The sequence below is a fragment of the Citrobacter telavivensis genome (assembly GCF_041807075.1).
Lineage (GTDB): Bacteria > Pseudomonadota > Gammaproteobacteria > Enterobacterales > Enterobacteriaceae > Citrobacter_A > Citrobacter_A telavivensis.
The window spans coordinates 1-461,373 of the sequence record NZ_JBGUBF010000001.1 but is presented as its reverse complement, the minus strand read 5'-3'; the positions used below and the strand labels follow the sequence as shown (position 1 = coordinate 461,373).

At 53.6% G+C, this 461,373-nt stretch carries 410 protein-coding genes, 11 tRNA genes, 1 other RNA gene, 3 pseudogenes and 1 other annotated feature (1 of these 426 only partly in view); of the genes and pseudogenes, 218 read left to right on the top strand and 207 right to left on the bottom strand.

From position 1 onward, the window contains the following. Positions 1–193 carry the start of a replication initiation negative regulator SeqA gene (gene seqA / locus ACERJC_RS02125; protein ID WP_152405471.1) on the bottom strand. Its footprint begins 353 nt before the window's first position, so the window shows 193 of its 546 coding nt (coding positions 1–193); the start codon lies at positions 191–193; its stop codon lies off the left edge, out of view. 190 nt (positions 194–383) lie between these two features. On the opposite strand from seqA, the gene ybfF reads away from it, so the two are divergent. From ybfF to tcuC, 8 genes are all read left to right on the top strand, one after another. Further along, the gene (gene ybfF / locus ACERJC_RS02120; RefSeq protein ID WP_373670911.1) at positions 384–1,157 is read left to right on the top strand and encodes an esterase; all 774 of its coding nucleotides are present in this window, start codon (positions 384–386) and stop codon (positions 1,155–1,157) included. A 128-nt stretch (positions 1,158–1,285) separates the two neighbouring features. Continuing rightward, positions 1,286–1,579 (top strand): LexA regulated protein, encoded by a 294-nt coding sequence (gene ybfE / locus ACERJC_RS02115; RefSeq protein WP_044326665.1) that lies wholly within the window; start codon positions 1,286–1,288, stop codon positions 1,577–1,579. Between the two features lie 149 nt (positions 1,580–1,728). Further along, positions 1,729–2,259: a flavodoxin FldA gene (gene fldA, locus ACERJC_RS02110; RefSeq protein ID WP_046477502.1), complete on the top strand. Its 531-nt coding sequence runs from the start codon at positions 1,729–1,731 to the stop codon at positions 2,257–2,259. Between the two features lie 280 nt (positions 2,260–2,539). After that, a complete protein-coding gene (gene fur, locus ACERJC_RS02105) occupies positions 2,540–2,986 on the top strand; it encodes a ferric iron uptake transcriptional regulator (protein ID WP_046477500.1) in 447 nt (148 codons plus the stop codon). A 130-nt stretch (positions 2,987–3,116) separates the two neighbouring features. Continuing rightward, entirely contained in the window at positions 3,117–4,043 is a 927-nt protein-coding gene (tcuR, locus tag ACERJC_RS02100) for a tricarballylate utilization LysR family transcriptional regulator TcuR (protein WP_178825371.1), read from the top strand. A 97-nt stretch (positions 4,044–4,140) separates the two neighbouring features. Then, the gene (gene tcuA, locus ACERJC_RS02095; protein WP_373670910.1) at positions 4,141–5,544 is read left to right on the top strand and encodes an FAD-dependent tricarballylate dehydrogenase TcuA; all 1,404 of its coding nucleotides are present in this window, start codon (positions 4,141–4,143) and stop codon (positions 5,542–5,544) included. Beyond that, a complete protein-coding gene (gene tcuB, locus ACERJC_RS02090) occupies positions 5,531–6,670 on the top strand; it encodes a tricarballylate utilization 4Fe-4S protein TcuB (protein ID WP_373670909.1) in 1,140 nt (379 codons plus the stop codon). The genes tcuA and tcuB overlap by 14 nt, the downstream gene beginning before the upstream one ends. A gap of 53 nt (positions 6,671–6,723) precedes the next feature. Then, positions 6,724–8,019, top strand: a complete 1,296-nt coding sequence (gene tcuC, locus ACERJC_RS02085) for a tricarballylate/proton symporter TcuC (protein WP_373670908.1) — start codon at positions 6,724–6,726, stop codon at positions 8,017–8,019. Between the two features lie 52 nt (positions 8,020–8,071). Here the strand turns inward: tcuC and ACERJC_RS02080 are convergent, their stop codons facing one another. From ACERJC_RS02080 to nagE, 4 genes are all read right to left on the bottom strand, one after another. Further along, a complete protein-coding gene (locus ACERJC_RS02080; protein WP_125368863.1) occupies positions 8,072–8,404 on the bottom strand; it encodes a ChiQ/YbfN family lipoprotein in 333 nt (110 codons plus the stop codon). 49 nt (positions 8,405–8,453) lie between these two features. Then, a complete protein-coding gene (chiP, locus tag ACERJC_RS02075) occupies positions 8,454–9,860 on the bottom strand; it encodes a chitoporin ChiP (RefSeq protein ID WP_152405478.1) in 1,407 nt (468 codons plus the stop codon). A gap of 428 nt (positions 9,861–10,288) precedes the next feature. Beyond that, the gene (gene glnS, locus ACERJC_RS02070; protein WP_373670907.1) at positions 10,289–11,956 is read right to left on the bottom strand and encodes a glutamine--tRNA ligase; all 1,668 of its coding nucleotides are present in this window, start codon (positions 11,954–11,956) and stop codon (positions 10,289–10,291) included. 189 nt (positions 11,957–12,145) lie between these two features. Beyond that, complete coding sequence (gene nagE, locus ACERJC_RS02065) at positions 12,146–14,161, bottom strand: N-acetylglucosamine-specific PTS transporter subunit IIBC (RefSeq protein ID WP_373670906.1); 2,016 nt, start codon at positions 14,159–14,161, stop codon at positions 12,146–12,148. Positions 14,162–14,487: 326 nt separating this feature from the next. Between nagE and nagB the strand changes: the two genes are divergently transcribed. The 12 genes from nagB to ACERJC_RS02005 all read left to right on the top strand — a co-directional run bounded on the left by nagB (position 14,488) and on the right by ACERJC_RS02005 (position 21,391). Then, positions 14,488–15,288, top strand: coding sequence for a glucosamine-6-phosphate deaminase (gene nagB, locus ACERJC_RS02060; protein WP_178827892.1), 801 nt, complete (start codon positions 14,488–14,490; stop codon positions 15,286–15,288). A 59-nt stretch (positions 15,289–15,347) separates the two neighbouring features. After that, complete coding sequence (nagA, locus tag ACERJC_RS02055; RefSeq protein ID WP_178827893.1) at positions 15,348–16,496, top strand: N-acetylglucosamine-6-phosphate deacetylase; 1,149 nt, start codon at positions 15,348–15,350, stop codon at positions 16,494–16,496. Positions 16,497–16,504: 8 nt separating this feature from the next. After that, positions 16,505–17,725, top strand: a complete 1,221-nt coding sequence (gene nagC / locus ACERJC_RS02050; RefSeq protein WP_286632684.1) for a DNA-binding transcriptional regulator NagC — start codon at positions 16,505–16,507, stop codon at positions 17,723–17,725. Positions 17,726–17,771: 46 nt separating this feature from the next. Beyond that, complete coding sequence (gene nagD, locus ACERJC_RS02045; RefSeq protein ID WP_046477474.1) at positions 17,772–18,524, top strand: ribonucleotide monophosphatase NagD; 753 nt, start codon at positions 17,772–17,774, stop codon at positions 18,522–18,524. 254 nt (positions 18,525–18,778) lie between these two features. After that, positions 18,779–20,443, top strand: a complete 1,665-nt coding sequence (gene asnB, locus ACERJC_RS02040) for an asparagine synthase B (RefSeq protein ID WP_152405485.1) — start codon at positions 18,779–18,781, stop codon at positions 20,441–20,443. Positions 20,444–20,667: 224 nt separating this feature from the next. Further along, a tRNA-Met gene (locus ACERJC_RS02035) sits at positions 20,668–20,744 on the top strand. Positions 20,745–20,752: 8 nt separating this feature from the next. Then, positions 20,753–20,837: transfer RNA gene (locus ACERJC_RS02030), tRNA-Leu, on the top strand. Between the two features lie 23 nt (positions 20,838–20,860). Continuing rightward, positions 20,861–20,935: transfer RNA gene (locus tag ACERJC_RS02025), tRNA-Gln, on the top strand. 36 nt (positions 20,936–20,971) lie between these two features. Beyond that, positions 20,972–21,046 (top strand) — tRNA-Gln (locus tag ACERJC_RS02020). 19 nt (positions 21,047–21,065) lie between these two features. Further along, positions 21,066–21,142: transfer RNA gene (locus tag ACERJC_RS02015), tRNA-Met, on the top strand. 47 nt (positions 21,143–21,189) lie between these two features. Continuing rightward, positions 21,190–21,264: transfer RNA gene (locus tag ACERJC_RS02010), tRNA-Gln, on the top strand. A 52-nt stretch (positions 21,265–21,316) separates the two neighbouring features. Beyond that, a tRNA-Gln gene (locus tag ACERJC_RS02005) sits at positions 21,317–21,391 on the top strand. Between the two features lie 99 nt (positions 21,392–21,490). Here the strand turns inward: ACERJC_RS02005 and ubiF are convergent. Continuing rightward, positions 21,491–22,666, bottom strand: coding sequence for a 3-demethoxyubiquinol 3-hydroxylase (gene ubiF, locus ACERJC_RS02000; RefSeq protein WP_373670905.1), 1,176 nt, complete (start codon positions 22,664–22,666; stop codon positions 21,491–21,493). Positions 22,667–22,811: 145 nt separating this feature from the next. Here ubiF and miaB point away from each other — a divergent pair, with 145 nt between their 5' ends. From miaB to rihA, 10 genes are all read left to right on the top strand, one after another. Continuing rightward, the gene (gene miaB, locus ACERJC_RS01995; protein ID WP_371895768.1) at positions 22,812–24,236 is read left to right on the top strand and encodes a tRNA (N6-isopentenyl adenosine(37)-C2)-methylthiotransferase MiaB; all 1,425 of its coding nucleotides are present in this window, start codon (positions 22,812–22,814) and stop codon (positions 24,234–24,236) included. Between the two features lie 210 nt (positions 24,237–24,446). After that, the gene (locus ACERJC_RS01990; protein WP_042320685.1) at positions 24,447–25,493 is read left to right on the top strand and encodes a PhoH family protein; all 1,047 of its coding nucleotides are present in this window, start codon (positions 24,447–24,449) and stop codon (positions 25,491–25,493) included. After that, positions 25,490–25,957, top strand: coding sequence for an rRNA maturation RNase YbeY (ybeY, locus tag ACERJC_RS01985; protein ID WP_152405488.1), 468 nt, complete (start codon positions 25,490–25,492; stop codon positions 25,955–25,957). Before ACERJC_RS01990 ends, ybeY begins: the two co-directional genes overlap by 4 nt. A gap of 98 nt (positions 25,958–26,055) precedes the next feature. Then, entirely contained in the window at positions 26,056–26,934 is an 879-nt protein-coding gene (gene corC, locus ACERJC_RS01980; protein WP_152405489.1) for a CNNM family magnesium/cobalt transport protein CorC, read from the top strand. Between the two features lie 23 nt (positions 26,935–26,957). Continuing rightward, positions 26,958–28,496: an apolipoprotein N-acyltransferase gene (gene lnt / locus ACERJC_RS01975; RefSeq protein WP_373670904.1), complete on the top strand. Its 1,539-nt coding sequence runs from the start codon at positions 26,958–26,960 to the stop codon at positions 28,494–28,496. Between the two features lie 426 nt (positions 28,497–28,922). Further along, on the top strand, positions 28,923–29,831 hold the full coding sequence (locus ACERJC_RS01970; protein WP_046477456.1) for an amino acid ABC transporter substrate-binding protein: 909 nt from the start codon (positions 28,923–28,925) through the stop codon (positions 29,829–29,831). A gap of 163 nt (positions 29,832–29,994) precedes the next feature. Beyond that, on the top strand, positions 29,995–30,735 hold the full coding sequence (gene gltJ / locus ACERJC_RS01965) for a glutamate/aspartate ABC transporter permease GltJ (protein WP_286632679.1): 741 nt from the start codon (positions 29,995–29,997) through the stop codon (positions 30,733–30,735). Beyond that, positions 30,735–31,409, top strand: a complete 675-nt coding sequence (gene gltK, locus ACERJC_RS01960) for a glutamate/aspartate ABC transporter permease GltK (protein WP_152405492.1) — start codon at positions 30,735–30,737, stop codon at positions 31,407–31,409. The genes gltJ and gltK overlap by 1 nt, the downstream gene beginning before the upstream one ends. Beyond that, a complete protein-coding gene (gene gltL / locus ACERJC_RS01955) occupies positions 31,409–32,134 on the top strand; it encodes a glutamate/aspartate ABC transporter ATP-binding protein GltL (protein ID WP_043001415.1) in 726 nt (241 codons plus the stop codon). Before gltK ends, gltL begins: the two co-directional genes overlap by 1 nt. A 116-nt stretch (positions 32,135–32,250) precedes the next feature. After that, entirely contained in the window at positions 32,251–33,186 is a 936-nt protein-coding gene (rihA, locus tag ACERJC_RS01950; RefSeq protein ID WP_373670903.1) for a pyrimidine-specific ribonucleoside hydrolase RihA, read from the top strand. An 89-nt stretch (positions 33,187–33,275) separates the two neighbouring features. On the opposite strand, the gene ACERJC_RS01945 is transcribed toward rihA, so the two are convergent. Continuing rightward, complete coding sequence (locus ACERJC_RS01945; protein ID WP_042320694.1) at positions 33,276–33,758, bottom strand: zinc ribbon-containing protein; 483 nt, start codon at positions 33,756–33,758, stop codon at positions 33,276–33,278. 235 nt (positions 33,759–33,993) lie between these two features. Between ACERJC_RS01945 and leuS the strand changes: the two genes are divergently transcribed. The 4 genes from leuS to nadD are packed head-to-tail and all read left to right on the top strand — an operon-like array spanning position 33,994 to position 38,855. Then, on the top strand, positions 33,994–36,576 hold the full coding sequence (gene leuS, locus ACERJC_RS01940; protein ID WP_373670902.1) for a leucine--tRNA ligase: 2,583 nt from the start codon (positions 33,994–33,996) through the stop codon (positions 36,574–36,576). A gap of 14 nt (positions 36,577–36,590) precedes the next feature. After that, positions 36,591–37,181: an LPS assembly lipoprotein LptE gene (gene lptE / locus ACERJC_RS01935; RefSeq protein WP_152405495.1), complete on the top strand. Its 591-nt coding sequence runs from the start codon at positions 36,591–36,593 to the stop codon at positions 37,179–37,181. Continuing rightward, positions 37,181–38,212 carry a DNA polymerase III subunit delta gene (gene holA, locus ACERJC_RS01930; protein ID WP_152405496.1) on the top strand — a complete coding sequence of 344 codons (1,032 nt, stop codon included), beginning with the start codon at positions 37,181–37,183 and terminating at the stop codon, positions 38,210–38,212. Before lptE ends, holA begins: the two co-directional genes overlap by 1 nt. Before the next feature lies 1 nt (position 38,213). Further along, entirely contained in the window at positions 38,214–38,855 is a 642-nt protein-coding gene (gene nadD / locus ACERJC_RS01925) for a nicotinate-nucleotide adenylyltransferase (protein WP_152406375.1), read from the top strand. Here nadD and cobD read toward each other — a convergent pair. Further along, a complete protein-coding gene (cobD, locus tag ACERJC_RS01920; RefSeq protein WP_371895763.1) occupies positions 38,830–39,915 on the bottom strand; it encodes a threonine-phosphate decarboxylase CobD in 1,086 nt (361 codons plus the stop codon). The genes nadD and cobD overlap by 26 nt on opposite strands. A gap of 97 nt (positions 39,916–40,012) precedes the next feature. Between cobD and ACERJC_RS01915 the strand changes: the two genes are divergently transcribed. From ACERJC_RS01915 to lipA, 11 genes are all read left to right on the top strand, one after another. Continuing rightward, the gene (locus ACERJC_RS01915) at positions 40,013–40,624 is read left to right on the top strand and encodes an adenosylcobalamin/alpha-ribazole phosphatase (RefSeq protein ID WP_286632675.1); all 612 of its coding nucleotides are present in this window, start codon (positions 40,013–40,015) and stop codon (positions 40,622–40,624) included. Between the two features lie 257 nt (positions 40,625–40,881). Further along, complete coding sequence (rsfS, locus tag ACERJC_RS01910) at positions 40,882–41,199, top strand: ribosome silencing factor (RefSeq protein ID WP_012904988.1); 318 nt, start codon at positions 40,882–40,884, stop codon at positions 41,197–41,199. A gap of 3 nt (positions 41,200–41,202) precedes the next feature. Then, positions 41,203–41,670, top strand: a complete 468-nt coding sequence (gene rlmH / locus ACERJC_RS01905) for a 23S rRNA (pseudouridine(1915)-N(3))-methyltransferase RlmH (RefSeq protein ID WP_003022725.1) — start codon at positions 41,203–41,205, stop codon at positions 41,668–41,670. A gap of 29 nt (positions 41,671–41,699) precedes the next feature. After that, positions 41,700–43,601: a peptidoglycan DD-transpeptidase MrdA gene (gene mrdA, locus ACERJC_RS01900; protein WP_152405499.1), complete on the top strand. Its 1,902-nt coding sequence runs from the start codon at positions 41,700–41,702 to the stop codon at positions 43,599–43,601. A gap of 2 nt (positions 43,602–43,603) precedes the next feature. Next, positions 43,604–44,716, top strand: coding sequence for a peptidoglycan glycosyltransferase MrdB (gene mrdB, locus ACERJC_RS01895; RefSeq protein WP_152405500.1), 1,113 nt, complete (start codon positions 43,604–43,606; stop codon positions 44,714–44,716). 10 nt (positions 44,717–44,726) lie between these two features. Further along, positions 44,727–45,842, top strand: a complete 1,116-nt coding sequence (gene rlpA, locus ACERJC_RS01890; protein WP_152405501.1) for an endolytic peptidoglycan transglycosylase RlpA — start codon at positions 44,727–44,729, stop codon at positions 45,840–45,842. Positions 45,843–45,990: 148 nt separating this feature from the next. After that, entirely contained in the window at positions 45,991–47,202 is a 1,212-nt protein-coding gene (dacA, locus tag ACERJC_RS01885; RefSeq protein WP_152405502.1) for a D-alanyl-D-alanine carboxypeptidase DacA, read from the top strand. A gap of 107 nt (positions 47,203–47,309) precedes the next feature. Beyond that, positions 47,310–47,573 (top strand): DUF493 family protein YbeD, encoded by a 264-nt coding sequence (gene ybeD, locus ACERJC_RS01880; protein ID WP_042320704.1) that lies wholly within the window; start codon positions 47,310–47,312, stop codon positions 47,571–47,573. A 102-nt stretch (positions 47,574–47,675) separates the two neighbouring features. Further along, positions 47,676–48,317, top strand: a complete 642-nt coding sequence (gene lipB / locus ACERJC_RS01875; protein ID WP_152405503.1) for a lipoyl(octanoyl) transferase LipB — start codon at positions 47,676–47,678, stop codon at positions 48,315–48,317. A gap of 301 nt (positions 48,318–48,618) precedes the next feature. Continuing rightward, the gene (locus ACERJC_RS01870) at positions 48,619–49,572 is read left to right on the top strand and encodes a YbeF family transcriptional regulator (RefSeq protein WP_373670901.1); all 954 of its coding nucleotides are present in this window, start codon (positions 48,619–48,621) and stop codon (positions 49,570–49,572) included. A gap of 208 nt (positions 49,573–49,780) precedes the next feature. Next, positions 49,781–50,746 (top strand): lipoyl synthase, encoded by a 966-nt coding sequence (gene lipA, locus ACERJC_RS01865; protein ID WP_042320707.1) that lies wholly within the window; start codon positions 49,781–49,783, stop codon positions 50,744–50,746. Between the two features lie 97 nt (positions 50,747–50,843). Here the strand turns inward: lipA and tatE are convergent, their stop codons facing one another. Both tatE and ACERJC_RS01855 read right to left on the bottom strand, forming a co-directional pair. Beyond that, a complete protein-coding gene (tatE, locus tag ACERJC_RS01860) occupies positions 50,844–51,047 on the bottom strand; it encodes a twin-arginine translocase subunit TatE (protein WP_152405505.1) in 204 nt (67 codons plus the stop codon). Positions 51,048–51,176: 129 nt separating this feature from the next. After that, positions 51,177–51,965 (bottom strand): deaminated glutathione amidase, encoded by a 789-nt coding sequence (locus ACERJC_RS01855; RefSeq protein WP_373670900.1) that lies wholly within the window; start codon positions 51,963–51,965, stop codon positions 51,177–51,179. Positions 51,966–52,056: 91 nt separating this feature from the next. On the opposite strand from ACERJC_RS01855, the gene crcB reads away from it, so the two are divergent. Beyond that, positions 52,057–52,440: a fluoride efflux transporter CrcB gene (gene crcB / locus ACERJC_RS01850; RefSeq protein WP_152405507.1), complete on the top strand. Its 384-nt coding sequence runs from the start codon at positions 52,057–52,059 to the stop codon at positions 52,438–52,440. Between the two features lie 53 nt (positions 52,441–52,493). Here crcB and cspE read toward each other — a convergent pair whose 3' ends face one another. Together cspE and pagP are read right to left on the bottom strand one after the other, a co-directional pair. Then, complete coding sequence (gene cspE, locus ACERJC_RS01845) at positions 52,494–52,703, bottom strand: transcription antiterminator/RNA stability regulator CspE (protein ID WP_000034826.1); 210 nt, start codon at positions 52,701–52,703, stop codon at positions 52,494–52,496. Between the two features lie 173 nt (positions 52,704–52,876). After that, complete coding sequence (pagP, locus tag ACERJC_RS01840; protein WP_152405508.1) at positions 52,877–53,455, bottom strand: lipid IV(A) palmitoyltransferase PagP; 579 nt, start codon at positions 53,453–53,455, stop codon at positions 52,877–52,879. Between the two features lie 443 nt (positions 53,456–53,898). On the opposite strand from pagP, the gene dcuC reads away from it, so the two are divergent. Further along, the gene (gene dcuC / locus ACERJC_RS01835; protein ID WP_373670899.1) at positions 53,899–55,284 is read left to right on the top strand and encodes an anaerobic C4-dicarboxylate transporter DcuC; all 1,386 of its coding nucleotides are present in this window, start codon (positions 53,899–53,901) and stop codon (positions 55,282–55,284) included. 54 nt (positions 55,285–55,338) lie between these two features. Here the strand turns inward: dcuC and dpiA are convergent, their stop codons facing one another. After that, positions 55,339–56,016 carry a two-component response regulator DpiA gene (gene dpiA, locus ACERJC_RS01830; protein ID WP_042320718.1) on the bottom strand — a complete coding sequence of 226 codons (678 nt, stop codon included), beginning with the start codon at positions 56,014–56,016 and terminating at the stop codon, positions 55,339–55,341. Next, entirely contained in the window at positions 55,985–57,646 is a 1,662-nt protein-coding gene (gene dpiB / locus ACERJC_RS01825) for a sensor histidine kinase DpiB (RefSeq protein ID WP_373670898.1), read from the bottom strand. Before dpiB ends, dpiA begins: the two co-directional genes overlap by 32 nt. Before the next feature lie 389 nt (positions 57,647–58,035). On the opposite strand from dpiB, the gene citC reads away from it, so the two are divergent. The 8 genes from citC to rna all read left to right on the top strand — a co-directional run bounded on the left by citC (position 58,036) and on the right by rna (position 65,695). Continuing rightward, a complete protein-coding gene (gene citC / locus ACERJC_RS01820) occupies positions 58,036–59,112 on the top strand; it encodes a [citrate (pro-3S)-lyase] ligase (protein ID WP_178823942.1) in 1,077 nt (358 codons plus the stop codon). Further along, positions 59,109–59,405 carry a citrate lyase acyl carrier protein gene (gene citD / locus ACERJC_RS01815; protein ID WP_152405512.1) on the top strand — a complete coding sequence of 99 codons (297 nt, stop codon included), beginning with the start codon at positions 59,109–59,111 and terminating at the stop codon, positions 59,403–59,405. Before citC ends, citD begins: the two co-directional genes overlap by 4 nt. Then, on the top strand, positions 59,402–60,310 hold the full coding sequence (citE, locus tag ACERJC_RS01810) for a citrate (pro-3S)-lyase subunit beta (protein ID WP_046477264.1): 909 nt from the start codon (positions 59,402–59,404) through the stop codon (positions 60,308–60,310). The genes citD and citE overlap by 4 nt, the downstream gene beginning before the upstream one ends. Before the next feature lie 10 nt (positions 60,311–60,320). Next, entirely contained in the window at positions 60,321–61,853 is a 1,533-nt protein-coding gene (gene citF / locus ACERJC_RS01805; protein WP_178823946.1) for a citrate lyase subunit alpha, read from the top strand. A gap of 3 nt (positions 61,854–61,856) precedes the next feature. Further along, positions 61,857–62,408 (top strand): citrate lyase holo-[acyl-carrier protein] synthase, encoded by a 552-nt coding sequence (gene citX / locus ACERJC_RS01800; RefSeq protein WP_373670897.1) that lies wholly within the window; start codon positions 61,857–61,859, stop codon positions 62,406–62,408. Then, complete coding sequence (gene citG, locus ACERJC_RS01795; RefSeq protein ID WP_152405515.1) at positions 62,380–63,288, top strand: triphosphoribosyl-dephospho-CoA synthase CitG; 909 nt, start codon at positions 62,380–62,382, stop codon at positions 63,286–63,288. Before citX ends, citG begins: the two co-directional genes overlap by 29 nt. A 25-nt stretch (positions 63,289–63,313) precedes the next feature. After that, complete coding sequence (citT, locus tag ACERJC_RS01790; protein ID WP_152405516.1) at positions 63,314–64,777, top strand: citrate/succinate antiporter CitT; 1,464 nt, start codon at positions 63,314–63,316, stop codon at positions 64,775–64,777. Positions 64,778–64,888: 111 nt separating this feature from the next. Beyond that, a complete protein-coding gene (rna, locus tag ACERJC_RS01785) occupies positions 64,889–65,695 on the top strand; it encodes a ribonuclease I (RefSeq protein WP_178825776.1) in 807 nt (268 codons plus the stop codon). A 38-nt stretch (positions 65,696–65,733) separates the two neighbouring features. Here the strand turns inward: rna and ACERJC_RS01780 are convergent, their stop codons facing one another. After that, positions 65,734–66,357 (bottom strand): flavin reductase family protein, encoded by a 624-nt coding sequence (locus ACERJC_RS01780; protein WP_286632665.1) that lies wholly within the window; start codon positions 66,355–66,357, stop codon positions 65,734–65,736. 96 nt (positions 66,358–66,453) lie between these two features. Continuing rightward, on the bottom strand, positions 66,454–67,290 hold the full coding sequence (locus tag ACERJC_RS01775) for an alpha/beta fold hydrolase (protein WP_152405519.1): 837 nt from the start codon (positions 67,288–67,290) through the stop codon (positions 66,454–66,456). A gap of 273 nt (positions 67,291–67,563) precedes the next feature. Between ACERJC_RS01775 and rnk the strand changes: the two genes are divergently transcribed. The 3 genes from rnk to uspG all read left to right on the top strand — a co-directional run bounded on the left by rnk (position 67,564) and on the right by uspG (position 68,751). Further along, a complete protein-coding gene (gene rnk / locus ACERJC_RS01770; RefSeq protein ID WP_152405520.1) occupies positions 67,564–67,974 on the top strand; it encodes a nucleoside diphosphate kinase regulator in 411 nt (136 codons plus the stop codon). A gap of 147 nt (positions 67,975–68,121) precedes the next feature. Beyond that, entirely contained in the window at positions 68,122–68,211 is a 90-nt protein-coding gene (gene yldA / locus ACERJC_RS01765; protein ID WP_284554214.1) for a small membrane protein YldA, read from the top strand. 111 nt (positions 68,212–68,322) lie between these two features. After that, positions 68,323–68,751 carry a universal stress protein UspG gene (gene uspG, locus ACERJC_RS01760; protein ID WP_046477250.1) on the top strand — a complete coding sequence of 143 codons (429 nt, stop codon included), beginning with the start codon at positions 68,323–68,325 and terminating at the stop codon, positions 68,749–68,751. A gap of 78 nt (positions 68,752–68,829) precedes the next feature. Here uspG and ahpF read toward each other — a convergent pair whose 3' ends face one another. Together ahpF and ahpC are read right to left on the bottom strand one after the other, a co-directional pair. Further along, entirely contained in the window at positions 68,830–70,395 is a 1,566-nt protein-coding gene (gene ahpF, locus ACERJC_RS01755) for an alkyl hydroperoxide reductase subunit F (RefSeq protein WP_371895755.1), read from the bottom strand. A 211-nt stretch (positions 70,396–70,606) separates the two neighbouring features. Continuing rightward, the gene (ahpC, locus tag ACERJC_RS01750) at positions 70,607–71,170 is read right to left on the bottom strand and encodes an alkyl hydroperoxide reductase subunit C (RefSeq protein ID WP_152405526.1); all 564 of its coding nucleotides are present in this window, start codon (positions 71,168–71,170) and stop codon (positions 70,607–70,609) included. Positions 71,171–71,546: 376 nt separating this feature from the next. Between ahpC and dsbG the strand changes: the two genes are divergently transcribed. From dsbG to ACERJC_RS01735, 3 genes are all read left to right on the top strand, one after another. Further along, on the top strand, positions 71,547–72,293 hold the full coding sequence (dsbG, locus tag ACERJC_RS01745) for a thiol:disulfide interchange protein DsbG (protein ID WP_373670896.1): 747 nt from the start codon (positions 71,547–71,549) through the stop codon (positions 72,291–72,293). Between the two features lie 310 nt (positions 72,294–72,603). Beyond that, on the top strand, positions 72,604–73,827 hold the full coding sequence (locus ACERJC_RS01740) for a phosphoadenosine phosphosulfate reductase (protein ID WP_286632663.1): 1,224 nt from the start codon (positions 72,604–72,606) through the stop codon (positions 73,825–73,827). Beyond that, on the top strand, positions 73,812–74,429 hold the full coding sequence (locus ACERJC_RS01735; RefSeq protein ID WP_373670895.1) for an IbrB-like domain-containing protein: 618 nt from the start codon (positions 73,812–73,814) through the stop codon (positions 74,427–74,429). The genes ACERJC_RS01740 and ACERJC_RS01735 overlap by 16 nt, the downstream gene beginning before the upstream one ends. A 48-nt stretch (positions 74,430–74,477) precedes the next feature. On the opposite strand, the gene ACERJC_RS01730 is transcribed toward ACERJC_RS01735, so the two are convergent. The 7 genes from ACERJC_RS01730 to entC form a co-directional block, all read right to left on the bottom strand. Then, positions 74,478–74,675, bottom strand: a complete 198-nt coding sequence (locus ACERJC_RS01730; protein WP_042320768.1) for a YbdD/YjiX family protein — start codon at positions 74,673–74,675, stop codon at positions 74,478–74,480. Positions 74,676–74,732: 57 nt separating this feature from the next. After that, positions 74,733–76,838, bottom strand: coding sequence for a pyruvate/proton symporter CstA (gene cstA, locus ACERJC_RS01725; RefSeq protein WP_125368887.1), 2,106 nt, complete (start codon positions 76,836–76,838; stop codon positions 74,733–74,735). A gap of 185 nt (positions 76,839–77,023) precedes the next feature. Beyond that, positions 77,024–77,437 (bottom strand): proofreading thioesterase EntH, encoded by a 414-nt coding sequence (entH, locus tag ACERJC_RS01720; RefSeq protein ID WP_373670894.1) that lies wholly within the window; start codon positions 77,435–77,437, stop codon positions 77,024–77,026. Between the two features lie 2 nt (positions 77,438–77,439). Further along, a complete protein-coding gene (gene entA / locus ACERJC_RS01715) occupies positions 77,440–78,195 on the bottom strand; it encodes a 2,3-dihydro-2,3-dihydroxybenzoate dehydrogenase EntA (RefSeq protein WP_373670893.1) in 756 nt (251 codons plus the stop codon). Beyond that, positions 78,195–79,052: an isochorismatase gene (locus tag ACERJC_RS01710; protein ID WP_286632660.1), complete on the bottom strand. Its 858-nt coding sequence runs from the start codon at positions 79,050–79,052 to the stop codon at positions 78,195–78,197. Before ACERJC_RS01710 ends, entA begins: the two co-directional genes overlap by 1 nt. 13 nt (positions 79,053–79,065) lie before the next feature. Further along, positions 79,066–80,673: a (2,3-dihydroxybenzoyl)adenylate synthase EntE gene (gene entE, locus ACERJC_RS01705; RefSeq protein WP_373671669.1), complete on the bottom strand. Its 1,608-nt coding sequence runs from the start codon at positions 80,671–80,673 to the stop codon at positions 79,066–79,068. A gap of 9 nt (positions 80,674–80,682) precedes the next feature. After that, positions 80,683–81,858 (bottom strand): isochorismate synthase EntC, encoded by a 1,176-nt coding sequence (gene entC / locus ACERJC_RS01700; RefSeq protein WP_373670892.1) that lies wholly within the window; start codon positions 81,856–81,858, stop codon positions 80,683–80,685. A 190-nt stretch (positions 81,859–82,048) separates the two neighbouring features. Between entC and fepB the strand changes: the two genes are divergently transcribed. After that, complete coding sequence (gene fepB / locus ACERJC_RS01695) at positions 82,049–82,990, top strand: Fe2+-enterobactin ABC transporter substrate-binding protein (protein ID WP_373671668.1); 942 nt, start codon at positions 82,049–82,051, stop codon at positions 82,988–82,990. A 47-nt stretch (positions 82,991–83,037) separates the two neighbouring features. On the opposite strand, the gene entS is transcribed toward fepB, so the two are convergent. Next, positions 83,038–84,276: an enterobactin transporter EntS gene (entS, locus tag ACERJC_RS01690; protein ID WP_371895743.1), complete on the bottom strand. Its 1,239-nt coding sequence runs from the start codon at positions 84,274–84,276 to the stop codon at positions 83,038–83,040. Between the two features lie 111 nt (positions 84,277–84,387). On the opposite strand from entS, the gene fepD reads away from it, so the two are divergent. The 3 genes from fepD to fepC are packed head-to-tail and all read left to right on the top strand — an operon-like array spanning position 84,388 to position 87,172. After that, positions 84,388–85,392 carry a Fe(3+)-siderophore ABC transporter permease gene (fepD, locus tag ACERJC_RS01685; protein WP_152405536.1) on the top strand — a complete coding sequence of 335 codons (1,005 nt, stop codon included), beginning with the start codon at positions 84,388–84,390 and terminating at the stop codon, positions 85,390–85,392. Beyond that, complete coding sequence (fepG, locus tag ACERJC_RS01680; protein WP_286632656.1) at positions 85,389–86,381, top strand: iron-enterobactin ABC transporter permease; 993 nt, start codon at positions 85,389–85,391, stop codon at positions 86,379–86,381. Before fepD ends, fepG begins: the two co-directional genes overlap by 4 nt. Further along, positions 86,378–87,172, top strand: coding sequence for an iron-enterobactin ABC transporter ATP-binding protein (fepC, locus tag ACERJC_RS01675; RefSeq protein WP_371895740.1), 795 nt, complete (start codon positions 86,378–86,380; stop codon positions 87,170–87,172). The genes fepG and fepC overlap by 4 nt, the downstream gene beginning before the upstream one ends. 37 nt (positions 87,173–87,209) lie before the next feature. Here fepC and wzz(fepE) read toward each other — a convergent pair whose 3' ends face one another. The 4 genes from wzz(fepE) to fes form a co-directional block, all read right to left on the bottom strand. Continuing rightward, on the bottom strand, positions 87,210–88,343 hold the full coding sequence (gene wzz(fepE), locus ACERJC_RS01670) for an LPS O-antigen length regulator Wzz(fepE) (RefSeq protein ID WP_373670891.1): 1,134 nt from the start codon (positions 88,341–88,343) through the stop codon (positions 87,210–87,212). 226 nt (positions 88,344–88,569) lie between these two features. Beyond that, entirely contained in the window at positions 88,570–92,466 is a 3,897-nt protein-coding gene (entF, locus tag ACERJC_RS01665; RefSeq protein WP_373670890.1) for an enterobactin non-ribosomal peptide synthetase EntF, read from the bottom strand. Then, on the bottom strand, positions 92,463–92,681 hold the full coding sequence (locus ACERJC_RS01660) for an MbtH family protein (protein WP_373670889.1): 219 nt from the start codon (positions 92,679–92,681) through the stop codon (positions 92,463–92,465). Before ACERJC_RS01660 ends, entF begins: the two co-directional genes overlap by 4 nt. A 30-nt stretch (positions 92,682–92,711) precedes the next feature. Beyond that, positions 92,712–93,914, bottom strand: a complete 1,203-nt coding sequence (gene fes / locus ACERJC_RS01655) for an enterochelin esterase (protein ID WP_178823980.1) — start codon at positions 93,912–93,914, stop codon at positions 92,712–92,714. A gap of 243 nt (positions 93,915–94,157) precedes the next feature. Between fes and ACERJC_RS01650 the strand changes: the two genes are divergently transcribed. Both ACERJC_RS01650 and entD read left to right on the top strand, forming a co-directional pair. Continuing rightward, complete coding sequence (locus tag ACERJC_RS01650) at positions 94,158–96,431, top strand: TonB-dependent siderophore receptor (protein ID WP_373670888.1); 2,274 nt, start codon at positions 94,158–94,160, stop codon at positions 96,429–96,431. Between the two features lie 51 nt (positions 96,432–96,482). Further along, positions 96,483–97,106, top strand: coding sequence for an enterobactin synthase subunit EntD (gene entD / locus ACERJC_RS01645; RefSeq protein WP_373670887.1), 624 nt, complete (start codon positions 96,483–96,485; stop codon positions 97,104–97,106). Between the two features lie 3 nt (positions 97,107–97,109). On the opposite strand, the gene ACERJC_RS01640 is transcribed toward entD, so the two are convergent. Together ACERJC_RS01640 and ACERJC_RS01635 are read right to left on the bottom strand one after the other, a co-directional pair. Beyond that, positions 97,110–98,045 carry a transketolase family protein gene (locus ACERJC_RS01640; protein ID WP_152405545.1) on the bottom strand — a complete coding sequence of 312 codons (936 nt, stop codon included), beginning with the start codon at positions 98,043–98,045 and terminating at the stop codon, positions 97,110–97,112. Beyond that, positions 98,038–98,868, bottom strand: coding sequence for a transketolase (locus ACERJC_RS01635; RefSeq protein ID WP_152405546.1), 831 nt, complete (start codon positions 98,866–98,868; stop codon positions 98,038–98,040). Before ACERJC_RS01635 ends, ACERJC_RS01640 begins: the two co-directional genes overlap by 8 nt. 361 nt (positions 98,869–99,229) lie before the next feature. On the opposite strand from ACERJC_RS01635, the gene ACERJC_RS01630 reads away from it, so the two are divergent. The 8 genes from ACERJC_RS01630 to ACERJC_RS01595 all read left to right on the top strand — a co-directional run bounded on the left by ACERJC_RS01630 (position 99,230) and on the right by ACERJC_RS01595 (position 108,093). Then, positions 99,230–100,180 (top strand): sugar-binding transcriptional regulator, encoded by a 951-nt coding sequence (locus ACERJC_RS01630; RefSeq protein ID WP_042320815.1) that lies wholly within the window; start codon positions 99,230–99,232, stop codon positions 100,178–100,180. A 350-nt stretch (positions 100,181–100,530) separates the two neighbouring features. Next, positions 100,531–102,051 (top strand): FGGY family carbohydrate kinase, encoded by a 1,521-nt coding sequence (locus tag ACERJC_RS01625; RefSeq protein WP_373670886.1) that lies wholly within the window; start codon positions 100,531–100,533, stop codon positions 102,049–102,051. A 139-nt stretch (positions 102,052–102,190) separates the two neighbouring features. After that, the gene (locus tag ACERJC_RS01620; RefSeq protein WP_042320820.1) at positions 102,191–103,126 is read left to right on the top strand and encodes a D-ribose ABC transporter substrate-binding protein; all 936 of its coding nucleotides are present in this window, start codon (positions 102,191–102,193) and stop codon (positions 103,124–103,126) included. A 43-nt stretch (positions 103,127–103,169) separates the two neighbouring features. Further along, positions 103,170–103,790 (top strand): DUF2291 family protein, encoded by a 621-nt coding sequence (locus ACERJC_RS01615; protein WP_178824753.1) that lies wholly within the window; start codon positions 103,170–103,172, stop codon positions 103,788–103,790. A gap of 1 nt (position 103,791) precedes the next feature. Continuing rightward, positions 103,792–105,336 (top strand): sugar ABC transporter ATP-binding protein, encoded by a 1,545-nt coding sequence (locus ACERJC_RS01610; RefSeq protein WP_152405549.1) that lies wholly within the window; start codon positions 103,792–103,794, stop codon positions 105,334–105,336. 17 nt (positions 105,337–105,353) lie between these two features. After that, complete coding sequence (locus ACERJC_RS01605; protein ID WP_046477194.1) at positions 105,354–106,421, top strand: ABC transporter permease; 1,068 nt, start codon at positions 105,354–105,356, stop codon at positions 106,419–106,421. A gap of 53 nt (positions 106,422–106,474) precedes the next feature. After that, positions 106,475–107,272, top strand: coding sequence for a glucose 1-dehydrogenase (locus ACERJC_RS01600; RefSeq protein ID WP_042320827.1), 798 nt, complete (start codon positions 106,475–106,477; stop codon positions 107,270–107,272). A 35-nt stretch (positions 107,273–107,307) separates the two neighbouring features. Beyond that, positions 107,308–108,093 (top strand): SDR family oxidoreductase, encoded by a 786-nt coding sequence (locus ACERJC_RS01595; RefSeq protein ID WP_373670885.1) that lies wholly within the window; start codon positions 107,308–107,310, stop codon positions 108,091–108,093. 109 nt (positions 108,094–108,202) lie between these two features. On the opposite strand, the gene ACERJC_RS01590 is transcribed toward ACERJC_RS01595, so the two are convergent. Continuing rightward, positions 108,203–108,355 (bottom strand): Hok/Gef family protein, encoded by a 153-nt coding sequence (locus tag ACERJC_RS01590; RefSeq protein ID WP_373670884.1) that lies wholly within the window; start codon positions 108,353–108,355, stop codon positions 108,203–108,205. A gap of 226 nt (positions 108,356–108,581) precedes the next feature. Beyond that, entirely contained in the window at positions 108,582–110,615 is a 2,034-nt protein-coding gene (locus ACERJC_RS01585; protein ID WP_152405552.1) for a choline transporter, read from the bottom strand. A gap of 127 nt (positions 110,616–110,742) precedes the next feature. Between ACERJC_RS01585 and betI the strand changes: the two genes are divergently transcribed. From betI to betA, 3 genes are read left to right on the top strand one after another with little or no spacing between them, the layout of a single operon-like run. Continuing rightward, positions 110,743–111,333 (top strand): transcriptional regulator BetI, encoded by a 591-nt coding sequence (betI, locus tag ACERJC_RS01580; protein WP_102602324.1) that lies wholly within the window; start codon positions 110,743–110,745, stop codon positions 111,331–111,333. Between the two features lie 17 nt (positions 111,334–111,350). Next, positions 111,351–112,823, top strand: a complete 1,473-nt coding sequence (betB, locus tag ACERJC_RS01575; protein ID WP_373670883.1) for a betaine-aldehyde dehydrogenase — start codon at positions 111,351–111,353, stop codon at positions 112,821–112,823. A 13-nt stretch (positions 112,824–112,836) separates the two neighbouring features. Beyond that, positions 112,837–114,513, top strand: a complete 1,677-nt coding sequence (gene betA, locus ACERJC_RS01570; protein WP_373670882.1) for a choline dehydrogenase — start codon at positions 112,837–112,839, stop codon at positions 114,511–114,513. Between the two features lie 43 nt (positions 114,514–114,556). Here betA and ACERJC_RS01565 read toward each other — a convergent pair whose 3' ends face one another. Beyond that, positions 114,557–115,255, bottom strand: a complete 699-nt coding sequence (locus ACERJC_RS01565) for a GNAT family N-acetyltransferase (protein WP_371895729.1) — start codon at positions 115,253–115,255, stop codon at positions 114,557–114,559. A gap of 142 nt (positions 115,256–115,397) precedes the next feature. On the opposite strand from ACERJC_RS01565, the gene ACERJC_RS01560 reads away from it, so the two are divergent. Further along, positions 115,398–116,513 carry a YbdK family carboxylate-amine ligase gene (locus tag ACERJC_RS01560; RefSeq protein ID WP_373670881.1) on the top strand — a complete coding sequence of 372 codons (1,116 nt, stop codon included), beginning with the start codon at positions 115,398–115,400 and terminating at the stop codon, positions 116,511–116,513. A 69-nt stretch (positions 116,514–116,582) separates the two neighbouring features. After that, positions 116,583–116,831 (top strand): DUF1158 domain-containing protein, encoded by a 249-nt coding sequence (locus ACERJC_RS01555; RefSeq protein WP_286632642.1) that lies wholly within the window; start codon positions 116,583–116,585, stop codon positions 116,829–116,831. Here ACERJC_RS01555 and ACERJC_RS01550 read toward each other — a convergent pair. From ACERJC_RS01550 to ACERJC_RS01540, 3 genes are all read right to left on the bottom strand, one after another. After that, positions 116,760–118,385, bottom strand: coding sequence for an alpha/beta hydrolase-fold protein (locus tag ACERJC_RS01550; RefSeq protein WP_373670880.1), 1,626 nt, complete (start codon positions 118,383–118,385; stop codon positions 116,760–116,762). The two genes, ACERJC_RS01555 and ACERJC_RS01550, sit on opposite strands and share 72 nt — an antisense overlap. A 134-nt stretch (positions 118,386–118,519) precedes the next feature. Next, positions 118,520–118,861 carry a RamA family antibiotic efflux transcriptional regulator gene (locus tag ACERJC_RS01545; protein WP_195295611.1) on the bottom strand — a complete coding sequence of 114 codons (342 nt, stop codon included), beginning with the start codon at positions 118,859–118,861 and terminating at the stop codon, positions 118,520–118,522. Beyond that, positions 118,858–119,991, bottom strand: coding sequence for an MBL fold metallo-hydrolase (locus tag ACERJC_RS01540; protein ID WP_178825909.1), 1,134 nt, complete (start codon positions 119,989–119,991; stop codon positions 118,858–118,860). Before ACERJC_RS01540 ends, ACERJC_RS01545 begins: the two co-directional genes overlap by 4 nt. Positions 119,992–120,183: 192 nt before the next feature. On the opposite strand from ACERJC_RS01540, the gene ACERJC_RS01535 reads away from it, so the two are divergent. The 4 genes from ACERJC_RS01535 (at position 120,184) to ACERJC_RS01520 (ending at position 123,208) form a co-directional block, all read left to right on the top strand. Beyond that, positions 120,184–120,765: a TetR/AcrR family transcriptional regulator gene (locus ACERJC_RS01535; protein WP_152405559.1), complete on the top strand. Its 582-nt coding sequence runs from the start codon at positions 120,184–120,186 to the stop codon at positions 120,763–120,765. Then, positions 120,765–121,133: an MmcQ/YjbR family DNA-binding protein gene (locus tag ACERJC_RS01530; RefSeq protein ID WP_152405560.1), complete on the top strand. Its 369-nt coding sequence runs from the start codon at positions 120,765–120,767 to the stop codon at positions 121,131–121,133. The genes ACERJC_RS01535 and ACERJC_RS01530 overlap by 1 nt, the downstream gene beginning before the upstream one ends. Before the next feature lie 98 nt (positions 121,134–121,231). Continuing rightward, positions 121,232–121,885: an oxygen-insensitive NAD(P)H nitroreductase gene (gene nfsB, locus ACERJC_RS01525; protein ID WP_178825905.1), complete on the top strand. Its 654-nt coding sequence runs from the start codon at positions 121,232–121,234 to the stop codon at positions 121,883–121,885. 75 nt (positions 121,886–121,960) lie between these two features. After that, positions 121,961–123,208 (top strand): mechanosensitive ion channel family protein, encoded by a 1,248-nt coding sequence (locus ACERJC_RS01520; protein ID WP_373670879.1) that lies wholly within the window; start codon positions 121,961–121,963, stop codon positions 123,206–123,208. Position 123,209: 1 nt separating this feature from the next. Here ACERJC_RS01520 and ACERJC_RS01515 read toward each other — a convergent pair whose 3' ends face one another. The 7 genes from ACERJC_RS01515 to ACERJC_RS01485 form a co-directional block, all read right to left on the bottom strand. Continuing rightward, positions 123,210–124,181 carry a LacI family DNA-binding transcriptional regulator gene (locus ACERJC_RS01515; protein ID WP_152405563.1) on the bottom strand — a complete coding sequence of 324 codons (972 nt, stop codon included), beginning with the start codon at positions 124,179–124,181 and terminating at the stop codon, positions 123,210–123,212. A 75-nt stretch (positions 124,182–124,256) separates the two neighbouring features. Continuing rightward, positions 124,257–125,399 carry a Gfo/Idh/MocA family protein gene (locus ACERJC_RS01510; RefSeq protein WP_373670878.1) on the bottom strand — a complete coding sequence of 381 codons (1,143 nt, stop codon included), beginning with the start codon at positions 125,397–125,399 and terminating at the stop codon, positions 124,257–124,259. Then, positions 125,392–126,417: a sugar phosphate isomerase/epimerase family protein gene (locus tag ACERJC_RS01505; protein ID WP_373670877.1), complete on the bottom strand. Its 1,026-nt coding sequence runs from the start codon at positions 126,415–126,417 to the stop codon at positions 125,392–125,394. Before ACERJC_RS01505 ends, ACERJC_RS01510 begins: the two co-directional genes overlap by 8 nt. A 15-nt stretch (positions 126,418–126,432) precedes the next feature. Next, positions 126,433–127,671: an MFS transporter gene (locus ACERJC_RS01500; RefSeq protein WP_286632635.1), complete on the bottom strand. Its 1,239-nt coding sequence runs from the start codon at positions 127,669–127,671 to the stop codon at positions 126,433–126,435. A gap of 190 nt (positions 127,672–127,861) precedes the next feature. Then, positions 127,862–129,250 carry a phenylalanine transporter gene (gene pheP / locus ACERJC_RS01495; protein WP_152405567.1) on the bottom strand — a complete coding sequence of 463 codons (1,389 nt, stop codon included), beginning with the start codon at positions 129,248–129,250 and terminating at the stop codon, positions 127,862–127,864. A gap of 116 nt (positions 129,251–129,366) precedes the next feature. Then, positions 129,367–131,550, bottom strand: coding sequence for a TonB-dependent receptor (locus tag ACERJC_RS01490; RefSeq protein ID WP_373670876.1), 2,184 nt, complete (start codon positions 131,548–131,550; stop codon positions 129,367–129,369). Positions 131,551–131,613: 63 nt separating this feature from the next. Then, positions 131,614–132,699 carry a YncE family protein gene (locus ACERJC_RS01485; protein ID WP_373670875.1) on the bottom strand — a complete coding sequence of 362 codons (1,086 nt, stop codon included), beginning with the start codon at positions 132,697–132,699 and terminating at the stop codon, positions 131,614–131,616. A 298-nt stretch (positions 132,700–132,997) separates the two neighbouring features. Here ACERJC_RS01485 and ACERJC_RS01480 point away from each other — a divergent pair, with 298 nt between their 5' ends. The 3 genes from ACERJC_RS01480 to ACERJC_RS01470 all read left to right on the top strand — a co-directional run bounded on the left by ACERJC_RS01480 (position 132,998) and on the right by ACERJC_RS01470 (position 144,771). Then, positions 132,998–134,173 carry a coiled-coil domain-containing protein gene (locus tag ACERJC_RS01480; RefSeq protein ID WP_373670874.1) on the top strand — a complete coding sequence of 392 codons (1,176 nt, stop codon included), beginning with the start codon at positions 132,998–133,000 and terminating at the stop codon, positions 134,171–134,173. A 513-nt stretch (positions 134,174–134,686) separates the two neighbouring features. Continuing rightward, a complete protein-coding gene (locus tag ACERJC_RS01475; RefSeq protein ID WP_373670873.1) occupies positions 134,687–135,259 on the top strand; it encodes a helix-turn-helix transcriptional regulator in 573 nt (190 codons plus the stop codon). Positions 135,260–135,456: 197 nt separating this feature from the next. Further along, complete coding sequence (locus ACERJC_RS01470; RefSeq protein ID WP_373670872.1) at positions 135,457–144,771, top strand: autotransporter outer membrane beta-barrel domain-containing protein; 9,315 nt, start codon at positions 135,457–135,459, stop codon at positions 144,769–144,771. Positions 144,772–144,956: 185 nt separating this feature from the next. On the opposite strand, the gene ACERJC_RS01465 is transcribed toward ACERJC_RS01470, so the two are convergent. The 6 genes from ACERJC_RS01465 to ACERJC_RS01440 all read right to left on the bottom strand — a co-directional run bounded on the left by ACERJC_RS01465 (position 144,957) and on the right by ACERJC_RS01440 (position 153,001). Further along, the gene (locus ACERJC_RS01465) at positions 144,957–145,472 is read right to left on the bottom strand and encodes a helix-turn-helix transcriptional regulator (protein WP_284554216.1); all 516 of its coding nucleotides are present in this window, start codon (positions 145,470–145,472) and stop codon (positions 144,957–144,959) included. A gap of 87 nt (positions 145,473–145,559) precedes the next feature. Then, positions 145,560–146,255, bottom strand: coding sequence for a flagellar brake protein (locus tag ACERJC_RS01460; protein ID WP_373670871.1), 696 nt, complete (start codon positions 146,253–146,255; stop codon positions 145,560–145,562). A 538-nt stretch (positions 146,256–146,793) separates the two neighbouring features. Next, on the bottom strand, positions 146,794–149,940 hold the full coding sequence (locus tag ACERJC_RS01455) for a CusA/CzcA family heavy metal efflux RND transporter (protein ID WP_373670870.1): 3,147 nt from the start codon (positions 149,938–149,940) through the stop codon (positions 146,794–146,796). A gap of 11 nt (positions 149,941–149,951) precedes the next feature. After that, positions 149,952–151,214: an efflux RND transporter periplasmic adaptor subunit gene (locus ACERJC_RS01450; RefSeq protein ID WP_373670869.1), complete on the bottom strand. Its 1,263-nt coding sequence runs from the start codon at positions 151,212–151,214 to the stop codon at positions 149,952–149,954. A gap of 32 nt (positions 151,215–151,246) precedes the next feature. Beyond that, positions 151,247–151,591, bottom strand: a complete 345-nt coding sequence (gene cusF / locus ACERJC_RS01445) for a cation efflux system protein CusF (protein WP_373670868.1) — start codon at positions 151,589–151,591, stop codon at positions 151,247–151,249. A gap of 27 nt (positions 151,592–151,618) precedes the next feature. Next, positions 151,619–153,001 carry an efflux transporter outer membrane subunit gene (locus tag ACERJC_RS01440; RefSeq protein ID WP_373670867.1) on the bottom strand — a complete coding sequence of 461 codons (1,383 nt, stop codon included), beginning with the start codon at positions 152,999–153,001 and terminating at the stop codon, positions 151,619–151,621. Positions 153,002–153,171: 170 nt separating this feature from the next. Here ACERJC_RS01440 and cusR point away from each other — a divergent pair, with 170 nt between their 5' ends. The 4 genes and pseudogenes from cusR to ACERJC_RS01420 form a co-directional block, all read left to right on the top strand. Beyond that, positions 153,172–153,855, top strand: a complete 684-nt coding sequence (gene cusR, locus ACERJC_RS01435) for a copper response regulator transcription factor CusR (protein WP_152405579.1) — start codon at positions 153,172–153,174, stop codon at positions 153,853–153,855. After that, positions 153,845–155,284 carry a Cu(+)/Ag(+) sensor histidine kinase gene (locus ACERJC_RS01430; RefSeq protein ID WP_152405580.1) on the top strand — a complete coding sequence of 480 codons (1,440 nt, stop codon included), beginning with the start codon at positions 153,845–153,847 and terminating at the stop codon, positions 155,282–155,284. Before cusR ends, ACERJC_RS01430 begins: the two co-directional genes overlap by 11 nt. A gap of 750 nt (positions 155,285–156,034) precedes the next feature. Then, positions 156,035–156,580 carry a bactofilin family protein gene (locus ACERJC_RS01425; protein ID WP_373670866.1) on the top strand — a complete coding sequence of 182 codons (546 nt, stop codon included), beginning with the start codon at positions 156,035–156,037 and terminating at the stop codon, positions 156,578–156,580. A gap of 359 nt (positions 156,581–156,939) precedes the next feature. After that, positions 156,940–157,287, top strand: a pseudogene (locus ACERJC_RS01420) (autotransporter outer membrane beta-barrel domain-containing protein); the annotation flags it as partial. Between the two features lie 105 nt (positions 157,288–157,392). Here the strand turns inward: ACERJC_RS01420 and ACERJC_RS01415 are convergent. Continuing rightward, positions 157,393–158,271: a helix-turn-helix domain-containing protein gene (locus tag ACERJC_RS01415; RefSeq protein ID WP_286632621.1), complete on the bottom strand. Its 879-nt coding sequence runs from the start codon at positions 158,269–158,271 to the stop codon at positions 157,393–157,395. Between the two features lie 211 nt (positions 158,272–158,482). On the opposite strand from ACERJC_RS01415, the gene ACERJC_RS01410 reads away from it, so the two are divergent. Further along, the gene (locus ACERJC_RS01410; protein WP_371895709.1) at positions 158,483–158,929 is read left to right on the top strand and encodes a VOC family protein; all 447 of its coding nucleotides are present in this window, start codon (positions 158,483–158,485) and stop codon (positions 158,927–158,929) included. A gap of 214 nt (positions 158,930–159,143) precedes the next feature. After that, a complete protein-coding gene (locus tag ACERJC_RS01405) occupies positions 159,144–159,578 on the top strand; it encodes a VOC family protein (protein WP_178828452.1) in 435 nt (144 codons plus the stop codon). A gap of 171 nt (positions 159,579–159,749) precedes the next feature. Here ACERJC_RS01405 and ACERJC_RS01400 read toward each other — a convergent pair. Then, a tRNA-Arg gene (locus ACERJC_RS01400) sits at positions 159,750–159,826 on the bottom strand. 246 nt (positions 159,827–160,072) lie between these two features. Here ACERJC_RS01400 and folD point away from each other — a divergent pair. From folD to malI, 4 genes are all read left to right on the top strand, one after another. Next, complete coding sequence (folD, locus tag ACERJC_RS01395; RefSeq protein ID WP_042320909.1) at positions 160,073–160,939, top strand: bifunctional methylenetetrahydrofolate dehydrogenase/methenyltetrahydrofolate cyclohydrolase FolD; 867 nt, start codon at positions 160,073–160,075, stop codon at positions 160,937–160,939. A 1-nt stretch (position 160,940) separates the two neighbouring features. Next, the gene (gene ybcJ / locus ACERJC_RS01390) at positions 160,941–161,153 is read left to right on the top strand and encodes a ribosome-associated protein YbcJ (RefSeq protein WP_042320912.1); all 213 of its coding nucleotides are present in this window, start codon (positions 160,941–160,943) and stop codon (positions 161,151–161,153) included. Positions 161,154–161,404: 251 nt separating this feature from the next. Beyond that, positions 161,405–162,904 (top strand): PTS transporter subunit EIIC, encoded by a 1,500-nt coding sequence (locus ACERJC_RS01385; RefSeq protein ID WP_373670865.1) that lies wholly within the window; start codon positions 161,405–161,407, stop codon positions 162,902–162,904. A gap of 84 nt (positions 162,905–162,988) precedes the next feature. Continuing rightward, positions 162,989–164,005, top strand: coding sequence for a Mal regulon transcriptional regulator MalI (gene malI / locus ACERJC_RS01380; RefSeq protein ID WP_286632613.1), 1,017 nt, complete (start codon positions 162,989–162,991; stop codon positions 164,003–164,005). Positions 164,006–164,046: 41 nt separating this feature from the next. Here malI and ACERJC_RS01375 read toward each other — a convergent pair whose 3' ends face one another. Together ACERJC_RS01375 and ACERJC_RS01370 are read right to left on the bottom strand one after the other, a co-directional pair. After that, the gene (locus tag ACERJC_RS01375) at positions 164,047–166,155 is read right to left on the bottom strand and encodes an FKBP-type peptidyl-prolyl cis-trans isomerase (protein WP_373670864.1); all 2,109 of its coding nucleotides are present in this window, start codon (positions 166,153–166,155) and stop codon (positions 164,047–164,049) included. Between the two features lie 238 nt (positions 166,156–166,393). Further along, positions 166,394–166,861 carry a YuaE family lipoprotein gene (locus ACERJC_RS01370; protein WP_373670863.1) on the bottom strand — a complete coding sequence of 156 codons (468 nt, stop codon included), beginning with the start codon at positions 166,859–166,861 and terminating at the stop codon, positions 166,394–166,396. Positions 166,862–167,103: 242 nt separating this feature from the next. Between ACERJC_RS01370 and ACERJC_RS01365 the strand changes: the two genes are divergently transcribed. Further along, positions 167,104–167,628 carry a metal-dependent hydrolase gene (locus ACERJC_RS01365; protein ID WP_178824910.1) on the top strand — a complete coding sequence of 175 codons (525 nt, stop codon included), beginning with the start codon at positions 167,104–167,106 and terminating at the stop codon, positions 167,626–167,628. A gap of 108 nt (positions 167,629–167,736) precedes the next feature. On the opposite strand, the gene cysS is transcribed toward ACERJC_RS01365, so the two are convergent. Continuing rightward, positions 167,737–169,122 carry a cysteine--tRNA ligase gene (gene cysS, locus ACERJC_RS01360; protein ID WP_152405591.1) on the bottom strand — a complete coding sequence of 462 codons (1,386 nt, stop codon included), beginning with the start codon at positions 169,120–169,122 and terminating at the stop codon, positions 167,737–167,739. Between the two features lie 174 nt (positions 169,123–169,296). On the opposite strand from cysS, the gene ppiB reads away from it, so the two are divergent. The 7 genes from ppiB (at position 169,297) to mnmH (ending at position 175,237) form a co-directional block, all read left to right on the top strand. Then, positions 169,297–169,791, top strand: a complete 495-nt coding sequence (gene ppiB / locus ACERJC_RS01355; protein ID WP_042324369.1) for a peptidylprolyl isomerase B — start codon at positions 169,297–169,299, stop codon at positions 169,789–169,791. 2 nt (positions 169,792–169,793) lie between these two features. After that, positions 169,794–170,516, top strand: coding sequence for a UDP-2,3-diacylglucosamine diphosphatase (lpxH, locus tag ACERJC_RS01350; protein WP_286632610.1), 723 nt, complete (start codon positions 169,794–169,796; stop codon positions 170,514–170,516). 90 nt (positions 170,517–170,606) lie between these two features. Beyond that, complete coding sequence (locus ACERJC_RS01345; RefSeq protein WP_373670862.1) at positions 170,607–171,443, top strand: hypothetical protein; 837 nt, start codon at positions 170,607–170,609, stop codon at positions 171,441–171,443. Next, on the top strand, positions 171,440–172,381 hold the full coding sequence (locus ACERJC_RS01340) for a DUF1848 domain-containing protein (RefSeq protein WP_373670861.1): 942 nt from the start codon (positions 171,440–171,442) through the stop codon (positions 172,379–172,381). Before ACERJC_RS01345 ends, ACERJC_RS01340 begins: the two co-directional genes overlap by 4 nt. A gap of 114 nt (positions 172,382–172,495) precedes the next feature. Further along, positions 172,496–173,005, top strand: a complete 510-nt coding sequence (gene purE / locus ACERJC_RS01335; protein ID WP_152405595.1) for a 5-(carboxyamino)imidazole ribonucleotide mutase — start codon at positions 172,496–172,498, stop codon at positions 173,003–173,005. After that, complete coding sequence (gene purK, locus ACERJC_RS01330; RefSeq protein WP_373670860.1) at positions 173,002–174,069, top strand: 5-(carboxyamino)imidazole ribonucleotide synthase; 1,068 nt, start codon at positions 173,002–173,004, stop codon at positions 174,067–174,069. The genes purE and purK overlap by 4 nt, the downstream gene beginning before the upstream one ends. A gap of 97 nt (positions 174,070–174,166) precedes the next feature. Next, on the top strand, positions 174,167–175,237 hold the full coding sequence (mnmH, locus tag ACERJC_RS01325; RefSeq protein WP_373670859.1) for a tRNA 2-selenouridine(34) synthase MnmH: 1,071 nt from the start codon (positions 174,167–174,169) through the stop codon (positions 175,235–175,237). Positions 175,238–175,429: 192 nt separating this feature from the next. On the opposite strand, the gene ACERJC_RS01320 is transcribed toward mnmH, so the two are convergent. From ACERJC_RS01320 to ybbA, 3 genes are all read right to left on the bottom strand, one after another. After that, positions 175,430–176,563 (bottom strand): porin, encoded by a 1,134-nt coding sequence (locus ACERJC_RS01320; RefSeq protein WP_178824813.1) that lies wholly within the window; start codon positions 176,561–176,563, stop codon positions 175,430–175,432. Between the two features lie 177 nt (positions 176,564–176,740). Further along, a complete protein-coding gene (gene ybbP / locus ACERJC_RS01315) occupies positions 176,741–179,155 on the bottom strand; it encodes a putative ABC transporter permease subunit YbbP (RefSeq protein ID WP_371895171.1) in 2,415 nt (804 codons plus the stop codon). Then, on the bottom strand, positions 179,152–179,838 hold the full coding sequence (gene ybbA / locus ACERJC_RS01310) for a putative ABC transporter ATP-binding protein YbbA (RefSeq protein ID WP_042324383.1): 687 nt from the start codon (positions 179,836–179,838) through the stop codon (positions 179,152–179,154). The genes ybbP and ybbA overlap by 4 nt, the downstream gene beginning before the upstream one ends. Between ybbA and tesA the strand changes: the two genes are divergently transcribed. From tesA to cnoX, 3 genes are read left to right on the top strand one after another with little or no spacing between them, the layout of a single operon-like run. Then, positions 179,809–180,432, top strand: coding sequence for a multifunctional acyl-CoA thioesterase I/protease I/lysophospholipase L1 (gene tesA / locus ACERJC_RS01305; protein WP_507161365.1), 624 nt, complete (start codon positions 179,809–179,811; stop codon positions 180,430–180,432). The two genes, ybbA and tesA, sit on opposite strands and share 30 nt — an antisense overlap. 28 nt (positions 180,433–180,460) lie before the next feature. Then, positions 180,461–181,231: an SDR family oxidoreductase gene (locus ACERJC_RS01300; RefSeq protein ID WP_152405599.1), complete on the top strand. Its 771-nt coding sequence runs from the start codon at positions 180,461–180,463 to the stop codon at positions 181,229–181,231. A 59-nt stretch (positions 181,232–181,290) separates the two neighbouring features. Continuing rightward, positions 181,291–182,145, top strand: a complete 855-nt coding sequence (gene cnoX / locus ACERJC_RS01295) for a chaperedoxin (protein ID WP_152405600.1) — start codon at positions 181,291–181,293, stop codon at positions 182,143–182,145. Positions 182,146–182,239: 94 nt separating this feature from the next. On the opposite strand, the gene fetB is transcribed toward cnoX, so the two are convergent. Together fetB and fetA are read right to left on the bottom strand one after the other, a co-directional pair. Next, positions 182,240–183,019: an iron efflux ABC transporter permease subunit FetB gene (fetB, locus tag ACERJC_RS01290; RefSeq protein ID WP_152405601.1), complete on the bottom strand. Its 780-nt coding sequence runs from the start codon at positions 183,017–183,019 to the stop codon at positions 182,240–182,242. After that, positions 183,012–183,683 (bottom strand): iron efflux ABC transporter ATP-binding subunit FetA, encoded by a 672-nt coding sequence (gene fetA / locus ACERJC_RS01285; protein WP_373670856.1) that lies wholly within the window; start codon positions 183,681–183,683, stop codon positions 183,012–183,014. The genes fetB and fetA overlap by 8 nt, the downstream gene beginning before the upstream one ends. A 145-nt stretch (positions 183,684–183,828) precedes the next feature. Here fetA and ACERJC_RS01280 point away from each other — a divergent pair, with 145 nt between their 5' ends. From ACERJC_RS01280 to ACERJC_RS01265, 4 genes are read left to right on the top strand one after another with little or no spacing between them, the layout of a single operon-like run. Continuing rightward, positions 183,829–184,743, top strand: a complete 915-nt coding sequence (locus ACERJC_RS01280) for an SPFH domain-containing protein (RefSeq protein ID WP_046477095.1) — start codon at positions 183,829–183,831, stop codon at positions 184,741–184,743. Then, on the top strand, positions 184,743–185,201 hold the full coding sequence (locus ACERJC_RS01275; RefSeq protein WP_152405603.1) for an NfeD family protein: 459 nt from the start codon (positions 184,743–184,745) through the stop codon (positions 185,199–185,201). The genes ACERJC_RS01280 and ACERJC_RS01275 overlap by 1 nt, the downstream gene beginning before the upstream one ends. A gap of 22 nt (positions 185,202–185,223) precedes the next feature. Beyond that, positions 185,224–187,368 (top strand): PA5441 family protein, encoded by a 2,145-nt coding sequence (locus tag ACERJC_RS01270; RefSeq protein ID WP_373671667.1) that lies wholly within the window; start codon positions 185,224–185,226, stop codon positions 187,366–187,368. Further along, positions 187,338–188,054: a DUF3142 domain-containing protein gene (locus ACERJC_RS01265; protein WP_152405604.1), complete on the top strand. Its 717-nt coding sequence runs from the start codon at positions 187,338–187,340 to the stop codon at positions 188,052–188,054. Before ACERJC_RS01270 ends, ACERJC_RS01265 begins: the two co-directional genes overlap by 31 nt. Here ACERJC_RS01265 and cueR read toward each other — a convergent pair. Continuing rightward, positions 188,051–188,461, bottom strand: a complete 411-nt coding sequence (gene cueR / locus ACERJC_RS01260) for a Cu(I)-responsive transcriptional regulator (protein ID WP_046477086.1) — start codon at positions 188,459–188,461, stop codon at positions 188,051–188,053. The two genes, ACERJC_RS01265 and cueR, sit on opposite strands and share 4 nt — an antisense overlap. Before the next feature lie 377 nt (positions 188,462–188,838). On the opposite strand from cueR, the gene ACERJC_RS01255 reads away from it, so the two are divergent. The 7 genes from ACERJC_RS01255 to ybaK all read left to right on the top strand — a co-directional run bounded on the left by ACERJC_RS01255 (position 188,839) and on the right by ybaK (position 197,392). Further along, positions 188,839–190,233, top strand: coding sequence for an MFS transporter (locus tag ACERJC_RS01255; protein ID WP_373670855.1), 1,395 nt, complete (start codon positions 188,839–188,841; stop codon positions 190,231–190,233). A gap of 104 nt (positions 190,234–190,337) precedes the next feature. Next, positions 190,338–191,369 carry a LacI family DNA-binding transcriptional regulator gene (locus ACERJC_RS01250; RefSeq protein WP_286632600.1) on the top strand — a complete coding sequence of 344 codons (1,032 nt, stop codon included), beginning with the start codon at positions 190,338–190,340 and terminating at the stop codon, positions 191,367–191,369. A gap of 10 nt (positions 191,370–191,379) precedes the next feature. Continuing rightward, a complete protein-coding gene (locus ACERJC_RS01245) occupies positions 191,380–192,363 on the top strand; it encodes a nucleoside hydrolase (RefSeq protein WP_373670854.1) in 984 nt (327 codons plus the stop codon). A 63-nt stretch (positions 192,364–192,426) separates the two neighbouring features. Then, positions 192,427–193,140 (top strand): MgtC/SapB family protein, encoded by a 714-nt coding sequence (locus ACERJC_RS01240; RefSeq protein ID WP_286632598.1) that lies wholly within the window; start codon positions 192,427–192,429, stop codon positions 193,138–193,140. 121 nt (positions 193,141–193,261) lie between these two features. Continuing rightward, the gene (gene copA / locus ACERJC_RS01235) at positions 193,262–195,763 is read left to right on the top strand and encodes a copper-exporting P-type ATPase CopA (protein WP_373670853.1); all 2,502 of its coding nucleotides are present in this window, start codon (positions 193,262–193,264) and stop codon (positions 195,761–195,763) included. Positions 195,764–195,916: 153 nt separating this feature from the next. After that, positions 195,917–196,711 carry a TraB/GumN family protein gene (locus ACERJC_RS01230; RefSeq protein WP_152405609.1) on the top strand — a complete coding sequence of 265 codons (795 nt, stop codon included), beginning with the start codon at positions 195,917–195,919 and terminating at the stop codon, positions 196,709–196,711. 201 nt (positions 196,712–196,912) lie between these two features. Then, complete coding sequence (ybaK, locus tag ACERJC_RS01225; RefSeq protein ID WP_373670852.1) at positions 196,913–197,392, top strand: Cys-tRNA(Pro)/Cys-tRNA(Cys) deacylase YbaK; 480 nt, start codon at positions 196,913–196,915, stop codon at positions 197,390–197,392. Positions 197,393–197,499: 107 nt separating this feature from the next. Here the strand turns inward: ybaK and ushA are convergent, their stop codons facing one another. Then, on the bottom strand, positions 197,500–199,152 hold the full coding sequence (gene ushA, locus ACERJC_RS01220; RefSeq protein WP_373670851.1) for a bifunctional UDP-sugar hydrolase/5'-nucleotidase UshA: 1,653 nt from the start codon (positions 199,150–199,152) through the stop codon (positions 197,500–197,502). Between the two features lie 174 nt (positions 199,153–199,326). On the opposite strand from ushA, the gene fsr reads away from it, so the two are divergent. Beyond that, positions 199,327–200,547: a fosmidomycin MFS transporter gene (fsr, locus tag ACERJC_RS01215; protein WP_152405612.1), complete on the top strand. Its 1,221-nt coding sequence runs from the start codon at positions 199,327–199,329 to the stop codon at positions 200,545–200,547. A 214-nt stretch (positions 200,548–200,761) separates the two neighbouring features. After that, complete coding sequence (gene ybaL, locus ACERJC_RS01210; protein WP_284554161.1) at positions 200,762–202,438, top strand: YbaL family putative K(+) efflux transporter; 1,677 nt, start codon at positions 200,762–200,764, stop codon at positions 202,436–202,438. A gap of 119 nt (positions 202,439–202,557) precedes the next feature. Here ybaL and gsk read toward each other — a convergent pair whose 3' ends face one another. Next, the gene (gsk, locus tag ACERJC_RS01205; RefSeq protein WP_152405614.1) at positions 202,558–203,862 is read right to left on the bottom strand and encodes an inosine/guanosine kinase; all 1,305 of its coding nucleotides are present in this window, start codon (positions 203,860–203,862) and stop codon (positions 202,558–202,560) included. 141 nt (positions 203,863–204,003) lie between these two features. Here gsk and aes point away from each other — a divergent pair, with 141 nt between their 5' ends. Next, positions 204,004–204,975, top strand: a complete 972-nt coding sequence (aes, locus tag ACERJC_RS01200; RefSeq protein WP_373670850.1) for an acetyl esterase — start codon at positions 204,004–204,006, stop codon at positions 204,973–204,975. Here the strand turns inward: aes and hemH are convergent, their stop codons facing one another. Further along, complete coding sequence (hemH, locus tag ACERJC_RS01195) at positions 204,976–205,938, bottom strand: ferrochelatase (RefSeq protein WP_152405616.1); 963 nt, start codon at positions 205,936–205,938, stop codon at positions 204,976–204,978. A gap of 246 nt (positions 205,939–206,184) precedes the next feature. After that, positions 206,185–206,829 (bottom strand): adenylate kinase, encoded by a 645-nt coding sequence (gene adk / locus ACERJC_RS01190; protein ID WP_373670849.1) that lies wholly within the window; start codon positions 206,827–206,829, stop codon positions 206,185–206,187. Between adk and ACERJC_RS01185 the strand changes: the two genes are divergently transcribed. Next, positions 206,819–207,058, top strand: a complete 240-nt coding sequence (locus ACERJC_RS01185; RefSeq protein WP_373670848.1) for a hypothetical protein — start codon at positions 206,819–206,821, stop codon at positions 207,056–207,058. The genes adk and ACERJC_RS01185 overlap by 11 nt on opposite strands. A 47-nt stretch (positions 207,059–207,105) precedes the next feature. On the opposite strand, the gene htpG is transcribed toward ACERJC_RS01185, so the two are convergent. From htpG to ACERJC_RS01155, 6 genes are all read right to left on the bottom strand, one after another. Next, on the bottom strand, positions 207,106–208,980 hold the full coding sequence (gene htpG / locus ACERJC_RS01180) for a molecular chaperone HtpG (protein ID WP_373670847.1): 1,875 nt from the start codon (positions 208,978–208,980) through the stop codon (positions 207,106–207,108). 111 nt (positions 208,981–209,091) lie between these two features. Continuing rightward, complete coding sequence (gene recR / locus ACERJC_RS01175) at positions 209,092–209,697, bottom strand: recombination mediator RecR (protein ID WP_152405620.1); 606 nt, start codon at positions 209,695–209,697, stop codon at positions 209,092–209,094. Next, complete coding sequence (locus ACERJC_RS01170) at positions 209,697–210,026, bottom strand: YbaB/EbfC family nucleoid-associated protein (protein ID WP_373670846.1); 330 nt, start codon at positions 210,024–210,026, stop codon at positions 209,697–209,699. Before ACERJC_RS01170 ends, recR begins: the two co-directional genes overlap by 1 nt. Before the next feature lie 53 nt (positions 210,027–210,079). After that, a complete protein-coding gene (dnaX, locus tag ACERJC_RS01165) occupies positions 210,080–212,008 on the bottom strand; it encodes a DNA polymerase III subunit gamma/tau (protein ID WP_373670845.1) in 1,929 nt (642 codons plus the stop codon). Next, positions 210,683–210,747: a sequence feature (DnaX frameshifting element), on the bottom strand. Its footprint overlaps the gene before it by 65 nt. Positions 212,009–212,121: 113 nt before the next feature. Further along, positions 212,122–212,673 carry an adenine phosphoribosyltransferase gene (apt, locus tag ACERJC_RS01160; protein ID WP_046477047.1) on the bottom strand — a complete coding sequence of 184 codons (552 nt, stop codon included), beginning with the start codon at positions 212,671–212,673 and terminating at the stop codon, positions 212,122–212,124. A 267-nt stretch (positions 212,674–212,940) separates the two neighbouring features. Next, positions 212,941–213,318, bottom strand: coding sequence for a DUF454 family protein (locus tag ACERJC_RS01155; protein ID WP_152405622.1), 378 nt, complete (start codon positions 213,316–213,318; stop codon positions 212,941–212,943). Positions 213,319–213,387: 69 nt separating this feature from the next. Here ACERJC_RS01155 and priC point away from each other — a divergent pair, with 69 nt between their 5' ends. Both priC and rsmS read left to right on the top strand, forming a co-directional pair. Then, positions 213,388–213,915, top strand: coding sequence for a primosomal replication protein N'' (gene priC, locus ACERJC_RS01150; RefSeq protein ID WP_187696638.1), 528 nt, complete (start codon positions 213,388–213,390; stop codon positions 213,913–213,915). A 14-nt stretch (positions 213,916–213,929) separates the two neighbouring features. Then, positions 213,930–214,091 (top strand): pleiotropic regulatory protein RsmS, encoded by a 162-nt coding sequence (gene rsmS, locus ACERJC_RS01145; protein ID WP_152405623.1) that lies wholly within the window; start codon positions 213,930–213,932, stop codon positions 214,089–214,091. A 24-nt stretch (positions 214,092–214,115) separates the two neighbouring features. Here rsmS and mscK read toward each other — a convergent pair whose 3' ends face one another. Both mscK and acrR read right to left on the bottom strand, forming a co-directional pair. Then, positions 214,116–217,478 carry a mechanosensitive channel MscK gene (mscK, locus tag ACERJC_RS01140; protein ID WP_373670844.1) on the bottom strand — a complete coding sequence of 1,121 codons (3,363 nt, stop codon included), beginning with the start codon at positions 217,476–217,478 and terminating at the stop codon, positions 214,116–214,118. A 119-nt stretch (positions 217,479–217,597) separates the two neighbouring features. Continuing rightward, the gene (gene acrR / locus ACERJC_RS01135) at positions 217,598–218,251 is read right to left on the bottom strand and encodes a multidrug efflux transporter transcriptional repressor AcrR (RefSeq protein ID WP_178824267.1); all 654 of its coding nucleotides are present in this window, start codon (positions 218,249–218,251) and stop codon (positions 217,598–217,600) included. A gap of 141 nt (positions 218,252–218,392) precedes the next feature. On the opposite strand from acrR, the gene acrA reads away from it, so the two are divergent. The 6 genes from acrA (at position 218,393) to ACERJC_RS01105 (ending at position 225,205) form a co-directional block, all read left to right on the top strand. Then, positions 218,393–219,586, top strand: coding sequence for a multidrug efflux RND transporter periplasmic adaptor subunit AcrA (gene acrA, locus ACERJC_RS01130; protein WP_152405625.1), 1,194 nt, complete (start codon positions 218,393–218,395; stop codon positions 219,584–219,586). A 22-nt stretch (positions 219,587–219,608) separates the two neighbouring features. Then, positions 219,609–222,758, top strand: coding sequence for a multidrug efflux RND transporter permease subunit AcrB (gene acrB, locus ACERJC_RS01125; protein ID WP_371895189.1), 3,150 nt, complete (start codon positions 219,609–219,611; stop codon positions 222,756–222,758). 512 nt (positions 222,759–223,270) lie between these two features. Next, positions 223,271–223,645: an Hha toxicity modulator TomB gene (tomB, locus tag ACERJC_RS01120; RefSeq protein WP_042324455.1), complete on the top strand. Its 375-nt coding sequence runs from the start codon at positions 223,271–223,273 to the stop codon at positions 223,643–223,645. 27 nt (positions 223,646–223,672) lie between these two features. Beyond that, positions 223,673–223,891, top strand: a complete 219-nt coding sequence (gene hha, locus ACERJC_RS01115) for a hemolysin expression-modulating protein Hha (protein ID WP_001280991.1) — start codon at positions 223,673–223,675, stop codon at positions 223,889–223,891. 177 nt (positions 223,892–224,068) lie between these two features. Further along, complete coding sequence (maa, locus tag ACERJC_RS01110; protein ID WP_373670843.1) at positions 224,069–224,620, top strand: maltose O-acetyltransferase; 552 nt, start codon at positions 224,069–224,071, stop codon at positions 224,618–224,620. Positions 224,621–224,734: 114 nt separating this feature from the next. Then, positions 224,735–225,205 (top strand): YlaC family protein, encoded by a 471-nt coding sequence (locus ACERJC_RS01105; protein WP_152405628.1) that lies wholly within the window; start codon positions 224,735–224,737, stop codon positions 225,203–225,205. Positions 225,206–225,256: 51 nt separating this feature from the next. Here ACERJC_RS01105 and ykgO read toward each other — a convergent pair whose 3' ends face one another. Then, positions 225,257–225,397 (bottom strand): type B 50S ribosomal protein L36, encoded by a 141-nt coding sequence (gene ykgO / locus ACERJC_RS01100; RefSeq protein ID WP_003859006.1) that lies wholly within the window; start codon positions 225,395–225,397, stop codon positions 225,257–225,259. Between the two features lie 222 nt (positions 225,398–225,619). Here ykgO and pdeB point away from each other — a divergent pair, with 222 nt between their 5' ends. After that, positions 225,620–227,170 carry a cyclic di-3',5'-guanosine monophosphate phosphodiesterase PdeB gene (pdeB, locus tag ACERJC_RS01095; protein WP_373670842.1) on the top strand — a complete coding sequence of 517 codons (1,551 nt, stop codon included), beginning with the start codon at positions 225,620–225,622 and terminating at the stop codon, positions 227,168–227,170. A gap of 39 nt (positions 227,171–227,209) precedes the next feature. On the opposite strand, the gene ACERJC_RS01090 is transcribed toward pdeB, so the two are convergent. Beyond that, positions 227,210–227,563 (bottom strand): DUF1428 domain-containing protein, encoded by a 354-nt coding sequence (locus ACERJC_RS01090; protein ID WP_373670841.1) that lies wholly within the window; start codon positions 227,561–227,563, stop codon positions 227,210–227,212. Between the two features lie 82 nt (positions 227,564–227,645). After that, entirely contained in the window at positions 227,646–228,242 is a 597-nt protein-coding gene (yczE, locus tag ACERJC_RS01085; protein ID WP_152405631.1) for a membrane protein YczE, read from the bottom strand. An 84-nt stretch (positions 228,243–228,326) separates the two neighbouring features. Here yczE and yczR point away from each other — a divergent pair, with 84 nt between their 5' ends. Continuing rightward, positions 228,327–229,754: a MocR-like transcription factor YczR gene (gene yczR / locus ACERJC_RS01080; RefSeq protein WP_371895193.1), complete on the top strand. Its 1,428-nt coding sequence runs from the start codon at positions 228,327–228,329 to the stop codon at positions 229,752–229,754. On the opposite strand, the gene ACERJC_RS01075 is transcribed toward yczR, so the two are convergent. From ACERJC_RS01075 to ffs, 3 genes are all read right to left on the bottom strand, one after another. Further along, positions 229,751–229,969: a hypothetical protein gene (locus ACERJC_RS01075; RefSeq protein WP_042324470.1), complete on the bottom strand. Its 219-nt coding sequence runs from the start codon at positions 229,967–229,969 to the stop codon at positions 229,751–229,753. The two genes, yczR and ACERJC_RS01075, sit on opposite strands and share 4 nt — an antisense overlap. Next, complete coding sequence (locus ACERJC_RS01070; RefSeq protein WP_152405633.1) at positions 229,966–230,217, bottom strand: hypothetical protein; 252 nt, start codon at positions 230,215–230,217, stop codon at positions 229,966–229,968. Before ACERJC_RS01070 ends, ACERJC_RS01075 begins: the two co-directional genes overlap by 4 nt. A 198-nt stretch (positions 230,218–230,415) precedes the next feature. Continuing rightward, an RNA gene (gene ffs / locus ACERJC_RS01065) (signal recognition particle sRNA small type) lies at positions 230,416–230,512 on the bottom strand. 162 nt (positions 230,513–230,674) lie between these two features. Here ffs and ACERJC_RS01060 point away from each other — a divergent pair. Beyond that, the gene (locus ACERJC_RS01060) at positions 230,675–230,986 is read left to right on the top strand and encodes an MGMT family protein (protein WP_199800596.1); all 312 of its coding nucleotides are present in this window, start codon (positions 230,675–230,677) and stop codon (positions 230,984–230,986) included. 31 nt (positions 230,987–231,017) lie between these two features. Here the strand turns inward: ACERJC_RS01060 and ACERJC_RS01055 are convergent, their stop codons facing one another. Next, positions 231,018–231,587 (bottom strand): YbaY family lipoprotein, encoded by a 570-nt coding sequence (locus ACERJC_RS01055; RefSeq protein WP_152405635.1) that lies wholly within the window; start codon positions 231,585–231,587, stop codon positions 231,018–231,020. 212 nt (positions 231,588–231,799) lie between these two features. Here ACERJC_RS01055 and tesB point away from each other — a divergent pair, with 212 nt between their 5' ends. After that, the gene (tesB, locus tag ACERJC_RS01050; protein WP_178826122.1) at positions 231,800–232,660 is read left to right on the top strand and encodes an acyl-CoA thioesterase II; all 861 of its coding nucleotides are present in this window, start codon (positions 231,800–231,802) and stop codon (positions 232,658–232,660) included. Positions 232,661–232,738: 78 nt separating this feature from the next. Here the strand turns inward: tesB and amtB are convergent, their stop codons facing one another. The 5 genes from amtB to decR all read right to left on the bottom strand — a co-directional run bounded on the left by amtB (position 232,739) and on the right by decR (position 238,666). Next, the gene (gene amtB / locus ACERJC_RS01045; protein WP_042324477.1) at positions 232,739–234,025 is read right to left on the bottom strand and encodes an ammonium transporter AmtB; all 1,287 of its coding nucleotides are present in this window, start codon (positions 234,023–234,025) and stop codon (positions 232,739–232,741) included. Positions 234,026–234,056: 31 nt separating this feature from the next. Further along, positions 234,057–234,395 (bottom strand): P-II family nitrogen regulator, encoded by a 339-nt coding sequence (gene glnK / locus ACERJC_RS01040; RefSeq protein WP_002891893.1) that lies wholly within the window; start codon positions 234,393–234,395, stop codon positions 234,057–234,059. A 223-nt stretch (positions 234,396–234,618) separates the two neighbouring features. Then, positions 234,619–236,397 (bottom strand): SmdB family multidrug efflux ABC transporter permease/ATP-binding protein, encoded by a 1,779-nt coding sequence (locus ACERJC_RS01035; protein ID WP_152405637.1) that lies wholly within the window; start codon positions 236,395–236,397, stop codon positions 234,619–234,621. Next, positions 236,390–238,162: a SmdA family multidrug ABC transporter permease/ATP-binding protein gene (locus tag ACERJC_RS01030; RefSeq protein WP_373670840.1), complete on the bottom strand. Its 1,773-nt coding sequence runs from the start codon at positions 238,160–238,162 to the stop codon at positions 236,390–236,392. The genes ACERJC_RS01035 and ACERJC_RS01030 overlap by 8 nt, the downstream gene beginning before the upstream one ends. 45 nt (positions 238,163–238,207) lie before the next feature. Further along, a complete protein-coding gene (gene decR / locus ACERJC_RS01025; protein WP_046476416.1) occupies positions 238,208–238,666 on the bottom strand; it encodes a DNA-binding transcriptional regulator DecR in 459 nt (152 codons plus the stop codon). 112 nt (positions 238,667–238,778) lie between these two features. Between decR and ACERJC_RS01020 the strand changes: the two genes are divergently transcribed. Further along, positions 238,779–239,834: a PLP-dependent cysteine synthase family protein gene (locus ACERJC_RS01020; protein WP_373670839.1), complete on the top strand. Its 1,056-nt coding sequence runs from the start codon at positions 238,779–238,781 to the stop codon at positions 239,832–239,834. A 46-nt stretch (positions 239,835–239,880) separates the two neighbouring features. Here the strand turns inward: ACERJC_RS01020 and cof are convergent, their stop codons facing one another. Beyond that, a complete protein-coding gene (gene cof, locus ACERJC_RS01015; protein WP_152405640.1) occupies positions 239,881–240,699 on the bottom strand; it encodes an HMP-PP phosphatase in 819 nt (272 codons plus the stop codon). Between the two features lie 99 nt (positions 240,700–240,798). On the opposite strand from cof, the gene ACERJC_RS01010 reads away from it, so the two are divergent. Both ACERJC_RS01010 and queC read left to right on the top strand, forming a co-directional pair. After that, entirely contained in the window at positions 240,799–242,499 is a 1,701-nt protein-coding gene (locus tag ACERJC_RS01010; protein ID WP_373670838.1) for an SgrR family transcriptional regulator, read from the top strand. Between the two features lie 64 nt (positions 242,500–242,563). Beyond that, positions 242,564–243,259 carry a 7-cyano-7-deazaguanine synthase QueC gene (gene queC, locus ACERJC_RS01005; RefSeq protein WP_373670837.1) on the top strand — a complete coding sequence of 232 codons (696 nt, stop codon included), beginning with the start codon at positions 242,564–242,566 and terminating at the stop codon, positions 243,257–243,259. Here the strand turns inward: queC and ACERJC_RS01000 are convergent. The 10 genes and pseudogenes from ACERJC_RS01000 to bolA all read right to left on the bottom strand — a co-directional run. After that, a pseudogene (locus tag ACERJC_RS01000) lies at positions 243,199–243,360 on the bottom strand (hypothetical protein); the annotation flags it as partial. The gene queC and the pseudogene ACERJC_RS01000 sit on opposite strands and share 61 nt — an antisense overlap. 4 nt (positions 243,361–243,364) lie before the next feature. Further along, positions 243,365–243,763: a long-chain acyl-CoA thioesterase FadM gene (gene fadM / locus ACERJC_RS00995; RefSeq protein WP_043001576.1), complete on the bottom strand. Its 399-nt coding sequence runs from the start codon at positions 243,761–243,763 to the stop codon at positions 243,365–243,367. A gap of 214 nt (positions 243,764–243,977) precedes the next feature. After that, positions 243,978–244,358, bottom strand: a complete 381-nt coding sequence (locus ACERJC_RS00990; protein ID WP_373670836.1) for a helix-hairpin-helix domain-containing protein — start codon at positions 244,356–244,358, stop codon at positions 243,978–243,980. A 150-nt stretch (positions 244,359–244,508) separates the two neighbouring features. Continuing rightward, the gene (gene ppiD, locus ACERJC_RS00985; protein ID WP_373670835.1) at positions 244,509–246,383 is read right to left on the bottom strand and encodes a peptidylprolyl isomerase; all 1,875 of its coding nucleotides are present in this window, start codon (positions 246,381–246,383) and stop codon (positions 244,509–244,511) included. 268 nt (positions 246,384–246,651) lie between these two features. Further along, complete coding sequence (gene hupB, locus ACERJC_RS00980) at positions 246,652–246,939, bottom strand: nucleoid-associated protein HU-beta (RefSeq protein ID WP_152754439.1); 288 nt, start codon at positions 246,937–246,939, stop codon at positions 246,652–246,654. Between the two features lie 193 nt (positions 246,940–247,132). Continuing rightward, positions 247,133–249,487, bottom strand: a complete 2,355-nt coding sequence (gene lon, locus ACERJC_RS00975; RefSeq protein WP_042285905.1) for an endopeptidase La — start codon at positions 249,485–249,487, stop codon at positions 247,133–247,135. 184 nt (positions 249,488–249,671) lie between these two features. Further along, on the bottom strand, positions 249,672–250,946 hold the full coding sequence (clpX, locus tag ACERJC_RS00970; protein ID WP_042324505.1) for an ATP-dependent protease ATP-binding subunit ClpX: 1,275 nt from the start codon (positions 250,944–250,946) through the stop codon (positions 249,672–249,674). A gap of 127 nt (positions 250,947–251,073) precedes the next feature. After that, positions 251,074–251,697: an ATP-dependent Clp endopeptidase proteolytic subunit ClpP gene (gene clpP / locus ACERJC_RS00965; RefSeq protein ID WP_002891804.1), complete on the bottom strand. Its 624-nt coding sequence runs from the start codon at positions 251,695–251,697 to the stop codon at positions 251,074–251,076. 245 nt (positions 251,698–251,942) lie between these two features. Further along, a complete protein-coding gene (tig, locus tag ACERJC_RS00960; RefSeq protein ID WP_373670834.1) occupies positions 251,943–253,241 on the bottom strand; it encodes a trigger factor in 1,299 nt (432 codons plus the stop codon). A 341-nt stretch (positions 253,242–253,582) separates the two neighbouring features. After that, on the bottom strand, positions 253,583–253,900 hold the full coding sequence (bolA, locus tag ACERJC_RS00955) for a transcriptional regulator BolA (protein WP_042324511.1): 318 nt from the start codon (positions 253,898–253,900) through the stop codon (positions 253,583–253,585). A gap of 307 nt (positions 253,901–254,207) precedes the next feature. Here bolA and ACERJC_RS00950 point away from each other — a divergent pair, with 307 nt between their 5' ends. The 8 genes from ACERJC_RS00950 (at position 254,208) to ACERJC_RS00915 (ending at position 263,146) form a co-directional block, all read left to right on the top strand. Continuing rightward, entirely contained in the window at positions 254,208–254,786 is a 579-nt protein-coding gene (locus tag ACERJC_RS00950; protein WP_061076642.1) for a lipoprotein, read from the top strand. A gap of 45 nt (positions 254,787–254,831) precedes the next feature. Beyond that, positions 254,832–256,307, top strand: a complete 1,476-nt coding sequence (ampG, locus tag ACERJC_RS00945; protein WP_373671666.1) for a muropeptide MFS transporter AmpG — start codon at positions 254,832–254,834, stop codon at positions 256,305–256,307. Between the two features lie 459 nt (positions 256,308–256,766). Beyond that, positions 256,767–257,714: a cytochrome o ubiquinol oxidase subunit II gene (gene cyoA / locus ACERJC_RS00940; RefSeq protein ID WP_152405646.1), complete on the top strand. Its 948-nt coding sequence runs from the start codon at positions 256,767–256,769 to the stop codon at positions 257,712–257,714. Between the two features lie 19 nt (positions 257,715–257,733). Next, a complete protein-coding gene (gene cyoB / locus ACERJC_RS00935; protein ID WP_286632576.1) occupies positions 257,734–259,725 on the top strand; it encodes a cytochrome o ubiquinol oxidase subunit I in 1,992 nt (663 codons plus the stop codon). Then, a complete protein-coding gene (locus tag ACERJC_RS00930) occupies positions 259,715–260,329 on the top strand; it encodes a cytochrome o ubiquinol oxidase subunit III (protein ID WP_103776618.1) in 615 nt (204 codons plus the stop codon). The genes cyoB and ACERJC_RS00930 overlap by 11 nt, the downstream gene beginning before the upstream one ends. Then, complete coding sequence (locus ACERJC_RS00925) at positions 260,329–260,658, top strand: cytochrome o ubiquinol oxidase subunit IV (RefSeq protein ID WP_152405648.1); 330 nt, start codon at positions 260,329–260,331, stop codon at positions 260,656–260,658. Before ACERJC_RS00930 ends, ACERJC_RS00925 begins: the two co-directional genes overlap by 1 nt. Before the next feature lie 11 nt (positions 260,659–260,669). Continuing rightward, complete coding sequence (gene cyoE / locus ACERJC_RS00920) at positions 260,670–261,560, top strand: heme o synthase (RefSeq protein WP_152405649.1); 891 nt, start codon at positions 260,670–260,672, stop codon at positions 261,558–261,560. A 221-nt stretch (positions 261,561–261,781) separates the two neighbouring features. Then, positions 261,782–263,146, top strand: a complete 1,365-nt coding sequence (locus tag ACERJC_RS00915) for an MFS transporter (RefSeq protein WP_373670833.1) — start codon at positions 261,782–261,784, stop codon at positions 263,144–263,146. Positions 263,147–263,197: 51 nt separating this feature from the next. Here ACERJC_RS00915 and ACERJC_RS00910 read toward each other — a convergent pair whose 3' ends face one another. Further along, positions 263,198–263,689, bottom strand: a complete 492-nt coding sequence (locus ACERJC_RS00910) for a YajQ family cyclic di-GMP-binding protein (RefSeq protein ID WP_042324531.1) — start codon at positions 263,687–263,689, stop codon at positions 263,198–263,200. Between the two features lie 113 nt (positions 263,690–263,802). On the opposite strand from ACERJC_RS00910, the gene panE reads away from it, so the two are divergent. From panE to ACERJC_RS00895, 3 genes are read left to right on the top strand one after another with little or no spacing between them, the layout of a single operon-like run. Continuing rightward, positions 263,803–264,714, top strand: coding sequence for a 2-dehydropantoate 2-reductase (panE, locus tag ACERJC_RS00905; RefSeq protein WP_152405651.1), 912 nt, complete (start codon positions 263,803–263,805; stop codon positions 264,712–264,714). Continuing rightward, entirely contained in the window at positions 264,677–265,267 is a 591-nt protein-coding gene (gene yajL, locus ACERJC_RS00900) for a protein deglycase YajL (RefSeq protein WP_373670832.1), read from the top strand. The genes panE and yajL overlap by 38 nt, the downstream gene beginning before the upstream one ends. Positions 265,268–265,316: 49 nt before the next feature. After that, the gene (locus ACERJC_RS00895; RefSeq protein WP_373670831.1) at positions 265,317–266,396 is read left to right on the top strand and encodes a hypothetical protein; all 1,080 of its coding nucleotides are present in this window, start codon (positions 265,317–265,319) and stop codon (positions 266,394–266,396) included. A gap of 85 nt (positions 266,397–266,481) precedes the next feature. Here the strand turns inward: ACERJC_RS00895 and ACERJC_RS00890 are convergent, their stop codons facing one another. The 3 genes from ACERJC_RS00890 to ACERJC_RS00880 are packed head-to-tail and all read right to left on the bottom strand — an operon-like array spanning position 266,482 to position 270,165. Beyond that, entirely contained in the window at positions 266,482–267,270 is a 789-nt protein-coding gene (locus ACERJC_RS00890; protein WP_152405654.1) for a dimethyl sulfoxide reductase anchor subunit family protein, read from the bottom strand. 10 nt (positions 267,271–267,280) lie between these two features. Further along, entirely contained in the window at positions 267,281–267,826 is a 546-nt protein-coding gene (locus ACERJC_RS00885) for a 4Fe-4S dicluster domain-containing protein (RefSeq protein WP_373670830.1), read from the bottom strand. A 5-nt stretch (positions 267,827–267,831) separates the two neighbouring features. Next, positions 267,832–270,165, bottom strand: a complete 2,334-nt coding sequence (locus ACERJC_RS00880) for a molybdopterin-containing oxidoreductase family protein (RefSeq protein WP_373670829.1) — start codon at positions 270,163–270,165, stop codon at positions 267,832–267,834. Positions 270,166–270,336: 171 nt separating this feature from the next. Between ACERJC_RS00880 and ACERJC_RS00875 the strand changes: the two genes are divergently transcribed. Continuing rightward, positions 270,337–271,032 carry an IclR family transcriptional regulator gene (locus tag ACERJC_RS00875; protein ID WP_373670828.1) on the top strand — a complete coding sequence of 232 codons (696 nt, stop codon included), beginning with the start codon at positions 270,337–270,339 and terminating at the stop codon, positions 271,030–271,032. A gap of 36 nt (positions 271,033–271,068) precedes the next feature. On the opposite strand, the gene thiI is transcribed toward ACERJC_RS00875, so the two are convergent. After that, positions 271,069–272,517: a tRNA uracil 4-sulfurtransferase ThiI gene (thiI, locus tag ACERJC_RS00870; RefSeq protein WP_152405657.1), complete on the bottom strand. Its 1,449-nt coding sequence runs from the start codon at positions 272,515–272,517 to the stop codon at positions 271,069–271,071. A 254-nt stretch (positions 272,518–272,771) separates the two neighbouring features. Between thiI and xseB the strand changes: the two genes are divergently transcribed. The 4 genes from xseB to ACERJC_RS00850 all read left to right on the top strand — a co-directional run bounded on the left by xseB (position 272,772) and on the right by ACERJC_RS00850 (position 276,876). Beyond that, complete coding sequence (gene xseB / locus ACERJC_RS00865) at positions 272,772–273,014, top strand: exodeoxyribonuclease VII small subunit (RefSeq protein WP_042324547.1); 243 nt, start codon at positions 272,772–272,774, stop codon at positions 273,012–273,014. Continuing rightward, complete coding sequence (gene ispA / locus ACERJC_RS00860) at positions 273,015–273,914, top strand: (2E,6E)-farnesyl diphosphate synthase (RefSeq protein WP_286632567.1); 900 nt, start codon at positions 273,015–273,017, stop codon at positions 273,912–273,914. It abuts the gene before it with no gap. A gap of 68 nt (positions 273,915–273,982) precedes the next feature. Beyond that, a complete protein-coding gene (gene dxs, locus ACERJC_RS00855; protein WP_371895208.1) occupies positions 273,983–275,845 on the top strand; it encodes a 1-deoxy-D-xylulose-5-phosphate synthase in 1,863 nt (620 codons plus the stop codon). Between the two features lie 56 nt (positions 275,846–275,901). Further along, a complete protein-coding gene (locus tag ACERJC_RS00850) occupies positions 275,902–276,876 on the top strand; it encodes an aldo/keto reductase (protein ID WP_042324551.1) in 975 nt (324 codons plus the stop codon). A gap of 101 nt (positions 276,877–276,977) precedes the next feature. Here the strand turns inward: ACERJC_RS00850 and pgpA are convergent, their stop codons facing one another. From pgpA to nrdR, 6 genes are all read right to left on the bottom strand, one after another. Continuing rightward, entirely contained in the window at positions 276,978–277,493 is a 516-nt protein-coding gene (pgpA, locus tag ACERJC_RS00845; protein WP_371895211.1) for a phosphatidylglycerophosphatase A, read from the bottom strand. Further along, complete coding sequence (gene thiL / locus ACERJC_RS00840; RefSeq protein ID WP_152405660.1) at positions 277,471–278,448, bottom strand: thiamine-phosphate kinase; 978 nt, start codon at positions 278,446–278,448, stop codon at positions 277,471–277,473. The genes pgpA and thiL overlap by 23 nt, the downstream gene beginning before the upstream one ends. A gap of 77 nt (positions 278,449–278,525) precedes the next feature. Beyond that, complete coding sequence (nusB, locus tag ACERJC_RS00835; protein ID WP_042285962.1) at positions 278,526–278,945, bottom strand: transcription antitermination factor NusB; 420 nt, start codon at positions 278,943–278,945, stop codon at positions 278,526–278,528. 19 nt (positions 278,946–278,964) lie between these two features. Continuing rightward, positions 278,965–279,435 (bottom strand): 6,7-dimethyl-8-ribityllumazine synthase, encoded by a 471-nt coding sequence (ribH, locus tag ACERJC_RS00830; RefSeq protein ID WP_112024547.1) that lies wholly within the window; start codon positions 279,433–279,435, stop codon positions 278,965–278,967. Between the two features lie 88 nt (positions 279,436–279,523). Beyond that, on the bottom strand, positions 279,524–280,627 hold the full coding sequence (gene ribD, locus ACERJC_RS00825) for a bifunctional diaminohydroxyphosphoribosylaminopyrimidine deaminase/5-amino-6-(5-phosphoribosylamino)uracil reductase RibD (protein ID WP_373670826.1): 1,104 nt from the start codon (positions 280,625–280,627) through the stop codon (positions 279,524–279,526). 3 nt (positions 280,628–280,630) lie between these two features. Continuing rightward, on the bottom strand, positions 280,631–281,080 hold the full coding sequence (gene nrdR / locus ACERJC_RS00820; RefSeq protein WP_042324561.1) for a transcriptional regulator NrdR: 450 nt from the start codon (positions 281,078–281,080) through the stop codon (positions 280,631–280,633). A gap of 152 nt (positions 281,081–281,232) precedes the next feature. Between nrdR and ACERJC_RS00815 the strand changes: the two genes are divergently transcribed. Together ACERJC_RS00815 and ACERJC_RS00810 are read left to right on the top strand one after the other, a co-directional pair. Continuing rightward, a complete protein-coding gene (locus ACERJC_RS00815; RefSeq protein ID WP_286632562.1) occupies positions 281,233–281,772 on the top strand; it encodes a SadB/YajI family lipoprotein in 540 nt (179 codons plus the stop codon). A gap of 298 nt (positions 281,773–282,070) precedes the next feature. Continuing rightward, positions 282,071–282,955 (top strand): nucleoside-specific channel-forming protein Tsx, encoded by an 885-nt coding sequence (locus ACERJC_RS00810; protein WP_152405663.1) that lies wholly within the window; start codon positions 282,071–282,073, stop codon positions 282,953–282,955. A gap of 44 nt (positions 282,956–282,999) precedes the next feature. Here ACERJC_RS00810 and ACERJC_RS00805 read toward each other — a convergent pair whose 3' ends face one another. From ACERJC_RS00805 to queA, 7 genes are all read right to left on the bottom strand, one after another. Continuing rightward, positions 283,000–283,692 carry a helix-turn-helix transcriptional regulator gene (locus tag ACERJC_RS00805; RefSeq protein WP_373670825.1) on the bottom strand — a complete coding sequence of 231 codons (693 nt, stop codon included), beginning with the start codon at positions 283,690–283,692 and terminating at the stop codon, positions 283,000–283,002. Positions 283,693–283,707: 15 nt separating this feature from the next. Next, entirely contained in the window at positions 283,708–284,073 is a 366-nt protein-coding gene (locus tag ACERJC_RS00800) for a VOC family protein (protein WP_152405665.1), read from the bottom strand. A gap of 152 nt (positions 284,074–284,225) precedes the next feature. Then, positions 284,226–285,197, bottom strand: a complete 972-nt coding sequence (secF, locus tag ACERJC_RS00795) for a protein translocase subunit SecF (protein WP_046476190.1) — start codon at positions 285,195–285,197, stop codon at positions 284,226–284,228. A gap of 10 nt (positions 285,198–285,207) precedes the next feature. Continuing rightward, on the bottom strand, positions 285,208–287,055 hold the full coding sequence (gene secD, locus ACERJC_RS00790; RefSeq protein WP_178822949.1) for a protein translocase subunit SecD: 1,848 nt from the start codon (positions 287,053–287,055) through the stop codon (positions 285,208–285,210). A 27-nt stretch (positions 287,056–287,082) separates the two neighbouring features. Continuing rightward, positions 287,083–287,415 carry a preprotein translocase subunit YajC gene (yajC, locus tag ACERJC_RS00785; RefSeq protein WP_042324569.1) on the bottom strand — a complete coding sequence of 111 codons (333 nt, stop codon included), beginning with the start codon at positions 287,413–287,415 and terminating at the stop codon, positions 287,083–287,085. A gap of 22 nt (positions 287,416–287,437) precedes the next feature. Continuing rightward, the gene (tgt, locus tag ACERJC_RS00780; RefSeq protein WP_152405666.1) at positions 287,438–288,565 is read right to left on the bottom strand and encodes a tRNA guanosine(34) transglycosylase Tgt; all 1,128 of its coding nucleotides are present in this window, start codon (positions 288,563–288,565) and stop codon (positions 287,438–287,440) included. 54 nt (positions 288,566–288,619) lie between these two features. Then, positions 288,620–289,690: a tRNA preQ1(34) S-adenosylmethionine ribosyltransferase-isomerase QueA gene (gene queA / locus ACERJC_RS00775; protein WP_373670823.1), complete on the bottom strand. Its 1,071-nt coding sequence runs from the start codon at positions 289,688–289,690 to the stop codon at positions 288,620–288,622. A gap of 276 nt (positions 289,691–289,966) precedes the next feature. Between queA and acpH the strand changes: the two genes are divergently transcribed. The 7 genes from acpH (at position 289,967) to fba (ending at position 295,931) form a co-directional block, all read left to right on the top strand. Continuing rightward, positions 289,967–290,548 (top strand): ACP phosphodiesterase, encoded by a 582-nt coding sequence (gene acpH / locus ACERJC_RS00770; protein WP_373670822.1) that lies wholly within the window; start codon positions 289,967–289,969, stop codon positions 290,546–290,548. 251 nt (positions 290,549–290,799) lie between these two features. Next, positions 290,800–291,402 carry a peroxiredoxin gene (locus tag ACERJC_RS00765; protein ID WP_371895217.1) on the top strand — a complete coding sequence of 201 codons (603 nt, stop codon included), beginning with the start codon at positions 290,800–290,802 and terminating at the stop codon, positions 291,400–291,402. A 461-nt stretch (positions 291,403–291,863) separates the two neighbouring features. Beyond that, positions 291,864–292,307 (top strand): PTS sugar transporter subunit IIA, encoded by a 444-nt coding sequence (locus ACERJC_RS00760; protein ID WP_152406385.1) that lies wholly within the window; start codon positions 291,864–291,866, stop codon positions 292,305–292,307. Between the two features lie 5 nt (positions 292,308–292,312). Then, positions 292,313–292,600, top strand: a complete 288-nt coding sequence (locus ACERJC_RS00755) for a PTS sugar transporter subunit IIB (RefSeq protein WP_004099415.1) — start codon at positions 292,313–292,315, stop codon at positions 292,598–292,600. A 20-nt stretch (positions 292,601–292,620) separates the two neighbouring features. Then, positions 292,621–294,012: a PTS ascorbate transporter subunit IIC gene (ulaA, locus tag ACERJC_RS00750; RefSeq protein WP_152405670.1), complete on the top strand. Its 1,392-nt coding sequence runs from the start codon at positions 292,621–292,623 to the stop codon at positions 294,010–294,012. Between the two features lie 66 nt (positions 294,013–294,078). Continuing rightward, positions 294,079–295,041 (top strand): carbohydrate kinase family protein, encoded by a 963-nt coding sequence (locus ACERJC_RS00745; protein ID WP_152405671.1) that lies wholly within the window; start codon positions 294,079–294,081, stop codon positions 295,039–295,041. Between the two features lie 29 nt (positions 295,042–295,070). Next, positions 295,071–295,931: a class II fructose-1,6-bisphosphate aldolase gene (fba, locus tag ACERJC_RS00740; protein ID WP_373670821.1), complete on the top strand. Its 861-nt coding sequence runs from the start codon at positions 295,071–295,073 to the stop codon at positions 295,929–295,931. 115 nt (positions 295,932–296,046) lie between these two features. Here the strand turns inward: fba and ACERJC_RS00735 are convergent, their stop codons facing one another. From ACERJC_RS00735 to ACERJC_RS00715, 5 genes are all read right to left on the bottom strand, one after another. Then, positions 296,047–297,441 carry a DUF3999 domain-containing protein gene (locus ACERJC_RS00735; RefSeq protein ID WP_373670820.1) on the bottom strand — a complete coding sequence of 465 codons (1,395 nt, stop codon included), beginning with the start codon at positions 297,439–297,441 and terminating at the stop codon, positions 296,047–296,049. Continuing rightward, the gene (locus ACERJC_RS00730; RefSeq protein WP_373670819.1) at positions 297,438–300,116 is read right to left on the bottom strand and encodes a DUF2339 domain-containing protein; all 2,679 of its coding nucleotides are present in this window, start codon (positions 300,114–300,116) and stop codon (positions 297,438–297,440) included. The genes ACERJC_RS00735 and ACERJC_RS00730 overlap by 4 nt, the downstream gene beginning before the upstream one ends. Before the next feature lie 136 nt (positions 300,117–300,252). Beyond that, the gene (locus ACERJC_RS00725) at positions 300,253–302,121 is read right to left on the bottom strand and encodes an amidohydrolase (RefSeq protein ID WP_371895221.1); all 1,869 of its coding nucleotides are present in this window, start codon (positions 302,119–302,121) and stop codon (positions 300,253–300,255) included. A gap of 21 nt (positions 302,122–302,142) precedes the next feature. Continuing rightward, the gene (locus ACERJC_RS00720; RefSeq protein WP_152405676.1) at positions 302,143–302,688 is read right to left on the bottom strand and encodes an antibiotic biosynthesis monooxygenase; all 546 of its coding nucleotides are present in this window, start codon (positions 302,686–302,688) and stop codon (positions 302,143–302,145) included. 182 nt (positions 302,689–302,870) lie between these two features. Next, positions 302,871–303,512 carry a hydrolase gene (locus tag ACERJC_RS00715; RefSeq protein ID WP_152405677.1) on the bottom strand — a complete coding sequence of 214 codons (642 nt, stop codon included), beginning with the start codon at positions 303,510–303,512 and terminating at the stop codon, positions 302,871–302,873. Between the two features lie 269 nt (positions 303,513–303,781). On the opposite strand from ACERJC_RS00715, the gene ACERJC_RS00710 reads away from it, so the two are divergent. Beyond that, a complete protein-coding gene (locus tag ACERJC_RS00710) occupies positions 303,782–304,684 on the top strand; it encodes a LysR family transcriptional regulator (RefSeq protein WP_373670818.1) in 903 nt (300 codons plus the stop codon). Here ACERJC_RS00710 and malZ read toward each other — a convergent pair. From malZ to phoB, 5 genes are all read right to left on the bottom strand, one after another. Next, positions 304,678–306,495: a maltodextrin glucosidase gene (malZ, locus tag ACERJC_RS00705; protein WP_373670817.1), complete on the bottom strand. Its 1,818-nt coding sequence runs from the start codon at positions 306,493–306,495 to the stop codon at positions 304,678–304,680. The genes ACERJC_RS00710 and malZ overlap by 7 nt on opposite strands. A gap of 137 nt (positions 306,496–306,632) precedes the next feature. Beyond that, positions 306,633–308,006 carry a proline-specific permease ProY gene (gene proY / locus ACERJC_RS00700; protein ID WP_152405680.1) on the bottom strand — a complete coding sequence of 458 codons (1,374 nt, stop codon included), beginning with the start codon at positions 308,004–308,006 and terminating at the stop codon, positions 306,633–306,635. 77 nt (positions 308,007–308,083) lie between these two features. Next, on the bottom strand, positions 308,084–309,403 hold the full coding sequence (gene brnQ / locus ACERJC_RS00695; RefSeq protein ID WP_152405681.1) for a branched-chain amino acid transporter carrier protein BrnQ: 1,320 nt from the start codon (positions 309,401–309,403) through the stop codon (positions 308,084–308,086). Positions 309,404–309,809: 406 nt separating this feature from the next. Continuing rightward, positions 309,810–311,105: a phosphate regulon sensor histidine kinase PhoR gene (gene phoR, locus ACERJC_RS00690; protein WP_286632548.1), complete on the bottom strand. Its 1,296-nt coding sequence runs from the start codon at positions 311,103–311,105 to the stop codon at positions 309,810–309,812. A gap of 45 nt (positions 311,106–311,150) precedes the next feature. Continuing rightward, complete coding sequence (gene phoB, locus ACERJC_RS00685; RefSeq protein WP_042286011.1) at positions 311,151–311,840, bottom strand: phosphate response regulator transcription factor PhoB; 690 nt, start codon at positions 311,838–311,840, stop codon at positions 311,151–311,153. 196 nt (positions 311,841–312,036) lie between these two features. On the opposite strand from phoB, the gene sbcD reads away from it, so the two are divergent. Together sbcD and sbcC are read left to right on the top strand one after the other, a co-directional pair. Beyond that, positions 312,037–313,239 carry an exonuclease subunit SbcD gene (gene sbcD, locus ACERJC_RS00680; protein WP_373670816.1) on the top strand — a complete coding sequence of 401 codons (1,203 nt, stop codon included), beginning with the start codon at positions 312,037–312,039 and terminating at the stop codon, positions 313,237–313,239. Further along, positions 313,236–316,379, top strand: a complete 3,144-nt coding sequence (gene sbcC, locus ACERJC_RS00675; RefSeq protein ID WP_373670815.1) for an exonuclease subunit SbcC — start codon at positions 313,236–313,238, stop codon at positions 316,377–316,379. Before sbcD ends, sbcC begins: the two co-directional genes overlap by 4 nt. A 75-nt stretch (positions 316,380–316,454) precedes the next feature. Here the strand turns inward: sbcC and mak are convergent, their stop codons facing one another. Continuing rightward, positions 316,455–317,363 carry a fructokinase gene (gene mak / locus ACERJC_RS00670; RefSeq protein ID WP_373670814.1) on the bottom strand — a complete coding sequence of 303 codons (909 nt, stop codon included), beginning with the start codon at positions 317,361–317,363 and terminating at the stop codon, positions 316,455–316,457. A gap of 126 nt (positions 317,364–317,489) precedes the next feature. Between mak and rdgC the strand changes: the two genes are divergently transcribed. Further along, complete coding sequence (gene rdgC, locus ACERJC_RS00665; RefSeq protein WP_042324859.1) at positions 317,490–318,401, top strand: recombination-associated protein RdgC; 912 nt, start codon at positions 317,490–317,492, stop codon at positions 318,399–318,401. 35 nt (positions 318,402–318,436) lie between these two features. Here rdgC and ppnP read toward each other — a convergent pair whose 3' ends face one another. From ppnP to ACERJC_RS00640, 5 genes are all read right to left on the bottom strand, one after another. Further along, positions 318,437–318,721 (bottom strand): pyrimidine/purine nucleoside phosphorylase, encoded by a 285-nt coding sequence (ppnP, locus tag ACERJC_RS00660; protein ID WP_046476127.1) that lies wholly within the window; start codon positions 318,719–318,721, stop codon positions 318,437–318,439. A 70-nt stretch (positions 318,722–318,791) separates the two neighbouring features. Next, positions 318,792–319,469 carry an AroM family protein gene (locus tag ACERJC_RS00655; RefSeq protein ID WP_152405686.1) on the bottom strand — a complete coding sequence of 226 codons (678 nt, stop codon included), beginning with the start codon at positions 319,467–319,469 and terminating at the stop codon, positions 318,792–318,794. A 252-nt stretch (positions 319,470–319,721) separates the two neighbouring features. Next, complete coding sequence (gene yaiA, locus ACERJC_RS00650; RefSeq protein ID WP_152405687.1) at positions 319,722–319,913, bottom strand: protein YaiA; 192 nt, start codon at positions 319,911–319,913, stop codon at positions 319,722–319,724. Between the two features lie 25 nt (positions 319,914–319,938). After that, positions 319,939–320,484: a shikimate kinase AroL gene (gene aroL, locus ACERJC_RS00645; RefSeq protein WP_152405688.1), complete on the bottom strand. Its 546-nt coding sequence runs from the start codon at positions 320,482–320,484 to the stop codon at positions 319,939–319,941. 182 nt (positions 320,485–320,666) lie between these two features. Continuing rightward, complete coding sequence (locus ACERJC_RS00640) at positions 320,667–321,125, bottom strand: YaiI/YqxD family protein (protein WP_152405689.1); 459 nt, start codon at positions 321,123–321,125, stop codon at positions 320,667–320,669. A gap of 148 nt (positions 321,126–321,273) precedes the next feature. On the opposite strand from ACERJC_RS00640, the gene proC reads away from it, so the two are divergent. Then, the gene (gene proC / locus ACERJC_RS00635) at positions 321,274–322,083 is read left to right on the top strand and encodes a pyrroline-5-carboxylate reductase (protein WP_152405690.1); all 810 of its coding nucleotides are present in this window, start codon (positions 321,274–321,276) and stop codon (positions 322,081–322,083) included. 15 nt (positions 322,084–322,098) lie between these two features. Here the strand turns inward: proC and adrA are convergent, their stop codons facing one another. The 6 genes from adrA to ACERJC_RS00605 form a co-directional block, all read right to left on the bottom strand. Further along, the gene (gene adrA, locus ACERJC_RS00630) at positions 322,099–323,199 is read right to left on the bottom strand and encodes a diguanylate cyclase AdrA (RefSeq protein ID WP_373670813.1); all 1,101 of its coding nucleotides are present in this window, start codon (positions 323,197–323,199) and stop codon (positions 322,099–322,101) included. Between the two features lie 118 nt (positions 323,200–323,317). Beyond that, positions 323,318–323,638, bottom strand: a complete 321-nt coding sequence (gene psiF / locus ACERJC_RS00625; RefSeq protein ID WP_046476107.1) for a phosphate starvation-inducible protein PsiF — start codon at positions 323,636–323,638, stop codon at positions 323,318–323,320. Between the two features lie 128 nt (positions 323,639–323,766). Further along, on the bottom strand, positions 323,767–325,182 hold the full coding sequence (phoA, locus tag ACERJC_RS00620) for an alkaline phosphatase (protein ID WP_286632544.1): 1,416 nt from the start codon (positions 325,180–325,182) through the stop codon (positions 323,767–323,769). 99 nt (positions 325,183–325,281) lie between these two features. Beyond that, the gene (gene iraP, locus ACERJC_RS00615; protein WP_152405694.1) at positions 325,282–325,542 is read right to left on the bottom strand and encodes an anti-adapter protein IraP; all 261 of its coding nucleotides are present in this window, start codon (positions 325,540–325,542) and stop codon (positions 325,282–325,284) included. Positions 325,543–325,793: 251 nt separating this feature from the next. Continuing rightward, positions 325,794–326,999 (bottom strand): multidrug efflux MFS transporter, encoded by a 1,206-nt coding sequence (locus ACERJC_RS00610; RefSeq protein WP_152405695.1) that lies wholly within the window; start codon positions 326,997–326,999, stop codon positions 325,794–325,796. Between the two features lie 168 nt (positions 327,000–327,167). Continuing rightward, the gene (locus tag ACERJC_RS00605; RefSeq protein ID WP_371895305.1) at positions 327,168–327,827 is read right to left on the bottom strand and encodes an extensin-like domain-containing protein; all 660 of its coding nucleotides are present in this window, start codon (positions 327,825–327,827) and stop codon (positions 327,168–327,170) included. A gap of 128 nt (positions 327,828–327,955) precedes the next feature. Here ACERJC_RS00605 and ddlA point away from each other — a divergent pair, with 128 nt between their 5' ends. Further along, positions 327,956–329,050 carry a D-alanine--D-alanine ligase gene (ddlA, locus tag ACERJC_RS00600; protein WP_373670812.1) on the top strand — a complete coding sequence of 365 codons (1,095 nt, stop codon included), beginning with the start codon at positions 327,956–327,958 and terminating at the stop codon, positions 329,048–329,050. A 45-nt stretch (positions 329,051–329,095) separates the two neighbouring features. On the opposite strand, the gene ACERJC_RS00595 is transcribed toward ddlA, so the two are convergent. Continuing rightward, a complete protein-coding gene (locus ACERJC_RS00595; protein ID WP_046476092.1) occupies positions 329,096–329,302 on the bottom strand; it encodes a DUF2754 family protein in 207 nt (68 codons plus the stop codon). 256 nt (positions 329,303–329,558) lie between these two features. Here ACERJC_RS00595 and ACERJC_RS00590 point away from each other — a divergent pair, with 256 nt between their 5' ends. Then, positions 329,559–329,867: a YaiY family protein gene (locus ACERJC_RS00590; RefSeq protein WP_152405697.1), complete on the top strand. Its 309-nt coding sequence runs from the start codon at positions 329,559–329,561 to the stop codon at positions 329,865–329,867. Between the two features lie 11 nt (positions 329,868–329,878). On the opposite strand, the gene ACERJC_RS00585 is transcribed toward ACERJC_RS00590, so the two are convergent. The 3 genes from ACERJC_RS00585 to ACERJC_RS00575 form a co-directional block, all read right to left on the bottom strand. Beyond that, complete coding sequence (locus tag ACERJC_RS00585; protein WP_373670811.1) at positions 329,879–330,973, bottom strand: DUF1615 domain-containing protein; 1,095 nt, start codon at positions 330,971–330,973, stop codon at positions 329,879–329,881. A 14-nt stretch (positions 330,974–330,987) separates the two neighbouring features. Next, complete coding sequence (gene sbmA / locus ACERJC_RS00580; RefSeq protein WP_373670810.1) at positions 330,988–332,208, bottom strand: peptide antibiotic transporter SbmA; 1,221 nt, start codon at positions 332,206–332,208, stop codon at positions 330,988–330,990. Positions 332,209–332,325: 117 nt separating this feature from the next. Further along, positions 332,326–332,859, bottom strand: coding sequence for an isochorismatase family protein (locus ACERJC_RS00575; protein ID WP_178826984.1), 534 nt, complete (start codon positions 332,857–332,859; stop codon positions 332,326–332,328). Between the two features lie 335 nt (positions 332,860–333,194). On the opposite strand from ACERJC_RS00575, the gene ampH reads away from it, so the two are divergent. Continuing rightward, positions 333,195–334,352, top strand: coding sequence for a D-alanyl-D-alanine-carboxypeptidase/endopeptidase AmpH (gene ampH / locus ACERJC_RS00570; protein ID WP_152405701.1), 1,158 nt, complete (start codon positions 333,195–333,197; stop codon positions 334,350–334,352). On the opposite strand, the gene iprA is transcribed toward ampH, so the two are convergent. Together iprA and ehaB are read right to left on the bottom strand one after the other, a co-directional pair. Next, the gene (gene iprA / locus ACERJC_RS00565; RefSeq protein WP_373670809.1) at positions 334,353–334,976 is read right to left on the bottom strand and encodes a hydrogen peroxide resistance inhibitor IprA; all 624 of its coding nucleotides are present in this window, start codon (positions 334,974–334,976) and stop codon (positions 334,353–334,355) included. 88 nt (positions 334,977–335,064) lie between these two features. After that, positions 335,065–337,986 (bottom strand): autotransporter adhesin EhaB, encoded by a 2,922-nt coding sequence (gene ehaB / locus ACERJC_RS00560; protein ID WP_373670808.1) that lies wholly within the window; start codon positions 337,984–337,986, stop codon positions 335,065–335,067. A gap of 510 nt (positions 337,987–338,496) precedes the next feature. Between ehaB and hemB the strand changes: the two genes are divergently transcribed. Beyond that, positions 338,497–339,471 carry a porphobilinogen synthase gene (hemB, locus tag ACERJC_RS00555; protein WP_178823375.1) on the top strand — a complete coding sequence of 325 codons (975 nt, stop codon included), beginning with the start codon at positions 338,497–338,499 and terminating at the stop codon, positions 339,469–339,471. Between the two features lie 121 nt (positions 339,472–339,592). Then, entirely contained in the window at positions 339,593–341,293 is a 1,701-nt protein-coding gene (gene olsF, locus ACERJC_RS00550; RefSeq protein ID WP_373670807.1) for a bifunctional ornithine lipid synthase OlsF, read from the top strand. Positions 341,294–341,703: 410 nt separating this feature from the next. Here the strand turns inward: olsF and tauD are convergent, their stop codons facing one another. The 4 genes from tauD to tauA are packed head-to-tail and all read right to left on the bottom strand — an operon-like array spanning position 341,704 to position 345,117. Further along, entirely contained in the window at positions 341,704–342,555 is an 852-nt protein-coding gene (gene tauD, locus ACERJC_RS00545; RefSeq protein ID WP_152405706.1) for a taurine dioxygenase, read from the bottom strand. After that, positions 342,552–343,379 (bottom strand): taurine ABC transporter permease TauC, encoded by an 828-nt coding sequence (gene tauC, locus ACERJC_RS00540; protein WP_373670806.1) that lies wholly within the window; start codon positions 343,377–343,379, stop codon positions 342,552–342,554. The genes tauD and tauC overlap by 4 nt, the downstream gene beginning before the upstream one ends. After that, complete coding sequence (tauB, locus tag ACERJC_RS00535) at positions 343,376–344,143, bottom strand: taurine ABC transporter ATP-binding subunit (protein WP_152405707.1); 768 nt, start codon at positions 344,141–344,143, stop codon at positions 343,376–343,378. Before tauB ends, tauC begins: the two co-directional genes overlap by 4 nt. Before the next feature lie 11 nt (positions 344,144–344,154). Beyond that, the gene (gene tauA / locus ACERJC_RS00530) at positions 344,155–345,117 is read right to left on the bottom strand and encodes a taurine ABC transporter substrate-binding protein (protein WP_373670804.1); all 963 of its coding nucleotides are present in this window, start codon (positions 345,115–345,117) and stop codon (positions 344,155–344,157) included. Between the two features lie 1,183 nt (positions 345,118–346,300). On the opposite strand from tauA, the gene ACERJC_RS00525 reads away from it, so the two are divergent. From ACERJC_RS00525 to fbpC, 6 genes are all read left to right on the top strand, one after another. Then, the gene (locus ACERJC_RS00525; RefSeq protein ID WP_152405710.1) at positions 346,301–346,930 is read left to right on the top strand and encodes a response regulator transcription factor; all 630 of its coding nucleotides are present in this window, start codon (positions 346,301–346,303) and stop codon (positions 346,928–346,930) included. Then, positions 346,930–348,471, top strand: coding sequence for an MASE1 domain-containing sensor histidine kinase (locus tag ACERJC_RS00520; protein ID WP_371895238.1), 1,542 nt, complete (start codon positions 346,930–346,932; stop codon positions 348,469–348,471). The genes ACERJC_RS00525 and ACERJC_RS00520 overlap by 1 nt, the downstream gene beginning before the upstream one ends. Positions 348,472–348,531: 60 nt before the next feature. Further along, positions 348,532–349,860 carry an MFS transporter family glucose-6-phosphate receptor UhpC gene (uhpC, locus tag ACERJC_RS00515; protein ID WP_284554162.1) on the top strand — a complete coding sequence of 443 codons (1,329 nt, stop codon included), beginning with the start codon at positions 348,532–348,534 and terminating at the stop codon, positions 349,858–349,860. Further along, entirely contained in the window at positions 349,857–350,888 is a 1,032-nt protein-coding gene (locus tag ACERJC_RS00510) for an ABC transporter substrate-binding protein (RefSeq protein ID WP_152405713.1), read from the top strand. The genes uhpC and ACERJC_RS00510 overlap by 4 nt, the downstream gene beginning before the upstream one ends. A 139-nt stretch (positions 350,889–351,027) precedes the next feature. After that, positions 351,028–353,106 carry an ABC transporter permease gene (locus ACERJC_RS00505; RefSeq protein WP_286632531.1) on the top strand — a complete coding sequence of 693 codons (2,079 nt, stop codon included), beginning with the start codon at positions 351,028–351,030 and terminating at the stop codon, positions 353,104–353,106. Positions 353,107–353,117: 11 nt separating this feature from the next. Next, on the top strand, positions 353,118–354,164 hold the full coding sequence (gene fbpC, locus ACERJC_RS00500) for a ferric ABC transporter ATP-binding protein (protein ID WP_152405715.1): 1,047 nt from the start codon (positions 353,118–353,120) through the stop codon (positions 354,162–354,164). A gap of 1,113 nt (positions 354,165–355,277) precedes the next feature. On the opposite strand, the gene ACERJC_RS00495 is transcribed toward fbpC, so the two are convergent. Then, positions 355,278–359,186 (bottom strand): autotransporter outer membrane beta-barrel domain-containing protein, encoded by a 3,909-nt coding sequence (locus ACERJC_RS00495; protein ID WP_373670803.1) that lies wholly within the window; start codon positions 359,184–359,186, stop codon positions 355,278–355,280. Between the two features lie 696 nt (positions 359,187–359,882). Between ACERJC_RS00495 and ACERJC_RS00490 the strand changes: the two genes are divergently transcribed. The 4 genes from ACERJC_RS00490 to ACERJC_RS00475 all read left to right on the top strand — a co-directional run bounded on the left by ACERJC_RS00490 (position 359,883) and on the right by ACERJC_RS00475 (position 365,937). Further along, on the top strand, positions 359,883–360,659 hold the full coding sequence (locus ACERJC_RS00490) for an MBL fold metallo-hydrolase (RefSeq protein WP_373670802.1): 777 nt from the start codon (positions 359,883–359,885) through the stop codon (positions 360,657–360,659). Positions 360,660–360,678: 19 nt separating this feature from the next. Continuing rightward, the gene (locus ACERJC_RS00485) at positions 360,679–361,635 is read left to right on the top strand and encodes a GlxA family transcriptional regulator (protein ID WP_373670801.1); all 957 of its coding nucleotides are present in this window, start codon (positions 360,679–360,681) and stop codon (positions 361,633–361,635) included. 34 nt (positions 361,636–361,669) lie between these two features. Next, positions 361,670–362,749: a LacI family DNA-binding transcriptional regulator gene (locus ACERJC_RS00480; protein WP_373670800.1), complete on the top strand. Its 1,080-nt coding sequence runs from the start codon at positions 361,670–361,672 to the stop codon at positions 362,747–362,749. A gap of 110 nt (positions 362,750–362,859) precedes the next feature. Continuing rightward, entirely contained in the window at positions 362,860–365,937 is a 3,078-nt protein-coding gene (locus ACERJC_RS00475) for a beta-galactosidase (protein WP_373670799.1), read from the top strand. A gap of 121 nt (positions 365,938–366,058) precedes the next feature. Here the strand turns inward: ACERJC_RS00475 and ACERJC_RS00470 are convergent, their stop codons facing one another. From ACERJC_RS00470 to prpB, 6 genes are all read right to left on the bottom strand, one after another. Then, positions 366,059–366,391, bottom strand: a complete 333-nt coding sequence (locus ACERJC_RS00470; protein ID WP_373670798.1) for a type II toxin-antitoxin system RelE/ParE family toxin — start codon at positions 366,389–366,391, stop codon at positions 366,059–366,061. Positions 366,392–366,421: 30 nt separating this feature from the next. After that, a complete protein-coding gene (locus ACERJC_RS00465; protein ID WP_371895244.1) occupies positions 366,422–366,655 on the bottom strand; it encodes a type II toxin-antitoxin system Phd/YefM family antitoxin in 234 nt (77 codons plus the stop codon). Between the two features lie 109 nt (positions 366,656–366,764). Beyond that, on the bottom strand, positions 366,765–368,651 hold the full coding sequence (gene prpE / locus ACERJC_RS00460) for a propionate--CoA ligase (RefSeq protein WP_373670797.1): 1,887 nt from the start codon (positions 368,649–368,651) through the stop codon (positions 366,765–366,767). Between the two features lie 39 nt (positions 368,652–368,690). Continuing rightward, positions 368,691–370,142 (bottom strand): bifunctional 2-methylcitrate dehydratase/aconitate hydratase, encoded by a 1,452-nt coding sequence (locus ACERJC_RS00455; protein WP_373670796.1) that lies wholly within the window; start codon positions 370,140–370,142, stop codon positions 368,691–368,693. Between the two features lie 36 nt (positions 370,143–370,178). After that, on the bottom strand, positions 370,179–371,348 hold the full coding sequence (prpC, locus tag ACERJC_RS00450) for a bifunctional 2-methylcitrate synthase/citrate synthase (RefSeq protein WP_152405727.1): 1,170 nt from the start codon (positions 371,346–371,348) through the stop codon (positions 370,179–370,181). Between the two features lie 99 nt (positions 371,349–371,447). Beyond that, complete coding sequence (prpB, locus tag ACERJC_RS00445; RefSeq protein WP_373670795.1) at positions 371,448–372,338, bottom strand: methylisocitrate lyase; 891 nt, start codon at positions 372,336–372,338, stop codon at positions 371,448–371,450. A 249-nt stretch (positions 372,339–372,587) separates the two neighbouring features. Here prpB and prpR point away from each other — a divergent pair, with 249 nt between their 5' ends. Further along, complete coding sequence (gene prpR, locus ACERJC_RS00440) at positions 372,588–374,183, top strand: propionate catabolism operon regulatory protein PrpR (RefSeq protein WP_373670794.1); 1,596 nt, start codon at positions 372,588–372,590, stop codon at positions 374,181–374,183. A gap of 87 nt (positions 374,184–374,270) precedes the next feature. On the opposite strand, the gene yahO is transcribed toward prpR, so the two are convergent. Then, positions 374,271–374,546 carry a DUF1471 family periplasmic protein YahO gene (yahO, locus tag ACERJC_RS00435; protein ID WP_042324669.1) on the bottom strand — a complete coding sequence of 92 codons (276 nt, stop codon included), beginning with the start codon at positions 374,544–374,546 and terminating at the stop codon, positions 374,271–374,273. Between the two features lie 817 nt (positions 374,547–375,363). Here yahO and ACERJC_RS00430 point away from each other — a divergent pair. The 3 genes from ACERJC_RS00430 to ACERJC_RS00420 all read left to right on the top strand — a co-directional run bounded on the left by ACERJC_RS00430 (position 375,364) and on the right by ACERJC_RS00420 (position 379,376). Continuing rightward, positions 375,364–377,934: an autotransporter outer membrane beta-barrel domain-containing protein gene (locus ACERJC_RS00430; RefSeq protein ID WP_373670793.1), complete on the top strand. Its 2,571-nt coding sequence runs from the start codon at positions 375,364–375,366 to the stop codon at positions 377,932–377,934. Positions 377,935–378,064: 130 nt separating this feature from the next. Continuing rightward, complete coding sequence (locus ACERJC_RS00425; RefSeq protein ID WP_373670792.1) at positions 378,065–378,697, top strand: LysE family transporter; 633 nt, start codon at positions 378,065–378,067, stop codon at positions 378,695–378,697. Between the two features lie 223 nt (positions 378,698–378,920). Beyond that, positions 378,921–379,376 carry a hypothetical protein gene (locus ACERJC_RS00420; RefSeq protein WP_286632517.1) on the top strand — a complete coding sequence of 152 codons (456 nt, stop codon included), beginning with the start codon at positions 378,921–378,923 and terminating at the stop codon, positions 379,374–379,376. Positions 379,377–379,630: 254 nt separating this feature from the next. On the opposite strand, the gene ACERJC_RS00415 is transcribed toward ACERJC_RS00420, so the two are convergent. Both ACERJC_RS00415 and ACERJC_RS00410 read right to left on the bottom strand, forming a co-directional pair. Next, on the bottom strand, positions 379,631–382,609 hold the full coding sequence (locus ACERJC_RS00415) for an autotransporter outer membrane beta-barrel domain-containing protein (protein WP_373670791.1): 2,979 nt from the start codon (positions 382,607–382,609) through the stop codon (positions 379,631–379,633). A gap of 407 nt (positions 382,610–383,016) precedes the next feature. Further along, positions 383,017–384,570: a peptide MFS transporter gene (locus ACERJC_RS00410; RefSeq protein ID WP_373670790.1), complete on the bottom strand. Its 1,554-nt coding sequence runs from the start codon at positions 384,568–384,570 to the stop codon at positions 383,017–383,019. Between the two features lie 509 nt (positions 384,571–385,079). Between ACERJC_RS00410 and ACERJC_RS00405 the strand changes: the two genes are divergently transcribed. Continuing rightward, positions 385,080–385,487: a cupin domain-containing protein gene (locus ACERJC_RS00405; protein WP_373670789.1), complete on the top strand. Its 408-nt coding sequence runs from the start codon at positions 385,080–385,082 to the stop codon at positions 385,485–385,487. Between the two features lie 4 nt (positions 385,488–385,491). Here ACERJC_RS00405 and ACERJC_RS00400 read toward each other — a convergent pair whose 3' ends face one another. The 3 genes and pseudogenes from ACERJC_RS00400 to ACERJC_RS00390 all read right to left on the bottom strand — a co-directional run bounded on the left by ACERJC_RS00400 (position 385,492) and on the right by ACERJC_RS00390 (position 388,159). Continuing rightward, complete coding sequence (locus ACERJC_RS00400) at positions 385,492–386,382, bottom strand: LysR family transcriptional regulator (RefSeq protein ID WP_373670788.1); 891 nt, start codon at positions 386,380–386,382, stop codon at positions 385,492–385,494. Positions 386,383–386,537: 155 nt separating this feature from the next. Beyond that, positions 386,538–387,371, bottom strand: a pseudogene (locus ACERJC_RS00395) (class I SAM-dependent methyltransferase); the annotation flags it as partial. Between the two features lie 107 nt (positions 387,372–387,478). Next, positions 387,479–388,159 (bottom strand): Crp/Fnr family transcriptional regulator, encoded by a 681-nt coding sequence (locus ACERJC_RS00390; protein ID WP_371895253.1) that lies wholly within the window; start codon positions 388,157–388,159, stop codon positions 387,479–387,481. Between the two features lie 147 nt (positions 388,160–388,306). On the opposite strand from ACERJC_RS00390, the gene ACERJC_RS00385 reads away from it, so the two are divergent. Both ACERJC_RS00385 and ACERJC_RS00380 read left to right on the top strand, forming a co-directional pair. Then, on the top strand, positions 388,307–389,233 hold the full coding sequence (locus ACERJC_RS00385) for a nucleoside hydrolase (protein ID WP_152405739.1): 927 nt from the start codon (positions 388,307–388,309) through the stop codon (positions 389,231–389,233). An 18-nt stretch (positions 389,234–389,251) separates the two neighbouring features. Next, positions 389,252–389,527, top strand: a complete 276-nt coding sequence (locus tag ACERJC_RS00380; RefSeq protein WP_373670787.1) for a hypothetical protein — start codon at positions 389,252–389,254, stop codon at positions 389,525–389,527. A gap of 37 nt (positions 389,528–389,564) precedes the next feature. Here the strand turns inward: ACERJC_RS00380 and ACERJC_RS00375 are convergent, their stop codons facing one another. Beyond that, positions 389,565–390,620, bottom strand: a complete 1,056-nt coding sequence (locus ACERJC_RS00375) for an NAD(P)-dependent alcohol dehydrogenase (protein WP_373670786.1) — start codon at positions 390,618–390,620, stop codon at positions 389,565–389,567. Between the two features lie 340 nt (positions 390,621–390,960). On the opposite strand from ACERJC_RS00375, the gene ACERJC_RS00370 reads away from it, so the two are divergent. After that, entirely contained in the window at positions 390,961–391,275 is a 315-nt protein-coding gene (locus ACERJC_RS00370; RefSeq protein ID WP_152406387.1) for a PTS sugar transporter subunit IIB, read from the top strand. Between the two features lie 93 nt (positions 391,276–391,368). Here ACERJC_RS00370 and ACERJC_RS00365 read toward each other — a convergent pair whose 3' ends face one another. The 13 genes from ACERJC_RS00365 to ACERJC_RS00305 form a co-directional block, all read right to left on the bottom strand. Continuing rightward, on the bottom strand, positions 391,369–392,265 hold the full coding sequence (locus tag ACERJC_RS00365) for a PHP domain-containing protein (RefSeq protein WP_373670785.1): 897 nt from the start codon (positions 392,263–392,265) through the stop codon (positions 391,369–391,371). 186 nt (positions 392,266–392,451) lie between these two features. Continuing rightward, entirely contained in the window at positions 392,452–394,047 is a 1,596-nt protein-coding gene (locus ACERJC_RS00360) for a glycoside hydrolase family 43 protein (protein ID WP_373670784.1), read from the bottom strand. Between the two features lie 61 nt (positions 394,048–394,108). Then, entirely contained in the window at positions 394,109–395,413 is a 1,305-nt protein-coding gene (locus ACERJC_RS00355; RefSeq protein WP_373670783.1) for a glycoside-pentoside-hexuronide (GPH):cation symporter, read from the bottom strand. A 271-nt stretch (positions 395,414–395,684) separates the two neighbouring features. Beyond that, positions 395,685–396,581, bottom strand: a complete 897-nt coding sequence (locus tag ACERJC_RS00350; RefSeq protein ID WP_178824739.1) for a helix-turn-helix transcriptional regulator — start codon at positions 396,579–396,581, stop codon at positions 395,685–395,687. Between the two features lie 235 nt (positions 396,582–396,816). Continuing rightward, on the bottom strand, positions 396,817–398,229 hold the full coding sequence (locus ACERJC_RS00345; protein ID WP_373670782.1) for an OprD family outer membrane porin: 1,413 nt from the start codon (positions 398,227–398,229) through the stop codon (positions 396,817–396,819). A 49-nt stretch (positions 398,230–398,278) separates the two neighbouring features. Then, positions 398,279–399,037, bottom strand: a complete 759-nt coding sequence (locus tag ACERJC_RS00340; protein ID WP_152405746.1) for an SIS domain-containing protein — start codon at positions 399,035–399,037, stop codon at positions 398,279–398,281. Then, the gene (locus tag ACERJC_RS00335) at positions 399,034–400,200 is read right to left on the bottom strand and encodes a glycoside hydrolase family 88 protein (RefSeq protein ID WP_373670781.1); all 1,167 of its coding nucleotides are present in this window, start codon (positions 400,198–400,200) and stop codon (positions 399,034–399,036) included. The genes ACERJC_RS00340 and ACERJC_RS00335 overlap by 4 nt, the downstream gene beginning before the upstream one ends. 9 nt (positions 400,201–400,209) lie before the next feature. Further along, positions 400,210–400,914, bottom strand: a complete 705-nt coding sequence (locus tag ACERJC_RS00330) for a sugar isomerase domain-containing protein (RefSeq protein ID WP_152405748.1) — start codon at positions 400,912–400,914, stop codon at positions 400,210–400,212. A 3-nt stretch (positions 400,915–400,917) separates the two neighbouring features. Then, positions 400,918–401,409, bottom strand: coding sequence for a PTS sugar transporter subunit IIB (locus ACERJC_RS00325; RefSeq protein ID WP_046475985.1), 492 nt, complete (start codon positions 401,407–401,409; stop codon positions 400,918–400,920). A 27-nt stretch (positions 401,410–401,436) separates the two neighbouring features. Beyond that, positions 401,437–402,216 (bottom strand): PTS system mannose/fructose/sorbose family transporter subunit IID, encoded by a 780-nt coding sequence (locus ACERJC_RS00320; protein ID WP_373670780.1) that lies wholly within the window; start codon positions 402,214–402,216, stop codon positions 401,437–401,439. After that, complete coding sequence (locus tag ACERJC_RS00315) at positions 402,209–402,991, bottom strand: PTS mannose/fructose/sorbose/N-acetylgalactosamine transporter subunit IIC (protein WP_152405750.1); 783 nt, start codon at positions 402,989–402,991, stop codon at positions 402,209–402,211. The genes ACERJC_RS00320 and ACERJC_RS00315 overlap by 8 nt, the downstream gene beginning before the upstream one ends. Positions 402,992–402,994: 3 nt before the next feature. After that, on the bottom strand, positions 402,995–403,432 hold the full coding sequence (locus ACERJC_RS00310) for a PTS sugar transporter subunit IIA (RefSeq protein ID WP_373670779.1): 438 nt from the start codon (positions 403,430–403,432) through the stop codon (positions 402,995–402,997). Next, positions 403,429–404,184 (bottom strand): GntR family transcriptional regulator, encoded by a 756-nt coding sequence (locus ACERJC_RS00305; protein WP_235922399.1) that lies wholly within the window; start codon positions 404,182–404,184, stop codon positions 403,429–403,431. The genes ACERJC_RS00310 and ACERJC_RS00305 overlap by 4 nt, the downstream gene beginning before the upstream one ends. Positions 404,185–405,052: 868 nt before the next feature. On the opposite strand from ACERJC_RS00305, the gene ACERJC_RS00300 reads away from it, so the two are divergent. The 4 genes from ACERJC_RS00300 (at position 405,053) to ACERJC_RS00285 (ending at position 408,457) form a co-directional block, all read left to right on the top strand. Then, the gene (locus ACERJC_RS00300) at positions 405,053–405,517 is read left to right on the top strand and encodes a hypothetical protein (protein WP_373670778.1); all 465 of its coding nucleotides are present in this window, start codon (positions 405,053–405,055) and stop codon (positions 405,515–405,517) included. A gap of 68 nt (positions 405,518–405,585) precedes the next feature. Further along, positions 405,586–407,001 (top strand): hypothetical protein, encoded by a 1,416-nt coding sequence (locus ACERJC_RS00295; protein WP_373670777.1) that lies wholly within the window; start codon positions 405,586–405,588, stop codon positions 406,999–407,001. A gap of 291 nt (positions 407,002–407,292) precedes the next feature. Further along, the gene (locus ACERJC_RS00290) at positions 407,293–407,856 is read left to right on the top strand and encodes a hypothetical protein (protein WP_373670776.1); all 564 of its coding nucleotides are present in this window, start codon (positions 407,293–407,295) and stop codon (positions 407,854–407,856) included. Positions 407,857–408,187: 331 nt separating this feature from the next. Then, the gene (locus ACERJC_RS00285; RefSeq protein WP_373670775.1) at positions 408,188–408,457 is read left to right on the top strand and encodes a hypothetical protein; all 270 of its coding nucleotides are present in this window, start codon (positions 408,188–408,190) and stop codon (positions 408,455–408,457) included. A 736-nt stretch (positions 408,458–409,193) separates the two neighbouring features. Here ACERJC_RS00285 and ACERJC_RS00280 read toward each other — a convergent pair. The 4 genes from ACERJC_RS00280 to ACERJC_RS00265 form a co-directional block, all read right to left on the bottom strand. Next, positions 409,194–409,781, bottom strand: coding sequence for a helix-turn-helix transcriptional regulator (locus ACERJC_RS00280; protein ID WP_373670774.1), 588 nt, complete (start codon positions 409,779–409,781; stop codon positions 409,194–409,196). A gap of 59 nt (positions 409,782–409,840) precedes the next feature. After that, positions 409,841–410,821 carry a hypothetical protein gene (locus ACERJC_RS00275; RefSeq protein WP_373670773.1) on the bottom strand — a complete coding sequence of 327 codons (981 nt, stop codon included), beginning with the start codon at positions 410,819–410,821 and terminating at the stop codon, positions 409,841–409,843. A 75-nt stretch (positions 410,822–410,896) separates the two neighbouring features. Further along, positions 410,897–412,039 (bottom strand): hypothetical protein, encoded by a 1,143-nt coding sequence (locus tag ACERJC_RS00270; protein WP_373670772.1) that lies wholly within the window; start codon positions 412,037–412,039, stop codon positions 410,897–410,899. Between the two features lie 54 nt (positions 412,040–412,093). Continuing rightward, positions 412,094–412,279, bottom strand: coding sequence for a hypothetical protein (locus ACERJC_RS00265; protein ID WP_373670771.1), 186 nt, complete (start codon positions 412,277–412,279; stop codon positions 412,094–412,096). Between the two features lie 282 nt (positions 412,280–412,561). On the opposite strand from ACERJC_RS00265, the gene ACERJC_RS00260 reads away from it, so the two are divergent. Continuing rightward, complete coding sequence (locus tag ACERJC_RS00260; RefSeq protein WP_373670770.1) at positions 412,562–413,143, top strand: hypothetical protein; 582 nt, start codon at positions 412,562–412,564, stop codon at positions 413,141–413,143. Between the two features lie 313 nt (positions 413,144–413,456). On the opposite strand, the gene ACERJC_RS00255 is transcribed toward ACERJC_RS00260, so the two are convergent. From ACERJC_RS00255 to ACERJC_RS00240, 4 genes are read right to left on the bottom strand one after another with little or no spacing between them, the layout of a single operon-like run. After that, positions 413,457–415,595: a DUF927 domain-containing protein gene (locus ACERJC_RS00255; protein ID WP_373670769.1), complete on the bottom strand. Its 2,139-nt coding sequence runs from the start codon at positions 415,593–415,595 to the stop codon at positions 413,457–413,459. Continuing rightward, positions 415,592–415,906, bottom strand: coding sequence for a DUF4222 domain-containing protein (locus ACERJC_RS00250; RefSeq protein WP_373670768.1), 315 nt, complete (start codon positions 415,904–415,906; stop codon positions 415,592–415,594). The genes ACERJC_RS00255 and ACERJC_RS00250 overlap by 4 nt, the downstream gene beginning before the upstream one ends. A gap of 4 nt (positions 415,907–415,910) precedes the next feature. Beyond that, a complete protein-coding gene (locus ACERJC_RS00245) occupies positions 415,911–416,099 on the bottom strand; it encodes a hypothetical protein (RefSeq protein WP_373670767.1) in 189 nt (62 codons plus the stop codon). After that, a complete protein-coding gene (locus tag ACERJC_RS00240) occupies positions 416,086–416,433 on the bottom strand; it encodes a hypothetical protein (RefSeq protein ID WP_373670766.1) in 348 nt (115 codons plus the stop codon). The genes ACERJC_RS00245 and ACERJC_RS00240 overlap by 14 nt, the downstream gene beginning before the upstream one ends. 114 nt (positions 416,434–416,547) lie before the next feature. Here ACERJC_RS00240 and ACERJC_RS00235 point away from each other — a divergent pair, with 114 nt between their 5' ends. After that, complete coding sequence (locus ACERJC_RS00235) at positions 416,548–416,733, top strand: YlcI/YnfO family protein (RefSeq protein WP_373670765.1); 186 nt, start codon at positions 416,548–416,550, stop codon at positions 416,731–416,733. Between the two features lie 141 nt (positions 416,734–416,874). On the opposite strand, the gene ACERJC_RS00230 is transcribed toward ACERJC_RS00235, so the two are convergent. The 8 genes from ACERJC_RS00230 to proB form a co-directional block, all read right to left on the bottom strand. Continuing rightward, a complete protein-coding gene (locus ACERJC_RS00230; protein ID WP_373670764.1) occupies positions 416,875–417,444 on the bottom strand; it encodes a BRO-N domain-containing protein in 570 nt (189 codons plus the stop codon). Between the two features lie 103 nt (positions 417,445–417,547). Next, complete coding sequence (locus tag ACERJC_RS00225) at positions 417,548–417,745, bottom strand: helix-turn-helix transcriptional regulator (protein WP_373670763.1); 198 nt, start codon at positions 417,743–417,745, stop codon at positions 417,548–417,550. Positions 417,746–417,954: 209 nt separating this feature from the next. Beyond that, complete coding sequence (locus ACERJC_RS00220) at positions 417,955–418,422, bottom strand: hypothetical protein (RefSeq protein WP_373670762.1); 468 nt, start codon at positions 418,420–418,422, stop codon at positions 417,955–417,957. 18 nt (positions 418,423–418,440) lie between these two features. Further along, the gene (locus ACERJC_RS00215; protein ID WP_373670761.1) at positions 418,441–418,812 is read right to left on the bottom strand and encodes a hypothetical protein; all 372 of its coding nucleotides are present in this window, start codon (positions 418,810–418,812) and stop codon (positions 418,441–418,443) included. A 183-nt stretch (positions 418,813–418,995) separates the two neighbouring features. Then, positions 418,996–420,168, bottom strand: a complete 1,173-nt coding sequence (locus tag ACERJC_RS00210; protein WP_373670760.1) for a tyrosine-type recombinase/integrase — start codon at positions 420,166–420,168, stop codon at positions 418,996–418,998. Positions 420,169–420,332: 164 nt separating this feature from the next. Then, positions 420,333–420,408 (bottom strand) — tRNA-Thr (locus ACERJC_RS00205). Positions 420,409–420,522: 114 nt separating this feature from the next. After that, positions 420,523–421,776: a glutamate-5-semialdehyde dehydrogenase gene (gene proA, locus ACERJC_RS00200; protein ID WP_178826868.1), complete on the bottom strand. Its 1,254-nt coding sequence runs from the start codon at positions 421,774–421,776 to the stop codon at positions 420,523–420,525. 11 nt (positions 421,777–421,787) lie between these two features. After that, on the bottom strand, positions 421,788–422,891 hold the full coding sequence (gene proB, locus ACERJC_RS00195) for a glutamate 5-kinase (protein WP_152405771.1): 1,104 nt from the start codon (positions 422,889–422,891) through the stop codon (positions 421,788–421,790). A gap of 288 nt (positions 422,892–423,179) precedes the next feature. Between proB and phoE the strand changes: the two genes are divergently transcribed. Continuing rightward, positions 423,180–424,232 carry a phosphoporin PhoE gene (gene phoE, locus ACERJC_RS00190; RefSeq protein WP_152405772.1) on the top strand — a complete coding sequence of 351 codons (1,053 nt, stop codon included), beginning with the start codon at positions 423,180–423,182 and terminating at the stop codon, positions 424,230–424,232. 99 nt (positions 424,233–424,331) lie between these two features. Here the strand turns inward: phoE and crl are convergent, their stop codons facing one another. The 3 genes from crl to gpt form a co-directional block, all read right to left on the bottom strand. Then, on the bottom strand, positions 424,332–424,733 hold the full coding sequence (gene crl / locus ACERJC_RS00185; RefSeq protein ID WP_152405773.1) for a sigma factor-binding protein Crl: 402 nt from the start codon (positions 424,731–424,733) through the stop codon (positions 424,332–424,334). A gap of 57 nt (positions 424,734–424,790) precedes the next feature. Then, positions 424,791–426,035 (bottom strand): esterase FrsA, encoded by a 1,245-nt coding sequence (gene frsA, locus ACERJC_RS00180; RefSeq protein WP_152405774.1) that lies wholly within the window; start codon positions 426,033–426,035, stop codon positions 424,791–424,793. Positions 426,036–426,134: 99 nt separating this feature from the next. Continuing rightward, positions 426,135–426,593 carry a xanthine phosphoribosyltransferase gene (gene gpt / locus ACERJC_RS00175; protein ID WP_042324801.1) on the bottom strand — a complete coding sequence of 153 codons (459 nt, stop codon included), beginning with the start codon at positions 426,591–426,593 and terminating at the stop codon, positions 426,135–426,137. 324 nt (positions 426,594–426,917) lie between these two features. Here gpt and pepD point away from each other — a divergent pair, with 324 nt between their 5' ends. Further along, positions 426,918–428,375: a cytosol nonspecific dipeptidase gene (pepD, locus tag ACERJC_RS00170; RefSeq protein ID WP_178827974.1), complete on the top strand. Its 1,458-nt coding sequence runs from the start codon at positions 426,918–426,920 to the stop codon at positions 428,373–428,375. Positions 428,376–428,510: 135 nt separating this feature from the next. Here the strand turns inward: pepD and dinB are convergent, their stop codons facing one another. Then, positions 428,511–429,566 (bottom strand): DNA polymerase IV, encoded by a 1,056-nt coding sequence (gene dinB / locus ACERJC_RS00165; RefSeq protein ID WP_373670759.1) that lies wholly within the window; start codon positions 429,564–429,566, stop codon positions 428,511–428,513. Positions 429,567–429,831: 265 nt separating this feature from the next. On the opposite strand from dinB, the gene dpaA reads away from it, so the two are divergent. Continuing rightward, positions 429,832–430,572, top strand: coding sequence for a peptidoglycan meso-diaminopimelic acid protein amidase (gene dpaA, locus ACERJC_RS00160; RefSeq protein WP_042324816.1), 741 nt, complete (start codon positions 429,832–429,834; stop codon positions 430,570–430,572). Here dpaA and ACERJC_RS00155 read toward each other — a convergent pair. Next, positions 430,543–431,310 (bottom strand): class II glutamine amidotransferase, encoded by a 768-nt coding sequence (locus ACERJC_RS00155; RefSeq protein WP_178827971.1) that lies wholly within the window; start codon positions 431,308–431,310, stop codon positions 430,543–430,545. The two genes, dpaA and ACERJC_RS00155, sit on opposite strands and share 30 nt — an antisense overlap. Positions 431,311–431,526: 216 nt before the next feature. Further along, positions 431,527–432,105: a D-sedoheptulose 7-phosphate isomerase gene (lpcA, locus tag ACERJC_RS00150; protein WP_046475922.1), complete on the bottom strand. Its 579-nt coding sequence runs from the start codon at positions 432,103–432,105 to the stop codon at positions 431,527–431,529. Between the two features lie 239 nt (positions 432,106–432,344). Between lpcA and fadE the strand changes: the two genes are divergently transcribed. Next, positions 432,345–434,789, top strand: coding sequence for an acyl-CoA dehydrogenase FadE (gene fadE, locus ACERJC_RS00145; protein WP_373670758.1), 2,445 nt, complete (start codon positions 432,345–432,347; stop codon positions 434,787–434,789). Between the two features lie 110 nt (positions 434,790–434,899). Beyond that, on the top strand, positions 434,900–435,670 hold the full coding sequence (locus ACERJC_RS00140) for an amidohydrolase (protein ID WP_373670757.1): 771 nt from the start codon (positions 434,900–434,902) through the stop codon (positions 435,668–435,670). Between the two features lie 33 nt (positions 435,671–435,703). Here ACERJC_RS00140 and ACERJC_RS00135 read toward each other — a convergent pair whose 3' ends face one another. Beyond that, positions 435,704–436,597: an EamA family transporter gene (locus tag ACERJC_RS00135; protein WP_178827999.1), complete on the bottom strand. Its 894-nt coding sequence runs from the start codon at positions 436,595–436,597 to the stop codon at positions 435,704–435,706. A 521-nt stretch (positions 436,598–437,118) separates the two neighbouring features. Here ACERJC_RS00135 and ACERJC_RS00130 point away from each other — a divergent pair. From ACERJC_RS00130 to ACERJC_RS00090, 9 genes are all read left to right on the top strand, one after another. After that, the gene (locus ACERJC_RS00130; RefSeq protein WP_235922400.1) at positions 437,119–438,048 is read left to right on the top strand and encodes a LysR family transcriptional regulator; all 930 of its coding nucleotides are present in this window, start codon (positions 437,119–437,121) and stop codon (positions 438,046–438,048) included. 360 nt (positions 438,049–438,408) lie between these two features. Then, positions 438,409–439,275, top strand: a complete 867-nt coding sequence (locus ACERJC_RS00125; RefSeq protein ID WP_373671665.1) for a triphosphoribosyl-dephospho-CoA synthase — start codon at positions 438,409–438,411, stop codon at positions 439,273–439,275. Then, complete coding sequence (locus tag ACERJC_RS00120) at positions 439,272–439,397, top strand: hypothetical protein (RefSeq protein WP_258441289.1); 126 nt, start codon at positions 439,272–439,274, stop codon at positions 439,395–439,397. The genes ACERJC_RS00125 and ACERJC_RS00120 overlap by 4 nt, the downstream gene beginning before the upstream one ends. A gap of 21 nt (positions 439,398–439,418) precedes the next feature. Then, entirely contained in the window at positions 439,419–440,645 is a 1,227-nt protein-coding gene (gene madB / locus ACERJC_RS00115; protein ID WP_178827994.1) for a Na+-transporting malonate decarboxylase, carboxybiotin decarboxylase subunit, read from the top strand. A 64-nt stretch (positions 440,646–440,709) separates the two neighbouring features. After that, positions 440,710–442,377, top strand: coding sequence for a malonate decarboxylase subunit alpha (gene mdcA / locus ACERJC_RS00110; RefSeq protein ID WP_152405786.1), 1,668 nt, complete (start codon positions 440,710–440,712; stop codon positions 442,375–442,377). Positions 442,378–442,393: 16 nt separating this feature from the next. Then, positions 442,394–443,671, top strand: a complete 1,278-nt coding sequence (locus ACERJC_RS00105; RefSeq protein WP_373670756.1) for a biotin-independent malonate decarboxylase subunit beta — start codon at positions 442,394–442,396, stop codon at positions 443,669–443,671. Between the two features lie 10 nt (positions 443,672–443,681). Beyond that, positions 443,682–444,563: a biotin-independent malonate decarboxylase subunit gamma gene (gene mdcE / locus ACERJC_RS00100; RefSeq protein ID WP_373670755.1), complete on the top strand. Its 882-nt coding sequence runs from the start codon at positions 443,682–443,684 to the stop codon at positions 444,561–444,563. 120 nt (positions 444,564–444,683) lie between these two features. Continuing rightward, positions 444,684–445,787 carry an acyl carrier protein gene (locus ACERJC_RS00095; RefSeq protein WP_373670754.1) on the top strand — a complete coding sequence of 368 codons (1,104 nt, stop codon included), beginning with the start codon at positions 444,684–444,686 and terminating at the stop codon, positions 445,785–445,787. A gap of 219 nt (positions 445,788–446,006) precedes the next feature. After that, positions 446,007–446,222 (top strand): acyl-CoA carboxylase biotin carboxyl carrier protein subunit, encoded by a 216-nt coding sequence (locus ACERJC_RS00090; RefSeq protein ID WP_152405790.1) that lies wholly within the window; start codon positions 446,007–446,009, stop codon positions 446,220–446,222. 182 nt (positions 446,223–446,404) lie between these two features. Here ACERJC_RS00090 and ACERJC_RS00085 read toward each other — a convergent pair whose 3' ends face one another. Beyond that, positions 446,405–447,844 (bottom strand): amidase, encoded by a 1,440-nt coding sequence (locus ACERJC_RS00085; RefSeq protein ID WP_373670753.1) that lies wholly within the window; start codon positions 447,842–447,844, stop codon positions 446,405–446,407. A 395-nt stretch (positions 447,845–448,239) separates the two neighbouring features. On the opposite strand from ACERJC_RS00085, the gene ACERJC_RS00080 reads away from it, so the two are divergent. The 3 genes from ACERJC_RS00080 to ACERJC_RS00070 all read left to right on the top strand — a co-directional run bounded on the left by ACERJC_RS00080 (position 448,240) and on the right by ACERJC_RS00070 (position 450,859). Beyond that, positions 448,240–448,947 (top strand): DUF5058 family protein, encoded by a 708-nt coding sequence (locus ACERJC_RS00080; protein WP_152405792.1) that lies wholly within the window; start codon positions 448,240–448,242, stop codon positions 448,945–448,947. 15 nt (positions 448,948–448,962) lie between these two features. Next, complete coding sequence (locus ACERJC_RS00075) at positions 448,963–449,631, top strand: hypothetical protein (RefSeq protein WP_132731142.1); 669 nt, start codon at positions 448,963–448,965, stop codon at positions 449,629–449,631. Between the two features lie 127 nt (positions 449,632–449,758). After that, a complete protein-coding gene (locus ACERJC_RS00070; RefSeq protein WP_373670752.1) occupies positions 449,759–450,859 on the top strand; it encodes a porin in 1,101 nt (366 codons plus the stop codon). A gap of 22 nt (positions 450,860–450,881) precedes the next feature. On the opposite strand, the gene mdcG is transcribed toward ACERJC_RS00070, so the two are convergent. The 3 genes from mdcG to dnaQ all read right to left on the bottom strand — a co-directional run bounded on the left by mdcG (position 450,882) and on the right by dnaQ (position 452,750). Next, complete coding sequence (gene mdcG, locus ACERJC_RS00065) at positions 450,882–451,532, bottom strand: malonate decarboxylase holo-[acyl-carrier-protein] synthase (protein ID WP_152405794.1); 651 nt, start codon at positions 451,530–451,532, stop codon at positions 450,882–450,884. Positions 451,533–451,813: 281 nt separating this feature from the next. Beyond that, positions 451,814–451,890 (bottom strand) — tRNA-Asp (locus ACERJC_RS00060). Between the two features lie 131 nt (positions 451,891–452,021). Next, a complete protein-coding gene (gene dnaQ / locus ACERJC_RS00055) occupies positions 452,022–452,750 on the bottom strand; it encodes a DNA polymerase III subunit epsilon (RefSeq protein WP_152405795.1) in 729 nt (242 codons plus the stop codon). Positions 452,751–452,814: 64 nt separating this feature from the next. Here dnaQ and rnhA point away from each other — a divergent pair, with 64 nt between their 5' ends. Beyond that, positions 452,815–453,282 (top strand): ribonuclease HI, encoded by a 468-nt coding sequence (gene rnhA, locus ACERJC_RS00050; RefSeq protein WP_046475879.1) that lies wholly within the window; start codon positions 452,815–452,817, stop codon positions 453,280–453,282. Here rnhA and ACERJC_RS00045 read toward each other — a convergent pair. After that, on the bottom strand, positions 453,279–454,001 hold the full coding sequence (locus ACERJC_RS00045) for a class I SAM-dependent methyltransferase (protein WP_373670751.1): 723 nt from the start codon (positions 453,999–454,001) through the stop codon (positions 453,279–453,281). The genes rnhA and ACERJC_RS00045 overlap by 4 nt on opposite strands. A gap of 37 nt (positions 454,002–454,038) precedes the next feature. Here ACERJC_RS00045 and gloB point away from each other — a divergent pair, with 37 nt between their 5' ends. Both gloB and mltD read left to right on the top strand, forming a co-directional pair. Then, positions 454,039–454,794: a hydroxyacylglutathione hydrolase gene (gene gloB / locus ACERJC_RS00040; RefSeq protein WP_373670750.1), complete on the top strand. Its 756-nt coding sequence runs from the start codon at positions 454,039–454,041 to the stop codon at positions 454,792–454,794. Between the two features lie 71 nt (positions 454,795–454,865). Next, complete coding sequence (gene mltD / locus ACERJC_RS00035) at positions 454,866–456,233, top strand: murein transglycosylase D (RefSeq protein ID WP_152405798.1); 1,368 nt, start codon at positions 454,866–454,868, stop codon at positions 456,231–456,233. Positions 456,234–456,281: 48 nt separating this feature from the next. Here mltD and ACERJC_RS00030 read toward each other — a convergent pair whose 3' ends face one another. From ACERJC_RS00030 to ACERJC_RS00020, 3 genes are all read right to left on the bottom strand, one after another. After that, on the bottom strand, positions 456,282–457,052 hold the full coding sequence (locus tag ACERJC_RS00030; RefSeq protein ID WP_373670749.1) for a class I SAM-dependent methyltransferase: 771 nt from the start codon (positions 457,050–457,052) through the stop codon (positions 456,282–456,284). 76 nt (positions 457,053–457,128) lie between these two features. Continuing rightward, complete coding sequence (locus ACERJC_RS00025; RefSeq protein ID WP_046475869.1) at positions 457,129–457,929, bottom strand: endonuclease/exonuclease/phosphatase family protein; 801 nt, start codon at positions 457,927–457,929, stop codon at positions 457,129–457,131. A gap of 131 nt (positions 457,930–458,060) precedes the next feature. Further along, positions 458,061–459,239 (bottom strand): MFS transporter, encoded by a 1,179-nt coding sequence (locus ACERJC_RS00020; RefSeq protein ID WP_373670748.1) that lies wholly within the window; start codon positions 459,237–459,239, stop codon positions 458,061–458,063. A 104-nt stretch (positions 459,240–459,343) separates the two neighbouring features. Here ACERJC_RS00020 and yafC point away from each other — a divergent pair, with 104 nt between their 5' ends. Then, positions 459,344–460,258 carry a DNA-binding transcriptional regulator YafC gene (gene yafC, locus ACERJC_RS00015; protein ID WP_373670747.1) on the top strand — a complete coding sequence of 305 codons (915 nt, stop codon included), beginning with the start codon at positions 459,344–459,346 and terminating at the stop codon, positions 460,256–460,258. A 21-nt stretch (positions 460,259–460,279) separates the two neighbouring features. Here the strand turns inward: yafC and dkgB are convergent, their stop codons facing one another. After that, positions 460,280–461,083: a 2,5-didehydrogluconate reductase DkgB gene (gene dkgB / locus ACERJC_RS00010; RefSeq protein WP_152405802.1), complete on the bottom strand. Its 804-nt coding sequence runs from the start codon at positions 461,081–461,083 to the stop codon at positions 460,280–460,282. A gap of 164 nt (positions 461,084–461,247) precedes the next feature. Then, positions 461,248–461,324 (bottom strand) — tRNA-Asp (locus tag ACERJC_RS00005). Between the last annotated feature and the right edge of the window lie 49 nt (positions 461,325–461,373).

The window sequence follows — 461,373 nt, the reverse complement described above, 5'->3', positions numbered from 1 at the left end:
CAAGATTGACGGGTTTCGCCTCTGCAACCACCGGTTGCGCCGTGCGAACCTCTTTTGTCACTGGCGTGACGGGCTGTGATGCGGCGGAAAACTTCAACATACGCCGTAAAATCTCGGATGCGCTCTCGCCGATATGCTTCGTGTGGCTGGCAATATAGCTATAGAGTTCATCATCAACTTCAATCGTTTTCATCTTAATCCAGTGCGGTGTCTTATCTGATCTGAAATACAAATCGTTGGGAGTATAGGGGCAAATCCCAACGGCGAATAGCGTCAAACCTGGCTGAACAAAAAACTCGGAGAAAACCGAAGTGGTTGCAGCCCAGTGGCAGAATGGTCAACATAATACCCTAACCCGACAGAGCGAAAAAAAGAACTTTGCCATGAAATTGAATATCCGAGCGCAATCCGCACAAAACCTGCACAATAATTCTCCCATCGTACTGGTTCACGGTTTATTTGGTAGTCTGGACAACCTGGGCGTGCTCGCACGAGACCTGGTGAACGACCATGACATCATCCAGGTCGATATGCGTAACCACGGTCTCTCTCCTCGCGACCCGGTGATGAACTACCCGGCGATGGCACAGGATCTGCTGGATACGCTGGAGGCACAACACATCGAAAAAGCCACCTTTATTGGTCACTCGATGGGCGGTAAAGCGGTAATGGCGCTCAGCGCGCTGGCCCCGGAACGCATCGATCGTTTAGTGGCAATAGATATCGCCCCGGTGGACTACCCTGTCCGCCGCCACGACGAAATTTTCGCTGCCATCAACGCGGTGACGGCATCAAAGGCAAAGACCCGCCAGCAGGCGGCTGCGGTCATGCGCGAATATCTTAATGAAGAAGGCGTGATTCAGTTTTTGCTGAAATCATATGTTGACGGCGAGTGGCGTTTTAACGTGCCGGTGCTGTGGGAACAATACCCGCATATCGTCGGCTGGGAGACGATTCCGGCCTGGGATCATCCGGCGCTGTTTATCCCCGGCGGCAACTCCCCTTATGTCACCGAGGCGTATCGCGCCGATTTACTGGCCCAGTTCCCACAGGCGCGTGCGCATGTGATTGCCGGGGCGGGTCATTGGGTGCATGCCGAAAAGCCGGAGGCGGTGCTGCGCGCCATCCGTCGTTATCTCAACGAGACGGCTAACTGATTAAAAACTCAGCGTCCGTGCGCGATTACACGTACGAACGTTGGCGCGCCTCATCCGCTGATGTATGATGGCGCGCTATCCATCCGGGCAGAGGCCTGGCTGATTGTTTCCCCGAAGTCACCAAAATCATGGCCAAAGAACAAACGGACCGTACGACACTAGATCTGTTCGCGCACGAGCGTCGCCCGGGACGACCGAAAACCAATCCGCTTTCGCGCGATGAACAACTGCGCATTAACAAGCGTAATCAGCTAAAACGCGACAAAGTTCGTGGTCTTAAGCGTGTCGAGCTCAAGCTCAACGCGGAAGCCGTTGACGCGCTAAATGAGCTGGCGGAATCCCGGGAGATGAGCCGCAGTGAACTGATTGAAGAGATACTGATGGCCCAACTGGCGGCGCTACGCGGCCAGGATCTCGCCTGAAATCCCCTCATTCCCCACTTTCGTGTAGCATGGAGTGCACTCGTATGCGTTTGCTATTTCCGCATACCTGACTGTTCTGCTATGATTGCCGTTATCTGTGGGCAACTCGCCACCACCATTTCAATAAGTTTCAAGAGGTTACTTTACTCATGGCAATCACTGGCATCTTTTTCGGCAGCGACACCGGGAATACCGAAAATATCGCAAAAATGATTCAAAAACAGCTTGGTAAAGACGTTGCCGATGTGCATGACATTGCAAAAAGCAGCAAGGAAGATCTCGAAGGCTATGACATTCTGCTGCTTGGTATCCCAACCTGGTACTACGGTGAAGCGCAGTGCGACTGGGACGACTTCTTCCCGACCCTCGAAGACATTGATTTTAACGGCAAACTGGTTGCGCTGTTTGGCTGCGGCGATCAGGAAGACTATGCTGAATACTTCTGCGACGCGTTAGGCACAATCCGCGATATCATTGAGCCGCGCGGCGCAACCATCGTGGGTCACTGGCCGACCGCAGGCTATCATTTTGAAGCGTCCAAAGGTCTGGCGGATGACGACCATTTTGTCGGTCTGGCGATTGACGAAGACCGTCAGCCGGAACTGACCGCCGAGCGCGTGGAAAAATGGGTGAAGCAGATTTCTGAAGAACTGCACCTCGACGACATCATTAACGCCTGATGTACGGCGGCGCAGACAATGTTTGCGCCGCATCAATAGACAGAACCAATCAAAATAATTGCTACAAATTTGTAACTTTCTTGCCCATCCCTGTACAATGTGCGGGAGTTTTTAGGTGGCGCTCTCATTTCCAGGCAATACCGACTATTTATTAACATTTGCCAGAGGCTTGCGGTTTTCATTTAGACACGGCAGTCCTATAATGAAACGCATTATCTCGAGTGCAATTTCTGTCACTTCTTGTATGAAGTGAATCGTTTAGCAACAGGACAGATTCCGCATGACTGACAACAATACCGCATTAAAGAAGGCTGGCCTGAAAGTAACGCTTCCTCGTTTAAAGATCCTGGAAGTTCTTCAGGAACCGGAAAACCATCACGTCAGTGCGGAAGATTTATATAAACGACTGATCGACATGGGTGAAGAAATTGGTCTGGCGACCGTGTATCGCGTGCTGAACCAGTTTGACGACGCCGGGATCGTTACCCGCCACAATTTTGAAGGCGGTAAATCCGTTTTCGAGTTGACCCAGCAGCATCATCACGATCACCTTATTTGCCTCGATTGCGGCAAAGTGATCGAATTCAGTGATGATTCTATTGAAGCGCGTCAGCGTGAGATCGCGGCGAAGCATGGCATTCGTCTGACGAATCATAGCCTTTATCTGTACGGCCACTGTGCTGAAGGCGATTGTCGCGAAGACGAACACGCGCACGACGCGAAATAATTTGTATTATTCTGAAAAGCCAACCTGCCGGTTGGCTTTTTTTATGCGTGCCATTCCCCACGCCGCGCTTTCTTCTGACAGCATGTTGCTTTAATGTAAAATCTCACCCTGCCTTGTCCGGAGAATCGAAATGGAACTTCGCCAGCTACGTTATTTTGTCCGTATTGTGGAAACCGGGAGTATGGGCAGCGCGGCGCTCGATCTCGACATCGGCGTTTCCGCGCTCAGCCAGCAGATGACACGACTGGAAAACGAACTTGCGATTCGTCTATTGCAGCGAACCTCGCGTGGCGTAACGCCAACCAACGCCGGTCTGGCCTTTTACTCACAGGCGCAACTGGCGCTGCGTCACGCTGATGACGCCATTCTGGCCGCGCGCGATGCGCGTCTGTCCGGACATGTCAGCGTCGGCATGGCCCCCAGCACGGCCTCTGTCCTGGGAATGCCGTTTATTCATGCTATGCGGGAACATTACGCCGACGTACGCTTGCATGTGGTGGAAAGCCTCTCGGGCAATCTGGAACGGATGATCAACACCCGTCAGATTGATCTGGCCGTCGTTTTTCAAAAAGAGAAGATCCTGCGCTGGAGCGCCAGGCCGGTTCTCGAAGAGCGGCTTTTTCTGATTGGCACGCACGAGCTGCTGGCGGATATTCCGGATGACACCATAACCCCTGCTCAACTGGCGAATATTCCCCTGATCATGCCAAGCCTCGGTCACGGACTGCGCGGCCGACTGGAGGCCATCTGTCAGGAACACGGACTAAAGGTTGATATCGCCACGGAAATTGACGGCCTGACGTTACTGATGCACGCCGTTCGCAGCGGACTCGGTGCCACGCTGCAACCCGGAGCTGCCATTTCGCACCTTGAGAGAGACGCGCTAAGAGTGATCGGTGTCCACAATCCTGTACTTAGCCGCCCCAATTTTCTGGTCAGCCTGTCTGACGATGAACTCACCCCCGCCGGGCTCGCCGCCCGCGTGATGCTCACAAAAGTCATGCGTGAACTTGTTGAAACCGGCTGTTGGCCGGGTGCAACCCTTTACGCTCACTAAACAGGTCTTTAGCTTTTCGTCATAGCGCCCATACAACCCGTACGTATACATTTCAATTACAAATTTAACAAATAGTTAAATGATAATGGAGTATACGATGGTGGATGTACTGGTGATTGGCGGCGGTAATGCCGCGTTATGTGCCGCCTTAACCGCTCGCGAGGCAGGAGCCTCCGTGTTGCTGTTAGAGGCTGCGCCACGGGAATGGCGCGGCGGCAATTCTCAACATACGCGCAATTTACGATGCATGCACGATGCGCCACAGGATGTGCTGGTCGAGAGTTATCCCGAAGAGGAATTCTGGCAGGATCTCTGGCGTGTCACGGAAGGCAACACCGATGAAGCGCTGGCGCGTCTGGTGATCCGCACCTCATCGCAGTGTCGTGACTGGATGCGCCAGCACGGTGTTAACTTTCAGCCTCCACTCTCTGGCGCACTGCACGTGGCGCGTACCAATGCCTTCTTCATGGGCGGCGGTAAAGCCCTCGTGAACGCCTATTACCGCAGCGCAGAAAAGCTGGGGGTTCAGATTCGCTACAACTCGCCGGTACAGGCGCTTGAATTGCGCAACGGTGAATTCGTCGCCGCCCTGGCAGGGAACGAGCGCATTGAGGCCAAAGCCTGCGTCCTCGCCGCTGGCGGGTTTGAATCCAACCGCGAATGGCTGCGCGAGGCCTGGGGGGAAAACGCGCGTGGCGAATGGCCGGCCGATAACTTCCTCATTCGTGGCACCCGCTTTAATCAGGGCGTCTTGCTCAGATTTATGATCGATGCCGGGGCTGACATCATCGGCGATCCGTCCCAGTCCCACTGTGTTGCCATTGATGCCCGAGCCCCGCTGTATGATGGCGGCATTTGTACCCGCGTGGATTGCGTCTCGCTTGGCGTGGTGGTCAATCGGGACGCGGAGCGCTTTTACGATGAAGGCGAAGATTTCTGGCCGAAACGGTATGCCATCTGGGGGCGTCTGGTTGCCCACCAGCCCGGCCAGATTGGCTACTCCATTATCGATAGCAAAGCGATCGGCCACTTTATGCCGCCGGTTTTCCCGGGCGCGCAGGCCAACACGCTGGGTGAACTGGCCCGCCAGCTGGGGCTGGATACCGAACGCTTTACCCATACCGTGGAACAGTACAACCAGGCCTGTCAACCGGGCCAGTTTGATCACACAACGCTGGATAACTGCGCGACGCAGGACCTGACGCCACCCAAAACCCACTGGGCGCGGCCTATCGATACCCCCCCCTACTACGGCTATGCCCTGCGTCCGGGGATCACCTTTACCTATCTGGGACTGAAAGTGAATGCACACGCTGCGGTCCACTTCGCTGGAGCCCCCAGCCGTAACCTGTTCGTTGCCGGTGAGATGATGGCAGGCAACGTGCTGGGCAAGGGTTATACCGCCGGTGTCGGCATGTCCATCGGCACCACGTTCGGGCGGATCGCAGGGAAAGAAGCCGCACGGGCGGCACGTAAGGAGGCGCGCCATGAAGCAGCTTGAAAAATTGATTATTGAAGCCAAAATTCTCACCGAGCCGGAGGCGGAAGTCGAGCGGGTGATGCAGGTTTGTAACGCCTGCCGCTATTGCGAAGGGTTTTGCGCCGTGTTTCCGGCAATGACTCAACGACTGGAATTCGGCAAAGCCGACATCAACTATCTTGCTAACCTGTGTCATAACTGTGGCGCCTGCTTACATGCCTGCCAGTATGCCCCGCCGCATGAGTTTGCTCTCAACGTGCCGAAAGCGATGGCGGAAGTACGCCTGGAGACCTATCAACATTACGCACGGCCTGCGGCCTTTGGCGCACTGTATCGCCGGGCAGGCGTCACCGTGACGCTGGCGCTGGTCTTTAGTCTGATCCTCTTTTTACTCCTCGCGATGGGGCTGAAAGGATCGCTGCGCCACCCACCGCTGGCCGGTGATTTCTACCAAATCTTCCCGCACAACCTGCTGGCATGGATGTTTGGTTCCGTTTTCGTTCTGGCGATCGGTTTATTGATGGCGGGCGTGATCCGCTTCTGGCGTGAGATATCGCCGGTCGGGCCACGTCCGGCGGAAATTGCCGAAGCCTCGCACAATGCGCTTACGCTGAAATACCTCGACGGCGGACATGGCAAAGGCTGCAACGACGCTGACGACGCCTTTACGCTGATGCGCCGTCGTTTCCATCATTTCACCTTCTACGGCTTTATGCTCTGTTTCGCCGCGACCGTGGTGGCGACCGGCTACCACTATTTTGCCGGATGGGAAGCCCCCTACCCGTTCTTTAGCGTGCCGGTCATGCTTGGCACGCTCGGAGGCGTCGGTTTAGTCGTCGGTCCGGCAGGCCTGCTGTGGCTAAACCTTAAGCGTTCGCCACTGCATGGTGATGCGCGGCAGAAACCAATGGATCGCGGATTTATTTTACTGCTGCTACTAACCAGCCTGACCGGTCTGGGCTTGCTGGCGGGAAGAGACACCTCATGGATGGGGATCCTGCTTGCCATCCATCTTGGCGTGGTCATGGCACTTTTTTTGACCATTCCGTACGGAAAATTTGCCCACGGATTTTACCGCTGCGCATCTTTACTCAAATGGGCGATTGAGAAGCGACGCGGAAAACAGGCGGGGGTCGCAGGCGACTAACCCGCAAACTCTTACCTCTATAAATATTATGATAAGACAGTGGAGCAACCTCAATGACTCAACAACCATCGCGCGCCGGCACGTTCGGCGCAATACTGCGTGTGACCAGCGGTAATTTTCTCGAACAGTTCGATTTTTTTCTGTTTGGTTTTTATGCCACCTATATCGCAAAGACGTTTTTTCCTGCCGAAAGTGAGTTCGCCAGCCTCATGCTTACTTTTGCTGTTTTTGGCTCCGGCTTTTTAATGCGTCCCATCGGGGCGGTAATACTGGGGGCATATATCGACAGGATCGGCCGGCGTAAAGGGCTGATGGTCACTCTTGCAATCATGGGCTGCGGCACGCTGCTGATAGCCCTCGTTCCGGGTTATCAGACCATCGGCCTGCTGGCCCCCGCGCTGGTCCTGCTGGGGCGCTTGTTACAGGGATTCTCTGCCGGCGTCGAACTGGGTGGCGTCTCTGTTTATCTTTCTGAAATTGCAACGCCTGGCAACAAAGGCTTTTACACCAGTTGGCAATCGGCCAGTCAACAGGTCGCGATCGTTGTCGCCGCGCTGATTGGCTACGGCCTGAATGTCACGCTGGGGCACGATGAGATCTCTGAATGGGGTTGGCGAATCCCGTTCTTTATTGGTTGTATGATTATTCCGCTGATTTTTGTTCTTCGACGTTCACTGCAGGAAACTGAAGCCTTTTTACAACGTAAGCACCGCCCCGACACCCGGGAGATTTTTACCACCATCGTTAAAAACTGGCGCATCATCACCGCAGGAACCCTGCTGGTGGCGATGACGACCACGACCTTTTATTTTATTACCGTTTATACCCCTACATACGGGAGAGCCGTTTTGAACCTGAGCGCGCGTGACAGCCTGATAGTCACCATGCTGGTGGGGATTTCTAACTTCATCTGGCTGCCAATTGGCGGCGCCATCTCTGACCGGATTGGGCGTCGCCCGGTGCTGATGGGTATCACTTTGCTCGCCCTGATCACCACCTGGCCGGTAATGAACTGGCTGACCGCCGCCCCGGATTTCACCCGTATGACGCTGGTGCTGCTCTGGTTCTCGTTCTTCTTCGGCATGTACAACGGCGCGATGGTTGCCGCACTGACCGAAGTGATGCCGGTTTATGTGCGAACCGTGGGGTTTTCGCTGGCCTTTAGCCTCGCCACGGCGATTTTCGGCGGCCTGACGCCCGCTATTTCCACGGCGCTGGTCCAGTTGACCGGCGATAAGAGTTCTCCGGGTTGGTGGCTCATGTGCGCAGCGCTCTGTGGACTCGCCGCGACCGCAATGCTGTTTGTCCGTCTCAGCCGCGGTTATCAGACGGCAGAGAATAAGCTCTGAAACGCAAACGGGCGGAGAAATCTCTCCGCCCGTTTTATGTTGTTTCTGACGCTTACTTCGCCGTATTGTTGCTGCGAATTTCCTGCCAGATCTTATCGCAATCGGCTTTCACGGCCTGATCGTTACCGGTGCGCGTCGCCTGAATACACTGCTGGTAATCCAGCACCCTTACACTCTCCTGATTCGCAAACTGCTGATGCTGTTTCTCTTTTTTCAGCACATTCAGCACGCTCTGACAGGCTTCGATTTTCTCTGGCGATCCCTGCGCCGTATTGATACAGGCGCTGTACGCCTCTTTCAACCGGCTGTCTTCTTTCGGGGCCGTTGACGGCGCGCAGGCCACCAGTCCCGAGGCCATCACGGCGATGAGTATCAGTTTTTTCATAGCATGGTCCTCAACGGTGCGGCAGGCGCAGGGCCTGCCGCTGTTGGCATTAGAAGATGGTGAACGGCGCAATCACGATGAACTTCACGTCGCGCTCATCCTGGAAGATGTTGCCATAACCGCCACCCCAGCTCGGGATGTTGGAGTGGTTGTCATATTCGGTGAAGTGCAGTTTAAACATGGTGCCTTTCGCACGACCGTCCTGCAGCGTATAGACCGCATCCAGGCTATAAGATGACTCTTCGATAGTACGGTTTTTGTCGTAGTACGCATCCGGGCTGCTCTGCCAGGTAGACGGTTTCGCGTCCCAGGCATACACATAAGAAGCCCCGACCGCCCAGCCAGGCAGATTCCAGTTCTTCAGGTCATACATTGCACCGAAGAAGACCGCTTTTTCACCGTTGGCGTTGAAGTCCGAACGGTTATCCCACCAGATATCCAGACGACCGTTGGATGACGCATAGGTCGGTGTCATACGTTGCAGGAAGAACCCTTGCTGACCATCGGCCTTAACCCAGGTCCCTTCCAGACGCAGGTCAACAACTTCCGCCACCTTGTAGCCGAAGGTCAACGCCTGCAGCCAGGCCGTACCGTCATAAATGTCGCTGGCGCTGCGGTCATCGACTTTGTCACGCGCCCCGTAGAACTGGTAGCTGGTGGAGAACGGATTGCCACCTAAATCGAACTTGTAGCTGGCTTTGGCGAAGTACTGATCGACATAGCCTTCGGACTGACCAAACGCCGCTTCCAGCACCAGGTCATTTTTGAAATCATATTTTGCACCGACAGAGTGGAGATAATCGACTTTGGTCTTTTTATCGCCCTGGTAGAATTTATCGACTTCGGTGTGCCACGGCGCTTTATATTCATTGGCCCACATATAGGAGAAGCTCAGTGCGCCCGCGTCGCCGTAGTCAAAGTTAGCGCCCGCTTCGGCACCCTGATAGGTACCCGGCATAAAGCTCCAGTGCGGCGCTAACAGCGTCTGACCGGTAGGTTGAATATAACCGGCACGTGCCCAGGCGGGACCGTATTTGAATTTCGCGGCGGCCTTATACAAACTAATTCCGCTCTTATCACCGGAGTAGTCTTCGTCATAGCCTTTGTTCTTTTTCGAGAAAGCGATTTCGTTTGGATGTCCGCTGTCGCCGTTTTCCGCCATTTCAATGGCAGTAAACGCCGCCACATCGAGACCAAACATATCCGCCGCATAGCCGGACTGGAAATCCAGGTTGGCGTTCCAGGTCGCGTGAGAGAGGTTAGTTTTGTATTTGTCGTCGTCGGTGACATCTTTACGGTCGCGCTCACGCTGCCAGTAATAGATGCCGCCGGTCAGGGTTGAATCATCGAAAAAGCCTTCGGCCTGTGCCTGCGGAACAACGACCAGACCCGACAGTGCTGTGATACCGGCGATAGCCAACGCCAGCGCACTACGTTTGCCACTAAACGTACGCATATGTTAATCCTCTTTGACGTATAAATTGCTGTTGCCAAAGGCAAAACAGCGAAAAAAATAAAAATTTAAAAGTAGCTGTGAGAGAAACCTCACTGACTACAGTGATAGACTATTTTTCGCGACGCGAATTATCAATCTCTTTCTGTAACGAGAATGTAAGAGTATGAGCAACCGCACATATTTCATCGCTTTCTGTTACATTTCATTCATTGGTTAATAAATGACAGTAAATATAAAAATTTTCTATGTTTTCCAGAAAGATGAAAGCTATTTCTTGTCATAAGCGGTTTATTACATAAGTTAGCGAAAACAAGCGTTTGTTAATGGCTTCATTTTTTGAATGGGAATTAATTCGCTTCGCAAAGTGAGATTTATCGGCGAAAAAAAACGCCGCAGAGTGCGGCGTTTGAAAGGATCGTTGCGACGGCTTATTCGCCGACTTTCGCCCAGGTGTCACGCAGGCCAACGGTGCGGTTAAACACCAGTTTCTCTGCGCTGGCATAACGGCTGTCCAGGCAGAAGTAACCTTCGCGCTCAAACTGGAACGCTTTCCCTGCTACCGCAGCTTTCAACGACGGCTCAGCAAAGCCCTGTTTGATCACCAGTGATTCCGGGTTCATCACGGACAGGAAGTCTTCCGCAGCCCCCGGGTTTGGTACGCTGAACAGACGATCGTAGAGACGGATCTCTACCGGCAGCGCGTGTGCGGCGCTAACCCAGTGGATAACGCCCTTCACTTTACGTCCGTCGGCCGGATCTTTGCTCAACGTATCCGCATCATAGGTACAGAAGATAGTGGTGATATTGCCTTCAGCATCTTTTTCCACGCGTTCTGCTTTCACCACGTAGGCGTTACGCAGGCGCACTTCTTTGCCCATCACCAGGCGCTTGTACTGCTTGTTGGCTTCTTCGCGGAAGTCAGCGCGATCAATCCAGATTTCACCGCTGAACGGAACCTCACGCGTGCCCATTTCCGGTTTATTCGGATGGTTAGGCATGGTGACCATTTCGCTTTCGCCCTGCGGGTAGTTCTCAATAACCAGTTTTACCGGATCGATAACCGCCATCGCACGCGGCGCGTTTTCGTTCAGATCTTCGCGGATACAGGATTCCAGCGACGCCATTTCGATCGTATTGTCCTGCTTGGTCACGCCAATGCGTTTGCAGAATTCACGGATTGCCGCCGCGGTATAGCCGCGACGACGCAGACCGGAGATGGTCGGCATACGCGGATCGTCCCAGCCTTCTACATGTTTGTCAGCCACCAGCAGGTTCAGCTTACGCTTGGACATCACGGTGTATTCCAGATTCAGGCGCGAGAATTCATACTGGCGCGGGTGAACCGGAATGGAGATGTTGTCCAGCACCCAGTCGTACAGACGACGGTTGTCCTGGAACTCGAGCGTACACAGTGAGTGGGTAATACCTTCCAGCGCGTCGCTGATGCAGTGGGTGAAGTCATACATCGGGTAGATGCACCACTTGTTGCCGGTCTGATGGTGCTCAGCAAATTTAATGCGGTACAGAACCGGATCGCGCATCACGATAAACGGCGATGCCATGTCGATCTTCGCACGCAGACAGGCTTTACCTTCTTCAAAGCCGCCGGTACGCATTTTTTCGAACAGCGCGAGGTTCTCTTCGATGCTGCGATCGCGGAACGGACTGTTTTTGCCTGGCTGAGTCAGCGTGCCACGGTATTCGCGGATCTGCTCCGGCGTCAGTTCATCGACATACGCCAGACCTTTGTTGATCAGTTCAACCGCATAGGCGTGCAGTTGATCAAAGTAATCTGAGGAGTAGCGAACGTCGCCAGCCCAGTGAAAACCTAACCACTCAACGTCGTTTTTGATCGAATCAACGTACTCGATATCTTCTTTTACCGGGTTGGTGTCATCGAAACGCAGGTTGCACTGGCCCTGGTAATCTTGCGCGATACCAAAGTTCAGGCAGATAGATTTCGCGTGGCCAATGTGCAGATAGCCATTTGGCTCCGGCGGAAAACGGGTATGGATCGTGGTGTGCTTACCACTGGCCAGATCTTCATCGATGATCTGACGAATAAAGTTACTCGGGCGGGCTTCAGCCTCACTCATCGTGGATTCCTCAAAGCGTAAACAACGTATAACGGCATATGATCTTATAAGCCGGACAGACTGACAACCTTTAGTTACTGAAAAAGTGGTGTTGAAGAAAAATAGGAGGGAATTTGCTGCAAAAAAAAGCGGCGGAGGTTTTCCCCCGCCGCTTCATATTGTCGGATGGCGGCTTACGCCTTATCCAACCTACCCTTTAATTTCATACAGTGGCGTTTGACCGGCAACCACATGACCGTCGGCTTTGATCACCAGGCCGCTGAAGTCGTCGATGTTGCTGCACACCACAGGACTGATCATGGAGCGCGCGTTCGCGTTCAGGTAGTCCAGATCCATTTCCAGAATCGGCTGACCTGCCGTCACTTCCGCGCCCTCTTCCACCAGACGCTTGAAGCCCTGGCCGTTCAACGCGACGGTATCGATACCCATGTGGACAACGATTTCCGCGCCTTTTTCGGTTTCCAGGCAGAACGCATGGTTGGTGTTGAAGATTTTCACGATGGTGCCCGCTGCCGGAGAAACCACGGTTTTATCCGTTGGTTTTACCGCAACGCCGTCACCAACCGCTTTGCTGGCGAACGCTTCGTCAGGCACCTGCTCCAGCGCAACCACATCACCGGTCACTGGCGAGACCAGTTCAGCAATGGTCACTGCATTCGGCACCGCCTGCGGTTTTGCCGCCGCCTGGGCAGCAGGCGCTGCAGAAGCTTCAGCCGCCGCAACCGGTCCCGTTGTTTTCATCGCGTTGGCGATTTTCTCAGCCACGAAGCCGACGATAATCTGCACGCTGGTTTTGTTCAGACGAATCACACCAGAGGCACCCAGACGTTTCGCCAGGCTTTCATTCACCAGTGACGAGTCTTTTACGCTCAGACGCAGACGGGTGATGCAGGCATCGATACCGGTGAGGTTGTCAGAACCGCCGATGGCTGCGATGTACTGACGCGCCAGGGCTGAAACGTCTTGTTCTTTATCGCTGCTCACATTCAGGTCCTGACCATCCGCTTCGCTGCCAGCCACAGCCAGTTCGCGACCCGGAGTCATCAGGTTGAATTTGGTGATAACGAAACGGAACACCACGTAATAGATGGCAAAGAACACCAGACCTTGTGGGATCAGCATCCACCACTGGGTTGCCAGTGGGTTACGGGAAGAAAGCACCATATCCACCAGACCCGCACTGAAACCGAAGCCGGCAATCCAATGCATGCTCGCCGCGATAAATACGGAGATACCGGTCAGGACAGCGTGAATCACATACAGAACCGGCGCAACGAACATGAAGGAGAATTCCAGCGGTTCGGTGATACCCGTAAAGAACGCCGCAAACGCACCGGCCATCATGATACCCAGCACTTTCGCCTTGTTCTCAGGACGCGCGCAGTGGTAGATAGCCAGCGCCGCACCCGGCAGACCAAACATCATGATCGGGAAGAAGCCCGCCTGATAACGACCGGTAATCCCCACAACTGCTTTGCCCGATTCGATAGACTGGGCACCGCCGAGGAAGTTAGGAATGTCGTTAATCCCCGCAACGTCAAACCAGAATACGGAGTTCAGCGCGTGGTGCAGACCCACCGGAATCAACAGACGGTTAAAGAAGGCGTAGATACCCGCACCGGTTGATCCCAGCTTCTGAATATGCTCACCGAAGTTCACCAGACCGTCGAAAATCACCGGCCAGATGTACATCATGATGAACGCGACGATGATCATCACGAAAGAGGTGAGGATCGGCACCAGGCGGCGACCGCTGAAGAAGGAGAGCGCTTTCGGCAGTTCGACGCTGCTAAAGCGGTTGTACAGCTCGGCAGAGATAATACCAACGAGGATACCCACGAACTGGTTGCTGATCTTACCGAAAGCGGCAGGAACCTGGTCAGCCGGGATCTTCTGAATCATGGAAACCGCAGCCGGAGAACAGAGTGTGGTCAACACCAGGAAGCCCACAAAACCGGTCAGCGCCGCAGCACCGTCTTTATCTTTGGACATACCGTAAGCCACACCGATAGCAAACAGCACGGACATGTTATCAATAATGGCGGAGCCGGACTTAATGAAGAACGCCGCAAGTGCGTTATCTCCACCCCAACCTACCGGGTCGATCCAGTAGCCGACCCCCATCAATATTGCCGCCGCTGGCAGCGTGGCGACCGGCACCATTAGCGCACGGCCAACCTTTTGCAGATAACCTAGAATACTCACTTTCTTCCCCCTTTGAGACCCCGTTAAGGCTCGCTTTAAGCTGTGTTTTTATTTTGTCACTAACTTATTGAAATTCAGTTGTTGCTTTACTGGCATTGTGAGTGTGTAAAAATTTAATTCGTATCGCAAATTAAAAGCGTGTTTTTTGTGAGTTTAGTCACCAAATATCGTTATTATCACTCCCTTTTACTGGCTATGTGGGAAAACTTATTTTATCATTCAAAAAATCAAGACAGATTGACCCAACCGATGCATGCCAGGTTACGCTTTACTATGCACCGACGCGCAATCCGTCAACGGCTTACATTTACTTTCTGAGGTGAAGAATGAGACTGATTCCCCTGACTTCCGCTGAACAGGTCGGCAAATGGGCTGCACGCCATATCGTTAATCGCATCAATGCGTTCAAACCGACAGCCGATCGTCCGTTTGTGCTGGGTCTGCCGACGGGCGGCACGCCGCTGACTGCGTATAAAGCCTTAGTCGAAATGCACAAAGCGGGCCAGGTTAGCTTCAAACATGTCGTGACGTTCAACATGGACGAATATGTCGGCCTGCCAAAAGAGCATCCGGAAAGCTACCACAGCTTCATGCATCGCAATTTCTTTGATCACGTTGATATTCCAGCAGAAAACATCAACCTGCTCAACGGCAACGCGCCAGATATCGACGCCGAGTGCCGCCAGTATGAAGAAAAAATCCGTTCCTACGGTAAAATCCACCTGTTCATGGGTGGCGTCGGTAATGACGGCCATATCGCGTTTAACGAACCCGCTTCTTCGCTGGCCTCTCGTACCCGTATCAAAACCCTGACGCATGATACCCGTGTGGCAAACTCCCGTTTCTTTGACGGCGATGTGGCTCAAGTACCGAAGTACGCACTGACCGTTGGCGTAGGTACTCTGCTGGATGCCGAAGAAGTGATGATTCTGGTGCTGGGCCATCAGAAAGCGCAGGCGCTGCAGGCTGCGGTTGAAGGTAATGTTAACCACATGTGGACCATCAGCTGTCTGCAACTGCATCCGAAAGCGGTTGTGGTGTGTGATGAGCCGTCCACGATGGAACTGAAAGTTAAGACACTGAAATATTTCAACGAGTTAGAAGCAGAGAATATTAAAGGTCTGTAATGTAGTCTCCGCCCTGCCACAGTGTTCAGGGCGGCATTTTTTTGAAATCGGGGGTCGGAATGTATGCTTTAACCCAGGGTCGGATCTTTACCGGCCACGAAATTCTTGATGACCATGCGATTGTTGTCGCCAATGGCCTGATTGACCGCGTTTGCCCTGTGGCAGAACTGCCGCCAGAGATCGAACAACGTTCAGTGAACGGGGCCATTCTTTCCCCCGGCTTTATCGATGTCCAGCTTAACGGCTGCGGCGGCGTGCAGTTTAACGACACCGCAGAAGCTGTCACCGTTGAAACGCTGGAAATCATGCAGAAGGCCAACGAGAAATCGGGCTGTACCAACTATCTGCCTACGCTGATTACCACCAGCGACGATCTCATGAAACAAGGTGTTCGCGTGATGCGTGAATACCTTGCGAAACATCCGAATCAGGCGCTGGGTCTACATCTGGAAGGCCCCTGGCTAAACCTGGTGAAAAAAGGGACGCACAATCCGCGTTTTGTCCGTCAGCCTGACGCTGCGCTGGTCGATTTCCTGTGCGATAATGCCGACGTTATCACCAAAGTGACGCTGGCGCCGGAAATGGTCCCGGCGGAAGTGATCGGTAAGCTGGCGAACGCCGGGATTGTGGTCTCTGCCGGTCACTCGAACGCCACGCTGATAGAAGCGAAGGCCGGATTCCGTGCAGGTATCACCTTTGCCACGCATTTGTTCAACGCCATGCCGTATATCACCGGACGTGAGCCGGGTCTGGCGGGCGCGATCCTGGATGAAGCCGACATTTATTGCGGCGTGATTGCAGATGGTCTGCACGTTGATTATGCCAACATCCGCAACGCCAAACGACTGAAGGGCGACAAACTGTGCCTGGTGACGGATGCGACTGCACCGGCAGGGGCAAATATTGAACAGTTCATTTTTGCTGGTAAAACAATATACTACCGCAATGGACTTTGTGTAGACGAAAACGGGACGCTGAGCGGTTCATCATTAACCATGATTGAAGGCGTGCGTAACCTGGTTGAACATTGCGGCATTGCACTCGACGAAGTGCTGCGCATGGCGACCCTCTACCCTGCGCGCGCCATCGGTGTTGAGAAACACCTCGGCAGTATCGCGGCGGGTAAAGTGGCAAACCTGACCGCTTTCACACACGACTTTAAAATCATCAAGACCATCGTTAATGGTGACGAGGTCGTTACTGAGTAAGAGAAAGTATGACACCAGGCGGACAAGCTCAAATAGGTAATGTTGATCTCGTAAAACAGCTTAACAGCGCGGCCGTTTACCGCCTGATTGACCAGCATGGGCCAATCTCGCGGATCCAGATTGCCGAGCAAAGCCAGCTTGCCCCCGCCAGCGTAACCAAAATTACGCGTCAACTGATTGAACGCGGACTGATCAAAGAAGTCGATCAACAGGCCTCCACCGGGGGCCGCCGCGCCATTTCTATCGTCACCGAAACCCGCAGTTTTCACGCCATTGGCGTGCGTCTTGGCCGCCACGACGCGACCATCACCCTGTTTGACCTGAGCAGCAAAGTGCTGGCGGAAGAACACTATCCGTTGCCCGAACGCACGCAGGAAACGCTGGAACACGCGCTGCTCAATGCCATCACCGCCTTTATCGACAACAACCAGCGCAAGATCCGCGAACTCATCGCCATTTCCGTGATCCTGCCGGGACTTGTCGATCCGGAAAGCGGCAAGATCCACTACATGCCGCATATCCAGGTAGAGAACTGGGGACTGGTTGAAGCACTGGAAAAACGTTTTCTCGTCACCTGTTTTGTCGGCCACGATATCCGCAGCCTGGCGCTGGCGGAGCACTACTTTGGGGCAAGTCAGGACTGCGAGGACTCTATTCTGGTGCGCGTCCACCGCGGGACGGGTGCCGGTATTATCTCTAACGGCCGGATTTTTATTGGTCGTAACGGTAACGTTGGCGAGATTGGCCACATCCAGGTTGAACCGCTGGGCGAACGCTGCCACTGCGGTAACTTTGGCTGTCTGGAAACCATTGCCGCGAACGCGGCAATTGAACACCGCGTCCTCAATCTCCTGAAGCAAGGCTACCAGAGCCGCGTTCCGCTGGAAGACTGCACGATCAAAACCATCTGCAAGGCGGCAAATAAGGGCGACAGCCTGGCCTCAGAGGTCATTGAGCACGTTGGGCGTCATCTGGGTAAAACCATTGCGATCGCCATCAACCTGTTTAATCCGCAAAAAATCGTGATTGCCGGTGAGATAACCGAAGCCGATAAAGTGCTGTTACCCGCCATTGAAAGCTGCATTAATACGCAGGCGCTGAAGGCGTTTCGCACAAATTTGCCGGTGGTGCGTTCCACACTGGATCACCGCTCCGCCATCGGTGCCTTTGCGCTGGTAAAACGCGCCATGCTCAACGGTATTTTGCTCCAGCATTTGCTGGAAAACTGATGCGCTCTTATAGTATCGGATTATTAACATATTTCCTGGGTAGTTCATGACCATCAAGAATGTCATTTGTGATATCGACGGCGTGCTGATGCACGACAACGTCGCCGTACCGGGTGCGGCGGAGTTTTTGACTGGCGTTATGGAGAAAGGCCTGCCGCTGGTGCTGCTGACCAATTACCCGTCGCAGACCGGCCAGGATCTGGCAAACCGTTTCGCAACCGCTGGCGTTAATGTACCGGACAGCGTGTTTTATACCTCGGCCATGGCAACCGCCGATTTCCTGCGTCGTCAGGAAGGGAAAAAGGCGTATGTTGTCGGCGAAGGCGCATTGATCCACGAACTGTATAAAGCCGGTTTCACCATTACGGACGTGAACCCGGACTTCGTCATCGTCGGCGAGACCCGTTCCTACAACTGGGACATGATGCATAAAGCGGCCTTCTTTGTGGCAAACGGCGCGCGCTTTATTGCCACCAACCCGGACACCCATGGCCGCGGTTTTTATCCAGCCTGTGGCGCGCTCTGCGCGGGTATCGAGAAAATCTCCGGTCGTAAACCGTTCTACGTCGGTAAACCGAGTCCGTGGATTATCCGCGCGGCGTTAAACAAAATGCAGGCGCACTCGGAAGAGACGGTGATCGTCGGCGATAACCTGCGCACCGATATTCTTGCCGGCTTCCAGGCGGGGCTCGAAACCATCCTGGTGCTCTCCGGCGTTTCCACGCTGGATGACATCGACAGTATGCCGTTCCGCCCGAGCTGGATTTATCCCTCCGTCGCCGAAATCGACGTTATTTAACCCAGACCACGTCCCAGGACGTGGTTTTTCATTTTCGCCCACCAGAAAAATAATCTCATTCAACGAAATCAGCAAAAAACTGATAATTCATCAATGAATATGCTCAAACCATAATCTTTTTTCACTAATCGGCAATGACCATTGCGTTTTTTCTTTTTCAGACCGCAAACCCCTTGCGCCTCCAGTTCCTTTGCGGCATTTTCTTTAGCAAGCAAACACAAAAAGCATTACGCAACAGGTTAACGGAGAAGGTTATGTGTTCAATTTTCGGCGTATTCGATATTAAGTCAGATGCAGGTGAACTGCGTAAAAAAGCCCTTGAGCTGTCACGCCTGATGCGCCATCGCGGTCCGGACTGGTCCGGCATTTATGCCTGCGATAAGGCCATTCTGGCCCACGAACGTCTGTCAATTGTCGACGTCAACGCTGGCGCTCAACCGCTGTATAACGAAAAGAAAACCCACGTGCTGGCCGTGAACGGTGAAATTTACAACCACCAGGCGCTGCGTGCAGAGTATGGCGATCGCTACGCGTTCCAGACCGGTTCTGACTGCGAAGTGATCCTCGCGCTGTATCAGGAAAAAGGCGTGGAATTTCTCGACGATCTGCAAGGAATGTTTGCCTTCGCGCTGTACGACAGCGAACAGGATGCCTATCTGATTGGCCGCGACCACATCGGTATCATCCCGCTGTATATGGGTTATGACGAGTTCGGCAACCTGTACGTCGCGTCAGAAATGAAAGCCCTGGTGCCGGTGTGCCGCACCATTCAAGAGTTCCCGGCGGGAAGTTACCTCTGGAGCAAAGACGGTGAAATCCGTCAGTATTATCAGCGTGACTGGTTCGATTTTGACGCGGTAAAAGATAACGTTACCGACAAAAACGAACTGCGTCAGGCGCTGGAAGATTCTGTCAAAAGCCATCTGATGTCTGATGTACCTTACGGCGTGTTGCTCTCTGGCGGCCTGGATTCCTCCGTTATCTCGGCGATCACCAAAAAATTCGCCGCCCGTCGTGTGGAAGATGACGAACGTTCTGAAGCCTGGTGGCCTCAACTTCACTCCTTCGCCGTCGGTCTGGAAGGGGCTCCGGATCTGAAAGCCGCGCAGGAAGTGGCTAACCACCTGGGGACCGTACACCATGAAATTCACTTTACGGTACAGGAAGGGCTGGATGCGATCCGCGACGTGATTTATCACATCGAAACCTATGACGTAACCACCATTCGCGCCTCGACGCCGATGTATTTAATGTCGCGTAAGATCAAAGCGATGGGCATCAAAATGGTGCTGTCCGGCGAAGGGTCTGATGAAGTGTTCGGCGGCTACCTCTATTTCCATAAGGCACCAGACGCCAAAGAACTGCACGAAGAAACCGTACGTAAGCTGCAGGCGCTGCATATGTTTGACTGCGCCCGCGCTAACAAGGCCATGTCGGCCTGGGGGGTGGAAGCTCGCGTCCCGTTCCTGGATAAGAAGTTCCTCGACGTGGCGATGCGCATTAACCCGGAAGATAAAATGTGCGGCAACGGCAAGATGGAAAAACATGTCCTCCGTGAATGTTTCGAATCCTATCTGCCGGCAAGCGTTGCATGGCGTCAGAAAGAGCAGTTCTCCGACGGCGTGGGCTACAGCTGGATCGACACCCTGAAAGAGGTGGCCGCTGAGCAAGTTTCCGATCAGCAACTGGAAACCGCCCGCTTCCGCTTCCCGTACAATACGCCGTCTTCAAAAGAAGCGTATCTGTACCGCGAGATCTTCGAAGAGCTGTTCCCGGTACCGAGCGCCGCAGAGTGTGTGCCGGGCGGTCCCTCCGTCGCCTGCTCTTCAGCTAAAGCGATCGAATGGGACGAAGCGTTCAAAACCATGAACGATCCATCGGGTCGCGCAGTGGGTGTTCACCAGTCCGCTTATCAATAAGCAACACTGATGAAAAAGGGCCTTTCGGGGCCCTTTTTTGATCGTGAAAAACAGTTCAGAAAGCGATTAATAACCAATAATTGCCGAATATTGCGTCACGCTGTTCGCAACCTAACCAAACAGTCACATTCCGGCCGTTTTCGATGAAAAAGGGGTTGACGCTTCAAGGCTCAATACGCATAATGCGCCCCGCAACGCCGATAAGGTAACGCGCGAAAAAAGAGGGCTACGTAGCTCAGTTGGTTAGAGCACATCACTCATAATGATGGGGTCACAGGTTCGAATCCCGTCGTAGCCACCATCTTTTTTGCGGGAGTGGCGAAATTGGTAGACGCACCAGATTTAGGTTCTGGCGCCGCAAGGTGTGCGAGTTCAAGTCTCGCCTCCCGCACCATTCCCATAAAAGCGTTGCACGGATGGGGTATCGCCAAGCGGTAAGGCACCGGTTTTTGATACCGGCATTCCCTGGTTCGAATCCAGGTACCCCAGCCATCTTTCTTCGAGTTTGCGGATTGCCGCGACGGTCATTGGGGTATCGCCAAGCGGTAAGGCACCGGTTTTTGATACCGGCATTCCCTGGTTCGAATCCAGGTACCCCAGCCATCGAAGAAATGCAGTATCTGGCTACGTAGCTCAGTTGGTTAGAGCACATCACTCATAATGATGGGGTCACAGGTTCGAATCCCGTCGTAGCCACCATATTCAGAACACGTTAGTTCGTTTTGACGGGTTCAAAAACAATTTGTTGGGGTATCGCCAAGCGGTAAGGCACCGGATTCTGATTCCGGCATTCCGAGGTTCGAATCCTCGTACCCCAGCCAAATTTGCAAGACGTTCACGATGTGAATGCAAGAAGTGCCTGAAATTTTAAATTGGGGTATCGCCAAGCGGTAAGGCACCGGATTCTGATTCCGGCATTCCGAGGTTCGAATCCTCGTACCCCAGCCACATTAGAAAAGCTCGCTTCGGCGGGCTTTTTGCTTTTCTGCGTTTATTGCCTGATGGCGCTACGCTTATCAGGCCTACGATCGTAGGCCTGGATTAAAATTACAACCCTAATGCGTATTTCAGCGCCTGGCGCTTAAGTACCCCGGCGCGTTCTGCCGCCATCAGCCCGAGGTTGCGGATAATCCGCAGCGGCTGCAGGTCATTGCTGAATCCGGCGTAGAACAGATCCATCCCGCTTTGCATGATGAAGTTATCCGCCATGCGTCGGGTCTGATAACGCTTCAGTACCGGCTGGCTCGCCCAGGACTCGCCATAACTGCGGGCATTAATCAATACATCGATCAATACATCCACATCGCGATAGCCCAGATTAACCCCCTGCCCGGCCAGCGGATGGATGGTGTGCGCCGCATCACCAACCAGCGCCAGACCCGGCTGCACATATTGCAGGGCGTGACGACGCGTCAGCGGAAACGCGCCTGCTGCGACGGGCATCACCTGTCCCAGACGTGTCGGGAAGTGCTTTGCGATCTCCGTCTGAAGCTGCGACATATTCAGCCCCTGCAACTGACGGATCCGCGCCGGTGAGTCATACCACACCAGCGACGCCCAGTGGTCGAACAAAGGCAGAAACGCGCGCGGGCCGTCTGGGGTGAACTGCTGCCAGGTACTGTCGCCAGGGTCGTTCTCGCACTGCACGGTAATCAGCATGCAGGATTGCGCATACTGCCAGGCGTGAATGCCGATGCCAGCCATCTGCCGCACCTGCGAATTTGCGCCATCCGCGCCAATCACCAGTTTGGCGGTGACTCGTTCGCCACCCGCCAGTTCCAGCTCATGACGATCGTTATGACGATGCAGCGCAATCAGCGAGGCCGGAACCCGCAGCGTCACTTTAGGGTGTACTTCCAGCGCCTGCCAGAGCGCCTGTTGCAGAACGTTGTTCTCGACCATATACCCAAGCAGTGGCAGCTTCAGTTCGCTGGCATCAAACACCACATGCGCGTTTTCCCACTCCCAGGTTTCCAGCCGCCGATACGGATGACTGCGCATCCCCTGCACAACATCCCAGACGCCAAGCCCTTTCAGTAGAGAAACTGAGGCCGCGCTGATCGCCGAAATACGCACATCCGGCTGGCTGTTTGCGACAAACGGCGCAGGCGCGGCATGTTCGATCACGGTGACCGTAAATCCATGCTGTGCCAGCCCCAGCGCCAGCGCGCCACCGACCATCCCCCCGCCGACAATGGCAATTTCCGTTGGTTGATTTGTCATGGTCAATCATCCTGTTACATGTATTGTGTAAGTTTACAGGATTTTTTACCCCTTGAGGCTGATAACGGTCATACTGGTCACCAGGGCAGCAAAGCATTACACTATGCGCCCTGCAATTCAGCCACTATTTCGCAAGAGCAAGTCGATGACCAAAAAACTCCATATTAAAACCTGGGGCTGTCAGATGAACGAATACGATTCATCGAAGATGGCCGATCTGCTGGATGCCACTCACGGGTATCAACTGACCGACGTGGCGGAAGAAGCGGATGTGCTGCTGCTGAATACCTGCTCAATCCGCGAGAAGGCTCAGGAAAAAGTCTTCCATCAGTTGGGTCGCTGGAAACTCTTAAAAGAGAAAAATCCCGATCTGATTATCGGCGTCGGCGGCTGTGTGGCATCTCAGGAAGGTGACCACATTCGCCAGCGCGCGCACTATGTCGATATCATCTTTGGGCCGCAAACGTTGCACCGCCTGCCAGAAATGATTAACTCCGTTCGCGGCAACCGTAGTCCGGTTGTTGACATCAGCTTCCCGGAGATCGAGAAGTTTGACCGCCTGCCGGAACCGCGCGCGGAAGGTCCGACCGCCTTTGTCTCAATTATGGAAGGCTGCAACAAATATTGTACTTACTGCGTGGTGCCTTACACCCGTGGTGAGGAAGTCAGCCGCCCGTCTGATGACATCCTGTTTGAAATCGCCCAGCTTGCCGCTCAGGGCGTGCGTGAAGTCAATCTGCTCGGCCAGAACGTTAACGCCTGGCGCGGACAAAACTACGACGGCACCACCGGCTCGTTCGCCGACCTGCTGCGTCTGGTTGCCGCCATTGATGGCATTGACCGCATCCGCTTCACCACCAGCCATCCGATCGAATTCACCGACGACATCATCGACGTCTATCGCGATACGCCGGAGCTGGTGAGCTTCCTGCACCTGCCGGTACAGAGCGGTTCGGATCGCGTGCTGAACCTGATGGGACGTACCCACACGGCGCTGGAATATAAAGCCATTATCCGTAAGCTGCGTGCGGCGCGTCCAGACATTCAGATAAGCTCCGACTTCATTGTTGGTTTCCCGGGTGAGACTACCCAGGACTTCGAGCAGACCATGAAGCTGATTGCCGACGTCAATTTCGACATGAGCTACAGCTTTATCTTCTCTGCACGTCCGGGAACGCCAGCCGCCGATATGGTGGATGACGTGCCGGAAGAAGAGAAGAAGCAGCGTCTGTATATTTTGCAGGATCGCATTAACCAGCAGGCGATGGCCTGGAGTCGTCGCATGCTCGGCACCGTTCAGCGTATTCTGGTGGAAGGAACGTCGCGTAAGAGCATCATGGAGCTGTCTGGCCGTACCGAAAATAATCGCGTGGTGAACTTCGAAGGCGCACCGGAGATGATCGGTAAATTTGTCGATGTGGAAATCACCGACGTCTGGACCAACTCACTGCGCGGGAAAGTGGTGCGCACCGAAGACGAAATGGGGCTGCGCATCGCAGAAACCCCGGAATCGGTGATTGCCCGTACCCGTAAAGAAAATGAGATTGGCGTTGGATTCTACCAGCCTTAATTCTGCTCAAAACGTCAAAATTCCCGATGGCGCTGCGCTTATCGGGCCTACTGGAGCACGACGCTTCATAGGCCCGATAAGGCTCTTGTATTTCCTCTCTACGCCCCCATCTTGATACCAGTGCTTGCGCCTTTACCCCGTGGCGTGAATAATTTCCTGACAGGCCGGTGAATGTTCATCTTCCGGCTCCCTATGCATAAGAGGAACAGTTTGAACACAGACACTCGCGAAATTACCCTTGAGCCGGCAGATAACGCCCGTCTGCTGAGCCTTTGCGGCCCGTTTGATGACAACATTAAACAGCTGGAACGCCGTCTCGGCATCGAGATTAACCGCCGTGACAACCATTTTAAACTGACCGGTCGCCCGATTTGCATCACCGCTGCGGCGGATATTTTACGCAGCCTGTACGTCGATACCGCGCCAATGCGCGGCCAGACGCAGGATATCGAACCGGAACAAATCCACCTCGCGATTAAAGAAGCACGCGTGCTTGAGCAAAGCGCCGAGAGCGTCCCCGAGTTCGGCAAAGCGGTCAATATCAAAACCAAGCGTGGCGTGATTAAACCGCGTACGCCTAACCAGGCACAGTACATCGCCAACATTCTCGACCATGACATCACCTTTGGCGTCGGTCCTGCCGGTACGGGGAAAACCTACCTCGCCGTTGCCGCTGCCGTGGATGCGCTGGAGCGTCAGGAGATCCGCCGTATTCTGCTGACCCGTCCGGCGGTCGAAGCGGGTGAAAAGCTGGGTTTCCTGCCGGGCGATCTGAGTCAGAAGGTTGATCCGTACCTGCGCCCACTGTATGACGCGCTGTTTGAAATGCTCGGCTTCGAGAAAGTCGAAAAGCTGATTGAGCGCAACGTGATTGAAGTGGCTCCGCTGGCCTATATGCGCGGCCGTACGCTAAACGATGCCTTTATCATTCTTGATGAGAGCCAGAACACCACCATCGAACAGATGAAGATGTTCCTGACTCGTATCGGCTTTAACTCGAAGGCGGTAATTACCGGCGACGTCACGCAGATTGACCTGCCGCGCAACATTAAATCGGGCCTGCGCCATGCCGTTGAGGTACTGGCGGAAGTCGAAGAAATCAGCTTTAACTTCTTCCACAGTGAAGACGTCGTGCGCCATCCGGTGGTTGCCCGCATCGTTAACGCCTATGAAGCATGGGAAGAAGCCGAACAAAAACGTAAAGCTGAGCTTGCTGCAGAGCGCAAGCGTGAAGCTCAGGAACAGGAACAGAAATGAGTCAGGTGATCCTTGATTTGCAACTGGCATGTGAGAACCACAGCGGTTTGCCAGAAGAGAGCCGGTTTCAGACCTGGCTGAATGCGGTCATTCCGCAATTTCAGGAAGAATCAGAAGTGACGATTCGCCTGGTGGATGAAGCCGAAAGCCACGATCTCAATCTGACCTACCGCGGGAAAGATAAACCGACCAACGTGCTCTCTTTCCCGTTTGAAGCCCCGCCAGGTATTGAACTACCGCTGCTCGGCGATTTGGTCATCTGTCGTCAGGTCGTTGAACAAGAAGCGCAGGAGCAAGGCAAGCCGCTGGATGCCCACTGGGCGCACATGGTCGTCCACGGCAGCCTGCATTTGCTGGGTTACGATCATATCGAAGATGACGAGGCTGAAGAGATGGAAGCCCTCGAGACAGAGATTATGCTTGCTCTGGGCTATGAGGATCCGTACATTGCCGAGAAGGAATAAGCGACCGGGCGAATGCCCGGTGGTTTCCAGTGCTGCCGTGCGCTGAGTTTGCGCGCACTGAGCAAGAGATTAACTAACAAGAGAACCCATACGACGCCATGAGCGACGACAATTCACACAGTAGTGACACGTTAAGCAACAAGAAGGGATTTTTTTCCCTGTTACTGAGCCAACTTTTCCACGGTGAACCGAAAAACCGTGATGAACTGCTGGCGCTGATCCGTGATTCCGGGCAGAACGACCTTATCGATGAAGATACGCGCGACATGCTCGAAGGGGTGATGGACATTGCGGACCAGCGCGTTCGCGACATCATGATTCCCCGCTCCCAGATGATTACCCTGAAACGCAACCAGACGCTGGACGAATGCCTCGATGTCATTATCGAGTCTGCCCACTCGCGTTTTCCGGTGATAAGCGAGGACAAAGATCACATTGAAGGGATTCTGATGGCCAAGGATTTGCTGCCGTTTATGCGCAGCGATGCCGATGCCTTCAGCATGGAGAAAGTGTTACGCCAGGCCGTTGTCGTCCCGGAGAGCAAACGCGTTGACCGTATGCTCAAAGAGTTTCGCTCCCAGCGTTACCATATGGCTATCGTCATCGACGAATTTGGTGGTGTCTCCGGTCTGGTGACCATTGAAGACATCCTGGAGCTTATCGTCGGTGAAATCGAAGATGAGTACGATGAAGAAGATGATATCGACTTCCGCCAACTCAGTCGCCACACCTGGACCATTCGCGCGCTCGCGCCGATCGAAGACTTCAATGAAGCCTTCGGCACCAGCTTTAGTGACGAAGAGGTCGATACCATCGGTGGTCTGGTGATGCAGGCGTTTGGTCACTTGCCCGCACGTGGTGAAACGATTGATATCGATGGTTACCAGTTCAAAGTGGCAATGGCCGACAGCCGTCGTATTATTCAGGTTCACGTCAGAATTCCGGATGACTCCCCCCAGCCAACACTGGACGAATAACACCGAACGGGAAGAAGAACTCAATGGCTTTTGCCTCATTAATTGAACGCCAGCGCATTCGCCTGCTGCTGGCGTTATTATTCGGCGCCTGCGGAACGCTGGCTTTTTCTCCTTATGACATCTGGCCCGCGGCGATTGTGTCGCTGATGGGCTTGCAGGCATTAACCCTGAATCGTCGCCCGCGCCAGTCAGCCGCTATTGGCTACTTCTGGGGACTGGGACTCTTCGGGACGGGAATCAACTGGGTTTACGTCAGTATCGCGCAGTTTGGCGGCATGCCAGGCCCGGTGAACGTTTTCCTTGTCGTGCTGCTCGCGGCGTATCTTTCTCTGTATACCGGACTGTTTGCCGGCGTACTGGCGCATCTGTGGCCGAAAACCAGCTGGCTGCGGGTTGCCATTGCCGCGCCGGTGGTCTGGCAGCTAACCGAATTCCTGCGTGGCTGGGTACTGACCGGATTTCCGTGGCTGCAGTTTGGCTACAGCCAGATCGACGGCCCGCTGAAAGGCCTGGCACCGGTAATGGGTGTCGAAGCCATTAACTTCCTGCTGATGATGGTCAGCGGACTGCTGGTCCTCTCGCTGGTCAGCCGTAACTGGCGTCCGCTGGTGGTCGCCGTTATCCTTTTCGCACTCCCCTTCCCGCTGCGCTATATCCAGTGGTACACGCTGGAGCCGGAAAGAACGACCCGGGTGTCGATGGTTCAGGGTGATATCCCACAGTCGTTGAAGTGGGAAGAAGGTCATTTGCTGAATACGCTTAAGACCTATCTGGATGCGACGCAGCCCGAAATGGGGAAATCGCAGCTGATCATCTGGCCGGAATCCGCTATTCCGGATCTGGAGATCAACCAGCAGCGTTTTCTGGGCATGATGGACGATTTGCTGCGTGCGAAGAACAGCTCGCTGATTACCGGTATTGTCGATGCGCGGCTGAACAAACAGAACCGCTATGACACCTACAACACCATTATCACGCTGGGGAAAGACAATCCTTACCGCTATGACTCAACCAACCGCTACAACAAAAACCATCTGGTACCGTTTGGTGAGTTTGTGCCGCTGGAATCCATTCTGCGCCCGTTAGCGCCGTTCTTTGACCTGCCGATGTCCTCGTTCAGCCGTGGTCCGTATGTTCAACCGCAGCTGCATGCGCATGGTTTAGCGCTGACCGCCGCGATTTGCTACGAGATAATCCTGGGTGAACAGGTGCGCGATAACTTCCGCCCGGATACGGACTATCTGCTGACCATCTCCAACGATGCCTGGTTTGGTAAGTCGATTGGCCCGTGGCAGCACTTCCAGATGGCGCGGATGCGTTCCCTGGAACTGGCGCGACCGCTGCTGCGCAGTACCAATAACGGTATTACGGCGGTGATTGGTCCACAGGGTGAGATTCAGGCGATGATCCCGCAGTTTACCCGTCAGGTATTGACCGCCGATGTGACGCCAACGACAGGCTTAACGCCGTACGCCCGAACCGGCAACTGGCCGCTGTGGTTCATTACCGCGCTGTTCGGTTTTGCCGCCGTGTTAATGAGTTTGCGTCAACGTCGCAGATAACACAGTGCACCATCAAATGTAGGCCGGATAAGGCGGTACGCCGCCATCCGGCGGTTGTGCCACTTCGTGCCTGATGGCGCTACGCTTATCAGGCCTACAAACTACCATTCTCCCTCCCTTCTTCCATTCTGGCACGCTCATTGCTTTGTTAAACAAGGCAAACCTGTTTTTGACGTTCAGCGCAACTTAGTCGCACTAAAGCAGTTCACTGGTAGCACCGAAACGGTGCAATGAGAGATTTTTGCCTCTAAACGGTGCGGCGCACTTCGCAAAAATAAACAATAACGCAGCAAAATCTTTACATTAAGCCAGACTAAATGTTAACAAACAGGTAAAACACTGCACGCTTAAGTTGCAGGTGATAACAACACAGACACTCACAATAAGTATCACTGCGTCGACGGCGCAGACGATAAGGAGTTGGATATGCAATTACGTAAGCTAGCCACAGCAATGCTGGTTATGGGACTGTCAGCCGGTCTGGTACACGCGGAAGACGCAGCGCCAGCCGCAGGCAGCACGCTCGACAAGATCGCCAAAAACGGCGTTATCGTCGTCGGTCACCGTGAATCCTCCGTGCCGTTCTCTTATTACGACAATCAGCAGAAAGTGGTGGGTTATTCTCAGGATTACTCCAACGCCATCGTTGAAGCCGTGAAGAAGAAACTCAACAAGCCCGATCTGCAGGTTAAGCTGATCCCGATTACCTCTCAGAACCGTATTCCGCTGCTGCAAAACGGCACCTTCGACTTTGAGTGCGGTTCCACCACTAACAACCTTGAACGCCAGAAACAGGCCGCCTTCTCTGACACCATCTTTGTCGTCGGCACCCGCCTGCTGGCGAAAAAAGGCGGCGACATTAAAGACTTCGCGGACCTGAAAGGCAAAGCGGTTGTTGTGACCTCAGGAACCACCTCTGAAATTCTGCTGCACAAGCTGAACGACGAACAAAAAATGGACATGCGTATCATCAGCGCTAAAGACCACGGTGACTCTTTCCGTACTCTGGAAAGCGGTCGCGCCGTTGCCTTTATGATGGATGATGCCCTGCTGGCCGGTGAGCGTGCGAAGGCGAAGAAACCAGATAACTGGGAAATCGTCGGCAAACCACAGTCTCAGGAAGCCTACGGCTGCATGCTGCGCAAAGACGATCCTGAATTCAAAAAGCTGATGGATGACACCATCGCCCAGGCGCAGACCTCAGGTGAAGCCGCGAAATGGTTTGATAAGTGGTTCAAAAACCCGATCCCACCAAAAAACCTGAACATGAATTTCGAACTGTCGAACGAAATGCAGGCGCTGTTCAAAGAACCGAATGATAAAGCACTTAACTAATTAAAACTAAATGGGGCGGGGACTCCTTGCCCTCTCGATTGCTATACAGCACGGACAGACTATAGGCCTGATGGTCGTTCCCCATCAGGTCTGAAAACCGAAGTACGCTGGATAACAATCTTCGAGGGTAGCGCTGCTACCCTTATTTTTTCGGAGTAGATGTATGTCAATAGACTGGAACTGGGGTATTTTTTTACAACAAGCCCCATTCGGCAACACCACCTATCTCGGCTGGCTCTGGAGCGGCTTTCAGGTCACCGTCGCCTTATCCATCACCGCCTGGATCATTGCCTTCCTGGTCGGTTCTTTGTTCGGCATTTTACGCACCGTCCCGAATCGCTTCCTTTCCGGGCTCGGCACCCTTTATGTAGAACTGTTCCGCAACGTTCCGCTGATCGTCCAGTTCTTCACCTGGTACCTGGTCGTGCCTGAACTGCTGCCGGAAGATCTCGGCATGTGGTTTAAAGCGGAACTGGATCCCAACATTCAGTTCTTCGTCTCTTCCATGCTCTGTCTGGGGCTTTTCACCGCAGCACGCGTCTGCGAACAGGTTCGCGCCGCCATTCAGTCACTGCCGCGCGGCCAGAAAAACGCGGCACTGGCGATGGGGCTGACCCTGCCGCAGGCATATCGCTACGTGCTGTTGCCTAACGCCTATCGCGTGATCGTCCCGCCGATGACCTCTGAGATGATGAACCTGGTGAAAAACTCCGCCATCGCCTCCACCATCGGTCTGGTCGATATGGCAGCGCAAGCCGGTAAGCTGCTGGATTACTCGGCGCATGCCTGGGAATCGTTTACCGCCATCACCGTGGCGTACGTGTTGATTAATGCCTTCATCATGCTGGTGATGAGTCTGGTGGAACGTAAAATCCGCCTGCCTGGCAATCTGGGAGGCAAATAATGTACGAGTTCGACTGGAGTTCTATTGTCCCTTCCCTGCCGTATCTGCTGGACGGACTGCTCATCACGCTGAAGATTACCCTGACAGCGGTGGTCATCGGTATTGTCTGGGGAACGTTGCTTGCGGTCATGCGCCTTTCCAGCTTCGCGCCTGTCGCCTGGTTTGCTAAAGCGTACGTTAACGTATTCCGCTCCATCCCGCTGGTGATGGTACTGCTGTGGTTCTACCTGATCGTACCGGGATTACTGCAGGACGTTCTGGGGCTGTCACCGAAAACCGATATTCGCCTGATTTCGGCGATGGTCGCCTTTTCGATGTTTGAAGCCGCTTATTACTCCGAGATTATCCGTGCGGGTATCCAGAGCATTTCCCGCGGACAATCAAGCGCGGCGCTGGCGCTGGGCATGACCCACTGGCAGTCAATGAAGCTCATCATTCTGCCGCAGGCGTTTCGCGCGATGGTGCCGTTGCTGCTTACACAGGGCATCGTCTTGTTCCAGGATACCTCCCTGGTGTACGTCTTAAGCCTCGCGGATTTCTTCCGTACCGCTTCTACTATTGGCGAGCGTGATGGTACACAGGTCGAAATGATCCTGTTTGCCGGAGCCGTCTACTTTGTTATCAGCCTGAGCGCGTCGTTGTTGGTCAGCTATTTGAAGAAAAGGACAGTTTAATGATTACCCTGAAAAATGTTTCTAAATGGTATGGTCACTTTCAGGTGCTGACCGACTGCTCCACGGAAGTGAAAAAAGGGGAAGTGGTGGTGGTCTGCGGCCCGTCGGGTTCCGGAAAATCCACGCTGATCAAAACCGTTAACGGTCTGGAGCCGGTACAAAAAGGTGAAATCACCGTAAACGGCATTATGGTCAATGACAAAAAAACCGATCTGGCGAAGTTACGTTCTCGCGTCGGGATGGTGTTCCAGCACTTTGAGCTGTTCCCGCATCTGTCGATTATCGAAAACCTGACTCTGGCGCAGGTGAAAGTGCTGAAGCGTGATAAAGCCCCGGCGCGCGAAAAAGCGCAGAAGTTGTTGGAACGCGTAGGCCTTGCCGCGCATGCCAATAAGTATCCGGCCCAACTTTCCGGCGGCCAGCAGCAGCGTGTGGCGATAGCCCGCGCGCTATGTATGGATCCTATCGCCATGCTGTTCGATGAACCCACCTCTGCGCTCGATCCGGAAATGATCAACGAAGTACTGGACGTTATGGTTGAACTGGCCAATGAAGGGATGACCATGATGGTGGTGACCCATGAAATGGGCTTTGCGCGCAAAGTGGCGAATCGTGTGATCTTTATGGACGAGGGGAAAATCGTTGAGGACTCGCCGAAAGAGGAGTTCTTCGCCAACCCGAAATCCGAACGTGCAAAAGACTTCCTCGCCAAAATCCTGCATTAACTTTTCCGGCGCGCATGTCAGAATGCGCGCCATTTCACGCTTTCTTGTCTCGCTCCTCGAATCATTTTTATCCCGGCGTTACCCTTGCCGCAAAGTAGCATTCATAAGGAGCAACAATGGCACTGCCAATTCTATTAGATTGCGACCCGGGTCATGATGACGCTATCGCAATTGTTCTCGCCCTCGCCTCACCGGAACTTGACGTTAAAGCCATCACCTCATCCGCAGGCAACCAGACACCCGATAAAACGCTGCGTAACGTATTACGGATGCTGACGTTACTGAACCGCACGGACATTCCGGTAGCGGGCGGCGCAGTGAAACCCTTGATGCGCGAGCTAATCATTGCCGATAACGTCCACGGCGAAAGCGGACTGGATGGCCCGGCGCTGCCGGAACCCACCTTTGCGCCTCAGGCCTGTACCGCCGTTGAGCTGATGGCGAAGACGCTGCGCGAGAGCACACAGCCGGTCACCCTCGTCTCTACCGGGCCGCAAACCAACGTTGCGCTGTTGCTGAACAGCCATCCTGAACTGCATGACAAAATCGCTCGCATCGTGATCATGGGCGGTGCAATGGGGCTCGGCAACTGGACGCCTGCCGCCGAATTCAATATCTATGTTGACCCAGAAGCCGCTGAGATCGTCTTCCAGTCAGGCATTCCGGTGGTGATGGCTGGCCTGGACGTCACACATAAAGCGCAAATTCACGTCGAAGATACCGAACGCTTCCGCGCTATTGGCAACCCGGTTTCCACTATCGTTGCGGAGCTACTCGATTTCTTCCTTGAGTATCATAAAGACGAGAAATGGGGATTCACCGGCGCGCCGCTACATGACCCGTGCACCATCGCCTGGCTGCTAAAACCCGAACTGTTTACCACCGTCGAACGCTGGGTTGGCGTGGAAACGCAGGGGAAATATACCCAGGGGATGACCGTGGTGGACTATTACTTCCTGACGGGCAAAGCACCCAACGCCACGGTAATGGTGGATGTGGATCGCCAGGGGTTTGTTGATCTGCTGGCAGAACGGCTAACGTTTTACGCGTGATCAATGCCAGATGGCGCTGACGCTTATCCGGCCTACATAATAGTCACCGTAGGCCGGATAAGATGCGTCAGCATCGCCATCAGGCTATATTACGGTTCAAACGGTCGACGCTGGAACTGGTCGTGTCCGCATTTTGGACACAATGGCAGCACGTCCGGCGTATACACCGCCAAGTGAAAATGGCACTTCTCGCAGACCAGATTGCCCAACCCCACCACTTCGCCGCTGTGATAGACCCCGTGATGACTCAGGTCCTGAAAGACTTCGCGCCATTCAAGCTGCGTTTTGTCCGTGATATCCGCCAGCTCCTGCCACAGGCTCTCTTTGATCACCCGCATAAAGACGCTGTCGGATTCCTCTTCCTGACTCTCCTCATAGCTCACGGCGAACTCTTCCAGGTCACGCCTGACGGCGCGTGTCAGTTCGTCCACTTCGGTTCGCGTTAACTCCCCGGCCTGCAAAACCCGCTGCCGCGCCTGTTCCACCAGCGCATCGATATCGCGCTCGCCATTGCGCAGACGTTCACTTAATGACGCCACCAGTTCACGGTAATATTGAGCAACCTTGTTCATCGTTTCGCCTCCTGGGTCGTTAACTGTCTATAATAATAGACGTTATTTAGGCCGCGCTTTGCAAGACTGCCCACAGAGTGTGTAAATTCGTGCAAGGATTGTCATGGCGTGAATTCGAACCTGAATGCGCGAAAGGCTGTTTTGACGCGGGCGTTTGGGCTATGCTATGCGGATCTGAAACACCACATCGAAAGCTACGTTTGTAGCTGTATTGAAAACAGGACCACTGGCTGCCATGCAAGAGCAATACCGCCCGGAAGAGATAGAATCCAAAGTACAGCTTCACTGGGATGAGAAGCGCACATTTGAAGTTACCGAAGACGAGAGCAAAGAGAAGTATTACTGCCTGTCTATGCTTCCCTATCCTTCTGGTCGACTACACATGGGCCACGTACGTAACTACACCATCGGTGACGTGATCGCTCGTTATCAACGCATGCTGGGCAAAAACGTGCTGCAGCCTATCGGCTGGGACGCCTTCGGCCTGCCTGCAGAAGGCGCGGCGGTGAAAAACAACACCGCGCCGGCACCGTGGACCTACGACAATATCGCCTACATGAAGAACCAGCTCAAAATGCTGGGCTTTGGCTATGACTGGAGCCGTGAACTGGCGACCTGCACCCCGGAATACTATCGCTGGGAGCAGAAATTCTTCACTGAGCTGTACAAAAAAGGTCTGGTCTATAAGAAAACCTCAGCCGTCAACTGGTGCCCGAACGATCAAACCGTACTGGCGAACGAACAGGTTATCGACGGCTGCTGCTGGCGCTGCGACACCAAAGTTGAGCGTAAAGAGATCCCGCAGTGGTTTATTAAAATCACCGCCTATGCCGACGAACTGCTCAATGATTTGGATAAGCTGGACCACTGGCCTGACACCGTGAAAACGATGCAGCGCAACTGGATTGGCCGTTCTGAAGGCGTGGAAATCACCTTTAATGTGAACGGTTATGACAACACGCTGACCGTCTACACGACCCGCCCGGACACCTTTATGGGTGCCACCTATCTGGCGGTTGCCGCCGGTCACCCGCTGGCGCAGAAAGCGGCAGAGAGCAATCCTGAACTGGCGGCCTTTATCGACGAATGCCGTAACACCAAAGTGGCCGAAGCCGACATGGCGACCATGGAGAAAAAAGGCGTCGACACCGGCTTTAAAGCGGTTCACCCCTTAACCGGCGAAGCGATCCCGGTCTGGGCGGCTAACTTTGTGCTGATGGAATACGGCACCGGCGCGGTTATGGCCGTACCGGGTCACGATCAGCGCGACTACGAATTTGCCACCAAATACGGCTTAACCATTAAGCCGGTTATCCTGGCAGCCGACGGCTCTGAGCCGGATCTTTCCGAACAGGCGATGACCGACAAAGGCGTCCTGTTTAACTCCGGCGAGTTTGACGGTCTGGCTTTCGAAGCGGCCTTTAACGCCATTGCCGATAAGCTGGCAGCGAAAGGTGTCGGCGAGCGTAAGATCAACTACCGTCTGCGCGACTGGGGCGTTTCTCGTCAGCGTTACTGGGGCGCACCGATCCCGATGGTCACACTGGAAGACGGCACCGTGCTGCCGACGCCGGAAGATCAACTGCCGGTGATCCTGCCGGAAGATGTTGTGATGGACGGTATTACCAGTCCGATCAAAGCCGATCCTGAGTGGGCAAAAACCACCGTTAACGGCCAGCCTGCGCTGCGTGAAACCGACACCTTCGACACCTTTATGGAGTCCTCCTGGTACTATGCGCGCTACACCTGCCCGCAGTATCAGGAAGGGATGCTGGATTCAAACGCGGCAAACTACTGGCTGCCGGTAGATATTTACATTGGCGGTATCGAACACGCCATCATGCACCTGCTCTACTTCCGCTTCTTCCACAAACTGATGCGCGATGCTGGCATGGTGAACTCTGACGAACCGGCAAAACAGCTGCTGTGTCAGGGAATGGTACTGGCGGATGCGTTCTACTATGTCGGCGAAAGCGGCGAGCGTAACTGGGTTTCCCCGGTGGATGCGATCGTTGAACGCGACGAGAAAGGTCGCATCGTGAAGGCGAAAGACGCGGCGGGCCATGAACTGGTGTATACCGGCATGAGCAAAATGTCCAAGTCGAAAAACAACGGTATCGACCCGCAGGTGATGGTTGAACGTTACGGCGCGGATACCGTGCGTCTGTTTATGATGTTCGCCTCTCCGGCTGATATGACGCTGGAATGGCAGGAGTCCGGCGTGGAAGGCGCTAACCGCTTCCTGAAACGTGTCTGGAAACTGGTGTACGAACACACTTCCCGTGGCGATGTTGCGCCGCTGAACGTTGACGCGCTGACGGAAGATCAGAAAGCGCTGCGTCGCGATGTTCACAAGACTATCGCCAAAGTGACCGATGATATCGGCCGCCGTCAGACCTTCAACACCGCGATTGCCGCCGTGATGGAGCTGATGAACAAGCTGGCGAAAGCCCCGCAGGATGACGAGCAGGATCGCGCGCTGATGCAGGAAGCCCTGCTGGCGGTGGTGCGGATGCTTAACCCGTTCACCCCACACGTTTGCTTTACGCTGTGGCAGGCGCTGAAGGGCGAAAGCGACATCGACAACGCGCCGTGGCCGGTCGCGGACGACGCCGCAATGGTCGAAGACTCCACGCTGGTTGTAGTCCAGGTTAACGGCAAGGTGCGTGGCAAAATCACCGTTCCGGTGAATGCGACAGAAGAACAGGTTCGTGAACGCGCGGGCCAGGAACATCTGGTCGCAAAATATCTTGATGGCGTTACCGTACGTAAAGTGATTTACGTGCCGGGTAAACTCCTCAATCTGGTCGTTGGCTAAGCGCGGGAGGAAGCGTGCGATATCTGGCAACATTGTTGTTATCTCTGGCGGTGTTAACCACCGCCGGGTGTGGCTGGCACCTGCGCAATACCACGCAGGTTCCGGACACAATGAAAACCATGATTCTGGACACGGGGGATCCGAATGGTCCGTTAAGCCGTGCAGTGCGTAATCAACTGCGTCTGAATGATATTGAGCTACTGGATAAGAGTACGCTGCGTAAAGACGTACCGTCTTTACGTCTGGGTCGGGTCAGTATTTCGAAAGATACCGCGTCTGTCTTCCAGAATGGTCAGACTGCGGAATATCAGATGATTATGACGGTCAGTGCGTCGGTGTTGATTCCTGGTCACGATATTTATCCTATCAGCGTCCGGGTATTCCGTTCGTTCTTCGACAACCCGCAGATGGCGCTGGCGAAAGATAACGAGCAGGATATGATCATCAAAGAGATGTACGACAGAGCGGCGGAACAGTTGATTCGTAAACTGCCAAGCGTACATGCTGCCGATCGTCTCTCATCGCAAGAAGAGGTTGCCGTTGACGATAAAGAAGCGGCTCCCGCTTCCTCTTCAACGCGTGTCTCCAGCACGCTGGGTAACTGATGATTCGGTTGTACCCTGAACAACTCCGCGCGCAACTCTCTGAAGGGTTGCGCGCGGCGTATCTGCTACTCGGAAACGATCCTTTGTTGTTGCAGGAAAGCCAGGACGCCATCCGTCAGGTTGCGGCAACTCAGGGGTTCGACGAACACCATACTTTTACTCTCGACAATAATACCGACTGGAACGCGTTGTTCTCGCAATGCCAGGCAATGAGCCTGTTCGCCAGTCGTCAGACGCTGCTGTTGTTACTGCCCGAAAATGGCCCGAATGCCGCCATTAATGAACAACTGGTTACGCTGGTTCAGTTGCTGCATGACGATCTGCTGCTGATCGTGCGCGGAAATAAGCTCAGTAAGGCGCAAGAAAATGCCGGCTGGTTTAGCGCGCTGGCCGAGCGAAGCGTACAGGTCAGTTGCCAGACGCCGGAACAGGCGCAACTTCCCCGTTGGGTAGCGGCGCGCGCAAAGCAAAATAATTTGCAACTGGACGACGCGGCGAATCAACTATTGTGCTATTGCTATGAAGGTAACCTGCTGGCTTTGGCGCAGGCGCTGGAACGTTTATCCTTATTGTGGCCAGACGGTAAGCTCACCCTGCCCCGCGTCGAGCAGGCCGTTAACGACGCCGCCCACTTCACCCCGTTCCATTGGGTGGATGCGCTGGTCATGGGCAAAAGTAAGCGCGCACTGCACATTCTTCAACAGTTACGTCTGGAAGGCAGCGAACCGGTTATTTTGCTGCGCACCCTGCAACGTGAGCTGTTGCTGCTGGTCACGCTAAAACGCCAGTCGGCCCACACCCCGCTGCGCACGCTCTTTGATAAGCACCGCGTCTGGCAAAACCGCCGTGGCATGATTGGCGATGCGCTGAACCGGCTTAGTCCGGCGCAGTTACGTCAGGCGGTGCAATTACTGACACGTACGGAATTAACGCTGAAGCAGGACTATGGCCAGTCGGTCTGGGCAGAGCTTGAAGGGCTCTCACTGCTGATTTGCCACAAAGCGCTGGCTGAAGTTTTTATTGATGGCTGATATGAAATCGTTACAGGCTCTCTTTGGCGGCACCTTTGATCCGGTGCACTATGGTCACCTCAAGCCCGTGGAAACGCTGGCCAATCTGATTGGTCTGTCGCGGGTCATCGTGATGCCCAATAATGTTCCCCCTCATCGCCCGCAGCCGGAGGCGACCAGTGCACAGCGAAAAACCATGCTTGAACTGGCGATTGCCGACAAGCCGCTGTTTATCCTCGATGAGCGCGAACTGCGGCACGACACGCCCTCCTATACGGCGCAAACGCTGAAGGCCTGGCGTGAAGAACAAGGTCCGGATGTCCCGCTGGCGTTTATCATTGGCCAGGACTCATTACTGACCTTCCCGACCTGGCATGACTACGAAACGATTCTCGACAATACCCATCTGATTGTCTGCCGCCGTCCCGGCTACCCGCTCGAAATGGCGCAGGAACAGCATCAGCACTGGCTGGATCAGCATTTGACGAATACGCCGGACGATCTGCACCTGCTGCCAGCCGGGAAAATTTACCTCGCCGAAACGCCGTGGTTCAATATTTCCGCCACGATCATCCGCGAACGGCTGGAAAACGGTGAGCCGTGCGACGACCTGATGCCGCAAGCCGTGCTGGACTATATCAATCAACACGGGTTGTATCGCTAAGCGCCTCGGTTAACGCCGCCAGCAGGCGGTTGTTCTCTTCCCGACTACGTATTGCCACACGGAAATAGCGTCCATCAAGACCAGGGTAATTGGCGCAACTGCGGATCAGAATATGCCGCGCCAGCAAAGCACGCTGAAGATCGGTTTCACTGCGCAGCAGGAGATAATTCGCCTGGCCGGGATACACCGTCAGCCCTGGCAGCGCGCACAGTTGCTGATAAAAGCGTCCGCCCTCTTCCCGCAGCCACTGCCATGTCGCTTGTTGATAGGCGGTATCCTCCAGAACCTGTTCCCCTGCCAGCGCGGCAAAGGCGTTGATCGACCACGGCATCTGTCGCGCCCTCATCGCCGCCACCGCCTGCTCATCGCTGTTGATGAGATACCCCAACCGCAGCCCCGGGATAGCATAGAATTTTGTCAGCGAACGCAGAACCCAGATATGCGGGTTATTCTGTAGCAGTGGAATAAACCCCGCCTCGTCGGCAATAAAATCGATAAACGCCTCATCAAGAATCAGCGCAATATTCAGCGCCCGGCAGCGCCCGGCAATCGCTTCGAGTAACCCCCGTTCCGGCAGTAATCCGGTGGGATTGTTAGGTGTGCACAAAAACAGACAGTCCAGTTCAGCCGTCAAGGCATCGAGGATCGCCCCGGTCAACTGCCAGCCGTCCTCTTCACGCAGCGCGAACGTATCGATGACGCATTCACCCCACTGTAACGCACGCTGGTATTCGGCAAATCCTGGTGTGACGATCATCGCCCGACGCGGTTGCAAACCGTTCACCAGGGTAAAGATTGACTCGGTCTCACCGTTGCCGGCGAGGATCCAACCGGCTGGCACCTGATGATGTCGGGCCAGCGCCTGGTGCAAATGGCGGTAATCGACGTCGGGATAACGCTCGGCAAGGCGTAAATTGTCGACGATGGCGCGTTTTACCGTTTCGGGCATACCCAGTGGATTAATATTCGCGCTAAAATCCAGCAGCTTCTCGGGCGAGATCCCGAGGAGTTCGGCAGCCTCACGGATGTTACCGCCGTGGGCGCTTTTGAATAGAGACATTGTGCCGCTCCTGGCAAAAGAGGCTATTTTAGAGAAAATAGCGCGCGCATTCAGGGCGAATATCATGTTTTGCGCGAATACGTATCACGAGGGGAAAATGCGACTCTGGTTAGTTCGTCATGGTGAAACCGAAGCCAATGTGGCGGGATTGTACAGTGGTCATGCTCCCACGCCGTTGACCGGGCGCGGCGTTGCGCAGGCGCAAACGCTGAATACACTGCTCAGCCAGGTTCCCTTTGAGCAGGTGCTGTGTAGCGAGCTGGAACGCGCTCAGCACACGGCGCGTTTAGTGCTTCAGGGGCGTGAACTGCCGCTGCAGGTGAAGCCCGAGCTCAATGAGATGTTCTTTGGCGATTGGGAGATGCGCCATCACCGGGATCTGACCCACGAAGATGCCGAGAACTATGCGGCCTGGTGCAACGACTGGCAAAATGCCGTTCCCACCAATGGAGAAGGGTTTCAGGCCTTCGCCCGGCGCGTTGAGCAGGCGATCGCATTTCTTGCCGATTATCAGCACCATGCGCATGTGCTAATGGTCAGCCATCAGGGCGTCCTCAGCCTGCTGATTGCCCGGCTGCTTGCCTTACCCGCCGCCGCGATGTGGCATTTTCGCGTTGAGCAAGGCTGCTGGAGCGCCATTGATTTTACTGGCGATTTTGCCACGCTTCGGGTTCTCAACAGCAGAGCGATATGGACACCTGGCGAGTAAAATGTCTGTTTTTTATCGCCAGAAACGTTCCGCCCATTGACACGCCAGGACAGGCTGCTATTCTCCGCTGCCAGACTTTCCCCGCCCTTCAGCGTTTTGCAGAAATTGTTTTACAAAAATGGCGATGCATTCTGTTGCATGGGGTGGGATGATAGCCCACTTTCAAAAACCGTCGGTGACATTTGTCCCGAAAGGACGGTGGGTTCAGGTATACTGACAGGCTTATTAATACTCATTCATGCACCCAGGGGGAAAACTTGCAGGGTAAAGCACTCCAGGATTTTGTAATCGACAAAATTGATGACCTTAAAGGTCAGGACATCATCGCCTTAGACGTTCAGGGCAAATCCAGTATCACCGACTGCATGATCATCTGTACCGGCACTTCCAGCCGTCACGTCATGTCTATTGCTGACCACGTCGTTCAGGAATCTCGCGCTGCGGGAATGCTGCCGTTGGGTGTGGAAGGTGAAAGCGTCGCCGACTGGATCGTCGTTGACCTGGGTGAAGTGATTGTCCATGTTATGCAGGAAGAGAGCCGTCGCCTGTATGAGCTGGAAAAACTCTGGAGTTAATGCGTGAAGCTTCAACTTGTCGCGGTAGGCACGAAAATGCCCGACTGGGTACAAACCGGTTTTACCGAGTACCTGCGGCGTTTTCCCAAAGACATGCCTTTTGAGCTGATCGAAATTCCGGCCGGCAAACGCGGCAAGAACGCGGACATCAAGCGTATTCTCGACAAAGAGGGTGAACAGATGCTGGCTGCCGCAGGCAAAAATCGCATTGTCACCCTGGATATTCCCGGTAAGCCCTGGGACACGCCGCAACTGGCAACCGAACTGGAACGCTGGAAACTGGACGGTCGTGATGTCAGCCTGTTAATCGGCGGGCCGGAGGGATTATCCCCTGCCTGTAAAGCAGCGGCAGAACAAAGTTGGTCGCTCTCTGCGCTAACACTTCCTCATCCGCTTGTCCGGGTGCTGGTGGCAGAGAGCCTGTATCGGGCGTGGAGCATTACCACTAATCACCCTTATCACCGTGAGTGATCACTGAGCTTGAGTAGACTAAGCAGCGGATGAAATTACAGAATTCTTTTCGCGACTATACGGCTGAGTCCGCGCTATTTGTGCGCCGGGCGCTGGTCGCTTTTTTGGGTATCTTACTGCTCACCGGCGTGCTTATCGCCAACCTGTATAATCTGCAGATTGTCCGTTTTACCGATTACCAGACTCGCTCGAATGAAAACCGGATTAAGCTGGTGCCCATCGCCCCCAGCCGCGGCATCATTTATGACCGTAACGGCATTCCTCTCGCCCTGAACCGTACCATTTACCAGATCGAAATGATGCCCGAGAAGGTCGATAACGTGCAGCAAACGCTGGATGCGCTGCGCAGCGTCGTCGACCTGACCGATGACGATATTGCGGCATTCAAGAAAGAGCGCGCACGTTCACACCGCTTTACCTCTATTGCCGTCAAAACTAACCTGACCGAAGTCCAGGTTGCGCGTTTTGCCGTTAACCAGTACCGCTTCCCCGGTGTTGAAGTAAAAGGCTATAAGCGCCGGTTCTACCCGTACGGTTCTGCGCTCACCCATGTCATTGGCTACGTGTCGAAGATTAACGATAAAGACGTTGAGCGACTGGATAAAGATGGCAAGCTGGCTAACTACGCTGCCACCCATGACATCGGGAAACTGGGGATTGAGCGCTACTACGAAGACGTGCTGCACGGTCAGACCGGCTACGAGGAAGTCGAAGTCAACAACCGTGGCCGCGTTATCCGCCAGCTCAAGGAAGTTCCGCCACAGGCCGGACACGATATCTACCTGACGCTGGATCTCAAACTGCAGCAGTATATCGAAACGCTGCTCGCCGGCAGTCGCGCCGCCGTGGTGGTCACCGACCCGCGTACCGGCGGCGTGCTGGCGCTGGTCTCTATGCCAAGTTATGACCCGAACCTGTTCGTCGACGGCATCTCCAGCAAAGATTACGCCGGTCTGCTCAACGATCCGAACACGCCGCTGGTCAACCGCGCAACGCAGGGGGTTTATCCGCCAGCATCAACGGTGAAGCCGTATGTCGCGGTGTCTGCGTTAAGCGCGGGCGTCATCACCCGCAATACCAGTCTGTTTGACCCAGGCTGGTGGCAGTTGCCCGGTTCAGAAAAACGCTATCGCGACTGGAAGAAATGGGGTCACGGGCATCTGAATATCACGAAATCGCTGGAAGAATCTGCAGATACTTTCTTCTATCAGGTCGCCTATGACATGGGAATCGATCGCCTCTCTGAGTGGATGGGCAAATTCGGTTACGGTCACTATACCGGCATCGATCTGGCGGAAGAGCGTTCCGGCAACATGCCTACCCGCGAGTGGAAGCTCAAACGCTTCAAAAAGCCCTGGTATCAGGGCGATACCATCCCGGTCGGTATTGGTCAGGGCTACTGGACGGCAACGCCGATTCAGATGAGTAAGGCGCTGATGATTTTGATTAATGACGGCGTGGTGAAGGTGCCTCATCTGCTGATGAGCACCGCAGAAGACGGCAAAAAAGTACCCTGGGTGCAGCCGCAGGAGCCACCGGTTGGCGACATTCATTCTGGTTACTGGGAACTGGCGAAAGACGGTATGTATGGCGTCGCCAACCGTGGCAACGGGACCGCGCACAAATATTTTGCCAGCGCACCGTATAAAATTGCCGCTAAATCCGGTACCGCGCAGGTCTTCGGTCTGAAAGCCAACGAAACCTATAACGCGCATAAAATTGCCGAGCGCCTGCGTGACCATAAACTGATGACTGCATTTGCGCCGTACAACAACCCGCAGGTAGCAGTCGCCATCATCCTGGAAAACGGGGGGGCAGGCCCGGCGGTGGGGACCATTATGCGTCAGATTCTTGACCACATCATGTTGGGCGATAACAACACCGATCTGCCAGCTGAAAACCCGGCGGTTGCAGCGGCGGAGGATCAATAACCATGACGGATAATCCGAACAAAAAAACATTCTGGGATAAAATCCATATCGATCCCACCATGTTACTGATTTTACTGGCGCTGTTGGTTTACAGCTCAATGGTTATCTGGAGCGCCAGCGGCCAGGACATTGGCATGATGGAGCGTAAAGTCGGTCAAATTGCGATGGGTCTGGTGATCATGGTGGTCATGGCGCAGATCCCGCCCCGCGTCTATGAAGGCTGGGCGCCGTATCTCTATATTTTCTGTATTATTCTGCTGGTGGCGGTCGATGCCTTCGGCGCGATCTCCAAAGGCGCGCAGCGCTGGCTGGATCTCGGCATCGTACGTTTTCAGCCTTCTGAAATCGCCAAGATTGCGGTTCCTTTGATGGTCGCACGTTTTATCAACCGCGACGTCTGTCCGCCGTCCCTGAAGAACACGGCCATCGCGCTGGTGCTGATTTTTATGCCCACGCTGCTGGTGGCGGCGCAGCCTGACCTCGGAACATCGATTCTGGTCGCGCTTTCCGGGCTGTTCGTGCTGTTCCTCTCTGGCCTGAGCTGGCGTTTGATTGGCGTCGCCGTGCTGCTGGTTGCGGCGTTTATCCCGATCCTGTGGTTCTTTCTGATGCATGATTATCAGCGTCAGCGGGTGATGATGCTGCTTGACCCGGAAACCGATCCGTTGGGTGCCGGTTATCACATCATTCAGTCTAAAATTGCAATTGGTTCCGGCGGCCTGAGCGGCAAGGGGTGGCTACACGGTACCCAGTCACAGCTCGAATTTTTACCCGAGCGCCACACCGACTTTATCTTCGCCGTACTGGCGGAAGAGCTCGGTCTGATCGGGATACTGATCCTGCTGGCGCTGTATATTTTGCTTATTATGCGTGGTCTGTGGATTGCCGCCCACGCGCAAACCACCTTTGGTCGCGTGATGGCCGGTGGCTTAATGTTGATTTTATTCGTTTATGTCTTCGTTAATATTGGTATGGTGAGTGGGATTTTGCCTGTTGTAGGCGTTCCGCTTCCGTTGGTCAGTTACGGAGGCTCAGCACTGATCGTGTTGATGGCCGGGTTCGGGATTGTCATGTCGATCCACACCCACAGAAAAATGTTATCGAAAAGCGTGTAAGGGGTGCGCAATGCGTAAGCAATTGCCTGGAGTCTGCGTCGCAGCAGGAATTATGCTGCTCGCGGCATGTACGAGTGATGATGGTCAGCAACAGAATACCGTCGCGCCACAGCCAGCAGTATGTAATGGGCCCGTCGTTGAAATCAGCGGGGCCGATCCGCGTTTTGAACCGCTCAACCCGACCGCTAATCAGGATTACCAGCGGGACGGTAAGAGCTATAAGATTGTGCAGGATGCCTCACGCTTTAGTCAGGCAGGATTCGCGGCGATCTACGACGCCGAACCCGGCAGCAATCTGACCGCCTCAGGTGAAGCGTTCGATCCCATGCAGCTCACCGCAGCGCATCCGACGTTACCGATCCCGAGCTATGCGCGAATCACTAACCTCGCCAACGGGCGGATGATCGTGGTACGCATTAACGATCGCGGGCCCTATGGCAACGATCGCGTGATTTCACTGTCACGTGCTGCTGCCGACCGTCTGAACACCTCCAATAACACCAAAGTACGCATCGATCCCATTATTGTTGCGCAGGATGGATCGCTGTCCGGTCCGGGTATGGCCTGTACCACCGTGGCCAAACAGACTTATGCCCTGCCCTCACGTCCGGATCTGAGCGGGGGGATGGGCAGCGCCTCCTCCGCACCGCAAGCGATGCAGCCGCAGGGTGACGTTCGCGCCATCAGCAATTCCACGCTGCAAAGTGAAGATAACGCCGGCGCACCCGTTCAGAGCAGCGGCTTCCTCGGTGCACCGACGACCCTGGCCGCAGGCGTACTGGAAGGCAGCGAACCGACGCCAGCGCCACAGCCTGCTGCTGCAACGCCCGCTAGCGCGCCAGTCAGTGCACCGGCAGCAACACCCGCCGCGACGGCTGCGCCTGCCGCAGCGTCCGCCAGCGGCAGTTACGTAGTGCAGGTGGGTGCGGTGAGCGATCAGGGGCGCGCCCAGCAGTATCAGCAGCGCTTAGGCCAGCAGTTTGGCGTGCCGGGACGCGTCACGCAGAACGGCGCCGTGTGGCGTATTCAGCTCGGGCCGTTCGCCAGCAAAGCACAAGCCAGTGCGCTACAGCAGCGTTTACAATCTGAAGCCCAATTACAGTCCTTCATTACCGGCGCGCAATAGCGTAACAAGGGCATCTGAAGTGTCAATTTCTGTAAATGACGTTAACTACGTTAACAAAGTCGTGCGGAAAGTCAGATGCCTGCCGGTATTGCATTTGCTATAGTAGGGCACTTTTTTTAATTCCATCACGGACGTCGTAGTTCAGACCATGAAGACCACTTTTTCCGCTCGTTTCTTGCAGCGCATGGCGCTCACCACGGCTCTTTGTACAGCCGCTATTTCAGGCGCGCATGCCGATGACCTGAACATCAAAACCATGATCCCGGGTGTTCCGCAGATCGACGCGGAGTCCTATATCCTCATTGACTATAACTCCGGTAAAGTGCTGGCGGAACAGAACGCCGATACGCGTCGTGACCCGGCCAGTCTGACCAAAATGATGACCAGTTACGTTATCGGTCAGGCAATGAAAGCGGGTAAGTTCAAAGAAACGGATTTGGTCACTATCGGTAATGACGCCTGGGCCACGGGTAATCCGGTCTTTAAAGGTTCATCGCTGATGTTCCTGAAACCTGGCATGCAGGTTCCGGTGTCGCAACTGATTCGCGGGATTAACCTGCAGTCCGGTAACGATGCCTGTGTCGCGATGGCTGACTTTTCTGCCGGCAGCCAGGATGCGTTTGTCGGACTGATGAACAGTTACGTGAACGCCCTGGGCCTGAAAAACACCCACTTCCAGACGGTTCACGGTCTGGATGCCGACGGTCAGTACAGCTCCGCCCGTGATATGGCGCTGATTGGTCAGGCGTTGATCCGCGACGTTCCTAACGAGTACTCCGTCTACAAAGAAAAAGAGTTCACCTTTAACGGCATCCGTCAGTTGAACCGTAACGGCCTGCTGTGGGACAACAGCCTGAAGGTGGATGGTATCAAGACGGGTCACACTGACAAAGCTGGCTACAACCTCGTTGCTTCGGCGACTGAAGGTCAGATGCGTTTGATCTCAGCGGTCATGGGCGGACGTACCTATAAAGGGCGTGAAACAGAAAGCAAAAAACTGCTGACCTGGGGCTTCCGTTTCTTCGAAACGGTTAATCCGCTGAAAGCAGGCAAAGAATTCGCATCTGAACCGTCCTGGTTTGGTGATACCGATCGCGCCTCCTTAGGGGTCGATAAAGATGTGTATCTGACCATCCCGCGTGGCCGTATGAAAGACCTGAAGGCCAGCTATGTGCTGAACAGCACGGAGTTGCATGCTCCGTTGCAGAAAAATCAGGTGGTCGGTACCATCAACTTCCAGCTTGACGGTAAAACCATTGAGCAGCGTCCTCTGGTCGTACTGCAGGAAATCCCCGAAGGCAACTTCTTCAGCAAAATCATTGATTACATTAAGTTAATGTTCCATCACTGGTTTGGTTAAAAATTGAACACTTGAAAGTGTGATTTCCATCCCCATATACTAAGCATCAGTAAAACTCCCGCCCTCTGGCGGGAGTTGTTATTTATTTACGTTACGCCGGAGCTGACATGAAAACCAAACTTAACGAACTGCTTGAATTCCCTACTCCTTTTACTTACAAAGTCATGGGGCAGGCGTTACCTGAGCTGGTTGAACAGGTGGTTGAAGTGGTACAGCGCCATGCGCCAGGTGATTACTCCCCGACGGTAAAACCCAGCAGCAAAGGCAATTACCACTCGGTTTCAATTACCATCAACGCGACCCATATTGAGCAGGTTGAAACCCTGTACGAAGAGCTCGGTAACATCGAAATCGTCCGTATGGTTCTGTAATACAGGTTCGGGCCCCGACCTTGTTCGGGTGCCCACCTCGCCTTCTCTTCGCTGTGATATACTTCTCTCCCCCATTGGTTACTTCTCTACGGAGATGCTGTTTTGTCTCAGGATAAAATACTGGTCCGCCAGCTCGGTCTTCAACCCTACGAACCCGTCTCCCAGGCCATGCACGACTTTACCAACACCCGCGATGAACATACCGCCGATGAAATCTGGCTGGTTGAGCACTACCCTGTTTTCACTCAGGGTCAGGCAGGGAAAGCAGAACATGTTTTAATGCCAGGGGATATCCCGGTCATTCAAAGCGATCGCGGCGGACAGGTGACTTACCACGGACCGGGTCAGCAGGTCATGTATGTGCTGCTAAACCTGAAGCGGCGTAAACTGGGTGTACGGGAACTGGTCACGCTGCTGGAACAGACCGTGGTGAATACCCTTGCAGAACGGGATATTGACGCCCACCCGCGTGCGGATGCCCCTGGCGTTTATGTCGGTGAAAAGAAAATATGTTCTCTCGGTTTGCGCATTCGTCGCGGTTGTTCTTTCCACGGACTGGCATTAAACGTTAATATGGATCTTTCACCTTTCCTACGAATTAATCCATGTGGCTATGCAGGTATGGAAATGACAAAAATATCTCAATGGGATAACGAGGCCACGACAGATAATATCCGACCACGATTATTAGCCAATATTTTAGCGCTGCTAAATAATCCCCCTTACGAATATATCCCTGCTTAACTCATTGAATGCAATGGCCCAAAAATTCGCGGGCCATTCCCTCCTTCCCGCTCAAATGCTTTACAATGCCTCCGGGTTTCTATATTTTCTGTCTATCTTAGCTTGAATTTTTAACGCCTTTACTCCGTCATTAAAAAAAATGACGTAGGATTTTTCTTTATACAAACGTTAAACCTTCAATCAATTGCCATAAAATGGTTATCGATACCGCGAGATGAACAATAGTGGTGAAAAACGCATACTCATAACAAATACAAAACACCACTATTATTTATAATGTGAATTAAATTGGAGTTAGAACGTGAGTGAGAAAAGTAAGCCGAAAGGACATTTCTATGAACATCGCCCCGAAGATAAGCCGCAAATTTTCAGAACGCTGAGAAATATAGACCTGAACCTGCTGACTATTTTTGAAGCCGTTTATGTTCATAAGGGGATCGTCAATGCCGCGAAAATTCTTAATCTGACACCCTCCGCGATCAGCCAGTCTATTCAAAAATTACGCACAATATTTCCTGACCCTTTGTTTATCCGAAAAGGCCAGGGCGTGACACCCACTACCTATGCCACTCATCTACACGAGTATATTAGCCAGGGGCTGGAGTCCATTCTCGGGGCCCTGGACCTCACCGGCAGCTACGATAAACAACGGACGATTACTATCGGGACCACACCGTCTATCGGCGCGCTGGTGATGCCGACCATTTATCACGCTATCAAAACGCGCCATCCGCAACTGCATCTGCGTAACATCCCCGTTCATGACGCCGAAACGCAACTCAGCCAGTTTCAGAGCGATTTGATTATCGATAACCACATCTACAGCAACCGTGCGGTAGAGAATCATGTTCTGTTTTCTGACAAAATCGAACTGGTCTGTCGTCGGAACCACCCTTCCCTGACGCGCTCCCCGGCCCCTGAGGCCCTCGATGGCGCAGAACATAGTTTGTTAATGATCGAAGGGCAAAGCTTCACGCTCCTGCGCCAGCGTATCCAGGAACTGTTTCCCGACAGGCAAATCAGCTTTAGCAGTTACAACATTTTCACGCTGGCGTCGCTCATTGCGCACAGCGATCTGGTGGGTATTATGCCTGCGCGCTTCTTTACGCTGTTCAACCACTGCTGGCCGCTTCAGCGGATCCCTCACTCGTCCCTGAACCAGGAAAAAATCGACTTCTCACTGCATTACAACAAGTTGAGCTTACGCGATCCGGTACTGGAGAATGTCATCACGGCGATCCGCGACGCATTCTGAAAAAGAAATGTTGCGACCTGGTCAAAACTGATGCTGAGAAAATGGCACAAAACAACAACTATTTTACATTTTGCCGGCCACTCAGGCTGCTTTAAGACCCGTTTCAATGATATACTGCGTGTCGTTAATTCAAAAATAGTTGATAAATACAACATTCCCTTGAATTGAAACGCTTTCCCTCGTTATTCGCAACTGGAACATGCACGCTATGAGTAAACCCATTGTGATGGAACGCGGTGTTAAATACCGCGATGCCGATAAGATGGCCCTTATCCCGGTCAAAAATGTGGCTACAGAGCGCGAAGCCCTGCTCCGCAAGCCGGAATGGATGAAAATTAAGCTTCCAGCAGACTCCACTCGTATCCAGGGTATCAAAGCGGCAATGCGTAAGAATGGCCTGCATTCTGTTTGTGAAGAAGCCTCTTGCCCAAACCTTGCGGAGTGTTTCAACCACGGTACCGCCACATTTATGATCCTCGGCGCCATTTGTACCCGTCGTTGCCCGTTCTGCGATGTGGCCCATGGCCGCCCTGTGGCACCGGACGCCAACGAACCGGTTAAGCTGGCGCAAACTATTGCCGATATGGCCCTGCGCTATGTGGTGATCACCTCCGTTGACCGTGATGACCTGCGTGATGGCGGCGCTCAGCACTTTGCCGATTGCATTACCGCTATTCGTGAGAAAAGCCCAACGATTAAGATTGAAACGCTGGTGCCCGACTTCCGTGGCCGTATGGATCGCGCTCTGGAAATTCTGACCGCCACTCCGCCGGACGTTTTCAACCATAACCTTGAAAACGTACCGCGCATTTATCGTCAGGTGCGCCCGGGTGCAGACTATAACTGGTCACTCAAATTACTGGAACGCTTTAAAGAAGCGCATCCGGAGATCCCAACCAAATCTGGTCTGATGGTCGGTCTTGGCGAGACGAATGCCGAAATCATTGAAGTCATGCGTGATTTGCGTCGTCACGGCGTGACCATGTTGACGCTGGGCCAGTATTTGCAGCCAAGTCGTCACCACCTGCCGGTTCAACGCTATGTCAGCCCGGACGAATTTGAAGAGATGAAAGCGGAAGCGATGGCGATGGGCTTTACCCATGCTGCCTGCGGACCGTTCGTCCGTTCGTCTTACCACGCTGACCTGCAGGCAAAAGGGATGGAAGTGAAGTAATTTCGAAATAAATACTTACATTTCGCCCATAAAAAACCCGCTTAATCGCGGGTTTTTTCACGTCAGAGTAAGACGGATGAGCCTTTAGCTCCGGGTATTACTCTTTATGAGAGAGTTTTTCAGCCTGAATGTTGCCGTCTGCGTCTTTTTTCGCGCCCGCATCTTCATCATTCATCGCTTTTTTGAAACCCTTAATCGCCGTGCCCAGGTCTCCACCCAGTGTACGTAACTTCTTGGTACCAAACAGCAGAACGACCAGTGCAGCCACCACCAGCAGTTTGGTAATACTAATCTCACCCATAGATACCTTCTTAACTTAAAACAGGCGGCGTAGCGCGCCCTTAGTAACCTGAGAATATTAACGGTCATTTGACGCGCGCACACAATAGCAATCTGTAACAAGGTGAATCAAGCAGTGTTTAAAAAAACGTCATAATAATTGCGGTGGCACAAATCTGCGGTTACGTAATACCGGTAACTGTGCCCGCACCTGGCGGATCCGCTGTGCGGAAATCTCCGCCATAACAAGCGTCGGAACTTCTGCCGCAGCCGCAATTGTCACGCCAAAGGGGTCGATGATACGACTCTCACCAATGTTTTTGTTACCGCACTCCCCTGCGGCAATCATATAACAGGTGGTATCAAGAGCGCGGGCCGCCAACAGTGTTGACCAGTGGTGTTCCTTCAGCGCCCCTTTGACCCAGGCTGCCGGCAACACCAGGACTTCTGCGCCCTGCAACGCAAGCGCCATCGACAATTCGGGAAAGCGCAGGTCATAGCAGGTCATCAACCCTACCCTGAGCCCCTCAACGTCAAGCAGTGGCGCGATGGCGTTGCCAGCGTCAACGTTACGGGACTCCTGAATGGAGAAGGCATCATAAAGATGCAGCTTGCCGTAGCTTGCCACGATTTTCCCCCCGCGCAGTGCCACCAGCGTGTTCACCGCACGACCGGGTCGCGAAGGGACATGAAGTGTGAGAATGGTGGTCATCGTATTCGATGCGCTTTCCCGCAACAGCTGTTTCAGAAAATCCCCCTCTAAATGCTGGGCGGATTTCACCGACAGGTCGGGATCCGAATCGTCTCGCGCCAGCAATGCCTCCGGCAGAACCAGCAGCGATGCGCCGTTTTCCGCCGCCTGCGACATGAGCGCGACGCAGGTATCTGCGTTCTTTTCCCACACAGGACTGACGGCAAATTGCCCAGCAGCAACTAACATAACGCCTCCGGTCAGGTTTATCACACTCGCCAACAATAATTATTCGGCGTTACACTTATCTTATATACCAACCAAATAGCAGGATTATGCAGTGTTACAACTTCTTTTAGCGGTTTTTATTGGCGGTGGCACAGGAAGTGTAGCGAGATGGATGCTCAGTATGCGGTTTAACCCTATGCATCAGGCGATTCCGATGGGAACCCTGACCGCAAATTTACTTGGCGCGTTCATCATTGGTATGGGTCTGGCATGGTTTAGTCGCATGACCAACATCGATCCCATGTGGAAGGTGCTGATCACAACCGGCTTTTGTGGCGGCCTGACAACATTCTCTACCTTTTCGGCGGAAGTGGTCTTTCTGCTTCAGGAAGGACGACTGGGCTGGGCAATGCTAAATGTGTTGGCCAACCTGTTGGGATCCTTTGCGATGACGGCGTTGGCGTTCTGGCTGTTTTCCGCCTCCAGCGCGCACTAGAGACCAAAAAAAACCCGCTAATAAGCGGGTTTTGAAATCTTGCTGACGTAAGCTTACAGAGCAGTTACGTTTGCAGCAGAAGGGCCTTTGGCACCGTTAGTGATTTCGAACTCTACACGCTGACCTTCAGCCAGAGTTTTAAAACCATTGGTCTGGATTGCAGAGAAGTGTACGAACACATCTTTGCTGCCATCTTCCGGAGTAATGAAACCGAATCCTTTGGACTCATTAAACCACTTAACGTTACCTTTAATCTTAGACATCAAAATTACCTTTACATGAAAAATAGACACAAATGCTGTGTCGGGTACCAGTACACCAATTGTGGTTCACTTTGTCCAGTCGAACTTTGGCAAAAAGTGATAAAAGTCGCGTTATTTTTTAGCATAAGCTTATAACGCTATGTTTTATATTACGTTTATCGCCATTCATTGGTTCAGAACTGAAAACGCATCCACGCAAAGTAGACGTTACCGTTGTTATAGGTACCAGGGATATAGGTCATCTGAAACGTCGCAGGACCGTAGCCAATGGAAGCTAACGGCAGCAGGACCGGAAGAGGAATATAGTTCCAGTTGTCACGTGCCGTCACCCCGGCGGTAAAACCGAGTCCCAGATGGAAATTGTCATCCGGCAGAGGTCGCCAGGTACTCTCCCAGCCATAACCGCCAATCGGTTCCCATTTATTCCAGGAATCTTTGAAGGCCATAATGTACAGGCCGTGCCAGTTTCCCTTTTCATCCCAGCGCGACTGACCAAAACCGCCGCCCCACGGACGCTCGTTATAGCGGTCCGTTTTTTCCTTATCATAGGCAAAACGCGCGTGCCACGTAATAGCGGGAATATACAAATCATAATGCTCAGGCTGCTGCCAGGTTTCGGCAACATTGTCGGTAAAGGTATTAAACCACCCTTTTTCTTCCGCTACCGCCTGCGGCAGCATCGCTAACTGAATAAAAAGAAATGAAAAAAAGAGAAAATATTTTTTAGCTGCGCTCACAACATTTATTACCATTCTTAAGTTCAGTCTTTATTGTATCAAAAATAACTTGAATGAAACCTTAACAGCGACAGCACTGACATGAATCAGATTGTTCTAAGATTTTGAATTCATCAATTAAACCACGTTCTTTGTAATGTTATTTATCGCTGAATTATCAGTCAGATATTGTATGGCTTTAGCACAATTGCGGTAATAACACTCTTTAACTCTCACTCATTAACAACAGAGAAACAAAAACAAAACAAACCACAAACAATCAGACATTTTCCGGAAAACAGGAAAATAAAATATTTCGTCTTCATCACCCTAACGTAAAAATAGCCGCTTACCGACAGTTAATCGTTCTGTTTATTGATTTTAATCAGCAAGTAGCACGCACTTATTCGGCACATTTTCACACCAACAATTGGCATTTTCTTAATTTTACTTCTGGTGTCCACGCGACAGGGGAAACAATGTTGACTTTTATCGAACTCCTTATTGGAGTTGTGGTTATTGTGGGTGTAGCGCGCTACATCATTAAAGGGTATTCGGCTACCGGCGTGCTCTTTGTTGGCGGTCTGGCGCTGCTGATTATCAGCGCCCTGATGGGCCATAAAGTGCTGCCCTCCAGCGAAACGTCTACGGGCTATTCCGCAACGGATATCGTTGAGTACGTCAAAATCCTGCTGATGAGCCGTGGTGGCGATCTCGGTATGATGATCATGATGCTCTGCGGTTTTGCCGCCTACATGACCCACATCGGCGCGAACGATATGGTCGTGAAACTGGCATCAAAGCCTTTGCAGTACATCAATTCACCTTATCTGCTCATGATTGCCGCCTATTTTGTCGCCTGTCTGATGTCTCTGGCTGTCTCTTCCGCCACCGGGCTCGGCGTGTTGTTGATGGCAACGCTTTTCCCGATCATGGTTAACGTGGGAATTAGCCGGGGAGCCGCTGCGGCCATCTGTGCCTCGCCTGCGGCGATTATCCTTTCCCCCACCTCCGGTGATGTGGTGCTGGCTGCAAAAGCGGCCGAAATGCCGCTGATCGATTTTGCCTTTAAAACCACGCTGCCGATTTCCATTGCGGCGATTATCGGGATGGCGATTGCGCACTATTTCTGGCAGCGCTATCTGGATAAAAAAGAGAATGCTGCCCATGAAATGCTCGACGTGAATGAAATCACCACCACGGCACCGGCGTGCTACGCCATTCTGCCGTTTACGCCGATTATCGGGGTGCTGATTTTTGACGGCAAGTGGGGGCCACAACTGCACATCATTACGATTCTGGTGCTCTGCATGCTTATCGCTGCGGTACTGGAATTCGTCCGGGGTTTCAACACTCAGAAAGTGTATTCAGGACTCGAAGTGGCGTATCGCGGCATGGCCGACGCTTTTGCAAACGTGGTAATGCTGTTAGTCGCGGCAGGCGTGTTCGCGCAGGGTCTGAGCACGATTGGCTTCATCCAGAGTCTGATCTCCATCGCCACCTCGTTTGGATCGGCGAGCATCATCCTGATGCTGGTACTGGTGATTCTGACGATGCTGGCAGCAATGACTACCGGCTCCGGTAACGCGCCGTTCTATGCCTTCGTTGAAATGATTCCTAAGCTGGCGCAATCATCGGGCATCAACCCGGCGTACCTGTCGATTCCAATGCTGCAGGCGTCCAACCTGGGCCGGACGATCTCCCCGGTCTCCGGCGTGGTCGTGGCGGTGGCGGGGATGGCAAAAATCTCGCCGTTCGAAGTGGTAAAACGCACATCCGTACCGGTCATGGTCGGGCTGTTAATCGTTATCATCGCGACTGAAGTGATGGTTCCAGGTTCATCTTCCGCGGTGACGGGAGGTTGATTCAGGGCCAATGCCGGATGGTGGCGCTGTGCGTCTCATCCGGCCATACCGTCATTAACCGTGGTAAATACGCTGCGGTCTCCCCACTTTACCATGCACAATTTCCGCAATAATCAGATGCCGACTGGCGCAGTATTCAAGATACCGTCTGGCGGTCGTACGGCTGATGGTCAGCGCCTGCGCGACGGTTTCAGCAGTGTGCTGTACCTGTGGGTCAGCAAACAGCTTTTTAACCGCATTGAGCGTTAAGGCATCAATACCGGTGGGTAATTCATCTTTCGGCTCACCTCGCGCGTAGGCATTAAACATCTCATCAATTTGTCGCTGGCTGGCACTGTCGTTTTCTGCCAGCATCCGTCTACGCTGTTGATAACGGGTGAGCGTCTGTCCCAGGCGCTCATAAGCGATAGGTTTGATCAGATAATCAAACGCCCCGCTGCGCACGGCGTCCGCCACCGTTTCCATATCGCTGGCTGCGGTGGTAAAGACCACCCCGCCGGGATAATGCGACGCCGTCAACTCATGCAGCAGCGAGATCCCCTTCCCGTCCGGAAGGTAGTTATCCAGCAAAATGAGACCCGGTTTGAACCGTTCAATCATCATTCTTGCCTGCGCCAGATTACCGGCTAACCAGATCTGATGAAAACCAGGAATATGGCGGATGTACTCGGCATGCATCTCAGCAAGCAACATTTCATCTTCAACGATTAATAGGGTTAATGGTTCCGTCATTGTTCTTTTTCACTTTCGGAATAAAAAGAGAGAATAAGGTGCCGCAGGGATTATTATCTTCCAGAGTAATCATTCCGCCACAGCGCCCCACATAACTTGCAATCAAATACAGTCCGATGCCGTGCTCACCTGGCTCATCGGAACGGGTGCTCACACCTTGTTCGAATATTTTTTCGCGCAATGCTTCAGGGACACCGCATCCCTGGTCGGCAACTTCGATCACCACATCATCGCCTTCATCGCTCAGGTACAGTTCCACAACCTTATTCCCTTGCTCGGTACGCAAGCTGGCTTCAAACGCGTTATCGAGAAGATTCCCGACAATCGCCGCAAACTCGGTACTGTCCAGCCCTTCCGGCAGTTGCTGAAGCTGGCTTCCGGGAACGATCGTCATTTTGAGACCCAGTTCGCGCGCGCGCTGAACCTTACCAAACAGCAGACCTGCCACCTGGCGATCGGCAAACGCTTCACGCAGGCTGTCGATCAGCTGCTGCTGCGCCTGCGACTCCCCCTGTACCATCTCCCTGACCCGATCGTATTCTTTCATTTGCAGCAGGCCATTGAGCGTTGACATCCAGTTCAGATGTTCATGTCGTAACGTTCTGAGACTCTCCACATATTGCCTAATCTGTGTCAGTTGCGCGTTCAGGGTGGCGATTTCGTCTTTGCTGCGGAAACTGATGATCGCCCCCAGTAGTTCATTGCCTGAACGGATCGCCTCGCGGTTGGCGATAACGCTCAGGCCATTGAAGTTCACCATTGCGTCCACACGCCTTTCAGCAATCTGCTCGGTAAAGAAATCCGACGGGCTCACCACTTCATGAATCGGTTTACCCAACCATTGTCGACCCGGCGAACGCAGACCGAGCATCTTTCTCGCACTGCGGTTAATGGCCGTAATATAGCCGTCCGGATCGACGGCTATCAGCCCTTCATATACTGAGCTGAACAGCGCTTCCTGCTGACGAACCACCCGGGCAATTTGCTTCGGTTCCATCCCCATCATCTGGCGACGGATGTGGGCGGCAAACAACCAGGAGAGTAGCATCAGAACCACCAACAGCAGAACAAACACGCCAGCCATCGGCAGAATGAAGTCCAGCCGCCAGCTGTCAATTTTGCTGATCAGATAGCCAATGGAGACCACGCCGATGATGTTACCGCCATCATCAAAGATGGGCGTTTTTGCCCGCATCGCCAGCCCAATCGACCCCGTCCCGGTAATGAAATAACTCTCCCCTCTCTCCAGCGCGCCCGGTTTAGTGAACTGCATCGGGTAACCGATTTTCTCCGGATTAGGGTGATAAAGTCGAATAGAGTGACTATCGCCAATCACCACATAATCAAAATCGGTATCGCTCTGCAGTTTACCGGCAATGGTTGCCAGCCGTTGGTAATCGCGTGCCTTCACTGCCGCAATGACGCTGTCGTTGGCGGCAATAATCTTCGCCTGGTTCATCGCCATATCGCGGACATGTGTACTCAAATAATCCTCAAAACTGGCGGAAAAATACTGTGCCAGTGCGGCAATAATGAACACTGAGAAAACGAGAATAAGCAGAAAAATGCGTAACGGAAATGCCAGTCGGCGAAAAAAAGAAAACGGTTTTTTATTTTTTTGAACCAACATGACTGTTCCTTAATGGGCATTATTCGGTATAGTTAGCCAGCAAATGTAATAAAAATGTTCCATCCAAACACAGAAATAATAAAGACGATCGTTACAGATTCACCACATTAAATCAATTAAGTCATTTAACTCCACGTCACAATCTGCAATAAGAATAATTAAAAAACTTAAAACCATTAAACTCATAAAAACCATCTAAGCCTTTGTGAAATAAATCAAAATTTATCTCCAAAATACTCCTTACGATGTATGCATTCGGGAAAAAAAGAAATAGACCTTTGCAAAATCGTCTTTTTCCCGGAATGAAAACAAAACGTTATCAAATAGTATTCTCATACAACATACGCACAATACTGGCAACAACAATATATCTTCAGGACTCATCCACTATGTTTGGTAATAATGTGTTCACGCGCGTCAAACGCTCAGAAAATATAAAAATGGCGGCGATCACGCAATTCCTGAAAGAAAATGATCTGAGCGTCGATACCACCGTTGAGGTTTTTATTACCGTTACCCGCGACGAAAAACTCATCGCCTGCGGCGGTATTGCCGGAAATATCATTAAGTGCGTTGCCATTAGCGAATCGGTACGCGGTGAAGGTTTAGCGCTCACGCTGGCGACAGAACTGATCAATCTCGCCTACGAAAGACACTGCACGCATCTCTTCATTTATACCAAAACAGAGTACGAAACGTTGTTCAGGCAGTGCGGATTTTCCACCCTCACCAGCGTTCCCGGCATCATGGTGCTGATGGAAAACAGCACCACGCGTCTGAAACGTTACGCGGAGTCGTTGAGCAAACTGCGTCATGACGGAAAGAAAATCGGCTGTATCGTAATGAATGCCAACCCGTTCACCAATGGTCACCGCTATTTGATCCAACAGGCAGCGGCGCAGTGTGACTGGCTTCATCTGTTTCTGGTGAAAGAAGATACCTCGCGTTTCCCGTATGAGGACCGACTCGATCTGGTGCTTAAAGGCACGTCGGATATTGCGCATCTCACCGTCCATCGCGGTTCGGAATACATCATTTCGCGTGCCACATTCCCGTGCTACTTCATCAAAGAACAGAGCGTCATCAACCATTGCTACACCGAAATTGATTTAAAAATTTTCCGTCAGTATCTGGCACCCGCGCTGGGGATCACCCATCGCTTCGTCGGTACGGAACCGTTTTGCGGCGTAACCGCCCAGTATAACCACGATATGCGTTTCTGGCTGGAAACGCCGACCCTCCCCGCCCCGCCCATTGAACTGGTGGAAATAGAGCGACTGTGTTTCCAGGAGACGCCGATCTCCGCCTCTCTGGTGCGCAAACTGCTCGTGAAAAAAGATCTCACGGCTATCGCGTCGCTGGTGCCTTCAGCCACTTTGCAGTACCTGCAAAGCATGCCTGAACGCGCGCCCGCTCCCGCGACAGTCCGCCAAAAGACCCCCGCATTAGTAACAGGTGAAAAATGAAAATAAATCAGGCTGCCGTCGCAGGCACACTTGAGTCCGGTGATGTGATGATACGCATCGCCCCTCTCGATACGCAGGATATTGATCTGCAGATCAACAGCAGCGTTGAGAAACAGTTTGGCGAGGCCATTCGCGCCACCATTCTGGATGTTCTGGCGCAGTATGACGTGCGCGGCGTGCAATTGAATGTCGATGATAAAGGCGCACTGGACTGCATTTTACGTGCACGACTGGAAGCATTACTGGCACGCGCCAGCGGCATCCCGGCCCTGCCTTGGGAGGATCGCCAATGATTTCCGCTTCTTTACAACAGCGCAAAACGCGCACGCGCCGCAGCATGCTGTTTGTTCCCGGCGCCAATGCCGCAATGGTCAGCAACTCTTTCATCTATCCGGCAGATGCCCTGATGTTTGACCTGGAAGACTCCGTCGCACTGCGTGAAAAAGACACCGCGCGTCGCCTGGTCTACCACGCGCTGCAGCATCCGCTCTACCACGACGTCGAAACCATTGTGCGCGTTAATGCGCTGGATTCCGAATGGGGGATCAACGATCTGGAAGCGGTCGTTCGCGGCGGTGCTGACGTGGTTCGGCTGCCGAAAACCGATACCGCTCAGGATGTTATCGATATCGAAAGCGAAATTCTGCGTATTGAAAAAGCCTGCGGTCGCGAGCCCGGCAGTACAGGTCTGCTGGCCGCCATTGAATCGCCCTTAGGTATCACCCGCGCCGTAGAAATTGCCCACGCCTCCGAGCGTCTGATCGGGATCGCGCTGGGAGCGGAAGACTACGTACGCAACCTGCGTACAGAACGTTCACCAGAGGGCACTGAATTACTGTTTGCCCGCTGCTCGATTTTGCAGGCCGCACGCTCCGCCGGGATTCAGGCATTCGATACCGTCTATTCCGATGCCAACAACGAAGCGGGCTTTCTGCATGAAGCCGCCCACATCAAACAGTTGGGCTTTGACGGCAAATCGCTGATCAACCCACGCCAGATTGAACTGCTGCACAACCTGTATGCCCCGACGCAAAAAGAAGTGACGCATGCGCGTCTGGTCGTGGAAGCCGCAGAAGCCGCCGCCCGCGAAGGCCTCGGGGTGGTTTCCCTGAACGGCAAGATGGTCGACAGCCCGGTGATCGAGCGCGCACGTCTGGTGCTCTCCCGCGCAGAACTTTCCGGCATCCGCGAAGAATAAGGCAAAAACAATGACCCAGAAAAACGAACAGTTTCAACGACAGGAACGGGTAGCAGCCTGGAGTCGCCAGGCCGAAAGTGACCTTTCCACCTATACGAGTACCGCGAAACAAGCTTTGCAGGCACAAAAACCGCGTGACCAAAAACTGTGCGCGAGTCTTGAAGAGGCGATCCGCCGTTCCGGTTTACAGGATGGCATGACCATCTCCTTCCACCACGCGTTTCGCGGCGGCGACCTGACCATCAACCTGGTGATGGCAACCATTGCCAGCATGGGATTTAAAAACCTGACGCTGGCCTCCAGTTCCCTGAGTGACTGCCACGCACCGCTGGTCGACCATATTCGTCACGGCGTCGTCAGCCGCATTTATACTTCCGGTCTGCGCGGACCGCTGGCAGAAGAGATTTCTCGCGGCCTGCTGGCAGAGCCCGTCCAGGTTCACTCCCACGGCGGGCGCGTGCATTTGGTACAAAGCGGCGAACTCAGCATTGACGTGGCCTTCCTCGGCGTCCCGTCCTGCGATCCTTTCGGTAACGCCAACGGCTATACCGGTAAAGCGTGCTGCGGCTCACTCGGCTATGCCCGCGTTGACGCGGAAAGCGCCAACCAGGTGGTGCTGCTGACGGAGCAACTGCTGCCTTATCCACACAACCCGGCCAGCATCACCCAGGATCAGGTTGATCTGATAGTGCAAATAGACCAGGTCGGTGATGCCGATAAAATCGGGGCCGACGCCACCCGAATGACCACTAACCCGCGTGAACTGCTGATTGCCCGCAGCGCGGCAGAGGTCATCGCCCACTCCGGCTATTTCAAAGAAGGCTTTTCACTGCAAACCGGTACCGGCGGTGCCTCGCTGGCGGTCACTCGCTTCCTGGAAGACAAAATGCGCAGCCGCGATATCCGCGCAGATTTCGCCCTGGGCGGCATCACCGCCACTATCGTCGACCTGCATGAAAAAGGTTTGATTCGCAAACTGCTGGACGTACAGAGCTTTGACCGCAGCGCCGCTGAATCTCTGGCGCGCAACCCGAATCACATCGAAATCAGTGCAAATCAGTATGCCAACTGGGGTTCAAAAGGGGCCTCCGTTGACCGTCTGGACGTGGTCGTGCTGAGTGCTCTGGAAGTCGACACCCAGTTTAACGTCAACGTGCTGACCGGTTCTGACGGCGTCATTCGCGGCGCGTCCGGCGGTCACTGCGATACCGCCGTCGCCGCTGCGCTGTCAATCATCGTCGCGCCGCTGGTACGTGGCCGTATTCCAACGCTGGTAGATAACGTGCTGACCTGCGTCACACCGGGTTCCAGCGTCGATATTCTGGTTACCGATCATGGTATTGCGGTTAACCCGGCGCGTCCGGAACTGGCAGAACGCCTGAAAGACGCGGGGATGAAGGTCGTCTCAATTGAGTGGTTACGCGAACGTGCACAGCAACTCACTGGCGAACCTCGTCCAATCGAATTCACCGACCGCGTGATTGCCGTAGTGCGCTATCGCGATGGTTCAGTGATCGACGTTGTTCATCAGGTGAAGGAATAAGCCATGCACCTGCTCCCTGAACAGGCCACCCGCCACGCAGTTTCAATTCCCGAGCTACTCGTCAGTCGGGATGAGCGACAGGCACGGCAACACGTCTGGCTGGCGCGCCATCCTATTCCACTGGTCTCCTTTACCGTGGTAGCGCCTGGCCCGATTAAAGACAGCGAGCTCACCCGTCGCCTCTTTAATCATGGCGTGACCGCCCTGCGTACGCTGGCGGCGCAGGCGGACTGGCACATCAGGGAGCAGGCTGCACTGGCCTCAGCCAGCGGGCCGGAAGGTATGCTCTCGATTGAGGCACCGGCCCGTGACATCAAGCTCGCAACCATTGAGCTTGAACAGACTCATCCTCTGGGACGTTTGTGGGACATCGATGTGCTCACTCCCGGAGGCGAAATTCTCTCCCGCCGCCATTTCGCGCTTCCCCCTCGCCGCTGTCTGCTGTGCGAACAGAACGCGGCGGAATGCGCGCGTGGGAAAACCCATACGCTCTCCGATCTGCTCACCCACATGGAGGCGCTACTGCATGCTGCCGATTCCCGATATGCCCGTTGAAACCACCGCCCTTCCCCACACGCTGGTTGACGCGTACGGCCATCTGGCGTGGCGCGCAATGCTGACGGAAGTCAACCTGACGCCAAAACCCGGGCTGGTCGATCGTCTGAACTGTGGCGCGCATAAAGACATGTCGCTGACGGATTTTCATCGCAGCGCGCTGGCCATTCAGGCCTGGTTGCCGCGTTTTATTGAATACGGCGCCTGCTGCGCGCAAATGCCAGCCGACGCCGTATTAAACGGCTTACGCCCGTTAGGTATGGCCTGTGAAGCCGACATGTTTCGGGCCACCGCGGGTGTGAACACCCATAAGGGCAGCATTTTTTCTCTCGGCCTGCTGTGTGCCGCCATTGGCCGTCTACATCAGCAACGGCAATCTGTTACACCGGAAACGATCTGCACTACCGCCGCCAGCTTTTGTCGCGGTCTGACCGAGCGCGAACTGCGCAATAACAATCAACAAATCACGGCAGGTCAGCGACTTTATCAGCAACTGGGATTAACCGGCGCACGTGGCGAAGCCGAAGCGGGATATCCATTGGTTATCCGCCATGCGCTTCCACACTATCGCGCCCTGTTAGCTGAGGGGCGCGATCCCGAGCTGGCACTGCTCGACACCTTACTCCTGCTGATTGCGCTCAACGGCGACACCAACGTTGCCTCGCGTGGCGGTGCGGCAGGACTGCGCTGGATACAGCAGCAGGCAAACGCATTGTTACAACAAGGGGGCATCCGAACCCCCGCCGATCTCACTCATCTGCATCAGTTCGACAGCCACTGCATTGAACGCAATCTCAGTCCTGGCGGCAGTGCCGACCTGCTGATCGTCACGTGGTTTTTGGCCCAGATTTCTCAAATTAAACATTTACACAATTATTGAAAAGATCCTTTCCGGAGAATCACTTATGTCTTTATCGAAAGATACTATATGGAAGTTGTTTGCCCCCTTGATAATCATGGGCGTCATGTTTCTTATCCCCGTCCCGGACGGCATGCCCCCTCAGGCATGGCATTACTTCGCCGTTTTCGTGGCGATGATCGTCGGTATGATTCTGGAGCCCATTCCGGCTACCGCAATCAGCTTCATCGCGGTCACCATCTGCGTGATTGGCAGCAACTACCTGTTGTTTGATGCCAAAGAGCTGGCGGATCCGGCATTTGACGCCGGTAAACAAGCGCTGAAATGGGGTCTGGCAGGTTTCTCCAGTACCACCGTCTGGCTGGTGTTCGGTGCGTTCATCTTCGCCCTCGGCTATGAAGTCACCGGTCTTGGCCGTCGCATCGCGCTGTTTCTGGTGAAATTCATGGGTAAACGTACCCTGACGCTGGGCTATGCGATTGTCATCATCGACATTCTGCTGGCGCCGTTTACGCCATCCAACACCGCGCGTACCGGTGGCACCGTGTTCCCGGTAATCAAAAACCTGCCGCCGCTGTTTAAATCGTTCCCGAACGATCCGTCCGCACGTCGTATCGGCGGTTACCTGATGTGGATGATGGTCATCAGTACCAGCCTGAGTTCGTCGATGTTCGTCACGGGTGCGGCGCCAAACGTGCTGGGCCTGGAGTTTGTCAACAAAATCGCCGGTGTGCAGATAAGCTGGCTGCAGTGGTTCCTCAGCTTCCTGCCGGTCGGTATCATTTTGCTGATCGTTGCGCCGTGGCTCTCTTACGTTCTCTACAAACCTGAAGTCACACACAGTGCAGAAGTCGCCGCCTGGGCAGGTGATGAACTTAAAACCATGGGCACTCTGACGCGCAAAGAGTGGACGCTGGTCGGTCTGGTTCTGCTGAGCTTAGGCTTGTGGGTCTTCGGCGGCGAGGTGATCGATGCCACCGCCGTCGGTTTGCTCGCCGTTTCTCTGATGCTGGCACTGCACGTGGTGCCGTGGAAAGACATTACCAAATACAACAGCGCCTGGAACACGCTGGTGAACCTTGCCACCCTTGTGGTGATGGCAAGCGGTTTAACCCGTTCCGGGTTCATCGACTGGTTTGCGGGTACCATGAGCACCCATCTGGAAGGTTTCTCGCCTAACGCGACGGTGATTGTGCTGGTGCTGGTGTTCTACTTTGCCCACTACCTGTTTGCCAGCCTGTCGGCGCACACGGCGACAATGCTGCCGGTTATTCTGGCGGTCGGTAAAGGTATCCCGGGCGTGCCGATGGAACATTTGAGTATCCTGCTGGTGCTGTCCATCGGGATTATGGGTTGTCTGACGCCATACGCAACGGGTCCAGGGGTGATAATCTACGGCTGCGGCTATGTGAAATCCAAAGACTACTGGCGTCTTGGCGCCATCTTCGGGGTTATCTACATTGCGATGCTGCTGCTGGTTGGCTGGCCGATTCTGGCGATGTGGAGCTAGTCCTGACGTAAAACGCTGAATGGATCAAGGCCCGCGGGGTAAACACACCTCGCGGGCTTTTTTTATGGTTAAATAGATACTATTCAGATTTTATATAAGTTCAGAACCATCATGAAACCGACCTGGCAAAAATGGGGGTGGCTCGCCGCCTCACTCCTCCCTCTTTCTACGGCAACCGCCAACGAATTACAGCCCACGCAGTACGGCGATTTCGACCGTTACGTGCTGGCACTCTCCTGGCAGACGGGATTTTGCCAGAGTCAGCATGAGCGCGACCGCCGCGAGCCTGATGAATGTCGCCTGCAAAAAGAGACCGCTAACAAAGTCGATTTCCTGACCGTTCACGGTTTGTGGCCAGGATTGCCGAAATCCATCGCGTCGCGCGGGGTCGATGAACGCCGGTGGATGCGCTTTGGCTGCGCCACGCGTCCCATCCCCAATCAGCCAGAAGCGCGCGCCAGCCGTAAATGCGCGGCACCCGAAACGGGCCTGTCGCTGGAAACAGCCGCCAAACTCAGTGACGTTATGCCGGGTGCAGGCGGACGTACTTGCCTTGAGCGCTACGAATACGCAAAACACGGTGCCTGTTTTGGCTTCGACCCGGATGCATACTTCGGCACGATGGTGCGGTTGAACAAAGAGATCAAGGCCAGCGAGTTAGGGGTATTTCTCGGTGAAAATTACGGCAAGAGCGTGAGTCGCCGCGCCTTCGATGCGGCGGTGGCCAGGCGCTGGGGAAAAGAGGCCGTCAGCGCAGTGAAACTGAGCTGCCACGGTAATCCGGCTTACCTGACGGAGATCCAGTTCTCACTGAAGGCCACGACCATCAACGCGCCGCTCTCCGCTGACTCGTTCGCCCCGCAACCCCATCCGGGGAACTGTGGTAAACAGTTCATCATCGACAAAGTGGGTTACTGATTCACTGTCCCGGCGCGAAATCCGCGCCGGCAACAGCGTCAACGTTTCGCGCGAGCATCCGGACGCACCAGGTCAAAGCGGTGCGACTCGCTGATCGCATAGTAGGCCGTCGGGCCACCGGCGCGCAGCACGGGCTGCGCTTTTGCGGTCTGGTAAACGCCTTCTTCCAGCAGCGTTTCAGCGATGTGAATCCCCACCACTTCGCCCAGAATCAGCCAGGTTTCGATGGCTTCCCCTTGCGCGGTCGTGAGCTGAATACTCTGCGACAGGCGACATTCAAAATTCACCGGACTTTGTGCAACGCGTGGCGCTTTCACCAGACGACTTTCCGCCTTCGTCAGCCCGGCGGCAAAAAATTCATCTTCGCCATGTGGCAGACTGGCGGAGGTTTCATTCATCGCGCTGGCTAACTCTCGCGTGGTCAGGTTCCAGACAAACTCGCCGGTTTCCATGATGTTACGTACGCTGTCTTTCCAGCCGGTGCTGGCAAAACCGATAATGGGCGGATGATAATTGAAACAGTTGAAGAAACTGTAGGGTGCCAGGTTATCCCGACCAGCGGTATCCTGAGAGGCGATCCAGCCAATAGGCCGTGGACCAACGATGGCATTAAGCGGGTCGTGCGGCAGGCCGTGTCCCTGCGAGGGTTGATAGAAATACATAGTATTCTCTGATGAATGTGACGTCGGCGAAGCACGAATTGCGCTCCGCTCATCCCCCTGATGGAAGAGGATCAGCGTAGAGTAATCCGTTAAAGATTACGACTGAATAAAGTTCAGCAGATCCTGATTTATCTGCTGTTTATGGGTGGTGCAAATACCATGGGAACCACCCGCATAGACCTTCAGTTGCGCGTCAGGCAGTATTTCCGCTGCGACTTTGCCACAGGTCTCAAATGGGACAATTTGATCGTCATCACCATGAATAACCAGGGTTGGGATAGTCATTTTGCGCAAGTCTTCACGCAGGTCCGTTTCCGAGAACGCCTTGATGCAGTCGTACAGCGCTTTTATTGAGCCCTGTAATCCCTGCTCCACAAAGCTTTCCCGCACCGCTTTCGACTCTTTCGCGCCCGGACGGTTATAGCCATAGAATGCAGCGGTCAGCTCATAGAAAAAGGCGGCACGGTCATTGACAACCCCTTCACGAATGCCGTCGAAAACCGCTTCCGGCACACCGTTTGGGTTGAACTCGGTTTTCACCATAATGGGCGTCACTGCGCCAATCAATACCGCTTTTGCCACCCGCTGCGTCCCGTGTCGCCCGATATAACGCGCCACTTCGCCACCGCCGGTTGAGTGACCAACGTGCACCGCATTTTGCAGATTCAGGTGTGCGGTCAGTTCAGCCAGATCGTCCGCATACTGGTCCATATTGTGCCCCTCCCACGGCTGGGCTGAGCGACCATGTCCGCGCCTGTCGTGGGCTATCACCCGAAATCCTTTCGAGCCAAGAAAAAGCATCTGATCTTCAAAGGCATCAGCCGTTAACGGCCAGCCGTGGCTGAAGACAATCGGCTGTCCACTGCGGTTACCCCAGTCTTTAAAATACAGATAACTGCCATCTTTGAGAGTAATTTTGTCGTACTGGCTCATGAGATCTCCTGTAATAGAACACTGAGAGAGTGACGCGCCGCGGCGCGTGCTTAAAAAGCATAATGCAAATTTGAGAACGATCACGTTTATCGAATAAAATTCATACTAGTGATGCTTTTTTAGCTATTTACCCGAATGTGAACTAAATCACTTCAAACCCGGGGTAAGTCTCAGTATCATCTGGAGAGTTAAACCCTTGCCGCCAGACGGTGAGGGTTTTCTTTTGGGAATATTACCTGCGGCAAAACGCAGTACTGACGACATGGAGTAAAAATGTCCAGACCAACTATCATCATTAACGACCTTGATGCAGAACGCATCGATCGCTTACTGGAACAACCCGCGTATGCAGATTTACCCATTGCCGACGCGTTGAATGACGAGCTGGATCGTGCCCAAATGTGTTCGCCGGAAGCCATGCCGCATGACGTCGTGACCATGAACAGCCGCGTTAAATTCCGCAATCTCAGCGATGGCGAAATTCGCGTGCGTACGTTGGTGTATCCTGCGGCGATGACCGACAGCAATACGCAACTGTCAGTGATGGCGCCCGTCGGTGCTGCGCTGTTAGGCGTGCGTGTGGGCGATACCATTCACTGGGAACTTCCGGGCGGCGCATCCACCCACCTCGAAGTGCTGGAGCTGGAATACCAACCCGAAGCAGCAGGCGACTTCCTGCGTTAATCCCATCTGCATAAGCGACTTTCCGCTTTACCCAGAGGATGCGTTCGCATCCTCTTTCCGTCACTTTGCGTAAAATCACCCATTCTTCCTGGTTCGCCTTCCGCCTGACTCGTCCACACTGAATCGGTTTCATTGGCAGGTGCGGTCATGAACGAAACATTCAGCATATTACTGGGATTCCTCATCATGGCGGCGATCATCGTCGGAGCCGTGCTTTACCTGGAGAATCACTGGTAGCGAATGCACAAGGAATCGCCGCACAATGCGAAAAATCCCCTGCAGAAAGCAGACAGAATTATTATTATATGCTTGAATGATTTGAGTATTAATTAACAGGGAGAAACGGGTATGTATAAGACAATCATTATGCCGGTTGATGTTTTTGAAATGGAACTCAGCGATAAGGCGATTCGCCACGCTGAATTTCTGGCGCAGCAGGATGGCGTCATTCATCTTTTGCACGTGTTGCCAGGTTCTGCCAGCCTGAGCCTGCACCGCTTCGCCGCCGACGTTCGTCGTTTTGAAGAACATTTACAGCATGAAGCCGAAACCCGACTGCAAACGATGGTCGGTCACTTCAGTATCGACCCTGCCCGCATCAAGCAGCATGTCCGCTTTGGCAGCGTCCGCGACGTGGTCAATGAGCTCGGCGAAGAGCTGAATGCAGACGTGGTGGTCATTGGCTCACGTAATCCGTCAATCACCACACACCTGCTGGGTTCTAACGCCTCAAGCGTGGTACGTCATGCGACTCTGCCGGTACTGGTCGTTCGCTAACAGATGCTGATTAAACGGTAAAAAAGAGGCGCCTTATCGGCGCCTCTTACATTTTGCAGGTGTAGTCTTACTTTCTTTTTATGCCGTTTTCGTACGAATCAGGTAATCAAAGGCGCTCAGAGACGCTTTCGCTCCTTCTCCGGTCGCGATGATAATCTGTTTGTACGGCACGGTGGTACAGTCGCCCGCGGCGAATACGCCCTTCACGCTGGTTTCGCATTTCGCGTCGATGATGATTTCACCCATCCGGTTGCGCTCAATCGCCCCTTCCAGCCAGGTGGTGTTTGGCAACAGACCAATCTGAACAAAGATGCCCGCCAGCTCCACGTTGTGAACATCGCCACTCACACGGTCGCGGTATTCCAGACCGACCACTTTCGTGCCATCGCCTTTCACTTCCGTCGTCTGGGCGTTCAGGATGATATCGACGTTTTTCAGGCTGCGGACTTTATCCTGCAAAACCTGGTCGGCCTTCATTTCCGGGGCAAATTCCAGCAGGGTTACGTGTTCCACGATCCCGGCGAGATCAATCGCCGCTTCAACGCCCGAGTTACCGCCGCCGATCACTGCCACGCGCTTACCTTTAAACAGCGGGCCGTCGCAGTGCGGGCAATAGGTTACGCCTTTAGTACGATACTGGTCTTCACCCGGTACGTTCATGTTGCGCCATTTCGCACCGGTGGCGATGATAATGCTGCGCGCTTTCAGTACCGCCCCGGACGCCGTTTCAATCTGATGTAAACCGCCTTCGCTGGCCGCTGGCACCAGTTTACTGGCGCTCTGGCTGTCTATCACATCGACGTCATAATCATCGACGTGGGCCTTGAGTGCGCCGGCCAGTTTCTGCCCTTCTGTTTTCGGTACAGAAATGTAGTTTTCGATATCCACGGTATCGAGCACCTGACCGCCGAAACGCTCGCCCATCAGGCCGGTACGAATGCCTTTACGCGCGGAGTAGACCGCCGCTGCCGCGCCCGCAGGGCCGGAACCGACGATCAGAACATCATAGGCATCACGCTGACTCAGTTCTTCGGCGGCGCGTTTTTCAGCACCGGTATCCACTTTCGCCACGATTTCCGTCAGCGTCATGCGGCCCTGACCAAACTCTTTACCGTTAACGTACACGGCCGGAACGCCCATCACATTACGCTCGGTGATCTCGTTCTGGAACGTACCGCCATCAATTGCCGTATGCTTAATGCGCGGGTTCAGCACCGCCATCAGGTTCAGCGCCTGCACCACGTCCGGGCAGTTATGGCAGGAGAGTGAGTAATAGGTTTCAAACTCAAAATCACCGTCAATATCGCGGATCTGCTCAAGCAGAGACTGCGCTTCTTTTGACGGGTGTCCACCGGTCCACAGCAGTGCCAGAACCAGTGAGGTAAATTCGTGACCCAACGGGGAGCCCGCAAAGCGCGGCCCCTGATTTGAACCCGGATTGGTGATCAGGAAAGAGGGCTTACGTACGGCTAAGCTGTTGTCTTCTTTAAAGGTGACTTTCTCTGACAGTTCGGCGATTTCAGCCAGCAGTTCCTTGATTTCTGCCGATTTAGCGCTGTCATCCAGCGTAGCAATCAGCTCAACAGGTTTGGTCAGTTTCTCAAGATAGGCCTTGAGCTGGGTTTTCATATTTGTGTCGAGCATTCTTCTTCCCTCTCTGAAAACATCATCATGCAAGCTGCCTTAATCGGGCTGCGTGAATGCAACTTGCATCATGGGGTTTGGAATAAAACGGGTGCGTGATGCACCCGTTTGTTGCCGGGTGGCACTTCATTTACCCGGCCTACGATGTTGTAGGCCCGATGTGTAGGCCGGATAAGCGCAGCGCCATCCGGCTTCGAAGCGCCTTAAAGGCTTAGATTTTACCAACCAGGTCTAAAGACGGTGCTAAAGTCGCGTCGCCTTCTTTCCACTTAGCCGGGCACACTTCGCCTGGGTGAGAAGCGACATACTGAGCGGCTTTGATTTTACGCAGCAGGTCAGAAGCATCACGGCCGATACCTTCAGCGGTAACTTCGATCGCCTGGATGATACCCTGCGGGTCAACAACGAACGTTGCGCGGTCTGCCAGACCTTCATCTTCACGCATGTTGTCGAAGTTACGGGTCAGGGCGCCAGTCGGGTCGCCGATCATCGCGTATTTGATTTTGGCGATGGTGTCAGAGCTGCTGTGCCATGCTTTGTGGGTAAAGTGGGTGTCGGTAGAGACAGAGTAAACGTCTACGCCCAGTTTCTGCAGCTCTTCGTAATGGTCTGCAACGTCGCCCAGTTCGGTTGGGCATACGAAAGTAAAATCAGCCGGATAGAAGAAGAAGACGCTCCAGCGGCCTTCAGTATCTTTCTCGGTCACTTCAATGAATTCACCGTTTTTGAACGCCTGGTTTTTAAAAGGTTTAATTTTTGTATTAATCAAAGACATCTGTACTTCCTCCGTGTTTTCGTTGAGGGATACGTTACCGAAGATTGACCGACAGGGCTAATGCGTTTCCTTTATCAAATCAATAAGCGTTAACTAACAAACCTCTCAATTCAACGTTGTGAACGTGCGATGACGCAAAGTAAAAAGGGCCGCCTTTGCAGGCAGCCCCGTTACCTGAACTACCCGTGGGTAACTTCAGCGCCAGTGAAACTGGCTATGTGTTGCGCTCTACATTACCTTAACAAAGGCTGTAACAGCGAGAAGGATTACACCACCCCACTCCTGAAAGGGCAATGTTCCTGGCTGAGGTCTTACCTATGGCTGCGATAGGTTTTCTCACCTCACTCGCAATCGCTCTGATTTATAAGGATAAAAGATGTTAAAACGTACGTTTTTGCTCTCCCTCTTCCCTCTCTTTGCCTGGGCCGAAGACCTGCCTGCGCCGGTCAAAGCGATAGAAAAACAAGGCATTACTATTATCAAGTCGTTCGATGCGCCCGGCGGGATGAAAGGTTATCTCGGGAAATATCAGGATATGGGCGTCACTATCTACCTGACGCCTGATGGCAAACAGGCCATTTCAGGCTACATGTACAATGAAAAAGGGGAAAACCTGAGCAATCAGTTGATAGAGAAAGAGATCTATGCCCCCGCCGGGCGAGAAATATGGCAGCGCATGGAAAAAGCCAACTGGTTACTGGATGGCAAGAAAGACGCCCCGGTGGTGCTCTATGTTTTTGCTGACCCATTCTGCCCGTACTGTAAACAGTTCTGGCAACAGGCGCGTCCGTGGGTGGAGTCGGGTAAAGTACAATTACGTACGCTACTCGTCGGCGTCATCAAGCCAGAGAGTCCTGCCACTGCCGCGGCCATTCTGGCGTCGAACGATCCGGCGAAAACCTGGCATGATTACGAAGCCTCTGGTGGAAAAATGACGCTCAATGTGCCCAAAGCGATTTCGCCGGATCACATGAAAACCCTCAATATGAACCAGAAAATCATGGATGATTTAGGCGCGAACGTCACCCCCGCGATTTATTATATGAGTAAAGATAACGTCCTTCAGCAGGTCGTTGGCTTACCCGAAAAAGCGCAGCTGGATGCCATGATGGCGCAACCATAATTAATATGGGTAATTATATTCAACCAAATATAATTACCCTGAATGATTTTAACCGAAAAATTTAACTCTTCTCGTAACGTAAACACGGCATAAAGAAATTTTCTTTTGTAGAAACCCCTTTTGTTAACCGCGTCGACTCACATAGCGGACTTTTGATATCCATTACAATATATTCATAATTAATATATTAATTATGAATTAATTAACTTATTGAATTTATTTAACCATTGCACGCATACAAAAAAGACTTATATTATAGAGGGATATCTATTCCAGACGTATGACTTTAACGTTTAAGGATAAGCGATGCATGTCTGTTTATAAAATATCATTAAACCAAAATGTTCTGGAAGCCGCTGAAGAACGCATCATCTGGACTCTCGAAAATCTTCCCCGCGTGTGTGTTTCCTTTTCCGGTGGCAAAGATTCCGGACTGATGTTGCATCTGACGGCAAATCTTGCACGTAAGCGACACAAAAAAATCAGCGTATTGTTCATTGACTGGGAAGCGCAATTTTCCTGTACCATTAGTTATATTAGCGCCTTGCGCGAAATGTATGCCGATGTCATCGACCATTTCTATTGGGTTGCCCTTCCGCTTACCACCCAAAACTCACTGTCTCAGTTTCAACCAGAATGGCAGTGCTGGGAACCCGATACCCAGTGGGTTCGCCAGCCGCCGCCAGACGCTATCACCGATCCGGGCTATTTTTCCTTTTATCAACCCGGCATGACCTTCGAACACTTCGTGCGTGAATTTGCCGACTGGTTTTCGAATAAACGCCCGGCGGCCATGATGATAGGCATCCGGGCGGATGAGTCTTACAACCGTTTTGTGGCGATCGCCAGTTTACGCAAACAGCGTTTTGCCGATGACAAACCCTGGACGACCGCCGCACCTGGTGGACATACCTGGTACATCTATCCGCTGTATGACTGGAAAACGGCCGATATCTGGACCTGGTTTGCTCGCACGAATTTGCCCTGTAATCCGCTCTACAATCTGATGTATCAGGCCGGTGTCCCGGCCCGTTACATGCGCATTTGTGAACCATTTGGTCCCGAACAGCGTCAGGGATTATGGCTCTATCACGTTGTTGAACCCGAAAGGTGGGCGGCAATGTGCGCACGTGTCAGTGGCGTCAGAAGCGGTGGGATCTACGCAGGGCAGGATAATCACTTCTATGGCCATCGAAAAATACTCAAGCCCGACCATTTGAGCTGGCAGGATTACGCCATGATGTTACTGCTCAGCATGCCGGATAACACCGCGGAGCATTACCGTAACAAGATCGCCGTCTATTTACAGTGGTACAAGAAAAACGGCCTCGGCGAGATCCCGCAAACGCAGCCTGGCGATATTGGTTCGAAAGATATCCCCTCCTGGCGACGCATCTGCAAAGTGCTACTGAACAATGATTACTGGTGCCGGGCACTCTCTTTCAGTCCAACCAAACCGAAAAGTTACCAGCGTTATAGCGAACGCATGAAAGCGAGACGCAAGGAGTGGGGAATTTTATGCAACAACGATTGACACAGGATCTCATTGGCTTTCTCTCTGGCCTGTCTGAAGAAGAAAAAATCAAGGCTATCAATGATTTCAGAATGGCGATTCACAGCGTCAGTCCGTTTCGTGACGAACCGGTTGATTGTGTACTGTGGATAAAAAATGAGCACATTTCACCTAACGATTACAACCCCAATAACGTTGCTCCGCCGGAGAAAAAGCTGCTGCTGAAATCCATCGAAACGGATGGATTTACCCAGCCTATTGTTGTCACCCAGTCCAGCGCGGAGGAGTACGAGATAGTCGATGGCTTTCATCGCCATGAACTGGGGAAAGGCAAAGCTTCGCTCAGGTCCCGTCTCAAAGGCTATTTACCCATTACCTGTCTGGAGGGAAGTCGTCACGACCGCATGGCAGCGACCATTCGCCACAACCGCGCCCGTGGACGGCATCAGATCCACGCGATGTCTGAAATCGTGCGTGAACTGGCGTTGCTGGGATGGGAAGACGAAAAAATCGGTAAAGAACTGGGGATGGACGAGGATGAAGTCTTGCGCCTGAAACAGATCAACGGTCTTCAGGAACTGTTTGCCAGTCGGCGGTTTTCAAAAGCCTGGACGGTAAAATAATCGGCTTGTGCCGGATGACGCGCTTATCCGGCCCGAATTTTCTCACACTCAACAGCAGCGCGCCCCACCTTTTCCGCCATAGCGAGCATCCTGCCGCTCGCGGAAAAACTCCTCGTAGGTCATTGGCGTCTGATCCGGATGGGTCATCCGCATATGCTCAACGTAGTTGTCATAGTCAGGCACACCGATCATCAGTTTCGCGGCCTGGCCCAGATATTTCCCGGCTTTCGAAAGCGTATCAAACATCATTACCACCTGTCAGAAAACCCCTCTCCCGGCAGGAAGAGGGGGAATGATTACACGTTAATGCGCGCCTTTGGCCTGCGCAACGATCTCTTCCACATTTTCCGGCATCGGCTCATACGGCGTCTCTTTCGCCGTTGGCTTGTCCTCTTTAAGTGCGGCAAGCGCCGTCTTAATGGAGAACAGCGCCAACACCACGACCACCACCATGAAGAAGATAGTCAGGCCCGCATCCAGACGGTTGTTAAACACCAGTTGCGCCAGCTGCGATTCGGTGTACTGCGGCGGGATATTCCCGCTGTCGATCATCGCCTGGAACTTATTGGCAATCGCCAGGAAGCCCACTTTTGTATCCGGGCTGAACGATTTCTGCCAGCCCGCCGTCAGAGTACAAATCAGCAGCCATGCGGTCGGCACCAGTGCCACCCACGCATAACGCTGACGTTTCATCTTGAACAGGACAACCGCACAGAGCATCAGTGCCATACCCGCCAGCATCTGGTTGGCGATACCAAACAGCGGCCACAGGGTATTAATGCCGCCTAATGGATCCACCACGCCCTGATGCAGGAAGTAACCCCACGCCAGCACGCACAATGCGGTCGCCAGCAGGTTGGCAGGCAATGAGTCCGTACGTTTAAGACCAGGAGAAACCACGCCCAGCAGGTCCTGAAGCATAAAGCGCGCCGCACGCGTCCCCGCATCGACCGCCGTCAGAATAAACAGCGCTTCGAACAGAATGGCGAAGTGATACCAGAAGGCGACATCCATCATGCCGCCCAACGCACCGTGCAGGATATAGGCCATCCCCACCGCCAGCGTTGGCGCACCACCCGCACGAGAGATAATCGACTGCTCACCCACTTCGTTGGCAATCTGATGCAGCGTATCCGGCGTAATGGCAAAGCCCCAACTGCTAACCACCTGAGCGGCAGAAGCCACCACGTCAGTGGTGCCGGCAGGAGCCAGCACGGCCATTGGGCTGTTCATGGCAAAATAGACGCCCGGATCGATGATACAGGCAGACACCAGCGCCATGATGGCGACGAACGATTCCATCAACATCCCGCCGTAGCCGATAAAGCAGGCCTGGCCTTCGTTCGCCAGCATCTTCGGCGTAGTCCCGGAGGAGATCAGCGCGTGGAAACCCGAAACGGCGCCACAGGCGATGGTGATAAACAGGAACGGGAACAGGTTACCCGTCCACACCGGTCCGGTACCATCGACAAATTTAGTCAGCGCAGGCATCGTCAGCGTCGGGCGCATGATCAAAATACCCACCGCCAGACCGACAATCGTACCGATTTTCAGGAACGTAGAGAGGTAGTCGCGCGGAGCCAGCAGCAGCCACACCGGCAGTACCGCCGCCACGAAACCATAGCCCACCAGCATCCAGGTTAACTGGACGCCGGTGAAGTCAAAGTACGGTGCCCAGGTTGGACTTTCCGCGACCCAGCCGCCGGAAATAATGGCAAAAACGAGGAACACCAGACCGATAACCGACACTTCGCCGATACGCCCCGGACGCAGGTAGCGCAGATAGATCCCCATGAAGATCGCCAACGGGATGGTGAACGCGACGGTGTAGGTTCCCCACGGACTGTGGGTCAGCGCTTTCACCACGATCATCGCCAGCACCGCGAGGATAATCACCATGATCATGAAACAGGCCACCAGCGCAATTACCCCTGCGGTTGGCCCCATCTCTTCTTTGACCAGTTCACCCAGCGAGCGGCCATCGCGACGGGTTGAGACAAAGAGCACCATGAAATCCTGAACCGCCCCGGCTAAGACCACGCCTGCCAGCAGCCAGATCATGCCCGGCAGATAACCCATTTGTGCCGCCAGTACCGGTCCGACTAACGGACCCGCGCCGGCAATCGCCGCAAAATGGTGACCGAACAACACTTTCTTGTCGGTGGGCACATAGTCAAGCCCGTCGTTATGGCGTACCGCAGGCGTCATACGCGTCGGGTCAACCGCCAGCACATTTTTGGCAATGTACAGACCGTAGAAACGATAGGCGATGAGATAAACACAGACCGACGCCACGACTATCCACAGCGCGTTGATCTGTTCCCCACGGTTTAGCGCAATATAGCCCAGAGCAAATGCACCCATTACCGAGAGCACTGTCCAGATGAGGTATTTCCCTGATTTATTCATGGTTGTTATCCGTTTGCGTGTTCCAGAGAATAGAGATGTTACATTTTGTTTCTATAACATCTTTTCTGGCTTTAACAACCTGACAACCCAATAAACCTGAAGTATCACCGACTATTTACATTGCATTGTTAACTGGATCACTTCATTCACCAGCTAACGCTGCAATCTCATGACATTACGCGCGCTCAGCCCAGTACCATCGTTCCCAGTCGGCAGGTACAGCACCGCCGACCTTGTTCATCAAACACCGCGATTTCCCAGCTCTGGCTTTGCCGCCCCAGATGCAGCGGCTGACAGACTCCGCGCACCTTGCCCTGCGAAACCGCCCGGTGATGAGTGGCATTCAGTTCTGTCCCGACGACGCACTGCCCGTCGCGAGTCATCAGATAACCGGCCATTGAGCCTAACGTTTCGGCCAACGCCGCCGAAGCCCCGCCGTGCAGTAAACCAAACGGCTGATGCGTGCGGGTATCCACCGGCATTTCCGCCTCCAGCACGTCATCAGCGAGTCGGGTGTAGACAATGCCCAGATGCGCCACCATCGTGTTCTGGCTGGTGGCGTTCAGTTCGTCGAGCGTTAAGTGACGTTTCCAGATCATCGTTACGCTCCCAACGTGGAGCCACCGTCCACTACGATATCCTGCAACGTAATGTGGCTGGCCAGATCGGAAGCGAGGAACAGAATAGTGTTGGCGATTTCCTGAGGCCGGGCAATCTTGCCCAGCGGAATACCGAGCTTGAACTGCTCACCAAAGCCGCGAATACGCAGCTGTTCCGCGTCATCACTGACCCACAGCGTGCGCTGCATGTCGGTATCCGTGGAGCCGGGTGACACCAGATTACAGCGCACCCCGCTGCCCGCCAGCTCCAGCCCGACGGTCAGCGCCAGACTTTTTAGTGCTGCCTTCGACGCGCCATAGGCGCTCATGCCGATGCGTGGCGTATGGGCGGCATCAGAAGCCACGGTCACTATCGCCCCGCCCTGCTGACGGCGAAATTGCGCCATTGTCTGCTGGAACAGATTAAAGGCGCCGCCGACGTTAACCGCAAACGTCTGCTGCCAGTCATGCAGGCTCAGCGCGTCAGTTGCGCCCATACGTAAAATCCCGGCAGCGTTTACCAGCACATCCAGCCGTTCGGTGTGCGCCAGCACGCGCTGGCATACCTCAGCCACCTGTCCGGCGTCTGCCACATCCATCACTTCAGTGGTAAACGGATAATCCTGCAAAGCGAACTCACGATCGAAGCCCGTGACCTGCGCCCCGGCCTCGGCAAACGTCAGCGCCGTCGCGTAACCAATGCCTTTACCTGCGCCAGTGACCCACACCGTTTTGCCGCGAAAATCGAATCCGGCCATTAGCGCACCTCACGGGAGAGCAGTGCCCACCAGGCATCAATGGTCGGATTTTTCGCCAGCATCACAAAGTCGATATCGCCATGCACTTTACGCCAGCGCGCCGCCAGCGCCATCATCCGCACAGAGTCCAGACCGTAGTCGATCAGGTTCTCATCATCCATCGGTTCATCAGACTCATCGAGCAGCGGTAAAATCTGCGCCCGCAGTTCATCTTTGCTGGCCGGTACCGGCGAGGGCAGTAGCTCCTGAGTCATCACGACGCGACCTGAACGTCCTGCAACATACTTCAGCGACATGAGGTGCTCCTCACGGCTGAAATCAGCCAGCGCATCCGCCACCATAAACGGCTTGATATCGCGCATAAAGGCGTCCGTCGCCGTGGTCATGCAGCCGATGTGCGCATACACCCCGGTGATAATCAACTGGTTGCGACCGGTCTCTTTCAGCATCAGTTCAAGCGGGGAACGGTGAAAGGCGCTGTAGCGCCATTTCACCAGCACGTTATCGGCTTCATCGGGTGCCAGCGCGGCGACCACTTTTTGCTGCTCCGGCGAGCGCGTGAGTCCTGGTCCCCACATGTCGTTAAGCAGGGCGCGATCTTCGTCGCTTTGATCCTTCGGCTGCGCGGTGTAATAAACCGGAATGTTGTGCGCTTTACAGTAACTGCGCAGGGCGGCGATATTGGCGATCACCTGCGCCATCATCGGACAGTTTTCCCCCCAAAAGCTGACGAAGTAGTCCTGCATATCGTGGATCAGCAGCGCCGCACGCTCCGGGTCAAACGCCCAGTTGACTTTATTAACCGGAACATCAAGCGCGGTTGGCAGCGCGTAAGCCTGCAGTTTAGGAATTGCCATTGCGTGTTCTCCTTCAGGCCGAACGTGTTGCCAGCCACTGACGTAATTGTTTTTTATCGACTTTCCCGACCGGGGTCAGAGGCAGCGCCTCAACGGTTTCCACCCGGTCCGGTAACTTGAATTCAGCAACGCCCTGCTCACGCAGGAAACGGCGCACCTGTACCGCGCGTAGCGGTTCTTTTACCACCAGATACGCGCAGCTTTTCTCACCCATCAGTTCGTCTTCCATACTCACCAGCGCCGCATGGATCACCGCCTGATGACGCAGTAACAGGTTTTCTATCTCTTCGGCTGCGATCTTCTCGCCGCCGCGGTTGATCTGATCTTTCTCCCGTCCCTGCACGGTGATGTAGCCATCCTCGTCGATAGAGATAAGATCGCCTGAGCAGTAGAAACCGTTGGCGTCAAAGGCGCTGGCGTTATGCTGCGGGCTCTTGTAGTAGCCACGAAAGGTGTACGGGCCGCGCGTCATCAGCCGCCCGATTTCTCCCTGTGGCAATGGGTTGCCATCGGCATCCGCCACCCACACTTCATCATCCGGACACATCGGACACCCCTGGGTATTAACGATCCGCTCCTGGCTGTCGTCGAGACGGGTGTAGTTCACTAAGCCTTCCGCCATGCCGAAGACCTGCTGCAGCTGGCAGCCAATTTCGGCCGGGATCCGCGCCGCCAGCGAGGCCGACAGGCGCGCACCACCAACCTGCAACAGCGTCAGCGAAGCCAGTTGCGCATTACTGCCCCACTCGTTAATCGCCTGTAACCACAGGCTGACCGCAGGCGGCACCAGCGCCGTCGCGTTAATCTGATGTTTTTCAATCAGCGGGAAGCACAGCGTGGCGCTCGGATCCGCTGCCAGTACCACGGTGCCACCGGCGAGAAATACCCCCAGCGAGCCGGGAGAACTCATGGCGTAGTTATGCGCAGCAGGGATCGCACATAAAAAACGCGTATCGGCAGTGAAGTGACAGATTTCATTACTGCGGCGTACGCTGTAGTAGTAGTCGTTGTGGGTTCGCGGGATAAGCTTCGGCGTCCCGGTCGTGCCGCCGGAAAGCTGGAAGTAGGCCACTTCATCCGCGGGCGACGGCGTGGCGACAAACGCGTCTGCCGGTTGATTTATCGCCGCTTGTAGGCAGTGCTCACCGCTGTCATTGAGCAGATGCACCACCCGAATAGTCTTATGTTGAGCAATGAAGGCGTTCAGAAAATCATTGTCGGCAAACAGCGCGTGCTGACGATCGGCAATCAGCAGCGCGGGTTCAATTTGCGTCGCATACGCGGTAAGTTCAGTGCGTTGATGGCTGAACAGGGCGAGAACGGGCGCGACGCCAAGCTTCAACAGCGCAAAGAACGTGATGTACAACTCCACCACATTGCCCAACTGCACCAGCGCGGTTTCACCGGGTTTGATCCCCTGGCGGCGCAGCGTACAGGCGAGGTTGTCCGCCGCCTGGTTCAGTTCACGGTAGCTCAACTGACGCTCGCCTTCGATGACCGCCGTATGGTCGTTTTCCGCATGGCGGGTCAAAATGTCCGTTAGCGGCAGATCCTGCCAGTAGCCTTTTTCACGGTAACGACGGGCAAATTCGTCAGGCCACCGGGTGAAAGGAATGTTCATCATCGCTCCTTAATGCAATCCAAAAACGTTCAACATGGTGGAAAGTTTGACGCCGGTTTCACGCCACTCTCCCACCGGTGAAGAGGCCGGGACGATCCCTGCGCCCGCAAACAGGCGGACCTGGTTTTTACGTAACGTCGCACAGCGGATGGTCACCACCCATTCACCGTTGCCTTCGGCGTCGCACCAGCCGACGATGCCGCCAAACAGTTCGCGATCGAACGGCTCCAGTTCAGCAATCAACTGTTTCGCCGCCTGATGCGGGAAGCCGCTCAGCGCAGGCGTCGGGTGCAGCAGACAGGCCAGCGTCAGGGCGTTTTCTCCGGCATTGGCTTTGCCCTCAAACGGTGTGCCGAGGTGCCAGAGCGTTGGCGTGGTGATGAGCTGCGGAGAAGACGGCAGTTGCAGACTCTGGCTGCGACGGCGCAGCACAGTTTTCATCGCCTGCGTAACCAGCTCGTGTTCATGGCGATCTTTCTCAGAGGCCAGTAGACGGTTTCCGGCTTCCCGGTCCAACACATCATCAGGCTGACGGCGCGCGGAGCCCGCAAGCGGCAGAGAACTAAAGCGATCGCCCTCTTTGCGCAGCAGCAGTTCCGGGCTCGCGCCGAGCAAAACGCCACCATCGTGCAACGGGACATGGAAGTTGTAACTAACCGGGTTTTGCGCCACCAGACGCTCAAGCAGCGCACCGCTGTCGATCTCGGCATCGGTGGTGATATCAATCAGTCGCGACAGCACCACCTTGTCGACTTCCGGCGTCGCCGTCAGCGCGGCAGCGCGCGCGACCATCTCTTCAAACGTCTCCTGCTCGGGGATCGCTTTGCGCGCCGTAACGTTCAGCGCCTGATGGTCGGTAAAGTAACGTGATGACTGTTGTTTTTCCTGGCGAGAAAAGGGCTGCCAGCATTGGGGAATAAACAGTGACGATGGCTGACGAGTGTCGAACGGAATAGCCCCCACCATGACCGGGTTTGCGATACCCTGCGCTTTGGCATCGGCGAACATTTTTTGTAATTTTTGTTGGAAGGGGCTGTCTGGCGAATCGCCGTTCGCGGCAGGTTCATCGAAGCGGGCGAAGCATCCTGACGTCGTAAAGCTCCGATACGGCGACATAAAGAAAAAGCGATGGGGTGCAAGTGTTGCCATAGTCTGCTGAACTTCCTCGGCCAAAGACGTATCCATATCATCCTCCAAAAATGATAAAGGTTTTAATAATGATTATCATTTATATTTTCGGGCGCTAACCTAAAAGCAAACAGGCGATATGTCAACTCTTGAGGTAGCACAAAGTGCGACTAACGCTTGCATCCCTTACGCTTAATAATGAAAATGAGAAGCATTAATAACTCAGCACAGGAACTGATTTGTGAGACTGCCTTCCCTGCCCGGCCTGCTCGTTACGCTCTTCGTTTTCGGATTCTCCTCAGCCCACGCCGCGGACTGGCCGCGTCAGGTGACTGACGTTCGCGGCAGCCACACGCTGGAACACAAACCTGAACGCATCGTCTCTACCAGCGTCACGCTCACTGGTTCATTGCTGGCGATTGATGCGCCGGTGATCGCCAGCGGGGCGACGACGCCAAACAACCGCGTGGCTGACGATCAGGGATTTTTGCGTCAGTGGGGCGACGTGGCAAAAGCACGCAAACTGACCCGCCTTTATATCGGCGAGCCGAACGCCGAAGCCGTGGCTGCGCAGATGCCCGATCTCATTCTGATTAGCGCGACCGGCGGCGACTCCGCGCTGGCCCTGTACGATCAGCTCTCCCCTATCGCCCCGACGCTTATCATTAATTACGACGATAAAAGCTGGCAGTCGCTGCTGACGCAGTTGGGCGACATCACCGGCCAGGAGAAACAGGCCGCCGCGCGTATTGCGGAATTCGATAAGCAACTGACCGTCGTTAAACAGCAGTTGGTGCTGCCGCCGCAACCGGTGAGCGCGCTGGTTTACACCGCTGCGGCCCACAGAGCCAATCTGTGGACGCCAGAGTCCGCGCAGGGACAAATGTTGGAACAACTCGGCTTTACGCTGGCAACGTTGCCTGGCGGACTGCAGGCCAGTCAAAGCCAGGGGAAACGTCACGATATCATTCAGCTTGGTGGTGAGAATCTGGCGGCCGGACTGAACGGCGAAGCGCTGTTCCTGTTTGCCGGTGACGAGAAAGACGAGCAGGCAATTTACGCCAACCCACTGCTGGCGCATCTGCCGTCGGTACAGAACAAGCGCGTTTACGCCCTGGGCACCGAATCTTTCCGCCTGGATTATTACAGCGCGATGCGAGTGCTCGACCGTCTCTCCACGCTGTTCTAATCGCCATTGCCGGATAGCGGTTAACGCCTTATCTGGCCTGCCTCACATTATGCCGGTTCCGGCGGCGTCTGCCGGAATCGACGTAACTCACTGAGCAACAGCAGTAGTAGCAGTCCCACAATGACCAGGCCGAAACCGCTAACGCTCGCTGAAGCCACCGGCGTCATGACGGCTCCCAGACCGCCTAACAACGCCGCACCGATGGCATCTCCCGTGACGTTCTGCGCTGTCCACAGACCGTTGATGCGCCCTAACATATTTTCCGGCGTCTGCGTTTGCAGCATCGTGTACTGCAACAGCGAGCTGATGGCGCTCAGCCAGCCGAACAGCGCCAGACAGACCACTCCTAACCCCCAGACAGGCATCAGGGCAAACACGCCAATCGCCAGAAACGCCCCCACGCTCGAGGCCAGCATGATCAATCCCGGACGCACGCTGTGCGCCAGTTGCCCGCTGGTGAGTGCGCCAATCGCCGCCCCGAGCGGAATAGCGGCGTACAGCATGCCAATCTGCGCCGCCGACATCTGCCAGTTAATTGCCAGCGCCGGATAGAGCACGCGCACGGCGCTTGCCATCGTCAGCAGACCGCCAAGCAGCGCAATGCCGCCGATCAGCGGACTGGCAAGCAGAAAGCGAAACGCCGCCAGCAGCGATTTCAGCGGATGTTCACGTTGCTGTGGTGGAGGCGGCAGCGCCGGAAGGCTCAACAGCGGCAGTAAGGTGATAAAAGTGCCCGCCGCCGCCAGACCGTAGTTCCAGACCACGCCACCGGTGGCGAGCAGCAGTCCGCCCAGCATAGGCGAAATCACCGAGCCCAGACGTACGGTCAGCATGGTAATTGCCCCTGCCTGCATCAGATTTTCACGTCCCACCAGCGCAGGCGTCGCCGCCAGCAATGCCGTCACGCCCAGCGAGGCAAAAAAGCCGTCCCACAGGCCCAGCAGATAAATGGCGATCAGTGAGGGTTCTGGCAGCATCGCGTTCAGACACAGGCCGATGAAGCCAATGCCACAGGTGCCGCGTGCCAGCAGGATCACTTTTTTGCGTTCATAGCGATCGGCCAGTACGCCGCCTACCATTAGCCCGACAAACATCGCGCTGCCGGTCAGCGTCACCGAGAGACCCACCTGCCAGGTGGAATGCGTCATCATCTGGATCTGTACGGGAACCGCAACGCCGAGCAGTCCGAGCGAGACAATAGAGATAAAACGGGCGAGGAAGACAGCGCGAAATGCCGGGTGTGTCTTCAGCAAACTGAGGTTGAGCAGCCAGGATTGTCGATTCATTACAACGCCTTAATGCGATCTTTTTTTCATTATCCATTCAATGGCTGCACATGCTAACATAATCAAATAAGATCGATAACGATAATTACTATCATTATCAGGGAAGTTGATATGTCATGTTCTGTTTCCGTGACGCGTGCCATTGCCGTGCCCGGATTGTTGTTATTACTGGTTATCGCCACGGCATTAAGTCTGATCATCGGCGCAAAATCCTTGCCCATCTCCGTGGTTGCACAAGCGCTCACCGGTACCTGTCAAAGTGCTGATTGCACTATCGTGCTGGATGCCCGTCTGCCGCGAACGCTGGCGGGACTGCTGGCGGGCGGTGCGTTGGGACTTGCTGGCGCGTTGATGCAAACGCTCACCCGTAATCCGCTGGCCGACCCGGGTCTGCTTGGCGTGAACGCTGGAGCCAGTTTTGCCATTGTGTTGGGCGCGGCGCTGTTCGGCTTTTCCACACCGCAGGAACAACTGGTGATGGCCTTTATCGGCGCGCTGGTGGCATCGCTGGTTGTGGCATTTACCGGCAGCCAGGGCGGCGGTCAGTTAAGTCCGGTGCGCCTGACGCTGGCGGGTGTTGCGCTCGCCGCCGTTCTGGAAGGTCTCACCAGCGGTATCTCCCTGTTAAACCCGGACGTCTACGATAGTCTTCGCTACTGGCAGGCCGGTTCACTGGATATCCGCAACCTGCAAACGCTCAAAGTGGTTATTGTGCCGGTACTGATTGCCGGTGCCACCGCGCTGATGCTCAGCCGGGCGCTGAACAGCCTGAGTCTGGGAAGTGATACCGCCACGGCGCTTGGCAGCAAAGTCGCACGCACGCAGCTCATCGGCCTGCTAGCCATCACCGTCTTATGCGGCAGCGCCACGGCGATTGTCGGACCGATTGCGTTTATCGGCCTGATGATGCCGCACATGTCGCGCTGGCTGGTCGGCGCCGATCACCGCTGGTCGCTCCCCGTGACGCTGATCGCCACTCCTGTTCTGCTGCTTTTTGCCGATATCATTGGCCGCCTGATTGTTCCCGGCGAGCTGCGCGTGTCGGTAGTGAGCGCCTTTATTGGCGCCCCGGTACTGATCTTTCTGGTTCGTCGTCGTCCGCGAGGTGCCGCATGATGTACGTATCGCGTCGCCTGCTGGTAGCGTGCCTGTTACTGACGGTCGGCTGCCTGTTCTTCGCACTCTGGGGCCTGCGTAGCGGTGCCGTGCCGCTGGAAATTCCTCAAATTATTGCCGCCTTAACCGGCGATGCGCCGCGCAGTCTGACGATGGTCGTGACCGAATGGCGCCTGCCGCGCGTGTTGATGGCGCTGCTGATTGGCGCGGCACTCGGCGTCAGCGGCGCGATTTTTCAGTCCCTGATGCGCAACCCGCTCGGCAGCCCGGACGTGATGGGCTTTAATACCGGAGCCTGGAGCGGCGTGCTGGTCGCAATGGTGCTGTTTGGTCAGCATCTGACCGCTATCGCGCTGGCGGCGATGGCCGGCGGTATTCTGACGTCGCTGGTAGTCTGGCTGCTGGCCTGGCGCAACGGTATTGAAACCTTCCGCCTGATCATTATCGGCATCGGCATTCGCGCCATGCTGTTTGCGTTTAACACCTGGCTGTTGTTGAAGGCTTCGCTGGACACTGCACTGACCGCCGGATTGTGGAACGCCGGGTCGCTTAACGGCCTGACCTGGGCGAAAACCTGGCCTTCCGCACCGATCATTATCCTCATGCTGGTAGGTGCCGGACTGCTGGTGCGCCGCATGCGTCTGCTGGAGATGGGTGATGACAGCGCCTGCGCGCTGGGCGTCAGCGTGGAGCGCTCGAGACTCGCCATGATGCTGGTCGCCGTGGCATTAACCGCGGCAGCCACCGCACTGGCCGGCCCCATTTCCTTTATCGCGCTGGTTGCGCCACATATCGCCCGTCGCCTGAGCGGCACCGCGCGTTGGGGATTAACCCAGGCCGCACTCTGCGGCGCGCTATTACTGCTGGCGGCCGATCTGTGCGCGCAGCAACTGTTTATGCCTTATCAGCTTCCGGTGGGTGTAGTCACCGTGAGCATCGGCGGTATTTACCTTATCGCCTTGTTAATTCAGGAGTCCCGCAAAAAATGACCGAATCAGTAGCCCGTTTGCGTGGCGACCAGTTAACGCTGGGTTATGGAAAATTCACCGTTGCCGAAGACCTTAACGTCACCATTCCCGATGGTCATTTCACGGCCATTATCGGGCCAAACGGCTGCGGGAAATCGACGCTCTTGCGGACCCTCAGTCGGCTGATGACGCCGACGAACGGTCACGTCTGGCTGGACGGCGAGCCTATCCAACGTTACCCGAGTAAAGAAGTGGCCCGGCGCATCGGCCTGCTGGCGCAAAATGCCACGACGCCGGGCGATATCACCGTGCAGGAACTGGTGGCGCGCGGACGCTATCCGCATCAACCGCTTTTTACTCGCTGGCGTAAAGAAGATGAAGATGCCGTGACGCAGGCAATGCGCGCCACCGGCATTACGCATCTGGCCGGTCAAAGCGTGGATACGCTGTCCGGCGGTCAGCGCCAGCGCGCATGGATAGCGATGGTGCTGGCGCAGGAAACGTCGATCATGCTGCTCGATGAACCGACGACCTGGCTTGATATCAGCCATCAGATTGATCTGCTGGAATTACTGAGCGAACTGAACCGCGAGAAAGGCTATACCCTCGCCGCCGTGCTGCATGACCTCAACCAGGCCTGCCGCTACGCCACCCATTTGATCGCGTTGCGGGAAGGAAAAATAGTCGCTGAGGGGGCACCAAAGGAGATCGTCACGGCGGAATTGATTGAGAAAATCTATGGGTTACGCTGCATGATTATCGACGATCCGGTAGCGGGCACACCGCTGGTGGTGCCGCTGGGCCGTCGTTAACCGATCGCCGGAAGGTACTGAACCTTCCGGCCGTCTGTCAGACCAGACGTTCTTTGACAGTGGCGTCATCCATTTTACGCGCGACCATCGCATGCTGGAGAAGCACGCCAGCACAGGCCGTAATTCCTCCCATGATTGCCGCCAACACGACCACGATCGTTCTACCCGGCCCCTGTTTTTTCACCGGTAATGATGGCTCAAGCTGGTATTTGAACGGCGAGAACTTCACGTCGTGGATATCGACGGATTCCAGTTGCTCAACATAATACTGCCGGTTTTTTAATTCAGCGTTCAGTTCAGCCACATCCGTTACCGATTTTTCAATTTCCAGCTTTCGCTGGATCCCATCGGCGCCCAGAGAAATAGAAAAATCAGGATCGTCTTTCACCGCCTGGCCATTGCTGTAAACCGGTTTTTTAATTCCGGCTGCATTGGCAATCTCCAGTGAATAATTGAGTCGTTGAATATTGGTATCCAGTTGATTTTTAAGTTTCACGCGGTCCAGTGCCAGACGTTCTTTCTCAAAACGTGTTTTGACCTCCAGCTGATTGCGGATATTTTCCAGCGAATCCTGCACCACAATATCAGCAATAAACCGGATATATCCCGCCAGAACCTGCTGTGCCTCTTCTTTGGTAGGTGCCGTAAAACTCAACACCCAGGACGTATACAGCGCCGTTTCATTTTTCTTTCCGGCCTTGCTGTCCACCGCGTTCATCTTTTCACTCAGCGCGACGATGGCCCGATGCAATTCCAGTTCATTGATTTCCGCGCCTTTTAATTGATCCATTACATAGGGAGATGAGCGTAAATATTGCTCCAGTAGTGAAGACGACTGAAATTTCTTGATAAAGAGATTGAAGGTGTTACTACGATCGACTTTGATATCAAGGTCCAGAACACGTAATCCCGTCAGCGTTCTCTGCAGATCCTGCCACTGGATTGATTCGGCAGGCGTCACCACGGCTTCACTGGTCCAGCGCTGCGGCAAAAAAAACGTGACGAATAACCCCACGCACGCAAACGCGAGCGTACACGCAATAATACGTTTTTTAGCCTGCCATAAAATATCAATCAGTTTTAATAAATCGATTTCATTACTCTGAGAGTGGGGCAACGGAAAACCAGTAAACTCCGTATTTTTACTCTGCTTAATATTAAGTGACGGCATACTGTACGTCCTGTTGCATGTTCCATGAAAGCTAATTCCAGCTAACAGCGTAACAAACCCCCATAATATTCCGAAACACTAATGCATGGCTAAAGCTAAATTCAGAAGTTACCCTCCTGAAGGTAATATTCTTAATACAAGGAATTATCGCAATAAAAGATCCCCCGTAACTATGACGCGTTGTTGGCGCGTTGTTACGAGGGATGCTTAGAAGACGAATTATTAATCAGCTATGCTTATATTTATCACAGCATGCGGCGATGACAGGGCCGATATTTTCAAAGGCGGATGGGGAGATAATCTCCACATGCGCGCAGTCCTGACGATACACCTCCAGCTCCGCAATCCACGGCGCCCAGCTGCGTTCCGGGCTTACGCCATCCGGCAGAGTACGCTCGGCAACAAACAGCGTCGCGCGGCCATCAAAGGGGACGCTGTGCGCGCTGGTGAGTAAGCGGACGGCATCAGCGTAATTCCCTTCAATGGTGCTAAACAATTCGCCTGACGCGTTCCCCTGCTGCGCGGCCAGAAACGCCTCCCGCTCACGATCAATTTCCGCCAGCACTTCCGGGTCGAGTCCATTGGCCTCTTTTTCTGACCAGTTTTGCGTTTCCGGCGGCCAGGTATCCAGCAGACCGAGGAAAGCGACCGCTTCACCCCGCGCCCGCAGACGTGCGGCAATACCCTGCGCCAGCGTGCCGCCAAGCGAATAGCCCAGCAGGTAATACGGGCCATGCGGCTGTTGTTCAAGGAGCGTCGCCAGATGGTGTTCGCAGACCGCGTCCAGATTGGCTGACGTCTGCATCGGCCCCTGTGGACACGGCGACTGAATCCCCGTAATCGACCACTGTGGACTGAGATAGCGCGACAGTACGCTAAACTGCCAGGCAAATCCCGACGCCGGATGGAAGCAAAACAGCGTCGGGCCGTCGCTTTTACGCAGCGGCAGCAGCGTTTCAAACCCAAGACGCTGCGTCTGTGCGTCATCGTCCGCATCCAGCAGCGCCGCCAGCTGTGCCACCGTCGAGGCCACCATGACCTGCCCCGGCGTCACCTGACGGGCGAAGGTCCGGCTCAGTTGCGCTGCCAGCTTCATAGCCAGCAGCGAATGCCCCCCCAGCGCGAAGAAATCAGCCTCAACGTCGTTGACGTCACAGCCCAGCAGTTCACTGAATGCCTGAGCCACCGTCGTTTCGCTGCCCGGCTGCGGGGCTCTCCCTCTGGCACGCGGCGTTAATTCCGGCATCGGCAACGCTTTACGATCCAGCTTGCCGTTGGCGCTGAGCGGCAGTTGCGCCAGTTGCAGTAACACCACGGGTACCATATGCAGCGGGAGTTTCTCACGCAACTGCGCCTGGAGAGTGGGAATATCGAGCGGAAGGCCTGACTGCGAGACCAGATACCCTACCAGTTGGCGGGCATCGCCCCCCGTTGCCGCCGCCTGATTAAAGACACAGGCGTGAACCACCGCCTGCTCAACGTCAGGCAATGCCTGCATGACACGATCAATCTCGCCCAGTTCGATACGCTGACCGCGGATCTTAAGCTGATCGTCACTGCGTCCCAGATACTCCACCGCCCCGTTTTCCAGCCAGCGAGCGACGTCTCCGGTGCGGTACATCCGCTCTCCTGGCGCAAACGGATCGGCGATAAAGCGACTCGCCGTGAGGTCCGGTCTGCCAAGGTAACCCTGAGCAAGTTGGATACCGGTCAGGTAGAGATCGCCCGCTACGCCGAGGGGGACCGGATGCATCATCGCATCCAGGATCCGCAGTCCGGTATTCCACACCGGGAAGCCAATCGGTACGCTACTGCCGGTGACCTTTGCCAGTTCATCGCCCCAGGCTGGATACCAGCTGACATCAACCGCTGCCTCCGTTGGACCATACAGATTATGCAGCGGGGCATGCGTCAGTTGCTCCCACTCACGACATAAATCGGCGGGTAAGGCTTCGCCGCTGCAAAAGACATGCTTTAACGTTGCACAGCTTTCACCGGCGCTCTCTGGCGTCAACGAGGCGACGAATGCCGCCAGCATCGACGGCACAAAGTGGGTCGTCGTTACCCCGTAGTGGGCAAAGAAACGCTGCATGGCAAGCGGATCGCGGTGTGCTTCCGGCTCAGCCATCACCAGCTTCGCCCCGGCAATAAACGGCCAGAAGAATTCCCACACCGAGACGTCAAAGCTGCAGGGCGTTTTCTGCGCTACCACGTCCTTCGCCGTCAGGCCGTACTGGTTTTGCATCCACAGCAGACGGTTAACGATGGCGGTTTGCCCGACCATCACCCCTTTCGGTCTGCCCGTTGAACCAGAGGTAAAGATAATGTACGCCGTATGCTGCGGTTGCGATAACCCCAGCGGCGCGCTATCGCCTGCCGCCAGCGGTTCGTTATAGCAGAGGCTTTCCAGTCCCGGAATGTCGCTAAAGCGCGATAGCTGTTCCGCCGTAGCGATCAGCAGCTTCGGCTGCGCATCTTCCAGCATCATCCGTAGACGATCGTCCGGATAACCGGTGTCTAACGGTAACCAGGCCGCGCCGGCTTCAACAATCCCGTGCAGCGCCAGCGTCAGAAATACGGAACGCGGTAAGGCCACCGCGACGCTGTCGCCCGGTTGCACACCGCGTTCGCGCAGCACACCGGCGAGCGCCACCACCTGTTCGCGCATTTCGCGGTAGCTGAACTGATAGCGGGCATCCGCCAGCGCGGGAGCGTCCGGCGTTCTGCTCGCCTGTTCCGCTACCAGCGCACTCAGCGTCGTGGAAGGGATATCAACCGCCGTGGCATTAACCTGCGCAATCTGCTGATATTCAACCGGAAGCAGCAGATCGGCATCACCGCAGCGCAGAGCAGGGTTGGCGGCAAACTGTTCGATTAGCGCCATCAGACGTGACGCATGCTGTTTGAGCGTCGCTTCATCATAACGTTGCTGGTTGGCGAGAAGCTCAATGCTCAGGCCACCCTCTTCATCCGGGAACAGTGCCAGTTCCAGATCGTTCACCGGCCCCGTCGCCAGCGTATGGGTTTGCGCTGAAACCCCCGGCATGTCCAACTGATAGTCAAAGACTTTGACGTTAAGCACCGGGCCAAACAGCGGTTCTTCCCCCGCAACCCGTCCGCTGTCGCGGACGATTTGCTCTGCATCATAACGTTGATGACGGCGCATTTTCTTAAGCTGCGCGGACAGTCGTTTTGCCAGTTCCGCCAGACTTTCTCCGGCATCTATACGCACGCCCAGCGGTAACACGTTGAGTACCGGTCCGGTGGCGGTCAGCGCCGCCGATCCCATGCGACGCATAAAGATAAAGCCTGCCGCATACTCCATCCGGCTGCACAGGCGTCCCAGCCAGAGCGCGACCAGCGCCAGCGCCAGATCGGTTCGCTGTACGTCAGGCAGTTGCGCTGCCTGGTGGCGAAACGCGCCTTGTGGCGCATTCAGCTTCATACGGTAAATTTCTGACGTTGCCGCGCGCCCGGTCAGCGGAGTCGGTGAAAGCGATGCCGGTGGCGGAAGCTGTTTACGCTGCTCGGCCCAGAACGTGGCGTCACGCTGCCAGGCTTCACTCTGGCGATACTGCTGATACTCTTCCACGACCTCGGCAAACGGCGTGAAAGGGGAATCAGGCGTCGCTTCACCCCGACGCCATGCGCTGTAAATCGCGGTGATTTGGCGGGTAATCGCCGGAAAACTGAAGCCATCAACCAGTAAATGATGATAGCGCTGATACCAGTACCACTGGCGATCGCCGACCTGAATCAATTGATGATGCGCCAGCGGCTTACCGCCGTCGACGCGCAGATTTTGCTGGAGATCGGCCTGCATCAGCGCCAGCGCGGCGTCATGCGGGTTCGCTGCAGTGCGGAGATCGAGAATCAGCGGTTCGGCAAACGTAAAAGATTCATCCACCCATTGCCAGACGTCGCCGTTATCCTCGGTAAAACGCATCCGTAACGTATCGGCCTGCTGCATGCCGGCGGCCACCGCGCGCGCCAGCATCTGCGCATCCAGTTCGCCAGTTAATGCCACATAGTGTGCGACGCTCCAGGCGGAAGGTAATGTGGAGAGTTTTTCGGCCATCCAGATGCCAGGCTGTGCGGCGACAAGCGGTAAACGTGGGCTCATTGCGCCTCCTGAGAAACGGCATAATGGCCGGGAATTAACGTGGTCCAGTGATGCGCCAGCCACTGCTGGCAAGCTTCCTGAGACTGCGGTTCGCACGCCACCTGCCAGCCGGCAGGTAATGCGCAGTGCTGTGGCCAGAGGCTAAACTGCTGCTGCGAATTTTGCAGAATGTAGAACTGTCCCTGCGGATTATCGAAGGGATTACTGAATTCCATACTCAACTCCTGTCGTGGAAAATCGCTCGCTCAGAGCAGCGGCTTCCAGAGGTCAATCAACCCCTGCATCAGACCGCCACGCCAGCAAAGCGCATCATGTCCGCCGTCAACCTGACGCCAGAAAACCGACTGCTGTGTCGTCTGTAGTTGCGCGTAAAGCGCCTGATTTGCCCGGAAGATAACCGGTTCACGGACTCCCGCTTCGAGGACAATCCGCAGTCCCTGCGCGGACAGCGTGCCGGCGTTAAGCTGTTCAATAATCAGTCCGTCCTGGTGGCCACCGCGATGGGGCCACCAGTAAGAGCCGGACTGGCTGAGCACGCAGCCAAAGCGTTCCGGCCAGTGCAACCCGGCAAACAGCGATGACAGGCCACCAAAGCTTTGCCCCGCAACGATCGTGCGTTCCGGACGATCGCTGAACGGCGCGATGGCCCGGACCTGCGGCAATAACTCGTGTTGAACCGCCAGCCAGAAATCCGCATTGCAGGGCAGTTCACGACCGCGGTGCGCGGTATCAATGGCATCAATAAGCAGATACACCGCCGGTGGAAGTTGACCACGCCGGGTAAGTGAAGTGAGCGCGGGCCAGACGGGCATACTCTGCGCCCAGAATTGCCCGTCGAGAAGAACCGCCAGGGGGCGTTCACCTGGTTGCGCATCGCCCGTCGTAAAGACCCACACCCGGCGCGTATTACCCAGGCGCGCGCTGTTCCAGTGCAGAACCACCGGCGATGACGCAGGCGTTTGCGGGTAGTCCCAGCCCGGTTGCGCAGGGGCCTGCGGCATCTCGAGCGCCGAAACCGCGTGCCCTCGCCCGCCTTTCCAGCTAACAGGATTAAGCGGATCGGCAATCGCCTGCGGTAACAGCTGTCGCCAGCCTTCGCGTAGCGCCGTGCGATCCAGCGCTTCATCCGCCTTCAGCGACGCAAACGTATCGTCCCGCGTAGAAGGAATAAAGCAGTAGCTACCGCGCCAGTTGGCGCTTAAAACGGTCTGCCACTGCCAGACATCCGTTCCGGCAACGCGCTGCATCGTCTGAGGAAAGACATTCTGGTGATGGTCGGTAACGCCGGTGATATACACCCAGACTCGCTGAATGGCTGAGTGAAATTCACTCCCCTGCGGGTCGCGCCACCAGAAGGTCACCCGGTAATTTCCGTCTGCTTCACGCGCCCATTGCGGACCGTTTTTTGACTGCCACCAGGCCTCACTGCCTACCGTTAACGCCGTCACCGTCATAACCCCATGTTTACTGTGAATTTTTTCATTAATAGATGAAATATATTGATAATATTATTGATAACTATTTGCATTTGCAATAGCGTATTGACGCGCTGTGGGAAGCGCGAACAGTTTTTAACCAACCGCGCTGCGGGCTTTTCTGGAATGGAGGGTTTTCGCAGAGGCGGGCGACATCGGGCCGGATACCGATCTCAGGCGTCTGGTACACGTGGCTAAAGAAAAGCAGGAAATACAATGAACAAGAAGATTCATTCCCTGGCCTTATTGGTCAACTTAGGGATTTACGGGGTAGCGCTGCCTGCGATGGCAGAAGAAACAACTGATAGCACCGCGGTCTCTCATGAAGATACCATCGTGGTCACCGCCGCCCAGCAGAACTTGCAGGCCCCCGGAGTGTCGACTATCACCGCAGATGAAATTCGCAAAAACCCTCCCGCTCGCGACGTCGCTGAAATCATCCGTACCATGCCTGGCGTAAACCTGACCGGTAACTCAACCAGCGGTCAGCGCGGCAACAACCGTCAGATTGATATTCGCGGTATGGGACCCGAAAACACCCTGATTCTGATCGACGGTAAACCGGTGACCAGCCGTAATTCCGTGCGTCTCGGCTGGCGCGGCGAGCGTGATACCCGTGGCGATACCTCGTGGGTCCCCCCCGAGATGATCGAACGCATTGAAGTCCTGCGCGGGCCTGCCGCCGCGCGTTACGGTAACGGTGCCGCCGGTGGCGTGGTGAATATCATCACTAAAAAAGGCAGTAACGAGTGGCACGGTTCCTGGAACACCTATTTCAACGCGCCGGAACACAAAGAGGAAGGGGCGACCAAACGCACTAACTTTACCCTCAATGGCCCGCTGGGCGGGGATTTCAGCTTCCGCCTGTTCGGCAATCTGGATAAAACACAGGCCGATGCGCGTAACATCAACCAGGGTCACCAGTCTGAACGTACCGGCAGCTATTCCGACACGCTGCCAGCCGGTCGTGAAGGCGTCATCAATAAAGACATTAACGGCGTGGTGCGCTGGGACTTCGCACCGATGCAGTCGATTGAACTGGAAGCCGGTTACAGCCGTCAGGGTAACCTGTACGCCGGGGACACGCAGAACACCAACACCAACCAACTGGTGAAAGATAACTATGGCGAAGAGACCAACCGTCTCTACCGCCAGAACTACTCTCTGACCTGGAACGGCGGTTGGGATAACGGCGTCACCACCACCAACTGGGTTCAGTACGAACACACGCGCAACTCCCGTACGCCGGAAGGCCTCGCGGGGGGAACTGAAGGGATCTTCGACCCGAAAGCGTCACAGAAATATGTTGATGCCGACCTGAACGACGTCACGCTGCACAGTGAAGTCAGCCTGCCGTTCGATTTCCTGGTTAATCAGAACCTGACGCTGGGCACCGAATGGACCCAGCAACGCATGAAGGATATGCTCTCCAATTCGCAAACCTTTATGGGCGGTGAAATTCCGGGCTCCAGCAGCACCGACCGCAGCCCGTATTCGAAAGCGGAAATTTTCTCGCTGTTTGCTGAGAACAACATGGAGCTGACCGACAGCACCATGCTGACGCCGGGTCTGCGTTTCGATCACCACAGCATCGTGGGCAACAACTGGAGTCCATCGCTAAACCTGTCACAGGGGCTGGGCGATGATTTCACCCTGAAGATGGGCATCGCGCGGGCTTACAAAGCGCCAAGCCTGTATCAGACCAACCCAAACTACATTCTGTACAGTAAAGGCCAGGGCTGTTACGCCACGGGCGCCGCAACCGGCATCGGCTGCTACATGATGGGTAACGACGATCTGAAAGCGGAAACCAGCGTCAACAAAGAGATTGGTCTTGAATTCAAACGTGATGGCTGGCTGGCGGGTGTGACCTGGTTCCGTAACGATTATCGCAACAAGATTGAAGCCGGTACGGTACCCATGGACCGCACATCGATTACCAACAAAGGCAAAACCACCTACACCGATATCTATCAGTGGGAGAACGTGCCTAAAGCGGTGGTCGAAGGGCTGGAAGGGACGCTGAACGTACCGGTAAGCAGCACCGTTAACTGGACCAACAACATCACCTACATGCTGCAGAGCAAAAACAAAGAGACCGGCGAACGCCTGTCGATTATTCCGGAGTACACGCTGAACTCAACGCTGAGCTGGCAGGTACATCAGGACGTTTCTCTGCAATCCACCTTTACCTGGTATGGCAAACAAGAGCCGAAGAAATACGATTACCAGGGTAAACCGGTGACAGGCTCGGATAAACAATCCATCAGCCCGTACAGCATCGTGGGTCTGAGCGCGACCTGGGACGTGACCAAAAATGTCAGCCTGACCGGCGGCGTGGATAACGTCTTCGATAAACGTCTATGGCGTGAAGGCAATGCCCAGACTACCGGCAGTACAACCGATGTTTCTTATATGCGTGGCGCGGGTGCGTACACCTATAACGAACCGGGCCGTACGTGGTACATGAGCGTTAACACGCACTTCTGATGCCCACTCCCCTCCTCCACCCGGAGGAGGGGTTTTGGTTTTAATGACGCGATGCAGACAACTCACTCCCTTCTCACTCTGGCTCACCACACGTTGCATTGTGTGACCTTCGAACCGGACACCTTCCACGAGCACGATCTGCTGTGGCTTCCTCATTATGCGCAACTGGCACATGCCGGGCGTAAGCGGAAAGCCGAACACCTGGCTGGTCGTATTGCCGCCGTCCATGCGCTACGCGAGTTGGGGCATAAAAACGTGCCGGGAATGGGCGAACAACGGCAACCGTTATGGCCGCAAGGTCTGTTTGGCAGCATCAGCCACTGCGCGACTACCGCACTGGCGGTGGTTTCCCGCCAGCCTGTCGGGGTGGATAGAGAGGAAGTATTTACGCCGCAGATAGCGGCAGAACTGGCAAACAGTATCGTCTCGGAGGCAGAAAAAGCACGACTTGCAGAGAGCGGATTCCCTTTTGAACAGGCGCTCACGCTGGCGTTTTCCGCCAAAGAGAGCGCCTTTAAGGCAACCCAGGGGCTATCGCAGACAGACTGCGGATTCATGCACTATCACATTCTGGACGTTCAACATGACCAGATGAGATTACGGGCGTTCGACCAGATCTGGGGTGTACAGTGGCTCGCTTCCGATAGCCATGTCGTTACCGTAGCAACGCGTTAACCCTCAAAGCATTTCCCGCGCCTGGGCCGCAATCGACTGTGCATCAAAACCGTGGTGCTGGCGCATCCAGCCGCGGTCAGCCGCCGCCGCGTATTCACCATCCGGGATCCCTAAGCGCTTCAAAACCGCGCCAGTGCCTGCTTCGGCCAGGACTTCCGCCACCAGGCTTCCCAGTCCACCGTTGATATTATGCTCTTCAACGGTGATCACCGCTTTACAGCCTTTCACTGCCGCTAACAATGCCTGGGTATCACATGGACGAATGGACGGTACGCTTACCACCGTCGCCTGAATACCGGAATCGGCTAACAACGCGGCCGCATCAACAATTTCGTGGACGGTAGAACCTGTCGCCACCAGCGCCAGCGAGTCGCCTTCACGCAAGGTCACTACGGCCCCCGGCACAAAACGATAGCTCTCGTCATGCAGTTCAGGGAGCGCTTTTCCGTCCATGCGAATGTACACCGGCCCCTTGTAGCCAAGGGCATAGTCGATTATCTGTCGACACTCTCGCGGCGAAGAGGGGGCGAAAATCTGGATATTGCCAAATCCACGCATAATGGCGATATCGTCAATCGCGTGGTGCGTGCTCGCCAGCGGACCATAGCTGGCCCCCGCATTCAGACCAAACAGCTTCACGTTGGTATTGTTGTAGCAAACGTCAACTTTGATTTGCTCATTCGCGCGGGAAATCAGGAATGGCGCCGCGTTACAGGTGACCGCAACCTTGCCGCCGAGCGCAAGTCCTGCCGCCGTCCCGACCATGCTTTGTTCGGCAATCCCCACGTTGACCAGCCTGTCCGGGAACTGCTTAATGAAGGGGCCTATTTTCGCGGTGGATGTTGAGTCAGCGACGACCGGCACCAGATCAACGCCATTTTCTACCGCATCGATAAACGCCTGAACCATGACGTTCGCGAGGTGTTCTGCATTACTCATCTTTCAACTCCTCCAGAGCCAGTTCAATCTCTTCACCTTTCGGCACCCGGTGGTGCCACTCAGGACGCCCCTGGATAAACGAGATACCTGCGCCTTTTGTGGTATTGGCAATCACGACGTTAGGTTTCCCTTCCTGCTTCAGGCCTTCCAGGGTGCTGACGACCGACGCCATATCATTTCCCTGGCATTCAGTGACCTGCATGCCGAAGGCACGCCATTTATCCGCGAGCGGATCGGTGTTCATGATTTCACGCGTGGGTCCGGCCAACTGGAGATTGTTCTTGTCATTGATGATCACCAGGTTATCCAGTCCATAATGCGCCGCTGCTAGCGCGGCTTCCCAGTTGCTACCTTCTGCCAGCTCACCATCGCCGGTAATTAAGAAGATACGACGGGCACTGTTGCTTTTCTTCGCCGCCAGCGCCAGCCCCACCGCGACAGGCAAACCGTGGCCCAGCGCGCCGGTGTTCAGTTCAATACCTGGCGTTTTCTGGCGCACCGGATGGCCCGGAAGATGAGAATTGGCATGTTGGTATGTGCTCAGCCAGTCAACAGGGAAAAACCCCGCCTCCGCCAGAACACAGTAGTAGCAGCCTACCGCGTGGCCTTTGGACTGAATGTAGATGTCACGCTCCTCATCGTCGATGCGATCCGGGGCGACATTCAAAATGCGGAAATAGAGTGCGGTGAGCAGTTCAACCTGAGACAGGTCCGCACCGGTATGCCCTCCTGCCGGGCTGTAGGCGTTTAATTTGACGATGTGACGGCGCACCGCTCGCGCTGTGCGCTCAAGAGTCTGGATATCATAGTGCCAGGGATTCATTTAACACCTCTGAATTTATTTTCAATATGGAATATTTATTCCATCAGGGACTAAAAAAACCAGAAATCCCTTTGCTTCGCATCACACGGCTTACGCCACGGTCTCTTACTCAGGAACATTCTGCCTCCTCACCGCGACCACATTAACGTCGGGAATAATCAGTTGACCTGAAATCACTATGAATATATATTCACAGATGATTCTTTATTCAATTATGCAACCATATTTCCGTATTTGTCCATCCCTGTTTTTGAGGATTGGTTAAAGTTAGAGCTTTATCACACTTACCTGGCTTTTGTTTTCGCGTATGATAAAAGTTTCTAAGATAATGGCTGTACGTAAATGATTTTCGGGGAAATATATGGCTAAGCAGGACGAACAACGGCTATTGGTTAAAATCGCCACCCTTTACTATCTTGAAGGACGTAAACAGTCCGATATCGCTCAGCTTCTCTCGCTTTCTCAGTCGTTTATCTCCCGAGCCATTACCCGCTGTCAGAAAGAAGGGGTGGTAAAAATCAGCGTCGTACAGCCCTCAAATATCTTCCTGAATCTTGAGAAAGGGATCGAAGATCGTTACGGACTCAAACAGGCGATCGTGGTGGATACCGAAGACGATGCCACCGACCACAGTATCAAACGCGCCATCGGTTCCGCCGCCGCACATTATCTTGAAACCCGCCTGCGGCCCAAAGATCTGGTGGGCGTCTCCTCATGGAGTTCAACCATCCGGGCAATGGTTGACGAAGTGCATACCCAGAATCTGAAAGCCGGCGGCGTTATCCAGCTACTCGGCGGCGTCGGGCCAAACGGCAATGTGCAGGCCACCATTTTAACCCAGACGCTGGCGCAACATCTTAACTGCGAGGCCTGGCTGCTCCCTTCGCAAAGCATTGAGGGATCGGTTGAGGAGAAAAATCGGCTTATCGCCAGCAAGGATGTCGCCGAGGTGATCTCGCGTTTCGATAATGTCGATATCGCCATCGTGGGGGTGGGGATCCTGGAACCGTCCCAGTTGCTTAAAACGTCGGGTAACTACTACCACGAAGATATGTTACAGGTACTGGCCGATCGCGGTGCCGTAGGAGATATCTGCCTGCACTACTACGACAAAAACGGTCAGCCGGTCTTACAGGATGATGAAGATCCGGTCATTGGCATGGCGCTCGATAAAGTCAAAAAATGCCCAAACGTTGTGGCGTTGGCGGGAGGAACTGACAAAGTTGCTGCCATCAAAGGAGCGCTGAACGGGGGCTATATCGACGTATTGATCACCGATTATCCTACCGCGCGGATGTTAGTAACAGCCTGATCCCTCCCACATATTCGGTCTTTGCGAAAAAAGAGTTCACCGCAAAGACCGTATAAAAATCCCTATATTTCAATAAACTGAAAGGATTCACCTCCGCGCGACTATCGCGTGAACCTGATATTCTTCCCGCTGTGTAAGTGTGATTCTCAGCACAATTGATGATTTTTTCTATAGCCCAACTGAAAGATTCTGGCTAAGGTATTAAATAAATAATCAGCATCGAATATATATTCAGACAGTAAAAATACACGATGTCACAATCAAGCCTGATTAAGTAATGACGCGACAGTGAGGGAGGCCCTTTTCCCTTTAACGCCGGGACGCAATGTGACTCAGGAGATAATCAATCTATGTGTGCAGCAAAGAAAGAGTTCATCATTGCGCTGGATGAAGGTACCACCAACGCCAAAGCGGTCGCCCTGGACGCTCAGGGCGTGGTGGTCGCCAAATTTTCTCAACCGCTGGCCATTCAGACTCCGCGTGAAGGCTGGGTTGAACAATCCGGCGAGGTATTGATTGATGCATCGCTCGATGTGATTGCGAAAGCGATAAGTCACGTCGGCGCCGACAACGTCGTGGCCCTGGCTATCAGTAATCAACGTGAAACCGCCATTGGCTGGTATCGCCAGACGGGTAAACCGCTGAATTCCGCCATCACCTGGCAGTGCACACGCAGTGCGGCGTACTGCGAAGAATTGCGTCACGAGCACAAAGAACACCTGATCAAGACCACCACCGGCCTGCCAATTGCGCCACTTTTTTCCGCCTCTAAAATGCGCTGGCTACTGGAGTCGGTAAACGATGGCCCGCAGCTTGCAGCCCAGGGGAAAATCTGTCTTGGCACTATCGACAGCTGGCTGCTGTGGAATTTAACCGGCGGCGCGGCCTTCTGCTGCGACTACTCTAACGCGGCCCGCACCCAGTTGCTCAATCTGCACACCGGGCAGTGGGATGACACCATGCTGGAACTGTTCCACATCCCCCGCGCCGCGCTACCGGAAATTAAACCCTCCAGTGGATTATTTGGTTATACCCGTGGCCTGAACGGCATTCCGGATGGTATCCCGGTGATGTCGATGGTCGGTGACTCGCACGCCGCGCTGTTTGGTCATGCCCTCGGCGAGATGGGGTGCGTCAAGGCCACTTACGGCACCGGATCCTCCGTAATGGCGCCGGTGACTTCTGCCCAGTGCGATATTGGCGCGCTGGCGACCACCATTGCCTGGCACGACGGTGAGAACATCATTTACGGCCTGGAAGGCAATATTCCGCACACCGGCGATGCGGTGGCGTGGATGGCAGATAGCACCGGCCTGAGCGAACTTTCTGACGCCGAACTGGCTCATGAACTGAATACGCTCCCCGCCTCCGTTGAGTCAACCCTGGGCGTGTACTTCGTCCCGGCATTAACCGGGCTCGGCGCCCCCTGGTGGGATGACAGCGCGCGCGGCGTGATCTGCGGACTGAGTCGCGGCGTCAAACGAGCCCATCTGATCCGCGCGGCCCTTGAGTCGATTACCTATCAAATCGCCGATGTCGTGGTCGCCATGCAGCAACATGAAGACTTCAGTTTGTCGGCGCTGATGGTTGACGGCGGCCCGACAAAGAATGACTGGTTAATGCAGTACCAGGCAGACCTGCTGGGTTGTCCGGTGATGCGCAGCGATGTGCCTGAACTGTCGGCCATTGGCGCCGCGTTACTGGCACGCAAAGCGCTCCACCCTGGCTCGCTCACTGATTTAAAAGCCTTTTTAACCGTACACAGCGCATTTCAGCCCGATATGGCCCGCCATCATCGCCTGCAAAAAAGATGGCAGGAGTGGCGCAATGCGGTGAACAGAACACTATGGAAACCGGCCCCGTCCGCCTGACGCCTCACCAGGGAAGATGCGTGACACCCCGACTCATTAACAGAAGGAGAACTCCGGACCATTAGCCCTGCTTTACAAGAATTCATGCTTTACGTTGTTTCACCGTACCCGACAATAACAACACAGAGAGAACATTGTCATGAAATTACGTTTAACGCTGTTAACCGCTGCAACCCTGACCGCTTTGTCTTTTACTGCCCATGCCGCAGAGAAAGGGACAATTATGATTATGGTGAATTCACTGGATAATCCGTATTACGCGTCGGAAGCCAAAGGCGCCAGTGAAAAAGCTCAGGAGTTAGGCTACAAAACCACCATTTTGTCGCACAGCGAAGATGTAAAAAAACAAAATGAATTGATTGATACCGCTATCGGCAAAAAAGTTCAGGGCATCGTTCTGGATAATGCGGATTCAACGGCCAGCGTTGCAGCCATTGAAAAAGCGAAAAAAGCCGGTATTCCCGTTATATTAATCAACCGCGAAATTCCCGTTGATGATGTGGCGCTAGTGCAAATTACCCATAATAACTTCCAGGCAGGTTCTGAAGTTGCCAACGTTTTCGTTGAGAAAATGGGGGAAAAAGGGAAATACGCCGAGCTGACCTGTAACCTCGCCGATAATAACTGTGTTACCCGTTCGAAATCTTTCCACCAGGTTATTGACCAGTTCCCGGATATGGTCAGCGTCGCCAAACAAGATGCAAAAGGAACGCTTATCGACGGTAAGCGAATCATGGACAGCATTCTGCAAGCCCACCCGGATGTGAAAGGCGTCATCTGCGGTAACGGTCCTGTTGCGCTGGGCGCAATCGCCGCGTTGAAAGCCGCAAATCGCAATGACGTTGTGGTCGTCGGCATTGACGGCAGCAACGATGAACGCGATGCGGTGAAAGCCGGTACATTGCAGGCCACCGTCATGCTGCAGGCTCAGGCTATCGCCGCACAAGGCGTGACCGATCTGGATAACTACCTGCAAAAAGGGGTGAAACCAGAGAAACAGCGCGTCATGTTCCGCGGCATTCTCATCACCAAAGATAACGCAGATAAAGTACAGGATTTCAATATCAAGTCCTGATCTCGGGTAGTTGCGCCTCTTAGGAGGCGCAGAGGAGAACATTATGTCTAAAAAAGCCTGGCTGGCGCTGGTCGTATTGACCGTAGGGGGATGCCGCATTGTCTCGCAGCAGGAGCTTGCGGATCTCAAATCTCCGCCTAATCCCCATATGTCCAATATAGACCAAACGTGGCAAAACAAAATTGTGCCGCAAATTGTTGGGCAGGCTCGTCCGGTGGCAGATTTAATGGCTGCTTTACAGGCCGAGAAGGATTTCGATAGTGCCTGTAAAAAGCTGGGCTATCGCGCTCAGGAAGAGAACCCCTGCATCTTTTACGTCAAAGTCGAAGGCAAAATTGGCACGATCGATACCGCCTCCCGCAGCGGGAAAATGACCGTCGCGGATAAAAGCGGTAGCAATATTATTGTTCAGATTGGTCCAACGCTACGCGGCACACAATTACGTGACGCCTATAAAGGCGCGACTTATGGTGATTTTAACGACCAGGTCTTATTTGGCGAGTATGGTCGCGCTATTAACGACCAGGCGATAAAAATGATTCAGGCAACCCAACTTAAAACCGGCGAACCCACGCAAGTGTATGGCGTATTTTCTGCCTGGGATATTCCCCAGACGATCCCTGATATTACGCCCGCAAAAATTGACCCGGCAGGAGGACAATAACATGCAACAGCAAGATATCGTCGCTCCCCAACCCGCCGAATCGGAAGTGATTATCGAAACCCATAGCCTGTCTCGTGTCTATCCTGGCGTGGTGGCATTAGATAACGTCAATTATCGGGTATATCGGAATAAAGTGAATGTTCTGATCGGAGAAAATGGTGCGGGTAAATCCACCATGATGAAAATGCTTGCTGGTGTCGAAACCCCATCCTCCGGTCAAATTTTTCTGGATGGTACCCCTGTTTCGATGAATTCGACGCATCAGGCCGAAAAATTGGGTATCAGCATTATTTTTCAGGAGTTGAATTTATTCCCGAATATGAATGTCATGGACAATATTTTCATGGCTAACGAGTTTTTTCAGAAAGGGAAAATTAATGAAAAATATCAGTACGCGCTGGCGCAAAGCCTGCTCAAGCGACTGGAACTGGATGTTGATCCGTATACACCCTTAGAAGAACTGGGGATCGGCCATCAGCAACTGGTCGAGATTGCCCGCGCGCTCTCGAAAGATACGCGCGTCTTAATCATGGATGAACCGACCTCCGCGCTGAGCCAGTCTGAAGTCAAAATCCTGTTCAACGTGATTGAACAGCTCAAGCGCCGCGGCGTTACCATTATCTATATTTCCCATCGCCTGGAAGAACTCATGGAAATTGGTGACTACATCACCATTTTCCGCGACGGCCGTTTTATTAGCGAGCGTCCGGTCAGCGATGCCAGCATTCCGTGGATCATCGAACAGATGGTGGGTGATAAGAAAAAACACTTCGATTATCAACCGGCCCCGCAAGGCGACACGGTTCTCGCGGTGCAGGGACTGACAGCGCTCCATTCCAGCGGCGGCTATAAGCTCAATGACGTGTCGTTTAGCCTGAATAAAGGCGAGGTGATTGGGATCTACGGTCTGCTGGGCGCCGGACGCACCGAACTGTTCAAAGGTCTGGTGGGCCTGATGCCCTGCCAGAGCGGCAGCGTTCAACTCAACGGCGAGTGCATCGATAACGCCCACTTTCAGTCACGACTTAAAAAAGGGCTGGCGCTGGTGCCGGAAGACAGACAGGGCGAAGGCGTCGTTCAGATGATGTCGATTCAGTCCAATATGACGCTCTCTGACCTCAGCCTGCAGGGGTTTCGCCGGGCCTGGAAATGGCTGAATCCGCACAAAGAACAGGACAGCGTGAAGGAGATGATTCAGCAACTTGCCATCAAAGTGAGCGATCCCGAACTGCCCATCACCTCACTCAGCGGTGGAAACCAGCAAAAGGTGGTGCTGGGTAAAGCGTTAATGACGCAGCCACAGGTGGTGTTCCTTGATGAGCCAACCCGCGGCATCGACGTGGGGGCGAAAACTGATGTGTATCACCTTATCGGCAAAATGGCGCAACAAGGGCTGGCAGTGATGTTCTCTTCATCAGAGCTGGACGAAGTGATGGCGCTGGCGGACCGCATTCTGGTGATGGCTGATGGCCGGATCACCGCTGATGTCCCCCGTCATGCAGTCACCCGCGAGAAGTTGATCGCGGCTTCTACACCGCAAGATTAATCAGGCTGGAATCCATCATGAACCAGAAATATATGATTTACATGTACCTGCTGAAGGCCAGAACGTTTATCGCTCTGCTGCTGGTCATCGCATTCTTCAGCGTGATGGTACCGAATTTCCTGACCACATCTAACCTGCTGATTATGACCCAGCACGTTGCCATTACCGGCTTACTGGCGATTGGGATGACGCTGGTAATCCTGACCGGCGGCATTGACCTGTCGGTCGGCGCCGTTGCCGGCATCTGCGGCATGGTGGCGGGCGCGTTACTCACCAATGGTTTGCCCATCTGGGGCGGGAACATCATCTTCTTCAACGTGCCGGAAGTTATCCTCTGCGTCGCCATCTTTGGCGTTCTCGTTGGATTCGTTAATGGCGCGGTCATCACCCGCTTTGGCGTTGCGCCTTTCATCTGTACCCTCGGCATGATGTACGTTGCCAGGGGCTCTGCCCTGCTGTTTAACGACGGCAGCACCTACCCCAACCTTAACGGTATGGAGGCGCTGGGCAATACCGGTTTTGCCACCCTGGGCTCCGGCACGCTGCTCGGGATTTACCTGCCCATCTGGCTGATGATCGCCTTCCTGGTCCTGGGCTACTGGATAACCACCAAAACCCCGCTCGGTCGCTATATCTACGCGATTGGCGGTAACGAATCCGCCGCGCGACTCGCCGGCGTGCCTATCGTCAAAGCGAAAATTTTCGTCTACGCCTTCTCCGGGTTGTGCGCCGCCTTTGTTGGGCTGATTGTCGCGTCTCAGTTACAAACGTCGCACCCGATGACCGGCAACATGTTTGAGATGGACGCCATCGGGGCCACCGTTCTGGGTGGAACCGCACTCGCCGGCGGTCGCGGACGGGTATCCGGATCCATCATCGGGGCCTTCGTCATCGTCTTTCTGGCCGATGGCATGGTGATGATGGGCGTCAGCGATTTCTGGCAAATGGTCATTAAGGGCGTCGTTATTGTCACCGCCGTGGTTGTCGACCAGTTCCAGCAAAAGCTACAGAACAAAGTCATTCTGATGCGTCGCCATGAAGAGAAACAGGCGACTGCACCCTCGGCAAATACCGTATCCAGTTAAGTAGCATCACTGCGCCGGGCATCGACTGTCCGGCTTATACAGGGGAAAGAAATATGCAACGTGATTTTCATGGTAAGACGGTCGTCATCACCGGCGCATGCCGGGGGATTGGCGCAGGCATCGCCGAACGTTTCGCCCGGGACGGCGCGAACCTGGTGATGGTCTCCAACGCTGAGCGCGTTCACGAAACGGCAGAACAGCTGCGCCAGCGTTACCAGGCTGACATTTTATCACTACAGGTTGATGTCACTAACGAAGAGCAGGTACAGGCATTGTATGAGCAGGCGGCTGCGCGCTTTGGCTCGATTGATGTCTCCATCCAGAACGCGGGTGTGATCACCATCGATTACTTTGACCGAATGCCGAAAGCGGATTTTGAGAAAACCCTCGCCGTCAATACCACAGGCGTATGGCTCTGCTGTCGGGAAGCGGCGAAATATATGGTTAAACAGAATCACGGCTGCCTGATTAATACCTCTTCCGGCCAGGGACGTCAGGGCTTTATCTATACCCCGCACTACGCCGCCAGCAAAATGGGCGTGATTGGCATCACGCAAAGCCTGGCGCATGAACTGGCACCGTGGAACATTACCGTCAACGCCTTCTGTCCGGGGATCATCGAAAGCGAAATGTGGGATTACAACGACCGCGTATGGGGGCAGATCCTTAGCACCGATGAAAAACGCTATGGCAAAGGTGAACTGATGGCGGAATGGGTTAAAGGCATCCCCATGAAACGCGCGGGTAAACCAGAAGATGTCGCCGGGCTGGTCGCCTTCCTCGCTTCTGACGATGCACGCTATCTTACCGGACAAACCATCAACATTGATGGTGGCCTGATTATGTCGTAATACCCGACGGGGTATTTGTGAAGAGAGTTATCACTATGATCGCAAAAGATTTTGCTCAACAACTGTTTAACCTGCAAGGACGCGTTGCTTTCGTCACTGGTGCAGGGAGCGGCATCGGTCAGACCATTGCCTGGGCGCTGGCCAGCGCGGGCGCGCGGGTCGTCTGTTTTGATCTGCGCGAAGACGGCGGGCTGAAAGAGACGGCTAATCATATCGACGCGATTGGCGGCCAGGCGGCGCTCTATACGGGAGATGTTCGCCAGCTTAGCGACCTTCGCGCCGCCGTCACCCTGACCAAAGAACGGTTTGGTTGTCTGGATATCGCGGTGAATGCCGCCGGTATAGCCAACGCCAATCCGGCGCTGGAAATGGAAAGCGAACAGTGGCAGCGCGTTATCGACATCAACCTCACGGGCGTATGGAACTCCTGTAAGGCCGAAGCAGAACTGATGCTGGAATCTGGCGGCGGCTCAATCATCAACATCGCCTCGATGTCCGGAATCATCGTTAACCGTGGTCTTGAACAAGCGCATTACAACAGCTCGAAAGCGGGGGTTATTCACCTCTCGAAGAGCCTGGCAATGGAATGGATTGAGAAAGGCATTCGCGTGAACTCAATCAGCCCGGGATACACCGCCACACCGATGAATACCCGCCCTGAAATGGTTCATCAGACGCGTGAATTTGAGAGCCAGACGCCAATCCAGCGAATGGCAAAAGTTGAAGAGATGGCCGGTCCGGCGCTGTTCCTCGCCAGTGATGCAGCCTCATTTTGTACCGGCGTCGATCTCGTCGTTGATGGCGGATTTATCTGCTGGTAAACAGAAATTCGCCCGCAGCCATGACTGACTGCGGGCGATGTGATAAAGCGGGTGCCGTCTCATCCAGACCTGACAAGCGGATATGCGGGGATAACTCCCCGCATAACGGCTACTTCTTCGATTCGTAAGCGAGAACTGCCTTAAACTCAATACCACGCTCCCTGACGCTGAACTCACAGAGTGAGTCCCTCACCAGGAGCGTGAATCCCAGCACTGTAATGCAAAGTGCGATGACTGCGATTAAGGCATATTTCGTCAGCATGTATTGCCTCCATGCGAAGAAGAGATTACCATCCGAATTGTTCAGGTTTGGAATGGTAGCCTCAAGGTTGATAGCACTATCTCCTTGGGGCTTTCTTCTTTCCAGACCTCAGCAACGGCCTGAAGCTGGAAAGCATCAGGCACCCGCCGTTATCGTACTCTTCTTCTATCCCGACACTGTATATTTATACAGTTAAACTTCATTTTCGGAAAACATTTAGACAGTCCTACATACCCGGGAACAGCACACCATTTCCCGGCGCTTCGCGATCCAGATGGATGAAGTTCAGATGGCGTTCATACTGGTCGAGAATATCGGTAATCACCTGCTCTTTGCTGTAGTCCATCAGGTCATTACCCTGACTGCCTTCCAGCAGGAACGTCTCCAGACGGTAATAGGTCGATTTCCCGCTGCGCGCGCGATAGGTAAAGCCCGGTATCGCATATTTCTGCGGCCAGATTTGGTAGATAAAGTTACGTTCATCGCCCATGTGCACCCGTAAATCGAGGTGTCCCAGACTTTCGCCTTCCACAGGCGGCAGACTTTTCAGTTCGACATGCGCGCCACGCAGTGTTAACTCCTGCGCCACCTCTTCCATCGCCGGGAAGCACACGTTCTCCATCATTTCGCGGGTATAGCGCGTGCCGGGATAGTTCATCAGCCGCGACAGGCGTTTTTTCCAGCTCAACCGATCCTGCACGCCCATGGGTCGCGGCGCAGTATTCCGGTTAGCGCTCTCACGGCGATAATCTTCCACCTTCAGCGACTTATACAATCCCGCCATAATAAAGAAAATGACAAAGCTGAACGGCAGTCCCATGATCACCGTCGTGTTCTGCAAGGCTGAAATCCCGTTCGTCATCAACATTCCCAGCGTCAGCAAACCGATCGCCACCGACCAGAAGACGCGCAGCCATGACGGGGCATCACTGTTGATATCCTTCAGTTTCGAGGTGAAATTCCCCAGCACCAGCGCGCCGGAATCCGCTGACGTGACATAAAACAGCAGGCCCGTGATGGTGGCCACCGACGCGCTGAAGGTAAACGCCGGATACTGCGCCAGCAGGCTGTAGAATCCGCGTTCCGGATGCGCCATCGCCTCCTGGGCAAAGCCCGCATCGCCGTGAATGATTTCATACAACGCGCTGTTGCCGAACACCGATAGCCACAGCAGGGTAAAGGTGAACGGAATAATCAGCGTTCCGAAGACAAACTGACGGATGGTACGCCCACGTGAGATTCGCGCAAGAAACAGGCCGACAAACGGCGACCAGGCCACCCACCACGCCCAGAAAAACAGCGTCCAGTTATTCATCCACTCAACCGGGCGATCGAAGGCAAAGCTGTTGAGCGTCATGCCCATAAAGCGATTCACATAGTCGCCCACGTTCAGCACCAGGGCATTGAGCAGGAATGAGGTATCGCCCATAAACAGGACGAAAAGGATCAGCCCCAGCGCCAGCAGAACGTTAAGCTCTGAAAGCACGCGGATGCCCTTATCCACCCCGGAAGTGACCGAAATCGTGGCAATCACCACCGACAGCACAATCAACGCCGCTTTCGCCGCCATCGAATCCGGAATATCAAACAACACGCTCAGGCCATAGTTGAGCTGAACCACACCAATTCCCAGCGTCGTGGCGATACCAAAAATGGTGCCAATGACGGCGGCGATATCAACGCTATGCCCAATCGGCCCGTTAATGCGTTTACCAAAGATAGGATAGAGCGCGGAACGGATAGTCAACGGCAGGTTATAGCGATAGCTGAAGTATCCCAGCGCCATGCCCATCAGGGCATACATCGACCAGCCGGTCAGGCCGTAGTGGAATAACGTCCAGACCATCGACTGACGCGCCGCTTCAATCGTCTGCCCCGCGCCTTCCGGCGGCTGCATATATTGTGTTACCGGCTCCGCCACGGAAAAGAACATCAGGTCGATACCAATCCCGGCGGCGAACAGCATGGCGGCCCAACTGAGCAGGCTGAATTCCGGTTTCGACTGCTCCGGCCCGAGTTTGACCGAGCCAAAGCGCGAGCAGGCGATGAAAACAACAAAGACGATGTACAACGTGGCCGCCAGCAAATAGTACCAGCCGAAGGTTTTTGAAACCCAGTTCAACGTCCGGCCAATCCAGACGGCGGAGAAATCGCTAAAAAAGATGGTGGTCAGGGAAAACAACAAAATCAGCCCGGCGGACGTGTAGAAAACCACCGGATTGATTTTGTCCTTTTCTCTGCACTGTGGAAGGTCTGACATCCAGTATCCTCACATTTTTTGTAACTATTAAAAATCAAATTCGCAACAATTAAGACACATTTTATATTGAACGTCCAATCAAAAACCGCTTTAATGGTTAAACAAAACTGATGAATGGAGTCCCAAAATGCCCAAACTGGGGATGCAGCCGATACGGCAACGGCAGTTGATTGACGCCACGCTGGAAGCGATAAATGAAGTCGGGATGCACGATGCGACGATTGCGCAAATCGCCCGTCGCGCCGGGGTCTCAACCGGGATCATTAGCCATTACTTTAAGGATAAGAATGGATTGCTGGAGGCAACGATGCGCGACATCACCAGCCAGCTGCGTCACGCCGTTTTGCATCGACTCCATGCGCTACCGGGGGCGCGTGCGGAACTACGATTGCGTGCCATCGTGGCGGGAAACTTTGACGAGACCCAGATAAGTCATGCCGCAATGAAAGCCTGGCTGGCGTTCTGGGCCAGCAGCATGCACCAGCCGATGCTGTATCGACTGCAACAGGTCGCCAGCAAACGCCTGCTGTCGAACATTGTTGCCGAATTTAAGCGCGAGCTGCCGCGTGAACAGGCGCAACAGGCGGGTTACGGATTAGCGGCGCTGATAGACGGGCTGTGGCTCCGTGCGGCATTAAGCGGTAAGCCGTTTAACCTCAGTCTCGCCCAGGCGCTGACCACCCATTTCATCAGTCAGCACTTGCAAAAAAGTCACTGACTCACCGAGGAGAACGCATGTCACGAATGGCAGAACAACAGCTTTATATTGATGGTGGCTATACCGCCGCCACCAGCGGTCGGACTTTTGAGACGATCAATCCTGCCAATGGCGAGGTCCTTGCCACCGTACAGGCCGCAAGCCGTGAGGATGTCGACCGCGCGGTGAAAAGCGCTCAGCGCGGACAAAAAATCTGGGCAGCGATGACCGCCATGGAACGTTCACGCATCCTGCGTCGGGCGGTGGAGATTCTGCGCGAACGTAATGATGAGCTGGCAAAACTGGAAACGCTGGATACCGGCAAACCGTTCAGCGAAACCGCCAGCGTCGATATCGTGACCGGTGCAGACGTACTGGAATACTACGCCGGGCTGATCCCCGCGCTGGAAGGAAGCCAAATCCCCCTGCGCGAGACCGCCTTCGTTTACACCCGACGCGAGCCGTTGGGCGTCGTCGCCGGGATTGGCGCATGGAACTACCCGATTCAAATCGCGCTGTGGAAATCCGCGCCGGCGCTAGCGGCAGGCAATGCGATGATCTTCAAACCCAGCGAAGTCACTCCGCTAACCGCCCTGAAGCTGGCGGAGATCTACAGCGAAGCCGGTTTACCGGACGGCGTCTTTAATGTCCTGCCGGGTGAAGGGGCGGAAACGGGCCACTATCTGACCGAGCATCCGGGCATTGCCAAAGTCTCCTTCACCGGCGGCGTCGCCAGCGGTAAAAAAGTGATGGCGAACTCTGCCGCCTCCTCGCTGAAAGCGGTGACGATGGAACTGGGCGGTAAATCGCCGCTGATCGTTTTCGAGGATGCCAACGTTAATCTCGCCGCCGATATCGCGATGATGGCGAATTTCTACAGCACCGGTCAGGTCTGTACCAACGGGACTCGCGTGTTTATTCCGGCGCGGATGAAAAGCGCGTTCGAGCAAACCATTCTGTCTCGCGTGGCGCGGATCCGCGCAGGCGATTTGTTTGATCCCGCCACCAATTTTGGCCCGCTGGTCAGCTTCCCGCATCGCGAAAATGTCCTGCGCTATATCGAAAGCGGTAATAACGAAGGCGCAACGCTGCTTTGCGGTGGCGATGTGCTGAAGGGCAGCGCGTTCGACCACGGTGCCTGGGTTGCTCCTACGGTGTTCACCGACTGCCACGATGAGATGACCATCGTACGCGAAGAAATTTTCGGCCCGGTGATGGCGATCCTGACTTATGAGAGCGAAGACGAGGTCATTCGCCGCGCCAACAACACCGATTACGGTCTGGCGGCGGGCGTCGTCACCCAGGATCTCAACCGCGCACATCGCGTCATTCACCAGCTTGAAGCCGGGATCTGCTGGATCAACACCTGGGGCGAATCCCCCGCAGAAATGCCGGTTGGCGGCTACAAGCATTCCGGCATCGGGCGTGAAAATGGCGTAATGACGCTGCAAAGCTACACCCAGGTGAAATCCATCCAGCTTGAGATGGCGCCCTTCCAGTCTGTATTTTAAGCAGGAGGTTTCATTGCATTTTGACTACATCATTATTGGTGCCGGCTCCGCTGGCAATGTACTGGCAACACGACTGACAGAAGACAGCAATACCACCGTTCTGCTTTTGGAAGCAGGCGGTCCGGATTATCGTGCGGATTTCCGCACCCAGATGCCGGCAGCGCTGGCCTTCCCGTTGCAGGGAAGGCGCTATAACTGGGCGTATGAGACCGAACCTGAACCGCACATGAACTACCGCCGTATGGAGTGCGGACGTGGCAAAGGGCTGGGCGGTTCCTCGCTGATTAACGGCATGTGCTACATCCGTGGCAACGCCCTGGATCTCGATCGCTGGGCGGAAGAACCCGGACTTGAGCACTGGAGCTATCTCAACTGCCTGCCCTATTACCGCAAAGCGGAAACCCGCGATGTGGGTGCGAATGACTATCACGGCGGCGATGGCCCGGTCAGCGTGACCACGTCAAAACCGGGGGTAAACCCGCTGTTTGCAGCGATGATCGAGGCGGGTGTCCAGGCGGGTTACCCGCGAACCGATGACCTGAACGGCTATCAGCAGGAAGGCTTTGGCCCGATGGACCGCACCGTCACGCCACAGGGGCGTCGCGCCAGCACCGCCCGGGGTTATCTGGATCAGGCGAAAAAGCGCCCGAACCTCACTATCGTGACTCATGCCCTGACCGACCACATCGTTTTTGACGGTAAAAAAGCGGTCGGCGTGGAGTGGCTCGAAGGCGACAGCACCATCCCCGTCAGCGCGACGGCCCGAAAAGAAGTGCTGCTGTGCGCGGGCGCGATTGCCTCGCCGCAGATCCTGCAACGTTCCGGCGTGGGCGACGCCGCGCTGTTAAAAGCGCATGCGATCCCGCTGGTTCACCATTTGCCTGGCGTCGGTGAAAACCTGCAGGATCATCTGGAGATGTACCTCCAGTATGCGTGTAAAGAGCCGGTCTCTCTCTACCCTGCCCTGCAGTGGTGGAACCAGCCAAAGATCGGTGCCGAATGGCTGTTTGGCGGGACTGGCGTTGGGGCCAGTAACCATTTTGAAGCGGGCGGATTTATTCGCAGCCGTAAAGAATTTAGCTGGCCGAACATTCAGTACCATTTCCTGCCGGTAGCCATTAACTATAACGGTTCGAACGCGGTGAAAGAGCACGGTTTTCAGTGTCACGTCGGCTCGATGCGCTCGCCGAGTCGCGGTCATGTGCAGATAAAATCGCGCGATCCGCGCGAGCATCCGGCGATTCTGTTTAACTACATGTCAACGGAGCAGGACTGGCAGGAATTCCGCGATGCGATTCGCCTTACCCGTGAAATCATCAACCAGCCGGCGCTGGATAAATTCCGTGGACGGGAGATAAGCCCAGGCATTGACTGTCAGAGCGACGAACAGTTGGATGCGTTTGTGCGTAACCACGCGGAAACTGCGTTTCACCCCTGTGGCACCTGTAAAATGGGCGTTGATGAGATGGCCGTGGTCGATGGCGAAGGCATCGTGCACGGCGTGGAAAATCTGCGCGTGGTGGATGCGTCGATCATGCCGCAAATTATCACCGGCAATTTGAATGCCACGACCATCATGATTGGCGAGAAAATCGCCGATGCCATTCGCGGTCGCGCGCCGCTGGCAAAAAGCACCGCGCGCTATTACGTGGCGGGCGATGCGCCGGTACGCAAACCGGCACTGCGCTAATCGTGATTTCCGCTCTGATGGCAGAGCGGAGTTTCGCTTATCGCTACCGACACTGCGCCAGGGTTTGCCGCTGTTGACCATGTTCGTCAAAATTCTCCGGCGCTAACCAGCGCTGCAATGCGCGGTCACACTCAGGCCACTCACCATCAATCATCGACAACCAGTCGCTGTCCCGATTGCGGCCTTTGCGCACAATTTTCTGGCGAAAGCGGCCTTCGAATACAAACCCTAACCGCTCTGCCGCCCGACGCGACGCCAGGTTCAGAGAGTCACATTTCCACTCCACGCGGCGATACCCCAGCGCAAACGCATACCGCAACAAGAGCCAGACGGCTTCCGTACCCAGTACACTGTTTTTCATCCGCGGCGACCAGGTGACATGGCCGATTTCAACGCTGCCGTGCTCCCGTTCGATCGCCATAAAGCAGACCAGCCCCACCGCACGTTCAGCGCGAGTATCCACGACAGTGAAAGGCACCAGCGCGTCATCGTTCGCTTTCCCGCAAAGCCAGTGGAACGTCGCCGCAACGCTGTCGGGCCGACTGCTCGCCAGCCACGTCCAGTCCCGCTCGTCGTCGGCCTGCGCATAGGCGTCGAACAGATCGCCAGCATGACGTTCCGGGTCAAGCGGCTCAAGACGACACCAGCGGCCTTCCAGCACGGTTCGTTCCAGAACCGACGCGCCATGCCAGTCCGGCAGCGCGTCGCCAACCGTCTGACCATACTGATTCATTTCCGGCACAGCTCACTCCTTACGCAACGATAAAATCTGGTTATAGCAGTTCCCGATTCGTCTTCAAAGCGCCACTTTCAGATTTCTTCTACCGCTGCGGATCTCCCCATCGCTTCTATACTGAAAGCAAATCACCAGGGAAACGAACGCCATGCCACTACCCGATTTTCACGTCTCGGAACCGTATACCCTCGGAATTGAACTGGAAATGCAAGTGGTGAATCCGCCAGGTTATGACCTGAGTCAGGACTCTTCGACGCTGATTGCCGCGGTGAAAGACCGGGTGAGCGCCGGAGAGGTGAAGCACGATATCACCGAAAGCATGCTGGAGATGGCCACCGACGTCTGCCATAGCATCGATCAGGCCGCCGCGCAGTTTTCCGCCATGCAGCAGGTGATCCTGCAGGCGGCGGCTGAGCATCACCTTGAAATTTGCGGCGGCGGCACACATCCGTTTCAGAAATGGCAGCGCCAGCAGGTATGCGACAACGAGCGCTATCAGCGCACGCTCGAACGCTTTGGCTATCTCATCCAACAGGCCACCGTGTTTGGACAGCACGTCCACGTCGGCTGTCCCAGCGGAGATGACGCTATTTATCTGCTGCACGGGCTGTCACGCTTTGTCCCACACTTCATTGCGCTCTCGGCGGCGTCACCCTATATGCAGGGATCTGACACCCGCTTTGCCTCGTCGCGCCTGAATATCTTCTCCGGTTTTCCCGATAATGGGCCAATGCCGTGGGTCAGCAACTGGCAGGAATTTGAGGGTTTATTCCGGCGGCTCAGCCATACGAACATGATCGACAGCATTAAGGATTTGCACTGGGATATTCGCCCCAGCCCACATTTTGGTACCGTCGAAGTGCGGGTGATGGATACGCCGCTGACCCTGTCACATGCGGTAAATATCGCCGGATTAATCCAGGCTACCGCCCACTGGCTGCTAACCGAGCGTCCGTTTAAGCATCAGGAACGAGATTACCTGCTGTATAAATTCAACCGCTTTCAGGCCTGCCGCTATGGGCTGGAAGGCATTCTGACCGATGTGCATACCGGCGATCGCCATCCGTTGTCAGAGGACACCCTGCGCCTGCTGGAAAACGTGGCGCCATCGGCAGATAAAGTGGGCGCGACCAGCGCCATCGAGGCGTTAACCCGCCAGGTGAAAAACGGCCTCAATGAAGCGCAGACAATGCGTGAGTTTGTCACCGGGGGCGGTTCGCTCATCGGACTGGTGAAAAAACATTGTGAGATCTGGGCAGGGTAAGCGGAGCGGGTTTGCGTTAGCCGGGAAGATCCCGGACAATGGCTTTTTTAACTCAAGTTTAACAATGCCATGAAACACCCGCTTGAATCCCTGATGACCGCCGCCGGTATTCTGCTGCTGGCTTTTCTCTCCTGCCTGCTGCTTCCGGCGCCGTCGCTGGGACGGGTACTGGCGCAAAAGCTGGTTGCGACCTTCCATCTGATGGACCTCAACCAGCTCTATACGCTGCTGTTTTGTCTGTGGTTCTTAGCGCTTGGCGCTGTTGAATATTTCGTGCTTCGCTACGTCTGGCGTCGTTGGTTTTCGCTGGCTCACTAAGCCAATGAAATCCCGCATTCCATAGACCAGCGCTTCACACCACGCGGCATAGTCGTGACCGCTTGACCACGGGTGAAAGCTGACCGTGTAGCCTTTCTCCCGGAGCACCTTTTCAAACGCCAGCGTATTGCGATAAATCCCGCCGTTTGGCCCCTGCGTTTCAAAGCGTCCGGCCTGCAACCAGAATTTCACCGGATAACGCGGCGACGCCTGATACTGCTGCGTCAGCCAACTGGCCTCCTCTCCTTTGGGTGCCCACCAGTAGGAACCGGACAGGCTCAGCACGTTGCCAAACAAGCGCGGATGGCGCAGCGCCACCCATGACGACGCTAATCCGCCATAGCTGGAACCCGCCAGCACCGTTTTTTGCCGCGGGAGAGCAATACCCTGCTGGCGTAGCCAGGGCACCAGTTCGTAAGCCATAAAATCGGCAAACGTCGGGTTCGGCGGCAGCTCTTTACCGCGCCGTGAGTGATCGAGAGAATCCACGAACACTACGTTGATGGGCGGGAGTTGATGGCGGGCAATCAGCCCGTCGATAACCCGGTCGACATGGTATTCATCCAGATAGGTCGTGCCGTCAAACAGAATCAGCGTCCAGCGCGCGGGTTGCGCGGTGCGAGGGCGATAAACGGCCACTTCACGCGTATTACCCAACCGCGCGCTGGTGAGCATTTTTCGCGTCAACGCCCCGTGACGCAATGGCTGCGAGATGGCCTGCGCGGAACAAAAACGGGATGGACTGAGATCGAGCAAAGACGACTGATTCCAGCGATCGGCAGACTTCGCGCCGATCGTCAGCGGATTGAACGGATCGGTCTGAGCGCTGACCAGAATGGCGCGGCGCTGATCGCGTGGCGAGCCGCTGACCCGCGGAACATCCGGCGCCAGCTTATACTGCATAACCGTATCCGCCGGGACAACATAGCTACGGAACCAGACGTCGGAATGGCCTAAGCGGAACAGCGGCTCGTGATCGCCCGCCGGTGAGCCAAAAAGAAAAACGTTCTGTTTTGCACCACGCCAGAGAAAGGTCACGCGCTTATGATCGGCATCGAAGGGTTCCACCAGCGGCGTACCGTAACGCTGACGGTCCTGCCAGAATTCCGCGGTGCCTGCTCCCGCCTCAAGGGCTTTTTCCAGCTGCTGCAAAACGGGACTGACCGGGGCCACACGCTGGGTACGCGGTAATGGCGGCGTCTCTTTCATCTGCCAGGAGAAGCGCCAGCGCATCCCTTCGTTGCCGTGCAGCACCAGCGAGGTAACCTGTTGTTGAGGCAGTGAAAACAGCAGTTGATGCTCACCATCGGCAGGACCGCCTTCCAGCAGGGTACGAATGCGTCGATTTTGACCATCGAGCAACCGGGCATCGGTAATGCCGGAAAGCATTGCGGAGACATAGTTTTCATTCAGGGCGGGGAGAACAAAACAGATTTCCCCACTGGCATCAAACTTCCCTTGCTGCTCCCCCTGCACCGAGGGTGTCGAACACGGCATTGCCTGAGCCGACACCGTCCCCAGCCCAAGAAGCAAACCACTCCATGCCATCTTCATTGGCCAACCATTCCTTATGAAATTTGTTAGCCACGCTAATGTAAATGGGAATTATTTGCAATAATATTTAGGCAATTGCAGAGACGCTAAGGCAGGGGAAACCTTTCCTGATAGCTCTCGCTACCAGGAAAGGATCAGTGCGCCCGACTGTGGTTTTCTTTGCGGTAGGCACCCGGCGGCTGGTTAAACGTGCGGGTAAAAATACGGGTAAAGGTCTGCTGGGAGTCAAACCCGTAGCGCAGACAAATGTCATACACTTTTGCGTCGGATTCGCGCAGATCCCGCGCCGCCAGCAGCAGTTTACGCTCGCGAATGTAGCGCCCCAGACTCTCCCCTTTGTACTGCAAAAACAGACGCTGCAAGTGCCACTTGGAGTAGCCCGCATGCCGTGCGATCTCGTCAATACGCAGCGGCTGATTCAAATTATCATCAATCCACTCGACAATGCTGTCGATAACCTGAGCAGAAATGGTCATTCGGAACTCCTCTCCTGCAAATGTGTTGCCTTTTCCCACCATGTTGTGAACCGTTGCGCTGAATCGTCCAGCTTCACCGGTTCACCCTGCATCGGGGTAAGCAGACGGTACGCTTTATTTCGACTGGCCAGTGCCAGTCGTTTGTAAGGGTCATCCCAGCTATGCTTTGCCAGCACAAAGCGTCCGGCATGACCGGGTAAAATCGCTTTTGCCCGCAAATCCAGAGCGGCCTGCGCGGTCTCTTCCGGCATCATGTGAATGTACTTCCAGTCCTGGTCGTATTGGCCGTTCTCCATGATGGCGAGATCGATGCCGCCAAACTGTTCGCCAATTGCCCTGAAATGCGGCCCATAGCCCGAGTCGCCGCTGTAATAAATTTTCTGTTCCGGCGTTTCGAACAGAAAACTGGCCCACAGCGTCTGATTGCGCTTGATACCGCGCCCGGAGAAATGCCGCGCGGGCAGCACGTGAATCATCAGTGAATCGTCGACCCTGACAGACTGATTCCAGTCACGTTCTTCAATAATGTCGCCATTCATTCCCCAGTAACGCAGATGCGAGCCAACGCCCAGTGGCGTGAGCACGCGCTTCACCTTCGGCATTAACGCGGTGATGGTGGCGTAATCCAGATGGTCATAGTGATCGTGAGAAATGATCAGCAGGTCGATCTCCGGCATCGCCTGCGCCGTCCACGGATACTCCCCGGCGAACGCTTTGTTGAGAAACGAAAACGGTGCGGCATAGCTGCTGAAAACCGGGTCAATCAGAATACGTTTGCCGCCCAGTTGCAGATACCACGAGGAGTGTCCCAGCCAGATCAGGGTATTCTGCTCAACCGGCAGGCTGGCGAGATCGGTGGCAACCAGGGGTAATGGCCGGGCTGGCCGCGCATTTTCACGCTTCGCGACCAGAAACTCCCACCATGCTGCGAGCATACTTTTGTTTCCGGTATAGCCCGGCGTTGGCACCTGATTATGAAATTGCCCATCACGGTAGTTCGCAGATTGCTCTACCTGACTAAGCTGAGCGCCCTGTGGCGCCTGGCCGAAGCCCGCATTAAGGACAAACGGTAACGTTGCTGCACTGGCAATGAGCATAATAACGACCACACACACGGAGAGAGGCTTCATATCCTGACCTGTAAAACGCGCCCCTGTCCGATGGTTTGCGCGGCTGACTCTTGATTATGAGTGAGTAAGCACTCATTATAGAAATCGGAAGTTTCGCGTCAAGATGATTTTCAATCTTTGACATTCACCGTTGCGGCGCTGCAAAGGCCGTGTTTCAATCATCTTTTTAAACAATCTTAAGGGTAAAGTGTAGTGGCTCGTCCGAAGAGTGAAGACAAAAAACAGGCATTACTGGAGGCTGCAACCACGGCCATTGCGCAATCCGGGATCGCGGCATCGACCGCTGTGATAGCCCGCAACGCAGGCGTGGCAGAAGGAACGTTGTTTCGCTATTTCGCGACAAAAGACGAGTTAATCAACGAACTTTATCTTCATCTTAAACAAGGTCTTTGCCAGTCGCTGATCGAGAACCTCGATCGTTCACTGACGGATACCAAAGTGCTGACCTTTTACATCTGGAGCAACTATATCAGTTGGGGTCTCAACCATACGCTGGGGCATCGCGCCATTCGCCAGTTAGCGGTCAGCGAAAAAATCACCAAAGAGACGGAACAGAAAGCCGACGATCTGTTTCCTGAGCTACGCGATCTCTGCCACCGTTCGGTGCTGCCGGTCTTTATGTCCGATGATTATCGCGCCTTCGGCGATGCGCTATTTTTAACGCTGGCAGAAACGACAATGGAATTTGCCGCTCGCGAACCGGCTCGCGCCAGCGAATTTATCTCCCTGGGCTTTGAAGCGATGTGGCGCGCCCTCACCCGTGAGGAAGCATAATGGATGAAAAAACGCTGTACGAATGCGCGCGCCGTCTGGCGCTGGCGTTTCCGTTTACCGAACACTGCTGGCCGTTCGGTCCGGAGTACGACGTGTTTAAAGTCGGCGGCAAGATCTTTATGATCGTGACCGAATTTAACCGCCGCGCGGTGATTAATCTGAAAGCCGATCCGGAGAAATCGCTGCTAAATCAGCAAATTTACCCCAGCATTACCCCCGGTTACCATATGAACAAAAAGCACTGGATTTCCGTCGCCCCCGGCGATGACATCAGTGAGTCATTACTGGACGAACTGGTTAATGATTCGTGGAATTTAGTGGTCGATGGCCTGGCCAAACGCGACCAAAAACGGATCCGCCCTGCCTGATTGGTCGCGAAAGCCGATAACTGTTTTCGCATTTTCTCTCTTATCATCTTCCAGAGAACCTTGTACCCTGCGGGTATTAAAACCAACCGGGAGTAGTTATGGATATCATTTCAGTGGCCTTAAAGCGTCACTCCACCAAGGCATTCGACCCTAGTAAAAAACTGACCGCTGAAGAAGCAGAAAAAATCAAAACGCTGCTGCAGTTCAGCCCGTCCAGCACTAACTCTCAGCCGTGGCACTTTATCGTTGCCAGCACCGAGGAAGGCAAAGCGCGCGTGGCAAAATCTGCCGCCGGTAACTATGTCTTCAACGAGCGTAAAATGCTCGATGCCTCGCACGTTGTGGTGTTCTGCGCCAAAACGGCGATGGACGATGCGTGGCTGGAGCGTGTGGTCGATCAGGAAGAGGCCGATGGTCGTTTTGCCTCTGCCGAAGCGAAAGCCGCCAACCACAAAGGTCGGACATTCTTTGCCGACATGCACCGTAAGGACCTGAAAGATGACGCGCACTGGATGGCAAAACAGGTTTATCTGAACGTCGGTAACTTCCTGTTAGGCGTTGGCGCACTGGGTCTGGACGCAGTACCGATCGAAGGGTTCGACGCCGCCATACTCGATGCGGAATTTGGCCTGAAAGAAAAAGGCTTCACCAGTGTGGTCGTGGTTCCTGTGGGTCATCACAGCGTCGAAGATTTCAACGCCTCGCTGCCAAAATCTCGCCTGCCGCTGGAAACCACGCTGACAGAGGTGTAATTCACCCCGCGCCCTGCATTTGCATAATTTCCCCTCAGCGGTCATCATTGACCGCTGTTTTATAAAGGAGAAATTATGCAGGAATTAATTACCCAGGTTGAAGATTTAGCGGGTATTGAAATGAATCACACCACCTCGCTGGTGGTGATTTTCGGTATTATTTTTCTCACCGCCGTCATTGTGCATATTATTTTGCACTGGGTGGTACTGCGCACATTCGAAAAACGTGCCATCGCCAGTTCCCGTCTGTGGCTACAAATAATTACCCAGAACAAGTTATTCCATCGTCTGGCGTTTACGCTGCAGGGGATTATCGTCAATATTCAGGCGGCGCTATGGTTGCAAAAAGGCAGTGAAGCGGCAGAAATTCTGACCACCTGCGCGCAATTGTGGATCATGATGTATGCCCTGCTGTCGCTGTTTTCATTACTGGATGTCATCTTAAATCTGGTGCAAAAATTCCCAGCAGCCTCTCAGCTTCCGCTCAAAGGCATATTTCAGGGTATTAAACTGATTAGCGCGATTATCGTTGGCATTCTGGTGATCTCGCTGTTAATGGGTCAGTCCCCGGCGATTCTGATTAGCGGTCTGGGCGCGATGGCGGCCGTGCTGATGTTAGTATTTAAAGACCCGATTCTTGGGCTGGTTGCTGGTATTCAGCTTTCCGCCAACGACATGCTGAAACTGGGTGACTGGCTGGAGATGCCGAAATACGGCGCTGACGGCGCGGTGATTGATATTGGTCTGACAACGGTGAAAGTCCGCAACTGGGACAACACCATCACCACCATTCCCACCTGGTCACTGGTTTCGGATTCCTTTAAAAACTGGAGCGGCATGTCGGCCTCCGGCGGTCGGCGTATTAAACGTAGCATCAGTATTGACGCCACCAGCATTCATTTTCTGGATGATGATGAAAAGCAGCGACTGTATAAAGCGCGTCTGCTGAAGCCTTATCTGGATACGCGCCATCAGGAAATCGACGAATGGAATCAACAACTGGATGCGCCAGAATCGGTATTAAACCATCGCCGGATGACCAATATCGGGACTTTCCGCGCCTACCTCAACGAATATCTGCGCAACCATCCGCGCATTCGTCAAGATATGACCTTAATGGTGCGTCAACTGGCGCCGGACGATCACGGTCTGCCCATCGAAATTTACGCCTTTACCAATACCGTCGTCTGGCTGGAATATGAAAGTATTCAAGCCGATATTTTCGACCATATTTTTGCGGTGGTGGAAGAGTTCGGCTTACGTATTCACCAGTCGCCCACCGGCAATGATATTCGCTCGCTGGCGGGAGCCTTCACCCAATAGATCAGGTACTGGCGCGCGAAATAAAGCGCCAGTCCATCATGACCCTTTCCGTTGGCGCATCCGGATTATCAATTTTGTTGAGCAGTAAGGTGACCGCTTTGCGGCCAATCTCCCGCGACGGCTGTTCAATAGTGGTAAGCGACACCATCTCAGACAGTTCAGTGCCGTCAAACCCAACCACGGCGATATCCTGCGGTACACGGAGTCCCGCCTGCTCAATAGCGCGCAACGCCCCTGCCGCCAGCGTATCGGAAACGGCAAACACCGCATCCGGTGGGTTCTCCTTCAGCAGCTTTTGCATCGCCGCCATTCCGGCCGCTGAGCTGAGGTCGCTGGCATATTCCACCGCCTGATAGTCCAGCTCGCGCAGATGAATCACGCTCTTATAACCGCGCTCGCGCAGACGGGCATATTTGTAGCTTAAGTCGTGATTAATCAAGGCAATCCGCGTACGCCCGCTGTCGGCGAGCTGACTCACCACATACTGCGACGCGTCCACATCGTTGATCCCGACACAGGAAACGCTCCCTGCATCGGCATACTCCGCACACTGAACCCAGGCAGCGTTACCGATTAGCTCGGCAAGTTCCGGCAGCCGGGAGAAGGCGTCCATGGTGATAATACCGTCGACGATTTTACCCGATAGCAGGCTTAACCCTGAGCGGGAACGATCGATATCAGAACCTGAATTGCACAACAGGATACGGTAGCCGTTTTTCTCGGCCTCCGCTTCAATGCCCTTGACCACCTCCGCGCAGAACGGGTTGGCGATGTTGGACACCATCACCAGAATCATATGGCTACGCGCGGTGCGAAGTTGACGTGCCAGCAGATTGGGCTGGTAGTTACTCTCCTTGATTGCCTGCAAAACCCGCTCACGGTTTTTCGCTTTCACACTGTCGCTGTTGTTCAACACGCGCGACACCGTCGCCACCGAAACCCCGGCCAACTGAGCGATTTTCTGAATAGACATAACGACGACACATCCTGCGGTTAGCGTTTTATGCAGGCTATCATAAATTTGTTGCCCGGCGAACCGGGCAACGCGTCATCGCTCAATGCGCACCCAGCGCTGCTGCTGATGGCTTTTCACTATCGCATCAATGATATACATCACATTCGCACCGTCGTGGAAGGTGGCAAACTGCGGCGTTTTCGCCATTTCGCCTGCCTGAACGGCCCGGTAGAACTGCGCCATCATATTTTTGAAGGCATCAGGCCAGCCTTCAATATGCCCACCGGGGAAATGGGCGCTGTCGGCGACATCACGGTTCATCAGTGCAGGATCATCGGTCAGGATCTGATTCGCCTGCGCGCGATGCCCCACCCACAACTGCTGCGGTACCTCCTGATCCCACGCCACGGACCGCTCGCTGCCGTTGATTTCAAACGTCAGGCGATTTTTACGCCCGGCGCTCACCTGTGAGACGCGAAAACTGCCCTTGCTGCCATCGTCAAAGCGGAACAGCACCGAGCCGAAATCTTCCGTGTTCACCGGTTTATCTTCATACCGGGCGTTCGGGTCGTGAGCAAAGGTCTGGTTACCCGCGATGTTCTCCTTGCGCGTCGGCCAGACAATCGCGAGATCGGCCATCACCTCCGTGATGCGTCGTCCGGTAACAAACTGCACCGTGTCGCACCAGTGGGAACCAATGTCCGCCACCGCGCGCGACGCCCCGCCGAGTGCGGCGTCCACGCGCCAGTTGTAGTCGGTTTCCAGCAACATCCAGTCCTGCAGATAGCTGCCATGAGTAGCAAACAGTCGCCCGATGCTTCCTGCGTGCATCATGCTGGCCGCCTGACGCACCATGGCAAACTGGCGATAGACAAAGCTGACGCCATGTACCACGCCAGCCTCTTCCGCCAGCGCCACCAGCTCGCGCGCCTCTTCTGGCGTCATGCACAATGGCTTTTCAGAGAAGACATGCTTGCCTGCCTGCACTATCTGCCGGTTGATCTGCGCATGCAGATGGTTTGGCGTGCAGTTATGCACCACCTGCAGATTCGGATGCGCAAGCAGTTCCTCAACGCTGCCGTAGGCATACGGCACGTTCAGCGCCAGTGCTTTTTCCTGGGCCTGGGAAAGACTGCCGTCGCACAGCGCTACCACCTGCACAAACCCGAGTCGGCGCAGCGCGTCGATATGCGCTGGACCGATAAATCCGCTGCCAATAATGCCGACGTTAATCATTGGCACCCCCGGCGGCAAAATCATCAAACGCCCGTCCGGAGACCGGAATGATATGGCGGCGGATAAATTCGCTGCCTTCGCTGGCCCCGGTATCACTGTCTTTCAGGCAACACTCCCACTCCAGCACCGCCCAGCCGTCAAAGTCATACTGCGTCAGCTTGCTGAAAATACCCTTGAAGTCGATCTGCCCATCCCCCAGCGAGCGAAAGCGCCCTGCCCGGTTGATCCACGACTGATAGCCGCCGTATACCCCACTGCGCCCGTTCGCCCGGAACTCCGCATCCTTCACGTGAAACGCTTTGATACGCGAATGGTAGATGTCGATAAAGGCCAGGTAATCCATCTGTTGCAACAGCATATGGCTGGGATCATAAAGAATGTTGCAGCGCGGATGGTTGTCCAGAAGATGCAAGAAACGTTCGAACGTGACGCCATCGTGCAAATCCTCACCAGGATGCAGCTCAAAACAGACGTCCACCCCGTGCGCATCGAAGGTATCCAGAACCGGTCGCCAGCGGTTTGCCAGTTCGCTGAATGCGTCCTGAAAACGCGCTTCATTGTGTGGCGGCCACGGGTAGAAAAACGGCCAGGCCAGCGAACCGGAAAACGTAGCATGCGCGCGGAGTCCCAGCTTTGCCGATGCGGCCGCCGCCTGTTTCAGCGTCTTCGCGGCCCACGCCCGACGTGCCACATCATTACCACGCACCGCCGCTGGCGCAAAGTGGTCGAAGGCGTCGCTGTAAACCGGGTTTACCGCTATCAGTTGCCCTTCCAGATGGGTCGATAGCTCGCTGATGACCAGACCGTGCTCCGCCAGTTTACCGTTTATGTCGTCGCAATAGGCCTGACTCTGCGCCGCCTTTGCCAGATCGAAAATCTGCGGCTGATGGCAGGGGATCTGCACCGCTTTATAGCCCTTGCCGGCCGCCCAACCTGCCAGCCCCTCCAGCGAGTTAAACGGCGCTTGCTCCCCGATAAACTGCGACAGAAAAATACCCGGCCCTTTAATCGTCCTCATACCACCTCCAGAAAATTACGCCTTGTCATCGTCATACCTGAACGAGAACAGGAAAATCAGGGCAATCACCGCGGCCGCCACCGCCGGGATCCACCAGAATGTCACCCATGCCTGCGGCACGGTTTGTCCGGCAACCAACCGGTTATACAGCGCGCCGGAGATCTGCGATCCCAGCAGCATCCCAATACCGTAGGTGAACATTACGATCATGCTCTGCGCCTGGCCTTTTACCTTTTCACCCGCCACGCGGTCGGTGTAGATAAAGCCGACAACAAAGAAAAAGTCATAGCACACGCCGTGCAGCAGAATGCCGAGATACAGCAGGAAACGCCCCTCTTCACTCACGCCAAGCGCAAAAAACGCATAGCGAACGAACCACGCCAGCATGCCGATCAGCAGCATGTATTTCACGCCCAGACGGCGGAACAGCAGCGGGATCACCAACATGAAGACGATTTCTGACATCTGCCCGAACGACATGGCGGTGCTAACATCCGCAATACCGGCATCCGCCAGATAAGAGGCGGTGTAAGCGTAATAGGTGCCGAGCGGTACCGAGATCAACATCGCGCAAAGCGAAAAGATAAAGAAGTGGCGCGTTTTGAGCAGCGCAAACGCATCGGCGCAGAACAGATCGCGCACCTGTACCGGCAGTCCCTTCGCAGGGGCTGGCGTATGCGGCAGCGTCAGACTATACAACGCCAATATCACGGAACTGACCGCCGCCACCTGGAAGATGGTAATGCTGGACGCCACGCCGGTGACGCCGATAAAAATCCCCGCCACGATCCAGCCAATCGTGCCGAACACGCGCACCACCGGGAAGGTTTTATCGACATTCGTCAGGCTGTGAAACGCAATGTTATTGGTCAGCGCCAGCGTTGGCATATAGCACAGCGTATAGCCGAACAGCAGACCAATCAGCAGCGCACCGTTTTGGGCAATCAATGCCCCCGGCACAAACCACAGAATCACCGCCCCGGCCAGATGCATCACCGCCATCACCTTTTGCGAGGCAAAGAAGCGATCCACCAGCATACCGAGCACAAACGGTGAAAGAATAGAGGCGATCGGCCCTGCGGAAAACGCATCGCCAATCAGCAAAGACATGTCGTGCTGCGTCATGACCAGACCAAGCGTCACTGACCAGCTTCCCCAGATAAAAAACTGTAAGAACATCATCAGCGACAGTCGGGGTACCAGCAGCCGGTGCTGCCCTATCGCCTTTCCACTACTTTCCGTTGTTGACACCATTTTGAGCCTCGCCTTTTAAAAAGTAATCGATTACAAATTGTCATCAGGTGAAAAGTAATCGATTACAAAATAAAGATCCTGTGGATCGAAACAGAATTGAGAGAAGGGTCACGATAAAGGTGGAGAGCGGTGGTGGCGGGTAACCGTTTTGTCTGCCCGGCAAGCAAAGCGCCACCGGGCATCTACAGGGTTACTTTTTGCGGGAGAGCTTAAACGCCACAAACAGGAAGATGACCCACACCGGCAGCAGCATGGCTGACAGACGCATGTCGTCGATAGTGCACATCAGCACGAGGATCATCGCCAGGAAGGCAATGCAGATGTAGTTCCCCGCCGGGTAGAGCAACGCCTTGAACTGGGTGTCGCGCCCTTTGCGACGCATCGCAGCACGAAAACGAAGATGCGCCAGACAGATCATGATCCAGTTCAGCAGCAGCGTTGCCACCACCAGCGCCATCAGCAGGCCAAAAGCCTCTTTCGGCAGCAGGTAGTTAATCAGCACCACCAGCGAAGTGATAGCGCCCGAGAGCAGCAGTGAGTTCACCGGCACGCCACGACGGCTGACGCGGGTCAGAAACTTCGGGGCATTGCCCTGAACTGACAGACCAAACAGCATACGACTGTTGGAATAAACGCCACTGTTATAAACAGACAGAGATGCCACCAGAATCACGAAGTTCAGTGCTGAAGCCACCACGTTGCTGTTCAGATCGTGGAAAATCATCACAAACGGGCTACTGTCGGATTTCACTTCCACCCACGGATAGAGCGCCAGCAGAACCACCAGCGAACCGATGTAAAACAGCAAAATACGGTACACCACCTGATTGACGGCTTTGGGGATGCTTTTATGCGGATCGCGGGCTTCTGCCGCAGTGATCCCGATAAGCTCCAGCCCGCCAAAAGAGAACATAATTACCGCCAGCGACAGAATCAGCCCCTTCCAGCCCGTCGCCAGAAAACCGCCGTGCTGCCACAGGTTGTCGATGGTCGCCCGCTCGCCGCCGTGACCCGAGAACAGCAGCCACAGGCCAAAGCCGATCATGCCGATAATCGCCAGTACTTTAATGAGCGCAAACCAGAATTCAGTTTCGCCGTACAGACGGACGTTCACCAGATTGACGGCGTTAATGATAATAAAGAAGGCCGCGGCCCAGACCCAGGTGGGAACGTCGGGTAACCAGTACTGCATATAGATACCGGCGGCCGTCAGTTCAGCCATCCCGACCAGCACAAACATCACCCAGTAGTTCCAGCCTGACAGGAAGCCCGCAAACGGCCCCCAGTATTTATAGGCAAAGTGAGCGAAAGAGCCCGATACCGGCTCTTCGACGACCATTTCGCCGAGCTGGCGCATGATCAGAAAGGCAATAACCCCGGCGATGCCATAACCCAGCAGTACTGCCGGACCCGCCATCTGAATCGCCGGACCGATACCCAAAAACAGCCCGGTACCAATTGCGCCGCCGAGGGCGATTAACTGGATATGTCGATTTTGCAAACCACGTTGCAGCGTCGGAGTCTGTTCCGACGACGCTTCAGAACGACCGTTGCCTGAAGCGGATGACGCGTCTCTCACGTCCTACCCCTGTCTCTTTTTTAGAAGGGGCACGTTTTAACACTTCATGCTGGAGGTAGCAAGTTAAAGGCGTGGGAATGGATGGGGCATCCTTGCCCCTGATAACGAGGTGGAACTCAGAACTCGTAACCAACGGACACTTTAACGGTGCGCGGTTCGCCCTGGGTGACGTACGTGCCGGAATCATCAACACTGGCCCAGTAGTTTTCGTTGGTGACGTTGTCGATGCCCGCGCGAACGGTCATCTGATTTTGGTTCTGGTTAAGCGCGAAGCGATAACGCATGCCCAGATCCAGAGTGGTGAAGCTGTCGAGCTTTTTGGTATTGGCCAGGTCTGCATACTGAGAACCAGAGTGGTTCACGCGAGCCGTGGCGGTCAGCCCCTCAATCGGTTTGATGTCATACTCGGCGCCCAGCACGGCGTAAAAGTTCGGCACGCCGATAACATCGTTGCCCTGATTCAGGCCATTGTTGGTTTTGGTCATCTCCGCCTGCAGCCAGGTGGCGCTGGCGTTCAGACGCATTCCCAGCATTGGTTCGCCGAAGACATTCAGCTCAACGCCACGGTTACGCTGTTCAGCATCCAGACCATAATGTTTGGTTTCACTGTCAAGGATCGCCGAAGGCATCTTGATCTCAAACAGCGCCAGCGAGCCGCCTACGCGCCCGAAGTCCGCCTTCACGCCCACTTCATTTTGTTTAGAATGGACGATACCGGTGCTCTGGCCATAGTTGGTTGCGGTGTTGGGCGCCGTTTTACCCGGCTGCAGCGCTTCCGTGTGGTTGGCGTAGAAAGCGATCTCCTCCCACGGTTTGTAGACGACACCGTAAGTAGGCATCCAGCGGCTACCGTCGAAACCGTCGGCGGCATTTTCCGCGCCGGTGACTTTGTCATAACCCCGGATGACCACTTTCTGATGGCGTGCCCCGACGGTAAACAGCAGTGTGTCATCCAGCACGCCCAGCGTATCACTTAGCAACCAGCCCTGAGTGCGGGTACGTCCGCTGGTCAGTGGATCGCTATAGTTGCCACCCTTGCCGTTTGAGTTGGTACTGGCTGGCGCATCAACGCCGCTGTTATGGTAGATGTTGGTATACGGGTTATCCGCCGCTTTGGACATCTTCCACGCGATTTTTTCGTTTTTGCTTTGCGCCGAGTAGCCGACGTTCACTTTGTGCGAGACAAAGCCAGTATCGAAGTTGCCGCGAATCCCCGCCATGCCGCTCACCGTGTCGCTGATACGGTTAGTATCAAGACGGCTGGCAGTGGCCGTACCGCTCTTATCCAGCAGTTTCGGCGCGCTGTAGAGACCTTCCTCGTGCGCGTGCTGAGCGCCAAGACCGGTATAGGCGGTCCAGTTGTCGGTGATGTCGTATTCACTACGCCACATACCGAACTCGTTTTCGATATCGCTGTACGCCCACTTCTGCGAGAAGTTGCGGTCATTTTTCGGCGGCGTCGGGATGAAATCGACCGCAGAAATGTTGACGCTGGTTGGGCTGCCGTGGAAGGTTTTCTTCTGATAACCCACGTCCAGCGAGGTGCGGAAGTTATCGCCTTTGTAGTCCAGACCGGTGGAGAGCAGCGTAGTACGGCGGCGATCGTCCTGAATTCGGGTTTCGCCTTCACGGTGGACCAGATTCACCCGCGCGCCAAACTGGTCGTTGTCGCCAAAGCGACGACCGGCATCCAGCGTGGTGCCAATCTGTGAATCTGAGGTGTAATCCACGCCTACTTTGGCCTGCGGGATATCGCCTGCATGTTTCGGTTCAAGGTTGATCATCCCACCGACGGCGGAGCTTGCAGCACCGTTCATCAGGGCGTTTGCCCCTTTGAAGATTTCGATGCGATCCACCATCTGCGCATCCACCACCTGACGCGGTAAGATGCCGGAAAGGCCGCCAAAGGTCATGTCATCGCCATCAAACTTCAGGCCGCGGATACGGAAAGTTTCCGCGCTGTTGCCGTAGCCCTGGACATACTGCACGCCCGCATCGTTTGCTACGACATCGGCGATGGTTTTTGCCTGCTGATCTTCAACCAGTTTAGAGGTGTAGCTGATGACGTTGAAGGGCACATCCATCGCGCTCTGTTGGCCTAGCATCCCCAGCCTACCGCCGTTGGCAACCTGCCCATCGAGAAACGCGGGTAGCAGCGTGTCGCCACCCGGTTTGAAATCATTATTGGTTGTAGCCTGGACCACGATGGTCTCTTCCGCTTTTTTCGCGGTGTCCGCCGCCCAGGCCGTGCCAGAGATCGCGCCAATCGTCAGCGCCAGAATTGTTTTAGTGTTGTTCATATGAATGCCATCAAAAGGAGTCAATGTGCCGGGGAGCGACAGGCGTCCCCCGGCTGGTTTTTATTATTTATTCAGCTCAATACGTACGACGCTGTCCGGCGCATCGGTTGAGTGATCTTTATTAAATTTCTGTTTCACAGTGACATGCAGCGTCTGACCATCAGCTGAGAGCAGCAGGCTGTTTGGATTCGGCGGCAGATCCCAGCTTTTCTTCACGCTGTAATCGGCCGCGTTGAGGCTAAGCAGTTTCCCGGAATCACGCTGGGTGATGTAAATCTCGTGGCGTTTGGCGTTGAATTTAACGGATAGCGAGTCACCCACTTCCAGTTGTTTCAGCACCTTGCCGGTGTGGATATCGAGCACCAGCGTGGTTTTCGCTTTGGAATTGTCGGTCACGAACAGACGCCCGGTTTGCGGATCTTCCGCCATATTCAACAGCAGCGCCGGTTTGTCGCCCAGCGGCTTCCAGCGTTTTTCAACGCGCTGGTTACGCGGGTTGATGACCAGAATCTCGCCACCGCCATTCGCGGCGTAGATGCGCTGAGTCGTTTCGGAGTAGTGCAGACCGGTCATCCATTTACCGGTGTTTTTGATGCGTGTTTTCAGCTTCAGCGTTTCAGCATCGACCACCCAGATCACTGCGGGATCAGCGACCGCGCCGATATACAGCAGACCGTTATGCAGCAGCACCTGACGTGCGCCATACGGGAAACCTTCCGGGTTCCGCTCCGGGAACAGGACGCGATTTTTGACTTTGCCGTCCGCGGTATTCAACGCGCTCAGGCCACCGTCCAGCGAGTTGGTGACGTACACCGTTTTGCCGTCTGGTGAAATGGCCATGCCAAAGTTTTTCAGATCCGTATGGCTGCGCCCGATTGTTTTCAGCGTTTTGGCATCCAGTTTATAGACCACCCCGCCCTGAACATCTTTAAAACCTTCGGCACTGGCGACATACAGCGCGTCCCCGGCTGGATTTAACGCCATCTCATACAGGCCATCCGCCAGAGCGCGTTTTAACGTATCGGTCGCCACTGCTGGCGTCTCCACTTTTTCAACGGTATTTGTCGCCGTGGTGGCGGGCGTTGTGGCCGCGCAACCGCTTAATGCCGCCGCGATCAGCACTGCCAGGGCGGTTATGTTTTTTTTCATTCCTGGGTTCCTTACCAAAAAAAGATACGCATTAAACAATAAAGAGAATGAGAACTATACTTATTCTCTTTTTCGAAGCAAGCGTATTTCGCACAAAAAATACCCTTAATGAAACAGAGGTTCGAATTGTGAGAGCTCAAACGAAAATGGTAGATGAACGATAATTTCTGCGAATTATTCTGGACGAACAGGCCCCGCAGGCCACAGAATGCGATTTGCACTTTTTTTATATTTTTCAAACGAATGACTTAACCTAAATATTGTCATTCATGTGTCGGTCACGCCAGGCAACGGTGTCATGAATAAAATCATCAAACGACTCGAAATCATTAAAAGCGCCATCGAACTTGAGGATGAAGAGATAATCCAGCAGCAGCTTGTGCATCTGCAGCGGGAATCTGGCGATCCCGTAATAACGGCAATTGCCCAGGCTATCGAGACGCGCCGATTCAGTGATGCAATGCGTGAAATTGCCACCTGGTTGCAAAATCAGCGCGCAATAACCAGCTGGCAGGATCCGGCGATTGCTGCCAGCAAACTGGAGCTTAAAGCGCTGGAAAGTCAGTTGCGCGAGCTGATCGACACCCGCAATACCCGTATTCAGATTCTGGATGAATTCAACGACCAGTATCATTTGCGCCTCGGGCCGTTAATGAGCCGTATTCTGGAGCTGCGTAAACAGCTCGCGGCCAGCGCCCTGCGCCGACAAGAAGCGGAGCGCAGACGCCGCGAGAAAGATTACCTCTCCTGTCAGCAGTACATCTCGCTGGCAATCGATCGGTTAGCACAGCTCAAGCAGCAGTGGATGGGCATGGACTCGACCTCTCGCTCTGCGGTCGACATTCGACAGCGCATCCAGCAGCAAACGGAGCTGATTACCGATCTGCTCGCCGAGATCCGTGAACTGGAAGCCGATTTTTCCCGCCAGGACGACAGTGACACGCGGCAGGCGCAGGAAGAAGCGGCGCATGAATATGAGGAATATCAGGAACAGCAGCAGGATGCCCAGCACCGCTTCGCACGCGATCAACGTCTTTCCGCAGACGAGCGCAATGAACTTAAGCGCCTGTGGCGTCAGGCCAGCCGTCTGTGTCATCCGGACGTTGTCGCCGACGAATTGAAAGAAAAAGCGCATCAGATGATGGTGCAGCTTAATCTGGCACGACAAAACGCCGATCTGGCGGCCATTCGTGCCCTGCTCACCCAGCTACAAAGCGGTCTTGAGCCGATGATGGCCAGCGATCGGCTGAACAATCTCGACCATCTGCGGCAGAAAATCCAACAGTTGCGGATCCAGATTGACGCGCTGCTGAAAGAGATAGCCGAGCTGGAAGCGGAAAATGCCTGGCGTCTGGCGACATCGCTTCGCGATAAAGAGGCATACTTTTCGGAGCAGGAGCGTGCACTGGCTGAGCTGCGCGACACGCTGGAGAATCAGGTCAAACACGTTGAGCAGGATCTGTTGGCGGGTTAAGGCCTGCCTGCTCAGCACAAATAATCAAAAACAAAATTTAATCATGACAATCATGATAATTTAGAAATTTAATTTCACATTAAAAGTGATTTACCAGAATAATAAACCAATCAATGTCAAATTCTCAACCGTTACCACTCACCTTAACTTCTCCATTGCAACATTAACCAGGAATATTCTTAACGCACGATACTCTGGATCGTCACGCTTATCCCACCTCACCTGACAGCGCACCTTCCCTCCTCTTTTGTTTCCGTTATTTTTTAAGACAACCCCGCATATTCCTCATTATTTCTCCTCCTGTTTACATCAATCAATAAGTGAAAACTATCAATCATTCTCCCGAAGTCGAAATAAACGATTTATCTTAAATTTTAACAAAGCGTAATATTTCAATTGAGAATAATCCCAATAAAAAAATGTGAATTTGAACTAATTCCCGGACAAGGGAATAAACCCTTTCCTTTAATGTAAAGAGGGGCAGGATGCTATAGCCAATTCAAGGAGAATTTTATGTCAAAAGCTATTTTCTTCGGTGACAATTATTACACCTGGCTTGGCATGAAAAATATCCTGCGCGGGACATCAATCTATTATGGCATGCAGTATTACGCAACCCACTTACCGCCCTCCTCTATTCCTTCGGCCCAGAATAATGATTACCTCATCATTCATCCCGAACGGACAGATATTCTGAAATACGCCAGCATCATTCGCCGTCTCTCCTCGCGTTCATCATTGATGCTTTTCGTGCTGACGGATGCCGAAACCTTTGCGGTGTTCCAGGCTATTTGCGGCATGCAGATGCATTTTCTCGATCACGGGTTGAGCCTTGACGCACTGCACCGCCGGGTGATTCACCTCATTAGCAGCAAGAACACGAGCGTGAGCCGTCCGCTGGACAATGCCATGAGCATTAATGAATTTAACGTCATGATGATGTATTCCCGGGGCTGGTCGCTGACCAGAATCGCCAATATTGCACATAAAAGCGAAAAAACAATCGGTACTTATAAAAGCAATATTGCCAAAAAACTGGGGCACAGCAACACCCATCTGAAATACAGGCTTTTCCATTATCGTTAACCATCAACCGAGGAAATAAGACACGGACGAATGACGATTATTTAAGGCGCGTTCAATCACTAAGAATTATTCCGCCCTGCGGAAGGGTCTCCTTTTCCCAAAATTTGACAACCCAGGCAGCACTCATCGTGAGCCAACCCTAACCACAAGCGCAGCGCACCAACCAACAAAAAAACAGAAATGCAGACGAGGTTATTATGAATAAGGTTTACAATATTATATGGAATGCGGCACTCGGGCTTTGGGTTGTCGCCTCCGAATTATCAAAGGGGAAGAAAAAAAGTCGCTCACGTAAAACCGGACTGCAGATCGTTGCCGGTTTATTCGCTGGCGTTTCGCTCACAGCCGTCGCTGCGCCGATCGTGACTGATGGTACTCGCGATATCGCCGTGGATTACCAGGATGGCATCTCCGCCGGCGTCCATCAGGACGTCTTCAACTACGGTTTTTTATATGAAAACCACACCGGCGGCAGCGAACTGAATGTTACCGGCGCGATCCCCAACATCGCCTACGGACAGACCGGCATTGTAGAGTCGTCCACCATCCGGGATCTGCTGGAAAGCGGCAAAATTACGCTCACCGCCACCAGCCTCACCAACGAGCAAAAATCAATCACCACCATTGAGGAACTGGCGGAATACCTCAGTCATACACAGTCGTCTACCCCACAGCAAAGCGTGGAATTTCAGGTGATTGACCCGGCCGATCCAGAAAAAACCTCAACCCTGAAGGTGTTTGATACCGCAAGCCTGGCAAGTTTCATTAGCGTCTCGCAGATTGGTGATGCGGTGCTCAACACGTTTGATGCCAATGTGTCGCAAATCTATAAGCAGTTTGGCTTTGCCCTTGCCAAAAATGGCGCAACCGCCAATCTCAACATTGGTGATAACACACTGAAAGTAAGAGAAAATGATATCCGTCTGCTGGCAAAAGACTCTTCTCTGCTCAAAGCACAGGAACCAAACAGCAAGGTCAACTGGCAATCCGATAACTACATCCAGTTTGGTGCGGCACCGGTCGTACCGACCAAAACCTACGCCGGCTCAAAACAAACCACCGTGTTTGGCGAAGACATTACCTTAATGACCTACGGCTACGATGAAGAAGGCAAGGTCGTTGAAACAGGTAACCGCACCTTTTCCATTAAAAACACGGCGGATCTGGCGAATTTCAACAACTGGCTGATTGGCGCTGGCAGTGAGAGCGCCAAAACACCCGACGGGCAAAATATCAGCCAGATCCAGCTGTGGCTGGATTCTGGCGCAATCAGTAAAGTTTCTGACGCACAGACTTACTACGCCAGTCTCATCAATCAACTGCTGACCTCCAGCACCAATGCCGACCTGTTAACCTGGGATTACGATGTCTGGACTGACGGGCTGGCACACACCAACAACACCACGGCGGGCACAGGGGAACTGCATGCTATCTACGCCAATGGACAAAACACCACCGGCACATTGGCCCCGGGAGCAATTCTGGCTGTCGATGGCAGTATCAATGGGGCAATGAAGGCCGATGACGGTGGTTCTATCTTCAATGAGGGTGCACTGAACGTTCTGCGGACCTCTACCGGGCAGGGGCTGGCGATTGGCATGCTGGCCAGTGACGCCAGCGCCACGAACCGTGGCACGATCAATTCCGGATTGTTTATCGATAAAGATGGTAATCAGAACGTAAACAGTTACGGCGCCTACGGCATGCAGGGGCTGGGAAACAGCACCGTGGTAAACGAAGGGACGATTAACCAGGCGATTACGACCAACAACTACGGGACTGCAGCGGCAGCCGATCCGTGGTCTACGGATAAACCCAACAGTTCTCTGACGCTCGCTATCGGCATGCAGTTATCCGGTGAAACCCATGGGACCAACAAGGGTGAGATTAACGTCGTGGAGGGACGGAGTAACGGCGACGCTTTCGGTAAGGGGACGGCTTACGGCGTTGAAGTGTCTGGTAATGCCACCTTCGCAAACGCGCCTGGTGCCACCATTTATCTTGGGCGTAAGGCCAGTGACCTCTCGCAGGATGTCAATATGGCAGGCGGCGCAAGTCCCAGCGCCGGGATCCTGACCAGAAGCTCAGGCGATGTCACCAATGACGGAACGATCACCCTTGGAAAAGGGGTACGTAACGCCGCCGGGATCCTGGTCGGCAACGCCACCGGGAACGTGATCAACACGGGTAAAATCACCCTCAATGGTGACTCGTCGTCCGGCACCAGCCCGAACTTCGGTATTTCGGTACGCGACAGCGGCAGCGAAAACGGCCAGCAGATCCGCAACGACGGCGAGATTGACGTCAATGGCCACAACAACATCGGTATCCATCTGACCGCCAGCTCGATGAACGCACATGTCACGTCCAGCGATACGGGAACAATCACGGTGGCAGGCGACGGCGGCACGTCGAACCGTAACTATGCTATCTGGGCTGAGGGGAGTACGACTTCTCAGGCTGTCGTCGATGTGTTTTCCACGATCACGCTGGAAGCCATCGGCAATATTGGCGTTCACGTCCGCGATAATGCGGTGGCAAACATTAACAGCACCAGCAGTCCGTTGTTCAAAAATAGCGATCAAATTGGCTACTACCTGTACGGCAACGGGGCGACCGCCAATATCGGCAAAGCCGATATGAATGACAACGGCCAGGCGCGCACGACGCTGTTCCGCATTGCTAACGGTGCAAACTTTGCCGGCGATACGATCAATCCGGAGAATAATCAGTCGTCTACACTCAAGATGACCTTAACCGGTGAAAAATCCATTGGCGTTTATGCAACCGGTACAGGCAGCACCGTAGATACGGGTGAAGCGACGTTCACCGTTAGCGGTAACGGGGCTGCTGCCCTGCTGCTGGAAGGGGGCGCAGCAGGGACCATCAGCGATAAGACCCTTATCGAACTGACCGGCTCAAACACCACCGCCGGGATTGTCGATGGGCAGGCGCATCAGTTGAACGGTAGCAAACAGAACGCCCCCGTCGAGACCGTTCTCAACACCAGTGCCACCATTCGATCCGCCGTGGATGGGCTGAACGTCATCGCCTATGTGGCGAAAAATCTGGGCAATATCGTTCTGCAACAGGACGCGGTTATCGATCTCGCCAGTAAAAACAGTATCGGCGTCGACGTGCAGGAAGGGGGACGGTTGAGCAACAACGCCTCCCAGGTATTGCACGTCAGCAACGGGATTGGCGTTCGCGCCTCCGGTAAAGACGCACAAATCAAAAAGCTGGGTGCAATAGAGGTCGATGACGGCACTGCTGGCGTGCTGCTGACCAATGGCGCAACGCTGAATATGGCTGCGGGAGCCGGTGGATTAGCCGATACCATTACGACCAACGGCACGGCGGACGGTATTCGTCTTGAAGCGGGGGCCGGATCGCTGACGGCCAAAGGCGTCACCATCAGCGCATTGGGCAGCGGCGCAGGGATTCAGAACCATGCCGAAAGCTCGGATATCACGCTAAACGACGTCACGATTAACGCCAACAACGGCCCGGGTATCCGCACCAGCGTGGCGCTGAACGTGAAAGATGGCGCCAACAATATGCTCAACGTCACCGGCTCTGGTTCAGGCTTTGCCTTCATGAAGGACAACGGCGACAACGCTACCGGCGATTTGACTATCGGCACCGGTTACACGGTACTGGTGCACAACGACAACGACGATGCCACAGGGAACGGGATCGATGCTCGTACCAACGGCAGACTGACCACCCGCGCCAATATCACCGTTCGGGACGCGACGGGCGGTTCGGCGATTCTGGCAAAAGACGTTTCCACCCTTACCAACAGCGGCAACATCACCTCCAACAGCCTGAACGGTCCAGTGGTGGATGCCAGCGGTAACAACGGCAAAACTATCACCAATACCGGGACGATCCTCGCCGCTACAGACCAGGCCGTCGCGATTCAGTCCGGCAACGGCAACGACACCATCAACATCAGCGGCGGCAATACGCGCGGCGTCATCAATACCGGTGCCGGTAGCGACCGCTTTATCTGGAACAGCGGAACGTTTGCCGGAGAGGTGAACTTCGCGGGGACAACCAACAACAAGGCCAACATCGGTAATGTATCGCTGACGAACACGCGTCACATCACCACGCTCGCCGGCACGGGCAACGCCCTCACCTTCACGAATACCACGGGTAATGTCGGTTCGCTGCTGGTGGATGACCTCAGCCTGGGAACCAACATCGGCAGCGGCTGGAATACGTTAACGCTGACGGGCGCGCAGGCAGATATGCGTATCGTTGAAAGCCTGACGCTGACCGACGGCACCCTCGCCGTTAACAACGGTGCGACGCTGCGCACGGGTGACCATCGGGACGTGAGTAATACCAGCGCAACCATTGGCAACTACAACATCACCACCAGCGGCAACGCCAGCAATATCATCTTTGATACCCAGGGCAATGGCGCCGACAGCCAGATTTATCAGGGGACTATCAGCGGTAGCGGCAACTTTGTCCGCGCAACGGGCGGCACGACGGTTTTCACCACCGACAACAGCTACAGCGGTTCGACCACCATCAATCAGGGCGGTGTATTACATCTGGGTCAGGGAGGCACGACGGGCGGTATCAACCCGGTTTCGCAGATCGTTGATAACGGTATTCTGACCGTTAACCGCAGTAACAACGTCCTGCTTAACGGGGTGATTTCCGGTATCGGCGCGCTGGAACAAATCGGTAAAGGCATTACGCGTTTAACCGGCGCCAACCGCTATAAAGGGGAGACCACCGTCGACAACGGCACGCTGTTGGTCAACGGTAATCAGTCAGCCGCAACGGGCATGACAACCGTGAATGGCATTGCAACACTGGGTGGCACCGGAACCCTCGGCGGCGACGTCGTGATGAATGACGCCACCACGCTCAGCGCAGGCGACGGCGGCGCGGGTACGCTGAAGATCAACGGAAGCCTGCAACTGGGCAACAAAACCACCTCTGCATTTGAGCTGGGGCAGGCCTTCGTGCCTGGCGGCGCACAAAACGATCTGGTCGATGTTGCCGGCAATCTGCTGCTTGACGGGACGCTGAACGTCAGTCAAAGCGCTGGCGGCACGTTTGGACCGGGCGTCTACCGTCTCTATAACTACGGCGGCACGCTCGACAACCAGACGCTGGAGCTTGGCGACGTCCCGGCGGGTCAGGATAAGAGCAACATTTTTGTCCAGACGGTGCTGGATAAACAGGTCAACCTGGTCAATGCCAACGGCGTCACGCTGCAGTTCTGGGACGGCGCGCAGACGGGTGAAAACCACGGTAAAACCGGGATTGAAGGCAACGGAAAAATCGACGGTGGCGATGGCAAATGGATGGCGATCGGAAGCCAGGGCGATAACAACTGGACGCAACAGGACGGAATCGGCAACGCACCGTGGGCGCAAAAAGCCTTCGCCGTCTTTACCGGCAACGCCGGCACGGTCGAGGTCGACAGGAGTGCGGGTAACGTTCAGTTCTCCGGCGCACAGTTTGACGCGGACGGCTATATCATCAAAGGCGACGAGCTGAACGCGTGGGCGACCACCGCGGGCAGCGATGAGCTGATGCTGCGCGTCGGTTCTGGCGGTGCGGGCGCAAACTTCACCGCGACGATCGAATCAACGATCCGCGAAGGTGACAGTGCGGATAGTCTGGTGCTGGTCAAGACCGACCAGGGCCGTCTGATCCTGAGCGGTGACAACACGTATCGTAGCGGCACGCGCATTGACGGCGGTACGCTGCAAATCTCGGCGGATAACAACCTGGGCCAGGCCGGGACCGGCGTCACCATCAACAACGGTTCAACGTTACAGCTGGGCGCAGATTTCACCACCCAGCGCACCCTCACCCTGGGCACCTCTGGCGCGGCTGCCGTGTTCGATCTGAATTCGCATCACTTCTCCCCTGTCGGCGAGATAGTCGGTGCAGGCAACCTGAAAGTCACCAGTAGTACCCGTGATGCGGCCAGCACGCTGTCGCTCGATCGGGCCAACAGCTACCAGGGCACGACGCTAATTGAAGGTACCGGTGAGACTCACAACGTCACGGTGAATGCCAGCCAGACCGGCGTATTTGGCAGCAATGCCAGCAGCACGGTGAGCGTGACGAAAGGCGCAAAACTGAACATCAGCGGCGTAGCAACCAGCCTGCAATCGCTGACGCTGGATATTACCAACAGCCTGTTAACGCTGAAAGACACGGTCACTGCGGCAGGTGCGACGCTGAATCTGAATGGCAAAGCAAAGGCGCTGATCGCAAACAATGCAACGGCAGGACAGTCGACCATTAACGTCTCTGAACAGAGTACGCTGGCGCTGGAAGAGAATGCCAGCGGCGGTAATGCAACCGTGACCAACCACGGGCTGATGTCCTTTGCCGGTCGCGCGCTGGCACAAATGACCACGGTGAAAAACCAGTCCGGCGGCAACGTCGATGTCAGCCACGTCGACAGCGCGACCGCTATCGGTTCGCTTTCCGGCGCGGGTAACGTTGAACTGGGCGATAAAACCCTCTCCCTCGGCAATCTGGCGCTGGATGACACCATCAGCGGCATCATCAGCGGTAACCGCGGCAACCTGGTGAAAATCGGCGACGGGACGCTGACCTTAACGGGCGACAACACTTACACCGGCACCACATCGGTCGATGAAGGGGTACTGCTGGTTAACGGTAACCAGGCGGCGGCGACCGGTGACGTAACGGTCAAAGCGGGTGCGACGCTCGGCGGTAACGGCATTATTGGCGGCGCGGTGAACGTGGCGGATAACGGCCATATTACAGCCGGTTCCACGATCAACAGCGTCGGCAAACTGACCACCGGTTCGCTGACCCTGAATGACCTGTCGCAACTGGACTATCAGTTTGGTCAGGCGTACACCCCAGGCGGCGCCTTCAACGACCTGATTAACGTCAACGGCGATCTGGTGCTCGACGGCAAGCTCAACATTGCAACCTCACCCGGCGGCAGTTTCGATGTCGGTGTTTATCGCGTCATTAACTACTCCGGCGCGCTGACCAACAACGTAATGGACATTGCCAACGCCCCGGCGGCGGCGGACAGTTTGTACGTGCAGACGTCGGTGAAAAATCAGGTCAACCTGGTGAATCACGGCGGTCTGACCCTGCGTTTCTGGGACGGCACCGGCGGTGAAAACGGCGAACTGAAAAACAACGGCGTGATCAACGGCGGCGATGGTATCTGGCAATCCAGCCATGGCAACGACAACTGGACCACCGATGAATCCACGCCGGAAGGTGCCCTGAACGCCCCGTTCACCGATGCCGCTTTCGCCGTCTTCCTAGGGGAGGCAGGCAACGTCACCGTGGATAACAGCCTGGGCGATGTGATCATCAGCGGCGCGCAGTTTGCCACCGATGGCTATCGCGTGGCGGGTGATGCCATCACCACCGACACCGCCAATACGCTGATTCGCGTCGGCGACGGCACCGTCGATGGCGCAGGCTATACCGCCACCATCGACAGCCAGATCCGCGGTACTGGCGGCGTCAATAAGAGCGATCTTGGCACGCTGATCCTGACCGGCGATAACCTTTACGGCGGCGGCACGACCATTACGGCAGGGACACTGCAGGTTTCCGGCGATAAAAACCTCGGCGCTGCCAATACCGGGATCGCCTTTAATGGCGGCACGCTGAAATATGGCGATGCGTTTAATACCGCGCGTCAGGTGACGCTGGAATCCGGCGGCGGGACCTTCGACACCAACGGCTTCAACGTCGCGCTGTTGACCGACGTTGAAGGCAGCGGTCAGTTAACAAAAACGGGTCAGGGCACGCTGATGCTCACGCTGGACACCTCCTACACCGGCGGTACCCACGTCGTGCAGGGAACGTTGCAGTTGGGTAACGGCGGTGAGATCGGCAGCGTACAGGGCGATATCATCGCTGACGGCATACTGAATGTGAAACGCTGCAACAGCTACACCCTGAGCGGCAACATCAGCGGCGAAGGACAGTTCCACCAGACCGGCAGCGGCACCACCACGCTGGAAGGAACGAATAGCTACAAAGGGGCAACGCTTGTCGCCAGTGGCGTTCTGCAAGCCGGTGGCGCCAATACGCTGAGCGCCGCGTCTCATCACTATGTGGCAAGCGACACCGCGCTGAAAACGCAAGGGTACGACCAGACGGTCGCCGGATTAACCAACAGCGGCAACGTGTCGCTGACGGGCGCGGCGGTTGGCTCCGCGTTAACGGTAAAAGGCGATTACAGCGGCAAAAACGGGACGCTTGAATTAGCCGCCGCGCAGAGCAACAGTGGTCAGGGCATTGCGGATCGACTGGTGATCGATGGCGGTAAGGTGAGCGGCAGCACGCTGCTGAAGGTGGACGGTTCCGGATTGGGCGCACCGACGGTAGGTGACGGGATCGAAGTGGTGACGGCGAAGAACGGTGCCACCACCACGGCGCAATCGACCCGCGACGGTTTCCATCTGGCCAGTCACCGTATGTCCGCCGGTGCGTTTGAATACCAGTTGTATGCTGGCAACACGCAAGGCCAGGGCGAAAACTGGTATCTGCGCAGCGCCTATCGTCCGGAAACCATGCTCTACTCGGGTCTCGCCAGCGTGGTGCGTCAGGGTGACCTGAGCCTGTTAGGTAACCTGCACCAGCGAATGGGGGATGATGTGCGACCGGGTCTGGATGACGACAACCGAGCGTGGGCGAGAATGATCGGCTACTCCGGTAAAACCAAACTGGACGATGTCACCGGCACGCAGACCACCAGCCACACGATGGGGATTCAGGCGGGAGTTGACCTCTACGCGGATGCCAGTTGGAAAGCCGGAGTGTACACCAGCATTCTGGATATCGACAGCAGCGTCAAAGGCAGTAAGGCGGGCAGCGCGGGTAAAGGCGGTAATATTGACGACAACGCGTTTTACCTGGGCGGTTATGCCACCTGGTTCTCCACTAATGGCATGTACATTGATAACGTCCTGCAATACGGAAACCATGATGCTCGCCTGTCAGCATCCGGAAACAATGGCTCCCATACCGTGAAGGGCCACACGCTGACCGCCTCGACGGAAATCGGGAGAGCGTTCCGTTTAGGGGCAAGCGCGTGGAGTCTGGAACCACAGGCGCAGTTGATCTATCAGTACAGCGATTTTGATGACAGCGCGCTGGGCGGTGCGACGAAGACGAAAGTCAAACTCGATACCGCCGATGCCTTTACCGCTCGCGTAGGGCTGCGACTGAAGGCCGACTATGACACCCGCCACGGCAAGATTCAGCCTTATGGTCGCGTCAACCTGTGGCAGGGACTGGGATCGAAAGACAAAACGCACTTCAGCAATGCGGTTGCGACCACGACGCTGGAATCCTCGCAGCAGTATTCCAGTACCGAAGTGGCAGCGGGTCTGAGCTGGAACATCGACCGCGACCTGCAGGTGTACGGCGAACTGGGAACGCAGTTCAACAACGGTGGGCATAAGTCGCAGGTGGAAGCGCCAGTCAATGCCTCCATTGGCTTTAAAAAGTCGTTCTGATAGCGTCTGATATGAAAAATCCCTCTGTGATACGGAGGGATTTCAGATTGCTGACAACGTGTCGAACTGGGACTATGCCGGGTGACGGCTATGCCTTACCCGGCCTACAGGCTTTAGAACATCAACACGTTACTCGTGACACCTGTAGGCCTGATAAGCGAAGCGCCATCAGGCTGATAACAAACTCAGGATAAAAAAGACAACGGATGGTTGAATCTGACGATCTGTTTATTCAGTGCAGTAGAATGGGCCAGGCCCAACTTAACAATGATCCTCATTTTATGGGTCTGTATCGTTTTATAGCTCACGCTGATCAGATCCGATATCTCGTTTGGCGAATACCCGCTCACCAACAAACTGAGGATTTGTTGTTCACGATCGCTGAGTCGTTTTTGCGAACGGAATACGCGGGGATTCCAGCACTCCTCCGTCAGGGTTGTCAGTCGACCAAAATCACGCAGTGGTGATTTATCGGTCAACACAATGGCCTTTTCGACATACAGCAACTCAATGCACAACGCGGCCAGACGGCTATCAGCTATCACCACCACCGCATTATCGTAGAGTTTAAAACGGCTCTTATTTAAATAACTCACAAAATCCGCGTAAGACTGTTCGTGGCTGATGATATTAAAAATCATCAGCCGATGGCGATAACGTGCGGAGTAATCCACCATCACCTGCCAGGGTACACTCGTCACCTCAGCATTTTTACTCTTTAAATACGTTGAAACACTGCTGCCGACGAAATCTTCATTTCCACACATCAACATAAAGTTCACCCTCCCTTATAAACTTTTCAATTTGTTACTCATCAAAAAATGAATAATGACCTTCTCGACATCCAACGCTTCGCGGGGATGTTTAAATTCGAATTTGCAGGAGATCTGCTGACAGGAATAAAGCTGATTATTCTCATCAAATTCATTAATGGTAACGACATTGACAACCCGGAGATCGCTATGCAGACAACCAAATTGTTCAAAATCGAGGGATGCCCCTTTGATCAGCGCATTTTTATAAAGAAAGCGGGCATTCACTTTTTGTGCAATCAGTGCACAACCGCCGCGAGAGATATTTTTAATCTGCAGCGAGTAATTCTCACCATTTTTATAGCGCCCAGAACAGTAAAATTGATACCCTTTTAAAAAGGAGAAGCGTTGGTGCTGGCGGCGCTGAACTAATAAGATCACCTCCGGGATGCGATACGCCAGCCCGCACTCCAGTTTATCGGTCAGTGACTGACTGAATCTGGCATTAAACCTGATAATGCCGCTGTTACTGTGCAAGATAAAAGACTGAATGGGAGAGAGTGGGATTTCGCTATTGTTGGCAATCACGAAGTAGTCGAAGTCAACCTTTTCTAATTGACTGACCACGCTGGTATCTTTAAATTTCAGTTCCACCTTGGTTTTTCTGAGAAGCTCTTCACGAATAATGGCCACGATCTCAAATTTATTGTCCTTTGCCATCCCAAATCCCATAGTAAAATCCTTATTTTATATTTCAGGTATTTCTCATTCATGTTTAATGATAAATGGCTAAAAATGACTCCGATTCATGGTTTTTGATTACCATAAGGGATTATCTTTCGGATATTTCGCATGATATTAAGTTTTTAGCTATTTTTACTGATTAATTGATATGTAAAAACATTCAGAGAAGTGTAAAAGTGGCCCGCATTATGCGCAAAAGAGGGCTAACTTAACGAAAATTTGATAATAAAAATGAATGAAATGCGATGAACAGCACGATCCTGAAATATAAAATAGAGGTTTACACCTTTCGTAATAAAAGATGAACGTTTGTGTTTTTTATGCACAACCTGCTGAGGAGTAACGGTAAAATTAAATATCAGGGGAATAAGAAAATAATAGATAGGGATTCAGAAAGGGATAAACGTCATCATCAGAAAAAGCATCTTACAGTATTGCGGAATATGTCGGATAGAATAAAAAAACAGACCATAAGGTGTGATTTTATCCGGCCTGCTCGATTACAACAGGCCGGATAATGCAGGTATTAATGTGATATTTTGCGGTGACGACGCATCCACATCAACTTATAAGCTGCCGGGATAATAAACAGCGACAGCAACGGAGCCGTAATCATGCCGCCGATCATGGGCGCAGCAATCCGGCTCATGACTTCCGAACCGGCCCCTGTGCCCCATAAAATAGGCAGCAGACCGGCAATGATCACCGCCACGGTCATCGCTTTGGGCCGTACCCGTAACACCGCGCCGTGATACAACGCCTCATCCAGTTTCTCTGCGCTAAACGTCTGCGGATTGTCCAGCGCCGGATCGGCCTCAATGGCATGGCGCAGGTACATCAGCATTACCACGCCAAATTCCGCTGCCACCCCCGCCAGCGCGATAAACCCGGTTCCTGTCGCGACCGACAGATGGAACCCCATCCAGTACAGGAACCAGATCCCGCCCACCAGCGCAAACGGCACGCTGGTGATGATCAGTAGCGCTTCCCCGACGCGGCGGAACGCCAGATACAACAGGACGAAGATGATCATCAGCGTCATGGGCACCATCAGCTTCAGCTTATGGTTCGCCCGCTCCAGCAACTCAAACTGACCAGAAAACGCGACGCTGGTACCGGGCTTCAACTGGACGTTATCGGTAATTGCCTTTTTCAGGTCGTTGACCACGGAGACCATATCCCTGTCACGCGCGTCAATGTAGATCCAACCGGTGGGCCGCGCATTCTCGGTTTTCAACATCGAGGGTCCCGGCGTGATGTTGATTGTGGCCACATCTCCCAGCGTAATTTGCTGCTTCATCGGCGTCAGGATCGGTAGCTGGCGCAGCGCCTGTGGGCTGTCACGGTAGCTTTGCGGATAGCGTAGATTGATGGGATAACGGGCAATCCCCTCAACGGTCTCCCCCACCATCGCCCCGCCGATGGCGGAGGTGATAAACAACTGCACGTCCCCCACCGTCATGCCGTAACGGGCAGCCTTTTCACGGTTAATGTCGATGTTGAGATAGCGACCGCCTTGCAGACGCTCGGCCAGCGCGGACGTCACGCCAGGGACGGTTCGGGCGACCTCTTCAATCTGCTCGGCCATTGCATCAATATCGGCCAGTACGTTACCGGAGACTTTAATCCCAATCGGACTCTTAATCCCGGTCGAGAGCATATCAATACGGTTACGAATCGGCGGCACCCACAGGTTTGCCAACCCCGGCAGACGGACGGTTTTGTCCAGTTCCTCAATGATTTTGTCCATCGTCATGCCCGGACGCCACTGATCCTGCGGCTTAAGCTGAATGGTGGTTTCCACCATTTCCAGCGGTGCCGAATCCGTGGCGGTCTCCGCTTTCCCGGTTTTACCAAAGACTCTGGCAACTTCCGGAACGGTCATGATAAGCCTGTCGGTTTTCTGTAACATACTTGCCGCTTCTGCCGCCGAAATCCCCGGCAGCGTGGAAGGCATGTACAGCAGGTCGCCTTCGTTAATCTGCGGTAAGAACTCGCCTCCCACTTTACTCAGCGGCCAGGCAACCGTCAGGATCGAGAGCACCGCCACCAGCAGCGTGGTTTTCGGCCAGTGCAGCACTTTCAGCAATAGCGGATGGTAGATGCGGATCAAAAAACGGTTGAGCGGGTTGCTGCTTTCCGCCGGAATTTTGCCGCGGATCCACAGCCCCATCAGAATAGGGATCACCACGATCGCCAGAAACGCCGCGCCCGCCATTGCATACGTTTTGGTGAACGCCAGTGGACCGAACAGGCGTCCTTCCTGCCCCTCAAGGGTAAAGATGGGAATAAAAGAGAGCGTGATGATCAGCAAACTGATAAACAGCGCCGGGCCAACCTCCACGGAGGCGTTGGTGATCACCTTCCAGCGCGTCTCGTTATCAAGCGTTTCGCCCGGATGCCGATGTTCCCACTCTTCCAGTCGTTTATGCGCGTTTTCGATCATCACAATGGCGGCATCCACCATCGCCCCCACTGCGATTGCGATCCCACCAAGCGACATAATGTTGGCGTTCAGCCCCTGGAAATGCATCACGATAAAAGCGATGCACAACCCCAGCGGTAGCGAGATGATCGCCACCAGCGCGGAACGCACGTGCCAGAGAAACAGCGCGCAGACCAGCGCCACGACGATAAACTCTTCCAGCAGCTTAGTGCTGAGGTTGTCGATGGCGCGGTCAATCAACTGACTGCGATCGTAGGTGGTCACCACTTCCACGCCTTCCGGCAGGCTACTTTTCAGCGTCTCAAGTTTACTTTTGACCGCCGAAATCACCTCACGCGCGTTTTTACCGGAACGCAATATGACCACCCCGCCGGCCACTTCGCCATCACCGTTGAGTTCAGCGATCCCCCGGCGCATTTCCGGGCCAATCTGCACTCTCGCCACATCGCGTAGATACACCGGCACACCGTTTTCTCCTGACTTCAGGACGATGTGATTAAAGTCATCCAGCGTTTGTAGATACCCACTGGCGCGGACCATATATTCCGCTTCCGACAGTTCCACCGACGAGCCGCCCGCCTCCTGGTTAGAGGCATCCAGCGCGCCCTTCACCTCCGACAGGCTGATGCCATACTGAGCGAGTTTCATCGGGTCGATCACCACCTGATACTCTTTCACCACACCGCCTACAGAGGCCACTTCCGACACGTTGGGGATGGTTTTCAACTCATATTTCAGGAACCAGTCCTGCAGCGATCGCAGCTCCGCCAGGTCGTGCTTACCGCTGCGATCGACCAGCGCATACTCGAATACCCAGCCCACGCCGGTGGCGTCCGGCCCCATTTCCGCGCTGACGCCCGCCGGGAGCTTACCCTGCACCTGGTTGAGATATTCCAGCACGCGTGAACGGGCCCAGTACGGATCGGTGCCATCTTCAAAAATAACGTAGACATACGAGTCGCCAAACTGCGAGAAGCCGCGCACCGTCTTCGCGCCCGGCACGGACAACATGGTGGTGGTCAGCGGATAGGTGACCTGATTCTCGACAATCTGCGGCGCCTGCCCCGGATAGCTGGTTTTGACGATCACCTGCACATCGGACAGATCGGGCAGCGCATCCACCGGCGTATTGACGATAGTCCAGGTGCCCCAGACGCTGAGAAAGAGCGCGCCAATGATCACCAGAAAGCGGTTGGCAACCGAGCGACGAATAATCCATTCAATCATCTGCGTTCTCCTCAGTGCGCATGGGCCGCATGAACGGGCGTCGCCGACGGCTGCTGTGCGCGCATGCGATCCAACGCACCGGAGATGTTGGCTTCTGAATCAATCAGGAACAGGCCGCTGGCAACCACCTTCTCGCCTTCGTCCAGCCCGGAACGGATCGCCGTCATCCCCTGCGAAGCCTGGAAGACAGAGACTGTCTTCGGAACAAAACGGCCTTCACCGTCCACCGTGATCACCCGCTGTTCGCTGCCAGTATCGATCAGCGCTTTAGACGGGATCAGCAACATCGGCTCGCTGGCCGTTTGCAGATTGAGCCAGGCGTTCATCCCCGGTTTCAGCGCTTCGTCAGGATTCTCTACTTCCAGACGCAGTTGCAGCGTTCGGGTGGTGGCATCAGCGCTGGGCAGCAGCGTCCACTTGCGGACGGTGAATGACTTATCCGGACGCGCCGGAACGGTCAGCGAAAACGGTGACGTGTCCTTAATCAGCCACGCGATGGATTCCGGCACGGCGGCAGTGACCCACACCGGGTCCATCCCCTGAATTTTCGCCACTACGTTATCTTTGGCGATGTTCATGCCGGCGCGTAAATCAAAGGCGGTAATCACCCCGTCAATGGGTGCCGTTAGGGTAAAACGGGTCTGAATTTTGCGTGTTGTGGTCAGACGCCGAATATCCGCATCCGGCATCCCGGCCAGACGCAGTCGCTCCAGAATCCCCTCAACCTGGGTTGCCGTACCGCCGGTCTCTTTGAGCAGCAGATATTCACTCTGCGCTTCCACCCAGTCAGGAATGGTGAGCTCGAGCAGCGGCGCGCCTTTTTTCACCTTATCGCCCACGGTCAGCGGCCAGACTTTATCGATAAATCCGGCGGCCCGCGCCTGCATGATGACAAACTGATACTCGTTGAAGCTGACGTTGGCCGGGAACGTTTGTGCAAACGTGAGAGGACCCCGGCGCACAGCCTCGGTTTTCACACCGAGGTTTTGCGTTTGCGTCGGATCGATCCGGACTCCCGGCGCAGCGGTGCTGGCAGACTCTTCATCGGCATATTTCGGTACCAGATCCATATCCATAAAGGGCGATTTGCCGAGTTTATCGAAGCGGGTATTCGGGTACATCGGGTCGTACCAGAACAGCACGTTGCGGGCTTCTTTTTCCGCGGCAGGTGGTGTATTCGCCGACGGGTGCGCGGCGGCGAAATACATATAGCCGGCCACGGCGATAATGCCGCCCGCCATCATGCTGCCGATAATTAGCGCGATATTTTTCATGAGGTCATGCTCAACGTTAAAATAAGAGAAAATTACTGGCTTTTAATATCCTGCAATAAAGAGAGATTGCCCTGCTGGATAAACGTAAACGCCACGTTATCGCCCGCTTTTATATCGTTGAGCTGCGTTTGCGGCGTGATGGTAAAACGCATGGTCATTGCCGGCCAGTTCAGCGCGGGAATGGGACCATGTTCAATGGTGACTTTTTTGCTTTCCATATCAACACCTTTCACCACGCCGGTGGCGCTGACCACTGGGCTTTGTTCAGCGGCAGGCATGGCGCTCATCATATCGCCGTGATGATGTTCATTGGCCTGGGCGTTAATCGCCAGCGCAGAGAAAACCGCGAATACGACTGCTTTAAATACCGTGTTCATTTTTAATCTCCCATGATGTCATTTGATTTATTCCAGCCAACCGCCACCAAGCGCGGTATAGAGCGTAATTTCGTTAACCTGCCGGGCGTAATTAAGGTCAAGCAGGGTTTGTTGCGTCGCAAAGAGCGAACGTTCGGCGTCCAGCACTTCGATATAGCTCACCGCCCCGTTGCGATAGAGCGCTCTGGCACGCTGAAGGGTGATTTGTAGCGAAGACAGGTAACGCTTCTGACCGCGAATCTGATCGGCCAGGCTCTGGCGCAGCGCCAGCGCATCGGCAACCTCTTTGAAGGCGTTCTGGATCTTCTGCTCGTAATTGACCACCGACTGCTGTTGGCGGATTTCAGCCACATCGAGGTTGGCCTGATTACGCCCGGCGTTGAAGATGGGTAACTCCACCTTCGGAATGAAATTCCACATCCCGCCTGCCGCTGAAAACAGCGTAGAGAGATCGCTGCTGCTGCCGGAGATCCCGCTGGTCAGCGTAATGGAGGGAAAAAATGCCGCCCGCGCCGCGCCGATATTGGCATTCGCCGCCATCAGCGCATGTTCGGCTTCCATAATGTCCGGGCGCTGCAACAGGATGTGCGATGAGAGCGACGGCGGTAACGTCACGCCGTTGAGATCGCCGACGTTGTGTCGCGTATCGTCGGGCAGCGTGCCGTAGCTCCCCAGCAACAGCTGCAACGCGTTGTTTGCCTGCGCCAGTTCCCCCTGACGCCTGGCGATGTCACTGCGGGTACTTTCGATCACGCCGCGCGCCTGTTCCAGCGCCAGCACGTTAGTACTGCCGGTGACCAGCTGTTTTTCCACCAGCGCATACGCGCGCTCGTAATTACTCAGCGTTTCTTGCGCCACCTGGAGCTGTGCAAAGGCCAGACGCTGATTGAAATAGCTCTGCGCCACGTTGGACACCAACAGGATATGCACCGCCCGGCGCGCCTCTTCGCTGGCAAAAAAGTTCTGTCGGTCGGCTTCACTCATGTTTTTCAGTCGACCAAAGAAATCCAGATCAAAGCTCAGATTCAGCCCGGCCTCGTATTCACGCGTACTGCGGGTGTCGCCCTTGAGCTTTCCACTCCATTTCCCGCTGCTTTCTGCGTTCAGTTGCGGATAGCGATCGGCATCGGTCACCCGATATTGCGCCCTCGCCTCCTGCACTTTCAGCGTCGCCATGCGTAAATCACGGTTGCTGCGCAGCGCCTCATCAATCAACGTTTTCACCTGCGGATCGACGAAAAACTGCCGCCAACCGCTGTCCTGATAACCTGCTGGCGACGCCACCAATTGGTTCTGACTCAGAGAAAACTGTTGCGGCACCGGGAGCGCCGGACGCTGATAGTCTGGTGCGAGTGAACATCCTGCCAGCAGTAACGCCATCGAGAGCGTGAGGAGCTTAAAATTACGCATAAGCCTGATTTTCATGTGGGTTGATATCAGCAACTTTACCTGGTGCTCTCTGTTCAACCCGTGACAGCAAAATGACAAAGCTGTCATTTTCCCAGAATGCGATTGCTATCCGATCTGGCTTCTCTAGAATTGAGGGGCCCCATGACATTCGCGTGGTGAAGGAGGACGTGTTGAAAATTTTGATTGTCGAAGATGAGAAAAAGACCGGTGAATACCTGACCAAAGGGCTGACGGAAGCAGGCTTTGTTGTCGATCTTGCCGACAATGGTCTGAATGGTTACCACCTGGCGATGACCGGTGAATACGACCTGCTCATCCTTGACATCATGCTGCCCGACGTCAACGGCTGGGATATCGTCCGGATGCTGCGCACCGCCAATAAAGGTATGCCGATTCTGCTGCTTACCGCGCTGGGCACGATCGAACACCGGGTGAAAGGACTGGAGTTAGGGGCAGATGATTATCTGGTTAAGCCATTTGCTTTTGCCGAACTGCTGGCGCGCGTCAGAACGCTGCTGCGCCGGGGAGCGGCGGTGATTGTCGAAAGCCAGTTTCAGGTGGCCGATCTGACGGTTGACCTGGTGAGTCGCAAAGTGAGTCGTAGCGGAACGCGCATCACGCTCACCAGCAAAGAATTTACCCTGCTGGAGTTTTTTCTGCGCCACCAGGGAGAGGTGTTGCCCCGCTCGCTGATTGCCTCTCAGGTGTGGGACATGAATTTCGATAGCGACACCAACGCCATTGACGTGGCAGTGAAGCGTCTGCGCGGTAAGATTGATAACGACTTTGAACCTAAGCTGATTCAGACCGTGCGTGGCGTGGGGTATGTGCTTGAGGTGCCGGATGGTCAGTAAGCGACTTTCCCGACCTTTTTCGCTGGCGACGCGTCTGACCTTTTTTATCAGCCTCGCGACCATTGCCTCCTTTTTTGCCTTTACCTGGATAATGGTCCAGTCGGTAAAAGTGCATTTTGCCGAACAGGACATTAACGACTTAACCGAAATTAGCGCCACCCTTGAACGTATCCTCAGCCCTTCCGACGAACCGGAATCCCGTCGTCTGGAGATCCTGAAAAACGTCGTGGCCGGTTACTCAAACGTGATCATTTCGCTGGAAGATGCCAACCAGCAGGCGCTCTTTCATTCCCCTCATGTGCCGGATATCCGGCAGTTTCTTACCCAGGCCACGCCGGATAAAACTGTTCCGGGTGGCAATGTTTATTTAATTAATGGTCCGTCGATGCAGATGGCAGGCCACGGTACGCATTCCACCTGGCGCATGATCCGCCTGCCGGTCGGGCCGCTGGTTGAGGGTAAACCGGCCTATACCCTGTATCTGGCGCTGTCGATCGATTTTCATCTGCATTACATTAACGACCTGAAAAACAAGCTGATCATGACCGCCTCGATCATCAGCATGTTGATCATTTTTATCGTGCTGTTTGCCGTTTATAAAGGCCACGAACCGATCCGCAGCGTCAGTCGACAAATTCAAAACATCACTTCGAAAGATCTCGACGTACGTCTGGATCCCCAATCGGTCCCTATTGAACTGGAACGGTTGGTGCTCTCTTTTAATCACATGATCGAGCGTATTGAGGACGTTTTTACCCGCCAGTCCAATTTCTCTGCCGATATTGCCCATGAGATCCGAACCCCTATCACCAATCTGGTGACGCAGACGGAAATTGTTCTCAGCCAGCCCCGTAGTCAGAAGGAACTGGAAGAGGTGCTCTATTCCAACCTCGAAGAATTTAGTCATATGGCGAAAATGGTCAGCGATATGCTGTTTCTGGCGCAGGCCGATAACAACCAACTGATCCCGGAGAAAAAAGCGCTCAATCTGGCAGATGAAGTCGGTAAAGTGTTCGACTTTTTTGAAGCGCTGGCGGAAGAGCGGGAGGTCGGACTGCATTTTGAAGGGAGTCCGTGCCTGGTTTCCGGCGATCCCGGTATGCTGCGCCGGGCGATAAGCAATCTCCTCTCCAACGCGATGCGTTACACGCCGCCGGGTCAGACGATCACCGTCCGACTGAAAGAGGCGGACGACCAGGTGCACATCATCATTGAAAACCCGGGAACGCCTATTCCCGCCGAACATCTGCCACGGTTATTTGATCGCTTTTATCGCGTCGATCCGTCCCGCCAGCGCAAAGGAGAAGGGAGCGGTATTGGCCTGGCCATCGTGAAGTCCATTGTGACAGCGCACCACGGAAAAGTGTCGGTGACCTCGGATGCCAGCGTTACCCGTTTTATTCTGAGTTTGCCGAAAGAGCAGGTCTGACTGGCCTGCACCTCTTCACGCTGCGCCCATCTTAAGCACTGTAAACTCCAGGATTCATCCTAAAAAAACAGCCGCTTATCTTGACTCATTTTTCATCACTACATTTTTATTACATTTAAATCACATTCTGACCTTTGCAAATCAGCCTCTGTGGCAACGTGGTTGATCGGCATTCTTCGCTCTTCTGCCCGAGAAGAAATTGCACGGTATCCAGCGGGTAACCCCTGCCCTGACGGTACTTCATCGCCAAAACTTCAAACTACTGCACAAAATTTTTTACTGAAAAAGAAAAAAAATCCGAAAAATTACTCCTTTAATAGTCCTTAAGCATCCTGGGAAAAATTATCTCAGGCCTTGCAATGAACAATCAGGAGCTTACTATTCAGCCCTCTTTTTTTCATTATTGTTAATATTGCGTTGATATTTTTTAAATAGATGAAATTTTAATTATTACAGCCAAAATAAAACAAGGTTTGTTTTTTATTGTGTAATGAATCTCTGAATGGTACCGTCGCAATACATATTAACAGTGATAAATACAAACAGGAGATTACGTGAAAGATTATGCAATATAACCTCCTGTGGCTTGTTTGGGGGCTTTGGCTTTACCTCATTATACATTACGGCGTAGGTGATCAACACTTTTACATCACGTTAAAATCGCGATGGAAGATTATTGCTGTAATTATTTTAAGCTGCGGTTTAATTTATGCTGTTTATTTACTTTCATCATCGATGAGGATCCGAACCATGTTTAAACGTAAAGCGCAAAACACAGCGTTTGCTGAAACCAACGCAGATATTAACATTGCATCTTCTCTTGATTCATCCCAGGTTTCCTACCTGGGCGACGACGTTGAACTCACCGTAAAACCCTCGCACAATGTGCAGATGAGTCCCTCCGTCGCTGTCATTCCTGAAACCTGCATTATTAAGGGCGAACTGAACTCAACCAGCGATATTCACGTTAACGGTCGTATAGACGGCATTATTCGCTCAGAGAAAACTGTCCATATTCTAAAAAGTGGACACGTTGAAGGTGACATTATTGCTTACGCTATCGCCGTTGATGGCGTGCTGAATGGAAACTGTATTGGTGGCGAGGTCAGTATTAATGCACAGGGTGTTGTGAATGGTCAGGTGAAAAGTGATTCTCTGGCTATCCATAAAAATGGGCGTTTTTACGGTAACTCTCTACCGCGCGCGGAAGAGGAAGATCATGAAAATGCGTTTATTTCTGCGATGGATGCGGTGAAAGAAAATACGATCGATATCTCAAATTTTCATAGAGAATAATGTATTTATCGGTATGCCGGATGCCGGCGACGCCTTATCCGGCCTACACAGCTCAGAAAGACAAGCCCTACCTCTTTCCAGTTTAGACAACAACGGATTGATGAGTAATAGCAAAACCAAATACCCCTGACCTCACCACAGGCCTCTTGAGAAACGGATAAGATCTTACGCTAAGACTTCTTGTACAGGCCGCATTGAGCGACAAGCCGATGTTAATACCCCCTCTACGAACAAATCACCTGGCAACAACACCGATCCCCTCCTTTTCTTTTGCTCTGCAGCAGAATCAGCCCAGGTATCATCCTGAAATGAGGTGGCTCCACAGCCTTGTTAATTAAACGCGATACCCGTCTCTTGTAAAGGAAGCCAACGGTACCCGTGTTGAAGGCAAAGGCGATGGTAATTTTCAGTCTCGTGTCGGCGTCCGTCTGTATGGTCACGGTCACAACAAGCTGGATGCGGGCAAAGACCGCAACTTCCAGCCGTTTGTGGAGGTGAACTGGATCCACAACACCAAAGACTTCGGCGCCTCGCTGAGCAGTCAGAATGTGAATTTAGCCAGCAGCCGCAACATTGGTGAAGTGAAAGCCGGTGTTGAAGGTCAGTTGACTAAAAATGTGACGCTGTGGGGTAACGTTGCGCAGCAGGTGGGTGATAAGGGCTATAGCGATACCTCAGCGATGCTGGGCATTAAAGCGTCGTTCTGATAAACGGCATTGATGAACCAGGGGGCGGATCCTTCGCCCCCCTTCATTGCGGGTCAAAGGAGGTTTATCCGCATGAGGTATAAAAAGCGGGTTATGCCGTCTTGATTATTTGCAATGGGCATACCTGTCAGGCAAATGCGTACACAATTTCGTTTCTTCGTGATAAAAGTCCGACAGGTTCCGTTGATAGTCGGACGGCGTTACCCCACAGAGCGCTTTGAAGTCTTTGGTAAAGTGAGCCTGATCGTGATAGTCCAGATCACAGGCAAGAGTTCGGAGCACATCCTCTCCCCGATTGATGCGACGACACGCTTCGTTGATTCTGAGGATTCTGACAAACGACTTCCACGACAAGCCGATTCTCGCCTGGCATAACCGATTGATATGTCGGGTGCTGTAAGACGTTATATCGCTCAGAGCATTAAGACGAAGCATGCCATACACGGAGGAAGAACAAGCAAGAACCTGCTGCAACAGCATGTTTTCAGTGGCTATGCCTGCATGACGGACTAATACTTCGTCGATGGCCTGAAGCAGAAGCGGGTAAGATTCGTGATGCAATTCGATAACAGGAAGAAACAACCGTTCCAGAGAAGGGGCGATGGTCCCCAGAAGATACTGCCTGTTTTGTAATTCATATAAAGGCATACTGCCCAAAAGCCCAAACGCGCCGCCAGGCAGAAACTCAACCAGAATCCGCATGGCGATCGTGTTGAAGTCCCGCGACACCTGGTGCGGTTGGCTGCCAGGCCCCCAAAAGAGCTGCTGGAGACGCCCGTTGGTTAGAGTGAAAACAAGGCAGCCGCTGGCGTCAGGAACAATCGTCAATGGCTGCTGTGGCTGTGGCTCACAATCGCAGCATAATTGCACGGTATAGTGGGAAACAATGTGACGTAACGGCTCAGACGGCGCGAAAAAGAGCTGCGTCGCCGCGCTGTGTCGGTTACCGACAATGTGTTTCAGTCCGCCTGAGAAGGTGTTCATTGCGGTTCAGATGACGCGATAGCAACGCGTTGTTGGTGCAGCCTCTGGGCGGCGACGCGGTAAATTTTGATATTCCCTCATAGAAATGTCCCTTTTTTACAACGAGGAGTCCGGATTATATTGTACCTTTCTCCTCATCAACTGCAGAAATTTTATTATTGTGCGGTTCGTGAATAACAATGTAATCACGCTTCAAAACTATGAGGTGACTATGTCCAGCATCCTGAAAGGAATTAATGTGTTATTTGTCGCCGGGTTTGGTCCCGTCACGACAAACCCAGAGGAAAGTGCGTCTTTATATAAAGACATACTGCAACTGCCGCTTGAAACTATTGACGGTTATGACGGATATCTGCATTCGCAAAACATCCCTGGCATGAAGTATTTTGCCGTCTGGCCGCTGGATAAAGTGGCCCTCTCTTGTTTTGGTTCATCTGAATGGCCTGCCAGTTTACCTGTTCCCCAAGCCTGGCTCGAATTTGAAGTTGACGACATGCAATCCGCCTCCGATATTTTAAAGGAAAGTGGATGTAAGTTGTTGACCTGTATGCAGGAGGAACCCTGGGAACAAACGGTCACCCGCTTTCTCAGTCCGGAAGGGATCATCATGGCCGTATCGTATACCCCGTTTTTACGCAAAGCGTCAGAACCGGAATAGCGAGTAAATGCGGGCTACGTGCCTCTATATCTCCAAAGCGCAAAAAGACCATCCGGTTTTCCGGATGGTCTTTCTGTCATGGTGATGAACGTTTAACTCTCCGTATTAATAGGAACCGATAAGAAATCGCCGAAAGATAAAATTGAGATTTGTTTTTTCCTGATAAAGAATAAATACCAGCAAAAATGACGGTAAAAGGAAGGGAAATGAATTTATGAAAACGTATCAACTCCATCGTGGCAGACTTATCGACCATATCCAGCTCGTGGTTAACGACTTTAACGCCAGCAAAGCGTTTTACACTGCCGTCCTGGCGACGCTGGAAATCCCGATCGTAAGCACAACGGACGATTATTTCTGGGCAGACGAACTGGTCGTATCGTCGGTGAAAAGCGCAGGAGCGCTGGGAGTACCGACAGGACGTCATCATCTGGCCTTCCAGGCCAACAATCGTGAGATGGTGGATGCCTTTTATCATGCAGCAATGACGCATGGGGGACGTGACAACGGAGCACCTGGCGAACGCCGTTACCACTCCGGGTACTACGCGGCTTTCGTACTTGACCCAGATGGTAACAACATTGAAGCCGTCTATCATGGTGAGGCGCAGCGCAGTACACCATCAGTGGAAATCAGCTTCAGCCTTTAGGTATCAGGTTCAGGGTTGCTCAGACCGTGTTTCCCAAATGGAATTGGATAAACTGGAGGTCTTAGACGGTTTCGAGCCTCAGGTTGACTCGATTTTAACGACGATGCCCCAAATATGTCTCATGAAAGAAATATGGAGGCTGGAGGAAATGGTTTAATCGTTGAGTTCTAATGGCGCCCCCTACAGGATTCGAACCTGTGACCGACGGCTTAGAAGGCCGTTGCTCTATCCAACTGAGCTAAGGGAGCAGTGAACTGCAATGCGGACTGATACAAAACTGGTCGGTATTATACGTTCACAACCTTAACGGTCAATGGCTTTCCTCTCAACTGCTTGAGTTGTGAGCATCCTGCTTTTCCTGTCCCCTCCCCTCGCCTGGCGGATCGCCGCTTAAAACCACCCTGACAGAAAGCGGTAACTGACAACCGTCTTCACTTCTGACAAAATAGCGCCATCCCCTTTGACGTGTAGTAACAGATGGAATCCTCTCTCTGATGGCAGCAAAGATTATTGACGGTAAAACGATTGCGCAGCAGGTGCGCTCTGAGGTTGCTCAAAAAGTTCAGGCGCGTATTGCCGCCGGACGTCGAGCCCCGGGCCTGGCTGTAGTCCTGGTAGGCAGCAACCCGGCCTCACAGATTTATGTGGCAAGCAAGCGTAAAGCCTGTGACGAGGTGGGATTCGTCTCCCGCTCGTATGACCTACCGGAAACCACCAGCGAGGCGGAACTGCTTGAGCTGATTGATACGCTCAACGCCGACAACACCATCGACGGTATTCTGGTGCAGTTGCCGCTTCCGGCAGGCATCGATAATGTCAAAGTGCTGGAACGTATCGATCCGGATAAAGACGTGGATGGTTTTCATCCGTACAACGTCGGTCGCCTGTGCCAGCGCGCCCCGCGTCTGCGCCCCTGCACCCCGCGCGGGATTGTCACTCTGCTCGAGCGTTACAACATCGATCTCTACGGTCTGAATGCGGTCGTGATTGGCGCCTCTAACATCGTGGGACGTCCCATGAGCATGGAGCTGCTGCTGGCCGGATGCACCACCACGGTGACCCACCGCTTCACCAAAAATCTGCGTCACCACGTTGAGCATGCCGATCTGCTGATCGTTGCCGTCGGTAAACCGGGCTTTATTCCGGGTGAGTGGATCAAAGAAGGCGCTATCGTGGTTGATGTCGGCATCAATCGTCTGGAAAATGGCAAGGTGGTCGGCGACGTGGTATTTGACGACGCTGCCGCGCGAGCCTCGTACATTACGCCCGTACCGGGCGGCGTGGGACCGATGACGGTCGCCACCCTTATCGAAAACACGCTACAGGCGTGCGTTGAATATCACGATCCTCAGGACAACTAACATGGCGACATTTTCTTTAGGCAAGCATCCTCACGTTGAACTGTGCGATCTGCTGAAACTGGAAGGCTGGAGTGAAAGCGGCGCCCAGGCGAAAATCGCCATTGCCGAAGGGCAGGTAAAGGTTGATGGCGCGGTGGAAACCCGCAAACGCTGCAAAATCGTGGCCGGTCAAACCGTCAGCTTTGCCGGCCAGACGATCACCGTAACGGCCTGAGCTATCTGACACCTCACCCGATCTCTCCTCCGGGGATGTCGGGTTGAGGCCCCCCTCTTCTCTTTCTTTATCTCCCTACGACCATAACGGTTAATTATCGATCAACTTCAAAGAATCACCATTTCATTTGATGAAGCGTGAAATTTAAGTTGCGCGAAACTCACTCCTTCATCACGATAAGTAGAACGTTCTACTATAACGTTCTACTTACAATAACAGCGCTAAAAAAGCGCTACTCGGGGGAAATCAGCATGAGTCTGATATCAGGGTTTGTTAAATCGTTGTCTAAATTATCGATGATTGGCCGCGCTTTAATGCTGCCAATTTCACTGCTTCCTGCTGCGGGCCTGCTGCTGGCCTTCGGGGATAAATTCCATCTGCCGCTGATGATGAACGCGGGCGGCGTTATCTTTGATAACCTGCCGATGCTGTTCGCCATCGGCTCTGCCGTCGGTCTTGCCTCAGAATCGGGTATCGCGGCGCTGTCGGCGGCGGTCTCGGTGTTTGTCACTAACATCACCATCAGCACGGTGCTGAGCATCACGCCGGAGATGGCCTCCCAGGGCGGAAAATACGCCATGGTGGTCGGTATCCCGACTCTGCAAATGGGTGTCTTTGGCGGTCTGATCTGCGGTATTCTCGCCGCCTGGTGCTACAACCGCTTTCACACCATGCAATTGCCGGAGTTCCTCGGTTTCTTTTCCGGTAAACGTTTTGTGGCGATCGCCACCGCGTTTCTCTCCTTTGTGCTGGGACTGCTGCTGCCCTACGTCTGGCAACACATTCAGTCCGGTATCGATGCGCTTTCGGTGATCGTCAACGGCGATAATCAGGCGGTCTCAACCTTTATCTTTGGCCTGGTTGAACGTGCGCTGATCCCGCTCGGGTTACACCACATCTGGTATCCGTCCTTCTGGTACTCCTTTGGGGATTACACCACTCAGGCCGGTCAGGTGATCCACGGCGACCAGACAATCTGGTTCAAAATGCTGGAGGAAGGGGTCAAATCTTTCAGTAGTGATACCTATCAGAACGCCGGCAAATTCATGCAGGGTGAATTCCCGCTGATGTTGTTTGCCCTGCCTGCGGCCTGTCTGGCGATGTATCACGAAGCGCACACGAAGAATAAGAAAATTGCGGCCGGTATTCTGTTTTCGGCAGCGCTTACCTGCTTCCTGACAGGGATTACCGAGCCGGTTGAATTCACCTTTATCTTCGTGGCGCCAATTCTGTACGTCTTCAACGCCATTATGGCGGGGCTGGCCTATATGACCATGTACCTGCTGCATGCGCATATTGCCAAGTCGTTCTCTGCCGGTTTCATCGACTACCTGTCGTTTGGCATCCTACCCTCTTTCAATGGCTATCAGACCAACTTCCTGAACGCCATTATCATCGGCGTGCCGATGGCGTTGATTTACTACTTTACCTTCCGCTTTGTTATTCGCCGTTTCGACATCAAAACGCCAGGCCGTACCGAAGTGACCGCCAATGCGAACGACAAAACGGATACAGAAATTGCCACTGAAATCATCGGCCTGCTGGGCGGCGCGCAGAACATCGACTCCGTCGGTTCCTGTATCACCCGTCTGCGTCTGGAAGTGGCGAAAAGCGACGAGGTCGATAAAGACGGTCTCAACGGCCTCGGCGCGCGCGGCGTAGTCTTTGTCGGCGACAACGGCATCCAGGTGATTTTCGGTGCGAGAGCACAGTTTATCGCCCAGACCATGTCCACGATGATTGGCAAATAATAAGATGCCTGAATGACACGTCTCCTGTTCGCTGGGAGACGTTGTCGTATCTGGCTGATAACCGGTAATTTTCAGGGAGCGATTTTGAAGAAAGTCAGCATTATTGATGTCGCAAAGCAGGCGGGCGTCTCGGTTTCGACCGTCTCGCTGGTGTTACGCCAGAAAGGGAAAATCTCAGAGGCAACGATTGAGAAGGTCCATGCTGCCATCAATACGCTTGGCTATGTTCATAACATCGCCGCAGCGAATCTTCGCGCCAGCACGTCCAATCTGATCGGCCTGATCCTGCGCGATTTCAGCGACAGCTTTTCTATCAAGGTGATGGCAAGCATTGTTCAGGAGCTGGAACAGCAAGGCTTTATGGTTTTTCTGGGTCAGCCACAGGATGATCGGACAAGCCTGGAGCGCTGTTTTCTCTCTTTCAAGCAGCAAGGTGTGGCTGGCGTCATTTATCTGTCGTCGGACCCCACCCGTACAGCGCTACCTGAACAGGTGCGCCAGTGCCCTTTACCATTAGTTGTCGTATCGCAATCGCTGATTGAAGAAAACTGCAATCTGGTAATGCGCGATAATCGTCAGGCGGCGAGCCTTGCCACTCGCTATCTGATTGAACGCGGGCACCGCAGCATTGGCTATATTGGCGGTCGACCAGACTGTCTGATTCGCCAACAGAGATTACAGGGGTTTCGCAATACGCTGGCACAAAATGGCATGGTCTATAAAGAAGAATCGACTCCTGCTTGTGACGATGATACCCACGCCGCCAGCATTGCCACCCGCCATCTGTTGGAACAAAATAACACGATCACCGCTCTGCTTTGCCACTCACCCGCGGCGATGATTGGCTCTATCTCCGGCATTCATCAGGTTGGACGTACCCTCGGTAAAGACGTATTTCTGACCCAGCAGGTGGCACTGATTGGTTTTGAAGATATGCTGCACGTAAATCTCACTTCTCCGTCGTTTACTTATGTCTCTTCCGCCAGTGAAGAAACCGGAAGACAGGCCGCCGGATTAATTATCGGCCAGCTCAGAGAACCAGAGAGACAGACGCAACGGATCACGCTGTCAGGTCAGCTTATCGCACGGGAATCCGCGTAGGAAAGAAAATGCCCGGCAAAACCGGGCATACGTTATGGAGCTCATTGACCTGCGGCAGGTTGTACATCAACAACAGTAATTTCGTAAACCATCGTCGAAGACGGCGGAATCTGCGGTGGCCGTCCTTGTTCCCCGTAAGCCAGTTCGGGCGGGACAGCCATAATCAACTTGCCACCTTTACTCATTTTGCTGAGCGCTGAATTAAAAAGTGGCGGGAAATTACCCAGCGGCAACGCCAGCACCTTCCCACTCTTCATCATATCTTTAATAACTTTACCGCTGGAAAGGCTTTCCTTAACGGCAATCACCACCACATCCGTTGCCGCGATTTTACCCTGCCCTTTCTGGGTTATGCGGTAGTAGTAGCCCATATCTGCCCGTTTCGTTCCCGGCACGCGGCTAAAAGTACTGATGAAATTGTTACTCTGATTCGGTTTGGTGCTGGCACTCTTCTGCAGTTCCATTGCCTTCTTATTCATGACATCCAGCTCAGCCATGATCGTACTTTCCGGCACTTTAAACTTCCCTCTGATCGAGTCAGAAACCCCGCTTATCACCTGCGGCAGTTCCAGCAGGAACCCATCAGACTGAAAATTCGCCATCGCCCCTCTGACTTCCTGCCCCCACAGCGTCCCCAAGGCATAAGAACGAAGCTGTTCTTCAGAAGCTGGCACAGGCGTCGCGGCCTCAGCCTTTGTGGCCGTTAGCGTTAGAATTTGTTTATTCTGCGCATCCAGTTTCGCCGTCATTTCCTGGAGTTTCTTCTGTGCCTCATCCTGCTGCGTCTTGTTTTCCGCCAGCGTCTTCTTCGCGTTAGCCAGAGATTTATCGTTGTCGCTCAGGCTGGCGCGCAAATCAGTTATTTGTTTGAACTGCGCGGCACTCTGGTTCTGGCTGTCGGTCAGTGATTGACTTAGCTTCGCCGTTTCATTCCGGCTTTTATCCAGAGACTGCTTCAGTTCAGCCACGGCGTTGCTGTCGCCTGCCTTTGCTTCCGCCAGTACTTTGGCATTAGCCGCTTGCGCAGCCGTCAGATCGGCAATCTGTTTATTCAACGCAACGCCCTGATTCTGGCTGTCGGTCAGCGCGTTTTTCAGGGCCGCCGAGTCAGACTGGCTCTTTTCCAGAGACTGCTTCAGATCGGCCACGGCGTTGCTGTCGCCTGCCTTTGCTTCCGCCAGTGCTTTGGCATTAGCCGCTTGCGCAGCCGTCAATTCCGCAATCTGTTTATTCAACGCAACGCCCTGATTCTGGCTGTCGGTCAGCGCGTTTTTCAGGGCCACCGAGTCAGACTGACTTTTGCCCAATGCTTGTTTCAGTTCAGCCACGGCGTTGCTGTCGCCTGCCTTTGCTTCCGCCAGTGCTTTGGCATTAGCCGTTTGCGCAGCCGTCAGTTCGGCAATCTGTTTATTCAACGCAACGCCCTGATTCTGGCTGTCGGTCAGCGCGTTTTTCAGGGCTGCCGTTTCATTCCGGCTTTTATCCAGTGACTGTTTCAGTTCAGCCACGGCATTGCTGTCGCCAGCTTTTGCTTCCGCCAGCGCTTTGGCATTAGCCACTTGCTCTTCCGTCAATTCTGCAATCTGTTTATTCAACGCAACGCCCTGATTCTGGCTGTCGGTCAGCGCGTTTTTCAGGGCCGCTGAGTCAGACTGGCTTTTGCCCAATGCTTGTTTCAGTTCAGCCACAGCGTTGCTGTCGCCTGACTTTGCTTCCGCCAGTGCTTTGGCATTAGCCGCTTGCGCCGCCGTCAGATCCGCAATCTGTTTATTCAATACAGCGACCTGATTCTGGCTATCTGCCAATAGCTTTTTAAGTTGTATCAGCGCCTGACTGTCACGCATTTTCTCCGTGGCAAACTCAAGAGAATTTGCCACTTTCTCAGCAAGCTGGTCGGTCACCTTTTCTTTCAGTTTATTGATTTCATTCAAATTTTCTGCCAGTTGCTTTTGTTGTGCTGCGGTGGAGGTGTTACCTTTATCTTGTTCGCCACGTAAAGCCGTCAACTGGCTCGAGTTCTCTTCAAGTTGTTGATTTTCACTGTCCAACTGCTGTTGCAGAGTCGCGATTTGTTTTTGCGCATCGCGGAGCGACTGTTGAAGCGCAGCGTTCTCCTTCTCATTGACAGGAGCAATCCGAATACCACGCAAATCACGGTTATCCGTTTTTGACGTGTGTTTCTTAACGGTTCGCGGTGCTGAAATAACTGGGGCAGGTAGATTTATCGGCTTTTCTGTCAGCAAGGCGGGAATATCACTAGTCTGAGAGGTGATAACATCCAACGACTGTACAGCGGCTGCATTATCTCTGGCAAAAACGTCACCAACAGCAACACTACAAATCACTAAAGGAAGAGTAAAAAAAAAAGAGGTTTTATTTTTAACACGATCATTTAAAACTCTCTCCCCTGTTAATTAAAGATTGACGAACGGTTTGTTCAATATCGCTGCACAGCTTTTGTGTTTTATATTTATACAGCGCATCCATGGTATCCCGCGTTTGTGAACCGATATCCTCGCGCACGGACGTATAGACAGACGCACTATCCAGCAATTGTTCAAAGTCCGCTTTCTTTTTAGCATATTGACGCTGATTCACTTTAGAAAGAGCAACAAGTTCTTTCTGGCAGAGAGAAGCTGCACCTTCAGAGGCCCCGATGCTTGCTGCTTCTGGCGTAACAGGCGTTATCTGAGGCGAAGGCAATGGCGCGGATACAACGGAAGCTGAGGAATTTTTCCCTGCTAATGACTGAGATTGCGAACGATGCTGACAGCCGGTAAGAAAAACCGGAGTTATTATTAGTAATATATTTAACGCCCTTTTGACATATCTGTTCGATTTACGATAAGTCGTCACAATAAAGCCCCTCAAAAACGGCTGTCTGCTAATGTAGAAAAAATGAAGAATAGAGTATCTTCTGATTATGCACATTTAAAAAAGTGCTACACAATGCTTCATTATCAAAAAAAATCACTTTAGGATTTCATTCAGAACCCAAACACATTCACAGAAACGTTATTAATCAAAAACATTATTCACGTGGAAAATACATCTCACCAGGGATATATTAATGTATTCACTTATTTCGGATAATTGTTATGCCAACCATTATTACCCACGCCGCCGTCCCGATTTGCCTTGGACTGGGTCTGGGGTTGAAAGTAATCCCCCCACGCTTACTGTTTGTCGGGATCGCTCTTGCGATGCTGCCGGACGCCGACGTGCTTTCGTTTAAACTCGGGGTGTCTTATGGAAACGTGTTTGGACATCGCGGGTTTACCCATTCGCTACTGTTCGCGTTACTGGTTCCGTTACTCTGCGTGTGGGTGGGGCGACGATGGTTTAAAGCCGGGTTAATACGCTGCTGGTTATTTTTGACGGTTTCACTGCTGTCGCACAGCCTGCTGGATTCGATAACCACCGGTGGCAAAGGCGTAGGCTGGCTGTGGCCGTGGTCAAACGAACGCTTCTTTGCGCCGTGGCAGGTGATTAAGGTCGCGCCGTTTGCCCTGTCGCGCTATACCACGCCATACGGGCATCAGGTCATTCTTTCCGAGTTATTGTGGGTATGGTTGCCGGGAGCGATGTTGATGGGAGTGCTGTGGTGGTACAGGAAGCATTAAATTACCGGAGCGCGTTGCCGGATGACGACGCAACGCGTTTTATCCGGCACGGCTCCCGTATTTTCCAGGCCGGATAAGGCATCAGCCGCCATCCGGCAATTCAGGTAATTACTTACGACGCCAGGTGGTTCCCTGCGGACCATCTTCCAGCACAATGCCCATCTCATTTAGACGATCGCGCGCCGCATCCGCAGCCGCCCAGTCTTTGGCTTTACGGGCATCCAGGCGTTGTTGAATCAACGCTTCAATTTCTGCGACTTCTCCGTCGTCCGCCTGTGCGCCGCTTTGCAGGAACAGCTCCGGATCCTGTTCCAGCAGCCCCAACACACCAGAAATCTTACGCAGGTGAGACGCCATCGCATTTGCTGCGGCCATATCCTCTGCCTTCAGACGGTTCACTTCACGCGCCATGTCGAACAGCACGGAGTATGCTTCGGGCGTGTTGAAATCGTCGTTCATCGCCTCAACAAAACGTGCTTCAAACGCCTCGCCACCGGCGGGTGCGACAGACTTATCCGTCCCGCGCAGCGCGGTGTACAGACGCTCCAGCGCAGAACGCGCCTGCTTCAGGTTTTCTTCACTGTAGTTCAACTGGCTACGATAGTGGCCGGACATCAGGAAGTAGCGTACGGTTTCCGCGTCGTAGTATTTCAGCACGTCGCGCACGGTAAAGAAGTTACCCAGCGATTTGGACATTTTCTCGCGGTCAACCATCACCATCCCGGAGTGCATCCAGTAGTTCACATACTCACCGTCATGCGCGCAGGTGGACTGGGCAATTTCGTTTTCGTGGTGCGGGAACATCAGGTCAGAACCGCCGCCGTGGATATCAAAGTGATTACCCAACTGTTTGCAGTTCATCGCGGAACACTCAATGTGCCAGCCAGGACGGCCTGCGCCCCACGGTGACGGCCAGCTCGGCTCGCCCTCTTTGGACATCTTCCACAACACGAAGTCCATCGGGTTGTGCTTCACATCCACCACGTCCACGCGCGCACCGGCCTGCAGTTGATCCAGATCCTGGCGTGACAGTTGCCCGTAGTTCGGGTCGGTCGGGACATCGAACATCACGTCGCCGTTGTCCGCCACATAGGCATGGCCTTTGGCAATCAGCTGTTCAGTGATTTCGATAATTTCGGCGATATGGTGGGTCGCGCGCGGCTCCAGGTCCGGACGCAGAATATTTAACGCATCAAAATCGTTGTGCATCTCGGCGATCATACGATCCACCAGCGCAACAAAGCTTTCGCCATTTTCATTAGCGCGCTTAATGATTTTATCGTCGATATCGGTGATGTTACGCACATACTTCAGCTTGTAGCCCAGGAAGCGCAGATAGCGAGCAACCACGTCAAACGCCACAAACGTACGGCCATGACCAATATGACAGAGATCGTAAACGGTAATACCACACACGTACATGCCGACTTCCCCGGCATGAATAGGTTTGAATTCCTCTTTTTGGCGCGTCAGTGTATTAAAGATTTTTAACATCGAAGATTCCGTGTAAGACGTGTGTGGATAACAAAGTCTGTATAATACCCATAATTGGGACGGGAAGCAGCACACTTTGCGAGGTGATCGCAGCGTGCGGTTATGCTATAACACCTCCCTAACTCTGACCCTTCGTTGGGTTAAAGCACCACTATATCGGAACAGGATGCAAAAATGGTTACTTTCCACACTAATCACGGCGATATCGTAATCAAAACGTTTGATGATAAAGCGCCTGAAACAGTTAAAAACTTCCTGGACTACTGTCGCGAAGGTTTTTACAACAACACCATTTTCCACCGTGTGATTAACGGTTTTATGATTCAGGGCGGCGGTTTTGAACCTGGCATGAAACAAAAAGCCACCAAAGACGCTATCAAAAACGAAGCTAACAACGGTCTGAAAAATACCCGTGGCACGCTTGCAATGGCGCGTACTCAGGCTCCGCACTCCGCGACGGCGCAGTTCTTCATCAACGTAGCCGACAACGATTTCCTGAACTTCTCCGCCGAAAGCATGCAGGGCTGGGGCTACTGTGTATTTGCAGAAGTGGTTGAAGGTATGGACGTGGTAGACAAAATCAAAGGCGTGTCTACCGGTCGCAGCGGCATGCACCAGGACGTACCGAAAGAAGACGTGATTATCGAAAACGTGACCGTCAGCGAGTAATTGTGACGACACTGTTTATTGCAGATCTTCATCTCTGCACGGAAGAACCGGCGATCACCGCCGGTTTTCTGCGTTTTTTAGCCGGTGAAGCCCGTCAGGCTGACGCGCTGTATATCCTGGGCGACCTGTTCGAAGCCTGGATTGGCGATGACGATCCCAACCCGCTACACCATGAAATGGCCGCCGCCATTAAAGCGGTTGTCGAATCCGGCGTCCCCTGTTTTTTCATTCACGGCAACCGTGACTTTCTGATTGGCAAGCGCTTCGCCCGTGAAAGCGGCATGACGCTGCTCCCCCAGGAAAACGTGCTCGATCTGTACGGTCGACGGGTACTCATCATGCACGGCGATACGCTGTGTACCGACGATGCGGGTTATCAGGCGTTTCGCGCGAAAGTCCATCAGCCCTGGCTGCAAACGCTGTTCCTTGCCCTGCCGCTGTTTATACGCAAGCGTGTGGCCGCCAGGATGCGAGCCAACAGCAAAGCCGCCAATAGCAGCAAATCACTGGAGATCATGGACGTCAACAAACATACGGTTGTCGCTGAGATGGAAAAACACCACGTCCAGTGGCTGATTCACGGTCATACCCACCGCCCTGATGTTCACGCGCTCACCGTCAACGGCGAACCCGCCTTCCGCGTCGTATTAGGTGCCTGGCATAGTGAAGGATCGATGGTCAAAGTCACGCCGGACGATGTGGAGCTGATCGCTTTCCCGTTTTGAAAAAAACATCCTCATTATAAAATAATGACCCAGATCATTACCCTCTAAATCTGGATAGCTATGCTAAAACAAATTTAAGAATTAAGGGTAATGATGAATATTGATCAGGATTTTATCCGTACGACGGTACTTAGTTTTCATCGGAGCTTAATGAGAGATGGTTTTTTATGTGACCATTCAGAACTTTTACCTTTAAATGGTAACTATGATGACGAAGTTTACCAAAAAATATATGCTTTAAAATACCTCCCTGCTTATTATTTTGAGTACTGTATTTTAGCTAACTCACTTCAGAAAAGGCTAAGTAAAAATAACGTAACCGACGTCAATATTGCCTCTATGGGGTGTGGGTTATATCCCGATTACTTTGCCCTCCTTCATAACCTTGATGGCATTAACTTTAACTATTATGGCTATGATGTATGTCGCTGGAAAGCTCGGCGACTACTGCCAGAAGGAAATGACAATTTATATCTGACATCGCGTTCTGTTAATCAAATCAGCACTAAGATTCTGGGGAAATTTGATGTGTTTATTTTCCCGAAATCAATTAAGGATATTGAGCAGTCATCAGATATTGAACACCTCGCTCAGGAAATTTCAAAAACTAAAAAAGATAAACTCTACTTTCTCAACTCTTATGTCAATACTTCACTTGATCAAACCAGTGCACATGTCAAAATTTTCGAACACATCCATAATGAATTAATGCGCCATGATTTTCAGACAGCGGATAAACACACCGTCACTCAATACATGGGGCATGCCAATACGGGTTTAAAAGCGATAGATGTCCACTTTGATTATCCAAAAGAATGTATAGTACTTTGCCAGGACAAAGATAATGAATGTAGATGCAAGGTCAGAGATTATCCTATCTTAACGAACAGATATCTTGACTATCAAATACTGGAATATACGCGATGATCATTAGCGCCAGCCGTCGCACCGATATACCCGCTTTCTACAGTGAGTGGTTAATGAACCGCATTCGCGCGGGTTTTTTGCTGACCCGGAATCCCTTTAACTATCACCAGATCTCTCGGGTGTCATTGCTTCCTGAAGATGTTGATGCGATCGTATTCTGGACACGCAATCCTACGAAACTGCTTCCTTATCTTGATGAACTCTCGGAGATCGGCCACCGTTTTTACTTCCAGTTCACCCTCACCGGATATCCGCGGTTGATTGAGTCTAAAACCTTAAATCCGCATAAAGCACTCGAGGTTTTTAAACGACTGTCAGAAAAGATTGGCGCTGAAAAAGTCATCTGGCGTTATGACCCTATTCTTTTTTCAAACCTTCTTCCTTTTGACGAACATGTTCGCCTGTTCAGTAAGATCGCCACCGAATTAGAAGGTCATACCCGACGCGTCGTGATTAGCTTTGCTGATTTTTATCAAAAGACGGAAAAAAACCTTAAGGCTATTGATTCGCTCATATACAGCGATATCACACAAAACCATGAACTCTGTTTAACGCTGTCGCAAAGATTATCAGAAATTGCCCGACAACACGGACTGGATATCTACTCCTGCGCCGAAGAAGTCAATCTTACCGGGCAAGGCATTCAGCACGGTAAGTGTATTGATGAGGCGCTAATTAATGACTTATTTGGCTTATTCATACCTAATAGCAAAGATTCAGGTCAACGTGAGGCCTGTGGATGTGTGAAAAGCATAGACATCGGTACCTACAACACCTGTCTGCATGGATGTCAGTATTGCTACGCGACCTACAATCAGAATCAAGCCAACAGCAATTTCAAAAAGCACTCTCCAGAGAGTCCTTTTTTGTTAGGGGGTACAGATGGGGTTGATCCGCTTCTGCTAGAACCGGTACGTTTCCAGCCAACACTGTTTTGACGCCGTCAGAGGCCTTAAAATCCAGGCACGCAACCGTTTTCCTTGCCGATATAACGTGCTATTCTTTGTGGCCTCAAAAGCAGTGTGTCCCGCACCACAGGAGTTTTCAGACGCATGTCTTCCCGCAATAATCCGGCGCGTGTCGCCATCGTGATGGGGTCCAAAAGTGACTGGGCTACCATGCAGTTCGCCGCCGAAATTTTTGAAATCCTGGACGTCCCGCACCACGTTGAAGTGGTTTCTGCCCACCGCACCCCCGATAAACTGTTCAGCTTTGCCGAAAGCGCTGAAGAGAACGGCTATCAGGTGATTATTGCTGGCGCGGGTGGCGCGGCCCATCTTCCAGGTATGATTGCGGCGAAAACGCTGGTGCCGGTACTGGGTGTTCCTGTACAAAGCGCGGCGCTAAGCGGCGTCGACAGTCTGTACTCTATCGTACAGATGCCACGCGGTATTCCGGTCGGTACGCTGGCGATTGGTAAAGCGGGTGCGGCTAACGCAGCACTGCTGGCAGCACAGATCCTGGCGACGCACGATAAAGCGCTGCATCAGCGCCTGACCGACTGGCGCAACGCGCAAACGGATGAGGTGCTGGAGAATCCGGATCCGCGAGGTGCGGCATGAAACAGGTTTGCGTACTGGGCAACGGTCAGTTAGGACGGATGCTGCGTCAGGCTGGTGAACCGCTGGGCATCGCCGTCTGGCCAGTTGGCCTGGATGCGGAACCGACCGCCGTCCCTTTTCAGCAGAGCGTAATCACCGCAGAAATCGAGCGCTGGCCGGAAACCGCCTTAACGCGTGAACTGGCACGTCATCCGGCCTTCGTGAACCGCGATGTCTTCCCGATCATTGCTGACCGTCTGACGCAAAAACAGCTTTTCGATAAGCTCGACCTGGCGACCGCCCCGTGGCAGTTGCTGGCGGACAAAAGCGAATGGCCCGCCATTTTTAACCGTTTAGGCGAACTGGCCATTGTGAAACGTCGCGTCGGCGGTTATGACGGCCGTGGTCAGTGGCGTTTACGCGCCAGTGAAACCGATCAACTGCCGGATGACAACTACGGCGAATGCATTGTCGAGCAGGGTATCAACTTCTCGGGTGAAGTGTCCCTCGTCGGCGCGCGCGCGCATGACGGCAGCACGGTGTTCTACCCGCTGACGCGTAACCTGCATCAGGACGGCATTCTGCGCACCAGCGTCGCCTTCCCGCGGGCTGATGCGAAACAGCAGGCGCAGGCCGAATCGATGCTTTCCGCTATCATGCAGGAACTGGGCTACGTCGGCGTGATGGCGATGGAGTGTTTTGTCACTCCGGAAGGGCTGCTGATCAACGAACTGGCCCCGCGCGTGCATAACAGCGGTCACTGGACGCAAAACGGTGCCAGCATCAGCCAGTTTGAGCTGCATCTGCGGGCGATTACCGGTCTGCCGCTACCGGCACCGGTGGTCGACAGTCCGTCGGTGATGGTGAATCTGATTGGCAGCGACCTCAATTACGACTGGCTGAAACTGCCGTTAGTGCATCTGCACTGGTACGACAAAGAAGTGCGTCCGGGGCGCAAAGTCGGTCACCTGAATCTGACCGACAGCGACACAGCGCGCCTGAGCGCCACGCTGGAAGCGCTCTCCCCGCTGCTGCCGACGGAATACGCCAGCGGTATCCTCTGGGCACAAACTCAGCTCAAATAAGCCTTATATCGCGGGGAAGTTTAACTTATGCTTCCCCGCCCTCTCCTTCAGCGCGTAAAATCCCGCCCATTGCTGTTTGTTTTTTTCAGGATTTAACATGAACGATGGAACGGACTATCGCGCGATCCTTACCGCCGATACGCCTTTAATCGATGTCCGCGCGCCGGTTGAATTTCAACAGGGCGCAATGCCGGGTGCGATAAATTTTCCTTTAATGAATGATGACGAGCGCGCCGCCGTGGGTACCTGCTATAAACGCCAGGGGCCGGAAGCCGCACTTGAACTCGGTCATCAACTTGTCTGTGGTGACATTCGCCAGCAGCGTCTGGATGCCTGGCGCGAAGCCTGCCGGCAACACCCGCAGGGCTACCTCTGCTGCGCCCGGGGCGGTCAACGCTCCCACATTGTCCAGCAATGGCTACGCGAGTCTGGCGTGGATTACCCGTTGATCGAAGGCGGCTACAAGGCGCTACGCCAGGCCGCGATTGCCGCCACGGAAGAACAGGTGCAAAAACCGATTGTGCTGATTGGCGGCTGCACCGGCAATGGCAAAACGCAGCTGGTGCAACAGCAGGAAAACGGGGTGGATCTCGAGGGCCTGGCCCGTCATCGCGGCTCCTCTTTTGGCCGCACCCTGGAACCCCAGCTCAGTCAGGCAAGTTTCGAAAATCTACTGGCGGTGACGCTTCTCAAAAAGCAGGCCACGCGCTGGGTGCTGGAAGATGAAGGCCGGATGATTGGCTCTAACCATCTGCCGGAATGTCTGCGCGAGCGCATGGCCCAGGCCACTATCGCCGTGATTGACGATCCGTTCGAGCGGCGTCTTGAGCGCCTGCGTGAAGAGTATTTTGTGCGAATGCATCATGATTTCACCCATGCGTATGGTGAAGAGCGGGGATGGCGGGAATACAGCGACTATCTGCATCATGGGCTTTGTGCAATTAAGCGGCGTCTGGGTTTACAGCGATTCAACGAGTTGACCGCAAAGCTGGACGTGGCGCTGGATGAGCAGCGTCGAACCGGCAGCACCGAGACGCATTTCAGCTGGTTAGTGCCGCTGCTGGAAGAGTATTACGATCCGATGTATCGCTATCAGTTGGATAAGAAAGCCGGGAAGGTTGTTTTTCGCGGGACATTTGAAGAAGTTGCTCAGTGGCTGAGCCACTAAAAATTGCCGGATGGCGACGCGCACGCGTCTTATCCGGCCTACAAATCACCACCGTCCTGTAGGACAGCATCATCCGGCACACAAATCACTACCGTCCTCCAGGCCCGGTAAGCGTCAGCGTCACCCGGCACACAAATCACCACAGTCCTGTAGGCCCGGTAAGCGTCAGCGTCACCGGGCACAGCATCAGACTCAGAAGTCGTAACGCAGACGCACCAGGTTCATATCGCCCAGGTTGTCGGTGCTGGAGGTAAAGACGTGTTCGTAATCAACACGGAAACCGTAATCCAGCTGGAAGCTGATACCCACCCCGTTGTCGGTACGCAGGTAGTTGCGACCATTCACGTATTCAATGCGATCGCCCATGAAGTACGGCTGAACGGATTTCAACGCATACTGGTTGATTGGGAATTTATAGCCTGCAAAGTATTCCAGACCCCACGCATCACCGGCAAAGTAATCGTTAACCGACACTTTTTTGGTGGTCATAAAGTTCTGGTACCAGCCGCCGCCCAGGGAGAAGGTCCAGTTATCCGGCGTCCAGCTCAGCGCGGTACCCACGATGTTCTGATCGTACGTTTTGTTGCTGTTACCACGTATTTCCGCACGGGTGTAGTTCCACGCCGTACCCCAGCTCAGATCGTCAGTAATATGATAATCCGCACCCAGTGAACCGCCACCTTTACGTTTGTAGTTCAGACCATTGTTCGGGTTGTAGTCATCGCTGAACAGGTAAGAAGCGTAGAGATCAACATCGCCAACCGTTTTCTTATATTTCAGCATTTTGCGGGAACGGTAAGAACCGTCGTAGTCGCCGTTAATCCCGTTACCCGGTGCCTGACCAATCATGTCGTAGTCCCAGATATCGGTTTTTGCACCGACCACATCGTAGTAGATGCTGTTCTGTTGACCGAAGGTCAGCGTACCCCAGGTATTACTCTTCAGACCGGTGTACAGCATACGACGGGTGGTGTCGTGTGCGCCGTCTGCATAGTGGTTGTCCCAGTTGAACTGCGCCGGAATGTTGACGCCCAGCTCGTAGAAGCTGATCCAACTGATGTCATCAAACAGATAGTAGTCTGCCGCGAAGCGGAAACGAGTGCCGCCGTCGAAGCCATTACGCTTATAGCCGTTTGCGCCGTCATCGCCCGTCATGTTCTGGAACTGAGGACGAATACTCCCGCCAACGGTAAAGTTGAGACGGCTCAGCGGATTGCCCGCCTGCGGATCTTGTTTCAGAACGGTGATTTCCGCCTGAGAGGCGAAAGACGTCAATGCCACTGCTGCGCCGATCGATGCCGCCAGCGCTGTTGTTTTTATAGTCATTATTTTTCCTTGATAGATTTCCTGCTAACTATTCAGCAATTGAATATTAACTGGTATTAACACTGACGTGTTGGCGGGTTTTTAATGATTTGTGCCGTTAAACAGCGAGGGGTTATCAATTTATGCTACTAAGAAAGTACGCGCCAGCATAAAAACCGGCACGTCATTATCACGGAGTTAAACAGTAAACTGGCGGAACAATGCTTTCCCTTTCAGGAGACGGATACCGAGCCAGCCACCGCAAAGGGAAAGTAGAAGCGCGCCACAGACCGGCAGGATAATCCACAAGCGCCAGTCAGGTTCCCACGGGAAGTCAAACACCCGGGTTTGCAGCACCGCCAGCGCGGTTTCTGCGCCAATGGACGCCACCAGCCCGGAGACCATCCCCAGCATGGCGAATTCGCACCACAACGTAGTACGCAAGAGTTTCTTACCCGCGCCTAATGTACGCCAGACCACCAGTTCCTGATGGCGCTGACGCATACCGACCTGCACCTGCGCCAGTAACAGCAGCATGCCGCAGGCGGTCACCAGCACGACCATCACTTCCAGCGCCCGACTGACCTGCTCCAGCACCTGCCCCACCTGTTTAAGGATCGCGCCGATGTCTAACAGGCTGATGGTCGGGAACTCACGGTTAAGCTGCGTCAGCATGCCGTTGCCGTTTTCCCAACGAAAGCTGGTCAGCCAGCTCTGCGGCTGTCCATCCAGCGCGCCGGAGGGGAAGATAAAGAAAAAGTTAGGCCGCAGGCTCTCCCAGTCCACCCGACGCAAACTGGTTACCTTTGCGCTGAACTCCTGGGTGTCGCCCATAAAGGTTACGCTGTCGCCCAGAGAGATGTTCAGTCGTTTTGCCAGCCCCTCTTCCATCGACACCTCGCCTTTCGCTGGCGGCCAGTTGCCGGCGGTAATCGGGTTGTGGTCAGGACGACTCTCCTGCCAGGTCAGGTTCAGTTCGCGATTCAGGGACTCATCCTGCCCGCCTTCGGTTGGCGTATTGTTTATCGCCGTCAACCGCGCCCGCACAATCGGATAGAACGCTTCCGGGATCACCTGATGCTCTGAGAGAAAGGCCTTCACCTGTGGCACCTGTTCAGAGGCAATGTTGATCAGAAAATAGTTGGGACTTTCCGGCGGAAGCTGCTGCTGCCAGCGATCCAGCAGATCGCCGCGTAATACCAGCAGCAGCGCCAGCAGCATAAACGACAGTGAAAACGCCGACAGCTGGCTCAGGGTCGACCACGGCTGACGCAGCAGGCGACTGACCGCGAGGCGGAGCGGCAGCGCCGATAGCGTCATCCCGCGCAGAACGTTCAGCAGCATCCAACCCAGCACGCCACACAGCAGCGCCAGTACCACCGCTCCCGCCAGCACCGCCCACAGCAGCGGACTTCCGCCCATTAATCCGGCCAGTAACAGCACCACCACTACGGTCACGATCGGCAAATAGAATTTCAGCGGCCAGACGTTTGCCACCACGTCACGACGCAATACGCGCAGCGGTTGGGTGGCGAGCAGCAAGCGATACGGACGCAAACCGACCAGCAGTGAGATCACCGTCATGGTCCCCAACGCCCAGATCCACGGCCAGAAACTGGCAGGCGGCAGCGCGGCAGGCAGCACCGGTTTGAGCAGCACCATCAGCATCTTTTCAAATAGCAAGCCGATCGCCCCACCCGTCACGGCGGAAAGGACCAGCACCATTAGCCACTGCCCGACGATCAGTTTTCGCAGTTGCGCCCTGCCCGCACCGAGCGTTTTCAGAATCGCCACCAGATCGTAACGGCTGCGACAGTAGTGATTCATCGCCACCGCTACCGCAGCGACGGCCAGCAACAGCGTTAATAGCGCCGAAAGGAGGAGAAACTGTTGCGAACGCTCGAGGGATTTCCCCAGCGCGCCTTCATCCTGCTCAAGTCCGTACCAGCGATGTTCCGGCTTCAGCTGCGGTAGCAACCACTTTTCGTAGCCATCAAGCTGTTGCGGCGTACCGCCAAATTTATAGCGCCATGTAACGCGACTGCCAGGCTGTACGGCACCGGTTTTTGCAACGTCCGCCGTATTCATTAACAGGCGCGGGGCCATCTGGAAGGGGTTAAAGCCGGAGTCCGGCTCCTGCACCACTTCACCGGCAATGCGCAGCGTGGCGTCGCCGACATCAATGGTGTCGCCGGTTTTCAGATTCAGCAACGCCATCAACCGCGGTGCCAACAGTACCGTTCCCGACAGCGGTTTGAGTCCCGGAGGGTTGGTTTCCAGCTCGCCGTACATCGGATAGATGTCATCGACCGCTTTGACATTCGCCAGTTGTGGCGTGTCACCGGCAAAGGTCATCGTGGCAAAGGTCAGTTGCTCTCCCACCTTCAGACCGCGCTTACGCGCTTCATCAATCCACGCCTGCGGCACCTCGCGCGAGCTGCGCAGTGCCCGGTCGCCCGCCATAAACTCACGGCTTTGCTGACTTAGCCCTTTTTCCATACGATCGCTGATATTGCCCAGCGCCAGCACGCAGGCCACCGCCAGACTCAGTGCCAGCCAGACAATCAACAGCGATGGCGAGCGCCATTCGCGCCAGAACCAGCGTGCGATCATGCCTCCTCCTGCAACTGTCCGTTCACCAGCCGCAATCGTCGGTTACAGCGCGCCGCCAGTTGCGGATCGTGAGTCACCAGGATGAGCGTGGTGCCATGCTCGCGGTTAAGCGAAAAGAGCAGATCGGCAATTTTCTCGCCGGTCTGCCGGTCGAGGTTACCCGTCGGCTCATCGGCAAACAGTACGTCCGGGCGGCCATTAAAAGCGCGCGCCAGCGCCACGCGCTGCTGCTCACCACCGGAAAGCTGTGCCGGAAGATGGTCCAGACGCTTACCCAGTCCCAGTTGCTCAAGCAGTGCTTTCGCCCCCGCTTTACTTTGTCCGCTGTTTTCGCCGCGCAGCAGTGCGGGAAGTTCGACGTTCTCCAGCGCGTTCAGCGTGGGAATCAACATAAATGACTGAAAGACAAAGCCAACATGCTGCGCGCGCAGCTGGGCCCGGGCCTCCTCATCCATCTGGTGTAACGGTTTACCCACCAGATTGACTTCGCCGTCGGTACCGTCATCCAGTCCAGCGAGGATCGCCAGCAGCGTGGATTTCCCTGAACCCGACTCGCCAATCAGCGCAATGGTCTCAGCACGTTTGACAACCAGTTCAACTCCGGTAAGGATGGAAAGCTCGTGCTCCCCCTGACCGACGGACTTCTTAAGATGATGAACTTCAACAATGTTTTCCGCTGGCATTTGCCTATCCTGTTCCTGATCCTGTTTACCTGTCGGGCCGCTGCGGCTGACACGTTGTTAATTCTCGGCGACAGCCTGAGCGCCGGATACCGAATGTCCGCCAGTGCCGCCTGGCCTGCGCTGCTCAACGATAAATGGCAGAGCAAAACCACCGTGGTGAACGCCAGCATCAGCGGCGACACCTCCCAGCAAGCGCTGGCACGTCTGCCTGCGCTGCTCAAGCAGCATCAACCGCGCTGGGTGCTGGTTGAGCTGGGCGGCAACGATGGGCTGCGCGGCTTTGCGCCGCAACAGACCGAACAGACGCTGCGTACCATCGTGCAGGACGTTAAGGCAGCGAACGCCGAGCCGCTGCTGATGCAAATTCGCCTGCCCGCAAACTACGGTCGTCGGTATAATGAAACCTTCAGCGCGCTCTATCCAAAGCTCGCCAAAGAGTTTGATATTCCTCTGTTACCCTTTTTTATGGAAGAGGTCTATCTAAAACCGCAGTGGATGCAGGATGATGGTATTCATCCTAACCGCGACGCCCAGCCGTTTATCGCCGACTGGATGGCGAAGCAGTTGAGTCCTTTAGTAAAACACGAGTCTTAATTCAACGGAGATCCTGACAGGTAAAGTTATGCAAAAATCGGTCTTAATAACAGGATGTTCCAGCGGCATCGGCCTGGAAAGCGCGCTTGAGCTAAAGCGCCAGGGCTTTCAGGTTCTCGCCGGCTGCCGTAAACCCGACGATGTCACGCGCATGAATAACATGGGATTCACCGGCGTATTGATCGACCTCGACTCTCCCGAGAGCGTGGATCGCGCCGCTGACGAGGTGATCGCCCTGACCGATAACTGCTTATACGGGATCTTTAACAATGCCGGATACGGCGTTTACGGTCCGCTGAACACCATCAGCCGCGCACAGATGGAGCAGCAATTTTCCGCCAATTTCTTTGGTGCGCACCAACTCACCATGCGCCTGTTACCGGCCATGCTGCCACACGGCGAAGGTCGGATCGTGATGACCTCCTCGGTGATGGGGTTGATCTCAACGCCTGGGCGCGGTGCCTACGCGGCCAGTAAATACGCGCTGGAAGCCTGGTCAGATGCGTTGCGCATGGAACTGCGTCACAGCGGAATTAAAGTCAGCCTGATTGAACCCGGCCCCATCCGCACGCGTTTTACCGAAAACGTTAACCAGACCCAGAACGACAAACCGGTGGAAAACCCTGGTATTGCCGCACGTTTTACGCTCGATCCTGAAGCTGTCGTCGCCAAAGTGCGCCATGCTTTTGTCAGCGATAAACCCAAACTCCGTTATCCGGTCACGCTGGTGACCTGGGCCGTCATGCTGCTCAAACGCCTGCTGCCGGGACGCCTGATGGACAAAATTTTGCACGGATGAGTTGAAGCGTGCGCGTCAGCCCCCATGTAAAAAAGAAATCGACACAAGAGAGTGACTCCATGTCCACACAGAATATTGTCAACATTAACGAATCGAACCTGCAGCAGACCTTAGAACAGTCGATGACCACGCCGGTCCTGTTCTACTTCTGGTCTGAACGTAGCCAGCACTGCCTGCAGTTGACGCCGGTGCTGGAAAGCCTCGCTGCGCAGTACAACGGTCAGTTTATTCTGGCGAAACTCGACTGCGACGCCGAGCAGATGATCGCCTCTCAGTTTGGTCTGCGCGCCATTCCGACCGTCTATCTGTTCCAGAATGGTCAGCCGGTTGACGGCTTCCAGGGACCGCAGCCGGAAGAGGCGATTCGTGCCCTGCTCGACAAAGTGTTGCCGCGTGAAGAAGAGCTGAAAGCGCAACAGGCCATGCAACTGATGCAGGAAGGCAACTACATTGAAGCGCTGCCGCTGCTCAAAGATGCCTGGCAACTCTCTAACCAGAACGGTGAAATCGGCCTGCTGCTGGCGGAAACACAAATCGCCCTCAACCGCTCCGAAGACGCGGAAGCCGTGCTGAAAACTATTCCGCTACAGGATCAGGACACCCGCTATCAGGGGCTGGTTGCGCAGATTGAACTGTTGAAACAGGCGGCGGATACGCCGGAGATTCAGCTATTGCAACAGCAGGTGGCGGAAAATCCGCAGGATGCCGGACTGGCAGCGCAGCTGGCGCTGCAACTGCATCAGGTCGGACGCAATGAAGAAGCGCTGGAACTGCTGTTCAGCCATCTGAAGAAAGATCTCGCCGCCGCAGACGGTCAGGCGCGTAAAACGTTCCAGGAAATTCTTGCCGCGCTCGGTACCGGCGATGCGCTGGCGTCAAAATATCGTCGTCAGTTGTACGCGTTGTTGTACTAATCTTTGTTGCCCGATGGCGCTACGCTTATCGGGCCTACAACCCGAACGCATCCGTAGGCCGGATAAGGCTTCAGCCGCCATCCGGCACTCTCCGTCACGATTTCCTCAAATGCGTCACCACCAACTGGTGGCGCGCGTTGTAAAACTTCCGATAGGTTAAATAGCAGGCAATAATGGTCGACAGACTCGCCGTTGAAAGCAGCATAAACGTCACCATGATCTGATATTTAATGGCCTTGACCGGATCGATACCGGCAAAGATCAGCCCCGACATCATCCCCGGCAAACTCACCAGTCCGACCGTTTTCGCGGAATCGATCGTCGGGATCAGCGAGGCGCGAATGCTGTCGCGGATCAATCCGGCTGACGCCATTTTCGGCGTCGCGCCGAGGCTGAGTTTCTCCTGAATCTGCTGCTGTTCGCTGCTGAAACGCTGACCGAGATTGTTGTAGCACAACCCGACGGCCACCATCGCATTACCGGCGATCATCCCGGAGATGGGGATCACCTGCATCGGGATAAATTCGATCGAACCCGACAGCACCAGCACCGCCAGCGTTAACCCCGCCCCCGTCGTGATGGCAATAAACGAAGAAAGAAACGCTTTATCAATGTACTTACTGCGTTTCTGCGCGTTATAGGCGGCGTTAAAACAGATAAACAGCACCATCAGTAACGTCAGGACGGCATGGTTAACCGCGAAGATATATTTCAGTACATAGCCGACAATAATAAGCTGAACGACGGCACGCGCGACGCTCCAGAGAATATCTTTCTCCAGCGCCAGTTTCTCTTTGTGGCTTATCAGCATCGCCACCACCACCAGCATCATCGCTAATGCCAGTGACTCGTTGGTAATATTATGTTCATTCATTTCGTGCTTCCTGCATTTCTCCGGCATGCGGCATCAGGGTGATTATTTCATCCGCATGATTAATTTCGTCTTTATCGTGAGTCACCCACAGTACCCCTGTCTGCTTATCGCGAGCATAGTGATGAATAATCTCATTTACATTGCGCTTATTGCTTTCATCCAGCGCGCTGGTGATTTCATCAAGCAGTAAAACCTGCGGCAAAAACTGTAAATTACGGATCAGGGAAATGCGCTGTTTCTCCCCGCCGGAAAGTTCGTTGATATTTTTCGCCAGAATCGTCTCCGGCAACTGAAAGCGGGCCAGGTCAGCAAGAAAAGCCCCGGCGTCAGGACGCTGATGCCGGATCTGCCAGGGAAAGATCAGATTATCGTAAACGGTATCGCCAAACAGCGCGGGCGTCTGGGCGCAATACGAGACGTGCTGGCGGTAGTTTTCCGGGGTGAGCGTGGTGATGTCCTCCCCGGCAAAGAGGATCTCGCCGCGAGTCGGGCTGAGCAACGACGCGATAATCTTCAGTAAAGTACTTTTTCCGCAGCCGGAAGGTCCGGTTATTAATTTAAATTCACCAGGGCGTAAGTTAAAACTGATGTTATTCAGAATGTTCGTTGTCCCGACCTGGTAACCCACATTGTTTACCTGCAACAAAATGCTATTTTCACGCATTGTCTATCCTGTTTTCGCGTTTTATCGCAAAATAGTGTATCCCTCTAATTAACGAGAGGGGAACTCTCTTTAATGAATCAGGTATAATTTCAAGAGTAACGTCGCCAGTCACGACATCATGGACAGTTCAACAGGAGGTTTTTCAATGCTTATCGTTATTCCTATTCTCATTTTTGTCGCGCTGGTGATAGTCGGTGCCGGCGTGAAAATTGTCCCCCAGGGATACCAGTGGACGGTGGAGCGTTTCGGACGCTACACCCGCACGCTGCAGCCAGGCTTGAGCCTTGTCGTTCCGTTCATGGACCGTGTTGGTCGTAAAATTAATATGATGGAACAGGTGCTGGATATTCCCTCGCAGGAAGTTATCTCGAAAGATAACGCTAACGTTTCGATTGATGCGGTCTGTTTTATTCAGGTCATTGATGCGCCAAAAGCCGCGTATGAAGTCAGTAACCTGGAGCTGGCTATCATCAATCTGACCATGACCAACATCCGTACTGTACTGGGCTCCATGGAGCTTGATGAAATGCTCTCCCAGCGCGACAACATCAATACGCGCCTGCTGCACATTGTTGATGAGGCCACCAACCCCTGGGGAATCAAAATTACCCGTATTGAAATTCGCGACGTTCGTCCCCCGGCTGAACTGATCGGCGCAATGAACGCGCAAATGAAAGCGGAACGTACCAAACGTGCCTATATCCTTGAAGCCGAAGGGGTCCGCCAGGCGGAAATCGTCAAAGCCGAGGGTGAGAAACAGTCGAAAATTTTGATCGCCGAGGGCGACCGTCAGTCGGCATTTTTACAGGCAGAAGCCCGCGAACGTTCCGCCGAAGCGGAAGCGCGCGCCACCAAAATGGTGTCTGAAGCGATCGCCTCCGGCGATATTCAGGCGGTGAACTACTTTGTGGCGCAGAAATATACCGAAGCGCTACAGCAAATCGGCTCGTCCAGTAACAGTAAAGTGGTGATGATGCCACTGGATGCCAGCAGCCTGATGGGCTCCATTGCCGGGATCGCTGAACTGATCAAGGACAGCGCCAGCGAACGGAAAAAATAATGATCGAGATGATTGTGGGATATCCCCATATTTTCTGGCTCAGCCTCGGCGGTCTGCTTCTGGCCGCTGAAATGCTGGGCGGCAACGGCTATCTGTTATGGAGCGGCGTAGCAGCAGTCATTACCGGCATTCTGGTCTGGCTGTTGCCCGTCAGTTGGGAATGGCAAGGCGTTATCTTTGCCGTCCTAACGCTGCTTTCCGCCTGGCTTTGGTGGAAGTGGATGGCGAAACGCGTTCGCGAACAAAAGCCAGCGGATAGTCAACTTAACCAGCGCGGCCAGCAACTGGTCGGTCGCCGGTTTGTGCTGGAATCCTCGCTGGTTAATGGCCGTGGACACATGCGGGTTGGCGACAGTTCGTGGCCGGTCAACGCCATTGAAGACTTGCCCGCTGGAACCCACGTTGAAGTGATCGCCGTTGAGGGCATCACGCTCTATATCAGACCCCTTCCCCGATAAAACAGATGACAGGAATCGCATGATGGTCAGGAAGACGCCTCTGGCATTAAGCTTTTGCGCATTACTGGCGAGTGCCCCGCAGGCATTCGCCTCGTTTGATATGGCAGACTGTACATGGAGCGACGCGCGCTGCCTGCTAAAAGGCGACCCTATTCTGACGCCTGATAATGATTCCCGTGACAACCTGTTGCGCCTGCTGAGTGAAGCAAAGTCACTTGCAGTGCCCGTTCAGTCGATGCCTGCCGATATCACCCGCTCACGCGATTTCTATTTTGCCTATCACCCGCAGTGGGATGACATTGATGTCCGGACGGACTCTCCGGCACAAACGCAGAACGCAGCAGACCCGATCGTCCAACAAATGGCCACGCTGCAGGTGGAGCCAATCGAATTCAAGCACGACGGTGAGCAGGAAAACCGTTTTGTCTCCAATAATGCCGACAGCGTCAGCCAGTTTTTTGCCGCGCTGCTGAACGATGCCGCGCTAACGGCAGAACAAAAGCAGTCGCTGGCACAGGCGCGTCTGGGGCTCTATTCCGGGGCCAGCGCAGAGCAAATTACGGGGTCCCTCGCCACGCTCCCGGCAGATTCACCTGCCCTGCTGTATAAAACCTACCTGACCGGAGCGGCCCATTTTTACGCGGGCGAGTACGACAGCGCGACGCAGGCCTTCACGCCACTGCTCACCAGCGATCGCCCGTGGCTGGCGGAAACCGCGCAATATATGCTGATGCGCACGGCGCTGAACAAAAGCAGCCAGAACAGCGTCGGCGAATATGGCGACTTTGATATCGCGCGAATAAACCGTGAAGACGCTTTACTTGCGCAAAAAGAGGCGCAGACCTATCTCCATCATTGGCCAGAAGGCCGCTATGCGGATTCCGCGCGTGGCATGCTGCGCCGCATCCATTGGTATTTGCAGGACTGGACAACGCTTGCAGGATTATATGAACAGGCGTTCCAGCAGGTCACCGATGCGCAAGCATTGCGGGAGCGGGTTATTGAATACGATAACGTCTATGGCATGCAGTTTTACGATCAATCCGTTCAGGATGCGTTCGCCGATGCCCCCCTCGTCAGCTACACCGAGATGCTGCGCGCCCTTCGCCTGAACAGCTACCGAAAGCCAACCCTGACGCAGGCCAAACTTGACGCCAGCAAACCGGTTTTTGACAAGCGCGGAAAACTGCCGCTGTGGCGCAATTTACAACTCAACCTGTGGCTGGCGACAGATAACTATGCCGCTATTCTTCAGGCAGTCACTCCGGCGCAAAAACTGCCGCCTCACGATATCCTCGCCTTCAGCGAACAGGTGCTCTACGGCGACGCGCTGATGGGACAAAAACAGTGGTCAGCGGCGCGCGATTTCTGGTCGACGCTACTGAAGCTCAGCCAGGATAACGAACAGCAGCAGTATGTGCAGGCAAAACTGGCGGCCACGCTGGTTTACAGCGGCAACGTGGCAGCGATTTTTGCCCCGGACAGCGCGATCACCAGTTTGCGCTACCGCTCCCGGGTACTGAAAACCGTGGCTACACCTGAACAGTTGCGCCAGCAGGTCAGCCAGGGGCCGAATAACGAAGAGCGCGCTATTGCGCTGCATACGCTGCTGGTGCGCGATCTCACTGAAAACCGCTTTAGCGACTGGCTAAAAGACCGAAAACTCGCCAGCGCCATCACGCAACCGGTTATCGGTGAGGCATTCGACGATGTCAATCTGAGTACGTTTGACTGGAACGGCGACGCCGCTGAAGCCGGTTACGTGTGCCGCAGCCTCAATGACACCGTCGGCACGCTGAGCAAGACGCCCGACGACGCCCATGCGCTGAACTGTCTGGGCGAGTTTTTCCGTACCTCGCAAACGCATGTCGACTTGTGGAAAGACAACGCAGGCAACGGCGAGCTGGAAACCGCTATCCAGCAGAAAGACCCTGTCGGACAGTTTAACCGCCAGCGTTATTATCAGCAGGTCATCGCCTCGCCGAAGGCCGAGCACGAAGACAGAAGCTATGCGCTGTATCGGGCTATCATGTGTTACGCCCCGTCCGGATCGAATGAGTGTGGCGGAGAAGAGGTGGACAAACAGCAGCGTAAAGGCTGGTTCACACAATTGAAAACGCAGTATCCGGGCAGTCCGTGGGCGCAAAAACTCAAATACTACTGGTAATTGCGCTACTGGCGGGACAGGCGCAGGCGGCTGAGACGGTTATCGCCCGCGAACACCCGGCCTTCTGGCTCTGGTCAGGCGTGAAAGCCAGCGATGAACTGAGCGCTGCTCAGACGGTCTATCTGCATCAGGGTGAAGTGTTAGTGCGGGCAAAGGGCGTGGCCTTTCAGCGTCTGGGACTTCCCGTCAGCCGTCTGACGTTTCCGTCCATCTGGCTTACCGTGCGTTTCACCACGCTCGACGTACCGGACGCGATTCCGGCACGCATCGTGCGACTGATGCAGCGCTGGCAGGCGGCGGGAAATCAGGTTGTGGGACTGCAGGTCGATTTTGATGCTGCGACGCATCAACTGGCCGACTATGCCCGCTTTCTGCGGGCATTGCGCCAACAGTTGCCCCCCGACTTTGCCCTTGGCGTGACCGGACTGCTGGACTGGGCGAAAACGGGCGACGTGGCGACGCTGAACGCGCTGCCGATCGATGAACTGGTGGTACAGAGCTATCAGGGACGACGCACGGTGGCGAATTATCAGGACTACCTGCCCGCTCTCGCCCGATTGCGTATTCCGTTTAAGCTCGGGCTGGTACAACACGGCAAGCGGGACAGCCAGGCGGAAGCACAGCTACGCGCATCCCCCTGGTATCGCGGCACGGTCGTCTTTATGCTCAACCCCGACGCGCGTTAAGCCTGCGCCTTGTGGTGGCAGCAGCCAGAAAGGTTTTCGATAATCGGGCATTCCGCGCTGTCATCCCCCGGGCACGACTCCGCCAGGGCCAGTAACTGCACGCGCATTGACTGTAATTCACTGATATGGCGCTCAATTTCCGCCACTTTCTCCAGCGTCCGCTTTTTGACGTCCGCGCTGTGACGACCCGGATCGTTGAACAGGTTCACCAGCTCGCCACACTCTTCAAGGTTGAATCCGACCTGGCGTGCCTGGCGCAGCAGCGTCAGCTCATTCAGATGCTGTTGCCCGTACGTGCGATAGCCGTTTTCACCCCGCAATGGCGGCGTGACCAGCCCTTTTTCTTCATAAAAGCGGATCGCTTTACTGGTTAAGCCGGTTTTTTTTGCTACATCGCTGATATTCACAAGTCCTCCGCACCTTACGCTGTGGCATGGCGTCATTATAACGTACTTGTTGCTGACACCACACACCCATCCCTGTTGATGCCAATAACCTCTTCTCATTTCATTGCTCATAGGCGATACCACTGCCACTTTCACGTTTTGTCCGTAGCCGCCGCTCGTTCGCACTTGATAGACAGTGAAGAACATCCAGGCTGGTGACCTTTTTCTGTAACAATTGCCTGTCATAAGTGATCGCTTTCTCAATTTTCACTCTTTCATCTTTCAATTCTACGCGGGTAGATTTATTAATCTGCGGTAAAAATATAATATCTACGCGAGTAGAACGTGAAGAGTACAAACCTGCGACTCATGTCGACAGATAACTTCAAGGAGTTCTTATGAACACGCATTCATCCTCTGTTTCCCTGACGGATAACCCACAGGCAGCTCAGGAGCGGCTGGAAACCCCCGAAGGACGCCGCGAGTTTTGGCGAGCTACATTTTCCTGCTGGTTAGGCACCACAATGGAGTATGCCGATTTTGCCCTGTACGGCCTTGCCGCGGGCATTATCTTTGGCGATGTCTTTTTTCCGGAAGCAACACCTGTCATGGCGTTACTTTCCAGCTTTGCCGCCTATTCTGTTGGGTTTATTGCTCGCCCTATCGGTGCATTGCTGTTCGGCTGGATAGGCGATAAACATGGTCGGAAGATTGTCATGGTTATCACCATTGGATTGATGGGCATGTCGACCATGCTAATAGGGTTAATCCCCAGCTACGCCCAGATTGGCGTCTGGGCACCGGTATGTCTGGTTATCCTTCGATTTTCTCAGGGCCTGGGAGCCGGCGCGGAGCTTTCTGGCGGTACTGTAATGCTCGGTGAATATGCTCCCGTTAAACGCCGTGGGCTGGTTTCTTCGATTATCGCTCTGGGCTCGAACAGCGGAACATTACTGGCTTCTCTGGTTTGGCTCATCGTTCTGCAAATGGACAAAGATGACTTACTGAGCTGGGGATGGCGTATTCCTTTTCTTTGCAGCATTCTTATCGCCGCTACCGCATTATTAATTCGTCGCCATATGCGTGAAACACCCGTCTTTGAACGTCAAAAAGCCCTCCTGCAGGCCGAGCGAGAAAAGGCGCTTCGCGAGGGAAAAGCACAGCAACAGCAAGATACACGCAGCTTCTGGAAACGGACCCGGGCGTTCTGGACCATGGTTGGATTACGCATTGGCGAGAATGGCCCCTCCTACCTGGCTCAGGGATTTATCATTGGCTATGTCGCTAAGGTGCTGATGGTGGATAAATCTGTGCCGACCGTGGCAGTGTTTATCGCATCGGTTCTGGGATTCGCCATTATTCCTCTGGCGGGTTGGCTGTCCGATCGATTCGGCAGACGTATCATCTATCGTTGGTTCTGCTTGTTACTGATCCTGTATGCCTTTCCGGCATTCATGCTGCTGGATTCTCGTGAGCCGTGGATTGTTATCCCGACGATCATTACCGGGATGGGGCTCGCTTCACTGGGTATTTTCGGCGTGCAGGCTGCATGGGGCGTTGAGCTTTTCGGCGTCACGAATCGTTATACCAAAATGGCATTTGCAAAAGAGCTCGGTTCCATTATGTCTGGCGGGACAGCGCCACTTGTCGCCTCTGCACTACTCTCGTTTTACGGACACTGGTGGCCAATCGCTCTCTATTTCGCCCTTATGGCCACAATTGGACTGGTGACCACGTTCTTTGCACCAGAGACCCGCGGGCGGGATCTCAACTTACCCGAGGATGCAATTTGAGGCCAAAGAACGTGATATGCGCGTTCTTTACCAAAGATTTTTGGGTCATAACGCCTTATGCTGTCTGGAAAAAATCACTCTGAATGCAATCAGGTAGGTGCCTCGTGACTCAATCACATTCACAACGCGTAACACGTTCTGACGTGGCAAAAGAAGCGGGAACGTCCGTCGCTGTCGTTAGTTACGTTATTAATAATGGTCCGCGCCCCGTTGCCGAAGCGACCCGGCAACGTGTACTACAGGCCATTAAGAAAACCGGTTATCGACCCAATGGCATCGCGCGTGCGCTGGCGTCAGGGAGTACACAAACTTATGGGCTTGTCGCGCCGGACATCTCGAACCCGTTCATCGCCTCTATGGCTCATGCTCTGCAACACGAAGCCTTTGCTGATGGCAAAGTACTCCTGCTGGGTGACGCAGGCGACAGCAGCTGCCGTGAACGTGAACTCATTAATAATATGCTGCACCGCCAGGTTGACGGGCTGATCTACACCAGTGTTGATCGCCATCCTTATATCAATTTGATTCAGGAGAGCGGTACCCCCTGCGTCATGCTCGATCGCGTGGATCCTGGACTTAACGTCAGCGTTATCCAGGTTGATGAACAAATGGCGGCGATGCAGGTAACACAACATCTGATTGATCACGGATACCGCGATATCGGCATCATCTGTGGTCCGCGTGAAATGCTGAATACTCAGGATCGTATCCGGGGCTGGCAGCAGGCGCTGGAAGCATCATCGTTAATGGTCAATCCCTCATGGATTTTTTCGACCAACTATACCCGCGCCGGAGGTTACGAGGCGACAAAACGCATGCTTCAGCGCCAACTGCCGCGCGCGCTGTTCGCAACGAATGAACAGCAGGCTCTCGGTTGTTTACGCGCCCTGGCAGAACACGGGCTGCGCGTACCTCAGGATGTTGCTCTGGTCTGCTTTAACGCAACACAAGAATCGGCTTACAACGTCCCTTCTTTAACCGCCGTCCGGCAACCTGTCGATAAGATGGCCCGTGCGGCAATAGACATGCTGAAAAATTGGGATGGAGAAGTTCGCCGCGTTGAATTTGAGTTTTACTTACGAACAGGAGAGTCGTGTGGCTGCCAGGGACATGAAGTACACCCCGAGACAAAGTGAAAATGAATCGATGCGTATAATTATTGATTGCGATCCGGGCAATGGCATTCCCGGCGCTAATATCGATGATGGTCTGGCGCTGGCGCTGGCCATTGCCGCGCCGCAAATCGCGCTGGAGATGATCACCACTGTCGCCGGAAATACGCCGGTAGACGTGGGATATGCCGTTGCTAAAGATCTCATTACGCAACTGGACATTCCCGTCGCTGTCTACCGTGGTGCCTCGCGTGCGCTGCGGGAAGATCCGCAGCCCTGGCGTGAAAAACTGGATCATGGTGTCGATCAGTTTGGCTTACGACAACTCTGGTCAGATGTTCCTGCCCCGGCATTGTGCCAGAAGGTAAAACCCCACGCGCCTGAGGCAATGGGTGAACTCATCTGTAATAATCCTGGCGAGATCACGCTGGTTGCTACCGGTCCCCTCACCAATGTGGCCATTGCCCTGCAGCTTTACCCGCAGATGGTTCACGCGGTCAAAAATATCGTCGTTATGGGTGGCGTATTCAATGTTCCGGGCTACCTGAAAGATACCAATTTTGGTCTGGACCCTGAAGCGGCTCATGCGGTACTCACCAGCGGCGCGCCAGTCACGCTGGTCCCGATGGATGTGACAACGCAAACCCAAATGCTTCACGCCGATTTAGATCGTCTGGCAAAAACAGAAAACGGGCTTAGCCGTTATCTGGCGCAAACCATTCGCCCGTGGATCACATATTCTATGCAAACCCGCAATCTGCCTGGATGTTGGATCCACGATGTTTTAACCGTTGCCTGGTTACTGGATCCCTCTCTTGCAACGACGGCTGAAGATTATCTGGATGTCTCTCTGGAAGGCATTACACGCGGTATGACTTGCCGCTATGGACGTGACACATTACGCCTCAATGTCGGGATCCCTGAACCAAAAGGTGCGCAGGTAAAAATTCTGCAGAGCATCGATAACCCGCGACTTATTTCGCTGATAGAGCACTATATCCAGACCTACGACGCATAGCGTTACGGGTCAGAAAAGGAGACCTTCGTATACGATTCAAGGTGAGTTTTTTCCGGAGGAAATATGAATACGTTATCCTTCCTCTTATTCGGTGAAGGAGAATCTCTCTTAATTACACTGGGCAAAATTTGCGTCGCGTTTATCCTGGGGGGAATCATCGGTCTTGAAAGAGAATCGAAAGGGAAGCCTGTCGGATTTAAAACGTGCGTCATTATTTCAGTCGCCAGCTGCGTTCTGACAATCGTCTCTATTCAGTCAGCAGAATACTACGCTGAAATCTCGATGAATATACGTAGCGACCCGATGCGGCTGGCCGCACAAATTATCAGCGGCGTAGGCTTTCTCGGTGCGGGTGTTATCCTTCATCGCCATGATGACGCCATCTCCGGGCTAACAACCGCAGCCATCGTGTGGGCTTCCGCGGGAGTGGGAATTACCAGTGGAGCCGGTTTTTATATGTATGCTCTGCTTGCCACAGGTTTGTTCCTGCTGGCCATAAAACTCAGCTATTTTGTTATCTTTTTACAAACCAAAAACCAATTGCCTGGCAAAGTAAAAATTCGCGTTATTCTTGATGAAAAAGCGGGGCTGCAAACGCTGATAGAAAGTATTAATCAGCAAAAGAACATTATTGAAGCCATTACTATCCGCGATGTTAAAAAGGGGAAAATAGAGGTCAACCTCAAAGTCGTGATTAGAAAAAAAATGACCTTGCCGGAACTCTACAGCAACCTTTCTACGCTCGAACACGTTTGTGCTATCGCACTGGAACACTGAATACTCAGGAAAAAACAAACTCCTTGACCTTCCCCTTGCGGGAAGGTTTACCCTTAATAACAGTTAGTCAATCAAGGTACAACGGTCAACCCTTATTGACCCGTTATAGAGGAGTGAAGTGATGTCTCAAACCATCGACCTGACCCTGGACGGCCTGTCCTGCGGTCACTGCGTCAAACGCGTAAAAGAGAGTCTTGAGCAACGTCCGGACGTGGAACAGGCGGAGGTCACCGTGACCGAAGCGCACGTTACCGGTACCGCCAGCGCCGAAGCGCTAATCGACACCATCAAACAAGCTGGTTATGGCGCAGAGTTAAGCCACCCAAAGGCTAAACCGCTGACGGAGTCATCAATCCCGTCGGAAGCGCTGGCAGCGGTCCCTCCTGAGCTTCCGGCAGCGACGGTTGAAGATGACAGCCAACAACTGCTGTTAAGCGGCATGAGCTGCGCCAGCTGTGTTTCCCGGGTACAAAATGCGCTGCAAAGCGTTCCTGGGGTCACGCAGGCACGGGTAAACCTTGCGGAACGTACTGCGCTGGTGATGGGCAGTGCGTCCGCTGCCGATTTAGTCCAGGCGGTGGAAAAAGCGGGCTATGGCGCAGAGGCGATTGAAGACGATCTCAAACGCCGCGAACGCCAGCAGGAAACCGCCGTCGCGACGATGAAACGCTTCCGCTGGCAGGCGATTGTCGCCCTGCTGCTAGGTGTGCCAGTGATGGTCTGGGGGATGATGGGCGATAACATGATGGTGACCGCCGACAACCGCAGCCTGTGGCTGGCGATTGGTCTGGCGACGCTCGCTGTAATGGTCTTTGCGGGCGGCCATTTTTATCGCAGCGCGTGGAAGAGCCTGATGAACGGCACCGCCACGATGGATACTCTGGTCGCCCTCGGCACCGGCGTGGCCTGGTTGTACTCGATGAGCGTCAATCTGTGGCCACAGTGGTTCCCGATGGAAGCACGCCATCTCTATTATGAAGCCAGTGCGATGATCATTGGTCTGATCAACCTCGGACACATGCTGGAAGCGCGGGCGCGTCAGCGCTCGTCTAAGGCGCTGGAAAAATTACTCGATCTCACGCCGCCAACGGCGCGGGTGATTACACAAGAGGGTGAGAAGAGCGTGCCGCTGGCAGACGTTCAGCCGGGTATGCTGTTGCGCCTGACCACCGGTGACCGCGTGCCGGTTGACGGTGAAATCACTCAGGGCGAGGCATGGCTGGATGAAGCGATGCTCACCGGCGAACCTATCCCGCAGCAAAAAGGGGAAGGCGACAGCGTGCATGCCGGTACCGTCGTGCAGGATGGCAGCGTGGTGTTCCGCGCCAGTGCGGTAGGCAGTCATACCACCCTGTCGCGCATTATCCGCATGGTGCGCCAGGCGCAGAGCAGTAAACCGGAAATTGGCCAGATGGCCGATAAGATTTCCGCCGTATTTGTCCCGGTCGTGGTGCTGATCGCGCTGGTGAGCGCGGGTATCTGGTACGTCTTTGGTCCGGCCCCACAAATTGTCTATACCCTGGTGATCGCCACTACGGTACTGATCATCGCCTGTCCGTGTGCGCTGGGTCTGGCGACGCCAATGTCGATTATTTCCGGTGTGGGTCGTGCGGCTGAGTTTGGCGTACTGGTGCGTGATGCCGATGCGCTGCAACGCGCCAGCACGCTGGATACGGTAGTCTTCGACAAAACCGGGACGCTGACCGAAGGCAAACCACAGGTGGTGGCGGTTAAAACCGTTGGCGGCATTGACGACGCGCAGGCGCTACGGTTGGCTGCGGCGCTTGAGCAGGGCTCCAGTCACCCGCTGGCGCGGGCGATTCTCGACAAAGCCGGTGATAGCGCACTGCCTCAGGTTAACGGTTTCCGCACCCTGCGTGGATTAGGCGTCAGCGGCGAAGCGGAAGGTCATACGCTGCTGCTGGGCAACCAGGCACTGCTGAACGAGCAGCAGGTTGACACTCGCGAACTGGAAGCCGAGATTTCTGCCCAGGCTTCTCAGGGCGCCACGCCGGTGCTGCTGGCGATTGACGGCAAAGCGGCGGCGCTGCTGGCCGTGCGCGATCCGCTGCGTAGCGACAGCGTGGCGGCCCTTCAGCGACTGCACCGCGCCGGATATCGCCTGGTAATGTTAACCGGCGATAACCCGACGACGGCCAACGCCATCGCCAAAGAGGCGGGGATTGATGACGTGATTGCTGGCGTTCTCCCGGACGGTAAGGCCGATGCCATTAAGCGTCTGCAAAGTCAGGGGCGTCAGGTGGCGATGGTCGGTGACGGCATCAATGACGCACCGGCGCTGGCACAGGCCGATGTCGGAATTGCAATGGGCGGCGGCAGTGACGTGGCGATTGAAACCGCCGCGATCACGCTGATGCGCCACAGCCTGATGGGCGTGGCGGACGCGCTATCTATCTCCCGAGCCACGTTGCGCAATATGAAGCAGAACCTGCTCGGCGCGTTCATTTATAACAGCATCGGGATCCCCGTGGCGGCCGGTATCCTGTGGCCGTTCACCGGAACGCTGCTGAACCCGGTGGTTGCCGGAGCGGCGATGGCGCTGTCGTCCATTACCGTGGTGAGCAACGCTAACCGACTGCTGCGCTTTAAACCGAAAGAGTAAGCGATGCCGGATGGCGCTGACGCTTATCCGGCCTGCTGCGTTAATGTGAAACGACCAGGCCGGATGAGGTGCTTTAGCACCGCCATCCGGCAATTCACACATTGCACCTTACCTGACCACGCGCTAGCATGGTTGTCTACTTAGGGAGGTCGCATGGATCTGTTTTACCGGGTAAAAACATTTTTCGCTGGGCTAACCGGCAATCGCTATACCTGGCCCGCCATTGACGTTTCGTTGCCCGGCAATCGCCACTTCCACCTGATTGGCAGTATTCATATGGGCAGCCGCGACATGTCTCCCCTCCCTGCCAGACTGCTTAAAAAGCTTCACAACGCCGATGCGTTAATTGTTGAGGCCGATGTCTCCGGTAATGACAGTCCCTTCGCCGACTTACCCGAGTTTACCGCGCTGGAAGAACGCCTCAGCGAGGAACAGTTGCGCAATCTGCATCGCGCGACCGATGAACTGGGGATCTCCCCGGCCCTGTTTTCGACGCAACCGCTGTGGCAAATCGCGATGGTGCTACAGGCCACTCAGGCGCAGCAGTTGGGATTACGCCCGGAGTACGGCATTGATTATCAACTGTTGCAAGCCGCGAAGAAGGCAGAAAAACCGGTGATTGAACTGGAAGGCGCATCCAGCCAGATTGCGCTGTTATGCGAACTGCCGGATAACGGGCTGGCACTGTTGGACGATACGTTGACGCACTGGCACACCAACGCCCGGCTACTGCAACAGATGATGAGTTGGTGGCTGAAAGCGCCGCCGCAGGACAACCACCTGACGCTTCCGAACACCTTCAGTCAGTCGCTGTACGATGTGCTGATGCATCAGCGTAATATCGCCTGGCGGGATCGCTTGTCGGCACTGCCTGCGGGTCGCTACGTGGTGGCAGTGGGTGCGCTACACCTGTATGGAGAAGGGAATCTGCCGGAACTGATGCGATAAAAAAGTGGCCAATATTTCTATTGGCCCGTCAAAGAGGAATTTCATCATTATTATTATGCCGCCGCTTAACGCGTCGGTGTATGTCGATTGTCGCTCAAACTCTGCATCCTGCCAACATAATTGCGCAAGATGGTACTATTTTTTAGACAATCATCAGAGGTACGCTTGACTTGTCATTTGGTTTAGCCAGGAAAAATTACTATGACACCCGCAGTTAAATTACTCGAAAAAAACAACATTACGTTCAGGATCCACACCTACGATCACGATCCCGCCGAAACCAACTTCGGTGATGAGGTGGTGCGCAAATTAGGGTTTAATGCCGATCGGGTGTACAAAACGCTGCTGGTCGCGGTGAATGGCGATATGAAACATCTGGCGGTTGCGGTTACGCCGGTCGCTGGACAACTGGATTTGAAAAAAGTCGCCAAAGCGCTCGGCGCGAAAAAAGTCGATATGGCCGATCCGCTGGTGGCGCAACGTACAACCGGATATCTGGTCGGCGGCATTAGCCCGCTGGGACAGAAAAAACGCCTGCCGACGCTTATCGATGCGCCAGCCCAGACGTTTGACACCATTTTTGTCTCAGGCGGCAAACGCGGACTGGACATTGAACTGGCGGCGGGAGATTTAGCCACTATTCTGGAGGCTAAATTCGCCGATATCGCCCGCCGGGACTAAGCGATTTTAGAATGATGGCCTGACGGCGCTACGCTTATCAGGCCTGGAAACCGCACTGACCTGTAGGCCGGATAAAGTACCAGCACCGCCATCCGGCACTCCCCCTGTTATTGCCAGTTGGCTTCCCCCTTCGGCTCATACGCACTGGCATCCAGCGGTGAATTTTTTTGGATGTATTCCTTCAGCACTTCCGCATCGATAAACCCGGTGTTGACGTACCCCGGTTTGTTATCAATACGCGGATAGCCGTCGCCCCCCGTCGCGTTAAAACTGAGCGTCGCCATACGGTAGGTTTTCGCCGGGTCAACCGGCTCGCCGTTAATTTTCAGATCGTTGAGTTTGCCGCCTTTCGCGACAAAACTGACGTTAGCAAACTGCGGATAAGCGCCGGAATCCGGCTTCATCTGCGCCACGGCCGTCAGGTAGTCCGTCACGTCCTTGCCGTTCATATCGGCATACACCACCACGTTGCCGAACGGTTGTACCTTCAGCACGCTTTTATAGGTGATATCCCCGGCTTCGATCGAGTCACGAATCCCACCGCCGCTCATGACGCCGAAATCCGCACCGGTGCGCGCCATTTGCGCAGCCAGAATAAGATGTCCCATGTTGGTCTGCACAAAGCGGACCTTGCTACGATCGCCTTCCAGTCGGTCATTCACCGCACCGATTTTCACATCCAACTGGGCTTTTCCTTTATTCTGGAACGGTGACAGCAGCGAGAGCATCTGCGCATTCTCAGCGATTTCCGGGGTGTAAAGTACGTGCTCACTTTTCCCGTCTTCCCAGGTCACTTTCTTCTTCAGGTTCACCGGGATCAGCTGATAGTTGACCATTTTCATCTCGCCGTTACGGAACTCAAAGTCCGCACGACCAACATATTTTCCCCACTCGTGAGCCTGCACAATCCAGATCCCGTTCTGTTTGTCCGGCGCGCACGGCGTACCGGGCACATAATCCACCTGTTTCTTGTTTTCTTCTGCCATGCACACCGGGTCCTGTGAGTGACCACCCACAATCATCGCCAGCGCTCCGGCGGGCAGACTACGCGCCATTTCGACGTCGCCCGGCGCGTTCGAGCCGTGGTTGCCGTTGTCATAGTGCCCCATGTGGGTGGTTGCAATAATGACGTCAGGCTTTTCATTCATCTGCAATTCCTGAATTACCACCTTTGCCTCTTCCGCTGGCTTGCGGAATTCAATGTCGGTGAAAAATTCAGGGTTGCCGATCTTCGCCGTGTCATCGGTGGTCAGACCGATAACCGCGATTTTCAGATCCTGGCGCGTAAAGATGGCCCAGGGTTTAAACAGGCGCTCGCCGGTACTTTTCTGGTAGATGTTGGCCGAGAGAAACGGGAACTTCGCCCACTTCTCCTGCTGACGCAGGACGGTAAGCGGATTATCAAATTCGTGGTTGCCAACCGCCATCGCGTCATAGCCCATCAGGTTCATCCCACGAAAGTCAGGCTCAGCATCCTGTAGATCTGATTCGGGAACGCCGGTGTTGATGTCCCCACCGGACAACAGCAGGACGCTGCCCCCTTCGGAAGCCACCTCGCGACGGATACCGTCCACCAGCGTTTTTTGCGCCGAGAGACCGTACTCGCCGTATTCGCTGCGCCAGAAATGGCCATGGTGATCGTTGGTATGCAGAATGGTGATTTTATAGGTTTTATCTTTTTCATAAGCCTGAGCAGGCTGACTTGCCAGCGTGAATGCGGCGAACAGTGCTAACGCCACACCCCGTTTCAAAAATTTCATGTTTCTCTCCCTGACTCCATTTCAACCGCAGAAATTACAATTATCTGAAATAATAGTCGAATAAGTTTTCAGAATTGAGACTTCCTTCAAACCTCGTCCGCAGGTATGTTAGTCAGGTAATAATCACAATGACGATATTCCCCTACATCGCAAATCAGACAGAAGTGACTTTCTATGGCAATGAGTGAACAAACCCAGCCAGCACCTGGTGCGTCTGCGCCAGTCGCTAAAGCGCGTACGTCGTTCGGCATTTTAGGCGCGATCAGCCTTTCTCACCTGCTTAACGATATGATCCAGTCGTTAATTCTGGCGATCTATCCGCTATTACAGTCCGAATTTTCACTGACCTTTATGCAGATAGGGATGATCACCCTGACTTTCCAGTTGGCCTCTTCGCTACTGCAACCGGTGGTCGGCTACTGGACCGATAAGTACCCGATGCCATGGTCGCTGCCAATTGGCATGTGCTTTACGCTGAGCGGTCTGGTGCTGTTGGCGCTGGCGGGCAGTTTCGGTACCGTGCTGTTGGCCGCGGCGCTGGTCGGGACCGGCTCTTCGGTATTTCATCCGGAATCCTCCCGTGTGGCGCGCATGGCCTCGGGCGGACGTCACGGCCTTGCCCAGTCCATCTTCCAGGTGGGCGGTAACTTCGGCAGTTCCCTCGGCCCCTTGTTGGCGGCGGTGATCATCGCCCCTTACGGCAAAGGTAACGTGGCCTGGTTTGTCCTCGCCGCCCTGCTGGCGATTGTGGTACTGGCGCAAATCAGCCGCTGGTACGCCGCACAGCATCGTATGAGCAAGGGCAAACCCAAAGCGACAGTTATCAATCCACTGCCGCATAATAAGGTCGTCCTCGCTGTCAGCGTCCTGCTAATCCTGATTTTCTCGAAATACTTCTATATGGCGAGTATCAGCAGCTATTACACCTTTTATCTGATGCAAAAATTCGGATTATCGGTACAAAACGCGCAATTTCATCTCTTTGCCTTCCTGTTTGCGGTCGCGGCAGGAACGGTAATTGGCGGGCCTTTAGGCGATAAGATTGGTAGAAAATATGTGATTTGGGGCTCTATCCTCGGTGTCGCGCCGTTTACGCTGATTTTGCCTTATGCCACCCTGCACTGGACCGGTATTTTAACGGTGATCATTGGTTTTATCCTCGCATCCGCATTTTCCGCCATTCTGGTCTATGCTCAGGAGCTGCTACCGGGTCGTATCGGCATGGTTTCTGGTCTGTTTTTTGGCTTTGCCTTCGGGATGGGTGGCCTGGGAGCCGCTGTGTTAGGCCTGCTCGCGGACCATACCAGCATCGAATTAGTCTATAAAATCTGTGCTTTCCTACCACTTCTGGGGATACTGACCATATTCTTACCTGATAACCGACATAAAGCCTGAGTTTCCTGCGGCTAAAGCTAAACTTTAGCCGCACGCTACGCCTGTAACCATAAGCCTTTGCTCTGTCTCCTGCCCATTCGTTTTCCGATCCGTGCCTTTTTCGCCTCAAATTGCAGTTTTCTTCAAAATTCAACAATTATTCATAAACATAATAATCAAAATTGTCATAAACTATTACCTGGAATTTTGGAAATCAGCTACCAAAGGAGACGGAATGCATCACGCCACCCCGCTTATCACCACCATTGTTGGCGGCCTTGTGCTCGCTTTTATACTCGGCATGCTTGCCAACAAACTGCGTATTTCTCCTCTGGTGGGATATCTGTTAGCGGGCGTTCTGGCCGGACCTTTTACCCCAGGCTTTGTGGCTGATACCAAACTTGCGCCGGAGCTTGCTGAGCTTGGCGTTATTTTGCTGATGTTCGGCGTCGGTCTGCACTTTTCACTGAAGGATCTGATGGCGGTAAAGTCGATAGCCATTCCCGGCGCGATCGCTCAGATAGCCGTGGCGACGCTGTTGGGTATGGCCCTTTCCGCCATGATGGGCTGGTCACTGATGACCGGTATCGTCTTTGGTTTATGTCTTTCAACCGCCAGTACCGTGGTGCTGTTGCGTGCGCTTGAAGAACGACAGTTGGTCGACAGTCAACGAGGGCAGATTGCCATCGGCTGGCTGATTGTTGAAGATTTGGTGATGGTGCTGACGCTGGTACTGCTGCCCGCCGTGGCCGGGATGGTGGAAAAAGGCAACGTCGGTTTCGCCTCTCTGGCGGTCGACATGGGCATTACCATTGGTAAAGTTGTCGCCTTTATTGCCATTATGATGCTGGTGGGTCGCCGTCTGGTGCCGTGGATTATGGCCCGCAGTGCGGCCACCGGCTCCCGCGAGCTGTTTACCCTTTCCGTGCTGGCACTGGCATTGGGTATCGCTTTCGGCGCCGTGGAACTGTTCGACGTCTCCTTCGCGCTGGGCGCATTCTTTGCCGGGATGGTACTGAATGAATCGGAACTGAGCCACCGTGCGGCCCACGATACCCTGCCGCTGCGCGACGCGTTTGCCGTCCTGTTCTTTGTCTCCGTCGGCATGCTGTTTGATCCGCTGATTCTGATCCAACAGCCGCTGGCCGTGCTGGCAACGCTTGCCATCATTATCTTTGGTAAGTCTGTCGCCGCCTTCTTCCTGGTGCGTCTGTTTGGTCACTCGCCGCGTACCGCGCTGACCATCGCCGCCAGCCTGGCGCAGATCGGGGAGTTCGCCTTTATTCTCGCCGGTCTGGGGATGGCGCTGAACCTGCTGCCGCAGGAAGGGCAAAATCTGGTGCTGGCGGGGGCGATTCTGTCAATTATGCTCAACCCGGTGCTGTTTGCCCTGCTGGAAAAATACCTGGCAAAAACCGAGACGCTGGAAGAACAGACGCTGGAAGAGGCCATCGAGGAAGAGAAGCAAATTCCGGTGGATATCTGCAACCATGCGCTGCTGGTCGGCTTTGGTCGCGTTGGCAGTCTGCTCGGCGAAAAACTGATGGCGGCAGGTATGCCGTTAGTGGTTATCGAAACGTCACGCACGCGCGTGGATGAGCTGCGTGAACGTGGGATCCGCGCGGTGCTGGGAAATGCTGCCAATGAAGAAATTATGGCTCTGGCGCACCTGGATTGCGCCCGCTGGCTGATCCTTACCATCCCGAACGGCTATGAGGCCGGCGAAATTGTTGCCTCTGCCCGCGAGAAGTGCCCGAATATTGAGATTATCGCCCGTGCGCATTATGACGATGAGGTGGAGTACATTACCGAACGCGGCGCCAACCAGGTGGTGATGGGCGAGCGTGAAATCGCCCGTACCATGCTGGAACTGCTGGAAACGCCGCCTGCGGGTGAAGTGGTGACGGGGTGACCGTCGTTGCATCGGCTCGTTTGCCTGATGGCGCTTCGCTTATCAGGCCTACGTGATTACACAGATAATGGTAGCAGTAGGCCGGATAAGGCGTTTACGCCGCCATCCGGCACAATGACTTAACGATCCCAGTACGACTCTTCGAGGCTATCCTCACGCTCCGGCAGCCCACGCGTCAGACGCGGGGAGTGCTGGTTCAGTACCTGATAACTCACACGATTGGCATATTTGCACACCTGGGCTAATGACGAATAGGTCAGCCAGGTGAACGTATGCTTGCTGGAATTCGGTACATTCGAACGGTGGTAGCTGTTGGCGGTAATATCGTGCAGCAGCGCCGCCAGCGCGCCGTCGCCTGCGCCGTTGGTATTCATGATCTTTTCCGGGCCGCCCATATACGGAGCGATATGAGAATAGACGCGCAACGGATTACGACAATCTTTATGACGCATGGCGCGGCTAAATTCATACTGATTGAATTCGGCAATTGCCCCCGGCAGTAGCGGATGCTGGGTTTTGCGTTTGGCTTCCTCTTCGGTAAAACCCGCCATGTACAGCCCTACCGGTCCGGCAGTACACAAGACCAGATCGACCCAGTCCAGCGCTTTGTCAGACGCCAGCAGCGGATCGTTTTCACCGGTCAACGCTTCGGCTTCTTCTTCATTCATCGCCAGAATTGAGACGTTCTCTTTCAGGAAATCCTGCCACCACTGCGGGTTATCGGCGATAACAAATTTGGTCCCGAGCGTCAGCACGACCGGCACATTGTGCTTTTTGGCATACTCAATGGCCTTCATGGTGGCTTCCGGCATCGGCTCTCCCGGCTTACAGCGCACCAGATAGGACGTCAGCACCAGCGCTGACGCCCCGGCAATCACTGATTCAGGAATGCTTTCTGCACGTAGCTGATTCATGTGCCCAGGGCTGATGGCAAAGGTACGCTCGCCGGACTCGCCAATCAGGGTAAAGCAGCGGCCAATCGGCCCGTCAACGCCCTGCAGATAGTTGAGGTCAGTACGGCTGGAGGTGTTGCACAAGTAGCGGTAGGCGTAACTGCCAATTTCAATGTTGCTGCACATTACGCCCAGCAACACCGAGCGGTCATCGGCCAGTACGGAGTAGTTGTGCATGGTGTTACCAATGGTCCCGCCGGCAAACTGATGGGTTACCAGATTGTCACGCACCAGTTCCCGATACAACGCCTCCGCCACATCATCCTCAATCACCAGTGAATGCCCGGCGCTCAGCCCATAACGTTGCACAAACGTATCATCCACTTTCGCTTCAATATCCACCAGCGTCTGGTCAATCCCCACCACCCATGCGGCGCTGGTTTCATTTTCAGTCTGGATTTGTTGCAGCAGCGGATCGCGTGCGTTGACGGGGAAATAGTGTTTGGATTTGCGTTTACCGGGAAATTTCATGACTGTTTTTACGGGTGGCTAACGGAGCGGTGAATGGTAGCACATTCCCCTTGTGACGACAGAGTTTCAATATCGGACGAACGGATCGCAGTTTCCACGGCGGAAGTTTTTACAATGAGCCGATTTCACAAGGAGCGTTTTATGAAACCGGAAAACAAACTTCCCGTACTGGCGCGCATTTCAGACGAGATGAGAGCGGTGCTGAATGTCCGACAGGACGATCTGCCGCCCTGGCCGTCCGCCGATGACGTGGCAGCCATGCGCCAACACTACATTCTTGAGCGCCGCTTCTGGAACGCGGACGCACCGCAGATGCCAACGCGTGAATGTGCCATCCCCACGCGCTGGGGAGAGGTGACAACACGCCTGTACAGCCCAGCGCCAGACAGTCAGGCAACGCTGTTCTATCTGCACGGCGGCGGTTTTATTCTCGGCAATCTGGATACCCATGACCGCATCATGCGCCTGCTGGCAAGCTATACCCGGTGCACGGTCATTGGCGTCGACTATTCGCTCTCGCCTGAAGCCCGCTTTCCGCAAGCCATAGAAGAGACCGTTGCCGCCTGTCAGTTTTTTCATCAGCAGGCGGACGACTATCAGTTGAATATGACGCGAATTGGTTTTGCCGGTGATTCCGCTGGCGCGATGCTGGCGCTCGCCAGCGCGCTGTGGCTGCGCGATAAGCACATATCCTGCGGCAACGTAGCCGGGGTGCTGTTGTGGTACGGCCTGTATGGCCTACAGGACTCGGTGAGCCGTCGGCTGATGGGCGGCGACTGGGATGGCCTCAGCCGCCGGGATTTGGAGATGTACGAAAAAGCGTATCTGCGTAATGTCGACGATCGCGAGTCGCCGTACTATTGCCTGTTTAACAACGACCTGACGCACGAAGTGCCGCCCTGCTTTATCGCCGGTGCGGAGTTTGACCCGCTGATCGACGACAGTCGTCTGCTCTTCCAGACGCTGGCGGCGCGCCAGCAGCCCTGCGAATACAAAATGTATCCCGGCACGCTGCACGCCTTTCTGCACTATTCGCGCATGATGAACGCCGCCGATGACGCATTACGCGATGGCGCACGCTTCTTTACCCAGCAGATAAACGCGCTGCGTTAGTTAGCGATACGCGGCCGTCAGTTTCAGCATCATATCGATATGTTCCGGTGCGGCATTCAGCGCCGGAATATATTCATACTTTTTGCCGCCCGCTTCGAGGAAGACTTCTTTATTCTGCACCGCAATTTCTTCCAGCGTCTCCAGGCAATCTGCCGCGAAGCCCGGACACATCACCTGAACATGCCCCGTCCCCTTCTCACCTAACATCTTCAGCGTTTCGTCAGTGTAAGGCGTCAGCCACGGCTCACGACCAAAGCGCGACTGGAAGGTCATCATCACTTTTTCCGGCGGCAGGCCGAGTGCAGAGACCAGTTCACGGGTGGTGTCGCGACAGCGCTGCGGATAGTCGTCGCCTTCGTCAGCAAAACGCTGGGGGATACCGTGATATGACAGCAGCAGTAAATCCGGTTCACCGTGTTCAGCAAACGAGGCACGCGCACTGCTCGCCAGCGCGTCGATATAGGCGCTGTCATCGGCATAATCGCGAATAAACGACAGGCCCGGAATACGGCGTTTACGTTCCAGAATCCGCGCCAGTTCATCCCAGACGGCGGCCACGGTTGAGCAGGAATATTGCGGGTACAACGGCAACACGACAATGTGATCAACGTGGTTCGCCAGCAGCTCGTCCACTGCGCTTTCCAGCGACGGCGAGCCGTAGCTCATGCCCAGCGCAACCGGCGTATCCGGTAAGCGCGCGGCAAGCGCCTGCTGCTGTTGACGGCTGTAGACCATCAGCGGCGAGCCGCCTTCCATCCAGACAGACTGATAAAGCTTTGCCACGCGCGGGGCGCGCAGCGGCAAAATAACGCCGCGCAGCAGCGGCCACCACAACACACGAGGCGTATCGACGACGCGTTTATCGCTCAAGAATTGCCGAAGATAGCGTGTTACCGCCGCCGGAGTGGGGGCATCGGGGGTCCCAAGATTAGCCAGCAGGATACCGGTTTTCGTCTGACGCATTACCGCCTCTTATCGATTCAAATTGTTGATAATTGTAGCGGAAAAGCGAGTAAGAAGAACTAATTGCTGCGAGAGGTAAGACGAGAATTTGCCTGATGGCGCTAACGATGCCGGTAGGTCGAATAAGGTGTTTACGCCGCCATCCGCCACCCATTGCTTGATGGCGCTGCGCTTATCCGGCCTACAAAGCAGGAATACAGTTGTAGGTCGGATAAGGTGCTTGCACCGCCATCCGGCAGAACGGCCTTAACCGAGGATTTTTTCCAGCGCCATGCGCACTTCAGCGACGGCCTGAGTCCCGTCAACTTTCGCGTATTGGGTGTTACCCGCGGCCGCTTCTTTCTGGTAGTAACCAATCAGCGGCGCCGTCATCTGATGGTATTCCACCAGACGTTTACGCACGGTCTCTTCCTGGTCGTCTTTACGGGTAGTCAGCTCTTCACCGGTCACATCGTCTTTACCTTCCACTTTCGGCGGGTTGAATTTGATGTGGTAAACACGGCCAGACGCAGCGTGCACGCGACGACCCACGATACGGTCAACGATCAGCTCATCCGGTACGTCGAATTCGAGAACATAATCCACCACGATGCCCGCTTCTTTCATGGCGTCAGCCTGCGGAATCGTGCGTGGAAAACCATCTAACAGAAAACCGTTACGGCAATCTTCCTGCGCGATACGCTCTTTTACCAGCGCGATCACCAGCTCATCGGTCACCAGCTTGCCGGCGTCCATGATGTCTTTCGCTTGTTTGCCCAGCTCGGAGCCAGATTTCACGGCGGCACGCAGCATATCACCGGTGGAGATTTGCGGAATACCATACTTCTCCATGATGAACTGAGCCTGAGTTCCTTTACCCGCGCCCGGAGCGCCAAGCAGAATGATACGCATTACGAAAATCCCCTTAAAGGTTGTCGATATTTTTAAAAAAGCGCTAAACGATACCACCATCACGCATTTGTCTCAAGGAAGCGGGGTAAGGCTGAAACGGTTAATGAGGGGAAAATGCGCGAAAAAAAGCCGGATGGCGGTGCAAGCACCTTATCCGGCCTACAAAAGCAAATTTAACCGTAGGCCAGATAAGCGTCAGCGCCATCCGGCATTACAAAAGCAGATTTAACCGTAGGCCGGATAAGCGTCAGCGCCATCTGGCACTACAAGCCGTTATCAGGAAACCAGCAGCTGGTTCATACGACGGATGAACTGGTTCGGATCTTCCAGCGTGCCGCGCTCGGCAAACAGTGCCTGATCCAGCAGCAGTTCAACCCACTCGTTGAACTTCGCGTCGTCCTCGGTATCCGCGGTGCGTTTCACCAGCACGTGATCCGGGTTGAGTTCAAAGATGTATTTCACTTCCGGCACGTTCTGACCCGCCGCCGCAAACAGTTTCGCCATCTGCGTGCTCATTTCGTCCGCATCGGTGGTGACAATCGCTGGCGTATCGGTCAGACGGTGCGTCAGACGCACGTCTTTCACGCGGTCGCCCAGCAGGTTTTTCACGCGCTCAACGAACGGTGTCAGCGCTTTTTCCGCTTCTTTCGCGCTTTCATCTACCTCATCGGCCAACTTGTCGATAGACTCGTCCGCTTTGGCGACGGACTGGAACGCCTTACCGTCAAACTCGGTCAGGTAGTTCATCATCCACTCGTCAATGCGATCGGAGAGCAGCAGCACTTCGATGCCTTTCTTACGCAGCAGTTCCAGGTGCGGACTGCTCTTCGCCGCCGCATAGCTGTCGGCGGTGATGTAGTAAATCTTCTCCTGCCCTTCTTTCATGCGGGAGACGTAGTCTTCCAGAGAGACTGTCTGCGCAGAAGAGTCGGTATGCGTCGACGCGAAACGCATCAGTTTGGCGATGGTTTCCTGGTTAGCGTGGTCTTCCGCCGGCCCTTCTTTCATCACCAGACCGAACTGCTGCCAGAAGGTCTGGTATTTTTCCGCATCGTCTTTCGCCAGTTTTTCCAGCATCTGCAGAACACGTTTGGTCAATGCGCTACGCAGATTGCGGGTTACCGTGCTGTCCTGCAGAATTTCACGAGAGACGTTCAGCGGCAGATCGTTAGAATCGATCAGACCGCGCACAAAGCGCAGGTAGTTCGGCATAAACTGCTCGGCGTCGTCCATGATAAAGACGCGCTGAACATACAGCTTCAGGCCGTGCTTGTGATCGCGGTTCCACATGTCCCACGGTGCCTGAGACGGGATATACAGCAGGCTGGTGTACTCCTGCTTCCCTTCCACACGGTTGTGGCTCCAGGTCAGCGGATCGGTAAAATCGTGCGCGATATGCTTGTAAAACTCGTTGTACTCGTCGTCTTTGATTTCCGACTTGTTACGGGTCCACAGCGCCTGCGCTTTGTTGATTTTCTCCCAGGAAACGACGGTTTCGCCGTCTTTCTCTTCCTGTTTTTCAATCTCAACCGGCAGCGCGATATGGTCGGAATATTTGCTGATGATGGAACGTACGCGCCAGTCATCGAGGAACTCGTCTTCCCCTTCACGCAAATGCAGCGTGATTTCCGTTCCGCGATCGTCTTTGGTGATATCGCCAACGGTGTACTCACCTTCACCCGCCGACTCCCAGAACACGCCATTTTCCGGCTTGTCGCCCGCCGCGCGGGTGCGGACGGTCACTTTATCCGCCACGATAAACGCGGAATAGAAGCCCACCCCAAACTGACCGATCAGTTGGCTGTCTTTCGCCTGATCGGATCCCATAGATTCGAGGAAAGATTTGGTCCCGGACTTCGCAATGGTCCCCAGGTGATCGATAACGTCATCACGGTTCATCCCCACGCCGTTATCGGCAATGGTCAACGTACGCTTATCTTTATCGAAGGAGACGCGCACACGCAGTTCACCGTCACCTTCATAGAGGTCCGGGTTCGACAGCGCGCGAAAACGCAGCTTGTCTGCCGCATCGGAGGCGTTAGAGATAAGCTCACGCAGGAAGATTTCTTTATTGGAATACAGAGAATGGATCATCAGATGCAGAAGCTGTTTTACCTCTGACTGAAACCCACGAGTTTCTTGTCCTTTCATGTAGATCTACCTCAACAATGCCATTTTTAATGGTAAAAAACACGTTGAGAGGGAAATGGGGACAACCGTGGGGGATTTCAAGCGGAGGTCGCGAGTGCAACCTCCGTTTGGTCAGAATTTAATCTTGTGACGTCCTGCCAGAGAATGCGACAGCGTGGTGCCGTCCACCATCTCCAGTTCACCGCCGACCGGCACGCCGTGGGCGATACGGCTGGCATCAACGCCATATTGCGCGCAGAGCTCAGCAATGTAGTTCGCCGTGGCTTCCCCTTCAACCGTCGGGTTAGTCGCGAGTATCACTTCACTGAGCTGCTCTGAAGAGAGGCGCTGCTCGAGTCTGTCGAGACCGATATCATCCGGCCCGATACCGTCGAGCGGTGACAAATGCCCCATCAGCACGAAGTAGCGCCCGGAAAACTGCCCGGTCTGCTCAATCGCGTAGATATCCGCCGGACTCTCGACCACGCAAATCTGGCCGTTTTCCCGACGACGCGGATTCGAACAAATATTGCAGACATCCTGCTCGGTGAAGGTGCGGCAATCGGCACAGTGGCCGATTTCCGACATCGCTCGGGTGAGCGCTTGCGCCAGGCGCATCCCGCCGCTGCGGTCACGCTGAAGCAGCGTAAACGCCATGCGCTGCGCCGACTTCGGGCCAACGCCCGGCAGACAGCGCAGTGCTTCCATAAGCTGAGTTAACAGCGGGCTGGTTTGCATCAGAACGGCATCTTAAAGCCTGGCGGCAGTTGCATACCGGAGGAAACAGAGGCCATCTTCTCTTTCTGGGTCTCTTCAATGCGACGGGCAGCATCGTTGAATGCGGCAGCAACCAGATCTTCCAGCATATCTTTGTCATCTTCGAGCAGGGTTGGGTCGATCTCCACACGACGGCAGTTATGCGCACCGTTGATGGTCACTTTCACCAGACCCGCGCCGGATTCACCGGTCACTTCCAGCTTGGCGATTTCTTCCTGCATCTGCTGCATTTTTTCCTGCATCTGCTGGGCCTGCTTCATCAGGTTACCCAGACCGCCTTTACCAAACATAGGCTTCTCTCTCAATCACGTTAAGGGATGACAATCATAAGCGTCGCTTACGATCAAATGGGGCGGATACTCTCTTCATCCAGATCCGCATCGAAGAATCGACGCAGGGTCTGGATGTTGTTATCCGCAACTATCGACTCGCGCGCCTGCGCAAGTTTCTCTTCATAAATCGCCTGACGCCACTCCAGCGGCGTTCGCACCGCCGGATTATCATCTTCTACGATGGTCAGTTCAACCGCTGATCCCGCAAGCGCACTCAACGCTTCCGCCAGCTTTTGCTGCGCACCGCTGGAATTCAGGTGCCGCTGACTGGAACGTAAATGCAGACAGACCGCATTACCATTTTCTTCTTTCCAGGCATTGAGCGCGACCTGCTCAACCAGTTTTGGCAGTGAAAGCTGACTCACCTGCGCCGCCCACGGGTCGCGTTCAATCGCTTCCGCCGCCAGCTTGGCGGCCAGCTCCGGCGTTTTCTCATGCTCCAGCGCTTTCTTCAGCGCCTTCGGCGTCGCCACCACCTCTTTCACTTCAACAACGGGCGTCGTCGCCTTCCAGCGATAAGCTTCTTTCTTCGCTGGCGCTTGTTCGAGTGCAGACGGCGCAGGACGAGCCTGCACGCGTTCTGATACCGAAGCCAGTCTTTCCAGCGCAGCGTTATTCACCGGCCGCGCGCGGGGTGCGGCTGCCGGTTCACTCTTTTTTGCTTTGGTTGCTCCCTGCGCACGTTGCAGTTGGTTGCGCGCCGCCAGTACCTGACTGGTGGATTCCGGCAGGGGCACTGCCGGGGTTTGCTGCGCAGGTGCTGACTGCTGTGGCACCTGCGTCGGCGTCATCACCGCCGTTGGCGCAACAGGGGCAAACGATTGTCGCGGAACCTCGGGTTCCGCAAGCGGCATACGCGGGTGAAACGCCAGCGCCCGCAATAAGGTCATTTCAACGCCCATGCGCCTGTCCGGCGCGTACGGCAGTTCTTTACGGCCAATCAGCAGCGTCTGGTAATAAAGCTGGACGTCCGCAGGCGGCACGGTGCGCGCCAGTTCACGCATGCGCACTTCAATCGCCGCCATGTCGCTGCCCAGCGCAGCAGGAGAGAGCTGAACCAACGCGATACGATGCAGCAGGCCAAGCATTTCGACCAGCAGCGCTTCCCACTCAATACCTCGCGCAGCGGCCTCGTTGACCAGCGTCATTACCCTCTCGCCGTCGGCGGCTATCACCGCTTCAACCAGCGACAGAGCCTGATCGTCATCCAGTGTGCCGAGCATCGCACTCACCGCCTGGGTGGAAACCTGACCATCACCGCTGGCAATCGCCTGATCCGTCAGACTCAGCGCATCACGCAGGCTGCCATCCGCCGCACGGGAAAGCAGTTGCAGCGCGCGCGGCTCGTGGGCGATCTGCTCTTCGTTAAGAATGTGCTCAAGCTGATGGCGGATCTGATCAACATCCAGCGCCTTGAGATGAAACTGCAGACAGCGGGACAAAATGGTCACCGGCAGCTTCTGCGGATCGGTCGTCGCCAGCAGAAATTTGACGTGTGAGGGAGGCTCCTCAAGCGTTTTGAGCAGTGCGTTAAAACTGTGGCGAGACAGCATGTGCACTTCGTCGATCAGATAGACTTTGAATCGGCCGCGCGCTGGCGCGTACTGGACGTTGTCCAGCAGATCCCGGGTATCTTCAACTTTGGTGCGCGAAGCGGCATCGATCTCAATCAGATCGACAAACCGCCCCTGCTCGATTTCACGGCAGTTATCACACACGCCGCACGGCGTGGCGGTAATGCCGGTTTCGCAATTCAGCCCCTTTGCCAGCAGACGGGCAATAGAGGTTTTACCGACACCCCGGGTACCGGAAAAAAGATATGCGTGGTGAATACGCCCTAACGACAAGCCGTTCGCCAGTGCGGTCAGCACATGTTCCTGGCCGACGACGTCAGCAAAGGTTTGTGGGCGCCATTTTCGGGCTAAAACCTGATAACTCATTGGCTGGCTCTGAAACGCTGGAAGGTGGATTCATAGGGGGGAATGCTAACACAACCTCGCCCATTCAGCGAGGTCATGTCTCTTGCTATTGCTTCAGACGTGGACAGCCTGAATCAGTGTCCCGGGAAGGGAACCAGGCTATAGCAGTTGATGCCCTGTTGCGCCAGGCGCTGTTCGCCACCGAGGTCAAACAGATTGATGATGAACGCCGCGTCGGTCACTTCGCCACCCAGGCGACGGATCAGTTTCACGGTCGCTTCAATCGTGCCGCCGGTCGCCAGCAGATCGTCAACCACCAACACTTTGTCACCCGCCTGGATCGCATCAACGTGGATTTCCAGCTGATCGGTGCCATATTCCAGTTCGTAGCTTTCAGCGATCGTTTCACGCGGCAGTTTGCGCGGTTTACGCACTGGCACAAAGCCAACGCCCAGACCCAACGCTACCGGCGCGCCAAACAGAAAGCCGCGTGCTTCGGTACCGACAACTTTGGTAATGCCTGCATTTTTGTAACGCTCAACCAGCAATTCGATGCTGAGCGCGTAAGCTTTCGGATCTTCCAGTAAGCTGGTGACATCACGGAAAAGAATGCCCGGTTTCGGGTAGTCCTGAATGCTTTTAATGCTATTTTTGAGAAACTCAAGCTGCTGTGCAGTCGCGGTCATAAGTTTGTGCCTGATTAATACGGTGTTACTTCACGGCGCACTATACACTTCATCCTTCAAGCTGCCTCTTTGTTGGCTGCCTTCATTCATCCCAGTCACTTACTGATGTAAGCTCAGAGATTCATTCAGTTACCGCCTCGATGTACCTTGAATGACAGTGTGTATATAGAATAGAAGGTCAACATTAATTTGACCCGGCGCGCCTGTGCTCGAAAACGGTCGAATTTACTGGCTACCGCCCGCAATTGCAACCGCGATTATTGCGCTTCAGTGCTTTTGTTGCTTTTCGTCAATCACCGGTATTCGCCACATAAATATCAGCAGACAGACCAGGATCACCAGCAGCAGGATCCGCACCCACCACATCGGCGTCAGCCACAGCGATATGGCGAAGGTAATGAGGATCATCACGATCGCGCGGGGCTTAACGCCAGCCGGCATGGCCTTATATTTCTGCCAGAATCGCAAATAGCTGCCAAACCACGAGCGGTAGAGTAACCAGTCATGGAAACGCGGCGATGAGCGGGCAAAACACCAGGCTGCCAGTAAGATAAACGGTGTCGTCGGCAATACAGGTAACACGACGCCCAGTGTCCCCAATACAACCGCCAGCCAACCCGTGATGATTAAAAGGATTCGTTGCATAATAAAGGCATATCGCAAACCAGAACGCTACTTTAGCATAACAGTTATCATTTTCATCGGAGTGTTAAATTGAAAACCGCCATGCTGCTGCAAAAGCTGGACGATCAGCTCGCTCTCCTGCGCCAACGCTGCGCGCCGATGGCGCAGCATGCCACACTCAGCGCCCGCTTCGATCGTCATCTTTTTCAGACCCGCAGCACCCTTATTCAGGCCTGCCTCGAAGAAGCAGAAGGCCATCTTCAGGCGTTGCGTCAGGCGGTTGAGCAGCAGCAACTACCGCAGGTTGCCTGGCTTGCGGAGCATCTGGCGTCGCAACTGGAAGCTATCTCCCGCGAAACCGCCAGTTGGTCACTCCGGGAGTGGGACAGCGCCTCGCCGGGCCTGGCACGCTGGCAGCGCAGGCGCATCCAGCATCAGGAATTTGAACGACGTTTGCAGGAAATGACCGCGCAACGCAAGGCGAGACTGGCTCAGGCCACCCGCCTGGACGAGCAACAAACGCTGCAACGCGAAGTGGAAATCTATGAAGGTCGTCTGGCGCGCTGTCGTAAGGCGCTCGACAATATTGAACGTGTTCTGGCGCGTTTAACCCGCTAATCCCTGGAGACGCTATGTCACTTGAAAACGCCCCGGACGAGGTCAAACTGGCCGTCGATTTGATTGTCCTGCTGGAAGAAAACCAGGTCGCCCCCGCCACGGTGCTGAAAGCGCTGGAAATCATAAAGCAGGATTATGAAAGGAAAATAGAACAGCTCACTTCAGCACAGAAGTGAGCTGCCTTTTGACGACGTGAGGGGTTAGCCCACCGCAGGCGTCGGATCGTCGCCTTTGATCTCACGTTTAACTTCCGTCACCTCATCGCCCTTCTCATTGCGCAGATGCACTTCAAGCTGGTTAAAGGCAATATCAATGTTGTTTTCACGGCACAGGCGATCGATAGACCGGTTCAGTTCATCAACCGTATGGCTACGATCGCGCAGTTCGCGCACGTACAGACGCAGCTCGTGATCCAGAGTACTGGCGCCGAAGGTGGTGAAGAAGACCGCCGGCTCGGGATCGTGCATCACTTTCGGATGCTCCAGCGCGGCCTGAAGCAGGACTTTCTTCACTTTATCCAGATCTGAACCGTAAGCCACGCCGAGGCGGATCACCAGACGGGTGGTGGTATCGGACAGCGACCAGTTGATCAGGCGCTCGGTGACAAACGCCTTGTTCGGGATGATCACCTCTTTGCGATCGAAATCGGTAATGGTGGTCGCACGGATACGGATCTTGCTGACGGTACCAGAGAACGTGCCGATCGTTACCGTATCGCCAATCCGCACCGGACGTTCGAACAAAATGATCAGACCCGAGACAAAGTTACCGAAGATCTCCTGCAAGCCGAAACCGAGACCGACCGATAAGGCCGCCGCCAGCCACTGCAGTTTATCCCACGACACGCCGAGCGAACCGAAGACCGTCATCGCCCCTACGGCAATGATGATGTAGTTAAGAATTGTGGTGATGGCGTACGACGCCCCCTGGCGCATTTTCAGACGCGACAGCACCAGCACTTCCAGCAGACCCGGCAAGTTGCGGATCAATGCCCAGGCCACCATCGAGGCGATAATGGCAAACAGCAGGCTGCCCATCGTCACGCTTTTCACTACCGCAGCACCCGCTTCGGTGCCGTTGTAGTGCCAGAGCGTAATGCTGTCGAGATAGCTGAACACGGTGATCAGATCGGACCAAATTGCCCAGAACATGACCGCGAACAGTGAAACCATCAGCAGCATCGTGATACGCAGCGTTTGCTGGTTCACCTGCTCCAGCGCGATGGTCGGTTCTTCCTGCGGCTCCGCCCCTTCGGCCCCTTCCTTCACCAGATTCTGACGACGCGCCAGCGCACGACGCCAGGCAATACGCCGCGCCGCGACGCTTAACCCGCGCAGCACCGTCTGGTAGAGCAGGTTCCAGATGATGACCAGATAAACGGTCTCAATCCAGCGGCCCGACAGTCGCAGCGTGGTGTAGAAGTAGCCGGTTGCCGTCAGCACCATCAGCGCAATCGGGATGATTGACAGGATAGTGATCGTCACCAGGCGCAGACCATGCGACTCTTTATCCCGCCAGCTTTCGCGGCACATCGGCCACACCAGAAACGCAATCAGCAGCAGGTTGAGGAAAATCATCGCCTGCCCCAGCACATCGTCCATCAGATGCAGTGGAGAAAGTTCAGCCACCACGGACCAGAAGTGCAACGGCAGCAGCGCCAGGCTGATGCGCACAATCTGGCGACGCCAGTGGCTGGTCAGTTGCGCTGGCATACCGAAATGGCGAATCGCCACCCCGTCTTTTTCGAGCACTTTCCAGCACAGGCCGAAGACCAGCCAGAAGATTGCCAGCTTTTTACTGAATGCCCACAGCAGATCGCTGATGTTCAGTTGCATGGTCAGCAAAATCAGGCCGGCGGCCAGGATCAGCAGGCACACCGGCAGCGCGCGGATCAGGTCGATCAGAATCGCTTTCGGCGTGTTCAACTGGCTGTCATTGCGCAAAGACCCCACTGCAGCAGCGAGTTTCTGTTGATACGCTTTCAGCCACTTCAGACGCCAGCGAATCAGCCCGGCAATCAGCAGTAGCGGCAGCCCGGCCAGGAAGGCGATAAACACCGCCGGCCACGCTTTTTCCCAGTTCACCGTAATTTTCATCGACTTGAACTGATCTTTCAGCGACTGCGGGAAGGCTTTGATCCAGTCCCAGTCCATTGGCCGGTTACTGTTCACCCAGAAGATTTGCTGGGTCAGGATCTCTTTCAGGCTTTTCGAAACGCTCATTAACTGCTGCTGATTTATTTGCAGGTTAATGGCCATCATGAGCTGATTACCCAACTGCTTGTTGAGTTGATCCAGCAGTTCGCGGCGCATATCGACAACCTGCAACAGCGCGTCGTGGACTTCGTCATTCACTTCATTACTGTGGCCTTCTTCCAGCTTGGCCACGAATGCATCGTTCTGGAACAGCGCGTCACGCTGTTGGTTGACTTCGAACTGCTCCAGACGCAGGTCCGCAATGCGGTTGGTCATATCTGAGAGTTCATCTGCCGACGGCAGAGTTTGCTGCTGTTGATAGAGAATACGCGACAGCAGCAGGCTGCCTTTCAGCACCGCGATTTGTTCTTTGATGTTGCGTTCGGATTGCAGCGCACGGTCCAGCCAGTTTTTGACCTTGATGTTCTGCTGCATCAGCGAATTGCCATTTTCCGTCGCAGTGATCAGGCGCTGGCTGAGCTGATGGTTGATTTCCAGCTCCTGTTTCACCAGCGGATTGGCCTGGATCCGCGCGGTTTCATCCGGCGAAATGGCCTCCTGCGCCGTCTTTTCCGTTAAGGTCAAACGTTTGTTATTCACCGCCTCCTGCAGTAACTGCAATTGATGCTCAAGCCGGTTGCTGTTTGCGGTGACGTAATCGCGCTGCTTTTGCAGGGTGTCCTGCAACACCGTATTGCCTTCCAGGCTTTTACGTTGTTGATCGATTTGGGCATTCAGTAGCGTCTGCTGCGCCTGTAAAAGCACCTGCTGAGTGGGTCGCAACGCCGCTTCGCCCACATTGGTGCCATCCAGTCGGTTACGGATCTGCTGAAGTTGTTGAGAGGCCGTGTACATCGCATTTTGTACACGCTCGGGCTGCGTTTGCAGAGATACCAACTGGCTGTTATAGGTGGCGAGATCGTTTTGCGCGTTCTGTAAATCATCCAGTACCTGCGCCACGCGCAGTTCTAACTGGCGTAATGAAAGCGTACTGAGCGTCTTACGCGTTTCATCATCATTATCCACATCGCTGAGGGCGCTCAGGGCTTCTGTCGCCTGACGCATTTTTTCCGGCGCCTGTGCCACGCGCTGACGTAGCTGAGTCGTCTCGTCTTTCACCCGCTCGATTTTTTCCAGCGTTGCGATGGTCTCGAGAAGATCTTGCTGAACCAGTTTATCCTGCGCGGAAAGGTCTTTCTGCTTATTGAGCGTATCCAGCTGGCTTTGAACGTCCGCCTTCGACGGCAAATCGCTGTTTGACGACGCGCGGGCAAGCGCCAAAGATTGGCAGGACAGCATCAAGATGAAAACAGCCACCGTAATGAAAACAAGGTGCTGTACACGTTTATAGAGCTGCAACATAGTCATGTGAATGAAGGTTTCTGAACCGAAAAGACGACCGAAGATAGTCAACGCGCAAGAATATCACGGCTCAGTCAGACAGAATAGCGGCAGAGAAACCGTCCAGGATAATTCCTGGAGTCGCATCAGGCCGTAGCGTCAGGCCCTGCCGACCGCAGTGTGGGACAAAATGTTAACATTTCCAGTAACACGGCAACGTAATCCCGCGCTTCTTTTTTGAGATCAAAAGATTGCGGGGCGAAGAGCCAGTTTTCCATCAGGCCTGAAACCGTGGCGCGCATCATCACCGCCGCCCGGCGCGTAAGCAAATTTTCAGGCAACATTTTTGAATTAATACAATGCGTTAATGTTTGTTCGATACGATCATAGCTTTCGAGACAGATGTTTCTTTGCGCTTGCTGAACTATAGTCATTTCTCCCACAAATTCACATTTGTGGAATATAATCTCCATCAATAAACGTCGCCGTTCTTCTGTCACGGTAGATTCAAGGAGATGAACGAGTATTTCTCTTAACACTGATAGTGGATCGTCGGGGAATTTTGCCTGATACTCAGTCTCAAGCTCACCAATACTGGATTCTGATAGTTCCCAGATTTCACTAAATAAATCCGACTTGTTTTTGAAATGCCAATAGATTGCACCGCGAGTGACGCCAGCGGCTTTTGCAATCTCCGCCAGCGAGGTGGAAGATACCCCTTGCTGTGAGAACAACCGTAGCGCTACATCCAGGATGTGTTGTCGTGTTTCCTGCGCTTGTTGTTTGGTTTTTCGTGCCATATGTCGGTGAATTTACAGGTGTTAGATTTACATACATTTATGGATGTATGTACCATAGCACGACGATAATATAAACGCAGCAATGGGTTTGTGGACTTTTGACCATTGATCAATTTGAAATCGGACACTCGAGGTTTACATATGAACAAAAACAGAGGGTTTACGCCTCTGGCGGTCGTTCTGATGCTCTCAGGCAGCTTAGCGCTTACAGGATGTGACGACAAACAGGCCCAACAAGGGGGCCAGCAGATGCCAGAAGTTGGGGTTGTGACGCTCAAAACCGAACCTCTACAGATCACAACTGAACTCCCAGGTCGCACCAGTGCTTTCCGTATTGCGGAAGTTCGCCCTCAGGTGAGCGGTATTATCCTGAAGCGTAATTTCGAGGAAGGTAGTGATATCGAAGCAGGAGTGTCTCTCTATCAGATTGATCCTGCGACTTATCAAGCCACTTATGAAAGCGCGAAAGGCGACCTTGCGAAAGCACAGGCCGCTGCCAACATCGCTCAGGTAACGGTTAACCGTTATAAAAAGCTGCTGGGAACGCAGTACATCAGTCAACAAGATTACGATCAGGCGCTGGCCGATGCGCAACAGGCGAATGCCTCCGTGGTTGCCGCGAAAGCCGCAGTCGAAACGGCGCGCATTAACCTGGCATACACCAAAGTGACCTCTCCGATTAGCGGCCGTATTGGTAAATCTGCCGTGACGGAAGGCGCATTGGTGCAGAACGGTCAGGCGACAGCGCTGGCAACCGTGCAACAGCTCGATCCTATCTATGTTGACGTGACGCAGTCGAGCAACGACTTCTTGCGCCTGAAACAAGAACTGGCTAACGGAACGCTGAAACAGGAAAACGGCAAGGCGAAAGTCGAGCTGGTGACCAGTGACGGTATCAAATTCCCACAGACCGGTACGCTTGAATTTTCAGACGTAACCGTCGACCAGACCACCGGTTCTATCACCATCCGCGCCGTCTTCCCTAACCCGGATCACACCTTACTGCCGGGGATGTTTGTCCGCGCGCGTCTGGAAGAAGGGACCAACCCTACTGCGTTACTGGTACCGCAACAAGGCGTAACCCGTACGCCACGTGGTGATGCGACTGCGCTGGTTGTGGGTGCTGATGACAAAGTGGAAACCCGTCAAATCGTTGCCAGTCAGGCGATTGGCGATAAATGGGTGGTCACTGACGGACTTAAATCTGGCGATCGCGTCATTATCTCTGGTTTGCAAAAAGTTCGCCCTGGCGTGCAGGTAAAAGCGCAGGAAGTAACATCTGACAATCAACAACAAGCCGCGAACGGTGGCAAGTCAGAGCAAACAAAGTCTTAACTTAAACAGGAGCCGTTAAGACATGGCTAAGTTTTTTATCGATCGCCCTATCTTTGCATGGGTTATCGCCATCATCATCATGCTGGCAGGGGGTCTCGCGATCCTCAAATTGCCGGTGGCGCAGTATCCGACGATTGCGCCACCTGCAATCACGATCTCTGCGAGCTATCCTGGTGCTGATGCGAAAACGGTTCAAGATACCGTGACGCAGGTTATCGAACAAAATATGAACGGTATCGATAACCTGCTCTATATGTCCTCAACCAGTGACTCTTCAGGTACCGTTCAGATTACGATTACCTTTGACTCCGGTACGGATGCGGATATCGCCCAGGTTCAGGTGCAGAACAAGCTGCAGTTGGCAATGCCGTTACTTCCGCAAGAAGTACAGCAACAGGGCGTGAGCGTTGAGAAATCCTCCAGTAGCTTCCTGATGGTTATGGGGATGATCAGTACTGACGGCTCAATGACGCAGGAAGATATCGCTGACTATGTCGGTGCAACCGTAAAAGATCCTGTCAGCCGTACCAGCGGCGTGGGTGACGTCCAGTTGTTCGGTGCCCAATATGCTATGCGCATTTGGATGGATCCGACCGAGCTAAATAAATACCAGTTAACGCCGGTAGACGTTATTGCGGCAATCAAAGCGCAAAACGCCCAGGTTGCAGCCGGTCAGCTCGGTGGTACGCCACCGGTAAAAGGTCAGCAACTTAACGCCTCCATTATTGCTCAGACGCGTCTGACCTCGACCGAAGAGTTCGGCAAAATTTTGCTGAAAGTGAATCAGGATGGTTCTCGGGTTCGCCTGAGTGATGTCGCGCGTATTGAACTTGGTGGCGAGAGTTATGATGTCATCGCGAAATACAATGGGCAGCCAGCATCCGGTTTGGGGATCAAACTGGCAACAGGTGCAAACGCGCTGGATACGGCAAACGCAGTCCGCGCGACAATCGCGAAACTGGAACCTTTCTTCCCGCACGGTCTGAAAGTCGTTTACCCTTACGATACAACACCTTTCGTTAAAATCTCGATTAACGAAGTAGTGAAGACGCTGGTTGAAGCTATCGTACTGGTATTTATTGTTATGTACCTGTTCCTGCAAAACTTCCGCGCAACGCTGATTCCGACAATCGCCGTTCCGGTCGTTCTGTTAGGCACATTTGCAATACTCGCAGCATTTGGTTTCTCAATAAATACGTTGACCATGTTTGGTATGGTTCTCGCCATAGGTCTGTTGGTGGATGACGCCATCGTGGTGGTCGAGAACGTCGAGCGTGTCATGTCCGAAGAGGGGCTACCACCGAAGGAAGCCACGCGAAAATCGATGGGCCAGATTCAGGGCGCACTGGTCGGTATCGCGATGGTATTGTCGGCGGTATTTATTCCAATGGCCTTCTTTGGTGGTTCAACCGGGGCCATTTATCGCCAATTCTCTATTACCATCGTTTCGGCAATGGTGCTTTCTGTTCTGGTGGCGATGATCCTGACGCCCGCGCTTTGTGCCACCATGCTTAAGCCGGTTGCCAAAGGCGATCATGGAGAAGGCAAAAAAGGCTTCTTCGGCTGGTTTAACCGCATGTTCGATAAGAGCACGCACCACTACACCGACAGCGTAGGCAACATCCTGCGCAGTACAGGTCGTTACTTGCTGCTGTATCTGATCATCGTGGTCGGCATGGCGTTTCTGTTCGTCCGTCTGCCAAGTTCCTTCCTGCCGGATGAAGACCAGGGGGTATTCCTGACCATGGCGCAGCTTCCGGCTGGCGCAACGCAGGAACGTACGCAAAAAGTCCTTGATGAAGTAACGGACTATTATCTGAAGGACGAAAAAGCCAACGTTAATTCTGTGTTTACCGTAAACGGCTTTGGATTCTCAGGTCGTGGTCAAAACACCGGTCTTGCTTTTATTTCTCTCAAAAATTGGGAAGATCGTCCTGGTGAAGAAAACAAAGTGCCCGCCATTGCAGGACGTGCAAGTGCGCACTTTGCCGCCATTAAAGATGCAATGGTGTTTGCCTTTAACTTGCCAGCAATTGTGGAACTGGGGACCGCTACCGGTTTTGACTTCCAGTTAATTGACCAGGCTAACCTGGGGCATGACAAACTCACGCAGGCACGTAACCAGTTGTTTGGCGAGATTGCAAAGCATCCCGATCTGTTAGTCGGTGTTCGCCCTAACGGTCTGGAAGATACCCCGCAGTTCAAGATTGATATCGACCAGGAAAAAGCACAGGCTCTGGGCGTTTCCATTAGCGATATTAATACCACGCTGGGTGCCGCATGGGGCGGAAGCTACGTGAATGACTTTATCGACCGTGGTCGTGTGAAGAAAGTTTACGTGATGTCCGAAGCGAAATACCGCATGCTGCCGGACGATATTGGTAACTGGTATGTGCGCGGCAGTGATGGTCAGATGGTACCGTTCTCTGCATTTTCATCATCTCGTTGGGAGTACGGTTCACCGCGTCTGGAACGCTATAACGGTCTGCCGTCAATGGAGATCTTAGGTCAGGCGGCGCCGGGTAAGAGTACCGGTGAAGCAATGGCAATGATGGAAGAGTTGGCCAGTAAGCTGCCATCCGGCATCGGCTATGACTGGACGGGGATGTCCTATCAGGAACGCCTGTCCGGTAACCAGGCCCCTGCCCTGTATGCCATCTCGCTGATCGTCGTCTTCCTGTGTCTGGCGGCGCTGTATGAGAGCTGGTCAATCCCGTTCTCGGTTATGCTGGTGGTTCCGCTTGGGGTTATTGGTGCCCTGTTGGCGGCCACTTTCCGCGGACTGACCAACGACGTTTACTTCCAGGTGGGCCTGCTCACAACCATTGGGTTGTCGGCGAAGAACGCGATATTGATCGTCGAATTCGCCAAAGATCTGATGGATAAAGAGGGCAAAGGCCTGGTAGAGGCAACACTGGAAGCGGTACGTATGCGTTTACGTCCGATCCTGATGACCTCTCTGGCGTTCATTCTGGGCGTTATGCCGTTGGTTATCAGCTCTGGTGCCGGTTCCGGCGCACAGAACGCCGTAGGTACAGGCGTAATGGGCGGGATGGTCACCGCGACGGTTCTGGCTATCTTCTTCGTTCCGGTCTTCTTTGTGGTGGTGCGCCGCCGCTTCAGCCGGAAAAGTGAAGATATTGAGCACAGCCATTCCGTAGAACATCACTGATACTCACCAGATAAAAGGCCGCGCAAGCGGCCTTTTTTTCGAATGAAATCAGCAAAAGGCCTTATTGATACTTTGTTGACTTTTGGTTGCGGGTAATAAAGGTTATAATACACAAGAAGATAAAGGCTATTTCTGGCCATTTGGCTTAGGGCTTATTCCCGGCTTAATAACTCATTATTAAGACAATTCCTGGGGATAAGTCTGTATCTGGTTTCGCGCCTGGGCGAACAAGGTGGATGGAAAGAGAAGATAATCTGATGAATTGCAAAATAATCGCGTAATTATCTCATTCCTGAATGGGCTGGCGACATGCTATAATGGGAAAAATGCACAAACCTTCACATTCTCTCGTATTACGTTAATTGTAATTTTTCGTAATATAACGATGAAATCTTTTTTAGAGTAGATTATAGTTAAATCATCAGGCGTCGAAGGCAAGTTCCAGGTCAGTTTAGTTGTACCCATCCCGAAAGGTGTTCGGTTAGTTCAAGCCACTAAGAAGGGGATGCGTTATGGATGAATACTCACCCAAAAGACATGATATAGCGCAACTTAAATTTCTTTGTGAAACGCTCTATCACGACTGTCTTGCAAACCTTGAAGAAAGCAATCATGGCTGGGTTAACGACCCAACCTCGGCAATCAACCTTCAACTCAACGAACTGATAGAGCATATTGCAACCTTCGCACTTAATTATAAAATTAAGTATAATGAGGACAATAAGCTGATTGAGCAGATTGATGAATATCTGGACGACACATTTATGTTGTTCAGCAGTTATGGCATTAATGCGCAGGATCTGCAGAAATGGCGGAAATCCGGTAATCGCTTGTTCCGCTGCTTTGTGAATGCCACCAGGGCTAATCCTGTTAGTTTGTCTTGTTAAAAACTATTACAATCATAGGTAAGATTTATGTCCGATAAACCATTAACTAAAACTGATTATTTGATGCGTTTGCGACGCTGTCAGACAATTGACACGCTTGAGCGCGTGATCGAGAAAAATAAATATGAATTGTCTGACAATGAATTGGCTGTATTTTACTCAGCCGCCGATCACCGCCTTGCAGAATTGACGATGAATAAACTTTACGACAAGATCCCCTCCTCCGTCTGGAAATTCATTCGTTAATTTGATTACTGTCGCATCAGGAAATACGGACGTTTTCCTGGGGAACATTTTTCATCCTCACAATAACAATAGAACAACTATTGTGACTTGCGTCACAATACCAATCAGGGAACGTTCCCTGGCCATCACTGACCTTCTACTGTAGTACCTCACCGGTGAACAGTCAGAGAGCGCAGGATGAGTGACGAGAAACAGAAAATGATAGCGGGTGAGCGATATCGCCCGGCAGATGAAACCCTGCGCTATGACAGGTTGCAGGCGCGTCGATTCGTTCACCGCTACAATCTCACCGCCCCGGATGAAAAAGCCGAACGCCTGGCAATCCTCCACACCCTGTTAGGCCAGTGCGATCAGCCTTACATAGAGCCGCCATTTCGCTGTGACTACGGTTACAACATCTTTCTGGGTAAAGACTTTTACGCCAATTTCGACTGCGTCATGCTCGACGTCTGTCCGATTCATATTGGTGATAACTGTATGCTGGCTCCCGGCGTCCATATCTATACCGCCACGCATCCGCTGGATGCGACAGAGCGCAATAGTGGACTGGAATTCGGCAAGCCCGTCACGATTGGTAATAATGTCTGGATTGGTGGGCGTGCGGTCATTAATCCCGGCGTCAGCATTGGTGACAACGTGGTTGTCGCCTCCGGCGCGGTGGTGACCAAAAACGTACCGGCTAACGTGGTGGTGGGCGGTAATCCGGCACGGATTATTAAAACACTGTAAACGGAATTGTAACTGTTATGCTAAATTGTGATTGATCTGTTACTTTCTTCACGCTAATCGCCCACTTAAAATAGGGCGTTCCCCTGTAAGTAGCGAAAATCACGAAGGCAAAAAATGACAGAAATACAACGCCTGCTCACCGAAACCATCGACGATCTGAACGTTCGCGAGAAGCGCGATAACAAGCCCCGCTTTAGCATCAGCTTTATTCGCAAGCATCCTGGTTTGTTTATTGGGATGTACGTCGCCTGGTTTGCCACGCTGGCGGTCATGCTGCAATCAGAAACGCTGGTCGACTCTGTCTGGCTGCTGGTCGTGCTGTTTGTCGTCCTCAACGGCTTTTTCTTTTTTGATGTCGCCCCGCGCTATCGCTATGAAGATATCGACGTGCTGGATTTCAGGGTGTGTTACAACGGCGAGTGGTACAACACCCGGTTTGTACCTTCAGCGCTGATTAGCACCATCCTTCACTCCCCGCGTGTCGATGATGAATGCAAAGCACAATTACAGAAGATGTTGACGCGTAAGGGCGAACTGTCGTTTTACGATATCTTTACCCTTGCCCGTGCAGAAGCCACGCCATAACCCATTCGTGTTGCCGGATAGTCATTTCTCCTATCCGGCCCTCTCCTTTCTTTAACGTCGTTTTTTTCTTCCCTGTACCGCTTTAAAACGCGGGTTGCTCTTACAAATCACATATAAACGCCCTTTGCGCTTTACTATCTGACAGTCAGGATGGCGCTGCTTTGCGCTACGTAATGAATTCAAGACCTGCATGTTATCCTCATCAACCTCATCATATATGTTATAACATAACATTACTTTATCGCTGAACGCGCAGCGGTTCAATCCTTTCTGTCTTTATATCGGTTCTTTCGTGGCGAAAACGGTAAAAATCCACGCTTCCATCAAAAACCCGGCAGATTAACGACATCATTTACAGGGCTTTTTTCGCGATCGGATATACTTTCCCTACAATGCGTTATTAAGGATATCTGCGTGAGAACACGACATCTGGTCAGTCTGGTAACAGGAGTGCTTATCCTCTCCGTATTGCTTCCGGTTGGGCTGAGTGTCTGGATCGCTCATCGCCAGGTCGAAAAGAAATTCATTGAAGAGTTGGATACCTACTCAGCGCGCGTCTCTGAACGTTCAGAGCGTGTGGTGACCCAGGCGAAACAAGCATTACAGCAGATTAACGCCGTGAAGAGCGTGCCGTGCTCACGTGAACACTTACTGGTTATGCGGCGGATCTCGTTCAGCTATCGTTATGTCCAGGAAGTGCTGTATCTGCAAAACAACGTGCCACGCTGCTCATCCCTGGAGCAGGAAAGTCAAACCGCCGCATTCCCTCCGCCCATGAAAATCACCAACGACGGCTACCGCGCATGGTTTACCGCGCAAAACGATCTGGGATTCAAGCGCTACATGGCGGCGTTGGGCTATGGCGACTACATTGTGATGATCGATCCCGCCTCCTTTATCGACGTAGTCCCTTTTGGCGCCTGGCAGATTGATGTTGCGATTATCGGCGCAAAATACAATACCGTCATTGCCAGCAGTGGCGCGCTTGCACCGAATATCCTGCAATTTACCCAGGAAACCACGCCTCGCCATCTGGAAAGTCATGGCATTATTTATGAGATTCGCCCCTTCCCGGAAATGGGCATTACCATCGTCAGTTGGGCGTCCACTCTTCCGCTACAGAAAATCTGGTACCAGCAGGCGCTGATCTGGGTTCCTGCCGGTATCCTGATAGGGCTGCTGGCCGCCGCCTTTATTCTGCGCATTCTGCGTCGCCTCCAGTCACCGCATCACCGGTTGCAGGATGCCATTAACAACCGCGACATTAAGGTTCATTACCAGCCCATCATTTCGTTATCGACAGGAAAAATAGTGGGGGGCGAAGCGCTGGCGCGCTGGCCGCAAACCGACGGCAGCGACTTGTCACCTGACATTTTCATCACGCTGGCCCAACAGACCGGTCTCACCGAACAACTCACCCGCTTAATTATCGAAACGGTATTTGAGGATATGGGGAAATGGCTGAAACAACATCCCGATCAGCATATTTCCATTAACATTGAGGCTGCGGATCTCGCCTCTGAAAAACTCCCGACGCTGCTCAGTAAACTGCTTAACCGGTATCAGCTTGCCCCTTCGCAGATTGCTCTGGAACTGACGGAGCGGGGATTTGCCGATCCGAAGACCAGCTCGCCAATCATTTCCCGTTACCGCAAAGCGGGACATGCTATCTATATTGATGATTTTGGCACCGGCTATTCGAGCCTTAGCTATTTGCAGAATCTGGACGTGGATATCCTGAAAATCGACAAATCATTTGTCGATGCGCTGGAGTACAAAAACGTGACGCCGCATATCATCGAAATGGCCAAAACGCTGAAGTTGAAAATGGTCGCAGAAGGGATTGAAACGGCAAATCAGGAAGACTGGCTGCGCCAGCACGGCGTCCATTACGGACAGGGTTGGTTGTACAGCAAAGCGCTGCCCAAAGAGGCGTTTATTCTGTGGGCGGAAAAACGCTTATAACGCAGAGATGGCTGGCGGCACGCCGCACAGCCAGTCACGCTAGTCGTCGATAATAGGAGAGAATCCGCCATAAATCATGCGTTTACCATCAAACGGCATCGACTCGCCGAACGCTTTCATGCGCGGATCGGTCATCATCTTCTGATTCGCCGCATCCCGCACTTCTTTCGACGGGTACTCAATCCAGCTGAATACCACTTCTTCGTGTTCCTCAGCTTTCACCGCCATGCGAAAATCGGTGACGTTGCCATCGGGCACATCGTCGGCCCAGCATTCCACAATGCGAAGCGCACCAAACTCCTTAAACAATGGTGCTGCTTTTGCCGCCATCGCCTTATAAGCCTCCTTGTTTTCGGCGGGTACGGCAAGGACAAACCCATCCACATACTTCATGAGAAAAACCTCCGAAGTCCACTGCGCGGCAAGCCAATTCCAGCCGCGTCAGTCGTGAGTAAGTGTAGTCGCCCTCTCCTTTCTATGCTGTCTGAATCCGCGCCCGGGGTTTATAGCGAAACCACGGCAGACAGAGTTGGATCAACGGCCCAATCGCCAGCGCATACAGCACGGTGCCAACGCCAAGCGTGCCGCCGAGCAGCCAGCCGCTTAATAAAACAGAGACTTCTATCGCCGTACGGATGGTACGCACCGACCATCCCGTGCGGGCGTGAATGCCGGTCATCAGGCCGTCTCTTGGCCCGGCACCAAAGCCTGCGCCAATGTACATACTCGTCGCCAGGGCATTCACCACCACGGCGGCCACCAGCATGAGGCTGCGCACGAGGAGGGAGGAGAAATCCGGCATCACCGCCAGCGCGGCATCGGCGGCAAGTCCGATCACAATCACATTGCTGAGGGTGCCCAGCCCAGGACGTTGACGCAGGGGGATCCACAGCAAAAGTACCAGCGCCCCGACGATAATCATCACCACGCCAATTTTCATCGACAACAGGTTTGCCAGCCCAAGATGGAACACGTTCCACGGATCGGCACCTAAATCCGCGCGCACAAACATCGCGGTTGATACCCCATACAGAGCCAGCCCAAAGTAAAGTTGAACCAGACGACGCCCCATTTTCACCCTCCCCGTTCAGATAGCATTCATCTTCTCTATAATTGGCATTATGATTAATGACCAGTTTTGAAAAAGTGGACTGCAATGTCATCACGTCGTTATGGAAGTCAATCTCTCCAGCGTCTGCTCGGGCACTGGCAGGACAGCGCATCAAGAACCCCGCTCTGGCGGCAACTGGCAGAAGCGCTGCGTCTGCTGATCCTCGACGGACGTCTGGCGCTCGACAGCCGTTTGCCCGGAGAACGTGAACTGGCAGCGGTCCTCGACGTCAGCCGGACCACCGTGGCCAGCGCACTGGCGCAACTGCGGGAAGAGGGATATCTGGAAAGTCGGCACGGCAGTGGCTCGCGCGTGATTCTGCCGGGTCATATTCGCGAAGTGCCGACGCGAGCCGGTACGACGATGGCGCTGGATCTCTCCACCGCCGCCCTCAGTGCCGGACCCGAAATCCATCAGGCTTATCAGCAGGCGCTGTTTGCGATGCCGCCGCACTTGCTGACATCGGGATATCAGCCGCAGGGATTGCCCTGCTTACGTGAATCGCTCGCCCGTCATTACTGTGCGCGAGGTCTTCCGACAACGGCGGATGAAATCATGGTGGTTAACGGCGCGGTCAGCGGTCTGGCACTGATTCTGCGCTTACTGACCGGTCCCGGCGATCGTGTGGTGGTCGATCACCCGACGTACCCATTGGCCATTGCCGCCATTCAGGGTGCCTCCTGTCGACCGGTAGGCGTTTCCTTACCCGCAGAGGGTTGGGATACGGATGGACTGGCCGCAACGATCGCCCAAACGTCACCGAGAATGGCCTATCTGATGCCGGATTTTCACAATCCCACCGGGCGGTGTATGGATGATGAGACGCGACAAGTCATCGCAGATATCGCTGCCCGTACGCGTACGACGCTGGTGATCGACGAAACGATGGTGAATCTTTGGTACGACGCTCCGCCGCCTCCGCCTTTGGCGGCGTATCATCGCGATGCCCCAGTGATCATGCTGGGTTCGGCGGGCAAGAGTTTCTGGGGCGGACTGCGTCTGGGCTGGGTTCGCGCGCCATCACGGACCATCGCCGCGCTGGTGCAAACGCGGGATACGGTTGATCTGGGCTCGCCGGTCATCGAACAGCTTGCCACTACGTGGTTGCTGGATAATGCCGATTCATTTTTGCCGCAGCGCAGACAACAGTTAGCCGCACGGCGCGCGCTCTGCGATACGCTGATGCGCAGGCACTTTCCCGAGTGGCGCTATCAGCAACCGCAGGGCGGATTATCTTTTTGGGTGGAATTACCGGATACGCTGGCGACGCTCTTCGCCACACGAGCGGAAAGCGTCGGGATTCAACTGGGTACGGGCACTCGCTTTGGGCTCGCGGGGGCGTTTGATCGTTTCTTACGCATGCCGTTTGCCTTGCCGGAAGCCACCCTGCGCGAGGCCTTTAACACCCTGGAACCGCTCTGGAAAACACTGCGTCTACAGTCCAGTAGCGGTAAGGTGCGTAAGATTATTTAATGCTGGCGGGGAACCGGGAAACCTTTAAGGGAAATAATAAAGTTATCGCCCTCTTTCTTTATTTTGGCGCCGGCATCGCACCAGTCTGAGGCAATGCGGAAAAATTCATCGCTGCCGACGTTCCAGCTCAGGCAAACATGCTTAACATAACCCGAGCGGAGCAATTCACAGGCTTCGCCATAGTTACTGGCGATGGAGAGCGTTTGCTGTTTCATTTTTTCTTCTTCAGTAGTCTGCGCAATGCTTTGATTTCTTTAGGAGTCAGTGGCTCAACAAAAGACTCTTCCGTGTGTTGGCTATCGATATCGCCAGCCGAGACCCCCGCCTCTGCCGCCGCGTCGAAGGCTATCAGCAGCAGTTTTTCTGTCGTGATGCTTAAATTCTCATTATTCACTTCAGCGTAATGACGAAGTTTTTCTTTTAACGTTTCATCAATTTTGACATTCAGTACTGCAGTAGCCATCGTAAAAATCCTTGTGGACAGGCAAAACACGGCTCCGGCGACGACAGGATCGCCACGGCGTGATAAGAGAATGGAGCGCCAGGATTTAACATCCCAAAAACACTCTGCCAGCATTTGATGACAAAAAAATGACAAAACCATGACAACAACAAGAAGAGAAACGAAGATGTGATGCCGGACGGCAGAAATGGGTGGGGGCCCTGCCAGCTACATCCCGGCACACGCGTCATCTGCCTTGGCTGCTTCCTTCCGGACCTGACCTGGTAAACAGAGTAGCGTTGCGGGAGAACCAACAGAGCCCCCATTGAGAGCGTTGTTAACCAACGCGCAGGCGCATTATCACTGCTGCCCCCTGTAATTGCAAGCCATCGGCAGTCAGATGCTGGTTTCTTGCGCAATGGAACTTCCCGCGCCCGCCATTCCAGATTATGCTGAAGGATTACCGCAGGAAGAAACCATGGATAGACAAGACACTTTCCCTCAACGCGTCTGGCAAATTGTTGCCTCCATTCCCGAAGGCAGCGTCACCACTTATGGCGACGTCGCGATGCTCGCGGGCTCTCCGCGCGCGGCCAGGCAGGTTGGCGGCGTGCTCAAACGTTTACCCGAAGGCAGCACTCTGCCCTGGCATCGGGTGGTGAATCGGCACGGCGCAATTTCGCTGACCGGTCCCGATCTACAGCGGCAACGGCAGGCATTACTGGCGGAAGGTATTATAGTGTCCGGGAGCGGGCAGATCGATTTGCAGCGGTATCGCTGGAATTATTGACCCTCTCCAGATGGAGAGGGTCAGACAGGCCTTAGTACTGCGTCGGGGCAGGCACTGCGGAAGACGGGTTCACCTGCGTCGGCGAGGTTGAAGGCACCGTGGTCGCTGCCCCATCGCTTGCCTGAACAGGCACTGCCGTCTGCTGGACCGGCACCAGGGTCAGATCGGCTTTCGTGCCGCCCTGGTTGATAACCGGCTGAACGGTATCGGTAATAAACACCAGTTTGTCATTCACCGTAATCGCCGCACTCAGCAGAATACGAGCGTTCGGCTGCACGTCAGCCGGGTTAAACGGCAAGACGAAGCTGAATGGCGCCTGTTTCCCTTCGGTACGAACCGCTTTCTGGGACAGCACTTTCGACGGTGCATCGGCCAGCGACGCATCCGACAGGGTCACGGTCAGTACGGCGTCTGGTGGCAAGGCCACTTTCTGACGGATCCATACGGTACCCGAGACATTAGGTTGCGCAATCGCAGGCTGCGCGGCCGTTGCTGAAGTGTTTGGGTTCGGCGCTGGCGTCTGGATATCAGCGCTTTTATCCGCACAGGCGGCCAGAGCAACTGCTACCGCTAAACCACTTACCATGTGCATGAGCTTCATTAAATTCTCCTTATCATCTCTGCACCAGCGGGTTTTCCTCCCGCCGGAAGAGTGGTTAACAAAAACGTAACGTAGCTAAGTGTGGCACACATCACTTATTTTTGCCTGGAATTGGTCTGTTTTTCAGACTATTGCACCCATCGGACCACTTCTAAAATTGCGTTATACTCTGCCTATCTCGCTTCGGCGTCGTTGTTACCTGGAGAGCATGTATGAGTCAGGCACTGAATAATTTGCTGACATTGTTGAATCTGGAAAAAATTGAGGAAGGACTCTTTCGGGGCCAAAGTGAAGACTTAGGGTTGCGTCAGGTATTTGGTGGACAGGTCGTTGGTCAGGCGCTGTATGCGGCGAAAGAAACGGTACCAGAAGAACGCCTGGTCCACTCGTTTCACAGCTATTTTTTACGCCCCGGCGACAGCCAGCAACCCATTATTTACGATGTGGAAGTTCTGCGCGACGGCAACAGCTTCAGCGCCCGCCGTGTTGCCGCCATCCAGAACGGAAAACCCATCTTTTATATGACCGCCTCGTTCCAGGCACCAGAAGCCGGTTTCGAACATCAGAAAACCATGCCGCACGCACCCGCGCCGGAGGGGTTAACATCAGAAACCGACATTGCCCGGACGGTAGCACACCTCCTGCCGCCGATTTTAAAGGATAAATTTCTCTGCGATCGCCCGCTGGAAGTGCGCCCCGTTGAATTTCATAACCCGCTAAAAGGCCATGTGGCAGAACCTACGCGCCAGGTATGGATCCGCGCGAACGGTGCGTTGCCCAACGACATCCGCGTCCATCAGTATCTGTTAGGCTACGCCTCCGATCTCAATTTCCTGCCCGTGGCCCTGCAACCTCACGGTATTGGTTTCCTGGAAAAAGGGATTCAGATTGCCACGATCGACCATTCCATGTGGTTCCACCGCCCGTTTGATTTGAACGAATGGCTGCTTTACAGCGTGGAAAGCACGTCGGCCTCCAGCGCGCGTGGATTTGTTCGCGGCGAGTTCTACACGCAGGACGGTAAACTGGTGGCGTCGACCGTTCAGGAAGGGGTGATGCGCAATCGCAACTAAGAAAAAGCCGGATGGCGTGGGCTTCGCATCCGGCGGTATCCGATGGTTGCCCGGTTAACCTCACCGGGCATTTTTCTGTTATGCGTTGTAGGCATTCTCGCCGTGGCTGTTCACATCCAGCCCTTCGCGCTCTTGTTCTTCCGGTACGCGCAGACCTACCGTCAAATCCGCCAACTTGTAACCGATGAAGGCCACAACGCCAGACCAGACGATGGTGATGGCGATGCTCTCAAGCTGCACCAGCAACTGATGTCCCATCGTTACCCCTTCAGCGAAGCCCACGCCGCCCAGCGCGCTTGAGGCAAAGACCCCGGTCAGAATACAACCGACAATCCCGCAGACGCCGTGGACACCAAACACATCGCACGGGTCATCAACACGCAGCAGACGTTTGAGCATGGTCACGCCCCACAGTCCGGCCACTCCTGCCACCACGCCGATGATTAACGCACCGCCGACGCCAATATAACCACAGGCAGGTGTGACGCCAACCAGACCAGCAATCGCCCCGGAGCACGCGCCCAACAAAGACGGTTTACCGCGCAGCGCCCACTCGCCGAAGATCCAGCCGAGAATCGCAGCGGCCGTCGCCACAACGGTGTTCACAAAGGCCAGCGCGGCAATCTCGTTCGCCGTCCCCGCCGAACCGGCATTAAAGCCGAACCAGCCAATATAGAGGATCGCCGTACCGGTAAAGACCATCGGCAGGTTATGCGGTTTGAACGCTTCTTTGCCAAAGCCTACACGTTTGCCAATCAGGTAGGCACCGACCAGGCCGGCAATCGCGGCGTTGATATGCACCACCGTACCGCCCGCAAAGTCCAGCGCACCGTGCGATCCCAGCAGGCCGCCGCCCCATACCATATGGGCAATCGGAATGTAGGAAAGCGTCAACCAGACCACCACGAAGATAAGAACCGCGGAGAAACGGATACGTTCAGCCAGCGAACCGACAATCAGGCCGACGGTAATGCAGGCAAACGATCCCTGGAAAGCAACATGAATATACTGGTAAATGCTGCCCATCACGGCGGTCAGCTCAATGTTTTTCAGCATCACCCAGTTGAAGTTACCGAAGAAGCTGTTCCCTTCGCCGAACGCCAGTGAATAGCCGAACACCACCCACATGATGCACACCAGCGCAAAGGTGACGGTAACCTGCGTCAGCATCGACAGGACGTTCTTCCCGCGGATCAAACCGCCGTAGAACAGGGCGATACCCGGTATGGTCATAAACAGCACCAGCGCGGTACAAATCATCATAAAGGCGTTATCGGCTTTATCCGCCACTGCCGGAGCAGCCATCGCGAGACCTGGCAGCAGCGCCAGCGAAGCAAGGCCCGTTTTCATCGTTGCTATCTTCATTTTGTCGTTTCCCGTTACTGTGTGCCAGGCTTTACAGCGCCGCTTCGTCGGCTTCGCCGGTGCGAATACGAATGACGCGTTGCAGCTCCGCGACGAAAATTTTGCCGTCGCCAATTTTTCCGGTATAGGCCGCCTTGCTGATGACATCGATCACTTCATCCAGTTGGTCGTCGGCAATGGCCACATCAATCTTCACTTTAGGCAGGAAGTTGACGCTGTACTCTGCACCCCGATATAACTCGGCATGACCCTTCTGACGTCCGAACCCTTTTACTTCGGTGACGGTCAGCCCTTGAATACCAATAGAAGAGAGCGCTTCGCGAACGTCTTCCAGTTTGAACGGTTTGATTACCACGGTAACCAGCTTCATAGATCCCCTCCAGTCAGAATTCGGCATGTGGTGCGACTACACGACAGAGGTATTGCAAGGGGTATGCCAGAATTGAAAAAGCGGAGTCAGTGTCTGTTCTACAGGCCGTCTGGCGGGCGATTCAGAAAGGGAAATGGAGCGGGAAAAGAAAAACGCACCATGACAGTGCATGATGCGTTACATTTTTGCACCACCGCCGAAGCGGCCCGGCAACGCCGGTGCATCAGGCGGGAAGCGATTCCTCACGCACGCTTGCCGCCAGCTCTTCGCCGGCAAGCTGGAGCTGATACATCTGCCAGTAGCGCCCCTGCGCCGCAAGCAGCTGTTGATGGGTACCGCGTTCTACGGCCTGTCCACGATGAAGCACCAGAATGGTGTCTGCCTCCACAATGGTCGACAGCCGGTGCGCAATCACCACCAGCGTAGTGTGTTCACGCACGGCCGCCAGCGCGTGCTGAATGGCCTGCTCGGTGCCCGAATCGATGCTGGCGGTCGCTTCGTCGAGGATCAGGATCTGCGGCGTTGCCACCAGCACTCGCGCCAGCGCCAGCAGTTGTTTCTGCCCGACAGAGAGATTATTCCCCTGCTCACCAAGTTGCGTATGAATACCTTCACTCATCCCGCGCGCCAGTTCCGCCAGTTGCACCGTCTCCAGCGCCTGCCACACCTGCTCTTCGGAGATATCTCGCCCCAGCGTCACGTTCGCCAGGAAGGAATCCGCCATCACCACCGGATCCTGCTGCACCATTGCTACACTCTGACGCAGTGCGCTGTGGCTCAGCGAACGTAATGGACGCCCATCAAGGCGAATTTCCCCCTGACTCAGCGGGTAATAGCCCATCAATAGGCTGGCGAGAGTACTTTTACCGCTGCCGGTATGCCCCACCAGCGCGACAAAACTGCGGGACGGCACGGAAAGGCTGACATTTTGCAGCACCAGATTATCGTCGCGATAGGCAAACGACACATCCTCGACGTCAATCTGCCCGGACGCCAGCGGACGCGAGTCCTGCCCGTAACGCTGGCGCGGCCCGTCCATAAGTTCAAACACGCGCTCCCCTGCTACCACCGCCTGTTGCAGCATCGACTGTTGAGTGGTCAGTTCGATCAGCGGTTCATTCAGGCGTCCCAGGTAACTGATAAAGGCGTAGAGCACCCCGACTTCAATTGTCCCGGCCGACGTAAAACTGAACAGCATCAACAGGCCACAGAGAATGAGCGCGGAAAACAGGCTCAGCAGAGGCCGCAATAAAAAACCGTCTAAACGCAGCGTCTGCATGCGCGCCAGATAATGTGAGCGGCTGGCTTCTCCCATGCGTTCACCAAATCGCGCCTGCTGGCGAAACTGCTGGATCACGCTCATACCGTTGATGACTTCGTTGAAGCCGTCGTTAATATCGGCGAGATAAGCCCGCACGCGGCGGACAATCGGCGTGCTGTAACGCTGATAGATAATCATCACCACCAGCACCGCCGGGAAGATAAGAATTGCCACCAGCGCCATGCGCCAGTCGAGACTGAACATCGCCACCAGCATCGCGCCAATCAGCGCTGCGCTGCGCAGAACCGTCGCCACCACCGTGACATACAAATCGCGGATCACTTCGGTATCGTTCGTCACGCGAGAAATAAGCTGCCCGACGGGCTGAATGTCAAATTCACTCAACGGCTGGCGCAGCGCGGCATCCATCACGTCGGTACGCAATTGCTGCACCACACCGACCGCCGCGCGGTTAAACAGCAGCGACTGAGCATAGTGCAGACTGGCAGCGAGAACCTGCAGCCCAAGATAGGCGGCAATCAGCCCGACCACCATCCCCAGCGGCAGGTTATTTTTTGCCACCATATTGTCGATAAAGTAGCTGATCAGCAGCGGACCGCTGACTTCCGCTGCCGCCGCGACCCACAGCATAATCACCGCAATACCTAACGGTTTTCGCCACACAGAACCATAGGCCAGCAGGCGTTTGAGGGTCGGCCATAACTGCCCAAAACTACGCATTTGCCGCCTCCTCGTCTTTTTCCGGCACATCATCGAGCGCCGCTTCCAGTTGCTGATAGCGGTACATATCGCGATACCAGCCCGTCTGCTGCACCAGCGCGTCGTGATCGCCGCGCTGAGCGATATGCCCATGCTGCATCACGATAATTTCGCTCGCTTCGGTCAGCGCCGAAAGGCGATGCGCGCTGATGATCACCGTTCGCCCTTCTCCCCACTGGCGCAGATTGTGCAGGATCTGGTGCTCCGTTCGCCCGTCCACCGCCGACAGTGCGTCATCCAGGATCAGGATTTCGGCATTCAACAGCAGCGCCCGCGCGATGGAGATACGCTGTTTCTGCCCGCCGGAGAGCATCACGCCGCGCTCGCCAACTTCGGTGTCGTATCCCTGCGGCAGGCGGAGAATATCCTCATGCACGCTGGCTAAGCGCGCCACGTGTTCAATATCCTGCTGCGTGGCGCTGGGGCAGCCCAGCGCAATGTTGTTGGCCACGGTATCCGAAAACAGAAATGGCGTTTGACTGACTACCGCCAGCCGGCTGCGCCAGCTGTCCAGTTGCAGGCGTGACAGGGGGATATCATGAAAGCGGATCTCCCCCTGGGTGATATCGAAATGGCGCTGAATCAACGACAACACGGTACTTTTACCCGCGCCGGTTGGCCCGCAGATACCCAGCATCTGTCCGGCTTCAAGTCGAAAATTGACGTTTTCCAGCGTCGGATGTGTGGTTTGCGGGTAGCTAAACTCACGGATCGCCACCGCCAGTTCCCCCCGCCCTTCCGGCACCGGTTCGCTACCATCGTCCACCACCGGCGCTTCGGCCAGCATCGCGCGAATACGACCGTAAGCCGCACTGCCGCGCTCCACGATGTTAAACATCCACGCCAGCGCCAGCATCGGCCAAATCATCAACCCGAGGTACATCATAAAACTGGTCAACTGTCCCAGCGTCAGCGAACCTTGCACCACCATCCAACTGCCGCCGCCGATAGCCAGCAGGTTCGCCGTCCCGATAGCGATATAAATCGTCGGGTCAAAGCGGGCGTCGATGCGCGCCACGCGCATATTTTTCTTCCCCGTATCTTCCGCGTCAGCGGCAAACAGCGCGGACTGCCGATCCTCCAGACCAAACGCTTTGATCATGCGAATGCTGGTCAGGCTCTCCTGAGTACGATCGTTGAGACTGGAGAATGCCGCCTGCGCTAATCTGAAACGGTCATGCAGACGATCGCCGTAGCGCTTGATCATCAGCGCCATCACCGGCATCGGCAGCAGTGCAAACAGCGTGAGCTGCCAGCTGATCTGCGTGGACATCACGATCAGCACCGCGCAGCCCATCACCAGCGAATCCACCAGCGTTAAAACCCCTTCCCCTGCGGCAAAGACCACGCGGTCGACGTCATTGGTGGCGCGGGCCATTAAATCACCGGTGCGGTGGCGCAGATAAAATTCAGGATGCTGACGACTGAGCTGGCGGTAGTAATCTTCGCGCAACTCTACCGCCAGTTGGTAAGAGGCGCCAAACAGCAGCACGCGCCAGACGTAGCGCAGCAGATAGACCACGACGGCAATCAGAGCGATGGTGCCAATCCACATCATTATCTGTTGCGGCGTAAAGTGTTGCGTGGACACGCCATCCACCACAATACCGACGACTTTTGGCGGAATGAGTTGCAAAATAGCGATGATGATAAGCAAGGCAACCGCCCCGAGGTAGCGACGCCACTCCCGGCGAAAGTACCAGCTTAATTGAGCAAATAATCGCACGTAATATGTCCTGACCTGATTTTCCGGCAAATCGTGCCGGGAGAATTATTCGATTGGCAGCGCAGTTGTGTATTTAATCTGTTCCATGGCAAAGCTCGATGTGACGTCCGACAGACCGGGAACGCTGTTTACCAGACGTTTGTAGAAGTCGTCATAGCGCTTCATGTCGGCAACCTGAACCCGCATCAGGTAGTCGTACTCCCCAGCCATACGCCAGAAGCCCAGCACCTCCGGCATCTCACTGACCACCGTCACGAAGCGGCAATACCAGTCACTGCTGTGATGCTGGGTTTTGATGAGCACAAAGGCCGTTAACCCCAGGCCCAGTTTCTCCGGGTCCAGCAGCGCGACTTTGCCAACCAGAATGCCATCATCCTCCAGCCGTTTGAGGCGCTTCCAGCAGGGGGTGGTGGTCAGATTAACGGCATCCGCCAGCGCCTGCAAAGAGAGGGTGCAGTCCTGCTGCAACAAGGAGAGCAGCTTACGGTCAATTTTATCTAGCATACCGACACCTCAGAGAAGAATTTTCTCCTTCTATTCTATTTTAAAGGCTAAATGGCAACAATTTTTTCCGTGCTTTTCGTTACTCTTGGCACAAAATGACAAATGGATATTAATGATGAACAGCACCTGGGTAAAAAATGCCATCAATGAGATTAACGCGGATTATCAGCGCTCGGCTGACACACATCTCATCCGCCTGCCGTTACCCGCATTTCCGGGTATCCAACTCTATCTGAAAGATGAAAGCACCCACCCGACCGGTAGCCTGAAGCACCGGCTGGCGCGTTCGCTGTTCCTCTATGGGCTGTGCAACGGCTGGATTAAAGAAGGCACAACCATTATCGAATCCTCTTCTGGGTCAACGGCCGTGTCCGAAGCCTATTTTGCCCGCCTGCTGGGACTGCCGTTTATTGCCGTCATGCCCGCCTGCACGGCAAAACGGAAAATCGAACAGATTGAATTTTACGGCGGTCGTTGCCATTTCGTGGACAGCGCCTGCGAGATTTATGCCGCCTCAGAACAGCTGGCGCGCGAGTTGAATGGTCATTATATGGATCAGTTCACCTATGCCGAACGCGCCACCGACTGGCGGGGTAATAACAATATCGCCGACAGCATCTTCCGCCAGATGCAGTGCGAGCCGCATCCCGTCCCGAAACACATTGTCATGAGCGCCGGAACCGGCGGGACCTCTGCAACCATTGGTCGCTACATTCGCTGCCAGGGTTACGATACGCAACTGATGGTGGTGGACCCGGAAAACTCGGTTTTCCTGCCTTTCTGGCAGTCGCGTGACGCCACGCTGCGCAGCCCTGTCGGCAGTAAAATTGAGGGGATTGGGCGTCCGCGCGTTGAACCGTCATTCATTGCCGACGTGGTCGATGAGATGCTGCGCGTACCTGATGCCGCCAGCGTGGCGACCGCGCACTGGCTGGAAACGCAACTGGGCCGCAAAGTGGGGGCCTCAACGGGCACCAACATGTGGGGCATGCTGCAACTCGCCGCCCGTATGCGTGAAGCCGGGCAAACCGGTTCGCTGGTGACGCTGCTGTGCGACAGCGGCGAGCGCTATCTGGACACCTACTACCATGCCGAATGGGTGAGCGCCCATATTGGCGATCTCACGGCGTGGAAAGCGGAGCTGGCCCGGTTGTTGAATGTGAATTAAATCAAATAAAAAAAACCGGGCAAAAGCCCGGTGCTGGTAGGGTCTCTCATTCGGGGGAATAAGGTAGATTTGGATAGTCCAGCCAATGTGTCAAAAAGTGTGATACCGCCTGATTGCGACAATGACCAATCACCGGTAAATGGGGAAGTTCAGCAATAAGTTGCGGCATGGCATTGCCCATGATCAGGCCACGGCCGACGCTACCGAGCATTTCGCGATCGTTCATGGCGTCGCCAAACGCCATACATTCGGCCAGCGACAGGCCCAGATGTCCGCTCAGTACCTCCAGCGCAGAACCTTTGTTACAGCCTACCGGCAGCACTTCCAGGCAATCGACCGCCGAGAAGCAAAGATGGGCTCGCGCGCCTAACACCTCTTCAAGCTGAATTTTCAACCGCGTCAGATCGTCGTGATCGCCACAGAAGCAGACTTTGGTCACCCGATCAGCCGGGATGCGCGCGACATCCACAATCTGATAGCGAAATCCGCTGTAAACGTGAGCATGTAGCATCTCGGGGATCTCTTGTCCGGTAAACCAGCCATTATCGTTAAAGACATGCATGCTCGCCCGCGTGTCCCAGCGCTGATGCAAGACTATCTCCGCAACCGCTGGATCCAGATCCTGACGATGCAGTACCTCGCCTTCCAGCGAGTGGATGCGCGTCCCGTTACCGGTAATCAGAAAAGCATCGAGTGAAAAGGTGCCGAGAATATGGCGCATTTCCAGCACATGACGCCCGGTGGCAAACGTCAGGGTAATATCGCGTTCGCGTAAACGCGCCAGAGTCGAAAGCGTTTCATCACCCAAAAGGTGATTCGGCATCAGCAGGGTGCCATCCATATCAAATGCAGCCAGGCGTGCCATCTCTTTCTCCACTCTGTGACGGATTAACTTGTGATTGAGTATCACCTGATATATACGGAAGTAATAGTGAATAGATAAAAGGAATTGTTCCGGGTTTATATGCGACTTCTCAATCGGCTTAATCAATACCAGCGACTCTGGCAGCCGTCTAACGGCGAACCGCAGAACGTGACCGTCGGAGAACTGGCTGAACGCTGCTTCTGTAGCGAGCGGCACGTCCGCACGTTGTTACGCCAGGCGCAGGAGTCTGGCTGGCTGATCTGGGAAGCGCAGTCCGGACGCGGAAAGCGCGGACACCTGCGATTTCTGGTGACCCCGGAATCATTGCGCACCGCGATGATGGAACAGGCGCTGGAAAAGGGCCAACAGCTTAGCGTACTGGAACTGGCGCAACTGGCGCCCGGTGAACTGCGGGCGATGCTGCAGCCCTTTATGGGCGGTCAATGGCAAAACGATACGCCAACGCTGCGTATTCCCTATTACCGCCAGCTTGATCCGCTACATCCCGGTTTTCTTCCAGGGCGTGCCGAGCAGCATCTGGCGGGGCAGATTTTCTCCGGTCTGACGCGCTTTGACAGCCAGACGCAGCTTCCCTGCGGGGATTTAGCCCACCACTGGGATATCTCCGCCGATGGCTTGCGCTGGGACTTCTATATTCGCTCGACGCTGTTCTGGCACAATGGCGACGCGGTAGAGACCGCACAATTGCATCAGCGGCTGCTGATGTTACGCGAACTCCCGGCGTTGAACCGGCTGTTTATCAGCGTAAAGCATATTGAGGTGACGCATCCTCAGTGTCTGACGTTTATCCTGCACCGCCCAGATTTCTGGCTGGCGCATCGGCTGGCAAGCTACGGCAGCCTGCTGGCGCATCCAGAGCACCCCATCATTGGAACAGGTCCTTTTCGCCTGACGCTATTCACGCCTGAGCTGGTACGTCTGGAAAGCCACGACCATTACCATCTCGCACATCCGTTGTTGAAAGCCATTGAGTACTGGATAACCCCCCAGCTTTTTGCGCAGGATCTGGGTACCAGCTGTCGCCATCCGGTGCAGATAACCATTGGCAAACCCGAAGAGCTCGCCACGGTAAGCCCGGTGAGCACCGGCATCAGCCTCGGTTTTTGCTATCTCACGCTGAAAAAGAGCCCTCGTCTGACGCCACTACAGGCTCGTCGGCTGGTAAGCCTCATCCATCGTTCTTCGCTGCTGCAAACGCTGGATGTGAGGGAAAACCTGATTACGCCCTGTAATGAACTGTTGCCTGGTTGGGCCATCCCGCAGTGGGAAGGGCTGGAGGAGGTTGAACTGCCGAAAAAAATGACGCTGGTTTATCACCTGCCGGTGGAACTGCATACCATGGCAGAACGTCTGCGCCATACGCTGGCAACCCTCGGTTGCGAACTGACGCTGATTTTTCATAACGCGAAAACCTGGGATGGCTGCCAACAGCTTGCCGAAGCGGATCTGATGATGGGAGACCGACTGATTGGCGAAGCGCCCGAATATACTCTCGAACAGTGGTTGCGTTGCGATTCGCTCTGGCCGCACGTGCTTGATGCATCGACGTTCTCACATCTTCAGGCCACGCTGGATGCGTTGCAAAACAGACCAGAAGAGGAACATCGTTTTGCCGCACTACAACAAGTTTTCGCCAGCCTGATGAATGACGCCACGCTGACGCCGCTGTTTAACTATCACTATCGCATCAGCGCGCCGCCGGGCGTGAACGGAGTGCGCCTGAACCCGCGCGGCTGGTTTGAGTTCACTGAAGCCTGGCTGCCGCCACCGGCATCGTGAAGAAGCTGGTCGACGCGCAACTCTGGCGCTACCATAACGTTTTTGTGAATGATCAGGACAAACCATGAAACGTGCCGTCGTAGTATTCAGTGGAGGCCAGGACTCCACCACCTGTCTGGTGCAGGCGCTGCATCAGTATGATGAAGTGCATTGCGTGACCTTTGATTATGGTCAACGCCATCGCGCAGAGATTGATGTTGCACGTGATCTGGCTCTGAACCTGGGCGCGCGTGCGCACAAAGTACTGGATGTGACGCTGCTGAGTGAACTGGCCGTCAGCAGTCTGACCCGTGACAACATCCCGGTTCCGGATTACGAACCGGATGCCGATGGGATCCCGAACACCTTTGTCCCTGGACGCAATATTCTGTTTCTGACTCTGGCGGCGATTTATGCTTATCAGGTGAAAGCGGAAGCGGTGATTACCGGCGTCTGCGAGACCGACTTTTCTGGTTACCCTGACTGCCGTAATGATTTTGTCGAAGCGCTGAATCATGCGATCAAACTGGGGATGGCGAAGGATATCCGCTTTGAAACGCCGCTGATGTGGCTTGATAAGGCTGAAACCTGGGCGCTGGCAGACTATTGGGGCAAGCTGTCTCTGGTGCGTGAACAAACGCTGACCTGCTACAACGGCATTAAGGGTGACGGTTGCGGCCACTGTGCGGCCTGTAATCTGCGCGCAAATGGCCTGAATCATTATCTGGCGGATATACCGGCCGTGATGGCCGCAATGAAGCAAAAAACCGGGCTGAAGTAGGTGTGGGTTTCGCCGGATGGCGGTGCTGGCACCTTATCCGGCCTACTCGCAACACGCGATGAACATGTCGGCCTGATAAGCGCTGTGCCATCAGGCAATAAGACGTTACTTCACCATCTGTTCCAGTTTTTCGCGTAACTCCCCTTCCAGCGGCAGCGCTTTTTGCGATTTCAGATCGATACAGACGAACGTAATGAGCGCATCGGCCACCACCTGCCCTTCAGGCTCCAGCGTAATCACCTGACTCAAAATACCGCTTTTCCCGTTTAGCTGTTGTACCTGGCTGGTGACGGTCAGCAGGTCACTCAGCACCGCCGGGCGACGATAGTTGATATTAATATTGACCACCACGAAGGCGATATTGTGGGCAGTCATCCATTGAAAGCTATCGCTGCTCTCCAGGCCATCCCAGCGCGCTTCCTCCAGGAACTCAAGATAGCGGGCATTATTCACGTGCTGATAGACATCAAGATGATAACCACGAACTTTAATCTGTGTTTGCATAGCGCAGAAACCTTACGTTTTTTTATAAGAATGTACTCTATGAATTTCCAGTTGCAGAAAGGCGGCAAGTCAGTGAGTCCCGATGAGCTTACTAAAGTAAGTGACTCGCGAACGAACGTAGCCAACACATCTGCAGCTTGAAAGACATGAGTAGAGAGGCCATAACTGGTATGACCTCTCTTATCCTGGCAAATTTTTGCCACTGCGCAAGTTATTAAAGTGTTAAAATTGACAGATTACGTTCTACCAGCGAATTTCCCATTCCCGGCACCTGCTTGAGATCCTCCACCGTTTTAAACGGGCCGTATTCCTCACGGTAGCTGACTATCGCCTGCGCTTTCTTCAGACCAACGCCATTCATCGCCCGTGCCAGCTCCTCTGCCGACGCGGTATTAATACTAACTCTGGTGCCCTCCTCGACGCCGGCTTTCGCCGGAACAGCGGCTTTGTTTTGCCCTGCGGCCGGTGCTTGCCCGTTAGTCTCCACCACCGTGCTTTTCGCAGCCGCTGTCGATGTCGCCGCCAGCGAGCTTTGCGTCATACCCGCGCAGGCAAATGAAAGAGTGATAAGTAGCGCTTTGATTCCATGTTTCATACTGTTTTCTCCTTGTTTGTTAACAGTGGAATCACGATAGCGAGGCGAAACCCAACGAACAAATGGCAAATTTCAGAAATGGAAAAGGCCGCGAAAGCGGCCTTCAGGAGTTGCAACGGTTGTGCAATGATTTGCGAGAAGCCTCGACGATTACGGCTGCTGATCCATTGCATCGCCGATTTTAATTTTCGCCGCTTTGCGCAGGTTACTCATCAGCGCTTCAAAGACAATCTGCGCATTGTTCTGAGTGATCCCCTGAACCATCGCTTTCTTCTGCTCTTCCGGCATCGAACCCGCTTTCACGTCGTCCAGCGCCAACAGAACCACATTGCCCTGCATATCGTTGGCAACGCCATAACTCGGCTTGTCCTTCGCCGGCAGGCTCAGACCAAACGCCGCCTGGCTAACCGGATCCTGACCCGTACGACTCAGCGTTTTAGACTCGCCAAAGCTCAGACCTGCGGCTTTCATTGCTTCAGCGCCTTTACCGGCCTTCAGCTCAACCAACAGTTTTTCCGCATCCAGTTTTGCCTGCTGCTCTGCTTTGTTGTGCTTAACCAGCGCTGTAACCTGATCTTTCACTTCAGACAGCGGCTTCACGGCTTCTGCTTTGTGCTCACTGATACGCAGGACAAACGCGCGGTCACCATCCACGGTGATGATATCGGAGTTTCTGCCCGGCGCACCGTTTTCCCCCAACAGAGCACCATCAAAAATGGCGTCAGATACCGGTTTGAAATTCAGCTCTTCCGGCAGGTTGTCGTGGCTGAACCAGCCAGTTTGTACCGCTTTCGCGCCAGCCGCCTGTTCGGCACCGGCCAGAGATTCCGTGTCATTGTTCGCCGCGTCGCTCACTTTCTGCTGTAAGGCAAAGTAAGCATCCAGCGCTTTTTCCTGTTTCACTTTCGCGGCGATATCATCGCGAACGTCGTTCAGCGGCTTCACAATTGCCGGCTGAATGTCGTCCAGACGTACGACCAGGAAGCCAACAGAGGATTTAATGACGCCAGAAAGCTGACCTTTCTCTTTCAGTCCAGCATTTTTCAGTTCATCCGGGGTGGTGGCTTCTTCCAGCCAGCCCATATCGCCGCCGTTGCGGGCAGAGATGATATCGGCAGATTTTTCTTTCGCCAGAGCAGCAAAGTCACCGCCTTTGTTCAGCGCGTCCAGCACCGCTTTCGCTTCATCTTCCGTTTTGGTCTGGATGATGCTGTAACGGTTACGCTGAACCTGCGTGAACTGATCCTGGTGCTGATCGTAATAAGACTGAATATCTTCATCACTCACCGGCTTTTGCATCGACGCCGCATCCAGCTTGATGTAGCTGACGCGGAACTGTTCCGGGGTCATGAAGCTATTTTTGTTCTGCTCATAATAGCTGGCCACTTCCTGGTCCGTCACCGACTGCTTTGCAGCAAGCGCGTTAACGTCAATCGTGGCTTCACGGACGATACGCTGCTGAGAGACCAGCGCCGCCAGTTCATCGGTCTCGCCTTTGAGCATGAAATCGGTGCCTGCGACGCCGCTGATGAGTTGCTGAGTGGTCAGTTGATTACGTAGCGCCTGCGCATACTGGTCAGCGGTCATCCCCATCTGATTCACAATCGCGTTGTAGCGGTTGTTATCAAACTTGCCGTCCACCTGGAATGCTGGCGTGGAGAGAATGGCCTGTTTCACCTGTTCGTCGCTGATACTCAGTTTGAGTTCGCGGGCATACTGGTCAAGCAGCGCTTCATCAATCAAACGATTGAGCGTCTGCTGGCGCAGCGTTTTCATGTAACCTTCGTTCGCCGCGAGCTCAGAATACTGATCGCCCAACTGCTGCTGCATGCGATTACGTTCGCTGTTGAACGCATTCTCAAACTGCCCACGGCTGATTTCCTGGTCATTCACTTTAGCGGCGTAGTTGTTGCCTCCGCCAATCAGGTAACCACTCACGCCGGTCAGAATGAACGACACGATAATGATTCCGAAAATAATCTTGAGCACGAGACTGTTTGCAGCCGTGCGTAAGCTGTCCATCATGGTGTAACCACACTCCGCTGTAGGTGACTATACACTGCATCATTCAGGCTGCTTCGTCATGAACTGGCCCGATGCAACGTGAATATCTTTGTGTATATACGCATTACGCAGCATAGCGTTTCCTGAACACTGCGCATAAAGGTCTATTGTGACAAGAAACGGGGGCAATTGTCAGCCCACAACGTGTATAAAATCGCTGCAAAAAGAAAAAAGGCACATCAGTTGATGCGCCCTTGTACTGAGTCCTGTCCCCGGAAGGGGATCACGCTTAGTTTACTGCGTCTTTCAGTGCTTTACCTGCACGGAAACCAGGTACTTTGGCGGCAGCAATGGCGATCTCTTTACCTGTTTGCGGGTTGCGACCAGTACGGGCAGCACGCTCTTTAACAGCAAAAGTACCAAAACCTACCAGCGCAACGTCATCCCCTTCTTTCAGAGATTCGGTAACAGAAGCAATAATTGCGTCTAACGCACGCCCAGCCGCAGCTTTGGAGATATCAGCCCCTGCAGCAATTTTGTCGATCAGTTGAGATTTATTCACTCTTCTCTTCCTCATTATAATTTATATCGCACCTGAGTCCTTCAAAGTACGACCGCGCAGCAGTTATATCAGGCCTGCCATGCCCTTACAACACCCGATAATGATGGCAAGCCCAATCCGTCATCTAAATTAGCTATACAAAAAAAGGCTGGCAAGTACGAAATGGCCTGCCAGCCCTGTTTTTATTAGTGCTCTTTGCGCGAGGTCACTATTTTGCCGTCACAACCTGCATTCCAGAGGGTTCATTTTGCAAAGCGAGGGTCAAAACCTCTTCAATGCGTTTCACCGGATGGATGTCCAAATCGGCAATAACATTGTCCGGAATCTCTTCCAGGTCGCGTTTGTTTTCATCTGGAATTAAGACCGTTTTAATACCACCACGGTGTGCAGCCAGAAGTTTTTCTTTTAACCCACCGATCGGCAGTACCTGACCACGCAGGGTGATCTCACCGGTCATCGCCACATCAGCACGCACCGGGTTGCCGGTCAGACAGGAAACCAGCGCGGTACACATCGCAATACCGGCGCTCGGACCGTCTTTCGGCGTCGCCCCTTCCGGTACGTGAACGTGAATATCGCGTTTTTCGTAAAAGTCCGGATTAATACCCAGTTTTTCCGCGCGCGCGCGTACTACGGTCAGCGCTGCCTGGATGGATTCCTGCATCACTTCACCCAGCGAACCGGTGTAGGTCAGCTTGCCTTTGCCCGGTACGCAGGCGGTTTCGATGGTCAGCAGGTCGCCGCCCACCTCCGTCCACGCCAGACCGGTCACCTGGCCGACACGGTTTTCATTATCCGCACGACCATAGTCAAAGCGCTGTACGCCCAGGTAGTCGTGCAGGTTGTCGCCATTGATCACAATGTGTTTCAGTGACTTATCCAGCAGCAACTGCTTAACCGCTTTACGGCACAGTTTGGAGATTTCACGCTCCAGACTACGCACACCAGCTTCACGGGTGTAGTAACGAATAATGCCGATAATGGCGCTGTCGTCGACCGTCAGTTCACCTTTCTTCAGCGCATTACGTTCGATCTGTTTCGGCAGCAGATGCTGCTTGGCAATGTTTAGCTTTTCGTCTTCGGTATAACCGGACAGACGGATCACTTCCATACGATCCAGCAGCGGTGCCGGAATGTTCATGGAGTTGGAGGTCGCTACAAACATCACGTCGCTGAGATCGTAGTCCACTTCCAGGTAATGATCGCTGAACGCCACGTTCTGCTCAGGATCCAGCACCTCAAGCAGTGCGGATGCCGGATCGCCACGCATGTCAGAAGACATTTTGTCGATCTCATCAAGCAGGAACAGCGGGTTTTTAACGCCCACTTTGGCCATTTTCTGGATCAGTTTACCCGGCATAGAACCGATATACGTCCGACGGTGACCACGAATTTCCGCTTCATCACGCACGCCGCCCAGCGCCATACGGATGTATTTACGCCCGGTCGCTTTAGCGATGGACTGACCCAGAGAGGTTTTACCCACCCCCGGCGGTCCCACCAGGCACAGGATCGGTCCCTTGATTTTGTTTACACGGCTTTGTACCGCGAGATACTCAAGGATGCGGTCTTTCACACGTTCCAGACCGTAATGGTCGGTATCGAGGATTTCCTGCGCCTGACGCAGGTCTTTTTTGACCTTGCTACGCGCATTCCACGGCACCTGTACCATCCAGTCGATATAGCCACGCACGACGGTCGCTTCAGCCGACATCGGAGACATCATTTTCAGCTTCTGCAGTTCAGCTTCGGCTTTCTCTTTCGCCTCTTTCGGCATTTTCGCCGCGTCGATCTTACGCTTCAGCGCTTCGTTTTCGTCCGGCGCGTCGTCCATTTCGCCGAGTTCTTTCTGAATCGCCTTCATCTGCTCATTCAGATAATACTCACGCTGAGATTTCTCCATCTGCTTTTTCACGCGGTTGCGAATACGCTTCTCAACCTGCAACAGATCGATTTCGGACTCCATCATCGCCATCAGATACTCCAGACGCTCGTTCACGTCTGACATTTCCAGCACGGACTGTTTATCCGCTAACTTCAATGGCATATGGGCCGCGATGGTGTCCGCCAGGCGCGCCGGATCGTCGATGCTATTGAGCGACGTCAGCACTTCTGGTGGGATTTTCTTGTTCAGCTTGATATAGCCTTCGAACTGGCTAATAGCCGTCCGTACCAGCACTTCCTGTTCGCGCTCATCAATAGCAGGCGAATCAAGATATTCCGCTTTCGCAGAGAAGTGCTCGCCGTTATCAGACAGCGCAGAAATGCGCGCACGCTGTAACCCCTCGACCAGCACTTTGACGGTGCCGTCAGGCAATTTCAGCATCTGCAAAATAGAGGCCACGGTCCCGACGGTGAAAAGATCGTTTACACCCGGCTCATCCGTTGATGCTTCTTTCTGGGCGACCAGCATGATTTTTTTATCATGGTCCATAGCCGCTTCCAGACAACGGATAGATTTTTCCCGCCCTACAAACAAGGGTATGACCATGTGCGGATAAACCACCACATCGCGCAACGGCAATACGGGGATTTCAATGCGTTCAGAACGCTCAGGATTCATAGAGCTCTCTCTTAGTTTAGTGTCCGCCAGGTAATCAGATGACATAGCTGTGCTTCACGCCACCTTTAACATGTATGTCAGTATATGGGGATGTTTCCCACACATTCAACGCCATGTTTACGGAAAAATAAAAGGGGAGATAAAATCCCCCCTTTCTGATTAACTGATTGTATGAATTGGTTAATTATTCACCAGATGCCTGCTGCGCTTCCGGCTTACCGTAAATCAGTAATGGCTTGCTCTGACCGCCGATCACCGACTCATCAATCACCACTTTTTCGACGTCTTCCATTGAAGGCAGATCGTACATGGTATCCAGTAGCGCGGCTTCTACGATGGAACGCAGACCACGGGCACCGGTTTTACGCGCCATCGCTTTGCGGGCAATCGCATCCAGCGCTTCGTCGCGGAATTCCAGGTCAACGCCTTCGAGGTTGAACAACGCCTGATACTGCTTGGTCAGGGCGTTTTTAGGCTCTTTCAGGATCTGGATCAGCGCTTCTTCGCTCAGTTCACTCAGCGTCGCCACGACCGGCAGACGACCGATGAACTCAGGAATCAGACCGAACTTGATCAAATCTTCCGGTTCCACCTGCGAGAGCAGTTCGCCTTCGCTGGCCTTGTCGGATTTCGCTTTCACCGTCGCGCCAAAGCCAATGCCGGAGCCGGTTTCAACGCGGTTGGCGATCACTTTATCCAGACCGGCAAATGCACCGCCACAGATAAACAGGATCTTAGAGGTATCTACCTGCAAGAATTCCTGTTGCGGATGTTTACGTCCACCCTGCGGCGGAACGGCGGCAACCGTCCCTTCGATCAGTTTCAGCAGCGCCTGCTGTACGCCTTCGCCGGAAACGTCACGGGTAATCGACGGGTTGTCAGACTTGCGGGAAATCTTATCAATTTCATCGATATAGACGATACCACGCTGTGCCTTCTGCACATCGTAGTCGCACTTCTGCAACAGTTTCTGAATAATGTTCTCAACGTCTTCACCCACGTAACCCGCTTCGGTCAGCGTGGTGGCATCCGCCATCGTGAACGGGACGTCCAGCAGACGCGCCAGCGTTTCCGCCAACAGCGTTTTACCGGAACCGGTCGGGCCGATCAGCAGAATGTTACTTTTGCCCAATTCGACGCCATTGCTGGTGTCGCCATTGCGCAGACGTTTGTAGTGGTTGTATACCGCGACCGCCAGCACTTTCTTCGCCTGTTCCTGACCAATGACGTAATCGTCAAGGTGGTTACGAATTTCGTGTGGCGTCGGCAGCGCACTGCGTTCACGATGCGGTGCAACTTCCTTAATCTCTTCGCGAATGATGTCGTTACACAAATCGACACATTCATCGCAGATATACACGGATGGACCGGCGATGAGCTTACGCACTTCATGCTGGCTTTTGCCGCAAAAAGAGCAGTACAACAATTTGCCCGAGCCATCTTTGCGTTTATCTGTCATGAGTCAAAACCTCTTCTTTGTTCTTTGTGCCGCACACGACGACGCAAAATGCCATTCTCAGGCGCAACTCGCTTTGTCGCGTTGTGCCGCCCCTGGTAAGTATAGCGGCAGAGTTGCGCCCCGGGCATCAATTACGATGGGTCAAAATCGAGTCGACTAAGCCATACTCAACTGCCTCAGCGGCAGAGAGGAAGCGATCGCGCTCAGTATCACGTTCAATCTGCTCAAGAGATTGACCCGTATGGTGTGCCATAAGTTCGTTCATACGCCCTTTTACTTTCAGGATTTCACGGGCGTGAATTTCAATATCTGTTGCCTGACCCTGGTAACCACCCAACGGCTGGTGAATCATAACGCGGGAGTTCGGCAGGCAGAAACGTTTACCTTTCGCCCCGGCTGTCAGCAAGAACGCGCCCATCGAGGCCGCCTGGCCCATACAGATGGTGCTGACGTCTGGCTTAATAAACTGCATGGTGTCATAAATCGACATGCCTGCGGTGATCACGCCACCCGGAGAGTTAATGTACAGGTAGATATCTTTTTCCGGGTTTTCCGCTTCCAGGAACAGCATCTGCGCCACAATCAGGTTAGCCATATGATCTTCGACCTGGCCGGTCAGAAAAATGACACGTTCCTTAAGTAGACGAGAGTAGATATCAAAAGAGCGCTCACCACGTGAGGTCTGTTCAATGACCATCGGCACCAGCGCCATATGGGGTGCAAAGTTATCTCGTTCGCCGCTGTATGACATTTCCGTCTCCTGGATAAAAAATGAAAAAACCTGCTGTACCGATTGTAACCTTATGGACGGATTATCAGCTAGTCCCTCTGTTATGGGTACGGCATCGCCATAATTCAAGCATAACAATCTTTTGCTTTAACGCTAACACCGAAAAACGCTTTTTCGCACTCTTCCATGCAAAAGTCGTGACAAAAAAAAGACCCGCCACCTGACGGTGACGGGCCTTTGTGCGAATTTCGCGCGATTAAGCGGAATTACGCCTGCTGGTTCATCAGCTCATTGAAGGTCGCGGCTTTTTCAGTCACTTTCGCTTTCGCCAGAACCGCTTCAACAGCCTGTTCTTCCAGAGCGACGTTGCGCATGTTGTCCATCAGCTCTTTATTTTTGCTGTAGAACTCGATCACTTCTTTCGGATCTTCGTAAGCAGAAGCCATCTCTTCGATCAGGCCCTTCACGCGATCTTCATCCGCTTTCAGTTCATTGGTACGAATCACTTCGCCCAGCAGCAAACCAACCACTACGCGACGCTTAGCCTGTTCTTCGAACAGTTCACGCGGCAGTTCCAGAGCTTGTTTCTCGTTACCGCCGAAACGCTGAGCAGCCTGACGACGCAGAACGTCGATTTCGCTGTCGATCAGAGCAGCAGGAACGTCGATGTCGTTCGCTTTCACCAGACCGTCGATGGCCTGAGTTTTAACACGGTTACGCACTGCGCCTTTCAGCTCGCGTTCCATGTTTTTACGCACTTCAGCACGCAGACCGGCAACAGAACCATCTTCAACGCCGAAACGTTTGATGAATTCTTCAGTCAGTTCCGGCAGCTCACGCTCTTCCACTTTCTTCAGGTTAATGGCAAATTTCGCCGCTTTACCTTTCAGGTTTTCAGCGTGGTAGTCTTCCGGGAAGGTCACGTCGATGGTGAACTCTTCGCCTGCTTTGTGACCTTTGATACCGTCTTCAAAGCCCGGGATCATACGACCCTGGCCCATTGCCAGTACGAAATCAGACGCTTTACCGCCTTCGAACTCTTCGCCGTCCACAGAACCGGTAAAGTCGAGGGTGACGCGGTCTTCTGCATCCGCAGCGCCGTCTTTATCTTTCCAGGTCGCCTGCTGCTTACGCAGAGTGTCCAGCATCACGTCAACATCGGCGTCGGTAACGTCAACAACCGGTTTTTCAACTTCGATTGCGTCCAGACCGGTCAGTTCAACTTCCGGATAGACTTCGAATTCAACCGCGTAGGTGAAGTCTTCACCCAGTTTGTATTCGCCCGGAACGTAGTTCGGTGCACCCGCTGGATTGATTTTTTCTTTGATGATGGCATCAACGAAGTTGCGGCTCATCAGGTCACCCAGAACGTCCTGGCGAACAGACGCGCCATAACGCTGAGCAACAACATTCATCGGTACTTTGCCTTTACGGAAGCCGTCAATACGTACTTTCTTCGCTACGTTGACCAGCTCGCTTTTAACAGCGGTCTCGATGCTGTCAGCAGCGATAGTAATCGTTACACGGCGGCCAAGGCCTTGAGTGGTTTCAACTGAAACTTGCATCTTGTTACCTCAAAAAATCACAGTGCTCGGTCAACTCTACTCCGCAAGCACAGATTATTAGCTTCGCGGAACCGGGATGTTCTCTTAATCAATCACATTCCCTGTCGTCAGAATCATCCCGAAGACATTCAAATAAGACGCGGCATTATAGCGGCATCACTTTTATGAGTCGAGAACGGTTATTGCGCGTTGCTGCGGCATTTTTCACAATTCCCGGCTATTTTTGCCCTGAAAAGGGTCTGACCAGTGCAAAATTCAGACAAAACAAAACGGCCCGCAGGCCGTTTTCACATAATCTTTAGCAACATACTGGAAAAACGCCAGCGGTTGCAAATGCGTTTTTAAGCGATGCTTCCCGCACCACGACACGGCGGCGACGCAAAGATCGTATCCTGCAATCCTTCCCATTCTTTAATGGTATAGGTATGTAGCGCCAGCGCATGGACCGTTGTGGACAGTTCTGCGGTTAACGTACCGTAGATCATCCGATGACGATTCAAAAAACGCTCGCCGGTAAAGCGATCGCTAACCAGAACGACTTTAAAATGGCTTTCTGAACCAGCCGGGACATTGTGACGATAGCTTTCATCCACGACTTCGAGGAACACGGGTTGGAACGCTGCCCTTAATTTTTCTTCTATTTGCTCACGTATCATCATGATATATCTCCTCAAACGGCGCTGAGATGTCACCCATCCCTTTAAATATTAGCCGCTTTTACCGGTTCCATTACACCATTACAACAAAAATTTAGCCTTCGTCTGATTTTCGCTGTCAAAGCGATGAAGTTTACTGATTCAACCCTTTGGTCGATGGCATAAACCCCAAATTTAATCCCTGTCACCTCATTATTCGGACAACATGATGAATTTACATACGTTACCCACTTCCCCTCGCCGTTGGCGATGTTATGATGGCGGAAATTATTCTCTATCCATATGATTCAGAGTTACTGAGAACACGAACATGCTAAAAAAAATCCTCTTCCCGTTAATCGCGCTTTTCATGCTGGCAGGCTGTGCGACACCGCCAACCACGATTGACGTTTCGCCTAAAATCACGCTTCCGCAGCAGGATCCCAGTCTGATGGGTGTGACCGTCAGCATCAACGGCGCCGATCAGCGTCCGGACCAGGCGCTGGCGAAAGTGACCCGCGACAATCAACTGGTCACGCTGACCGCTTCTCGCGATCTGCGCTTCCTGTTACAAGAAGTACTGGAAAAACAGATGACCTCCCGCGGTTATATGGTAGGCCCGAACGGTGCGGTCAACCTGCAGATTATCGTGAACCAGCTGTATGCCGACGTATCTCAGGGCAACGTTCGCTACAACATCGCGACCAAAGCGGATATCGCTATCATCGCCACCGCAGCGAATGGCAACAAGATGACCAAAAACTACCGTGCCAGCTACTCTGTTGAAGGGGCTTTCCAGGCCACCAACAAGAATATCGCTAACGCGGTTAACAGCGTCCTGACCGACACTATCGCTGACATGTCTCAGGACACCAGCGTCCACGATTTCATCAAGCAAAACGCGCGTTAATTCCGTCTACTGGCCCGGCACTTCGCCGGGTCAGTTTTCATGCCCATGTCCAATCATTACTTACGCATTTTTCAGCAACCGAAATCAGCCATTTTGCTGATGCTAGGCTTTGCCTCCGGTCTGCCGCTCGCACTCACCTCCGGTACGCTTCAGGCGTGGATGACCGTCGAAAATATCGACCTGAAAACCATCGGTTTCTTTTCGCTGGTCGGTCAGGCCTATGTCTTTAAGTTTCTCTGGTCTCCGGTCATGGACCGTTACACGCCGCCCTTTTTAGGCCGTCGGCGCGGATGGTTACTGACGACACAATGTCTCTTACTGATTTCCATCGCCGCAATGGGCTTTCTGGAGCCGGGAACCCAGCTACGCTGGATGGCAGCGCTGGCGGTAGTGATTGCCTTTTGCTCAGCCTCGCAGGACATCGTGTTTGACGCCTGGAAAACGGACGTCTTAACCGCAGAAGAGCGCGGAACCGGTGCGGCAATCAGCGTGCTCGGCTACCGTCTCGGGATGCTGGTGTCCGGCGGACTGGCACTGTGGATGGCCGACCGCTGGCTCGGCTGGCAGGGCATGTACTGGCTGATGGCGGCATTTTTGATCCCCTGCATTATTTCCACGCTGCTCGCTCCCGAACCGACTGACAGCATACCGGTGCCAAAAACGCTGGAACAGGCGGTGGCCGCCCCGCTGCGCGATTTCTTTAGTCGCAACAACGCCTGGCTGATTTTGCTGCTCATCATCCTTTATAAGCTGGGTGATGCCTTCGCGATGACCCTGACCACTACCTTTTTGATTCGTGGCGTTGGCTTCGACGCCGGTGAAGTCGGCGTCGTCAATAAAACGCTGGGATTGATTGCCACCATTATTGGCGCGCTGTACGGCGGGGTATTGATGCAACGTTTGACGCTGTTTCGCGCGTTGCTGCTTTTCGGCATCCTGCAGGGCGTCTCTAACACCGGATACTGGCTCCTTTCGGTGACGGACAAACACATGTTCAGCATGGCTGCCGCCGTGTTTTTCGAAAATCTGTGCGGAGGAATGGGCACGTCGGCGTTTGTCGCGCTGCTGATGACGCTGTGTAATAAGTCGTTTTCCGCCACCCAGTTTGCCCTGTTGTCGGCACTTTCTGCCGTGGGGCGCGTCTATGTTGGTCCGGTTGCCGGCTGGTTTGTCGAAGCCCACGGCTGGTCGACATTTTATCTTTTCTCGGTTGTGGCGGCCGTTCCGGGTCTGCTATTGCTGTTGGTGTGTCGGCAAACGCTGGAGTACACGCGACAGAGCGAAAGTTTCCTGCCGCGCACAGAGTTCCGTTCAGCCTACAGTCTGGCATTATGGATCCTGATGACAGGATGTGCGTTGCTCGCCGTCTGGCTGCTGCTCCTGTCGATGAACGCGCTGGACTTTACTAACTTCTCCTTCCTCGCCGGATTACTGGAAATCGCGTTATCTGTCGCCATTTTCGGCATCGTGTTTGGCGGATTGCTCGACTATCTGGCGCTGCGCAAAACGCGACTGGTGTAAACTGCCGCTCTTATTTAGCCGTTGTAATCACCCTGCGTAATTATATCGGCTAAATAAACAGCAACTGAAAAAATTAATATTTGTTGTTTTGTGCGCAATAGAATCTGGAAATTATTGACGCCTTTTATAGGTTTTATTTTCCTTGATCGATTCAGCCTGAACACATTTATATTTTGTATTTAATTTGTCTCTTTATTGATAATCAGTTGTTAAGCAATTGTTTTATTTTCGCATTGGTTATACCAATTGCCCTCCTGTCTCCTCCCTGAAGTCTCCTTTCGTTATAACGTGATGTTGCAACAGGTTCTTAATGTAGTAGCGACACATCTTGCAACATATGTGACACGGGCGGCAGAACCCGGTAACACAGATCCAATGATGTTTACAGTAATGTAACCTTCCCGTAAAATGCCCACACACTTTAAACGCCACCAGGTCCCGTGGAATTGAGGTCGTTAAATGAGACTCAGGAAATACAATAAAAGTTTGGGATGGATGTCATTAATTGCAGGCACTGCATTACTCAGTGGCTGTAATTCTGCGCTGTTAGATCCCAAAGGACAGATTGGACTGGAGCAACGTTCACTGATACTGACGGCATTTGGCCTGATGTTGATCGTCGTTATTCCTGCAATCTTGATGGCTGTAGGTTTTGCCTGGAAGTACCGTGCAAGCAATAAAGATGCGAAGTATAGCCCGAACTGGTCACACTCCAATAAAGTGGAAGCTGTGGTCTGGACGGTGCCTATCTTAATCATTATTTTCCTTGCGGTGTTGACCTGGAAAACCACTCACGCTCTTGAGCCAAGCAAGCCGCTGGCGCATGACGAGAAGCCCATTACCATCGAAGTGGTTTCCATGGACTGGAAATGGTTCTTCATCTACCCGGAACAGGGCATTGCTACCGTGAATGAAATCGCCTTCCCGGCGAACACTCCGGTTTACTTCAAAGTGACCTCCAACTCCGTGATGAACTCCTTCTTCATCCCACGTCTGGGTAGCCAGATTTATGCCATGGCCGGTATGCAGACTCGACTGCATCTGATCGCCAATGAAGCCGGTACCTATGATGGTATCTCCGCAAGCTATAGCGGACCTGGCTTCTCCGGTATGAAATTCAAGGCTATCGCTACACAGGACCGCGCCGCATTCGACCAATGGGTTGCTAAAGCGAAACAGTCACCGAACACCATGAGCGACATGGCTGCGTTCGAGAAAGTGGCTGCGCCAAGCGAATACAACCAGGTGGAATACTTCTCCAACGTGAAACCCGATTTGTTTAAAGACGTTATTAACAAATTTATGGCTCACGGTAAGAGCATGGACATGACCCAACCCGAAGGTGAGCACAACGCACACGAAGGCATGGAAGGCATGGACATGAGCCACGCGGAATCCGCTCACTAAGGGGCCGAGGAAGAATACGATGTTCGGAAAATTGACGCTGGATGCAGTGCCGTTCCATGAACCCATTGTCATGGTTACGATCGCTGCCATTATCATCGGTGGTGCGGCCTTACTGGGCCTAATCACTTACTTCGGTAAGTGGACCTACCTGTGGAAAGAGTGGCTGACTTCGGTTGACCACAAACGCCTTGGCATCATGTATGTCATCGTCGCAATCGTCATGTTGATTCGTGGCTTTGCCGACGCCATCATGATGCGTAGCCAGCAGGCGCTGGCTTCTGCAGGTGAAGCGGGCTTCTTGCCACCTCACCATTACGACCAGATCTTCACGGCTCACGGCGTGATCATGATCTTCTTCGTGGCAATGCCGTTCGTTATCGGTCTGATGAACCTGGTGGTTCCGCTGCAGATCGGCGCACGTGACGTTGCGTTCCCATTCCTGAACAACCTGAGCTTCTGGTTCACCGTTGTCGGCGTAATCCTGGTTAACCTGTCTCTGGGCGTGGGTGAATTCGCACAGACCGGTTGGCTGGCGTATCCGCCGCTCTCGGGAATAGAGTACAGTCCCAGCGTCGGGGTCGATTATTGGATATGGGCAGTCCAGCTATCTGGTATTGGTACAACGCTGACCGGTATCAACTTCTTTGTGACCATCATTAAGATGCGTGCGCCAGGAATGACCATGTTCAAGATGCCGGTATTCAGCTGGGCGTCTCTGTGCGCGAACATCCTGATTATCGCTTCTTTCCCAATCCTGACGGTTACCGTCGCGTTGCTGACCCTGGATCGCTATCTGGGTACCCATTTCTTTACCAACGATATGGGCGGCAACATGATGATGTACATCAACCTGATTTGGGCCTGGGGCCATCCGGAAGTGTACATTCTGGTTCTGCCGGTCTTCGGGGTGTTCTCCGAAATCGCGGCAACCTTCTCACGTAAACGTCTGTTTGGTTACACCTCGCTGGTGTGGGCAACCGTGTGTATCACCGTTCTGTCGTTCGTTGTTTGGCTGCACCACTTCTTCACCATGGGTGCAGGCGCTAACGTAAACGCCTTCTTCGGTATTACCACCATGATTATCGCCATCCCGACCGGGGTGAAGATCTTCAACTGGCTGTTCACCATGTATCAGGGCCGTATCGTATTCCACTCAGCGATGCTGTGGACGATTGGCTTTATCGTGACCTTCTCAGTCGGCGGTATGACCGGCGTACTGTTGGCGGTTCCGGGTGCGGACTTCGTACTGCACAACAGTCTGTTCCTGATTGCGCACTTCCATAACGTTATCATCGGCGGCGTCGTATTTGGCTGCTTCGCAGGTATGACCTACTGGTGGCCAAAAGCGTTTGGCTTCACGCTGAACGAAACCTGGGGTAAACGCGCATTCTGGTTCTGGATCATCGGCTTCTTCGTGGCATTTATGCCGCTGTACGTGCTGGGCTTTATGGGTATGACCCGTCGTCTCAGCCAGCAGATTGACCCTCAGTTCCATCCAATGCTGGTCGTTGCCGCCTGCGGTGCCGCGCTGATTGCACTGGGTATCCTGTGCCAGCTGATTCAGATCTACGTCTCTATTCGCGACCGCGAGCAGAACCGTGACCTGACCGGTGACCCATGGGGTGGTCGTACGCTGGAGTGGGCAACCTCTTCTCCACCGCCGTTCTACAACTTTGCCATTGTGCCGCACGTTCACGAGCGTGATGCCTTCTGGGAAATGAAAGAAAAAGGTGAAGCGTACAAGCAGCCTGCGCACTATGAAGAAATTCATATGCCGAAGAACAGCGGTGCCGGTATCGTCATTACCGCCTTCGCAACACTGTTTGGTTTCGCCATGATCTGGCATATCTGGTGGCTGGCGATTGCAAGCTTCGCAGGCATGATCATCAGCTGGATTGTGAAAAGCTTTGACGAGGACGTGGACTACTACGTACCAGTCCCGGAAGTCGAAAAACTGGAAAACCAGCATTTCGATGAGATTTCTAAGGCAGGGCTGAAAAATGGCAACTGATACTTTAGCGCACGCGACTGCCCACGCGCACGAACACGGGCACCACGACGCAGGCCAGACCAAAATCTTCGGATTTTGGATCTACCTGATGAGCGACTGCATTCTGTTCTCTATTCTGTTTGCAACCTATGCCGTTCTGGTGAACGGCACCGCAGGTGGCCCGACAGGTAAGGACATTTTTGAACTGCCGTTCGTTCTGGTTGAAACATTCCTGCTGTTGTTCAGCTCCATCACCTACGGCATGGCGGCGATCGCCATGCACAAGAACAACAAAAGCCAGGTGGTTTCCTGGCTGGCGTTGACCTTCTTGTTCGGTGCCGGATTCATCGGGATGGAAATCTATGAATTCCATCACCTGATTGTTAACGGTATGGGTCCGGATCGCAGCGGCTTCCTGTCAGCGTTCTTTGCGCTGGTCGGCACCCACGGTCTGCACGTGACTTCCGGTCTTATCTGGATGGCCGTGCTGATGGTGCAAGTCGCCCGTCGCGGCCTGACCAGCACCAACCGTACCCGCATCATGTGCCTGAGCCTGTTCTGGCACTTCCTGGATGTGGTGTGGATCTGTGTGTTCACTGTTGTTTATCTGATGGGGGCGATGTAATGAGTCATTCTAACGTGAACAGCGGCGCGTCCCATGGCAGCGTAAAAACCTACATGACAGGGTTTATCCTGTCGATCATCCTGACGGTCATTCCGTTCTGGATGGTGATGACGGGTGCTGCCTCTCCGGCCGTAATTCTGGGGACTATCCTGGCAATGGCAGTGGTGCAGATTCTGGTGCATCTGGTGTGCTTCCTGCACATGAATAGCAAATCTGATGAAGGTTGGAACATGACGGCCTTTGTCTTTACCGTGCTGATCATCGCCATCCTGGTTGTCGGTTCCATCTGGATCATGTGGAACCTCAACTACAATATGATGATGCACTAAGAGCGGCGGTTATGATGTTTAAGCAATACCTGCAAGTAACGAAACCAGGCATCATCTTTGGCAACCTGATCTCGGTGATCGGGGGATTCCTGCTGGCCTCGAAGGGCAGCATCGACTATCCCCTGTTCATCTACACGTTGGTCGGAGTGTCACTGGTTGTGGCGTCGGGTTGTGTATTTAACAACTACATCGACAGGGATATCGACAGAAAGATGGAAAGGACCAAAAACCGCGTGTTGGTTAAAGGTCTGATTTCCCCTGCGGTCTCGCTGGTGTACGCCACCCTGCTGGGTATTGCTGGCTTCATGCTGCTGTGGTTTGGCGCGAATCCTCTGGCCTGCTGGCTGGGCGTGATGGGCTTTGTGGTTTATGTGGGCGTTTACAGCCTGTATATGAAGCGCCACTCGGTCTACGGGACGCTGATCGGCTCTCTCTCCGGCGCGGCGCCGCCGGTGATCGGCTACTGCGCGGTAACCGGTGAGTTCGACAGCGGCGCGCTGATTCTGCTGGCGATTTTCAGCCTGTGGCAGATGCCGCACTCTTATGCCATCGCGATTTTCCGCTTTAAGGATTATCAGGCGGCTAACATCCCGGTTCTGCCGGTGGTGAAAGGCATTTCGGTCGCGAAGAACCACATCACGCTGTACATCGTGGCATTTGCTATCGCCACCCTGATGCTAACTCTGGGCGGCTATGCAGGTTATAAATACCTGATTGTTGCTGCGGCGGTGAGCGTCTGGTGGTTGGGCATGGCGCTGCGCGGTTATAAAGTGGAAGATGACAGAGTCTGGGCGCGCAAGCTGTTCGGTTTCTCCATCATCGCCATTACCGCGCTCTCCGTGATGATGTCCGTCGACTTTATGGTGCCGGATTCGCACAATCTGCTGACCTACGTCTGGTAAGTTAATCGTCACATCTTCTATGCCGGATGGCGGCTGACGCCTTATCCGGCCTACAAAAAAGCATATTGCGAGTAGGCCGGATAAGATACGTTAGTATCGTCATCCGGCATTTTCGTCTCTAGCCGACGCCACTCACAACCCCAACATTTGTTAATAAAGCGCATATTTACCCCGCCTGCTTAGCGCTTTACACTAGGCGCGAAATTGAGACAGAGGTGGGAATGAACGATTATAAAATGACGCCGGGTGAGTTGCGCGCCACCTGGGGTTTAGGGACCGTATTTTCTTTGCGCATGCTTGGCATGTTTATGGTCCTGCCGGTTCTGACCACATACGGCATGGCGCTACAGGGTGCCAGCGAAGCCTTAATTGGCCTCGCCATCGGTATCTATGGTCTGGCGCAGGCCATTTTTCAGATCCCTTTTGGGCTACTCTCCGACCGCATCGGTCGCAAACCGCTGATTGTCGGTGGACTTGCCGTGTTTATCCTCGGCAGCATCATTGCCGCGCTGTCGGACTCCATCTGGGGCATTATTCTTGGCCGTGCGTTACAGGGGTCGGGCGCGATTGCCGCCGCGGTGATGGCGCTACTGTCTGACTTAACCCGCGAACAAAACCGCACGAAGGCGATGGCGTTTATTGGCGTGAGCTTTGGCATCACCTTCGCGATAGCGATGGTGCTCGGGCCGATAATCACCCACGCCCTGGGGCTCAACGCCCTCTTCTGGATGATTGCCGTTCTGGCAACGGCAGGGATCGTCCTGACGCTGTGGGTCGTGCCTGACAGTGCCAACCACGTGCTCAATCGCGAATCGGGAATGGTCAAAGGCAGTTTCAGTAAGGTACTGGCGGAACCGAAACTGCTGAAGCTCAACTTCGGCATCATGTGTCTGCACATTTTGCTGATGTCCACCTTCGTTGCCCTGCCCGGCCAACTGGCTGATGCCGGTCTGCCTGCGGCAGAACACTGGAAAGTGTATCTGGTGACCATGCTGATTTCGTTTGGCTCGGTCGTCCCGTTCATTATCTACGCCGAAGTGAAGCGCCGGATGAAACGGGTGTTCCTGTTCTGTGTGGCGCTGATTGTGATTGCCGAGATTGTTCTCTGGGGCGCGGGCGCCCATTTCTGGGAACTGATTATCGGCGTGCAACTGTTCTTCCTCGCCTTCAACCTGATGGAAGCGCTCCTCCCGTCGCTAATCAGCAAAGAGTCGCCGGCGGGTTACAAAGGGACAGCCATGGGCGTTTATTCCACCAGCCAGTTCCTCGGCGTCGCGTTGGGGGGATCGCTGGGCGGCTGGATTGACGGAATGTTTGACGGGCAAACCGTTTTTCTTGCCGGCGCGTTTTTAGCCGTTGTCTGGCTCGCCGTCGCCAGCACCATGAAAGAACCGCCCTATGTCAGCAGCCTGCGGGTGGTCATTCCGCCGGAGATTGCGGCCGATGACGTGCTGAAACAGCGTTTGCTGGCAACAAAAGGCGTCAGTGAAGTGTTGATTGCACAACAGGAACATTCCGCTTACGTGAAGATCGACAGCAAACTGACCAACCGCTTTGAGGTTGAGCAGGCCATCAGTCAGGCGTAAAGACGTAAGACGTAAAAAGGAAAACGGTCCGGAAAACCGGACCGTGAAAGATTAATCGCGGAAGTTTTTAAACTGGAACGGCTGCCCCAAATCGCCACCGCGTACCAGCGCCATTACGGACTGGAGGTCATCACGGGATTTCCCGGTCACGCGAATCTCTTCGCCCTGAATCTGTGCCTGCACCTTCAGCTTGCTGTCTTTAATCAGCTTAACAATTTTCTTCTGAACCGCACTCTCAATGCCCTGCTTCAGTTTCGCTTCCACAAACCAGGTTTTCCCGCTGTGAACGAACTCTTCTGGCACATCGAGTGACGTCCCTTCAATGCCACGTTTAAGCAGCTTGGCACGCAGAATGTCCAGCAACTGGTTGACCTGGAAATCGGATTCGCTCAGCACTTTGATCGTTTTATTGGCATCGTTGAGCTCAAATGTCGCTTCAACGCCGCGAAAATCAAAGCGTGACTCAACTTCACGAATGGCATTATCTACGCCGTTACGCGCTTCCTGAAGATCAACTTCAGAAACAATATCGAAAGATGGCATCTTTTCCTCTCCCTTCATTTTTGATGCGAAGCATAATACCTGCAAAGTCTCTCAACAGACAGCGCTATACTATGTTAGCAAACACCTGGTGCTGTTGCGGGTGAGGAGGAAGAATGAAAATTACCGTACTGGGATGCGGAGCCTTAGGGCAATTATGGCTTTCAGCACTGTGCAAACAGGGACATGACGTACAGGGTTGGCTACGCGTGCCGCAACCCTATTGCAGTGTGAATGTGATTGAGACGGATGGATCGATATTTAACGAATCCCTGACGGCAAACGATCCGGAGTTTTTAGCCACCAGCGATCTGCTGCTGGTAACGCTGAAAGCGTGGCAGGTTTCCGACGCGGTCAAAGCGCTGGCGTCGACGTTGCCGGAAACAACCCCGATCCTGTTGATTCATAACGGTATGGGAACGATTGAAGAACTGCGAAATATCCACCAACCGCTGCTGATGGGGACAACCACCCACGCCGCACGTCGTGATGGCAACGTCATTATCCATGTTGCGAACGGCACCACGCGTATTGGCCCGGCGCGCGAGCAGGATGGCGATTTCAGCTACCTTGCCGATCTCTTGCAATGCGTACTGCCCGACGTCGCCTGGCATAACAACATTCGCGCCGAAATGTGGCGCAAGCTGGCGGTGAACTGCGTGATCAATCCCCTGACCGCGCTGTGGAACTGCCCGAATGGCGAATTGCGTAACCATCCTGACGAGGTGAATCTGATTTGCCAGGAAGTTGCGGCGGTCATTGAGCGCGAAGGTCACCATACATCGGTCGACGATTTACGTTATTATGTTGAGCAAGTCATTGACAGTACGGCGGAAAATATCTCATCCATGTTGCAGGACATTCAGGCTCTGCGTCATACCGAGATCGACTACATTACCGGATACCTGCTGAAACGCGCCCGTGCCCATGGGATTGCGGTGCCGGAAAACAGCCGTCTGTTTGAGTTAGTAAAGCGAAAGGAGAGTGAGTATGAGCGCTCAGGCACTGGTATGCCTCGCCCCTGGTAGTGAAGAGACCGAAGCAGTCACCACTATCGATCTGCTGGTTCGTGGCGGAATTAACGTAACCACCGCGAGCGTTGCCAGCGACGGCAGTCTGACTATCGTCTGCTCGCGCGGTGTAAAACTGTTGGCGGATGCGCCGCTGGTTGCCGTGGCCGATGGTGACTACGACATCATCATCTTGCCGGGCGGTATTAAAGGCGCCGAGTGTTTTCGCGACAGCACGCTGCTGGTCGAAACCGTTAAGCAGTTTCACCGTTCCGGACGGATTGTCGCTGCCATTTGCGCGGCTGCCGCCACCGTACTCGTTCCGCACGACATTTTCCCGATCGGCAACATGACGGGCTTTCCGGCGCTGAAAGACAAAATTCCCGCTGAGCAGTGGCAGGATAAACGCGTGGTGTGGGACCCGCGGGTGAAGTTGCTCACCAGTCAGGCCCCGGGCACCTCAATCGATTTTGGTTTAAAGATTATCGACCTGTTGGTTGGGCGCGAGAAAGCCCATGAAGTTGCGTCACAACTGGTGATGGCGGCAGGCATTTATAATTACTACGAGTAATTTCAAGACCACTCCAGCGGCCGACTTAATCTTAATAAAGGAATAACAGATGAAGGGATGTCTGACCGGAGTGGCGTTATGGTTATTTTCTGGCTGTGTGATGGGGACGCAGTTAGACATTAAGAACCTTAGCTTCAACTATCCTGAGAGCACGGAAATTCAGTATCGTCTCCCCTGGTTTACCTCAGCGGATAACCCACAAGCCGCAAAACGCATCAACGATTTTATCTTCTCCCGTTTTCTGAACCAGTTGCCGGGTAACGATCCGCAGGCCACGTTGAATAAACTGGCAAAAAGCGGCATTGATGCCACCGCCAATCTGGACTACTCCGTCGAAGACCGTGACAGCAAGATACTGACATTAAACCTTTTTGTGGAAGGCTGCGGCGCCTATTGCGAGTCTTACAATGTTCCACTGAGCTTCGATTTAGCGAGCGGCGCGAATATCACCCTCGACGATCTGTTTTCCCCGGCCACCATTGCCCAGTTAAACACCCGCGTCAGAAAAGATATTCGCTCCCAGATAACCACCTTTGTTGATAAGCATAAGTCCGAGTCGGCAGAGCAAATCAAAGCGGAAAAAGGTGAAGATTTTAATTACGAAGAGTTCTATGCCTCATGCGCGACGTATGAGGGCGGGCTGTACTATGTTGATAATTTCTCGCTTCAGAAAGGCGATCTCGTCTTCATTAATGGACGTTGCAGCAACCATGCAAGCCGCGCACTGGATGAGCTCGGTGATTTCACGACGAAAATCACCGCCGCAACGTTACACGACCAACTCACTCCCTACGGGAAGTCACTGATTTCCCCTAACAGCGAAAAGCCCCTCTCCCCTGCCCCCTCGCTTAACGGCAAGTTAGTCTACGGCACGTTGGGGAAAAGTATGCGCATCGTGATGAATATCACCTGTAATGAAGCATCGGCCAGCGGAGCCTACTTTTATGAAAAATACGGCTCACCTATCGAACTTACCGGTAAATGCGGCACGGAGAATCACCCGCACTATGAGTTGAGAACGAGCGTTTCTGCTGAAACCGAAGAGAAGATCACGCTGGATTTAAACGATGGCGTCTATCAGGGTGTCTGGGAATCGAACGGGAAAACGCTCCCCATTCGCTTTGAATAACAGTGTCAGATTGCCGGATGGCGGCGTAGTACTTCGTCATCCGGCCTGCAAAACACGGGGTTTGAAGAGGGAAAAACATACCCGCTTAGAACCATGGCGCTCCGCTCATGACATTACTGTAAAACAGCATTCTGCCCGCCAGTTCTCCCGTGATGATTAATATCACCCATACCCAACTGCGCATCCCGCTGTTCAGACGCGATATCCCCCACACCGCGACGCACACGCTGGCGAACAGTTGCCACCAGAGCAGAGGACTGGAAGCATCAGCACCCGAGACCTGATAGCGGAGAACCAGCGCACCGGCGCTCAACGCAATACCCACCACAATGCCCGCGTTACAGATCGTTGAGGATGGCAGATGCCAGCAAGCTCTGGCGACGGCGACGCTCATAAATCCCGTCAGAAACGCCGTACCCAGAAAAGCGACAGGCGTCGCGACGTTGTGCCAGAGCGGGTGTAGCGGCATCTGGTAATACACCTGAGAGGTCACCAGAATGGTGCCCAGCCCCACCAGCGCCGTTACCCCACCCAGCAGTATCACCCCGCGCTGTACGGGTTTGAACCGACACAACAATAGCCAACAAAACATCACGCCATTAAGCACGATAAACGCGACCACTTCCCGGCTGAGCCAGGAGTTCCCCAGCCCGGCAAGGGAGCGGTAAGCGCCTTCAGGCGATCCCAGATGCGCCAGCGACGCACAAGAGCCCAGCACGGTGATGACCCAGAACCGCAGCGCCAGCATACGGTACTGCACGGCACTGAACTTCCGCTTACGACCAGACTGACACACGGTAAGCGCCAGCACGCCGCCAATACCCCACTGGGCGAAGACGGTAAAGAAGACCAATGGCAATTCATAGTGTTCCATTTCGTTCCCCTCAATCCCGCGGCGGAATAATGACAATATTAGGCTGGCTGATCGTGTGATCGGGCAGGTTGTAGCGTTTTTCCAGCACCGCCCACTGCGTCGTATGTTCCTTGCGCAATTCCGCTATCTCACCAAAGCGTAATACGCCTGCCGGACAGGACTCCACGCAGCGCGGCTGTAATCCTTCATCAAGACGCTCAGCACACAGATTGCACTTACTGGTTTTCCCCTCGGCGGGATCGTACACCGGGGCGCTCCACGGACAGGCCATGATGCACATCCGACAGCCAATGCAGCGATCGTGATCCTGAACGACGATGCCGTCCGCGCGTTTGCTATACGTTCCCGCCGGGCAGACTTTCATGCACTGCGGGTCATCACAATGGTTGCACGACATGCTGATGAAGGCCTGCGTGTTGGGCTCATCCGTATGACGTTCGCGTACCCGACGCCAGAGCACGCCCGTCGGCGTCATGTTTTCTGATTTGCAGGCCATGCTACAGGTTTTGCAGCCATAGCAATTTTGCATATCAATAAGAAATCCATACTGTTTCATCGTGATTAAACCTCCCTTCTCACATCCACCAGCGTACTGTTACAGCAGTGTCCATTCCCCAGCACCTCCACCTGATCGTTAGTGACATGGCTGCTGCTTCCTCCCTGCTGTTCCCACCAGCCGTTATCCAGACTCACCACCCCGCGTTTAATATGGGTAGTCACGTCGGCAATCGCCCGATGCTGGCCGCGATGATTGAACACCACGACCCATTCTCCTGGCTGAATCTGTCGCTGGCGGGCATCTTCCGGGTGGATCATCACGTTCGGACGGTTACGCTGAACCTCAAGGATCCATTCGTTCATGCCATGGCTGGAGTGCACGCTGCGCGCCAGTTTGCGCTGCACCGCCATTAACGGGTAGGTCTGCGCCAGTTCAGGCGATCCTTTGACCGACTCTTTCACCTGCTTCCAGGTCACCACCGGCAGGAACGCTTTTTTGCTCCACTCCTCGATATACAGGTGCGCTTTGCCGGTCGACGTGAGGAACTTGCCGTCTTTAAACGGGATCCAGTCATCCTCGACAGGACATATCGGCCCCTTTTTCAGCATGTCGCGGGTGATGCCTGAACCTTTCAGACAGGTGTCAATATAGTGCTCAATCGGCTGATTAAAGACCTCGCCAAAACCAAAGCGCTCGGCCAGACGGGCAAAAATCCAGTAATCGGGTTTGGCTTCTCCCGGCGGTTCCACCGCTTTCTCCATCAGTTGCACATAGTGGCTGCGCACGCCCGCCATAAGGCTGACATCCTCAAAAATGGTCGTGACGGGAAGCACCAGATCGGCATACAGCGCGGACGAGCTCATCAGGTTGTCAGCAACCACCACAAAGGGCACTTTTTTAAAAGCCTCTCTGACCTGGTTGGTATTGGGCAACTGGGTCATCGCGCCCAGCGTCATGTTCCACCAGAACTTAATGGAATGCGGTTTTTCGTGAGCGACCCAGTCGCCGATTTTGGCAATCGGAATGGGTGGGATTTTGGCAACATTCGGCGCGGGAGGAACAATGGGCGAGAATTTTGCCATCTGTCTGACGCCGCCAGCATCGCAAACGCCAGCCCCGGCTTTGCCAATATTGCCGGTGATCAGCGCCAGATAGAACTGGCTCGCGGCAACGTAAGTACCAAATTCGGTTCTCTGTGCCCCGGACATGTTCTGCACAATCATCGCCGGTTGTGTTGAGGCGTAATCTCGCGCCAGACGCAGCACCGTCTGTGCGGGCACGTCGGTCTCTTCCTCCACCTTCTGCGCCGTCCAGGGTTTTGCCTGCGCCCAGACGTTATCCAGCACGGTGGTGAACTCGCTGTTGGCGGGCAACTCATCACCGAGCAGTGCCGGCATCACGCCGGGGGCATCATGCCGTTTCAGGGTCTGGCTTTGGGTATCAAACACCAGGTAACTGTCCGCGTCCTTAGGATCGGCCCGCATCAGTTGCTGCTGTGAATCCACCAGGTAGACCGCCCCGGTATGCGCCCGCAGGAAATCGGCGTCATAGCGTTTTTCCTGCATGATAATGTTGATCATCCCTAGCGCCAGGGCAATGTCGGTGCCGGGTACGATCGGCACCCACTCGTCGGCTTTGGCCGCCGTTTCGTTAAACCGCGGGTCGATCACCACCAGTCGTGCGCCGTTTCTCTGCGCCTGCGAATAGTTTTTAAAATAGGCATGCATAGTGACTGCCGGATTATTCCCCCAGCAGAGGATGTAGCGACTGTCCGCAATGGTGTCGCGGGTATCGGCATAGCGCAGACCAACCATCGGCATCATGGCAGCGGTCACCGCCGCGCAGCATAGCGAACCTGCGGTTTTGGTACTGCCGCCGAGATAATCGAAGAAGGCTTTGCCCATATCATTCTTGATGGAGTCCATGTTCCCCGACGCAGCGGTGAGCAGTAAGCCTTTATTCCCCTCAGTGGCAATCGTCTCCCGGATGTTCTTTTCAATGAGATCGAGTGCTGCGTCCCAACTAATCGGCTGAAATTTTCCCTCGCCTTTTTCCCCTATGCGCAGCAGCGGTTGCGTCAGGCGTAACGGGTGATAGACCCATTTGGTGCGGCTAATTCCCCGCAAACAGCACTTCACATTGAAGCCCTTCGTCGCTTCAATTTTCATTAAGCGGTCTTTCCAGACGTACGCCGTCAGGTTGCAGTGCAGACACTCCATTGCGCAGGTCGAGCGAAATGTCTGGTAATCCGTTTGCTTAAGACGAACCCGGGGCAACGGTGAACCGTTGGCCTGGCGGAGCGTCAGAAACGTTGGCAGCAGTGACGACAACCCCACTACGCCGAGCCCTTTTAGCAGGGTTCTTCTTTTTAAATGAATATTGCTCAATGCGTCCATGTTCTTGCCTCTAAATAAAGTTCATTATTAGTTAACCCAAGTTCACCAGTGATTAACTTGAGAGAGGTCAAGATCGCCCCATTTAGGCGTAACGGTCTTTTTAAATTGCGAAGACAGTCAGGATTTCTGCCGCAATGGTATAATCGTGGAGAATTATTCAAGAGAACGCATATGGCTGAAACATCACAAGGGGTCAATTCGGTTGATATCGCCGTCAACATTCTGACGTTTGTTGCCAGTCAAAACGGTCAGGCGCGGGCCATCGATATCGCCGCGGGATGCAACCTGTCCAAGAGTCGTTTACACAAGTATCTGGTCTCACTGTGTCGAACCGGCATGCTGGGGCAAAACGAAAAAGGACTCTACTGTCTTGGATCGACCCTTTTGCAGATAGCGGGCAATCCAACGACAGCGCGCGATCCGGTCAGTGAGCTCAATGCGGTGCTGATCGCCTTTCGCGATACCTTTAACCATTCCACCGGCGTCGTGGTTGCGACGGACGGCAGACTAGTGCTGAAGCACTACAATCGCAGCTTCCGGAATGTGGATATCGATTTTCTGCCCAATACCCCCGTTCCGCTTCACGCCAGTTCGGCAGGCCAGGTGTTCATGAGTTTTTCCGGCTACCAGCCGCAGAATCAGGCGCAGGAACAACTGATTGCACAGATACAGTCTCAGGGCTATGCGGTGCGCCACAATCCGACGCAAGGGATCCCAGGCGCACAGTCGATTGCCTGTCCACTACGCAATGAAAAAGGAGATCTGGTGGCGATTGCCGTGACGATGGGGTTCTTCAGTACAGACGTCATCCCGCAGATTGCCGGGCAGTTAGTGAGAAGCGTCGCGGCGCTTCATCCACAGGAGTAAGTTTCCCCCAGCGCGGATGGCCGGGGGAAATCGCAGTTACGGGCGATACACCTTCACATTCTCAAAGCCCTGCTCGCGCAGATACAGCGCCTGAAGTCGGCTCATCACGCCGCGCTCGCACCACAACAGCCAGGTTTTATTCTGGTCAAGATCGCCGAATTGCGTGCTCAGCTTGTAGAACGGCAGTGAAACCACATCCACACCTTCCACCTTCAGCGGCTTGTCATCCTGCTCGTCGATAGCGCGGATATCCAGAATCACGTCGTTCGGGCCAAAACCGCTGACGGTTTCCACTTCCACCACGTCCTGCTGAGTCTGCTGTGCGATTTCGCGAATATCCACGTTGCTGGCTTCTTCAACCACCTTATCGAGGATGCTGAAGTCAAAATTCTCTTCTTCCGCTTCAATCTTCGCCTTGATAGCTTTCACCGTCGGGCTTTTTGAAATCACGCCGCAGTATTCCGGCATGGTGCGGGCAAAGTCTTCCGTCCCAATCTGGCGCGCCAGGTTGATGATGTGCTCTTTATCGTAAGCAATCAGCGGACGCAGAATCAGCGTATCGGAGACGTTATCGATCAGACGCAGGTTGGTCAGCGTCTGGCTGGAGACCTGACCCAGCGCTTCGCCGGTGACCAGCGCCTGCACGCCGTAGCGTTCCGCCACTTTCGACGCCGCGCGAACCATCATACGTTTGAGCACCACCCCCATCTGGCCGTCATCAACTTTCTCGAGGATCTCACCGACCACCGGCTCAAAGTTGATGGCGACAAAGCGCACGCGATGCGAGCTGCCGAAGCGGTTCCACAGATAGTGCGCTACCTGACGAACGCCGATTTCATGCGCCGCGCCGCCGAGGTTAAAGAAGCAGTAGTGAACGCGGCAGCCGCGACGCATCAGCATGTAGCTGGAAACGCCGGAGTCAAAGCCGCCGGAGATCAGCGATAGCACGTCTTCCTGAGTACCGATCGGGAAACCGCCAATCCCTTCGTAACGCCCTTTAATCAGCAGCAGACGGTCATCTTCCACTTCCAGATGGACAGTGACATCCGGGTTAGTCAGCTTCACGCGCGCCGATTCAATATGCTGGTTTAAACCGCCGCCTACGTAACGTTCTACATCGATAGAGCTAAACTCGTGTTTACCACGACGTTTAACGCGCACGCAGAAAGTTTTACCTTCCAGCCGATCGCGGTATTGCACCAACGCCTTCTCGAAAATATCGTGCATGTCGGTAAACGGCACGTCTTCGACTTCGAGAATGTGGTGAATCCCCGGAATACGGGTCAGCGCGTCACGGATCGCCAGACGCTGGTTTTCATCTTTCGCGCGAACTTCGATGTTGTCCCAGTGACGGACAACGGCGAGAGTCTCATCATAGTGCTTTAAAACGTTACGAATGTTCCCGGTCAGCATTTTTATAAAGCGCAAACGCACAGATTGGCTTTTGATGGTGATTTCCGGGAACAATTTAATGATAAACTTCATGGCGGCAATGGTTCTTTAGCAAGCCAGTTACGGCTTGTATTGGAGAAAGAGTACAGCAACCCCGTTAAGCGGTTGCATCCAGGCGCGGGAGTATACCACTATCAGGCGATTCCTGTGCACATTGCGCGTTATACCCTTAATAATTCGCGTGCAGCCAACGTACAGGCCGCCTGAAGTATGATGGGCGAATTTGATAATTGCTCTGAGTCCGTTACCATATCAGGGCTGAAAATACTGAGAGTCAGACATTTATTATGGCGAAGAAAAATGAGGCGCCGGTCAGCTTTGAAACGTCGCTGAACGAGCTGGAGCAAATTGTAACGCGTCTGGAAAGTGGCGATCTGCCGCTGGAAGAGGCGCTGAACGAATTCGAACGTGGCGTGCAGCTGGCACGTCAGGGTCAGGTGAAACTGCAACAGGCTGAACAGCGTGTGCAAATCCTGCTGTCTGACAATGAAGACGCATCCCCTACGCCTTTTACAGCGGATAACGAGTAAATGGATTTTTCGCAGCAGCTTCAGGCCTGCGTTGAGCAGGCCAACCAGGCGCTGAGCCGTTTTATTGCCCCACTGCCCTTTCAGAACACTCCCGTGGTCGAAACCATGCAGTATGGCGCATTATTAGGCGGTAAACGTCTGCGCCCGTTTCTGGTGTATGCAACCGGTCAGATGTTTGGTATCAGCCTGAACACGCTGGATGCCCCGGCAGCCGCCGTTGAGTGCATTCATGCGTACTCGCTGATCCATGACGATCTGCCCGCGATGGACGATGATGATCTGCGTCGTGGCCTGCCGACCTGCCACATCAAGTTTGGTGAGGCCAATGCGATTCTGGCAGGTGATGCCCTGCAAACACTGGCATTCTCGATTATCAGCGATGCTCCGATGCCAGAAGTCGCTGACCGCGATCGGATCGCGATGATTTCCGAACTGGCGAGCGCCAGCGGAATCGCCGGAATGTGCGGCGGTCAGGCGCTGGATCTCGCCGCCGAAGGTAAACAGGTGCCGCTGGAGGCGCTGGAGAAAATCCATCGTCATAAGACCGGCGCACTGATTCGCGCCGCGGTTCGCCTGGGCGCGTTAACTGCCGGAGAAAACGGCAGAAATGCCTTACCGATACTCGACAGATACGCAGAAAGTATCGGTCTGGCATTCCAGGTTCAGGATGACATTCTGGATGTGGTGGGCGATACTGCAACGTTGGGTAAACGTCAGGGTGCCGACCAGCAGCTTGGCAAAAGTACCTATCCTGCACTTCTGGGTCTTGAGCAAGCCCGAAATAAAGCCCGGGATTTAATCGCAGAGGCTCGCCAGTCGTTAAACCAACTGGCCGCACAGTCACTCGATACCTCGGCACTGGAAGCGCTAGCGGACTACATAATCCAGCGTAATAAATAATTGACTACCCTGAGCAATAAATTGCAGCGGATACACTGTAATTTGGGTAAACAAACGATGAGTCTCTGATGAGTTTTGATATAGCCAAATACCCTACCCTGGCACTGGTCGACTCCACCCTGGAGTTACGACTGCTGCCAAAAGAGAGTCTGCCGAAACTCTGCGACGAGCTGCGCCGCTATTTACTCGACAGCGTCAGCCGTTCCAGCGGACACTTCGCCTCCGGGCTGGGCACGGTCGAACTGACCGTGGCGCTGCACTATGTCTATAACACCCCGTTTGACCAACTGATCTGGGACGTGGGTCATCAGGCTTATCCGCACAAGATTTTGACCGGTCGTCGCGATAAAATCGGCACCATTCGCCAGAAAGGCGGCCTGCACCCGTTCCCGTGGCGCGGTGAAAGCGAATACGATGTCCTGAGTGTGGGTCACTCCTCAACTTCTATCAGCGCCGGAATCGGTGTGGCGGTTGCCGCCCAGAAAGAGGGTAAAGATCGCCGTACCGTCTGCGTCATTGGCGACGGGGCGATCACCGCCGGGATGGCATTTGAAGCGATGAACCACGCGGGCGATATCAAACCCGACATGCTGGTCATCCTCAACGACAACGAAATGTCGATTTCCGAAAACGTCGGCGCGCTGAACAATCACCTCGCGCAGTTGCTCTCCGGTAAGCTCTACTCTTCCCTGCGCGAAGGCGGCAAGAAGGTATTCTCTGGCGTACCGCCGATTAAAGAACTGCTCAAGCGCACCGAAGAACATATCAAAGGCATGGTGGTGCCCGGCACGCTGTTTGAAGAGCTGGGCTTTAACTACATCGGCCCGGTCGACGGTCACGATGTGCTGGGGCTTATCACCACGCTGAAGAACATGCGCGACCTGAAAGGCCCACAGTTCCTGCATATCATGACCAAGAAAGGCCGGGGCTATGAGCCGGCGGAAAAAGATCCGATCACCTTCCATGCGGTGCCAAAATTCGATCCGTCCAGCGGTTGTCTGCCGAAAAGCAGCGGCGGCCTGCCGAGCTATTCGAAAATCTTCGGCGACTGGCTGTGCGAAACGGCGGCGAAAGACAGCAAACTGATGGCAATCACCCCGGCTATGCGCGAAGGGTCTGGTATGGTCGAGTTCTCGCGTAAATTCCCGGACCGCTACTTTGACGTGGCGATTGCCGAGCAGCACGCGGTGACCTTTGCCGCCGGACTGGCGATTGGCGGTTACAAACCGGTGGTGGCTATCTACTCCACCTTCCTGCAGCGCGCCTACGATCAGGTGCTGCATGACGTCGCAATTCAAAAGCTGCCGGTCATGTTTGCTATCGACCGTGCGGGGATCGTCGGAGCCGACGGACAAACCCACCAGGGGGCGTTCGATCTCTCCTATCTGCGCTGCATTCCGGAGATGGTCATCATGACGCCGAGCGATGAAAACGAATGCCGCCAGATGCTGTTTACCGGCTATCACTACAGTGATGGCCCAACGGCGGTGCGCTATCCGCGCGGAAATGCCGTCGGCGTTGAGCTGACGCCGCTGGAAAAACTGCCGATCGGGAAAGGCGTGGTGAAGCGTCACGGCGAGAAGGTGGCGATCCTCAACTTCGGTACCTTAATGCCGGAAGCGGCGAAAGTCGCGGAATCCCTCAACGCTACGCTTGTCGATATGCGCTTTGTGAAACCGCTGGATGAGGCGCTGATCCTTGAAATGGCGGCGCGTCATGAGGTGCTGGTGACGCTGGAAGAAAACGCCATTATGGGCGGTGCCGGTAGTGGCGTGAACGAAGTACTGATGGCGCACCGCAAACCGGTTCCGGTGCTTAACATCGGCCTGCCGGACTTCTTTATACCGCAGGGAACTCAGGACGAAGCCCGCGCCGAATTGGGTCTGGATGCCGCAGGCATTGAGGCCAAAATCAAGGCCTGGTTGGCATAATCCCCTCTTCGCTCCTGCTATGCTTAACCGATAACGAGCATAACAGGAGCGAAATAATGCAATACAACATCTTAGGAAAAACGGACCTTCGGGTTTCCCGCCTTTGTCTGGGCTGCATGACGTTCGGCGAACCGAATCGCGGCAACCACGCCTGGACGCTTCCCGAAGAGAGCAGTCGCCCTATCATCCAACGCGCCCTTGAAGGCGGCATTAACTTTTTCGATACCTCGAACAACTACTCAGCCGGCAGCAGCGAAGAGATCGTCGGTCGCGCACTGCGCGATTTCGCCCGCCGTGATGAAGTCGTCGTCGCCACCAAAGTGTTTAACCGGGTGGATGACCTGCCAGAAGGATTATCCCGCGCGCAAATTCTGCGTTCTATTGATGACAGTCTGAGACGACTGGGGATGGATTACGTCGATATCCTGCAAATTCACCGCTGGGATTACAACACGCCGATTGAAGAAACACTTGAAGCGTTAAACGATGTGGTCAAAGCCGGTAAGGCGCGCTATATCGGCGCGTCGTCAATGCATGCGTCGCAGTTTGCCCAGGCGCTGGCACTGCAAAAACAGCACGGCTGGGCGCAGTTTATTAGCATGCAGGACCACTATAACCTGATCTATCGTGAGGAAGAGCGCGAAATGCTGCCGCTGTGCTATCAGGAAGGCGTGGCGGTGATCCCGTGGAGCCCATTGGCCAGAGGACGTCTGACACGTCCGTGGGGAGAAACCACGGCACGTCTGGTCTCTGATGAAGTGGGGAAAAAGCTGTACAGCGAAAGCGACGAAAACGATGCGCAGATTGCCGCACGACTGGCAGGCGTGAGCGAAGAGCTTGGCGCGACGCGTGCTCAGGTGGCGCTGGCGTGGCTGTTAAGCAAACCGGGCATTGCCGCGCCGATTATCGGTTCATCGCGGGAAGAACAGTTGGATGAGTTGCTGAACGCCGTGGATCTCACGCTGAAACCCGAGCACATCGCCGAACTGGAAACGCCGTATAAGCCGCATCCCGTGGCCGGATATAAATAAGAAAACGTGCCGGATGACGGCGTAACCGCCTTATCCGGCCTACAAAATACGGACATCATACCGGGTAGGCCGGATAAGCGCAGCGCCATCCGGCATCGTCATCAAATAATCCCAATCGGCCAGTGATGACCGATGAAATAGAGGATCCCGGCGGAAATCACCCCGGCGACAATATCGTCCACCATGATCCCCATCCCGCCATGCACATTGCGATCGAACCAACGGATCGGCCACGGCTTCCACATATCGAGAATACGGAAAATCACAAACCCGGCGGCGACCCACTGCCAGTCGTGGGTCGGCAACGCCATGAGCGTGATCCACATTCCGATGAACTCATCCCAGACGATGCTACCGTGATCGTGCACGCCCATGTCTTTCGCCGTTTGATGGCAAAGATAGACGCCGATACAGATCCCCAACATCACCACCAGCGAATAGAGCTGCCATGGCAGAAAGGTCATCAGATACCAGAAGGGGATCGCCGCCAGCGATCCCATCGTGCCGGGAACAATCGGGCTGAGGCCGCTGCCAAATCCGGTAGCCAGTAAATGCCACGGGTTGAGCATATTCAGGCGGCTTTTGGCGACATCTTTATGGCGTGGCAAAATGGTCATATCCTTTCCAGTCAACAGTGACAGGCTTTCCGTTGCGCATGAAATGAATCCCTTCTACATCCGCGCTCATCTGCCCGATACAGGTAAAGGGGACGCCAAGCTGGCCCATTGCCACCTCCAGCGCGCCGCGATTCAGTTCCGGTACCGTGAAGCATAACTCGTAGTCTTCGCCGCCAGACAGCGCCCAGCGCAGCGCCTGTTCGGATTCGACGTGACGCGTCATCGCGCCTGACCAGGGTAACGCATCGAGATCGACGCGCGCGCCGCAGGCGCTGGCGTTAACAATGTGCCCAAGATCGGAAATCAGCCCGTCAGAGAGATCGATCGCCGCACTGGCCAGATCGCGCAGCGCCTGGCCCTGTAGAATACGCGGCGTTGGACGCAGATGGCGTTTGAGCAGATATTCGCGGTCGGCCGCATCGGCGACCTGCAAGCGGTTCAGCAAAATTGCCAGACCCGCGGCGCTATCGCCCGGCGTACCGGTCACGTAGATCCAGTCGCCCGGCTTCGCCCCGGCGCGTTTCAGGGCGCGCCCGGCAGGAACAAAACCGTGGATACCCAACGTCATCGACAGTGGACCCCGCGTGGTGTCGCCGCCAATCAGTTGCATACCGTAGTAATTCAGGAGATCAAACAGACTGTCGCTGAAGGTTTCCAGCCAGCGTTCGTCCACCTCAGGCAAGGTGATCGCCAGCGTCAGCCACGCCGGATCGGCACCCATTGCGGCCAGATCGCTTAAGTTCACCGCCAGCGCTTTGTAGGCCAGATCGGCAGGATCAATATCAGCCAGGAAATGGTTACCCGCCACCAGCGTATCGGTGCTGATCGCCAGCGTCTGTTTATCGGGGATGTTCAGAAGTGCACAGTCGTCGCCAATACCGGTTTCGACGTCAAGACGAGAGCTTCTGACACGGTCAAAATAACGGGCAATCAGGGAAAACTCGCCGCATGCCATACGTTATGCCTCAGCAGAAAAAATGAAAAAGCCGCCAGAGGAGAGGAATCGCTTCCACTTCGCTGACGGCCTGGTGATTACTTTTTGTTGGGGCGAATCGCAGGCGCTGCTTTATCCAGAACGCCATTGACGAACTTGTGGCTGTCTTCCGCGCCGAACGTTTTCGCCAGTTCGATCGCTTCGTTAATGGCCACTTTGTATGGCACATCACTGCGTTTAGACAGCTCGAACAGCGCAATACGCAGTACGGCTTTTTCCACCTGACCCAACTCTTCCAGCAGACGAGACAGATAGGGTTTCATTAAACCATCCAGGTACGCGCTGTTAGTCGCCACCCCGGACAGCAGTTCACGGAAGTACATGACGTCAACATCTTTCACGTCCTGTTCTGCCAGGAACTGGTATTCAACATCAGCGATGTCGTTCTGGGACAACTGCCAGGAGTAGAGCGCCTGAACGGCACACTCACGGGCGCGGCGACGAGCAGCAGGTTTCACGGATTTCCCCTTACAAAAATCAGGCCTTAATGGCTTTCAATACATTAATCATTTCAAGTGCGGTCAGTGCAGCTTCCGCGCCTTTGTTGCCAGCTTTGGTACCAGCACGTTCGATAGCTTGTTCAATGCTTTCGGTGGTCAGGACGCCAAAGGCGACCGGAATTTCGCTGTCCTGAGCGACATGCGCCAGGCCATAGCTTGCACCGCCAGCGACATATTCGAAGTGAGCTGTGCCGCCACGGATTACCGTGCCCAGCGCAATCACCGCGTCATATTTACCGGTTTTCGCCAATGCGCCCGCTGCCAGCGGCAGTTCATAGGCACCAGGAACCCAAACGACGGTAATGTTTTCATCTTTGACCTGACCAATGCGTTTCAGGGCGTCAATCGCACCTTCCAGCAGGCTGTCATTGATAAAGTTGTTGAAACGCGCAATGGTGATGGCGACGCGAGCGTCCGGAGTAGCAACGTTAGCTTCAATAATGTTCATATTCTTCCTTCGGGTTCGATATGGCCCCGTAAGGGGGGCGGATTTTATCATAATATTCTGTGCGCTGCTTCCTCTAATTAGGAAAGCCTCACGCAGGGGTTAAATGCAGGCAAACGTCCGGGCCCACCTGGCGTATCTCATTGAATTTGAAATGGGGGGCGTCAGCCAGTTTCTCAAGCCCTGGCAACACACATAATCCCCTGGCATCACTGCCTAACAGTGTAGGCGCAAGATAAACGATAAGCTCGTCAACCACGCCGGCCTGCAAGAGCGCGCCGGCAAGCGTAGGCCCGGCCTCCACCCACAGACTGTTAATCTGCTGTTTGCCCAGCAGCATCATCAGCACCACCAGATCCAGATGACCGTTATGCTCCGGCACCATAATCGTGCGGACCGACTCGGGCCAGGCGCGCCCGTCTTCTTTCGTGCGCGCAATCCAGGTTTCTCCTGGCTGCTGAACCAAACGGTGTTCCGGCGTCACGCGGTTCTGACTGTCGATAACCATTCGCACCGGCTGGCGCAGGGCATCCTGTGGGTAAACCGACTGCGTCGCCTCGCCCAGTTCCGACCAGCGCACGGTGAGCTGCGGGTCGTCTGCCAGCACCGTCGCGCTGCTGGTCAAAATAGCGTGGCTTTGCGCACGCAGACGCTGAACATCGCGTCGCGCCTGCGGCGACGTTATCCACTGGCTTTCGCCGCTGGCCATCGCCGTGCGACCGTCCAGCGAAGCGCCGAGCTTCAGTTGCACATACGGAAACCCGGTGCGCATCCGTTTAAGAAAACCTTTATTTAACGCTTCGACTTCGCTCATCATCAGCCCGTGGCTGACCTCGATCCCCGCCTGTTGCAGGCGATACAACCCGCGTCCCGCTACTTGCGGATTGGGGTCCTGCATCGCCGCAACCACACGGGAGACACCAGCGGCGATCAGCGCGTCGCAACACGGCGGCGTGCGGCCATGATGGCTGCACGGTTCAAGCGTGACGTACGCGGTGGCCCCTTTGGCCTTTTCGCCAGCCATACGCAGGGCATGTACTTCCGCATGCGGTTCACCGGCACGGTGATGATAGCCTTCGCCGACAACTTCGCCTTGATTGACGATCACACAGCCGACGTTAGGGTTGGGATGGGTGGTAAACCGCCCGCGCTGCGCCAGCTTCAGCGCTCGCGCCATGTATAACTCATCCTGCATGGCTTAATCCTGTAGGCGAGCGATCTCTTCGCCAAATTCTTTGATATCTTCGAAGCTGCGGTAAACTGAGGCAAAGCGGATGTAGGCGACCTTATCGAGTTTTTTCAATTGTTCCATCACCAGATTGCCAATCATTTTACTGGGGACTTCACGCTCGCCGGTGGCGCGCAGCTGCGACTTAATGTGATTCAACGCCATTTCGACGTCGTCGGAACTCACGGGACGCTTTTCCAGCGCGCGTTGCATTCCGCTGCGCAGCTTTTCTTCATTAAACGGTTCGCGCACGTCGTTGCTTTTTACAACGCGTGGCATCACCAGTTCCGCCACTTCAAACGTGGTGAAACGTTCATTACAAACCAGACACTGCCGACGGCGGCGTACTGAAGAGCCCTCGCCCACAAGACGAGAGTCAATTACCTTAGTGTCTACGGCGAAACAGAATGGGCAATGCATACGGCGTCCTGACCAGGTGGTTAACAGAAATCTATTTTAACCTGAACTGACGTGACAACAAAGGCGCAACGCTTTTGAGACAATGGATCGATGTCTTTGTCCCTTTTACGATCTACCATTAGGTCATCGCCACAATTCAGGAAATAAGAGAGATGACAAGACGTTACCTAAGAATTCTCCTGGTGGGAAGCCTCTTTAGTTTGAGCGCCTGCGCGCAACAAAGCGAAGTGCGCCAGATGCATCAAAGCGTTTCGACGCTCAATAAAGAGATGAACCAGCTTAATCAGGAAACCGTGAAGATTACCCAGCAAAACAGTCTGAACGTCAAATCAAGCAGCGGCGTTTATCTGCTACCGGGTTCCAATACGCCAGCGCGTCTGAACAGCCAGATCGGTACCCTGCGCATGTCACTTATCAACATTGCGCCAAACGCGGCTGGCACCCGAGTGACGCTGCGTATTCAGGGTGAGTCAAACGATCCGCTGCCAGCGTTTAGCGGCACCGTTGAGTATGGGCAAATTCAGGGAACAACTGACAATTATCAGGAAGTGAATGTCCAGAATCAGTTGATCAATGCCCCGGCCAGCGTGCTGGCGCCTAGCGATGTAGACATCCCGCTACAGTTGAATGGCATAACCCCCGATCGGTTAGGATTCGTTCGTATTCACGACATCCAGCCTGTTACGCAATAAACCTTCCTGCGGAACGTTTTGTGCGTTCCGCAACATCCATCCCCTACCTTTTGTTACTCCTCTGACATCCACGTCGTTTTTTGTCAACGTTGGCAATCGGCATGAAAGTCAGTACAATCGCCGCGCTAAAGTACGCAAACGTGAACGCAATCGATTACGTAAATGATAGAACTGTGAAACAAGACATATTTTTGTGAGCAATGATTTCTATAATAGGCTCGCAGAAACACGAAATATTCAGAAACGCTATTTGCGCCTTTTTCACTCCCGTCAGGGATTTCAAACAGTGGCATACAATATGAAAAAAACATTACTTGCAGCCGGTGCCGTGCTCGCGCTCTCCTCGTCATTCGCCGTCAACGCTGCGGAAAATGATAAACCGCAGTATCTTTCCGACTGGTGGCACCAGAGCGTCAACGTCGTCGGGAGCTACCACACCCGTTTCGGACCGCAGATCCGTAACGATACCTATCTGGAATATGAAGCTTTCGCGAAAAAAGACTGGTTCGACTTCTATGGCTACATGGATGCGCCGGTATTCTTCGGCGGTAACACCGACGCGAAAGGGATCTGGAACCACGGTTCTCCGCTGTTTATGGAAATCGAACCGCGTTTCTCCATCGACAAACTGACCGGTGCTGACCTGAGCTTTGGTCCGTTTAAAGAGTGGTACTTCGCCAACAACTACATCTACGACATGGGTCGTAACAAAGATGGCCGTCAGAGCACCTGGTACATGGGTCTGGGTACGGATATCGATACCGGCCTGCCGATGAGCCTGTCTCTGAACGTGTACGCCAAGTACCAGTGGCAGAACTACGGCGCAGCAAACGAAAACGAATGGGACGGCTACCGTTTCAAAGTGAAATACTTCGTGCCGATTACCGAACTGTGGGGCGGTAACCTGAGCTACATCGGCTTCACCAACTTTGACTGGGGTTCCGATCTGGGCGACAACGACTTCTCCGATCTGAACGGCAATAAAGCGCGTACCAACGACTCCATCGCCTCCAGCCATATTCTGGCGCTGAACTACGACCACTGGCACTACTCGGTTGTGGCGCGTTACTGGCATAACGGTGGTCAATGGAACGACGACGCTGAGCTGAACTTCGGTAAAGGCAACTTCAACGTTCGCTCTACCGGTTGGGGTGGTTACCTGGTTGTCGGTTACAACTTCTGATAACGTCCCTTCCCCTGCAAAAGCCAGCCTGACCGCTGGCTTTTTTATGCGTGCGTTTCGTCGCGGATTTTACGTAAAAAATCACTGAGCGAACGGTCGGCGCGCTCGCAAAATCGCCTGTCGAGCGGCGTGATGCTTAAACAACGATCGACACGAAAACAGCGATAGTCTTCGCGCCGCTCGCACCAGGCCACCAACAGCCAGAACTTCCCTTCGAAGAAGATCCCTAACGGTTGCACATCCCGCCAGGAAAGTTGCCCCGCTTCGTCGCGGTAATGCAGTGCCAGCACCTGCTGAGCGCTCACCGCCCGGTGGATCACATCGAACGCGCTGCGTGAATGCAGTTGTCTGCCAAAGTCCGGCGCGAAGATGCGCGCCTGCTCGGCTTTGCGCCGGCTTTCTTCCGGCAATATCGCCAGCACCTTTTCCTGCGCTGACTCCAGTTCTCTGGAGAGCAAATCGCCGCCCCAGGTGTGCAGCAGACGAATGGCGGCAATCAGCGCTTCAGACTCCCGGTGCGTCAACATCAGCGGCGGGAGATCAAACCCCGCCATCAGACGATAACCGCTCCCCGCCTCCCCTTCGACCGGCACGCCAGAGAGCGAGAGGTCACGGATATCACGATAGATAGTCCGCTCCGAAACCTCCAGCCGCTCCGCCAGCAGCGCTGCCGTTGTCAGCCGCCTGCCACGCAGGATCTGTACTATCTGGAACAAGCGGTCAGCGCGACGGGTCATAATTGCTCTCTGTGATTAAGCCGGTTGATGTAAACCCACACGGTTACCTTCGCTGTCGGTAAACAGCGCAATGGTGCCGATCCCTTTACCGAGATCGTGCGGGCCAAACACGCATTTTCCACCCGCGCTGGCAACGCGATCCAGCGTGGCATTGAGATCCCCGGTATGCAGATAAATAATCGCCCCCTGCAATGAAGGTGTAATGCCGTCAAACTTCGCCAGCGCACCGCCGGTAGCCGGTTCGTCATACGGGAAAACCGCCAGATCGGCGACGTCCATTTTTTCACGACGCAGCGACAGCCCCATGACCGGCTCGTAAAACGCAATCGCGCGTTCCATATCCGTAACGGGAATTTCAAACCAATTGATAATGCTTTTCATCGTTCCTCCTGCCTGTGTGGGTAAATTCAGGAAGAGGATAAAACAGGGCTCCTGACAGCATAGTGTCAGTAGGGTTTGCGGAACAAGAGAAAGGTAGAAAAGAAAAATCCCGATCGAATGACCGGGATTTTACGCATTGGCTGAACGTCAGTTTACGGCAGAATAGACGGCTGGTCCGCCCCTTCTTTCTCGACTTTCTGCTGCAGCATATGCTCACGCTTCATGCCGAGCTTCAGCGCCAGCGCCGATGCCACGTAAATGGATGACGCCGTACCGATGGACACCCCGATCAGCATGGTCAGCGAGAAGCCTTCCAGCACCGGACCACCGAACAGGAACAGCATCAGGATTACCATTAACGTCGTACCAGAGGTAATCAACGTACGATGCAGCGTCTGGGTCAGTGACACGTTAAAGATTTCATAAGGCGTCCCGCGACGAATTTTGCGGAAGTTTTCACGAATACGGTCAGAAACCACGATGCTGTCGTTAAGCGAGTAACCGATAACGGACATCAGCGATGCCACGATTGTCAGGTCGATCTCGATATGGAATAACGACAGGATCCCCAGTGTGATGATGACGTCGTGCGCCAGCGCGATAACAACGCCTGCCGCCAGTCGCCATTCAAAACGGATACCGACGTAGACCAGGATTGAGATCAGCGCCGCCAGCAGCGCCATCGCACCGGTTTGCGCCAGATCGGCACCCACGCTCGGTCCGACGAATTCAATGCGCTTCACCGCCGCGTTCTGGTTGGTGGATTCGTTAATCACACTCAACACTTTGCTACCCAGCACCTGACCGCCGTTTGCCCCTTCGGTCGGCGGCATACGCACCATGATGTCGTGGCTGCTGCCGAAGTTCTGTAAAAGCGGATCAACAAAACCCGCTTTTTCCAGCGCGTCGCGCATCACGTCCATCTCAGCCGGTTTTTCCAGCGTGATTTCAATCACCGTACCACCGGTGAAATCGAGACCCCAGTTAAAGCCGCGCACGCCCATCACGATGATGGCCAACACCAGCAGCAGACCTGAGATGCCGAAAGCCCAGTAGTCCCAGCGCATAAAGTCGATGACTTTACGGCCGTGGTTCAATTGTTCAACAGTATATTCCTGTGCCACTTCGCACTCCTCAGATTGACAGCTTTTTGACGCGCTTGCCGCCATACAACAGGTTTACGATGGCACGAGTACCGACGATCGCGGTAAACATCGACGTCGCCACACCGATACCGGTAGTAATCGCGAACCCTTTAATTGCCCCGGTGCCGACGGCGTACAGGATGATGACCTTAATCAGCGTCGTAATGTTCGCATCGAAGATGGAACTGAACGCGCCCGCATACCCTTCGTTGATCGCCTGCTGCACCGAACGTCCGTTACTCAACTCTTCTTTGATACGTTCGTTGATCAGGACGTTCGCATCGACGGCGACGGCAAGGGTTAAGACGATCCCCGCAATCCCCGGCATACTCAGCGTTGCCCCCGGCAGCAGCGACATAATGCCGACAATCAGCACCAGGTTAGCAATCAGCGCGCTGGTCGCAATCAGACCAAATTTCTTGTAGAACAGAATCATGAACAGAATGGACACGGCCAGACCGGCCAGACACGCTTCCAGACCCTGCTTGATGTTCTGCATCCCCAGAGTTGGACCGATGGTCCGTTCTTCAACAATCTGAATCGGCGCAATCAGCGCACCGGCACGCAGCAGCAGAGAGAGCTGACGCGCTTCGTTCGGGTTGTTGATTCCGGTAATACGGAAGCTGTTACCCAGACGAGACTGGATGTTAGCGATGTTAATCACCTCTTCCTGTTTCACCAGTACCGCACGACCGTTCGCATCTTTTTTACCGCTGTCTTTATACTCCACAAACAGGGTCGCCATCGGTTTACCGATGTTGTCTTTAGTGAAGTTAGACATGATGTTGCCACCTGCGCTATCCAGCGAGATGTTCACCTGCGGTTGGTTGTATTCGTCCTGGCTTGAAGTGGAGTCAGTGATGTGGTCACCGGTCAGGATCACGCGTTTGTACAGCACGACTGGCTGACCTTCGCGCGACTGTTTCACTTCGGAATCGCCCGGTACACGACCAGAGGCCGCCGCAGACTGATCAACGTTAGTGTTGACCAGACGGAACTCCAGCGTTGCCGTCGCGCCGAGAATCTCTTTCGCACGCGCCGTGTCCTGAATACCCGGCAGTTCGACCACGATACGATCCGCGCCCTGGCGTTGTACCACCGGTTCCGCAACGCCCAACTGGTTCACACGGTTACGCAGGATGTTGATGTTCTGTTGTACCGCGTATTCACGCGCTTCGCTCAGACGCGCATCGGTCATCACCGCACGCAGCGCATTGCTGCCCTGGCTTGTGATCACCAGATCCTGGTGACGCTTGCTGAGGTAAGCAATCGCTTTATCACGCGCACTGGCATCACGGAAGTTAATGCTCAGACCGTAATTGTCTTCTTTACGAACGGTGGTATACGGGATGCCTTCTGTACGCAGATCGCTGCGCAGGCTGTCGATATTTTGTTCCTGGAGTTTACCCAGCGCGGTATCCATATCCACTTCCATCAGGAAGTGAACGCCGCCACGCAGGTCAAGACCGAGTTTCATCGGTTCTGCTTTGATGGCCGCTAACCAGCGCGGGGTTGCCGGAGCAAGGTTAAGCGCCACGACGTATTTATCACCCAGCACGTCCACCAGCGCTTCACGTGCGCGCAGTTGGGTATCGGTGGTGTCGAAGCGCGCAAGAATCGCGCCCTCTTCCAGTGCCACAGACTTAGCGGTAATTTTTTCTTGTTGTAACGTATTCTGGACCTGGATCAGCGTTTGCTCACTGGCGGCGACACCGCGCGCGCCAGTGATTTGAACGGCCGGATCCTCACCATACAGGTTGGGAAGCGCATACAGCAGACCGACGACAATAACGACGATCAGCATGATGTACTTCCACAAAGGATAACGGTTTAACACGGCAGTTCCCTTAGGGAAAAGTTACTATTACAGCGCCTTCATGGTGCCTTTCGGCAGAACGGCAGCTACGAAGTCACGCTTGATAACCACTTCAGTGGTATCGTTCAGTGCGATAGCGATGTAACCAGATTCTGCAACTTTGGTTACTCGACCTACCAGGCCACCGTTAGTCAGGACTTCATCACCTTTCGCGATGGAGGCCATCAGATTTTTATGCTCTTTGGTGCGCTTCTGCTGTGGACGCAGGATCATGAAATAGAAAATCAGACCAAACACCACCAGCATCAGAATCAGAGACATCGGGCTGCCCTGCGCCGGAGCACCTGTTGCCGCTACCGCATCAGAAATAAAAAAGCTCATTCAAATTCCCTCATTATTAAAATTAATCAACGTTCAAAGGTGGAACCGGTCGACCCTGACGTTGGTAAAACTCGGTCACGAAGCTCTCTAATTTACCCTCTTCAATAGCCTTGCGTAAACCCGCCATCAAACGCTGGTAGTAACGCAGGTTATGAATCGTGTTGAGTCGCGCGCCCAATATTTCGTTGCAACGATCAAGATGATGCAAGTAGGCACGTGAATAATTGCGACAGGTGTAGCAATCACACTCAGCATCGAGTGGGCCGGTATCGCTCTTATACTTCGCATTGCGAATTTTCACCACGCCATCCGTCACGAACAGGTGACCATTACGGGCATTACGGGTTGGCATCACACAGTCGAACATGTCGATGCCGCGACGCACGCCTTCAACCAGATCTTCTGGTTTACCGACACCCATCAGGTAACGCGGTTTATCTGCCGGAATTTGTGGGCAAACATGCTCCAGAATACGGTGCATGTCCTCTTTGGGCTCGCCCACAGCCAAACCGCCGACAGCGTAGCCATCAAAGCCAATCTCTACCAGACCTTTCACAGAGATATCACGTAAATCTTCGTAAACGCTGCCCTGAATGATGCCGAAAAGCGCATTTTTATTGCCCAGGCCGTCAAAACGGTCGCGACTACGCTTCGCCCAGCGCAGTGACATCTCCATCGATCGTTTAGCATAGTCCCAGTCCGCCGGGTACGGCGTGCATTCGTCAAAAATCATGACAATATCGGAACCGAGATCGTACTGAATCTCCATCGACTTTTCTGGATCGAGGAAAATCGGATCGCCGTTGATCGGGTTGCGGAAGTGCACGCCCTGTTCGGTTATCTTACGAATATCACCCAGGCTGAAGACCTGGAAACCCCCGGAGTCGGTCAGAATCGGGCCTTTCCACTGCATAAAGTCATGCAGATCGCCGTGCAGTTTCATGATCTCCTGGCCAGGACGCAGCCAGAGATGGAAGGTATTACCGAGGATAATTTGCGCGCCGGTCGCTTCAACTTCTTCCGGCGTCATGCCTTTAACGGTGCCGTAGGTCCCTACGGGCATAAAAGCAGGCGTTTCCACTACGCCACGATCAAACACCAGGCGGCCACGGCGGGCACGTCCGTCGGTGGTATCCAGTTCGAATTTCATTTTTTCTCCAGTACGTCAGAAAAACAGTCCAACGTGTCAACCAGCGCTGCGGATTTATTCCCCAACGCGTTCATTCAAAGCTTGCGGATTGTACGTGATAAACATCGCGTCTCCGTAGCTAAAAAAGCGATAATTTTGTTCTACCGCCGCCTTGTAGGCATTCATCGTATGCTGATAACCAGCAAACGCCGAGACCAGCATAATCAATGTCGACTCAGGCAAATGGAAGTTGGTCACCAATGCATCAATCACGTTGTATTGATAACCTGGGTAGATGAAGATCTGTGTGTCGCCAAAGAACGGTTCAATGAGCGCGTTCTTTGCTGCCTGCGCTGCGCTCTCCAGAGAACGTACCGAGGTTGTGCCCACCGCAATCACCCGATTTCCGCGCGCTTTCGCCGCCAGCACCGCGTCCACCACCTCTTGCGGCACTTCCGCATACTCAGAGTGCATGATGTGGTCTTCAATGGTATCCACACGCACCGGCTGGAACGTCCCCGCGCCGACGTGCAGCGTCACAAACGCCATCTCAACACCTTTCTCGCGCAGTTTGTTCAGCAGCGGTTCGTCAAAGTGCAGGCCTGCGGTCGGTGCGGCTACGGCGCCGGGTTTTTCGCTGTACACCGTCTGGTAAAGCTCACGGTCGGCGTCTTCATCCGGACGGTCGATGTACGGCGGCAGCGGCATATGACCGATAGCATTGAGAATATCCAGAACCGGACGCGCGTCGTTAAATTCGACTTCAAACAGCGCGCCGTGGCGGGCCGTCATCGTCGCATTGATACTTTCATCATCGCCAAGCAGGAGTTCTGCGCCCGGTTTCGGCGCTTTGGAGGCGCGAATATGCGCGAGGATACGTTTATCATCCAGCATGCGCTCAACGAGAACTTCAATCTTGCCGCCGCTGGTTTTACGACCAAACAGACGTGCCGGGATCACACGGGTATTATTAAAGACCAGCAGATCGCCAGGGTTGAGCTTATCGAGCAGATCGGTGAAAGTACCATGCGTCAGCGCGCCCGTCGGCCCGTCCAGCGACAGCAAACGGCAGCTACTGCGTTCCGGCTGTGGGTAGTGGGCAATCAGGGATTCGGGTAATTCAAAGGAAAAATCGGTAACGCGCATGACACTGACTCGGACTAAAATAAGAGGCGGGTAGTCTAGTGCCGGGGCGCTCTCCCTGCAACCTTTACCCCGCAGTAGAGTTATAATACTCTAAATAATTCATGTTGCAGGACAAGGCACTTGTGCCTTGAACAGCGCTTGCGCTGACCCCGCAGGGGCGAGGCCGCAGGCCGAGTAACGCGGCAACTGAGAGAATGCCCGGGAGCTTAGTAAACTAAGTGACCGGGAAGAACGAAGGAAGCCAACACACCTGCAACCTGAAGTATGACGAGTATTATGAATTTTCTAGCTCACCTACATCTTGCACATCTCGCTGACAGCTCACTTTCTGGCAATCTGCTGGCCGATTTTGTGCGGGGAAATCCGCAATCGAACTTTGCGCCTGATGTGGTGGACGGTATTTTTATGCATCGTCGAATCGATGTGATGACCGACAACCTGCCGGAGGTCCGCGAAGCGCGCGAATGGTTTCGCAGCGAAACGCGTCGCGTCGCACCCATCACGCTCGATGTGATGTGGGATCATTTTCTCTCACGCCACTGGGCGCAACTCTCCCCGGACTTCCCCTTACAGGCCTTTGTGCGTTACGCCCATGCCGAGGTCAAGATTATTCTGCCGGAATCACCCCCGCGTTTTGTAAATCTGAATAACTACCTGTGGTCGGAAAAATGGCTGGAGCGTTACCGTGATATGGACTTCATACAGGATGTCCTTAATGGGATGGCCAGTCGCCGCCCCCGCCTTGATGCCCTTCGCGACTCCTGGTACGACCTGGATACCCACTACGATGCCCTGGAAGCGCGCTTCTGGCAGTTTTATCCGCGCATGATGACGCAGGCGAGAAACAAACAACTTTAATTTACACGTCATCCTTCAAACTGCCTCTGCGTTGGCTGCGTCGGCTCACCCCCGTCACTTACTTGAGTAAGCTCCTGGGGGTTCTCAGACTTGCCGCCTTGATGCAACTTGAATGATTTTGTGTATAGAAGCCAGATTGATAGGTAAAAGCTCACTGAACGATTGTCAGCGCCTCTTTGTCTTATTCGCCATCACCTTCTATACTGGCCCGCGTTGCGTTCCAAAACCCCTTAACTTTGCAGGAGAATAATATGGTACTGGTGACTCGTCAGGCTCCGGATTTCACAGCAGCTGCAGTACTCGGTAGCGGTGAGATTGTTGAAAACTTCAACTTCAAACAGCACACCAACGGTAAAGCGACCGTTCTGTTCTTCTGGCCAATGGATTTCACCTTCGTTTGCCCGTCTGAACTGATCGCGTTCGACAAACGTTACGAAGAATTCCAGAAACGCGGCGTTGAAGTGGTTGGCGTTTCTTTTGACTCCGAATTCGTCCACAACGCATGGCGTAACACCCCTGTCGACAAAGGCGGCATCGGTGCAGTGAAATACGCAATGGTTGCTGACGTTAAGCGTGAAATTCAGAAAGCCTACGGCATCGAGCACCCGGAAGCGGGCGTTGCGCTGCGTGGTTCTTTCCTGATCGACGCAAACGGCGTGGTTCGCCACCAGGTCGTTAACGACCTGCCGCTGGGTCGTAACATCGACGAAATGCTGCGTATGGTTGATGCGCTGCAGTTCCACGAAGAGCACGGCGAAGTTTGCCCGGCACAGTGGGAAAAAGGTAAAGAAGGTATGAACGCCTCTCCGGACGGCGTTGCAAAATACCTGACCGAAAACGTCTCCAACCTGTAATCGATATGAATTAAAGAAAAGGCTCGCCACGGCGAGCCTTTTTTGTTTTCTGACCGCCAGGCCTTACCTTCTCGCAACACCTTTTTAACCCATCGTCCTACAAATATTGATATCGTAAATGACTAAAATCGCCATTCGGCCTGATTTTTGCCAACTCGTTCAAACTTTGTGAAAAAAACACCCCATTATTTGTGATTAAGACCACATTACTTCATTTTAAATTCAGACATTTGACGGCTTATCTTTACTTTCCGTTTCTTCCGCGAGAAAAGGAATCAACGCAACTCATTGATATAGAACAATATAAAAAATAATCCGTTTGTCGATAAAATAATTCCAACATTCCTCTGATGTGATCGACTTCAACATTTAAAAATCCATATGTGATCTGACCCATAATTTTTGTTGATATATTTGGCCATGATCGAGTTCAGAAATATGAACGCATTAAGGATCGGATGATGGACATTATTTTTAACCCTGGACTGATTACGCTTAAGCAGAATATTTCCAGCCCCGAACAGGCTATCGAATTGGCGGGCTCGTTACTGGTCCGGCAAAATATTTGTCGCCCGGAATATGTTGGTGAAATGGTTAAGGTCTACCGGGATTTCGGTTCCGCCATTGTTATCGACTCAGGCCTGGCGATGCCCCATGCCCGGCCAGAAAAAGGCGCATTGCTAACCGGATTTTCTTTAGTCACCAGTCAACAACCGATCGCCTTTGGCCATGAGGAGTTTGATCCGGTTTATGTCATCATCGCCATCGCTGGCGCGGATGCCGATAGTCATATAAGAATGATCCAACTGATAGCCTCGCTGATTGAGTCCGATATCGTGACCTTTCTTCAACAGGAGAATGACATTAATTCAGTATTACATTTCATCCAAAAACAAATGGAGTAGTCATTATGTTAGTTATCAGAACGGTTTGTGGTAACGGTATTGGCAGTTCATTAATGGCTGCGAATAATGTCAAAAAAATATGTGATGAATTAGGCATCAAAGCCGACGTTGCTTCCGTTGATTTCGCAAACGCCGTAGGAGAAAAAGCCGATCTTTATGTCACGATCAAAGAGCTGGCAAACCAGTTTCCTGCGCACTGTAACGTCGCCATTATTCGTAGCTACGTGCACAAAGCGAAAATTGCTGAAGATATTACCGAAGCACTCACCAAAATTGCTGCAACTCACTCTTAATCATTATTGAGGGAACGATCATGCAGGCTATTCTTAGTTTCTTATCAGAAATATTTAGCCAACCCGCATTCCTGATGGGGATTATCGCATTTGTCGGTTTAGTGGCGCTGCGCTCCCCGGGGAATAAATTGCTCACCGGTACCTTAAAGCCTATTTTAGGGTATTTAATGTTAAGTGCAGGTGCTGGTGTTATCGTTGCCAACCTGAACCCGCTTGGCGGAATTATCGAAGCCGGATTTAATATTCGCGGCGTTATCCCCAACAACGAGGCCATTGTTTCCGTCGCGCAGAAGGTGCTGGGTGTGGAAACCATGAGCATTTTGCTGTTAGGTTTTATTTTTAACCTCATTATTGCTCGCTGTACTAAATACAAATATATCTTTCTGACCGGCCACCACTCTTTCTTTCTGGCGTGTCTGTTCTCTGCGGTACTACAGGCAGCAGAATTCCGCGGCTGGATGTTGGTATTAATTGGCGGTTTCCTGCTCGGCTCATGGTCTGCCATTTCCCCGGCAATCGGTCAGCGGTATACCAAACAGGTGACTGAAGACGGCGGTATTGCAATGGGGCACTTTGGCTCCCTGGGCTATTACATCTCCGCCTGGATCGCCACGAAAACCGGTAACCCGGCAAACTCATTCGCTGATACTGAAATCTCAGAAAAGTGGGGCTTTCTGCGCGATACCACGGTTACTACCGGGATTGTGATGTTCATTATCTACTTTGTATGCAGCGCCGTCGCCGGCACTGAATATCTACGTACGATAACGGACCAGAACATGTTGATCTTCTCTATCCTTACCGGTCTGCAGTTCGCGGTTGGCGTCGCCATCGTCTACAACGGCGTGCGACTGATCCTCGGCGATCTGGTTCCGGCATTCCAGGGGATTAGCCAGAAGCTGATACCTGACTCGATCCCTGCCGTTGACTGCGCGGTCTTCTTCACCTTTAGCCCAACCGCTGTCGTCGTGGGCTTTATCAGCTCATTCGTTGGCGGTCTGGTCGGTATGCTCATGCTGGGCGGACTGGGGATGGCGCTGATTATTCCGGGCATGGTCCCGCACTTCTTCTGCGGCGGGACTTCCGGGGTATTCGCCGACAAGCTTGGCGGTAAACGCGGCTGCATCATCGCTTCGTTTATCGGCGGCATATTCCTTGCATTCCTGCCAGCCATGCTGCTTCCGGCCCTGGGTAACCTGGGTTTTGAAAACAGCACCTTCGCTGACTTTGACTTCGCGGTGTGGGGAATTATTATCGGTAACGCCTTCACCCAGTTTGGACAGATCACTATCTATCTGATTTGTCTGGCGCTTATCATCGCACTGCTGGTGCCATTCTGCTTCCGTTCGGTTCGCGTGGTCGGTGACACACTCAGCTATGAGGAGCTCACTGCGGATAAGAAAAATGAATAAGCAGTTTCATTTTTCCCTGCGGGAAGGGATCTCTTCCCGCAGCTGACAAAATAATCAGGAGTTGTTATGGCTATCTTGTCCATTGGGTTTTCATGTTTTGATCAGTTTTTCTTTTTGAACGAATGGCCGCAGGAAAATACAAAGAATTTCTGCCATGACTTTATTGAAAGTGGCGGCGGTCCGGCAGCAAACGCAGCGTGGCTACTGGGATTATGGGGCGAAGATGTTTATTACATCGGCCATCTGAACCAGGACCTTTACGGCCGGCGTATTATCGATGAGTTTGCTGAAGCGGGCGTCGATACCAGCCAGGTCGTCTTCTCAGATGAAATGATCACGCCGCTGGCATCGGTGTTGGTGAACCGTTTAACGGGGTCGCGGACGATTATTACCCGTAAAATGCAGACGCCACCGTCACTAACCTATGACCAGAAGCTCAAGCTTGACGATCTGGCTGAACGGTTGATTGCATCAGAAGAGCCAGTAACGCTATTAATTGATGGTCATGAAGCAGAAATCAGTGAGTATTTAATTAAGAAACTTCCCTCGGCGCGAGTGGTTATGGATGGCGGTTCATTGCGTGACAGTAATATTAAACTCGCGGCCTGGACCGATTACTTTGTGGTCAGCGAGCATTTTGCCCGTGACTATATGGGATACCACGCGCTGAGTACCGAAGCGGAAATTAAAGCAGCACTTATCGAGTTAAATAAAATTTGTCGCGGCGAAGCATTTATTACGCTCGGGGAAAAGGGTTGTGCACTATTAAAAAATGGGATGCTGCAAATTGTACCTGCCTGGCTGTGCAACGCCGTTGATACCACGGGGGCAGGAGATGTATTCCACGGAGCCTTTACCTACGGCGTTCATTACTCATGGCATATTGATAATATTATTTTATTTGCCAGCCTGACTGCCGCAATTTCAATAGAAAAAAAAGGCGTACGCGAATCAATGCCGGACCTTGCCGTTGTCCACAACTCGTTAAATAGCTACGAAAGAAACTTAAAGCAATATTATGGCGAGTGATTGCTTTTAATTAATATCAAGAGGTGATTATGTTAGTTTCTATGAAGGACATGCTTCAGCATGCCCTACGGGACGGTTATGCCGTAGGGCAATTCAATATCAATAATCTGGAATGGGTCGGTGCCGTATTAAGCACCGGACAACAGCTGCGCTCTCCGGTTATTTTAGGTGTTTCCGGCGGTACGGTTAAACATATGCTGGGATTAAAATGTATTCATGACATCGTGGTTAATGCGATAGATTATTTAAACATTGATATTCCGGTCGCCCTGCACCTGGATCATGGGACCACCCGCGAAGCTTGCGAAGCGGCTATCGACGCTGGATTCAGTTCCATTATGTTTGATGGTTCGCATCTGCCGTTTAACGAGAACCTGGCCATCACCCGCCATCTGGTGGCGCTGGCCCACAGCAAAGGTGTTTCGGTTGAGGCTGAACTCGGCACCATCGCCGGCAGCGAAGACGGTATTGTCAATTCCGAGGTGATTTACGCCGATCCCCAGGAGTGCTACACCCTGGTCAAAGAAACCCAGGTCGATTGCCTGGCCGCCGCGCTGGGTTCAACCCATGGGCTGTATAAAGGCAAAGCAAAACTGGGATTTACGGAGATGAAAACCATTTCCGGGCTGGTACAAGTGCCTCTGGTATTGCATGGCGGTACCGGTATTGCCGACGACGACATGCGTAAAGCCATTGCCTGCGGTACAGCAAAAATTAACGTCAATACCGAAAATATGTACGCCTGGTGCCAGGAAGTGAAAGCGATATTTGCCGCCGATACCGGTCACGACGTGAATGATCCGCGTAAAGTGATCAATCAGGGGCTGAAACCGGTACGGGAGATGATTGCGCGGCGCATCGAGCTTTTTGGCTCGCAAAACCGCTATTAGACACGTGTTGCGTTATAGACTGACGTCCCGTCAGGAAGAAACCCGCCGCCGGTCACCGCCGGGGCGGGCGATATCTTGCTGATGATGGACTCGCCATGACGAGCCTTTTAACGACTTACTGCGTGCCGTCCTTTTTGACTTCCCGCCAGATGCGCCACGCCATGAGCGCCAGCACGGCGACGCCAAGTATCAGCGCCCCCCACACGAGCACCGTTTTCCACTGGCTTTGCTGCTCAGCGGCCGACGTTGCCGTCAGTCGCGCCTCACCGCCGAGTGCAACCTCCTCCTGGGGCACAGCCCTCGGCAGAGAGTCAATTTCCTGCGTTTTACGCAGCGATGCCGGGATCAGCAGATCAAGACCAATGTCCGCTTTTTGCGCAGCCCGATTTCCCCAGGCCAGCATGTAAGGCCCTTTCCCCTGCGTATTGAACACCAGTTGATAGCTGTCTCGCGCCCCGCTCAACGCAGGCATTCTCTCCGGCAGGCGGGCGTTAATGGTCGTCATCCGAACGGCCTCAACCAACTGACCGGAAAGACGAATATCCTCCGAACGCTTGCCGTTCAGGCGGTAAAGCACGGTTTTTGTCAGCGGCTGCCAGGGCGTTTTTTCAGCGCTACGCCATGACAGCGCTACCGGTAAAACCCCTTCATCGTCCAGATCTATTCTGAGCGAGGTCAGCGGCTGCGGCTGCGCCCAGTGCCAGACCGCTTCGTCATTTGACACCTTCTCTTCTTGCGCGCCGATCTCGATACGTGCGGATTCCGGTTCTCTGCTTTCGGCAATAGCGCTCACGCTGTTTATCGTCAGCGCCGGGCTTTGCGAGTCGAGGATCACCAGCAGGTAGCGATTGCCATTGGCAGAAAGCGTCAGGCTGGCACCAATGGTGTCCATTTTCAGCCGATCGTTATCACGCGTCAGCTCCATCAACGGCGCCTCTTCCTGCACGGTCCGCCAGTAGCGTAGATCACGACTGACATAGACCGAGGCTTTCCCCTGCCAGTTGCCCGTCGGGGTATTCCAGTTCAGACGCAATTGCTCCAGGGAAAAGCTGTCTTCCATCTCCTCCGGCAGCATCAGTAAATAGCTCTGTCCGACGGTCTTAACGTCATCACTTTCCAGGTGAATTTCAATGCCTGTCTTCGAGCGTAAGACAAAAGATTCCCCATTACGTCTCCCCTCCTCACGCGGCGGGACGGGTGACATATCCAGAGGAAAAAGGCGCAATGCGACCGTTTGCGGCGTAACGGGCTGGGTTTTCTGCGCCACCAGCGTAAACGGCACCGTCTCACCGGCATGGTTAAAGACGCGTACATCGCGTAAATCCGGCCAGGCGGTCCCCTGATACACGGTTTGCGGGAGCGACACGCGATACCACGGCGATGCGCTGAGGGTTTCCAGCATAACGCCCGTCGCGTAATCCATCGGGGACTCCGTCACGTCATCACTACTGACGGCGGTTCCTGCTACGCCCAGCAGCACGCTACATAATACCGCTTTCATCCATTTCATTTTTCTTCTCCAGCTTTGGGCGGTAACGGTGAAAAATACCCGACAATGAGCACCAGTATAGCCACACCGATAAACGCGACCGCGCGCGCCAGGCCACCGCCGCCCGCGCTGTCCACCAGCATCAGTTTCACAATCACAATCCCTAACAATACCGCCCCGCACAGCCATTCCCGACGAGAGCGATAGCGGGTCGCGCGCAGCATCACCACCAGTGCAACCAGCATCCAGAACAGGGCAAAGCAGGTCTGAATCAGCCGTGAATCCCACAGTGATTCCATGCTCCACGCCACGTCGCCATACCAGGCCAACGCGCGCAGCAGCATACCATTCAGCCACCAGAAGCCGAGGGCCATCAGCGCAACCACAGGCCATGGGCGACATACCGAGAGTTGCACCGGGAAAAAGCGCAGGGAAGCGCGATAAAACACTATCAATCCCAGCAGCGCAAAAGCCGCCCCTTCTTCCAGCGGGTTGATCAGCGGCAGATATGTCTGACGATAGACCACGCCGTCCTGCAAATTCGTCAACACTAACAGACCGGTCAGCGTTGCTGCGACGGGAATCAGCGCCTGACAGGCGTACAACGCGGGCCAGACCCGGAACGGCCAGAACTGACGACGAACGGCAATCGCGACGAGGAAAATCAGTCCCCCGCCGGCCGCCATTGCTACACCGCTTCCCCAGGCCGCCATTCCCCACGGTAGATCGCGGGCAAACCAGAACAGTTCCGCCGCCAGCGCAAACAGAATTGTCCAGAAGAACGAGAGATGAACCAGTCTGGAGAGACGCGGTGGTAACGCCTCAGCATCGCGCCAGAGCAACGCCACCGCAGCCGGTAATGCCAGACACCAGGCCAGATTCTGCCAGCCTGCGGCAAAAATCTGCTGCTGGGAAATCTGATACAGCAGAGCCACCAGCATCATCGGCCACAGGAGCCATTTGCTGACATCCAGCGCCTGCCACGTCAGGCGCGCGGCGGCAAATCGCCAGCACCAGACCGACACGGCCATCAGCGCCAGCACGCCCGCCATCACCTGCGAATCGGTGGTCAACAGCCACTGCGCTGCGCCAACGAGCGCCACGATCCAGAAGATCACGCCCCCCGCCAGCAGTCCCATGCTGCCGCGCAGATCAATCTTGCGCCACAGCCACGCACCCGCCAACCAGCAGACGCTGAGTACGGCAAAGATAAGCATCAGCGAAAGCGCAGTAGTGTTGTTCGCCTGCGCCCACAGCGCGCTGCCGAGCGCCAGCACCAGCAGCGCGGTGCCGCTGTAACTCATGCGGCGCTGCTGCTGTTGCACACCCAGCCACAAAATCCCCAATCCTTCCAGCGCCCAGGCCATGGCCGTCCACTGCGCCGACAGCGCCAGCGGGATAGCAAGGGTGGTAAACGCGCCGCCCAGCGCCAGCGCGGCCAGCACCAGCGGACGCCCCAGTGACGGATAGCGGCGTAATGCCAGCCATGACAGCACCAGATAAAAACCGCCGTAGCCCAGCGCGCTGAGCGCCGGACCATATTCCCAATGGCGGGTGATGGCGTACTGCATGCCAAAACCAATGAGCGGCGGCGCAAACAGCAGCACTCCATCAATAATCTGTTTGCCCTTCGCCTGCGATCGCAGCGACAGCGCCACGCTCAGCACGCCAAAAAGCAGAATATTGGCAATCAGGAACAGCTGGCAGTTCAGGTAAAACGCTGGCTGATAGTCATTCAGCCCCCAGAGACCGCCCACGCCGAAGGTAAAGATCAGCCCGAGCAGATTAAGCTCGCGCCAGTGTTGCCAGACACTGATCGCCAGAATGCCGACCGACAGCAACAGATAAAAGGAGAACAGCGCCACGTAGTTGCCGCTTCCCGTCGAAAGCAGCAATGGCGCAAGATAGCCACCGAGGCTCGCCAGCATCGCCAGACTGAGCGCTTTTTGCAAAATCGCCAGCCCAACGCTCGCCGCGCAGATGACCACCAGCAGCACAAAGGCCAGCGTCATTGGCAGCATCTGCCAGAGGCGAAACGCGCCAAAGACGGTGAGGTAGAGCGCGCCCGTTGCCCCGCCCTGCAAAATGAGGGCATAGACCGGCTGTTTATGCCGCAGACGCCAGCCTATCGCCAGCAGGACAATCGCAAACAGCGCCGCCGCAACCAGACGCAGTTCAAGCGGGAACAGGGAGTGCTCAACCGTATAGCGCAGCAGGAAAGAGAGGCCGAGGAAGAGAAGCAGGATCCCCAGTTTTGCCAGCGGGTTGCCCTGCATAAACCAGCGCACCAGCGACGACATCACGCCGCCAAAGGCAGAGGGTTGCGCGTCAGCTTCAGGGGGTTCTTTTTCGACGATAGTCTCTGCTTCGACAATAGTCTCGGCGATTGCCGCGTTCTGCGGCGTATGCGAACGCCAGGGGTTAGCGGGAGTCGGCTTCGGTTTGGGGTCTGGCACCGCCACCGGGATCGGGGCCGGTTCAGCCTCCATGACCGTCTCTGCGGGCTGAACCGCTGCCGTCGGTGTTATCGCGGGCGCAACGACGCCGCGTTGTTCCAGGTCTTCGACCCGTTGGCGTAACCGGGCAAGCTCACCGCGCATCGCCGAACTGCGATTGAAGGCGACAATCGACAGGATCGGCACCACCACCAGCGCGAAGAACAAAAAGACGCAGCCAAGGATTAAAAGGTCGTCCATGTATCCACCTTCACTGTATTAGGACAGTCCAGAATGACATAAATTGTTGCATTTGCGCCATATCTGTTAGCAGAGTGAACCCCTTTTCAGACAATATATTCAGCCTCTGCACATAAGCAGAGGCCGTAAGACAGGATTAAAACGCGAAGCACGAACAGCCGAGTGCGCCCCAGAAGGCGCGATCGTCAGACACCGGGATCCCCGACTGACGGGCGATATCATGCTGATGGCCGTGCACGCCACAGCTACCGCAGCACTGGTGCATCTGCACCACCGCGCCCACTTTCGCCGCGGTCGGCGGTGCCGAGCGGTAGTGTCCCGGAACGTTCACTACCGGAGACCAGTCCGGTACGACCGGAATCGCCGGCGGCGCCAGCGGCGTGAACTGACCGGCGGCATACACCACTTTGCCATCGACAATCGTCATCACCGACTCAATGCCTTTGATCTCCTCTTCCGGCACGCTGAAGTAGTCTTTTGACAGCACCACCAGGTCGGCCAGTTGATCTTTGGCAATGCGCCCTTTTTTACCCTGCTCGCTGGAAAACCACGCGCTTCCTGCCGTCCACAGTTCCAGCGCCACGTCGCGCGGCAGACGGTTGTTGTCGTCATACATCGCCATCCCGCCGACCGTCCGCCCGGAAACCAGCCAGTACAGCGCCGTCCACGGGTTATAGCTGGCGACGCGAGTGGCATCGGTTCCAAGCCCCACCGGCACTCCGGCAGCCAACATTTTCGCCACCGGCGGCGTATGTTTCACGGCCTCTTTCCCGTAGCGGTCGATAAAATATTCGCCCTGGAACGCCATGCGATGCTGTACCGCAATGCCGCCGCCCAGCGCTTTCACGCGATCGATATTGCGCTCGCTGATGGTTTCGGCGTGATCGAAGAACCAGTGCAGACCATTGAACGGAATATCACGGTTCACTTTCTCGAACACATCCAGCATCCGGCTGATGGACTCATCGTAAGTGGCATGCAGACGGAATGGCCAGCGGTGTTCCACCAGATGGCGCACTACGCGCTCCAGCTCATCCTCCATCCCTTCCGGCAAATCCGGGCGCGGTTGCAGGAAATCTTCGAAGTCCGCGGCGGAGAAGACCAGCATCTCACCGGCACCGTTCGCACGATAGAAATCGGTTCCCTGGCCCGGCTTGAGCATATCGGTCCAGCGTTCGAAATCGTCCAGTTCCTGCTTCGGTCGCTGAGTAAACAGGTTATAGGCAATACGCACCGTCATCTGGTGATTAGCATGCAACTGCTCGATGATCTCGTAATCTTCCGGGTAGTTCTGAAAACCACCGCCTGCGTCAATGGCGCTGGTCAGCCCGAGACGATTCAGTTCGCGCATAAACTGGCGGGTGGAGTTCACCTGCATCTCCAGCGGTAGCTTCGGCCCTTTGGCCAGCGTCGAATAAAGGATCATGGCGTTCGGTTTGGCGATCAGCATCCCGGTGGGATTACCGTTGCCATCGCGGACGATCTCGCCGCCCGCCGGATCGGGCGTTGCTTTGGTGTATCCCACGGCTTTCAGCGCCGCGCGGTTTAACAGCGCGCGATCGTACAGATGCAGAACGAAAACGGGGGTATCCGGCGCGGCGTCGTTGAGCTCTTCCAGCGTCGGCATCCGTCGTTCGGCAAACTGAAATTCGCTCCAGCCGCCCACCACGCGAACCCACTGCGGCGACGGGGTGCGGTCAGCCTGTTCTTTCAGCATACGCAGCGCATCGGCCACGGACGGTACGCCTTCCCAGCGCAGCTCAAGGTTGTAATTCAACCCACCACGGATCAGATGCAGGTGGGAATCATTAAGTCCCGGAATCACAGTGTGACCTTTCAGATCAACCACCTGCGTACCGTCAGCAGCAAAACGCATTACCTGATCGTGCGTTCCCGTGGCGAGAATTTTTCCATCCTTGATAGCCACGGCGTCAGCCTGCGGGCTGTGACTGTCGAGGGTATGTATTTTTCCGTGGGTCAGAATCAATGAGGCAGTTTGAGACATAACACTCTCCTGACGAACCGATCAGGCTTTTTTCAGCCAGCCGGCAAACAAACGGGTCACGATGGGCATCCACAACCAGACCACCAGCGCAACCACACAGGCATCGTTAATCAGATGCAGTAACAGCGTTCCCTTCAGCGAGGGCAATAGCATGCCGGTCAGCCACGGCACCAGATTGGTGCTGGGGAAGATAACCAACAGGGTGATCAGAAACTGCTTCCAGCGTAGCGGTTGACGAACATGCGGGGCGGGAGGCGTAAACCAGAACGCCGCTTCGGTGTGGATCTCGGTTTTATCGCCTTCCGCCAGCAGCGGGGCTATCTCCTCGACCAGAAGTCGCCGCGTATCCGACTGCGTCCAGTTGTAGAGATGCTCAAGCGTGTCGAAACGAATAATGATGTTCCACAGATTCTGCCCGTCCGTCGGACGAATCACATTCGCCCCGAGATGACCGGGAAACGAGGCGGCAATGGGCATAATTTTCCCTAGCCATAGCTCATAGCGCGCTGCCTGGTCAGGCTGCAGCGTATGCGTAATCACCAACGTCACATGTGTATTTTGCGCCATGACAGATTCCTTGCTGAAGGTTAATGACGGGTTGCCCCGCCATAAGCCATACGTTCACTACACAAAATCATTCATGATGCGTCGAGGCGGCAAGGTTGCGCATCCTCGGGAGCTCACATAAGTGAGTGACCGGGGTGCGCAAACGAAGCCAACAAAGAGGCAGCGTGAAGGATGAAGTGTATTTATGCTTTGCGTTCCGGTGCGCCATGTACCATGGTGTAGGCATAATCCACGCCCATACCGTAGGCGCCGCTGTGTTCACGAACCAGACTCATCACCGCGTCATAGGTCTCTTTACGCGACCAGTCACGCTGGTACTCCAACAGAACCTGCTGCCAGGTCACCGGTACGGCACCGGCCTGCACCATACGGTCGATGGCGCGTTCATGCGCATCAACAGAGGTGCCGCCGGAAGTGTCCGTTACGACATACACTTCGTAACCGGCTTCCAGCGCCATCAGCGCCGGGAAGGTCAGGCACACTTCGGTCCATAGCGCAGAGATAATCAGTTTTTTACGTCCGGTCGCCGCCACGGCTTTCACAAATGCCGCGTCTTCCCAGGAGTTCATGGAGGTACGTTCGATAGGTTTCACATCCGGGTGCACAGCCAGTAACTCAGGCCAGATGTAACCACTAAAACTTTTTGTTTCGACTGAAGTATAAATGACCGGCACATTAAATATTTTGCCTGCCTTCGCCAACGCAACGGTATTATTTTTCAACGTCTGGCGATCAATATTAGCCACCCCAAATGCCATTTGCGGCTGATGGTCAATAAAAATGAGCGTCGAGTTTGATGGATTAATCAGTTCCCGAATAGACATAATATACTTCCTTAATCAATGAGTTATAAATTGACGTCTGGTATCTGCCGTCAGCCATCAAATCCTGAATCAGAAAGCCTGTTTAGTATAGTTGGAAATTTCTAACGACTTATTAAAGAAAACTTACCGTCGTGTGAAATAAGCCTTGTCCGGACGATATATCTTTACACTTTCAAAAAAATGCGCATCTTCCATCTAATTTCTTCACTGGTTTTGTTTCTCGCCATTCGGTACAACAGAGGGGTTTATTTTCAGGGATATTTTCAGCCATGCGCATAAATCTGGACGTTCTGCTTATCCTGGACGCCATCGACAAATACGGTACTTTTGCCGCCGCAGCCGAATCGTTGTTTAAAACGCCTGCAGCACTCAGCTATATGATTCAGAAGCTGGAAAAAGACCTGAACATCGAACTGCTTGACCGCTCCGGGCATCGGGCCAAATTCACCGATACCGGACTGATGATGCTGGAAAAGGGGCGCTTGCTGCTCAGTGCGGCAAAAGATCTGGAAAAGCAGGCGCTGCAGTTGAGCTCCGGCTGGGAGAAAGAGCTGGTCATTGCGCTGGATGTCTCCTTTCCCTTTGAGGTGCTGTTACCCCTCATCGACGCCTTTCACGCGCAGAACAAACAGACGCAGCTTAAATTTTCGTACCACACGCTGGCAGGGTCATGGGAAGAGTTAACGCATAATGGCGCGGATATCATTCTTGGCGCGATTAACGAACCGCCGACCTCCGCCGCGTGGTCCTACAAAATGTTAGGCACTCTGGATAATGTCTTTGTGGTGGCGCCCGATCATCCGTTGGCCGCAATCTCTGACAAATTGACGAATGAACAACTCTGCCTGCACCGCGCCATTGTCATTAGCGACAGCGCGCGCTTTTGTCATCCGCTGCAAACCAACCTGATGGAAGAACAGCCGCAGATTCATGTCGATGATTTTCACAGCAAAGTGGCGCTACTGCGCGCCGGGATGGGCTGCGGGTTTCTGCCGCGGCATATCGCCAGCCCGTGGCTTGCCACGGGCGAACTGGTCGAAAAAAGCGTCATCTCTTTTCGTGAAAAAGATGTCGCCTATATGGCATGGCGCGATGGACGAAACGGGCTGGCGCATCGTTGGTGGCGGGAAACGCTGCTTGCCAGCCACGACATCGCGCGGCTGTATCAGTGATTCAGCCAGAGCGTGGCGGAAATGGCCGGCAGCGTCAGTATGTCGTCAGACAACTGCCCTTTCCCTTCTTTACAGCCCCATTCTGTCACGTTCAGCAGCGGTGAGGCCGGGAGCACCACTTCACAGGCTTCGCCGCGGTTAATGGCCACCAGCACGCGCTGCTGCTGGTAGACGCGCAAAAACACCACCACGTTATCTTCTGCATAGATAACCTGACATCCGCCGTAACGCAGCGCCGGGATGCGATGTCTCAACTTCGCCATCCGCTGATACAGGGCAAGCAATGCGGCATCCTGTTTTTCCGCCTGCCAGGGAAACGTCTTGCGGCAGAAGGGATCGTTATCGCCATCCAGCCCCACCTCATCACCGTAATAGATACAAGGCACACCGGGCCAGCTAAATAGCCAGACTACCGCCAGCGGCAGGCGGGCGACATCGTTGCCCAACAGCGATTTGAAACGCGCGGTATCGTGGCTGTCGAGCTGATTGAACATCCGCAACTGCTGTTGATGAGAGAGACCGGCGCGGTAGTTATCCATCCACGCCATACAGGTTCGCGCGTCAATCTGCTGGGGATCGTAAGAGATATCGGTATTAGCAAGAAAGCCCCATAGCGGGAAGGTGAAGCCACGGTAGTTCATGGCGGCATCTTCAGCATCCGCCTGTAGCCACTGTCGCGCATCGCCAAAGTGTTCACCAAAGACGTAAGCTTCCGGCTGCGTTTCCTTTGCCGCCTGGGCGATCCCCGCGACATGCTGAAGGTTATTACGCGCGCCGCCCGCTTCTCCCAGCATATGCACGACGTCAAGACGCCAGCCGTCCATGTTCCACGGCGCTTTCAGCCAGTGACGAACAATGCTGTCTTCACCGCGATACATTTCATTGACCAGACTTTCGGACTGATAATCCAGCTTCGGCAGACTGGGGTAGCCCAGCCAGTCCAGCGCGACGCCGTCCGGCGAAAAGCTGTACCAGTCGCGCCAGGGGGAATCCGGATGGTGGCACGCGCCGCCAGAGCCACGATGATGACGATCGAACCACGCGTGGGAATCGCCGCTGTGGTTAAACACGCCGTCCAGCACCAGGCGCATCCCCTGCTGTTGCGTTTTCAGCCGCAGTCGCATCAGCGCCGGGTCGCCGCCAAACTGCGGGTCAACGTGACGGTAATCCTCGGTATCATATTTATGCACGCTCGGGGCGGTGAATACCGGGTTCAGGTACAGCGCGGTGACGCCCAGCTTTTTCAGATACGGCAACTTTTCGCTGATACCGTCGAGATCGCCGCCATAAAACGTGGATCCGCCCGCCTGCGCGGTCAACGGTTCGTCCCACTCTCGCAGCACAATCTCCTGCCCGGCCGCGTGATGGTAATAGACCTTATCCTGCTGGGCGTCGCGTGACGAACTACGAGCAAAACGGTCAGGAAAGATCTGGTAGAAAACCTGATCGGCAACCCACTGCGGTCCACTGTCCGGCGCATCCACGGCAAATTGCTCCAGACGGGCAGGTGGAAAGCGGCTGAACCCTTGCGGCGTGAACCACAGCTGACGATCGAGCCAGAGCAGCTTGAAGCTGTAGCGTCGACGCGGCTGTCCGCTGCGAAGATCGATCGCCGCACGCCAGGCGGTCACGCCCGGAGACGGCGGCGTGCGCAGTTTGTGCATCGCCAGCGCGGTTTCTTCGTTGTCATTTTCCGCACGTAGCGTAACGCGCTGCGGCAGGTTCTCCCCCGTCAACCAGAGCGTAATGGTCAGTTGGTCTTTGTTTTGCTTAACAAATGGGGCAACCGGTAGGTGCCAGGCGTTCAACATCACGAATCCCCTTTGATGAAAATGAGCTCACCTTGCCATAGCGATTTACAGGATAACTCATCATCTGAAGGTTTATTGGGGGAGGAGTTCGGGGGAGGAGAAATGACCGGATGGCATTCATGCCACCCGGCACAACATTACTGCGCTTCGGCGACCTGACGGTCACGACGGCGCTTGAACATCCAGCCAATCATCAGCAGAACAATCCAGCCACAGCCAACGTACAGCGAAATGCGGGTGTCCGGATGATAGCCAATCAGCCCAATGATAAATACGAGGAAAATCAGGCCCACAATGGTCGTTGCCACACCGCCCGGCACTTTAAACTTCAGCGCCTTCACCTCTTCCGGCGGCAGACGACGACGGAAAGCAATTTGCGACAGCAGGATCATAATCCACACCCACACCGTCGCGAAGGTCGCCAGCGACGCAATCACCAGGAAGACGTTTTCCGGCATGATGTAGTTCAGATACACCGCGAACAGCAGGGCGATAGTCATCACCATCACGGTGACCCATGGGATCCCCCGGCGCGAGGTTTTAGCGAACACTTTTGGCGCACTGCCCTGCTCCGCCATCCCGTGCAACATGCGACCGACGCCAAAGACGTCAGAGTTAATCGCCGACAGTGACGCGGTGAGCACCACAAAGTTGAGAATGCTGGCAGCAAACGTAATGCCAAGATGCTGGAAGGTCAGCACAAACGGGCTGCCGTCGGTTCCCACCTGGTTCCACGGGTAGATAGACATAATGACGAACAGCGTCCCCACGTAGAACACCAGAATACGCATCGGCACCGAGTTAATGGCGCGCGGAATGGATTTCTCCGGGTCCTTCGCTTCCCCGGCGGTGATACCGATGATTTCAATACCGCCGTAGGCGAACATCACCATCTGTAGCGACATCACCATCCCCAGCCAGCCATTGCTGAAGAAACCACCGTTGCTCCACAGGTTATGGATCCCGGTCGGTTGTCCGCCGTTGCCAATCCCCCAGATGATGATGCCGAAGCCGGCCACAATCATGATGATGATGGTGGCGACTTTAAAGAAGGAGAACCAAAACTCCAGTTCGCCAAACACTTTTACGCTCATCAGGTTGATGGCGCAGATGATCAGCACCACGCTAAGCACCCAGATCCAGTGCGGAACCGTCGGAAACCAGACGCCCATATAGATACCGAATGCGGTCACATCGGCAATGGCGACAATCAGAATTTCAAAGCAGTAGGTCCAGCCGGTAATGTAACCCGCGAGTGGGCCGAGGTTTTCCTGCGCATAGCGTGAAAATGAACTGGCAGAGGGATTGTGTACGGACATTTCCCCCAACGCGCGCATAATGATATAGGCCGCCACCCCGCCGATAATGTAGGCCAGCAGCACGCTCGGCCCGGCCATTTTGATGGCGTCCGCAGAGCCATAAAACAGCCCGGTGCCGATTGCTGAGCCCAGGGCCATAAAGCGAATGTGTCGGGTGCTTAGCCCACGCTTCAGCTTGTTATTACTTTCCATCGATTCCTAACCCATCAACACATAAAAAACCACGGGGCCAGTAATAGCCCCGTGGTTAAAACAGATTTTCCGCAATCTTAGTGTGCGCTGGAGGTCACCTGCCGACCCGCCGCGCGATCCCAGACAACCGCCAGGACCACCATCACAACAGTGGGCATTAACCACGCCAGACCTTGTTCCGCCAGCGGTAAGCGCTGGGTCCAGGCCGGTAACACGTCGCCGATTGCCGATGCTTTAATACCATCAAGGATACCAAAAATCAGGCTGATAAACATTGCCGGTGCAATGACGCGGGTCGAATTATGCCACCATGAGCGGGTAAAACTTAACACAACGAGTGCGATACACGGGGGATAAATCGCCGTCAGCACCGGAATAGAGATCTGGATCAGATGGCTGAGCCCCAGGTTGGAAACCACCATCGAGAACCCGCCAAGAATGAACACCAGCGTGCGGTAAGACAGCGGCACATACTGAGCAAAGAACTCTGCACAGGCGCAGGTCAGGCCGACCGCCGTCACCAGACAGGCGATAAAGATCAGCGCCGCCAGCAGCAGGCTACCCGCACCGCCAAAGGTGTGCTGGACATAAGCGTGCAGAATCGCTGCGCCGTTCGCCGACTGATCGACCAGCGTAGCGCTGTCTGACCCGAGGCGGAACAGCGCCAGGTACAGTAGCGTTAATCCGACGCCCGCCATCAGTCCCGCCCAGACGGTATAGCGGGTCAGCAGACGCGCTTCAGTCACACCGCGAGAGCGCGCCGCGTTAACAATAACGATACCAAAGACCATCGCGCCCAGCGTATCCATCGTCAGGTAGCCGTTAACGAAGCCATTGGAAAATGCCGCCGTCTGATAAGCTTCCATCGCATGACTGATCGGGCCAGCAGGCCAGATGATTGCCGCAACGGAGAGCACAATCAACGCCAGAATCTTCAGCGGCGCCAGGAAGTTCCCCACGGTATCCAGCAGTTTGCCCGGATACAGCGACACCAGAATTACAATTGAAAAATAGACCACGCTGTAGATAAACAGCGGCAGAGTCGAGTCGCCGGTCAGCGGGGCAATACCCACTTCAAAAGAGACCGTTGCGGTGCGCGGCGTAGCGAATAACGGACCGACGGCCAGATAGCAGACGGTCGCCAGCAGAACGCCAGCCACTTTGCCGATAGGCGTGCTCAGACTGTCAACACCACCACCGACTTTCGCCAGCGCGACAACCGTCAGCACCGGTAGCCCCACGGCTGTGATCAAAAAGCCGACAGCCGCCATCCAGACGTTTTCGCCAGCCTGCAAACCAACCATTGGAGGAAAGATGATGTTCCCTGCGCCGACGAACAGCGCAAAAGTCATAAAGCCCAGCGCAATAATATCGCGCGATTTTAACTGATGGGTCATAAAGCTTACGGCCTGTGGATGTGGTGTTGATTAAATTAACGTAATGTCTTTCCCTGTGGGAAGAAACAGCGGTTTTTTTAAGCAATTCCAGCGGGATATGCTCCTGGGCTGGGACTGCGAAGAATAGTTTTTCGATTTACCGCCTGAATACAGTCAGTCTGACAGCATCTGGGGCGCAATTTAAACGCTTATAACGTTTTAAAGCAAGGAGGGATCTAAAAACTGGAAGATTATAGTGGTATCAAATAAATAACCAGTGCAAAACACTATGTTAAAGAAAAAGTCATGGCTTATCATTCGAACAAAAAACAACCAGGCGCGGATAAATTCAGCAGACTTATCTTAGCCGCAAAGAAAATAAGCCAGCATTGGCTGGCTTATGGAAAGAAAACCTTACAATTGTACTTTAAGCACTTTTTTTGGCAATTAATCGTTCCGGCAGCACAAAACTAAAGCGCGTGCCTTTGCCCAGTTGACTCTCGATATTCAGGCGACTTTCATGATGATTCAACGCATGTTTTACGATAGCCAGTCCCAGTCCACTGCCGCCCGTTTGCCGCGATCGCGCTTTATCAACGCGATAAAACCGCTCCGTTAACCGCGGGATATGTTCCGGCGCAATGCCTGGCCCGTTATCTTCCACGCTAAACTCCGCGCCGTACGGCATCGCGCGCCAGCGGACGGTGATATGGGTTCCCGCTGGCGTATGATTCACGGCGTTATACACCAGGTTGGACACTGCGCTACGCAGTTGTTCTTCATTCCCCAGCACGTTGAGTTGGTTATCCACCTCAAAGCTGAACGTGTGCTTCTGCTGGCTGAGCGTCTGCGCTTCACGTTCGACCATACGCAGCATCATCGGCACATCGACCTGTTCATTGAGCAGAAGCGTCGGTGCGGCTTCAATTTTCGACAGCGTAAGCAACTGTTTCACCAGTCCTTCCATGCGCGAGGTTTGTTCACGCATCGTCAATAGCGCTTTTTCGCGCGTTGCCCCTTCCAGCGTCTGTTCGTGCATCATCTCGAGATAGCCCTGCAACACCGTTAGTGGAGTGCGCAGTTCATGGCTCACGTTGGCAAAGAAATTGCGTCTCGCGCCTTCAAGCTGGTGCATCTGTGTCATGTCGCGCGCCACCATCAGCAGTTGCTTATCGGTGTACGGCATGACGCGAATTTCCAGGTGTCGACCGGTATTGAGTACCAGATTTAACGGTCGGCTAAAATCCCTCAGCTTAAGGTATTGCGTAAACTCCGGGTAGCGCAGCAGGTTCAGGATGTTTTGTCCGCTATCGTCCGGCCAGCGTAAGCCCAGCACCTGTTGCGCGAGGCCATTACACCAGAAGATCCCACCCTCTTCAGTGGTCAACACCACCGCATCGGGCAGTGACTCTGCCCCGCTGCGAAAGCGTTTAATCAGATTGCCCAGCTCGCGACGGCGCTTTTTATTGCGCAGTTGCATCTGATGCAAACCGTACAGCAGCGGTTCCCAACTGCCTCGTCCCGGCGGCGGCGTCATGCTTCTGTCGACCCACAGCCACCATGAGAGGCGTAATAAATTCCAGAAATGCCAGATCAGCAGTCCTGTTACCGATGCCAGTAAAAACCACGGCAGGTAACCAAAAAATGCACTTAGGATCAAGGCCGGGATACAGCAAAGTATCAGTTCCAGCACCAGCCTTTTCCATGACAGCCGTTCCAGCACGGGTCACTCTCCCTTCAGAGCCAGGCTCTTATTTATTCTTGTCTTTCAAAAACGGGTCGAAAAACGATACCCTGTCCCGCGAACCGTTTGTACCATCCGATCGTGGCCGCTGGTTTCCAGCGCCTTGCGCAGACGGCGAATGTGCACATCGACCGTACGATCCTCAACGTAGACGTTGGTGCCCCAGACGTGGTTCAGCAGCTGTTCGCGGCTGTATACCCGTTCGGGGTGGGTCATGAAGAAATGCAGGAGTTTAAATTCTGTCGGCCCCATATCAAGCGGATTTTCGCCGGTCATCACGCGGTGCGATGTGGGATCCAGGCTTAGCCCCTGCATCTCGATGACTTCTTCCACCGCCATCGGCGAAATCCGGCGCATCACCGCTTTGATGCGGGCCACCAGTTCTTTCGGGGAAAACGGTTTAGTAATGTAGTCGTCCGCACCGGTTTCCAGGCCGCGTACGCGATCCTCTTCTTCCCCTCTGGCGGTTAACATCATGACCGGAATGTCACGGGTCATCGCTTCACGCTTGAGGTGTTTAATAAACTGTAGACCAGAACCGCCGGGCAACATCCAGTCAAGAAGGATCAAATCCGGCCAGGGTTCATTAAGCTGGTTCACCGCACTGTCATAATCTTCAGCTTCAACGGGCTGAAAACCATTTTGCTCAAGCACGAAACAGACCATTTCGCGAATTGGAGCCTCATCTTCTACGACCAGAATACGTCTCGCCATGATTTGCCCTGTTATATAAGTTGCTTATCATCATCTGTCTTAATGCGGCGTCATTATGCGTCAGTTTTATGACAGATTTATGAAAATGCGTGCTGACGTTAACCTTAGGTTGTTGATTTATGACACCCGAGAAACGAGATATTACAGCCCACGAATGGTTATAATCCCCTTTATGCTTTTTTGCCATGGAACCGTTATGCGCATCCTTCACACCTCTGACTGGCATCTGGGACAAAATTTTTACAGCAAAAGCCGCGCCGCTGAACATCAGGCTTTTCTCGACTGGCTGCTGGAAACGGCGGTCGAACAGCAGGTGGATGCGATAGTCGTTGCGGGCGATATCTTCGATACCGGCTCGCCGCCAAGCTATGCCCGTGAGATCTACAACCGTTTTGTGGTCAACCTGCAGCAAACGGGCTGTCATCTGGTGGTATTAGCAGGAAACCATGACTCCGTCGCCACGCTGAATGAATCCCGCGAGATTCTGGCGTTTCTCAATACCACGGTTGTGGCCAGCGCCGGTCACGCGCCGCAAATCCTGAATCGCCGCGATGGCCAGCCCGGCGCGGTGCTGTGCCCGGTGCCGTTTTTACGCCCGCGCGACATTATCAGCAGCCAGGCGGGCCTGTCCGGTCAGGAAAAACAGCAGCATCTGCTGGGTGCCATCACCGACTATTACCAACAGCAATACGAGACTGCCTGCGCATTGCGCGGCGATCTCGCCCTGCCGATTATTGCCACCGGCCACCTGACCACCGTCGGCGCCAGTAAAAGTGACGCCGTTCGTGACATTTATATTGGCACGCTGGATGCTTTTCCGGCACAGAACTTCCCGCCCGCCGATTACATCGCGCTGGGCCACATCCATCGGGCGCAGAAGATTGGCGGCACAGAGCATATCCGCTACTGCGGCTCCCCCATCGCGCTGAGTTTTGACGAATGTGGCAAAAACAAATACGTGCATCGGGTGGACTTCCTGGACGGCAAGTTAGCCAGCGTCGAAGAACTCACCGTTCCGGTCACACAACCGCTGGCGGTGTTGAAAGGCGATCTCGCCGCGATTACCGAACAGCTGGAGCAGTGGCGCGATAGCGAGCAAAGCCCTCCGGTCTGGCTGGATATCGAAATCACCACCGATGAATACCTGCATGATATGCAGCGTAAAATTCAGGCGCTGACGGAAACGCTGCCCGTTGAGGTGCTGTTAGTCCGCCGCAGCCGGGAGCAGCGCGAGCGCATGTTGAGTAACGAACGCCGGGAAACGCTGAGCGAACTGAGCGTGGACGAGGTATTTTCGCGCCGCCTGGCGCTGGAAGAACTTGAGCCGCCTCAGTGCGAACGTTTGACATCACTTTTTCACCGCACATTACAGACACTTTCCGGGGAGCATGAGGCATGAAGATTCTCAGTCTACGCCTGAAAAACCTCAACTCACTGAAAGGGGAATGGAAGGTCGATTTCACAGCAGAGCCGTTTGCCAGCAACGGTCTGTTTGCCATTACCGGTCCCACCGGGGCCGGCAAAACCACGCTGCTCGATGCGATTTGCCTGGCGTTGTACCACGAGACGCCTCGCCTGAATACCGTGTCGCAATCGCAAAACGATCTGATGACCCGCGATACGGCGGAATGTCTGGCGGAAGTGGAGTTTGAAGTCAAAGGCGAAGCTTATCGTGCATTCTGGAGCCAAAACCGCGCGCGCAACCAGCCCGACGGCAATTTACAGGTTCCGCGCGTTGAACTGGCGCGCTGCGCCGATGGGAAAATCCTTGCCGATAAGGTGAAGGACAAACTGGAGATGACGGCGGATCTGACCGGGCTGGATTATGGTCGCTTTACCCGCTCAATGCTGCTCTCGCAGGGGCAGTTTGCTGCGTTCCTCAACGCTAAACCGAAGGAGCGTGCAGAACTGCTGGAAGAACTGACCGGCACGGAAATTTACGGGCAGATCTCCGCCCAGGTTTTTGAGCAGCACAAAACCGCGCGCACCGAACTGGAAAAATTACAGGCGCAGGCCAGCGGCGTTACGCTGTTAGCGCCAGAGGCGTTGCAGACGCTGACAGAAAGTTTGCAGGCGCTCACTGACGAAGAGAAACAGCTGGTCACCCAACAGCAGACCGGACAACAACAGTTAAACTGGCTGACGCGTCAACACGAACTGCAGGCCGACGCAAACCAGCGTCAGCAGGCGCAGCGGGTTGCGCAGGAGGCGCTGGAAAACGCCCAGCCACAGCTGGCGACGCTCAGCCTGGCACAACCTGCCAGAGCGTTACGCCCACTGTGGGAGCGTATTCAGGAACAATCGGCTACCGTTACCCGCACCCGCCAGCAGATAAACGAAGTTAATGCTCGCTTACAAAGCAGATTCTCGCTGCGTGACCGCATGCGCCGCCAGGCTGAGCGGCAGTCCACCGCCCTGCTCGCCACGCAACAGACGCTGAACGAGTGGCTAATCGCACACGATCGCTTTCGCTTATGGAGCAATGAGTTAGGAGGATGGCGAGCCCTGTTTGCTCAGCAGGCCAGCGATAAGATTCAGCTGGCAAAATGGCAGCAACAGCAGGTAAACGATAGCCGTAAGCTGGAAGCACTGCCGCCGGTGACGCTCAATATGACGGCAGATGAGGTTGCGACGGCGCTGGCGCAGCATGCGCAGCAGCGTCCTCTGCGCCAGCAATTGCTTTCGCTCCACGGTCAGCTCGTTCCCCGGTTGGCGCGTCTGAGTCAACTGCAGGCAGCGATTGCGCACAACAAACAAGAGCTGGCCCGGCGCAATACCCTGCTGGAGGCAAAGCGTCAGCAGTATAAAGACAAATATCAGCAGTATCAGGATGTTAAAACCCTTTGCGAACAGGAAGCGCGGATCAAAGACCTGGAAAGCCAGCGTGCGCTGCTACAGTCCGGTCAGCCCTGCCCGCTTTGCGGTTCAACCGCCCATCCCGCAGTCTCGGCGTATCAGGCGCTCGAGCCAGGCGTTAATCAGGCGCGACGCGACGCGCTGGAAAAAGAGGTTAAAGTGCTGGCTGACGAAGGTGCCGCCCTGCGTGGACAGTCAGAAGCGCTAAACCAGCAGCTACAGCGTGACGAAAGCGAAGCGCAGACGCTGGCTAAAGAGGAGCAAGCGCTCACTCAACAGTGGCAAACCGCGATCGGCGCACTGAACGTCACGTTACAGCCGCAGGAGGATATTCAGCCCTGGCTGACGGTACAGGACGAGCACGAGCAGCAGCTCTATCAGCTCAGCCAACGCCATGAGCTACAGGCACAAATCACCGCCCATGCGCAACAGGTGGAGCAGTTCCGCCAGCAAATCGATCGGCGCCAGGCAACGCTGTCGGCGCAGTTAAGCCACTATACGTTGTCACTTCCTGAAGAAGGCAGCGAAGAAGCGTGGCTAAACGCCCGTGCGGCAGATGCACAAACGTGGCAGCAGCGGCAGACGGAGTTGACGGCGTTGCAGGCGCGCATCGCGCAGCTCACCCCGCTGCTCGAGACGCTGCCTGCCGCCGGTACCGACGCAGAAGATGATGAGAGCGTGACGCTGGAAAACTGGCGTCAGGTTCACGATGAGTGTGTATCGCTGCACAGTCAGTTACAGACGTTACAACAGCAGGAGCAGCAGGAGACTCAGCGCGCCGCCGATGCGCAGGCGCAATTCGATACCGCGCTTGCGCACAGCCTGTTTGCCGATCGGGCGGCATTTCTTGCCGCGCTGCTGGATGACGAAGCGATCGCGCGTCTGGAACAGCTTAAGCAGTCGCTGGAAAACCAGCTTCAGCAGGCACAGACCCTCGCCGCGCAGTCAGCCCAGGCGCTGGCGGCGCATCAGCAACAGCCGCCTGCGGGACTGGATCTCACGCAGTCGATTGAACACATTCAGCAAGCCGTGGCGCAGCTAAATGACCGGGTGCGAGACAATGCCACACGTCAGGGTGAAATACGCCAACAGCTAAAACAAGATAGCGATAATCGCCAACAGCAGCAGACGTTGATGCAAAAAATCGACAACGCGATGCAACAGGTTGAGGACTGGGGCTATCTGAATGCGCTGATCGGCTCTAAAGAGGGCGATAAATTCCGCAAATTCGCCCAGGGGCTGACCCTGGATAACCTGGTGTGGCTGGCGAACAATCAGTTGACCCGCCTCCATGGACGCTATCTGCTGCAGCGCAAAGCCAGTGAAGCGCTGGAACTGGAGGTGGTTGACACCTGGCAGGCCGACGCCGTGCGTGATACCCGTACCCTTTCCGGTGGCGAGAGCTTCCTGGTCAGCCTGGCGCTGGCGCTGGCGCTCTCCGATCTGGTCAGCCACAAAACGCGCATTGACTCGCTGTTCCTTGACGAAGGCTTCGGCACGCTCGACAGTGAAACGCTGGATACCGCCCTCGATGCGCTGGATGCGCTCAATGCCAGCGGAAAAACCATCGGCGTGATTAGCCATGTGGAAGCGATGAAAGAGCGTATTCCGGTGCAGATTAAGGTGAAGAAAATCAACGGGCTGGGCTACAGCAAACTCGACAAAATGTTTGCAGTGGAATAGTGGGTGACGCCATGTCTGCGGGTGCCGCAGGCCGGATAAGGCGCACTGGCGTCGCCCTCCGGCCTCCCCCTGCCACTATTTCTGTGGCCACAGCCATGCGGCGCCACGCACGCCGCTGGAGTCGCCGTGCAGGGCTTTGCGCACCGGCGTTTCGCACTCCCCGCCGAACACAAACTGTTTAATCAGCGGCGGAATCGTTTTGTACAGGCGATCAATGTTGCTCATCCCGCCGCCGAGGACGAAAACATCGGGGTCGAGAATATTCACCACATGGGCCAGCGATTTCGCCAGACGCCGTTCATAGCGGCTGAGCGCCAGTTCGGCCAGCGCGTTTTGCGCCTCCACCAGGCGGATAATCTCACTGCCTTTAAGCGGATTGCCGCTCAGGCGATGGTAATAGGTGGCGAACCCGGTGCCGGAAATAAACGTCTCAATGCATCCCTGTTTTCCACAGTAACAGGGGACTTCTTCACGATAGCGAAGCTCATCCTCATCCATCCACGGCAAAGGATTGTGCCCCCACTCGCCCGCCGTACCGTTGCCGCCGATGTGCGCCCGACCGTTAAGCGCCACGCCCGCGCCGCAACCGGTACCAATAATCACCGCAAAAACCGTCTGCGCCCCGGCAGCGGCGCCATCGACCGCCTCAGAAACCGCCAGACAGTTCGCGTCATTCGCCAGACGTACGTCACGTTGCAGACGTGCGCTGAGGTCTTTATCAAACGGCTGACCGTTCAGCCACGTGGAGTTGGCATTCTTCACCACACCGGTATAGGGCGAAATGGAACCGGGGATGCCGATCCCCACCGTGCCCGTTTGCCCGGTGGCTTTTTCCGCCATCGCCACCAGCGTGGCAATGGTTTCGATGGTTTGCTGATAGTCGTTTCGCGGCGTCGGCAGACGATGGCGGAACCGTTGCTCCCCGGCCTCACTGAGCGCGATGACTTCCGTTTTGGTGCCGCCTAAATCAATCCCAATACGCACACGGAGTTCCTCATTTTTTAGGGAATATCAACAGAGTAGAGCGAGGCATTGGGAATGGCAATGCAAGCCCGCCGACAATTCGTTACTATACGCGCTGAATTTAACGACAAGTCCGTGGAAATTATCATGCTGTGGTTCAAAAATTTAATGGTTTACCGTCTTAGCCGCGATATTTCATTGCGTGCCGAGGAGATGGAAAAACAGCTAGCCTCGATGACGTTTACCCCTTGCGGTAGCCAGGATATGGCAAAAACGGGCTGGGTGCCGCCAATGGGATCGCACAGCGATGCGTTGACGCATACCAACAACGGCCAGATTTTGATTTGCGCGCGTAAAGAAGAGAAGATCCTGCCCTCTCCGGTGATCAAACAGGCGCTGGAAGCGAAGATCGCCAAACTGGAAGCCGAGCAGGCGCGCAAACTGAAGAAAACCGAGAAAGACTCGCTGAAGGATGAAGTGCTGCATTCGCTGCTGCCACGCGCCTTTAGCCGCTTTAGTCAGACCATGATGTGGATAGACACCGTGAACGGGTTGATCATGGTGGACTGCGCAAGCGCGAAAAAAGCGGAAGATACGCTGGCGCTGCTGCGTAAGAGCCTCGGTTCTCTGCCAGTGGTTCCGCTGGCGCTGGAAAACCCGATTGAGCTGACGCTTACCGAATGGGTGCGTTCCGGCACCGTGGCTCAGGGCTTCCAGTTACTCGACGAAGCCGAACTGAAAGCGATGCTGGAAGACGGCGGCGTGATCCGGGCGAAAAAACAGGATCTGGTGAGCGACGAGATTGCCGTCCACATTGAAGCCGGTAAAGTGGTGACCAAGCTGGCGCTCGACTGGCAGCAGCGTATTCAGTTTATGATCTGCGATGACGGTTCGATCAAGCGTCTGAAATTCAGCGACGAACTGCGCGATCAAAACGAAGATATCGACCGGGAAGATTTCGCCCAGCGTTTTGACGCGGACTTTATCCTGATGACCGGTGAACTGGCGGCGTTGATTCAGAATCTGGTAGAAGGGTTAGGCGGCGAAGCACAGCGCTAAACAATATTCCCTCTCCACACGGAGAGGGAAAATCATTACAGATAGCGGCAAAGATATGAGGTCGGTTCGGCGACCTGTAAGTGAAACTCGCTATGACCCGGGACGTTGAACACCTCTCCTGCGGCATACACCTTCCATTCGGTAGCATCCGGCAACAACACATTCAACGCGCCGCTCACCACCGTCATCTCTTCAGGCTCTGCGGTGCCGAAGGTGTATTCCCCTTCCAGCATCACGCCCACACTGGCACGGCCAGTACTGCTGCTGGTAAAGCCGATTGATTTTACTTTGCCGGAAAAGTATTCGTTACTTTGAAGCATAAACGGGCCCTGTCTCGTTGGTAAATTGACAACCAATATAGGGGCCAGCCCTTTGGCCTGTCACGTAAAATTAAACCAGCAGTTCTGAAGCCAGCCGCGCGATCAGCACATTAGAGAGCAGCACCGGAACATCCAGCGATTTTTGCAGGACATCGCGGTGGTGCTGATGAAAACCAAGGCAGTCGAGCATAATGACATCCGCCCCTTGCTCCAGCAGCGCTTTGCCGGCATCAATCAACTGCTGCGTGCTTCCATGTACCGGATTTGCCAAAGAATAGACAGGAGGAGACTGCAAAACCTGCCATTTCTCCGTCTGGGCCGCCATCAGCTCTTCCACCGGCACAATCACCCCCACCTGATGCCCATCGACAATCGAGGCCACCAGCGGCGGAATAATGCGCAGCGGCTCCAGCAGAATACTGTTACGCGCCGTCATGCTGTTAATTGAAGCTGTACTCATCAACAGAATGACATCGTAACCCTGGTTATCCAGCACTTCGACGACGCTTTGCAGGTCGCGTTCCACTTTCTGGCGCGAGACATAAGCCAGTTGATTATCGTTAAGCAGAGTGAGCAGCGGCTCCTCGCCGGAATCGATTGCGTACTCAGCCAGAACGTCATCACGGCTCATTTTTCCCAGCAGGCTGTGATGGGTGATATGTTGTTCGTCGATGTACTCGGTCAGAAGCGGTAAAACTTCACTCATGGGTACAACACCGATGGTGAGGATAGCCAACGACGCACTCATTTTTTCCACCTTCTTTTTTACTTCGTCGTTTATTCCCGGGTAAATGCGCTGCACCACTGCCGACACTTACCTTTGCAAATGCAAAAAAGCGTAGCAGGTGCAGCACAAATCGCTGTGTAAAGATTCCAGATAATTCCAGTAATAGGTTGTTATTGTTTGATGTTAGTTTTCAGGTACAACGATTCTTCGGTGAAAAATGTGATGCTGGTAGGGTTTGCACTCACTCAGATTCCATTCCGAGTCGTTCAGTCATCAGGTTTTATCGGGATCTTCGTAACGGGCTTTCGCATCCATCGCTTCCTGCGCGCTGGGATGCTCGCTGATTAACGAATCCGGTTTCGGGTGATCGGCGCGCAGCTGATACCAGGTGACCGTCTGCCCCGGCGTCCCTTTCTCAATGGTGACAATATACGCTTTACGTGGATAAGGCGGTTTGGTTGGCATAGTGCTTCCTTCTGTCGAATGAAGTTTAAGTATAGACCCCGCCTTGTCTGCGCAGCGCGCACTGCGCCAGCCTGCGCTGAATTTCAGAAATCACCTGGCTGGGTGATTTTGCTGCATCAATGATGAAATGGGCCGCCTCGCGATACAACATGTCCCGCTGTTGCAGTACCTCCTGCACCTCTTCGCTCAGGGGTTTACCGGTCAGCGTGGGACGCAGCTCCTCTTCAGGCGACGCCTCAAGACGATTAACCAGCGTTGGGACCGGCGCGCTTAAATAAATGACGATGCCGTTATCACGCATAAAATGGCGGTTATAGTCGGTGAGAATAATTCCTCCCCCCGTCGCGACGACCGTCGACGGCGCGGTCACCGCCTCCAGCGCAGCCGTTTCTCTGGCGCGAAATCCCGGCCAGCCTTCACGCTCGACGATTTCCGCCACGGTCATTTGTACCTGCGACTGCAGCCATTGATCGGTATCCACAAACCGACAGCCAATTGCCGTAGCCAGCGCCATGCCAACCGTTGTTTTTCCACAGCCGCGTGGGCCAACAAGATAAAGCGGTTGCGTCATAGTGGGCGTTCCCCAGAAAGCCGCAAAGCTGCGGGATCAGATGTCATTAAAGGAATAATCATACCATCAAACTAGTACAGCGTTAAGTGTAAAGAATTTATTCCACTCAAAGTAGAAATATCAATGCATGCCCTACTATATCAAGAAATAGCGCTGAGGAAAGTGTAAAAAATAAATTACATTCACGCTTTTCTGCGCTGAACTTCCAGCCACCACTTTTCCAGCTCTGCCGCAAAATGCTGGCGATCGCGCGCAGAGAGGCTATCCGGCCCACCCGTCTGGATCCCGCTGGCGCGCAACGTATCCATAAAATCGCGCATCGTCAAACGTTCACGAATGGTCGATTCGGTGTAGCGTTCACCACGCGGATTGAGCGCAGATGCGCCTTTCGCCAGCACCTCAGCGGCCAGCGGGATATCGGCAGTGATGACCAGATCGCCTGCTGCGCACTGACGCACAATCTCGTTGTCCGCCACGTCAAAGCCCGCAGGAACGCGCAGCGTACGGATATACGGTGACGGTGGCACGCGCAGGCTCTGGTTCGCTACCAGAGTCAGCGACATTTGCATGCGCCCGGCAGCACGATAGAGGATCTCTTTAATTACGTTCGGACACGCATCCGCATCCACCCATATGGTCATACTGTCTCCCGTTTCTTGTGCAATCGGCTATTGTCTCGTGCTTTTGCGCTGCGGCAAAGTGCTGTTTATCCTTCATGCGTCTTTCAATCCGCGCTAAGCTAGGCTTTATCAAACAAAACAACAACTATCACCCATAGGGAGTGACGAGATGGAGAAGAAAATCGGTTTTATCGGCTGCGGTAATATGGGGAAAGCGATCCTCGGCGGCCTGATTGCCAGCGGTCAGGTGCTTCCCGGCCAGATCTGGGTCTACACCCCTTCCCCCGATAAAGTCGCCGCGCTGCATGACCAGTACGGTATCAACGCCGCGCAGTCCGCTCAGGAAGTGGCCCAGGTGGCGGATATTGTTTTCGGCGCCGTGAAGCCGGGCATCATGATCAAAGTACTCAGCGAAGTCACCTCCAGTCTCAATAAAGAGTCGCTGGTGGTCTCTATTGCAGCAGGCGTAACCCTCGATCAACTCGCCCGCGCGCTGGGGCATGACCGGAAAATCGTACGTGCGATGCCGAATACGCCATCATTGGTTAATGCCGGGATGACGTCGGTGACGCCAAACGCGCTGGTTACCCCGGAAGATACCGCTGACGTGTTGAATATTTTCCGCTGCTTTGGCGAAGCCGAAGTCATTGCCGAGCCGATGATTCACCCGGTGGTTGGCGTCAGCGGCTCCGCCCCGGCGTATGTTTTTATGTTTATCGAAGCAATGGCCGATGCCGCTGTACTGGGCGGGATGCCGCGCGCGCAGGCTTATAAATTTGCCGCTCAGGCGGTCATGGGTTCGGCAAAGATGGTGCTGGAAACCGGCGAGCATCCTGGCGTACTGAAAGATATGGTCTGTTCGCCTGGCGGCACGACGATTGAAGCCGTCCGCGTACTGGAAGAGCGAGGATTTCGCGCGGCAGTGATTGAAGCGATGGCGAAGTGTATGGAGAAGTCAGAGAAACTCAGTAAGTCCTGAGTGAACAACCGGACGTCAGGCCGCCACTTCGGTGCGGTTACGTCCGGCATTCTTTGCTTTGTAGAGCGCCAGATCGGCTGATTTCAGCCATTCCCGATAGTGACCGAACTGCGGGGTTAACGGTGCAACGCCGACGCTGATATGCAAAATAACCTGCGGCGCGCAGGCCAGCCGCAGCCCTTGTAACCCCTCATGAACCCGCGACATCGCCGCTATGGCGCTCTCCGCTGGCGTACCGCACATGATCACCGCAAATTCATCGCCACCAAAACGCCCGATCACATCGCTCCCGCGCAGGGTCATTCTCAACTGCTGGGTCAGCGCCAGAATGGCTTCGTCGCCAACGTCATGTCCCCAGGTATCGTTAATGCTCTTAAAGTGGTCGATATCGATGATCAGCAGCGTGGCATCCCGATGCTGGCGACGACTGTGCTCAAATTCATTGCGCAGTAATATTTCCCAGTGCCGCCGGTTGTAGACCCCCGTCATGCCGTCACAGGTGCTCATCACCTGCAACCGACGCTTGTGCTGCGCCAGTTTTGTCGCGGCCTGATAGCTGACCCAGGAGAATAACAGCGGGTATATCACCATGACCGGCAGCGTCAGCCCTCCTTCCAGTGGTGCACTTCTTAAGGCCAGAGAGACGCCCGTCAGCTGCAGCGTGACCAGACAAGCGACCACCATCAGGGCAAGCCCGGTGATAAACAGCCGCACGCCGCCTGCGCCCATCAGATTCATGCAAATGATCATCAACAGCGCGGTGGAGGGCAGCGCATTGGCCCCCATCAGACCTATCCACATTCCGGCGAGGACCGCATCCGTTTTTAAATTGGCAAATTCCCGACTCAGCGGATCGACGGCCCTGCTGGCGATTTGCCAGGCCAGGTGCGGCCAGACGAACGCCCATCCCACCAGCAACAGCCACCAGACGCCGGATACGGGATTCGCGACCAGCGCTGCGGCGACGGGGAAAAACATCCCTCCCAGCGCCACTGCCCGCGGCACTCTCACTCGCCGGGCGAATCGCAGTCCAGAGCGTTGATGGTCATTTTGCTGCGATGAAAAAGACGCTTCATCCAGGTCGACCGCTTTTTTGTAAAAGTTTTCGTCATTCATTATTTTTTGGGAACATTCTGAAACAATTTTCCCAAATTATAGAGACGGGTCTGGCGGGGAAAGTATGATATTTCGGGTGAGCGTTTTTCTTTGCTCACCCGTTAGCACTACGTCGGGGCTACGCCGCTTTCTTCAGGCAGGCACTCATAAACTTACTGCGGTCGTCACCTTTCAGCGATTGTTCCGTCGCCTGGACGTTGCATTCGCGCATTTTTTGCTGTTGCGGCGTCAGGCTTTTTTCACCGGGAGCTGACTGACTGTTTTTAAGGCAATCGCTCATGTATGTCTTACGGGCATCGCCTTTTAACGTCTTCGCCGTCGCCTGTTGATTACAGGTGGTCATGCGCTGCTGCTGCGGCGTTAATGTTTTCTCCGCCGCACCAACGGTCGTTAAAAAGATCAACCCAAACAATAGGGTAACCAGTAATGTTATTTTCATAGCACCATCCTTTTTTGAGTATTCACTCGACTATCTCCCGCAGGTAAACGCGGGGATATTCAGATAAGTCTGGCTGCTAACAATAAAAAAACCACCCGACAGCAAACGTTATCCTGTCGGGGGCTGGATTATTTCAGGCCTAACGCCGCTTTCATGGTATAGAACAGATCGGTTTGATCGGTCAGCCCGACCACGTTGGCCGCATGAGGACCGTAGGCCGCAATGCGCAGCTGGCTGCCCGTATGCTCCTGAGATTCCTCTTCGGAGTTACCGTAGCTGATTACCATCACGGCGCCATCTTTGGTGTTTAACGCCTGGGTCAGACCCGGCGCTTTTGTCTCCGGCGCGACGATCTGGCTGGCGTGGGCGTGATCGGCGGTGACGATCACCAGCGTGTTACCCTCTTTCTTCGCAAAGGCCAGCGCGCGCTGTACGGCTTCGTCCAGATCCACCGTCTCGCCAATCTGTCCGCAAGGATTGGCGGCGTGATCCTGTTTATCGATAGAGGCCCCTTCCACCTGCAGGAAGAATCCTTTCTCATTTTTACTGAGCAACTCAATGGCTTTGTCGGTCATTTGTGCCAGCGTCGGCACGGTATCGTCGCGTTTTGGATTCGGCGCACAGGTCACGGCGGGCTTATCAATATTGCCGTGATAAGACGCTTTGGGGCCTTCCCAGCGCACAGGCATGTTGCCGTCAGAGAACAGTCCCAGCAGCGGTTTGTCCTGGCTGGCTTCGCCGATTGCCGCCAGTGAGGCCGCGTCGCCGACCAGTTGGTAACCCCGGGCCAGAGCCTGTTCACGCAGCGTTTTTCCCTGCCATTCGCCCGCCGTCGCAGTTTCGGCGAACGTTTTCGCGCCGCCGCCCAGCGTCACATCCGCACGGGCATTCAGCAGTTGTTCGGTTATTGAGCCTTTGCCACCTTTTTCCAGCGCATTCGTCGGGCATTTTTCACTCGTCACGCTCGGGCCATAGCATTTACGCGACGTGACGTGCGCCACCAGCGCGGCAGGCGTGGCATCCTGCAACTCTGCGGTTGAGACGTTACCCGTCGCCAGCCCCGCCGCTTTCGCCATTTCCAGCAGCGTCGTGTGATCTTTTTCGTGAATATCGACGCCCAGCGCGCCGTTATAAGTTTTTACGCCGGTTGTCCATGCGGTTGCCGACGCAGCAGAATCTGTCACGTAATCCGGCTTACCGGTTTTTTTATTCAGCGCATAGTGGGTGTATTGACCGGTCAGCGGTAAGGCATCAATCCCTTTAAAATAACCACCTGCACCTTCAGCATAATTTCGCGCAGCGGTAATTTCTGAATCACCCATACCATCGCCAATCAATAAAATAATATTTTTTGCGGGTTTATCATTCAGTGATTCGCGCAATGCTTGTGTTTGATCGGCCGATAATCGGCGTGCTCCGCCTGGCGTTGTAATATCACCCTGCGCGGCACGGTTTTCCAGCACCGACATTGATGATGTTTCAGAATGACTAACGGGGATATACAGCAGCGGTAACAATGCAAGAGCGATAGCGCTTTGTTTCACTTTATTTTCTCCATGTACTTAATACACTTAAAATAAAAAACAAAGCGACTATAGGTCTCTGACATGACAGGTATATGACAGCGTAGAAGCTGAATAAAACTAGTAACGAGGATGCCTCAACAACTTCTGTACATACTGGCGCAGCAACTCCGTATCGTTATCCGGAACGCTGGCATCGGGCTTTACGCCATCAAGTGCGCCCTCAACCTGATGAATCAACAGTTGCTGCTCGTTCTGAGCCATATTGCGCAGCATCGCTGTAACGATAATCTCTAATGCTTCTACCTGAGCAACCAGTTCTTTTGACTCTTCCTCTTTCTGGGCAAGCTTAAGCAACAACTCAGCTATTAGATTTTTCATGACCGCATTTCCTTATCTAAAGAAGGCTGACGGTATCACTATGAATCCATGCTGCCTAGAGGCTGAAAGTAGTATTTTTATAAGAAAGGAAAGACTTTGCGTAAATAATCACAGAATACGGTGAGCGAAACGTTTCTCGCAGAAAAACAGAACCCCAAATTAAAAGTCATGAATAAAATAGTCACCCCCGGCCATAAGTTAAAGTTATGATAAAAAACGACCAGTTTCACTTAAGTCATTTTTTAATCGCTTTACACCTGCTTACGGATATTTCGCCGCTGGCGCAGGACAAGGGCTAACTGACAAATGTTAATCATCACAATGACCGCAGTGGCAATAAATACCCAACGAAATCCCGCCATTGCCGACACCGTTGCCCCCATTAGCGGACCCGCGACATTGCCAAGATACATAAACGATTGGTTATAACCAAAAATACGCCCGGTTATTTGGTCGCTGGAGTATTTGACCAGCAGCGTCTGGACGGCAGGCAGCATTGCGCCATCGGCAAAACCGAGCAGAAAGCGTAAAACACCAAGCTGGAAAGGCGTCGTGACCCACGACATGGCAAAGAACAGCACGACCGCACAAATCAGCGTCGCCATCAGGATCCTTTCGGTGCCGATGCGATCCCCAAGCTTACCCAGCCGCGGTGCAGAAATCAGTGCCGACACCCCAGGCACCGAGGCGATTAACCCGCTCAAAAAGGCAATATTGTTACTGTCCGGGGCCATCGACTTAATAAATAGCGCCAGAATCGGGCTGATTGAACCATTGCACAACTGAATCACCAGCGTGGTGAAAAACAGACTGACAACCAACGCCGGATATGGCAGCGAAGCAAATACGGCTTTCCCGCTCAACCGCTCGCTCTTTTTCAGCGTCGGGCGGACACCTTCTTTAATCAAAAAGAGGGTGACCAGAAAGCTGACGACCAGCAGTATTGCGGTGATAAAAAAGACCGGGCGTAATCCCACATGATCGGCAATAAAACCGCCCATCAGCGGGCCGCCAATCACACCGCTGATTTGCGCAGTCGCCAGCGTACTAAGTGCCCATCCGCTACGTTCACGAGGCACCTGAGACGCCACCAGCGCCATCGCATTTGGAATATAACCGGACGTTAAGCCCATGATGCCGCGCAGCAGAAAAAGCTGCCAGACGTTGGTGGCAAAGGCTTGCAGCAGTATCGCAATGGCCATGCCAAGCGAAGCGCGCAGCAGCATCAGCTTGCGACCTTTGCGGTCTGCCAGGCTCCCCCAGAGCGGAGAGACTATCGCGGAGATTAAGAATGTGACACTGAAAGTCAGACCAGACCACATCGAGAGCGCTTCATGGGAGGTCACCCCGAGCTGCGAAATATACAGCGGCAAAAATGGCAGGATTTGACTGATTGCCAGACCGGTAAAAAAGCAGCCGAACCAGACGGAAATGAGATTAACTTTCCAGGATTCCATAAACGCTCATCGTGATAAATAGCAGAAAACGCCGGTTAGTTTAACAATCTCCACGTCTGTCAGGGGATCCAGAGGTGCGCTGTCGCGCAATTTACTATTTTATCTTCCCGTTCACCATTTTTGTGAAATACATCACATTAAAACCCAACAAACCACAGGGCTTTATGCTTAGCGACAGAGGCCAACTCCCCGCATTCCCAGATGAAAATGGTTGGCGTGGGCCGCGTTGTAGTCCGGTCCTAAGCCGTTGCCATAATATTGACAGCTCACGCTGAGCAGTGCCCGCAGCCACGGTGCGCTTTCCTCCTGCTTCCAGCCGCGCAGAACGGTGAAGTGCCGGCCGTCGGCAAGGCTAAAACCGCTGATATCCAGGGCCTGCGCGCTGGCGTGCTCGCTACGACGCGCGTCAGGACGATGGTAAATATTACGACAGGCGAAGCTGCCGAGATGCTCGATCCGGGTCAGTCGGCTCATCATCAGACGTTCCGTCAACGGCACAGCCTGTTGCCCGACATACAGCGCAGAACTCAGCGCTAACGGACAGGAAGCAAGGAAGCTGCTGCTCAGTTTGACGGCGCCGAAATCCCGCACCCGTACCACGTCGGTTAAGGGGCATTCGCCGGTACTGTCAGCCACGGGCTGTGACGTAATCAGCTTCTGCTGGTTTGCCTGCAGCAACAGCGCCTGGCAACGCGCTGGCGTCAGACGCTTAAGCTTAAATTGAGTGAGCCAGTTTGGCGGGTCAGATAACTCAAGAGGGGTGAGCGGGTTGTAATAAGACGGCAGATAGCGATATCCCACGCCGCACGCCACGCCCAGAAGCATCATCAACAGCCAGCCTTTTCCTTTCACGCACCCTCCCGTGCAATTCTCCCTAACATTATGGCAGAAGCCCGCGAATCCCTCGTTTTGTCGTGGTAATGTATACGCTTTGCGTTCGGGGGAATGGGTTTAAGATGGCAAAGTTGCGGGTAGGAATCGTATTTGGTGGTAAATCAGCGGAACATGAAGTGTCATTGCAATCGGCAAAAAATATTGTCGATGCCATCGACAAGACCCGCTTTGATGTCGTGTTGTTAGGTATTGATAAACAAGGGCAGTGGCACGTCAGCGATGCCAACAATTACCTGCTCAATGCAAACGATCCGGCGCATATTGCGCTGCGTCCTTCTGCGACCAGCCTGGCACAGGTTCCAGGCAGACACGAGCAGCAGTTGATTGATGCGCAGAATGGCCAGCCGCTGCCAACCGTGGACGTGATTTTCCCGATTGTACACGGCACGCTGGGTGAAGATGGTTCACTACAGGGGATGCTGCGCGTGGCGAATCTGCCCTTCGTCGGTTCCGACGTGCTGGGCTCTGCGGCATGCATGGATAAAGACGTCACCAAACGTTTGTTGCGGGACGCCGGACTGAGTATCGCGCCGTTTATTACGCTGACGCGCGCCAACCGCAATACGATAAGTTTTGCAGAGGTGGAAGCCCGTCTTGGTCTGCCGCTGTTCGTTAAGCCGGCTAATCAGGGATCGTCCGTCGGCGTCAGTAAGGTCACCAGCGAAGCGCAGTACGCGCAGGCCGTCGCTCTGGCGTTCGAGTTCGATCACAAAGTGGTGGTAGAACAAGGGATCAAAGGGCGTGAGATTGAGTGCGCGGTATTGGGCAACGATCATCCGCAGGCCAGCACCTGTGGCGAGATCGTGCTCAACAGTGATTTCTATGCCTACGACACCAAATACATTGATGATAACGGCGCGAAAGTGGTGGTCCCTGCGGCGATTGAGCCTCAGATCAACGACAAAATCCGTGAGATTGCCATTCAGGCGTATCAGACGCTGGGCTGCGCCGGCATGGCGCGCGTCGATGTCTTCTTAACTGCCGATAATGAGGTGGTGATTAATGAGATCAACACCCTGCCAGGTTTTACCAACATCAGTATGTATCCGAAACTCTGGCAGGCCAGCGGTTTAGGTTACACCGATTTGATCACCCATTTGATCGAACTGGCGCTGGAACGCCACGCTGCAGATAATGCGCTGAAAACGACGATGTAATCAGCGCTGTCCCGGTAAGCCTGATGGCGACTTTACTCATCAGGCTTATGCCGCTTCATCCTCCACGCGACGACGAATAATCAAGCCTGCCAACCAGAAGCTGATGACCCAGGTCACCAGACCCACGGCATAGGTTTGCCAGCCTTTGGCTTCAAAGCCCAGCAGCCCAACAACACCGTTCAGAATGAAAATCAGTCCGATAGCAAAGGCATAGTAATGCCAGTCACGGCGTATTTTTACAGGCAGGTTCATGGCAACTCCCGAGCGAAAAAAAGCATCATTGCATATTACGGGAAACCGGTCTGTGTCGTATGCGGAATTTCTTAAATGTTGCAAAATTTGATTTAAGGTAACCAATTTGTGACAACCAACAAGAATCTGCAATCCAGGATTCATCCCAGACTGAAATTACCATCATTCTGATATTGACAAACGCGATGACCTGTCAGACTCACGGTAAGTTACTGGCATGGTGTCAGAGATGCAGAATTACTCGCGGAGGTCATTTATGGCTGATTTCACTCTCTCAAAATCCTTGTTTAACGGGAAACATCGAGAAACCGCCTCTACGCCAGGCAACATTGCTTACGCCGTGTTTGTGCTGTTCTGTTTTTGGGTCGGAGCGCAGATCCTGAACCTGCTGGTTCACGCACCGGGCGTGTATGAGCACCTGATGCAGGTACAAGAGACGGGACGCCCGCGCGTGGAGATTGGGCTGGGCGTCGGGACCATCTTTGGTCTGGTGCCGTTTCTGGTCGGCAGTCTGATTTTCGGTGTCATCGCCGCCATCCTGCGCTGGCGCTACCGCCGCCAGTAATGGCCCGGCGATTACTGCCCCATACACGTCGCCCGACGATCGTCGACCCGTTTTGCAAACCAGGCCGTGGTGAGATTACGGGTGATTTTCGGGCTTTCCAGCTGAATGCCTGGCAGCATTTCACGTGGTAACGCTTTCCCCGTTTTTGTCTCAGCAAGCTTAAACACGTTTTCGTAAAGCGCCGTTTCTTCAAACGCGAGACTGTCGCCTTTCTCCAGCTGCCGGCGGATATCGCCCTCACTGAGACTCAGTTTGCCCGCCAGTTTACGCACCGCCAGCTCCGTTTTACCGGCTTCTTTACTGCCGTAAGCAATCAGATCACCATCCAGCGCCAGTTTGACGCCGCTGGCTTTACTGACCGCATTCTGAAATGCGGCGTTACGACTGGCATACCATCCGGCGTTAAAGTCGGCAAAGCGGAAAATCGGCGCGCTGTAGTTGGCCGGGTAATTGAGCAGATGATAGGTTCCGAACCAGAGTCCACCGCGACGGCTGAATACTTCCTGGCGTACCGTTCCCTCCATTTTCCACGGATACCCTTTGCTGTGCTGCTCGGCAAACGCAATGCTGACCTGCATCGGGCCGCCGGTGTGTACCGGATTGAGTGAACCGAACAGCGTCTGCCCCATTGGCACCATATTGATAAAATCATCAAAAATGGCACTGAGCTGTTTTTCCGTTTTTACCGCATCCAGCCGCTCGCTGTAGCTTTTCCCGTTCGGGGACGTGATTTTCAGCGCGGTATGCACGAGGAAAACCGGGATGTGCATCCGCTCGGCTCGTCGGTCTATTTCCCGCCAGGCAATTTTGCTCAATCCCGGAACGGCCGGATCGGCCTGATAGTTGGACTCCTGCTGCGCGACCGCCAGCACCGAACAGATATTTTCCACCGTGGGCGCCAGCTTGTGGCTTTCAAAGGTTTTGGCGATATCCTGCGCCCAGCCGTCCCGATCCTTCACGCTGGCCGGCATTTTCTGGCGCACCACGCTCGCGACGTCTACCGGTTTCTCGCCTTTCTTCAGCGGTTGCGAGGGCTGACTGCTACATCCGGCCAGCACCAGCCCGGCCAGCAATGACAATGGGAAAAGACGAGACACCGCCGACATAACGTTTCCTTTTGTTAACCAAGAGTGTGGGTGACAGCCTGAATATCCTGCTCGTCCAGTTCGCGCTCAAAGCTGCGCAGACGTTTATAGATAGACATCAGTTCGACCAGCGTCGTCCACGAGTTGATCAGGTACTGGAACGCGCCCCGCACCTGGCTAAAGACATTGTTAATTTGCGTCATCAGACCCAGGGTAATCGTACCGGCAACAATCGACGGAAACAGCAGGAACAGACCGAAAACGTTGTCCACCTGCAGGTAGAGAATGCGCGCGATATTAAAATACATGTAGTGAAAATAGAGGCGGAAATAGTTCTGGCGCACCGCACTGAACAGTTCACGAACCGTCGGCGGCGTGGCGCGGCTGGCATCGTCTTCCCCGTATACCAGCTCTTTACGATAGGCCGCTTCCACTCGCTGATTTTTAAATTCCAGTCCCGGAAGTTTGAACCCGACCGCCGCCAGCATACCGGTGCCCATCAGCGACCAGACGATCGCCGCAATCACCAGGCCGTAAGGCACATAGCCGACAATCGGCAGCTCAGGCACGTGTGGAGAAAGCGCAACCAGCACCGGCAGGAAGGCGATCAGCGTCATGATGGCATTGATAAAGCCCACGCCCATGCTTTCCAGCGTTGAAGCAAAACGCATGGTGTCTTCCTGCACACGCTGCGCTGCCCCCTCGATATGGCGCAGATGTTGCCACTGCGCCATGTAATATTCGTTCATCGCCGTACGCCAGCGGAACACATAGTGGCTGACAAAAAAGTTGTTCAGTACGCTAATCACCACGGCAATCAGCGCGATGCCAAGGAAGATCCCCAGTTCGTTATAGAACTGGCTCATAGTGACTTTATGCGGCGCGCTGAGGGCGGTCTGGATCAGATCGTAGAACGGCGCGTACCAGGCGTTGACGGCCACCCCCACTTCGACCAGAAACCAGGTGACGAAGATAATCAGCGAGGTGCCAAGAATCGACCAGTACTGCCAGCGATGCGGACTGTAGAGAAACCAGAACAGCGCAAATACCCCGACACAAAGCACATAGTAGGCATAAAAAATCAGGTAGCTCAGCGACCAGAAGCGGGCAGCGCTAATAGGTACAGTGCCTGCGGCGCCAGTCAGTCGCGCAATCCAGTCACCCCCTCCAGCCTGCCAGAAAATAACCACAACTAATGCCCAAATAAAAGCCGAAAGGAAAAAAGGACCCGGCTTTGGGAAAAAAGACTTAAACATGATGCTCTCCTGCTAACTTCTTATCGTTATGACAACTGCTGTGTTTTTCCACCGCGCGGGTTGAAAATAAACGGTCACAACAGGCGAAACCGCCCATTGTGACCAACATGGTGGCGCTTAGTTCGTTTTCCAGTCCTGAATAATTGTTTCGACGGGTTTCACCCACACCGGATTGTCCGGTACGATCAGATTGCGCCAGACATCATTATGGTGCGCAATCAGCGTCTGGGCCGGTGCGGCCGGGCGATGGGCGGTGGTATGGGCATCTTCCGCAACCGTAATACGATAACCCCGACTGGCACCGTTTCTGATGGTGGTATCGACGCAATAGTCCGTCGCACAGCCGCAGATGACAAAGTGCGAAATCGCCTCATCGTGCAGTAACTGTTCGAGGGCCGTTTTGTAAAAGGAATCGCACGCGGTTTTCGTGACATATTTTGCATTCGCTGGCGTGTTCAGTTCTGGCAGCAGTGCGAACCCCGCACTCCCCTCTTCCAGCCCTCCCGCCTCGGTATGCTGAATAAAAATCGTGAGATCTGCCGCCTGCGTGAGCTGATTAATGCGTTCCACGCACGCTTCCCGGCGAATACGCGGCGTGGCAAACACGCCGATTTGCATATCAACAACCATCACAACCCGTTTTTCAGACATCGTCAGCCCCATCAAAGAGTGGTAATGAAAGATTATTGCACGCCCAGGATCACAAAAGCGGACTTTCTTTCGCGGCAAAAATGGCGCGTTTACGTGCCGTTACGTTTTTCTCACTATCCTTGCTCTAATTAGCGCTTTGCAATGTGCCGTTGCGTAGTATAAATACGCATACACATCATCCTTCAGGCTGTCTCTTTGTTGGCAATGCTCATAACCCCCAGTCACATAGTTACTATGTTGCTGGGCTGCTGGAGATTTACTCGCTTGCCGCCTCGAAGCATCCCGAATGATTTCGTGTAAAGGTTTTCACTTCATCTCATTCATGGACATCACCGTTGAAACGTAGTCTGCTTTTTTCTGCCGCGCTGTGTGCGGCGTCATTGACCTCAGTCCAGGCGGCTCAACCTGTCGCCGACCCCGTTTTTGCGTCTGATATTGTCGAGCGTTATGCCGATCATATTTTTTATGGCAGCGGTGCGACGGGGATGGCGCTCGTCGTGATCGACGGCAACCAGCGCGTCTTTCGCAGTTTCGGCGAAACCCGACCGGGCAATAACGTACGCCCACAACTGGATTCGGTCATTCGCATTGCGTCACTCACCAAGCTGATGACCAGTGAAATGCTGGTGAAACTGCTCGATCAGGGTACGGTTAAACTCGACGATCCGCTGAGTAAGTATGCCCCCGTCGGCGCGCGCGTACCGTCATATGAGGGAAAACCGATCACGCTGGTCAATCTGGCAACGCACACCAGCGCGCTGCCCCGTGAACAACCTGGCGGCGCGGCAAAGCGTCCGGTGTTTGTCTGGCCGACGCGGGAGCAACGCTGGAGTTACCTCTCCACCGCGACCCTGAAAGCCGCACCGGGGTCGCAGGCGGCCTATTCCAACCTGGCGTTCGACCTGTTGGCCGATGCGCTGGCAAATGCCTCCGGCAAACCTTATACCCAACTGTTTGAAGAGAAGATCACCCGCCCGCTGGGCATGAAAGACACCACCTATACTCCTTCTCCCGATCAGTGCAAACGTCTGATGGTAGCGGAAAAAGGGGCCAGCCCGTGTAATAACACGCTGGCAGCCATCGGCAGCGGCGGCGTTTACTCAACGCCGGGTGACATGATGCGCTGGATGCAGCAGTATCTGTCCTCTGATTTTTACCAGCGCAGTAATCAGGCCGACAGAATGCAGACGCTGATTTATCAGCGCGCGCAGTTAACGCGGGTAACGGGCATGGATGTTCCCGGCAAAGCCGATGCGTTGGGATTAGGCTGGGTCTATATGGCACCGAAGAATGGACGCCCGGGAATTATTCAAAAGACCGGCGGTGGCGGTGGGTTCATCACCTATATGGCGATGATTCCGCAAAAAAATGTGGGCGCGTTTGTCGTCGTCACTCGCTCTCCGCTCACCCGTTTTACCAATATGAGTAACGGTATTAACGATCTGGTCGTCGAACTGAGCGAAAATACACCGCGCGTGGTTCCGGCATCTTAATCAATATTCAGAAGGCAAACGGTTGATACCCATCAGTTTGCCTTTATTCATTTCGATATAGCCGCCTTTACGCAATGCAGCCAACACCTCAGCCACCACGGAACGAGAAATGCATGTGCGCTGGTGTATATAATTCATGACGCCAATACGGGAACGTAATCCGTCCTCCCATTCAATCATTGAAATCAGTGTCGAACGGATCTGTTCATAAGAATTTTTACCGATTAACTGCCCATCTCGTTGTTCCATCATACGGTTCTGCCATGTCAACCAGTAGAATGCTTCACGCCACAACTGGCATTCTTCAATAATTGCAACGGTTTGTGAGGAAGAGAGGTGATATCCCGAACATATTCCCTCGCTGACGAGATCGTACTGAACATCATTTTTCATCACCCCATTGGTCAGTCCCATAATAAAAGGTGCCTGCCCAATACCAACCAGAATATGTTCATTACGTCTTAACGAGATAATCCCTTCCAGAATCACTACTGTCGTGTCAGGGTTCTTTTCCGTGGAATAAAGAAGATGCTTTTCATTAGCATATGAAAAACGGGTGCCATATTGAGACAAGGACTTATCGAGCTGACCAAATTCTTTTAACGGTTTATTCAGAGATAACATCTCCGCGTTCCTTGCATTAATGCCCGTCAAATCCTTGACGGGCATTTTTTAGATTAACTACGCTATATCCATTTCCGTAAGGGAATGATTACCAGGTATATTTAACGCCCGCGTTGGCCGCCCAATTCTGATCAACATCGCCACCACCGAGGTAGTTCGCATCGGTATAGGCACTGAAGTTCTTGGTAAAGCTGAACTGCGTACCCAGACCAACACGAACCGCTGAACCTTCGGTGCCGTTGTCGATAGAGTCGCCGTTGACATCAGCATCGTTGTTCGCATCGTCATACACGTAGGCCAGTTTGAAGTAAGGCGTCAGCGCCTGATCCTGGCTGTAGGTGAAGGTATAACCGGTATCCACACCCAGTTCATAGCGCATGCTGTCGTAAGACTGACCATCAGCCTGCATGTTGTTGCTCAGGCGATAACCATCGTCAGACTGGAACAAGCCAGACACGCTGCCGTATGGAGTAACATAACCCGCATCACCCACTTTCCAGTCGTAACCCAGTTTCAGACCGAAGCCCCATGCATCCGCAGAGGTGCTGCCATCAACATACTGACCGTCGCTCATATTGGCAGACAGATCGTTGTTAAAGTGAGAGTAGCTCAGGTTGCCATCTACAAAGATGTCATTGGCAAAGCGAGCTGAAGAGTAGAGATAGGCAGACTGGCTGTCCTGATCCACTTGACCGGTATGGTCGCTCATGTCGCCTTTCGCGAAGCCCGCCGCCGCACCGACAATCCACTTCGCGTTGTTACCATCAACTTTGGTATCCACACCCACCATGATGCCGTTGACATCCTGATCGTAGTTAATGGTGCCGTTATCGCCGTTGAAGTTGCCGCCGAAGTAACTGACCCATGCGCCGCCGTTATCCGCCAGACCATGACGAGAGTTGGTCAGACGCGTCCCAACCGTATCTTGCTCCAGGTTCCAGATATTGGTATTCGCAGACGGAATGCTCAGCGCCATGTTAGCGTAGTCGGTCAACTCCATCTGTTGCATAACAACGGTGTTGCCCTGCTGCTGGGCCTGATAGGTGTACGCGCCCAGGTCTGCTTTGTTCGCGGCAGAGAAGGTAGCGGTGCTGTTCTTATCGTTAACGTAGATCAGCTCTTTGTCTTTGTAATCTGCGATGGCGCCTTCACCGGTGGCGTTGTTGATACGCACTTTGTAGTTGCCGGTTGCCGCAGCAACATTGTCGCCCGCATTGTCCACTTCAGACTGATCAGCGCTGTATGCATCACCGTTACCGTTAATGGTCAGGTGACCATCGGAATTCATGGCGATCACACCGTAACCATAGTTAGACTTCGTGGTGTCTGCGGTACGATCGTTGGTCAGATCGGCATCCAGCACATAGTGGTTACTGTGAATATCAAATACACCGGCATGCACATTGCCATTCGTATCGGTCGTGCTGGTCAGATTCAGGGTATCCGTCTGCAGCGCATAGTCCGCACTGTTACCGACATCCAGAACACCGTCATTTGTGACCTTGATAGTGTTGGCATACAGTGCAGCATCACCTACGCTCCAGCCTGCAGCCACATCATCAGCGATGGTGACAGTACTGTTATCGACAGTCAGAGTATCCGTTGCCACATGACCGTCTTCGCTGATGTTCAGCGCGGCGCCGCCGGTCAACGCAATGGTGTCAGAAACCAGTGAAGAATCGGCAACATTCACCACAGAACCGCTGTTGATGCTCAGAGTATCAATCAGAGAGGCTTTAGTGGTATCCCACTCAGAACCGCCGTTCAGCGTGACATTGAACAGGCCGCTTTGATAAACCTCGTTGCCAACAACGTGGCCATCTTCATCATAAGCGGTGCCGGCATTGTCAATACCATAGGTAGACGATGGCCACAGGCTATTCGCGGTAATGTCGATCAACGTAGCGGTAGCATCGGTACCCGCGGCAACACCGTCGTAAACGCCGTCACCATCGGTATCCACCTGATGCACAGACATCGCCGCACCGACCCATTTGCTACCGTTATTCAGGGTAACATCCATGCGGTCAGTACCATCCCAGCCGTTAGTATCGACAGTCGAGTCGGTATCACGATAGCTGTCCGCGCCGTTCGGGAAGAAGTTTTCGTCGAAGTTGCTGGAGAAAACCACATCGCCCATCAGGGTCGAATTACTGAGATTAACCGTCGTCTGCATTGCATTATCTGCAGACGGATTCGCAATGGCGGAAATCGCAACGTCATCAGCCGTCGCAGTATTGCTGTAGTCGCTTGCGTTACCGTTATTGCCGAACCAGCCTGAAGTCCCTTCATCTGACCATGAACCAGAGGTCACGGTAGAGTCCTTCACCGTAATGGTGTTATTGAACACTTCATTGCTGTTCACGCCCGTGCTAACGGTGTTGTCGTCAACATCACTCCACTCGTAACCCTGAGTCAGCGTAATGCCTGCCACGTGAGAGTTGTTGGTGATAGACAGGTCAACTTCCTGATCCAGGGTGATCGCAGTGCCCATGTCGTAGACATCAACAACGTGCGTATCTGCGGTGCCGTCAGTATTGGTACCGTTGTAGGTATAATGTTCGTAGTTATCGTCGATCGTTGAGTTATCAACGGTGAGCGCCAGACGATCGTAAACATAGCCCGTATCACGACCATCAGCGCATTCGCTCGTCATGCACTCAGACGTAATCATTCCGTGTACAGTGCTGTTTTTAATCGTCAGGCTGTTGCTATTGGTGTTGGTAGAAAGACCATCATCCAGATAGTAAGTTGAAATCACACCGTTTACGGTCGCGTTATTGATTACCGGATAGATATCTCCGTTATACACGCTGTCGGTGCCGTAGTTATTCCAGCCGACGTAACCATCGTAGTACACACCATCCGGGTTCGTCGCATCGTTATAGTGGTCAAATGTGGTGTAAGTCTTGCCAGAAATATCCGTTGAAGCATTCGCCTGAGAAGTGATTGCCAAAGTGCAGGCTAATGCTAATTGTGAGACTACAAGTTTCTTTTTCCAGGAGTGCATTTGTCATCCCTCCTCAGGGACGTAATAGTGTTGATCCATCAAATATCAATGCATAGAAAACATTATGTTTCGCAAGGAGGATTATGCGGTGTCTCCAGTGAAAGGTTCAATTATTCTTTCCCTGCAGTCCGAAAACGGACAATAATAAAAACCAGGAAAACGCTTAATTGAAAAATATAAAAATCTATACAAATCAATATAATAAATCAAAATGAAAAGCAGAACTCATATAGTAAATCAATACTTAGCACAGCGATAATTGACAATAATTAATAAATAAAAACCCACTAAACTTAAATATCAGCACATTTAAATAAATAGATATTTAAAATAAACAAAGAAAAGAAATAAAATATTCAAATATAAATATTTAGCTATTCATATAAAAAATTGCCAGGCTATCCCATTTATTTATCAATAAAACAAAACCATAAGGCCCATTTTCGTAAAACACTCGCACACGGCTTCAGGTATACTATGGCCTTCAATTTCACAAACATCAGGCATCTCATGACAGACTTAATCCATCGCCCTCGCCGTCTGCGCAAATCTGCAGCGCTGCGCGCCATGTTTGAAGAGACAACACTCAGCTTGAACGATCTGGTGTTGCCGATCTTTGTTGAAGAAGAACTCGACGACTACAAAGCGATTGAGGCCATGCCCGGCGTCATGCGCATCCCGGAGAAACACCTGGCGCGCGAGATCGAACGCATTGCCCACGCCGGCATCCGTTCCATCATGACCTTTGGCATCTCTCACCATACTGATGACACCGGTAGCGACGCCTGGAAGGAAGACGGGCTGGTGGCGCGGATGTCGCGCATTTGCAAGCAGACCGTACCGGAAATGATCGTGATGTCAGATACCTGCTTCTGCGAATATACCTCCCACGGTCACTGCGGCGTGCTCTGCGAACACGGCGTGGATAACGATGCAACACTGGCAAACCTCGGTAAGCAAGCCGTTGTCGCCGCAGCTGCAGGTGCAGACTTCATCGCCCCTTCCGCCGCAATGGATGGTCAGGTGCAGGCGATTCGCCAGGCGCTGGATGCGGCAGGTTTTACCGACACGGCCATCATGTCCTACTCCACCAAATTTGCCTCTTCGTTCTATGGTCCGTTCCGTGAAGCGGCAGGCACCGCGCTGAAAGGCGATCGCAAAACCTATCAGATGAACCCGATGAACCGTCGTGAAGCGATTCGTGAATCGCTGCTTGATGAAGCGCAGGGCGCGGACTGCCTGATGGTAAAACCGGCGGGTGCCTATCTGGACGTGCTGCGTGATATCCGCGAGCGCACGGAACTGCCGCTCGGCGCGTATCAGGTCAGCGGTGAATATGCGATGATCAAATTTGCCGCCATGGCGGGCGCCATTGATGAAGAAAAAGTGGTTCTGGAAAGTTTAGGTGCCATCAAACGCGCTGGCGCGGATCTGATCTTCAGCTACTTCGCACTGGATCTGGCAGAGAAGAAACTCCTGCGTTAATTTTTCCGTTACCCTGCCGGGTGGTCTTGCCATCCGGCCCTTCCCCAAAACGTCACCCAAACGTCATACAAGCGACACTTGCCGCTTCTACTGTCAGCACAGAACAGAAGGAGATGCGGCTATGTTTAGTCTCGATAACGTACTCAACGACCTTTGGCCTGAGGCGAGGACCGCGCCCTGGCAAAAAAAGATGCTTCAGCGCGTATTGTATGAAAAAGAGTTCCAGCAGTTTGCCGCCCGCCACCGTCATCTGAAAGGCGTCGATATGGTGGAACAGGTCCTGGAGCATCTACAAATACGCTGTGAAATCCCCGAGCATCACATCGAAAACATCCCCGAAAATGGCCCCCTGGTGATTATCGCCAACCACCCCACCGGCGCGCTGGACGGACTGGCGCTCATCTATGCACTCTCCCGCGTGCGTCGTGATATCAAAGTGGTGACCAACCGACTGCTTTCTCATCTGGAACCCCTGCGCTCGCTGTTCATCCCGGTAGACAATATTCAGGGACGGACGCCAAAATCGTCGTTACAGCAAATGGATAGCCACCTGCAGGCTGGCGGCGCGCTGGTTTTCTTCCCGGCGGGTGAAGTCTCACGGCTGACGCTGCAAGGGATCGCCGAACGCCGCTGGCATTCCGGGTTTATTCGCATGGCGGAAAAGTACCGGACGCCGCTGCTACCGGTGCATATCCAGGCCTACAACAGTCCGCTGTTCTATGCCTGCGGGCTGGTTTCTTCCAGCGCCACGCTGCTGCTGTTAATGCAGCAAATGTTTCGCCGTCGCGATAGCACGCTGCCCGTACGCATCGGTCAACAGATTGCCTGGACACAGTGGTCCGCGAGCAAAAGCAACGTTCGCGAACAGGCGGAAAAGTGTCGAAAGCATGTGATTGCGTTGGGCAAAGGCCGACCTGGCGTTTTTCGCACCGAATCGACGATCGCCCCACCGGAAAACAGAGCCCGGCTGAAACGCGAGCTGGCACGAACGGAATGTCTGGGGCAAACCGCCGATGGCAAGCAGATTTACCTCTGGCAGCGCAACGGGCAGGAGGAAGCGACGATCCTGCGCGAGTTGGGGCGACTGCGTGAAATCGCTTTTCGCGCCGTTGGTGAGGGTAGCGGCAAACGCAGGGATATCGATCGCTACGATGATGACTATCTGCATCTGATCTTATGGGACGAGGAAGACCTTGAGATCGTCGGTGCTTACCGGTTCATTCCCTGTGCGCAGCAGCAGAAAAAGCAGGGGCTGGAGGGACTCTACAGCCACAGTCTGTTTGATTACGACGAGCGGATGTCGGACATCATGCAGCACGGTATTGAACTGGGACGCAGCTTTATTCAGCCGCGCTATTGGGGACGTCGCGGGCTGGATTATCTCTGGTCCGGAATCGGTGCCTGGCTGGCACGTAACCCGCAGTATCGTTACCTGTTCGGGCCGGTGTCTATCTCCGGGGGATTGCCGCCGGATGCGCGCGATCTGCTGGTGGCCTTCTATCGACTATGGTTCCCGCCGACGCATCCGCTGGCCGTTTCGCGCCAGCCGTATCCCGCTTCGTTGCCGGATGTGCTGGCACAGTTTGCGGGCAACGATTATCACGACGATTTGACGCGGCTGAAGTCGCTGCTGGGCAATCTTGGCTGCGGCATTCCACCGCTCTATAAACAATACTCAGAGCTCTGCGAACCCGGCGGCGTGCAGTTTATCGATTTCGGCAGCGATCCGGATTTTAACCACTGTGTAGATGGTCTGGTGCTGGTGGATTTAACGTATCTGAAGGCTAACCGCTATCAGCGCTATATTGGTGAGCACCTGTGATTTTTGCCGGGTGGCGGCTTCGCCTTACCCGGCCTACAGTTCGTAAGTCTGATAAGCAAAGCACCATCAGGCAGTCAGCCCTACCGTTTCACAGGCCTGATAAGCAAAGCGCCATCAGGCAATCAGCCCTACCATTTCACTGGCCTGATAAGCAAAGCGCCATCAGGCAATCAGAGCTACCGTTTCACAGGCCTGATAAGCAAAGCACCATCAGGCAATCAGCCCTACCGTTTCACAGACCTGATAAGCAAAGCACCATCAGGCAATCAGCTCTACAATTTCACAGGCCTGATAAGCAAAGCGCCATCAGGCAATCAGCCCTACCATTTCGTAGGCCTGATAAGCAAAGCGCCATCAGGCAATCAGCCCTACCGTTTCACAGGCCTGATAAGCAAAGCGTCAGCAGGCAATCAGCCCGCGCGAAAATAAGGTTTGTCCCCCAGGATCGTCGCCCGGTGCATGATGCGCCGCTGCGGCAGGTAATCGGCATTGGCATAATGCTGCGTCACGCGGTTATCCCAGATAGCCACGTCATTTGGCTGCCAGCGCCAGCGCACCTGAAACTCTGGTTTCGTAATATGCGCGAACAGGAAGCCGAGCAGCGCCTCACTTTCTTTTTCCGTCACATCGACAATGCGCGTGGTGAAACCTTCGTTGACAAACAGCGCCTGCTTACCACTCACCGGATGGGTTCGAACCACCGGATGCAACAGCGGCGGATGCTTCGCCACCGCTTCACGCCAGCGCTGATGCTCCTCTTCTGTCTTACGGTACTTGTATTCCTGGAAGGATTTACGGAAGTCATGTTCCGCCCGCAGACCGCTCAACAGTTGGCGAAACGGTTCCGACAGCGCCTCATACGCCGCAATGCCGCTGGTCCACAGCGTATCGCCGCCGGTTGACGGTAACGCCTTTGCCGCCAGAATCGCCCCGGCAGGCGGTGTCTCAATAAAGGTGACATCGGTGTGCCAGTTATCGTTATCCGGTGGATTATCGTTGTGCGTATCCAGCACGATAATCTCCTCCACGCCTTCGGCATGGGGATAGACCGGATGAATGTGCAGATCGCCAAAGCGCTGAGCCAGCGCGCGCTGCTGCTGTGGCGTGATAGCCTGTTCACGCAGGAACACCACCTGATGTCGCAGTACCGCATGGTAAAGCTGCTCAAACTGATTGTCGCTCAGCGGACGGGTCAAATCCGCCCCCGCGATCTGCGCGCCGATGTACGGCCCCAGCGGGGTAATGCTCAGACGTTCACTCATTGGACTTCTCCATGCCAGGGCGTCAGGCGGCGCTGAAGCGCGCGCAGACCCAGTTCTAAAATAAAAGCGATAATCGCAATCACCGCGATCCCTGCCAGTACCACATCGGTCGCCAGAAACTCACCGGCCGACTGCACCATAAAGCCTAACCCTCTCGTTGCCGCAATCAGCTCCGCTGCCACCAGCGTTGACCAGCCCACGCCGAGTCCAATGCGTAATCCGGTGAGGATCTCCGGCAGCGCGCCCGGCAGGATAACCAGCCACAGCACCTGCGCCCGGCTCGCGCCCAGCGATCGGGCGGCGCGGATCCGCACCTGCTGGGCGCTCTTCACGCCGGCCAGCGCAGACATCGCGACCGGGGCAAAAATTGCCAGGTAGATCAGCAGGATCTTGGACGTTTCACCAATCCCGAACCAGATCACCATCAACGGCAAATAGGCCAGCGGAGGTACCGGACGATAAAGCTCAATTATCGGATCGAGAATGCCGCGTAGCGTCGGGCTGAGCCCCATCGCAATCCCGACCGGAATGCCGAAAACCACCGCGGCCAGCAGCGCCAGCACGATGCGGGTCAGGCTGGCAGCCAGATGCTGCCACAGCGTGGCATCCATAAATCCTTGCGGTCCGGCGATGGTGATAAGCTTTTGCAGCACCTGGTCCGGCGGCGGCAAAAACAGGGGACTTATCAGTTGCAGCGCCGCAACCGTCCACCACACCGCCAGAATCACCGTCAGCGTCGCAAGGCTCAGGGTTATCTGGCGCGAGAACGGCCAGCGCCACTTCAGCGGCCGTTGGCGCGGTTTGTCGTTGATCACCACACTCATGAGAAGGCCTCCCGTTGTTCAAAGACACGGCTTAAGACGTATTCGCGGGTCGCGATAAACTGTGGATCGGACTTAATGCTGCGGCTCGCTTCACCTGCCACAAAACGGCGGGCAAAGGTCAGCGGCAAACGCTCCAGTACCCGGCCAGGTCCTGGGGACAGCAGCACGAGTTCGGTCGCCATAAACACCGCTTCTTCAATATCATGCGTAATCAGCAGCACCTGCTTGCCGGTCTCATGCCAGAGTTTCAGCAGCAGGGTTTGCATCTGTTCGCGGGTAAAGGCATCCAGCGCGCCAAAAGGTTCATCCAGTAACAACAGCTGCGGATTCGCCGCCAGCGCGCGGGCAATACCAACGCGCTGGCGCTGACCGCCGGAAAGCTGCCAGATAAAACGTTTTCCCGCTCCCTCCAGCCCCACTTTTTTCAACATTTCCTGCGCGATGCTGACACGCTGCGCTTTCCCGATGCCGGCCAGTTGCAAGCCCAACGCGACGTTATCCTGCACGTTGCGCCACGGCAGCAGCCCTTCATGCTGAAACACCACGCCGCGCTCCGCTCCCGGTCCGTCGACGCGTTTACCTGCCAGTTGAATACTGCCGTGCTGATATGGCACAAATCCGGCAATCAGGTTCAACAGCGTCGTTTTGCCACATCCCGACGGCCCCAATACCACCAGCAGTTCACCGCTGTCGAGCGTCAGATTAATATCTTCCAGCGCCGGTTTACCGCCGTAATCGGCATACAGATGAGAGAGTTGCAGCATCAGCGCCTCCTTTATTGCACGAAGCGATCGGTGACGTACTGGCTGTAATCGCTTGCTACCGCAGGCACCTTGCCCTGATCTTTCAGAAACTGCGCGGTGTCGATAATCGCTTTGTTCACCGGTCCGGTCAGCTCCGCCGTCTGCTGCTGAGGTGTGAGATAGGTATTACCTTTCACCAGTCCCGGCACATCGGCTTCCGGCACGCCGCTCAGGCGCGACAGCTTGCTGATGTTCTCCGGCTGTTTCAGCCATTCGTCGGGATTTGCAATATAAGGCTGCTGCGCGTCGATAGCGCTTTTCGCGAAGGCTTTCACCACTTCCGGATACTTCTCGGCAAAGTCTTTGCGCACCACCCACACATCGAGAGTCGGAGCGCCCCACTCGCCAACTTTTTCCGAGTCGGTCAGCACCTTGCCGTCTTTTTCCAGAGCGTTAACAGCGGGAGCCCAGACATAAGCCCCGTCAATATCCCCGCGCTGCCAGGCGGCGATAATCGCCGGCGGCTGCAGGTTCACAATCTCCACCTGACCGGGTTTGATCCCCCAGTGTTTCAGTGCCGCCAACAGGCTGTAGTGGGTGGTGGAGATAAACGGCACGGCGATGCGTTTGCCGATCAGGTCCTCGGGTTTGCTGATACTTTTCTTCACCACCAGCGCTTCGGAGTTACCGAGTTTTGATGCCAGCAGGAAAACCTCGATCGGCACCTGCTGACTGGCGGCAACCGCCAGTGGACTGGAGCCGAGATTGCCGATCTGCACATCGCCGGAGGCCAGGGCGCGCACAATGCTCGCGCCGCTGTCGAATTTACGCCAGTCGACGGTAGCCCCGCTCTCTTTGGCGAAGGTGTTATCCGCCTGCGCCACTTTTGCCGGCTCGGCGGAGGTTTGATACGCGACGGTGACGTTCACCGCCTGCGCCTGAAAGGTGATGAATGCCAGTGCGGCAAGAAGTGTATTACGCGATGAACGTGCCATATTGTCTGCTCCCTTGTCTTGTTATGGAGGCAGTATTTCGTTGCGACCGGATTTGATAAAGGAATTAAAAATTCTTGCTAAGAACAAAGCGTTTTTAGAAAAAAAGCGGGAATGGTTAGCGATTTTGCGCATGTTGAGAGAGATGTAGTGTCGTAGGCCGGATAAGCGTAGCGCCATCCGGCATGGGCTGTTGACATGCGTCATGTCGTTTCTGGGAAGTGTTCCGTTCGTCTTATGTTTCTTACCGTGGGTCAGGTGTTTACATGTCGCTGTGGAGAAGGGTTCCGTTCGCCCTACGAACCGTGATTCTCTGGACGTAAATTTCTCGCGAACGTGTTAAGGAGGCTCGTCGCCGCCTCCTTAACAATCCTGGCTCCCGGCAGGAAAATCGCCACGTCGTGGTCCATTCGCCTTATGCCGTCTGCCTTTCGGGTCGGGGCCGAGCCTGCATCCCTGCAGCCGAGGTATCTCCTTATATGTCGATATGGAGAAGGGTTCCGTTCGCTTTGTGTGTATTGCTTCTTTGGAACACACTCACCCGCGAACGTGTTAAGGGCGTTCTCCGCCACGCCCTTAACAATCCCGGCTCCCGGCAAGGAAAATCGCCACGTCGTGGTCCATTCGCCTTATGCCGTCTGCCTTTCGGGTCGGGGCCGAGCCTGCATCCCTGCAGGCCGTCCCCTCCGCCCGCTTCCCTGCGGGCGGACCCGGTCAGCCGTCAACGGCTCATCGATTTTCACGCCGGACCAACGGCATCGCTTCAATTCTCTGCTCTACAAACAAATTCTTTTCGCTGTTAAAAAGGCAAACCGCAATCATGGTCAGGTGTGGATTGGTCCGGCTGAAAATTGCCGACGTGTTTCCGCAGGGCCGGGAGAACCCGCAGGGGTGAGCCCCATGGATGGGGCGAATAATTCGCGAAGCGACAATTTTCCCGCCGGGAGCCTGGATTGTTAAGGAGGCGGCGGCGAGCCTCCTTAACACGTTCGCGGGAGGTTTACGTCCAGAAAAGCACTGCTTGTAGGGCGAACGGAACCTTTTACCGAAGTCACATGAAAACGCCTGCCCCTGCGCCCCCAAATATTGCCATTTTGTTACATTCATTCCATAACTGTACCTGATTGATTGCCAGCGCAGCGGCGCCAGGCATCATAGAGTCATTATCCGGCAAGAGAGCAAAATCATGATACGTGTGGTGCTGGTGGACGACCATGTGGTGGTGCGTTCTGGCTTTGCGCAATTACTCAGTCTCGAAGAAGACCTCGACGTCGCAGGCCAGTTCAGCAGCGCAGCGGAAGCCTGGCCTGCTTTACTGCGCGACGACGTTAACGTTGCGGTGATGGATATCGCCATGCCGGACGAAAATGGTCTGAGCTTACTGAAACGCTTGCGGGCACAGAGGCCGCAATTTCGCGCCATTATTCTCAGTATCTATGACACGCCGACCTTCGTGCAGAGCGCGCTGGATGCGGGTGCCAGCGGCTATCTGACCAAACGCTGCGGGCCGGAAGAGTTAGTGCAGGCCGTTCGTTCCGTTGGCCTGGGCGGGCATTATCTCTGCGCCGATGCGCTGCGGGCGTTGCGCGGCGGCGAGCCATCATCACCCGTGCTGGCGGAACTGACCCCGCGCGAACGGGAAGTGTTTGATTTACTGATCAAAGGCGACAGCGTTAAGGAAATCGCCTTTAAACTCGATCTCAGCCATAAAACGGTGCATGTCCATCGTGCCAACGTGCTGGGCAAACTGAACTGCCATAGCACCATTGAGCTGGTCCATTTCGCCCTCGACCACCAACTGCTGGCGGGGCATTGATGTCACGCAACCTCCGCCACGCCGTCATCTCGCTGTTTATTGTGCTGGCATGGGGCACCGGCTGGCTGATGCTGTGGACGCTCGGTTTTTATCTGACCCATAACGGCCAGCAGGCGGCGCTGTTCCTGCCGCACGGTGTCTATCTGGCGCTGTTGATCCTGCTTTCACGCCGCTATTGGCCCGCGCTGGTGCTGCCGCCGATGCTGATGCTGCTCTGGCTGCACAGTGAGCAACTGCTCAATGGCTATATCCTGCTGGCCACGCCGCTCATCAGCGTGATCCCTGCCAGTCTCGCGCAGACCTTCTGGTACCGTTTCCCCCTTTACTGGCAGCGGCTGACGCTGCTGCTGGCCACGGTAACGGCGGCCTCATTGCTCAACGCCGCCCTGCTGTCACCGTTTGTCAAAAGTCCGGCGATGCTGCTCGGCCTGGCATCATTTACCGGTGGGGTACTGCTGACGCCGTTTGTCTATCTGATCTTCGAGTTTCTGCGCCAGCAGCATCGCTATCACCTGCTGGGGCTGGACACCAATAATCCGCCGTTGCGTACCTCGTTAATCATCTGGTGCAGTCTGTTTTTTATCATTGGCATTGGTACCCAGATGGTGCTGTCGCCAGAGATTGAGCGCCTGCTGCTGATCGTGGTGTTTCTGCCCAATGTAGTCATGGCGTGGAAGTTCGGCTGGCAGGGCGGCGTGCTCTCGGGGCTGCTGGGCAGCATGATGATCACCATCGCCCGCCAGGTCGGCGTGGGGTTCAGCAACCTGGTTGAACTGGAGATCTTTCTCGCGACGCAGTCGCTGCTCGGTATTGGTCTGGGGATCGCTATCAGCCGTCAGCAACATCTGGCGCAAAACCTGCACCATTACCGCCAGCGCCTGGAGGCGGAACTGGCGGCGCGGCGGGCGCTGGCCGAGAAGCTGGTGCATACCGAAGAAGATACGCGCAAGAGCCTGGCGCGCGAGCTGCATGACGAGATTGGACAGAACATCACCGCCATTCAGATCCAGTCGCAGCTGGTGAAACGGGCGCACGATCCGGCGCAAGCCCAGGCCGCCGCCAGCCAGATCAACGATCTCGCCCGACGGATCCACCACTCTACCCGCCAGTTGTTGCGCCAGCTTCGCCCCCCCGCGCTGGACGAACTGTCGTTCAAAGAGGCGTTGCTCCATCTGCTCAACGAGTTTGCCTTTACAGAGCGCGGTATTCGCTGCCAGTTTGATTATCAACTCACCGCCACGCCCGAAAATGAAACGGTGCGCTTCACTCTCTACCGGTTGTTACAGGAGTTGCTCAACAACGTCTGTAAACACGCCAGAGCCAGCGAGGTGCGGATTGTCCTGCGTCAGCAGGGAGAGGTGCTGCATCTGGACGTGACCGACAACGGTGTGGGGATCAGTGCCGACAAAATGGCCGGTTTTGGCATTCAGGGGATGCGCGAGCGGGTCAGCGCCCTCGGGGGCGAACTGGCGCTGGAGTCGCGGCACGGTACGCGGGTAAGTGTTAACTTGCCCACAAATTTGCAACAAATCGCCTTCTGACCAGGAAAAAGTCCTAGTCACTCCGGACTTTCTCTCATCCCCTTTTGATTTCTCTTTCTTATAGTCAGCAAAACGGAGACGGCTATGCACGCAGGCGCAGCATCTGAAATCAATCAACGTTACCGCACGCTGCGTCCGCGACTGCTGATGTGCATGGTCATCGGTTACGCCGCGTTTTATCTGACGCGTAAAAGCGTGAACTACGTGCTGCCAGCGCTGCAAACCGATCTCGGGCTGGATAAAAGCGACATTGGGCTACTGGGTTCCCTGTTTTATCTGACCTACGGCCTGTCGAAATTTACTGCCGGACTGTGGCATGACAGCCACGGACAGCGTGGGTTTATGGGCGTAGGCCTGTTCGCCACCGGCCTGCTGAACGTGGTGTTTGCCTTTGGTGAGTCGCTGACGCTACTGCTGGCGGTCTGGACGCTCAACGGATTTTTTCAGGGCTGGGGATGGCCCCCCTGCGCCCGCCTGCTGACCCACTGGTACTCGCGCAACGAACGCGGCTTCTGGTGGGGCTGCTGGAATATGTCTATCAACATTGGCGGGGCGATTATCCCGCTAATCAGCGCCTTCGCCGCTCACTGGTGGGGCTGGCAGGCCGCGATGCTGATGCCAGGGATAATCAGCATGGCTCTGGGAATCTGGTTAACGCTGCAACTAAAGGGCACGCCCCAGGAAGAGGGGTTACCGTCCGTCGGCAACTGGCGTAACGATCCGCTGGAATTGCGCCAGGAGCAGCAGAGTCCGCCGATGGGGCTGTGGCAAATGCTGCGTACCACGATGCTGAAAAACCCGATGATCTGGCTGTTGGGCGTTTCGTATGTGCTGGTCTATCTGATCCGCATTGCGCTCAACGACTGGGGCAACATCTGGCTGACGGAAAGTCACGGCGTCAACCTGCTCAGCGCCAACGCCACGGTGATGCTGTTTGAAGTTGGCGGTCTTCTCGGCGCGCTGTTTGCTGGCTGGGGTTCGGACCTGCTGTTTAGCGGTCAGCGGGCGCCAATGATTTTGCTGTTTACGTTGGGACTGATGGTCTCCGTCGCCGCGCTATGGTTGGCGCCGGTTCATCATTACGCCCTGCTGGCAGTCTGTTTCTTTACGGTGGGCTTTTTTGTCTTTGGCCCACAAATGTTGATTGGCCTGGCGGCGGTGGAATGTGGACACAAAGCGGCGGCAGGTTCAATCACGGGTTTTCTCGGCCTGTTCGCCTATCTGGGGGCAGCGCTGGCGGGCTGGCCTCTGTCGCTGGTCATTGAACGCTACGGCTGGTCGGGAATGTTCAGTTTGCTCTCGGTCGTCGCGGTACTTATGGGTTTACTGCTGATGCCGCTGCTGATGGCGGGCATCACCACCACTCTCAGTCAAAGGATAAAACAATGAAAATGACCCTTACCTCTACTCTGATTGCCTCCGCCGTTGCGCTGGCGACCTTATCGGGCGCGGCGCACGCCAAAGGTCGTCTGGTGGTCTATTGCAGCGCCACCAACGAGATGTGCGAAGCAGAAACCAAAGCCTTTGGCGATAAATATGACGTGAAAACGTCGTTTATCCGCAACGGCTCCGGCAGCACGCTGGCGAAGGTCGATGCCGAGAAGAAAAACCCACAGGCTGACGTCTGGTACGGCGGCACGCTGGACCCGCAGTCGCAGGCCGGTGAAATGGGTCTGCTGCAGCCGTACAAATCCCCGAACCTGGAACAGGTGATGGAGAAATTCCGCGATCCGGCGAAAGTGAAGGGCAACCTCTCGTCGGCGGTCTACGTGGGGATCCTCGGTTTCGGCGTCAACACCCAGCGCCTGAAAGAGAAAAATCTGCCGGTGCCGAAATGCTGGAAAGATCTGACCAAACCGGAATACAAAGGCGAAATTCAGATTGCCGACCCGCAAAGCTCCGGCACTGCCTACACCGCGCTGGCGACGTTTGCCCAGCTGTGGGGGGAAGATCAGGCCTTTGATTACCTGAAACAGCTGAACGCCAACGTCTCGCAGTACACCAAATCTGGTATTGCCCCGGCGCGTAACGCCGCCCGCGGTGAAACGGCCATCGGCATCGGCTTCCTGCACGACTACTCGCTGGAAAAAGAACAGGGCGCGCCGCTGGAGCTGATTTCTCCGTGTGAAGGTACTGGCTATGAGATCGGCGGCGTCAGCATCCTGAAAGGGGCACGCAACCTCGACAATGCCAAACTGTTCGTCGACTGGGTACTGTCGAAAGACGCACAGGAACTGGCGTGGAAGAAAGGTAAGTCCTATCAGATCCTGACCAACACCACCGCCGAAACCTCGCCGAACTCGCTGAAACTCGACGACCTGAAGCTTATCAACTACGACATGGATAAATACGGCTCAACTGACGTCCGTAAGGCGCTGATCAATAAATGGGTCAGCGAAGTGAAGATGGGTAAATAAGCTCACACGATGACTTCCTGACGTTAAGGTTACGCAGGCCGGGTAAGGCAACGCCGCCACCCGGCAATCATCGTCACCCTGAATGCCGGATGGCGCTCACGCTTATCCGGCCTACTCGGGATTGAACAGCGGAAAACGTATGTCACACACACTTGCACTCCATCCCGTGAAAAAGCGGGATGCGATATTCCTTTGGGTCTTACTCGGCTGGCTGGCCTTCGTCCTGCTGCCGAGCTGGAGCCTGGATTACGGTCTGCTGGAGTCCACGGGCGATGAAATCCTCGAGGCCTACGGCTGGTCACAGTTCAATATCAGCTGGCTATGGTATCTGCTGCCAGGCCTGCTGCTGGTGCGCCCGTTCCACGAAGCCAGACGCGAACAGCGTAGCCGCCACTACTTCGATGCCAGTTGGGCCTTTTTGTGCATCGCTTTTATCGTCATCAGCGCGACCGTTGAAGGGCGCGGTTTAGGCTACGCCACCATCGTGCTGTTTGTCGCACTGGGCGCAATCATGACCCTGGCGCTGACCCGCCTCGAATGGCTGGGCGGCGACCGGTTTGTGATCGGTTCGCTGGTCACCATCGTGGCGCTCATCGGCATCTTTATCGTCTGGCCGAGCATCGCCATTTTCATCCCGATGTTCACCAATGACGCAGGGGCGTTCGCGCCGCTGGCGTTTATGAATGTGCTGTCGCAGGCGCATATCATTCAGGTGATCCTCAACTCTATCGCCCTGTCGATTGCCGTGGGCGTCGGCTGTACCTTCTTCGGCCTGGTGCTGGCCATTTACACCACCCGTATCGCCCAACGCAGCGCTGTTATCGGTCGTATCTTCTCAATCCTGCCGATCGTCACGCCGCCGTTTGTCGTGGGGCTGGGCGTTACGCTGATGATGGGCCGTTCTGGCTACGTGACCGAACTGATGGTGGAGTGGTTCGGGCTGACCAACACCAACTGGCTGTACGGGTTTACCGGCATCTGGCTGGCGCAGGTGCTGGCGTTTACCCCAATGGCGTTTATGATCCTCGACGGCGCGATCAAAACCATTCACCCGTCGCTGGAAGAGGCGTCATACACCCTGCGCGCCAGTCGCTGGCAGACGTTTAACGGCGTGTTTGTCCCCCTGCTGAAACCGGCGCTGGCGAATGCGTTCTTAATTGTTATTGTCCAGTCGCTGGCCGACTTCAGTAACCCGCTGGTGCTCGGCGGCAACTTCGATGTGCTGGCGACGCAAATTTACTTCTACATCACCGGTTCACAGCTCGATTACCAGGCTGCCAGTACCCTCGGTGCCTTCCTGCTGCTGTTCTCGCTGTTGGTGTTCTGCGTACAGTACATGTGGATTGGCAAGCGCTCTTACGTCACCGTCTCCGGGAAATCATACCGTGGCGACGTGCAGCCGCTGCCGGTCACCCTGGTCTGGAGCGTGGTCGCTATCCTGGCGATATGGATTGCCTTTAACGCCCTGCTCTACGGCAGTATTTTCTACGGCAGTTTCACCGTGAACTGGGGCGTGGACTACACCCTGACGCTGGATAACTTTATCAAGCTGTTTGGTCAGGGGATGAGCGACGGCGCATGGCCTTCGCTGCTCGATACCCTACTGTATGCCGGAATTGCCGCGCCGATCACCGCCGCCTTCGGCCTGCTGATCGCCTGGGTTGTGGTGCGCCAGCAGTTCAAAGGCAAAAAGACCATCGAGTTCACCACCATGCTGTGTTTTGCCGTACCGGGCACCGTGGCGGGCGTCTCTTACATCCTTGCCTTTAACAGCGCCCCGGTGTACCTCACCGGCACCGCGGCCATTGTCATTATCTCGATGGTGATGCGTAACGTGCCGGTCGGTATTCGCGCCGGGATCGCCGGACTCGGCCAGATCGATAAATCACTGGATGAAGCCTCGCTCAGTCTGCGTGCCGGGAGCTTACGCACCATTACGCACATTCTGCTGCCGCTACTGCGTCCGGCTATTCTCTCGGCGCTGATCTACAGCTTCGTGCGCGCCATCACGACCGTCAGCGCCATTGTCTTCCTCGTCACGCCAGACACCCGCGTGGCAACGGCCTACATCCTGAACCGTGTGGAAGACGGTGAATACGGCGTGGCGATAGCCTACGGGTCGATTCTGATCGTGGTGATGCTGGCGATTATTTTCATCTTTGACTGGCTGATTGGGGAAGCACGTATCTCCCGGTCTAAAGCCAAAAACCAGGCGTAATGGAGCGCACTATGAGTCAGAAAAATTTCGTTGAACTGCGCAACGTCACCAAACGATTCGGCAGTAACACGGTCATCGACAATATCAATCTCACCATCCCGCAAGGGCAGATGGTGACGCTGCTTGGTCCGTCCGGCTGTGGCAAGACCACGATTCTGCGGCTGGTCGCCGGTCTGGAAAAACCAAGCGAAGGGCAGATTTTTATTGATGGCGAGGACGTCACCCATCGCTCTATTCAGCAGCGTGATATCTGTATGGTGTTCCAGTCGTATGCCCTGTTCCCGCATATGTCGCTGGGAGAAAACGTCGGCTACGGTCTGAAGATGCTGGGCGTGTCGCGCGCCGATGTGAAGACGCGGGTGAAAGAAGCGCTGGCGATGGTCGATCTGGAAGGATTCGAGGACCGCTATGTGGATCAGATTTCCGGCGGCCAACAGCAGCGCGTGGCGCTGGCGCGCGCGCTGATCCTCAAACCGAAGGTGCTGCTGTTTGACGAACCGCTGAGTAACCTCGACGCCAACCTGCGCCGCAGCATGCGCGATAAGATCCGTGAGCTGCAAAAGCAGTTTGATATCACCTCGCTGTACGTTACCCACGATCAAAGCGAAGCCTTTGCGGTTTCCGACACCGTGCTGGTGATGAACAAGGGGCATATCATGCAGATCGGGTCGCCGCAGGATCTTTATCGTCAGCCTGCGTCCCGCTTTATGGCCAGCTTCATGGGCGACGCTAACCTGTTCCCGGCCCATTTTAGCGATGACGCGGTCGATATCTACGGCTATCGCCTGCCCCGCCCCGCGCACTTTGCAGCCCAGGGTAAGGGTACCGTGGGCGTACGCCCGGAAGCGATTACCTTAAGCGATCGCGGCGAGGAGAGTCAGCGCTGTGTGATTCGGCATGTGGCCTATATGGGACCGCAGTATGAGGTGACGGTGGAGTGGCATGGGCAGGAAATTCTGTTACAGGTCAACGCCACTCGTCTGCAACCGGATATTGGCGAGCAGTATTTCCTCGAAATCCATCCGTACGGGATGTTTGTGTTAGCGGACGCCGCGTAGGTTTTCGATGTTTTCGATGTCGGAGAAGCGTAAGCGCCATCCGGCAACCGCTGTATATGTTTACCAGGGAGATCTTTCCGTTCACCTTATGTGCGTCGCCTCTCTGGAATTATCGTGTACGTGAACGGGCAAGGGAGGCTCGCCGCCGCCTCCCTTGCAACCCAGGCTCCCGGCCGGGAAAATTGTCGCTTCGCGAATTATTCGCCCCATCCATGGGGCTCACCCCTTCGGGGCCAGCACAAGTGCTGTTCAAAATTGCTCCCGGCAATTTTGTCCTCCGCTTATTCCTCCGGGCTACCGGGTCGGGCGCGACTCAGCATCCCTGCTTCGCGCGCCCTGAACCCGCATCCCTGCGGGTTCCCCCTGCCCTCCGGAAACACGTCGGCAATTTTCAGCCGGACCAATCCACACCTGACCACCTGAGCGGTTTACTGGTGCTCAAAGCGAAAAGAACTTGTTTGTAGAGCAGAGAATTGAAGCGATGCCGTTGGTCCGGCGTGAAAATCGATGAGCCGTTGACGGCTGACCGGGTCCGCCCGCAGGGAAGCGGGCGGAGGGGACGGCCTGCAGGGATGCAGGCTCGGCCCCGACCCGAAAGGCAGACGGCATAAGGCGAATGGACCACAACGTGGCGATTTTCCTCGCCGGGAGCCGGGGTTGTTAAGGGCGTGGCGGAGAACGCCCTTAACACGTTCGCGGGTGAGTTGTTTCCAGAGAAGCAATGAACATAAGGCGAACGGAACCCTTCTCAGAAATGACATGACGCATGCCTGATGGCGCTACGCTTATCAGGCCTACGTTGATCCCGTTAACCCTGTACCAGCCGCAGCCGTCCGCGCGGCGCGCTTAATAGCGGGAATGGGTTAACAATAAGGAACAGAATAGGTCGCCAGCTCATAACGCCTCCAGATCAGGGGGTTATCTATACTCTGGCAGTGGCAAAGCAGAGCGACACTAAGACGAAAGTGGGAATGCTGCGCAATTGTTCATACAACGGAGTGATAACAGAAAGGTATTCGCAAATTTCAGTGAATATTTACCGCGCAACGTGGCGGTAAGAATAAAACGTCAACCCGGCTTCTCAGCCGGGTTGACGGGAGGCATATCGGACGGTTAGAACTGGTATTTTATCCCCAGCACGCCGCTCGTGTCGTGAAAGCCGTTATTACCCATTTGTTGAGCCACGTTGCCCCACACGCTGAGATCCTGGGTCAACCGCCCCTCGACGCCCACTTTCACCTCAGCGACGTTTCGACTTCCCTGCAGGGAAGTACTCGTGTCATTCATCCTGACGCCGTACTGCTTCGTGTTGTGTATCCAGTTCGCCTCGATAAAGGGTTCAAACTCGCGTACGGTTCCTTTTTCCGTGGCGCTTTTTCCATTGGCGTAAAGGCGCATGCCCAGACGGGTCTGAATATTATTGTCACCCTGGCCCTGAACCCGCGTACCATTTTTCTCGGTATGGTCGTTAGCCTTCACCCCCATCCAGGTGACCTGCGCCTGTGGGCGAAGATAGACGTTACTTTCTATGTCGCCTGCCGTCGTGAATGACCCCATGTGGAAAGCGTAACCCGACTCCAGCGACGCCGTCAGCCCCTTGCTTTTATAGCGCTCCTGAGCAATCTCATCACCTTTAACCGTATTATCAAACCAGTTATAGAGTACCCAGGAATCGACATACAGCCCGGTTTTATCCACGGCGTTCTGGTACCAGGTTCCGTACAAACCGGCGCTGTAGCCGCTCACCTCGCCACGAGAACCGTAGCCTGAGAGCCTGTTATGGGTGTCGTTATCCTGCTTACCATAGCCCGCCATTGCGCCCAGTTGATAGCTATCGGTACCGTTCGCGCTGCCCTGGAGCAACGCGCCGCCGACCTGCACGACAACGCGGTTGGACGAGGATGTGTTCTGATCGTCAGACATCCGGCTCTTGTTGCGCCCGCCTGCCGTGCGCAGCCACAAGCTGGTCATATGGCGTTCCCCGGTAGCGGGGTCGGTATACCATGCTCCTCCCTGACGGTCCTGCAGCCGGGTGTTAAACAGCGTATTCGCTGCCGCCAGGTTGCTGGCATAGCTTCCTGCCTCAGGGCGATAGATGTGGACTGCATCAGAGGAATCGCCTGGTGCAGGCCGATCGTTGTTAACAACATCAGAGGAGTCGTCAGGATCAGGAGTGTCCGTCAGACTGGTTAAATACCAGTTATTCCTGTCACTACCGGAAGCCGTTCCCTGCTTCACGTGATATTCATAGCTTCCCGCCACGATACGGCCTCGTTGTACAAAGGCATCTGCCGTAGAGCTCCCGGTTTCAATGATTTTAATCCCTTCATGCAGCAACGCCCCTGAGCCATTCTCATTGCTAACCTGCACATAGGTCGTACCGGTCGCGTTGCCGGTAACCACCAGCTTATCCGTCAGGCTGCTGTCGCCGCCGAGAACGGTGCCCAGCGAAAGATTACCGCCGTTACCCACATAGTCGCCATTGATGGTCAGCGTATTCCCGGCGCTGGTTGCGCTGTTGTTGAGAATAATATTGCCGCTGTTAGTCACGTCGCCAGTCAGCATGACGCTAAGAGGGGAAGAAGGCGGAACACCATAGTCATCAATCAGCAGGGTTCCCCGGTTATCCAACGCGTTGACAGTCTGGCTGTTGCCGTTCAGGTTAAGCGTCCCTTCCTCGCCGACGGTTACGCCGGAGGTATTGGCGAATGCATTCGCCGTCGTCGTCTTCAGCATGCCTTCGCTGACATAGGTCGACCCCGTATAGCTATTTTCCGCTGACAGTATCAGCGTGCCTTCCCCCGCTTTGGTCAGGCTTTTACCGTCCCAGGCCGGGTTGACGTGCGCCGTATTGTCAGCCAGGGCGACGCCGAGATCGAAGGTTCTGCCCTCATCAAGCGTGAACGTCCCGTGCGCATCGGAATCCTGGCCATTCCAGTACAGGGAATACTGGATGGTCCGGGCGCCGGTGTTGATATAGGCGAAGTCCGGCTGGTTCATGCCCGCCACAAGAGCATTGCTGTAAGAAAACGCGCCCGTAATACCGTTGGTGGTTTCAACCAGCAGAATGTCGTGCATATCCCAGTGACTGATATTGGCATTCAGCGATGCGTTATCACCAACCGAGAGAGACGCCGCCTTGAGGCTGACGCCTTCGCCAAGGGTGAGCGACGCCCCTTCGGCAAACGACGCGTTACCGGAAAATTCAAGGGGACGTTCCGTCAACGTCATGCTGGCCGCCTGACCCACCGTCAGATTACCGTTGATGGCCCGGTTTGCCGCATCATTGTTGACGAGCTGCAACGTTGTCGCGCTGTCGCTCGTACCGTCTGCCAGCCTGACATCGCCGGTGATCGTCGAGCCGGTATTCAGCGTCAGCAGATTGCTGCCGCCGGTAAGACTGATAGCCGCCCCCGCTTCGCCACCGCTCCTGTAGGGTGCACCTCCGGTGATAGCGCTGTTGTTGATTATCGCCAGGTTGCTGCCGGATATCGCTGCGCCACCTGCACCGTTAGCGCCGCCGTTGCTGCCGAAACTGCCTTTACCCCCGACGATAGAACCGCTGTTGTTAATCCTCAGGCTGTCACCGAATATTCCGACGCCGCCGTTGCCGCCGTCGCTGGTGTTAGTATTATTTCTGCTGCCGCTGTAATTGCCTTCTCCGCCAGTGATGGTGCCACCAGCCAGATTACTGATGGTCAGATTGCGACCGGATATAGCCGCACCGCCGTCTGCGCCGTCAGGGCTTGTCGTATCGCCGCCAGCAAACCCCCCTTCACCACCGGTAATGGAGCCGCCGTTGGTGATGGTCAGATTATCGCCAAGTATTCCCGTGCCGCCTGCGGTAGGCATTCCGGCGCCACCGAGGCCGTCCGAACCGCCACTGCCGCCTTGACCGCCGGTAATAGAACCTCCGGCTAAATTATCAAGGATGATCTCGCTACCCGATATTCCAGCGCCAGCATTGCCGCCATTGCCTCCATTGCCTCCATTGCCTCCGCCGCTAAACCCCCCTTCGCCACCGACAATGGATCCGCCGTTGGTGATTCTCAGACTGGTACCCGATATTCCCGCCCCGGCATTGCCACCGAGCGCTCCATAGCCATATCCCCCTTCGCCGCCGACAATGGATCCGCCGTTGGTTATGGTCAGAGCGGAACCTGATATAGCATCGCCCCCTAATCGTCTGGAATTGCCTCGACCACCCGTAATTGATCCACGGGCAAGATTGTCGATGACCATATTACTGCCGGTAATTCCGGCACCGGCATTGCCACCTTCAACCCCATCATAACCATATCCCCCTCCGCCGCCGAGAATAGCGCCGCTGTTGGTGATGGTCAGCGCGGAACCCGATATGGCATCGCCTCCCTTGCCACTGGAATCACCGTCACCACCGGTAATACGGTAAGTATTAATAATCGTCAGATCGGTACCTGATATGCCAGCGCCGCCAATACCGCTCGTCCCGCTGTAGTCATCATAGCCGTAACTGCCATCGCCTCCGGTAATCGCACCATCGTTGGTTATCATGAGACGGTTACCAGAGATACCCGCACCGCTAGCGGAATATCTATCCCCTTCGCCACCGGTGATGGAGCCGGTACGAGAATTGGTTATCGACAGGTCAGTACCCGATATTCCCACACCACCTGTGCCACTGCCGCTAACGCTATAGCTACCCTCACCACCAATAATCTTTCCGCTGTTGCTGATGGTTACACTATTACCGGACATTCCATCGCCGCCATCGCCGCCCGCGTAGCCATTACCGCCGGTTATCGTGGTGCCACTACCGACGCTTACGCTGTTATCCGCCGCGGTAGTTTCCGGGTTCGGCGATAAGACATACCCGGCGCCGGCGCCTTCACTGCCGCCATTAACCCCGTGAGTCCCTGTGTTGGATTGCGCCGTATATGGAAATGAACCATCAACATGAATCGTGGCGCCTGTTGCCGGTGCGGATGATATGAAGATCGATGCGATCAATAAGGCTATCTGGTTTCTGCGAAAATGTTGCATGAATAACTCCCTTGCTAATCTTCACAAAATTAAGTTAATTTCTTACTCTTGTTAAATCGGTAAACAAAGTAGAAAAAAACAGGAAACAAAAAATTAGCAATAAAAATTAAATTAAATTCAAAAGAAAATAAAGATTATATTGGAAGCTATCAAAACCATATCGAAGAGTAAACGCAGCAAATCATTTCAAAAAAATCTTAAATTATTTACCTCTAACCATTTCACATTATTAAATCAATAAAAACAATAACATAAAAGACACCCATACAGCGATGCATTTAATATCAATATGGCTATTTAAAAAAACAGACAAATTAATTTATGATGAAAACAAGGCGTTACCCTCTTCGTCAACGAGATAAATCCGTCAATGTTTAAATCTTTATATTTTTCTTTATTTCATCTTAAAACTGTTTAATAAGATGAGATATTTAAGAGTGATGTTCAGATTTTTATTATCATGTCGTAAAGGATGCTCAATTACGGTTTCTGACTAAAGATATGCCGTCTCCTGGCTATCGCGCGGTAAATATCTCTGCGACGCCACGGAAAAGCCACATTGCACTCTTCTGTTTTACTGCGGGGTCTGGTCTACCCTGTTGGCCCAATCCCATCGTTATTCGCCCATTTGCCCCTATTCAGTTTCTGGTCAACACGCCAGGATGACACCACTGACCCCTCACGTGGAGTATCACCATGAACATCACCCATATTCGCAACGCCACCCAGTTGATTACCTTTGGTGGTAAAACCTTTCTCGTCGATCCGATGCTCGCCCCGAAAGGTGCGTATCCCGGCTTTCCCGGCACGGCGCGGGCGGAGATCCGTAATCCAACGGTTGAACTCCCCTGCGATCTCAACACCCTGTTGCAGGCCGATGCGCTGATCGTCACCCATCTCCATGCGGACCACTGGGACGACGTCGCCGCAAAGGTGGTGCCGAAAGAGAAACCGATTTATGTACAGAACGAACAGGACGCGCAAATCCTGCGGGCGCAGGGTTTTCGTCAACTCATCCTCCTGACGGACAATACCCGGTTGGGTGAGATAACGCTGCGTAAAACAGGCGGCCAGCACGGCTCCGACCGGCTGTACGCCATTCCCGCCATGGCTGAGCGAATGGGCGATGCCTGCGGGGTTGTGTTCCAGCATCCACAGGAAAAAACGCTGTATCTGGTCGGCGATACTATCTGGCGCGATGAGGTCGAAGCCAACATGGTCACATTCCAGCCTGATGTGGTGGTACTGAACGCCGGGTTTGCGCACGTGATCGGCTTTGGTGCCATCATCATGGGGGCAGAAGATGTGCTGAAAACCCACTTCGTTCTGCCCGATGCGCAGATTGTGGCGATTCACATGGAAGCGATAAACCACTGCCTGTTGACGCGTACCGCGCTCAGGGAATACGCCCGCGATAACCAGATTGCAGAATGTGTCCGGGTACCGGAAGATGGGGAAACCCTGACGTTCTAACCCCCAGCCGAGGAAAAGTATGCGCCCCGTCACCGTCGCGATCGTCGCCGTTGAAAATTTTAGTCCGTTTCACTTCTCGGTGCCGTGCATCATGTTCAGTGAAAAAGCCACGGCGGAGAAACGCTTTGAGGTGCAGATTTGCGCTGAAATCCCAGGTGTTGTCACCTCCCGGGAAGGCTTTTCCGTCACCGCACCCCAGGGACTGGAGGCGGTAATCGCAGCCGATATCGTGATTGTCCCCTGGTGGGGAACGACCGCCCGCCGCCCGCCGCAGTCGCTGCTCGATGCGCTGGTTCAGGCCCGACAAAACGGCGCGCAGGTGGTTGGATTGTGCCTGGGGGCATTTGTCCTCGGTTATGCAGGACTGCTGGACGGCAGGCGCGCCGCCACCCACTGGGAGTTTGAAGCCGATTTTCAGGCGCGTTTTCCCGACGCGCACCTGGATATCAACGCCCTGTATGTCGACGATGACGGTATCATCACCTCGGCAGGCACCGCCGCCGCGCTCGACTGCTGTCTGTATCTCATCCGCCAGCGGTTTGGCAGCACGGTGGCGAATCAGATTGCGCGCCGGATGATTGTGCCGCCGCATCGCGAGGGCGGTCAGGCGCAGTTTATTGCCCAGCCGGTGGCGAAAAACACCCAGGATCAACGGATTAACAGCCTGCTGGACTATCTGCGCCAGCATAGCCATGAACAGCACGACCTGGATTCGCTGGCGAAAAAAGTGATGATGAGTCGCCGCACGCTGAGCCGTCACTTTATGCAGGCAACCGGCTCAGGCGTCGCCCAATGGTTGATCAATGAACCCCTGCGCCGCAGCCAGGAACTGCTGGAATCCACCTCGCTTTCCGTTGAGCGTATCGCCGGGGAGGTCGGTTTTCTGTCCCCGGTGACCTGGCGTCAGCATTTTAAGTCTCGCTTCGGCGTCAGCCCGGCTGAATGGCGAAAAACCTTTCAGGGTGTGGCATCATAGCGCGCAGAACATATTGAATTCAGGGGAAAGGATTGTGAAACCGGTAACGCTATACGATGTTGCAGACCACGCAGGCGTCTCCTATCAGACGGTATCCCGCGTGGTAAATCAGGCGAGCCACGTTTCCGCGAAAACCCGGCAAAAAGTTGAAGCCGCCATGGCGGAGCTGAATTACATCCCCAACCGCGTCGCTCAACAACTGGCCGGAAAACACACGCCGCTTATTGGCGTAGCAACGTCCAATCTGGCACTGCATGCCCCTTCGCAGATTGTCGCGTCCATCAAGTCGCGCGCCGACCAGTCCGGCGCCAGCGTGGTGATTGCGATGGTTGAACGCAGCGGTGTCGACGCCTGCAAAGCGGCAGTACATAACCTGCTGGCGCAGCGGGTAACGGGGCTGATTATTAACTACCCCCTTGATGAAGACGATGCCATCGCCGTCGCCGCCTCCTGCGGTACGGTACCCGTTTTGTTCCTCGACGTGTCTGAGCTTTCCCCGATCAACAGTATTATTTTCTCGCATGATGATGGTGCCCGACTGGGTGTTGAACATCTGGTCCAGCACGGACACCAGCGCATTGCTTTGTTAGCGGGCCCCCGCACTTCCGTTTCGGCGCGCCTGCGCCTGGCGGGCTGGCATAAATACCTTGCTCGCCACCAGTTGCAACCGGTCGCAGAACAAGAAGGCGACTGGAGCGCGATGTCCGGTTTTTTGCAGACGCAGCAAATGCTCAGTGCAGGCATCATCCCCGGCGCAATGCTGGTGGCAAACGATCAAATGGCGCTGGGCGCGATGCGGGCCATCAGCGAATTTGGCCTGCGCGTGGCAAGTGACATTTCGGTAGTGGGTTATGACGATACCGAGGACAGCGCCTGCTACATCCCGCCGCTCACGACCATCAGGCAAGATTTTGCCCTTCTCGGCCAGACCAGCGTCGATCGCCTGCTGCAACTTTGTCGCGGCGAATCGACCCTCGGGAATCAGCTGCTGCCGGTCACGCTGGTGGAGCGAAAAACCGTTCTGCCCCCTGTAAAACAGCACACCTCCCCGCAGGCGCTGGCCGACTCGCTGATTCAACTGGCGCGTCAGGTCGCGTTGTTAAATCGGTCGTAATAATGTGAGTCAGTTCACTCATTAGGCTCCTCAGGCTTTACAGCTTTCTGGCTTCCCTCGTATGTTGAATATAATTGTGAGCGAATGACAATTATCAACAGGATACAGCCATGACATTCACTACGGACTCACTCGCCGCCGTACTGGCTCGACGCGACTGGGAAAATCCCGGCGTCACACAGCTTAACCGTCTGGAGGCACATCCTCCTTTTGCCAGTTGGCGCGACGCGACTGAGGCGCGAGACAATCATCCCTCATCATCGGTTCGTAGCCTGAACGGTGCGTGGAAATTTAACTGGTTCGCCTCGCCGGAAGCGGTGCCGGAAAGTTGGCGACTGAGCGATCTGGATACTGCCGATACGATCGTTGTGCCATCAAACTGGCAGATGCACGGCTATGACGCGCCAGTTTATACCAACGTAACCTATCCGATCCCGGTCAATCCGCCGTACGTGCCTCATGAAAATGCAACAGGTTGTTATTCGCTCACATTCAATATCAACGAAGCCGAACGTCGCGATGGACAGACGCGAATTATCTTTGATGGCGTGAATTCCGCCTTTCATCTCTGGTGCAACGGACGCTGGGTGGGCTACGGTCAGGACAGTCGCCTGCCGTCCGAATTTGATCTCAGCGCGTTTCTGGTCAGCGGTGAGAACCGTCTGGCGGTGATGGTGCTGCGCTGGAGCGATGGCAGCTATCTGGAAGATCAGGATATGTGGCGGATGAGCGGCATCTTTCGCGATGTCTTCCTGTTAAATAAACCCGCCACCCAAATCAGCGATCTACGCATCACCACCCACCTCAACGAAGATTTCAGCCGGGCATTATTGACAGCCGACGTCAGCATGCGCGGTGAGTGGCGTGACTGTCTGCGGGTGACCGTTCAACTGTGGGATGGCGACGTGCTGATGGGCGAAAGCACCGCGCCTTTTGGCAGTGAGATTATTGATGAGCGCGGTGCCTACGGCGATCGCGCGACTCTGCGTCTGAATGTTGACAATCCTTCACTGTGGAGCGCCGAAACGCCGCATCTTTATCGCGCGGTCGTACAGCTGCATACCGCTGACGGCACACTTATTGAAGCCGAGGCCTGCGATGTCGGCTTCCGTCGGGTGAGCATTGAAAACGGCCTGCTGTTGTTGAACGGTAAACCTCTGCTGATTCGCGGTACCAACCGGCATGAACATCACCCTGAAAACGGCCAGGTGATGGACGAAGAAACGATGGTGCAGGACATCATTCTGATGAAACAGAATAACTTTAACGCCGTGCGCTGCTCCCACTATCCGAACCACCCGCGATGGTACACGCTCTGCGATCGCTATGGTCTGTACGTGGTGGATGAGGCCAACATCGAGACCCACGGCATGGTGCCGATGAATCGCCTGAGCGACGACCCGACCTGGCTGCCCGCGATGAGCCAGCGCGTGACGCGAATGGTACAACGCGATCGCAACCATCCGAGCATTATCATCTGGTCACTGGGGAACGAATCGGGTCACGGCGCCAACCATGACGCACTGTACTGCTGGCTGAAATCAGAAGACCCGTCACGCCCGGTGCAGTATGAAGGCGGCGGCGCGAACACTGCGGCGACGGATATCATTTGCCCGATGTATGCCCGTGTCGATCAGGATCAGCCGTTCCCGGCGGTACCGAAGTGGTCAATCAAAAAATGGCTGTCGCTACCCGGTGAGCAGCGCCCGCTCATCTTGTGCGAATACGCTCACGCGATGGGCAACAGTCTGGGAGGGTTCGCCAAATACTGGCAGGCGTTCCGTCAGTATCCACGTTTGCAGGGAGGTTTCGTCTGGGACTGGGTCGATCAGTCGCTGATTAAATACGATGACAAAGGCAACCCCTGGTCCGCGTACGGCGGCGACTTTGGCGACACGCCTAACGATCGCCAGTTCTGTATGGATGGACTGGTGTTTGCCGACCGGACACCGCATCCGTCGCTGTATGAAGCGAAGCACGCGCAGCAGTTTTTCCAGTTTACGCTTCTACCGGGTACCGAACGTAAGATTGAAGTCACCAGCGAATACCTGTTCCGCCATAGCGATAATGAGATCCTGCACTGGTCGATTGCACTGGAAGGCAACCCAATAGCCACCGGGGAGATCCCGCTTGATATCGCTGCGCAGGGCCGTCAGGTTATCACCCTCCCCGACATCGCGCAGCCTGACAGCGCGGGTCAGCTCTGGCTAACGGTGCGCGTGGAGCAACCGCAGGCAACCGCATGGTCGCCCGCCGGTCATGTCAGCGCCTGGCAACAGTGGCCGCTGGAGGAAAAACTGAACATCATCTGCTCGCCGCGAGCCCGTACTGCGCCGCAACTCAGCGTCACTGATGCGGCCTTTCACGTGACACTTCGCACGACGCGTTGGGAATTCTGCCGTCAGCAGGGCACGTTAACGCAATACTGGATTGGCGATGAAGCCCAGTTACTGACACCGCTGAGCGATCGGTTCACCCGTGCGCCACTGGATAACGATATTGGCGTCAGTGAGGCGACCCGCATTGACCCCAATGCCTGGGTCGAGCGCTGGAAAGCCGCCGGGCATTATCAGCTCCAGGCGGCACTGCTGCAGTGCGATGCCGACGCCCTTGCCGACGCGGTACAGATCGCCACCGTTCACGCCTGGCAGTATCAGGGCAACACCTTGTTTATTAGCCGTAAAACCTGGCGTATCGACGGCCACGGCGAAATGCAGATCGCCGTTGATGTCGATGTCGCCAGCGGTACGCCGCATCCGGCACGTATCGGCCTGACCTGCCAACTGGCGCAGGTAGCAGAACGGGTCAACTGGCTGGGGCTCGGTCCACATGAAAACTACCCGGACCGCCTGTCTGCCGCCTGTTTTGACCGCTGGGATTTGTCACTGGATGAGATGTATACACCGTATGTCTTCCCGAGCGAAAACGGCCTGCGCTGTGGTACGCGGGAACTGAAGTACGGTGCGCACGTCTGGCGTGGCGACTTTCAGTTCAACATTAGTCGCTACAGCCAGAAGCAACTGATGGAAACCAGCCACCGTCATCTGCTGCAACCGGAAGCCGGGAGCTGGCTGAATATTGATGGTTTCCATATGGGCGTCGGTGGAGACGACTCCTGGAGCCCATCGGTGTCGCCGGAATTCCAGTTGAGCGCCGGGCGTTATCACTATCGGGTTAGCTGGAGTTAAGTGCCTGATGGCGCGGCTTGTTCTGTAGGCCGGATAAGGCGTTTACGCCATCATCCGGCAACGGTGCCATAGCGTTGCCTGATAGCGCTATGCTTGTCTGATCCGCGCAGGGATCCGGGAATTAGACGATAATCAGCCGCTTGAACAGCAGTTGCTGCACATCCTGCCGATGCGCCAGAATCGCATGGGCAGTGACGTGCGTTCCTTCGATGGAATACAGAACGCGGTAACCGGCTGCGTGATTAAATTCGCGATACTTTGCGCAGCCAATCTTTAACAGCTCAGGGCAAATCTGGCTCCCCGCAGAAGACTGACCCACTACCTTTTCAAACTGCGTAAGAATATCGGTAATCACCGGGCGCGGCTCAATCTCTGCCCGACGGAGGTGAAGAACAATATCGTCGATACAGTGTCTGACCGTCAGCGTATACTCAAAAGTAATCTTATGTTCCATTTAAGATCCTTTATTGATGGGGATTTCCCCTCAGTCAGCGATATCATCCAACAACTGATCTTTGGTGAATACACGCCCATCTGTCTTATCCTTTTCCGACAGGGTAAGCAATTTCAACAGCGCGATGGCGTTCTCTCGTTCCTGCTGTTGGTCGTAAGACTCAATAACATAAGCCGGCACGCCATTCTGTGTCACCAGGATGGGTTCAGAGAGATCGAGCGTCGCCGCATTTTTTTTAATATAACTAATGGTTTCGACTTTCATCGTCAGTTTGTCCTGGTCTCTTAACGGTTCAAATATAGACCATATTCAGACTACCAACAAGCACCGTCCGTCTTCTGGCCCGGCAGCACAGCACCACCGGGCCCTCAGGTTACTCTTCCATCGCCTGGCGTATTTGCTGCAGCGCCGCCGGATCGTCAAGGGTAGTGAGATCGCCCGGATCGCGGCCTTCACAAATCGCCTGGATCGTGCGGCGGAGCATTTTGCCGGATCGGGTTTTCGGCAGTTGCGAAACAAACCAGACGTGAGCGGGACGTCCAAAGTTGCCAATTTGACTGTCCACCAGCGCCATGATCGCCTTCTCTTCCGAATGCGCCACGTCCGGATCTTCGAGGCTATCGCTCTGTTTGGGAATGACAAACGCCACCGCCACCTGCCCTTTCAGCGCATCTTTCACCCCCACTACCGCCACTTCCGCCACGTTCGGATAGCTGGAGATACTCTCCTCGATTTCCCGCGTGCCCAGTCGATGCCCGGCGACATTAATCACATCATCCGTACGTCCGAGGATGAAGTAGTAGCCGTCGGCGTCGCGAATCCCCCAGTCAAACGTGGCATACACCTGACGGTTAAACAGCGACCAGTAGGTATTCACAAACCGCGCGTCGTCGCCCCAGATGGTCTGAATACAACCGGGTGGCAACGGCCCTTCGATGACCACCATCCCCTTCTCGTTGGCACCGCAAGGTTCGCCGGTTACCTCATTGAGCAACTGCACGTTATAGCCGTACATCGGCACGCCGGGGCTGCCGAGGCGCGATGGACGGTCATCCAGCGCACGGGCCAGCGCCATAATTGGCCAGCCGGATTCAGTCTGCCAGTAGTTATCGACCACCGGTACACCCAGCGTTTCGGTCACCCAACTTGCGGTCGGTTCATCCAGCGGTTCACCCGCCAGATAGAGCACTTCCAGTGAAGAGAGATCGTGATTGCGGATCTGCGCGGTTGGAAACTTCTTCAGCACGCGAATGGCGGTCGGTGCCGAGAACATCCGGTTGACCTGATATTTTTCGACGATTTTCCACCACACGCCGCAGTCCGGATACGTCGGCAGCCCTTCATACACAATCGTTGCCATTCCCGCTAACAGCGGCGCATAAACGATGTAGGAGTGCCCCACAACCCAACCGATATCCGACGCACAAAAAAACACGCCGCCCGCTTTGCCGCCAAAAATGGTGTCCATTGAGGTCGCCAGCGCCACCGCATAGCCACCGACGTCTCGCTGCACGCCTTTAGGTTTGCCGGTGGTGCCAGAGGTATAGAGAATGCAGGAGGTTTCACTGGACTCCAGCCACGTCACCGGCACCGTGGCGCCGAGATGCTGCTGGCGCAGAGTGGCAAAATCGAGATCGCGACCGGCCACGCGCGCCATTTTCGCCAGTCCCCGGTCCACCAACAGCACCTGTTTCGGCTGATGCTGCGCCTGATCGATCGCCTCATCGAGCAGCTTTTTGTAGGGCAACACTTTACCGCCGCGCGCTCCCGCATCGGCGGAGACAATCAGCACCGGCTTCGCGTCATCGATCCGCGCCGCCACGCTATGCGAGGCAAAACCGCCGAACACCACCGAATGGATCGCGCCAATCCGTGCGCAGGCCAGCAGCGTGATATGCGCCTCGGCAATCATCGGCATGTAGACCAGTACCCGATCGCCGCGCTGCACGCCGAGCGATTGCAGCATCGACGCCACCACGTTCACTTCGTCATATAACTGACTGAAGGTAAAGGTGCGTTCCTCTTCGGTCTCGGATGAGACGGCGATCAGCGCCAGCGCATCCGGTTGTCTGTCCAGCCAACGGTCAATGGCGTTATGACACAGGTTGGTAGTACCGCCGCAAAACCAGCGGGCAAACGGCGGATTGCTGTTTTCCAGCGTCCGGGTAAACGGCTGCTGCCAGTCGATGCGCCGGGCCTGCTCGGCCCAGAACGCCTCCGGTTGCGTAATGGAACGCTGATAAAATTCGCTAAAAGACATAACGCTCTCCTGTTGAACTTACGCCTGATGGGGCGGGCTCTAGATGACATAAAGGTCCATATATTCATTGACCGGCATCTGCTCCAGGCGAGTTCTGTCCAGGGAGACATCCAGGATGCGCTGCTGTTGGCGGGTCGGGAACTGACGCGCCAGGTTAATTTTGAATTTTTCGATAAGTTTAGGGATCCCATCGGTACGACGACGCGCGTGACCAATCGGATACTCCACCGCCACTTCGTCAAAACGCGTGCCGTCGGTAAATTCAAGAGTAATGGCGTTGGCGATGGCGCGTTTTTCCGGGTCGTGATAGTCCGCGGTAAACGTCGGATCTTCAAAGCAGTTCATCTTCTCACGCAGGGAATCGATACGTTTGTCCTGCGCCACATCGTCCTCATAGTCTGCCGCCGTTAAGCGTCCGAACAGCAGCGGGATCGCCACCATGTACTGAATACAATGGTCGCGATCGGCCGGGTTATTCAGCGGCCCCTGCTTGTCGATGATGCGAATGCAGGCTTCGTGCGTGCGAATGGTCACCTTCTCAATATCCGCGGCGCACTTACCTGCCGCCTGCATCTGTGCGTACAGGGTCATTGCCGCTTCGACCGCCGTCTGAGAGTGGAACTCCGCCGGGAAAGAGATTTTGAACAACACGTTTTCCATCACGTAGGAGCCGTACGGACGCTGGAAGCGGAACGGTGCTCCTTTGAACGAGACATCATAAAAGCCCCAGGTTTTCGCCGTCAGCGCCGAGGGATAGCCCATCTCACCGGTTTTCGCCATCAGCGCCAGACGCACCGCGCGCGAGGTCGCATCGCCTGCCGCCCAGGATTTACGCGTGCCGGTGTTCGGCGCATGGCGGTAGGTGCGCAACGACTGCCCGTCGACCCACGCCAGCGAAACCGCATTGAGGATCTCATCACGCGTCAGTCCCAGCAGTTCGGCGACCACGGCGGTGGAGGCCACTTTGACCAGCAGAACGTGGTCAAGACCCACGCGGTTAAAGGCGTTTTCCAGCGCGATACAGCCCTGAATTTCGTGGGCCTTGATCATCCCGGTCAGCACCTGTTTCATCGTCAGCGGCGCTTTACCCGCCGCGACCGCGTTGCGCGACAGCCAGTCCGCTGTCGCCAGGATCCCGCCGAGGTTATCGGAAGGATGGCCCCATTCCGCCGCCAGCCAGGTGTCATTGAAGTCGAGCCAGCGGATCATCGCGCCGATGTTAAACGCGGCCTGTACCGGGTCGAGCTGAAATTGGGTACCCGGCACGCGCACGCCGTTGGGTACGACGGTTCCCGGTACAATCGGGCCCATCAGTTTTTTACAGGCCGGATACTCCAGCGCTTCCAGACCGCAGCCCAGCGTATCGAGCAGACAGTAGTGCGCGGTGTCATATGCCACCTTCGAGGTGACTTCGTAGTTCATCACGTAATCAACGATATCAACGATTTCACGATCGAATTCCGGGCGAACATTCATTACTTGAGCTGACATTAGCGATATTCCTGTTTTTTATCGTTTGAAGGAGAATTAGTTACGCTGATCCAACGCGACAAATGCGCGGTCTTCCGGGCCGGTGTAATTGGCGGAAGGACGGATAATTTTGTTGTCCTGGCGCTGCTCGATGATGTGCGCCGCCCAACCGGTGACGCGGGCGATAACAAACAGCGGGGTAAACATTTCGGTGGGAACACCCATCATGTTGTAGGAAACCGCCGAGAACCAGTCGAGATTCGGGAACATCTTTTTCGTTTCCCACATTACCGTTTCCAGACGATCGGCAATGTTGTACATCTTCAGCGACCCGCCTTCTTCGGAAAGCTGTCTCGCCACCTTCTTAATGACCTGATGGCGCGGATCGGCAAGGGTGTAGACCGGATGACCGAAACCAATCACCACCTCTTTGTTTTCCACGCGTTTACGAATATCGGCCTCGGCTTCGTCCGGCGTTTCATAGCGCTGTTGAATTTCCAGCGACACTTCGTTCGCCCCGCCGTGCTTCGGGCCACGCAGTGCGCCAATCGCGCCGATAATCGCCGAATAGACGTCGGAGCCAGTCCCGGCAATCACGCGGCTGGTAAAGGTGGACGCATTGAACTCGTGCTCGGCATACAGCACCAGCGAAATGTGCATCGCTTTTTCCCAGCTCTGCGACGGTTTTTCGCCGTGCAGCAGATGCAGGAAATGGCCGCCGATGGAGTCGTCATCGGTTTCTGGCTGGATACGCTCGCCGTTGTGGCTGTAGTGATACCAGTAAAGAAGAATGGAACTGAGCGAGGCCAGCAGCTTGTCGGCGATATCACGCGCGCCGGAAACGGTATGCCCCTCTTTTTCCGGCAGCGTACAGCCCAGGGCCGATACGCCAGTGCGCATGACGTCCATCGGATGCGACGCCGCCGGCAGCGCTTCCAGCACGGTACGGACATTGGCCGGTAATCCGCGCAGCGCTTTGAGCTTGATTTTGTATGCCTGAAGTTCGTCACGGGTCGGGAGTTTTCCGTGAATCAGCAGATGCGCCACTTCTTCAAATTCGCACTGTTGGGCGAGATCGAGAATATCGTAGCCGCGATAGTGGAGATCGTTACCGCTTTTGCCAACGGTGCACAGCGCGGTGTTGCCCGCCGGTACGCCGGACAGCGCGACGGATTTTTTAGGCTTAATGACATGGGTATTATTTTGCAGGATCGTTGTGTCGCTCATGTTGTCCTCGTCATTATTATCATGTGTAGGGTATTGAGGGTTTTCGTCCAGGCCTGATAAGGCGTAGCCGCCATCAGGCACTGCCGGATGGCACTGCGTTTATCCGGCCCACGATTTCAGGTTCAGGGCATCCAGCTTCTCTTCGTACTGGTAGTAATTGATGCTTTCGTACAGTTCATTGCGGGTCTGCATGATGTCGATGACGCTTTTTTGCGTCCCTTCCTGGCGCAGCACGTTGTAGACCTTTTCCGCAGCCCGGTTCATGGCGCGGAATGCCGAGAGCGGATAGAGCGCCATTGCCACGTTAGCGCTGCGCAGTTCGTCGGTCGTGAACAGCGGCGTGGCGCCAAATTCGGTGATATTAGCGAGAATGGGAACCTGGACCGCATCGGCAAACTGGCGGTACATCGAAAGCTCCGTGATCGCTTCCGGGAACAGCATATCGGCGCCCGCTTCGACATAGGCCTGCGCACGATCGATCGCCGCCGCTAAACCTTCTACGGCCAGGGCATCGGTACGCGCCATGACAACAAAGTTGGGATCGGTACGGGCATCCACCGCCGCACGAATGCGATCGACCATCTCTTCTTTCGAAACGATCGCTTTATTCGGACGATGGCCGCAGCGCTTGGCACCGATCTGATCTTCGATGTGTAGCGCCGCCGCCCCGGCTTTGATCATCGACTTCACGGTGCGCGCGACGTTAAACGCCGAAGCGCCAAAGCCGATATCGGCATCCACCAGCAGCGGCAGCGGACACACGTCGGTGATGCGGCGAATGTCGGTCAATACGTCATCCAGGGTGGAGATCCCCAGATCCGGCAGTCCCAGCGAACCGGCCGCGACGCCGCCGCCAGAAAGATAAATCGCCTGATACCCGGCACGCTGGGCCAGCAGCGCATGGTTGGCGTTGATGGTGCCGACAATTTGTAAGGGGTTTTCTTTGGTGAGTGCAGCGCGAAACGCCTGACCCGGAGAATCCAGAGACATAGTCCATCCTCGTGTTATCAACTTGTTATTACCGTTGATTCACATAAAGCAAGGGCTATGCCAAAGGCTGTTTGCGACTGGTTATTTTAAATAACATTATATATAACAATAACATAAGATGATTCATGTCGCGATACGCAAAAATAAACGTGTCAGCTAACGTTTCATGAAACGCGTGCTGCTGTTTCATTGCAACAATTATGAAACAAGGCTACACCCAATACTCTGTCCTTTTATTTTGGGTTGGCTATGGCGACGACAAATCTTCCTCCGCGGGTGAATGATGACAAACCGGTTATCTGGACGGTCTCGGTCACACGACTGTTCGATCTGTTTCGCGACATCAGCCTCGAGTTCGATAACCAGGCGACCATCACCCCAATCCAGCTCGGCTTTGAAAAGGCGGTCGCCTATATTCGTAAAAAGCTGGCGACCGAACGCTGTGACGCGATCATCGCCGCCGGATCTAACGGCGCGTATCTGAAAAGCCGCCTGTCGATTCCGGTGATCCTGATCAAGCCCAGCGGTTTTGACGTCCTGCACGCGCTGGCAAAGGCGGGCAAACTGACCGCATCCATTGGCGTGGTAACCTATCAGGAGACACTGCCGGCGCTGATGGCCTTTCAAAAAACCTTTAACCTGCAACTGGAACAGCGCAGCTATATCACCGAAGAAGATGCGCGGGGACAGATCAACGAACTGAAAGCCAGCGGCATTGAGGCGGTGGTCGGCGCGGGGCTGATAACCGATCTGGCGGAAGAGGCTGGCATGACGGGTATCTTTATCTATTCCGCCGCCACGGTTCGCCAGGCCTTCAGCGATGCGCTGGACATGACTCGCCACACCCAGCGTCGTCACGGTCATTACGCGTCCGATCAGGCGCTGCGTACCCGTTATGAACTGGGAGATATTCGCGGCGAGTCCGCACAGATGGAGCAGGTGCGCCATACCATTATGCTGTATGCCCGTTCGCCAGCCTCTGTCCTGATTCAGGGGGAAACCGGCACCGGGAAGGAACTGGCGGCCCAGGCCATTCACCGGGAGTTTTGTACGCGTGCAGGCACGCGTGGCGACAAGTCGACCCATCCGTTCGTCGCAGTGAACTGTGGGGCAATTACCGAATCTTTACTTGAAGCGGAGTTGTTCGGCTATGAGGAGGGTGCCTTCACCGGGTCGCGACGCGGCGGCCGTGCCGGGCTGTTTGAAATCGCCCACGGAGGGACGCTGTTTCTCGATGAGATCGGTGAAATGCCGCTGCCGCTGCAAACCCGGCTGCTGCGCGTACTGGAAGAAAAAGAGGTCACACGAGTGGGCGGACATCACCCCATTCCGGTGACGGTGCGGGTGATTAGCGCCACCCACTGCAATCTGGAAGAGGAGATGAAACGGGGGCTGTTTCGTCGCGATCTGTTTTATCGCCTGAGTATTTTGCGTCTGTCGCTGCCGGCTCTGCGCGAGCGCCCCGCAGATATCCTGTCGCTGGCGGAAGGTTTTTTAAAACAGTCGCTGGCCGCGCTCTGTGTGCCGTTTACCGAGTCGGTGCGCGCCGGACTGGCGCAGAGCGCCTGCGTTCTGTTGCACTATCACTGGCCGGGGAATATTCGCGAGTTACGTAATATGATGGAACGGCTGGCGCTGTTTTTAAGCGTTGAACCTATGCCACAGATGGATGAGCACTTACTACAGCGGCTGCTGCCGGAACTGGCAGAGATTGAAACGCCGTCATTCCCGGTATCTTCAGCCACACCGCAGCAGGTACTGGCGCAGTTTAACGGTGATAAACGTGCCGCAGCCCGCTATCTGGGGATCAGCAGAACCACCTTCTGGCGCAGAATGAAAACCTGAATTGCCGGATGACGCTGCGCTTATCCGGCCTACACAGATTTATGACCCTGTAGACCGGTTCACGTCATCATCCAGCAACATCACGCATTACTTTTTCTTGTAAATATTGGCAGTGCCATGAATTTTGTTGTCGGTTTGACCGGAGGTCAGCACGACCACATCAGCACCTTTTTCCTCTGCTTTTTTTAGCAGATCTTCTTTCGCGTCCTGAGTGGAAGTTTCATTACTGGTATTGATGTTACCAATCAGGGTGTACTGCGACTCTACCTTCTCAAACTCAGCTTTTGTTAACAGCTCCGCTGCAAACGCATTTGTCGCCACAAAAGCCAACGCAGCAATCAAGACTTTATATCCAGTTTTCATACTAAAGCTCCAGGTTACGTTAAGACGCTATCATCACCCCTGAATCCATGTAGCGGTTCAAGGATGATTAATAACTAGTTCAGCTTCCAGGAAAAATCCAGGCCCTTTCCAGGATATGTTGATTTTGTGGTTTCAGCCTGCTCAGTACGATTTTCACGTTCGACTGTATAGTTTGTTTAATATAAATAAAAAGACAAAAAATCCTCACCCTCTATTTTCAATAAATTACAAAACGCCAATCAAATATCAATAAACGGTTCAAAACGATTTCAGTTAAGATTATTGTTAAAACCGACTCATATTTATTGGTAATAATCCTAAAAGCAACAAATGGCTTTCAGATAATTACCAATATAGAAATTGACACTCATCAAGATAATGATAATTAGTCAGTATAAAAATCTCAGAAAAAATGATTGCCGCGCGTAACTAAACACTTCAAATAGATAACATGATTAATATTTAACCTTTGCATCCATTCAGCCTGGCTTATCAAAAATCTCGTCTATCTTATTGTTTTTCGTTTTTAATTCGCACGATTCCTGGATGAAAAATGCCAACCAATTAATATTAGTAATCAATCAATTAGCAGTCACTTGAACATTTCCAACTAATTCATGACAGTTAATAGCCTTAACCTATCAATATCTCATGCAAATCGATTGTAAAACGATTACGTCATTTTTACTGCAACAAATAATATTAATAAGCATCAATATTTTATTCCCATGCGCGCCCCCGCGAATGACCGAATATTTAATGGGTCTTTCTTGCCCTTACATCGACGTAATATTTAAACTTAAGGAAGAGTCAATATATGAAAATAAATACAATACACCCCCCTGGCTCACTATTAGCCATTGCTATTTCAATTGCCTTAACACCCACAGCAATGGCTGATAATAGTATTTCTCCACCAACGGGCGTGGGTGATACCGTCATTATTAATAACGGCCAAAGTATTACGCTTTCCGCGACGGAAAATACCGATCCCGCATGGGATAATTTCCGCAGTCTCTGGGTCGGTAATAACTCTGACGGCTCGCTGCTGATCGATGGTCGGGATATCGCCACTTCCGCCGGTATGATAGGTAATGGCGCGAACGGCAGCGTGACGCTGACGAATGGCGCAACCTGGACGCTGGACAATCTGAATCTGGTGCTCGGGACCCATGATGGTTCAGGAACACTGCTGGTGAGTAACGGCAGTAAAATCAGCGGCATTGATGAACTGCGCATTGGAGAATATGCCGCAAATGCACAGGGGACGGTTACCATCGACGGTGCAAATTCGTCTGTCTCATCCGCCTGGAGCGTGGTCGGCGATCAGGGGCGCGGCAACCTGGTGATTACCCGCGGCGGCACCCTCTCCTTAAGCGAACACATGAACATCGGCTACGTCGGCAATACGAGCAGTACCAGTCGTAATGGCTATGGAGTAACCCTGGTCGACGGTGAAAACTCGCGGCTGGATGTGACAAAGGGCATTTATCTCGGCGGCTTCGACAGCACGGCATCCAATGACGCCACCGGTATTCTGACCGTCAGCAATGGCGCAACGGTCAGCTCGGGTAGCTTTATCTGGCTGGCGGTGGGACAAGGCAGCACCGGTATCCTGAATATCGGCGGGGCGAAGGGAGAAGCGCAACAGGCCGCGGGAACGTTGGATCTGCCGTGGATTTACCTTGGCAACACCAGCGGTATGAGCACGGCAGAACTCAACTTTAACCACAACAGCGATGACTTCGTGCTCTCGGCCAGAATCACGGGCGTTGGCGAAGTGAACCATTTCGGCTCGGGGACAACGACGCTTACAGGTGCCAACACCTACCAGGGCCCGACCCACGTCGCGAACGGCACGCTGCGCGCTGGGGTAGAAAATACCCTGAGTGCAAGATCGGATTACCGCGTGGACAACGGCGCGCAACTGGATCTTAATGGCTATTCGCAGACGCTGAACTCGCTGGAGCTGGCAGGCACGGCGACGCTCTCTTCCCCGTCGCGGGTGAAAGCGGCCTTTAGCCCAACCACGTTAACGATTAACGGCGATTATACCGGTAACAACGGCCTGCTGGCCTTACGCACCGTGCTGGGTGATGACCTTTCGCCGACCGATAAGCTGGTTGTGAAGGGGGATACCCACGGCACCACGCGCGTCAGCGTCAGCAACGCCGGCGGTAGCGGTGCCCCGACGATTGAAGGCATCCGCATTGTCGACGTTGAAGGCGCATCTAACGGCACCTTTGTGAAAGAAGGTCGTATTGTGGCGGGCGCATATGACTACGATATAGTGAAACGAGATAACCAAAACTGGTCTCTGACCAGTGTGGCATTGCCAGGACCGGTCCCCCCAACCCCGCCGGGCAACCCGAAAGAGCCCGTCGAACCCATGCCTCCAACAGCGGAAGGCCCGCATCAGTATCGCCCGGAAACCGGAAGCTATCTGGCAAACACCCTTGCCGCCAACACGCTGTTCACCACCCGCCTCCACGATCGTCTGGGTGAAACCCAGTACACCGACGCGTTAACCGGCGAGCAGAAGGTGACCAGCCTGTGGATGCGCCACATCGGCGGACATAACCGCTTCAAGGACGGTTCCGGGCAGATAAGCACCCAGAGCAACCGCTATGTGCTGCAACTGGGCGGCGACATTGCGCAATGGAGCACCGACGGTCTGGATCGCTGGCATCTGGGTCTGATGGCCGGTTACGCCAACAGCAAGAGCCGCAGCCATTCCAGTCTGACCGGATACACCTCTCGTGGGGAAATCAGCGGCTACAGCGCCGGTCTGTACGGCACCTGGTATGCCAACGACGCCGATAAAACCGGGGCTTATGTTGATGGCTGGATGCTCTACAACTGGTTTGACAACACCGTCTCCGGACAGGGACTGGCGTCTGAAAAGTATGACTCAGACGGTATCACCGCCTCTGTCGAGACGGGCTACACCTGGAAACTGGCCGAATTCAGCGAACGTAACGCGCTGTATGTTCAGCCTAAAGCCCAGGTGACCTGGATGGACGTGCAGGCCGATACGCACGTTGAGAAAAATGGCACCCGGGTCGTGGATAAAACCGACGGTAATCTGCAAACCCGCCTGGGTGTGAAAGCCTACCTGCAAGGGCATAACGCGATGGATGACGGCAAGGACCGCACCTTCCAGCCGTTTGTCGAAGCCAACTGGATCCACAACACGCAGAATTACCGCGTACAGATGGATGACATCAGCAACGACGTGAAAGGCACCCGCAACACAGGTGAACTGAAAGTGGGCGTTGAAGGCCAGCTTAGCCAGCGTCTGCAACTGTGGGGCAACGTTGCCCAACAGATTGGCGACAACGGCTACAGCGATACGCAAGGCATGTTAGGGCTGAAATACAGCTTCTGACCCTCTACCACCCGTGGCAACGCGGGTGGTTTTCTTCCCCCGCCTCTCCCTTTGTGATCCCATTCGCATCCCCCAGGTTTTGTGATAAATAAGATGAGGTTACTTTATCTGATTCAGGGAAATGTGGTTTATGGAACCTCTGCACGCGGTTTTCCTCACCGTCAGCCTGTTCGTCTTAACCTTCTTTAACCCAGGCGCCAATCTGTTTGTGGTTGTGCAAACCAGTCTGGCCTCCGGACGACGCGCAGGCGTATTAACCGGTCTGGGTGTGGCGTTAGGTGACGCAATCTATTCCGGGCTGGGACTGTTCGGCATGGCGACGCTGATTACCCAGTGCGAAGCGGTATTCTCGGTGATCAAAATTGGCGGCGGCGCGTATCTGCTGTGGTTTGCCTGGAACAGCATTCGCCACCAGGCCACGCCGCAAATGCCGACGCTTCAGCAACCCGTTAGCGCGCCGTGGACGGTGTTCTTTCGTCGCGGCTTATTGACCGATCTGTCGAATCCACAAACCGTTCTGTTTTTTATCAGTATCTTCTCCGTGACGCTGAGTGCCGACACGCCCATGTGGGCGCGGATGATGGCCTGGGCCGGGATTGTGCTCTCTTCAGTTATCTGGCGCGTCTTTCTGAGTCAGGCCTTTTCATTGCCAGCCGTGCGTCGCGCATACGGCAGAATACAGCGCGTCGCCAGTCGAATCATCGGGGTAATTATTGGCCTGCTGGCATTACGCTTAATCTATGAAGGAATTACCCATCGCTAACTCCCTCCCCCTGAAATAAAGTAGTTTCAGGGGACAGTATTTGCCTTCGTCATTCCCTTTGCTGTAAAACATTATTTCCCCGAAAAGCCAGCACTCTCTTTTAAATAAATTTCATGCAGAGAGACGCCAGCTTTATTATTTACAATAATGGCAAAATGGGAACAATCCGATGTTAAAAAATAAATTACTCCTCTTATTACCAATTATTCTTACCGGCTGTACGATGAGTGACAGCGACATGCGTAAAGCCTACAGCAACCACTACCAGCAGCCGGCGGGCTACGTGGCGGTCTATAAGGAAAAAATCGCCGGGATGGACAGTGACGCGCTGGCAAAATATGCAGCAGCAGAAGAAAAGAAAAAAATGCGCGGCCAGTCCAGCGTGAAAATTGATGATTACATTACGGCGCAAAACATTCAGGCAAAAGGTTCGCGCGTGGTCTTCGATTATTCGCTTTCAGAGAAATGGTTAGCGCTTCCTCCGGCAAAACAACGCGAGAAACAGAAGCTGATGGAAAAAGATTTAATATACCGTACCTGTTCACTGGAGACGGTAAAACTGGCACAGGAAAAAGGACTGGCAGAAGAACATAATTATTACAGTCACTATCCCGAGACGATCGCCTTTACCCTGCGCACCAGCGGGCAGATCTGTATCAATAATGGTTTTGCACGATAATCTCCCTCACCCTGACACCCATGACAGGGCGAAGGAGCAGACGCATTATTCTTCAGCCGTGTGGGGAGTACAAGCGTCTCCATACGTGCGGATTACTGGGGGCTTACACCTGTCTGCCGCAACCGAACTTTACCGGGGATGAAGAGGCGTCGTTATTTAAGTGTTATTGATTGCCGGAGGGTGCTGGCGCTTATCCGGCCTAAACTTACCACTTGTAGGCCGGATAAGGCACCGCCGCCATCCGGCAATTCACATCAGAACGACGCTTTAATTCCGATCATCGCGGAGGTATCGCTGTAGCCCTTATCGCCCATCTGCTGACCGATGTTGCCCCACAGAGCGACGTTCTTCGTCAACTGGCCTTCAACACCGGCTTTCACTTCGCCAATATTGCGCGCACCCTGCAGATCCACGTTTTCACCGTTCATTGAGACGCCAAAGTCTTTGCTGTTGTGGATCCAGTTGGCTTCCACAAACGGCTGGAAGGTGCGGTCTTTACCGTCGTCGAGCGGGTTGTGCCCCTTGCCGAACAGACGTACGCCGACGCGGGTCTGGATGTTGCCATCACCGTTACCTTCCACGCGGGTACCGTTAACTTCTTTGTGCTCGTCGGCCTTCACGCCCATCCAGGTGACCTGGGCTTTAGGCTGGATGTACAGCGCGTTACGCTCGCTGATGTCCGCCAGTTTCCAGGTGTAGCCGGATTCCACAGAGGCGGTGAAACCTTTAGCGTCATACTCTTCTGACTCCACACCGTCGCCGGAAAGGGTGTTATCAAACCAGCTGTACTGTGCCCAGGTATCGACATACGCGCCTTCACGGGTCGCGTTGTCCTGAAGCCAGGTGCCGTACAGGCCAACGCTGTAACCGTCGATGGCGCTGCGCGCACGGTTGCCGTTACGCTGATTTTCAGCACGGGCTTTCTGGTTGGCATAGCCCGCCATCACCCCCAGATGGTAGCGGTCAGTGTTGTCGGAAGACCACTGCGCAATATCGCCGCCGAGTTGCATGACATAGCGGTTGGCCTGCATGTTCAACTGGGCGCTGCTGTCGTGCTGACGGGTATGCCCGCCCACGTTGCGCAGCCACAGGCTGGTGACCGCTTCTTCGCCGGTCAGTGCGTCAACGTAATGGGTTTCACCCAGACGATCCTGCAACCGGGTATTGAACATCGTATTCGCCGCCTGCAGGTTCATACCGTACAGACCAGCTTCCGGACGCACCGCGTGTTCACGCGGCGTCGGGGTCGGAGACTGCGGCTGAACCGGAGCTTGTGGCTCGACCGGATCCTGCGGGTCTACGGGATCAACCGGGTCAACAGGCGTTACCGGAACCACCGGATCTGGCTGCTCTGGCGGTTCCGGAGACAGCGCACTGCTCAGGAACCAGTTTTTCGCCTGCGTGCCTTCGCCACGTTGCAGGGTGTAATCATACGCACCCGCAATAATACGCCCGCTCTGTGTGAACTCACCGTCGGAGTTGCCGCCTACGCTAATCAGTTCAATACCCTCCGTCGTGAGACCACCTGCCCCACCCGCGTTCAATACCTTCACGTTAGTGGTGCCGGAGGTGTTACCCGCAATAACCAGGCGGTCAGTTGGAGAAGTATCATCGCCCAGTTGGCTGTTCATCACGATGTTACCGTTAGTCCCGGTATAATCGCCGCTCACGGTCAGGGTTTTGAACGTTGTGGCAGCACGCGTCAGCTGACTGGTACTCGTGACTGGCGCCATAAAGTTCAGCGTCGCGTTGTTCAGCGTCAGATTTGTCAGGCTGGAGTCGCCAGTCATATCCCAACGACTGTGGCTGCCGTTGAATGCCAGATCGATAATGCCGCTGGATACCTTCTTCGTTTTGCCGTAAAGGTAGGAGTTATCGCCGGTGTTAATATTGACGTTGTGATTGCTCTCGGACTGAATATCCCCCCACGCCTGGAATTTATTGTTGTTGCTGATATCGATGGAACCATAGATAGCGAGTAAGTTACCCTGCGCACTCTGCACCCCCTGCAAACTCCCCAGCGTGACATCACCGAGGATTTTAGCATTCGCATTACGCACAAGTTCAACCCGGTTACCGCCCTCTGACTGCACATTCAGCGTATTGAAGGTCATGTCCTCCACGCTCACGCCCTGAATACCGTACAGATTGGTTGTATCATCCCCGGAAACCGCGATATTCAGGTTGTTGATTCTGACGCTGGCCTCTTCGCTTCCGTGAAACAGTGCGCCAATGACGCTCGCATCACCTTTCGCCCGCGCCTTAATGTTAAGGTTATCCATCGTAATATCCGACAGTGCCCCCAACGACGACAGCCCGGTAATCAAGCCAAAATCGTAATCCGTTGCGTTATCAGTGACATCAATATTGACATCATTAAAGTTGATTATATTCGCTCTGGCTGGCAGCGATACGGAGTCACGATGATCCTCCAGCACCAGGCCTTTAACACCATCTTCCGCTGCGTCCGTCGTAATCTTGATTTGGGTTGTACCCATAATATCGGCATTGCTGCTGACGTTCATCCCTTCCAGGTAAACCGCCGAGGTGGACTGCAAATCAACATTCACATTCCCCGTGATCCTCGTGCTCAGCCCCTTTAGTTCCAGCGCTTCCACGGTGGTCGTCCCCACGTCGCTGGAAGATTTGTTATCCGCGTATTTCACGGTGATGTTTTCCGCGGTGAGGGTCGAGTCTTTATACGCGACAATAGCTGAAGACATAATGCTGGATGAAACAGTGACCGGAGTGGTAATCGTTAAATCAAACAGGGTGTCGCCGGTTAACACAACATTCGCCGCGTTATTGACGTAAAGACCAATCGTCGGTACGCCAGACTGTTTAATCGTTAAATCTTCAGCCTTAAGGCTACCACCGTAAACTCTGACGGCATCGGCGACAGAACTGGATAACGTAGAATAATCGATAGATGAACCTTTACCTAAATCCAGATCCCCGGCGGAAACATACACGCTCGATCCGGTATTGCCTGCCGGGCTGACCATGTCAATTTTACCGTTGACTGTGACGCTGGCACCTGTCGCCCCGACGCCAATGTAAGAGACATCAGCACCATCGGCGACCTGCACGGTTCGTTTGTCGACAGGAACCGAATCAGTAATCGAAATGCGTTCCGCTTCCGCATAAACAGGAAGCGATGACGCAGAAAGAATAGTACTTAACAATAATGCGATTTTATTCGGTTTAAACCCGAAAGACAGAGAGTATTTCATAATAAGCCGTTCCCTACTTAAAAGAATATATTTGTTTTTTAGACTTTACAGACACAGACAAACGCCCCTTAAATTAAAAAGGTTGAAATAATCCCGTCAGTAGCATTTAATAAACAAATGATTTCCGATTTGGCTATTTTCCCTCCAATATATAATCTTCTCAAATGAAATAGTCTTAAGCGCAGTTCAGATATTTAATCTAATAAATAACGAAAGCGCAGCGCATAACGCTTTAAATTATCTTAAATTTAGAATATTACACCACAAAAAGAACGAACGATGAGATCCTTAAATAATATAAGAAACTATTACCTGGATTATTGAGGATGGCGAGGGGGAATGTTTACTTATTGTGAAAAAAACCGGCGTATTTAACGCCGGCGGAGTGAGAGACGGATAATTATCGATCAGCCATTGATGGCAGGTTTCTGCTCAGTTTTCACCTGCGCATTTTCCAGCATGCGACGAACCGGAACAATTAATACGATAAGCACAGCGGCACAAATCAGCAGCGCTATGGAGCAGCGGGCGAAAAGGTCGGGCAGCATATCCAGTTGGTCAGCCTTGACGTGCCCACCAATCAGACCCGCCGCCAGGTTACCCAATGCGCTGGCGCAGAACCACAGGCCCATCATCTGACCCCGCATTCTTTCTGGCGCTAACAGCGTCATGGTCGCCAGACCAATCGGGCTCAGACACAGCTCACCCAGCGTCAGCATCAGAATGCTGCCTACCAGCCAGAACGGCGACACGCCCGCCCCACCGTTGCTCAGCACGTTCTGCGCCGCCATCATCATCAGGCCAAAGCCTGCCGCCGCACACAGAATACCGATAACAAACTTGGTGATACTGCTCAGACGCACGTTTTTGCGCGCCAGCGCCGGCCATGCCCAGCTAAATACTGGCGCCAGCAGAATGATAAACAGGGCGTTGATCGACTGGAACCAGACGGCAGGAATTTCGAAATCACCGATCATGCGGTTGGTATAGTCGTTCGCGAACAGGTTGAACGAGGTCGGTTTCTGTTCAAATGCAGACCAGAAGAAAGCCGCAGAAACCAGCAGAATAAAGCAAACCAGCAGTCTGGCGCGCTCTTTGCGTGTCAGACCCGCAAACACGAACAGGTAGATAAAGTAAAGTGCCACCGAAGCGGCAATGACGTAGACCAGCATGCTGGCAACGGCGACCGGATTAATGACAATCACCCCCTGGGCTATCAGCGTCACGATAACAGCCACGCCGACGCTCAGCGCCAGCAACCAGCCACCCACGCCGTTTTTCTTCGCCACCGGGCTGTTCCAGGTCGAATCAAGCCCCACTTCGCTGTCGTAGCGTTTCATGGAGGGAACGGCAAACACGCGGAAGATAACCAGCGCAACCAGCATCCCGATCCCGCCGATACCAAAGCCCCAGTGCCAACCGTGAGATTTGATCAACCAGCCGGAGATCAGCGGGGCGATGAATGACCCCATGTTAATGCCCATGTAGAACAGCGAGAAACCGCCGTCGCGGCGGGCATCGCCTTTCTTGTAGAGAGTGCCCACCATGACGGAGATACAGGTTTTGAACAGACCCGACCCCAGTACGATAAACATCAGGCCGATGAAGAACAGGTTGTCACCCATCCAGGCCGACAGGGCAATAGACAGATGGCCGAGCGCGATCAGGATCGAACCGTACCACACCGCGCGCTGTTGCCCGAGCCAGTTATCCGCCAGCCAGCCACCCGGAAGCGCCGCCAGGTACATGCTGCCAGCAAAAATACCGACAATCGCGGACGCATTTTCACGCGCCAGTCCCATGCCGCCATCGTAGACGGTCGCGGCCATGAACAGGATCAGTAACGGACGAATACCGTAAAATGAAAACCGCTCCCACATCTCCGTGAAGAACAGTGAACCCAGCGGATAAGGATGGCCGAAGAACGTTCGGCTTTCGTTTTTATTAACAGAGGAATGCATAATTTCTCCCGAAATGGTGTGTTGTCTTGCTTGTAGCCACTGAATTACCCGCCGACCATTCATATATCTGGCCGATCATTCACATCCAGTGAAATATTATTTAACCATTTGATAACCACAAGACAGTTTTGTCTAGTGCCAGCCTCGGGACTTTAAGATGAAAACTCGATAGATGTCTAGTTTTGTAGATTTTATGTTTGATCGGAAAGGATAATGATTGACTTTAAAAGTCTGCAAATTATCCCTTATCAATTCATTAATAAACAATGCGTTATCTTTAAATGCCATCCCCAAAAGCACGAAAATGATCGCCCCATATCTTTCTGTCTTTTTTTCCTGACTGAGATTTATGAATGATATTCATAGTGGTTATCCCGCTGGCGACCATTATCTCCGGGTGAGAAAACGCTACACTGCATCTCATTCTTCCTGTCCCAACGGATGACGATGATTACCGTTGCCAGCGCCGTAATGGCGTTGACCGCCAACCTGACAACCCCGGAGAAATCATGAACGCACCATTTGAAGGTAATGGCATTTTCCCGAAAGGGCCGAAAAACGAAGCGTATGCGCAATATTTTCAGGGGACCAGCTACCTGAATATGCTGTCCACGCAGGGTGTCAATATTGGCAACGTGGTGTTTGAACCCGGCTGTCGCAATCACTGGCATATCCACCACAAGGGGGGACAAATTCTGCTGGTGACCGGCGGACGAGGCTGGTATCAGGAGTGGGATAAACCGGCACAGCCTCTGGTCGCCGGAGACGTCGTGAATATTCCGCCCGGCGTAAAACACTGGCATGGCGCGGCGGCAGACAGTTGGTTTGCCCATCTTGCCGTCGAGGTGCCCGCTCAAGGGTCTTCAAACGAATGGCTGGAGCCGGTCAGTGAGAAAGCGTACGCCCAGCTCCCCTGACGACTCAGGGGTAGCGCAATGCCTCGATCAGGCGCGCAAAGGCGGGTGGATGCTGTTTGCGGCTGGGGTAGTAAAGATAGTAGCCCGGAAATTCAGGACACCATGACTGCAAAACCTGCACCAGCGCGCCGGATTTGACGTACTCTTCGACAGAATCCTCCGGCACGCAGGTGAGGCCAAACCCGGACAGTGCGGCATCGATGCGTTCGGTGAGCAGGTTTAACGTCAACTGTCCGTCCACCCTGACTCGCAGCGGCTTGCCGTCCCGCTCAAATTCCCAGTGGTACAGACCGCCCGCGGTAGGCAGACGCATATTGATACACCGGTGGTTCTGCAATTCATGCGGCGTTTCTGGCACGGGACGCTCAGCAAAATAGTCTGGCGACCCCACTACCGCCATGCGCATATCCGGGCCGATTTTTACCGCGACCATATCTTTATCAACGCTTTCGCCCAGACGCACCCCGGCGTCAAAACGACCTTCTACGATATCCACAAAACCGTTATCGACCACCAGCTCGACGCTGATTTGCGGCCAGGCTTTGAGAAAAGGTTTCAGCCTCGGCCACAGCAAACTGCGCGTCGCGTGTTCCCCGGCTGACAAACGGATATGACCCGAGGTCGTCCCGTTTAGCTGAATGAGTGCTTCCAGTTCCTGTTCAAGGTCTGCGATACGGGGTTCAAGACAGGCGATGATTCTCTCGCCAGCGGCGGTTGGCGCCACGCTACGGGTGGTACGGGTCAAAAGCCGCAGGTTCAAACGCTCCTCCAGCGCTTTTATGGCATGGCTGAGGGCCGATTGTGAAACGCCAATCTTCGCAGCGGCTTTGGTAAAACTCCGCTCTCTGGCAACAACCAGAAAGATCTGCAGTTCGTTGAAGTTTTCTTTAAGCATGGGCGGATCCTGACAGGTAGCGGGATTCAGGCATGATAGTGAATCACTCCCCGCATTGTAAGGCTCCCCGGTCTAAAAAAAGCCCGACAGCGTAAGCCATCGGGCATCCGATTTCTCTGGTCGCAGAACGGATAAATTGCCGTTTACGCCGTTTCGCGACGGGCCATCAAAGCATAGAGCTTCCCGGCAAAGGTTTCACTGACCGGCCAGTCGTCAGCGGCAATGCGGGTTGTGGTGTGAAAACCGCACTGCGCCAGCAACTGCAGATACTCTTCGTCCCGCCAGGCACGCGTCTGGCTGCTAAAATGCACGACGCTGGCGTCGGCCTTGAGCGCCCAGAACGTCGTGGTGCTGGTTTGCATTTCCTCATTCCAGCTATTTTCGCTCAGCAACAGATGGGGTTCGGCGAGAAACAGCCCCTGCGAACAGCGCTGCCAGGACGGTTGTGCCGTCCCCTGCCTTTTGACTTCGTCAAAAGTATGTACTTCAATCAGCAGAGCGCCTCCCGGCTTCAGCCAGGCCTGGCAGCGCGCCACCAGCCGTTGCGCATCCCCAATGCTGAAGACATTAATTTCACCGAAGGTCATCATGATGAAATCAAAGGTGTCGCCTGGCTGGTAGCCGCGAACATCCTGTTCCTGATAATCAATGTCCAGCCCTGCGCGCTGCGCCTGTTCCCGCGCCCACTGAACAGAGGCCGGAGAAAAGTCAACGCCGGTGCAATCAAACCCGCGCTGTGCGAGACGTTGGGTGTAAAAGCCAGGTCCGCATCCCAGATCAAGGATCTTTGCGCCCACGGGAAGTTGACGGGCGATCCAGTCGACCTGTTGCTCGATGACCGAAAGTTTACGACTGGCCCAGTCGTGCTCCTGAGACAAGTGGTTTTCCAGCATTCTGCGACTGAAGTCTGGATCGTTCCACGGGATCTTGCCGCCCGTTTCATGACCGTCGTATTGTCCACTCAGGAGAGTCAGTTCAAGAAGATTCATCCGTTGATCTCATCGTAATGTGTATATTGGCTGAAATAGCATTCCAGCCTTCCTTCACAGCGAGAGCATTATCTCATGCTTTCGGGAATACGTTCCCCAGCCCCGGTTCAGATTTTGTCGGTAGGAAAATCGGATAAGCGGACAGGATTGATAATCCTCAGGGATTTATTTTTGTATTGGATAATCTCCTGCTGCGCAAGTTTTATCAGCGCGCGATTGAGTTGTCTGACAGAAACGCCCAACATGGCGGCGAGCGACTCCCTGTTCTCCAACTGAATCATTACGCCTTCGCTTTGCGTTTTGAATAATAAGAATTGACGCAATTTAGATTCCACCGAAATCGCACCAACCGAATGCAGCAGTGAAGTATTAAGTAACTTATGACTTAAATTCTGACACATAAAAAGAAGAAAAGCGGGATCGCGCATCGCGTTCTCTCTTACTGCCTCAACCGGAAGGGAAAGTAACAGAGAGTCCGATAATGCCTGGACGGCACTGAGGACTTTACTTTGTTTTGTTGAGAAAAGTTCGAGTTCACCGATCACCGAAAAAGCGGTTTCAAAAGAATAGACCCCATGAGTCCCGTTTGAATTCTGGCGTTCGACTTGCAGCTTACCGTCAACCAGGAAAAAGAGATGTGTCAAATACGTACTTTGCGTCGTCAGATATTCCCCGGCGTCAATTTTAATCAGACGCAATGCGGCTAACAGCGAAGCGTTGAGTACAGCAGATAACCCGTGCGCTAAAATAAATCGCTCTTTTAAGGCACTGTCGCTGATATTTTTCATCTTCCCCTCCGCCCTTTTCCTGTCTCCCTTTCATGGGATAGCACAATAAAATGAACGCGGCGATAACAAAAAGGACATATGTCCTTTTTGTTATCGCCAACTCTGCGCATTTTAACGTTACTGGACATAATAAACGGAGTCACTGCGATGAGACATTTTCTGATAGATACCGACACCGCTTCTGACGATGCGGTAGCCCTTTTGATGGCATTAAGAGCCTCTCATATTCAGGTTGAAGCGATTACCACCGTTGCGGGTAATTGCCCCTTACCCCAGTGTGTCAAAAATGCACTGATCTGCGTGGAGAAAAGCGATACTTACTTTCCTCCTGTTTACGCGGGCATGACAAAACCTCTGTTCCGGGAACGTTATTACTCGCACCATATTCATGGTGAGGATGGGATGGGTGATATGGCACTCCCCGAGCCCTCTTTGAGGGTTGAAAAAATGCATGCCGTCGATGCGATCATTGAATTTGCCTCCCGCTTTGATGGTCAGTTGGAAATTGTCACGCTGGGCCCTTTGACCAATCTCGCTATGGCGATTTTAAAAGAGCCTGAACTGGTGCAGAAAATAAAACATGTTTATGTGATGGGCGGTGCCGGACTCACCCCTGGCAATATCACCCCTTTAGCGGAGTTTAATTTCTACGTGGATGCCGAAGCGGTACACCTGGTGCTTGAATCGGGGCTGCCGTTAACCGTGGTAGGCTGGGAAATTGGTATGGGCGAGGCTTTTATCAATCAGGAAGATATTGTGTTTTTAAATGAGCTCAGCGAGTTAGGCCGATTTTCCGTTCGCTGCAACAAGACGCTAATGGCGTTCAATGCAAGTCGTATGAACAAAATCGGCTTCGATTTGCCCGATCCCACCACGATGGCAGTGGCGCTGTACCCGGAAATTATTGATTCCTCTTTTGAGGCTCATACGTGGATCGAATACAAAAATGATAAATCCTACGGACACTTCGTTATCGATTCGACGCAACTGACCGGTCTGCCCGTCAATGCCACAATTATCACCCGCATAAAATCGGGCATGTTCAAGCAAAAGCTTTATTCCTTATTGTCGTAATGGATGCGAGGTATTCTGATGACATTCTCCCCGAAAAATATTAAGAAGGTCGAACTTCATGTTCACCTGGATACCTGCCTGAGCTTTCATTATATAAAACAAATTTGCCCAGGAATCACGCTGGATGACTTTACCAGGATCTTTATTGCCACGACGAAGTGCGGCGATCTTGCTCATTTCTTACGCAAGGTGGCTCCCCAGGCGAATTTCTATCGCTGTAACGAACACGCACTGGAAGCCAGCTTTATTGACCATGAAACCCGACAACGACTGATGCGTCGATTAACGGCGTGAATAATCAAACAGGCGGTACCGCGTACCGCCATTTTTGTCACGCGTTCAGCGAGGCGATATCAATAACGAAGCGATATTTCACATCGCTCTTCAGCATTCGCTGCCAGGCGACGTTAATATCCTGGATAGCAATGAGTTCAATATCCGACGTGATCTGGTGCTCGGCACAGAAATCGATCATCTCCTGCGTTTCGGCAATGCCGCCGATGACCGATCCTGCCACCGATTTCCGACCCAGGATCAGCGGCGTACTGTTCAGTACCGGATCCAAATCACCCAGATACCCCACCAGTACGAGGGTGCCATTCAGCGCCAGCGTAGGGATATAGGGTTTAAGATCGTGAACATACGGAACGGTATCAATAATTAAATCAAACTGGTTATAAACGCCCTGCATTTGCTTTTCATCGGTTGAAATCACAATATGCGCAGCGCCCAGCCGACGGGCATCCGCCTCTTTGTTTGGGGAGCGGCTGAACAAGGTCACCTCCGCCCCCAGCGCTTTCGCCAGTTTAATCGCCATATGGCCCAGACCGCCCAATCCCACCACCGCAACCTGGCTGCCCGGCCCCACCTTCCAGTGGCGAAGCGGCGACCAGGTGGTAATTCCGGCACAAAGCAGCGGCGCAGCGCCTTTCAGATCCAACGTTTCGGGAATTTTGATGACGAATTTTTCCGTCACCACGATCTTATCGGAATAGCCGCCGTAGGTCGGCATATGATCGTGCCGATCAATATCGTTGTAGGTCAGCGTGCTTCCTTCTTCGCAATACTGTTCCAGCCCTTGCGCACACGGTTTGCAATGCTGACAGGAATCAACCATACAGCCCACGCCGGCGTAATCGCCGACGCGGAATTTCGTCACGGCTTTGCCCACATACGTAATGCGACCAATGATCTCATGGCCCGGCACCATCGGGTATTTTGCGCCGCCCCAGTCGTTGAACGCATTATGAATGTCCGAGTGACAGACACCGCTATACAAAATCTCGATAACCACATCGTTGTCACGCGGATCGCGGCGAACAAAATGATGAGGAGCTAAATCTTCTTTCGCCGCAAACGCGGCGTAACCTTTAACATTAAGCGTCATGAATTTTCTCCGGATGATGGGTCATGTGGCGTGAAGGGAAATGAAACAGTGCGTGAGCCTCGTTTTCATCACGCGCCGATGAGTTAGCGCAGAATAACGCTAAGACGAAGAGACGTTAAGGATATCCACTGGCATGGCCTTATGAGCCTGATTCATGAATCCAGAAGCCGTCAGGAACGCAGACTCGCTTAAGTGTAGTCAACACCTCCTGGACGGTGGAAAAGACTTCAGCGCTGTTCAGCCCACTCTGGAATATATTTATGATGTAAATAAGATGTGGCGCTCATTTTTTGAGCATGACCAGACCTATTCTATGAACCGTTTTCAGGAGGTCAAAAACATGAAAAAGCTTCTGATATGTTGTTTGTTCGGGAATACGGCAAATTCACTTGCCAAAAAGATGCATGTACTGGCAGAAAGCAGCGGCAATCCTCTCATGATTAGCGCAGTGGGACTGGATAATTTCGCCAGTGTCGCTCCCGCTTTCGACGGTTTTCTCATTGCGCCGCATATTCAATACAAGCTCTCTGAGATTTATGACATTGTCGGCAACACGCGTCCAATCGCCATTATTGAAAGTTTGCCCTATGCGTCGCTGGACGCAGAGAAAGTTTTAAATTTTGTGAAGGAGAAAATGCCTGAGCTGGCAGCCTGACGCCCGGGGCCGCAGCGTTTTTGCGGCCTTCTCTTATGCATGAGATCGGTTAGTACGGCAATCAAAAAAGAGAAACACCGGGCTTGTCAGTCGCTAATACAGCGTCACCTTGTCAAGAATTTCAAGGGTTTTCGGCAGTGCTTCATCCCATGGCTGGCTGCTGCCCATTTTGATGTTGGGTTTGTTTTTACCGTGGAAATCGCTACCGCTGGTTGCCAACAGCGTTTTATCCAGCGTGAACTGATAAAGTTCGCGACAAAGCGCCTCATCATGATAGCTGGAGAATACCTCCACGCCCTGCACGCCGAGCGGCAGCATTTGCTCAATCACCGACAGTTGCTTTTCCTTTACGTTGGCACCGATATGCGCAATCACCGGAATGCCTCCGTTATCGATAATGATCGACGCCATCTCTGCCATTGGTGGTAGATCAACCTTCACATGGCACGGTTTGTCGCGGCCAAAAAAATCCCAGAAGAAATTAATCAGCGGCATGTCGCTGCGAGGGTTTCCGGCCCGGTACGGCACCAGCAGCTCATGATTCGCATTGCGCGCATCCTCTAAAATCAACTCCGCCATCTGCTCTTCCTGCGGAACGCGATCGCCCGCCATGGTATACAGGCGATTGACGTCAAGCTGGAACCCGAGCGCCCGAAGCTTCGCCAGTTTCAGCGGCGTCGCGACACTTTCCAGATGGTGAAAATTCTGCTCGATGGCGTCAAAATCCCGGCTATCACGACGAAAACCGTAGCCCAGTAGATGATAGTTATTGCCCGCAAACGAGCAATCAATTTCAATGCCCGTCATCACGCTCACACCGTTTTCATTGCCATAGCGAATGGCCTCTTCAACGGATCGCGCTGAGTTGTGATCGGTGATTGCCACCGCCGCCAGGTTCGCCGCTTTCGCCATGCTCAGCAGGTCGCTAACGGGGAAATCCGCATCATCGCTGTATAGCGAATGCATGTGCAAATCGATACGTTTCATCATCTTCTCCTTAAGCTGATAAACATGTACTGCATGGCACTATATGATTAGACGTGAGATTAATACAGCGTAGCGTGCGCGATAATTCTGAATCTGATAATGCGTAGAAATATCAGTGCCGGTTAATCCGTTTCTCATGAGGGATAATCCGAGGGGATCATCACTTTCATCCCCTCAATGTGCTAATGATTAATTTGCCGAATAGAGGAAATAATCAAAATCGGCATAAATGCGCTCACCGGTGAAATCCTGGCAGCACATCCCGACAAAAGCCCCGGTGAAGCGTTCAATGCCTCTTTCTTTAAAATACTCATCAGAGAGCTTACTGTATTCCACATGATCACCCACGGGAAACCACGTGCGCTCATCTAACGAATAATAGAAGTTGGCGGCATCGTCTTTCACACAGACTTTAAGATACACCACGCCATCACGGGGAATGTTAATCCCTTCCCCGGTCGGTAGTGAGAATCGGTTAAGGTCGTTAATCATCAAATTAACCGTCCTCTCCCCCTTTTCACTGCAGGAAATATGTAAATAAATATAATTTGTCGTGTCGTAAAAACAGACTAATCCCGCCATTTGCTGAAATGAATGTGGATGAAAATCTACGCAGGTCTGTGCGGTGAAGACGAAATCGGTTTGTCTTCTTGCCAGTAAACTCTGATAGTGATGTGAACTGAGCGATTCACGACCGCGCAGTCGTAACCAACCGCTTCTTTCTTTCAGCGTACACATCTCTTCACTTAAAGGGATGCGCAACGACTGATATTGAAGCGGCAGAACGGGCGTATCAAAATCATCTTTTTCAGGGAGCGCAGGCCAGGGGAATTCTCTCAGTGACGTTTGTACCGTCAGATCTGGCGCAATGGTATTATTTGCCAACCGCAACCAGCCCTCGTCATTCCAGTAAACCTGTTGAATCGCCGTTTCACGCCCCATCGGACTGCGGCCTTTGGAGGGTAATGGCCGACCGCATAAATGCACGATAAACCATTCCCCCTGGCTGTTTTCAATGAGATCGGCATGTCCGACGCGCTGTAGCGGCAGGCGACAATCGAAACGTGATGTCATCATTTGACCGATAGGGTCGGTTTCATAGGGGCCAAACAGATGTTTTGAACGTGCCACGGTCACGCTATGGTTATAAAAGGTGCCGCCTTCCGCAACCAGCAGATAGTACCAGCCGTTATATTCATACAGATGCGGTCCTTCGGTGATCCCCAGCGAGGTTCCGGCATATATTTTCCGGCATTCTCCCGTTAGCGTATTATTCTTTTCGTCATACTGTTGAATAATAATGCCATTCCATTTCGGAAACCCGGCCTCCCCACCATCCATATAACTCATTTCCATACTCACCAGCCACTTGGTCCCATCGCTATGATGAAAAAGAGAAGGATCAATTCCCCGACTATTGAGATACGTTGGCTCAGACCACTCGCCCTCAATATCTTCAGTGGTCACCATATAGTTATTGGTATCCCAAAAACGTCCACTCACATTTTTAACGTCGGTGTAGATAAGATAGAATCTGTCAGCATCATAGCTCAAACAGGGGGCATATATTCCGCCAGAGTCCGGGTTACCTATCATGTCGAGCTGGCTTCTCCGATTCAACGGATAAGAAATAAGACGCCAGTTCTTGAGATCCCAGGATTTATACAGACAGACGCCGGGGAACCATTCAAAGGTTGACGTCGCTAAATAATAGGCATCGCCAACTCTGATGATGGAAGGATCAGGATTAAAGCCTGGAATAATCGGGTTGGTTATTGTGGTCATAGACACGTCCTGAAAGACAAAAATGAATTTACGTTATACTGACTGAATGATGTCACGGTGCTTACTCATCATATGAACGATAGCGCTGCATAATAAAAAACATGATCAAGACAAAAACTGCCGGGATAATCGTAAAAATGAGGCGCACCGTCATAATGGCGGGGTCTGTTTGCATCGCGGCGTTCCCGACATAGCCCCCAAAGGTCAACAGCCAGCCGATAATGGCTCCGCCAACGGCAATACCAATTTTAATGGCAAAGAGATTGGTGGAAAAAACCAGCCCACTTAATGAATGATTTGATTTTTTTTCAACATTATCAATAATGTCGCTCAACAGACTCCATTGCAAAGGGGCTGAGCTTGAGTCAATAAAATGGATCAGGCAGATGACGCTGCAAATCAACGCGACAGACTCCGCAGGGACGGCAAAAAGTGCGGTCAGAATGACAGCCTGTATCACTAATGTCAGTTTGTAGGCGAGTACCCGATCAAAATTTTTATACAGTAAGGTGGTGGACATGGCCCCCACAAACCGTGTGCAAAGAATAATAACCAGTACCGTGCTGACTAAATCAGGCCTTTTCATATAGTAACTGACAAAATAGATCGCCCCACCCGTTTTTAAAATGCCGGCAATCAGACTGGCGATATTAAGCGAAAAGATACAGCGCCAGTTGAAATCGTTAATAATAATAAGCAGCTCCTGATATATTCCCCGCAAGTTATGACTTTTATCCACTTCTTTAACATAGTGCTCTTTGGTCATCGCAAAGCAGAGAAAGAACATGAGAGTACTCATTCCTCCCATGATGACCATGGCAAGAAAATAACCTTTCTGTAGATCGCCTGCGCCCAGTATTTTGGTTAACGGTAGCGCGACAACCGACACAATAATGCCGCCTAACGCCGCAAAGGCAAAACGGTACGATTGCATTGAAACACGCTCTTTTGCATCCTTTGAAATATTGTTGATTAATGCACAATAAGGAACGTTGACGAGAGAGTAAAAAAGGGATAATGCAGTATAAGAAACATATGCATAAATAATCCTGCCCGTCTCACCAAAATCAGGCGTATAAAATGTCAATGCACCAAAAATACCGAACGGAAGCGAAAACCAAAGCAAGTAAGGTCTGAACTGACCATACTTTGTTTTGGTATGATCGGCAAGATAACCAATATAAACATCAGCAACGGCATCAAAAGCCCGGACAACGAGAAACATTGTCCCCATATGAAAAGCGCTTAATCCATAGATATCTGTATAAAAATAGGCCATAAACAGCATAATGGTTTGCCAGATAATATTGGACGCACCATCGCCTAATCCATAACCTATTTTTTCTTTGACGCCTGACTTATTCATAGAAATACCTTTTACCTGAGAGGATCAAGAATTTTAAAAATTCAGGGCCGGCCTCAATATAAAAGATAAGTGCAGCAGGGGATAAAAAATGTAGATAAACTGGCCATTTATATAATTTTTTTGCGCCAGGCGCTACGTGTCGATCACATTTTCAGCAAGAACTGTCTGCGATTGACTCGTCGCATAATTTATTTAGAAGCGTGCAGAGCCAAAGAATCGTTATCAATGATAATCATTCGCCGTGTTAACCCGGTCATCAACAAAAAAGGGGCTAGCTGGAGATATTTTCGTTGATTTTAAGCTGCTCAGAGGTGAGGTTGCTGGTTCTGAATTTTTTCGGCGTAACGCCGATAAATCGCCGAAACTGATAGCAATAGTAAGCGGCATCCGTAAATTCACATTTATAAGCAATGTCAGTGATACTCAGGTCGGTATTACGCAACAGCTGGACCGACATCGCGATTTTCTTGCGCAGTAAATACTCTTTAAAACTGACCTGCATAACCTTTTTAAACACTCTGGAGAAATGGCCAGGCGACAGCCCAACAGCACCAGCCGCCTCGTTCAGACTGATATTAAAGGATGTCCCTGTTTCTATCGCAATGACAAAATTAATTATCATGCTAAATATTGACTGACTATCCGTTTCAGATGAAATTTTCTCAGATGTTACCGCGTGCTGAAGTACCGTATTCAACAAGAGAATAAGCAGCGGCCTAATCTCATTTTCCGTGTGCTCGTCTTCATTAACGTCTGAGAACCATCTGAAAATGAAATCCAGCCTGTCAGCAGCCTTTCCGTTAAGACCAGTGACAACACCGATATGGGATTCCAGCACCGGGAGGGGATATTTTAGATTACTGAGCATCGCCCGATCGTACTGTAAGATATAACGCTCATGGTCACCTGTAAATTCCAGCTCCATGTCATGCAGGACCAACGGGCTTACATAAATCAAGGTGTTATTCTCGATCCTGAACTTCTCCTGACCAATGCTATAACTGCCCTTCGCTTTGCGAAACCACATAATTTCGTGTTCGAAATGGACATGGGGTTTTATGTACATCCCCTTTTCTGGCACTTTTTCCCGTGCCCGCAGGATATAATCGAGACCTGTTTTGGTCTCTAATTTCTCAAAAAAATAATCAGTATTAATCGGCGTTGGCATAATTAAAAAAATAGAGAAGTGTTCGCGATGTGATAACACATGAGCGAGGTTGAGTACAACCGATTTTGATTTCGCGCCTCGCCTTATTCACTTCGGCGACGAGGTGCTTTCGATAAGATTTTCACGCGCATACTGTAAGCATTCCGTACGATCGTGACGCCAACACCGCAGACCTGTCTCTTGCAATGTGAGCGTCACCTGGATAATAGATATTAGCTATTCAGACGGGATAACCTCAAAATATCTTCATGCTGTAACCGACGATAAACTTCACGTCGTTACGGTCGGTTTTATAGTTACTGTCCGTCGCGCGGAACAGCGCCGGTAGAAGGGTAAAGGAGAGCCCTTTTGCGATACCGTCGGTCACCTGATAGCGTGCGGAGAGGTCGAACGACGTCATCTTCCCGTCATACTTTCTCGCCGATCCGGTCTTGCTGACATCGGTGACGACGTGCCAGCCGTAGGTTCCGGCACCGCCGAGGGTCAGTTCCGGCAAATTAAAGTCAGCGAAGTTATAGCTCACTCCCACACGGATCGCTCGGGCACCCGACACGTTGAAATCTTCAAGTTGCGACAGCGTCGGCTGATAGTCACGCTTATCTGAGTTCGCCCACGGGGTTAAACGGAAGTTGTAATCTCCGGTATTTGGCGCGTAGTTCTGGCTGTAACCGAGAGACCATACGGTGTTGTTGTGGCTCAGGTTAAAACCAATCCCTACGTAGTATTCCGTCGAAGGATCCTTAATCTTCGACAACTCTTCGATATAGCGCGCCCCCTGGTAGAAGAGCTTACTTTGTAGTGAGACGTCTTCCGCCAGGGTGTCGTTACGTTCAACCAGCGCCTGCCAGTTGCGGCGATAGTCTTTACCTTCACCATATCCCACATCGAGAACGGTATTGCTGAAGTTGTAGACCACTCCCACCGTATGAATGTAATCGATGATCTTACCGGCCTTGATGGTAGTGCCGTTGTCATTAAGACCATCGGCGTTATTCTGGTGCCAGGTCGTGGTCATCGGTTTAAAATCACGACTCCAGTCGTTCTTGAAGCGGTCAGCCCAGGCATAGGTCAGTTTCAGCTTGTCGAGGGTTAAGGCACTGTCAAAGCCACGGAACGCGTGAGGGTTAAGTCCCCAACTGCTTTTGACGGTACCGGAATTGATAGGGGTATAGCCCGCCGCCAGCTTAAAGTTTGTGCCTTCCTCGCCAAGATTCAGCTTCAGCGCCGCAACCGACACGCTCATGTAGGACTTTTCACACGGGCTGAACTCACCTGTCTGGCCGCATTCATAATCGTAATAGAGAATTTCAGACTGTCCGACGGTATGTCCGAGTTTGATGTTGGCATTGCCCCAGAAGTCAAAACCAATCACATCCTTGTAATAGCCAGAAATGTAGCTAATCGCAACGTTCCCGGTCTGGTTTTGGATCCCGGCCGGACCGAGTCCGTATTTCCCGGAATTCGGGTTTTTCACTGCACGGTGACGAATATATAACGAGGTATTGAGGTTTAATTTGCCTTCATCATAAAACGCTTTCTCAAACTGAGAAGGCGCTTCATAATCGGTTTCCTCTTCCGCAAAGGCATGGGGGGTAATAAAAAGCAACAGCGGTGCACACAGAGATATTCTGAGTTTATGACTTGTCATTATTATATACCTTATTAAACTCTATTTTGTAGGGTGAGGGATGTACTACTTATTTAAAATCATTATTATTCGTGAGTTCCGGAATTTGTGTGCCGTATTTCTCCAGCAGTCTTTCATTATGCTGAGCAGCGTTAGCAATATTCCCGCTTAAAAATACCGGTAGACATTTTTCTTCGCGCCCAAGGTTCGCGATAACTTCGGCAAACAGGGTGTGCATAATAAAGAGTCCAGTCATTGACGACACCGGCGCAAACGGTGTTGCGTGACCGGGGATCGACAGCACCGCGTCCCCAATCGGCACCTCGTTGTCTATTGCCATCTCTACGCAATCCCGCAGTTTAAGGCCGGCTTTGTGCTTCGACGGCTGGGTTTCAGCATACAGGAAACTGGTCAGCGCCAGGGTAAATGCACCACACTGTTTCGCCCAAAGCGCCGCATCTACCGGGGCTGGATTAATCCCGGACGTAGAGATAATAATTAATGCGTCTTTATCCGTCAGGTCATATTTTTCGAGATACTCGGCAATATAGTCATTCTGTTTTTCATAATACGATGAAGCCGCCGCGCCCTCATGCAACATTAATGGCTCGATAAATATAGGGCGAACGGGGGCAATACCACCGGCGCGATAAAATACATCCTCAGCAAATATATGGGAGTGACCACACCCGAAAATATAAATCACGCCGCCTTGGTTAATTACCTTTGCCAGTTTTTCGGCGGCGACGGTGATTTTATGGCTTTGCTGTTGGGCGATGTTATTAAGTTTTTTTTGGACAATATCCAGATAACTATCAATCATTGTCATAACCAGTATCCTGACCATTGCGGTTGGTAGATTCGGTATAACGCTTCCATATAAAAGTAATCTCCCCAGAGAGTACATTCATCAATGCCTTTACCGAGGGCATACGCGTAAACACCGTGTTTGAGTAATCCTTCGCAGGCGTCATCACCCTGAGCAGAAGCACCAGTCATGAGTGCCTGTAACAATTGACGCGCCAGTTTCTCGTAGCCAGCATCCGGGAAGTGTTTGTGCGCTTCCAGCAGGCCGCAGATGGCGATCGCCAGCGCCGAACTGTCTTTTGGCGCATCCGGATCCCCGGCGAGCAGTAAATCCCAGGCGGGAACGCCGTCTTCGGGTAGATGGCGGAAGAAGTAGTCGCAGGCCTGCTGCCACAGCGCATAGTGGTCGGTTTCTCCGGTTGCTGACCAGTGAAGAGGGATCCCGAGGATTGCCCACGCCTGACCGCGCGCCCAGCAGGAGTGATCGCTATAGCCCTGGAAGGTTTTCCCGTGCGAAGGGGCTCCGCTCTTCGGATCAAAATAGAAGGTATGGAAGGTGGAGCCGTCTTCGCGAAAGATATTATTGATAACCGCCGCATAGTGGCGCTCCGCTACCTCACGGTAACGTGACTCACCGCTGATCTGCGCCGCCACGTGCAGCAAGGGGAGATTAATCAGGGAATCGATGATAAGGCGATACTCCTGCGGATCGTTAAGCGTCCCCCAGGCTTGAATAAAACCCGCGCTATCGTGAAAACGGTTCACCAGCAGGTCTGCGGCTGCCAGGATAAGCGGTGTTAACTCGTCGCGCGTCGTCAGCTTCCAGTAGGCAACCGCTGACAGGCTGTAGAGGAAGCCGATATCGTGGTGATCCAGAACATGGTGCGCCGCCAGACGCGCCTTGAAACTCGCCACGTTACGTTCAACGCCCTCAAGATACGCCGTTTCACCGCTGAACTCCCAGGCGATAGCCTGCATTCCGGTCCAGAAACCGTTGGTCCAGTCGTTGTTCTCTTTCAGCACATAGCGGTTATTCTGGGTGCAGGCGGCGGGGAACTTCTCGCCATATACCGCGATATTGCGCGTAATGCGATGCGCGCACGCTATCAGTTCGTCGCGACAGGCGTCGAGAGTAAGGGCAGGAAAGGATAGCGATGCGCTGCGCGTCGATAGAGTGTCTTTCATGATTTCCTCCTAGAGCGTAAACACGCGCTCTTTGTACTGGCGCATCAGTGAATCGTTGTATTCTTTGCCGCCCGGCAGATTGATGCTGCGCATCACCGGCGGTGCAATGCCCTGCTCCAGCAGTATTTCGATGCAGCGGATCACCACGTTATTAATGATGAAGGCCGCAGATAGCGATGACACCGGACCAGTCATAATATTGTCGTTATTCATGCTCAGCGTGCAGTCACCCGCCGGGCAGGCGTTATCGAGCACAACATCGGCAAAGTCACGAATGCTTTCGCGGGTTGACGGCGATTCACCGTTGTTGCTGGTGATAACCACCAGCTTCAGTCCCTGCTCTTTCACCTTGCGCGCCAGTTCAACGTGCAGCGGCTTGGTGCCGGAGTTGGAGATAATCACAAAGCAGTCTGACTCACGCAGATCCAGTAACCCGGAGAAAACATCGCCAATCCCCTTAAGCGAATCGAACCAGCCGGTTGGGCCATAGAACTGGTCGATAGCTTTGGTGTTAACCAGACCGCCAGCGCGACCGGCAAGTTCGACTGCAGCGGCAAACGAGTGGCCGGAGCCAAAACCGTGAATAATGCCATTGGCTTTGACGCACCCAGCAAATAACGCCGCGGCCTCCTCAATAGCGGTACTCTGGGTCTGAAATACCTGGTCCAGAGTCGCTAACACGTGCTGATAATACTGCTGCTGATGTGGCGACATTCCTTATCCCTTATCAGCTTTTAAAAACTCGGTGATACTGGTATTCGACTCTTCCGGCGTCATCTGCGCCGTAACCGCCACACCTTTTGCCAACAGGGTATTGATGGCGGCAATCTCAACATCATTGACGCTGACCGAGCGCTTAATCTGTCGGCGATCGTCTTTGTTCGACATATTACCGATGTTGAGTTGGGTGACCGCGATGCCACAGTTCACCAGCTTTAGCGCCAGCTCTGGTGTTTTCAGCAATACCAGCACACGCTGGCCGTCATAGTTACCGGCGAGGATATTTGCGCTGGCTTTCTCAAAAGAAAGAATGGAGGTGTTACAGCCTTCCGGCGCGGCGCTACGAAGCAGCATTTTCTCAACGTCATTCGCGGCCACGGCATCGTCGATCACCATAATGCGGTTGGCGTTGAAATGGCTTACCCAACGGGTAGCCACCTGGCCGTGAATCAGTCGGTCATCGACGCGGATGTGAACAATGCCTTTCATAATAACTTCCTTAAATCAATGTGTTACTTAACCGAGAATATTCAGGTTGTAGCCAACGATGCCTAACGCGATCAGCACAAAAATGACCCGCGTTGAGTTCATCTTTTTTAGCCCCAGCAGCCAGTAGGTGAATGCCACGACCAGTAGGGGGATAAGCCCCGGCATAATCTGGTTGGCAATATCCTGTAGCTTGAGCGACACCTCGCCATAGCTGAATTCGAAATTGAGATTTGCCTTCACTACCGCGGGAATCAACGCCCCGATGACCGTCAGCCCAAGAATATTAGCGGCGCGGGTAATTTTGTTGAGGCTGTTGGTCAGCGACCCCAGCAGGTTTACCCCTTCCTGATACCCTTTGCTGATGCTAAAGCGCATAAACAGCATGCGGACCAGAGAAAACAGCAGCCAGAGGATAAGTCCTACCGGATTGCCTTGCAGCGCGAGGTAAGAGGCCACAGAGCCAATGATCGTGGTCGGAATGACAAAGAACAGCGTGTCGCCGATGCCCGCCAGCGGCCCCATCAGGCCAGTTTTAATCCCGGCAACCGCATCTTTACCCGCGAGCCCGGTCTGTTCTTCCAGCGCGATATTCACCCCGAGGATCCCCGGCGCCATGGTGTTATTGGTATTAAAGAACTGGCTATGTACCCTGGCGGCCTCTTTCTGATCTTCAGGCTTTGTATACTTCTTCTCAAGGAACGGGTAGATGCTATACAGATAGCCCAGGCCCTGCATTTTTTCGTAGTTCCAGCCAGACTGACCGAACAAGAACCAGCGCCAGAACACGCGTTTTAAGACTTTATTCATCACCCATTGCTCCATTTGCAGGGGATTCGGTAGGTTGCGCAGCCTGCTTTTCTGAATTGAAGACATAGAGCGCAATCGCCAGACCCAGTAGCGCGGCACCCAATACCGGCACTTTCAGATAGGCCGCCAAAAAGAAGCCCAGAATCAGGAAAGAGATGTTCTTTTTAATCGGTAAATAACGCAGCAGGATGGCGATCCCCAGTGCAGGCAGTACTCCGCCAGCCACTTTCAGACCGTTCATAATGGATTCCGGGATCCAGGTCACCACGTCATTAACGAAGGTGGCCCCGAGGATCAGCGCCAGCAGCACCGGCAACATACGAGACAGCGAAATCGGCACCTGGCCCAGCAGGTTCATTCTTGCCGCCGCCTTCACCTGCCCTGCCTCAATCAGCGCATCTGCCTTATGGTGAATAAAGGTGTTGGTGAAGCGGGCGAGAATATCCAACTGCACCATTAAGAGGCCAATTGGCACCGCGATGGTGGCACCAAACGCCGCCCCCTGGCCGCTAATGATGGCGAAAGTGGTACCCAGCACCGCGCCGGTCATGTAGTCCGGGATGGATGCGCCGCCGAAGTTACCGACGCCCAGTACCAGCAGATTCAGGGTGCCGCCGACGATAAGACCTGTGGTCATATCGCCCATAATGAGCCCGGCAAAAAAACCGGCCATGCTTGGTTTGACTAACCCTAGCGTGGTGTTATTGCCATCGTAAATCGCCAGCCCTGAATAGAGCGTCAGTAACGCTATCTGCCAGACTGCAATATGCTCCATTTTTTACTCGTCTCCATCGTCTGTTGGCGCGGTAAGCGCCGCTTGCTGTAAATGGTAAATACCATCACGCGCCGTGGTTATTATTTCATTCAGCGAGGCTGAATTATGTTGTTCATCGATGGTCATTGCTATTTCAAGAATTAAATTTAAATTCATTCCTGACAATAGCGTAACGTTATCCCAGAGGTCGTTAAGGACAATAATTTCCATCGCCGAATTATACGGTGAGCCACTTTTTAAATCAGAGAGAATAATAATTTTTGAGTCTATTGCGTTGAGCGAGGCTATTTTATCGAAAAGTTCCTGTTTAAATATCGTTATCCCTTTCTCACCCTCTAACTCAACAACATGGAGGTTAGGCTGCACTCCGAGAATCAATTCAGTGGCTTGTCTGGCACCGCTGGCGAATCTCCCATGAGAGATTAATAATAGTTGATTCATCCTGCTCCCTTATCTGGCGTTCTTATTTCAATATAAAATGACTCGAGTCGTTTCCAGGTTTCAATATATTCAATGACCAGACCTTGCTCATCAAAGGTAAAGCGCTTCATCAAGATAACGGGCTGATGAGTTCCAAGCTTAAGAGCCTCCAGCACCTCTGGCGCGGCCACACTCGGAGCGCAGATCGTCTGTCGATAGGGCATCGTATACATATCAAGACCATTGTTAACCTTAAAGGCCTCATAGATAGAACTGAGTGCCGAATTTTTCACTGTCAACTTACTGGAAAAATAGCGGGCCGGAATATGGGAAATTTGCAACGCATAAGGTATGTTACTGTCAAATTTCAACCGGGCAATACGGTAATATCTTTCTTCCTGGCCCAATCCGAGTTTTTCTTTAATGCTTGGGTCATCTTCCAGAACACAGTCAATGACTTTCACCGACTGTATCCCTTTTAAATCATTATCTGATTCTGAGAAAATAATCGTCTCATTGCGCTTGGCTTTTGAAACAAAAGTTCCTTTACCCTGGTAGCGAATTAAATAACCTTCATTGACCATTTCGTGAATAGCACGAATTACAGTGGCAGAACTGACAGAGTAGCGTTCTTTTAATTCTGATTCGCTATAGAATTTCTCGCCAGGTTTAAAAACGCCATTCCTGATTTCATCTAACAATGCCGACTTTATCACCTGATATTTCGCTGACTGTACTGTTGCTTTCATCGTTTGGCCAGTTTCTGTTGTCATTAATTTTATTTCGTAGGCTTACGATACCTGCACCTGATTACGCGATCAACTGCTCAAAGCAACTTAACCGGTTAACCTGTTAAGTTGTGTTCAGGATTGTGATGGACTTCGCAATTCAGCGCTGCGTTTCAAAACACAGCGCCTTGTACCTTCCCTGAGAATCGTCTCAACCTGTGGCACGCATCTATAAAACAGCGCGTTATTTTAACCAGGCCCATGCTCCATTTTTATGCTGTCAGGCAGTACGATAAGTCCAGCAAATGGCCCCGTTTGGGTTGTGTGAACTCACCACTCCTTTATCCGCCACGGTTACTGGACCAAAAACGTAACAGGGATAAGCATGAAAAAGTTAATCTGTATGGCGTTATTGCTGCTCTGTGACACCTGTTTTGCACAAAATACGGATGAAAGCCGTCAATGATGCAGTAAAATATGCACCTGGCCATGCACTGTGGTGAAAAAGCGAGCCTGGAGAAAATGGACAACTAAACCTGCAACTTGATGCAGTATCGTGGACGAAGCTCTATCCGGGGATTTTGGCAGAGGAGTAAGTTGATCTTTGTTGAGGAAACTTACTTACATCAGCAGTTACATGGGAACATTCTCTTGGTGTGACAATAGGTAAACCAGAGATTAACTGCTTGATTTGATGGTGCGATAATAGGAGCAAAATACAACAAATTAACATATTGATTTTAAATGCTTTTTTATTTTTAATATTTTTTAAATACCCCCAAATGTACCCCCATTTTTTTTTTCTGTAAGTTCGATTTGCTCGTTTTTCGGTCATGTTTTTAAGGATATACTCAGACTCAATCTAGGGATAGCTCCTAAACTTCGGTCTAATTATGACAAGGAAAGCCCACGAATGAAAAACAAAATATTTGTATTCACTCTGCTAGCAAGTCTCCAAGCGATAGCATCCGAACCTTCTTTAATTGTATGTGAGCCTTTGGATGCCAATGACCGCTCAGCAACAGGTATTTGGCCCTCTCCATATCTTTCTAAAGATAAACTTTGCTTCAATCTTCGTGTAGATGCCGGAAATAAATGCGTAGGTAATGGGCAGAGCACCAACTGGTTCACAGAGGCAGTGATAGTCGATATCAATGGGATACCCCAAGGACGTGACGACACATGGTTTCGAGTAGTTCGACCGACAATTAATGATAAGAAAATTGAATACAAAATTGAAGGTTCTAGGGATAAAAAAACTTGGGGGCTAGTGTCGAATGTAACGATCAATCGACTTACTGGGCAGGGGATAGACTGGTTGATAGGAGAGCATGGAGGAATATCTTACAAATGCCATACTGAAGGACGGAAAATTTAAATAATGTTTATTGTTATTCAACTTGTAAAAAAGCATTACACAATAGATTGATAATTAGGAGGATACCAATGTCTTATGCCTTAATTGACAATGCATCTCTAACCGCAGTTGAAAGAACCCTTGGTGATATTACTATTAATAACACAGATACTATTAACGGTGATTTGGTTGCATTTGAAAACACAATTCAAGCTATTCTTTTTTACGATAATCTAATATGCATAGATAATTATAAAGATGACTTTCGCGAAGCGCGAAAAGAAAAGTTCGACTTTATCAACTTCTTAACAGAAAGTGACTATGATTTAAGTAAGTTAGACATGATTGCTAAAACTGAAGCTCAACAAATCAAACCAGAAATAAAAGGTGGAGAGTTTGTTGATAATGACTTCGGGAAGCTAATAGACATGTTGAAGCTTAATATGGTATGTACTTGGGATCTTAGATCCAGTGCATATTATTTAACAATGAAAATGTTAGGACAACCTAACACTCCAGAATATGAAAAATATACTGACCTAAGCGCATCAATCTTTAGTGAACTATCCGATGTTCATGAAACAAAAGGCTATTGGTCATCTGATGCCAAGCTAGTTAGCTCATCAGGCTATGTTTTTACCGAAGATGAATTTATAAAAGAAAGAGAAAAACCATCCCGTGGCAAAGGTGGAATGACACCTGCATTAGAAAATTTCATAGCAGCATTAAACTGGATGGCTTATAAAACAATTTATTATAGCATTGTGGCTAAACATTTCCATGCAGACTCATTCATCCATCCTATTAGACATGCTTATCAATTGCATTGGATGAATAAGACGGGTGCTTTTGGTCATGACTATACTGCTAGGATAATAAAATCACTATCTGAAAAAATCAATGTCACTAGGTCTGAGATTGTTGATCATGGACGAACATCTACTGTCTCTTTAGATTTACCTATATTTTCAGCATGGCTATCAAATGAAACCGGAAATATCAAAGATGTTATAAAAACGGCGTTGGAAATAAAGAGCAATGACCATTTCAAAACATGCCGAGAAATAATTCGCACAATAGATGTTGCGTACAATGAATCTGGTCTATCTGCAGGTAATAAAAAGGTAACAAGCTTAATGAGGGATCTTGATAAGATCACTGGTGACATTAAACGATTTTATGGCGTTCCATCAAATCAGGGTATTCAAGGTAGTTTTCTGATAAAAACTTTCAACAGCATCATTGGGTTAGCTGGAATTCCAAGCCTACCTGACAAAGAATTTGCTATAAGTACACCAGACTTCATAAAATCCAGACAGCATAAAGCTTTTTCTACAGTATTCAAAGATATAACTAATGAATTAACTTGTATAGAACGATTAGGCGGATTTAGAGATAGATTGACCTCTGAGTTTAGTATAAGCAAGGGGCAAGTTTATTCTGGAGCAAAAACCGAGAACCCTCGATTCCGTTATTATACTAGTGATTGGAAGCAACCAATGTAAGAATCACCACATACAGCTTCGAAATCAGAGGTAGTAAAAAGGCACCAATATATAGCACATATAATAAAAAGCAGAGTTCAATGGGTAAAAATTTTATGTTTAGAGTTCCTAAACTCTCCCCTAAAACTCAATATTACACACCAAGTAAAAGTAATCATTTGCAATGAAAAAACAATCATAAAGTCGCAACTTCGTATAATAAAAGAAGAGAGAAATATTTATATTCGTAGGGTCTCATGGCTAGATCTGCATCGTAAAATATATACCATTTTTAATGAACTTGGCCTTGGCATGAGAAAAAACACCGAGTTATTTGGTAATTTCTATATTTCCTGCAACCAAGATTACCCCCCATTCAGCGAAAACCCTTACATATATAAACTGAACTCTCTTAATCAGATACAAATAAATACAGGCAACCGTATTACTAATATCTTTCACGTCAATAGTGAAAATAAGAGTGAAATAATCCTAGAAAGATCCTCAACACTCTGGTTTTCTCAAGACATTACTGGTGCAGTAGCTGTTTTTATAGCCCCCTATTTATCACAAAGTCATAGTGTAAATGAAAAAGATATTTTAATAAAAAATTATAATGAACCAACGAAGATCACAGATAAGGAAATAAAAAAAATATTCAAAACATATCTTAGATATTGTGAAGCCACAATGTCACCCAGCGCAAAAAGAAAGAGATTATACTCATTCAGGTTATGGCTTCAATTGAAAGATATAAGAAATAGAAGAGCAATCAAAAAATTTTGTTTAAAAACCACATTCCAAGCAATGACCCTTTGCCTTGCTTTTTTAGGCATTTTAGCCACTCTTATCGCAGGGAGTATAATTAAAATCTGACAACGTAGTAATATCCAAAAAACCATCTATAATGATGTTCATTAACCACCACTGCCCCTTATATCTGGAAGTTAATCGGAAAAGGGGATTGGTCTAATATTGATTTTGGCTAACAGATTCTTATCAACATCTGTGTAAGGCATTTGGTTTAACCATATACTTATCGTCACCGTTTGAATCAACTGTCATTAAGGATGTTCTGAGTCACAACTTAGCGACCTTCCGTTCAGCCAAGTACATAAAACAAATTCTGTTGAGGATACTGTTAGACAGGATAGGGAAAACTGAAGACGCGCCATCAATTGGATGGTTTCAACTTAGGGATAGAAAAATGAAAGTGCGAGCTCATCGTAACATCGTTACCACAGACGACAACATCATAGGAATTCTTTTCAAAGAATACGACACTGACTTGATCCCATGCCCTGGCATGTTCGTTCAGGACACAATGTGGCATGACCTTCTGGTCATAGATCAGGTCATCTGCAACTTCGCACAGAATCAGTATGAGGTTGTATTCGATGATTTGATGCTTGAAGAACTTCCGGGGAAAAATCATCGTGAAATCCTCCAAATGCATGGATGGGAAGTCACACCGTAAAGCTAGAAGAAAATCCTAAAGTGTAAAGTGGATGTGATTTCCCTGGCCACTTTACACTTATGACCTTTTTACCAGTGCGGACCTTAACAAAACTTAACATGCCGACTTTACACTTTTGACCTTTTGCGCATTTTGACCTTATCCTTTCTGTACATCTTGAACAGCTAAAAAACCTATGAAGCCATGAATGGCGGTGCTTTCGCAGGGGTTTACACTTTCCAGTTTTTTGCGCAAATACCTTAGGAAATCTTAGGAAGTGCGCAGTTTTTATATGGGGTTTTCTGACATTACTCGTAGCTTAGAACGGCGAAAACCCAGTAAACACAAAGCCTGCGGACTGGTTTACACTTTCCACCATTTGCGCGAAAAACCCTGGCATTTCTAAGCATCAAAGGCTGACACTTTTGCGCAAAATAGCTGGTCATTCAAAGGCAAAAATTAGCTGAGAACCGCTTAAACACTGGGTCCGAGTGATTTGCAGGTCGGTTTACACTTTCCATTTTTGCGCAAAAAAACCTTAGCATTTCTTAGCATGCCAGCTTGACACTTTTCTGGTGGGGAGCGCTGCAGACCTTAATATTTCTATATATTTTTGGCTCGTCTTTTGCCTGGAGGCCGCGATAGCAAGAGTGGGAGAGTAGGTTTACACTTTGGATGGGCGTTTTGATTGAGGCGGCTCAGAGTTAAAGCCTTTCCCCCTGGGCAATGGCTTGCAGCGTACATTTTAACACTGATTTTAATCCTCACCCATGTATTCGTGGAAGCGCTTTAAACGAGCTTCATCTGTTTCAGGAGGCGTGCACAATGCCTTAAGCCCCTTCACAGACCAACGGTCCCACTCCGGATCAATATGGTCTCCTTTCCCGCGTAATTTCATCCTCAGGCAATCGGCCAGGATAAAATCTTGTATGAAGGCTAAAGCATTGCCCAACTGGTGGAATCCATGGAAATAGTGCTCGCAATCGTCGGGTTCGTGATAAAGCCTGACAACCTCTTCTCCGTCTTCATCGCATAGGTACTCAATATCATATGAAATTAGCTGGGTGGCGGCTTCCAGCAGCTGTTTCGCTTCTTCCTGGCTTTGCGCCGCAGGGAATTTATCCTGATTGGTATGAATCCATTCAATTACCTGTGAAGCAGACAGGACCAGATATTCCTTGCCCTCAGTCCTCTCAGAATGTTCGTTTCCGTACTGCATTTGTTCAGTAGCTTCAACGTCAATCTTGCTACCGGACATCACTACTTCACCCTTGGCTACCCAGTCATAGACAGTCTGGCGGCTCACACCACAGTGACGGGCATAAGCTGCTTTAGTTAACAACATATACACTCCATAAAAGTTAGCCTACCCCCACTACATTATTAGTTGCTTAAAGATGCGTTTTACTGCTCTTTATTAATAAATTCATCTGGAAGTGATAAATGGAGTCTGTAGCGCACGGGGTTCTTTTCCACTGGGTTTTCATTAAAAACTATTTCATATTTTGGGAATCTTGGAAAGACCAACGACACACATGACAAAAATACCTCTTCAAAAAATGTAATCAGGAACCAAAGTATTTCATTTGCTTCTTCATGAACACACTTAAATCCCTGTTCTTTCACCCCCCATTTGGGAGGATTTATTTCATTTCCATTTTCAAAACTAAAATTATTGACTATCAACGGCGCATCAGTTGTAGCGGCGTGTTCCTGTGCATTCCTAAGGTTATATATATGTACGCACATCGGCAAGTGTTCTTTTAGAACATTGATTAGCATTGTCGCATCCTGATGATTTGTCTTTACATCCTGTAACAACCTATCAATTCGCCCATGCTTGCTCTTTAATGGTAAGAAAAAATTCACCATCACAGAAACTTCCTGAATGCATCGTTTGGCTGAAATTAAAAAATCCGTTGCATATCCATCTAGACCTTTTAGCTGAGGGAAGTATGCATGAGCCTTACCATTCATGACATTTTCATTTTCAATAAACTTTTTGATTTCAGCATTCGAATTATCTATCAAAGACTGCAGAGAGAGCAAGTAATTCAACAAAACATTTTTTATATCTCTCGCCTTACTAATAATTTGAATGCGATTACTATCCTCATTGGAGTAAAGTTGCCTTAAAAACTCGTTAACCATAATTACAGTATTAGCAACTAAGGGATTAGATGCTCCAAAGTCAGAAATTTTAGTATACACCCAGGGTACGTTTTGATGTTCTCTCTTAGGATCAATACTATCTGGAGTCATGAGTTTATATGTGGATTGTTCTGTGTAAACCTCCATAAACTCACCAAAATCTATCATGGTGATGATTTCACCTTTCTCTCCTTCAGGTAAACCAAACGAACCAGCTTCATCACGTGAATTCATATCTCTCCCGTTAGACACAATATATTTATATCAACATCAGTAAAGCCCCAATTCATGAGGCTTTTGCATGATTAGTTACAGAGAGCTCTTTTTCGCTCCCTCAATCTCAGCCTGACAAACATCATCATTTGTAAATGTATACTGTAGGTAAACATATCCCTGTGCAGAACTGTTCGCTCTGGCTTCGATAGAAATAGCGCCAATATTATTTTTTAGCGGCGTTTCTTTTGTGCCTTTCCAGGTGGCGGATAGGAAGCGCTCTTTTTTATTTAGCCCCATCATCCAGTCCTGAGGCTCTTTCCAGATTGAACCAGCCAGTAAAAGGTCTGTGGTCTCGGCCTTTCCATAAAGTGAGCTTAACGAGCTACTTAAATCTTCAAACCGGGATTTCAAGGCAAGCCCATAGCTATCGGTATCAATGTTTTTACCGACAGCCCTAATTTGACATAAGCCAGCTTTAGGCGAGATCAACAAACCATACATTTCAAAATCCGCGTTTTGCTTTGGTAGTTTATCGGAAGTATAGAGATTCACGCTGTCCGGTAGTGGTTTTAGCTTTGCCCCGATCATATCTTCGATATTTTTCTGTGTCAGACCAGCCTCAAGACCGAACGGGCCTTCAGCGGGTGGCAACAGAGGGGGTTGTTCTTGTGTAGTTTTAGCCTTTGCTTCCTTCTTGTCACTGGCGGTTGCTGCACTGTCCTGAATTGGTGCCAGCTTAACTTCAGCGAGACCATACTTAGCGGTTAGATATTTTTGCTGCAGCATAGCCATGCTTTGTTCTTCAGTGGCAACGGCTGATAGTTTGAGTACCTGTATCAAACCGCCAGTGTACTGGCTGGCATCTGCTTTAGCTTCGTTGATTTTTGCAGTCAGATTATCGATCTCTGTTTTAATGGAGGCCGCAAGTTCAGGGTCTGGCTTGGTACCAGAGACTACTACATCAATTTTGGCACCGGACTCAATAGCATTTATACGCTGTTCCAAAAGAGCCCTATTCGTTCCCAAAACTTCCAGTCTTGCGGTGGTTAAATTCTTGATGAGCCCACCAGAAAATTGTTGATCAACTTCTTTCGCTGCTGAGATTTCGCCCTCAGTCTGTGATAGCTCAGTCTTAAGAGCCGCAACTTCCTGTTTTTGTTCCGGGGTTAACTCTTGTGGCCCACACCCGGTTAACATCGTTATACCCACTAATGTTGCAATCAAAGTTTTCTTCATATCCCTATCCCAGTTGAAAGTATTCGGATTAATCCTATCAGGAAGTTAGACGTATTAGAATTTGTCAGTCTTGGTCATATTCAATGGCTGATGAATGTCTTCCGACTGTTCCTGCTTGATACGCCTCACCAGCCCGTCCGCATCCACGCCACCAGCGGTTCTGTTGTAATGATTGGTCTGGTTGATGGCCCCCCCCTGAATGGTTGCTGGTGGATGAAACAACAGGAGCGCCATAGCCACTGAGGTACTGCATGGGGTTGTAATTCATCCCGCCATTTATGGCCCGTGACATGTCACTTTCCGGAAGTTAATTGCCGCCGTTCTCGTGATCGATAATCCCTTAAATAAGATGTGTACCTAAGCTACCGATCAGAAGAAGAACGGAAAAAACACCACAACACTAAGCAGGAAAGTTTCGTGCTAACCTCATAGCCTTGAAGGGCAGGAATTTAAGTCGATTGGCATTGTTGAAGTGCCGACTTATCTGTCAGGTGTTCATGACTGATATAGCGAAGGCGTCAAATGGAATTTTTGAAACTCTATGGCAAAGAGATATTTTCAGTAGTAGTGGCGTTACTCACGTGGACCTTAAATACTTACTTCAAGGCTCGCGTCAGGCTTGCATACGGCGAGTTGCACAACTTTACTTTTCTCGTTCCTGAACCTTTAAGGAATCCAGAAGGTGAAGTTATTCGCCACCAGCAACTTGTACACACACGTTCGGTCACGTTGTTAAATGAAGGTCGAGAAGTCGCAACAAAAATTGAGGTGATTTTCAACTATCAACCGAGATATCTGAATATATGGCCGGTTAGGAAGTTTACAGAATTCAAAGAGGCTGATGGAAGATACATCATTGAATTTGAAAGCCTTGCTCCAAAGGACTCTGTAATGTTCGAAGCTCTTTCTATCAACGGAGATTTGCCTGACATCCTTGCTATAAGATCCAAGGAATCGATAGCCCGTGAAATTAACCTCGTTCACTATCGCGATTTCAGTCCTTTGGTGAAGCGAACATTGGCTTTTTTGCTTTTGCTTGGCTTTACCTCAGCGGTCTATTTGACACTTCTGCTCCTGCAGTGGTTGTTGATTACCGCTGGATAAAAATCATTATAGAGATACAAAAAGTGGTTGCCTCAGTTGCCTCATTGCCTCATTGCCTCAGAAATTACAACCATATGTATTTTAGGGATTTAATTTCAAAATGTGAGGCAACTCAGGGGTGATTTGAGGCAACTCGCGCTGAAATCCGGTTGCCTCAGTTTGTAAGTTGCCTCAAAACACGCAGTATTTGCCTCAAACAAGGTAGTAATTGCCTCAGAGTTGCCTCAATAATCTTTGTAAAAAACCATATATATTAATTAGATAGAAAATCTAACTAGCTATGAGGCAACTGAGGCAACTAAAAGTCACATCGTTACTGCGTTTTTTCTTCTGTCAGTTCAGGGGCAAACAGCAAAACATAAGTCCATGGCTGAGCATTATTCAGATGCTTTAACCGCGGCGTTTTAACCTGCCAGCCTTTGCCGTGCCCTGGCTTTTTCAGCATCCCCGACTCACTGAGAATTCTCGCGACCGTATCCTTATTGAAGCCCTTGGCCACCTCATTTTTAAAAGGTGTCGGCAGGACATAAAACAGTACCGGTTCATTAAAATCTACCCCCTTGTCTCTGTATCCGTAGAGCTCATGAATCGGCAGATCGCGCGGATCATAATCGAGCGGAGCGAAACGACTCATGCCATAGGCGTTAAGAAAGGCCTCACACTGTTCAATGACCTGCTGATGCTCCTTATTTCCGGTACCGAACTCACGTACCCAGGCATTAAAGCTGTGCTGTATCGCGTCACGGCTGGTCTGCGTATCCCATCCGGTTATCACTTCCCCCAGCACCAGCGCCGCCTCAAGGATCGCAAACCGCGCCCCTACACGGTGAACCTGTTCCCCATAGTCGGCAGGAATAAGACCGCGCCAGCGTGCCTCTGCCGCCCTCACAGCGTCTTTCGCTTCCTGCTGGTGGTCAGCCAACCATTTAACCCATTCACGCCCTGCTGCGCCGTGCTGGTGCTGCCAGGCATCCTTTAGAGCATCGGCGTGCTGCTTCCCGTTCTGGTATTCCTGAAAGTGAATGGCCTTACTGAGCGGGATATTCAGAAGGCGCACCAGTTGCCCCGCTTTGGCTTTACGCCCCGCCCCGGCGATAAAGGTTTCTAAATCCACCTCACCCGTACTGATTGCCACCGTGCGCCAGCGCTTCAGTTCACGGTTACCGCCCTCTTTCGCCCCCTGTAGCTTGCCCGTGCCGTTAAACAGCGCATAGGCCGATTTATAGACCTCTACCGGGTCTGCCCCCTGTCCAATCTCATCCAGTGGCATCAGCGCGTCATTGTGTGCGGCGGCTTCGTTTGCCAGCCCCAGCGCCGTGCCGTACCACGTCAGGCGTAGCTGGTCAGGATTGCCATACAAACTGGTGGCAACATTGGCGGTAGTGGTTTTACCCGCGCTGGATTGTTCGTAGAAGTGGAGGCCGAACCCGTCAGCCTCCACCAGCCCGATAAGTGGTGCTGCAAGTGCGGCGGCTATCCCCGTCATCATGGAGTAGTTACCTGCTGCCAGCCGCCCGATGCTTTCTCGCCAGTCCTGAGCCGTGCCTTTAACCGTATACCCCGCTGCCGCAGAGCTTTTCCCGTTGAACAAAACCGGGGAAGCAGGTGTCCCGATGATTTCGCCATCCGGCATGATGTATGCACCGCACTGCCAGCCTGTCGAATGTGTGACCTGCCAGACCTCACTGTTTCCTGAGCATTGCAGCCAGTCAGCCAGAATTGCGCGTAATCCTGTTTTAGTGGTCACATTCACCCCGCCAGCCTTAAGCTGTCGCCAGCCTTCGCGTTCTCCGATATCAGCAAGGGGAATGGCTTGTGTGGTTTCCCTTGATGCACCGTGTGCCAGCCAGCGCAGAATCAGGAAGCGCTCGTTCCCATCCGAGCCAATTCCCACTACATCCACCAGACCACACAGCCACTGACCCGGACGGGTCACCTCCCCGGACTGTTTATCAATTTTCGGCGTTACCCAGTACAGACCATCCGCGCGGGCTTCTACGCGAGGGGCCAGCTCATCAGCAGGTAAGTGTTTCCCGCCAGCCTTGCGGTACTCACCCACCAGCGTTTCGCCGTTTTCGGCCTCCTTTCGCAGCCTGGTTAAGTAATCGTGCCAATCTTCCGGCTGCTGGTCGGGAATACCCTTGTATAATTTCGCATCCTGTACCCCGGACAGCGCCAGTTTTTCAGCAATGGCATTAATCAGAACCGGTTCAATCGCTCCAGCCACATAAACGCGAGCCGCACGTCTACCGTGGTCAATAATGCGCAGATTCGCCAGCCCTGCCAGTTGTTTTGAACCAAGGTAAATCGGTGGCGTGGAGTCTTCAGCAATTTGCTTACCCATCCCCTCTTCCCAGCCTTTAGCGTGGGAATAAGCATCGCTCCCCGCAAAAATGACCGCCTCAATAAATTTATCTTTCGGTAAATGTTTTAAATTCGGCGCGTTTTTCATTTTTGCTTTCCCCGTTCCTGGATAATTTCCCACATAACCCGGATACGCTCAGAGCCGGTCACATTCATAATTCGGTCAAAATCACTGCTGTCTGCTGGTGGCGCTTTGGTAACAAGCACAAATTCACGGCGCAATCTGTCCGGGGAACAGATACAGGGAGAGTCATACCCATCCCGATAATAAATCACCCGGTTATGTGCACACTCTGAAACAGTAATCACAGAGCCGTGGCTGTCTTTCCAGATATCTCCCGGCCTGATTTCGGGCTGAGTTTTGCCCCCGGAAATTAATCCGGTTTTATTTTTCATCATGGTATTACTCGCTTACGTCAGCAGGGGGAATAACGGTAAAACCAGCCAGACGCGCGGTTTCAATAAATCCCTCAAGGGTTGCCAGGTGCTCGTTTTGACGGACCACCTGTTCACGGATGATTTCGCCATTCTCGAAGGTCACCAGCACACGACCGCTGAATTTCTCAGCCTGGACATATTTAGTTGCAAGCATGACGACCTCCTGTGGTCACTTTTGCCACCAGATCAGCTTTTGCATCGAATACGGCGTGATTAACCCCTGCGATGTGCATCGCTTCACGCTCCAGCATTAAAGCAATGGAATATTTTTCGGCGGGAGTGCTCTTTTTCAGCAGTATTTTCAGGAGGCTTACATAGTAATCGTGCGGCAGGTTAGTCATGATCGCACCCACCCTGCTGGCAAGCGGATAACGATGTAAAAGCAATTCTTGATTCGGTATCATGTACAGAAGCCATGATGTTACCTCAGATAACGTTGTGGTTAGAGGCCCGTAGGTGTTGGTAGCACCTGCGGGCTTCGCTTTCATTAGGTGTATGTCACCTTGGGCATTAAAAATAACCTTAAGTGAAATACACCTCAAGTTTTTTTTGCTAATTTTCTTGCGTATACTGAAATACACCTGCTTAAAGGAGTTCCAGTAATGGCAACAGGTGCGAAGAATGCAAAGTCGCAAATGACGACGGTTCGAATCCCCCATGAAGTCATGGAGGAAATCGAACATCTTAAAGAAACTGGCGAAAGTACCGCTGGGTTTCTTGTGGCTGCGGCTAAAGGCGAAATTAAGCGCAGACAGCGCCGTAAGAAAGCAGATACGTCAGAAGATTGATCCGCTTGGTACCCAAGGGCGAGGCCACGAACCTCGCCCTTTTTATTTGGCTGGTGGGCCTCATCCTCCATAGAGAACATGACCACTCTTTGCCCTTGATACTCCACCAACGGCATACGGCTATTTTGTAGAGTGATGGAATTACGCATCGCTCGCCCCCTCCAGAAAATCAGGCTGATACTTGCGCCACAGCTCGGCCTCTTCGCTTTCAAGCGCCTGTTTTACCTCTTTGCAACGCTGCAATTTGTACCCGCGTTTACTGGCCTCCTGCTGATATGCCGCCATACGCATACTGAAATCGTTCAGGAACGCGAAGGGCACACCATAAGAGCCCGTTTTACGGATGGAAGGTATTACCTCACGAAATACCCAATTGCTGAAACGGTGGGCGAAGGTATTTGGAGTACTTGCCTTGCGGCTGCGGGCTATCAGCTTGTAAAAGCCTGACTCAGAAACGATGTTCATCATCTGATTACCACCAGGGGTGTAAATTAAACTTACCCCCTTTTCATCAGCATCGAGCATCTGCAACGACATACGCGAATTGGTCAATTCCAGTGCGGCACACACGTCAACCGCTACAAACCACGGTTCACCGCCGTTCTTCGCAATACGGACTTTTACGTCCTCAAATTTGATGATTGAAATATCGTCTTTGCTTTTTGCAGAGTGAGTGAAGCCCTGCCCAAAATGGGCATTACTTTTATTCATGGCTTTTGCCTATATCGAAAGTTTTAGTGAGCTGCCGTAACAACGTTATATTGATGATTCACGAGCGCAACAGCACGCAACAAATCCACACACACCCGATTTGTCATGATGCCCCTTTACGCGATGCTTCTATGCGCTGGTTTATCCATTCATCAACTTCACTTTCAATAAAGGCAATTGCACGAGAGCCTATTTTGATGGATGTAGGGAAACGTTTATCTGCCATGAGACGGTAGATCCAGGCTTTACTATAGCCGGTACGGCGTTGAACTTCAGATAAGCGAATAAGTGATTGAGACATATTTACCTCGTGGCGTCTAGTACGGTTTACGAGATAAAGAATGACATGAATTTCAGGGGATTTTTCATACCCTCAGGCTTGAGGGTGAAGTGACAAAAATTACCCTAAGGGTTAGGGCTTCATACGAACAATAAACAAGCATTTCACTATTAGGGTAAGGCCATATTTACCCTCAGGATGAAGCCTAACCCTAAGATTTTACCATAGGGCTATGTCTGTCTTCCCCTGATGATAGGACATGCAACAAGTTCAATAGATTCAGCCTGACGACTAGTGAAGCCTCTTTGCTCTAACTCTTGTTTGATTGCAGCCTGATTACCCCTAGTCATACGGTCATTATCTGGATCATATGAAGCCCATTCGCGATTTCGAATTTCAATAGCAAGTAGTAGCGGATCATCTGCCCGATATAGACCAAGAGATTTAGGTCTTTCACTTGTAAGTTTTTCTATGTGTTTCTCGAGACTAGCGATTTTACTTTTTAGATGATTAATATCTTCTTGAGAAGGATTTTCATTTACATTCCCTGTAGGGTTAGCAATGATGTCCTCTAAAGGGATTTCTAGATTTACACCAATTTTATCTGCAAATGATTTCAAGTCTGAACGGCGAAAGCCATAATTATCAAATTTTTCAGCTGACCAATGATCGCCATTATTTATTCCCCAACCTGCCATTATCTGTGCTCCTCAAAATTAGAATGGAATATCATCATCAAAATCCATTGGTGGCTCCAAGGGCGTTTGAAGTGATGGCAGTGGATATTCTAATCGTGGTGGCGAAACTTCAGGCATTTTCCCTTCAGTTCTGACAACCTGAAGTAGTGATTCCAAAGACGTATCAGTTTCCTCATAAGATTCATCATCAACGTAAGTGGTTTCAATAGAGCCAGCAATACCCTTTTGGACCCACTCACCAAGTTCTCGATTGCTGTTTTCAAAATAAATATATTCAGCAATATCATTAAGGCTCACATGTGGTTGGTGTAAATGGATACGGGTAATTAGTTCTCTCAAACTGATGAACTCGTTTTTACGAGCTTGCAATGCTTCGGCTATATCAATCATGCGCCACCTCGCGCCCTCTATGCTGTGGTGACTGTGCCAGCCCGTAGAGGTGAACGGGTTTTCGGGGATCAACCTAGACACAGCCTAATCTTTGTTCGTCTACTAAAGTCTACTGCCGAACAAAAGCACTGTCTATGTATCCACCCATAAAGGGAAAAGATTTCCCCTAACGTTGTAAGCTTTTTATTTTATTTTTTGCAAATACTCGGCATACCATTGGAGCATTTCTCTACGCCCATCAAGGTACTGAGCATGGTTGTAAGTGCCTCGAATAGCGTTCTTATCAATGTGCGCCAGCTGCGTTTCTATCCATGCTGTGTTGAAACCTTGTTCGTGCAGGATCGTACTCATGGTATGGCGAAAACCATGACCAGTAACTTTGCCCTGATAACCAATGCGCTTGAATACTTGATTGATACTGGCTTCACTCATTGTCTTACGGGGATCATTACGTCCAGGGAAGACCAAAGGATAGCAGCCAGTCAGTTCATGGGTACGAGAGAGCACTGTGATAGCTTGTTTTGACAATGGAACAATATGCGGACGGCGCATTTTCATTCGTTCTGCAGGTATTTCCCAAGTACCCCCGTCGAGATCGAATTCTTCCCATCTGGCTGCACGAAGCTCACCAGTTCTAACTCCTGTCAGTATTAACAAATGCGCGGCTAGTACCACCAGCTCACTACCTGAATACTGAGATAGAGCTTCGAAGAAAGTTGGCAGTTCTGCAGCAGTTAAAAAGGGGTGGTGCTTGGACTGGTGGCCTTGCATAGCAATGCTCAGGTCAGGGGCGGGGTTATACTCAGCACGCCCCGTAACTATGGCATAGCGAAAAACTTCACCGCAGCGTTGGCGCACTTTTTTGGCTTTCTCTGTTGCTCCCCTGGCCTCCATCCTCCTCAAAACCTGCAAGAGTTCCAGAGGTTTAATTTCTGAAATAGCTCTTTCGCCAATAAAAGGAAAAATATCTTTATTGAAAGCTTCGAGGATGTCAGAGGCATATCCAGCAGACCATTTCTTAAGCCTACTTTCATGCCATTCCAGAGCTATTTCTTTAAATGTGTTTTTTACAGCCAGAGCCCGAGTGATTTTTTCTTCTCGCTTAGATACCCCCGGATCGATACCCCCAGCGATCCCCCTTTTAGCTTCATCTCGTTTTAATCGAGCATCAGCAAGGGTAACTGCAGGGTAAACTCCTAAAGCCAGGAGCTTCTCTTTGCCATCAACACGGTATTTTAAGCGCCAGTAGCGAGCACCATTGGGGTTAACAAGCAGATAAAGCCCACCGCCATCAGCCATCTTGTACGGCTTGTCCTTGGGCTTAGCGGTCTCTACCTGTCGAGCGTTTAGCTTCATTGGGGGTATCTCCTTTAGACCGAACAGCATATACCCCCGGATATACCCCCAAAATGATGTAGATTAAGGGGTACTTCGCTAGACCTCAAAATAATGAGGAAGGGCTTAAACCTAGAGTATAAAGGGTTCTTGAGGACTTGAGTAGACGTTGAGAGATGCTTGAATGGTGCCGATAATAGGAGTCGAACCTACGACCTTCGCATTACGAATGCGCTGCTCTACCAACTGAGCTATATCGGCCCTGATGAGGACATGCCCACGAGTGTGAACACGGGGTAGAAGGTTAAAACTAACCGAGTGATGCGTCAATAGCCTTGCGAATCAAGTGGCTGATTTTGCATCACCCGGCGTTAATTAGGCACGAATCGTGTCGTCGCCAAAGCCGATCCACTTGTAGGTGGTCAGCGCTTCCAGTCCCATTGGACCACGGGCATGTAATTTTTGCGTGCTGACGGCGACTTCCGCCCCGAGACCGAACTGACCACCGTCAGTGAAGCGCGTGGAGGCATTCACGTACACCGCAGACGAATCCACTTCATTCACAAAACGGTTCGCGTTGTGCATGGTGCGCGTCAGGATGGCGTCGGAGTGCTGGGTGCCGTGCGCGCGAATATGCGCGATGGCGTCATCCAGGTCAGCGACAATTTTGACGTTCAAATCCAGCGACAAGAACTCGTCGTCAAATTCTTCCGCTTTAACCGCCACCACGTTTGCTGGCCCCGCGCTCAACGTGGCAAACGAGCGCTCATCCGCATGTAGCGTCACGCCGCTCTCAGCCATCTGCTGACTCAGTGCGGGCAGGAAACGCGCAGCGATGTCCTGATGTACCAACAGCGTCTCTACCGTGTTACAGGTACTCGGACGTTGCGTTTTCGCATTGACGATAATCTTCAACGCCGGAGCAATCTCTGCGCTATCGTCGACAACGATGTGGCAAACGCCAATCCCGCCGGTAATCACCGGAATGGTCGACTGCTCGCGGCACAACTTATGCAGACCCGCACCACCACGAGGAATCAGCATGTCGATGTATTTATCCATGCGCAGCATCTCATTCACCAGCGCACGGTCGGGGCTTTCAATTGCCTGAACCGCCGCTTCCGGCAAACCGCAGGAGGTTAACGCCTGCTGGATCACGCGTACGGTGGCCGCATTGGTGCGGTATGTCTCTTTACCACCGCGCAGAATTGCCGCATTACCCGTTTTCAGGCACAGGGAGGCGACATCAACAGTGACATTCGGTCTCGCTTCATAAATGACGCCAATCACGCCCAGCGGCACGCGGCGACGCTCCAGACGCAGCCCGCTGTCCAGCAGTCCCCCGTCAATCACCTGACCGACCGGATCCGCCAGATTACAGACCTGACGGACATCATCAGCAATTGCTTTCAGCCGCGCAGGCGTTAGCGCCAGGCGATCGAGCATCGCCTCACTCAGACCGTTCGCGCGCGCTTCGGTTACGTCCTGCGCATTCGCGTTCAGGATAGTTTCCGTTTGTGCTTCAAGCTCATCAGCTATTTTTTCCAGTACGCGATTTTTTTCGCGGCTGGAGAGCAGCGCCAGTTTGTACGACGCCGCTTTGGCAGCAATGCCCATTTTTTCCAGCATTTATCTGCTCCTTAACGGGTAATCATGTCATCGCGATGGACGGCAACAGGGCCATATTCATAACCCAGAATCGCGTCGATCTGTTGGGAGTGGTGTCCGGCAATTCGGCGCAGCGCGTCGCTGTTGTAGCGGCTCACGCCGTGGGCGATGTCGCGCCCTTCCTGGTTACAGATACGGATCACTTCACCACGTGAGAAGTTGCCTGTCACGCTTTTAATGCCTTTTGGCAACAGGGAGCTGCCGCGTTCCAGAATAGCCGCCGTCGCCCCTTCGTCCACGGTGATTTCACCGGCAGGCGGCGCGCCGAAGATCCAGCGCTTGCGGTTCTCCAGCGGAGAAGCCTGCGCGTGGAAGCGGGTCCCGACAGAGATGCCTTCCATCACGTCACCAATCACGCCCGGCTTGCTGCCAGCGGCAATGATGGTGTCGATACCGGCGCGACAGGCGACGTCAGCGGCTTGCAGCTTGGTACCCATACCGCCCGTTCCCAGCCCCGACACGCTGTCGCCGGCAATAGCGCGCAGCGCGTCATCAATCCCGTAGACATCTTTAATCAGCTCAGCCTGCGGATCGGTACGCGGATCGGCGGTGAACAGCCCCTGTTGGTCGGTTAACAGCAGCAGTTTGTCTGCGCCGGCGAGGATCGCCGCCAGCGCGGAGAGATTGTCGTTATCCCCCACTTTAATTTCCGCCGTGGCAACCGCATCGTTCTCATTGATTACCGGAACAATATTGTTATCCAGCAGCGCACGCAGAGTGTCGCGCGCATTCAAAAAGCGTTCCCGGTCTTCCATATCCGCCCGCGTCAGCAGCATCTGCCCGACGTGAATGCCGTAAATCGAAAACAGCTGTTCCCACAGTTGAATCAGTCGGCTCTGCCCAACCGCAGCCAGCAGTTGCTTGGTGGCAATGGTCGCAGGCAGTTCCGGGTATCCCAGGTGTTCACGCCCGGCAGCGATAGCGCCCGACGTGACGATAACAATACGATGTCCTGCGGCATGCAGCTGCGCGCACTGACGAACAAGTTCTACGATGTGGGCACGGTTAAGGCGGCGCGATCCGCCCGTTAGTACACTGGTGCCGAGTTTTACCACCAGCGTCTGGCTGTCACTCATGATTCTCTGCCGTTCAAAATAGGGAAAATGATAGTAAACGAACGTTTTAGCAGGACTGGCCCCGGTTGCCAACAAGCAGCGCACAAAGCATGGAATTTTGTTGTGCTGGATCAGCAAGCGTAGCGGTAGTTTTTGACGTTTGTATTACCGAAACAGAAAAACATCCTTTTTTAAAATTATTCTTACTTTGTCATAAAAACTTCACCCCAGAGCGATAAAAACCCTCCTGTCTTTCAACAGGGATCACACCCAGTAAATATTAGCGCGTACTTTAAATCAGGACTGAAAATGAAAAAGAGCACTCTGGCATTAGTGGTGATGGGTATTGTGGCATCGGCATCCGTGCAGGCAGCGGAAGTGTTTAACAAAGACGGTAATAAACTGGATGTGTATGGCAAAGTCAAAGCGATGCACTATTTCAGCGATAATGATGACAAAGACGGCGACCAGACTTATGTCCGCTTTGGTTTTAAAGGCGAAACGCAGATTAACGATCAACTGACCGGCTACGGTCGCTGGGAAGCGGAATTTGCGGGCAACAAAACCGAGAGCGAAACCGGTCAGAAAACGCGTCTGGCGTTTGCCGGGGTTAAACTGAAAGATATCGGTTCTTTTGATTATGGTCGTAACCTGGGCGCGCTGTATGACGTTGCCGCCTGGACCGATATGTTCCCGGAATTTGGTGGTGACGGCCTGGCGCAGACCGATAACTTTATGACCAAACGCGCCAGTGGCCTGGCGACATACCGTAACACCGACTTCTTCGGCATGATCGACGGTCTGAACATGACCCTGCAATATCAGGGTAAAAACGAAAACCGTGACGTGAAGAAACAGAACGGTGACGGGTTCGGGACCTCATTGAGCTATGACTTCGGCGGCAGTGATTTCGCTGTCATTGGTGCCTACGCCAACTCTGACCGTACTAATGAGCAAAACCTGCAAACACGCGGCCATGGCCAGAATGCTGAAGGTTGGGCGACCGGTCTGAAATACGATGGCAACGACATCTATCTGGCAACCATCTATTCTGAAACCCGCAACATGGCGCCTATCTCCGGTGGTTTTGCCAACAAAGCGCAAAACTTCGAAGCCGTTGCCCAGTATCAGTTTGATTTTGGCCTGCGTCCGTCCATCGGTTATGTTCAATCGAAAGGCAAAGATATTGAAGGTGTCGGTGATGAAGATATCGTGAAATATATCGACGTCGGCGCGACCTATTATTTCAACAAAAATATGTCGGCGTTTGTTGATTATAAAATCAACCAGATTGATGACAACAACAAACTGGGCGTCAACAGCGATGACATCGTGGCGCTGGGTATGACGTATCAGTTCTGATTCCGTGAAGGTATCGGATGACGATGCTCTGGCGTCGTATCCGGTCTGAGGACGGAGAAAACAGAGAGGCCGGATGAATCATCCGGCCTCTTTTTTGGATTACGCCGTTAACTTCACCGGCTCATCACGGAAATTGTCAGCCGGCTCCAGCGACAAATGCAGCGTGTTCAGCAGCCCACGCAACTTCTCGTGAAACTCGCGCAGGGTATATTCCAGCCGCTCTACCACTTCTTTATCTTTGATCGGAGCCGTCGTCCAGTTCCCCGCTTTGTCGAACAGACCAAATTTATAGCTATAGGTGAAACGCTTTTCCTGCGCTTCCAGTTCCATCCACCAGCCCCAGAATTCGCGCAGTTCAGGCGCGGGTTTCACGTTGACGCAAACGGCCAGACAATCGAAAAAGAATCGATTATCTTCGCACTTTCCTTCCCGGATATAGGGGCCAAGCGCGGTGAATTTCTTGATCAATCTGCTCTTCGGGTGTCCACTCGGTAACGTCATTGCGATCTCCTGTTGTGAAGCAACTGTTTTACCAAAACAGTAGAATTTAGCAAATTATTAACACAATCTCTTTTCAATCCAGCGGGTGATTTCCTGTAACGCGTTGTCAAAATTGCGATACACCGGATTGAATGGAATCTCCAGCAGCTTACCGTCAGAAGATGAAGACGTGATTAAGCGCGACTCCTCTTCCGGACTGAAGGGATCGTTCTTCCAGAAGCCCGACAGCATTGGCGTTGGGCAACGTCTGCCGAGCAGTCCCTGCACCTTCAGCGAATAGCGATTGAGCTCCACGCGCAGCGCTTCATCGGACGCATCGTGCATTCCCAGTCGGCTCGCCAGAACGTCAAGATACATTTCCGGTACCGCCCCCTGACGCAATGGATCGCTTAGCAACGCATGGACAACTGGACCAAGACAGGCCACCGCCTTCAGACGCGGTGATTCAAGATAAGCCAGCCGCACCGCCACATTGGCACCAAAACGGAATCCGAACGCCGCCACTCGGGTATGATCCACCCACGGCACATTCGGCAGCGCTTTCAGCACATGCTGATGCAGCAGGCTGGAGTCCTGTGAGAGCTTCCACTTTGAAGAGAAACCGACGGAAGGCATGTCCAGCGTGAGCATGGCAATGCCACGCGGCGCGAAATAGCGCTCATACAGGGTGTAGTAATCGGTTTGCATCGAATCCAGACCGCCGCACATAAGTACCGTCGGGAACGGGCCGTCGCCTTTTGGCATATGCAAGAACCCGGTGATGGGGGAACCACCGGGCACCGTAAACTCCATCTCACGCAGTGAACCAGGCAGTCGCTGCGCGGCTTCCTCATAGGCTCGGTTAGATAATGCCTGTGCCTGTTCCGCCAGATCGTCCCCTTTCAGGTGTGGATAGGCGGCGATGTTGTACAACGTCGAGGCATGCAGCCAGTGGCGACCGCTGCGTTCAGGATCCGTTTCCTGGCAGGCTTTTTGCTGCCAGTCCATTGCCTGTTTTGCCCATTCATAAATCCAGTTACCGCCACGATAACCGATCACCGTATCGTAAAGCTCGGCATCGGTGCGCTCGGCGTCGCTCATCACGATCCGCGCCTGGACATCAAGAATTTCTCGCGGATCCACCCCGCGCCAGATCCACATCAGGCGGTTAATCATGCGATACCAGTGGGGAACGTTCTTGCCATCCAGCGCCGATTGCACAGGCGGCTGCGTCCCGGCATTAAAACGGCGGACAAGGGTCGACGTTTCGGGATGTTTAAAACGGGGTTTGAACAGGATTTCGCTAAGATTAGCCTGTGACATGCGTACAGCCTCCTGAAGTACTGACTGAGGCACATTGTAACCCGACACCGGCTAAATAGAACAACGCCCGGCAGTGCCAGGCGTTGAAAAAGTCAGAGATTAGCGGCCAGAAATCGGCGGAATAAAGGTCACGCCCATATCCCACGGCTGCTCAATCCAGGTATCCTGCGGGATATCAATCACATAATCATCGACTAACGGACGACCCGCCGGTTTCGCGAAGATGGTGACAAAGTGCGCTTTTGGATACATTTCACGGATAGCCACGGCGGTACCGCCGGTATCCACCAGATCGTCGATGACGATAAAACCTTCACCGTCGCCTTCTGCGCGCTTGAGAATTTTCAGCTCACGCTGGTTGTCGTGATCGTAGCTGGAAATGCATACGGTATCGACATGACGAATGCCCAGTTCACGTGCCAGCAATGCGCCCGGCACCAGACCGCCACGGCTAACGGCAATAATGCCTTTCCACTGTTCTGAAGGCATCAGGCGATTTGCCAGTTTGCGTGCATGAATCTGCAGCATGTCCCAGGTGACGACGTATTTTTCGCTCATGTGAAGTGTCCCAGCCTGTTTATCTACGGCTTAAAAAGTGTTCAAGGGGGAAATGGGTTGCGCGAGATTATAGAGATCTGAGCCACCAAAAACCAGTGTTTCGCGGAATCGGGCCCTCTTTTTACGTGCTTTATACTCGCAGCGGGCGCAGAAAGTGGTATTCTCAAGCGCATCTCGCAAGCCTGACTTGTGGTAATAATTAACCTGCTAACCCTGTGACCTGCAAGCTTGTTTGCAGAGCATCTATACCTTAAATAATTCGCGTTGCAGGCAAGCCAACACACATGCAACCTGAAATATGACGGGTATACAAGGAGAATGATCGTGTCTGAATTATCTCAACTCTCCCCGCAACCGCTGTGGGATATTTTTGCAAAAATCTGTTCTATTCCTCACCCGTCCTATCATGAAGAGCAACTCGCTGAACACATCATCGGCTGGGCAAACGAGAAAGGTTTCCACGTTGAGCGCGACCAGGTGGGCAATATCCTGATTCGCAAACCGGCCAGCGCGGGAATGGAAAACCGTAAACCGGTGGTCCTGCAAGCGCACCTGGATATGGTGCCGCAGAAAAACAACGACACCGTACACGATTTCACTAAAGATCCGATTCAGCCTTATATTGATGGCGAATGGGTGAAAGCGCGTGGCACCACGCTGGGTGCCGATAACGGCATCGGGATGGCTTCCGCACTGGCCGTTCTGGCTGACGACAGCGTCGTTCACGGCCCGCTGGAAGTGCTGCTGACCATGACGGAAGAAGCGGGTATGGACGGTGCATTTGGTCTGCAGGCCAACTGGCTGCAGGCGGATATCCTGATCAACACCGACTCTGAAGAAGAAGGTGAAATCTACATGGGTTGCGCGGGGGGGATCGACTTCACCTCTAACCTGCCGCTAACCCGCGAAGCCGTTCCGGCAGGTTTCCAGACCTTTAAGCTGACCCTGAAAGGGCTGAAAGGCGGCCACTCCGGTGGCGAAATCCACGTCGGTCTCGGCAACGCAAACAAACTGTTGGTTCGTTTCCTGGCCGGTCATGCTGAAGAGCTGGATCTGCGTCTGGTTGATTTCAACGGCGGTACACTACGTAACGCAATTCCGCGTGAAGCCTTTGCGACCGTCGCCGTCGCGGCGGACAACGTTGATGCGCTGAAAGCGCAGGTCAACGCTTATCAGGACATCCTGAAAAACGAACTGGCTGAAAAAGAGAAAAACCTGGTGGTTCTGCTGGAAAGCGCAGCGAACGATAAAGCGGCACTGACGGCGCAGTCTCGTGACGGCTTTATCCGTCTGTTGAACGCGACGCCAAACGGCGTGATCCGCAATTCCGACGTCGCAAAAGGCGTGGTTGAAACCTCACTGAACGTGGGTGTCGTCACCATGACCGATGACAACGTCGAAATCCATTGCCTGATCCGTTCGCTGATCGACACCGGTAAAGACTATGTCGTTAGCATGCTGGACTCACTGGGCAAACTGGCGGGCGCGAAAACCGAAGCCAAAGGGAGCTACCCTGGCTGGCAGCCGGATGCGAACTCGCCGGTGATGCATCTGGTACGCGAAACCTATCAGCGTCTGTTCAACAAGACGCCGAACATCCAGATTATCCACGCGGGTCTGGAGTGCGGTCTGTTTAAAAAACCGTACCCGGATATGGATATGGTCTCTATCGGGCCAACCATCACCGGTCCGCACTCACCGGATGAGCAGGTGCATATCGAAAGTGTCAGTCATTACTGGACGCTTCTGACCGAACTGCTGAAAGCGATTCCGACAAAGTAAGTCACGATCGTTATGCTTTAAAAATGCCGGATGGCGGCGCATTGCGCCTTATCCGGCCTACGAACTGTCAGCAGATTTGTAGGCCGGATAAGTGAAACGCCATCCGGCAGTTTTCATACCCGTTATTCATCGCGGTTATAACCCCAGTAATAACTGTCGTTCCAGTTGCGGGTCCAGCAGAGTAACATGAAGTCCCACCAGACGAACGCCCCGCCCTCCCCGGCGTTCTTCCCAGGTTTTACGCGCGGTAGAGATCAGATCTTCTTTATTCAGTCGCGGCCAGACGTGTTCCTGGGTGGTTTGCTGAAAGTCATTAAACTTTAGCTTCACCCCCTGACGGGCGATGAGCAGATCGGGTTTCACTTTCGCCAGTCTTCGTTCAAGTTCCGGATATAACCGTTCAATAATCGCTTCACAGTCAGACCATTCATGAATGTCTTCCGCCATTGTGCGTTCAACGCCGACCGATTTGCGTAAGCGTTCATTATTGACGTCCCGTTCGTCGATTCCCTGACTGCGCTCCCACAGTACCCGCCCAAACTTACCGAAGCGCTTGAGTAATGTCGCCAGGTCGAACTGTTGCACATCACCGCAGGTGCGTAGCCCCATGCTTTCCAGCTTTGCCGCAGACACTTTACCGACGCCGGGAATTTTACCCAGCGGCAACGTGCTGAGGAACGCCGGGACATCATCCGGCGTAATGACATATTGCCCGTTGGGTTTATTCAGATCGGAGGCGATCTTGGCCAGAAACTTCACCGGTGCCACGCCCGCCGATGCGGTAAGTTGCAGTTCGTTGAAGATAGTCTGGCGGATCTCCTGGGCGATGAGCGTTGCTGAACCATGACAGTGCGTGCTGTCTGTGACATCCAGGTATGCTTCATCCAGAGACAGCGGTTCAATTAACGAGGTGTAGCGTGAAAAGATGTCCTGAATCTGGCCGGAGGCTTCTTTATAGGCTTCGTAGCGGCCGGGTAACAGCGTGAGGTGTGGGCACAACTTCAACGCCATTCCGGTCGGCATCGCACTGCGCACGCCAAATTTACGGGCGGGATAGTTGGCGGTACTGATGACACCTCTGCGCTCGCGGCTGCCGCCAATCGCAATAGGAATATCGCGCAGCGCCGGGTTGTCACGCATCTCAACCGCTGCGAAAAAACAGTCCATATCAATATGTATGATTTTACGCATCACTCACCTCCACAGCACTGTTTAAGTATACAGTGTTTTTCTGCAATGGGAAGTCGATGAGAACGCACTAAAGTAAAACGCGGCGAGTTGCAACAAAAGAAATATCTGAGATCGTTTTAGTATAAATTGTAAACGCACCACGAGGGGCTTGCGAAAAAATGTCGTGGTGTTAATGTGAGCGCTCCAAATCCAGATTAGTCCGATTTGGGGATCTTATTATTTGCCGTTCTGGCGTGTGCAATCGTTTTATCAAGGAACAAGCAGTATGCGTAAAATCGCATTATTTATTGCGATGCTTTTGATCCCGTGCGTGTCATTCGCCGGCTTGCTGAGTAGCAATAGCTCCACGACGCCGATCAGCAAAGAGTATAAGCAGCAATTGATGGGATCGCCGGTCTATATACAGATCTTCAAGGAAGAGCGCGCGCTCGATCTCTACGTCAAGATGGGCGAACAGTATCAACTTCTCGATAGCTACAAGATTTGTAATTACTCCGGCGGCTTAGGTCCAAAACAGCGCCAGGGGGATTTTAAAAGTCCGGAAGGTTTTTATAACGTCCAGCGTAGCCAGCTCAAACCCGATAGCCGCTTTTATAAAGCCATTAATATTGGCTTCCCGAACGCCTATGACCGTGCTCACGGTTATGAAGGCAAATACCTGATGATTCACGGTGCCTGTGTCTCCGTTGGCTGCTATGCCATGACCGACAGCGGCATTGATGAGATTTTCCAGTTTGTCACTGGCGCGCTGGTCTTTGGTCAGTCGAGTGTTCAGGTCAGTATTTATCCTTTCCGCATGACCGACGCCAACATGCAGCGCCACAAGTATTCCTATTACAAAGAGTTCTGGTCGCAGTTAAAGCCGGGATACGATTACTTTGAGCAAACTCGCAAGCCACCGACCGTTTCTGTTGTCGATGGCCGCTATGTCGTCAGCAAGCCGTTGAGTCACGAAGTGGTTCAGCCGCAACTGGCGTCAAACTACGCGCTCCCCGAGACAAAATAACGCCCACTCGCCTGGCATAATTTTTTGCCAGGTTTCGTTTCCTGTCAGCGGTTGCGTCGCAATCACGGTGACCACATCGTTGGGTGTGGTCTCTGAGCTGAAGTCAATTTCCACATCCTGATCCAGTAGCGTCGCCACACCAAACGGCGCGCGGCGGGTGATCCAGAAAAGATTGGTTGAGCAGAATGCCATCACATAGCGGCCATCTGACAACAACATGTTAAAGACCCCTTTCTCACGCAGTACCCCCGCCAGCGTCGCGATATACCTGAATACCGCCGTCATATTGCCCGGCGTGCGAGGGTAGCGCTGAGTCAGTTTGTGCAGCAGCCAGCAGAATGCCTTTTCGCTGTCGGTTTCACCGACGGGGCGAAAATTGCCGGTTTCCAGCGATTTATAGCCTGAGAGTTGCCCGTTGTGCGCATAGGTCCAGTTACGGCCCCACAGCTCACGCGTGAAGGGATGCGTGTTCTCCAGCGCCACTTCACCCCGGTTCGCCTGGCGAATATGGGCAACCACGGAGCAGGATTTGATCGGGTAGTCCTGTACCAGCCTGGCGATGGGAGAATTAAAGCTGGGTTGCGGATCTTTGAACGTCCGGCAGCCTTTGCCTTCATAGAAGGTGATGCCCCAGCCGTCTTTGTGCGGCCCGGTTCCTCCCCCCCGCTGAACCAGCCCGGTGAAACTAAAGCAGATATCGGTAGGCACATTGGCGCTCATCCCGAGCAGTTCGCACATACATCACCTCCACGAAACGCCACAATGAAGCGGAAGGCGTAATTGTTACAGCCAATCAGGACTCAAAATGGCAGATAAAATAATATGCTACACCCTAAATAATTCGAGTTGCAGGAAGGCGGCAATGGAAGAAATCCCCAGGAGCATAGATAACTATGTGACTGGGGTTTCTGAGTACAGCCAACGCACCTGCAGCTTGAAGTATGACGGGTATAGTTATTTAACCATCTCTTTTTCGATCAGCTGGATCAGGATATGAATCACTTTAATATGAATTTCCTGAATACGGTCAGCATAGCCGAAATGCGGAACGCGGATTTCGATATCGGCGGTACCGGCCATTTTGCCGCCGTCTTTACCGGTCAGGGTGATCACTTTCATCCCCTTTTCGCGCGCCGCAGCGATGGCTTTGATCACGTTACCCGAATTGCCGGACGTCGAGATGCCTAACAGCACATCGCCTTCGCGCCCTACCGCTTCCACATAACGGGAAAAGACGTAGTCGTAACCGAAATCATTGCTGACGCAGGAGAGATGGCTGACGTCGGAAATCGCAATGGCCGGATAGCCCGGACGGTTTTCGCGATAGCGCCCCGTCAGCTCTTCTGCAAAGTGCATGGCGTCACAATGAGAGCCGCCGTTTCCGCAGGACAGTACCTTACCACCCGCTTTAAAACTGTCTGCCAGCAGGACCGCCGCGCGCTGAATGGCGTGAATATTGGCGTCATCTTTTAAAAAATTAGCCAGCGTTTCCGCCGCTTCGTTCAGTTCGTTACGAATAAGATCCTGGTACATGAGGATATCCTTCAGCATGAATGTAAATGACAGGATGCAGTGTACCGGATAGCTCTGGCAGCGAGAAGCATAAGCCACATCAATGGCGACGGCTTTTGATTTTTCGTGCCGCGGAAAACAGCAACAATGTGAGCTTTGTTGTAATTATTTTGTAAACACATTGATAAAAGATTTTACATCCACTACAACCATAACATCACAAGTGGTCAGACCTCCTACAAGCAAGGGAGCTTTTCGTTATGATGATTTTGAGTATTCTCGCTACGATCGTTCTGCTCGGCGCGCTGTTCTATCACCGCGTGAGCTTATTTCTCAGCAGCCTGATTTTGCTCGTCTGGACGGCGGCGCTTGGTGTTGCCGGACTGTGGTCAGTCTGGCTGCTGATTCCGCTGGCCATTATCCTCGTGCCGTTCAACTTTACGCCAATGCGTAAGTCGATTTTCTCCGCGCCGGTGTTCCGCGGCTTCCGTAAGGTCATGCCGCCAATGTCGCGTACGGAGAAAGAAGCGATTGATGCCGGTACCACCTGGTGGGAAGGCGATCTGTTCCAGGGCAAACCGGACTGGAAAAAACTGCACAACTACCCGCAACCGCGTCTGACCGCCGAAGAGCAGGCGTTCATCGACGGCCCGGTAGAAGAAGCGTGTCGCATGGCGAATGACTTTCAGATAACCCATGAGCTGGCCGATCTGCCGCCGGAGCTGTGGGCATTCCTGAAAGAGCATCGCTTCTTCGCGATGATCATTAAGAAAGAGTACGGCGGGCTGGAATTCTCGGCTTACGCACAGTCTCGCGTACTGCAAAAATTGTCCGGCGTCTCCGGGATCCTGGCGATCACCGTGGGCGTGCCAAACTCTTTAGGCCCTGGCGAACTGTTGCAGCATTACGGTACGCAAGAGCAAAAAGACCATTACCTGCCCCGCCTGGCGCGTGGTCAGGAAATCCCTTGCTTTGCACTGACCAGCCCGGAAGCGGGTTCCGATGCGGGCGCCATTCCGGATACCGGCATCGTCTGCATGGGTGAGTGGCAAGGACAGCAGGTGCTGGGGATGCGCCTGACCTGGAACAAGCGTTATATCACCCTTGCGCCTATCGCTACCGTTCTGGGGCTGGCGTTTAAACTTTCCGACCCGGATAAACTGTTAGGCGGCGATGAAGAATTGGGGATCACCTGTGCGTTGATCCCGACCTCAACGCCGGGTGTGGAAATTGGTCGTCGTCACTTCCCGCTGAACGTCCCGTTCCAGAACGGTCCGACGCTCGGTAAAGACGTGTTTGTGCCGATCGATTACATCATCGGCGGCCCGAAAATGGCCGGTCAGGGCTGGCGTATGCTGGTGGAATGTTTGTCGGTAGGTCGCGGCATTACGCTGCCGTCAAACTCTACCGGCGGGGTAAAATCCGTCGCGATGGCGACCGGGGCCTACGCCCATATTCGTCGTCAATTCAAAATCTCCATCGGTAAGATGGAAGGGATCGAAGAACCGCTGGCACGCATTGCCGGTAACGCCTACGTGATGGATGCTGCCGCGTCCCTCATCACCTACGGCATTATGCTGGGTGAGAAGCCAGCAGTGTTGTCGGCTATCGTGAAGTATCATTGTACCCATCGTGGTCAGCAGTCGATTATCGACGCAATGGATATTACCGGCGGCAAGGGCATTATGCTCGGCGAAGGTAACTTCCTCGCGCGGGCCTACCAGGGCGCACCGATTGCTATCACCGTGGAAGGCGCCAACATCCTGACCCGTAGCATGATGATCTTCGGCCAGGGGGCGATTCGCTGTCATCCGTATGTGCTGGAAGAAATGGCGGCGGCGCAGAACAACGATGTGAATGCGTTCGACAAACTGCTGTTCAAACATATCGGTCACGTCGGTAGTAACAAGATGCGCAGCTTCTGGCTGGGTCTGACGCGCGGCTTAACCAGCCAAACACCCACCCGCGATGCGACAAAACGGTATTATCAGCACCTTAACCGTCTGAGCGCTAACCTCGCGCTGCTCTCCGACGTTTCGATGGCGGTATTGGGCGGCAGTCTGAAACGCCGTGAGCGCATCTCCGCCCGTCTGGGCGATGTGTTGAGTCAGCTGTATCTGGCCTCTGCGGTACTGAAGCGTTATGACGATGAAGGCCGCCATGAAGCCGATCTGCCGCTGGTTCACTGGGGCGTTCAGGATGCACTCTATAAGGCGGAACAGGCGATCGACGATCTGCTGCAAAACTTCCCGAACCGTCTGGTCGCCGGGCTGCTGAAGGTCGTGATCTTCCCAACCGGTCGTCACTATCTGGCCCCGTCGGACAAGCTGGATCACAAAGTCGCGAAGATTTTGCAGGTTCCGAGCGCCACCCGTGACCGCATTGGTCGTGGTCAATACCTGACGCCGAGCGAGCATAACCCGGTAGGATTACTGGAAGAGGCGCTGCTGGACGTGATGGCCGCCGACCCTATCCACCAGCGTATTTGCAAAGAAATTGGCAAAAACCTGCCGTTCACCCGTCTGGACGAGCTGGCGCAAAACGCCCTGGCAAAAGGCTTAATCGACAAAGAGGAAGCGGCCATTCTGGTTAAGGCGGAAGAAAGCCGTCTGCGCAGCATCAACGTGGATGATTTTGCCCCAGAGGAGCTGGCGACGAAGCCGGTAAAGCTGCCAGAGAAAGTGCGTAAAGTCGAAGCCGCATAACGCTTACGCATGACCTTTTAGCCTCGCTTCGGCGGGGCTTTTTATCGCCCACGTTTCCTGAAAGCACGTGCTACAGTGTCAGAGTGCTGTTCAACAAGGAGAGCCCTACCGTGCCTGGTTTGAAAATTACGCTGCTGCAACAACCGCTGGTCTGGATGGATGGTCCGGCCAATTTGCGCCACTTTGACCGTCAACTGGAAACCGTGACCGGACGCGACCTGATTGTTTTACCGGAGATGTTCACCACCGGCTTTGCGATGGAAGCCGCCGGGCAGTCGCTCGCGCAGGAAACGCTTATCGCCTGGCTGCGCGATAAAGCGCAACAGACCGATGCGCTGGTGGCCGGGAGTGCTGCCATCTCCAGTGAGCAGAGGGCGGTAAACCGCTTTTTCCTGGTTGAGCCGCGAGGGACAGTTCATTTTTATGACAAGCGTCATCTGTTTCGCATGGCGGACGAACATCATCATTACCAGTCGGGTAACCGTCGCACGATCGTGGAATGGCGCGGATGGCGCATTCTCCCACTGGTGTGTTATGACCTGCGTTTCCCGGTGTGGTCACGCAATCTGAATGATTACGATCTGGCGCTGTATGTCGCCAACTGGCCGGCTCCCCGTTCTCTGCACTGGCAGACACTGCTAGCGGCGCGCGCTATCGAAAATCAGGCATATGTTGCCGGGTGCAACCGCGTCGGTACGGACGGTAACGGCCATCATTATCGTGGAGACAGTCGGGTCATTAATCCCCAGGGGGAAGTGATCGCCACGGCGGAAGCCCACCAGGCCACGCGCATTGATGCGGAACTGTCGTTGAGTGCGTTGAAAGAGTACCGGGAAACCTTCCCGGCCTGGCAGGATGCCGACCCGTTTACCCTGCGCTGATCCCCTCCCCCTATGGGAACCAGACAAAAATGTCTACCGCTGTGGGGACGGTTCAGCATCAGGTTCCCTGATAAACAGGCTGACAAAGATGATCACCACGCCAACCCACTGCAGCCAGGCGATTTTCTCCCCCAGAATCAGCATAGCGACAATGACGGCCATCGGGAGTTCGCACGCGCAAAGAATCGAACTGATGCCACTGCCAATACGCGGAATGCCAATCGCAAAGAAAACGATCGGGATGGCGTAACCGAGTACGGCCATTAATCCGCCATACAGCATTGCAGCGCCGAATGTTTCTCCTGACAGCGTTAATTCGAGGTTTGGTAATATCAAAACCAGCGTCGAGGCTAAACACCCCACCATGATATAGAACGTGCGCTGTGACCAGTGCGCATCAGAGACGACATGCGCATTGAAAAAGAGGAAAAAAGAATAACAAATCGCGCAAAGCAGGCCAAATGCCACGCCGCTCCAGGTGAGGTAAAAATGGTCAAAATCACTGAGTACCCCTGCCGCCAGCACCGTTGCTGATAATATCAGCGCAATCATCAGCCAGCGACGCCCGCCAGGCCACTGTTTGCGGTACACCGCGTCCAGAAGCACGCCTATCCAGACGAACTGGAACTGCAGCACAACGGCGACCGATGCGGGTAAACATTCCACCGTTTTAGTAAACGTCCAGGCCGTCAGCCCCATGGTTAATCCCACGAGGAAAAGTTGAATGCGTTTCGTCTTGTCGATTGAATATTGCCGAAACGAAACCAGGATGATGGCAAAAATCACAAAACTGATGCTGACCGACGCGAGCATTAAATGACTCAGGGTCACCCCCGCTGATAATCCAAGTTTTATCATTGTGGGCAACATACCTGTCGTCATTGCCCCCAATGCCACCATCACACTGTATTTGGCTTTAGTTGACATGAGTTCACTCGTTAAGGGTATTAACAGTTGTATTATTCTGTCGAACAGAGTTGTCGTAGAGTAAAATGTTCATCTACCCGTTTCCATTATTCGCACAATGTATCCGCACAATGCGCGAATTTTCTGAATTATCGTTGCCTGGCGCAGGCATAAGGTAATATATGGCACTTACTCTTCAGGAACCAGACCTGAGATATTCGTATTCATTACCTGTAATGTAATGAAGTAACATAAAAGCTACTCAAATAAACCCTGCGTTATCTTTCGGAATACTACCAGATTTTGTTATCATCCTTTTACCAGGATTAAACATATTATCAACAGCATTATTTCAGGATGTCTTCCACTTTTTAAAAACGCGGTTAGGACTATTAGAAGGTGAGCGTTAATTTCTCCTAAAATAACTTACGTGCAGCACTTCACAAAATTACATATCCTTAGTCTGAATAACCTGATGAGATGATATATGTAATGTTAAAACGCATGTAATGGCAGAATTCATCACCAGAAGGAAACCAGTTATGTTTAATGGGATCACCTTAAGAAAATTAGAGATTTTTCTTTCTTACATGCAAAACCGGAATGTGACGAAGACGGCTGAAACACTCAATATCAGTAAAGTCAGCGTTCACCGTACGCTTCATGCACTGGAAGAAGACCTGCGCTGTGCCCTTTTTATCCACCAGGGCCGATCGCTGTTTCCGCTCGACAGTGCGAATGTGCTTGAGGAGCAATCCACCCTTCTGCTGGAACAGTTTCAACGCTGTGTTCGTCTTACGCAGGCCGCCTCGAAGGAAAAAGCCAGTAAGTTAAAAATTGGCATGCTGTATTCTTTGTCTCTCGAAACCATCCCTCATTTAATCATGGGGCTAAAACAACGAAGACCCAATCTTGATGTCGAACTCTTAATGGCGTCGAACCAGAAGTTATTAGGCTTACTCAATACCCAAATGGTTGATGCTATTTTAATTTCCGTTCCGGAACACTACGATACGGCAAGATTTGAAACCTTACCGATTTTTGATGATGATATTTTTCTTGCCACGCCGGTTGATGTTCCTGCGCCACCCCAGGTTCCTGTTGATTTAACCCTGTACAGCAATCAAAAATTTATCAGCCTTACCGAAGGTTTTGCCACCTACAATGGTTTTCAGGAGGCGTTTAAAATTGCTGGCTTCAAACCTGACGTTATTGTTCAGGTACAGGATGTCTTCTCGCTGATGAGCCTTATCAGCTCCAACATGGGTTGCGGTCTGTTGCCGGGGAGAATGAGAAGTTTATTCTCTGATAAAGTCAGACTTTTACCCCTGGAAACGCGTTTTCAGATGAAGCAGCATATCGCATTAGTTTTCCCCCGTAATAGTGAATACAACCTGCTACCCTTAATTGCGGAATGTCGGATGTACGCCCGCAGTTATAATAAAAAACAGAGTCAGACTCCCGCCTCTTAAAAAAATAACGGCACTATAATTGGGATGTGATAATTCCCGGATAGCGCCGCCCGCCGTTTTTTTTCACTCATTACCTTTTACGTAACGATAGAACCCGGTGTGTAATTGACTGTGTTTACCACAGATTTATACTGATTTTCAAATACAGTACCTTTTCCAATTATTCTAATTCTTAACGTATTCATCGCATCGTAAACGGCAAATGACCGATTGTGGTGTTCGCCTGGTATTGGAAAAAATCAGAATAAACGTGCTTAAAGGAAGAGAATAATGCAGGCACTCGCGAACGTAACTCAGATAACCTTTTCTCCATCATTGCCTGATGACAGAACAGTTAACTATTTTCAGTCTCAGCCAGCGATGGTGGGTGAAGTGCTGCTGCAAGCCATCTTGCTTGAAGTCTGCAGTTTCCCAAAACCAGGACTGGTCACCCCGGTATCAACCGGCTCGCACAGCGATATGAATCTGCAAACTTTCCTGCTCAGTTCTTCCGCGATTGCCCCCTGTTTCACGCTGTGCGCCGAGGCCGGGTTCACGCATCGCAACCCTTTGTCACGGCTGTTAAAAAAGATTAGACCGATTGGCATTGATTATGAAAACCGCCTGCTTGAAGTGACCCGGGGAATCAACACGCAGCGCGGGATCCTGTTTTCTGGTTCGGTTCTGGCCTGTGCTGCAGGTTATTTATCTGGCCTGAATCAACCCATTAACAGCATTTCACTGGCCCATTGCATCCGCCAACTCTGCCAGGGGTTATGCGAATCTGATTTTGCCGTTTTAAAGACCCGTCCAGCACAGACGGCCGGTGAAATATTGTTTACGAAATACGGCGTCACCGGGATCCGAGGCGAAGCTGAACAGGGCTTCCCCACAATCGCTCAAATAGGCTATCCGGCGTTAATCGCGGCATTCAACAAGAGGCTGCCTTTACGTCATGCATTAGTCGATTGTCTCCTGATGCTGATGACACAGTGTGAAGACACGAACGTATTGTGGCGGACAGGGCCGCAACAACTGGCTGAACTGAAACTCCGCGCATCAGAAATTGTTCATCGCGGCGGGATAAGTGCTCCGGGAGGTGAGGCGCGTATTCACCAGCTTAACGAATGGTGCTGTCAGCACAGAATTAGCCCAGGCGGTTCAGCGGATCTCTTAGCCCTGAGCATCGCAATGTATCTGCTATGCCATTCACATTTTCCCAACGACGTTACCCAGGAGAGAATATGAGCATCTATCAATATGCGTTTATTTGTTATTGCATCACTATCGCCATTTCATTTGCCGTTATGGGGATCGTCGTTGGATTAAACAAAGCCATGAATAAATTAAATATTCGTGATGACGACTAATAATAAAATAAGGAATTAATCATGGAGATATTATTACGCCTCTTCTCGGGTATCGGGACTTTTTTTACTGAAGATCCGCTGATCGCCCTGGTCCGTTTCCTGCTCATTGTGTGCGGCTTCGCCCTCGCTTACCTCGGCTTTAAACGGAAACTGGATCCGTTAATCATGGTACCTATGGGCCTGGGAATGATCGCCATTAACGCCGGCGTATTGTTTCTGAATAATGGCACCATCGGCACCATCATGCTGGATCCTATGGTGAGTGAAACCAACGAATTAATGTCGTTGATGCAGGTGAACTTCCTGCAACCGATTTACGCCCTGACGTTCAGTAATGGTCTGATCGGCTGTTTAATCTATCTTGGCATCGGCACCATGAGTGATGTCAGTTTTCTGCTTGCCAGACCCTGGGCCAGCATTATCGTCGCGCTGTTTGCCGAACTCGGTACGTTTGTCATGTTGGTTATCGGCTATCAGTTCTTTGGTCTGCCGCTTAATGAAGCCGCCGCTATTGCCACAATCGGCGGTGCAGATGGTCCGTTAGTGATGTTCTCGGCACTGATTATGTCGCCGAATCTGTTTGTTCCGATTGCGATTATCGCCTATTTGTACCTGACGCTGGCCTACGCAGGTTTCCCTTATCTGGTACGCCTGATGGTGCCGAAAAAATTCCGCGGCGTTGACACGGAAATGGAATACCCGCAGGTGTCCAAAAAGGCGAAATTCATTTTCATCATCTCCATGTGTACCCTGCTTTGTTTGTTGCTGCCTGCGGCCGCGCCATTATTGCTGTCATTCTTCGTCGGGATGGCCATTAAAGAGGCGGATATTCTCCCTTATCACAAGCTGCTGGAAAGTACGATCACCTACAGCGCCACCTTCTTCCTGAGTCTTCTGCTGGGAACATTGTGCAGCGCGCAGACCCTGATGGATCCGAAGGTTGGTATTATTCTGGTATTGGGCATCGGCGCACTGGTTATTTCGGGTATTGGCGCATTAGCCGGCGGCTGGTTTATTTATTTCCTGTCACGGCGGAAAAATTACAGCTATAACCCGGTGGTCGGTATTTCTGGCGTCTCTTGTATGCCGACCTGTGCCAAAATTGCGCAGTATGAAGTCACAGCGGAAAACCCCTATAGCGTTATTTTACCGGTTGCCATCGGCACAACGATCAGCGGAATTATTGTCTCCGCCGTCGCCGCCGGGATATTTATGACCACATTCTCAGTGGTCACTATTTTACCGTAACGTTTTTATCAATATCCAACACCTGATTCACCAATGAGACTATTTATAAACTGGAGATATTGGTATGTCTGAAGTAAAAAAATGGAATAAATTACAGGAAGACACCCGGCAGCGTATGGCGCAGATACAGTCGCTATTCAGACAAGGGAAAGAAATTGATGCGGCGGACACCGTTACATTGCTGGAAGGCGTTATCCGTGCAGGCGACAGAATTAACATTGAGGGGAACAACCAGAAACAGGCCGATTTTCTGGCCGAATGCTTGTGCAAGGTTGATAAAGAAAAAATAAATCATCTGCATATGGTGCAATCAGCCGTTCCTCTGGCCGCACATCTGGAACTCTTTGAACGGGGGATCGCCGAAAAACTCGACTTTGCTTACGCGGGACCGCAATCAGAGCACCTCGCCACCGCCATCCGGGAAGGCAAGATCAAGCTCGGCGCTATTCATACGTATCTGGAGCTGTTTGCCCGCTACTTTATTGATTTGTACCCACGCGTCTCGCTGGTCACGGCGTATGAAGCTGACCGCGAAGGCAACCTGTACACCGGTTTTAATACCGAAGATACCCCCGCCATCGTTGAAGCGACGAAATTCCGCCAGGGCATCGTCATTGCTCAGGCGAATAAGATCGTCGATAAAGTCCCGCGCGTAGATATTCCCGGCGACTGGGTCGATGTGGTGATTGAGTCGCCGCGTCCTTTTTATATCGAGCCGCTGTTTACCCGCGATCCGGCATTAATTACCGACACGCATGTCCTGATGGCAATGATGGCGCTGAAGGGGATCTATGCCGAATATGGCGTCAAACGCATCAACCACGGCATTGGTTTTTTCACCGCCGCCATTGAGCTTTTACTCCCCACCTATGGCGAGGAGTTGGGTCTGAAGGGAAAAGTCTGTACCCATATGGTGCTGAACCCGCACCCGACGCTGATCCCGGCGATAGAAAGCGGCTGGCTTGAGGCGATCCATTGCTTCGGCGGCGAACTGGGCATGGAAAATTACGTGAGCCAGCGCCCGGACATTTTCACCATCGGGCCTGATGGTTCGCTGCGTTCTAACCGGGCCTTTGCCCAGACGGCCGGACACTACGCCCTCGACATGTTCATCGGCGGCACGCTGCAAATCGACAAATACGGCAACAGTAGCACCGCGACGGCTGACAGGGTCGCCGGCTTTGGCGGCGCGCCCAACATGGGATGCGACGCCAAAGGACGCCGTCACACCACAGAGGCCTGGCTGAAGTGCGGTGAGGAATTCTCTGCTACTCAACAGGAGTTGCTGGGTGATATGCCGCGTGGCAAGCGCCTGGTCGTGCAGATCCAGGAAACCTTCCGTGAAAAAAGAGCGCCGGCGTTTGTCGATCGCCTCGATGCCTGGCAACTGGCAGAAAATGCCAACCTGCCGTTACCGCCGGTGATGGTTTACGCCGATGATGTCACGCATATCCTCAGCGAAGAAGGCATTGCCTATCTGCATCGCTGTGTCGGTCAGGAGCAGCGGATGGCGGCCATTCGCGCCGTTGCTGGTTACACAGAACTCGGTCTGCAGGCAGATCCGGCCGAAACGGCACGGTTGCGCGAACGTGGTCTGGTTAAAACGCCGGAAGATCTGGGTATCGACCGTCGACGCGCGAACCGTTCGCTGCTGGCAGCCAAAAATATCAAGGAATTGATGGACTGGTCAGGTGGCTTGTACAACCCACCATCACGGTTCCGTAACTGGTAATTCAGGAGAAGAAGAAATGGCGTTAAACCAACTGAATATGTGGTGTAGTGCGGCGACTCCGCGCCCGTTATCCCGGCCAATGGTGCATTTTGGCGTCGTGGGTTCTGGCGATCTGGAGGTATTGATTGAGAGCCAGAACCTGAATGGCAAAGCGAACATCTGCATCAACACCCCCATCACCGGATTCGATGATATCTGGCGCCGGGTCATGACACGTTTTATCGACGAGAGCCAACTGGGCGATGTGCTCATCAGCATTAATGACAATAACGCACCGCCCGCCGTCGTTGCCCTACGTTTACAGCAAGCGCTGGCTGAACTGGAGCCCGCGAATGGCTCCTCCGGCGCCAAAAGCTTTCTCGAGGCTAACGCTCGCACCCGGGCTTACGGTTTAGTCGATGAGGGGACCTTTACCGAGTTAGCCGGTCCGGCGGACAGATGTACCAGTCCGCATCTTCCGGTGCTGGGCGAAGCTGTCGAATTTGATGATGGGATCGTAACCGGAATTGGACTGCTGGGTCGTCGTCCGACCCTCATTATCTCCCAGGAAGGCCGCTTTATCGGTGGTTCGATTGGCGAAGTAGGCGGTGCCAAAATGGCCGGCGCGTTGAAGCTGGCGCTTGAGCTGTACCAGCGGTTAAGCCACAACGATGCGCCACCGCAGGCTGAAAAATGTCCCCTGGTGCTGATCTCTTTTGAAACCGGCGGCGTGCGGTTGCATGAGGCGAACGCGGGTTTGCTGGCCCACGCCGAGGTGATGGACTTGCTTCAGGATCTTCGCCACAAAATCCCGGTCGTGGCACTGGTGGGCAGTAAGCTGGGATGTTTCGGCGGCATGGGCTTCGTTGCCGCCGCCACCGACGTCATCGTCATGAGCCAGTTCAGTCGCATTGGGCTAACCGGCCCGGAAGTCATTGAGCAAGAAATGGGGCGCGACGAATTTGACGCCTCAGATCGCGCCCTGGTGTTCCGCACTACCGGGGGGAAACATAAATACATCATGGGCGACTGTAATTTCCTTGTTGAAGACAGCATTGACGCTTTCCGCGCCCAGGTGCAGAAGATTGCCGGAATGACCATGGCGGAGATCGAAGCATTAAGGCGGATCGGCAGCCCTGAACTGGTTTCCAGGCAGATGGCCACGGTCGCGGCGGTCAGTGAACTCCAGCCAACGGATTCAGTCGATGTCTGGCGGGCGGCTGGCAATGAACCCCCGCAGGCACTGGTGGATATGTCGCTGGACGCGTTTTTAGCCACGACCCGACGCTTCACCCCTTCTACATCCGATCGCTAAGGAGAAAACAATGGAGACTTTAATGGGTCAGGGACGCGCCGCTATCGACATGCTGGTCGATCCCGACAGTTTTCAGGAAAATCAGTTACCGGCCTTTACCCTCCCTTGCGAAGACTACGGTCCAGGTGCGGTGGTGGGTTCTGCGCAACTGGGGGGACGCACCTGCACGGTCATCGCCAATGACGCAATGGCTTTCAATCCGCGCTTTCCAGTGGTCTATGCCGGCATTATCGGCCTGGAAGAGGCGTACAAAATGGCCCGCGCCGTGTATTGCTCGATTGCCGCCGACGCCAACAAACCCATCGCTGACAAACGGACATTGCTGCTGATCGTCGATACCCCGGGGAACGGGCCGGGCAAAGTCGAAGAAATTATTGGTATGAATAAGGCTACGGGGGCTTATCAGCTGGCGCTGGCTGAGGCCCGTAAAGCAGGACATCCCGTCATTGCGCTGGTGATCGGTCGTGCCATCAGTGGCGCATTCCTGTGCCACGGCTTACAGGCAGATCGTATTCTGAGTCTCAGCAGCAAATTCAACACGATGATCCACGTTATGCCGCTTACCAGTATTGCGCGCATCACCCGGCAAAGTCTGGAGCGGCTGAGCGAGTTGGCGACCAGTAATCCGGTTTTTGCCGCAGGTCCGCAGTTCTTTTACCATCTCGGCGGTATAGAACAGCAGATCGATGAGCTCGACCAGATGCACGATGCGCTGCTTCAGCACATGACAGAAATTCGGGCGTTAAAATGCGAAGGGCAGCAACATCTGCTTGGCCCTGAAGGTCGCGGAAGACTCGGTTTCCATCGCGGGGGACGTAAGATTCGTACTGCGGTACAAGCGTTGATGCAGCAGCAGTTCGAGGATGTCGCGGAGCGTTATATCCAGGCGTAAAGCCAGACGGTTTCGCACCAAGGAAAGTGAGCAAGTTCTTCGGGGGAATGCATCAGCCGCGTTCCCCCGGGGTAACGCAGGATTCACGGGCTGTCGGTTCACACCGTAGGGAGGTTGCGAATGCAGGATAAACTCAGGATGCTGGAAATGATGGTACAGGAGATCAGTACCGTGCCCACACTAGCGCAGATGCCTCAGCGAACCTTAGGTAGCAAGGGCATCGACGGCCCCACCAGCGCGCATGTGATTGAACAGATCCATACGCCGTTAAACCTGGCCTGCGTGACCTTTACTACGGGCTCCAGCGCATTTCAGAACATTGTCGGCATCACGCATGAGGAGAGGCCACAGCGGATTGCGGCAGGCTGCAAAGCACTTCAGCTTGCGGGCATTATACCTGGCGATCGGATGCTGGTGACCTATGCCCCGCTGATCAACGTCTTTACGCCGGATTCGCTGGTTGAAGCAGGCGTTAGCCACGGCTTTTTGTTGCGTTCCTGCCAGGATGCCCTGCTGCTGGCGCTGATCAAAGAAAATTACCAGGTCGTACTGGGAGAGTCTTCGTTTCTGCGCGCCACGCTAAAGCAGGCAAAAACGATGGATCTCGCCGGGTTATTGCCTGAAAAACTGTGTCTGCTTGCTGCCGGAACGCCTCTGGATCCGGAATTGCTGGAACTCGCCAGCGAGTTTAATTTTACCGTCCACGATCTCTATGGCAGCCAGGAATTCGGTTGGCTGACGCTGGATGGCCAGTTTCTGCGCGATGATCTGAGTCTGGTGGCGTCTCCGTATGGTCAGGAGTATGTCGAGATGATCGTAGGGGGATTACCGACTGGCGACAGCTTCCCGGTCAGTCCTCAGGGGCATATCTGCAACACACAGGGAAAATTACTGACTTATAAAAGACAACGTACGCAGCCAAATTACGAAGTGGTGATCGCAGCCACCCCGTGCCATTCTCGCGAACTGATGGAAAGAACCGCTCGCACGCTGCTTCGCATTAAGGGATGTATTGTCAAAGTCGCCACAAATCTGGTGCTCACCGCCGATGTCACCGAATTAAAACTGGTTCCCGGTCAGCCACCGGATGAAACACCGGCTCCAGCGTGCGTGGCGACGATTCGCGGTCCGGTTGCCACCGGACTGTTTGATACGCTGGTACAGGCGCAGCTCACTTATGAAAGGCAATCCAAGAGCGATCCGGCGTGGCTAAAACGCCGCTAGCAATTCTGTTGCCAGTGTTAATAAATGCAGGTCGCAATATCGTTACCTTTTAGGTAACCAAGCATCATTTATGTTGGCGAAAACCAGGCCGCCTGTCATTGAAATTATTCTTTGAACAGGTAATTATCATCGTAACGATAATAATAAATCGTTTTCAGGATACCAGGTTTTTTGCCTCGTAAATTATTTAATTATTTCTCATAAAAAAAGGATGTCGTTATGTCTGAAATGAAATCAAAAGTACCTGGCATTGTTGAAGAAATCCTGTGTGCTGTGGGTGATAGCGTTGCCAAAGGTCAACAGGTTCTGGTAATGGAAGCCATGAAAATGAAAATGCCCATCCCTGCACATGAAGCCGGTACCATTAAATCTATTTCGGTGAACGTGGGTGACCGTGTTAACCCGGGTTCGCCATTATTTGAGATTGAATCCTAAAATTTAAGCCACGCCGCTTTTCTCACACGCCACTGTTTTCAGTGGCGTAACTTTTTATTCCGTAATTTCCTGTCTGCGTCCCCTGCTGGCCTTTATTTCTGGTTGTGATATTCATTACTTAATTCAGCGCAAAAAACCGGGATAAGCATCCCGGTAAGAGGCAAATGGTTAATTATCAATAATTATGGCTGTAGCAGTTTCGGCCGATAATCCAGATTCCAGCGTGTTTCTTGTTCGTAGATCTGACCAATGCTCAACACTTCCATATCATGGGCATGAGGCCCAATCAGTTGCATCCCCATCGGCAATCCCTGTGCATTGAAGCCTACTGGAACGCTAAGGGATGGACTACCAATCAGGGTTGCAGGAACCACCACTTCCATATAGCGGTGATACGTATCCATTTGTTTTCCTGCCACTTCCTGCGGTGAGTGTTGAGAAGGATCGAAGGGGAAGATTTGCGCCGTCGGCAGAACAACAATGTCATATTCCGCGAACAGCTTATTGAACGCCTGGTAGATAGTGCTCCGCTGCACGGAGGCGAGGTAGGCATCACGAGCCGTCAATTCCAGTCCACCCTCAACTTCCCAGACCGCCTGCGGTTTCAGCAACGCGCGGGTTTCAGGTTTGTCATACAGTGGACGTAAACCGTTGGAGACAATCCAGTGACGCCAGACCAGCCAGGTCTCCCACATCTGTTCAGCCGTGACATCCAGTTTTACAGGTTCGACACTGTGGCCAAGTTTCTCAAAGACTTTTAAGGCGTTTTCGCAAAGACTCAGGACGCCCTCTTCCATCGGCAGCGCGCCATTTAAATCGGCAAGCCAGCCAATGCGCAGTTTGCGCTCAGGCGGGGTGAATGGTGCCAGAGGTTGACCTAGCGACAGTGGAACTCGCGCATCATAGCCCGACTGGGTTTGCAGCAATCGAGCCGTATCCGCGACGTTACGCCCCATTGGCCCTTCAAGCCCCAACTGGCTCACAAAAACCTCTGGTGTCGGCCCAAAGGGTACGCGTCCCTGACTCGGTCTGAAACCAATGATGTTGTTCCAGGCCGCAGGATTACGCAGCGAACCCATCATGTCACTGCCGTCCGCCACCGGTAGCATCTGCAATGCCAGCGCAACCGCCGCGCCGCCACTGCTGCCTCCCGAAGATTTCGTCTGATCCCAGGCGTTCCAGGTCGTGCCAAAAACGTTATTTATCGTGTTCGAACCCAGCCCAAACTCCGGCGTGTTCGTTTTACCGATAAAAATGGCCCCTTTGTTTCTGATGCGTTCAACCATAACCGAATCGTTAGGCGCGATGAAATCTTTAAAAATAGGAGAACCGTTTGTCAGAGTAATCCCTTTTACCGCAGATAAATCCTTAACGGCATGAGGAAATCCGTGCATCCACCCCATATACTGACCATTGGCCAGTTGTTTATCCTTATTTCTGGCCTGCTCCACTAAATCATCCCGGTCCTGTAAGGAGACAATGGCATTGACTTTTGGGTTAAGGATTTCAATTTTATCCAAATAAGCATTCATGACTTCAACACATGATACCTCCCTGGATTTGATGCTGTCGGAAAGCGCCAGGGCGCTCATTTCCGTAATCGGATTATTGATTTTATTCATGTTGCCCTCTGAAATTGATTTTTCCTGCAAACGCATTCGCGTTTATTTAAGAACATCCATACAACTCCATTCGTTGCAGCAGGATAAGTTGTAGGACAACATTTATTATCAAATTAATCCCATGACGTATTGTGACTGATCTCAACATTAGCATCATGATATTTTCAATCCCGTTACTTTAAATGTAACGCCATTACCTTAAAAGCAACGTTGTAATATTTGTGATTCTCATAACATTTTAGGTAAGTTCGTTTCGATATACATTAAATGACACTTTTAGAAAAAATGCCAGCCCCTGACAGAACCGAATGTATTTAACGTTCTATATACATTCATTGTATTTTTCTCACTCGTGAATTATTTCATAGGTGATGTTAATAAAGGAGTGTTCGTGAATGAAGATCGATGAAGCCGACATCATTGCTATCGTTAATGATCCGATACTTTGGTGGATCGCAATGCCCCTGGGCGCCATTATCCTGGTAATGGCTTCGTTATATATCAGATTGTCTTATAAAAACGCACCAAACGTAGGCTTAACACAGGCCCAATGTACCAAAGGTCTCAGAAGCGGAATTTTCAGTTCCATTGGCCCTTCTATCTCGGTTTTCGTGGTCGTGTTCAGTATGACCGCAATTATCGGTGGCCCTTTAACCTGGATGCGCTTCGTCGGGATTGGAGCGGCACCGGTGGAGCTGGCAGCCATCAATCTGGGAGCCGAAACCTATGGCGCGCCGGTCGGTTCAGAGAATTATAACTTAACCGCGATGGTCTCCGGACTTTACACCGCAATCATCAACAGCTGCGGCTGGATTGTCGTTGGATACTTCTTCATCCACCGGATGGAAAAGGTCAGAGAAAAAATGGGCGGAGGAGACAAAGTCTGGCTGGGGCTCATCTCCGTCACGGCGATGCTGGGACTTTTCGGCTTCCTCTCAACCCCCTTCATCCTCGCCATGAACGATAAAACGGTGGCATGCCTTGCCGGTTTCTTCGCAATGGGCGGGCTGGCGATCCTCGGCAAAAAGATAAGCTGGCTAAAAGAGTATGCCTTAGGAATTGCACTTATCATTGGCATGGTCGCGGCCAGCCTTTATTCATAACGAAGGAAATAAACGATGCAACAGACTAATGATGGTCTCAACTGGACGGCAACATCGATAAGGATAGGACGGATCTGCTTCCTTCTGGCAACGATAACCAGCTTTGCGCCGCTCTTTTACTTTTACATCGTGTATGACGTTTATCCCCCTCTGGAGGTCGCCTTAACCTCCTGGCTGTCGATTGCGATGGTATTCGGCGCATTCTATTTTGTTGAACCTTTTTCTTATTATCCCATCCTGGGATTGACAGGCAGTTATCTGGGGATTCTGTCAGGCAATATCTCTAACGTTCGACTCCCGGCCTCGGCAGCAGCCCAAATGGCCGTCGGTGTAGAAAATGGTTCTAAGCAGGCGGAAATTATCTCCACGCTGGGTATCGCCGGCTCGATTTTTACCAACCTGTTCTTTCTGACCCTTGCCGTTTTAATGGGAGACTGGATATTGTCCGTTTCGCCGCCAGCACTGATTGCTGCGGTTAAAAACTATATTCTGCCGACTATTTTCGGTTGTCTGTACGGGCAGTTTACCGTGATGAAACCAAGGATTGCGCTGTATGCATTACCGGTCACAGCGATCGTCTATATCTTATTCCCGACCCTGCCGGCCTATGTTTACATTATTGTAGCTATCTTCGGCAACATGTTGTTAACCAGAGTGCTCTATAAGAAAAATATTGTTAAGTAATGCCGCGCCGTAAAATATGTGCCTGATAATTATTAGCGCACTATTATAATAACGGCCCATTTTTAAATTACAGAAACGAAACAATCACAACACATTATTTATCGCATTATTTTGCGAGGGACTCTCTATGTTTAAAAAACTTGCACTCCTTCTTTCATCCCTGATGATAGTACCTGCTAGTGCCGTTGAGATATATAACAAAGACGGTAACAGACTGGGGGTTTATGGGAAAATTCAGGCTTCGCATCTGATTTCTGATTATGCGAACGAAAATGGGGATAATACCTATGTCCGATTCGGTTTGCGTGGCGAAACTCAAATTTCCCCGCAGCTCACCGGATATGCTAATTTCCAGATGCAGTTCCAGGCCAATAAATATGAAGGGGAAGATAAACATTCCTGGACGCGCCTGGCCTTTGCCGGTCTTAATTATTCGTCATTAGGTTCTCTCGACTATGGTCGCAACTGGGGGATTATGTACGACCTCGGTGCCTGGACCGATGTTTTACCTGAGTTTGGTGCCGCCACTATTTTCCATACCGATACCTATATGGCACAACGCGCCACGAACCTGGCAACATGGCGTAATCGGGATTTCTTCGGTCTGGTTGATGGGCTCGATGTTGCCCTGCAATATCAGGGGAAAAATAGCGGTACCGAAGGTGAAAACACGACCAATAATAGCCGTATTCTCCAGAAGCAAAACGGCGATGGCTACGGGATGTCGATGACCTATGATTTTGATTTCGGTTTGTCGCTGGGCGGCGTCTATACGCATGCAAACAGAACCGGGGAACAACGACATTATGGCAACCATGTGGCGACCGGCCCTTATGCCGAATCGTTTGTGGTCAGCGCAAAATACCGTTTAGATGGGCTTTATCTGGCCGCGCTGTACGGTGAAACCTCGAATATGACCTCCTTTGGTAGCGGGGTAAATATCGCGAATAAAGTGCATGCCACAGAACTGGTCGCCAAATACCGTTTCAGTAACGGATTCGAACCCTCTATCGGTTACCTGCAGAGTAAAGGAAAAGATCTGAGCGGCTATCGCGGGGATCACGATCTTCTGCAGTTTATCAACCTGGGCGCAATGTATTATTTCAATGATACGCTTGCCGCCTACGCAAACTATAAAATCAATTTACTGGACCGGGATGACTTTACGATGGCGACGAAGCTGAACACCGACGATACCATCGTGTTCGGCTTTGTTTACCAGCTCTAATCCCTTTCTTGCGCGATTAACGTCACATCGTCCCCGCAAGCAAAGCCTGCTTATCGAAGAGCCTGACGTCGTTCAGGCTCTTCCCCAGTATTTGTCCCTGCGTCGTCATGAACTCTTTCAAATTAATGCCGTATCCCGTCGGCCATCGCACCTCAACGTCAATCCGCGTGTGATGTGTTTGCTCCAGTTGCAGCAGGCACTGATACACGTCGTGCAACTGCTCGACAGGATAAATATCAATCACAATATCCAGATCGGATTGACAATCCGTATAGTGAAAACCACTGACAATTTCTAATGCCGTCGATCCCCATACCCCCGCTACACACGCCAGGAGAGTAAAGCGCTCCCGCAGATCGGCCAGCGCCATGAGCGCGGGTGTTCGGGGGGCAAATGCTCTTTGCGCTATCTCAAATGGCGTCAGGCGGCAGATCACCTCGTCCGGCATGACGGTGCTGGCGAGGCGTTGACGCTGACCATTCACGCGTTCAGGGAAACTAAAACCCAGCGCAATTTCGTTTTGCGATTCCCCTTCGACAGGACGGCGCACAATGCCAGGCAGTTCTCCCGCCACAAACGCCTGCTGCCAGGCAACCCGTGATGTCTGCCACCGCGAAAAAATGCGCTGAGCCGCCGGAACGCTAATGTGCAGTAAATCATGACGCTGGAGCATGTATCCCTCCTCTGGCTTTTTGAAATATACCCAAAATCTATCCCATAGCCGGGAATCGTCAATAACGCGTCGGGTGCTTTCATTACGCAAAAGGTAAACGAGAAAAAGAGGATGGAAGGGACAGCGATCGCGGGATCGCACAGACCTTTTCGCAGGCCTGTTAACGCCGGATAGCCTGACAGGCAGGTAAGCAATTTCAGACGAAAAAAAACCGCATCACCTCAACAGTGATACGGTTTCTTATCTTCACAGAATGTATTTAAACACCCGTGAACAGAATTTGGCGGAACGGACGGGACTCGAACCCGCGACCCCCTGCGTGACAGGCAGGTATTCTAACCAACTGAACTACCGCTCCGCGTTGTTCCACTTGGGAACGAAGCGAATATTACGGATTGCCATGCACCTCGTCAACGCTTTTTCTCGCGTTTTTAATCGTTTGCTGTAAAAATCGCCCGGGCGACGATTTTTACCTCATAAACAGGCTTTCTACGCCCGCCAGAGGCAACTTCCCCCTTTCTTTTCCACCAGGTCGAGGCGCGATTCATGGGCCGCGACTTCCTCATCAGTGGCGAAAACGACGCGTAACTTGCTGGCCTGACGCACAAGGCGCTGGATCCCCGTATTGCCCTGCTGCTGGGCTTCACCTTCCATCGAAAACGCCATCGTCGTCTGACCGCCGGTCATCATCAGATAAACATCGGCCAGAATTTGGGCATCAAGCAATGCGCCGTGCAGCGTACGCTTGCTGTTGTCTATCTCATAACGCGAGCACAACGCATCCAGACTGTTACGCTTACCAGGAAACATCTTCCTCGCCAGCGCCAGACTATCCGTGACTTTACAGAAGGTGTTCGTTTTCGGGATATCGCGATTGAGCTTGCCGAACTCGTAGTCCATAAAGCCGATATCAAACGACGCGTTATGAATGACCAACTCCGCCCCGCGGATATAGTCGAGAAACTCATCCGCCACCTCGGCAAACGTCGGCTTATCCAGCAGAAACTCATCCGCAATCCCGTGTACGCCGAACGCTTCCGGATCCACCAGCCGGTCGGGCTTCAGATAGACATGGAAGTTATTTCCCGTCAGACGGCGGTTCACCACCTCGACAGCACCGATCTCAATGATCTTGTGCCCTTCGTAGTGCGCGCCAATCTGGTTCATACCGGTGGTTTCGGTATCGAGAACGATCTGTCGTGTAATTGCAGTGCTCATAGCGGTCATTTATGTCAGACTTGTCGTTTTACGGTTCGATTCAATTACAGGAAGTCTACCAGAGATGCTTAAACAGGTAGAAATTTTCACCGACGGTTCGTGCCTGGGCAATCCAGGTCCGGGCGGTTACGGTGCAATTTTACGCTATCGCGGACGCGAAAAAACCTTTAATGAGGGCTATACCCTCACGACCAATAATCGCATGGAACTAATGGCAGCGATAGTCGCCCTGGAAGCCCTGAAAGAACAGTGCGAAGTCATTTTGAGCACCGACAGCCAGTATGTGCGCCAGGGGATCACCCAATGGATCCACAACTGGAAAAAACGCGGCTGGAAAACCGCCGACAAAAAGCCGGTAAAAAACGTCGATCTCTGGAAACGTCTTGATGCCGCGCTCGGTCAGCATCAGATCAAATGGGAATGGGTAAAAGGCCATGCTGGTCATCCGGAAAACGAGCGTTGTGATGAACTTGCCCGTGCCGCCGCCATGAACCCAACCCAGGAAGATGTTGGCTATCAGCCCGAAGCCTAAACGTCCGGCTTGCGATACTGCCGGGTCGCGCCGACGGCCTGAGGTATACGCGCTTTCGCTTTGCTCTGTTTCATCGGATTAAGCGTAAGTGGAATCGTTCGCTTACGCGCGACAATCACCTGCATACAGCCCAGCGCGGGAAGGTGTGCGCTTAACATCTTTCCCCCCTGCTTTTTCCACGGCAATACGTGAAAACGGCTATAGTACAGCACCTCAAAATTCAGCAGCGACAGCCAGTCCAATTGCCGCATCAGTGTAAACATACGACTATTATAAGGCGAAGATTTACGCAGTACCGGCACCAGTTTGCGCAGTCCCATCAGGCTGACCGGGTTGAATCCGCTCAGCACCAGCCAGCCATCATCAATGAGTACCCGATCGGCTTCACGCAACAGGCGATGGGGATCGGTGCACCAGGGCAGCGTGTGCGCCAGCAGACAGACATCGACAGATTTATCGGCAAAAGGTAGATGTAGCGGGTCGGCCTGAACCTGGATCGGCGAGCCTTTGGCAGAAACATTAACCTGATGTGAAACCGCACAGGCTTCTGAGTTGATTTCCGCACTCAAATTGCCCACCTTAAGCAGGTGAAAACCATACATTTTTGCAAACCACGGGTTAAGCTGTTTTTCCAGCGCCTCACGATAGTACTCTCCCCAGGGCAAATCGCTCCAGCGATCGGGTGCTACGACTGTTTGAGGGTTCCTTGCCGGTTTCATCACAACCATCCGTTATGCATAGATAGAGAGGTAATTTATGAATCTTAACAGTATTCCGGCGTTTCAGGACAATTACATCTGGGTTCTGAGTAATGATGAAGGACGTTGCCTGATCGTGGACCCGGGTGACGCCGCGCCGGTGTTAAAAGCCATTGCCGAAAACCAGTGGCAGCCAGAGGCCATTTTACTCACCCACCATCATCACGACCACGTCGGTGGCGTGAAAGAACTGGTACAGAACTTTCCTAAACTAGTGGTTTATGGACCGGCAGAGACACAAGATAAGGGGGTCACTCATATAGTCGAAGATGGCGATTCCGCCCTCATTTTGGGGCATGAATTTACTGTATTTGCTACACCCGGTCACACTTTAGGACATATCTGTTACTTCAGTCATCCTTATCTTTTCTGCGGTGATACGCTGTTCTCAGGCGGCTGTGGACGCTTGTTCGAAGGTACAGCCAGCCAGATGTATCAATCACTTAAGAAAATATCCGCACTTCCTGACGATACGCTTATTTGTTGCGCCCACGAGTATACTTTAGCAAATTTAACGTTTTCACTGAGCATACTACCGCACGATTCGTACATAAATGATTATTATCGTAAAGTTAATGAGTTACGGGTAAAAAAACAAATAACACTACCCGTTATTCTGAAAAATGAGCGGAAAAATAATATTTTTTTAAGAACGGAAGATATTGATTTAATTAATGAAATTAACAAAGAAACAATATTGCAACACCCTGAAGAGCGATTTGCCTGGTTAAGGTCAAAGAAAGACAGCTTCTGATAATTCCGGGTTGCCTTTTCAAAACTTCGCCGTTATGATCGGTCGTCTTTTAAGCAACTATTGACACACACATGAAGGCAAAAGCGATCTTACTCGCCTCTGTCCTGCTCGTGGGTTGCCAGTCGTCTCAAAACGCCGGCAATGTCCAACAGCACGCACAGAGCCTTTCTGCAGCTGGTCAAGGGGAAGCAGGAAAGTTTACGAGTCAGGCACGATGGATGGACGATGGGACGTCCCTCGCGCCGGATCAAGACCTGTGGGCTTTCATTGGCGACGAGCTAAAGATGGGAATTCCGGAAAATGACCGGATTCGCGAACAAAAACAGAAATATTTACGCAATAAGAGCTATCTCCACGATGTAACTTTACGGGCAGAGCCGTATATGTACTGGATAGCCGGGCAAGTTAAGAAACGTAACATGCCGATGGAACTGGTACTACTACCCATAGTGGAGAGCGCTTTTGATCCTCACGCGACGTCTGGCGCCAATGCCGCAGGCATCTGGCAGATCATTCCGAGCACGGGGCGCAATTATGGTTTAAAACAGACCCGCAGTTATGACGCGCGTCGCGATGTTGTGGCTTCCACAACCGCAGCGCTCGACATGATGCAGCGTCTGAACAAAATGTTTGACGGCGACTGGCTGCTGACCGTTGCGGCTTATAATAGCGGCGAAGGTCGGGTCATGAAGGCGATTAAAACGAACAAAGCGCGTGGGAAATCCACCGATTTCTGGTCGTTGCCATTGCCTCAGGAAACGAAGCTGTACGTGCCAAAAATGCTGGCTCTGAGTGATATTCTCAAGAACAGCAAACGTTATGGCGTACGTCTGCCAACCACAGACGAAAGCCGTGCACTGGCGCGTGTTCGTTTAAGCAGTCCGGTTGAAATGGCGCAGGTTGCCGATATGGCGGGTATTCCCGTCAGCAAGCTGAAGACATTTAATGCTGGTGTAAAAGGCTCCACGTTGGGCGCAAGCGGCCCGCAATACGTGATGGTACCAAAGAAGCATGCAGAGAAATTGCGTGAATCTCTGGCAGCCGGCGAAATTGCAGCCGTACAGTCTACGTTGGTGGCAGATAACACTCCGCTGAACAGCCGTAGCTATACCGTTCGTTCTGGCGATACGCTTTCCGGCATTGCTTCACGCCTTGGCGTAAGCACGAAGGATCTGCAGCAGTGGAACAAATTGCGCGGTTCAACGCTGAAAGTGGGCCAAAGTCTGACGGTCGGTGCAGGTAACAGTGCACAATTGCTGGCTAAAAACAGCGACAGTATTACCTATCGTGTACGTAAGGGCGATTCGCTTTCGAGCATTGCCAAACGTCACGGCGTTAACATCAAAGATGTCATGCGCTGGAACAACGATACGGACAATCTGAAGCCCGGCGATCAACTGACGTTGTTTGTGAAAAACAACAACACGCCAGACTCCTGATAGCTCGCAATATTAAAAGGCACCGATTTCCCCCGGTGCCTTTTTTATTTATGCCGCTTTATGTGCTTCGGCCATGATTGTATCGCTGGTAAACGATCCCTCGTCCTGTAAGGCGAAGTAGGTTTTCACCTCTGCGGAGGCACTCATCTGATAGAGGCGAATGGCGTCCACCAGTTCAGCAGGCGTACGCATTCTCGCCACCCATGAACTGAATTCCAGCGGCAAACGATCGGTTATCAACGAATCGACAATCAGGTTCGCGTCATTCATCAGTGCCAACCACTCACCGCTGGAATAGTTGCGAACGTGCGAGGTGTCGCGCAAGGCTTCAACCGTCTGTAACCAGACATCGCGGACCGGATGCCCTGGGGACATCACATCCATAATAATCAACACACCGCCCGGTTTTAATACCCGATTGACTTCACGCAGCGCTCTGCCGACATCATGCCAGTGATGCGCCGAGTAACGACTGATGACAACATCAAAGACGCCATCTTCAAAAGGCAGGCTTTCAGCATACCCCTGCCTGGTGGTGATGTTGGCTAATCCCTTCTCTTTTGCCGCCTGTGCAACGACCTCGAGCATCTGCGAAGATAAATCGTAAGCCACCACCTGTTTCACATTCTGAGCGGCGATAAAGCTGGCATGCCCGGCGCCACAGCCCATGTCCAGTACGCTGGCCTGTGGGAAGGCAGACAGACGCTCAGCCAGTCGCTGTAAGTCGCGACCAGACGCATGCACGGCACTGGTTAAATAGGCGTTAGCCTGGGAGCCAAACTGCTTTTCGACGTTGTCGTGGTGGGAGTGTGTTGTCATTATGCTGTCCTTGGTTGTTTGCAAGATAAAGGGCAGCACCACTACAGGTCTGCCCCAACGGCAGACCTGACACACCTTACTGCTCAGGTTTGCCGGGACTGAATTCAACGAGTAGCGGATTGTGATCGGATGCGCGCGTAACCAGTACAGAAGCTTCGCTGACGTTCAGGCCACGATAAAAAACAAAATCCAGCGGGCGACCAAACGCGCGACGGCGCTGATCGTCAGTAAAACGTACCTGCCGCAGCGACATTTCACGCGCGAAGCGATACAGCGCATTCATGCGGCGTCGGCTCCAGGCATTGAAATCTCCGGCCATAATCACCGGCCCACTGTGATGCGCAATCTGGTCACCGATTGGAAGTAACTGCTTACTATACACATCGACCCCCAGACTAAAGTTAACCGCATGAATGTTAACGACCATCAACAGTCGCGTATCTGGTAACGGATAGACGGTAACCAGCGCCGACTTCGCCAGTCGCAGGATAGGTTCACGCTCGCGAAGCGGGCAACAGTACACGGGATGCGCAGATGAGAGCGTCATCACGCCTGACGGATGCTGTGGCAGAACAAATGCCGGAACCTGATCGGCTGCCAGATAATTCGCCGTCGCAAACCTCACCAGCTCCGGCGTCGTCTGTGCTTCCTGTAACAACACCAGGTGCGCATCTTTGCCAAAATTCTTCAGCACCGAAAGCCATTCCGCTCGCTGCTGCTTAAAAATATTCCACACCAGGATACGGATCCGATCTTCACTGCTTAACGGCGCCCCGGCGGGTAATGCCTGGCCGATGCTCGAAAATGACCCTGGCGGCAAAATCCGCTCAGCGGGTTGTCCGGCAACATAGCGCATGGCATAGGTGTTTTTTCGCACTTTTGACTTTCAAACCTCTGTAACGTCAACCAGTCCGGTGCCGGACTGGTTCTTCTGTTATAGGGATTTTAGCTCACACTTTCAACGACCAATTGCAGATTGTTTTGTAAGCATGCGCTTACATCAAGACCTTAGCCCAGCACGGCAACGCGAGCGGGTTTATCCAGTCGACCGCTAACGCCTGTCAACAGAAAGGCCCCCAACACAATCAACGCCCCAATCCACGGAGCCTGTGCCAAACCAAAGTGTTCCACCGTCTGTCCACCGACAACGGAACCAATCGCAATCCCGATGTTAAAGGCCGCGATGTTAAGTCCGGATGCCACATCTACCGCGTTCGGCGTAAATTGCTCGGCTTTTTGCACCACATAGACCTGCAGGCCCGGTACATTACCGAAGGCGAAGATCCCCATCACCAGTACTGTTGCCAGCGCAACGTACTGCGTAGAGGCAGTAAACTGAAAGACGATCAGCAGGACAAACAGTGCGGCGAAAATGAGTTTCAGTGCAGGCACCGCGCCATGTTTATCCGCCAGTTTTCCTCCCCAGATGTTGCCTGCCGCCACCGATACGCCATAGCCTAATAAGATCCAACTCACCGCGGCAGGTGAGAAACCGGCCAGATCCTGCATTATCGGTGCCAGAAAGGTAAACGCGGTAAAGACGCCGCCATAGCCCAACGCTGTGATCGTATAGATGATCAGCAAACGTGGGTGCGTTAAGACGCTCATCTGGTCACGCAGTGTCGCCGCCGCGCGCCCTGGGATGTTCGCTGGAATAAGCCACTGGCTGCTGATCAATGCAATAACACCTAACACTGAAACCGCCAGGAACGTTTCGCGCCAGCCAAAATGCTGACCGATGAACGTCCCCAGAGGAACCCCGGTTACCAGAGCAACAGTCAGACCACCAAACATAATAGCGATGGCTGAAGCCGCTTTCTCTTTTGCCACCAGACTGGTGGCAATGGTGGAACCAATGGAGAAGAACACGCCATGAGCCAGACCGGTAAGCAAACGGGCCGCAATCAGGGTCATATAGCCAGGTGCCTGCCATGCCAGCAAATTTCCCGCCGTGAACAGCACCATCAGCGCAACCAGCAACTGCTTACGCGGCAGTCGCCCGGTCAACGCCGTTAGTACCGGTGCACCAATCGCCACGCCCAGAGCGTAGATGGAAACCAGCATTCCTGCAGAAGGCAGGGAGATGGCCAATTGTTCGGCAATTGTCGGCACCAGACCCACAATCACAAATTCGGTTGTGCCAATAGCAAAGGCACTTATTGTTAGCGCAAATAACGCGAGAGGCATAAATCACTCCATATCATCAATATTCGGATGACACGCAGTATGCCGGGATGTTTTAATAACAAAAATATCCAAAATATCAATATAATTTTGCTTCAGGTGCAAAAATGAAAGCAACCTCAGAAGAACTCGCCATTTTTGTTTCCGTGGTAGAAAGCGGAAGTTTCAGCCGGGCGGCGGAACAGTTAGGTCAGGCAAACTCTGCGGTAAGCCGGGCGGTCAAAAAGCTGGAAATGAAGCTCGGCGTGAGTTTACTCAACCGGACGACGCGGCAACTCAGTCTGACAGAAGAAGGCGAACGTTATTTTCGCCGCGTCCAGTCTTTGTTACAGGAGATGGCGGCAGCAGAGACGGAAATCATGGAGACACGCAATACTCCACGCGGTGTGCTGCGTATTGACGCCGCCACGCCGGTGATGCTGCACTTTCTGATGCCGTTAATAAAGCCTTTCCGCGAACGTTATCCGGAAATTACCCTTTCTCTTGTCTCCTCTGAAACCTTCATCAACCTGATCGAGAGGAAAGTCGATGTTGCAATCCGGGCGGGCACGCTGACGGATTCCAGTCTGCGCGCCCGACCGCTATTTACCAGCTATCGGAAGATTATCGCCTCGCCAGACTACCTTGATCGCTTTGGTAGGCCAGAAACGGTCGAAGAACTGAAGGAACACCTGTGTCTGGGCTTCACCGAACCCGTGTCGCTAAACACCTGGCCCATTGCCTGCAACGATGGCCAACTTCACGAGATTGCATGTGGAATTTCGTCAAACAGCGGCGAAACGCTTAAACAACTATGCCTCAGTGGAAACGGCATTGCCTGCCTGTCAGACTATATGATTGATCGGGAAATCGCACGGGGTGAACTGGTGGAACTGATGGCAGATAAACGCTTGCCTGTGGAGATGCCGTTCAGCGCGGTCTATTACAGCGATCGTGCCGTGAGTACGCGTATTCGAGCCTTTATCGACTTCCTGAGTGAACATATAAAAACAGCTCCCGGAGGAGCTGTCAAAGAGGGTTAAAGGCACTCAGGGGTTACTCTATTAATCCCACTGTGGCGCCAGACCTTCCGGGCTTACCAGACGATCGTTGCAATCCAGAGCAGCGATCGCTTTTTTATCTTCGGCATCTAACGTCAGATCCAACGCCAGCAGGTTGCTCGCCAGGTTTTCACGCTTAGTCGATGACGGAATGACCGAATAACCTTCCCCCATTGCCCATGCCAGGATCACCTGGGCAGCGGTGGCATTGTGTTTCGTTGCGATACGGGCAATCACATCATCTTTCAGTGCTTTACCATACGCCAGCGTCATGTAAGAGGTGATGTGGATACCGTGCTCCTTCGCCCAGTTAACCACTTTACCATTTTGCAGGTATGGGGACAGTTCGATCTGGTTGGTCGCGATGTTTTCAGCGCCAACCGCAGCAATAGCTTTTTCCATCAGCGGAATGGTGAAGTTAGAGATACCGATTTCACGCGTCAGCCCCTGCTTTTTCGCTTCCAGCAGCGCCTGCATGAATTCTTCAACCGAAACGGCATCGTTCGGAGAAGGCCAGTGGATCAGCGTCAAATCAACATAATCAGTACGCAGTTTTTTCAGGCTCTCTTTCAGGCTGGGGATCAGCTTGTCTTTGCTCAGATTCTCAATCCAGATCTTGGTCGTGATGTACAGTTCATTGCGCGGAACACCGCTCTCAGCAATCGCCTGACCAACTGCAGCTTCATTATCATAGATTTGTGCAGTATCGACAGCGCGGTAACCGAGCTCCAGAGCCGTTTTTACAGATGCAATAACCACATCGTCCTTAAGACGGAAGGTACCTAAACCGAATGCAGGGATAGTCATAATAATTCCTCTTTAATTCATCGTGTTCGTTAACTGGGAGGATTATGACGTTTTACGTTGTGCGGAAAAAGAGCGGAAAAAGCAGAGGATTTTTGCGTTTTTAGCAATAATGGGATTTCAGACAAAGAAAAAGCCCTGAGCGTTAACTCAGGGCTCTTAATAAGTGGCGGAACGGACGGGACTCGAACCCGCGACCCCCTGCGTGACAGGCAGGTATTCTAACCAACTGAACTACCGCTCCACCGAATTTTTCTACAACCACTGATTTTTACACCAGTTTACTGCTTAAT

Excerpts from the sequence above, each read along its gene's own strand:
- ACERJC_RS01090 (WP_373670841.1), bottom strand. The coding sequence starts at position 227,563 with ATGAAGTATGTGGATGGGTTTGTCCTTGCCGTACCCGCCGAAAACAAG.
- entA (WP_373670893.1), bottom strand. The coding sequence starts at position 78,195 with ATGGCCGGATTCGATTTTCGCGGCAAAACGGTGTGGGTCACTGGCGCA.
- ACERJC_RS00895 (WP_373670831.1), top strand. The coding sequence starts at position 265,317 with ATGAAGGGATGTCTGACCGGAGTGGCGTTATGGTTATTTTCTGGCTGT.
- tomB (WP_042324455.1), top strand. The coding sequence starts at position 223,271 with ATGGATGAATACTCACCCAAAAGACATGATATAGCGCAACTTAAATTT.
- ACERJC_RS01425 (WP_373670866.1), top strand. The coding sequence starts at position 156,035 with ATGTTTAAACGTAAAGCGCAAAACACAGCGTTTGCTGAAACCAACGCA.
- ACERJC_RS00930 (WP_103776618.1), top strand. The coding sequence starts at position 259,715 with ATGGCAACTGATACTTTAGCGCACGCGACTGCCCACGCGCACGAACAC.
- ACERJC_RS00510 (WP_152405713.1), top strand. The coding sequence starts at position 349,857 with ATGAAAATGACCCTTACCTCTACTCTGATTGCCTCCGCCGTTGCGCTG.
- crl (WP_152405773.1), bottom strand. The coding sequence starts at position 424,733 with ATGACGTTACCGAGTGGACACCCGAAGAGCAGATTGATCAAGAAATTC.
- thiI (WP_152405657.1), bottom strand. The coding sequence starts at position 272,517 with ATGAAGTTTATCATTAAATTGTTCCCGGAAATCACCATCAAAAGCCAA.
- ribH (WP_112024547.1), bottom strand. The coding sequence starts at position 279,435 with ATGAACATTATTGAAGCTAACGTTGCTACTCCGGACGCTCGCGTCGCC.
- tcuR (WP_178825371.1), top strand. The coding sequence starts at position 3,117 with ATGGAACTTCGCCAGCTACGTTATTTTGTCCGTATTGTGGAAACCGGG.
- ACERJC_RS00880 (WP_373670829.1), bottom strand. The coding sequence starts at position 270,165 with ATGGACGCATTGAGCAATATTCATTTAAAAAGAAGAACCCTGCTAAAA.
- betB (WP_373670883.1), top strand. The coding sequence starts at position 111,351 with ATGTCACGAATGGCAGAACAACAGCTTTATATTGATGGTGGCTATACC.
- ykgO (WP_003859006.1), bottom strand. The coding sequence starts at position 225,397 with ATGCAGGTCTTGAATTCATTACGTAGCGCAAAGCAGCGCCATCCTGAC.
- ACERJC_RS00130 (WP_235922400.1), top strand. The coding sequence starts at position 437,119 with ATGTTTAATGGGATCACCTTAAGAAAATTAGAGATTTTTCTTTCTTAC.
- ACERJC_RS01405 (WP_178828452.1), top strand. The coding sequence starts at position 159,144 with ATGAAAACGTATCAACTCCATCGTGGCAGACTTATCGACCATATCCAG.
- citT (WP_152405516.1), top strand. The coding sequence starts at position 63,314 with ATGTCTTTATCGAAAGATACTATATGGAAGTTGTTTGCCCCCTTGATA.
- ulaA (WP_152405670.1), top strand. The coding sequence starts at position 292,621 with ATGCAGGCTATTCTTAGTTTCTTATCAGAAATATTTAGCCAACCCGCA.
- ACERJC_RS01630 (WP_042320815.1), top strand. The coding sequence starts at position 99,230 with ATGGCTAAGCAGGACGAACAACGGCTATTGGTTAAAATCGCCACCCTT.
- nrdR (WP_042324561.1), bottom strand. The coding sequence starts at position 281,080 with ATGCATTGCCCATTCTGTTTCGCCGTAGACACTAAGGTAATTGACTCT.
- ACERJC_RS00520 (WP_371895238.1), top strand. The coding sequence starts at position 346,930 with ATGTCACGCAACCTCCGCCACGCCGTCATCTCGCTGTTTATTGTGCTG.
- ACERJC_RS01640 (WP_152405545.1), bottom strand. The coding sequence starts at position 98,045 with ATGAGTAATGCAGAACACCTCGCGAACGTCATGGTTCAGGCGTTTATC.
- ACERJC_RS00805 (WP_373670825.1), bottom strand. The coding sequence starts at position 283,692 with ATGACCCGTCGCGCTGACCGCTTGTTCCAGATAGTACAGATCCTGCGT.
- rnhA (WP_046475879.1), top strand. The coding sequence starts at position 452,815 with ATGCTTAAACAGGTAGAAATTTTCACCGACGGTTCGTGCCTGGGCAAT.
- ybbA (WP_042324383.1), bottom strand. The coding sequence starts at position 179,838 with ATGCCAGCGGAAAACATTGTTGAAGTTCATCATCTTAAGAAGTCCGTC.
- leuS (WP_373670902.1), top strand. The coding sequence starts at position 33,994 with ATGCAAGAGCAATACCGCCCGGAAGAGATAGAATCCAAAGTACAGCTT.
- entS (WP_371895743.1), bottom strand. The coding sequence starts at position 84,276 with ATGAATCGACAATCCTGGCTGCTCAACCTCAGTTTGCTGAAGACACAC.
- ACERJC_RS01660 (WP_373670889.1), bottom strand. The coding sequence starts at position 92,681 with ATGGAATTCAGTAATCCCTTCGATAATCCGCAGGGACAGTTCTACATT.
- ACERJC_RS01185 (WP_373670848.1), top strand. The coding sequence starts at position 206,819 with ATGATACGCATTACGAAAATCCCCTTAAAGGTTGTCGATATTTTTAAA.
- ACERJC_RS01505 (WP_373670877.1), bottom strand. The coding sequence starts at position 126,417 with ATGAGGACGATTAAAGGGCCGGGTATTTTTCTGTCGCAGTTTATCGGG.
- nagC (WP_286632684.1), top strand. The coding sequence starts at position 16,505 with ATGACACCAGGCGGACAAGCTCAAATAGGTAATGTTGATCTCGTAAAA.
- brnQ (WP_152405681.1), bottom strand. The coding sequence starts at position 309,403 with ATGACCCATCAGTTAAAATCGCGCGATATTATTGCGCTGGGCTTTATG.
- ACERJC_RS01245 (WP_373670854.1), top strand. The coding sequence starts at position 191,380 with ATGCGTATAATTATTGATTGCGATCCGGGCAATGGCATTCCCGGCGCT.
- maa (WP_373670843.1), top strand. The coding sequence starts at position 224,069 with ATGAGTGACGAGAAACAGAAAATGATAGCGGGTGAGCGATATCGCCCG.
- glnS (WP_373670907.1), bottom strand. The coding sequence starts at position 11,956 with ATGAGTGAGGCTGAAGCCCGCCCGAGTAACTTTATTCGTCAGATCATC.
- cof (WP_152405640.1), bottom strand. The coding sequence starts at position 240,699 with ATGGCACGCCTGGCTGCATTTGATATGGATGGCACCCTGCTGATGCCG.
- hemH (WP_152405616.1), bottom strand. The coding sequence starts at position 205,938 with ATGCGTCAGACGAAAACCGGTATCCTGCTGGCTAATCTTGGGACCCCC.
- yafC (WP_373670747.1), top strand. The coding sequence starts at position 459,344 with ATGAAAGCAACCTCAGAAGAACTCGCCATTTTTGTTTCCGTGGTAGAA.
- dxs (WP_371895208.1), top strand. The coding sequence starts at position 273,983 with ATGAGTTTTGATATAGCCAAATACCCTACCCTGGCACTGGTCGACTCC.
- lpcA (WP_046475922.1), bottom strand. The coding sequence starts at position 432,105 with ATGTACCAGGATCTTATTCGTAACGAACTGAACGAAGCGGCGGAAACG.
- rna (WP_178825776.1), top strand. The coding sequence starts at position 64,889 with ATGAAACCGACCTGGCAAAAATGGGGGTGGCTCGCCGCCTCACTCCTC.
- ACERJC_RS01970 (WP_046477456.1), top strand. The coding sequence starts at position 28,923 with ATGCAATTACGTAAGCTAGCCACAGCAATGCTGGTTATGGGACTGTCA.
- ACERJC_RS00590 (WP_152405697.1), top strand. The coding sequence starts at position 329,559 with ATGGCTGATTTCACTCTCTCAAAATCCTTGTTTAACGGGAAACATCGA.
- ahpF (WP_371895755.1), bottom strand. The coding sequence starts at position 70,395 with ATGCTCGACACAAATATGAAAACCCAGCTCAAGGCCTATCTTGAGAAA.
- ACERJC_RS02080 (WP_125368863.1), bottom strand. The coding sequence starts at position 8,404 with ATGAAAAAACTGATACTCATCGCCGTGATGGCCTCGGGACTGGTGGCC.
- ACERJC_RS00525 (WP_152405710.1), top strand. The coding sequence starts at position 346,301 with ATGATACGTGTGGTGCTGGTGGACGACCATGTGGTGGTGCGTTCTGGC.
- ACERJC_RS00080 (WP_152405792.1), top strand. The coding sequence starts at position 448,240 with ATGAAGATCGATGAAGCCGACATCATTGCTATCGTTAATGATCCGATA.
- ACERJC_RS00990 (WP_373670836.1), bottom strand. The coding sequence starts at position 244,358 with ATGAAACATGGAATCAAAGCGCTACTTATCACTCTTTCATTTGCCTGC.
- tauB (WP_152405707.1), bottom strand. The coding sequence starts at position 344,143 with ATGCTGCAACTCTCTCATCTGTATGCCGATTACGGCGGTAAACCGGCG.
- recR (WP_152405620.1), bottom strand. The coding sequence starts at position 209,697 with ATGCAAACCAGCCCGCTGTTAACTCAGCTTATGGAAGCACTGCGCTGT.
- citG (WP_152405515.1), top strand. The coding sequence starts at position 62,380 with ATGCTGCCGATTCCCGATATGCCCGTTGAAACCACCGCCCTTCCCCAC.
- ACERJC_RS00640 (WP_152405689.1), bottom strand. The coding sequence starts at position 321,125 with ATGACCATATGGGTGGATGCGGATGCGTGTCCGAACGTAATTAAAGAG.
- ACERJC_RS00315 (WP_152405750.1), bottom strand. The coding sequence starts at position 402,991 with ATGGAGCATATTGCAGTCTGGCAGATAGCGTTACTGACGCTCTATTCA.
- ACERJC_RS01470 (WP_373670872.1), top strand. The coding sequence starts at position 135,457 with ATGAATAAGGTTTACAATATTATATGGAATGCGGCACTCGGGCTTTGG.
- dnaQ (WP_152405795.1), bottom strand. The coding sequence starts at position 452,750 with ATGAGCACTGCAATTACACGACAGATCGTTCTCGATACCGAAACCACC.
- frsA (WP_152405774.1), bottom strand. The coding sequence starts at position 426,035 with ATGTCACAGGCTAATCTTAGCGAAATCCTGTTCAAACCCCGTTTTAAA.
- nagA (WP_178827893.1), top strand. The coding sequence starts at position 15,348 with ATGTATGCTTTAACCCAGGGTCGGATCTTTACCGGCCACGAAATTCTT.
- ACERJC_RS00085 (WP_373670753.1), bottom strand. The coding sequence starts at position 447,844 with ATGAATAAAATCAATAATCCGATTACGGAAATGAGCGCCCTGGCGCTT.
- dnaX (WP_373670845.1), bottom strand. The coding sequence starts at position 212,008 with ATGAGTTATCAGGTTTTAGCCCGAAAATGGCGCCCACAAACCTTTGCT.
- citF (WP_178823946.1), top strand. The coding sequence starts at position 60,321 with ATGACCCAGAAAAACGAACAGTTTCAACGACAGGAACGGGTAGCAGCC.
- gltJ (WP_286632679.1), top strand. The coding sequence starts at position 29,995 with ATGTCAATAGACTGGAACTGGGGTATTTTTTTACAACAAGCCCCATTC.
- cyoE (WP_152405649.1), top strand. The coding sequence starts at position 260,670 with ATGATGTTTAAGCAATACCTGCAAGTAACGAAACCAGGCATCATCTTT.
- chiP (WP_152405478.1), bottom strand. The coding sequence starts at position 9,860 with ATGCGTACGTTTAGTGGCAAACGTAGTGCGCTGGCGTTGGCTATCGCC.
- ACERJC_RS01340 (WP_373670861.1), top strand. The coding sequence starts at position 171,440 with ATGATCATTAGCGCCAGCCGTCGCACCGATATACCCGCTTTCTACAGT.
- ACERJC_RS00610 (WP_152405695.1), bottom strand. The coding sequence starts at position 326,999 with ATGGAATCCTGGAAAGTTAATCTCATTTCCGTCTGGTTCGGCTGCTTT.
- entE (WP_373671669.1), bottom strand. The coding sequence starts at position 80,673 with ATGAACATTCCTTTCACCCGGTGGCCTGACGAATTTGCCCGTCGTTAC.
- ppiD (WP_373670835.1), bottom strand. The coding sequence starts at position 246,383 with ATGATGGACAGCTTACGCACGGCTGCAAACAGTCTCGTGCTCAAGATT.
- ACERJC_RS01055 (WP_152405635.1), bottom strand. The coding sequence starts at position 231,587 with ATGAAGCTCATGCACATGGTAAGTGGTTTAGCGGTAGCAGTTGCTCTG.
- ACERJC_RS00475 (WP_373670799.1), top strand. The coding sequence starts at position 362,860 with ATGACATTCACTACGGACTCACTCGCCGCCGTACTGGCTCGACGCGAC.
- ACERJC_RS00470 (WP_373670798.1), bottom strand. The coding sequence starts at position 366,391 with ATGGAACATAAGATTACTTTTGAGTATACGCTGACGGTCAGACACTGT.
- tesA (WP_507161365.1), top strand. The coding sequence starts at position 179,809 with ATGAACTTCAACAATGTTTTCCGCTGGCATTTGCCTATCCTGTTCCTG.
- acpH (WP_373670822.1), top strand. The coding sequence starts at position 289,967 with ATGAATTTTCTAGCTCACCTACATCTTGCACATCTCGCTGACAGCTCA.
- rdgC (WP_042324859.1), top strand. The coding sequence starts at position 317,490 with ATGCTGTGGTTCAAAAATTTAATGGTTTACCGTCTTAGCCGCGATATT.
- ushA (WP_373670851.1), bottom strand. The coding sequence starts at position 199,152 with ATGAAATTTTTGAAACGGGGTGTGGCGTTAGCACTGTTCGCCGCATTC.
- ACERJC_RS01320 (WP_178824813.1), bottom strand. The coding sequence starts at position 176,563 with ATGACTATAAAAACAACAGCGCTGGCGGCATCGATCGGCGCAGCAGTG.
- rlpA (WP_152405501.1), top strand. The coding sequence starts at position 44,727 with ATGCGTAAGCAATTGCCTGGAGTCTGCGTCGCAGCAGGAATTATGCTG.
- ACERJC_RS00745 (WP_152405671.1), top strand. The coding sequence starts at position 294,079 with ATGGCTATCTTGTCCATTGGGTTTTCATGTTTTGATCAGTTTTTCTTT.
- yajL (WP_373670832.1), top strand. The coding sequence starts at position 264,677 with ATGAGCGCTCAGGCACTGGTATGCCTCGCCCCTGGTAGTGAAGAGACC.
- ACERJC_RS01280 (WP_046477095.1), top strand. The coding sequence starts at position 183,829 with ATGCTTATCGTTATTCCTATTCTCATTTTTGTCGCGCTGGTGATAGTC.
- ybeY (WP_152405488.1), top strand. The coding sequence starts at position 25,490 with ATGAGTCAGGTGATCCTTGATTTGCAACTGGCATGTGAGAACCACAGC.
- ACERJC_RS01605 (WP_046477194.1), top strand. The coding sequence starts at position 105,354 with ATGAACCAGAAATATATGATTTACATGTACCTGCTGAAGGCCAGAACG.
- ACERJC_RS00815 (WP_286632562.1), top strand. The coding sequence starts at position 281,233 with ATGACAAGACGTTACCTAAGAATTCTCCTGGTGGGAAGCCTCTTTAGT.
- ACERJC_RS00120 (WP_258441289.1), top strand. The coding sequence starts at position 439,272 with ATGAGCATCTATCAATATGCGTTTATTTGTTATTGCATCACTATCGCC.
- ispA (WP_286632567.1), top strand. The coding sequence starts at position 273,015 with ATGGATTTTTCGCAGCAGCTTCAGGCCTGCGTTGAGCAGGCCAACCAG.
- ACERJC_RS00245 (WP_373670767.1), bottom strand. The coding sequence starts at position 416,099 with ATGCTTGCAACTAAATATGTCCAGGCTGAGAAATTCAGCGGTCGTGTG.
- ACERJC_RS00410 (WP_373670790.1), bottom strand. The coding sequence starts at position 384,570 with ATGCATTCCTCTGTTAATAAAAACGAAAGCCGAACGTTCTTCGGCCAT.
- ACERJC_RS01240 (WP_286632598.1), top strand. The coding sequence starts at position 192,427 with ATGAATACGTTATCCTTCCTCTTATTCGGTGAAGGAGAATCTCTCTTA.
- ACERJC_RS00270 (WP_373670772.1), bottom strand. The coding sequence starts at position 412,039 with ATGAAGAAAACTTTGATTGCAACATTAGTGGGTATAACGATGTTAACC.
- ACERJC_RS01270 (WP_373671667.1), top strand. The coding sequence starts at position 185,224 with ATGGTCAGGAAGACGCCTCTGGCATTAAGCTTTTGCGCATTACTGGCG.
- ACERJC_RS00735 (WP_373670820.1), bottom strand. The coding sequence starts at position 297,441 with ATGAAATGGATGAAAGCGGTATTATGTAGCGTGCTGCTGGGCGTAGCA.
- hupB (WP_152754439.1), bottom strand. The coding sequence starts at position 246,939 with ATGAGGAAGAGAAGAGTGAATAAATCTCAACTGATCGACAAAATTGCT.
- ACERJC_RS00915 (WP_373670833.1), top strand. The coding sequence starts at position 261,782 with ATGAACGATTATAAAATGACGCCGGGTGAGTTGCGCGCCACCTGGGGT.
- tgt (WP_152405666.1), bottom strand. The coding sequence starts at position 288,565 with ATGAAATTCGAACTGGATACCACCGACGGACGTGCCCGCCGTGGCCGC.
- malZ (WP_373670817.1), bottom strand. The coding sequence starts at position 306,495 with ATGTTGAACGCCTGGCACCTACCGGTTGCCCCATTTGTTAAGCAAAAC.
- entC (WP_373670892.1), bottom strand. The coding sequence starts at position 81,858 with ATGGATACGTCTTTGGCCGAGGAAGTTCAGCAGACTATGGCAACACTT.
- ACERJC_RS01775 (WP_152405519.1), bottom strand. The coding sequence starts at position 67,290 with ATGAGCCAGTACGACAAAATTACTCTCAAAGATGGCAGTTATCTGTAT.
- ACERJC_RS00910 (WP_042324531.1), bottom strand. The coding sequence starts at position 263,689 with ATGCCATCTTTCGATATTGTTTCTGAAGTTGATCTTCAGGAAGCGCGT.
- ACERJC_RS00585 (WP_373670811.1), bottom strand. The coding sequence starts at position 330,973 with ATGTCGGCGGTGTCTCGTCTTTTCCCATTGTCATTGCTGGCCGGGCTG.
- aroL (WP_152405688.1), bottom strand. The coding sequence starts at position 320,484 with ATGACGCAACCGCTTTATCTTGTTGGCCCACGCGGCTGTGGAAAAACA.
- ACERJC_RS00715 (WP_152405677.1), bottom strand. The coding sequence starts at position 303,512 with ATGTCTATTCGGGAACTGATTAATCCATCAAACTCGACGCTCATTTTT.
- ACERJC_RS00380 (WP_373670787.1), top strand. The coding sequence starts at position 389,252 with ATGACATTCTCCCCGAAAAATATTAAGAAGGTCGAACTTCATGTTCAC.
- ACERJC_RS00125 (WP_373671665.1), top strand. The coding sequence starts at position 438,409 with ATGGTGGGTGAAGTGCTGCTGCAAGCCATCTTGCTTGAAGTCTGCAGT.
- ACERJC_RS01710 (WP_286632660.1), bottom strand. The coding sequence starts at position 79,052 with ATGGCAATTCCTAAACTGCAGGCTTACGCGCTGCCAACCGCGCTTGAT.
- ACERJC_RS01255 (WP_373670855.1), top strand. The coding sequence starts at position 188,839 with ATGAACACGCATTCATCCTCTGTTTCCCTGACGGATAACCCACAGGCA.
- ACERJC_RS01385 (WP_373670865.1), top strand. The coding sequence starts at position 161,405 with ATGAGTCTGATATCAGGGTTTGTTAAATCGTTGTCTAAATTATCGATG.
- nagB (WP_178827892.1), top strand. The coding sequence starts at position 14,488 with ATGAGACTGATTCCCCTGACTTCCGCTGAACAGGTCGGCAAATGGGCT.
- ACERJC_RS00340 (WP_152405746.1), bottom strand. The coding sequence starts at position 399,037 with ATGACAATGATTGATAGTTATCTGGATATTGTCCAAAAAAAACTTAAT.
- nfsB (WP_178825905.1), top strand. The coding sequence starts at position 121,232 with ATGGATATCATTTCAGTGGCCTTAAAGCGTCACTCCACCAAGGCATTC.
- ACERJC_RS01070 (WP_152405633.1), bottom strand. The coding sequence starts at position 230,217 with ATGGCTACTGCAGTACTGAATGTCAAAATTGATGAAACGTTAAAAGAA.
- ACERJC_RS00710 (WP_373670818.1), top strand. The coding sequence starts at position 303,782 with ATGCGCATAAATCTGGACGTTCTGCTTATCCTGGACGCCATCGACAAA.
- ACERJC_RS00310 (WP_373670779.1), bottom strand. The coding sequence starts at position 403,432 with ATGAATCAACTATTATTAATCTCTCATGGGAGATTCGCCAGCGGTGCC.
- ACERJC_RS00325 (WP_046475985.1), bottom strand. The coding sequence starts at position 401,409 with ATGAAAGGCATTGTTCACATCCGCGTCGATGACCGACTGATTCACGGC.
- citD (WP_152405512.1), top strand. The coding sequence starts at position 59,109 with ATGAAAATAAATCAGGCTGCCGTCGCAGGCACACTTGAGTCCGGTGAT.
- clpX (WP_042324505.1), bottom strand. The coding sequence starts at position 250,946 with ATGACAGATAAACGCAAAGATGGCTCGGGCAAATTGTTGTACTGCTCT.
- corC (WP_152405489.1), top strand. The coding sequence starts at position 26,056 with ATGAGCGACGACAATTCACACAGTAGTGACACGTTAAGCAACAAGAAG.
- fetA (WP_373670856.1), bottom strand. The coding sequence starts at position 183,683 with ATGCGTGAAAATAGCATTTTGTTGCAGGTAAACAATGTGGGTTACCAG.
- ACERJC_RS00725 (WP_371895221.1), bottom strand. The coding sequence starts at position 302,121 with ATGTCTCAAACTGCCTCATTGATTCTGACCCACGGAAAAATACATACC.
- ACERJC_RS01945 (WP_042320694.1), bottom strand. The coding sequence starts at position 33,758 with ATGAACAAGGTTGCTCAATATTACCGTGAACTGGTGGCGTCATTAAGT.
- purE (WP_152405595.1), top strand. The coding sequence starts at position 172,496 with ATGTCTTCCCGCAATAATCCGGCGCGTGTCGCCATCGTGATGGGGTCC.
- prpB (WP_373670795.1), bottom strand. The coding sequence starts at position 372,338 with ATGTCTCTGGATTCTCCGGGTCAGGCGTTTCGCGCTGCACTCACCAAA.
- entH (WP_373670894.1), bottom strand. The coding sequence starts at position 77,437 with ATGATCTGGAAACGTCACTTAACGCTCGACGAACTGAACGCCACCAGC.
- panE (WP_152405651.1), top strand. The coding sequence starts at position 263,803 with ATGAAAATTACCGTACTGGGATGCGGAGCCTTAGGGCAATTATGGCTT.
- queC (WP_373670837.1), top strand. The coding sequence starts at position 242,564 with ATGAAACGTGCCGTCGTAGTATTCAGTGGAGGCCAGGACTCCACCACC.
- ACERJC_RS00730 (WP_373670819.1), bottom strand. The coding sequence starts at position 300,116 with ATGGACGACCTTTTAATCCTTGGCTGCGTCTTTTTGTTCTTCGCGCTG.
- ACERJC_RS01650 (WP_373670888.1), top strand. The coding sequence starts at position 94,158 with ATGAACAAGAAGATTCATTCCCTGGCCTTATTGGTCAACTTAGGGATT.
- queA (WP_373670823.1), bottom strand. The coding sequence starts at position 289,690 with ATGCGCGTTACCGATTTTTCCTTTGAATTACCCGAATCCCTGATTGCC.
- ACERJC_RS00430 (WP_373670793.1), top strand. The coding sequence starts at position 375,364 with ATGAAAATAAATACAATACACCCCCCTGGCTCACTATTAGCCATTGCT.
- ACERJC_RS00350 (WP_178824739.1), bottom strand. The coding sequence starts at position 396,581 with ATGCCAACGCCGATTAATACTGATTATTTTTTTGAGAAATTAGAGACC.
- mrdB (WP_152405500.1), top strand. The coding sequence starts at position 43,604 with ATGACGGATAATCCGAACAAAAAAACATTCTGGGATAAAATCCATATC.
- apt (WP_046477047.1), bottom strand. The coding sequence starts at position 212,673 with ATGACCGCGACTGCACAGCAGCTTGAGTTTCTCAAAAATAGCATTAAA.
- yczR (WP_371895193.1), top strand. The coding sequence starts at position 228,327 with ATGTCATCACGTCGTTATGGAAGTCAATCTCTCCAGCGTCTGCTCGGG.
- asnB (WP_152405485.1), top strand. The coding sequence starts at position 18,779 with ATGTGTTCAATTTTCGGCGTATTCGATATTAAGTCAGATGCAGGTGAA.
- ACERJC_RS01735 (WP_373670895.1), top strand. The coding sequence starts at position 73,812 with ATGCAACAACGATTGACACAGGATCTCATTGGCTTTCTCTCTGGCCTG.
- ACERJC_RS00215 (WP_373670761.1), bottom strand. The coding sequence starts at position 418,812 with ATGATTGATATAGCCGAAGCATTGCAAGCTCGTAAAAACGAGTTCATC.
- ACERJC_RS01485 (WP_373670875.1), bottom strand. The coding sequence starts at position 132,699 with ATGAAAAAAAACATAACCGCCCTGGCAGTGCTGATCGCGGCGGCATTA.
- ACERJC_RS00355 (WP_373670783.1), bottom strand. The coding sequence starts at position 395,413 with ATGAATAAGTCAGGCGTCAAAGAAAAAATAGGTTATGGATTAGGCGAT.
- ACERJC_RS00095 (WP_373670754.1), top strand. The coding sequence starts at position 444,684 with ATGCAGGATAAACTCAGGATGCTGGAAATGATGGTACAGGAGATCAGT.
- adk (WP_373670849.1), bottom strand. The coding sequence starts at position 206,829 with ATGCGTATCATTCTGCTTGGCGCTCCGGGCGCGGGTAAAGGAACTCAG.
- purK (WP_373670860.1), top strand. The coding sequence starts at position 173,002 with ATGAAACAGGTTTGCGTACTGGGCAACGGTCAGTTAGGACGGATGCTG.
- ACERJC_RS00925 (WP_152405648.1), top strand. The coding sequence starts at position 260,329 with ATGAGTCATTCTAACGTGAACAGCGGCGCGTCCCATGGCAGCGTAAAA.
- sbmA (WP_373670810.1), bottom strand. The coding sequence starts at position 332,208 with ATGTTTAAGTCTTTTTTCCCAAAGCCGGGTCCTTTTTTCCTTTCGGCT.
- nagD (WP_046477474.1), top strand. The coding sequence starts at position 17,772 with ATGACCATCAAGAATGTCATTTGTGATATCGACGGCGTGCTGATGCAC.
- thiL (WP_152405660.1), bottom strand. The coding sequence starts at position 278,448 with ATGGCATGCGGCGAGTTTTCCCTGATTGCCCGTTATTTTGACCGTGTC.
- betI (WP_102602324.1), top strand. The coding sequence starts at position 110,743 with ATGCCCAAACTGGGGATGCAGCCGATACGGCAACGGCAGTTGATTGAC.
- ACERJC_RS00135 (WP_178827999.1), bottom strand. The coding sequence starts at position 436,597 with ATGTCAACTAAAGCCAAATACAGTGTGATGGTGGCATTGGGGGCAATG.
- tcuA (WP_373670910.1), top strand. The coding sequence starts at position 4,141 with ATGGTGGATGTACTGGTGATTGGCGGCGGTAATGCCGCGTTATGTGCC.
- ybfE (WP_044326665.1), top strand. The coding sequence starts at position 1,286 with ATGGCCAAAGAACAAACGGACCGTACGACACTAGATCTGTTCGCGCAC.
- ACERJC_RS01075 (WP_042324470.1), bottom strand. The coding sequence starts at position 229,969 with ATGAAACAGCAAACGCTCTCCATCGCCAGTAACTATGGCGAAGCCTGT.
- ybaK (WP_373670852.1), top strand. The coding sequence starts at position 196,913 with ATGACACCCGCAGTTAAATTACTCGAAAAAAACAACATTACGTTCAGG.
- cusF (WP_373670868.1), bottom strand. The coding sequence starts at position 151,591 with ATGAACACGGTATTTAAAGCAGTCGTATTCGCGGTTTTCTCTGCGCTG.
- yahO (WP_042324669.1), bottom strand. The coding sequence starts at position 374,546 with ATGAAAACTGGATATAAAGTCTTGATTGCTGCGTTGGCTTTTGTGGCG.
- ACERJC_RS00020 (WP_373670748.1), bottom strand. The coding sequence starts at position 459,239 with ATGCCTCTCGCGTTATTTGCGCTAACAATAAGTGCCTTTGCTATTGGC.
- aes (WP_373670850.1), top strand. The coding sequence starts at position 204,004 with ATGAAACCGGAAAACAAACTTCCCGTACTGGCGCGCATTTCAGACGAG.
- ACERJC_RS01625 (WP_373670886.1), top strand. The coding sequence starts at position 100,531 with ATGTGTGCAGCAAAGAAAGAGTTCATCATTGCGCTGGATGAAGGTACC.
- ACERJC_RS01475 (WP_373670873.1), top strand. The coding sequence starts at position 134,687 with ATGTCAAAAGCTATTTTCTTCGGTGACAATTATTACACCTGGCTTGGC.
- adrA (WP_373670813.1), bottom strand. The coding sequence starts at position 323,199 with ATGAATGACGAAAACTTTTACAAAAAAGCGGTCGACCTGGATGAAGCG.
- ACERJC_RS01480 (WP_373670874.1), top strand. The coding sequence starts at position 132,998 with ATGAATAAAATCATCAAACGACTCGAAATCATTAAAAGCGCCATCGAA.
- ACERJC_RS00405 (WP_373670789.1), top strand. The coding sequence starts at position 385,080 with ATGAACGCACCATTTGAAGGTAATGGCATTTTCCCGAAAGGGCCGAAA.
- ACERJC_RS01740 (WP_286632663.1), top strand. The coding sequence starts at position 72,604 with ATGTCTGTTTATAAAATATCATTAAACCAAAATGTTCTGGAAGCCGCT.
- proC (WP_152405690.1), top strand. The coding sequence starts at position 321,274 with ATGGAGAAGAAAATCGGTTTTATCGGCTGCGGTAATATGGGGAAAGCG.
- ACERJC_RS00605 (WP_371895305.1), bottom strand. The coding sequence starts at position 327,827 with ATGATGCTTCTGGGCGTGGCGTGCGGCGTGGGATATCGCTATCTGCCG.
- rnk (WP_152405520.1), top strand. The coding sequence starts at position 67,564 with ATGTCCAGACCAACTATCATCATTAACGACCTTGATGCAGAACGCATC.
- ACERJC_RS01500 (WP_286632635.1), bottom strand. The coding sequence starts at position 127,671 with ATGGTGTCAACAACGGAAAGTAGTGGAAAGGCGATAGGGCAGCACCGG.
- dpiA (WP_042320718.1), bottom strand. The coding sequence starts at position 56,016 with ATGACGGAACCATTAACCCTATTAATCGTTGAAGATGAAATGTTGCTT.
- ACERJC_RS00255 (WP_373670769.1), bottom strand. The coding sequence starts at position 415,595 with ATGAAAAACGCGCCGAATTTAAAACATTTACCGAAAGATAAATTTATT.
- ACERJC_RS00345 (WP_373670782.1), bottom strand. The coding sequence starts at position 398,229 with ATGACAAGTCATAAACTCAGAATATCTCTGTGTGCACCGCTGTTGCTT.
- lnt (WP_373670904.1), top strand. The coding sequence starts at position 26,958 with ATGGCTTTTGCCTCATTAATTGAACGCCAGCGCATTCGCCTGCTGCTG.
- rsmS (WP_152405623.1), top strand. The coding sequence starts at position 213,930 with ATGTCACTTGAAAACGCCCCGGACGAGGTCAAACTGGCCGTCGATTTG.
- ACERJC_RS00810 (WP_152405663.1), top strand. The coding sequence starts at position 282,071 with ATGAAAAAAACATTACTTGCAGCCGGTGCCGTGCTCGCGCTCTCCTCG.
- fetB (WP_152405601.1), bottom strand. The coding sequence starts at position 183,019 with ATGAATGAACATAATATTACCAACGAGTCACTGGCATTAGCGATGATG.
- ahpC (WP_152405526.1), bottom strand. The coding sequence starts at position 71,170 with ATGTCTTTGATTAATACAAAAATTAAACCTTTTAAAAACCAGGCGTTC.
- ACERJC_RS01780 (WP_286632665.1), bottom strand. The coding sequence starts at position 66,357 with ATGTATTTCTATCAACCCTCGCAGGGACACGGCCTGCCGCACGACCCG.
- copA (WP_373670853.1), top strand. The coding sequence starts at position 193,262 with ATGTCTCAAACCATCGACCTGACCCTGGACGGCCTGTCCTGCGGTCAC.
- htpG (WP_373670847.1), bottom strand. The coding sequence starts at position 208,980 with ATGAAAGGACAAGAAACTCGTGGGTTTCAGTCAGAGGTAAAACAGCTT.
- fepG (WP_286632656.1), top strand. The coding sequence starts at position 85,389 with ATGATGTACGTATCGCGTCGCCTGCTGGTAGCGTGCCTGTTACTGACG.
- amtB (WP_042324477.1), bottom strand. The coding sequence starts at position 234,025 with ATGAAGATAGCAACGATGAAAACGGGCCTTGCTTCGCTGGCGCTGCTG.
- ACERJC_RS01540 (WP_178825909.1), bottom strand. The coding sequence starts at position 119,991 with ATGAAGCCTCTCTCCGTGTGTGTGGTCGTTATTATGCTCATTGCCAGT.
- ACERJC_RS01595 (WP_373670885.1), top strand. The coding sequence starts at position 107,308 with ATGATCGCAAAAGATTTTGCTCAACAACTGTTTAACCTGCAAGGACGC.
- ACERJC_RS00370 (WP_152406387.1), top strand. The coding sequence starts at position 390,961 with ATGAAAAAGCTTCTGATATGTTGTTTGTTCGGGAATACGGCAAATTCA.
- hemB (WP_178823375.1), top strand. The coding sequence starts at position 338,497 with ATGACAGACTTAATCCATCGCCCTCGCCGTCTGCGCAAATCTGCAGCG.
- mrdA (WP_152405499.1), top strand. The coding sequence starts at position 41,700 with ATGAAATTACAGAATTCTTTTCGCGACTATACGGCTGAGTCCGCGCTA.
- ACERJC_RS00290 (WP_373670776.1), top strand. The coding sequence starts at position 407,293 with ATGAGAAAAAACACCGAGTTATTTGGTAATTTCTATATTTCCTGCAAC.
- ybaL (WP_284554161.1), top strand. The coding sequence starts at position 200,762 with ATGCATCACGCCACCCCGCTTATCACCACCATTGTTGGCGGCCTTGTG.
- ACERJC_RS01600 (WP_042320827.1), top strand. The coding sequence starts at position 106,475 with ATGCAACGTGATTTTCATGGTAAGACGGTCGTCATCACCGGCGCATGC.
- miaB (WP_371895768.1), top strand. The coding sequence starts at position 22,812 with ATGACCAAAAAACTCCATATTAAAACCTGGGGCTGTCAGATGAACGAA.
- proB (WP_152405771.1), bottom strand. The coding sequence starts at position 422,891 with ATGAGTGACAGCCAGACGCTGGTGGTAAAACTCGGCACCAGTGTACTA.
- mdcG (WP_152405794.1), bottom strand. The coding sequence starts at position 451,532 with ATGCTCCAGCGTCATGATTTACTGCACATTAGCGTTCCGGCGGCTCAG.
- citC (WP_178823942.1), top strand. The coding sequence starts at position 58,036 with ATGTTTGGTAATAATGTGTTCACGCGCGTCAAACGCTCAGAAAATATA.
- gltL (WP_043001415.1), top strand. The coding sequence starts at position 31,409 with ATGATTACCCTGAAAAATGTTTCTAAATGGTATGGTCACTTTCAGGTG.
- mscK (WP_373670844.1), bottom strand. The coding sequence starts at position 217,478 with ATGACTATGTTGCAGCTCTATAAACGTGTACAGCACCTTGTTTTCATT.
- yldA (WP_284554214.1), top strand. The coding sequence starts at position 68,122 with ATGAACGAAACATTCAGCATATTACTGGGATTCCTCATCATGGCGGCG.
- prpC (WP_152405727.1), bottom strand. The coding sequence starts at position 371,348 with ATGAGCGACACAACGATCCTGCAAAATAATACCCATGTCATTAAGCCT.
- ACERJC_RS01155 (WP_152405622.1), bottom strand. The coding sequence starts at position 213,318 with ATGCAACGAATCCTTTTAATCATCACGGGTTGGCTGGCGGTTGTATTG.
- psiF (WP_046476107.1), bottom strand. The coding sequence starts at position 323,638 with ATGAAAATAACATTACTGGTTACCCTATTGTTTGGGTTGATCTTTTTA.
- ACERJC_RS00240 (WP_373670766.1), bottom strand. The coding sequence starts at position 416,433 with ATGAAAGCGAAGCCCGCAGGTGCTACCAACACCTACGGGCCTCTAACC.
- tatE (WP_152405505.1), bottom strand. The coding sequence starts at position 51,047 with ATGGGTGAGATTAGTATTACCAAACTGCTGGTGGTGGCTGCACTGGTC.
- ACERJC_RS00230 (WP_373670764.1), bottom strand. The coding sequence starts at position 417,444 with ATGAATAAAAGTAATGCCCATTTTGGGCAGGGCTTCACTCACTCTGCA.
- ACERJC_RS00720 (WP_152405676.1), bottom strand. The coding sequence starts at position 302,688 with ATGGCGCAAAATACACATGTGACGTTGGTGATTACGCATACGCTGCAG.
- tcuB (WP_373670909.1), top strand. The coding sequence starts at position 5,531 with ATGAAGCAGCTTGAAAAATTGATTATTGAAGCCAAAATTCTCACCGAG.
- ACERJC_RS00425 (WP_373670792.1), top strand. The coding sequence starts at position 378,065 with ATGGAACCTCTGCACGCGGTTTTCCTCACCGTCAGCCTGTTCGTCTTA.
- ACERJC_RS01610 (WP_152405549.1), top strand. The coding sequence starts at position 103,792 with ATGCAACAGCAAGATATCGTCGCTCCCCAACCCGCCGAATCGGAAGTG.
- olsF (WP_373670807.1), top strand. The coding sequence starts at position 339,593 with ATGTTTAGTCTCGATAACGTACTCAACGACCTTTGGCCTGAGGCGAGG.
- ACERJC_RS00455 (WP_373670796.1), bottom strand. The coding sequence starts at position 370,142 with ATGTCAGCTCAAGTAATGAATGTTCGCCCGGAATTCGATCGTGAAATC.
- holA (WP_152405496.1), top strand. The coding sequence starts at position 37,181 with ATGATTCGGTTGTACCCTGAACAACTCCGCGCGCAACTCTCTGAAGGG.
- ACERJC_RS00280 (WP_373670774.1), bottom strand. The coding sequence starts at position 409,781 with ATGTTGTTAACTAAAGCAGCTTATGCCCGTCACTGTGGTGTGAGCCGC.
- ACERJC_RS01855 (WP_373670900.1), bottom strand. The coding sequence starts at position 51,965 with ATGTTAGTTGCTGCTGGGCAATTTGCCGTCAGTCCTGTGTGGGAAAAG.
- acrA (WP_152405625.1), top strand. The coding sequence starts at position 218,393 with ATGAACAAAAACAGAGGGTTTACGCCTCTGGCGGTCGTTCTGATGCTC.
- ybcJ (WP_042320912.1), top strand. The coding sequence starts at position 160,941 with ATGGCGACATTTTCTTTAGGCAAGCATCCTCACGTTGAACTGTGCGAT.
- ACERJC_RS00250 (WP_373670768.1), bottom strand. The coding sequence starts at position 415,906 with ATGATGAAAAATAAAACCGGATTAATTTCCGGGGGCAAAACTCAGCCC.
- ACERJC_RS00950 (WP_061076642.1), top strand. The coding sequence starts at position 254,208 with ATGCTAAAAAAAATCCTCTTCCCGTTAATCGCGCTTTTCATGCTGGCA.
- ACERJC_RS01020 (WP_373670839.1), top strand. The coding sequence starts at position 238,779 with ATGATGAACAGCACCTGGGTAAAAAATGCCATCAATGAGATTAACGCG.
- ACERJC_RS01345 (WP_373670862.1), top strand. The coding sequence starts at position 170,607 with ATGATGAATATTGATCAGGATTTTATCCGTACGACGGTACTTAGTTTT.
- yaiA (WP_152405687.1), bottom strand. The coding sequence starts at position 319,913 with ATGCCAACCAAACCGCCTTATCCACGTAAAGCGTATATTGTCACCATT.
- ACERJC_RS01550 (WP_373670880.1), bottom strand. The coding sequence starts at position 118,385 with ATGAAGATGGCATGGAGTGGTTTGCTTCTTGGGCTGGGGACGGTGTCG.
- fbpC (WP_152405715.1), top strand. The coding sequence starts at position 353,118 with ATGAGTCAGAAAAATTTCGTTGAACTGCGCAACGTCACCAAACGATTC.
- gloB (WP_373670750.1), top strand. The coding sequence starts at position 454,039 with ATGAATCTTAACAGTATTCCGGCGTTTCAGGACAATTACATCTGGGTT.
- xseB (WP_042324547.1), top strand. The coding sequence starts at position 272,772 with ATGGCGAAGAAAAATGAGGCGCCGGTCAGCTTTGAAACGTCGCTGAAC.
- ybeD (WP_042320704.1), top strand. The coding sequence starts at position 47,310 with ATGAAAACCAAACTTAACGAACTGCTTGAATTCCCTACTCCTTTTACT.
- cstA (WP_125368887.1), bottom strand. The coding sequence starts at position 76,838 with ATGAATAAATCAGGGAAATACCTCATCTGGACAGTGCTCTCGGTAATG.
- ACERJC_RS00300 (WP_373670778.1), top strand. The coding sequence starts at position 405,053 with ATGAAAAACAAAATATTTGTATTCACTCTGCTAGCAAGTCTCCAAGCG.
- ACERJC_RS00875 (WP_373670828.1), top strand. The coding sequence starts at position 270,337 with ATGGCTGAAACATCACAAGGGGTCAATTCGGTTGATATCGCCGTCAAC.
- ACERJC_RS00210 (WP_373670760.1), bottom strand. The coding sequence starts at position 420,168 with ATGAAGCTAAACGCTCGACAGGTAGAGACCGCTAAGCCCAAGGACAAG.
- ACERJC_RS01060 (WP_199800596.1), top strand. The coding sequence starts at position 230,675 with ATGGATAGACAAGACACTTTCCCTCAACGCGTCTGGCAAATTGTTGCC.
- dsbG (WP_373670896.1), top strand. The coding sequence starts at position 71,547 with ATGTTAAAACGTACGTTTTTGCTCTCCCTCTTCCCTCTCTTTGCCTGG.
- ACERJC_RS01170 (WP_373670846.1), bottom strand. The coding sequence starts at position 210,026 with ATGTTTGGTAAAGGCGGTCTGGGTAACCTGATGAAGCAGGCCCAGCAG.
- ehaB (WP_373670808.1), bottom strand. The coding sequence starts at position 337,986 with ATGCACTCCTGGAAAAAGAAACTTGTAGTCTCACAATTAGCATTAGCC.
- ACERJC_RS01555 (WP_286632642.1), top strand. The coding sequence starts at position 116,583 with ATGAAACACCCGCTTGAATCCCTGATGACCGCCGCCGGTATTCTGCTG.
- ACERJC_RS01560 (WP_373670881.1), top strand. The coding sequence starts at position 115,398 with ATGCCACTACCCGATTTTCACGTCTCGGAACCGTATACCCTCGGAATT.
- fadM (WP_043001576.1), bottom strand. The coding sequence starts at position 243,763 with ATGCAAACACAGATTAAAGTTCGTGGTTATCATCTTGATGTCTATCAG.
- sbcC (WP_373670815.1), top strand. The coding sequence starts at position 313,236 with ATGAAGATTCTCAGTCTACGCCTGAAAAACCTCAACTCACTGAAAGGG.
- mdcA (WP_152405786.1), top strand. The coding sequence starts at position 440,710 with ATGTCTGAAGTAAAAAAATGGAATAAATTACAGGAAGACACCCGGCAG.
- nadD (WP_152406375.1), top strand. The coding sequence starts at position 38,214 with ATGAAATCGTTACAGGCTCTCTTTGGCGGCACCTTTGATCCGGTGCAC.
- ACERJC_RS00335 (WP_373670781.1), bottom strand. The coding sequence starts at position 400,200 with ATGAAAGACACTCTATCGACGCGCAGCGCATCGCTATCCTTTCCTGCC.
- ACERJC_RS00400 (WP_373670788.1), bottom strand. The coding sequence starts at position 386,382 with ATGCTTAAAGAAAACTTCAACGAACTGCAGATCTTTCTGGTTGTTGCC.
- dpiB (WP_373670898.1), bottom strand. The coding sequence starts at position 57,646 with ATGTTGGTTCAAAAAAATAAAAAACCGTTTTCTTTTTTTCGCCGACTG.
- pagP (WP_152405508.1), bottom strand. The coding sequence starts at position 53,455 with ATGGTAATAAATGTTGTGAGCGCAGCTAAAAAATATTTTCTCTTTTTT.
- ACERJC_RS01010 (WP_373670838.1), top strand. The coding sequence starts at position 240,799 with ATGCGACTTCTCAATCGGCTTAATCAATACCAGCGACTCTGGCAGCCG.
- prpE (WP_373670797.1), bottom strand. The coding sequence starts at position 368,651 with ATGTCTTTTAGCGAATTTTATCAGCGTTCCATTACGCAACCGGAGGCG.
- ACERJC_RS00505 (WP_286632531.1), top strand. The coding sequence starts at position 351,028 with ATGTCACACACACTTGCACTCCATCCCGTGAAAAAGCGGGATGCGATA.
- cspE (WP_000034826.1), bottom strand. The coding sequence starts at position 52,703 with ATGTCTAAGATTAAAGGTAACGTTAAGTGGTTTAATGAGTCCAAAGGA.
- ACERJC_RS01230 (WP_152405609.1), top strand. The coding sequence starts at position 195,917 with ATGGATCTGTTTTACCGGGTAAAAACATTTTTCGCTGGGCTAACCGGC.
- tauD (WP_152405706.1), bottom strand. The coding sequence starts at position 342,555 with ATGAGTGAACGTCTGAGCATTACCCCGCTGGGGCCGTACATCGGCGCG.
- ACERJC_RS01615 (WP_178824753.1), top strand. The coding sequence starts at position 103,170 with ATGTCTAAAAAAGCCTGGCTGGCGCTGGTCGTATTGACCGTAGGGGGA.
- rihA (WP_373670903.1), top strand. The coding sequence starts at position 32,251 with ATGGCACTGCCAATTCTATTAGATTGCGACCCGGGTCATGATGACGCT.
- citE (WP_046477264.1), top strand. The coding sequence starts at position 59,402 with ATGATTTCCGCTTCTTTACAACAGCGCAAAACGCGCACGCGCCGCAGC.
- ACERJC_RS00375 (WP_373670786.1), bottom strand. The coding sequence starts at position 390,620 with ATGACGCTTAATGTTAAAGGTTACGCCGCGTTTGCGGCGAAAGAAGAT.
- ACERJC_RS00030 (WP_373670749.1), bottom strand. The coding sequence starts at position 457,052 with ATGACAACACACTCCCACCACGACAACGTCGAAAAGCAGTTTGGCTCC.
- ppiB (WP_042324369.1), top strand. The coding sequence starts at position 169,297 with ATGGTTACTTTCCACACTAATCACGGCGATATCGTAATCAAAACGTTT.
- ACERJC_RS00485 (WP_373670801.1), top strand. The coding sequence starts at position 360,679 with ATGCGCCCCGTCACCGTCGCGATCGTCGCCGTTGAAAATTTTAGTCCG.
- ACERJC_RS00220 (WP_373670762.1), bottom strand. The coding sequence starts at position 418,422 with ATGGCAGGTTGGGGAATAAATAATGGCGATCATTGGTCAGCTGAAAAA.
- ACERJC_RS00390 (WP_371895253.1), bottom strand. The coding sequence starts at position 388,159 with ATGAAAAATATCAGCGACAGTGCCTTAAAAGAGCGATTTATTTTAGCG.
- ACERJC_RS00765 (WP_371895217.1), top strand. The coding sequence starts at position 290,800 with ATGGTACTGGTGACTCGTCAGGCTCCGGATTTCACAGCAGCTGCAGTA.
- ACERJC_RS01915 (WP_286632675.1), top strand. The coding sequence starts at position 40,013 with ATGCGACTCTGGTTAGTTCGTCATGGTGAAACCGAAGCCAATGTGGCG.
- ACERJC_RS01440 (WP_373670867.1), bottom strand. The coding sequence starts at position 153,001 with ATGCGTAATTTTAAGCTCCTCACGCTCTCGATGGCGTTACTGCTGGCA.
- ACERJC_RS00365 (WP_373670785.1), bottom strand. The coding sequence starts at position 392,265 with ATGATGAAACGTATCGATTTGCACATGCATTCGCTATACAGCGATGAT.
- ACERJC_RS01035 (WP_152405637.1), bottom strand. The coding sequence starts at position 236,397 with ATGCGTAGTTTTGGGCAGTTATGGCCGACCCTCAAACGCCTGCTGGCC.
- ACERJC_RS00595 (WP_046476092.1), bottom strand. The coding sequence starts at position 329,302 with ATGAACCTGCCTGTAAAAATACGCCGTGACTGGCATTACTATGCCTTT.
- ddlA (WP_373670812.1), top strand. The coding sequence starts at position 327,956 with ATGGCAAAGTTGCGGGTAGGAATCGTATTTGGTGGTAAATCAGCGGAA.
- ACERJC_RS00070 (WP_373670752.1), top strand. The coding sequence starts at position 449,759 with ATGTTTAAAAAACTTGCACTCCTTCTTTCATCCCTGATGATAGTACCT.
- ACERJC_RS00885 (WP_373670830.1), bottom strand. The coding sequence starts at position 267,826 with ATGAAACAGTATGGATTTCTTATTGATATGCAAAATTGCTATGGCTGC.
- ACERJC_RS00275 (WP_373670773.1), bottom strand. The coding sequence starts at position 410,821 with ATGAATTCACGTGATGAAGCTGGTTCGTTTGGTTTACCTGAAGGAGAG.
- ACERJC_RS01300 (WP_152405599.1), top strand. The coding sequence starts at position 180,461 with ATGCAAAAATCGGTCTTAATAACAGGATGTTCCAGCGGCATCGGCCTG.
- entD (WP_373670887.1), top strand. The coding sequence starts at position 96,483 with ATGCAGACAACTCACTCCCTTCTCACTCTGGCTCACCACACGTTGCAT.
- tauA (WP_373670804.1), bottom strand. The coding sequence starts at position 345,117 with ATGGCACGTTCATCGCGTAATACACTTCTTGCCGCACTGGCATTCATC.
- ACERJC_RS00495 (WP_373670803.1), bottom strand. The coding sequence starts at position 359,186 with ATGCAACATTTTCGCAGAAACCAGATAGCCTTATTGATCGCATCGATC.
- ACERJC_RS01275 (WP_152405603.1), top strand. The coding sequence starts at position 184,743 with ATGATCGAGATGATTGTGGGATATCCCCATATTTTCTGGCTCAGCCTC.
- sbcD (WP_373670816.1), top strand. The coding sequence starts at position 312,037 with ATGCGCATCCTTCACACCTCTGACTGGCATCTGGGACAAAATTTTTAC.
- gltK (WP_152405492.1), top strand. The coding sequence starts at position 30,735 with ATGTACGAGTTCGACTGGAGTTCTATTGTCCCTTCCCTGCCGTATCTG.
- ppnP (WP_046476127.1), bottom strand. The coding sequence starts at position 318,721 with ATGCTTCAAAGTAACGAATACTTTTCCGGCAAAGTAAAATCAATCGGC.
- ACERJC_RS00320 (WP_373670780.1), bottom strand. The coding sequence starts at position 402,216 with ATGAATAAAGTCTTAAAACGCGTGTTCTGGCGCTGGTTCTTGTTCGGT.
- ACERJC_RS01105 (WP_152405628.1), top strand. The coding sequence starts at position 224,735 with ATGACAGAAATACAACGCCTGCTCACCGAAACCATCGACGATCTGAAC.
- fepC (WP_371895740.1), top strand. The coding sequence starts at position 86,378 with ATGACCGAATCAGTAGCCCGTTTGCGTGGCGACCAGTTAACGCTGGGT.
- proY (WP_152405680.1), bottom strand. The coding sequence starts at position 308,006 with ATGGAAAGTAATAACAAGCTGAAGCGTGGGCTAAGCACCCGACACATT.
- ACERJC_RS00760 (WP_152406385.1), top strand. The coding sequence starts at position 291,864 with ATGGACATTATTTTTAACCCTGGACTGATTACGCTTAAGCAGAATATT.
- ACERJC_RS00755 (WP_004099415.1), top strand. The coding sequence starts at position 292,313 with ATGTTAGTTATCAGAACGGTTTGTGGTAACGGTATTGGCAGTTCATTA.
- ACERJC_RS00800 (WP_152405665.1), bottom strand. The coding sequence starts at position 284,073 with ATGAAAAGCATTATCAATTGGTTTGAAATTCCCGTTACGGATATGGAA.
- ACERJC_RS00075 (WP_132731142.1), top strand. The coding sequence starts at position 448,963 with ATGCAACAGACTAATGATGGTCTCAACTGGACGGCAACATCGATAAGG.
- cnoX (WP_152405600.1), top strand. The coding sequence starts at position 181,291 with ATGTCCACACAGAATATTGTCAACATTAACGAATCGAACCTGCAGCAG.
- bolA (WP_042324511.1), bottom strand. The coding sequence starts at position 253,900 with ATGATGATACGTGAGCAAATAGAAGAAAAATTAAGGGCAGCGTTCCAA.
- ACERJC_RS00415 (WP_373670791.1), bottom strand. The coding sequence starts at position 382,609 with ATGAAATACTCTCTGTCTTTCGGGTTTAAACCGAATAAAATCGCATTA.
- dacA (WP_152405502.1), top strand. The coding sequence starts at position 45,991 with ATGAAGACCACTTTTTCCGCTCGTTTCTTGCAGCGCATGGCGCTCACC.
- dpaA (WP_042324816.1), top strand. The coding sequence starts at position 429,832 with ATGCGTAAAATCGCATTATTTATTGCGATGCTTTTGATCCCGTGCGTG.
- ACERJC_RS01520 (WP_373670879.1), top strand. The coding sequence starts at position 121,961 with ATGCAGGAATTAATTACCCAGGTTGAAGATTTAGCGGGTATTGAAATG.
- fur (WP_046477500.1), top strand. The coding sequence starts at position 2,540 with ATGACTGACAACAATACCGCATTAAAGAAGGCTGGCCTGAAAGTAACG.
- ACERJC_RS01490 (WP_373670876.1), bottom strand. The coding sequence starts at position 131,550 with ATGAACAACACTAAAACAATTCTGGCGCTGACGATTGGCGCGATCTCT.
- ACERJC_RS00420 (WP_286632517.1), top strand. The coding sequence starts at position 378,921 with ATGAGTGACAGCGACATGCGTAAAGCCTACAGCAACCACTACCAGCAG.
- ACERJC_RS00225 (WP_373670763.1), bottom strand. The coding sequence starts at position 417,745 with ATGTCTCAATCACTTATTCGCTTATCTGAAGTTCAACGCCGTACCGGC.
- ACERJC_RS01415 (WP_286632621.1), bottom strand. The coding sequence starts at position 158,271 with ATGAACACCTTCTCAGGCGGACTGAAACACATTGTCGGTAACCGACAC.
- ACERJC_RS00090 (WP_152405790.1), top strand. The coding sequence starts at position 446,007 with ATGTCTGAAATGAAATCAAAAGTACCTGGCATTGTTGAAGAAATCCTG.
- tcuC (WP_373670908.1), top strand. The coding sequence starts at position 6,724 with ATGACTCAACAACCATCGCGCGCCGGCACGTTCGGCGCAATACTGCGT.
- ACERJC_RS00360 (WP_373670784.1), bottom strand. The coding sequence starts at position 394,047 with ATGACCACAATAACCAACCCGATTATTCCAGGCTTTAATCCTGATCCT.
- ACERJC_RS01430 (WP_152405580.1), top strand. The coding sequence starts at position 153,845 with ATGGTCAGTAAGCGACTTTCCCGACCTTTTTCGCTGGCGACGCGTCTG.
- tig (WP_373670834.1), bottom strand. The coding sequence starts at position 253,241 with ATGCAAGTTTCAGTTGAAACCACTCAAGGCCTTGGCCGCCGTGTAACG.
- ACERJC_RS00260 (WP_373670770.1), top strand. The coding sequence starts at position 412,562 with ATGGAATTTTTGAAACTCTATGGCAAAGAGATATTTTCAGTAGTAGTG.
- hha (WP_001280991.1), top strand. The coding sequence starts at position 223,673 with ATGTCCGATAAACCATTAACTAAAACTGATTATTTGATGCGTTTGCGA.
- acrR (WP_178824267.1), bottom strand. The coding sequence starts at position 218,251 with ATGGCACGAAAAACCAAACAACAAGCGCAGGAAACACGACAACACATC.
- dkgB (WP_152405802.1), bottom strand. The coding sequence starts at position 461,083 with ATGACTATCCCTGCATTCGGTTTAGGTACCTTCCGTCTTAAGGACGAT.
- ACERJC_RS00295 (WP_373670777.1), top strand. The coding sequence starts at position 405,586 with ATGTCTTATGCCTTAATTGACAATGCATCTCTAACCGCAGTTGAAAGA.
- dcuC (WP_373670899.1), top strand. The coding sequence starts at position 53,899 with ATGTTGACTTTTATCGAACTCCTTATTGGAGTTGTGGTTATTGTGGGT.
- cobD (WP_371895763.1), bottom strand. The coding sequence starts at position 39,915 with ATGTCTCTATTCAAAAGCGCCCACGGCGGTAACATCCGTGAGGCTGCC.
- prpR (WP_373670794.1), top strand. The coding sequence starts at position 372,588 with ATGGCGACGACAAATCTTCCTCCGCGGGTGAATGATGACAAACCGGTT.
- ACERJC_RS01460 (WP_373670871.1), bottom strand. The coding sequence starts at position 146,255 with ATGGGATTTGGGATGGCAAAGGACAATAAATTTGAGATCGTGGCCATT.
- lon (WP_042285905.1), bottom strand. The coding sequence starts at position 249,487 with ATGAATCCTGAGCGTTCTGAACGCATTGAAATCCCCGTATTGCCGTTG.
- ACERJC_RS01545 (WP_195295611.1), bottom strand. The coding sequence starts at position 118,861 with ATGACCATTTCTGCTCAGGTTATCGACAGCATTGTCGAGTGGATTGAT.
- ACERJC_RS00045 (WP_373670751.1), bottom strand. The coding sequence starts at position 454,001 with ATGAAACCGGCAAGGAACCCTCAAACAGTCGTAGCACCCGATCGCTGG.
- ampG (WP_373671666.1), top strand. The coding sequence starts at position 254,832 with ATGTCCAATCATTACTTACGCATTTTTCAGCAACCGAAATCAGCCATT.
- ACERJC_RS00850 (WP_042324551.1), top strand. The coding sequence starts at position 275,902 with ATGCAATACAACATCTTAGGAAAAACGGACCTTCGGGTTTCCCGCCTT.
- ybfF (WP_373670911.1), top strand. The coding sequence starts at position 384 with ATGAAATTGAATATCCGAGCGCAATCCGCACAAAACCTGCACAATAAT.
- ACERJC_RS01510 (WP_373670878.1), bottom strand. The coding sequence starts at position 125,399 with ATGATTAACGTCGGCATTATTGGCAGCGGATTTATCGGTCCAGCGCAT.
- ACERJC_RS01365 (WP_178824910.1), top strand. The coding sequence starts at position 167,104 with ATGCCAACCATTATTACCCACGCCGCCGTCCCGATTTGCCTTGGACTG.
- gpt (WP_042324801.1), bottom strand. The coding sequence starts at position 426,593 with ATGAGCGAAAAATACGTCGTCACCTGGGACATGCTGCAGATTCATGCA.
- entF (WP_373670890.1), bottom strand. The coding sequence starts at position 92,466 with ATGAGCCCACGTTTACCGCTTGTCGCCGCACAGCCTGGCATCTGGATG.
- fba (WP_373670821.1), top strand. The coding sequence starts at position 295,071 with ATGTTAGTTTCTATGAAGGACATGCTTCAGCATGCCCTACGGGACGGT.
- cyoA (WP_152405646.1), top strand. The coding sequence starts at position 256,767 with ATGAGACTCAGGAAATACAATAAAAGTTTGGGATGGATGTCATTAATT.
- ACERJC_RS00235 (WP_373670765.1), top strand. The coding sequence starts at position 416,548 with ATGGCAACAGGTGCGAAGAATGCAAAGTCGCAAATGACGACGGTTCGA.
- ACERJC_RS01730 (WP_042320768.1), bottom strand. The coding sequence starts at position 74,675 with ATGTTTGATACGCTTTCGAAAGCCGGGAAATATCTGGGCCAGGCCGCG.
- uspG (WP_046477250.1), top strand. The coding sequence starts at position 68,323 with ATGTATAAGACAATCATTATGCCGGTTGATGTTTTTGAAATGGAACTC.
- glnK (WP_002891893.1), bottom strand. The coding sequence starts at position 234,395 with ATGAAGCTGGTTACCGTGGTAATCAAACCGTTCAAACTGGAAGACGTT.
- iraP (WP_152405694.1), bottom strand. The coding sequence starts at position 325,542 with ATGAAAAATCTAATAGCTGAGTTGTTGCTTAAGCTTGCCCAGAAAGAG.
- ACERJC_RS00305 (WP_235922399.1), bottom strand. The coding sequence starts at position 404,184 with ATGACAACAGAAACTGGCCAAACGATGAAAGCAACAGTACAGTCAGCG.
- mnmH (WP_373670859.1), top strand. The coding sequence starts at position 174,167 with ATGAACGATGGAACGGACTATCGCGCGATCCTTACCGCCGATACGCCT.
- madB (WP_178827994.1), top strand. The coding sequence starts at position 439,419 with ATGGAGATATTATTACGCCTCTTCTCGGGTATCGGGACTTTTTTTACT.
- fadE (WP_373670758.1), top strand. The coding sequence starts at position 432,345 with ATGATGATTTTGAGTATTCTCGCTACGATCGTTCTGCTCGGCGCGCTG.
- folD (WP_042320909.1), top strand. The coding sequence starts at position 160,073 with ATGGCAGCAAAGATTATTGACGGTAAAACGATTGCGCAGCAGGTGCGC.
- ACERJC_RS01530 (WP_152405560.1), top strand. The coding sequence starts at position 120,765 with ATGGATGAAAAAACGCTGTACGAATGCGCGCGCCGTCTGGCGCTGGCG.
- ACERJC_RS00490 (WP_373670802.1), top strand. The coding sequence starts at position 359,883 with ATGAACATCACCCATATTCGCAACGCCACCCAGTTGATTACCTTTGGT.
- ACERJC_RS01620 (WP_042320820.1), top strand. The coding sequence starts at position 102,191 with ATGAAATTACGTTTAACGCTGTTAACCGCTGCAACCCTGACCGCTTTG.
- ACERJC_RS01590 (WP_373670884.1), bottom strand. The coding sequence starts at position 108,355 with ATGCTGACGAAATATGCCTTAATCGCAGTCATCGCACTTTGCATTACA.
- ACERJC_RS01450 (WP_373670869.1), bottom strand. The coding sequence starts at position 151,214 with ATGAAAAATATCGCGCTAATTATCGGCAGCATGATGGCGGGCGGCATT.
- gsk (WP_152405614.1), bottom strand. The coding sequence starts at position 203,862 with ATGAAATTTCCCGGTAAACGCAAATCCAAACACTATTTCCCCGTCAAC.
- fsr (WP_152405612.1), top strand. The coding sequence starts at position 199,327 with ATGGCAATGAGTGAACAAACCCAGCCAGCACCTGGTGCGTCTGCGCCA.
- iprA (WP_373670809.1), bottom strand. The coding sequence starts at position 334,976 with ATGTTATCTCTGAATAAACCGTTAAAAGAATTTGGTCAGCTCGATAAG.
- ACERJC_RS01515 (WP_152405563.1), bottom strand. The coding sequence starts at position 124,181 with ATGTCTATTCAGAAAATCGCTCAGTTGGCCGGGGTTTCGGTGGCGACG.
- ubiF (WP_373670905.1), bottom strand. The coding sequence starts at position 22,666 with ATGACAAATCAACCAACGGAAATTGCCATTGTCGGCGGGGGGATGGTC.
- ACERJC_RS01410 (WP_371895709.1), top strand. The coding sequence starts at position 158,483 with ATGTCCAGCATCCTGAAAGGAATTAATGTGTTATTTGTCGCCGGGTTT.
- ACERJC_RS00385 (WP_152405739.1), top strand. The coding sequence starts at position 388,307 with ATGAGACATTTTCTGATAGATACCGACACCGCTTCTGACGATGCGGTA.
- ACERJC_RS00890 (WP_152405654.1), bottom strand. The coding sequence starts at position 267,270 with ATGGAACACTATGAATTGCCATTGGTCTTCTTTACCGTCTTCGCCCAG.
- ACERJC_RS00285 (WP_373670775.1), top strand. The coding sequence starts at position 408,188 with ATGAAAGTGCGAGCTCATCGTAACATCGTTACCACAGACGACAACATC.
- tesB (WP_178826122.1), top strand. The coding sequence starts at position 231,800 with ATGAGTCAGGCACTGAATAATTTGCTGACATTGTTGAATCTGGAAAAA.
- yajC (WP_042324569.1), bottom strand. The coding sequence starts at position 287,415 with ATGAGCTTTTTTATTTCTGATGCGGTAGCGGCAACAGGTGCTCCGGCG.
- mdcE (WP_373670755.1), top strand. The coding sequence starts at position 443,682 with ATGGAGACTTTAATGGGTCAGGGACGCGCCGCTATCGACATGCTGGTC.
- ribD (WP_373670826.1), bottom strand. The coding sequence starts at position 280,627 with ATGCAGGATGAGTTATACATGGCGCGAGCGCTGAAGCTGGCGCAGCGC.
- pgpA (WP_371895211.1), bottom strand. The coding sequence starts at position 277,493 with ATGACCATTTTGCCACGCCATAAAGATGTCGCCAAAAGCCGCCTGAAT.
- ACERJC_RS00465 (WP_371895244.1), bottom strand. The coding sequence starts at position 366,655 with ATGAAAGTCGAAACCATTAGTTATATTAAAAAAAATGCGGCGACGCTC.
- ACERJC_RS00105 (WP_373670756.1), top strand. The coding sequence starts at position 442,394 with ATGGCGTTAAACCAACTGAATATGTGGTGTAGTGCGGCGACTCCGCGC.
- ACERJC_RS01585 (WP_152405552.1), bottom strand. The coding sequence starts at position 110,615 with ATGTCAGACCTTCCACAGTGCAGAGAAAAGGACAAAATCAATCCGGTG.
- ACERJC_RS01635 (WP_152405546.1), bottom strand. The coding sequence starts at position 98,868 with ATGAATCCCTGGCACTATGATATCCAGACTCTTGAGCGCACAGCGCGA.
- phoE (WP_152405772.1), top strand. The coding sequence starts at position 423,180 with ATGAAAAAGAGCACTCTGGCATTAGTGGTGATGGGTATTGTGGCATCG.
- cyoB (WP_286632576.1), top strand. The coding sequence starts at position 257,734 with ATGTTCGGAAAATTGACGCTGGATGCAGTGCCGTTCCATGAACCCATT.
- ACERJC_RS01455 (WP_373670870.1), bottom strand. The coding sequence starts at position 149,940 with ATGATTGAATGGATTATTCGTCGCTCGGTTGCCAACCGCTTTCTGGTG.
- mltD (WP_152405798.1), top strand. The coding sequence starts at position 454,866 with ATGAAGGCAAAAGCGATCTTACTCGCCTCTGTCCTGCTCGTGGGTTGC.
- ACERJC_RS00155 (WP_178827971.1), bottom strand. The coding sequence starts at position 431,310 with ATGTGCGAACTGCTCGGGATGAGCGCCAATGTGCCTACCGATATCTGC.
- ACERJC_RS00330 (WP_152405748.1), bottom strand. The coding sequence starts at position 400,914 with ATGTCGCCACATCAGCAGCAGTATTATCAGCACGTGTTAGCGACTCTG.
- dinB (WP_373670759.1), bottom strand. The coding sequence starts at position 429,566 with ATGCGTAAAATCATACATATTGATATGGACTGTTTTTTCGCAGCGGTT.
- citX (WP_373670897.1), top strand. The coding sequence starts at position 61,857 with ATGCACCTGCTCCCTGAACAGGCCACCCGCCACGCAGTTTCAATTCCC.
- clpP (WP_002891804.1), bottom strand. The coding sequence starts at position 251,697 with ATGTCATACAGCGGCGAACGAGATAACTTTGCACCCCATATGGCGCTG.
- lipA (WP_042320707.1), top strand. The coding sequence starts at position 49,781 with ATGAGTAAACCCATTGTGATGGAACGCGGTGTTAAATACCGCGATGCC.
- yczE (WP_152405631.1), bottom strand. The coding sequence starts at position 228,242 with ATGGGGCGTCGTCTGGTTCAACTTTACTTTGGGCTGGCTCTGTATGGG.
- ACERJC_RS00575 (WP_178826984.1), bottom strand. The coding sequence starts at position 332,859 with ATGTCTGAAAAACGGGTTGTGATGGTTGTTGATATGCAAATCGGCGTG.
- cysS (WP_152405591.1), bottom strand. The coding sequence starts at position 169,122 with ATGTTAAAAATCTTTAATACACTGACGCGCCAAAAAGAGGAATTCAAA.
- fldA (WP_046477502.1), top strand. The coding sequence starts at position 1,729 with ATGGCAATCACTGGCATCTTTTTCGGCAGCGACACCGGGAATACCGAA.
- ACERJC_RS00655 (WP_152405686.1), bottom strand. The coding sequence starts at position 319,469 with ATGAGTGCGTCGTTGGCTATCCTCACCATCGGTGTTGTACCCATGAGT.
- phoB (WP_042286011.1), bottom strand. The coding sequence starts at position 311,840 with ATGGCGAGACGTATTCTGGTCGTAGAAGATGAGGCTCCAATTCGCGAA.
- decR (WP_046476416.1), bottom strand. The coding sequence starts at position 238,666 with ATGCTAGATAAAATTGACCGTAAGCTGCTCTCCTTGTTGCAGCAGGAC.
- ybbP (WP_371895171.1), bottom strand. The coding sequence starts at position 179,155 with ATGATCGCACGCTGGTTCTGGCGCGAATGGCGCTCGCCATCGCTGTTG.
- tauC (WP_373670806.1), bottom strand. The coding sequence starts at position 343,379 with ATGAGTGTGGTGATCAACGACAAACCGCGCCAACGGCCGCTGAAGTGG.
- fepD (WP_152405536.1), top strand. The coding sequence starts at position 84,388 with ATGTCATGTTCTGTTTCCGTGACGCGTGCCATTGCCGTGCCCGGATTG.
- acrB (WP_371895189.1), top strand. The coding sequence starts at position 219,609 with ATGGCTAAGTTTTTTATCGATCGCCCTATCTTTGCATGGGTTATCGCC.
- proA (WP_178826868.1), bottom strand. The coding sequence starts at position 421,776 with ATGCTGGAAAAAATGGGCATTGCTGCCAAAGCGGCGTCGTACAAACTG.